The following is a 326,513-nucleotide window of genomic DNA, read 5'->3' on the forward strand; positions in this document are numbered from 1 at the left end:
GACCACCTCATAGACGCCGTACTCAACGGTCAGAACAGCGCCCATGGCCGAGGCAACCGATCATTTCTTACCGGCGCACCCTGTCAGAGCGGTCGGTGGCGGGTGTCCTTGCCCCAGGTGAGGAACAGCAAGCGGCCGGGCCGGCGCACTTCGAAGCGGTGCCAGGTGCCGCGCGGCATGACCAGACCCTGTGGCACGGGCGCGTCGGCCGGACCGGTGTCCATCTCTACGCTGTGCTCGCCCGCGCCATCGTCCATCACCACTATCAGGTGACCGGACAGCAGGCAGAATATCTCGTCGCCGTCCGGGTGCATTTCCCAGTGGCCCATGTCGCGGGCCATGTCCGACAGCAGCATCAGCCAGTCGGGCGCAATGCGACCGGCCATGAGCGACGGCCAGAAGGTGTCGTCCAGCGGCAAGGCGGTGGCCTGGCCATCGCCCGATGCCACAAGCGCGTGGCCGCGGAAGGGAAAGGGTGTCGGGGCGGTGTCGGTCATGGCGGGCCTCAGCGGGGCGGCGGCAGGGTGGGAGGCGGGATGGGAGGCTGGCAGAGGGCGGCACCTTGCGCCGGGCCCCGGCCATGGGCAAGGTCCGGCCATGACCGCGCAATCCATGGGCCAAAGCCCGCCGACCCCGGACCGTAGCGAGCGGGCGCGACAGGCCACGCATGTGGCATTAGCGGTCACCTGCCTGGTGGATCTGTTCCGGCCGCGGGTCGGCTTTGCCGCAGTCACCCTGCTGGAGGCGGCGGGCTGCGCGGTATCCGTGCCGGACGGCCAGACCTGCTGCGGCCAGCCGGCGCAGAATGCCGGCCGGGCGGCGGATGCGGCCGACCTGGCGCGGCGCGCCATGGCGCTCTATGGCGGCTTCGACGCGGTGGTGGTGCCGTCGGGCAGTTGCGCCGGCACCATGCGCCGCCACTATGCGGGCTTTTTCCCGGCCGGCAGCGAAGAGCGGGCGGCGGCGCAGGACCTGGCCCGGCGGACCTATGAGCTCAGCGAGTTTCTCGCGCTGCGCGGTGCGGCGGTGCGCGCCCGCTTCGACGGCCGGGTGACGCTGCACGACTCGTGCTCTTGCCGCCGCGACATGGGCCTTCATGGCGAACCCAGGCAGATGCTGGCGGGGGTGGCCGGGCTGGAGCTGTGCGAGATTGCCGATGGCGAGGAGTGCTGCGGCTTCGGCGGCACCTTTGCCGTGAAGAACCCTGATGTTTCGCTGAACATGGCCGGGTCCAAGCTCGACGCGGCGGAGGCGACGCAGGCGGGCGCGGTGGTGGCGGCGGATCTCGGCTGCCTGCTGCACCTGGCCGGCGCGGCCAGGCGGCAGGGCCGACCGCTGCGCTTCTTCCATATCGCGGAGGTGCTGGCCGGCCAGACCTGTGACGCCGGTACCGGTATCGGCGAGGATGGCGGCGATGACTGAGGCGCCGACAGCGGCCCTTGGGGCGGCGCCCGGGCCATTGCGCCAGCGCCAGCCGCACCCGGACGCGCAGGCGCCATTGGCCTTCGGCGCACACGCCCGCGAGGCGCTGGCCAACGCCAATCTGCAGCGGGCCCTGCACCATGTGAAGGAAGGGTTTCAGGACAAGCGCCTGGCGGCCATGGACCGGCTGCCGGAGTTCGACGCCCTGCGTGACGCGGCGCGCGACATCAAGGACCATGTGCTGGCCCATCTGGACATTTATCTGGAGCGCTTCGCCACGGCGGTGGAGGCGCGCGGCGGCCACGTGCACTGGGCCCGCGACGCCGCCGAGGCGCGGGCAATGGTGCTGGACATCTGCCGCCGGGAGAACGCCCGCACGGTCACCAAGGGCAAGTCCATGGTGGCCGAGGAGATCGGCCTTAACCCGTTCCTGGAAGAGAACGGCATCGAGCCGGTGGAAACTGATCTCGGCGAGTATATCGTGCAGCTTCGCGGCGAGACGCCGAGCCACATCATCGCGCCGGCGATTCATGTGGTGAAGGAAGAAATCGCCGACGCCTTTCGCCGCGAGCATGAGGGCCTGGCGCCGGAGCGCGACCTGACCGACCGGCGGGCCCTGCTGGACGAGGCGCGGGTGGTGCTGCGGCGGCGTTATTTCCAGGCGGATGTGGGGATCACCGGCGCCAATTTCCTGGTGGCCGAGACCGGCAGCGGGGTCATCGTCACCAACGAGGGCAATGGCGACATGACCCGCACCCTGCCGCGGGTGCATGTGGCGCTGGCCACCATCGAGAAGATCGTGCCAACGCTGGATGATCTGGCGGTGCTGCTGCGGGTGCTGGCCCGTTCAGCGACGGGCCAGGACTTCTCTACCTACACCACGGTTTACACCGGCGCCAGGCGGCCCGATGATCCGGACGGACCGGAAGCGTTTCATGTGGTGCTGCTGGACAATGGCCGCAGCGCCCTGCTGGGCGGTGAGTTGCGCGAGGTGCTGCGGTGCATCCGCTGCGGCGCGTGCATGAACCATTGCCCGGTCTATCAACGGGTCGGCGGCCACGCCTATGGCTGGGTCTATCCGGGACCGATTGGCGCGATCATGACCCCGGCGCTGACCGCCATCGCCACCTCGCATCCGCTGCCCAATGCCTCGACCCTGTGCGGCCGTTGCGAAGAGGTGTGCCCGGTGCGCATCCCCCTGCCGAAACTGCTGCGCTATTGGCGGACGGAGGCGGCCGCCGCCGGTCTGCCACCGCTGGCCGAGCGGCTGGGCCTGACCCTGTGGGCCTGGCTTGCCCGGCGGCCGGCGCTTTATCGCCTGGCGGTGCGGCAGATCGCCCGGCGTCTCAAGGCACGGGCCGGCGACCGGGGCGCGCTGCGGCGGTTGCCGTTGATGGGCGGCTGGGCCGGCCACTGGCTGCAAGGTCGCGACTTGCCGGCGCCGCAAGGGCGCAGTTTCATGGACCAGTGGCGGGCGCAGAAGAAAGGAACGCGGCTATGAGCGGGCGCGACGCCATTCTGGCCGGGTTGCGGGCCAGCCTTGGCCGCGACGGGGCGGCCGCGGCGGCGGCGCAGACCGCGGTGGACGAGCGGCTGGCCCGGCGCGGCACTACCATTCGCCCGGCCCGCGGCGACAATGACCGCGGCCGGGTCAAGCGCTTCATCGCCGAGGCGGAGCGCGCGTCGGCCAATGTGGTGCGGCTCAAATCCATGGACGAGGTGCCGGCGGCGGTGGCCACCTGGCTGCGCCTGGCCAATCTGCCGGCGCGGCTGAAGCGGGCGGCGGACCCGCTGCTGGATGCGCTGGGGTGGGACGATACGGCGCTGGAGGTGCAGCGCGGCGTGGCGGTGGATGCGGATTCGGCCGGCCTGTCGGTGGCCTCGGCGGCGGTGGCGGAGACCGGCACCCTGGCGCTGGCCAGCGGCCCGACCCGGCCGACCACCCTCAACTTCCTGCCGGAGACCCACTTCGTGGTGGTGCCGGAGGGCCATGTGGTGGGGGCTTATGAGGATGTGCTGGCGAGCGTGCGTGACGAGATGCCGGCCACCCTCAATTTCATTACCGGGCCGTCGCGCTCCGGCGACATCGAACAGACCATCCAGCTTGGCGCGCACGGCCCCCGCCGGTTGGTGATCCTGATGGTGGCGGCGGATGGCGAAGCGTCCGAAGCCACCTGAAGCCGCCGGCGACGGTGACTCCCGCGACTCTGGCGGCGGCGAACTGTTCCGCCGCACCATGGGCGATGCCCGGCCGCTGGCCCGGCGCAAGCCGCTACACCAGGGCGGGCATCAGGACGGGCAGGAAGAGCCATCGACCAAAGCCGCGCCGCCGGCCGCCGCCAAAGCCAGGGTGAAGGCCAGGGCGGTGCCTGCCGCGCCACCGCCGCCGCCGCCGGCCCCGCCGCGCGCGGCACCGGCCGGGCAAATGCTGGACAAGCGACCGACCCCGGGGCTCGACAGGCGCACGGCGGAGCGCCTGCGCCGCGGCATGATGGCGGTGGAGGGGCGGCTAGACCTGCACGGCCTGAGCGCGGTCAGGGCCGAGACGGCGCTCAGCCACTTCATCGAGCGGGCGTGGCTGGACGGCAAACGCTGCGTGCTGGTGATCACCGGCAAGGGGCGAGGCGCGGACGGCCAGGCGGGGAGCGGCGGCTCTGGCCGGCGGATCGCGGTCAACCCCGGCGTATTGCGGGCCGGACTGCCGATCTGGCTGCGGCGGCCGCCCAATGATGAGCGGGTGCTGAGCTGGACCCTGGCTCAGCCCGAACACGGCGGCACCGGGGCGTTTTATGTGCTGCTGCGCCGGCAGCGACCCTAAGCCGCAATGGAGACCCGCAACGGCTGGCCTCGACCGCCGCCGGATGCGGGCCTAGGCTGGCGGGATCGGAACCGGGCGCACAGCAGAAGGAGCAGGACCATGGCCAGAGGCACAGGCACCATCGTCACGGTGGCCAATCTCAAAGGCGGCTGCGGCAAGAGCACCATCGCGCTGAACCTGGCCTGCGCCCTGGTGGAAGCCAAGCACGATGTTCACATGGTGGATGCTGACGAGCAGGGCACCGTCAGCGGTGCGCTGAAGGGCGGCGGCTTTCCGGTGAGCGGCGAGGCCCTGCTGCTCAAATCCATACGCGGCGCCGATAGCTGGGCCGAGCGTGTGCGCGAACTGGCGCGGGCCCATGATTTTCTGCTGATCGACTGTCCGCCGCATCTGGCCGCCGCCACCCAGGCGGCCATCGAGGTGGCGGATATCGTGCTGGTGCCGGTGACGCCCTCGCTGGCCGATCTGACGGCGACCGCCAACGCGCTGGAGCTGGTGGTGGAGGCGCAGAAGCGCCGGCGCGGCAAGCCGGCCTGTCTGCTGGTGCCGTCCAAGGTGGACCGGCGCACGGCGGCCGGCCAGGCCCTGTCGAAAATGCTCAAGGATTTCGGCGAGTCGGTGGCGCCGGACGTGCGCCAGCTTACCGCCTTCGTGGAAAGCTACTGGCGCGGCCAGTGGGTCGGCGAGTATGCGCCGAACAGCCCGGCGCACGACGACATGAAGGCGCTGGCGCGGCGGGTGACGCGGGCGGCGAAAGCGGCGTAGAGCGCGCAACGCAACCATGATCGCTCAGAGCGCATGACCGGGCAGATGGAGAGTCACCCGCGCGACCTGCGGGGCTTCGCCGGCAAGCCACCGGCGCCCACCTGGCCCGGTAGCGCGCGGCTGGCCCTCAACTTCATCGTCAATGTGGAAGATGGCGGCGAGCGCACGCTGCTCAATGGTGACGGGACGTCGGAGTCGCGCCTGACCGACCTTTACGGCATGACGCCGCAGACCGGCGTACGCAACCTGCTGATCGAGTCGGCGTTCGAGTATGGCAGTCGCGTCGGCTTCTGGCGGGTGCTGGACTTCTTTCAGCGCAATGCCCTTCCATGGACCGCCTATTGCATCGGCCGCGCCCTGGAGCAGACGCCGGAAGTGGCGGCGGCGGTGGGCGAGGCGGACTGCGACCTGGTGGATCATGGCTGGCGATGGATCGACTACCAGTTCATGGGGAAAGAGGCCGAGCGCAGCATGATCCGGCACGGCCGGCAGCGTCTGACCGAATTGACCGGCAAGACGCCGGAGGGCTATTTCGCCGGCCTGCCGAGCCTCAACACCCGCCGCCTGGCGGCCGACGCCGGCTACACCTATGACTGCGACGCCTATAACGAGGATTGCCCCTATTGGGTGACGGTGGAGACGGCAGACGGACCACGGCCGCACCTGGTCATCTGTCACACACTGACCAACAATGATTCGCGCTTCGCCGCCGGCCAGGACTTTGTGCGGGCGGCGGATTTCGCGGGCTTTCTGTGCGACGCCTTCGACACCCTGTACCGCGAAGGTGAAACCGTCGCGCGGATGATGAGCGTGTCGCTGCACCCCAAGTTGATCGGCAATCCGGCGCGGATTACGGCCCTGCAGATGTTCCTCGATCATGTAGCCAGACATGACCGCGTGTGGATCACCCGGCGTGGCCGCATCGCCCGCCACTGGGCCGAACACCATCCCCCGGCATAGCGAGCCCCCGGCACAGCAGAACGGAGTCAGGCCATGTACAGCCACACCACCCTGGGCACCAACGATCTGGAAACGGCCGGCCGGTTCTATGACGCAGTGCTGAAGCCTCTCGGCATTACCCGCGCCATGAGCCTGGAGGGGATAATCCTTTATCGCGGTCAGGACGACCCCAGCATGTTCGGCATCGGCCAGCCATTCGACGGCAAGCCGGCCAGCGCCGGCAACGGCGCCCACATTGCGTTCATGGCGCAGGATCGGGCGGCGGTGGACGCGTTCCATGCGGCGGCACTGGCGCACGGCGGAACAGACGAGGGCGCACCTGGCCTCCGGCCGCATTATCACGAGCACTATTACGGGGCCTATGTGCGTGACCCGGAAGGCAACAAGCTGCAGGCGGTATGTCACGCGCCACCCGCATGAGCGCCGCCGCGCCGGCGCGGGTTCTGCTGCTGGATGTGGACGGGGTCATCGTCCATCCCGACCCGGCCCATCGGGAGGCGTTCGAGACGGTGCTCCGGTCACGCTGGGGCATGGATGGCGCACACTTTCAGGAGCAGTTCTTTCGCGCCAATGGCGAGGTGCTGCTTTGTGGCCGGGCCCATGTGCGCGACCTGCTGCCGGCGTTTCTCGCCGCCAGCGGCGTGGCGCTGGGTGACGATCCGGCGGCGGTGGTGGAGGATTTTCTGCACGACTGGTTTATCGGCCGCCTGCCACAGACCGACGACGCCGTGTTGCAGCGGGTGGCGGGCTTGCGAAGGCGCGGTATCCCGGTCCATCTGGCGACCAATCAGGATTCCATGCGGGCCGAACAGCTCTGGCAGGCGACGGGGCTGGCCCGGCACTTCGACCACATGCATGTGTCGGCCAGGCTCGGGGTGGCCAAGCCCGATGCGGCGTTCTATGGAGCGGCCGAGGCGGCGACCGTCGAACTATGTGGCGCGCTTGGTCCGTCGGACATCCTGTTTCTCGACGATAAGCCGGAAAATGTAGAGGCGGCACGGCGCCACGGCTGGCGCGCCGCGCTGTACGAGAGAATCGGCGATCTTGACCGGGCGCTGGCCGAACACGGTCTGGCCGGCTAAACAGGGGCATGAGCACGCGCACCCTGTGGGCCGGCTTCGACCTGGACGACACCCTGCACCACTTCCGCCGCGCCGCGCGGGCCGGCCACGGCGCGGTGGCCGACCTGCTGGCGGCGGAGCTGGGGGTGACAGCGGACGTTCATGCGGCGGCGGAAGCCCATGCGGCGGCGGTGGTCGGTGCGCCGGAAATCCACTTCATCAAGGGCCTGGGGCAACAGGACTATCGCCGCCTGCGCTACGCCGCGACGCTAGAGCACCTTGGCCACAGCGCGGCGGCCGAGACATGGATACCGCGCCTGCTGGAGACCTTCGATTCCCGCATGATGGCCAGCCTGGCGACGATCGCCGGCGCCGCCGAGCTGATGGACGCGGTGCGGGCCGAGGGCCGGCGAGTGGCGGTCATCTCCAACGGACCGCAGGATCGCTGCCACGCCACCCTGACGGCGCTGGGGCTGATGGAGCGGGTGGACGCGCTGCTGACCCCCAACAGCGAAGGGGTGGACAAGGAAGGAGGACTGTTCGAGCGGGCGCTGGAAAGGCTGAACACGGTGGCCGGCGACCTGGTCTATGTAGGCGACAGCCTGCGCCATGACGTGGCGCCGGCGCGGCGCGCCGGCATTCGCGTGGTGTGGCTGAAGCCGGAAGTGACGTCAGAGGACCCCTATGCGCCGCCCGGCGGTGCGGCGGAGTCGGGCGGCGCGCCCAAAGACGTTCCGGCGGTGACGCGGCTGGCCGATGTAATGGCGGCGTGGCGGGGGTAGAGCCTTGATGTTGCGCCTGGTGCCGCGCGGCATCGGGCCTGGACCGGCGACAGGCTCCAGGGGTGGGCAATAGAGTGGGGGACGCACCATGAACTTCGGTCAGGCGATCAAATCCGGCTGGTGGTTTCTTCTGGGGCTGGTGCCGGTGATCGGCTGGATCATCCTGCTGGTCTGGTTCGTCCGGCGCGGCAACGACGGCGGAAACCGGTTCGGTCCCGACCCGCTGGCCGGCGAGGCGGCGGTGCAGGCAGGCTAGGGCCCCGCCGCCCGCGCCAGCTCGGCCCGCGCCTCGGCCATGCCGAGGCTGCCCCAATAGGTCATGTGCTCCTTCTGGCGGCGGAACAGCAATTCGCCATAGCCGCCCATGGGGTCGTTCTCCCGATGCGCCGTGGCGGCCATGGCGGGGCGCATGCTGAACGCCTTGTAGAACGCGGCGAGGCGCGGGTGGTCCGGCCGCCACGGCTCCACCGCCCAGCGGAAGTCCAGATAGGCGAGCATGGCGGCGACGGCGATCTGGCCCATGTGGGCCGGGCCCTCGGCCGGGTTTGCGGATGGCCCCATGAGGCTGTCGGCCTCCGCCTCCAGCCGGTCGAGGCCGGCCGCCACGGCCATGGCCCAGCGGGTCATGAGCATCTGCGAGCGGGCCTCTATGGGACGCTTCATGAACTCGTTGAGGCGCAGCATCTGGGCGTCCAGCATGCCGTCGGCCAGCGCCTGCCAGGTCAGCGCGGTCCAGCGCGTCACACCGCCGTGGGGATTGGTGGGCGGGTTGGCGGCGGCGGGATCGGCCGGCGGATGGACCGGCGTGGCGTCATGCAGGCTGTCCAGATATTCGCAGATGACCGGCGAGTCGTAGAGCGGCTGGCCGTCCGCGGTCAGCAGGGTGGGCAGGCGCGACAACGGGTTCTGGGTCCGCAGATTGTCCGCCTCCGCCGCGACGGAGCCGCCGAAGTCGCCCCACGGATTGGCGTAGACATGCTGCACCCGGTCCGCCTGGCCGGTCTCGTGAATGACCAGCCGCACCTTGCGGACGAAGGGCGAGGTGGCGGAGAAGCGCAGGCGCACGGAGCCGGTGACGGGCGCAGTCATGAGGCCACAGTGGCCGGGGACGGAGGCCGGCACAAGACGGGGTGGCTGGACGGGCGGCGCCGCCGCCGTCAGGCTTCAGCCATGGGCAAGCCGGTGAGCGATCGTGAATGGCGCAAGCGTCTGGCGGCGCTGCGCGACGAGCTGGACGCGGCCGATGCGCGCGGCCGCGACGAGGCCAGGCCGGTGGCCCTGGACCAGGCGGCGGTGGGCCGCCTGTCGCGCATGGACGCCATGCAGGTGCAGCAGATGGCCCTGGCCGAGCAACAGCGGCGCGATGTCATGCGCCGGCGCATCGCCGCGGCGGAAAAGCGCCTGGATGACGGCGAGTTCGGCTATTGCGCCGGTTGCGGCGAGGATATCGCGCCCGGCCGGCTGGCCGCCGACCCGACCACGCCCCAATGCATCGATTGTGCGACGGGAGCGGGCGGCAAAGAAGCAGGACGATGAGCGTGCTGCGCCCACTGGCCCACCTGGCGGTGCCGGTGGTGGAGTTCCTGCCGATCCTGGCGTTCGTGTGGGCCGGCCGTCAGGGGAGCGATGATGAGCAACGGTTTGTGGTGGCCGGTGCGGTGGCGCTTGTGGTGCTGCTTGTTATGGCCGCCGGCTGGCGGGTGGAGCGGCGGCGGCCCAACCCGCTCAATCTGGGGTTCATGGCCTTCCTGCTGTTCTTCGCCGGCGCCTTCGTGAGCGAGATCGGCCCGTGGCTGCGTCTTGGCGGGGCGCTGCGCGAGACGGCGCTGCCGCTGTTCATGGCCGCCGCCGCCGTGTGGGCCCATGTGGCCTGGCCCGGCCGGGCGGTCCATGGCAAGGCCGCGCTGCAGGCCGATGCAAGGCGGCTGGCCATGACCTCGTGGCTGGTGCTGGCCGCCCTGCCGCCGGCCATCGCCATGAGTGTGGTGTGGCGCGGCGATGAGCTGCTGGCGGCGGTGGCGCCGGTGGTCGGGCTCTACCTGTGGCAGGCGGGTCTGCGCCAGTGGCTGGAGAAGCAGGCGGCGCGGGACGATGGGGCGGCGGACTAGTAATCCGCCGGCGTCGGCGGGCCCTTGAGCGAAGGGTGGGCGCGGGCGTATTGCGGCGGGAAGGGCGCGGTGGCGCCCAGCTCTGCTGCCGCGTGCCATGGCCAGTGCGGGTCCCACAACAGGGCGCGGGCGAGACACACCATGTCGGCCTGTCCGGCCTGGAGAATGTCCTCCGCCTGCTGCGCGCCGGTGATCATGCCGACAGCCAGCGTGGCCAGGCCGGTTTCGCGCCGGACCGCTTCGGCGAAGGGCACCTGATAACCGGGGCCCAGCGGAATCTGCTGGGCCGGCGATGAGCCGCCGCTGGATACGTCAATGAAGTCGCAGCCGCGCGCTTTCAAAGCCATGGCGAATTGAATCGTCTGCTCCAGTTCCCAGCCACCGTCCACCCAGTCGCTGGCGGAGACGCGGATGCCCAGCGCCCGATTCGCCGGCCACAGGGCGCGCACCGCGTCGAACAGCTCCAGCGGAAAGCGCAGACGGTTGTCCAGCGATCCGCCATAGGCGTCGTCGCGCCGGTTACTGAGCGGTGAGAGAAACTGGTGGATGAGATAGCCGTGGGCGCCGTGCAGCTCTATGGCGTCGAAGCCGAGACGCAGGGCGCGGCGGGTGGCCCGGGCGAAGCCGTCCTTCACCCGCTCCAGCCCGGCCTGGTCCAGCGCCATGGGCGCCGGCCAGCCGGAATCGAACGGCAGGGGCGAGGGGGCCACCGTCCGCCAGCCGCCGGGCGCATCCGGCATGATGGGCCCGCCGCCGCGCCACGGCAGATTGCCGGAGCCCTTGCGGCCGGCATGGCCGAGCTGGATGGCGATACGGGCGGCGCTGTGGCGGCGGACGAAAGCCAGGGCCGGTTTGAGCGCCGCCTCGTTGGCGTCCGACCACAGGCCGAGACAGGCCGGCGAGATGCGGCCCTCGGGCAGGACGCCGGTGGCCTCCACGATGATGAGCCCGGCGCCGCCGGTGGCGAACTGGCCAAGGTGCATGAGGTGCCAGTCGCTGGCGCTGCCCTCTACCGCCGAGTACTGGCACATGGGCGAGACGGCGATGCGGTTGGCCAGGTGCAGCGGGCCCAGGCGGACAGGGGTGAAGAGCAGCGGTTCGGTCATCGGTGTCCGGACTTCGGTGTTTTGCTTTCCAGCGGTCGCACCACAAAGCGGAAAGCGAGGAAAGACAGCAGGCCGCACAAGCCGATGGCGGTGACCATGGGCAGCGGCGACCCGTTGTCATTGTTGAGCAGGCTGATGCCGGTGCTGGCGGCCATGGAGAAGGCCATGCCCAGAATGCCCACACCGGAGCCGGCGAGACCGGCCATGGCGCGATAGGGCGCCAGCGCGCCGGCCATGGCGTTGGGCTGGCAGATGCCCATGCCCAGCAGGAAGACCATGAAGGGCAGGGTGAAGCCGACGACGCCGGCGATGCCGCTGCTGGCGATGGGCGCCCAGCCGATGGCGGCGGTGGCAAGGCCGCCCAGGAGCGTCAGCCCGGTGCCAATGGCCAGCATGCGCGTAATGCCGAGGCGGGTGCTGTAGCGCCCGGCCAGCAGCGCGCCGGAGACCATGGCAATGACGTTGAAGGCCGGGAAGATGGCGAAGAATTGCGGGCTGTAGCCCAGCCAGTCGATGAAATAGAACGAGCCGCCGGTGGTGAAGCTGAGAATACCGGCGGACGACGCGCCGATGATGATGGCGTAGCCGATGAACAGGCGCGACGAATAGACGTTGCGGTAGTTGCCGAGCAGGATGCGCATGTCCAGCGCGCGAGGATTGCGCCGGTCGTTGGTCTCTGGCAGGCGGGCGATGATCGCCGCCAGCAGACCACCGGCCAGCAGGGCCATGAAACCGAAGGTCCAGTGCCATGACAGATACTGTTCGAACTGGCCGCCGATGAGCGGGCCGAAGGCCGGCGCCGACGAGCCGGCGGCCTGCACATAGCCCATGATGCGCGCCGCCTGTTCGCGTTCGTAAAGGTCGCGGATGACGATGGCGCTCATGGCGAAGCCGGCGGTGGCGCCGGTGCCCTGCAGGAAACGGCCGGCGATGAGCACCTCTATGGACGGGGCGACGGTGCACAGAATGCTGGCGGCGAAGAACAGGGTCATGCCGGCGATGAGCACCGGCCGCCGGCCGTAGCGATCAGAGAAGGGGCCGTAGGACAACTGGCCGGCGGCGAAGCCCAGCAGGAACAGGGTGACCGTGAGCTGGGCGGTGCCGGCGGTGGTGCCAAAATAGCCCGGCAGGGCCGGCAGGCTCGGCACATAGGCGGTCATGGCGACGGTGCCGACCCACGACAACACCACCAGCAGGACCGGAATGACCACCCGCTTTTGATGGTCGGTCAGGGCGCCGGCGGCAGCAGCGGCGGATGGCGGCGGCGCGGCCGGCTTTGTCATGGCGGTCTTGTCCTGCGGGGCGGGTCGCGACGGATGAGGCGACGGGACGGACGACAGATATGACGCGGCCGGCCGGTCGTGGCAAGGCGGCGGCGGTCCGGCGGCCGGCGGTGTGCAAGGCGGTGGCCGTCCGGCCTATGGCCTGCGCCGCCGGTTGAGCCGTGCCCTCAGACCGGCCGGTCGCCAGCGTGGGACGAGGTGATGGACAGCCGGTAGCCGCCCATGGCGGAGATCGTATAGGTGTCGTGGATGGTGCCGCGCTCGATCGGTGACGGGTCGAGGCCAAGGGCGACGTGTTCCGTTCGCGTGGCGTCAACATCGTCGACCATCAGGTCGAAGGGGGCGTGTGCGCCGGCGGCGATGGCGCGGTCGGACTTCTGGACGATCAGATGGGTGCCGCCGCGCAGCTCCAGCACGGTGAAGCGGTCATTGCCGGCGACCCGGCGCAGGCCGATTGAGGTCAGGAGTTTTGTCGCGTCGGCCACATCGGGCACATCCACCATCACATGGCCGATGGCGACGGGCGGACGCGGGTCTTTGTTCTGCGTTGACATGACTGCCTCCCTGTATGGTGTGCGGGGAATATCGGCCTGTGGCGCGGCCGGGCAAGTGGCCCTAGGCGGTCGTCCGCCTTCTGCGCCAGTCGAGGCTGCTGGCCAGCCACAGCACGGCGGCCACTTCGACGGCCATGAGCAGGGCGAAGGCGGTCTGGTAGCCGCCCGGCGCGAAGCCGGCGCCGGGCGCGGAGAACAGCCCGATGATCAGCCCCGTCGCCCATTGGCCGATGAAGGCGCCGACGAAGGCCATCAGATTCATGGCGGTGGAGACGCGGCCCGACAGGTGCACCGGATAGGCCGGCACCAGGGCCGAATAGACCAGCATGGCCGAGGTGCCGAAGAAGCCCATGACCGCCATGAACGGCCAGGCCAGTTGGGTGGCGTTGAGGACCAGCACGGTCTGCGCCAGGACCGCCACCGACACGCCGCTGACCGCCAGCTTGAGCGGATCATAGCCGCGCCGGATGAGCCCCTGGGTCATGGCGCCGAGGCCGAGAAAACCGGCGGTCATGGCGATGGCGAAGAGCATCAGCATGTTGGCGGTGGTGGCCGGCGAATAGCCGCCGATGTCGCGCAGCCACGGCCCCGCCCACAGGCCCTGAAACGACTGGCCGGCGGCGGACAGGGCGAAGATCATCGGCCCTATGCGCCAGAACAGCCGGCTCATGAATACCTGGCGCACACCGTCGAGGCCGGCGCTGATGGTCTCCTGGGTGCGGCTGCCGGGCTTTTCCGGCACCGCCAGGAAGATGAAGGCGCTGGCGAAGAAGGTCAGGCCGGCGAGACCGACGAACAGGCTGCGCCAGCCGGCGATACCCAGCGCCAGCTCCACCGGCGTCGTCGCCATGATGGCGCCGAAACCGCCGACCGCCAGCACACAGCCGTTGAGCAGCGGCAGGCGCTCGTGGGGAAACCACAGGACGAAGACCTTGAAGCTGGCCATCAGGCAGGCGGCGACGCCAAGGCCGATGAGGCCGCGGGCGATGATCAGCCCCTCGGTGGTCTCGGCGCGGGCGAAGAGAAAGGCGCCCAGTGCGGCGAACAGCAGAAGGAAGGCCTCGGTGCGGCGCGGTCCGAAGCGGTCGAGCGCCACGCCCAGGGGAATCTGCACCGCGGCGAAGGTGAGGAAATAGACGCTGGTCAACAGGCCCAGGGATTCCGGTCCGACGCCCACATCCGCCACCAGTCGGGGCCCGACCACCGCGTTGATCGAGCGGAACAGGAAGGACAGGAAGTAGCCGAGCGCGAAAGGCAGAAAGATGCGCAACAGGAGCATGGGCGACGCTTGACGGTTCTGGCCACAGGGGGCGGGCGGCAAAAGGGACGCCCGCAGGACGGTGCGGCTGGCGAAGGGCGACGGGCGGCCGTGTCAGGCCGGACGGGATCGGGCTAGTCTAGTGGTCGGCGGCGCACCGCGCGAGGCGGCACGGCAGCCACGTCATGAGAGGGATTCAAGAGCCATGAACGAGACCACCTGCATCCGCCACATCGACTTTCTGATCGCCGCCGACGCGGCCGGTCATCACTATCTGCGCGATGCGGACCTGGCCTTCGCCGATGGCGCCATCACCTTTGTCGGCCGCCACTATGACGGGCCGGTGACGACGGAGGTGGACGGCCGCCACATGATGGTCATGCCGGGCATGGTCAACATCCACTGTCATCCGTCGTCCACCTTTGAGCTGAAGGGTATTCGCGACGAGCTGTCGAGCCCCAAGATGTTCGGCACGGTGCTGTTCGAATATACCGGCGTCGTCAGCATGGACGACGAATATCGGGTGGCCGGCCTGCAGGCCTCGCTGGCCGAGCTGCTGAAGAGCGGCTGCACCACGGTGGTGGATTTCGAGTTTCCCTTCGACGGCTGGCTCGACACGCTGGCCGACAGCGGCATCCGCGCTTATGCGGGGGCGACGTTCCAGTCGGCCAGCTTCCGCACCTCGAACGGCCATGAGACCCGCTACGACTGGGACGAGGAGTCCGGCCGCCAGCAGTTCCGTCAGGCGATTGCCGCGGTGGACGCGGCGGAGCGCCATGAGAGCGGCCGCCTCAAGGGCATGATCTGCCCGGGCCAGGCGGACTCCGTCACCGAAGAGCTGATCCGCGAAACGGTGGCGGCGGCGGCCGACCGCAACATGCCGGTGCAGGTCCATGCGGGCCAGAGCATCGTCGAGTTCGCCGAGATGATGCGCCGCCATGGCAAGTCGCCGGTGCAGTGGCTGAACGATCTTGGTTTCCTGCGACCGGGATCGATACTCGCCCATTGTCTCTTCACCGACGACAATCCGCGCCTGTTCTGGCCGGAAAAGCGGGACATCGGGATTCTGGCAGAGACCGGCGCCACCATCGCCCACTGTCCGGTGGTGCAGGCGCGGGCCGGCCGGGTTCTGCACAGTTTTTCCAGCCACCGCAAGCGTGGCGTCAATATCGGCGTGGGCATCGACGCCAACCCGCTCAACATGGTGGACGAGGTGCGCAACGTGGCGCAGATGGGCTGCGTCGCCGACGGCTATCGCGGCGACGCCACCGTGGCCGATGCTTTCAGCGCGGCGACCCTGGGCGGCGCCAAAGCCCTGCAGCGCGACGATCTGGGCCGCATCGCGGTGGGGGCCAGGGCCGACCTGGTGCTGGTGGACCTTACCCACCCGCTGATGCAGCCACGGCGCGACCCCCTGCGGACGCTGGTGTTCTCGGCCCTGGAACGGCCGATCCGCCATGTCTATGTGGATGGCCGCCAGGTGGTGCGCGACGGCGAGGTGACCGCCTTCGACCATGGGGCGGCGGCGGCGAAGATGAACGCCGGCCAGGAGCAGGTGCTGGCGCGGGTAGCGCAGCGCCATTGGTCCGGTGGCAGCGGCGATCAGGTGTTCCCCCGCGCCCTGGCCACCCGGCAATAGGAGGCCAGGGCATGACCACGGCAAAGAGGTCGGACGACAGTGCGTTGCAGGCGGCGCAGAAGGAAATCGCCGGCAAGCTGGAGCGGCTGCGTACGGTGCGGCCGGTGATGCTGGACCTGACCATCCGCGAGCCGGCGACCGGATCGCCGCTTGGCCACACCCTGGCCGACAAGCACACCCTGCTGCGCCTGAGCCAGGAGCTGGGCTTCAACCGCCGGGTGGTGGCCACCCTGGCCGGTCCGGAGACGGTGGACGACCGCTTCTGCCAGGACCTGCGCGCCAGTGGCGCCGATCTGTCGGGCGCCTTCGTCTTTGTCATGCCGGGCGCACGCGATGGCGCCGGCGCCTTCGTGCCCGATGTGAGTCTGGAGAAGCAGGCGGCGTTCGGCTCGCCCAATTCCATCTTTCATTTCGAGTTCAGCCGGCCGCGGCGCGAGCGGGCCGGCCGCAGCGGTGAAGAGACGCTGGCCAATCTGGAGGAGAGTGTCGCGTGGATCCGCCAGAGGACCGGCGGCGACGTGTTCATCAACCTGTCGGACGTGATGGACTGCTTCCGCGACGAGCCGGACTATGCCAGCGAAGTGGCGCGGCGGGTGGCGGCCCTGGCCCCCGAGGGCCTGATGTATGAGGACCCGCGCGGCACCCAGTTCCCGTTTCAGCACGGCGCGGTGACCCGCTGGCTGCGTCATCACTTTGCGCCACCCACCCTCATTCTGGTGCATCCCCACGCCGGCAACGGCATGGAGCACGCCTCGGTCATCGAATCGGTGCTGGCCGGCGGTGACGGCGCGTGGCTCGGCTTCACCAGCCATGCGGCGACGCTGGGCCACGCCTCGGGCATCGCCTATCTGGTCAACCTGATGCGCGCCGACAACGAGCAGGTGGAGGAGACGTATGCCGCGACCCGCTTCGTGCCGGCGGCGCAGGCGATCGCCGAGGTGCACAGCGGCGGCCCGCCGCCGCTGACCGAGCCGGTGGCGGGGGAATGGGCCTATCGCGACGTGCTGGACAATTTCACCCAGGCGCACGGCCAGCCGGGCGACATTGTGGCGGCGCGGGTCGGCGCCAAAGGCGGGTGGCGGCTGGTGCCGGCCATCGCCTCCGCCGCGGCAGTGGCCAAACGCCTGGTAGAGACCGGCATCGAACCCGCGGCGACGGCGCAATCGGATCTGGCGAAACATATGGCGGACGCCATCCGGCAGTCCCTGCTGGCCGGCCACAAGCGGCCGTGGGACGATGGCGCAGAGCTCGCCCGCCTGGCTGAACAGGTGCGCCAGCAGATGAAACAACAGGCGGCGGAATGACCGCTGCCCCACTCAGCGGGAGGAATAACCCATGAAGCTCTATCAGGGGGCGACGTCGCCGTTTGCCGTGCGGGTGCGTATCGCCGCCTATGCCAAGGGCATTGACCTGCCGACGGAAGCGCCGCCGGGCGGTTTCGCCAGCGACGCCTTCAAGGCCCTGACGCCCATGGGCAAGGTGCCCTCGCTGCGGCTGGACGACGGCCGCATCATCGCCGAGTCGGCGGTCATCAACGAGTATCTCAACGACGCCTGCGACGGCCCCGACCTGCTGCCGGCGGACCCGGCGGAGCGGGCGCGGGCGCGCATGATCACCGCCATGACGGACAACTATGTGTTCGCCCGCTATCTGCCGCTTTTCGCGCTGGTCAAGGCGGAAGGCAAGGACAGTCCGGCGCTGGCCGCCGGGCTGGGCGAGGTGCGGCGCGGACTGGCGGCGCTGGAGCGTTGCGTGGACGGCGGCGGCCATGCGGTGGGCCGGTCCCTGACCCTGGCCGACTGCGGCATGGCGCCGGCGCTCTATTATCTGACGGAATATGGAGAAGAGTATTTCGGCGTGGCCGACATTCTGGCCGACTGCCCGAAGCTCCAGGCCCTGTGGGCCGGCCTGAAAGAAGACCCGCATGTAAAACGGGCGCTGGCGGACAGATAAAGCAGCGAGTCCAGGAGCCCAAAGATGGATGCGTTCGAAACCCTAGTCAGTGAAATCTTCTGGCGTAAGGGCTTCTGGGTTCAGAACAATCTCAAGGTCGAGCTGACCAAGGAAGAGAAACGCAAAATCGGACGACCGACGGCACCACGGTGGGAGCTGGATGTGGTCGCGTACAAGGGTGGTTTGAACGAGCTGCTGGTTGTGGAATGCAAGAGCTATATCGACTGGGTGGGTGTTTCCTTTGCGGCGTTCGAAGAGGGTGGCCTGCATAGCAGCCGGTACAAGCTGTTTAACGACAGCACACTGCGGACCCTCGTCCTTGACCGGCTGAAACAGCAGCTTTGTCGAACCGGACTTGTGGCGGCGAATCCCACGATTACTCTGGCCCTTGCCTGCGAGAAAATCCGTAACGACAAGGATCGCGAAAAGATCCGCGCGCACTTCGATACGCAAGGCTGGGAGTTGTTCGACGAGGCGTGGTTGCAGGACGAGCTCAAGGAGATGTCCAAGGGGAGCTACGAGAACAGCGCGGCGGCGGTCGTCGCTAAACTGTTGCTGAGAAACCGGCAGACGCGCACGCCAACCGTCTAGTCCGGCAGGTTGGCGCCACCATCATCCATGGCGTCCGGTCGTCGCCAGTAGCTGAACTGCGGGTGCCAGTCATCCTCGCCACGGCCGGCCATGGCCAGCAGATGCCAGGCCGGACAGAACAGGTCGTTCTCGCCGAAGGCGGCGGCGTGCCGGCGGCGGATGGCGGCGCCGTCGCGGCGATAGACCACGCAGCCCGGATAATTGTCATGGCCCGGCTGGATTGCCTGTTCGCGGATATAGGCGCCGCCACCGTGTGAGGCCAGGCGGAAGCGCCAGCCCCGCTCATGGGCGAAACGCTGTTGGGTGTGAGGGTCGTCCTTCGACAGCAGAACTACGCTCATGGCGGTTTCCAGATGGGGCAGCAGGCCGTTGAGGCCGTCGGCCCGCAATGTGCAGTGGCGGCAGCCCTGGCCCATATTGTGAATGGCCAGCAGGGTGTCGTGGCCGGCGAAGAGGTCACTGAGGCGCAGCGGCCCGGTGAGCGTGGCGAAGCTGTAGTCGGCCACCGCCGGTCCACCGTCATCGGCAGTCTGGCGGCGCAGGTGGTTGAGCCGGGCGGTCTTTTCCCAGATTTCCTTTTCCAGCGCGGCGATGGAGTCGGATGGGGTGGACATGGCGGGGTGCCTCCCTGTTCGGTTGGGGGTCTAGCCTCTCACATTGGCGCTTGTGGCGGGCACGCCGAACTCCCGCTGGCAGATGGCGGCGAGGCGGGCGATACCATCGCGCATTTCCTGTTCCGTCGGCGCGGCGAAGCACAGGCGGATGTGATGGGTGGCGCTGTCGGGGTCGGCCGACCAGCGCGGGCCGGGGTTGATCGCCACGCCTTCCGCCATGGCGGCGGCGAACAGACGCTCCGCATCCACCGCCTCAGGCAGGCGCACCCACACATAGATGCCGCCAGGCGGCCTGTGCACGTCGGCGGCGGTGCCGAAGGACTCGGCGAGGCATTCCAGCATGACGTCGCACTTGCGCTTCAGCGCCTGGCGCAGACGGTCACGGTGACCGGTGAAATGGCCGGCGAAATACTCGGCCACCACGAGCTGTTCCAGCGCGCCGCTGCCGCCACCCTTGGCCGAGGTCATGCGCGACAGCACGGCCGGCGGCGCTATCGCATAGCCAAGACGCAGCGCCGGCGCCAGATTCTTGGAGAAGCTGCCCACATGGATGACGCGACCGTCACTGTCGAGGCCCAGCAGGGAGGGCGGTCCGTCGCCCTGCCACAGCAGGTCGGCGTAGCATTCGTCCTCGACGATGGCGAGGTCGTGGGCGGCGGCGAGGCGCAACAGCTCGTGGCGGCGGTCCAGCGGCAGGACGCTGCCGGTCGGGTTCTGCACGGTGGGAATGGTGTAGAGGAAGCGCGGCCGGGTGCCGTCGGATTGCATACGCTCGAGCAGGCCGGCCAGAGCCGCCATGTTGAGCCCGTCCTGATCGAGGGGGGCGGCGACGATCCGGGCGCCGGCGGCGCGCAGCCCGTTGAGCGCGCCTTCATAGCAGTGCTGCTCGACAATGACCGTATCGCCGGGGTTGAGCAGCACCCGGTTGATGAGGTCCAGCCCCTCGTGCGAGCCGGTGGTAATGAGGACGGAGTCCGCATCCACCGTCGCGCCGCGATGGCGCGCCAGGCGCTGCGCCACTTCGCGTCGCAGGGAGCGGACGCCGCGTGGCCCGTCGCCAATGGAATAGTAGCTGAGGTCGCGGCCACGGTCGCGCAGCACCGCCACCGCCGCCTCGGCCAGGCCATCGCTCGGCAGGCTTGCCGAATCGTTGTGGCCGCCGATGAAGTTATACGGGGCAAAGCCGGACCATGTGGGCGCCGGCGCCGGCGCGGCGCGGGCCAGGCGGCGCTCGAAGTCGAAAGCCATGTCAGATCCTCTCGAGAATGGTCAGCCCCTGCACCCGGTCGATGACGTAGATGAGGCCGCGCTCGTCAACCGTCACGTCATTGGACTGCGCCCGGGTCATGGCGCCGCGCAGGGGGGGCACGAAGTGAGCCACCTCGCGGATGGCATGGGGGTTGGCGATGTCGACGATGCGCAGGCCGTGGGCGAACCAGGCGACGGGAATCTCCGTGCCGGTGACGATCTCCGACGGCTGATGACAGCCGGTGAAGTTAGCCACCGGCGTACCGTCGTCGCCGGCCACCTGAAAGGTGGAGAAGGGCACCGGGTGGGCCTCGTCGGTAATGTCATAGAGCCACAGATACGCCCCCTCGCCGGGGCCGATCTTGGCCGCGTCCTCGTCCGCCACCAGCAGCACGTCGCGGCCGCGCAAGCGGTAGGGCAGAGGCAGGGCGGTGTGCGTGGGCCACGGATGGGGCGGCGCGGTGCGGAAGCCGCCGACCCGCCTTGGCCGGCTGATATCGGCAATGTCGAGAATGGCGAAGCCGCCGTGCCAGTAGCTCACATAGAGGCGGTCGCCACGGCGCAGCGGGTGGTGACAGTGCCACGAGCCCTTGTCCCATGACGGGGTTTCGCCGCCGGCGGTCCACTGACCCTCCATCCACCAGCGGCCCGCCTCGACTGGCTTTGCCGGATCGGCCAGATCGAGGATGACCATGATGGTCCCTACATAGCCATCCTGGGTGGCGGAGAGATAGGCGTAGCGGCCGTCGAAGTCGAAACGGTGCACGCCATTGCCCGGAATCCGCCAGTCGGTGATATGGCGCGGCCGGCCGGGCGTGGATACGTCATGGATGGCCAGCCCGCCCCTGAGGTCGGGCGACGACGGCACCATGGGGCCGACAAATTCGCGGTTGGTGAGCATCAGGCCGTTGGCCACCCGCACCTTGTGGGCGTGCATGCCGGGCGGCATTTGCAGGTGGTCGAGCTGTCTGGGATTGGCCGGATCGCGCACATCAACCGTGCTGGTGCCGGCCGGGTGCTTCATATGGCCGATATAGGCGATGCCCTGATCGACCACCACCTGGCCGCCGCCGGGGCAGTCGAACCAGGCGACCTCGCGCAGACCGTGGGCGCTGGCGGCAATGACCGGTTCAGGCAGAGCAGGTTGTGGGGCAGGCGATGGGGTCATGGCGGCTCCTGGCAGGTCTATTTGGAGAAGTCGTAGCCTTCCTTGACGACGAACTCAGCAACCGCCGGGCGGCCGGCCTCGGTCTCGGCAATAGCCGCCCTCAAGGCATCGGCGATGGCCTCGGGCCTGTCGGTGCGGCGCGACCACACGCCCAGCCCCTCTGCCACCCTGGCGTAATTACCGCCTTCGTCCCACGCGCCGTAGGTCTTGATGGCATAGGGCATGGAGTCGCCCTCCATGGCCATGACACCGTTGTTGAAGACGATGGTCAGGGTGGCGATGCCATTGCGCGCGGCGGTTTCCAGATCGAGTCCGGTCATGCCGATGGCGGCGTCGCCCATGACGTTGATGCACAGCTTCGACGGCTGCGCCAGTTTCGCGCCCATGATCAGGCCGAGGCCGTAGCCGAGCTGGGTGGACTTGCCCCAGCCCAGATAACCGCCGGGTCTGGTGGCGCGCCAGAAGGGAGCCACCTGTTCGCGCGGGCTGCCGGCGTCATGGGTGATGATGACGTCGGCCGGATCGACCAAGCGGGCCAGTTCGTGCAGGACCCGATACTGGTTGATGGGCACTTCGTCGGACTCGTGCTGGGCCCGCCAGTCGGCCAGCCATTGGGTGCGGATGGCGGCGATGCGGTCGGCGGTGTCGCTTTTCTTGCGGCCGCCCTGGCGCTCCACTTCGTCGGCCAGGGCTTCCAGCGCCAGACGGGTGTCGCCCAGCAGGGTGACGGCCGGCGCGCTTTCCTTGTGCATGTCGGCGAGCGCGCGAGTCTGGTGGATGATGATGCGGTCGGCGTCGGGCACGCGCGGGCCGAAGGCGGTGCGGGTAAAGCTGGTGCCGAAACCGGCCACCACATCCGCCTCGCCAAGGAAGGTGCGCTGCATACGGGTGCCGTTGACCGCCGACGCGCCGACCGACAGGGGATGGTCCTCGGGAAAGCCGCTCTTGCCGCTGAGGGTGGTCATCACCGGCGCGTCCAGCAGCTCGGCCAGCCGCACCAGGGCTTCGCTGGCGCCAGACGTGATGACCCCCTGGCCACCCCACAGGATCGGCGCCTTCGCCGCCACCAGATGCTTCGCCGCCGCCGTCACCGCGTCGGGGTCAGGCATGGCCAGGGCCGGGCGCACCCGCACCCACGAGTTCACCAGGGCGTCGGGCACCTCTTCGTTCCAGGCTTCGCGCGGCATTTCCAGAATCGCCGGACCGCCGGCCGACCGCAGGGTGAAATAGGCCTGGCGCAGCAGCGCCGGCACGTCCGTGCCGGTGGCCGGGGCGGCTAGGAAGCGGCTGACGCGGGAGAAGTTGTCCAGGCTGGAGAAGGCCTGATGGACGTGGCGGCGCGAACGGGAATCGCCGCCGGCGATGATCAACGTCGGCACGCTGTCGGAAAAGGACTGAGCGACACCGGGAAAGCTGTTCTCCACGCCGGGGCCGGCCTGCATGGTGAAGACGCCGATCTTCTCGCCGAAGCTGGCCCGGCCGAGGCCATCGGCCATGGCGATGCCGACCCGTTCCTGGCGGCAGACCACAGGCCTGATGCCGGCTATGGCGGCGTGCTCGATCAGCTCCTGACGCGGATAGCAGAACAGCATCTCCGTGCCTTCGGCCTTGAGGATGCGGGCAATGGCTTCGATGGCTTTCATGGGATCCCCCGGTGCAGGCGCCTGATGCAGGCTTTTGCCAAAGTCTAGACCCCGGCACTGGCGGCGGGCGAGGGGGATGCCCGGAAAACACGCATATGAGCGCGTCGCATGGGTCAGGGTTGCGATTCATGCGGAGTGAGGCGCGGCGCCCGGCGAAGGCTGCTAGTCTCCGGCGCGGGGCGGCCGCGCGCCGCGGTTGTGACCGGGCCATGGGCAAGAGGGGACTCAGTGACGGGCCTGATGGAGATATTATGCCGTTGCGGCGGCCACTACGGCGCGGCGCTGGCGCGGCGGGCCGGCCTGCTGCAGGAGATTGCGCGCCTGCGCCGGGCCGGGGTGGCGCTGCCGCCGGGTCTTGGCCGGCAGGCGTTGCGGCGGCCATCGGCGGCGGAGGATGTGGTCAATCTGCTGCGCTTTCTCGATCCGGCCGAGGCCTATTATCTGGTGGATGTGGGAGCCAATGTGGGGGCATGGACACGCGATTTTCTGCGCGCCTTTCCCCATACGGTGCCGGTGCTGGTGGAGCCGCAGGCGGCGGTGCAGCCACATCTGACCGCCCTGGCCGCCGAGATTGCCGGCGCGGTGGTGCATCAGGTCGGCGCCTCCGATCATGCGGGCGTGGCGACCATGCATGTGGGCGGCGACCACACCCTGTCATCGCTGGAGCGTTATGCACCAGCGGCGGCGGCCGGCCGCGACGAGGGGCACGACCGGCAGAGTGTGCGGCTGGCCCGCCTGGACGATCTGGTGCTGGACCCCGCCTTTGACGGGCAGCAGCGCGTCGTGGTGGTCAAGATCGACGTGCAGGGCCACGAAGTGGCGGCGGTGGCCGGCATGACCAGGCTGCTGGCGCGGGCCGAGGCGGTTCTGGTGGAGCTGTCCTTCGTGCCGGAGTATGAGGGTATGGAGCCCAGTTTCGCGCCGGTGACGGCGGCCATGCTGCAGGCCGGCCTGCACCCGGTGGTCTTTCAGGAGGCGGGCCGGGTGGCGGCGAGCTATCCGGTGGAGCGCGATGTGCTGTATGTGCGGGCGGCGCGGCTCAACCGCATATGGCACGACTGGCGGCCGGCCCCGCCGGCCGCAGAGGCGCCGGCAGGCCGGACCGGCGGCGCATGATGGCCCGCGTCGCCCGCGTCTGCGGCCACAGTTTCCTGGCCAGCCTGTTTGGCTCGCCGCCGCTGATCATTGATGCCGGGTTCAACCACGGCCAGTTCAGCCAGGCCATGATGACGGCCTATGACGCACGGATGGTGGCCGTGGAGCCGGTGCAGGCGCTGTATGACGCCCGTGCGCGCGACCCGCGCCTGCGGGCGTGGCGGGCAGCGATCGGCGGTCATGACGGCGAGGTGGTTATCAACGTCTATGCGGAGCGCTGCGCCAGCCTGCTGGGCGAGGTCACGCCGGGCGAGGAAAGCAGTGGTGAGACGGTGGCGCTATGGACTCTGGCCCGCCTGCGGCGCGAGGCCGGGTTCGACCAGGCGGACCTGCTGAAGCTGGACATTGAAGGGGCGGAGCTGGATGTGTTTGAGGGCGCGGCGGCGGCGGAGCTGCGATGCTTTCGCCAGATCACGGTGGAGTTTCATGACTTTGTCTGGCCGGAGCAGGCGGTGCGCGTGCGCCGGGCCATGGCGCTGATGCGGGCGGCCGGGTTCCGGCGGATCAATTTCAGCCGCGACAATACGGATGTGCTGTTCGTCCGGCGCGATCTGCTGTCGTGGCCGGCCTGGCTGTGGTTGCGGTTTGTTGTGCGCAACCTGCGGGGCCTGCGGCGTCGCCTGCGGGGAGAGCGGGACTAGGGCCGGCGGCGGGTGAAAGCCTTGCCGGCCCAGGCAAGCACGATCCATGGCGGGGTTAAGACCTGGCGGAGCCAGGCGAGCGGCCGCTCGTCGCTCATGCGCCAGGTGACCGGCAGCACCCACATCAGCATGATCGCCTCCGCCGCCAGCAGGGCCCAGCCGGCGCCGGCGAGGCCCGTGGCGCCGACCGCCAGCCAGGCCAGCAGAGTCGCCCCCAGCCCGTAGACCAGCAGATAGACGATGGCGACAGGTCCGTGGCGGTTGGTGGCATAGGCCACCATCAGGGCGGCATACCACAGGCTGTTGAGTACGGCGGCCAGCAGCAAGGCGGCGGTCAGCGGCCAGTCGAGGATGATCGCCCCGCCGGTCCACAGATCAAGCACCGGCCGGGCGGTCAGGGCGATAGCCACCGCCACCGCCAGCCCGCCCCACAGGGAGAACTGGCTGGAGCGGCGGAACAGGCGACGGAACAGGTCGTAGTCGGCCGCGCCGTGGGCCATAGCCATTTCCGCCTGCATGAGGCTTCCCAGCACGGCGCGCGGCTGCATGGCGAGACGGGTCAGTATGCGGATGGGCACGAAGACGGCGACGGCCGCCGGGCCCAGCAGGGCGCCGACCACCAGACGCAGGGCCTGGGTGTTGAAGGCATTGCCCAGCGGAAAGGCAAGCGAGGCGAAGGCGGGCGCGGTCAGGGCGCGGACCTCGGCCCAGGTGGCGCCGGCCAGTCCATAGCGCAGCCAGGGCGCCGTGCGCCGCAGGACCAGGCGCATCATGACCAGCCCGGCCAGCCGGCCGGCCAGCCAGCCGCCGGCCGCGGCCACCGGTCCGCCACCGGCCAGGACGGCGATGGCCAGGCCGCCAAACTCCAGCAACTGGATGGTGGTCATCAGGGCGATGCCCTGACCGTAGCGGCCTTCGGCCATGAAACCGCCATAGAGCAGGCTGGACTGAAAGCCGGCCACCACATGGAGAATCAGAAGGCCGACGACCGTGGCGGCGACGGGCCCGCTCATGACCGTGAAACCGAACCAGCGGTCCAGCGGCAGCAACGGCGCGCCGGCGAAGGCCAGCACCACCAGCCCGGCGGAGACCGCCAGCAGCAGGAGGAAGGTGCTGCGGAAAAGAGTCAGCGCGCCGGCCCGGTCGCCGGCACCGGCGCGAATGGTCATCTGCCGCGCCGTGGCGTCGGCGAAGCCGCCGTCGCCGGCGGCCAGCCAGGCGGGGATGGCGGCCAGCATGAGCCATTCTCCGTAGAGCTGCACACCCCACAGGCTCAACAGCAACGGCACTTCGGCCAGGCGAACGAAAAGGATCGTCGCCTGGCTATAGGCCTGGGCGCCGAGACCGAGGGTGAGGCGGCGGATCAGGCTGGGGCGGCGATCAGGCAAGGGCGGATTCCCGGCAAAGTCGGGCGGCGACGAACGGTTGCGCGGGCGCCGCGTTGGCGCACGGACGGGGCCACTATAGGCCGGGCGGCGGGGCGCCGGCTAACGGCCGCCGCAAACCTGCCAGAAGGTGCGGATCAGGCGCGGCGCCACCGGGTCATGGACCGGCACGTTGGCGGTTCGCTCCGCCGCCTGGCCCCCTGATGACAGACGCCGCTCCAGCGCCTTGTGCGACAGACGGAACAGGGCGTCGCCGCCGGCCTCGCCAGGCAGCACCGCATGCACCCCCATGGCCCAGCGGTCAAACAGCCGGTTCTGCCGCGGCGCACGATGAATCACCGTCAGTCCGTAATGCCGGCGGTCGCGGTGCAGCTTGCCGTAGATACCCTCCACGGCGGCCTGGCTGCCTTCGAGATACTGCAGGAAATTGCCGCCCACATAGAGCAGCAGACCGGTGACGCCGGCGGCGCGGTTGTTGCGGACCGACACCTGTTCGATGCGGCCGAGGTCGGCCATGTCCATCTGCCGCAGGGCGTTGGAGGTGTAGAGAATCTGATAGAGGGCCATGTGTAGTCCGTCAGTGGAGAGCCAGGCTCATACGGACTTCATCGTACAGCCGGCCGGCGACGGCGTTTGCCTCGGGGTCGGTGCCCCAGACGACGAAGCCGCGGGATTCATAAAGGCGCAGGGCGGAGACATTGCCGACAGTCACGGCGAGGCTGATGCGGCGCAGGCCGGGCCGGGCGCGGGCCGCGGCGATGAGGGCGTCCAGCAGGCGGCCGGCCGTGCCCCGGCCGCGGACCGCGGGCGCCACATACATGGTCCACAGGGTGGACAGGTGCCGGCCCTGTTCCCGGTCGTTGAAACCAAGCGCCCCCAGTGCGACGAGGTGCCTATCGGCAAAAGCGCCCATGACCAGCGAGGAGTCATGAATGGCGGCGATCTCCCCATCGCTGCGGGCCGTCCACTCGGCGGCGCTTTCGCCAAACGCTTCGGGATGGTTGGTCAGCGCCTCCAGCCTGAGGGCGCGGAAGGCGGCGGTATCGTCGGCGGTCAGCCGCCGGATGGTGAGGGAATCGGCTGGCACGCTGAGGCTGGCCACGGTTAGAGGATAAAGCGCGACAGATCGGCGTCCTCGGCCAGGGCGGCCACCCGCTCCTGCACCAGGGCTTCGGTAATGGCGATGGTTTCGCCGCCGCGGTCGGTGGCGGTGAAACTGATTTCCTCCAGCAACCGCTCCATCACCGTATGCAGGCGGCGCGCGCCGATATTCTCCACCGCCGTATTGATGTCGGCGGCGAGCGTGGCCAGGGCGTCTATGGCGCCGTCGGTGAAATCGAGAGTGACGCCCTCGGTCCCCATGAGTGCCACATACTGGCGGATCAGGCTGTTCTCCGGCTCGGTCAGGATGCGCTTCAAGTCATCGCGGGTCAGCGCCTGCAATTCGACGCGAATGGGCAGGCGGCCCTGCAGTTCCGGCAGCAGGTCCGATGGCTTGGCCAGATGAAAGGCGCCGGAGGCGATGAACAGCACATGGTCGGTCTTTACCGCGCCGTGCTTGGTGGTGACGGTGGTGCCTTCGATCAGCGGCAGCAGGTCGCGCTGCACCCCCTCGCGGCTGACATCGGCGCCATGGCGGTCGGAACGGGCGGTGATCTTGTCGATCTCGTCGAGAAAGACGATGCCGTTCTGCTCCACGCTGTGGATAGCGTCGCGCACCACGCGATCCTGATCGAGCAGCTTGTCGGACTCTTCCTCCATCAGCACCCCATAGGAGTCGACCACCGACATGCGCCGCTTGCGGGTGGCCTGGCCGAAGCTCTTGCCCAGGATGTCGCCGAGATTGAGCATGCCCATCTGCGCGCCGGGCATACCGGGGATATCCATGGTCGGCATCTGCATGGCGCCGCTGTCGCGCACGTCCACCTCGATCTCGCGCTCGGCCAGTTCGCCACTGCGCAAGCGCCGCCGCATGGCGTCGCGGGTCTCGCCGCGGGCATGGTCGCCCAGCAGGGCATCCAGTACGCGATCTTCCGCCGCCAGCTCGGCCCTGGCCGCCACGTCCTTGCGCATGGCCTCGCGGGTCATGTGGATCGCCGCCTCCAGCAGGTCACGGATGATCTGCTCCACATCGCGGCCCACATAGCCGACCTCGGTGAACTTGGTAGCCTCCACCTTGATGAACGGCGCGCGGGCGAGACGCGCCAGACGGCGGGCGATCTCGGTCTTGCCGACGCCGGTCGGGCCGATCATCAGAATGTTCTTGGGCAGCACTTCCTCGCGCAGCGCCTCGGGCAGTTGCTGGCGGCGCCAGCGGTTGCGCAGGGCCACGGCCACGGCGCGCTTGGCGTCGCGCTGGCCGATGATGAAGCGGTCGAGCTCTGAGACGATCTCGCGCGGGCTGAAGGCCAGGTCTTCGGCCGAACCGTCGACGGCGGATCCGTCAGACGCCGGGCCAGCGGCGGTATCGAGGCGGACGGCGGGGTCGGTCATGACGGCTCCGGCAGGGATTCAAGGGTCAGGTTGGCGTTGGTGTAGATGCAGATATCGGCGGCGATGGCCATGGCGCGGCGGACGATGGCCTCCGCATCGAGCCCCGGCTGATTGATCAGGGCGCGGGCGGCGGCCAGGGCATAGGCCCCGCCGGAACCGATGGCGACGATGCCGTCATCGGGCTCCAGCACATCGCCGACACCGCTCAGCAGCAGGGCGTGCTTCTCGTCGGCGACGGCCATGACGGCTTCCAGCCGACGCAGATAGCGGTCGGTGCGCCAGTCCTTGGCCAGCTCCACGCAAGCCCGCTGCAACTGATCGGGATGCTGTTCCAGCTTGGCCTCCAGGCGTTCGAACAAGGCAAAGGCATCGGCGGTGGCGCCGGCGAAGCCGGCGATCACCTTGCCGCCGGCGAGCCGGCGCACCTTGCGGGCGCTGGCCTTCATGATGGTCTGGCCGAGGGTCACCTGACCGTCACCACCGATGACGGTCTTACCGTCGCGGGCCACCAGCAGGATGGTGGTGCCGTGGAACAGTTCAGGACTGGCGGCGGGACTGGTCATGAGGCGGGGCCGGTGTAGTGGGGCGGGCGGTGGAAACGGCGCGTCGGGCGAGGTGCGGACCCCTGCATATGGGGCCCGCCGTGTGGCGATCAAGCGGCAGCCGGTGGCCGCCGCTTCACACCCGGGCGATCAGACTAGGGGTCGAGGCCGGCGGCGGCGAGGGCGTCCGCGTCCCAGATCTCCAGAATCCGGCCGCGATAGCGCCCGCGGAACAGCGGTTCGGCCGGCGGTTCAGCGGCCCGGCGGTGCATGGTCACGAGAAGCCCGCCAGGATGGGCGGCGAGCCAGGCCAGGCCATCGCCCTCCGCCACCTCGGCCACGGGCCGGGTCAGACGGCCGGGAAAGTGAAATTCGCCGGTATACTCGCCAAGCCGGGCGATGGGGCGGCCCGCGGCCTCGGCCGCCGCCAGAAAGCGCGCCGCCGGAGCCGTATCATAGGCCGGCCGCGCCTGCGGCAGGATGGTCAGGTGGAGGATCAGCAGGACCGCCGGACCAACCAGCGTCAGAGCCAGCGCCTGCAGGCGGCGGCTGCCGCGGGTGGCAAACAGGAGCGCCGCCGCCAGCGCCAGGCTGGCCCAACCGGCGACAAACGCGCCGCGAAACAGCCATTCCGGCAACCAGGGGTAGGGAGTGCCACTGGCGGCCATCAACTGAAAGTCGGCGACGAGCAAGGCCAGGCCGAGAGCCACCAGAACGACGGCCGGCAGCACCGTGGCGACACGGCCTGCCCGCACGTCGCCGGCCCCACCGGCCAAGGCGCGGGCCAGCAGCAGGGCCAGCGGCACCATCAGCGGCACGATGTAATAGGCCTGCTTGCCGCTGATGGCGGAGAACAGCAGCAGGGCGCCGCCGCCGGTGATGGCCAGCAGGCGGGCGCCGCCGTCGCGCCAGAGACAACGCCGGCCAAGCGCGCGCCAGGCCGGCGGCCACAGCAGCCAGGGGAAGAAAAGAGCCGGGCTGAGCGCCGCATACCACCACAGCGGCTGGCGGTGGGCGAAGGAGTCGGTGATGCGGCCCTCGGTCTGGCCCCATAGAATGGCGTTGAAATAATCCGGCCCGCCGGCGAGACCGGCGGGAATCGCCCAGGCCAAGGCAAGGCCGGCGCCGGCGGCAAAGGCGAGCCCGGTGGCGCCATACCAGGACAGCCATGATCTGTGTGGCGGCCCGTCCGCCAGGCGGCCGGCCCACAACGGCCCGGCCAGCGCCGCCGGCAGCAGCATCAGGGTAATGACCGGACCCTTGGCCAGGACGCCGAGACCGAGACCCAGCGCCCACAGGCCCCAGCCTGTGAACCACGCGCCGCGCCACGGTGGCGCGCGGGCGGCGGCGACCAGACCCAGCAGGCCGATGAGGAGGGCCACCGCCAGCAGCATCTCGAACAGCACTACCGTGGCGAAGAGGGCAAAGAGCGGCAGGCCCAGCGCCAGCAGCGGCGCCATGGCACCGGCCCGGCGGCCGGTCTCGCCGGGCCACAGGCGGCGGCCGAGCGCGACCGTGAGGACCAGGGACGCGGCGGCGGCCAGCGGCGGCACCAGCCGGGCCCAGGTCTCCAGCGGGCCGAGCACCAGCCAGCCGGCATTGATCAGCCAGTAGAGCAGGGGCGGCTTGTGGGGATAGGGCTGGCCGTTCAGGTGCGGCACCAGAGCGCCGGCGTCACGCCACATCTCCCACGCTACCGCCAGGGCGCGGGTCTCCGCTGTCGGCAGCAGGGGGCGGGCCCACAGGGCGGCCACCACCAGGGCCAGCCAGACCAGGGCGGCCAGGCCCAGCCACAGACGCGGTGAAACAGACGTGTGCGATGAAACGGGGGTGGCGGGCGGCGTCGGGTCAGGCGGAGCGGTCATGACGGGGCGCGGCCGGCGGTGGTGTGGCTCAGGCGTCCGCATGGACGCGGCGTCGCTCGCGGCGGATCAGCACCAGATTGCGGCCATAGATGACGATGCCGGTGGACTGGCCGAGGATGAAGACCGGATCGCCGATGCCCACCGCATATATGAAGAGAAGCACGCCGCCGATGATGGAGCAGTACCAGAAGATCAGCGGGATCTCGCTGCGGCCGACCCGTTCGGAGTGAATCCATTGCAGGATGAAGCGGGTGCCAAACACCGCCTGACCGGCAAAGCCGATGATCGCGAACCAGGTGAGGTTGTCCGCCACATGGCCCCAGGCGGCGGCAAGGGCCTGGATGATTTCTGCCATCATGGGCGGTTTTCGCTGCGGTTCATTTCCTCTATAGGCCCCGGCAGGCGCTGCCGGCGCAAGAGCCAGGCGACCCCCATCAGATCAACAATGCCGACCCACAGGCGGTTGGCGATACCGTAGTGAGAGCGCCCGCCGCCGCGCGGCCGGTGATTGACCGGCACCGAGTGGCTTTGGCCGCCGGCACGCTGCACCAGAGCCGGCAGGAAACGGTGCATATGGTCGAAGTGCGGCAGGGCCATGAAGGCGTCGCGGGCGAACAGCTTCAGGCCGCAGCCGGTGTCGGGGGTGTCGTCCTGCAATATGCGGCGACGCACACCATTGGCCATGCGCGACGACAGGCGGCGGATGGCGGAGTCGCGGCGCGCGGTGCGGTGGCCGGCGATCAGCGCCAGCGGACGCGCCCCCACGGGCACGGCCTGCAGCGCACGCCACAGGGCCGGGATGTCGGCCGGGTCGTTCTGGCCGTCGCCGTCGAGAGTGGCGATCCAGACGCCACGGGCGGCACGGATGCCGGTCAGCAGGCCGGCCGACTGGCCCGACTGGCGGCGGTGACGCAGGACGCGCAGCTCTGGCACCGCCGTCGCCACACCGCGCAGCGCCGCCGGCGTGTGGTCGCCGGAGGCATCATCAACCACGATCACTTCCCACGATGCGTTGAGAGAGGCGGCCAGCGGCCGGAGGGCGGCGGCAACCTCCTCCACCAGCGTCGGCAGGTTGCTCGCCTCGTCATGGGCCGGGATCACCACCGACAGGAGCGGGCCGCCGTCGCCGGCCGGGGCAACGGCCTGGGATGCCGCAAGGGACGCGGCAGGGCGCGGCGCGGGGCGCGAGGGTGGAGACGGGGGAAGGCTCATGGCGGCAGCAGTGTAGTCCGCCTTGGCCGCGCCGTCAGTCACGGCCTCGTTCATGGCTGCCGGATTCCGCAGGCAAGCGAGGAGGCAAGCCAGGACATGCCGTGGCACAGTGGCCAGCGGCTTTGGGCCGCGTGTCAGGGGCGCGTGGCGACGGGCCCGCACACCTGATATGAGTGATGGCCTGTTCGCCGCGCCACAGGACGGGCCCGACCATGACCCCTGCGCCATGACCCCTGCCGCCGATTCCGCGCCGCCGGCTGAGCCCAGCGACTCGCCGGCTGCATCGCCGGCCCTGTGGGCCGGGCCGGTCGACCGGCTGGGGCCGGCCGATCTGGCCGACCTGTCGGACGCCACGGAGGGCGCGATCCTGGCCGGCGGCGGCTTCGGCTGGTTGTCGCCGCCGCCGCGTAATCGGCTGGAGACTTATTATCGCGGCGTATTGGCGATGCCGGAACGGGTCCTGTTCCTGGCCCGTATGGACGGCACCGTGGTGGGCGCCGCCCAGCTTATCCTGGCGCCGCCCAACAACGAGGCGCAGGCGCGCATGGGGCAACTGGCCCACGCCTTCATCGCCCCCTGGGCGCGCGGTCATGGCCTGGCCCGGCGCCTGACCCTGGCGGTGGCGGCGGAGGCGCGGGCGCGGCATCTGCTGGCCCTTAACCTGGATGTGCGCGAGACGCAGACGGCGGCCATCCAGCTCTATGAGAGTCTCGGCTTCCAGCGGTGGGGAACCAATCCGTCCTATGCTTTTGTGGAGGGGCGGATGATCGCCGGCCACTCCTTTACCTTGCGCCTGACGGGCGAGACGGCGGCGGCGCCGGACGCAGCCGATGGCGAGGATGTGCGCCATCCATGATTCTGTATCCGGCTCTGGAGCTTCGTGACGGTCACAGCCTGCGCCGGCTGTCGGGTGATGACCCGGTTGAGGGAGCGGCCGGTCATGACGACGGGGCGGACGAGCCGGCGGCGCAGGCCGGCCGGTTTGCCGCCGCCGGTTGTCGCTGGCTGCACGTGGTGGCCAGGGACAGCCGGTCGGCAGAACCGTCCGGCGATGGGGACGGGCGCGGCCCCTATAGCGGCGACGATCTGGACAGTGACCCGTCAGGCAACTGGCCGGCGGTGCGGGCCATTCTGCAGGCGGCGCGGGCCGGGGGCGCGGCGGTGCAGATCACCGGCGCGCTGGGCGGCGTGAAGCGTTTCGCCGGATGGCTGGAAGCCGGCGCGGCGCGGCTGGTGCTGGGGCCGGCGGTGCTGGCCCGGCCGGAGGCGGTGCGCCAGGCCTGCCGCGATTTCCCCGGCGCCGTTGCGGTCAGTCTGGAGGCCCGCGACGGCATGTCGGAAGCGGCCGGCTGGACCGCCAAACCGAGAGTGCGAGCGGTGGACATGGCACTGCGGCTGGAGGAAGCCGGCGTCGCGGCGATCATCTATACTGACATCAACCGGGCCGGCGCGGTGGCGCGCCTCAACCTGGAAGCCATTGTCGACCTGGCCTGGGCGTTGACCACGCCGGTCATCGCCGCCGGCGGCATTACCGGTCTGGACGAGCTGGCGGCGCTGCAGGCGGAAGAGGCGGCCGGCATCGAGGGCGTGATCGTCGGCCGCGCGCTCTATGACGGACGCATCCCCTTGCGTCAGGCGCTGGCCATGATGGCGGCGCGTACGGCCGACTGATTTGACACGCCTCCGGCCGGGCGGCAGTTTCGCCGGTGGGGACCGGTCCACGACATCCAGCGCACAGGAGTTCGCCATGGCGACCTATGACGACAGCAATATTTTCGCCCGCGTCCTGCGCGGCGAGCTGCCGTGCGAAAAACTGTATGAGGACGAGCACATCCTTGCGTTCAAGGACATTGCGCCACAGGCGCCGGTCCATGCCCTGGTGATTCCCAAGGGCAAGTATGTGTCGCCGGATGACTTCGCCGAACAGGCGAGCGATGCGGAAGCGGTCGCCATGATGCGGGCGGTCGGTCATGTGGCGCGCGCTCTGGGGCTCCACAAGACCGGCTATCGTTTGATCGCCAATCACGGCCCCCATTCCCATCAGGCGGTGGCGCATCTGCACTGGCACGTGCTGGGCGGCGGCGATCTGGGCCGTGGTCTGATCTTCGCCGATGACGCCGGCTGGACCGATTAGCCGTGGTGCCGGAACGCGTGGTCCTGCTGGCCGACAATACGGTGGCGGCAAAGCGACTGGACGAGATCAAAGCGGCGGCACCGGGTCTTACGGTGCGCCTGGTGGCCGGCGGCGATGAGGCCCTGGGCCCGGCCATGGCGGCGCCGGGGGTGGAGGTGGTGGCAGGTGATCCGCCGGCGGCCAGTCTGGCCGCGGCGCATGACCTCAAATGGCTGCAGAGCTGGTCGGCCGGGGTGGATCATGCCTTGTCGCCGGAGCTGGTGGCGCATCCGGCGGTGCTTACCTGCGCCAAGGGCAATGGCGCGGTGCCGCTGGCCGAACATGCCATCCTGCTGATGCTGATGCTGGACCGCGACGCGGTGCGCTGGGTGGATGACCAGAAGGCGCGGCGCTGGGAGTGGCGCACCCATGGGGAGCTCAACGGGCATACGGTGGGCATCATCGGCCTCGGCTATTCCGGCGCGGATCTGGCGGAGAAAGCCAAGGCCTTTCACATGACGGTGCTGGGGCTGAGCCGGTCTGGCCGGCCGGTGCCTCATGTGGACGAGGTGTTCACGCCTGATGGCCTGCACGAGGTGATGCGGCGCAGCGATTTCGTGGTGATGACCGCACCGCTGACCGACGAAACGCGCGGCATGCTGGACGAGGCGGCGTTCCGCGCCATGAAGAAGACAGCGTTCTATGTGTGCTTTTCGCGCGGCGGTATCGCCGATGATGCGGCGCTGCTGAAGGCGTTGCAGGAGGGCTGGATCGCCGGCGCCGGACTCGATGCCCACAGTGTCGAGCCGCTGCCCAAGGACAGCCCCTTCTGGGATGCGCCCAACACCATCATCACGCCGCACAACGGCGCCAGTTCCCTCGGCACCCGCCAGCGCGGCGCCGACATCTTTATCGCCAATCTGAAACGCTATGCGGCGGGCCAGCCGCTGTTCAACGTGGTGGACAAGCAGGCGGGGTATTAGGCGGGCGGAGATATGGACGGCGATGTGTATCAGATCCGCGCCGCCCGCCCGGCGGGTCACGCGGTGATCGCCGGTCTTCTTCTGGAGACGCGGGCCGCTCTCGGCTTCCTGCCGGTGGATGATCCGCCTGCGCTCCGCCGGTTCGTCCGGGAGGTTCTGTTGCCACAGTCGCGCGTCAGCGTCGCGCTGGAGGGCGACCGTCTGGCCGGGTTTCTCGCCCTCGGCGCCGGCACCGTCGCACCGTCATCGGTCGAACAGTTGTGGGTGCGGCCGGATTATCAGGGGCGGGGGCTCGGGTCGCGGCTGCTTGGGCTGGCCAAAGTGCAGTCCGCGGGCGGCCTCGACCTGTGGGTGTTCGAGGCCAACCGACGGGCCATCGCCTTCTATCAGCGGCATGGCTTTCAGACGGTGCGGCAGACCGACGGCGCGGACACCATGGAGAAGCTGCCCGACCGCTTGATGCGCTGGTCGGCCGTCTAGGGCCGCGCCGTAAACACCCGGCCCCAGATGCGGCGACGATCCGCCGGCACCGGACCGACCGGCGTGAAGTGATCGGCCGGTGAGCCGGCCACCCGCACATAGCGGCAGCCGTCGGCCGGCTGGATGGAGTGAATGTCACCGACCTTGTAGAGATGGGCCTGACCGGGCCGCAGGGTGTAGGCGCTGGTCTCCTCCACTACCGCGTCCTCGCCCGGCGTTCCCGATACGATGCGCCAGTCACGCATGTTGGTCTGCAGGGTCACCTGGCCATAGACCGCCCAGTCGGGGCCATGATCGTGGGGCGGGGATTCGCCGCGCCCGCTGTGGCCGATATAGACGATGACCGTGAAGCCATGGTCCGGGTCTTCATAGAGGCGGTGGCTGCCAAGGGCATGTTCACTGCCACAATGGGCGGCGAAGAAGTCCTTGTCGGTCAGCACGGCTTCGAGAGCGGCGCGCACCGCGTCCTGGCCGGCCGGACCGGAGTCGGCGGCGAGTGCGGTGCGGGCGGCGGCGATGAAGGCGGCCAGAGCCGGGGTCATGCCCGGTCGCCTGCGGCTGGCGGGTCGGCCGCGGTAGCGCCACCGTCATGGTTTGAGTCCGGTGCGCCGGTGGCCCACAGCACGGCCAGGAACGCACCCTTGGAGCGCGGCAGCAGGGTCAGGGTGAGGGCCAGGGCCAGGCCCGGCCACACCATCATGGCCAGCCACAGGGGCCAGGCGGTGCGCAGCTCCACCATCAGGGCGGCGGGCACCACCAGATGGCCGACCACCAGGATGGTCAGCCAGGCCGGGCCGTCATCGGCGCGCAAATGGTCATAGGGCTCGGCACAGGCGGCACACGCCGGCACCTGGCGCAGATAGGCGCGGAACAGGTGGCCCCGGCCGCAGTTGGGGCAGCGGCCGCGCACGGCGCGCAGCACGGCGCCGGCCAGCGAGGGGCGGGGTTCGCCGGCTGGCGGCGGGTAGTCGGGTGGCGGCTGGATGGGCGGCGAAATGCGGGCGGGCATGGCCCCTACATGGCGCAGTGGCGTCCGCACGGCAAGGCCGGGGTGTGCGAAGGGCGTACGACGGCGGGTCAGGCTCCGGCCTGTCCGGCCGCAGCGACATCGATGGGCATAAGGTCGGCGAAGGCGAAACCGTCGCTTTGCCGGACGGCGCCCGGCCGGACGGCGATTGGCCGGCTGAACATGGGCCCGCCATGGGCGAAGGTGTGGAACTCCCCCTTTTCGCCACAGGGATCGGCTGTCGGCGGCAGATCGGCCAGCAGCGCCGCGTCATAGGCGCGGCCGGCGAAAGCGGCGTCCAGTTGCGCCAGGTCGATGCTGGTCAGTCGGGCCTGCAGGCCGCCCGTGATCATCTCGCGCGCGAGCGCCGCGGTGTCACGGCCCCACAGGGGAAAGAGCGGCGTCAGGCCGCTGCCGGCGAGGCGCTCCTGGCGATAGGCCCGCACCTCTTCGAGGAACAGATCGCCGAAGGCGATGTGGGCGATGTCGGCGGCGCGGGCGGCGGCGACGGCTTCGGCCATCCGCGCGGCATAGACCTCATGGGGGCAGGGGTCCGGCAGCATCACCGGATAGAGCGGCAGGCCGGCGGCGGCGGCCTGGGCGTCGACCAGGGCATGGCGCACCGCGTGCATGGAAACGCGATCAGCCGCCTGGTTGAAGGTGGTCAGCAAGCCGGCCGGTTCGAAGCGCCCCTCCTGGCGCAGCACATGGAGCATCCAGGCGGAGTCCTTGCCACTGGACCAGGCGAGCCAGACACGCGGCCGGTCAGCCATGGACGTTCTCAGGCATGGATCTGTGTGCGGCGGTAGGACAGAGCCTCGGCGATGTGGCTGCGCCGCACATGGTCCGCGCCGTCCAGGTCGGCCAGGGTGCGGGCGACCCGCAGCACCCGGTGATAGCCGCGGGCGGACAGGCGGAAGCGCTCCACCGCCTCGCCCAGCAGGGCGCGGCCGCTGTGGTCGGGGGCGGCCACCTGTTCGAGCAACTGGCCATCGGCCTCCGCATTGGTCCTGATGATGGGCCCGCTGTCGGCCACCTGGGCGGGGGCCTGATCATAGCGTCGGCGCTGCACGTCGCGGGCGGCGGCGACGCGGCCGGCGACGGTGGTAGAGCCTTCGGCTGGTGGCGGCAGGCTGAGATCGGCGGCGGACACCGCCGGCACGGTCACGTGCAGGTCGATACGGTCGAGCAGCGGGCCGGACAGCCGCGCCTGATAGTCGGCGGCGCAGCGCGGCGCGCGGGCGCAGGCCAGCGCCGGGTCGTCCAGATGACCGCAACGGCACGGGTTCATGGCGGCGATGAGCTGAAAGCGGGCAGGATAGGTTACATGGCCCTGGGCGCGGGCGATGACGGCGCGGCCGGATTCCAGCGGCTGGCGCAGCGCCTCCAGCGCCGGACGTTGAAACTCCGGCAGTTCGTCGAGGAAGAGGACGCCCAGATGGGCCAGCGACACTTCACCGGGCCGCGCCCGCGCGCCGCCGCCGACCAATGCGGCCATGGAGGCGGAGTGGTGGGGATCACGAAACGGCCGCTGGCGGATAAGCCCGTCCTCGCCAACCATGCCGGCGACCGAATGGACCATGGACACCTCCAGCGCCTCACGCGGGTCAAGCGGCGGTAGCAGCCCGGGCAGACGCTGCGCCAGCATGGACTTGCCGGCGCCGGGCGGACCGGTCATCAGCAGGTTGTGGCCACCGGCGGCGGCCACCTCCAGCGCCCGCTTGGCGCTTTCCTGGCCCTTGATGTCCACCAGATCGGGCTGGTGTGCAGAGCGCGCGACGGGTGCCTGCGGCAGGGCCGGCCGGGGCAGCGCCGTGGCGCCGGTCAGGTCGGCCAGCAGCGCGGCGAGGGAGGGCGCGGCCAGGATGTCCAGCTCGGCGCCGGCGAACACGGCTTCGACCCCGTTGGCGGCGGGACAGGCGAAGCGCAGGCCGGCGCCGCCGGCCGCCACCGCCGCCGGCAGCACACCGGCGACAGCGGTCAGCCCGCCGTCCAACGCCAGCTCGCCCAGGGACAGGAGGCCGGCCACCCGGTCCTCGGCCACCACGCCCATGGCGGCCAGCAGGCCAAGGGCGATGGGCAGATCGAAATGGCTGCCTTCCTTGGTCACGTCGGCCGGCGCCAGATTGACCGTGATGCGCCGCGCCGGCAAAGCGAGACCGAGACTGGTCAGGGCCGCGCGCACCCGCTCGCGGCTTTCGCCAACAGCCTTGTCCGGCAGGCCGACCACGGTGAAGGCCGGCAGGCCCGGACCAAGGCTGACCTGGACGTCAATCTGAAGAACGGTGATGCCCTGAAAGGCCACCGTCCGGCTGCGCGCCACCATGGGTCGGGTCCTTCGATCCGGTGAGCTGTTCTGCCAGGCCGGCCCGCCACCAGGCGGGGAGCCGGCCGTGAGCCCAGTCTAGGTGGCGGCCCCATAAAGCGGAACGGCGGCCCCGAGGGACCGCCGTTCGCCAGAATTGATGCGCCGGCGGACCGGCGCGCACCCGCAAGGCGACTAGCGCCGCGCGGTACGCCGCACCGTCCGACGCCGGGCCGGTGTGGTGGTCTTGGCAGCGGTTTTGCGCTTCGCCGTGGTCTTGCGCTTGGCGGCGGTCTTGCGCTTTGCCGTGGTCTTCTTGGCCGCCGTCTTGCGCTTGGCGGCGGTCTTGCGCTTGGCCGTGGTCTTCTTCGCCGTGGTCTTGCGCTTGGCGGCGGTCTTGCGCTTGGCCGTAGTCTTGCGCTTCGCCGTGGTCTTGCGCTTGGCGGCGGTCTTGCGCTTGGCCGTAGTCTTGCGCTTGGCGGTGGTCTTCTTGGCCGCCGTCTTGCGCTTGGCGGTGGTCTTCCGGGCAGCGGTCTTGCGCTTTGCCGTGGTTTTCTTCTTCGCCGTCGTCTTCCGCTTGGCAGCGGACTTCTTGGCGGCAGTTTTCTTTACAGCCATTCGGTTACTCCCCCTTGGCTCGATCAATCCTCGTCCGCAGAAAGCGATCGCGAATGAGGCGTTGTATGTACAGGCTATGGTTAACAAATCATTAGTTGAAAAGAAACAAGTCCAAAGCAGGACGCAGTATGGGAGTCGGCCGCGGCAATCCGAACATAAGCCGGCAGTTACTTGTGCGAGATCAGGCCGGCTGACAGTCAAGCGATGCAGGTGCGATGATTCATCTTGTGATGCGTGGTTGAGTCCTGGCCCGCTGGCTGACCGTTCAGCGTTTCTTCTGTTCGTTTGGGAAGGATTCAGAATAACGTAATTATTTCAATATCTTATCGTGTGCCGATTATGTATGCGCCACGTTGTGCCGGCGCAAACCGCTGCATTTGTTGAGTTATGCGACGGCGGGGCCATCACACAGCAGGACCGTTTGCGACACGACGCGTCGGTGGCGACCATCGTCGCCGGACAGGTCCGCACGGGCCAAAGGCCGGTGTTGCACGGTTGCAACAACCGTGAAGAAAACGAATGGACAGACGGTCTGTGCCTGTCTTCGTTGGAAAAACGGTGTCGGTCGTCACCGATTCCAGTTGGTGATTCCAGTTGGCGATTCTAGTTGGCGGTACGGTCGTGACGGGATGCAAAACGCGTCTCTATGGCGTTCCAGATGTCCCGTTCGATGTGGCTGCCGTCCAGTCGGTTGATCTCCTGAATGCCGGTCGGCGAGGTGACGTTGATCTCGGTCATGTAGCCGCCGATCACATCGATGCCGACGAACAGCAAACCCCGCTCTGACAGGGCCGGACCAATGGCCTCGCAGATCTCGTGCTCGCGCCGGGTCAGCGCCGACTGCCGCGCCAGGCCGCCCGCATGGAAGTTGGCGCGCGCCTCACCCTTGGCCGGGATGCGCGCCACCGCCCCCTTGGGCACGCCGTCCACCAGGATGATGCGCTTGTCGCCACGGCGGATGGCCGGCAGGTAGCGCTGGATGATGATCGGTTCGCGATACATCTGGGTGAACACTTCCAGCAGCGATGGCAGATTCTCGTCCGCCGGCGGCACATGAAAGACGCCGGCGCCGCCATTGCCGAACAGCGGCTTGACGATGATGTCCTTGTGTTCGCGGCGGAAAGCCATGATGGCGTCGCGGTCCGAGGTGATCAGGGTCGGCGGCATGAGTTCCGGAAAATGCGTGACGAACAGCTTCTCCGGCGCATTGCGCACCTGTACCGGGTCATTGACCACCAGAGTTGCGGGATGGATGTGCTCCAGCAGATGGGTGGCGGTGATATAGGCCATGTCAAAGGGCGGATCCTGCCGCATGAGGACCACATCCATGGCCGCCAGCTCCACGGTTTCCATGGCGCCGAGCGTGGCGTGGTCGCCCGGCTTGCGCCGCACCTTGAGCGGGCGGGCGCGGGCGGTGACGCGATTGCCGGTCATGGACAGGTGTTGCGGCAGATAGTGGAAGAGAGCGTGGCCGCGCCGCTGCGCCTCCAGGGCCAGCATGAAGGTGGAGTCCGCATTGATGTCGATGGTCTCCACCGGGTCCATCTGAATGGCGACGGCAAGACTCATGACCCTGGACTCCTGAAGACGAGAAACATGGGTGACCTCCCTCGGCCGGCTGCACAGGACGATTCCGCGCCGTGGACAGGGCGCGACTATATCTCATGATGGCGGCCCGACAGCAGGGCCGGCACGGCCAGCGTGGCGAGTCGCGGCGGGGCGTTCCGGTCTATCCGCCGCCGACGGTGCGCGACGGATCATCCGCCAGCACTACATGAGAGACGATGCGGCGGACATAGGCGATGTCGCGGGCGTGGGTCACCACCCGGTCCAGCTCTGCCTGGCTGCGGGCTATGCCCATGAGATAGACGACGCCCTTCACCACCTCTATCGAATAGTTGATCGCCGACACGTCGCCATCGAACAGCAGGCGGGTGCGCAGCCGGGTGGCGATCAGCAGATCGCGGCCATAGCCCTCGGCGCCGGGGGTGGCGGCGACCTCGATCTCGTTGATGACCTCGCGCACACCCGACGCCTGCCAGGCCAGGCGGACGGCGGTGAGGCGGTCCTCCGGCGTCTCCACCACCCCGGTCAGCAGCACGCGGCCTTCCACCACCTGCAGGCCGACCCGGCTGAACAGGCTGATGCTTTCGGCCAGCCACAGCCGGTTGATTTCCAGCTCTATGGTGGCGTCATTGGCTGCCGCCGAAAGATCCCGTTCCTGAGCGACCATGATGCCGGCCGAGGCGCCGGCGCCGACCGCCATGCCGATCGGCGAGCAGGCGGCGGCGAGCAGGGCGGCGAGGGCCAGCAGCAGCCCCGGCAGAACGGGGCCGGGCAGGTGTGAGCCAGGGGGGCGGGACGGAGTGCGCGACGGATGGCCCATGGCCCCGGCAGTGTGGGTGGCTGGCGGCGGCAAGGCAAGGCCGCGGTCAGGCCGGCCAGGCAAAGCGGGGGTCATGACGGGGCCATCATGATGGCGGGCGAAAGGCATCGGCCAGGTGGCGCGGCAGGCGCGCCGGGCGGACGGTGATGACATCGAAACGCAAGCGGGGATCGGCGCCGGTGCGGTGGGTGTTGCGGGCGAGCCAGGCGCTGGCGGCGGCGGCGATGCGCGCCTGCGCCGCGGGATGGACGGCGGCCAGGGCGTCGGCCCGATGGTTGCGGGCCTTGACCTCTACGAAGAGGATCAGGCTGCCGCGGCGCGCCACCAGATCAATCTCACCGCCCGGCCCGCGCCAGCGGCGATCAAGCACACGAAAGCCCTTGAGGCGCAGCAGCCAGGCGGCCCAGATCTCGGCGCGGCGGCCGCGGGCCTCGGCCTGACTGCGCCGCAGGGCGTCGGTCATGGCTGCCGCCGCGGCCGTTGCAGGGTCAGCGCCCGGCTATAAACCTGGCGGCGCGGCAGGCCGGTCTCCGCGCTGACGCGGGCGACGGCGCTCTTCAGGGACTCCTCCGCCAGCGCCGCCGCCAGCCGTTGATCGAGCGCGGCGCCGGTCGCGGACCGGCCGTTATGGTCGGCGGACTCGTCGCCAGTGTCGGCACCAGTGTGGGCGGAGTCTTCGGCGGGTGGCGCGATGATGATTACTGCCTCGCCGCGCGGCGGCGGTTCGCTGGCCAGTGCGGCGGCCAGCTCATTCAGGGTGCCGCGCCGCACTTCTTCGTGGCGCTTGGTCAGCTCGCGGCCGATGGCCGCCAGGCGCGGCCCCAACACCGTCGTCATGTCGGCCAGAGTGGCAGCAAGACGACGGGTCGATTCAAACACCACCAGGCTTGCGCGCACCGCCGCCACCTCGGCTATAGCGGTGCGCCGCGCCGCCCGTTTCGCCGGCAGGAAGCCAAGGAACAGAAAGCGATCGCTGGGCAGCCCGGCGACCACCAGGCCGGCCAGCAGAGCGGAGGCGCCGGGCACCGCCTGCACCGGCACACCGGCGGCGTGACAGGCGGCGACCAGACGATAGCCGGGATCGGACACCAGCGGGGTGCCCGCATCGCTGACCAGGGCAATGCGCTCGCCCGCCTGCAGGCGGGCCATGAGCCGCGGCAGAACCCGCGGCGCATTGTGATCGTTGTAGGCAGTGAGGCGGGCGCTGAGACCCTGGCTGGTCAGCAGACGGCGGGTGACGCGTGTATCCTCCGCCGCCACCAGATCCGCCGACCCCAGAACCCGCGCGGCGCGCGGCGACAGATCGGCCAGATTGCCAATGGGCACGGACACCACATGCAGACCGGGCGGCAGGGCCGGCGGTTGGCTGGCGGGTAAAGCATTGCCCGACAGCGCCCTATGGCCGGCCTTGGGCTGCTTGTGATGGGAAGAGGCGGCCATGGCGTCCTGTCTGTCGCCGGTCACGGTGACGACATGTTTGTCATGACATCATCACAGCGTCACGCCGGCCAATCATAACAGGGGCCGGGCATAAACCGAGCATAACAGGCGCGCCCGGTGTGCGGGAACAATCGCGCGCGGTATGCAGGCAGACCGTCGTTGCCAACTCACTTTCTTTCTCTGCCTACAGATTTTTCACCAGCCGACAGGGAAGCCGCATGACCGACAACGCCCCCACCACCACAGCCCGCAGGGATTCAAGCGAACGCCGTGGCGCTATGGCAGGACGCCGGCGCGGCGGGCCGTGCATCATTGCCCATCGCGCTGGCGCGGCGCTGTGGCCGGAGAACTCTCTGGCCGGTGTGCGCGGCTCGCAGGCCCTATCGGTGGACGGCATCGAAATCGACGTTCATCTGACCGCCGACGGCGACCTGGCGGTGATCCATGACAGCGATCTGGCGCGGACCACACGGGGCAGCGGCGCCGTGGCCAGCCTGACCATGGCGGAGATTCGCCGGGCACCCCTGCGTCAGGCGGCCGGGAGTCAGGCGGCGGACGCCTGTGTGCCGTCGCTGGCCGATGTGCTGGCGGTCATGGCCGATGGCGCGAGCGATCTGTGGCTGGAGATGAAGGGGCCGACGGAAGGGACGGCCTATCCGGGCATGGCGCATCGGGTCTGCGCCGCCCTGGCCGCCGCCGATTTTGTCGGGCGCACGGTTGTGATGTCCTTCGACTGGGACCAGCTGGTCGACGTGCGGTCTCTGCAGCCAGGGCAACCAGGGCAGCCGGGTCTGCGAACGGCGGCCCTGCTCGACACCGGCGGCCTGCAGCGTGCCGGCGGCGTGACGCCGGCCGTGGTCCGTGCAAAGGACACCGGAGCGACCTGGCTGGCGGTGGCTCAAGGCTGTGCCACGCCTGTTCTGTTGCGGGCGGCGGCGGCGGCCGATCTGGCGGTGGCGGTGTGGACGGTGAATGACGAGCCGGCGCTCAAGCGCTGGCTGCACAGCCCGGTGGGGGCGGTCATCAGCGACCAGCCGGACCGGGCGCTGGCGCTCGGCCGGCCGGCCCGGCCGTGGCGCTAGCCGCCGGCGCGCCCCGGTGGTCCGGTTGCGCGTGGCGCGGGCGGCCTCGGCCTGTCATGGACCCGGCCGCGACGGCACCATAGGATTGCCCGGACAGTGACCGGCACGAGCCCGGCGCGTAAGACCGTGATCATGCACAGGGTGGCGATCAGCGTGGCACACGTCCCACGGGCATATTCTCCACGACAGGTGGTGCTGGCGGTTGTAGCGAGCCTGGCGCTGGCTCTGGCCGCCTGCGCCGGGCCGGGCGGCCTCGGTGGGTTTGGCGGGGTTGGTGGCAGCGGGTCCGGCGCGCCGCCGCCGTCGGACTCGTCCGCGGCGGCCGGCCAGGCACCATCCGGCGCGGCCACATCCGGTGCTGACAGCGGAGCACCGGCGGCCGGGGATGCGGGCGCGGTAGCGGCCGGCGGGCTGGCGGCGGTTGATCCATCAACGGTCTTTGGCCCGGCCGGCACGCCGGCGCCGCAGGCAGCCGATCGCGTTCGCGTCGGCCTGCTGCTGCCGCTGAGCGGTCCCGACGCCGCCCTCGGCCGGCAGATGCTGAACGCCGCCCTGATGGCGGTCAGTGAAATCGGCGATTCCCGGTTCGAGTTGTTGCCGCGTGACACCGGCGGCACGGCGGACGGGGCGGCCCAGGCAGCGGCCGAAGCGTTGGCCGGCGGCGCCCGCTTCCTGATCGGTCCGGTGTTTGCCACCACCACGGCGGCGGCGGCCCCGGTCGCCCAGGCCGGCCAGGTGGCGATGGTCTCGTTCTCCACCGACAGCCGGGTGGCTGGCGGCGGCGGCTTTGCGCCGAGCGCCGGCCTGACAGGTCTCTCCGGCGGCGGCCCTGACGCCGCTGGCCGCGCCGCCGGTCGTAATGTCTTTGTCATGGGCTTTCTGCCGGAGCTGGAGGTGGCGCGGGTCATCGCCTACGCCGCGGCCGAAGGCCATCGTCGTTTCGCCGTTCTGGCGCCGGCCAATGACTATGGGCAGGCGGTTCTGCGGGCGGCGCGTCAGGCGATTCCCGTCCATGGCGGTGTGCTGGTCCAGGCCGTGCTCTATGACCCGGCGGGGGATGCCACACCGGTGGTCCGCCAGCTTGCCGACTATGACCGGCGGGCGGCGGCCCTGGCCGAGGAGCGAGCGGCTCTGACCAGGCAGGGCGGCGAAGTGGCGGAGGCGGCGCTCAAGCGGCTGGAGGGGCGCGACACATTGGGCGATGTGGACTTCGACGCCATTCTGGTGCCCGAGGGCGGCCCGGCCCTGATGGCGCTGGCGCCGTTGCTGCCCTTCTTTGATATTGATCCGGCCCGGGTGCGGCTGCTCGGCACCGGCCGCTGGGATGATCTGCGTATCGCCACTGAACCCGCTCTGCGCGGCGGCTGGTTTGCCGGTGCGCCGGCGGCATCGCGGGAGGCGTGGGCAGCGCGCTATGAGTCGCTGTTCGGTGAAGCGCCGCCGCGCCGCGCGACGCTGGCCTATGACGCGACGGCGCTGGCCGCAGTGCTGGCCCGTGAGGCGGAAGGCGGTGATTTCTCAATCGCGGCGCTGACCCGGCCTGGCGGCTTTGCCGGCATTGACGGACTGTTCCGCTTTCTGCCCGATGGCCGTGTCGAGCGGGGCCTGGCCATATTGCAGGTGGGCGACCGGGTGCTCAGCGTGGTGGAGCCGGCGCCGGCCAGCTTTCCCACCGGCGCAAGCGGCGGGGTCGCGGGTCAGCCATAGGCGGGTCGGCCGGTTGAAATCAGCCGGTGAGGCCGGGCGCGGCGGGCGAATAGTCGGTCAGATTGAGGCGGCGGTCCTGAATATCACCCACCAGATCGCCGTGCAGCGCCGCGGTCCGGCGCTTGATGGCGGCCCATTCGTCGTCGGCCATGAAGGAGTCCCAGGCCCCGGTCAGGGTTTCCGCATCGGGCCAGACCAGAAGATAAATGAACTCCAGCCGGTCGCCGTTACGACACTCCCACATGGCGCGGATGTGGAAACCGTAGCGCGCCATAATGGGCACCGCATGATCGCGAAAACGGTCATGAAAGGCCTTGCGGTTGGACTCGAAGATTTCGTAGATGCGGAGCTGGTGGATCATAGCAGGCTCTCCTGGCCCTGCCCCGTCAGGCGAGGAGTCGGGCAAGCACCGAATCCAACGCCAGGCGGCCGGCCGGCGTGGCGGTCAGGCGGCGTCCGTCACGGTCATTGCGCCACGCAAGAAAGCCTAGGTCCATGAGGCCGGCCATGGCCGGCGAGCGGACGAGGCCGTCGCAGCGATCCGCTCCGCCGAGACGGGCGAGACGTGACAGTGGCACGCCCTCGGCCAGCCGCAGCCCCATCATCAGCGCCTCGTCGAAGGCGTCGCCCGACGGGATGAGGCTTTCATCGCGGGTGGCGTGACCGTCGGCCTCCACCGCCGCGAGCCAGGCCTCCGGTGCGCGATGACGGCGGCGAGCCAGACGCTGTCCGGCAGCGTCGGTCAGGCGGCTATGGGCGCCGGGGCCGACCCCGACCCACTGGCCGCTGCGCCAGTAGACCAGATTGTGCCGCCCTTCCTGACCGGGCCGGGCATGGTTGGAAATCTCATAGGCCGGCAGACCGGCGGCGGCGGTCATTTCCGCGGTCACATCATAGAGGTGGGCGGCCGCATCGCCGTCCAGCGGCGTCAGGCGGCCGGCGCTGTATTCGCCGTGGAAAGGCGTACCGGGCTCCAGGGTCAGTTGATAGAGCGACAGATGGTCGGCGCCGAAGGCCAGCGCCCGCGTCAGCTCGGCCCGCCACCCGGCCGCGGTCTGGTCAGGTCGTGCATAGATCAGATCGAAGGACCAGCGGGGAAAGGTGGCGGCGGCCAAGCCGATGGCCGCTTCGGCCTGGGCGACGCTGTGCCGCCGGCCGAGGAAGGCCAGCGCCGCATCGTCCAGGGACTGCACACCCAGCGACAGGCGGTTGATACCGGCCTCGGCATAGGCGCGAAAGCGGTCCGCCTCGACGCTGGTGGGATTGGCCTCCAGGGTGATCTCCACAGGCTCGCTGGAGCGCGGCCAGTGCCGGCGGGCGCGGCTGATGACGGCGGCAACGGTATCGGGGTCCATCAGCGACGGCGTACCGCCGCCGAAGAAGATGCTGTGGAGGCGACGGTCCGGCGCTTCGCTCAGAGCGTGATCCAGCTCGCGCAGGAGGGCAGCCCGCCAGCGGGCCTGATCCATGGACGCGCGGACATGGGCGTTGAAGTCGCAATAGGGGCAGCGGGCGAGGCAGAACGGCCAATGGACATAGAGGGCGAAGCCGCCGTCGTTATGGCCGTCAGGATGACCATCCGGCGCGGCGGCCGCATGCGCGGCGGCGGCAGGGGTGAAGGGACCAGGTTCCATGGCAGAGTGCTAGCACGGCGTGGCGGACTTGTCCGCCGGGCGGATGCGGCCTAGCAAGGGGCATGGTGTTGCGCCTGTCCAACAAAGACGCCCGTCGCGTGGTCATCGCCGCCACCGGCCTTGCCGACCGTGCCGGCGGCCGGCTCACCGGGGATCGCCTGGCCGGGCTGATCGCCCGCCTTGGTTATGTGCAGGTGGATTCCATCACCGCCCTGGTACGGGCCCATCATCACATCCTGTGGAGCCGTCACGGCGGCTATGACGAGGCGCTGCTCCGCCAGTTGCTGGAGGAAGAGCGCCGCCTGTTCGAGCACTGGACCCACGATGCGGCGATCATTCCGGTGGAGGTTTATCCGCACTGGCATCATCGCTTTGCCGCCTATGGCGAACGCTTTCGCCGCAGCAAACGGTGGGCGAGCCACGGCGGTGATGGGGCGACCCTGCGACAGGTGCGACGGCGGGTCCGCGATGGCGGGCCGGTCATGGCCCGCGACTTCGCCGGCGACAGTCAGCGCAGCGGACCGTGGTGGGGCTGGAGCCGGCACAAGGCGGCGCTGGAGTATCTGTGGTTCACCGGCGAGCTGGCGGTGGCGGCGCGGCACGGCTTCGCCAAGGTCTATGACCTGAGCCAGCGGGTGATTCCTTCGGACCTGCATGGGGCGCCGGCCAGCGATGAAGCGGCCCACAAGGCGTGGGCGGCGGGCTCGGCATTGCAGCGGCTGGGTTTCGCCAGCGCGGCGGAGGTGGCGCGTTTCTGGGATGCCATGAAGCCGGCGGACGCCGCCATGTGGCTGGAGGCAGCCGTCGCGCAGCGGGCACCGGCGGTCGAGGTGGTCGAGGTGGAAGGCGCCGACGGCACCTGGCGCGAGGCCTTCGCGCCGGCCGGGCTGGCGGAGCGATTGAAAGACGTGCCGCCGCCCGAGGGACGGCTGCGTCTGCTCAACCCGTTCGACCCCTTGCTGCGCGACCGGGCGCGGCTGGAACGGGTGTTCGGTTTTCACTACCGCATTGAAGTGTATGTGCCGGCGGCCAGACGGACCTATGGCTATTATGTGTGTCCGTTGCTGGAGGGCGACCGGCTGGTGGGGCGGGCCGAGGTGGTGAGTGACCGCAAGGCCGGCGCGCTGGTGGCCAGGGCGGTATGGCCGGAGCCGGGGGTGCGCTTCGGCGTCGACCGCCAGGGCAAGCTGGCGGCGGAGCTGCGCCGGCTGGCCCGCTTCACCGGCGTTGATGACATCCGGATAGAGCGGCCGGCCCGGCCTTTCGTGCGCGGGCTTTAGGGGCGGCTTTAGGGGGCGGGGTCTTTAGCCGGGGACGGGCCGGCGGGCCTGGGCCAGGAAGGCGGTCCAGGCCGGGTCGCGGCGCACGCGGCGGGCCAGGAGGGCGTGGCCGGCCGGCACCGGATGCACCCCGTCATCGGCCATGAGCGCGCGGTCGAAGGCGGCGTCGCCGTCGAGCCCCGCGTGCAGGTCGATATAGGGAATGGCCAGGTCGGCGGCGACCCCGGCGAAACGCCGCGCGATCGCCGCCACGCGGTCCGGCACGCTGCGCCCCTGACCGGTGTCCGGCACATAGCGAACCGGCGTCGGCGCCAGCCACAGGACCGGACCCATGCGCCGCGCGGCGACCATGATGGCCGCCGCCTGCTCCGCCGCATGGCCGACGCTGACACGCGGCCGGCCACGGCTGTCTTCATACCAGCCGTCATTGATGCCGAACATAAAGACCAGGCCGAAGCCTTCGCCCGGGCGACGGCGCACTTTTGCCTCGGTTGGCCAGCGCGCCGCTATGCCGCCGGTGGTGTCGCCGCCGATGGCCAGATTGTAGAGGCGCATCTCCTGCAGCGGATCACCGTCGGCGCGCAACTGGGCGGCGACCAGCCGGTCGACCCAGTTGCGGCTGCGGCCGTCGGCAAAACCAACCGTGATAGAATCGCCGAAGAACAGAAGCCGCAGGCGGCGCGGACCGGCGGTGCCGACCGGCGGCACGTGTGGTGGCACATGTGGTGGCACATGTGGCGAAACCGGCGGCCGGGTCACAGGGCGGCGAGTCATGGCGCCTTGCCTCCAAGCGGCGCAAGCGCCTGCGCCATCAACCGGCGGAAGGCCATGGCGCGGTGGCTTATGGCGTGTTTCTCCTCGGCGGTCATTTCACCGAAGGTGCGGCTCTCACCCTGCGGCACGAACATGGGATCATAGCCAAAGCCGTTCTCGCCACGGGGCGGCCAGACAATATGACCATCCACCCGGCCTTCGACGGTGACGCTGCGGCCATCCGGCCAGGCCAGCGCCAGGGCGCAGATGAAGGCGGCAGCGTGGTCATCGGCGGCCGCCACCTCGTCCCACACTTTGTGCATGGCGCGAGCGAAGTCCCGTTCAGGCCCGGCCCAGCGGGCGGAGTGGATGCCCGGCCGGCCATCAAGGGCGCGAACCGCAAAGCCCGAATCATCGGCCAGGGCCGGCAGCCCGGCGACGGTTGCGGCGGCGCGCGCCTTGAGCAGGGCGTTGCCGGCGTAGCTGTCCTCGGTTTCCTCCGGCTCGGCCAGCGAGAGTTCCGCCGCCGACAGCACGGTGATGGACCACGGCCGCAGCAGGTCAGCGATCTCACGCACCTTGCCGGAATTGTGACTGGCGATGACCAGACGGCTGCCGGTGGGCAGGACCGGGGCCGGCAAAACCGCGGCGGGCAAAACGGGAGCAGGCATGGGCCAGGGACGGGGCTGTCGTGGCTTAGGCGAGGCCGAGCGCCGCCCGTTGCAGGGCGAAGAGTTCGGCCGCCCCTTTTTGCGCCAGGGCCATGAGCCGGTCGAAGTCGGCGCCGCTCATGGGCCGGTCCTCGGCCGTCGCCTGGACCTCCACCAGGCCACCGCCATCGGCCAGGACGAAGTTGGAATCGGCGGCGCAGGTGGAATCCTCCGCATAGTCCAGGTCGAGCACCGGCCGGCCCTGCCAGACGCCGCACGATACCGCCGCGAGCTGGCCATAGAGTGGCGGCGTCTTCAGCGCGCCCTTGGCGTCGAGCCAGGCCACTGCCTGGTGCAGCGCCACCCAGGCGCCGGTGATGGCCGCCGTGCGAGTGCCGCCATCGGCCTGCAACACATCGCAGTCAATGCGGATCTGTCGCTCGCCCAGCCGGGTCAGGTCAATGACCGCGCGCAGGCTGCGGCCGATGAGCCGCTGGATTTCGGTGGTGCGGCCGGACTGCTTGCCGCGCGCCGCCTCGCGGTCGGTGCGGGTGTGGGTGGAGCGCGGCAGCATGCCGTATTCCGCCGTCACCCAGCCGCGGCCGCTGTTGCGCAGGAAGGGCGGCACGCTGTCCTCGACGGACGCGGTGCACAGCACCTGGGTATCGCCGAAGCAGGACAGGCACGAGCCTTCCGCGTAACGGGCGTAGCCGGGTTCCAGCCGGATCGGCCGCAGTTGGTGATCGGCCCGGCCGGACGGGCGCGGCGTCAGTGGTTCGGCCATGGCAGATCCTTTTGGCTGGGCGGCGGGGAGTGGCGCAGGAAGGCGGGGTTGGCGCGGACGCTAGACCGCGATGGCACAAGAGGCAAGGCGCGGGGTGATGAGGCTGCCGGCTGGGTGAGCATGGCCTATACTCGGCCAGGACATATATAGAGTCATGGAGAGTCGGGCACCGACAGTGACGGTGCCCGCAGCGGAGACCTGATACGCGTGGCCACGCCCGATGATCTGGTAAGCAAGCTGAACGCCCGCAGCCGCGACGTGCTGCGCCGGGTGGTGGATCTGTATCTCACCACCGGCGAGCCGGTGGGCTCGCGCACTCTGGCCCAGGCGCTGGGGCGCGACGGCGGGCTGGCCCTGTCACCGGCGACCATTCGCAACGTCATGGCCGATCTGCAGGATGCCGGGCTGCTTTACGCACCGCATACATCGGCCGGTCGGCTGCCGACGGAATCGGGCCTGCGGCTGTTTATCGACGGGCTGCTGGAAGTGGGACGGCTCAGCCATGACGACCGCGAGGCTATCGAGTCGCGCTGTGTCGCCGCCGGCCGTTCCATGGAGCAGGTGATGAACGAGGCCTCGACCTTGCTGTCGGGCCTGTCGCACAGCCTGAGCCTGGTGATGGCGCCGAAGAGCGATGCGCCGCTCAAGCACATCGAGTTCGTCGCCCTGTCGCCGGGCCGCGCCCTGGCGGTGCTGGTGAGCGAGGACGGCACCGTCGAGAACCGCTTGCTGGACATGCCCGAGGGCACCCCGCCGTCGGCCCTGACGGAGGCCGCCAACTATCTCAATGCCCGCCTGGTCGGCCGCACCCTGGCCCAGACCCGGCATGAAGTGCTGCGCGAGTTGCAGGAACACCGGACGGCCCTGGACGAGGCGACGCGGCGGGTGGTGGAGGCCGGCGTGGCGACGCGGGCGGAAGATGGCGACCAGGGGCTGCTCATCGTCCACGGCCAGTCCACCCTGCTGGAGGATCTGCACGCGGGCGAGGACCTGGAGCGGGTGCGCCGCCTGTTCAGCGAGCTGGAGCGGCGCGAGGGCGTGTTGCGCATGATCGATGCGGCCAACATGGCCGACGGGGTGAAGATCTTCATCGGCGCCGAGAGCGAGCAGTTCGACCTGACCGGCTATTCCTTCATCCTGGCGCCCTTCGCCAAGAGCCAGGAGAAGGTGATCGGCGCCATCGGCGTGATCGGCCCGACCCGCCTCAACTATGCGCGCATCATTCCCATGGTGGACTATACGGCCAAGGTGGTGGGCCGCCTGCTGGGCCAGGGGTGAGCGCGAGCGGCTGAGCCGGATCGGTGGGCGGAGACCGCCAGGCCACGAGCCCGGCGGGGGTTGGCAGGGGCGCGGCGCTTCCTATATGGAGCGGGCTACAGGGGCCGGCCCGGCGCGTCGCCCGGCAAGCGAAGGACCAGATATGAGCGGTGACAAGTCAAGCGAAGCGGACGGCCCGGCCGACCCGACGACCGAAGGCGCGTCGGCCGCCCCGGCGGACCGGACGACCGCGGCCAACGACCCGGCGGCGGACGGGAACGGCGCAATTGGCGGCGGGCCCGACGGTGGCGGGCCGGGCGGCGCGGATGCGCCGGCCGCCGACTGGCAGGCGGAAGCGGCCAGCCTGAAGGACCAGTTGCTGCGGGCCCTGGCGGAGACCGAGAATGTGCGCCGCCGGGCCCAGCGCGACGTGGCGGATGCCCGCCGTTATGGCCCCGCGCCGCTGGCCCGCGATCTGCTGGCGGTGGCGGACAATCTGCAGCGCGCCTTGCAGGCGGTGCCTGACCAGGCGCAGGCGGATGCGGATTCGCCGCTGGCGCGGCTGGCCGAGGGCATGGCCCTGGTCGCCCGCGAGCTGGATCAGGTGCTGGCCCGCAACAATATCAGCCGGGTCCCGGCGGTGGGCCAGCCCTTCGACCACAACCGGCACGAAGCCATGATGCAGGTGGACGACGCCAGCGTGCCGGCCAATACGGTGGTGCAGGAGATGCAGGCCGGCTATGTGCTGCACGACCGCCTGCTGCGACCGGCCATGGTGGCGGTGTCGCGCGGCGGCGCGGCCAGGGCGCCGGCGACGGGCGCAGCGGCGGACGGTGTGGCGGCGGAAGGGGCAGCGGAGGGCAGCGCGGAGTCCGTCGAGGCCGCGACCGGGCCGGGCGGCGGCAAGGGCGAGACGCTGGACACAAAGGCGTAAGCATCCGCGACAGGGCGGCGGGGGCGGCATAGACTTCCGGTCATGGCCGACACCTCGAAGGCAGCCGGGAAACCGGCCGGGCGGCAGGCGCGACAACCGGCGGACACCGGCTCGCCGTGGCGCAGCAGCGTGGCGCCGGATCGCGACAACCGCGCCTGGTTCGAGCAGATCTATCGCCAGGCCGACGGCGATGTGGAGGCGGTGCCGTGGGGGCGCCGCGGGCGGTCCGATCCGCTGGCCCGGTGGCTGGATGATCTGGCGGCGGACCCGGCCAACGCCGCTGTGCTGAACGGCGCCGGCCGGCGCGCGCTGGTGGTCGGCTGTGGTCTGGGCGGCCATGCGGTCCGTCTGGCCGGTCTTGGTTTCACGGTCACCGCCTTCGACATCGCCGAAACGGCGGTGGCGTGGGCGGCCGAACGTCACGCCGGCCACGGCATTACGTTCGTCGTCGCCGACCTGTTGCGGCCGCCGGCGGAATGGCGCGGCGGCTTCGACCTGATCGTCGAGGCCATGACCCTGCAGACCCTGCCGGGCGACGGTCGCCACCACGCCATGAGGCAGCTGGCGGCGATGCTGATGCCGGGCGGCCATCTGCTGCTGGTGGCCAGCGGCCGCGACGCGGGCCAGTCGCCCGAATGGCCGCTGAGCGAAGAACAACTGGCCGGGCTGGAGCGGGCCGGGCTTGTGCGGTGGCGTTTTGACATCCAATGGCGTGAGATGGCCGGCGAACGCCGCCGCCTGTTCCGCGCGGTTTATCAGCGGCCGCCGGACGGTGCGGCGAAGCCGGCGCCATGAGCGCGCCACAACAGAGGGAAGATATGGACGAGCGCCAGCGGATCGCCCGCTTCGATGACATGTACCGCGAGGCGGCGGGCGATCCCGACAAGGTGCCGTGGCACCGCCTGCGCACGCGCCAGGAAGTGGCCCACTGGCTGGCGCGCGAGCGGCCCGACGGCCGCGGCCGAACGGCGCTGGTGGTGGGCTGTGGTCTTGGCGATGACGCGGCGGCGCTGGCCGAAGCGGGGTTTGCCGTCACCGCCTTTGACCTGTCGGAGACGGCGGTCGCCTGGGCGGCGGAGCGCCACAACGGGCCGGTGGCGGCCGGGCGAATCACCTTTGTGGCCGCCGACCTGACGGCGCCGCCGGCGGCATGGGCCGGCGCCTTCGACCTGGTGCTGGAGGTCTATACCCTGCAGGCCATGCCGGCCGGTTTGCGGGCCGAAGCCTTTGCGGTTCTGCCGACGCTGGTCAGGCCGGGCGGCCACCTGCTGCTGATCTGCTCGGGCCGGGCGCCGGGCGAGGCGGAGCATGACGGCCCGCCCTGGCCGCTGCTGCGGACAGACCTGGCGCCGCTCACCGCCGGCGGGCTGGTGGAGGAGCGGTTCGAGGAAATCACCTACACCTTCAACGACCAGCCACGCCGCATGTTCCGGGTGCTCTATGGCCGGCCGGCCGCCTGAGGGGCGGATCGGCGCCGCAAACTAATCCCGCCGCGGCGGTTGCAGGCGGCGGCAAGCGTTCCTATATGGGGCTGAGCGAAGCGGCCGGCATCATGACGGGTGCCGGGCCGCGCCCCCTGAACACCCCGGGGGCCGTGATCCGCGCCAGTCATGGTAGGTGCAGAGAATGCCGGATTACCGGGACTTTCTGGCTTGCCGGGCGGAGACGGCCTGCTGAAGGAGCCTGAATATGAGCAAAGTCATCGGCATTGACCTTGGCACCACCAACTCGTGCATCGCCGTCATGGACGGCAAGGAGGCGCGGGTCATCGAAAATGCCGAGGGCGCCCGCACCACCCCCTCCATGGTCGCCTTCGCCAAGGACGGCGAACGGCTGGTCGGCCAGGCGGCCAAGCGCCAGGCGGTGACCAATCCGGAAAATACCCTGTTCGCCATCAAGCGTCTGATTGGCCGGCGGTTCGACGACCCGTTGACCAAGAAGGACATGAAGCTGGTGCCCTACACCATTGTCGAGGGCGACAATGGCGACGCCTGGGTGGAGGCCGAGGGCAAGAAATATTCGCCGTCGCAGATCAGCGCCTTCATCCTGCAGAAGATGAAGGAGACGGCCGAGGCCCATCTCGGCGAGACGGTAGAGCAGGCGGTCATTACGGTGCCGGCCTATTTCAACGATTCGCAGCGCCAGGCCACCAAGGACGCGGGCAAAATCGCCGGCCTTGAGGTGTTGCGCATCATCAACGAGCCGACCGCGGCGGCGCTGGCCTATGGTCTGGACAAGAACAAGACCGGCACGGTGGCGGTCTATGATCTGGGCGGCGGCACCTTCGACATTTCGATTCTCGAGATCGGTGATGGCGTGTTCGAGGTCAAGGCGACCAACGGCGACACGTTCCTCGGCGGCGAGGATTTCGACATCCGCATCGTCGACTATCTGGCCGACGAGTTCAAAAAGGAAAACGGCATCGACCTGCGCAAGGACCGGCTTGCCCTGCAGCGCCTGAAGGAAGCGGCGGAGAAGGCGAAGATCGAGCTGTCCTCCACCGTGCAGACGGAAATCAACCTGCCCTTCATCACCGCCGACCAGAGCGGGCCCAAGCATCTGGCCATCAAGCTGACGCGGGCCAAGCTGGAAGCGCTGGTGGATGAGCTGGTGCAACGGACCATCGGTCCGGCCAAGGCGGCGATCAAGGATTCGGGCCTGTCGGCCGGCGACATTGACGAGGTGATCCTGGTCGGCGGCATGACCCGTATGCCGAAGATCATGGAGACGGTGAAGCAGCTCTTCGGCAAGGAGCCGCACCGCGGCGTCAATCCGGACGAAGTTGTGGCGGTGGGCGCAGCCATTCAGGGCGGCGTTCTGCGCGGCGACGTCAAGGACGTGCTGTTGCTGGACGTGACGCCGCTGTCGCTGGGCATCGAGACCCTGGGTGGCGTGTTCACCCGGCTGATCGACCGCAACACGACGATTCCGACCCGCAAGAGCCAGACTTTTTCCACCGCCGAAGATAACCAGACCGCGGTGACCATCCGCGTCTTCCAGGGCGAGCGCGAGATGGCGGCGGACAACAAGCTGCTGGGTCAGTTCGACCTGGTTGGCCTGCCGCCGGCGCAGCGCGGCGTGCCGCAGGTGGAGGTGACCTTCGACATCGACGCCAACGGCATCGTCAATGTGTCGGCCAAGGACAAGGCCACCGGCAAGGAACAGCAGATCCGTATCCAGGCGTCGGGCGGCTTGTCGGACAGTGACATCGAAAACATGGTGCGGGAGGCCGAAGCCAATGCGGAGGCCGACAAGGAGCGCCGCGCCCGGGCAGAGACCCGTAATCAGGCCGATACGCTTGTCCACATGACGGGGAAGAACCTGGCCGAGTTCGGCGACAAGGTGAGCGAGGACGAGAAGTCGGCCATCGAGTCCGATCTGGAGGCGCTGAAGACGGCGCTGGCCGAGGAAGACGCCACGGTGGAGGACTTGCAGGCCAAGGTGCAGGCGCTGGCCCAGTCCAGTATGAAGCTGGGCGAGGCCATGTATAAGGCGCAGCAGGAAGAGGCCGCTCCGGACGGCGGCGATGCGGCGGCGTCCGGTAATGGCCCCGACAGCAGCGCCGGCGGCAGTAGCGCCAGCGACAGTAGCGATGGTGTGGTGGATGCCGACTTCACCGACGTGGACGACGAGGACAAGCGCGACCGCGCCTAGTCTCTTGTCGCCTCCTCCAAACCGCCTGCCCAGGTTGTGGCCGGCTGGTCAGGACGGGCCCGTATCGGGCTTTCCACCAGCCGGCCGCAGCGTCACTGTGGCGCCGATGTGCTGCTCACCGGACTCCTGACCCATGGCCACCCGCGACTATTATGAAGTGCTGGGCGTCGCCCGCGACGCCGATGCGGATACCGTCAAGAAGGCGTATCGCAAGCTCGCCATGGAGCATCACCCCGACCGCAACAAGGGGGATGCGAAGGCGGAGCAGCGCTTCAAGGACGTCAATCAGGCCTATGACGTTCTGAAAGACCCGCAGAAGAAGGCGGCCTATGACCGCTTTGGCCACGCCGCCTTCGAGGCCGGCGGCATGGGCGCGGCCGGCGCAGGCGGCGGCGCAGGCGCGGCTGGCGCGCGAGGCTTCGGCGATTTCACCCAGGGCTTTGCCGACATTTTCGAGGAGATGTTCGGCGACTCCGTGGGCGGCCGCGGTCGTGGCGGCCAGGGCGCGCGCGGTCGCGGTTCCGATCTGCGCTACAATCTGGAAGTGGATCTGGCGACCGCCTTCGCCGGCAAAGAGGCGCGCATCCGCGTACCCACCAGTATCGCCTGCGACTCATGCAACGGCAGTGGCGCCGAAGGCGGCGCGGCGCCCACTACCTGCCCGTCGTGTGGCGGCGCGGGACGGATGCGGGCGCAGCAGGGCTTCTTCACCATAGAGCGCACCTGTCCCACCTGCGCCGGCGCCGGCCAGGTGATCGACAAGCCGTGCCGCAAGTGCAGCGGCGCCGGCCGGGTGCAGCGCGACCGCACCCTGACCGTCAATATTCCGGCCGGGGTGGAGGACGGCACCCGCATCCGCCTGGCCGGCGAGGGCGAGGCCGGGGTGCGCGGCGGCCCGGCCGGCGATCTCTACATCTTCGTTTCGGTCAAGCCGCACCCGGTGTTCCGCCGCGACGGCCGGACCCTGAAGATCGACGTGCCCATCGCCATGACCGTGGCGGCGCTGGGCGGTCAGGTGGAGGTGCCGACCGTGGACGGACCGCGCGCGCGCATCACGGTGCCGGCCGGCACCCAGAGCGGCCAGACCTTCCGCCTGCGCGGCAAGGGCCTGTCAGGCCTGCGTCAGGCGCAGCGCGGCGACATGCTGGTGGAGGTCAAGGTGGAAACGCCGGTCAACCTGACGGCGCGGCAGAAAGAGCTGCTGAAGGAGTTCGCCCAGGGCGCGCCCGGCGGCGGCCGCAAGTCCAACAGCCCGCAGACCGAGGGCTTCCTGTCCAAAATGAAGGAGCTGTGGGACGACCTGACGGAGAAGTAGGACCGTCGCCACCGTCGCCGCGTCTCCGCATGATGAATCGCCGCCGCCTTGCCGGCGGCTTTGTGCTTTACTGCGCCCTGCTGAGGGAGGGAAATATGCCGCCCGACAGGAACCGGGCTGGTGGGGAGGGGCACGTGTCCGACGCTGACATAATCACAATCGCCATTGCCGGTCCCGGCGGCCGGGTCGGCCAGCGGCTGGTTGCCGCGGTTGAGGCGGCCGATGACCTGCGTCTGGTCGGCGGGCTGGTCAGGCCGGGTTCCCCCCTGGTGGGGCAGGCTCTGGCCGGCGCGCCGCAGGCGATGATGACGGACGATCCGGCGGTGCTTCTTGCCATGGCGGATGTGGTGATCGACTTCACCACGCCGGCGGCGACCCGTGCGTTAGCCCTGGCGGCGGCCGGTCTGGGCGGCGGGGCAACGACCGCGGGCGCGGCCATCGTCAGCGGCACCACTGGCCTCGCGGCCGCGGACGAGGCGGCGCTAGACCGGGCGGCGGAACGGGTGGCGGTGGTTCATGCGGCCAATATGAGCCCGGCCATACACTTGCTGGCCGGTCTGGTGCAGCGCGCCACGAAGGCGCTGGGTCCGGCCTGGGATATCGAAATCGTCGAGATGCATCACCGCCACAAGGTGGATGCGCCATCGGGAACCGCCCTGTTGCTGGGCCAGGCGGCGGCGGCGGGGCGCGGGGCGCGGCTGGAGCATCTGCGTCTGGCGGCCCGTGACGGCGTCACCGGCGAACGACCGGCGGGATCAATCGGCTTTGCATCGCTGCGCGGCGGCGATGTGGTGGGCGAGCACCAGGTGATCCTGGCCGGCGCCGGCGAGCGCGTGGTGCTCGGTCATGTGGCCGCGGATCGCGGCCTGTTCGCCGCAGGCGCGCTGGCCGCGGCGCGGGTGATCGCCGGCCGGCCGGCCGGGCGCTATACCCTGGGACAGCTCATGGGACTTGATGACTGACGACCCGAGCCGCGCGTCGCTGACCGACGCGGTGCCGGCGGCGGGCCGGGGTTTGCCGCCGGCAGCGCCATGGAGCGGGCGGGAAGGCCTGCGCGCCGGCCATGCGGTGACGCTCGATTCGGTGGCGGCGCTGCGGCTCGCCATGCGCGGCCGCTTCATCTCGCTGGCGGTGGTGGCGGTCCTGCTGTTCACGGTGGCGCCGGCGCCGGACGTGTTCTGGTTCCACGGCCTGCTGCTGGTGTTCGGCCTGCTGGGCTGGCTGCAATACCGCCTGCACCGCCTCGGCGGCCACCGGCTGCTGGACACCGGCCTGATGGCGGCGGACTTCACGCTGCTGACCTTCACGCTTCTCTTTCCCAATCCGCTGAGCGCATCGGCGGTGGGTGCGCCCATCCAGCTCTGGCTCAACGGCTCCAACGTCATTTATTTCTTTATCATCCTTGGATCGCTGGTGTTCTCGGCGACGCCGCGTCGGGTGATGATCGGCGGCGTTCTGGCGGCCGCGGCGTGGAGCGCCGGCTTTCTGATGATTGCGCTGCGACCTGACAGCGTGACCATTCTGAACACGGACGTGCCCATGCGCATCGGCGTCTATGACGATGCGGCGCGGGCCATCATCACGGATCCGCACTGGGTGGACATCATGATGCTGCCGCAACAGGTGGTGGTGATCGTGCTGGTGGCATGGATTCTGTCCATTGCGGTCGGTCGGTCGCGCCGGCTGCTGGTGCGTCAGGCGGAGGCGGCGCGGCAGCGGGCCAATCTGGCGCGCTATTTTCCGCCGACAGTGGCCGACCGTCTGGCCCGCCGCGACGACGGGCTGGGCGCGGTCAGCGTCCAGCCGGTGGCGGTGCTGTTCGCCGATGTGGTGGGCTTTACCGCCCTGTCGGAACGGCAGCCGCCGGAACAGGTGGTGGCCATGCTGCGCGAGCTGCACCGCCGGCTGGCCGACGCGATTTTTGCCCATGACGGAACGCTCGACAAGTTTCTCGGCGACGGCGTGATGGCCACTTTCGGCACACCTGAAACCCGCGACGGCGATGCGGCGCGGGCGCTCGACTGCGGCCGCGCCATGCTGCGGGAAGTGGACGACTGGAACCGGCAACGGACGGCGGAGGGGGTCGACGCGGTGCGCCTGTCGGTGGGTCTGCACTACGGGCCGGCGGTGCTGGGGGATATCGGCAGCGAGCGCCGGCTGGAGCTGGCGGTGGTGGGCGACGTGGTCAATGTGGCGGCGCGGTTGGAGGCCATGACGCGGCAGCACGACACGGCGCTGCTGGCCAGCGCCGATCTGGTGCAGGCGGCGGCCAGGAGCGGTGGCGAGCAGGTCCGGCGCGATCTGGAAGAGGTGCCGCCGCTGGCGCTGGACGGCCGGGCCGACCGGGTGGCGGCGTGGCGGCTGGCGGCGCGGCCGGCCGGCCAGGCGCGGGCTGACTAGAGGCCGGGCTGGCTAGAGGCCGGGCTGGCTGGGGGCCAGGGGGGCGGGCCGGCGGTCGGCCAGCGCGGTGCGCAGATCCTCGGCCAGTTGTTCCTTCTGCGCGGCGCCGAGAAAACCGCCGATGAACAGCCGCCGGCCGTGCGAGGTGAGGGTCAGCAGCGGCTGGCGCAGGCCACGACCACCGCCGGCCAGCATCTCCACCCTGAGCCAGGTGGGCTCCAGCCGCCATTCGGTCATGCGGCCGCCGGCGTCGCCGCGGGTGACGATGAGTTCGCTGTCGGTCAGACGGATCCACTCAAAGCGCCGTCGCTCGCGGTTGGACAGGCGAAAGGCGCCCCACAGCAGCAGGCCTTCGAGCCCGAAAAAGCCGGTGACCGGCCAGGCGCCGCGCGAGAGGAACCACAGGGCCGGCACGGCGGCCAGGGCCACATAGAGTGTCACCAGGGCGACAAAGCCGGGGCGGGTCAGGCTGCGGTGGGGACGGATCAGCGCCTCATAGAGGAGGCCGGGGGCCGGGGTGTCGCCGGACGCGGGTATGAGGCTCGGCCGCTGCAGCACCGTCCGGGCGCGGTCGGCGGTGGCGGGTGAGGTGTCGGTCGGCGGCGGCATGACCCGACCAGTAAAACCCGCCCGGCGGCGCTTGCCAAGCGGCGGCGAAGCGGTGCGGCGGGGCCTTGTGCCTGGCTGGCGCCGGACCCCGCACCCGGCCCGCACCCGGCCTGGAACCGGCAGAGATCTGGTAAGAGACCATGGCGCTGCGGCCGGCGGGCGGGGGGGGAGGGTGAGCGGGGGGTTATGGGTTCTGGGTCCCGGCGATCACCATTAGGCTAGGGTCATGGCCCGCCGACGATTGCTCAAACCGGACGAGATCGAGGCTTTCTTCGCGCGCCTCAAGGATGTGGACCCGGCGCCGCAGACGGAGCTGGTGTGGTCCACCCCCTATACCCTGCTGGTGTCGGTGGTGCTGTCGGCGCAGGCGACGGACGTTTCGGTCAACAAGGCGACGGCGCGGCTGTTCCCGAAAGCGGATACGCCCGAGGCCATGCTCCGCCTGGGCGAAGAGGGTCTGCGCGATCATATCAAGACCATCGGCCTCTACAACGCCAAGGCGAAGAACGTCATTGCCCTGTCAGAGGCCCTGCTGCGCGATCATGCCGGCCGGGTGCCGGACAGTCGCGAGGCGCTGATGGCGCTGCCCGGAGTGGGACGCAAGACCGCCAATGTGGTGATGAACTCGCTGCACGGGGCGAAGACCATCGCCGTCGATACCCACGTCTTTCGCGTTGCCAACCGTACCGGCCTGGCGCCGGGCAAGACCGTGCGGGCGGTGGAGGATGGGCTCATGCGGCGGGTGCCGGAGCACTGGCAGGACCATGCCCACCACTGGCTGATCCTGCTGGGGCGCTATACCTGTGTGGCGCGCAAGCCCAGATGCCTGGCCTGTCCGGTGGCCGATCTCTGTCTCTACAAGGACAAGACGCAAGCATCAGCGTAAGGCAGGCGGCAGAGGGCGGTGAGGCGGACCGGTGACGTTAGCCGGTGCCGCGCAGGCCGCGCAGGCAGGCCCGTCGCGCCCTGTCGCCCTGCAGCAACTGGCCGGCCCCATCCATCATGTCGTAATGGACCACCTGGCGCAGGCCGACCCGGTCATAGAGATAGAGGTTGAGGACACAGTCGCTGCGCCGGTATTGCCAGACCTCGGCCTGCACTTCCTGACGCACCCATGGCGCCGGCCCCATGAGGCGGACCAGCCGGTCGCGGTCGAGACCCACCAGGCGGGCCGGGTTGTCGTCCGGGTCAGGCGCGGCGGTTGTTGTCTGGCCGGCGGCGGATTGGGTGGCGGCAGGTTGGCTGGCGGCGGGCGGGGTTGTGCTGGTGGATGCGACCGGGGCCGCCGGGGCGGCGGCCTGAGTGACGGTAGCGCCGGGGGTCCGGCTGGTCTGGCCGCCGGCGGTGCAGGCACCGAGCAGCAACCCGGCCAGCAACATGCCGATTGTCAGCGGCGTTGTCCGCCGCACCGGGTCGGCCGGCGGGCGCAGCGGACCCGGACGGTGGCCCGCCGTGTGGCCGGAACTGCGCCGGAGGCGAACGCCGTTCAGCGTGGCACTCCGCCGCTGTCGTCGGACTCGATCTTCTGCACGTCACCGGACACTTCGGCACCGCTTTCAATCTCTATCTGGCCGTAACGCACCTTGCCGGTGAGGCGGCCGGTGCCGTGCACCACCAGGCGGTTGCGGGCCGTCAGCTGACCATCGAAGGTGCCGGCGATGATCGCCGTGTCCACCGCCGCCGAGCCCTTGAAGGCGCCGGAGCGGCTGACTTCTATGGTGCGGCTGTCGTTGAGATCGGCCTCCACCTCGCCTTCCACCACCAGCGTATCGCAGGAGGTGATCTGGCCGGCCAGTTTGATGTCGCGGCCGACGGTCAGCTTCTTGCCGTCGCCGCCGCCGCCGCTGGTCTCGCGCCGGTTGGAGGCGGGCACCGTGAAGGCGCGGCGGGGAAACTCATGAATGCCACCGAGGCCGGGGTCGGCCCGGCGGGGCGAAGAGGAATCGTCGGACATGGAGGCTCCGGGTCTGAGGCCCGCGGGCGGGCGTTGGCGACAGTTTACGCGTCTTGGCGGCGTATGCGGAGAGGGAAGTTCAGGACCGGTGTCAGGCGCAGAAAGCGGTGCTTTCCGGCCCGTCGGGGGGGGGGTGGGCGAGGGGCGGGGCCGGCGAGGGGGTTGGGCCGGCGGGGCCAGGGCTGCCGCGGCAGGCTCAGGTGGCGGCGAAGAAGTGCGGCGCCAGCAGATGAGCCATGAGGGCGGTGGCGATGAAGGGGGCCAGCAGGTTGAGCCCCGGCACGGCGAACAGGCCGACGGTGACGGCGCCGGCGAGGAAGAGCGTGCCGCCGAGCCGGCGGCGCAGGGCCAGCGCCGCCGCCCGGTCGAGCCGGCGATAGGCCACCAGCTCGAAATACTCACGCCCCAGCAGCCAGCCATTGAGCAGCACATACAGGGCCACATTGAGCGGCGGCAGAAAGAACAGCAGCAGATAGGCCGGCAGGGCCAGCACATTGACCGCCAGCACCAGCAGGGCGAAGCGCAGGCCGGTGGCGAGTCCGGCCAGCAGCGACTGACCGGCCGCCGGCGGCAGACCCGGATAATGGCGGCGCTCCACATGGGCGGCCACCTGCTCGGCGAACAGGCCGGCGACCAGCCCGGCCACCGCCGGCAGCAGGAACCAGGCGGCGACCAGGGCGGTGGCGCCGCCGGCCCAGTCCACCACCCGCTCCAGCCAGGCCATGTCAAACAGACGGGTGGAGGCCAGCAGGGTGATGACGCCGCCCCACAGCGCCACCAGCAGGAGCAGGGTGAGGCCGGCCGAGGCGAGGACCAGACGCAGGGTCGGCCGCTCGCTGAGCTGGGCGAAGGCGCGGACGAGAGCGGCGATCAGGTTGGCGACCATGGCGCCGGTTATGCCGGCGGCGACGCGGCCGGTCAAACCGCATTGCCCAGGGCGGCGATGGGCCGCCGCCGGCAGCGATGGCGGGAGCGGCTGGACGGCCGGCCGTGCGGTCGGGATACTCCGCCGCAACCGGAGCCTCCGGCGATACCGGCCAGGCAAAGGCCGGCAGGAAACAGGGGAAGAGAGCATGAGCGACGCGGCCTACGACGTACTGGCCATCGGCAATGCCATTGTGGATGTGCTGGCCCAGACCGAAGAGGCGTTCCTGACCAGGGAGGGCCTGGCCAAGGGGGCCATGACCCTGATCGACGCAGAGCAGGCGGCGGCGCTCTACAACCGCATGCCGCCGGGTATCGAGATGAGCGGCGGCTCGGCCGGCAATACGGCGGCGGGGGTCGCCGCACTGGGCGGCCGGGCCGCCTATATCGGCAAGGTGCGCGACGACCAGCTGGGGCAGATCTTCGCCCACGACCTGAAGGCGCTGGGGGTCGCCTTTCCGGTGGTGCCGGCGCTGGACGGGCCGGCCACGGCGCGCTGCCTGATTTTCGTGACGCCGGACGCGCAGCGCACCATGCAGACCTATCTTGGCGCCTGCGTCGGCCTGACCCCGGACGATGTGAATCCGGACGCGGTGGCGCGCGCCGCCATCACCTATCTGGAGGGCTATCTGTGGGATCCGCCGGCGGCCAAGGAGGCCTTCCTCAAGGCGGCCAGGGCGGCGCACGACGCCGGCCGGCAGGTGGCGCTGACCCTGTCGGATGCGTTCTGCGTCGACCGCCACCGGGCGAGCTTTCGCGATCTGGTGGCGGGGCATGTGGATGTGCTGTTCGCCAATGAGAGCGAGATTCTCTCACTTTACCAGACCGGGAACTTCGATGATGCCTTGCAGGCGGTGCGTGGCGATTGCCGCCTTGCTTTCCTCACCCGATCGGAGAAGGGCAGCGTCATCGTCACCCCCGACGAGGTGCATGTGATCGACCCGTGGCCGGTTGCGCGGGTGGTGGACACCACCGGCGCCGGCGATCTCTATGCGGCCGGCGCGCTCTATGGCATCGCCCGCGGTCTGCCCCTGGGCCAGACCGGACGCATTGCCTCGGCCGCGGCGGCGGAGGTCATCGGCCATTATGGCGCCAGGCCCGAGGCGGACCTCAAGGCCATGGCCGACCAGGCCATGAAGGGGTAGGGCCGGCTGGTCTTTGCCGGCCGGGTCTAGGCCTCTTCCGCCCAGCCTTTAAGGCCGATGGGTTCGTTGCCGAGTTGCACGTCCAGACCCTGGAGCATGCGGGCGAAATAGGCGAAGGCGCTGACGATCTGGATCAGCCACGAGATGGCGCCGTCGTCGAGGCCGGCGCGGCGCAGCGCGTCCAGATCGGCCGGACCGCAGGCAGCGGGGTCGAGGCTGAGCTTCGTGGTGTAGGCCAGCATGGCGCGGGTTGCCCCGTCCAACCCGTCGAGCCTCGCCAGTGCGGATGACGGATCGTCCGGTGAATCGAGCGCGGCGAGAACATCGTCTGCTGCCGTTGCATCGCCGGCCCCGGCCGCCACAAAGAAATCACGGAAATTGGCGCCATGATGGGTGGCGGAATAGGCGCTGCCGGCGAGCCGCGCGGCGGCGGTGGCGATCAGCTCGCGCCGCCATTGCGCCAGCGGGCAGGCATCGTCGTGCAGCACCGCCAGATAGAGGTGGTGGGCCGGGCCGACGACGCCGGGGGTCCCGGACATGGCCTGATACATGGGCGAGACCCGGCCCCTGGCGTCGCGCACCACGTCATAGGCGGCGGCCACGGCGGGCGGCAGCGCAGCCGATGCGCCAGGGCCGGCATCCGCATGAAAGGCGACGGCGCAGATGGCCGGGTCGCGGATGGGTTTGTTCGAGCTGCCGGTCATTGTTCTTCCTTCGCTTCCCCGCGACGCCGCGCCTGCACACCTGTCGCAACTACAACGCCACCCCGTTCACACCCCTATGTCGCGGCGTTCGGCGAAGAGGTCGCCGTCGCGTGCGAAGTCCGGCAAGCGCCGATGCCACTGGTCCTTGAGCACCTGGATGTCGGGCGTATCCAGGAAGGTGAAGCGGCCATCGCGCCACAGCACCTGGTCGTCAATGGTGATGGTGGCGTCGATCAGCATGGAGGCGATGTGGCCGGGATCGCTGCCGCACAGATGAAAGTGGGTGAAGCGCGGCGAACCGAAGGCGACGGTGCCCCAGCGCTCCAGGTCATCCAGCGGCGGTTCCGTCGCGAAGATCGACGGGTTGATGCCGGTGTGCCAGGAATCCACCCGCCACGGATCACCGCCGACGATTGCGCCGACCCGCTCGAAATGAGCGGTGAGGCGGGCGCAGACCGCGGCCGGGCCATCGAAGCCGGCGATGCGGCCCTGCTCGATGCGGGCGGCCAGCGGCGGCTCCAGCAGATACTGGCTGCCGTCATAGGCGATGGTCGAGGAGGAGGTGAGCCAGCGGCTGAGCGCCATGGTGCCCGACATGCCGGCGGCCGACAGGGGCGGAAAGATGCTGACCGGGAAATTGGCGACGGTGAAGGGCGTCAGGCGGGCCGGCGCATCCGGCCCGGCTTGTGGTGCGGCCGGTGACTCACTGGCCGGCAGGTCGCCGGCCAGATCGCTGCCGTCGGGACAGGTGATGCGCACATGGCGGGCGGTCGCCAGGCGGGCCACCAGCCGGTCGTGCACCGCGTCCATCAGGCCATGGGGGATGCGCCCGAAGCCGGCCAGATAGTCCAGGGTCATGGTGTAGGCGACGGTCTTGCTGCCGGGCCCGGGCAGCGGGCAGAAGCGGATCTGGTCGCCCAGGCGCGACAGGAAGAGCGTGTGGTCGGCACTTTGCATGGCCGCCGTCACATCAGCCGGAAAGTCGGCGGCGGAGCCGGTGATGGCGGTCATGATGATGGTCGCACCGGCGCCCATGGCCCGCGCGCTGGCCGCCAGATGGTCGGCCACGGCGGGATCGTACCAGCGGCCCGGCCCGTTCTCGCCGACGATCAGCAGCGACTGGCCGGCGGCCAGGCCGATGCAGTCGGCCAGCAGGTTGCGGGCGGCCCGGTCAAGCGCGTCGCGGTCTGTCATGGTCGGGCCCACCAGGTTTCCATCACATTGCCGTAGGTGGGAATCACATCGGGATGGGCCAGACGGCGCCACCAGGCAACCCGCTGGTCCGGCGCATAGTGCAGCGGCACCACATAGCTGCCCCAGGCCAGCACCCGGTCGAGGGCGCGGGCGGCGGCCACCAGCTCGGCCCGGGTCACGGCCTCGCTCAGACGCTGGGCCAGGGCGTCCACCACCGGATCATCGACGCCCGCATAGTTGCGGGTGCCGGGCGTCGTCACCCCGGACGAGTGCCAGTAGAGCATCTGCTCATTCCCCGGTGACAGGCTGACGCCCCAGCGGTGCAGAGTGATGTCATAGTCATAGTCGGTGCGCCGCAACTGATACTGGGCACTGTCCACGGTGCGGGCGATGGCGGTGATGCCGAGCCGGCGCAGGGAATCGATCCAGTTGAGGGCCAGGCCCTCGTCGTTGGGATTGACCAGCAGAATCTCGAAGGCGACGGGTTTGCCGGCCGGCGAGACAAGCGCGCCATCGGTGATGGTATAGCCGGCGTCCTCCAGCAGGGCGCTGGCGGTCCGCAGGTTGGCCCGGTTATCGCCGCTGCCATCGGTGGCCGGCAGGACGAAGGGCGTGGTGAACAGCGCCGGCGGCAGCCGGTCGCGGAAGGGCTCCAGCAAGGCCAGCTCGTCGCCGGACGGCAGGCCGCTATAGGCCAGTTCGGAGTTGGTGAACATGCCGTTGGTGCGCGCGAAGGCGCCATGGAACAACGCCTGGTTGGTCCACTCAAAATCGAAGGCCAGCACCAGCGCCCGGCGCAGCGCAATGTCGTCCAGCGGCGGCCGGCGGGTGTTCATGACGAAACCCAGCAGGCCGGCCGGCGCGCCGTGCGCCAGGGATTCCATGACCACCTGGCCGTCGGCGACGGCGGGAAAGTCATAGGCGGTGGCCCAGCGGGTGGCGTCGCCCTCGCCGCGGAAATCCAGCTCGCCGGCCTTGAAGGCCTCGAACATCACCTGACCGTCGCGGAAATAGTCATAGACGATGGTGTCGAAATTGTAGTGGCCGCGGTTGACCGGCAGGTCACGCCCCCACCAGTCGGGATTGCGCGCATAGACCATGCGCCGCCCGGCCTCCACCGCGCTGATTGTGTAGGGGCCGCTGCCGAGCGGCGGAGTCAGGCTGGTCTCGTCGAAGGCGTGGGTGGTGTACCAGGCCTTCGACAGCACCGGCAGGAAGCCGGCAATGACCAGCGGCAGTTCGCCATCGGCCTGCGGCCCCATGACGAAGCGCACGGTCAGCGGGTCCACCACCTCCAGCGAGGCGACGCGGGCGTAGGTGGCCTTGGCGTTTGGCCGGCCGAACTCCCTGAGGGTCTGCCACGAGAAGAGAATGTCGTCGGCGGTGATCGGGCTGCCGTCGGCGAAGCGGGCGGCCGGGTTCAGGCGGAAGGCGATCCACGAGCGGTCGTCCGGCATGGCGGCGCACTCCGCCACCAGACCGTAGAGCGAAAACGCCTCGTCCCAGGTGCGGGCCATCAGAGTCTCAAACACCTGGTTGAGGCCGGCCGCCTTTTCGCCCTTGAGGATGAAGGGGTTGAGGCTGTCGAAGCTGCCGGTGGCGCCGAGCCGGAGCGTGCCGCCCCTGGGCGCATCCACGTTCACATAGTCGAGATGGTCGAAGTCCGGCGGATATTTGAGGTCGCCGTGCATGGCGATGCCGTGCCGGCAGGTCTGGCCGAAGAGCGGATCACTCTGCGCCGTGGCCGGACGCGGCGCGGCGACGACCAGCAGGACGAAAAGGCAAAGGGCAGCTTTCAACAGATGCACGAGAGGGGGCATAGTCGCCTGAGAGTAGCCGGCGGGGCCGGTGGTGAACCGTGGAGACTGTCATGCTGGTCGGTGTGCCGAAAGAGATCAAGGTGCAGGAGCATCGCGTGGCCCTGACGCCGGGCGGTGCGGCGGAACTGTGCCGGGCCGGTCATACGGTCAGGGTGCAGCACGACGCGGGCACCGGCGCCGGTTTCGCCGACGCCGACTATGAGGCGGCGGGGGCCGAGCTGGTGGCCTCGGCGGAGGCGGCGTGGAACGCCGATCTGGTGGTCAAGGTGAAAGAGCCGCAGGCGGCGGAGTTCGCGTATCTGTCGGCCGACCAGATGGTGTTCACCTATCTGCATCTGGCGGCGGCGCGGGATACCGCGGAAGCCCTGCTCAACGCCGGCACGGTGGCCATCGCCTATGAGACGGTGACCGACGCGGCCGGCCGGCTGCCCCTGCTGGCGCCCATGAGCGAGGTGGCCGGCCGCATGAGTGCCCAGGCGGCGGCCTGGTTCCTGCAGAAGCCGCAGGGCGGCAGCGGCGTCCTGCCGGGCGGCGTGCCGGGGGTGGAGGCGGCGGAGTTCCTGGTGATCGGCGGCGGCAGCGTCGGCCAGAACGCCATCCGCATGGCCATGGGGCTCGGCGCCCATGTGACGGTGCTGGACCGCTCGCGACCGCGCCTGGTGGAGCTGGAACAGATTTTCGGCTCGGCCCTCAATACCGCCATGAGCACCCGAGACGCCATCGAGCGGCTGGTGCCGCAGGCCGATGCGGTGATCGGCGCGGTGCTGGTGGTGGGGGCGCAAGCGCCGAAGCTGGTGCGGCGCGAGACCCTGGCCCGGATGCGGCCGGGCAGCGTGGTGGTGGACGTGGCCATTGATCAGGGCGGCTGTTTCGAGACCAGCCGGCCGACCAGCCATGACGACCCGGTCTATGAGGCCGAAGGGGTGCTGCACTATTGCGTCACCAACATGCCGGGAGCGGTGGCGCGCACTTCCACTCTGGCGCTGACCGGGGTGACGCTGCCCTATGTCATGGCGCTGGCGACGAAAGGCGCGCGCCGGGCGCTGGCCGAGGATGCGGGCCTGGCCGCCGGCCTCAACGTGGCGCGCGGCCATGTGTGTCACCCGGCGGTGGCGGCGGCGCTGGGCCAGGAGACGGTGGCGGTGGACAGGGCGCTGGCGGAGTAGAGTCCGGAGTCAGGCACGGCGGCGCACGGGCCGCCGGCCTAGCCTTTCAGGGCTGAGTCGAGAAAGGCAATCGTCCGCTGCCAGGCCAGGGCCGCCGCGTCGGCGTTGTAGCGGGCGGCGTTGGTGTCGTTCATGAAGGCGTGCTGGGCGTCCTCATACATATGCATTTCGTAAGCTACGCCGGCGGCGGCAAGGGCCTCGGTCCAGTCCCGGATGCCGGCATTGATGCGCTGATCTTCGCCGGCATAGTGCAGCAGCAGGCGGGCGCGCACCTGGCTGGCGGCGGCGGCCGGCGGCTGGCTGCCGTAAAACGGCACCGCGGCATCCAGCGCCGCGTCGGCGACGGCGGCATCATTGGCGACGCGGCCGCCCCAGCAGAAGCCGGTGATGGCGGTGCGGCCGGTGGTGTCGGGGCGGCCGCCGCGGCCATAGGCCAGTGCGGCGACGGCGGCGTCACGCACCTGGCCGGCATCGAGGGCGCCGATCATGGCGCGGGCCCGGTCCTCGTCGGCCGGTGTGGCGCCGCCGCCAAGCGACAGGAAGTCCGGCGCGATGGCGATATAGGACTCAAGCGCCAGACGCCGGGCGATATCGCGGGTGTGCGGGTTGAGGCCACGGTTTTCATGGACCACCACCACCGCCGGTAGCGCGCCGGCGCCGGCCGGCCGCACCACATACAGCGACAGATCGCCGTGCGCCGTGGCGATGGTCACGGTTTCGGTTGCCAGGCGCGGGTCGTCTTCGGCCACGGTGGCGGCGCGGGCGTAGTTGTTTTCCAGCAGCGGCAGAAGCGCCTGGGCGGCGGCGACACTGCCGGCGATCATGGCGAGGCGGCGGAGAAAGTCGCGGCGGTCCAGGGGCGCGTGAGTGTAGCGGTCATAGAGGTCTATGACCTCCTGGGTCAGGGCAGGCCGCATGGCGGCGGGTCGGGTCGGGTCGGGCGTACGGGCGGGCATGGGCGGCTCCTGGCGTCCGGTGGCACTGTATGCCGGCGTATGATGGATCAGGCCGGGCGAGCGAGCCGTTCAAGCCTGCGCGATCAGCCGGCGCCTGTCTTGTCGGCGGGTCCGGCGGCCGCGTCGTCTGGCACATCAGAGGCAGCACCGCCCGGCTCGAAGGCGTAGCCGGCCGACCGCACGGTGCGGATCAGGTCCGCCTCGCCCGGCCCGTTGAGGGCGCGGCGCAGGCGGCGGATGTGGGCGTCCACGGTGCGGGTGTCCACTTCCGTGTCGTGGCCCCATACGGAGCTCAGCAGGCTTTCGCGCGAGAAGACCCGGCCGGGCGATTCCATGAGGCGGCGCAGCAGGCGGAACTCGGTCGGTCCCAGATGGATGGCGCGGCTGTCGCGCCGCACCCGGTGGCCGGCGAAGTCGAGGACGACGGGTCCGCTTTCCAACTGTTCGTCGGTGGCGGCGGGCCGGGTGCGGCGCAGCACGGCGCGCACCCGGGCCACCAGCTCGCTGGGGCTGAACGGCTTGACGACGAAATCGTCGGCGCCGGATTCCAGTCCGCGGATGCGGTCATCCTCCTCGCCGCGCGCCGTCAGCATGATCACCGGCAGGCGGCGGGTGGTCCGTCCGCGGCGGATCTGGCGACAGATTTCGATACCCGAGACGTGCGGCAGCATCCAGTCGAGGATCACCAGATCGGGCGTCCGCTCGGCGATCCTGAGCAGGGCCTCCTCGCCGTCATAGGCGGCGTCCACGGCGAAGCCGTCCTTCTCCAGGTTGTAGCGCAGCAGCTCCACCAGGGAGACTTCATCCTCGACGATGAGGATGCGCGGCGTCAGGCGGCTGCTGGCGACGGCCATGGGACGGTCAGGCGTCCGGCGCGTCTTCCGGCGGCGGTCCGCCGGCGGGCCCGGCCGGACCCGCCGGCAGATCCTCGCGTCCCTTCGGCCGCTGCGCCAGGAGCGGCTCGCCGATCACCAGAAAATAGACGTTCTCCGCGATGTTGGTGGCGTGGTCGCCCATGCGCTCTATGTTCTTGGCCATGAACAGAAGGTGGGTGCAGGGAGTGATGTTGCGCGGATCCTCCATCATGTAGGTGAGGAGCTCGCGGAACAGGGCGTTGTAGGCGTCGTCCACCTCGCGGTCGGCGTTCCACACGCCGAGAGCGGAGTCCGCCGAGCGGCCCACATAGGCATCCAGCACGTCCTTGATCATGGCCTGCACCATGCGCGCCATGCGCGGGATGCCGCGGGCCGGCGCGGCCGCCGGCATCTGGCTGATGGCGATAACGCGCTTGGCCATGTTCGAGGCATAGTCGCCGATCCGCTCCAGGTCCGACGACACTTTGAGGGAGACGATGATCTCGCGCAGATCGCGGGCCATGGGCTGCCGCAGGGCCAGCAGGCGCACCACGTCGTGCTGCGCCTCGTGTTCCATGGCGTCCACTTTCTCGTCGTTGAAGACGACGGAGTCGGCAAGCGAGGAATCGCGCAGCACCAGCGCCTGGACGGCGCTTTCGATCTGCTGCTCCACCAGGCCGCCCATGCGGGTGATGGTGTCCTTGAGCCGGGTCAGCTCATTGTCGTAGCTGTGAACGATATGGTCAGGCGAGGCCATGACATGCTCCTGTGGAATCGGCGGGGTCGGCCGTCCGGGCGGCTCCTAGCCGAAGCGTCCGGTGATGTAGTCCTGGGTCCGTTCGTCGGAAGGGTTGGTGAAGATGTGTTCCGTATCGCCTTCCTCCACCAGGATGCCCAGATGGAAGAAGGCGGTGCGCTGCGAGACGCGGGCGGCCTGCTGCATGGAATGGGTGACGATGACGATGGTGTAGTTCTGCCGCAGCTCGTCCATCAGCTCCTCGATGCGCGCAGTGGCGATGGGATCGAGGGCGGAACACGGCTCGTCCATGAGGATGACTTCCGGATTGACGGCGATGGCGCGGGCGATGCACAGGCGCTGCTGCTGGCCGCCGGACAGGCTGGTGCCGGGCTCGCCCAGGCGATCGCGCACTTCTTCCCACAGGCCGGCCTTGCGTAGGGAGTCCTCTACCCGGCCATCGAGCTCCGTCTTGTTGCGGGTCAGGCCGTGGATACGCGGTCCATAGGCGACGTTCTCATAAATCGACTTGGGGAAGGGGTTGGGCTTCTGAAAAACCATGCCGATTCGCGCCCGCAACTGCACCACATCCAGGGCCGGGTCATAGACGTCGATGCCGTCCAGGGTGATTGAGCCGCTGACGCGGGCAATGTCGATGGTGTCGTTCATCCGGTTGAGGCAACGCAGAAAGGTAGACTTGCCACAGCCGGACGGCCCGATCAGCGCCATCACCTGGTTGCGGTTGATTCGCAGGCTGACGTCGAACAGCGCCTGCTTGTCGCCATAGTGGACATTGACCCGGTCGGCTTCGATCTTGATCGACTGGGGCGCGGGCTGGGGCGGCATGCGGGACCTGCTGATGTCGGTGGGGCTGTCAACGGCAACGGCGACCAGATCGGCGGTCATGACGGGATTCTCCCTTTGGTGCAGTTCTACCATTTCCGCTGGTAGCGCTGGCGCAGGATTACGGCGATGAGGTTCATCACCACCAGAAAACCGATCAGCACCATGATGGCGGCGCTGGTGCGGGCGACAAACCCCCGCTCCGGCGAATCGGCCCAGATGAAGATCTGCGTCGGCAGAGCCGTCGCCGGATCAAGCAGGCCGCCGGGATCGGCGGTAATGAAGGCGTTCATGCCGATCAGCAGCAGCGGCGCCGTCTCGCCCAGGGCCTGGGCCAGGCCGATGATGGTACCGGTCAGGATGCCGGGGCGGGCCAGCGGCAGCACATGATGCAGAACCACCTGGTGTTTCGACGCGCCGACCCCCAGGGCCGCCTCGCGGATCGAGGGCGGCACCGCCTTCAGCGCGGCACGGGTGACGATGATCATGGTGGGCAGGGTCATCAGCGCCAGCACCATGCCGCCGACCAGAGGGGCCGAACGGGGCAGGCCGAACAGGTTGAGGAACACGGCGAGACCGAGCAGGCCGAACACCACCGACGGCACCGCCGCAAGATTGGAAATATTGACTTCAATCAGGTCGGTGAACCGGTTCTTCGGCGCGAACTCCTCCAGATAGACCGCGGCGGCGACGCCGATGGGGAAAGACAGGAGAAAGCAGATGAGCAGGGCCCAGAACGAGCCGACAATGGCGCCGCGCAGGCCGGCCAGCTCCGGAAAGCGGCTGTCGGCGGCGAAGAACAGGCGCCAGTTGAAGGGCCGCGAGATAAGGCCGCGATCCACCAGGCTGTCATGCAGGGCGATCTGCTGGTCATTCACCCGCCGCTCCGATTCCGGCAGGCCGGTTTCCACCAGGCCCTTGTGCAACTGGTCCAGCGGGTCGGAGGCCGGCAGCGCCATGGTGACCGTGCGGCCAATCAGCGACAGATCGTCCAGCACCCGCTGACGTACTTCGAAGTGGGCGCCGGCGCTGATCATGTCGAACAGCGCGCGCTGGTCTGTCCGCCCGGTAACGTCAGGAAACAGGTCCATCAGGCCGTTGCGCACCATAGCGCGGTAGTTGGCGCGGCCGGGGTCGTCCGCATCGATGGCGTATTCCTCGCCCGTGAGGTCCACCGGCACCTGTATATGGGTCTGGGTGAAGGCCGGCAGGGCCGTGCTCATGAGCGAGACGAGCAGGATCGCCAGTACGCCGAAGGCGATGGCGATGGCGGCGACGCCATAGACACGCAGACGCACGTCGGCACGGCGCCGACGCCGGCGGTTGCGCACCGCCTGACGTCCCGACCAGTCAATCGGCTCGGACTCCGTGAGTGGGTTCAGGCCCTGGCGCGTCAGATCACTCATATTTTTCCCGATACTTGCGCACGATCCTGAGGGCCAGGACATTGAGCGACAGGGTTGCAACGAAGAGCACCAGACCCAGGGCGAAAGCGGCCAGGGTCTTGGGATTGTCGAAGGAAGTATCGCCGATCAGCAGGGTGACGATCTGCACCGTGACGGTGGTCACGCCTTCCAGGGGATTGGCCGTCAGATTGGCGATAAGGCCGGCGGCCATGACGACGATCATGGTCTCACCGATGGCCCGGCTGACCGCCAGCAACAGGCCGCCGACGATACCCGGCAGGGCGGCCGGCAACAGAACCCGGGTAATGGTCTCGGCCTTGGTGGCGCCCATGGCGAGCGAGCCGTCACGCATGGACTGCGGCACGGCGGCCAGGGCATCGTCGGAAATGGACGAGATGAAAGGCAGGATCATGATGCCCATGACGGCACCGGCGGCCAGCGCGCTGTTGGGCGACACGTCGAGGCCGACGGCGCCGCCGATCTCGCGCATGAAGGGGGCGACGACGAGGATGGCGAAGAAGCCGTAGACCACGGTGGGGATGCCGGCGAGTAGCTCGAGCACCGGCTTGACCACGGCGCGCACGTGCGGGTTGGCATATTCCACCAGATAGATGGCGCTCATCAGGCCAATGGGCGCGGCCACCGCCATGGCGATGACCGCAATGAGCAGTGTCCCGGCGAACACCGGCGCTGCGCCGAAGGCGCCCTCGCCGGCCACCTGGTCGGCGCGGATGGCGATTTGTGGCTCCCAGTTGAGGCCGAACAGAAACTCGCCCAGAGGCACCAGACGGAAGAAGGCCCAGGACTCGAACACCAGGGACAAAAGGATGCCACCGGTGGTCAGGATGGCGGCGGCGGCGCTGGCCAGTATCAGGCCGCTGATGACGTGCTCCACCGCGTGGCGGGCGCGGAAACGCGGCGACAAGCGGGTGCGGGCGAAGACCAGCAGGCCGAGGGCGGCGGCGAAACCGGTCGCCAGCAGCGCCTGGCCGGCCAGAGTCTGCCAGCGGCCATAGCGCTCGCCGGCGGCCAGCAGCCAGGGCTCCGGCTGGCCGAAGAGATTGCCGGCGGCGATGGAGCGAATCTGGCTCAGTACCAGATTGCGTTCGCCGGCGCTCAGCGTGGCGACGTTTATCGCGTCAATGGTGGACAGGATCAGGCGGTCGATGACCGACCCCTGCAGGGCGATCCAGCTCAACACCAGAAGAGCCGATGGCAGGCCAGTCCACAGCGCCACATAGGCGCCGTGATAACCCGGCCGCGCCGCCAGCGCGCCACGGGCGTTCGTTTCCTGCTTGCGGGCGCCGGTCCAGGCCCAGAGGAAGCCGAGAGCGGCTATACCGACAATGAGGAGGAAGGTGATGGAGACCATGGTCACTCCTGTCGCCCCGCACCGGTGTTGTCCGCCCTGTACCGGCTGGCCGGACGTCTGGCGACGGAAGCCGCCGGAGATGACCCCGGCGGCTTCGCCTCGTTCACTCTAGCGACGGGTCCTTCGGTATGCCACCGGCAGGCCTGTCGCCGTCAGGCAGGCCGGTCAGGGCGCCGCCATCGTCATGCCGTCGAGCACGCTTGCCTGCACTTTCGCCCGCTGGGCGTCGGGCAGGGGCACCAGCCCGCGCTCGGTCAGATAGCCGCCGGGACCCATGGCCGCCTCGCTCATATACTCCTGGATGAAGGCTTCCAGGCCGGGAATGACGCCGCGATGGGCGTTCTTGATGTAGATGAACAGCGGCCGCGAGATGGCGTAGTCGCCGGACGCGATGGTGTCGAAGCTGGGGGCGACGCCATCGACGCTGATCGGCTGCAGGCGATCAAGATTCTCGAACAGGAAGGAATAGCCGAAGATGCCGTAGGCGGTGGGATCGGATTCCAGCCGCTGGACAATCAGATTGTCGTTCTCTCCGGCTTCGATGAAGAGACCATCCTGGCGCATGCGCGAGCAGACTTCGGCGTGGCGATCCTTGTCCAGCGCCTCCACTTCGGAGAAGGCGGTGCAGCCCTCGTCCATCACCAGCTCAACCCAGGCGTCGCGGGTGCCGCTGGTGGGCGGCGGGCCGAGCACCTGAATCTTGATGTCGGGCAGGGAGGGGTCCACATCGCGCCAGGTCTGGTGCGGATTGGCGACGATCTCGCCATTGACCGGCACTTCCGCCGCCAGGGCCAGCCACAACTGCGCCTTGCTGAGGTCGAGCGCCTGGCCGGAGCGGGACACGGCCATGGACAGGCCGTCGAAGCCGATCAGGGCTTCGGAGATGTCGGTCACGCCGTTGGACAGGCAGAGCTCATGCTCCGAGCTTTTCATGGCGCGCGACGCGCCGGTGATGTCGGGGTGTTTTTCGCCGATGCCGGCACAGAAGATTTTCATGCCGCCGCCGGTGCCGGTGGATTCCACCACGGGGGCCGGGAAACTGGTGGTGTTGGCGAATTCCTCGGCGGCCGCCTGGGTATAGGGGAAGACGGTGGAGGAGCCGACGATGCTGATCTGGTCGCGGGCGAGTGCCGGGGCGGTGAAGGCGGTGGCGCCCAGTGCGGCGCCGGCCACGGCGCCGGCCACGGCGAGGGTAAGGGCACGGAAGGAATGAAGGCGGGTCATGGACGAATCCCTGTTGTTGGTCGGCAGGCGGTTGTGCCGCCGGATCGCTTCCAGAGGCTTGCGGCGTCCGGCGGTGTGGCCGGTCTAAGCCCGCTCCGTGACTCTTATGTGAAATAATTGCCGGATTCCGCTATCGCGATGAAAACAGACGACCATGGGCGGTTTGCCGGTAGCGGAGAAAACCGGATTGCGGCCGCCGCAACCGGACGCTGAGGCCTGGTCAGGGGGGCAGGCAGCAGGGGCTCTGGCGGTCCGGGCCGCAGTACGAGGTTCAGTTCGACGCCGCCGCGCCGGCGGCCCGGCCGAGCGCCGGCGCCACCGGCAGGGCCACCGTGACGGTGGTGCCCTGGCCCGGCCGGCTGTCGATGGTGAGCCGTCCCTGGTGGCGGTTGGCGATGTGCTTGACGATGGCCAGGCCGAGGCCGGTGCCGCCCAGCGAACGCGAGCGCGCCGTGTCCACCCGGTAGAAGCGTTCGGTCAGGCGCGGCACCTGCTCCGGCGCGATGCCGTCGCCCGAATCCTGCACGTGCAGGCGGTTGAAGCCAAGCGGCGGGTCGTCCGGCCGCGGCCCCTCCAGGCGGATACACACCGGCGTGCCGGGCCGGCCATACTTGATCGCATTGTCTACCAGGTTGGTCAGCACCTGGGCGATCTCGTGCTCGTCGCCGAGGGTCGGCGGCAGCGCGTCGGGAGACTCGACGGTGATCACCATGTCGCGGCCGCGCGCCTTCATCTCCAGGCCGCCCGCCACCTGACGCGCGGTGGCCCGAAGGTCGAGGCGACCGGTGGGCGGCGAGTGTTCGTGCATCTCGATGCGCGACAGGGACAACAGGTCGTCCACCAGACGGGTCATGCGGCTGGTCTGGTCGGCCATCAATCCCAGAAAGCGCATCCGCGCCTTGTCGTCGTTGCGCGCCGGTCCGCGCAGGGTCTCGACGAACCCGGCGAGGCTGGCCAGCGGTGTGCGCAGCTCGTGACTGACATTGGCGACGAAGTCGGCGCGCATGGCGTCCATGCGTTCGGCCGCGGTGGTGTCGTGAAGCGCCAGTATGGCGCTGGCGCCGTCGGGCGAGTCACTGGTCAGCGGCACAACCGCGACGGTGAAGATGCGCTCCGTCGGCACCGGCACGGTGAAACGGACCTGGCTGGCGATGCGGTCGGTCAGGGCGTCGTGGGCCGCGTCGAGCACCTGGGGATTACGCAGGAAGGCGGCGAGGCGGCCCGAGGAATCGCCACCGAACAGACGGCGCGCCGCGGTGTTGGCGCCGACTACGCCAAGCTCTGCGTTGAGCAGGATGAGCGGGTCCGGCAGGGCGTCGAACACCGCCTTGCCGGCCTGGGTCAGGCCCGGCCGCCGGCTGTCGGCGGCGATCATGTCGCGGTGCAGACGGTGGATGCGACGGGCCAGGCGGTCGCTCCACCGGCTGCCGGTCGGGGGCGGCGGCGGTATGACAGCGGCCTGGCGGTCGGCCGGCGCGCGGGCGACGGCGGCCAGGGCGTCGAGCCAGGTCAGCAGGCGGGCCCGACCGCGGCCGAGCCACAGGGCGAAGAGCGTAGCGGCGATGGCCAGGCCAAGGACCGCGGGGCCAAGCTGGGCGGGCCGGAGGGCGCCGGTCAGGGCCAGGGCGACCAGGCCCAGCAGGCCAGCAGTGGCCACCGCAAGCGCCGGCGGCAGGCCCAGCCGCCAGGCGAGACGCAGGGCGGCAAGCGGCGTCCTGACCGCCGGCCCGACCACTGGCTCCGGCCGCGCGCCGGCGCCGGGTGGCGCTTTGCGGGACGTGGCCGGGCCGGGCGTGGCCGGACCGGAAGAAACCGGGTCCGCTGCCGCTGATGACGTCGGGTGACGGGGGCTCGGGTCGGCGGCGGCGGGTGGACTCATGGGGCCGGCGGCATGTCGGCTACCGCCGCTTCGTGCGCGGCCAGCGCGGCGCCGTTCACCAGATCGGTGACGCTGGCCCCCATATTGACGATCTGCACTGGCCGCGACAGGCCATCGAGGACCGGACCGATGACACTGGCCGCGCCCAGGGCGGGCACCATCTTGGTGGCGATATTGGCGGCATGAACGCCGGGCATGATCAGCACATTGGCGGCGTCAGTCAGGCGGCAGAAGGGATAGAGCTCACGCATCAGGCGGGCGTCCAGCGCGATGTCGGCGCCCATCTCTCCGTCGAACTCAAAGTCGGGCCGGCGCGCCTCCAGCGCGCGCACCGCGTCGCGCACCCGGCGCGTGATGACCCGCTCCTGATTGCCGAAATTGGCCGCCGACAGCAATGCCACGCGGGGCTCCTGGCCGAAGGCGCGGACCCGGGCGGCGGTCTGGATGGCGATGTCGGCGATTTCCTCGGCCGACGGCAATTCATGCACGTTGGTGTCGGCGACAAAGACGGTACGGCCGCGCGCCACCAGGATCGACATGGACAGCGCCCGATGGCCGGGCTTTGGCGCGATAACCCGCGCCACCGCGTCGTAGCAGACGAGAAAGCCACGGGTCAGTCCGGTGACCATGGCGTCCGCATGACCGGCCTGGACCATGGCGGCGGCGAACACGTTGCGGTCGTGGTTCACCAGCCGGCGGGCGTCGCGCAGCATGACGCCATCGCGCTGGCCGCGGGCATAGAGATCGGCGATATAGGATTCGTTGTGCTCTGACAGGCGGGCATTGACCACCTCGATGTCGCCGGCCTGATCCAGCCCGGCGTCGGCGATTGCGGCGGCGACGCGGTCGGCCCGCCCCAGCAGGACGGGCACACCGTAGCCCGCCTCGCGAAAGGCGATGGCCGCGCGGATCGAGCGCTCTTCCTCGCCCTCGGCGAAGACGACGCGACGCGGCCGCCGGCGCACGGTCTCATAGATCGAGCGGAAGGCGGCGATGGTGGGATCGAGACGGCTGGCCAGCTGACGGCGATAGAGGGTCATATCGTCCAGCGGTTTGCGGGCGACGCCGGACTCCATGGCGGCCCTGGCGACGGCCGGCGGCACGGCGGTCATCAGCCGCGGATCGAACGGGGTGGGCACCAGATAGCCGGGGCCATAGCGCAGGTCGTCACGGCCGTAGGCGCGGTCCACCTCATCGGGCACGTCCTGGCGGGCGAGGGCGGCCAGGGCCTCCGCGGCGGCGATCTTCATGGCGTCATTGATGGTCCGGGCGCGCACATCGAGAGCGCCACGGAAGATGTAGGGAAAGCCGAGGACGTTGTTGATCTGGTTGGGATAATCGGAGCGACCGGTGGCGACGATGGCGCCCGGGCGCACGGCGCGGGCATCATCGGGGCGGATTTCCGGATCGGGGTTGGCCAGGGCAAAGATGATCGGCCGCTCGGCCATGCGGGCGACCATCTCGCGACTGACCGCATCCTTGACCGACAGGCCGATGAAGATGTCCGCGCCGTCCAGCGCATCGGCCAGGGTGCGGGCGTTGGTGTCCACCGCAAAGGCTTCTTTCCAGCGGTTCATCCGCTCGCTGCGGCCCTTGTAAATGACGCCGGCGGAATCGCACATGATGGTGTGGTCGGGCCTGACCCCCATGGCGTGCAGCAGGTTCATGGAAGCGATGGCCGCGGCCCCGGCGCCGTTGACGACGATGCGGCAGTCGCCGATTTTGCGATCGGTCAGGTCGGTGGCGTTGATCAGGCCGGCGGCGATGATGATGGCGGTGCCGTGCTGATCGTCATGAAAGACCGGAATGTCCATCACCTCGCGCAGCTTGTCCTCAATGAGAAAGCAGGCCGGGGCGGCGATGTCTTCGAGATTGATGCCGGCGAAGGTAGGCCCCAGATAGCGCACCGCGGCGACGAATTCGTCCACGTCTTCCGTGGCCAGTTCCAGATCAATGGCATCCACGTCGGCGAAACGCTTGAACAGCACCGCCTTGCCTTCCATCACCGGCTTCGACGCCAGGGCGCCCAGATTGCCGAGACCGAGCACGGCCGTACCGTTGGAGATGACCGCCACCATGTTGCCGCGGGCGGTATAGTCGTAGGCAGTGGCCGGATCATCGCGGATGGCGAGGCAGGGCCAGGCGACACCCGGCGAATAGGCCAGCGACAGATCCTGTTGGGTGGTCAGCGGCTTGGTGGGGGCGATTTCCAGCTTGCCGGGCCGGCCGGCCACATGAAAGGCCAGAGCCTCGGCGCGGCCGGCGGCGCCGTCGCCGACGGAGGGCGCAGACGCCTGTGGGGCCGCCTGCGGGGCGGCCGGCTTCGCCGCCGATGCGGCTGCGGGCTTGCGGCGGCGCCCTGTCCCGGCGCCGGCTTTGGCGCTGCTGCCGGCGGTTTTACCCCTGGCCATGATCTTCTCCGTCCTGGGCCAGGCGGCACGGCGCCCGGCTGATTCATAGTGCCATCGCCGGCAGGCCGGCGGAAAGCGCCGTTTCGGGCGCTCGCGACGGTGGGCCGGGCTGGTCGTTCGCCCTGCCGCCCCGGGCGGCCCCCGCGCGGGCGGCGACAATGCCGGCAACGGGACCAGGGGGTGGCACCGCCACGCCATCGCCAGCATGCTAGATTCAACCCATGACAGGACCATTAAGGCCGGCCCGACAGGCCCGACAGAAAGGGCGACAGAGCCCGGCGGACGATAGCGCCCCAGCTGCGGCGGCCGGCGCCACGCCAATGATGGCGCAGTATCTGGCGATCAAGGCGCAGGCGCCGGACTGCCTGCTGTTCTATCGCATGGGCGATTTCTATGAGCTGTTCTTCGCGGATGCGGAGCAGGCCGCCGCCGCGCTGGACATTGCGCTGACCAAACGCGGCAAGCACGACGGCCAGGACGTGGCCATGTGCGGGGTCCCGGTCCACGCGGCGGAGGTCTATTTGCAGCGGTTGATCGCCGCCGGCTTCCGTGTCGCCGTGGCCGAGCAGATGGAGGACCCGGCCGCCGCCCGGCGGCGGGGCGGCAAGGCGGTGGTGGCGCGCGACATCGTGCGGCTGGTGACCCCCGGCACACTCACCGAGGACAGCCTGCTGGATGCCCGTCGCCATAACTATCTGGCGGCACTGGCGGAGGCCGGCGGGACGCTGGGGCTGGCCTGGCTCGATATCTCCACCGGTGCGGTGGCGGCGGGACCGGTGACGGCACCCGGTCTGGCGGCGCGGCTGGCGGCGCTGACCCCGGGCGAGGTGCTGCTTGGCGAGCGTCTGGCCGGCCGTGGTGATATTGCCGCCGCGCTGGCTGAGGGGCTTGGTGGCGGATTGGGCGATGGGCAGGGCGCGGGTGCGGGCGGGGGTGCGCGCGACCGGCTGACCGTTCTGGCCGAGGCCCGTTTCGACAGCCACGGCGCGCAGCGTCGGCTGGCTGAGCACTACCAGGTAGTGACACTCGACGGCTTCGGTGCCTTCAGCCGGGCCGAGACCGCGGCGCTGCGGGCCCTGCTGGACTATGTGGCACTGACGCAGAAAGGGGCGATTCCCAAGCTCTTGCCACCGCAGCGGGTGGTGCCAGGCGCGCATATGGAGATCGATCCGCAAAGCCGCCGTAACCTGGAACTGAGCCAGACTCAGACCGGACATACCAGCACTACCGGAAGCAGTACCCGGTCACCGACCACCTTGCTGGCGGTGATGGACGGCACGGTCACGGCGGCCGGTGGCCGTCTGTTGGCCGAGCGGTTGAGCGCTCCTTTGACCGACCGTCGGCAGATCGGGCAGCGGCTTGATCAGGTGGCGGCCCTGGCCGGCGACAGCCGTCTTATGGAGGCGCTGCGGGCCGACCTGCGGGCGGCGCCGGACATTGCCCGGGCGCTGGCCCGCCTCGGTGTCGGGCGTGGCGGTCCGCGCGATCTGGCGGCGGTGCGCGACGGCCTGGCCGCCGCCGCCGGCGTACGCAGCCGTTTGCTGGACGCAGAGCCGGCAGAGTCTGCGGAGTGCGGGGAGCCGGCAGTGGCCGGTCCGGCGGATGGACCGGGCGCGGACGGACCCGGCGTGGACGAACGGGGCAGGGGGCGGGAGGCGCTGGCGGTGGACGCCCGGCGGCTGCACCCGCTGTCCGACCTGGCCGGCCGGCTGCAGGCGGCGCTGAACGCGGAGGCGCCGGCCGTGGCCCGCGATGGCGGCTTCATCCGGGCCGGCTTCGACCCGGCGCTGGACGCCCAGCGCGAGCTGCGCGACGAGAGCCGCCGGCTGATGGCGCGGCTGGAGGCCCGCTATCGCCAGGTGACCGGCGTGGCCAGCCTCAAGGTGCGGCACAACGCGGTGCTTGGCTATTATGTGGAGGCGACGCCGGCCACGGCCGATCAGGTGGCGGCAACGCTGCAGGCGGGTGACGCCGGGCCTGACCAGCATGGCACCGACGCGCCGCTGTTTGCGGCCGGCGGCGACGGCGGGCGGGATCTCTCGCAGCCGGCAAACAGACAGGACGGCGGGGACAGCGCCGGCCATAAGCTGTTTCGCCATCGCCAGACCCTGGCCAGCGCGGTGCGCTTTACCACCGTGGAACTGGCCGGGCTGGAAGAGCGCATCCTCAAAGCCGCCGACCGCGCCCTGGCCCTGGAGCTGGAGTGGTTTCAGCGCCTCGCCGGGGATGTGGCGGCGGCGGCCGTCGCCCTGCTGGAGACCGCCGCCGCCCTGGCCGCCCTGGACGTGGCGCAGGGTCTGGCCTGGCAGGCGCGCGCCGCCGGCTGGCGGCGACCGCTGCTTTATGACGACACCCGCTTTCGCATTACCGGCGGCCGTCACCCGGTGGTGGAAGCGGCGCTGGCCCGTGACGGCGCCGCCGCCGGCGGCGTCGCGGCGCAACGCTTTCAACCCAATGACTGCGACCTGTCCGGCGCGGGCGAGGGGCAGGGCGAGGGGGCCCGCGACGGGCGGCTGTGGTTGCTGACCGGTCCCAACATGGCGGGCAAGAGCACCTTCCTGCGGCAGAACGCCCTGATCGCCATCATGGCCCAGAGCGGCAGCTTCGTGCCGGCGGAACGGGCGGAGATCGGCATTGTGGACCGGCTGTTCAGCCGGGTCGGGGCGGCGGACGATCTGGCCCGCGGCCGTTCCACCTTCATGGTGGAGATGGTGGAGACGGCGGCCATCCTCAATCAGGCGGGCGCGCGCGCGCTGGTCATTCTGGACGAGATCGGCCGGGGCACCGCCACCTTCGACGGGCTGGCCATCGCCTGGGCCTGTCTGGAGCATTTGCATGAGACCAACCGCTGCCGTGGCCTGTTTGCCACCCACTATCACGAGCTGACGGCGCTGGCTGAGCGGCTGGACCGCCTGTCGTGCCACACCATGCGGGTGCGCGACTGGCAGGGCGAGGTGGTCTTCCTGCATGAGGTGGCGCCCGGCGTGGCGGCCGGCTCTTACGGCATTCACGTGGCGCGGCTGGCCGGCCTGCCGGCGAGTGCGGTGAGGCGGGCGCAGGAGGTGCTGGCCAGGCTGGAGGCGGGCGAGGCGACGGGCGCGGCGGCGCATCTGGCCGGTGCCCTGCCTCTGTTCCAGGCGGCCCGGTCGGCGCCACCGGTCAGTCAGGCGCCGCCGGCCGATCCGGCGGCGATCCGCCTGCGCCAGGCGGTAGCGGGGCTTAAGCCGGACGCCCTGTCGCCGCGGCAGGCGCTGGACGCGCTCTATGGCCTCAGGTCCCTGCTGGAGGGCGATGCGGCGGGCGGCGCGGCGGGTGAGGCGGAAGGGGAGGGCGACACGAACCGGAGCGGCGCGGGCGAGAGGGATGGGGCGTGATGGGCGTCGGCGACTGCGGGCCCGCCCGTTGGCGGCCATGCAGGAAGTGTCATACGGCTTGCGGGTACCTGTGGCACAATGAGGGGCGGTCACCGGCAGGGTGGCCGGGTGACCCGCAACCGCCGCAGGCAGGAGCATGGCCGACGCTGTCCTGGTTGATCTGAACGGCGCGCCTGACGGTGCGTCGCCTGCCGTGCCGCCGTCTGCCGCCGGCAGTGGACGCACCATGCATGGCATCCACGACGTGGATGCCATCCTCGACGGCGACGCCTTCATCGCCCGGCTCGATGGGATTGCCGCCGACCTCAAGGAAGGGGCTGGCGTGGAGCCGCCGACGCGGGCCAGGCTGCTGGACCTGTTCCGCCAGGCCCTGGACAGCGGCCGCGGTGAAATCCGCCGCCGCTTCGAAAGCGGCCAGGCCAGCGGCCGCGATACGGTGACGGCCACAAGCTGGCTGATGGACCAACTGTTGCACTATCTGGGCGACTTTGCCCGCGACCACGCCTATCCCACGGCCAACCCGACCACGGGCGAACAATTGTGCCTGGTCGCCGCCGGCGGCTATGGCCGCGGCGAACTGGCGCCGTGCTCGGACATTGACCTGATGGTGCTGATGCCGGCCAAGACGACGCCGCGCAGCGAGCAGGTCATCGAGTTCATCCTCTACATGCTGTGGGACCTGGGCCTGAAGGTCGGCTACACCACCCATGCCATTGACGGCATTCTGCGGCTGGCGGTGAGCGACATGAACGTGCGCACCGCGGTGTTGGAGACGCGGTTCATCTGGGGCGCGCGTCGCCTGTTCCTGGAGTTGCGCCGGCGGTTCTATGCGGAGGTGGTGGCCGGCCGTGAGCGCGAATTCGTCCGCGCCAAGCTGGCCGAACGGGACCAGCGCCACAAGCGCCTCGGCGACTCCCGCTATGTCATGGAGCCCAACCTGAAAGACGGCAAGGGCGGTATGCGCGATCTGCAGACATTGTACTGGATCGCCAAATACCTCTTTCGCATTGAGCGCCCCGGCGACCTGGTGTTCCACGGCATTCTGGAGCCGCGCGAGGCGCAGCAATTCGCCCGCGCCCAGAACCTGTTCTGGACCATCCGCTGTCATCTGCACTATCTGACCGGACGGGCCGAGGACCGGCTGACTTTCGACCTGCAACCGGATCTGGCGCGACGCATGGCCTATCGCGGCCATGCGGGCGCCAACCGCGTCGAACGCTTCCTTAAGCACTATTACATCACCGCCAAAACGGTCGGCGACCTGACCCGTATCTTCTGCGCCGCGCTGGAGGCGCAGTATGTGCCGCGACGTGGCTCACGCCGCCGGCTGAAGGCGGAGACGACCGGCCTGCCTGAGGGATTCAGGCTCGCGGACGGCTGGCTGGCGGTGGAGTCGGGTGCGGTTTTTGAGGCGGATCCGGTCAATCTGATCCGCCTGTTCCACCTGGCCCATGAAGACGAGCTGGACATTCATCCGCGCACGCTTCGGCTGGTGACGCGGCGGCTGCGCCTGATCACCAACCGGCTGCGCCGCGACAAGACGGCGAACGCCCTGTTCCTCCACATGCTGACCAGCCGCAGCCAGCCGGACGTGCCGTTGCGGCGCATGAGCGAGGCCGGCGTACTGGCCCGCTTCGTGCCGGACTTCGGCCGCATCGTCGCTCACCCGCAGTTCGACATGTATCACGTCTATACAGTGGATGAGCACACGCTCCGGGCGCTGGCTCTGGTGGCCGGGATCGAGTCCGGCGCGCTGGCCCATGACCATCCGGTATCGGCGCGGGAAATCCATAACCTCAGTTCACGCCGGGCCCTGTATGTGGCGATGTTCCTGCACGACCTGGGCAAGGGACAGGGCGGCGACCATGAGCGCCGCGGCGCAGAAATCGCCAGGCGGTTGTGTCCGCGTCTGGGACTCAATGCGGAGGAGACGGAAACCGTCGCCTGGCTGGTGGCCCATCAGGCGGTCATGAGCGACATCGCGTTTCATCGCGACATCACGGCGGCTGAAACCGTGCGCGATTTCGCCCATGAGGTGCAGTCGCCCGAACGGCTCCGTCTGCTGCTGGTGCTGACGGTAGCGGATATTCGCGCGGTCGGCCCCAAGGTGTGGAACGGCTGGAAGGCCAGCCTGCTGCGCGAGCTATATCAGGGCGCGATGGAGACACTGACCGGCGAGGCGCCGGTCGACGGCGCCGGCGGTGCCGGCGTTGGCGGCGGCGGGCGGAGCGAGGCGGTGCCCGCGGCGGCGGTGGCGGCGCTGCGCCAGGCATTGGCGGACTTTTCCGACAGCGCCTTCGCGGCCCACGTGGAGAAGACGCCGGACGCCTATTGGCGGACGGTGGACACGGCCATGCACGCCCGTCACGCCCGCCTGATGCGTGGCGCCGACCGGGCCGGCCGGACAGCCGATGTGCAGGTGCGCTTTGACCGTGAACGCGGCGCCACCGAGGTGACGGTCTTTTGTGCGGACCGGCCGGGTCTGTTTGCCCGCATCGCCGAGGCCATGCACCGGGCGCGGGCCAATGTGCTGGATGCCCGCGTCTTTACCACCAAGGACGGGCGGGCGCTGGACACCCTGTGGGTGATGGAGGACTCAGGGGCCCCGCTACGTAGCGGCCATCGCCTGGCGGAGGTGCGCCGTCTGGTTCTGCAGGCCCTGTCGGAGGAGCCGGACGCGCCGCCGCTGGCCCCGCCTGATGGCGGACGGGCGGGCGGCGACCGCGCGCGCGGTGCCAGCGGCGACGGCGCCAGCGGCCACAGGGCGAGCGGCGAGCGGCGTTTCGTGCCGGAGCGGACGCGGGTGTTCCGCGTGCCACCGCGCGTCCTGATCGACAACGAAACCAGCGTTACCCACACCCTGATCGAAATCAACGGCCGTGACCGGCCAGGCGTACTGCGCGATATCGCCCGCGCCATGCACGAGCTTGGCCTGCGCATCGCCGCCGCACGCATCGCCACCTATGGCGAGCGCATCGTCGATGTCTTCTATGTGCGCGACGCCTTCGGTCATCGCCTGACCCATCGCACCCGGCTGGATGACATACGCCATGGCCTGATCGTCGCAGTGGAGGGCCAGTCCGGTGAACCGGGCGAGGCCAATGCCCGCGCGGTCGAGGCGGCGCTGGCGCGCAAAGGCGCATAGAGCTATGGCGTTCACAGCCAACGGGACGTCCAATGTCTTGCTTCCCGGCAACAGGCCCTGACCATGGCTCTCGCCCGCGCCATCGCCACGGTCGGCGGTCTGACCATGGTCAGCCGGGTGCTGGGCTTCGTCCGCGACATTCTGATTGCCGCAGTGCTCGGCGCCGGGCCCATCGCCGACGCCTTCTTTACGGCCTTCCGCCTGCCCAACCTGTTTCGCCGACTGTTCGCCGAAGGAGCGTTCAACGCGGCCTTCGTGCCGTTGTTCTCGCGGGCACTGACCGGCAGTGACGGAGCGTCGTCCGAGGCGCGCCGCGCCGCCGCGCGGCTCTTTGCCGAAGACGCACTGGCGGTATTGCTGACGGCGCTGCTGGTGCTGCTGATCGTCGCCGAACTGTTCATGCCGCTGCTGGTGAGCGGCCTGGCCCCCGGTTTTCTGGATGCGCCGGCGACGTTCGAGCGGGCGGTCACCCTGTCGCGCATCACGTTCCCTTATCTGGTGTTCATGTCGCTGACGGCACTGGCGTCGGGTGTGTTGAACGGGCTTGGCCGGTTCGCCGCCGCCGCCGCCGCGCCGGTTCTGCTGAACGTGGTGCTGATCGCCGCCATGGTGGGGTTCGCCGACTCAGCGGCTACGGGAGCCGAGGCCCTGGCCTGGGGCGTGGCGCTGGCCGGTGTGCTGCAGTTTCTGTGGCTCGCCCGCTCGCTTCGCCAGGCCGGCTTTGCGCTGCGCTTGCCGCGGCCGCGCCTGACGCCGGCGGTGCGGCGGATGCTGCGGCTGATGGCGCCGGGCGCCATCGGCGCCGGCGTCATGCAGATCAACCTGGTGGTCGGGCACCTGCTGGCCTCGCTGATCGGCGCCGGCGCCATAAGCTGGCTCTATTTCGCTGACCGCCTGGTGCAACTGCCGTTGGGGGTCGTCGGCGTGGCAGTGGGCATCGCCCTGCTGCCGCTGCTCAGCCGGCAGGTGCGCAGTGGCGACCAGGCGGCCGCCGCGGACAGCCAGAACCGGGCGATTGAGATGGCGCTGTTGTTGACCCTGCCGGCGACGGCGGCGCTGCTGACCATACCGGGCCCGATGATCGCGGTGCTGTTCGAACGTGGCGCCTTTGCCGCCGCCGACAGCCGGGCCACCACCCTGGCGGTGATGGCCTATGCCACCGGCCTGCCGGCCTTTGTGGTGGTCAAGGCGCTGGCGCCCGGGTTCTTCGCTCGCGAGGACACGGCCACACCGGTCAAGGTGGCGGTGGCGGCGATGGCCGCCAATCTGCTGCTGGCGCTGGCGTTGATGGCGCCGCTCGGCCATGTGGGCATTGCGCTGGCCACCAGCCTGGCATCGTGGCTCAACGTGGCGCTGCTGGGCGGGCTGCTCATGCGGCGCGGTCACTGGCGGCCCGATGGCCGCCTGCTGCGGCGGACGGTGCGGATGATTGTGGCGAGCGCCGTCATGAGCGTCGGCCTGGTGCTGGCGGCGGCGGCGCTGGACGGGTGGCTGGCCGCGCCGGCCGGTGTGCGGCCGGTGCTCGCCCTGGCCCTGCTGGTCGGGCTCGGCGGCGGCCTGTTCGCCGGGCTGGCCCTTGCCTGCCGGGCCACAAGCCTGCAGGAATTGCGCCGCCAACTGGCTCGCCCGGCCAAACCCGCTACGCCCGCCACTGAGGATACACCGCCATGAGCCCCAGGCCGTGAACCGCACCGCCCGACCGGACGTGGTACTGCGCCGCCTGACCCCGGCCGACGCCCACGCGGTGACCCGCATTCATTTCGATGCGGTCATGGGCAAGGGCCATACGCACTATGCGCCGCACCAGCTGGATGCCTGGACCGCGCTGGACCGGCCCGACCGGCGGCTGGCCCAGATCCACTATCGCCTGGCCATGCCGGGGCGTTTTCTGGTGCTGGCCGAGGCGGCCGGCCGGCCGGTGGGTTATGCCTGGCTGGAAAAGCGGGCCATGCATCAGGGGCGGCCCGATGCGGCCTATCTGGAGAGTCTGTATGTGGCGCCGGAAGCCATGGGACTCGGCGTCGGCCGCCTGTTGCTGGCGACGGTGGAGGCGCGGGCGGCGGCCGAGGGGGCGCCCACCGTGGGGCTCGATTCGGCGCTGATGAGCGTCGGCTTTTATGCCCGCCACGGTTATGCGACGGGACCATTCCACCGCTATCGCATGGGCGGCGGCGGCGTGTGGGTGGGGTTCCGCTGGATGACCAAGCGCCTGACGGGGCCGGCGGCCGGCCCGGCGATGACGGCCGGTGCTTGACGGCCGGCGCCGCAACGGCCATCACTCCGGGCGCTCCAGCGGCGGGGTCCAACCCGGCGCCGAGGAGCCCGCCCGGTCCCGTCATCGCAAGGGGTGGGGCGGCAACCCGCGGGGAGTCCAAACCCATGAACACGCCTTCGGCGCAGGGCACCGGCCCGCAAGCGGCGCAGAGTCGGATCTTTTCCGGCGTCCAGCCCACCGGCAATCTTCATCTCGGTAATTACCTGGGGGCGATCCGCAACTTCGCCCGCCTGCAGAACGACTATGAGTGTCTCTATTGCGTGGTTGATCTGCACGCCATAACCGTGTTCCAGGACCCGGCGACCCTGGCCGACCATACGCGCGAGGTGGCGGCCGCCTTCATCGCCGCCGGCATCGATCCGAAGACGAACATCATTTTCAACCAGAGCCAGGTGGCGGCCCATGCGGAGCTGGCCTGGATTTTCAATTGCGTCGCCCGTCTCGGCTGGCTTAACCGCATGACCCAGTTCAAGGAGAAGGCGGGCAAGCACAGGGAGAATGCCAGCATCGGCCTGTATGCCTATCCCGCCCTGATGGCCGCCGACATTCTTGTCTACAAGGCGACCCATGTGCCGGTGGGCGAGGACCAGAAGCAGCACCTGGAGCTGACCCGCGATATCGCCCAGAAGTTCAACAGCGATTATGGCCGCGAGGTCTTTCCCCTGACCGAGCCTTTGATCTTCGGCGAGGCGACACGGGTGATGAGCCTGCGCGACGGCACCAAGAAGATGAGCAAGTCGGACCCGTCCGACTATTCGCGTATCAATATGAATGACGATGCGGACCAGATTCGTCTGAAGATCCGCAAGGCGAAAACCGATCCGCAACCGCTGCCGGACACTCTCGACGGCTATGGCGCGCGGCCGGAGGCGGCCAATCTGCTGGGCCTCTATGCGGCCCTGGCTGACCGCACGCGCGGCGATGTGGCGAGCGAGTTTGCCGGTGCCCGCTTTGCCGACTTCAAAGAGCGGCTGAGCGATCTGGCCATCGAAACGCTGGCGCCGGTGACCGGCGAGATGCGTCGTCTGCTGGCCGATCCGGCGGAAGTGGATCGGCTGCTGCAAGACGGCGCTGAACGGGCGCGGGCCCTGGCCGCCCCGGTCATGGCCGAGGTGCGCCAGGCGGTGGGGCTGCTGACATAGGGCCAATGGACCCCGGCGGCTGTTGCCGGTCCATTGGAGTCCGGCGGCTGTTGCCGCCCGGCCACACCCGCCGCCAAAGCGAAAAATATCGCCGCCGGCATTTACCTAAAATTATCTTCAAATCCGGGCCTGCCCACAGTTAACGCCCGGAAGTGGCCGGACTCCACACTCTTTCAAAGCTTGACCCGGCGGCGCCGAGGCTCAATCTTGCGTTCCACAACGGCACGGATCAGGCCAGGGCGGCGACACATGCCTGTCACACACCCGCCACAGGCCCGCCTTCCTTGCCGTGTCAGGTTCGGGTTTGCGACCCGGACCGGACGGTCCTGAGTTGCCGACCCCGTGACGCTTCGGCGCGTCACAGGCAACGGCGGCCAGTCCGGCACGACGCCGGATCGCGACCGACGCAACAGGTAGGCTCCCCATCCGTTCGGGATGGGAAGCAGGTCAACCCGCCGCCCAGGATGGGCGTGGTTGCCGGTGCAAACCCGGCGGCCGGCACGCACCAGGATGGTGTAGCTGGACGAGCGCTATAGCGATGTTCATTTCGACCGAAGACACGCCGAATCCGTCGTCACTCAAGTTCACGGCCGGGCAGCCGGTTGCCGGCGAGGGCCGCAGCCGTGATTTCCCGTCGGCCGACGCCGCCAGCGGCGTGTCGCCGCTGGCTGAACGTCTGTTCGCCATCGGCGGTGTCAGTCAGGTTTTCTTTGGCAGCGACTTCGTCACCGTGTCGAAGGACGATGAGGCGCCGTGGCAGAGCCTGAAGCCGGCGATCATGGGCGTGCTGATGGAGCACTTTACCCGTAGCCTGCCGGCAATCACCGAGACCCGGCAGGCGACGCCGACGAGCGATGATGACGGCCTGATGGCCGGCGATGCGGACGATCCGGTGATCGGCCAGATTCGCGAGCTGCTGGATACGCGGGTGCGCCCGGCGGTGGCGCAGGACGGCGGCGATATCGTTTTCCGCGGCTTTGACCGTGGCGTCGTCTATCTGCACATGCAGGGGGCGTGCGCCGGGTGCCCGGCCTCCACCATGACGCTGAAGAACGGCGTGGAGAATCTGCTGCGCCACTACATTCCCGAAGTCACCGAGGTGCAGGCCATTGGCTAGGCCGGCGGCCGCAACCATGGCCGCGTCCGCCGACAGTGTGGGCTGCCTGTCGGTTGCCCGCTCGCCCAGCGCCATTCCGGCGCGGCTGGTGCGGATCATGCCGGCGTGGCTGACGGCTCGGCTGTTTCCGCAAGCCGCCCTGCCGGGCGCGGCGGTCATCCATCCGGCCATCCGCCGCATGGAAGCGCAGCGAAGGACGGAACGCCTGGTGCTGCGCTGCGTGGCGGCCAGTGTTGCGGTGATGCTGGCCACGGTGGTGGCGAACGGCATGTCGTCCGGCGTCAATCAGGCCATGGATCAGGCGATGGATCAGGCGGCCGAACGTCTGCAGGCGATAGCACCGGCGGCGGCCGTCGCGCGCGCGTCGCGTCAGGGCGCCGCCGGCGACACCAACGGCCGTATCATCCGCGCCTCTTCCGTCGCCCGCCTGGGCGCGGTGTTCGAGTCCCTCGACTATGATCTGGAACGGATCCGCATGGGGCACGGCGTACCGCGGGTGTTCCTGAACCGCATGCCGGCCGACCTGAGCGATACGGTGGACGCCGAGGAGCGTAAGGCGCTGTTCATCGCCACCACCCTGCCGCTGATCCTGCAGGTCAACGAAACCATCCGGCATAACCGGCAGCGCATTGCGGACCTCAGGTTGCAGTGGCGCGACAGCGGCACCCTGGCGGCCGTGGACCGGCACTGGCTGGAGCAGATGGCGAAGCGCTATCGCGTCGACGGCGATCTGGCGCCTTCCGCCCTGTTCGAGGCGTTGCTGTGGCGGGTGGATACGGTGCCGGTTTCCATGGCGCTGGCCCAGGCGGCCATCGAGTCAGGCTGGGGCACGTCGCGTTTTGCGCAGGAAGGCAATGCGCTGTTCGGCCAGTGGACGTGGGATGAATCCGCCGGCCTGGTACCGGAGGACCGGGCCGATGATGCGAGCCATGCGGTGCGCGCTTTCGACCGGCTGCTGGAGAGCGTACGCGCCTATGCCCACAATCTGAACACGGGCTGGGCCTATGAGTCGTTCCGTGATCGTCGCGCCAGCCTGCGCGCCTCCGGAACGGCGCCGGGCGGGCTGAAGCTGGCGATGACGCTGGACCGCTACTCGGAAAAGGGCGAGGCCTATGTGCGCATGGTGCACAGCATCATCCGCGCTAACGGATTGCAGCCCTTCGACCATGCGCGCCTCAGCCAGGGCGAAGGGCAGGACTCCCTGGGCCAGCAGCCGAGCCTGTAGGACCGGCGGCGCCGTCCTGCACAGACTGAAGATTCACCGGCTGAAGACTCAGGGCGACGGGTAGTAAAACTGGCGGCCGAACCAGCGCCAGCGCCCGTCCGGCCCCGGCACCGTGCAATTGACCCGGGCCCGTGCGGTGGCGAAGGGTTGCGCCATACGCACCTCAAACCGGTTCGGTCCCAGACGCTCAATCCGTGCCTGTCCCTGGCCGGAGGCATAGCAGGCCATGCGGTCGAGGCCGGCCACATCGGCCATGACCGTGAAACCGAAGTCGGGCGGATTCTTCTCTGGCGAGGGATCGGCCGGTGTGACCGCGCTTACCGGCAGCGGCAGTGTGCCGGCAATCAGGCGAAAGCGATCCGCGTCGCCGAAATTCTCATTGAGAGCGAAGCGCGGCAGGTAGAACCGTTCTTCGCCGCCGTAGAGCACACCGGAATGCTGGCCGAAGGCGGCGCGCATGCCGGTCGCCTGGATGACCGGCATGAGAGCGGCCGAGGTCTCGCCAAAGGGCCAGGCAAAGAGGGTCGGCACGGCGCCCAGTTCCGCCTCGAAGCGGGCGCTGGCGCGGGCGATGTCGGCCGCCGCCTGCTCCGCGGTCATGCCGGGATAGTGCCCGTGACTGGCGCCGTGGTGGCCAATATAGACACCGTCCGCGGCCATCTCGCGCAACTGGTCCCAGCTAAGATAACCGGGCGTGGCGGCATCCACCGGATCGGTCGCGACGAAAATGGTGAAAGGCAGGCCAGCGTCCTTCAGGCGTGGCCAGGCCTCGGTGTAGATAGAGGCAAAGGCGTCATCGATGGTGATGGCCAGGCTGCGGTCGGGCAGCGCCTCGCCGCGCGCCAGCCGGTCGATAATGTCCGGCAGGGCGAGCACCGTATAGCCGCCATCGAGGATCAGTCGGATATGGGCTTCGAACTGTTCAAGCCGGATGCTGGTGGTCGGCCAGGCACCCTCGCCGAAGCGGTGATACATGACCACCACCGCACTGGCCTGGCCGCTGGAGATGGAGCCGGCCGGACCGAGGGTCGCATCCTGGGCGTGGGCCGCCGTGGCCCACAGGGGATGGGTCCACAGGGCCAGGGAGAGGATCACCGCGGACAGGGCCGCAGGGCGCAGGCGCCTGCGCAGCCTGGTCATGGCCGGCACCGTGGGGCCGCCACAGGGCCGGGAAGGGGGAGCGCGAAAAAGACCATGGGGGCTTATGGCACGACACTTTTTGAGCGGCAAGCGCGCCAGTGGGTCCGGGCCCCGGCCGGGTGTCATCGTCGGCGGCCTTTGGGTGGGGGTCTCAAGGCGGGCCGGGCCGTGACAGGATGGGCGGCATGATCATCCTTGCCCTTGATGCGGTATCGGCCGGCGCGTCGGCCGCGGTGATGGCCGATGGCCGGCTGCGTGGCCACGCCCGTCACGAGGCCCGCCATGGCCAGGCCGAGCACCTTATGGGGCTGGTGGCGGAGGGGTTGCGTCAGGCCGGTCTGCGGGCTGGCGCGGTCGACCTCATTGCCGCGACCCGCGGCCCTGGCTCGTTTACCGGCATCCGCGTCACCCTGGCGGCGGCGCGGGGCCTGGCCATGGCCACCGGCCGGCCGCTGCTGGGGCTGGCGGCGAACGACGTGGTGGCGCTGATGGCGACGGCGAGCGCGCCAGCGACAGATGTGCCGGGAATGGACGGGGCGACGCTGGTGACAGCCATCGAGTCGCGTCGCGCCGAGGTGTTCATGGCGGCCTATCGGTCCGGCCCGGAGGCGGACCCGCAGCAGCGGCTAAGCGCGCCGCTGGCGGCCCTGACGCCGGACGCGGCGCGGTCCAGGCTGGCGGATTTAGCGGGTCTGGCCGGGACCGGCGGGGTCCAGGTGGCCGGTTGCGCCGCGTCGCGCCTGCTGGCCGACTGGAACGGGCGGCCGGCGACGGTGCGCCAGATCGGCGACGGCGGGCCGGATGCGGTGGCGCTGGCCCGTCTGGCCGCCCTGCGGGTCAGCCCTGGCGCTACGTCCGGCGCTGCCATCGCGGCCATCGTGGCGGGCACGGCGACGCCACTTTACCTGCGGCCACCGCAGCTCGGTGGCGCGCGGCCGTGACCGGGTCCGGCCGGTGACCCCTTCACCGACAGACCAGAACGACCGGCCGCTGCCGGCGATGCTGGCCGCGCTGCATGAAGAGTCCTTTGCCGAGGGCGGGCCGGCGCCATGGGGGGCGGACGCCTTTGCCAGCCTGCTGGCGCTGCCGGGCATGACCCTTGTGGTGCTGGAGGCGGCGGGCGTGCCGGTGGGATTTGTCCTTGGCCGCCACGCCGCCGACGAGGGCGAGATTCTGACACTTTGTGTGCGGCCCCCGATGCGCCGCCGCGGCGGCGGCCGGACCCTGTGCCGGGCCTTGCTGCGGACCCTGGCGGCGGCGGGCGTGCGGAGCGCCAGCCTTGAGGTGGCGGCGGACAACCAGCCGGCGCAACGCCTGTATGCGGCGCTCGGCTTTCAGGCGGCGGGTCGGCGGCCGGCCTATTACCGGCGAGCGAGCGGCACCGGTGACCATGGGTCGGGGTCGGGGTCGGGCGGGACGGCGGCGCGGGCGCGTAGTGCGGTGGAGGCGGTGGACGCGGTGGTCATGCGGCGGGTTCTTACTCCGGCAGACGGGGCGGCAGACGGGGCGGCAGACGGGGCGTCGGCTGACGCAGCAGGGGAGTCGGCCGGCGCCGCAGGGGGCAGGGCCGGGCTGCGCATTGTGGCCATGGCTGCGACAAACGAGCGCGATGTCACGGAGACATGAGCGTCAGTATTGATTCAGACTTGTCATAGTGTAGAGACAGTCTATATATCAGGGTGACTTTACGGAGGTTCCTGTTTTATGGTTGAGCAAGCAAAATCCCCTGAATTACTCGATCTGACGTCAAAGATCGTCTCTGCGCATGTGTCCAACAACACGGTGCCGACCACCGATCTGCCGCAGCTTATCGAGCAGGTCTATCGCACGCTGTCGGGCATGGGCCAGGCAGTGGCGCCGGCCGAACGGCCGCAGCCGGCGGTGCCGGTCAAGCGCTCGATTCACCCCGACCATATCGTGTGTCTGGAAGACGGCAAGAAGCTGAAGATGCTCAAACGCCATCTCAAGACCGCCTATAATATGTCGCCGGAGCAGTATCGCGAACGGTGGGGCCTGGCCGCCGACTATCCCATGGTCGCGCCTAATTATGCCAAACAGCGCAGTCAGTTGGCCAAGCGGATTGGCCTTGGCACCAAGCCACGCCGGCGCACGACCAAGCGCAAGTCCGCCAGCTAGGCAACGACCGGCCGCCCGTTTCAGCCCCCGGCGGGCCTGAAACGGGCTCCCGCGCGGTCAGATCGTCGTTTTATTTCAGATACTTATGTCATGACGACCGGCCGAAGGCACGGCCTGTGGCCGAAGGCCGGCCGTGAGCAGCGGCGGCCCCGCATTGTGGCCCCGGCGGCCGATTGGTCTATATTCGGGCCAGGTCAACCTGGCCGGCGGCGGGGCAGGGCCGGGCGAAGCCTGCGGGATGGGTGCATGAGTTCGCGCATTGAGGCGCTTTGCCAGGAACAGGGGCTGAAGATGACCGCGCCGCGGCGGGTGATCGCCCGGGTGCTGTCGGAGTCCGACGATCATCCGGATGTGGAGGAACTGCATCGCCGGGCCACCGTCCACGATCCGAGCATCGCCATCGCCACGGTCTACCGCACGGTGCGCCTGTTCGAGCAGTCCGGCATTCTGAACCGCCTCGACTTTGGCGACGGTCGGGCGCGCTATGAGGAGACGCCGGAGGAACACCACGATCATCTGATCGATGTGCACTCCGGCGAGATCGTCGAGTTCCGCAATGATGAAATTGAGCGGCTGCAACAGGAAGTGGCGCGTCGTCTGGGGTATCGGCTGGTGGATCACCGTATGGAACTCTATGGCGTCAGGCTGGACCGCACGCGCGGCCGCCGCGACGATACAGCCAGCGGTGGCCGGCCGGCGTCTTCTGATGCGGCCGCCTCCGCTGCTGATGGTGGCGCCGACGACGGGACGCGGCCGGCCGTGCCGGTAAACGGCAAGGCGAGCCCGTGAGCGGTCGGCGCGCCGGACGACAGGCCAGCCAGGCAATTCCACCGGTGGGCCCACAGGACGGGGATTCGCCGGACGGGGATTCGCCGGATGAGGACATGCCTGGCGGCGTGTCAGAGGCGGGGGCCGGCGAGGCGGCCGTCAGTCTGGAGAGCGGTGCGCTGCACGTGCGGCTGGCCCAGAACGAGGCGGACATTCTGGCCAGCCAGCGTCTGCGCTATCGCGTGTTCTATGACGAGATGAAGGCGCAGCCCTCGCCGGAGATGGCCCGCGAGAAGCGCGACTTTGACCGCTATGACCGGGTCTGCGACCACTTGCTGGTGATCGACCGCAGCCTGGGCGACGGCGCCGATGGCGTGGTCGGCACCTATCGCCTGCTGCGGCGCAGCCAGCGTCAGGGATTGCCCTTCTATACCGCCGGCGAGTTCGATATCACCGCCATCGAGGCCTATGACGGCGAAATCCTGGAGCTTGGCCGGAGCTGTGTCGACGCGGCGCACCGCACACGACCGACCCTGCAACTCCTGTGGGCCGGCATCGCCGCCTACTGCTTCCGCCATGACGTCAAGCTGATGTTCGGCTGTGCCAGCCTGCCGGGCACCGATGTGGCGGCGCTGGCCATGCCGCTGGCCTTTCTGTGGCACAATCATCTGGCGCCGGAGGCCATCCGGGTGCGGGCCCTGGCCAAGCACTATTCATCCATGGACCTGATGGCCGCCGCAGACATTGACCCACGCCGCGCCATGGCCAGCCTGCCGCCGCTGCTGCGCGGCTATTTGCGGCTCGGCGGGTTCATCGGCGATGGCGCGGTGGTGGACCCGCAGTTCAACACCACCGATGTCTGCCTGGTGCTGGAAGCGGACAAGGTGACGGAAAAATACATTCGCCATTTTTCCCGCACGTCGCGGGACCGGTCTCTCGACTAGCCATGCTGGCGTCCCTGCGCGCCACGCTGCGCCTGGCGGCCATCGGCTGCCTTATCGTTATTCTGCTGCCGGTTCAGGCCCTGCTGGTCAATGGCGGGCCGCGCACGGCGGAGTTGATCCCGCGGTTCTTTCACCGCACGACGGCGCGGCTGCTGGGCTTTACCCTGGCAACCCGCGGCGAGATGCGGAGCGCCCGGCCGACGTTGTTCGTTTCCAACCACACGTCCTACCTGGACATCATCGTTCTGGGCGGCCTGATCCGTGGTTCTTTCGTATCGAAAGCGGAAGTGCGCGGCTGGCCGTTGATCGGCTGGCTGGCGCGGTTGCATCGCTCTGTCTTTATTGGTCGCCGCCGCAGCGCCACCGGCAGCGAGCGCGACAGCCTGGCCCGCCGCCTGGCCGATGGCGACAATCTGATCCTGTTCCCCGAGGGCACCAGCAATGACGGCAATCGCACCCTGGCCTTCAAGAGTGCGCTGTTCGCAATCGCCAAACCCTCAGACGGCAGGAACGGCGGGCCTGACGGGCACGGGCCGGCGGCCATGCCGGCTTCTGCCGCGCCGGCCCTGACCATTCAGCCGGTATCGCTGGCCTATTCGGCGCTGGACGGCATCCCGCTGGGCCGCGCCAAGCGGCCGCTTTATGCCTGGTATGGGGACATGTCGCTGGCCAGTCATTTGTGGCAGGTGGCGCGTCAGGGGTTCGCCACCATCGACATCACCTTTCACGAGCCGGTGGCGGCGGCGGATTTCGCCACTCGCAAGAGCCTGGCCGCCCATTGCCAGCGGGTGGTGGCGGCCGGCGTGACGGCGGCGCTGACCGGCCGTCAGACAGCGCCCCTGAGCCGCAAGCGGCGACGGCGCCTGGGTCTGCGCGGGCGCCATCGCCCGCTGCGCGCGTCATGAGCCGGCCGGCGCCCCCGGAGTCCGGTCGTCGCGGGCTGTATGTTCGCACCTGGGGCTGCCAGATGAACGTCTATGATTCCGAGCGCATGGCGGAATCCCTGATACCCCATGGCTATGCGCCGGTGGATTCGCCGGAGGCGGCGGCGCTGGTCCTGCTCAACACCTGTCATATTCGCGAAAAGGCGGCGGAGAAGGTCTATTCCGAGATCGGTCGCCTGGCCAAGCTGCGCCGCCAGCGTCAGGCCGCGGGCGAGGACATGATGATCGCGGTGGTCGGCTGCGTCGCCCAGGCCGAGGGCCAGGAGATGCTGGCCCGCGCCCCGGCGGTGGACATCGTGCTGGGGCCGCAGACCTATCACCGGTTGCCGGAAATGGTGGCCCGCGCGCGGCGCGACAGAGACGCCCGGCCGGCCGGCGCAGCGGCCGGCGCCGGTCTGATCGACACCGATTTCCCGGCCGAGGACAAGTTTGACGCCCTGCCGGCGGCGCGCCAGGCGAGCGGCGTGACGGCGTTCCTGACCATCCAGGAAGGGTGTGACAAGTTCTGCACGTTCTGCGTCGTGCCCTACACCCGCGGCGCGGAGGCCTCGCGGCCGGCGGCGGCGGTGTTGGCAGAAGCCAGGGATCTGGTGGCGGCGGGGGTGCGTGAAATCACCCTGCTGGGGCAGAACGTCAACGCCTATCACGGCGCCGCGGCGGATGGCGGCGGTGTGTGGAGTCTGGCGCGGCTGGTGCGCGGTCTGGCCAGGATCGAGGGGCTGGACCGCATCCGCTACACCACCTCCCATCCGCGCGACATGAGCGACGAGTTGATCCTCTGCCACAAAGAAGAAACAAAGCTGATGCCTTATCTGCATCTGCCGGTGCAGTCGGGGTCGGACACCATCCTCAAGGCCATGAACCGGCGGCACAGCCGTGACGACTATCTTCGGGTCATCGAGCGGTTGCGCCAGGCGCGCCCCGACATGGCGCTGACGTCGGATTTCATTGTCGGGTTCCCCGGCGAGAGCGAGGATGATTTTGCCGCCACCCTGGACCTGGTGGAGCGGGTCGGCTTTGCCGGCGCGTTCTCCTTCAAATACTCGCCGCGCCCCGGCACACCGGCGGCGATCGCCCGCGGCCAGGTGGCGGAGCCGGTGAAGGATGAACGGCTGGCCCGGTTGCAGGCCCTGCTGCACCGTCAGGAACAGGACTTCAACGCGGCCACGGTGGGCCGCACGGTGGCGGTGCTGTTTGACCGCGTCGGCCGCCATGCGGGGCAGCTTGTGGGGCGCAGCCCGTGGCTGCAGCCGGTGCATGTGACGGCGCCGCACAACCGGCTTGGCGGGACCGCCAGCGTGGTCATCACAGACCGCACCAGCCATGGGCTGATCGGCCGGCTCCGCCGCGCCGTCGCGGTGCCTGCCTCGCCGGCCGTATCGCCGTCGTCTTCCCCCGTCCCTAGCCCCACCCCAGCCCAGGAGGCCGCTCTTGAGTGATCTTCCCCGCGATGTCGCCGATTCCCCCGGCCGGCCGCAGCGCCCGGTGAGCCGCGCCGTGGCGGCCGGACCATCGCTGGCCAGCGTCATCCGGGAGCGCCAGTTCGACGACAACCGGCTGCTGGCCGCCCTGTTCGGCCGCCATGACGAGCATCTGGTGATGATCGAGCGGATGCTGGGGGTGAGTTTGCGCTATCGCGGCAATCGCCTGACCATCTCCGGGCCGGCCGACGAGGCAGGTGTGGCGGAGACGGCGCTGGACGATTTGTATGGCCGCCTGCAGCGTGGCGGCGATGTGACGCCGGCGGATGTGCGGGCGGCGGTGCGGCTGGCCGAAGCGGGCGAGAGCGAGGCCAGCCAGGCCCATGCCATTCGCACCCAGCGGCGGGTGGTGCGGCCACGCTCACCCAACCAGGCGCGCTATCTGGCGGCGCTCGGTCGCGACGATCTGGTGTTCGGCGTCGGTCCGGCCGGCACCGGCAAGACCTATCTGGCGGTGGCGGTGGCGGTGGCGCTGCTGCAGGCGGGCGAGGTGGAGCGCATCATCCTGTCGCGGCCGGCGGTGGAGGCGGGCGAGCGTCTCGGCTTCCTGCCGGGCGACCTGCGCGACAAGGTGGACCCGTATTTGCGGCCGCTGTACGACGCGCTGCACGACATGATGCCCGGCGAGCAGGTGGCGCGGCGCATGGAGAGTGGCGACATTGAGGTGGCGCCGCTGGCCTTCATGCGCGGCCGCACCCTGACCAACGCCTATATCATTCTGGACGAGGCGCAGAACGCGACACCGGCCCAGATGAAGATGTTCCTGACCCGCATGGGCGAGAACAGCCGCATGGCGGTGACCGGCGACCTGACCCAGGTGGATCTGCCGCCCGGTCAGACGTCGGGGCTGCGCCAGGCGATCGATCTGCTGGAACGGGTCGAGGGCATCAGTGTGCAGCGCTTCTCGCGCCACGACGTGGTGCGGCATCCGCTGGTCGGCCGCATCGTCGATGCCTATGAAAGGCGCACCAGTGAAAACCAGAACGAGAAGAAGCCGGCTCCAACATCGGTCCAGGCGTCGGACCATACGCCAACAGGTGCGCCAACCGGCGCGTCGACGGAGGACAGCGACACGCCGGCAGGCAACGACACATGACGGCCACCCGGCCGCGTGCCCGGCCGGCGGCGCCGCGGCCGCAGCAGGCACAGGGCGCGGCTTCGCCACCGGTGGCGGCCCCGGTAGCAACCCCGGTTGCAACCAAGACAGCGGCCCCGCTGGCGGCGAAGGTCGCGGTGCTGCGCCAGGCCGGCGACTGGCGGCGGTTGCTGCCGGGGGCGGTGGGGCTGGCCCGCCGTGCCGCCCGGGCGGCGGTGACCGCGGGGCTGGCCGAGCTGGCGGCGAAGAGGTCTGCGGCGCGGCCGGTGGGCCCGGCGGCTGGCGAAGCGAGGCCGGACAGCGCAGGACCGGCCGGCCTGGAGATGAGCGTGGTGCTGGGCGATGACGGCCTGCTGCAAAGCCTTAACCGGCAGTGGCGCGGCCATGACCGGCCCACCAATGTCCTGGCCTTTGCCGCCGCAGCCATGCCATCGGCAGGGCACCACGCCGCGGCAGAACACCGCCAGGCGCTGGGCGAGGTGATCGTTTCGGGCGAGGCGATCGAGCGTGAAGCGCGGACCCAGGGCAAATCGCCGGCGGATCATTTCACCCACCTCGTTGTCCATGGCACACTTCACCTATTAGACTATGACCATGAGCGCCCATCGGACGCCTGTCGTATGGAGAGTCTGGAGCGACGAATTCTGGCGACGCTCGACGTGACCGACCCCTATGATGCCTGAGCCGATGAAGCGAAACCGCGTGGCGCGGAACCGCATGGCGCCGATAGTGCCGGCACGGCGGGACGCCTGGTCCAGAGAACTATGAGCACAGAGTCCAGTTCCAGTCGTCGGCCCGGTTCGGCCGGGCCCGCCGACAGTGATGGTCCGACCCGACCGGGATTGCGCTGGCTGCGCACCCTGTTCGGTATGCGGCGCAACGGTGATCTGCGCGAAACCCTGGAAGAGCTGGTCTCGGAAAGGGCGGAGGGAGAGGGCGACGGCGCCGCCGCCGACGAACGCGCCCTGCTGCGCAATGTGCTGCGTCTGCGCGACCAGAGCGTCGGCGATGTGATGGTGCCGCGGGTGGATATCGTGGCGATCGATCTGGACTGCGATCTGCAGACCATCGTGCAGACCATGCAGAAGGCCGGTCATTCGCGTCTGCCGGTTTATCGCGAGTCGCTGGACGATGTGGTCGGCATGGTCCACATCAAGGATGTGGTGGCCTATTGGGAGCAGCGCGCGGCGTTTCGTCTGGAGCGTGCGGTGCGCGAGGTGCTGTTCGCCTCACCGACCATGCCGGTGCTGGATATGCTTATCGAAATGCGCCAGAAGCGCGTCCATCTGGGGCTGGTGGTGGATGAGTATGGCGGCGTTGACGGGTTGATCACCATCGAGGATCTGGTGGAGGAAATTGTCGGCGAAATCGAGGATGAGTTCGATGCCGCCGAGGGCCCGCGCCTGGTGCGCCGGCCGGACGGTTCTGTCCTGGCCCTGGCCCGCGCCACCATCGAGGAACTGGAAGACATGGTCGGCCCGGTGGTGAGCGACGAGGAACGCGAGGAGAGCGATACCCTGGGCGGACTGGTGGTGGCCATCGCCGGCCGCGTGCCCCATCGTGGCGAGGTCATCAGCCATGAGAGCGGCGTCGAGTTCGAGGTCACCGACGCCGATCCCCGGCGCATCCGCCGGCTGCGTCTGCGCCATCTGCCAGCGGCGCCGGCGGCGGACGAAACAGCCCCCTGAACATGGCCGCCACGGCGGGGGCGGGTCTGCCGGTGGGGGTGGCGCGGCTGCGTCGAGCGGTGGCCGGGCTTACCGGCTGGCGGCGGCGCGGCGCGGCGGCGTTGCTCGGCGCCGCCATGACGCTGGCCCTGCCGCCGCTGTATATCCTGCCGGCCATGGCGCTGGCGATCAGCGGCTTGCTGTGGCTGAGCGAAGGCGAGGCGGCCGGCGCCACGGCCCGCCGCCGGCTGGCCAGCGGCTTCGCGCTCGGCTGGTGGTTCGGTCTCGGCTATTTCGCCTTCGGGCTCTACTGGATCAACAGCGCGCTGCTGGTGGACGGCTGGCGCTTTGCCTGGCTGATTCCCCTGTCGGTGGCAGGGATTGGCGGCGGCCTTGCGCTGTTCAGCGCAATCGCCGTGGCCGCCGCCTGCCTGGCCCGGCCCGGCTGGCCACGGCTGCTGGCGCTGGCCGGCGGCTGGACCCTGCTGGAGGTGGCGCGCGGCCATCTCTTCACCGGCTTCCCGTGGAACCTGGCCGGTCATGCCCTGGTCTTTTCCGATCTGCTGGTGCAGGGCGCCTCTTTGTCTGGCGTCTATGGTCTGTCTTTGGCGGTGGTGCTGTGGGCCGGCGGGGCCAGCCTGCTGGACCGGCCGATCCGGTCCGGCGCGCTGCTGCTGCTGGTTGGCCTGCCGCTGGCGATGGCGGCCTATGGCTTTGCCCGGCTAGAGCGCAGCTACGCGCCAACCGATGGCTTGATGCCGGTGATGGTGCGGCTGGTGCAGCCGGCGGTACCACAACGGGAGAAGTGGGACCCGACGCTTCGCTTCGCCCATCTGGACCGGCTGGTGGACCTGACCGCCGCGCCGCCACGCGACAGCGACCAGGCGCCGCAGGTGGTCATCTGGCCGGAAGCGGCGACGGCGTTTGATCTGGCCGGCGATGCGGCCTTGCGCCGGGCCATCGCCGGCATACTGCCGGCCGGAGGTGTGCTGATCGCCGGCACCCTGCGACAGGAGTTGGGGCAGGACCGGGGGCAGGACTCAGGACGGGTCTTCAACGCGATCATTGCGGTGGATAGCGACGGCGCGGTGCGGGCCACCTATGACAAGCATCACCTGGTGCCGTTCGGCGAGTATGTGCCCTTCGCCGACGCGCCGGGGGTGGCGGCGCTGGCCCTCGGCCGGGGCAGCCTGTCGGCGGGGGCGGGGCGGCGGACGCTGCGCGTCGGCCACATCCCGGCCTTTGGTCCGCTGGTTTGTTACGAGGCCATCTTTCCGGGTCAGGTGACGGCCCGTGGGACGCGTCCGGACTGGCTGCTCAACCTGACCAACGATGCCTGGTATGGCGAGACCGCCGGGCCGCACCAGCATTTCGCCGCGGTCCGCCTGCGGGCGGTGGAGGAAGGCCTGCCGCTGGTGCGGGTGGCCAATACGGGCATTTCGGCGGTGGTCGATTCCTGGGGTCGGTTGCAGGCGGTCATTCCCTTGGGGGTCGGGCCCGCCTTTGTCGATGCGCCACTGCCCCGCGCCCTGCCGGCGACCGTCTTCGCCCGGGTCGGTCTGGCCGGCCCGCTGAGTCTGGCCGGACTGGTCCTGCTGGCCGGCTGGGGCCTGTCCGGTCGGGGCGTGTCCGGTCGGGACGGGCCGGTCGGGGCGGGGCCGGGCGCCCGGTCATGAAGCGGCGGGAGACCGCTTGACGGCATACCCGGCTATGTCAAGAATGCCGCACTGCATACGGGAAGATGCAGCCGGAAATACCCGCAAGACGCGCAAGACAGGAACCGCCGCCGACGGCCGTTCGTGCCGCGGTGTCGCCGGCCCGGCTGACCACGCCCGGCATGGCGATCGGGGGACAGGTGGCACGGACAGCGGACAAGAGCAGCGGCGGCACAGGCCGCGGCACAAGCGTTGGCAAGACGACGAAAGCGGGCGCCCGCGCACGGGCGCCGGCGCGGCGCGGGCGCGGCGGCGCCACCTCGGTGGATGCCCATGTGGGTCAGCGCCTGCGCCAGCGCCGCACCCTGATGGGGCTTACCCAGGAGCGGCTGGCCGAGGCGCTGGGCCTGACCTTTCAGCAGGTGCAGAAGTATGAGCGCGGCGCCAACCGGGTGGGAGCCAGCCGCCTGTTCGACCTGTCCCGCGTGTTGAGTGTGGAGGTCGGCTATTTCTTTGAAGGGCTGGGCGACGGCGGCGCCGCCACGGCGGGCGGTCTGGCGGAGGAGCGCGCGCCATCACTGGCGCCGGACCCCATGGCCCGGCGCGAGACGCTGGAGCTGGTGCGGGCCTATTACCGCATCACCGATCCCGCCCTGCGCCGCCAGGTGTTTGATCTGGCCAAGGCGCTGGCTCGTTCCAGCAAGGACCTGGCCAGCCCGGATCTGGCCGACAATGACAGCATCGACGGCTGAACGGCCCGGGCCGGAGCCCGGGCGCGCGGCCGTGGCTGACGCGGCCGGTCGCCATGCTTGACGCTCTCTCCCGTCCCTGACACAAGAACCGGCGGGCCGGGCCCGGCCCGGCAGAGGATCAGCACAGACCAGGGGGCCCGCACCAGCGGGTCTGAACAGGCGGGAGCGTCCGGCGCTCCGAGGGGGAGCTTTGAGCAAGGGCGACTATCTCTTTACCAGCGAAAGCGTTTCGGAAGGTCACCCCGACAAGGTCTGTGACCGTATCTCTGACGAGGTGGTGGACACCTTTCTGGCGGCCGATGCGGATGCCCGCGTGGCCTGTGAAACCCTGGTCACCACCAACTTCGTCATGCTCGCCGGCGAGACCCGCGGGCCGGCCTCCATCACACCGGACCTGCTGATCGAGAAGGCGCGCGCCGCCATTCGCGACATCGGCTATGAGCAGGACGGCTTTCACTGGAAGACGGCCGATATTCAGTGCCGCCTGCACGCCCAGTCACAGGACATCGCCCAGGGGGTCGACGCCGCCGGCAACAAGGATGTTGGCGCCGGCGACCAGGGCATCATGTTCGGCTATGCCTGCCGCGAGACCGCAGAGTTGATGCCGGCGCCGATTCAGTTTTCGCACCACATCCTGCGCGAGATGGCGGCGGCGCGCCACGCCGGCAAGGAACCCATGCTGGGGCCCGACGCCAAGAGCCAGGTGACTCTGGAATATCGCGCCGGCCGGCCGGTGGGCTGCACCGCCATTCTGGTCTCCACCCAGCATCAGGACGGGGTTGACCAGGATCAGGTGCGCGAGATCGTCCGGCCCTATGTGATGCGGGCGATCCCCGATGGCTGGATGTGCGACGAGGACAAGTTCTACGTCAATCCGACCGGCCGATTCGTCATTGGCGGCCCGGACGGCGATGCGGGCGTGACCGGTCGCAAGATCATCGTTGATACCTATGGCGGCGCGGCGCCCCACGGCGGCGGCGCCTTTTCCGGCAAGGACCCGACGAAGGTGGATCGTTCGGCCGCCTATGCCGCGCGCTATCTGGCGAAGAATGTGGTGGCGGCGGGCCTGGCCGAGCGGTGCACCATCCAGCTTGCCTATGGCATCGGCATGTCGCAGCCCATCAGCATTTTCGTTGACTGCGACGGCACCGCCGAGGCGGACGAGGCGGCCATCGCCAGGGCGCTGGGGCAGACCATGGACCTGTCGCCGCGCGGTATCCGCGAGCATCTGGGCCTGACCCGGCCGATCTATGCACGGTCCGCCGCCTATGGCCATTTCGGGCGCACACCCGACGCCGATGGCGGCTTTTCGTGGGAGCGGACCGATCTTGCCGAGGCGCTGAAGCGGGCGGTGGCCTGAGCCGATCGCCGGCGGCCGTGCCCCGCCGCAAACCGCCGGCCAAGGCCGGTGCTGCGGGCGCTGCTGACCCGGCCGCGAGCGCGCCGGCCACCGAAGCGCCCAGCCCGGCGGCCGGCACCGAAGCGACCAGCCTGATGACTGTCAAAGCGTCCGCCGCCGTGTCCGCCACGCTGGCCAGCGAGCAAAGACCAGCCAGCTGGCCACACCGCCGGGTTCCCGGCCGTGGTCGGGTGCGGACCCTCAAGCCGGCCCATGCGGCGGCGCTGGCGCGCGATCTGCCGCGCCTGGCCATATGCCTTGATCCAGTGGATGGCGGCGCGGCGATGCTGGAGCCACGGCGGCTGTTCGCCCGGCCTGGCCCGGTCTGGCTGGAGATCGGCTTCGGCGCCGGCGAGCACCTGGCGTGGCAGGCGCAGCATCACCCGGACATCGGGTTCATCGGCGTTGAGCCCTACCGTGCCGGCCTTGCCCGGCTGCTGGTGCGGCTGACCGCCGCGGACATCACCAATGTCCGCCTGTATGACGATGACGCGGCCCTGTTGCTGGCCCGTCTGGCGCCGGCCAGCCTGGAGCGCATCTTCATCCTGTTTCCCGACCCGTGGCCCAAGACGCGCCATCACAAGCGCCGCCTGGTGCAGACCCACACGGTAGACCTGCTGGCGCGGGCGCTTTGCGACGGCGGCGAGTTGCGGCTGGCGAGCGATGACCCGGATTATGGCGCCTGGTGCCTGGCCCGGCTGACCGCCTGCCCGGACCTGGCGTGGCAGGCGCAGCGGCCGGCGGACTGGCAGTCGTGGTGCGAAGCGGCGGGCCAGGAGACGGTAGCGACCCGCTATGAGGAGAAAGCGCGGCAAGCGGGCCGCAAGCCCCTGTATCTGCGGTTTCGCCGGCGGCCGCGGGCTGTTGGCGGGCCGACCGCACCGGATTCCGCTTGATAGGTCGGGTCGCCCGCCTATACTCTTCACAAAACAACAACAACACCCGAACCGGATACGAGGCCGGAAAACAGGGGTGGGCCGCAGGGCCCGCCTTTTTCTTTGGCCAAAACGGCCCTCCGGCTCTTTTGGCCGGAACGGTTCTGTAGTCCGCCGGATGGCCGTGCGACAGACCTCGGTGGAGGGCCGTCGGGGGCGGGACGGATCGGGCGCAGGCGGGGAAACGAGATACACGTGGTGACCAACGGACACATGCAGGACGCAGGCGATACAAACGCAAAGCCTATGCCGGGCCGTGGCGGCGATGGCGCACAACGGGAGTCTGACCACCAGTCCGGCCACGACTCCCGGCAGGCCGCCGGCCGCCAATCGCGTCCGGCGGGTAACCGCGAATCGCGCCCGGCGGGTAACCGCGAATCGCGCATAGTAGCGCTGGCGCGGCCGGTGCTTGAGGATATGGGGTTCGACCTGGTGCAGGCGCAGATCAGCGGCGAGGGCCGGGGCGGCCAGACGGTTCTGCAGATCATGATCGAGCGGGCCGATGGCGGCCTTACCCTGGACGATTGCGCCGCCGCCAGCCGCGCCCTGTCGGCCGCCCTCGATGTGGCCGACCCGCTGGCCGGGGCTTATGTGCTGGAAGTGGGCTCGCCGGGGGTGGACCGGCCACTGGTGCGGCAACGGGATTTCGAGCGGTGGAGCGGCCACGAGGTGCGCATCGAACTGGCCGATGGCCTGGCCGCGCCGGGTCGTGACGAGGTGGTGGACGAGGCGCAGGTGGCCCAGATCGGCCGCAAGCGGTTTCGCGGCCGGCTGCTCGGCGTCGAGGAGCATGGTGGCCAGGTGCGGGTGCGCCTGGCCAGCGACGGCGGCGAAGTGCTGTTGCCGCTGGACGGCATCCGCCGCGCCAGGCTTGAACTGACGGACGCCTTGCTGCAGTCCGGTCGCCGCCACTAGGGCGGCGCCACCGGACAGGGCGGCGTCACCGGGGCAGCGCCCCTTTGGCGGCGACAGCCTGACGGCACGGGCCCCTGGCCCGGGCGGCAGGGCAGAGGGCGTACAGGACTAGACGATACCGGCTGGTCAGCCGGTGACAGGGAAACAGAAAGCGCCTGTGGCGCACGAGGACAGGACCAGGATATGGCGGAGACGCTCAGCGGGTTTTCCCGTATTGAAATGCTTCAGGTGGCCGACGCGGTAGCGCGGGAGAAGTCCATCGAGCGCGAAGAAGTGCTGGAGGCGATGGAGCTGGCCATCCAGCGCGCGGCGCGCGCCAAGTATGGCCAGGAGCACGACATCCGGGCGGACATCAACCGGTCCACCGGCGAAATCGCCCTGGCCCGCTATACCGAAGCGACGGACGAGGTGGAGAACGAGTTTACCCAGTTGCCGCTGGCCGAAGCGCAGAAGCGCCAGCCCGGCATCGCCGCCGGCGAGTTCATCATCGAGCCCTTGCCGCCCATCGACTTTGGGCGCATCGCAGCGCAGACCGCCAAGCAGGTCATCGTTCAGAAGGTGCGTGAGGCGGAACGGGCGCGGCAGTACGAAGAATACAAGGACCGCGTCGGCGAGATCGTCAACGGCCTGGTCAAGCGCGTCGAGTTCGGCAATGTCACGGTTGACCTGGGCCGGGCCGAGGCCATGATGCGGCGCGACGAGTGCATCCCGCGCGAGACCTTCCGCCCCGGCGACCGGGTGCGGGCCTATATCTATGACGTGCGGCAGGAAATACGCGGACCGCAGATCTTCGTCTCGCGCACCCATCCGGAGTTCATGGCCAAGCTGTTCGCCCAGGAGGTGCCGGAAATCTATGACGGCATCATCGAGATCAAGGGCGTCGCCCGCGACCCCGGCTCGCGCGCCAAGATCGCCGTGCTGAGCAACGATTCCGGCATCGATCCGGTGGGTGCGTGCGTCGGCATGCGCGGCAGCCGCGTCCAGGCGGTGGTGGCCGAACTGCAGGGCGAGAAGATCGACATTATTCCGTGGTCGCCGGACCCCGCCACGTTCATCGTCAACGGGCTGGCGCCGGCTGAGGTGACCAAGGTGGTGCTGGACGAAGAGGCCGGCAAGATCGAAGTGGTGGTGCCGGAAGAGCAATTGTCGCTGGCCATCGGCCGGCGCGGCCAGAACGTGCGTCTGGCCTCGCTGATTTCCGGCTGGGACATCGACATCATGACCGAGGACGAGGAGTCGGAGCGGCGCCAGGAAGAGTTCCGCGTCCGCACCGCCCTGTTCAAGGAAGCGCTGAACGTCGAGGACGTGATCAGCCAGCTTCTGGCGACGGAGGGCTTCGCCACGGTCGAGGACGTGGCCTATGCCGGGCCTGACGACCTGGCCGGGATCGAGGGCTTCGACGAGGAGCTGGCGGCGGCGTTGCAGGAGCGCGCCCAGGACTGGCTGGCGGCGGCGGAGGCCAAGAATGTGGAGCGCCGGCGAGAGCTCGGCGTCAGCGACGAGGTGGCGGCAATCGACGGCCTGACATCGGCCATGCTGGTGGCTCTGGGCGAAGCCGGGGTGAAGACGCTGGACGATCTGGCGGAACTGGCCGGCTTCGAGTTGTCGGACCGCGAAAGCGGCATCCTGCGCGAATTCGGCGTTGATGAAGCGGCGGCCAACGACATTGTCCTGCGCGCCCGTCAGCACTGGTATCCGGGTGAGGATCTGCTGGCTGTGGCGTCACAGGAGGGTGACGACGCAGAAGAAGGGGCGAGCGGCGCGACGCCGGACGCCGGAGACAATAACGCAAGCGCCGGCGATGGCGCGGACGGAGAAGCGGGTCAGCCCGCGGCTTCGGCCATGCCACCGCAAAGCCATTAAGGCACAGACGCGCAATCCTAGGGGGCAGGCAACGACATGAACGATTCCCTGACTGACAGCATGCCGGACAATGTGGTGGCGCCGGGCGAGGTAGCAACGGCGGTGCGGGTTCGAGAGGCGGCGCGCAAGCCGCGCAGCGGCGCCGACCGGCCCGACCGTAAGGACGCCACGGCCGAACGTCGGTCCATCGTCACCGGCAAGGTTCTGGAACGCGGCGCCCTGCTGCGTTTTGCCCTGTCGCCGGAGGGGAGAATCGTGCCGGACGTGGCGGGACGTCTGCCCGGTCGCGGTTTGTGGTCGGAATGTGAGCGGACTATAGTCTCGCAGGCTTGTGAGAAGGGGCTGTTTGCCCGCGCCGCCCGGCGGCCGGTGCATGTGCCGCCGAACCTGCCTGACACGGTGGAGCATCAGCTTCTGCGTCGCTGTCAGGAGATCATGGGTCTGGCCCGTCGGGCCGGCGCCGCGGTGGCGGGCCATGATCAGGTGCGGGCGCTGCTGGCCGAAGGCAAAGCCGGCGCCGTACTGATCGCCCGCGATGGCGCGGCCGACGGCCGGGCGCGCATGGCGGCCGCCGCCGCTGCGGCGGGTCTGCCGGTGATCCGGCTGTTTGACCGCTCGGAGATCGGCCAGGCGCTGGGTCGCGGTGAGACGGTGCACGCGGCGCTGCGCGCCGGCGGGCTGGCCCGCCGGGTGCTGGAAGAGGCGCGGCGGTTGGCCGGTTTTCGCCCGGGCGAGATCGCCGAGGGCGACCAGGTGGAAGCGGCGCTGACCGATAACGCGGCCGGCGTCGAGGGCGTGGCGACGACCAAGGGTGCCATGGCGGCCCGGCGCAGCCCGCTTACACGCACGTCAGGACGCATGAAGGACTAGATGAGCGACAGCAAAGACGACAAGACGGACAAGACCGATAAGCCGCTGAGCCTGTCGGGCGAGGGCCGGTTGGGCTTGCGCCGGACGAGCGAGCAGGGCCAGGTCCGCCAGAGCTTCTCGCATGGTCGCAGCAAGACCGTGCAGGTGGAGGTGCGTCGCAAGCGCACGTCTTCCCGCACGGCGGACAGCGGCGGCGTGGCCGAGAGCCCGGCGGCGCCGGCCAGCCCGGCGCGACCGGCGGCGGTCCGTCAGCCGGCCCGGCCGGCCACCGCGCGGGCGCCGCGCGGCCTGACCGAGGCCGAGCGCGAGGCGCGTGTCCGCGCCGTCCAGGGCGCCCGGACCGGCGCGGCTGAAAGTGAGCCGGCGGTTGATGACAACCGGCAGGAAGAGATCGAGGCGACCCGGCGGCGCCGGGAGGAAGAAGAGCGTCGGCGCAGTGAGGTCGAACGGCGCAACGCCGAAGAAGAAGCGCGCCGCCGGTCGGAGGAAGAGGCCAGCCGCCGCGTCAAGCAGCGACCGGAACTGAAGGCCGAGCTGGACGTCGACAAGGCCGGTGACGATGCCAGCGAGGCGCGTCGCGAACGGCCGGACGTCAAGCGGCCGCGACCGACGCCGCGCACCGGCGAGCGCCGGCGGTCCGGCAAGCTGACCATCGCGCAGGCGCTGGATGAGGATGCCGGGCAGCGCGCCCGCTCGCTGGCCAGTGTGCGTCGCGCCCGTGAGCGCGACCGCCTCCGCGCGGCGCAGAATCAGGAGCGCGTCAAGATCGTTCGCGACGTGACAGTGCCCGACAGCATCACCGTGCAGGAACTGTCCAACCGGATGGCCGAGAAGGCCGGTGACGTCATCAAGTTCCTCATGAAGAATGACATGATGGCGACCATCACCCAGTCGATCGACGCTGATACGGCGGAGCTGGTGGTCAACGAGTTTGGTCACAAGTTCAACCGGGTCAGCGAGGCCGATGTGGAAATTGGCATCGATGGCCTGGCCGATGTTGAAGGCGACAAGGAAGCGCGTGCGCCGGTGGTGACCGTCATGGGCCATGTGGACCACGGCAAGACCTCATTGCTGGACGCGTTGCGCGAAACCGATGTGGTGGCCCGCGAAGCCGGCGGCATCACCCAGCATATCGGTGCCTATCAGGTGCGAATGAAAGACGGCCGCGCCATCACCTTCGTGGACACGCCGGGCCATGCCGCCTTTACCGAGATGCGCGCACGTGGCGCCAGCATCACCGATCTGGTGGTGCTGGTGGTGGCGGCCGATGACGGTGTGCAGCCGCAGACCGCCGAAGCCATCTCTCACGCTCGCGCCGCCGGCGTACCGATGATTGTCGCCATCAACAAGACGGATGCACCGGGGGCCGATGCCTCCCGTGTCCGCAACGAACTGCTGAATCATGAGGTGGTGACCGAAAGCAACGGCGGCGACGTGCTGGCGGTGGAGATTTCAGCGCTCAAGAAACAGAATCTGGATGCGCTTGAAGAGGCGATCCTGCTGCAGGCGGAAGTGCTGGAGCTGACGGCCAATCCGGACCGGCCCGGCCAGGGCGCGGTGATCGAAGCCAAGCTGGATCGCGGCCGCGGCCCGGTGGCGACGGTCCTTGTGCAGCGCGGCACCCTGCGCACCGGCGACATCGTTATCGCCGGCGACCAGTGGGGCAAGGTGCGCGCCCTGCAGGATTTTCGTGGCGAGGCGGTGGATAGCGCCGGTCCCTCGATGCCGGTGGAGATCCTCGGCCTCAACGGTGTGCCGGAGGCCGGTGATGATTTCGCGGTGGTGGAGAATGAGAGCCGGGCGCGGGAGGTGTCGGAGTTCCGTCAGCGCCGCCGCCGGGATTCGGCGGCCGGTGCGACGCCACGCTCTACCGTGCAGCAGATGCTGGACCAGATCAGCGCCGGCGAAGTGCGTGAACTGCCGGTGGTGGTCAAGGCTGATGTGCAGGGCAGCGTGGAGGCCATCGCCAATGCGCTGGCCTCGCTCGGCGACGGCGAAGTGGCCATGCGCATCATCCATGCCGGTGTCGGCGCCATCACGGAGTCCGATGTGACCCTGGCCGCCTCCACCGGCGGCCTGATTCTGGGCTTTGGCGTTCGCCCCAACCCGCAGGCGCGGGAAGCAGCGCGGCGCGACGGCGTGGACATCCGTTATTACGCCATCATCTACGAGCTGGTGGACGAAATGCGCGGCCTGCTGTCCGGCATGCTGGCGCCACGGGAGGAAGAGAAAGAGCTGGGCCACGCCGAGGTGCGCGAGGTCTTTGCCATGAGCAAGACCGGCAAGGTGGCCGGCTGCATGGTGACCGACGGTCTTGTCCGCCGCGGCGCCAGGGCCCGCCTGTTGCGCGACGGTGTGGTGGTCCATGCCACTACTATTGAGGGCTTGCGGCGCTTTAAGGACGAGGTGCGCGAGGTCAACCAGGGCTTTGAGTGCGGTATCTCGCTGGCCAATTATCAGGACATCCAGCAGGGCGACGTGATCGAGGTGTTCGAGATCGAACAGATCAGTCGCCAGTTGGCGTCCTGAGGCCCGCCTCCCGGAGGCCGGCGTCATGAGCCGCCGGGCACAGGGCGGGCGCGGCGCGGCGGGCGGGCGCGGCCCCCAGGAATCACACGGTCTCCAGCGGCCGCGCAGTCCCCAGCGGCCGCGCAGTCAGAGGCAGTTGCGGGTGGGCGAGGAGATTCGCCATCTGCTGGCCCGGGTGTTCGACCGCGGCGAGCTGGCCGATCCCGAAGTGCGCGACAAATCCATCACCGTGACCGAAGTGCGGGTCAGCCCGGACCTGCGCCGGGCGACGGCCTATGTTTCGCAGCTGGGGGTGGGCGGTGGCGCGGCCAGCGATACGCTGATGGCCGCGCTCAAACGCTCGGCCCCGGCAATCCGTCACCTGATTGGCCGCGGGCTGACCCTGCGCAACGTGCCGGAGGTGGTGTTCCAGGCCGATACGGTGCTGGATGAGGCGCAGCATATTGAGACGCTGTTGCGCTCGCCGCGGGTGCGCCGCGATCTGACGGCGGCGCCGGCCGTCACGGATGGTGACGGGGCGGAGCCCGGCGAAGGCGACGGCGAAGAGGGCGGTGACGGGGCGGCGGAGGACGCGGAGCCGCCCACAGGGTCATGAGCCGGGCCCGGCTGGGTCGGGTCCATGGCTGGGTGGTGCTGGACAAGCCGGCCGGTCTGTCTTCCACCCAGGCCATGGCGCGGGCGCGGCGCGCGCTGGGCGCCGGACGGGCCGGCCATGCCGGCACCCTAGACCCTTTCGCCACCGGCGTTCTGCCACTGGCCTTTGGCTTGGCGACGCGAACCATCCCCTATGTGAGCCTGGAGCCCAAGGTCTATCGCTTCAGTCTGGCCTGGGGGGTGGAGACTGACACGCTGGACGCCACCGGGCAGATGGTGCGGCAAAGCCCGGTGCGGCCGTCCGCCGCCGCCGTGGCCGACGCGCTTGGCGCCTTCGAAGGCGAGATATGGCAGACGCCGCCGGCCTTTTCGGCGGTTCATGTGGCGGGTCGGCGGGCCTATGAGCTGGCCCGTGCCGGCCAGCCGGTGGCTCTGGCGCCGCGCCAGGTGACGATCCACCGCCTGGCGCTGTGCCCGCCGGCGGAGGGGATGGCCGCCGGCGGGGGCGATGGGGCCGCCGCCGACGGGACGGGGGCCGTGCTGGAGGTGGAATGCGGCAGCGGCACCTATGTCCGGGCGCTGGCCCGCGACCTGGCGGCGCGGCTTGGCACGGTGGCCCATGTGATGGCGCTGCGCCGCCTGGCGGTCGGTCGATTCCGTGCCCAGGCCGCAATTGGGCTTTCAAAGCTGGAGGCGCTCGGTCATAGTGCCGCCGCCCGAGAGGCGCTTTTACCGCTCGCGACCGCGCTGGACGACATCCCGGCGCTGGCCGTGGGTCCGGCAGAGGCGGCTCGGCTGCGCCATGGTGGATCACTTGATCTGCCGCTGGCGACGGTGGCGGGTGCGGCGGCCGGTTCGGCCGACCGCACCATGGCCCTGGCAATCGGGCAGGACGGCGCGGTGGCGCTGGTCCGGCTGGAGTTCATGGCCGATGGCGTCCGCGCCTGGCCGGAGCGGGTGTTTGACGCAGCCGCCGCAACCACGGAGACCTGACGATGTCGATTACCGCCGAGCGCAAACAGGCGCTGGTCACAGAATATGCCCGCCAGTCGGGCGATACCGGATCGCCGGAAGTTCAGGTGGCGATCCTGTCGGAACGGATTCGCAACCTGACCGACCATCTCGGCACCCACAAGAAGGATTTCCACTCCAGGCGCGGGCTTCTGGCCATGGTCGGTCAGCGCCGCCGTCTGCTGGACTATCTCAAAGGGGTCAATCCGGAACGCTACCAGGGGCTGATTCAGAGCCTGGGCCTCCGGCGCTAGACGCCGCGGACAAGTGGCGCAAGCAATCCATGAACACCGGTTCACCATCGCCCAAGGGGGGCGGGAACCGGCACGGTGCACACACAGGCCGGGCCTGGTCCGGACGTCGGACCGGCCCTGCACCTGAGGTCCGCAACACGCGCGCCGGGGATGTCCCCGCTGGCGTGGCGGCGCTCGCCTGCAACGGGACCGGCAATCCGGCCGGCCCTCTGAAGGAATCGGTATGTTTGATATCAGCAAAGTAAGCATGCAGTGGGGCGGGCGTACGCTCACCCTGGAGACCGGTCACCTGGCGCGCCAGGCCGATGCCGCCGTCCTCGTCACCTATGGCGAGACCACGGTTCTGGCCACCGCGACAGCGCAGAAGAGCGCCGTGCCGGGACGGGATTTCTTCCCGCTGACGGTGAACTATCAGGAGAAGACTTTCGCCGCCGGCAAAATCCCCGGCGGCTTTTTCAAGCGTGAAGGACGCCCGGCCGAGAAAGAGACCCTGACCTCGCGCCTGATCGATCGACCCATCCGCCCGCTGTTCCACAAGAACTTCCGCAACGAGACGCAGGTCATCTGCACGGTGCTGAGCCATGATCTGGAGAACGACCCGGACGTGGTCGCCATGGTCGGCGCGTCGGCGGCGCTGACTCTGTCGGGCATGCCCTTTCTCGGACCCATCGGCGGTTGCCGCGTGGGTCTGATCGACGGCGCGTTCGTGCTCAATCCGATGACCGACGATCTGGCCCGCTCGGACCTGGATCTGATCGTCGCCGGCACCCAGGACGGCGTGCTGATGGTGGAGTCCGAAGCCAAGGAGCTGGACGAAGACACCATGCTGGGCGCGGTCACCTTCGGCCACACGGAAATGCAGCCGGTGATCGACCTGATCATCAAGCTGGCCGAGAAGGCCGCCAAGGAGCCGTGGGCCCTGCCGGAAACGCCGGCCGAGGAAACCGCCCTGGCCAAGACGCTGAAGACCATGGCCGGCAAGGATCTGGCCAAGGCCTATGGCGAGCGGGTCAAGCAGGCGCGTCAGGAGAAGATCGGCGCGGCCAAGGACAAGGCCCTGGCCAAGCTGGCCGCCGACGACGGTAATGTGGACCTGGCCAAGGGCCTGTTCAAGGCGATCGAGGCCGACATCGTGCGCGGCCAGATCCTTGATACGGGCGAACGCATTGACGGCCGCGGCACCACCGATATCCGGCCCATAGACTGTCGCGTCGGCCTGTTGCCGCGGACCCACGGCTCGGCCGTATTCACTCGTGGCGAAACTCAGGCGCTGGTGGTGACCACCCTCGGTACCGGCAAGGACGAGCAGATCATCGACGCGCTGGAAGGCGAGTATCGCGAGCATTTCATGCTGCACTACAACTTCCCGCCCTACTCGGTCGGTGAGGTGTCGTTCATGCGCTCGCCCGGCCGCCGCGAGATCGGCCATGGCAAGCTGGCGTTCCGGGCCATCCGGCCGCTGTTGCCGGCGAAAGAGTCCTTCCCCTACACCATCCGCGTGGTGAGTGAGGTGACGGAATCCAACGGCTCGTCGTCCATGGCGACGGTCTGCGGTTCGTCGCTGTCGCTGATGGATGCGGGCGTGCCGCTGAAGGCACCGGTGGCGGGCATCGCCATGGGCCTGATCAAGGACGGCGACCGTTTTGCCGTGCTGTCGGATATTCTCGGCGACGAGGATCATCTGGGCGACATGGACTTCAAGGTGGCCGGTACGGCCGACGGCATCACCTCGCTGCAGATGGACATCAAGATTACGTCCATCACCGAGGAGATCATGAAAACCGCCCTGGCGCAGGCCCGTGACGGCCGCAAGCACATCCTGGGCGAGATGACCAAGGCTCTGTCCAGCGCGCGGCAGGAGCTGAACCCCAATGCGCCGCGGATCACGGTCATCAAGGTGCCGGTGGACAAGATCCGTGACATCATCGGCACCGGTGGCAAGGTCATCCGCGAGATTGTCGAGGTGACCGGCGCCAAGATCGACGTGGAAGACGACGGCACCGTGAAGATTGCCGCCGTTGAGGAAAGCGCCTCGCAGGAAGCGCTGGCGTGGATCCGCTCTCTGACGGCCGAGCCCGAAGCGGGCAAGGTCTACAAGGGCACGGTGGTCAAGACCATGGACTTCGGCGCCTTTGTCAATTTCTTCGGGCCGAAGGACGGTCTGGTGCATATCAGCGAGCTGGCCAAGGAGCGGGTCGGCAGCGTCGGCGACGTGGTGTCGGAGGGCGATACGGTCATCGTCAAGGTTCTTGGCTTCGACGACCGTGGCAAGGTCAAGCTGTCCATGAAGCAGGTGGAAGACAGCGACGACGTGCACGACATGCGGCGCGGTAAGTAGCTCCGCCCATAGTGTCCTGCGCTGTGAACAGGTTTCGTCCGGGTGCCGTGCCCAGCATGGCGCCCGGCGAATCCGCCGTTTTTGTGACGGATTGCCCGGGCGCGCGGCAGGCTTAGGGGCATCGGCCAGGTCGGGGCTGACCGCAACCTGGAATCATTCTATTATAGTGCCGTTGTGCACGATCCGATCTTGCCGCCCGGCTGATTGGCCGGCGAGGAGAGCGATATCATGGCTCTGATGAAGGCGTTGAAGCCGTTGCTGATTTCCGGCCGGGAAGTGCTGCCCCTGATCGAGGGCGGCAAGGGCATCTCCATTTCCAATGGCGAAAGCTCCGGCGCGTGGGCGGCGGCCGGTGGTGTCGGCACCTTTTCCGGCGTCAATGCGGACTCCTATGACGCCGACGGCCGGCCAATCCCGCAGGTCTATCACGCCCGCACCCGGCGCGAGCGCCACGAAGAGTTGTTGCACTATGCCATCGAAGGCGGCGTCACCCAGGCCCGCATCGCCCATGAGCGGTCCAATGGCCGGGGCCGCATCCACATGAACGTGTTGTGGGAGATGGGCGGCTCCGAGCGCGTCCTGCACGGCGTGCTGGAGCGCTGCAAGGGCCTGATTCATGGGGTGACGTGCGGCGCCGGCATGCCCTATCGCATTGCCGAGATCTGTTCGCGCTACGGTGTCCATTACTATCCCATCGTCTCGTCGGGCCGCGCTTTCCGCGCCCTGTGGAAGCGGGCCTATCACAAGTTCTCCGACTGGCTGGGCGGTGTGGTCTATGAAGACCCGTGGCTGGCCGGCGGCCACAACGGCCTGTCCAATGTGGAAGACCCCGATCAGCCGGAAGACCCGTTGCCGCGGGTCATAGAGCTGCGCCGCGAGATGGTCGGTAATGGCCTGGAGGCGACGCCAATCGTCATGGCCGGTGGCGTATGGCGGCTGGATGAGTGGGAAGAGTGGATCGACAATGACGCCCTGGGACCGGTCGCCTTTCAGTTCGGCACCCGGCCGCTGCTGACGCGGGAAAGCCCGATTTCCGATGCCTGGAAAGAGCGACTGACCACGCTGGGCGAGGGCGATGTCTATCTCAACCGGTTCAGCCCGACCGGCTTTTACTCGTCGGCCGTGCGCAACGACTTCCTCAATGAGCTGGCGGCGCGCAACGAGCGGCAGATTGCCTATACCACCGCGCCGGTGGGCGCTCATTCGGTGGAGCTGGCGGTGGGCGCGCGCGGCCGCAAGGTGTATGTGGCGGCGGCCGACAAGAGGCGGGCCGAGGGCTGGATCGCGGACGGCTATGGCGAGGCGCTGCGCACACCGGACTCAACCCTGATTTTCGTCACTCAGGAACGGTCCAATCAGATTCGCACCGATCAGATCAACTGCATGGGCTGTCTGTCGGCGTGTCGTTTTTCCAACTGGTCGCAGCGCGAGCCGTTCCACAACGGCCGCAAGGCGGACCCGCGGTCGTTCTGCATTCAGAAGACCCTGCAGGAAATCAGTCACACCGACGATATCAACAACCAGCTCATGTTCGCCGGCCACAATGCCTATCGCTTCGCCAGCGATCCGTTCTATTCCAATGGCTTCGTGCCGTCGGTAGAGCAACTGGTGGCGCGGCTGGTGACCGGCGAGTGAGCCGCGTGTCCGGCAGCCGGAGAGGTTCGGCCACGGCTCAGGCGACCCAGACGGCGGAGCATGCGGACGCCCGGGCCCGGCTGGCGGCGGCAGGCCTGCGCCCGACCCGTCAGCGGCTGGCCCTGGCCGGCCTGCTGTTCAGCGGCCCGTTGCGCCATGTGACGGCGGAATCCCTGCATGGCGAATGCCAGGAGCGCGGCGTCACGGTGTCTCTGGCAACGGTCTACAACACCCTGCACCAGTTCACCGCCGGCGGATTATTGAAAGAGGTGACGGTGGACGGCGCGCGATCCTGGTTCGATACCAATACCAGCCTGCACCACCATTTTCTCGATCTAGAAACCGGCACGCTAAGCGACATACCGGCCGACAGCGTAGCGGTCAGCGGCCTGCCGCGGGCGCCGCGCGGTCGGCGGGTGGCGTCGGTGGAGGTGGTGGTGCGGCTTGCCGCCGCGCCCGGCAAACGCGACGGCGGGCCAGGGGCCGGGCGAGGGGCCGGGCGCAAGTCCGGGGGCGAGACGGGGCGCGGTGCGGGGCAGGTGCGGCGGCTCTCAAAAACTTCTTAGAACTGTTCTAATATCTTGACACATCACCGAACCCGGCTACAGTGAGCCGGTCTTTCCGGCCGGTGCGGCATGGCCCGCGCGGCCATCCACCGTTCCGTTCAACCCGGTGTTCAACACCAGACGATTCAGGGAGAGTGACATGGCAACCCTCAAGGGCAGCAAGACCGAAGGCAATCTGAAGGACGCTTTCGCCGGCGAATCCCAGGCCAACCGGCGCTACCTCTATTTCGCCCAGAAGGCGGATGTGGAAGGCTTTAACGATGTGGCGGCGGTGTTCCGCTCCACCGCCGAAGGCGAGACCGGCCACGCCCACGGCCATCTGGAGTTTCTGGAAGAGGTCGGCGACCCGGCCACCGGCGAGCCCATCGGCCCGACCGCCGCCAACCTGAAATCGGCCATCGCCGGCGAAACCCACGAATACACCGATATGTATCCGGGCATGGCCAAGACCGCCCGCGACGAGGGCTTTGACGAGATCGCCGACTGGTTCGAGACCCTGGCCAAGGCCGAGCGGTCACACGCCGGGCGCTTCACCAAGGCGCTTGACGAGCTCTAGACCCGGTCCCGGTCAAACATACGCCCTTACGGCGCCCCGTCCGCTGGTTGCAAGGCGGGCGGGGCGGTGGCGTCCTTCGGATGGCCGGGCCGCGCGGGCCCCGGCGCCGGGCACGGGGTCAGCGGGAAGGCACACGCATGAGGCGGGACCCACAGGGCCGCGCGGGCGAGTGAGCCGCGGGGCAAGTGGTGGGACGGGAGAGCACAATGACCACTGAATCCGCTTCCGGCTCCGCAGCCGGACCTGAGCGCGCCGGCGGGCGCGAGGGCGGCCTGGCCGCGCCCATGCGCCATCCCATACCCTGGCAGGATGAGTCGTGGACCGACCCGGCGGCGCTGGACGCGGAACTCCGGCGCGTCTTCGACATCTGTCACGGGTGCCGCCGCTGCTTCAACCTGTGTGACAGCTTTCCGCGACTGTTCGATCTGATTGACGAATCGGATACGGGCGAGCTGGACAGCGTGGCGAGCGAAGGCTTCAAGCCGGTGGTGGACGCCTGCACCCTGTGTGACATGTGTTTCATGACCAAGTGTCCCTATGTGCCGCCGCACGAGTTTGATCTGGATTTCCCCCATCTGATGCTGCGCGCCCGCGCCGTGGAGGCGAAGAAGGGCATTCCTGTGGCCGACCGCGAACTGGCCAGGACCGATCGCAACGGCCGGGTGATGACGTCGTCGCCGCTGGTGGCGGGGCTCGCCAACTGGGCCAGCCGTACCGGCAACCGGGTCATGCGCAAGGGCCTGGAGGCGGTGGCCGGGGTCGACGCAAAAGCCCATCTGCCGGCCTATGCCCGGCGGCCACTGGTCAAGGAAGCGCGGCGCACGGCGCCGGCGATAAACCGTGATGCGCCGGGCTTCGGCCGCAAGGCGGTTCTCTACGCCACCTGCTATGGCAACTGGAACGACAGCGCCATCGGCCAGGCGGCGCGCGCGGTCCTGGCGAAGAACGGCGTGGAGAGCGAGGTGGTGCATCCGGGCTGTTGCGGCATGCCGGTGCTGGAGCAGGGGCGCATGGCGGAGGTTGCCGACAGCGCCCGTGAAATCGCCCACACACTGGCACCGTGGATCGCCGACGGCTATGACGTAATCGCCCTGGTGCCGAGCTGCGCCCTGATGCTGAAGTTCGAATGGCCGCTGATCCTGCCGGGCAATGACCAGGTGGAGAGCCTGGCCCGCGCCACCTTTGATCTGGCGGAATATGTGGTGGCTCTGGCCAAGGGGCCGGGCCTGGCGCCGGGCCTGGGACGGCTGGAGCGGCCGGTGACGCTGCATCTGGCGTGCCATGCGCGGGCCCAGAACATGGGCGCCAAGGCGGCCGAGATGCTGCGCCTGATTCCGGATATGAGCCCGGCCATTGTCGAGCGCTGTTCCGGCCATGGCGGCGCCTGGGGCATCAAGAAGGGAAACTTCGACACGGCGCTGAAGGTGGGCAAACCGGTGGCGCGGCAGGCGGCGAAGGGCGCGACAGAAACCGGTGCGCTGGTGAGCAGCGAATGTCCGCTGGCCGGCGCCCACATTCTGCAGGGAGTCGAGCGGCTGGCCGGCGACGATAATACAGCGGCGGAGCCGGCGGCCGGCCGCCAGACCCGCGCCCCCCATCCCATCGAGATTCTGGCCGCGGCCTATGGCCTGGCGGACTTGCCGGCGGCCATCAACGAAAAGGCGGCGGCGCGTTAGGCCGCCACAGGACACTGCAAGGCGGCGCAGGGCATCACAGGGAAGGCATCCGATCATGGCCAAGCAGACGATCACAGCGGACGATGTGATGGCGCTGGATGACTATCTGGCGGTGCGACGGGAGCGGCGCAGCGCCATGGCCGAGGTCAAGCGCAAGCGGCGGCTGGCGGTCGGTCCCGACATGACTTTCTATTTCGAGAGCCGCGAAACCATTCTGCACCAGATTCACGAAATGCTGGCCATCGAGAAGGGCGGCCCAGAGCAGCTTGCCGACGAGCTCGACGCCTATGGGCCATTGGTGCCGCAGGGCCGCGATCTGGTGGCCACGGTAATGGTGGAGATTCCGGACGAGGCGCGACGACGCGCCACACTGGCCACGCTGGGTGGTTTTGAGGAGACCCTGACCCTTACCTTCGCCGGCCATACGGTGCGGGCCGAAGCGGAGCAGGACGTGGACCGCACCACCGCGGAAGGCAAGGCGTCGAGCGTACAGTTCGTCCACTTTCCCATGAGTGACGAGCAAGCGCGGCAGTTCCGCCAGCCCGGTTGCGAAGTGGTGGTGGCGGTCAATCATCCGGCCTATCGCCACATGATGATCATGCCGGAAGAGATGCGCCGGGTTCTGGCCGAAGACCTGGCGGCCTGACGCCCGGACCTTGGGAAGGAAGCGCGCGGACCGGCCAAGTGCCGGCAGTTGCCGGTGGCGGTCGGCCTACGGGCCCCACAAGGCCGCACGACGGACCCAGCCATCGTGGCCGGCGACGGACAGCCGGCACCAGCCGTCGGCGCACTCTCCCAGAGCGGCGATGACACCGCCGGCCAGCCAGGCCACCACCGCCGCGTCCGCGGACGCGGCGCGGCGCAGGGCAACAGGCTCGTCCGCCACCACGATGGCGGTGCGGCGAACGGACAGCAAAGCGCGGTGGAGCCAGCCTTCGTCGCCGTGCCGGTCACGCACCCGCCGCCACTGTTCGAACTCGGCCACCACCAGCAGGGGCATGCCGGCCCGCTGATAGACCCAGTCAATGGGATAGCGTAGGCCGGGCCCGGTGCGCAGATTGGCCTCTGCACCGCGCAACGAGACATAGCGCGGCAGGGCCAGGCCGGTGACGGAGCCGATGGCCGGTGGCTGTGTGGTAGCGCTGGTGGGCGCGGCGCGCGCTGCAGGCGCTGACCCGTCGTCTGTGGTCTGGGCCAGCACCGGGGGAGCTGCGGCGATCAGCAAAGCCACCGCTAGGGTCACAATCGCGGCCAAGCGCCCGGCGACGGCAAGGGTTGGGATCGGCAAGCGGGTCACGGGCCCTTCCTTTTGTGAGCATGGGCCCATTTGTCAGTCTGGGCGGTGAGCCATGGCGGGCAGCGGGCCGGGCGCAGCCATGCTCGCCAGCGCCCGGCCTGTGGTAAAGTGGCATGTGGAGGGCGGTCAAGGGTCCGCCCGCCGCGTGGGCCGTCCCTCCGCTCCATGGTGAGCCGGACGGCGGCCGCCTGGTGCGCGTGACGCCGCCAACAAGGTTGACACGAGGGGCGCCCGCCTGGCCCCGTGGAACGAAACAGGATGGTCCGCCCATGGCCAAACGTAAACCGCTTGTCATTCTGACCCGCAAGCTGCCGAACGAAATTGAAACGCGCATGAAGGAGCTGTTCGACGCGGAGTTGAACCGCGACGATCACGCCATGGACCGGGCGCAACTGGAAGACGCGGTGAAGCGGGCCGATTGCCTGGTGCCCACCGTGACCGACGAGATTGACAAGGACCTTCTTGCCAAGGCCGGGCCGAAGCTGAAGCTGATCGCCTCTTTCTCCAACGGCATTGACCATATTGATTTCGCCGCCGCCAAGGCGCGCGGCATTACGGTCACCAACACGCCGGGAGTCCTGACCGAAGACACGGCCGATACCACCATGGCACTGATCCTGGCAGTGCCGCGCCGCCTGCTGGAGGGGGCGGAGTTGCTGGCCGCCGGCAAATGGCAGGGCTGGCGCCCCACGTTCATGCTGGGCCGGCGGGTATGGGGCAAGCGCCTGGGCATCATCGGCATGGGGCGGATCGGCACCGCCGTGGCGCGCCGCGCCCGTGGCTTTGGCCTGTCCATCCACTATCACAACCGGCGGCGGGTGCCGGGCGATGTGGAGGAAGAGCTGGAGGCGACCTACTGGGAGCGGCCAGGCGACATGCTGGCCCATGTGGACATCGTCTCGATCAATTGCCCGGCGACGCCGGAGACCCGTCACCTGCTGAACGCCGGACGCATCGCGCAGATGAAGCCCACGGCCATTGTGGTCAACACCTCGCGCGGCGAAGTGATTGACGAGGCGGCGCTGATCGCCGCGCTGAGGGAGCGCCGGATCGCCGGTGCCGGGCTCGACGTCTATCAGAACGAGCCGAACATCAATCCGGACTTTCTCAAGCTCGATAATGTAGTGCTGCTGCCGCACATGGGATCGGCCACCATCGAGGGCCGCTGTGACATGGGGGACCGGGTGATCATCAATGTCCGCACTTTCTTCGATGGGCATAATCCGCCGGACAAGGTGCTGGAGCCGTCGGCCGCGTCTGACTCGGTCTATGCCTGAGGCTTGAGGGGTGAGTAGCGTACCCGCCTTGCCGGCCGCGCTTGACCCGCCGCCGGGAACGACCCGCCTGAGGGCGGGCCGGCTCAACCTGGAGCCGCTGGCCGGCCGTCATGTAGATGCCGTGCATCGCCTGTTCCAGAACCCGGAGGTGGCCCGTTATCTGCTGGATGGCGCGCCGGTGAGCCGCGACTGGGTAGCGGAGGCGGTGCGTCAGTCGAGCGCCGATTTCCGCGGCGGCGGGCTGGGCGTGTGGGCGGCGGTCGGGAACGGCCGTCTGGTGGGGATCGCCGGCTGGCGGGTGTTCTTTGCCGATCGCGGGGCGGAACTGTTCTATGCCTTCGATCCGCTGACCCGTGGTCACCGCATGGTCAGCACCACGGTGCGCGCGTTGTGCCACTACGCCCTGGAGGCGCGCGGCGAGGCGCGCGTGCTGGCGTCGGTGGATCCGCCCAACCGGGCTTCGTCTCGCGTGCTGGAACGTTGCGGCTTTCGTTTCCAGGCGCGAGAGAGGCGCTTTGGCGCGCCCAACGACCTCTACGGTCTGGATCGGAAAGCATGACGGCATTCGACATAGCCTGCGCCGATTGCGGCCGGGCCATGGGCGATCCGCACAGCGTACGATGCGTGGCGTGTGGCGGGCTGTGGCGGATCAACTATGGGGCGACGGACGAAGCCTGGCCGGCGCGGCCTCTTGGCCTGTGGGACTATGGTCCGTGGTTGCCGATAGAGAATGCAGCCAACCGGGTGAGCCTGGGCGAAGGCGGTACGCCGCTGGTGCGGGCGACGGGGGATGGTCTGCCGGCGGAGTTGTTCTGGAAGCTGGAATGCCAGAACCCTACCGGCTCGCAGAAGGACCGCGGTGTCAGTGTCGCTATCTCGCGGGCGCTGGAGCTGGGCGCCAGACGGGTTCTGACCGTATCCACCGGCAGCTCGGGACTGGCCTGCGCCGCCTATGCGGCACGGGCGGGACTGGCGGCGGTGGTTCTGGTGCCCGAAGGCACACCCGCCTCGCGCCTGGCCGCCATGCAGTTGTTCGGCGCCCGGGTGATCGAGGTGGAAGGTGATTTCCCCGAGACCTACCGACTGCTGGAGCGACTGGTGGCGGCGCCAGGCTGGACTCTGGTGGCCACCAACCGCCGCTCCAATCCGTGGCAGGCGGAAGGCACCCGCACCCTTGGTTTTGAGATCGCCACAGAGATGATAGCGGTGGCCGGCCAGATGCCGGACTGGATCGTCGTGCCGGTGGGTGGCGGCGGCACCATCAGCGGGGTGTGGCGCGGCCTGACCGAAATGCAGGCGGCAGGACGGATCAACCGGCTGCCACGCCTGGCCGCGGCCCATGCGGCGCGGGTGGACAGGATCGCCCGCGCCGTCGCGGCCGGCGCCGACGATGATGCGGCGCTGGCGGCGATCACTAATCCGGCGGCTGATACGGTCATGTTCAATCTCAAAGGGGGTGCGCGCTCTGACCTGGCCGACGCGGTGGCGGCCATCCGCCACAGCGGCGGGCGGACCGTGGCGGTCAGTGAGGATGAGTCGCTGGCGGCGCAGCGACGGCTGGCGGCCGAGGGGCTGTTCGTCGAGCCTTCGGCGGCGGCGGCCGAGGCGGCGGTGCGGACCCTGGCGGCGGACGGTACGCTCAGACCGGGCGAGAGGTGCGTAGCGGTGCTGACCGGCTCCGGCTTTCGCGATGCCATACCGGCCAGCGGCGGCAGCCTGTTGCAGGCGACGCCGGACGTGCCGCTTCGGCGGATCGAGGCGTGGCTGGCCACCGCGCCTTGAGCCCCTCGCCGCAGACCCCCTCCGCGCCGGGCCCTCAGGCTGGTCGCGGCTCCAGCGGCCGCGCCGGTCGTCGCCACCGCAAGGTGAACAGCCCGGCCGCCGCCATCACCAGCGCCAGATAGCCATAGAGCCAGGCCGGGGCGATGGCCTCCATCAGGAAGGCGGCGGGAAGCGGCCCGAGAAAGGCGCCGGCGGAAAAGAAGATGTTCATGGAGCCGCTGGCGGCGACCCGCTGGCCGGGCGGCAAGGTGTCGTTCAGATAGGACACCGAAATGGCATAGACCAGGCGCATGGCCGAGCCGAAGAGAATGGCCAGGGCCAGCATGACCTTACCGCTATAGCCCGCGGACAGTGCGGTGAGGCCGGCCGACAGGCTGAGCAGGGCATAGATCAGAACCAGAAGGCGACCGCGGTCCATGCGATCGGACAGTCGCCCCACCGGCCACTGGACCAGTGCGCCGCTGGCCAGAACCAGGGTCATAAACAGGCCCACCTGCACCACCATGCCGGGCTGGGTCAGCGCGAAGACCGGCGTCAGCGACAAGGCGGTGCCGGTCAGGATGCCGCCGGTGAAGCCGCCGACCGCGGCGACCGGAGCGCGGGCGAAGAGGGACAGAGGCGACAGGGATTCCGGCCGCTCGCGGACCGGGCCATGGGCCCGCGCCAGATGCACCGGCACGATGGTCGCGATGAAAAGAACGCCACACAGGATGAAGAGCAGGGCGGAGGCCGGATCCACCACGTCCAGCAGGAACTGGCCTGCGCCCTGGGCGAAGGTGAAGGCGGTCATATAGGCGGCGGTGACGCGGCCGCGGCTGGCATTGGTGGCAACCGATTGCAGCCAGGCTTCCAGCGCCACCCAGATCCACAGCAGAGACAGGCCGGCGGCGAAGCGGAGCGCCAGCCAGGTCCACGGCGGCGGCAGCCAGATGAAGGCGAAGGCGGTGGCGGTGGCCAGCAGGCCGCTGATCCATACGGTGCCCACATAGCCGAAGCGGCGCACCGCCAGATGGCCGCTGGCCGCGGCGATGAAGGCACCAGCCATGGCGGCCATGTTCATGAACGCGGGAAACTGCGCGGGAAATCCGTCGAGGGTCAGGCGCACGGCGACCAGCGACGTTAACAGCGCGAAGGCCAGGTTGGTGACCAGCACCGCGACGAGAATCGGCAGGGCGGCCCTGGGCATGGTCTGGCGTGTCCTCGCAATGGGCCAAGCAATAGGTGAACAGGACCCTAGGTCGCCGTGGCGGCCGTGCGAAGACGGGTCAGCGGCGGGGACTTACGCCGGCGGGCGGACGCCCTCCGCCCAGGGCCGGATGGAGAGACCCGGCCACAGGGCTGTCCAGCGGGTCACCTTGGCGGCATAGACGGGTGGCGTGATCTGGCGATGGTTGGGCCGGACCCGTCCGGCCAGCAGATCATCCAGGCCGAAGGGAGCGATGATCTGCAACGTGCTGTCGGTCGCCGGGCGGATGGCCACAGCGGTAGCGGTGGTCGGCCAGGTAGCGATGGCGTCGGCCAGATCCCTATAGGGCGGGATGGGATGGCCGAAGCGAGCGGCATACCAGCGATGGACCAGCGCCTGGTTCTTGGCGTCGGCGGTGACGGCGAAGGGGCGCAGGCGTTCGTTCAGCCGCCGCTCCACATCTTCTTCCGCGTCGCCGGCCGCCGCATCGAACCACACCAGATCAACGTCCTTGAGGCCGTGCAACGGCGGCCGCGCGAACCGGTGGTTCCACACGGTCTGGGCGATGGCGCCGGCGCCGATCCACAGGGGCGACGCGGCGCGCGGCCAGTCGACAAACAGCGACTGAAACAGCGGGCTGGCATGGAGGATGGCGGTGAGCCGGGCGATGGCGCCCGGGTCGGCCTCAGCCGTCATGGGCCGACAGATCGCGGATCGTCGGCCGGTCACCACACAGCGCGCACGCCGCACGGCGGCGATAGGTCATACGGCGCATGTCACTGCGCAGCCCGTCATAGAGCAGCATGGCGCCGGCCGGGCTGGCGCCCAGTCCCAGCACGATCTTCAGCACCTCGGTGGCCTGCAGCGTTCCCAGAACGCCGGGCAGGCTGGCCAGGATGCCGGCCTCTTCGCAACGGGGAATGGCGCCGGGTGGCGGCGGTTCGGGAAAGGCGCAGCGATAGCACGGCGAGGGTGGATCGGTGTCGGGGCGCATGACGAAAAGCTGGCCCTCGAAGCGCAGCAGGGCGGCGGCAACCAGCGGCTTGCGGGCAAGCCAGGCGGCGTCATTGGTAAGGTAGCGGGTAGCAAAATTGTCCGATCCATCGACGATGATGTCGGCGGCGTTCACCAGTCGCGCCGCGTTGGCCGGACCGAAGCGCTCAGCGACTGTGGTGATCGCCACATCGGGATTGAGCGCGCGCACGGCGTCGGCTGCGCTTTCCACCTTGGCCCGGCCCACATCGGCGGTGCGATGGATGACCTGGCGCTGCAGATTGGCCAGGTCCACATGATCGTCGTCGACGATGGTCAGATGGCCGACGCCGGCGGCGGCGAGATACTGCAGGACCGGCGCGCCGAGACCGCCGGCGCCGATCATCAGCACACGCGCCGCCAGCAGGCGCGCCTGACCGTCCTCGCCGATGGGGTCGAGAATAAGGTGGCGCGCGTAGCGGTGAATCTGGTCGTCGCTCAGATCGATCGGGGTGACGGGCGGCATGGTCATGACCCTCAGCCGGTATAGGTCTTAAAGGGAATCAGGTCGCGCTCCGCGGTTGCGGTGAGCATGACGACGATGGTCTTGGCGGCGTTCTCAGGCCGGCCGGCGAAATCGAACGCCGCCTTCAGCGCGGCGGCGGAGGCGAGGCCGAGGGCCAGGCCCTCGCTCCGCACGACGCGCGCCATCCACTCCTGCGCCGCCTGGTCGCTGACCGGTATGACCTCGTCCAGCACGGAGCGGTTGAGGCTCTCCGGCCGGAAGCCGACGCCGATGCCGTGCAGAGCGTGCGGCCGCGCCGGCTCGCCGCGCAGGACGCGCGACGCTGCCGGTTCCACGCCGATGACGCGGAGGGTGGGCTGGCGCGGCTTGAGCAGCCGGCCGACCCCGGTAAGAACCCCGCCGGTGCCGATACCGGCGACGATGGCGCCGATGCGCCCGCCGGTCTGGGTCCATAGCTCTTCGGCGGTGGAGTGCTGGTGGGCGCCGGCGGTGTCGATGCTGGAGTATTGTGCCAGAAAGCAGCCGCTGCCGGATTCGGCCTCGCTGCGCGCCGCTTCTATGGCGCCGGCCAGGCCAAGCGCTGCGGGAATGAGAAGAATCTCCGCACCATGCATCTGTAAGAGACGTTGATGGCTTTCCGGCGTGTTGTCGGGCATGAACAGTCGCAGGCCGTAGCCACGCGCGGCGGCGATCGCCGCCAGCGCCAGCGCGGCGTTGGACAGGCACGCTTCGATGATCGTCCCGCCGGGGGCAAGCTCGCCGCGCATGGCGGCGCCATCGATCAGGCCCATGGCCACACGGTCCATGGTCGAGCCGAAGGGGTTGAGGAAATCGAGCTTGGCCAGCACCTCGGCGCGGACACCGGTCTCCGCCATCAGGCGCGGCAGGCGCACCAGGGGCGTGTTGCCGATGGCGGCGAAGGCGTCGGCCTGGATTGGCGGCGGCCCGGCCATGGGCGCGGTCTGCGGCGCGGGCGCGGCACGTGCGGCGCGAATCGGCGCGGCGTGGGGCTTGGCCTGGCGGGCCATGGGCGGTGTGCCGTCGCCCAGCCGGTCGCCGGTGACGGTGTGGCGGGCGGCGCCGGGAGTGATAGGGATCGCTCCCGGACCGGCGGACGACGGGGCCGGCGGTACGGCGGCGGGGGCGTCCGTCCCCTCCACGGTCCCGTCCATGGCGTCATCATGGGCCTGCTGGCGTAGGCTTCGCACGGTCGGCACCGCGCCACGGGGATCCAGGGTCTTGCCCCAGCGATTGCCGCGGAAGATCGGCGTCTTCTTCATGTCTGGTTGCCGGCAGCGGCCACGCCGGTGGAGCCGAAACCGCCGACACCGCGATCGGTGTCGTCGAGTGTGGCGCTGTCGCGCCAGGCGACCTGGCAGACCGGGGCCACCACAAGCTGGGCGATACGCATGCCGCGGATGACGGAAAAGGCCTCCGCCCCCAGATTGACCAGCAGCACCTGCACCTCGCCGCGATAGTCGCTGTCGATGGTGCCCGGGGCATTGACGATTGAAATGCCATGGCGCACGGCCAGGCCGGAGCGCGGCCGGACCTGCGCCTCGTGGCCAGGCGGCAGGGCAATGGCAATGCCGGCGGGGATCAGGGCGCGGGCGCCGGGGGCCAGGATCTGCTCTTCGGTGACGGCGGCCAGCAGGTCGAGACCGGCGGCGCCGGCGGTGGCATAGGCCGGCAGCGGCAGATCGGCGCCGTGCGGCAGGCGACGGATGGCGACCGTGACGGGGCCAGCCGGTGTGGTCATGATACCGCCCGCAGCGCGGCTTCCGCGCTCGCATGCCCGGTTGCGCTGCCGGTCAGGGCCAGGGCGATGCGCCGGGCCAGACGGTCGGCGACGGCGGTTTTGCTCATGGTCGGCCAGTCTTCTGTCACCGTCCCGTCCACCAGGACAATGCGGTTGTCCGCCCCGCCGAAGGTGGCCGTGCCCGGTGAGACATCGTTGGCCAGCACCCAATCGCAGTTCTTGCGGGCGCGTTTTTCGTTGGCCAGTGCCGCAAGGCGGGTCGCGTCGGCTTCGGTCTCGGCGGCAAAGCCGATGACCAGACGCGGCCGGCGCTGCCCGGCGGCGGCGACCAGGGCCAGCACGTCGGGGTTTTCTTCCAGCGCCAGGGCCGGTGCACCGCCGCCGCGCGCTTTCTTGAGCTTGGCGGCGCTTGCGGTCGCCGGCCGCCAGTCAGCCACGGCGGCGGCGAAAACAGCGATATGGAGGGGAGCGGCCCCGCCGTCGCGCAGGCGCTGGCAGGCTTCGGCCATCTGCCGGGCGCTTTCCACATGAATTGTCGTGACGCCGGGCGGATCGGCCAGGGCGACGGGGCCGCTGACCAAAGTGGTGCGCGCGCCAAGGCGGGCCAGCGCCGCCGCCACCGCATGACCCTGGCGGCCGGACGAGCGGTTGGCGATGTAGCGCACCGGGTCCACCGCCTCGATGGTCGGGCCGGAGGTCACCAGAGCGGTGAGACCGGCCAGCGGCCCCCGCGCCGCGCCGCCCAGCAGCTCGGCGGCGGCGGCGATGATCACCGGCACTTCGGCCATGCGGCCGGAGCCCACCTCGCCGCAGGCCAGATCACCACTGCCGGGACCGACCACGGCGACGCCGCGGGATTCGAGCGTCGCCAGATTGTCCTGGGTGGCGGCGGCGGCCCACATGACCTCATTCATGGCCGGCGCCACCAGCACCGGACGGTCACTGGCCAGCAGCACGGTGGTGGCCAGGTCATCGGCCATGCCGGCGGCCATGCGCGCCATCATGTGGGCGCTGGCCGGGGCGACGATGATCAGGTCACAGTCGCGGGCGAGACGGATGTGTCCCATCTCCGCCTCGTCGGTGAGGGAGAAGAGTTCGGTGTAGCACTTCGTTCCCGCCAGGGAGGCGGCGGCGAGCGCGGTGATGAACCGGGCGCCGCCGGCGGTCAGCACCGGCTGCACCGCCACGCCGACATCGCGTAGGCGACGGATCAGCTCCAGGCTCTTATAGGCGGCGATGCCGCCGGAGATGATGAGCAGGACACGGACGCCGTCCAGCGTGGCGCGCGGGGCGACGGGAGGGCTGGCGGCGGGGTCTTTGGCGTTGGCCATGATGAAACCCTGTGAGCGGGCCGGGTTTGGCTTGGGTCTCTGTGGCCCTGTGCTAGAAGCTAGGCGGGCGGTGGCGGGCAATCAAGGAGGCGATGCGCCGCGACGCCGGGACGGACAGGGACCGGGCATGGGACGCCGGAAGGCAGAAGACTGGAGGAGAGAGGGTCATGGGCGCGGCAATTGAAAGCTTTGCGGTGGCGGCGGGGCGTATCGCCAGCATCGTCACATCGCTGGAAATGCGCCGGCTGCCGCCGCCGGACCGGGCGTCTCTGGCCCGTGACGACCTGCGGCTTGAGCGGGTGGCGCGGCCGCAGCCCGGCTTCTACCGGGATCTGCAGCGGCGGGTCGGCGCCCGCTGGCTGTGGTTCAGCCGCCTGCGCCTGTCGGACGAGGCCCTGATGGCCATTCTCGATGATCCGGCGGTGGAGCTTTATGTGCTGCGCCGTCTGGACAGGCCGGGTGACGGGCCGGACGCAGCGGTCGGCATTGTGGAACTGGACCGGCGACAGCCGGGCCAGGTGGAACTGGCCTTTCTCGGTGTGACGGAAGACCTGCTGGGCCAGGGGGCCGGCCGTTTCATGATCGCCAGCGCCATCGAAATCGTCCGCGACCATAATTGCGAGCGCTTCTGGGTCCATACCTGCACCCTGGACCATCCGGCGGCAATCCGGGCCTATGAACGGGCCGGCTTTCGCGCCTTCGCGCGGTCGGTGGAGATTACCGACGATCCGCGGCTGGACGGCACCCTGCCAGCGGACGCCGCACCCCATGTGCCGCTGATCGCTCCGGACGGTCCGGGCGCTACGGGCGGCGAGGCAGAGGGTTAGAGCCGCCAGCCCGAATGCAGCGCGGCGATACCGCCCATGAGATTGCGCCAGGTGACGCGACCAAGTCCGGCCGCGGCCATGCGGCGGGCCAGTTGGTCCTGTGGCGGAAAGCGGCGGATGCTCTCCACCAGATAGCGATAGGCCGGGGCGTCGCCGGCGACCAGGCCGCCGAGACGCGGCAGAACGCCAAAGGAATAGGCGTCGTAGAGCGGCCGTAGCAGGGGCAGGGCCACATGAGACAATTCCAGCGCCAGGAAGCGGCCGCCAGGCCGCAGAACCCGGTGGCATTCGGCCAGCGCCGCGTCCAGATCCGTCATGTTGCGCAGGCCAAAGGCGCAGGTGATGGCGTCGGCCGATGCGGTCCGCAGCGGCAGGCGCTCCGCCTCGCCGGCCAGCCAGGTAAGGCGCGGCTCGACCGGTGTTGCCGTGGCCGCCAGGCGCGGCATCATGGCGCCGCCATGGTCGCGACCCTGGCTCAGCATGGCCGGCGTGGCATCCAGCACCAGGGCGGTGGCGGCCGGCCCACCGCTGGCGCCCGGCGCACGGTCGGAACGGGCGAGCGCCAGACGGGCCACATCGCCGGTGCCGCCGGCCAGATCCACCAGCCGCCAGCCGGGCCTGGGGTTGAGCCAGTCCACCAGCGCGTGTTTCCAGGCGCGATGGGCGCCGCCGCTCATCAGGTCGTTCATCAGGTCGTAGCGCCCGGCGACCCGACCGAAAAGGCCGCGCACCAGCGCCGGCTTTGCGGCCCGCGTCACGCGGGTAAAGCCGAAGTCGGCGGCGTCTGCGGCCTCGCGCGCACCAGTGGCAGTGTCGATCATCCCTGAAATCTATGCTCCCTGTGCCAGGCAAGATAGGCCGGGTGCGGCCGCGCCGTCGGGTCGTCGGGCAGCTTGCGCAGACGGTTGTCCGGCGGCAGCAGGCGTTGCAATGGCTCCTCCAGATAACGCCGCGCCGCCAGGAGGCGATAATCGTCGGTCAGAGAGATCAACCCACGGTCGAATAGCCAGTGGACGGTGCGTGACAGAGCAAGGCCGTTGCGCGGCGAGTCATTACCCTGAGCTTCCACCGGACGGATATGTGCCGCTTCCATTTCCGAGCGTCCTCCGCCATTGATGATTCGCAGTCCGGTAACCGCACATGTGGAATCATAGGCCTGGCGGATTTGCCGGGCGAAGAGAGCGTCACGCACCGGCCGGCGGGACAGACGCTCCGCCATGGGCCGCAGGAGCGGCGCGGTGTCTTCGGCCAGGGCATAGGATGGCGTGGCGCTGTCGCCCGCCCGGTGTGTGCCTTCGGCGATGAGACGCTCCAGTTCGTCAATGGCGGGAAAACCGGCGGACAATATGGCTTCGAACTCGTGGTCGGCGAGAGCACGGACGGCATTGAGAAAATAGGCGGTATTCGTTGTGCCGTCGGCGGTGGTCAGCCCGTCTTCGTAGGTGGTGGCACCTTCGCGGAACGGCACCGGCCGATCAAAAGGCAGGTAATCCTCGATCAGGGCGTAGAAGTGACCGGCCCTGTCAGGGTCCGGCACGACGGCCGCAACCCGGGCCACCGCCACCTAGGCCATGCGACCAGTACGTCGGGCGTCGCCGTCATCGGCGCGGCCGGGTTCATAGTAGACAATCTGGTCGCCGACCGTCTGCTTCACACGACCGAGGTAGGTGCGTGGAAAATGATAGCGGACATCCGGGATATCGTCATAGTCGGGACGCACCCGCGTGGTGAATACCGCCTTAGCCATGCGTCGAGCGTAGCCCTGACGGGCGTTCCGGGCTAGCGTCGGGACATGCCCGAATTGCCAGAGGTGGAGACCGTGCGGCGTGGCCTTGCGGCCGGCCTTGCCGGCCGCCGTCTGGCGCGGGTGGAGGTGCGCCGCCGCGATCTGCGCCGGCCGGTGCCGGCGGACCTGGCACGGCGGGCGGCGGGCCAGCGCATCACCGCGGTGACCCGGCGGGCCAAGTATCTGCTGCTGCACCTGGACGGCGGGGCGGCGATCCTCATTCATCTCGGCATGTCCGGGCGGATTCTGGTGACGCCGGCGGATGCGGCGCCGGCCCTGACCATCCATGACCATGTACGGTTTCTGACCGACGACGGGGTCGAGGCGCGCTTTACCGATCCGCGTCGCTTCGGCGTGGTGGACCTGGTGGCGCCGGGAGGCGTCGCCGGCCATCCGCTGCTGGCCCATCTGGGGCCGGAGCCGCTGGCCACCGGCGATGCGCCGGAGGCGGCACCGCCGCTGCTGAACGGGGCGCTCCTGATGGAGCGGCTGGCCGGCCGCACGGGAGCCATCAAGCCGTTGCTGCTGGACCAGCGGATGATAGCCGGGCTCGGCAATATCTATGCCTCGGAAGCACTCTATCGCGCCGGCCTGTCGCCGCGCCGTCGCGCCCACACCATTCGCGGCGGGCGGGCCGAGCGGCTGGCCCGGGCCATTGGCGAGGTGCTGCAGGAGGCGGTGGCGGCCGGCGGTTCCAGCCTGCGCGACTATCGCGACGCGGCCGGCGAGCTCGGCTATTTCCAGCATGACTTCCGGGTCTATGATCGGGCCGGCCGGCCCTGTCCCGACTGCGACTGCGACAGCGCCAGGACCGGCGGCATCCGGCGGTTGAGCCAGGGCGGGCGGTCCACATTCTATTGTCCGCGCCGGCAGCGATGAGACGCCGGGTGGAAGGAACAGGATGAGCGAACGGGCACAACGATCACGGTGGGGCAGGGTGCTGGGCGCGATGGCAGCGGCGCTGTTGCTTGCCGTGGCGGGGCCCGGCCCGCTGGCTGTGCACCATGCCCTGGCCGAGGAGGCCTTCGTCGCCGGGTTCGAGGATCTGCCGCTGATGGCCGGCCTGACGCTGGCCGAAGACGGCGGGGTGCGCTTTGCCACCAATGGCGGCCGCATCGTCGAGGCGTGGGCGACCGGGCGCACCAGTGCGGCGGCGGTGGTAAGTTTCTACGGCGATACTTTGCCGCAACTGGGCTGGCGGGCGTTGGCCGATGTGCAGCCGGGTCAGCCGGCGGTGTTCGCCCGCGAGGGGGAACGGCTGACCATCGCCGTGACCCCGGCCGGAGACAGTGTGACGGTCAGCTTCTTCCTGCGGCCGGCCGGCCGTTAAGCCGTCCCGCGCGGTGCCACAGATCCCTGGGTGTGGGTCGGAAAGCCTCCGCAAAGCCCCGGGAATGCCCCGGAAAAGCCTGAGCGGCGACTGCCTCGCCCGTTGACTCGGACCACAGGGCCTCCTATAAGCGCCAGTTCCCGGCCAGCAGCCGGTTTTCGCTGATTAAACTGATTAACAGGACCTGGTCCGCATGGCCCATACACGGCAGTCGAAGAAGCGCATACGGCAGATCGAAATCCGCACGACGGTGAATCGTCAGCGTGTGGGTGATGTGCGCGCGGCGGTCAAGTCGGTGGAGACAGCGATCCAGAATGGTGATGCCGGCGTCGCGGCGGCGGCGCTGAAGGCGGCGCAGCCCGTCCTGCACGGTTCGATCGCCAAGGGTATTCTGCATCGCAACACGGTTTCGCGGAAACTGTCGCGCCTGTCACACCGCATCAAGGGATTGTCGGCGGGCGCCTGACGCAGGAACACATCATCGCAGAGAGTGAAGCGCCCGCGAGGGCGCTTTTTTTGTTTCGTGCGCGATGGTCGAAACGCCGCAGGGTGAGTCGACACGCACCGGCACAAGATGTTGGAGTCGGTTGTGCCGTAACGCCGACCAGATGTGACGCCGGTGAATGAATGCCATGCAACATCGGCTTGGCACAACATCGCAACGATCAACCGCATCTCTATGAGAGACAAGGACTCCTTCGGGCAGGTCACCCCATGCGCACGTCCTGCGCGGCAAGAGCAGGTGTCGGACAGCGGCCATGCACTTCGCACACGGCGACTAGATGCAGTGAACGATTGGCTTGCGCGCAAAGGTCACGCCGCGCCGCGAATCATCATGCAGAGAGTCGAATGGCCATTGCACCCCATCGGTGGCTTCGCTAGAGTCGCAAATGTCAGGAAGACGTGGTGATTACAGTCAATCGACGCGGTTTTTCTTGGCAGTGCAATATTCAGCAAGTCGAAAGAGGTAAACCCGGCCCTTCTCTCACAAGAGATAAAAGAGACCGGGGCGCCTGATTTGTTGTCTGTCGCGCGAGAGTATGACCGACCGTTGGCGGTGCGCCACAGAAGATCGCGGGGCGCGGCGTGACACACTACAGGTCGCCGCAGGTGTGCCTGCTGCATGTGTATATGCCGCGGGCTGGTGTCGCCGCGCACAGCGGTGCCGCACAAAGCGTCGAAGCAAGGCGCGCGGCATTGTACACGGGCAGCACAGGCAGCGGACGCGTGTTGCGGTATGCGGTGCGGTGTGAGGGACGGTTGGTTCTTGGGGGGTGAGTTTCCAGGTGGCGGCGGCGATGGGCGGACAGACGCCGCGCGTCTTGGGGGTGTTTCGAAAGGCGCATCGGCAGATGCATTGAGTATCCGGTCGCGGCGCGTCAGGAATGGTGTGCTGCAACCGGGTGATGGTGCCGGCCTTGAGCGACTTGCGGGCGCGGGCCTGGGGCCAAAACCAGAAGGCCAGGCCGGAAGGCCAAGCCAAAGCCGAGGCCTGGGGCCAGAGGCCAAGCCAAAGGAGAGACGACAGATGGGGGCAGACGTGTCGGATCAGGCTCAGCGCAACAAGACCCTGGATCAGGCCGGCAAACCGGCCGGAGAGGTCGGGCGCGGGGCTGAGCGACATGGTGAGCCGGCCCTGTCCGTCGGTCGTCCACCCGCCGTCAGCGCCGTTATCGGCCAGCAATGGGCGCGGGTGCGTGGCCAGTTGCGTCATGAGGTGGGCGAGGCGGTTTATCGCAGTTGGCTGAAGCCGCTGGTTCTGGACGGCGCGGCCGGCGATCAGGTGGTCATCGCCGCGCCCACACGCTTTCTGGGCGACTGGGTGGCGACCCACTATGCGCACGTGATTCGTCGGCTGTGGCAGGCGGAGAATGCTTCTGTTCGTCAAGTCATCATCACCATCGCTGACAGCGCCGCCCCGCCGGCGGCTGACGATGCGGCGGCCGGGCCGGACGTAAACGGGTCGGGGGCCGGCGCCGCGCGCGCCGCGCCGACAGCGGCGACGCGCGTCGGCCGGCACACAGAGGCGCGTAGCGACGGACGCGATGACCGGCGTGATGAGGGACGGGAGGCTGGCCGGGCCATCAGTCGGCCGCTTGACGAACTGGGCGCGCCACTGGACCCCCGTTTGACGTTCGACAATTTCGTCGTCGGCAAGCCCAACGAGCTGGCCCATGCGGCGGCGCGGCGGGTGGCGGAGTCCCACACGGTGCCGTTCAACCCGCTGTTCCTCTATGGCGGGGTGGGGCTCGGCAAGACGCACCTCATGCACGCCATCGCCTGGCATATCCGTGAGCGCGAGCCGACCCGCAAGGTCCTGTACCTGTCGGCCGAGAAGTTCATGTATCAGTTCATCCGGGCGCTGCGCTTCAAAGACACGGTGGCCTTCAAGGAGCAGTTCCGCTCGGTTGACGTGCTGATGATCGACGATGTGCAGTTCATTTCGGGCAAGGATTCCACCCAGGAAGAGTTCTTCCATACCTTCAACGCCCTGGTGGACCAGAACCGGCAGATCATTATCAGTGCAGACAAATCGCCGTCGGACCTGGAGGGGCTGGAAGAGCGCATGCGCTCGCGGCTTGGCTGGGGTCTGGTGGCCGATCTGCATCCCACTACCTATGAGCTGCGCCTTGGCATCCTGCAAACCCGGGCCGAGACCTTCGACTGCGTGATTCCCCAGAAGGTGCTGGAGTTCCTGGCCCATCGCATCGCGTCGAACGTGCGTGAGCTGGAAGGGGCGCTCAACCGCATCGTCGCCCACGGCACCCTGATCGGCCGGCCGGTGACACTGGAGCTGGCGCAGGAAACACTGCACGACCTGCTGCGGGCCCATGACCGGCGGGTGACCATCGAGGAAATCCAGAAGCGTGTGGCCGAGCACTACAATATCCGCCTGGCCGACATGCATTCGGCCCGCCGCGCCCGCGCCGTGGCCCGGCCGCGGCAGGTGGCGATGTATCTGGCCAAGCAATTGACGGCCCGCTCATTGCCGGAAATCGGCCGCAAGTTCGGCGGTCGCGACCACACCACCGTGATGCACGCGGTGAAGAAGGTGGACGAGCTGTCGGCCGGCGATTCGGCCTTTGCCGAGGATGTGGAGCTGTTGCGCCGGATGCTTGAAACCTAGCCGGACGGGTTTGGCAGAGCGCCAGTGTTTCCGCCGGTTTTTTGGCGGTCCCCCGGCCTAAAAATCCACCCCTGGCAGCCCCCGCTGTGATAGGATTAGCCGTCTGCCGCGGACCCGCCGAAGACGGCGGGGCGCGGCCGGCGCGGGCCTGTCTTGCGTCCGTTCCTCCACCCGTCACGCCTTCCGCTGTGGGGCGTTCGCGGCGGCGGCGCAAAACAGCGGATCGGACGCTCTCAGACCCTGCCGCCAGCGACGCGGCCGAAGGAACGACACTGCCATGACATTTATCACGCCATCCATCACGCCATGAAGCTGACCATCGAACGGGCCGCCCTGCTCAAGTCCCTTGGCCATGTGCAGAGCGTGGTGGAGCGGCGCAACACCATTCCGATCCTGGCGCATGTGCTGATCGTTGCCGACGGCGATCGTCTGTCCCTGACGGCGACCGATATGGACCTGACCATGGTGGAAAGCGCGCCGGCGGACGTGGCCAACAGCGGCCAGGCGACGGCGCCGGCCCACACCCTGCACGAGATCGTCCGTAAGCTGCCCGACGGCAGTCAGGTGGCCATCGAGCGCGACGATGCGGGCGGCCGCATTACGGTGCGCGCCGGCCGTTCGCGCTTTACCCTGCCGTGCCTGCCGGCGGAGGACTTTCCGGCGCTGGGCAGCGGCGACCTGCCGCACGCTTTCCGCCTGCCGGCGAAGGCGTTGCGCGAACTGATCGACCGCACACGCTTTGCCATTTCCACCGAGGAAACCCGCTACTACCTGAACGGCATCTATGTCCACGCCGCCGCCAGTGACGGCGATGGCGGCGGAGACGGTGGGGGCCCGGTGCTGCGGGCGGTGGCCACCGACGGCCATCGTCTGGCCCGTTTCCAGATGGCCGCACCGGACGGCGCCGGCGATATACCCGGCATCATCGTGCCGCGCAAGGCGGTCAACGAGCTGCGCAAACTGCTGGACGACAGCGAGGAGGAAGTGCAGGTCTCGCTGTCGGAGGTGAGCGTGCGGTTTGCCTTTGATGATGTGGTGCTGACCAGCAAGCTGATCGACGGCACGTTCCCGGACTATGAGCGGGTCATCCCGTCGGCCAATGACAAGGTGATGGAGGTTGACTGCAAGACCTTCGCCGCCGCGGTGGATCGCGTGGCGACCATCTCCACCGACCGGTCGCGGGCGGTGAAGATCGCGCTGGATGCCGGCACCATCACCGTTTCGGCGACCAGTCCGGAAAATGGCAGCGCCAGTGAAGAGGTGGAGGCGGCCTATGATTCCGATGCCATTGAGATCGGTTTCAACGCCCGCTACCTGCTGGATATCACCGACCGCATCAGTGGCGACGACTGCCGCTTTGTGCTGGCCGACGGCGCTTCGCCCACCCTGGTGCGCGATGGCGGCGCCCCTGGCGCGCTTTATGTGCTGATGCCGATGCGGGTGTAGGCCTTTGACGCTGGCGGCCGATACGGCTCGGCCTTCGCCTCTGGCGGCCTATGGCGCCGGGGCGGATGCGGCGCAGGACGGCACCGCCGGCTGTGTGGCGCTGCGTCGGCTGACCCTGACCGGGTTTCGCAACTATGACCGGCTGCGTCTGGATCTGGACGGTCGGCCGGTTGTCCTGGCCGGCGCCAACGGCGCCGGCAAGACCAATCTGCTGGAAGCGGTCAGCTTGCTGGCGCCGGGTCGCGGGCTGCGCCGGGCGCGCCTTGCAGACATGGCGCGGCGGCAGCCGGCGGCGGAAGCGGCAGAGCCGACCGGTGCGGCGGTGGCGGAGGCGGGCGATCTGCTGTGGGCGGTGTCGGCGCGCATTGCCGGCTCGCCACTGGCGACCCATGGCCAGGACCTGATCGAGGTGGGCACCGGCGCGATTGTTGCCGCCGCCAGTGACCGGGCCGGAAGCGACACGACGGGAGGCGACACGACGGGGGGCGATGGGGCAGGCGGCGAAGACGAGGCGGCGGCCAGCGTCCGGCGCGTCAGCCGCATCGCCGGCAAGGACGCCGGCGGGCCGCAGGCGCTGGCCGGCGTGGCCGCCATGATCTGGCTGACACCGGCCATGGACCGTCTGTTTGACGACAGCGCCGGCGAGCGGCGACGATTCGTTGACCGGTTGGTCCATGGCGCCGACCGGGACCATGCGGCCCGGGTCAGCGCCTATGAGCGGGCGTTGCGCGAGCGCGGCCGGCTGCTGCGCGGCACCCGGCCCGATACCATCTGGCTGGCGGCCCTGGAAAGCGAAGCGGCGGCCTATGGCGTGGCCATTGCCGCGGCGCGGCGACAGATGGTGCGTCGCCTGGACGGGGCGCTGGCGGAGGGGCTGGCCGGTGATGCTTTTCCCGCGGCCGGTCTCCACATGGCTGGCGAAGTGGAGACGTGGCTGGACGAGAGCCCGGCGGTGGTGGCGGAAGACCGGCTGAAGGCGGCGCTGGCCAGTGGCCGGACGCGTGACGCCGAAGCCGGGCGGGCGCTGCGCGGGCCCCACCGCAGCGACCTGGTAGCCCATCATCGGGCGCGCAACGTGCCGGCGGCGGGCTGCTCCACCGGCGAGCAGAAGGCGCTGCTGATTTCCATTGTGCTGGCCTATGTGCGCCAGCGCGCCCGTGAGGATGGCGCCGCGCCGGTGATCTTGCTGGACGAGGTGACGGCGCACCTGGACAGCGTTAGGCGCGATGCCCTGTTCGAGGCGCTGCTGGAGAGTGGCGCCCAGGCGTGGCTGACCGGCACCGATGCGGCCCTGTTCCAGGCGCTTGGTCCCAGGGCCCAGTGCTTTGCCGTGGCGGCCGGCCATCTGACGCCGCTCGACTGAACGGCCCACACGCAATTCATAAGTGAAACAGAACCGGACATTTCCATGAGTGACCCTGCCAAGCCCCTTCCGCCCGAAGCGACGCCCGAAGCCACAGGCAACGCCCCTGATGACGGCGCCTATGGCGCCGAGCAGATCAAGGTGTTGCGCGGCCTCGATGCGGTTCGCAAGCGGCCGGGCATGTATATCGGCGACACCGACGACGGCTCCGGCCTGCACCACATGGTCTATGAGGTGGTGGACAACGCCATTGACGAGTCGCTGGCCGGCCACTGTGATTATATCGACGTGCAGCTTGAGCCTGACGGCTCGGTGACGGTGACCGACAATGGCCGCGGCATACCGACCGAGATTCACTCCGAGGAAGGAGTCAGCGCGGCCGAGGTGATCATGACCCACCTGCATGCCGGCGGTAAGTTCGACCAGAACTCCTACAAGGTGTCCGGCGGCCTGCACGGCGTCGGCGTCAGCGTGGTGAATGCGCTGTCGGCGCAGCTTGACCTGCGCATCTGGCGCGGTGGCAAGGAATACACCATGCAGTTTCGCCACGGCGACCCGGTCTCGCCACTGGAAGAGGTGGGTCCGGCCCCGCTGGACCCGGCACGGGGCAAGCCGCGCACCGGCAGTCAGGTGCGCTTTCTACCGTCAGAACAGACCTTCACCAAAACGGTGTATGATTTTGCCACCCTGGAGCATCGCCTGCGCGAGCTGGCCTTCCTCAATTCCGGCGTCACCCTGGTTCTGACCGACGCGCGCGGCGTCGAGCCGAAGCGCGAGGTAATGCACTATGAGGGCGGCCTGGAGGCCTATGTCGCCTATCTGGATTCGTCCAAGACGGCGCTGCATCCCAAGCCCATTCTGTTCAAGGGCGAGCGCGACGGCATTACTGTGGAAGCGGCGCTGGAATGGACAGACAGCTTTCACGAGACGGTTCTGTGCTTCACCAACAATATTCCGCAGCGCGACGGCGGCACCCATCTGGCCGGCTTTCGCGGCGCCCTGACGCGGACCATCAATGCCCGCGCCCAGGACAGTGCCAGCGCCCGCAAGGCCAAGGTGCAACTGTCCGGCGAGGACGCCCGCGAGGGCCTGACCTGTGTCCTGTCGGTCAAGGTGCCGGACCCGAAATTCTCGTCCCAGACCAAGGACAAGCTGGTGTCCAGCGAAGTGCGGCCGGTGGTGGAAGGGGTCGCCGGCGAACAGATCGACCGCTGGTTTGAGGAACATCCGGCAGAGTCGCGCCGGGTCATCGACAAGATCGTCGAGGCGGCAGTCGCCCGTGAAGCGGCGCGCAAGGCGCGCGATCTGACGCGGCGCAAGGGCGCGCTGGACATCTCGTCGCTGCCGGGCAAGCTGGCCGACTGTCAGGAGCGTGATCCCACCAAGTGCGAGCTGTTCCTGGTGGAGGGCGATTCCGCCGGTGGCACCGCCAAGCAGGCGCGCAACCGCCGCTTTCAGGCGATCCTGCCGCTGCGCGGCAAGATCCTGAATGTGGAGCGGGCGCGCATGGACAAGATGCTGGGCTCGGCCGAGATCGGCACCATGATCGCGGCGCTGGGCACCAGCATCGGCCATGACGAGTTTGACCTGGCCAAGCTGCGCTATCACCGCATCATCATCATGACCGACGCCGATGTGGACGGCAGCCACATCCGCACCCTGCTCCTGACCTTCTTCTATCGCCAGATGCCGGACATTGTGGAGAACGGGCACCTCTATATCGCTCAGCCGCCGCTGTTCCGGGTCAAGCGCGGCAGCGGCGAGCGCTACCTCAAAGACGAGGGTCAGCTCGACGATTATCTGATTGCCTCCGGCGTGGCCGGCGCGGTGCTGACCCTGCACAACGGCAGCGAAATCGCCGGCGACGATCTGGCGACGGCGGTGGAGCAGTCGAGGCTGGCCACGCGGCACATCGAGTCCATTGCCCGCGCCGTGCGCGACAGCGACGTGGTGGAGCAGGCGGCCATTGTCCGGGTGTTCGACCCGGCCCTGTTCGACAACCGCCAGGACGCGCAGGACGCCGCCGACTATCTGGCGCGCCGCCTCAACGTGCTGTCACCGGAACACGAACAGGGCTGGACCTGCGCCCTGCATGACGGCATCGGCATGACCGTGGCGCGGGAGGACCGTGGCGTCACCACCCGCTACGATCTGTCGGAAGCGCTGATCAAGTCCAGCGAGGGCCGGGCGCTGAAGGACATGTCGCCCTTCCTGCTGGAGCATTTCATACAGCGCGGGACGCTGGCCAGTGGCGAGACGAAGACGGCAGTGACGGGACCGCGGTCGCTGTTCCGCACGGTGCTGGCGATGGGTCGCAAGGGAACCACCATCAACCGCTACAAGGGGCTTGGCGAGATGAATGCCGAGCAGTTGTGGGAGACCACGCTGGACCCGGAGGTGCGCCGGCTGCTGCGGGTGCGGGTGGACCATGCGGAGGAGGCCAAGCGCCTGTTCGAGACCCTGATGGGCGAGGACGTGGACCCGCGGCGCGAGTTCATCCAGACCAACGCCCTCAAAGTCGCCAATCTGGACGTTTAGGGTGCGCCGCCACCGTGCCGGCGTCCTTCGCCGGCGAGCCGCAGGAAGGCATCGCCGTCGCAGGCGAACAGGCTGACGCCGGTCTGTGGGGTTGCAATGCGCTCATAGAGATTGACCGCCGGACGGTTGCGCATGTCCGTGCCCCAGAAGAGAAAGCCGCCGCCCGCGTCGCGCACATTGGCCGCCAGCCGCGCCAGCATGGCCCGCGCCATGCCCCGCCTGCGCCATGGCGGCGCCACATAGAGGTCCAACACATAGGCCCCATGACAGGCGAGATCCGTATCATAGCCCGCGGTCCACAGGAGAAAGCCGGCCGGTCCGCCGCCGGCCTGGCGGGCGTCGCCGCCATTGTCAGCGTCATCCCCACTGTCGTCGGAGTGGGCGCCTTCGGAGTGGAGGCCGCCGCCGCCAGCAGTGGCGGGCCAGACCAGCAGCCCCTGGAAATGCGGCCGATCACCAAAACCGTCGCGGCGGATGACTTCGGCGGTGAAGGGCCTGGCCGGCTGGCCGAAGGCGGCCTGAAACTCGGCGAAGAGGGTAGCCAGTGCCGGCGCGTCGTCGGCACGGAGCGGGCGAATCTCAAAGGGCGTGCGGCGGCGGAACATGGCAGGGACCGGTCAGGAGAAGAGGCATTGGCCGGGGCGAGAGTAGAGGGCGCGGTGCGGCCGGTCGAGGTGACGGTCCTGTTGCAGCATGACGGCGGGCGGCAGGCCGCTCTGTCCGCCGGCGGGACCTTGTGAGCAAACCGTCGAAAAGGCAGGCGGCGCGACTGGCGGCCGACCCGTCGGCGCGCCCGACCGGCCGCGGCAGCGGCAAGAAACGTGGCCCGTCAGGCGGCGGCAAGGGTTCGGGTGCGGCGCCGGGTAAATCGCGGCGTACAGCGGCGACCGGCAGGGGTCGCGGCCGGCGGGCCGCGGACGGCGCGACCGGTCGCCGCCGCAGTCTGGTCGGCCGTCTGCTGGTGTGGGGGTTGGCGGCGGCGGTCTGGGGTGTCATCGCGCTGACCGGGCTGCTGGCCTGGTGGGCCAGCGATCTGCCGGACCTGGCCGATGCCCGACCCCTGATCCGCCAGCCGAGCGTCGTGCTGCTGGACGCCAGCGGCCGGCCCTTCGCCCGCTTCGGCCAGACCTACGGCGGGGCCGTCACCCTGGACCAGGTGTCGCCCCATGTGGTGCCCGCCCTGCTGGCGGCGGAGGACCGTCGCTTCGCCGATCACAGAGGGATTGATCCGCGCGCCCTGGTGCGGGCGACGGTAGCCAATGTGCGGGCCGGTCGCGTCACCCAGGGGGGCTCCACCCTCACCCAGCAGCTGGCCAAGAACCTGTTCCTGACGCCGGAACGGACGTTCCGCCGCAAGGCGCAGGAAGCGATGCTGGCGCTGTGGCTGGAGCGGCGCTTCAGCAAGGCGGAGATTCTGACGCTCTACTTAAATCGGGTCTATTTCGGCGCGGGCGCCTATGGCATCGCGGCGGCGGCGGAGCGTTTCTTTGACAAGCCGCCGGCCGAACTGACGCTCTACGAATCGGCCATGCTGGTGGGCGTGCTGACCGCCCCGTCCAGGCTCAATCCGGCGAACAATCCGGACGGCGCGGCGCGCGGCGCGCGGCGGGTGCTCGACGACCTGGTGGACTGGCGGCGGCTGACGCCGGAGCAGCGGGCCCAGGCCCTTGCCACGGCGCCGTCGGCGCCGACCGCGCGGGCGGGAAATGCGCGGACGCTGGCCGGTGGCGCCGGCGCGGACAGGGTGCCGCGCCAGGCCCGTTACTTCGCCGACTGGGTCGTTGATTCGCTGACCGACTATGTGGGGCCAAGCGAGCGCGACCTGGTGGTCGAAACCAGTCTCGACCCGGCGTTGCAGGCCCTTGGGGAGTCGGTGGTCGCGGCGGTCATGGCCCGTGACGGGGCCGGCCGTGGCGTCGCTCAGGCGGCGCTGGTGGCGATGCGCCCTTCGGGTCAGGTGGTGGCCATGATCGGTGGGCTGGACTATGGCCAGAGCCAGTTCAACCGCGCCGTGCAGGCGCGCCGCCAGCCGGGCTCCGCCTTCAAGCCGGTGGTGTTTCTGGCCGCGCTGGAGGCCGGGCTGACCCCCGACAGCCAGGTTCTGGACGCGCCGATTGTGCTGGGCGACTGGCATCCGGGCAATTTCGACGACACCTATCTGGGGGTGGTCAGCTTGCGCACCGCCGCCGCCCGGTCCCTCAACTCCGTAGCGGTGCGGCTGGTGCAGCAGGTGGGCGCGGCGCGGGTGGTGGCGGCGGCGCGGCGGCTGGGCGTGCTGTCGCCGCTGCAGCCGTTGCCGAGCCTGGCGCTTGGCACCGAAGAAGTGACCCTGCTGGAGCTGACCAGCGCCTATGCGGTCTTTGCCTCGGGCGGCCAGGCGGTCAGGCCGTTTGGCATCCGCACGGTGGCGGTGAGCGGTGGCGGGGCGGGTGCTGAACCCTTTGACATTTTCCGGCGACAGCTATCGCCGGCGCCGGCGGTCGTCCGGCCGCGCGACATTGGCCACATGCATGAGTTGCTGGGTGCGGTGATGGGTGACGGCACCGGCCGGCAGGCGGCGATCGGCCGGCCGGCGGCGGGCAAGACCGGCACCAGTCAGGACCAGCGCGATGGCTGGTTCATCGGCTACACCGCCGATCTGGTGGTGGGCGTGTGGGTCGGCAATGACGATTCCAGCCCGACCGGCGGACCAGCCGGTGCGGTCACCGGCGGCAATCTGCCGGCGATCATCTGGCATGACTTCATGCTGGCGGCCCACAACGGCCTGCCGGTGCGGCCACTGACCATGCCGGCGCCGGTCACCGGCGGCGGCTTGTTCGGTGGCGGCGCGAGCACGGGCGCCGGCAGCGGCGGCGGACGCGGCACGGAGTAGGGTCGGGCTCAGCCGCGCCTGACGGCGGACTTGCGCGGCGGTGGCCTGGCGGCGGGCGGCCCTGTGTCGCCCGCACGTGGTGGTGCGGCGGCGTCGCGCCCGCGAAGACGCCGGATGCGGGCGCGGTGGCGCGCCGCCATGAACGGCGACCAGACAAACAGGTGAATGAGAATGCCGGCGGTGCCGCCACCGAGCCAGGCAGTCCAATGGCCGCGCGATCCATCAGGCAGGAGGCCGAGAGCGGTCAGCCCATAGGCAGCCACGACGCCGGCCATGATCCAGACCGTAACGCTGTTGCGGCCGGCATTGTACCGCGCGCCGATGACGTCCAGGGCATGGCTGGCGCGGGAGACGAAATGGCTGGACCAGCCCTGCGTGGAAAAACCCATGATGCTCAACCGAAGGGAAAGCGCTCGGGGGCCAGCCGGTGCAGCACCCCGTAGAGGATAAAGGCGGCGGCCGGCCCGACGCCGAACAGGAGGACATCGCCGAACCGGCCGTGCAGGCGGAACAGGCCGAGCCACTCCAGAGCCGCCACGGCGAACATGCCACCGGCGGCCAGGGCGATGACCAGGTAGAGGATGGCGGTGATGCGGCCGCGCCTGAAGGCGGGACGGGGTGGCTGACGGTCGCGGGGCAGGGACATGATCTGACTCTAGGTGAGCCGCCCTGTGCGGTCCAGCAATCAGCCGCGGCGGATCACGCTGCCCGCGCGAAAGCTCTTTGTTTTTCTGGTGTTTACCGTGGTCGCGCCGGGCTGTGGATCATTCATGACCGGCACGGCGGCAGGCGCTGTCGGCTCATGTGGCGACGGTGGTGGGGGCGCGGCCATGGCCGCCAGCCCGGCGCGAGCACCACCAGCACGGACATACAAACTTCGCCGCTGTTGTTGCCGGTAGCTTTGCAGGTTGTATTGCGGCGGCGGGCCACCGGCACGGCGGACCAGCCCGACCCCCAGGGCCAGACCGATACCGGCCAGCAGCATGACCAGCAGAAGCCTGCCGCCGTTCAGCGGAACCAGGCCGATGATCTTGCCGGCGGCCACCAGGCCAACGGCGAAGACGGCCCAGACCACAGGCCCCGGCCCGGAATTGCCATAGCGGGTGGGGTGTGAACCCGGCGCGCGGCGCGCCGTGCCCGGCTTGCCATCGCCATCGAAATCATCAAAGACACTGGCTGGCATGGGTCCGTTGCCGAGCCAGCGGGCGACGCTGATGTCACGCGGAGCCGGTTTCTGGTCGGTCGTATCCGCCGCCTCGGACATGAGCCGGTCGGCGGCCCACACCCGGCGTGTCAGATCGCGGTGGTCACGCCCCGCCGGCACGTCGTCGCCGCTGGCAGATCATCTCAGGCCACCGCCTCCATGGTGTCGCCGCCATAGACCTGGTCGGCGCGTTCCTGCGCCGGCATGCCGTCGGCGCCGTAGTAGCGCCGGACATTCTCATGCACCGGCCGGCGGTCCCAAGCCTGCAGCCACAGGCGCAGCAGATGGCGCCGCTGTGCCGGGTCGTCATGATCGGTGAACGCGGTGCGGGCGTGAAAGGTTGTGTAATTGTTGAACAGGATGAGCTCGCCGGGCGCCAGGCGAAACTCCAACCGGAACGTGTCGCGCTTCATCATCTCTTCCAGCGCGTCGATGGCCGCCTGGTCCGCCGCCGACAGACCGCCGGTGAGTTCCTTTGCCGCGTCGGTGATGTGGCCACGGAGATAGACCACGCTGACCTTGTCGCGGCCCTGATCGTCAACGGCGCGGGAGAAGACCGGCACCTTGTAGGGGGTGATGGGTGGCTCACCCGGCGGCGCCTGGTTGTTCCAGTCATAGCGCCAGCCTTCATAGAGGAGGGCCAGCGCCGCAGGGTTCTCCCGCAGCAGAGCATCATGGATGCCCAAGGCGTTGAGCAGCAGGCTGTCGCCACCGGACTTTCCCTGACGCAGACACAACAGGCCGACGATGTCATCGCTGTCATTGTGGAAGTGCAGCTCCTGGGACGAGCGATAGCCGCGCGCGCCGGGTTTCCCCTTTGAGGCGTCCAGCACATGGCCGAGGCGGTCACCGCGCAGGCTTTGCGATACCGCGCGGCCCCAATGACAGCCGATGCCCCAGTACATCCACACCATGTCATCGAGGGCGAGACGGTCGGCCGGGAAGCCGCGGGCCAGAACGAAACCGCGACCCTGGGTCACCTCATGGCCGATGGCCGCGATGGCGTATGCGGCGTCCCCCAGAGGAAAGTCCGCTTTGGTGGTGTCGGTCATGGACTTGCCGCTGGCACGGGCCACCGTCACGGCCTTTTCCAGCGCCGCCACATGAGCCGGCGTCAGGTCATAGGCAAAGGCGTCCCTGGAGGGAAAATCGCTTGCCCGCCACAGGGCCGAGGCCTCGCCAGCCGGTTTCAGGTCGGCCCTGTCCATGGTGACTCCTCAGTCGGCGGCCAGAGGCCAAGACTAGGCCGGATCGGCGCAACCGGTCCAGACCGCGGGTCCGGAAGCGCCGGCCCGGCTCATGGGCCGGTTCAGGTGTCCATGGCGGTGCAGCGGATCAGCGAGCGCAGGTGGCCGGTAAAATCGTTGATCGGGTAGTGCAGGGTAAAGCGGTTGTCCCAGATGGCCACCATGCCCGGCTGCCAGCGCAGCCGGCAGGTGAACTCCGGCCGGGTCATGTGGTGGTCGAGGAAATCGATCAGCGGCTTGCTCTCATACTCGGTCATGCCTTCAAAGCGCACGCCGAACATGCGGTTGAAATAGAGTCCTTCCGCGCCGCTGTCGGGATGGGTCCGCACCACCGGATGAATGGCGGTCTGGCCTTCGCGGTCGGGCCGGCCGGGACCTTCATAGCTGTGCACCGCCTTGAGCCCGCGCAGCATGTCCTGCATGGCCGGGGTCAGGGCGGCAAAGCTGGCGACGGTGCTGGCGAAACCGGTGTCGCCGCCGACCGGCGGCAGCACCCTGGCGTGCAGCACGGAGTAGAGGGCGCCGGGCTTGCGGAAGGTGACATCGGCATGCCAGGCGGTGCCGCCGAAGAGTCGGGTGCCGTCCGGCTCTTTCCGCATCTCCAGAACTTCCGGAACGGCCGCGTCCTTGATCACGCCTTCGTCGGAATGGTGGCTGAAGACGGGACCGAACTGAGCGGTGAAATCGCGCAACTGGCGCGGCGTCAGATCCTGACCGGTGACGAACACCACCAGGTGACGGGCCAGCGCGCGGCGGATGATGCGGGCAGTGGCATCGTCGGGCGCGGACAGGTCGAGACCGTCCATGGTGGCGCCGACAGGCGGCGTCAGCGGCGTGATGGTGACGTCCGGCCCGTTATGGCCCGGGCGGGTCTCAGGAGCGGTAATGGTCATCGCAAAGTCCTCTGCAGGGATTCGTTTCAGCGTGGTGCGCGATGACGGTCGAATGAGTCATCGGGAGGTTCCATCGCGACCGGCCTACAAATGACGACACAGGCGGTGGGCTTCGAACATGGCGGCATGAATATCCCGGCTGGCCACCGCATCGCCGACCCGGTGCAGCACATAATCTCCGCCACCCTCCGCCACCGGTTGTGGTCGGTTGTCCGCCAGGGCATCCAGGTCTGTCTCGCCGCCATTGCGCGCCGCGCCGGCCAGAGAGGAGAAGAGCTCGTCATCGGGCACTGTTCCCTGGCTGACCACCACATGATCCACCTCGCGCTCGCTGCGCTGGCGACTGTATTCGTTGAACAAGGTGGCGACGAGGCGGTTGCCACGCCGGGATACCCCCAGCAGGCGGGTATCAGGCGTCAGCCGGACGTTGCTTTCATAGAAATGACGTAAATAGACCGGGAAGTTCTGGCCGCCGGCGCTACGGCCCACATGGCGGTCAGGCGATACCATTTCGACCCGGGCTTTGTGGCGCAGGACATCGGCAAGCGACAGGGCGGCGTGGCCGCCGTCTTCGTCGTAGAGCAGGACATCGCCTGTCGGCAGCGCCGGTTCGGCCAGCACGTCAGCCGGTGTGGTCACATGCTCGGCGCCGCCCTCGGCCAGCCATGGTTCGGGCAGGCCGCCCGTAGCGATGACGACGATGTGGGGAGATTCCGCAGTAATATGACGCGCTTCCGCCAGGACGTTCAGTCGTACTTTGACGCCCAGGGCGCGAACCTCGCTATCGAGCCAGTCGGCGACACCGATCATCTCTTGCCGCCAGCCGGCGCGGGCGGCGGTAACGATCTGGCCACCGAGACGGTCGGCCGCCTCGAACAGAGTCACGGCATGGCCCCGTTGCGCCAGCACCCGCGCGGCCTCCAGCCCGGCCGGACCACCACCCACCACAACCGCCCGGGCCGGCGTGGCGCTGTGCGGAATGTGGTGGGACAGAAGGTGTTCACGGCCGGATACCACATTGTGCTGACACAGCGTGTCCTGACCGCGATAGATGCGGTCCATGCAGTAGCCGGCGCCAACGCACGGCCGGATGCGATGGGCCTCTCCACGGTGCAGCTTGGCCACCAGATGAGGATCGGCCAGCAGGGGTCGTACCATGCCGACCATGTCCAGATGGCCGGCGGCGACGGCGTGATTGGCGGTGGACACATCGGACAGCCGCGCGGCATGCATCACCGGCAGGCCGCTTTCGTCCCGGGCGCGCCTCACCAGCGGCAAGTAGGGCGCCAGTGGCCAGGCCATGCCCGGATAGGTCTCAGCCAGACCATGAGTCGTGCCGGTGTAGGCGCCATTGATGTTGAGGAAGTCCACCAGGCCCGAACGGCCGAGCCGTCGCGCCAGGGCAGCGCCTTCCTCCACGCCGAAGCCGCCTTCATTGGACTCGTCCATGGCGAAGCGCACGGCCACCAGAAAGTCCTTTCCGACGGCGTGACGCACAGCGTCCAGCACCTGGAACAGCAGGCGGCTGCGATTGTCAAAGTCGCCGCCATAGTCATCGTCACGCCGGTTCGAGATCGGCGACAGAAACTGTCCCAGCAGGTGAGCGGTCGCCAGTATCTCGCACCCATCCAGCCCGCCTTCGCGGCAGCGCCGGGCGGCGGACGCAAATGAGCCGATGATGCGCCGAATATCCGCCGGGGCCATGGCCCGCGGCACCGAGTGGTGGGCCGGATCGCGCACCACTGATGGCGCAATGGTGGGCAGCCAGTCACCGCTGTCCCATGTGGTGCGCCGTCCCATGTGGCTGATCTGGCACATGAGGGCGCAGCCGTGCCGGTGGATACGCTCGGCGAACTGGCGGAACGACGGGATAACGCTGTCGGAGCCCACATAGATCTGGCCGTAGATAGAGCCTGAATCCCGCGCCACATTGGACGAGCCGCCGAACATGGTCATGGCGATACCGCCCCTGGCTTTCTCTTCGTGGTAGAGCTGATATCGCAGGCCGGGCTTGCCATCCTCCGCATAGCCCGGAGCGTGGGCCGCACCGACGATGCGGTTCTTCAGCTCCAGGGGCCCGATACGCAACGGCGCCAGCAGGGCATCAAATCCCACTGTCTTGTTTGGCGGGCCCGGGTTCGCAGAGCCCGGGCGGCCGGAGCCGGTTTGAAGCGTAGCGTCGGCCATGACGGCCTCCTCTAATGATCAGCTATTGGACAGACGACGGTTCTGCAAGATCGGATTGACCTTTCCCAGATGGGTAAAGGACAGGTGGACATGGTCGCCGCCGACATTCTTCTGCATACCCTGGCTGGTCCGGGCAGCCTTGCAGCCGAACCAGCGATCCCTCCCCGGCCGCGCCGCGCCCCCTCCTTGATAGCTTCCTGAACGCCGTAGGCGTCGTCCAGCGGCATGTGGGGGAAAACATCGAGGGTTTCAGGAATACGCCCGCGCGATGCACAGGCGGCAAGCACCCGGGCCACCACCTCATCGCGCTATCATCGCCTCCTGCGGACTCGTGCCTGGTGAACCGACTCAGTCCAGCTTCGGCAGGCCGAAGGCGTCACTGCCGCCCATGACAGCGGCGCCGAAGGCGTCGGCCAGCTTGTCAATGTCGCCGCCCATGTCGCGTGAGCCATCCACCGGCGGGAAATGGCGCCGCACATCTTCAACAAAAGCGCGCAGCGACGGCGCCGGTTCGCTGTTCGCCGCGGCCAGGCCCTGGCTGGCCGTCGCCGCCAGCATGGCCAGCAGCAGATCCACATAGCGTGACACGCTGTTTTCCGATTCCCACGCCTGAAACAGCGGGAAGATAGTATCGGTCTGAGTGTCGTGGCCGACATAGAGCGGAATGGTGGCGGGCGCCGCCTCGTCCTGGATGCGTCGCGCCATGTCATAGGCGGTCGTGGAGAAGAAGAAGGTGGAGCCACGCCGGCCATTTTTTTGAATCATCAGGCGGTGCGGCAGGCGGCTGACCTCGCCATTGTGCAGCAGCGCCACCTGGCGCGCGGCAATGGCCGCCACGTCGGCCCACGCCGCCTTCATCCAGTTGACCATCTGATAGGCCTGGGGCACATGAAAGCCGCCGGTGGTGATGCAGCGGCCATAAGGCGGCGCCGCGTCGGGGCCGAGATAGACCGGGTTGTCGTTGACCTGCGTGAGGGTGATGTCCGCCGCCCATTCCAGCCGTGACAGGGAATGGAGCAGATGGCCCAGTACGCGGGTCAGGATGCGCCAGCTAATGGGCGACTGATATTCGCGCCGGTCATCGCCGGAGAGGTCGGCCAGGTCCCGGTTCAGCAGGTCAATGGCCTCATGCTCGAAGGGGTCGATGAGCACCGACTTGAGGGCCGGGTCATAGGGCTGGGTCCCCATGTGGCCGACATCGATGGACAGGGCGAAGACCCGCGTCGCCAGTTGCACCCGGCGGCGGGTGCGCAAGGCCATGTCGCCGAGAATGCCGGCCGAGCAGCCGGAGCCGTTGCGCAGCGCGTTCTGGTCGCGCACCTGGCTCATTTCGCCCATGAGGTGGTGATACAGATTGAAGAACTGATGCAGCTCGCCCTCTGAATCCTGGGCCCAGCGACGCACCACCGGCAGCGGCCGGCCGTCCAGCATGTCGGCTACCGCCTGGGCGGTCTCAAGACTGACCGCCGCATAGCCCGACACATAGTTGAGCAGGCGGGTCATGATCATGGCGCGGACGATGCGCGGCGGCATTTCAGGCCCGACCGCCACTGACTGAATGAAGGAGGGGTGCTTGGCCATGGTCTGTCGCTCCTCGGCATTGAGGAGTTTGGCCGCATTGTCGCCGAAGCCGGTGGTGACGCCGTAGATGTGCAAGCCTGGCACGGTGTCCACCATGTGCAGGAAATCGGCCCGTGACTTTTTCATGCGGGCCAGCGCGGCCGGACCGAACCGGACGGGCTGGCCCTGCCAGGCGACCCGCCGCAAGTTGGTAAGATTGAAATCTTCTACACTATCCAGAATGACGGTCATGTCCCGATTCCCTACGGCGTTCAGGCGATAATGGTCAGCATAGTTTTCAATCTGACAAAGTGGCCGGGCCCCTTGCAATCGAAAAGGACTCATTCAATATTTGAGCCATACTCAACCAAGCCTGGTTCCCTGGATGTCCGCGCTGCCGCCTTTCGCCGCCTTGCGCGCCTTTGAGGCGCTGGGCCGTACCGGACGTTTGCGGCCGGCGGCGGCGGAGCTGGGCGTCAGCCCCAGCGCCGTCAGCCATCAGATTCGCAACCTGGAGGCACACCTGGGCGTGGCGGTGGTGCGCCGCGCCGGGCGCGGGCTTGAACTGACGGCGACCGGTCAGGCGCTACTGCCGTCGCTGACCATGGCGCTGGGGGAGATTGCCAAGTCGGTGGGCCGAATCCGCGTGACGCCGGACACACGGCCGCTGTCGGTGGCCATGACGCCGGGTTTCGCGTTGCGCTGGCTGGCCGCACGGTTGCACCGGTTCCGCGAACGCCACGCGGAGCACGCTATCCGCGTGGTGACCATCAACGGGCCGGTGGACTGGGACGATCCGGCCATTGACATGGGCATCCGCTTCGGCGACGGCCAGTGGCCCGGTCTGCACGTGACATCCTTTCTGGGCGACGCCTTCTTTCCGGTTATCAGCCCGGCTCTGCTGCAGCGTGGTCCGGCCGTAAAAAGCATCGCCGACCTGGCCCACCACACACAGATCCGCGACGGGCTGAGCATCGGCTGGGACGACTGGCTCGCCATGGCCGGGGCGTCGCCTTTGACGCCGAAGAGCATATTGCAGGTGGAGGATCCGGCGATCGCCCTGCAATACGCCATTGACGGTTATGGCGTGGCGCTTGGCCGGCGGACCACTGCTGGCGGCGACATCGCTTCAGGCCGGCTGGTGGTGCCCATCGGCCCGGCGGTCGAGACCCTATGGCAGCACCACATTCTGTGCCGTCCGGAAGACCGGATGCGGCCCGCCATCGTGGCGTTTCGCGACTGGCTGCTGGAGGAAGCCCGCCTCAGCCGCGATGGGAGCGGGGAGAGCGGCGGAGATAGACAGGCAGACGGATCAGCAGCGCCAGTGCGGCGCCGGCGACGGCCGAGGTAATCAGCAAGGATGCCGGTTGCAGGGTGACGACGCCGGCGACCTTTGCCCCGGCGACGGCGCCGGCGCCGAGGATAAACCAGACCACGGCGCCGGGCGCCTGGCGGCCATAAGGGGTCGGCGTACAGGTGGCATGGCGGCGCATGGCGCGGTTGGCGCCTTCGTCAGCGAACCAGGCGTCATGGCGGGCGGGCCGCATACCAAAGCAGAACATGGATGAAGCCTGACCCGTCGCCGCCATGGTGGCAACGCACGCATGGTCACATCCCGGTCAGCCGCCGTCAGGTCAACCGATACGGTGGAGCGACTGGCCGTGGTGGTGCAGCCAGGCGCGGGCCCAGTCCATGCGCTCGGTCAGGCTGGCGCACAGCCGCCAGAAGCGGTCGGAGTGGTTGGCCTCCACCAGATGGGCGATCTCATGGGCCACCACATAATCGAGCACCGGCTCCGGCGCCATGATCAGCCGCCAGCAGAAACTGACCGCCCCGTCACTGGCGCAACTGCCCCAGCGGGTGCGGGTGTCGCGCACACTGACCGGACCGACGGCGCGCTGAATGATGGCCGCTTTCTCATAGGCCCGTGCCGCCATTTCGCGCCGCGCCTCGCGCCGCAGCCAGTCATGAACGCGGCGCGACAAGTGTTCCGGCTGGCCGGTGACCATCAGCCCGTCTTCCTCGCGCCAGACCCCGCCGCGACGGGTGGGACAGTGGCGGATGATCAGCTCGTCGCCGAGATAGGGCAGGAACGCGCCTGGCGTAAAAGGCAGGTGCGGTTCAACCCGCGACAGGCAGGCGGTGATCCACTGGCGATGCTGGGCGGCGAAGGCCAGGCCCTCGGCATAGGTGGCGCGACGGGGCAGAACCAGCTCCACGCCCTGACCGTCCAGCCGCATGTTGAGCGAGACGCGTCGCGCCCGGTCGCTGCGCCGCGCCGGGATCTCGATTGTGGTGCCCGGCACGCGGACAAGCCGCGTCCAGGTCTGGCGGGGGGCGGACGGGCGCTGGCGCAGGAGGCTCATGGCGGCACTATCTAACGACGCCGCAGGTCATCGGCAAGTGAGGAACGCGGTGCATTTTCCCCGGTCACTCCGTCGTTGGCGCAACAGTGAAAACGCATCGGCCGCGTCTGTGCAAAAACCATGTCCGCGCTGGTAATTGTGGTGCGGAGTCCAGCCCACTAGGGTCGGCAAATGACGCAGCCCTCGCCACAACCTGAACCCGTCAAAGCGTCGCCCCTGGTGGCGCTGGCCTTTCTCGGCGCGCTGGGATTCCTCTGGGGATCCAGCATCAACATCGCCAAGTTCCTGTCACAGGAAGGCGTACCGCCAGTGGCCTATGTCTTCTGGCAGGCGCTGGGCGCGGCGATTGTCATGGGTGCCATCGTGCGCCTGCGCGGCGAGCGTCTGGTGATGACCGTGCAGCACCTGCGCTTCTATGCGGTGACCGGGCTGTTCGGCATTGCCATTCCCAACATGAACGCGTTGTTCGTTCTGGGCCATCTGTCGGCCGGAGTGACGGTGTTGATCATCTCGGTGTCGCCGCTGATGGTCTATGGCTTCACCATGGCGCTGCGGACCGAACGGTTCGACGGGCTCCGGGCGCTTGGCATGCTGCTGGGGTTCGGTGGCGTTCTGGTGGTGCTGCTGCCGCGCTCCAGCCTGCCGTCGCCGGACCTCATACCGTGGGCGGCCATGGCTCTCATAACGCCGCTTGGTTATGCCATCGCCAATACCTATGCCGCTCTGGACCGGCCGACCGCCGGCAATTCCCTGACCCATGGGCTCGGCTATCTGGTGGTCGCCACCTTGCTGATGGGACCGACCATGGTGGTGACCGATCAGGTGTGGCTGCCGCTGTTCCCGCCAAAGCCGGCGGACCTCGGCCTGCTGCTGCAGATCGCCGCCACGTCCATCGCCACGCTGGTCTGGCTGGAGCTGGTCCACCGCGCCGGCTCTGTCTATATGAGCCAGGCCGGCTATCTGGTGACGCTGGTGGGCATCGCCTGGGGCATGGTGTTGTGGGGCGAGCGCCATTCCGCCTGGATCTGGCTGGCCCTGGCGCTGATTTTCGCCGGCATCGCCCTGGTCAATATCGGGTCGTTCCGCCGCCGGCCCCGGGAATGACGCGGACGGGCGCCGGTGGCTAGGCCGCCTGCGGCAGGCTGGACAGGCGGAAGCCCGCCTGCTTGAGGCGATCCTGCAGCGCCGCCACGTCCGCGGCGGACAGCGCCATGTTGGGCGGCCGGCATGGCAGCCACGCGGTGTCGCCGGACTCTGCCGCCAGAAAGCCCTTGAGCGCCGGAATTACCGGCGGCCCGGCGAAGGCCTTGCGGGCGGCGGTCAGACGGTCCTGCAGGGCGTCCACCTGTTTGGCATTGCCGTCATGTTGCCAGGCGGTGAAGACGGCGCCGGACAGGGCCGCCGTCACATTGACCGTAGCGGAAATGCAGCCGACGGCGCCGGCGCGCAGGCCCTTGAGCAGAAACTCTTCTGACCCCGGCAGCAGGCGGAAGCCTGGATTGTTCTTGAGCGTCGCCGCCATATTGTCCCAGTCACCGGAGGAATCCTTCATGCCGACCACCGTGTCCGGATAGGCCTTGACCAGACGGGTGACGAGCTCCTGGCTCAGGGGAAAGCCAACCTGCTGCGGGAAGTTGTAGAGGTAGAGGCGCAGCTTGCTGTCGCCGACCCGCTGGATGGTTTCAGAGAAGGCGGCGAACAGGCCGTCATCGGAGACGCCCTTGTAATAGAAGGGCGGCAGCATCAGGCAGCCGGCCGCACCCATCTCCAGGCAGCGGCGGATTAGGCGCACCGCGTCGGGAATGGCGCAACTGCCCACACCCGGGATCAGACAATCACCAGGGATGTCGGACTGGCCATAAGCGTCGAGCACCGCCATGCGCTCGTCCACCGACAGGGAATTGGCCTCGCCCGTGGTGCCGAGCGGCGCCAGGCCGTCACAGCCATTGGCCAGCAGCCAGTGGCCGTGCGCCATGAGGCGCTTGTGATCGATCTCCAGGTCCGCCGTCATGGGCGTCAGCGAGGCAGCGAAAACGCCGCTCGGACCGCTCTCCATGAGTTCGCTCTGGCTGGTCATGATGGGCTCTCCTCAGGCAGTTCAAGGGGCGGGTCAGGGTGTGACGTCTTGGCGACGGGCATTTCAGGCACCGCCAGGGCGGCGGCGGCCGGCGGCATTGCGCTTGCCGGGTGGGGCGATGGCGGCGGGATCGGTGTCCGGCCAGGTGACGATGTGCTCCTCCAGCTCGCCGGAGTCATCCTCCGACACAGTGCGTCCGCGCACCGAAATCCCCGCTGTGTGTATCGTTTCCGGATCGCCGGAGACAAGTGGGTGCCACCACAGGAGGTCGCCGCCCTCGGCCAGCAGGCGGTAGGCACAGGACCGCGGCAGCCAGGCAATAGAGGCCAGGTTGCGCCGGGTCAGAGTCATGCAATCCGGCACCAGCCGCCGGCGGTCGGCATAGTCGGTGCAGCGACAGGTCTCTCCATCCAGCAGGCGGCAGGCGACTTCGGTGAAATCCAGTTCGCCGGTGTCTTCATATTCCAGCTTGTGCAGGCAGCACTTGCCGCAGCCATCGCACAGACTTTCCCACTCGGCCCGGCTCATCTGGCCAAGGCTCTTGCGCCGCCAGAACGGGACGTCGCCCTGGGCCGGGGCGCTGGCGGCGTCTGCGTCTGCGGCCGGCCTGGCCAGGGCCATGGCCTCGCGCCAGAGGGATTCGAGCGGCAGTGCCGGCGGCTTGCGCCGGCTGGGGGAAAGCGGCTTGGCCGGACGGGAATTGGTCGGGCGGGTCATGGCCTATCATGAGCCGGACGGCGCGTTTGAGCCAGCCTCGGCGCAACCGGTCATGTCCGGTTAACCCTATACTCACGGATGGCGGCGCAGTGTGGCGCCATGGACACCCTGTTCACGCGCCTTGGCGGGCGTCTCTCCGAACTGGCCCCGGACCTGGCCACAGGCCTGGTCCCTATGGCGGCGCTGTTCGATGCGACGGCGGCACCGCCGGCCGCCCTGATCGCCCTGCTGGCCATGGTGCTGGAGGCGGGGCTGGGCCGCCGGGTCTGGTTCTTTGCCGCGCTGCCGACGCCGGCCGCCATGCTGCGCGCCACTGCCGGCAGTCTTGGCCGGCGGCTCGACCGCGAGGGGCGTGGCCGGCGGACGCTGGTCATGCGCGGCCTGATCGTGACCATGCTGGTGGGCGGCGTGGCCGGCGTCCTGGCCACAGTGATCGCCTTGGCCGGCGGCCGCCTGGCCTATGGCTGGCTGCTGGAGACAGTGGCCCTGGCCAGCCTTGTGGGTCAGCGGGCCAGCCTGGCCGCCGCGCGGCATGTGCGGCAGGCGGCGCTGGGCGGGCGCGGGCTGGCGCGGGCTTACGCTGCGGTCAGCGGCCGGCCGCCGGCGCGGCGCGATGATCATGGCATTCAGCGCGAGGCGGTGGAGGACCTGGCCACCGGCTTTGCCCTGCGCGTGGTTGCGGTGCTGTTCTGGTATCTGCTGCTGGGTCTCGCCGGCGCGTTTGTTTATGTGGCCGTGCTGGAGACGGTGGCGGCGCTCCGGCGTGGTCCGGGCCCGGCAAAGCTGATCGCGGCGGCGCCGGCGGCGCTGCTGGAGGCGGTGGCCTTCGTGCCGGCCCGTCTGGCCGGCTTGATCATGGCGCTGGCCAGCCTTTCGGTGCCGACCACCAACCCGTGGCGCGCCTTCAGAGTCCTGGCACGGGAATCGCACGGCCATTCGTCACGTCTTGCCGGCTGGCCGCTGGCGGCGACGGCCGGGGCGCTTGGCCTGTCACTGGCCGGGCCGTGGCAGACCGCCACCGCGGCCGGCAAGGAGCCATGGATCGGTCAGGGCGGACGGGCACGGGCGGAGCCGGCGGACCTGCGCCGCGCCGCGTGGCTGTTCGCGGTGTCGTGTCTGGTGACGGCGGCGCTGGTCGCTGCCACCGGCATGATCGCCGCCTGAGGTCAGGCAGGGACGGTCGGCCCGGGGACGGTCCGCTCAGGGAAACAGACGCAGCGCCTCGCGCAGGGCATCGGCCCCGGCATTGAACGCGCCGCGGCCGGCAAAGATGTCGGCGACGGAGGTCGGCTGGCCGTAGAACTCATCATTGCGCGACGGTCGCGGCCGGATCAGCGATCCTTCCAGCGCGCCACCGCCGAACAGGCCGCGCGCCCGGGTGAAGGCATAGACGTCCTTGTCCAGGTTGGCAGTGGTGGCCGCTTCCAGACCGATGCCGATGGGGCCGACCGCCACACTGACTTCGCCGCCCAGTTTCACTTCGTTGCGGCGCAGCGCGGCCAGCGCTTCTTCCGACATGACCAGCAGGATCACCTCGGCGCTCTGCACACCGGCCTGCAGGCCGATGGAGCCGGAGGCAATCAGATAGAAGGCCGGCAGGCTCCACCCGCCGTCCTGACGGACCAGCATCACCGCCTCGCCGCCTTCGCCACCCACAATAAAGCCGGCCTTGACCAGTTCCGGCACGATGATAACCGCGCGGGCACGGTCGAGCAGCGGCCGCATGGATACGAAATCCTCATCCGTATGCAGGGACTGCACGGTGGTCTGGGCGCGATCAACGATCTCCTGAGCCGATGTGGCCAGCGCCGGACGCGGCGCCAGCAAAGCGGCGGCCAGCAGGACCGCTGTCGCCAGCACGGCCAGGGCATGGCGGTATGTCGCAGGCGATAGGGATCGGAAGGTCATGGGCGATGTCTCCTTGCCAGGTCAGGCCGGCCGGAAGGCGCAGCGCTGATCCATTGTCGACCGGCGGCCGGGCCCTATGCAACCGGCCGGCCGCATAAGGCCGGGTGCAGCCGGTCGAACGCGGTCAGTAGCCCTTGCGGCGGTTGACGCGGTTGCGCAGGGGCCGGCCAGCCAGCCAGCGTTCAAGATTGGCGAAGAATATGTCGAGAGAAAGGTCCATATAGTCGCGCGTATCATCGACGCTTATATGCGGCAGGATGATGAGTCCGGGCGTCGTCCACAGACGCGAGTGGGCGGGCAGCGGCTCCTGCGGCAGAACGTCGAGGATGGCGCCAGAGAGATGACCGGCGTCCAGCAGATCGGCCAACGCCTCATGGTCCATGATCGGGCCACGACCGACATTGATGACACCGGCGCCGGGCGGCAGGGCGGACAGGCAGGCGCGGTCAATCAGGCCACGCGTCTCTTCGGTAAGCGGTGCGGCGATGAAGAGAAAGTCGGCCGCGGGCAGCATCCGCAACAGATCGGCGGGACGGCCCATCTCATCCACATAGCGGCGCGGCCGGCCCGAGCGGCGCACCCCCAGGACATGCAGGCCCAAGCGTTTGGCCTCGCGCGCCGCGGCCCCTCCCAGATCGCCGGCGCCGAGGACAAGCACGGTACGGCCGTCAATGCGCGGCCGTCCGGCCCGCTTGTCCCAGACCTTGTGCTTCTGTTTTTCCAGCAGCCGCGGCAGACCGGCATGAAGCATGAGCAGCGCCATGCTGGCGAACTCCGCCGCCTTCTCCACATGGACACCGGAGGAGTTGGTCAGCACCGTGTGCCGGGGCAGCCAGGTGAGCGGCGCCAGCTTGTCCACGCCGGCGCTTGTGGAGTGCAGCCAGCGGGCGGCGGGCGCCTGCTGCGCGAAGTCCGGCGGGTGAGGAATGTCGCCGACGATGATGGCGGCGTCGCTGATGCCTTCGGCCAGTCCGTCACGGCCGACGCTGAAACTCAGATCAAGACGGCGGGCAAGCGCCGGATACCGCTCGGCGGCACGGTCGAACGACTCAGGCGACGGGTCATCATGGACCGGCCCGCCGTGCGAGCAGGCGGCATGAACGCGGATGCGGCCCGTCACGTTATGGCCCGTCACGGCGCGGCGAGATGTATTCCAGACATATCATTGTCTCACGGTCAGACAATGGCGGCGCTGACCAGCACCGCCGCCTCCACCAGCCCGGCAATGGTGGCCAGCACCAGATCGGTGTAGCCGCCCACCGCATTGCGCGCGGCCGCCATAGCCAGCCAGGCGATCAGGGCGGCGGCGGCCAGCGCCAGCACGCCGCTGAGCGGTCCCAGCATGAGCAGGACGATGGCGCCGCCCAGGATGACGGCAGTGGCGATGACCTCGCGGCCGGGCCGGGCATAGCCGGCGGCCAGCGCCGCACCGGCCAGGGACGGGGCCAGGGAGGAGGTGTCGGTCGGCGCGTCGTCGGGCAGCGGCCGCAGGCGCGCGGCAGCAACCGCCATGGCCGCGCGGCCGGCGGCGACGGCGGCCACCAGCGCCAACAGGCCGATGGGCGCCGGCAAGGTGGCCAGCGCCGCCAGCTTGAGACCAACCACGAAGAACAAGGCAAGCAGGCCGGCCGGCCCCACGGTTTCGCCCATGGCGGCACGGCGGCTGGTATCGTCATGGCCGGTGGTCCGGGCATGGACGAAACGGGCGAGGGCGATGTCCGGCTCCGCGCGCACCAGCCAGGCCAGCACGGCGAGACCGACGAGAGCGCTGCCGACCCCGATGAAGCCAAGAATTTCGGCGGTGAGCAGAGCCAGCCCGGCGAGAAAGCCGACGATCCCGCCGGCCACCGGCCAGGCCCGCAAGCTGCGCAGCCGCACCTCCACCGGCAGGCGCGCCTGGACCTCCGGCACCGTGGCGGCGCCGACCGGCAGCCGCGTCAGCTGCGCCAGCGCACGCAGAATGTCCTGGCCCCAGCCGCCGTCAGCGGGAGCGTGATAGTCGGGACGACCGGACGAGGAGTCGGTCATGGCGGATAGCGGGCTCCTACTCACCCATTTGCAGCAGGCGGCCACTTCGCCGCGCGCTTTTGAAGCTGGCAGAAAAAGCCACGATACCGATAGCAAGATACAGCAGATTGAGAGCCATGGCACCGCCGAGCAGGTCCCAGCGGAAGAGGCCATCGAACATGACCGCGCGCATGCCTTCGAAGATATAGGCCGGAGGCATGATCCATGCCGCCCACTGCACCCAGCCCGGCATGGCGGCGATGGGGTAGTAGACGGCGCAGAACGGCATGATGCCGAACATCATCGCCCAGACGAGAGATTCCGCGCCCAGGCCGAAACGCAGCAGGGCGGCGATGGACAACAGGCCGAAGGACCAGCCGAAAATCACCAGGCCAGTGAAGAACACCAGCAGCGGCAAGCCAAGGTCGAAGAGGGAGAAGGCAAACAGGGGAATGGCGATCAGCACCGGAATCGACATGCCGATCAGGGTCCGCATCATGGCAATGGTCATCAGCGCGCCGACCATCTCCCACGGCCGGAGCGGCGCAACGAACAGGTTGCCCAGATTGCGCGACCACATTTCCTCGAGAAAGGAATAGGCGATCCCCAGTTGCGAGCGTACCAGAATGTCCCACAACAGAACGGCGCCGATCAGGACGCCGGCGGCACCCGCCAGCCAGTCGCTGCTATCGAGAAAATGCAGGGTAATGAAGCCCCACAGGAGAAGCTGCAGGGTTGGCCAGTAAACCATCTCTATCAGGCGCGGCAGGGAGCCGGTGAGCAGATAGAAATGACGGCGCACCATGGCGCCGATCCGGCGCAGGGTAGAGCCGCCGCGCAGTGGCATCGGCAGATGGGCCCGATCGGTGGCGGGCGCGACGGTCATGGTCTGTGCCGCGCGGACGTGCCGGCCGGCGATTCGGCCGGCGGTTCGATCGTGGGGTCGGCCGAAGGATGGCGGGCGATGTCGAGGAACACCTGCTCGAGGGTCTGTCGGCCGTAGCGGGCCAGCAGATCGTCGGGGGTGCCGGAATCGACGATGCGACCGCGCCGCATCATCAGGACATGGCCGCACATGCGCTCCACCTCCGCCATGTTGTGACTGGCCAGAAGAATGCTGGCGCCGGTGCGCCGCTGATAATTCTCCAGGTAGCCGCGCACCCAGTCAGCGGTGTCGGGGTCGAGCGAGGCGGTGGGTTCGTCCAGCAGCAGAAGCTCGGGCTGATTGAGCAGCGCCTTGGCCAAGGCGACGCGGGTCTTCTGGCCAGCCGACAACTGACCGGCAGGGCGCCGGGTGAAGGCGGTCAGGTCGAGATCGGCGAGCAGGGTGTCGACCCGCTGGCCGGCATGATCGAGGCCGTAAAGGTCCGCATAGACCATCAGATTCTGCCGCACGGTCAGGCGATGCGGCAGATCCACATAGGGCGAGGAGAAGTTCATGCGCGGCAGAACACGGTAGCGATGGCGCAGCATGTCCTGGCCAAACACCGTGATGGCGCCGCGGGTCGGCAACAGCAGACCCAGCAGGATGGCGATGGTGGTGGTCTTGCCGGCACCATTGCCGCCCAGCAGGCCCGTGGTCTGACCGGCATGGATGGCGAAACTGACATCATCCACCGCCATTACGCCGGCGAAGTTCTTGGTCAGACCCTGCACCTGGATGACCGGCCGGGCGGATGTGGCGGCGAGGTGTGACGGCGCCGTATCAGGTGTCGGGCCAGGACCAGCCGCGGCACGGTCTGCGGTGGCGGCCAGCCCGACATCCGGGCCCCCGACATCCGGCGCAATGCGAAACGACTTTGGCATGAGGTGCATATAGGGCGCGGGCCGCGCCGAGTCGAGTTGCGCCATCCCCCTGGAAGGGGCGGGAGGGCGGGCAGGCGCAGACGGCAATCGCCGTCGTGTCGGCGGATTCGACAGGCTATCGGCGGGAGGGCATTCTGCCGCCATGAGCGACGCCCCCATAGCGCGGACCCATACGCCGCCCACCAGTACAGGCAACGGTGGCAGCGGCGGGGCGACCATGACCGCATTGGATAGCGGACATGATGGTGCGGCCGCGCGCTCGGTCAGCGGCCGGAGCCTGGTTCTCATTCGCTGGGCGGCGGTCGCCGGACAGGCCACCGGCATCGTGGTGGTCGGTGTCGGGCTGGGCTATCCGTTGCCCCTGGCCCCGGCCTTGCTGGTGGTCGGCCTGTCGGTGGCGCTCAACTTCGTGGCGACGGTGCGCGGTATGCCGGCGGCGCCCCTGGGCGAAGGGCGAATCGGACTGTTTCTCGCCTGGGATACGATCCAGCTGGCTTTACTGCTGGGACTGACCGGCGGGCTGGGCAACCCGTTCGCCCTGCTGCTGCTGGCGCCGGTGACGGTGTCGGCCAGCCTGCTGGGCGCACGCACCACGGCGCTGCTGTGCGCCGTGGTGGTGGCGGCGGCGACGGCGCTGGCCATATGGCACCTGCCTCTGCCCTGGCCGGCGCCGGGGCTCACCCTGCCGGCGGTCTATGTGGCCGGCATGTGGACGGCGATTGTGGTCGGCGCCGGCTTCATCGCCGCCTATGTGGGCTTCGTCACCGGCGAGGGCCGTCGCATGTCGCGGGCGCTGGCCGCCGCCCAACAGGCGCTGGCCCGCGAGCAGCAATTGAATGCGGTGGGGGCGCTGGCCGCCGCCGCCGCGCATGAGCTGGGCAGCCCGCTGTCGACCATCGTCATGACGGCGCGCGAGCTGGCGCGCGAGACGCCGCCGGACGGGCCGATGGCCGAAGACCTGGCGCTTCTGGTGAGCCAGTCCCAGCGCTGCCGCGACATTCTGGCGGCGTTGTCGCGCCACCCGGAAGACGAAGGCGACACGCCCTATTCGGTCCTGCCGGTAACCGCCCTGGTGGAGGCGGCGGCCGCGCCCTATGAGATGCCCGGCAAGAGCCTGATGGTGCAGCAGGACAGCCGGCCGGCGGACGGTCAGGCGCCCTATGTGCGGCGCAGCCCGGAAATCCTGCACGGCCTCGGCAATCTGGTGCAGAATGCCATGCAATTCGCCAGCGGCCAGGTGGATGTGCTGGTGCGCTGGGACAGCGACACTATCGAAGTGTCCATCAGCGATGATGGTCCGGGGCTTGCGCCGGAGGTTCTCGAACGGCTGGGTGAGCCCTATATTTCAACCCGCCGTCACAGCGAGACCGGGCATATGGGACTTGGCGTGTTTATCGCCCAGACCTTGTTGGGTCGTACCGGCGGCCGGCTGACCATCGCCAACCGCCATGATGGTGGTTCGGGCGAGGGGACCGGCAGTGGCGGCACACTCGCCCGTGTCCGCTGGCCACGGCGCCGGCTGGAGCCGGCGGCGGGCACCGGCGACGGCCGGGCTGGCGGCGATACGCCCGACACAGGGCATGAGGCACGGGCACGAGGCAGGGGGAGTGAGACAGATGGAGCCGCACGGTAACAGCCAGGGTGATAGCGCGCCGTCGGCGGACGGCGGGGTCGCCCGCGGTCACCTGCTGATCGTTGATGATGATTCGCCGCTGTGCCAGCGCCTGGGCAAGGCCATGGCGCGTCGCGGCTTTGCCGTGGAGATGGCGGAAAGCGTCGCCGAGGGCCGGCGCTTGCTGGAGCGGATGCGGCCCGACTATGCGGTGGTGGACCTGCGTCTGGGCGACGGCAGCGGTCTCGATCTGGTGGAGGCGATGACCCGGGCCAATCCGGCGGTGCGGGTGGTGGTGCTGACCGGCTATGGCAATATCGCGACGGCGGTGGCAGCGGTGAAAGCCGGTGCGCTGGACTATCTGCCGAAGCCGGCCGACGCGGACCAGATCGAAGCGGCGTTGCTGGCCGAGGCCGGCACCATGCCGCCGCCGCCGGACAATCCCATGAGTGCCGATCGGGTGCGCTGGGAGCACATTCAGCGGGTGTTCGAGCAGTGTGACCGTAATGTCTCGGAAACCGCGCGGCGGCTTAACATGCACCGCCGCACGTTGCAGCGGATTCTGGCCAAACACGCACCGCGCGAATAGCCGCGATCCGCCCGGGCGCCAGCCCGGTAGCAGGGCAAACGGTCAACCGGAAAAGCTGAACCAGCGGATGGCGATCACCGCGGCAATGCCGGCCGTGGCAATCAAGGCAAATTTTAGCATGGCCCAGACGGTGATGGTGGTGGCCGACTTGCGCCGGGGCGGAGGATTGGTACGGGCGTCGCGATTGGCGTCGACCTGGGCTTTCTCCGCCTCGATCTCCTGCTTGTTCTTGACCTGGCGCTGCACCGCCCGGCGATTGGAGCGGTCGACGCCGCTGCCACGATAGACCGTGCGGGTGCGGGATACCTGCTCGGCGTCCGAAAACTGCTCCTCCATGACGCGGACGGCCGGATAACGCCGTGACCGCTCCAGCCGCTGTGCTTCGGCCACGGCCAGCTCGCGATCATCGAATACCGAGTCGATCTTCCAGGCGCCGCTGGTATAGATCTGAATCTCATAGGCAATGAGGTTGGCCACGGCCATCAGTCCTGGCTTCCCGCGATCTTGCCGTTGACGGCGCCAAGAACGTGGGTGACCGCCGCATCGCCGGTATCGGCGGAGTCATCGCTGAGCGGCAGCAGGATGGAACGGAACAGCCAGATGACGCCGCCTTCAGCCTCCATGTCACCGCCAAGCGAGACCGGCACCCGGCGGCGCACCACATTTTCCCAGCCGACGATGGCCTGGCCGATGAGGGTGGTCGGCGGTGCGGCGGACAATGGCCGGCCGGCCAGTCCGCCGGGAACGCTGGCGTCAATGTCTGGTCCGGCGTGGGTGAACACAGGTTCGCCGCCGCCTGCATCGATCTCCATGATAAAGGCGTGGGGCCACATGTCGCCGAGGCCATCGGCGACTATCATGGCCGGGTTGGGGAATTCGCCATCACCCTTGAGGTCGCGCCAATGGGACAGCAAACGCAGGCTGAGCCGTCGTTCGATACCCGTAGTGGTGCCGGCGCGCCGGCCGAAACCGGGCAGGGGGGCGAATTTGGTCATAGATCGGGTCTCCTGTGGCGGGTATTAGGGCAGGAGATGGTTAACGGCGGGTAAAATCCGGAAATCATGGACAAATCCGATAACGGTGACGATTTCGCCGGGGCCGGCGAGGCACACGGCGGAGGGTCGGGCACCGGGCGGCCGGCGCGCGTGGCTGCGCCGGCCGACCTGTTGCTGCAGGCGCGGGCCGGCGGCTTTGCCCTGCGGGTGGGTGGCGGCGGGCTTGTGGCGGCGGCGCTGCGCCTGACCATGCCGGGCTGGCACCACAGCCTGATCACCGCGGCCGATGTAGCGGCCGAAAAGAAGACCGATGTAGCGGCCGGAGAGAAAACCGATGCGGCGCTGGAGGTGCGGCGTCTGGCCACCGGAATTGCGGTACGCGGCCCGCTGGTCGCGGCGCGGCCGGCGGTGACGCGGCATTTCCGCCATGAACTGGAGGCCGCCAACGGTCTTGCCGGGGCGGTGGTCGAGGTTGTGGCCCTGCGGCCGGATCGGGCGGTGTTGCACGCGGCGGCAGTGCGAACGGCGGCCGGCGTGGTGGTGCTGGCCGGCGACAGCGGCGCCGGCAAAAGCACCCTGGCCCAGGCCCTGGCCTGGCGCGGCGCCCGTCATCTGGCCGATGACCGCATCGTGCTGGACCTGTCACCGGCTACGGTAGCGAGCGATGGCGTGCAGTGCATCAGCCTGGGCCTGGCCGCCAGGGCCCGTCTGCCCCTGCCGGAGGCGCTGGGGCCGGAGCTCCGTCAGTGGATCAGCCGGCGAACGGTTGAGACCAGTGGTCCGCTGGCCTGGCTCGACCCGCATGATCGGGCCGGCGCTGTGGCCGGCGAAGCGGCGGCGCTGGCGGCGCTGTATGTACTGGACCGTCGGACGGGCACGGCGGGTGTGCGGCTGGTGGCCACGGATGGTGGCGATGATGCGGCGCTGGTGGCGCTGTTGCTGCCGCAGCTTCATGCCCCTGGCGTGGCGGCAGGGGGGCTGGTGGCGACGGTGCAGCGCCTGCTGGCGGCGGCTCGCGCCGGTCAGGGTGCCGGGCGGTTGGTTTATGGCGCGACATTAGAGGCGGCCGATTGGCTGATTGCCCGCCACGGTCTTCCGCCGGTTGGCCCGGCGCCCGGTGGTCCGGCCCGCGGCGGCCCGGAGGCGCCGGCATGAGCGACAGCGGCGCAAGCGACCGTGACGGGGGTGGCGGGCGTTTGCGGCGGGTCGCCGGATTGCACGCAACGGCGGTTGGTGACGATCTATTTCTGGTGCGCGAAGCCGACCGCGAGATCATTCATCTGAACGCCACCGCCCGCGCCCTGTGGCAGGCCCTGGCCGAGCCGGCGACGGCGGCGGAGTTGAGCGACCTTCTGGCATCGGCTTATGAGGGCGCGCCGCCGGCGCGGGTGGCGGCCGATGTGCAGGCGGCGCTTGCGGAGATGAGCGCCCTTGGCGTGATCGAAGCGGTGCCGGTCGGGCCGGCCGCACCCGCCGCGACACCCAGCGCAGAGTGAAACCGGCGATGAGTGAGATCAGCGCTGAGTGAGTGCAGTCGAGGTTGTGCGCAGGATGCGGTCGGTGAGGAAGGACAACACCGTCCGCTCACCGAGGATGAACTCCACATCCGCCGCCATGCCGGGGGTCACCGGCAGGTCGCCCGGCGTTTCGCCGAGCCAGGCCCGCTCGGTCCGCACCAGCACCGGAAAGGTGAGATTGCCGGTGGCCTCGTTCAGGGTGGCGTCGGCGGCGATACGCTCCACCGTGCCGTCGAGGGCGCCGAAGGTGAGAAAGTCATAGGTGCGGATCTTCACCCGCACCGGCTGGCCAACGTGAATGAAACCGATGTCGCGATTGGGCACCTGGGCCTCGACGATCAGGGTTTCGCCGGTCGGCACGATGCGCATCAGCTCGACGGAGGCGGGAACCGACTGGCCGCTGGAGGCAACCGCCAGATTCTGCACGATGCCGTCAACCGGCGCGCGGACGATCAGATCGCGCTGGCGCGCCTGCTGCTGTTCCAGGGAGCCTTCGACGCGCTCACGCTCGGCCGTCACCTGAGCCAGGCGGTCAATGGTGTCGGCCCGCCACTCGCGATCCGTTGACCGGCGGCGGTCCGCTGCCTCGGCCAGCGCCGCGCGGGCACCGGCAAGCTGAGCGACCTGGCCGGCCAGCTCGCCTTCCAGTTCGCTGAGGTCGCGCTGAACCGTCAGATAGCGCAGGCGCGGGAAATACTCCTGGCGCACCAGCTCGGCGAGGGCCGATTCCTGCTCGCGCAGAATCACCAGGCTGCGCTCCATACGGGCAATGCCCTGCTCGATGGCGGCGACTTCGTTGCGACGCTGGGCGATGACCTGATCGGCGGCGGCGCGGCGCGCCTGCAGCGAGGCCTGGCGCGCCTCATACAGCTCGTTCTGGGTGCGCACCAGGTCCGGTCGTTCGCCCAGCAGACCGTCCGGATAGATAGGTGTGTCGCCGATGGCTTCGGCTTCGAGGCGAGCCTCCTCCGCCTGCAGGTTGAACCAGGCGCTGCGCTGTTTGGCGACTTCCTGCTCGACAAAGGCGGGATCCAGGGCGAGCAAGGGCTGGCCGGCCACCACCCGGTCGCCGTCGCGTATATAGATGTCGGCGACGCGCGCGCTTTCGCTGTGATTGATCACCTTGACCCGGCTGAAGGGACGGACGACGCCGCTGGCGCTGGACACCCGGTCGACCGAGGCCAGGCCGGCCCAGGTCACTGCCGCGACCAGCAGAATGGCGACGGTCCAGATGATGAAGCGGCCGAGCGGTGAGCGCTCGCGCTCCACCACCGCATCGGTATCGGGAAGAAAATCGGCAAAGCGCGCCCGTCCGGTCATGGCGCCGAACGGCCACCAGCGTCGCTGGCGCGGCGCTGTGGCCGGTCCCGCCATCGGCCCCGTGCCCGGCCGCGGCGGCCGTCCGGGCGCGGAATCGGGCGCACCGGCGGAGGCCCTCTCCGGGGCGCGTCCGGCGGCGGGGCGGCCGGCGGTGCCGTCGGTGGCGCTCATGCTGTTCGCCGCCGCGTGGTGGGCGACGGCGTATCCGGTCCCGGCGGTTTGGCGGCGGACGAAGAGGCGGCCGGTGCGACGTGTCCCGGCGCGCGCGGTGACGGTGTCGGTTGTGGCGCTGTTCGGCCGGCCGCCGCCCGGGCGTCGCCAGCGCTGTCGCGGGCGCCGTTGGCCGAAGTCTTGCCGCCAGCAGGGCCGCCGGCGGCGCGGGCGCGGCGCGGCAGTACTTCCTCCGGCGGGCCGTCGAGGGCAATCCGTCCATCCACCAGGACCACCACACGGTCGCACTGACGCAGTGGCGCCTCGCGGTGGGAAATGACGATCATGGTGCGTGACGAGGCGGCCTGACGCAGGGCTCTCAACAGACGCTGTTCGGTGGCGGAGTCCAGCGCGCTGGTGGCTTCGTCGAGAATGATGATACGCGGGTTGCGCACCAGGGCGCGGGCAATAGCCAGCAATTGCCGCTGGCCGGCGGAGAGGCCGCCGCCGCGCTCGCCCAATTCCGTCTCATAGCCCTGGGGCAGGCGCTCCACAAAGTCATGGGCGCCGACAAAGCGGGTGACGGCAACGACGCGGGCCGGATCCTTCTCCACCAGGCCCATGGCGATGTTGTCACGCACCGTGCCCTGAAAGAGCTGGACATCCTGGGGCACGATGCCCATCTGCGCTCTGAGCGCCGCCTGGGACATGTGGGTAATGTCCGTCCCGTCCACCAATACGCGGCCGTCATCGGGCTGGTAGAGGCCCTGGATTATCTTGACCAGGGTGCTTTTGCCGGAGCCCGGCGGGCCGGCGATGCCGATGACCGTGCCGGCGGGAATCGACAGGGATACCTTGTCCAGCGCCGGCGCACGGTGCTCACCATAGCGGAAGGTCACATTGTCCAGCGCGACGCGGCCTTCGATGGGCGGCATCGGCGTCATGGACTCCTGTTCCTCCGCCCCCTGCATGATCTCTTCCAGCCGGCCAAAGGCGGCGCGGACTTCCTGGAGCTGGCTGAAGGCGCTGACCACCTGACGGATCGGCTGAATGGTGCGGGCCACGAGGATATTGGCGGCGATCAGCGCGCCAATGGACAGGGCGCCGGCATCGATCAGGCGAACGCCGACGACGATGATCAGAAGATTAGTCAGTTGCTGCAGGACGGCGCTGAGGGTGGCAACGGTGTTGGCCACGCTGCTGGTTCTAAATCCGGTCCAGGCGGCCTGGGCGAGGCGGCCGCCCCAGCGCTTTTCAATCTCGGACTCCAGGCCGAGCGACTTGATGGTAAGGGCGTTGGCGATGGTCTCATTGAGGGCGGAGCCCTTGGCCGCATGGGCGGCGAAACTTTCCTCCACCAGACCCGACTGGGTGCGCTGAAAGACGATCGACAGGACCAGAAAGACCGGCATGACGCCGAGCGTTATGAAGGCGAGGGTGGGCGCCAGAAAGAAGAGGACACCGAGAAAGACGACGACGAAGAGCAGGTCCACCAGAACCAGTGGCATCTGGCCGGTGAAGAAGAGGCGGATGGTGTCCACCTGGCGCAGACGTTCGGCCATCAGCCCCGATGGCGTGGTCTCATACTGGCGATAGGGCAGGCGTAGCAGGCGGTGGACAACCTCGCCGCCGATCAGCGCATCAATACGCGCACCGGTATGGGCCGAGATATAGCCGCGCGCGCCACGCAGGAGAAAATCAAAGGTGTAGAGGACCAGCATGCCGACGGCGAGGACCGTCAGGGTGTCCATGGCTCCCTGGCCGATGACCTTGTTGAACACGGTCATCATGAACAGCGGCGTGGCCAGGGCAAACAGATTGACCACCAGCGAGGCGAGGAGCAGGTCGCTGGCCACGCCCTTGATGCGGCGCAGCACCAGCCGCCGCCAGTCGCTGCCCGCGGCCGCGCCATTGCGCGGCGCGATCAGCACAACCCCGGCCGTGTCGCCGGCCAGCCGCTCCGCCGCGATGACGGCGGTTTCGCCGGCGTCGGGATCGAAGGTCATGAGGCCGCCTTCCTCGCGGCCGATCACCAGCCGGTGCGGCCGGCCCGCCTCACCCGGCAGCAGGAAGGGGCGGGGCAGGGTGGCCAACTGGTCGCGGCTGACCGACTCAGGCCGTGTGCGATAGCCGAGCCGACGGGCGGCGCGGCGGAAATCGTCCACGGTCATAGGGCCGGCGGGCAGTGGCGTGGCGGCGCGGATGTCCGCCTCGCCGACCGGCTGCCCAAGAGCCAGGGTAGCGCGGGCCAGGCAGGCCAGCAGAGGATCGGCGCCCGGCCGGCGGCCCGTGCGCGGCCCGCCGGCAGCGCCGGGTGTGCCCGGCGTGGCGGGACGACCGCCGGCGCGACCCGGGGAGTCGCGACCGGCGGCATGCGGGCCGGCGCCTGGCCCGGCCGGTGCGCCAGCGGAAGGGGTCGTGGGTCTGGCCATAGTCTCGCGTCTGTCCCGCGTGGTTACGCCAGGGTGTTTGCGGCCCGCCCAAACGGCGAGTCCCGCGCCGGCAGTCCCGCCGGCGGCGGCGGGACCGGCCACTTTGCCTCGCCGGCCGCCGCAATACCATCCGCAAGCGACAGGCCACGGAGGAGGTGGCCGCGGCGGAAAGTGGTGCGGCTCTGCCCTTTATACGGGCGGCAGGGTGGAATCCACCGGTCCGAAGCGGGGCCAAGCCGGTAATTTGTCTCAAGAAACTAGCCTAATGCCCTGATTTTGCGTTAAAATCTATTTAATTCGACACAAATTGTCCGGTGCAATATGACTCTCGCCGCCGGGCAGGGAGGCCGTTGCGCCTCCCGGCCCTTATTTTGTCAGGCCCTGTCCGACCGTGGGCCAGGCAAGGGTCCGGTATGATGAAGCCCGGTGTGACGAAGCCGGCGTGACGAAGCCGGTGTGACGAGGAAGGAGTAGGGATGTCATCGCTGCGAGGACGATTTGTCCTGTCCCGTCCACTGGCTCTGACGCTCATGGTGTTCAGCGCCATCACCGGCCTGCTGGTCATGAGCGGACCGGCGCCGGCGCAGCTTGGCGTGCCGCAGGCGGCGGTGCTCGGCGCCATCACCGGATCGCCGGACGGCCAGACGGCACTGGAGGATTTTCTGATGGAGGGATCGCCGCCGCCGGCCACGGTGGTGGCGCGGGCGCGGCTGGCCATCGGCGCCCTCAAGGTCAACAGTCTGGGGCTGGATGCCGCACAACTGGTCGGCGCGGCGCAGCGCATCGCCGAAGCGGCGCAACCCGGCATCTGCCCGATCAAGGTGATGCGGCTGCAGATGCCCGATGTTGCCGCGCTGCCCAGCGATGTGGCGGCCTATGATTTCGGCACCCATGACGGCCCGGTCATGCCGTGCTGCGAGCCGGTGCGACCGGACGACAGCCGCCTGAGCAGCGGTGGTCAAGGCGTCTTCCGGCCAGACGGCAATGCGTTGCTGTCCGACGGCATTCGTGGTGTGCGGCAGTTTCAGACCGAGACCACGCCCGGCCCCAAACGTGTGGCCATCATCACCGAGGATCTGGGCGAGGAGGCGACCACCCTGGAGCCGGTTGGCCGGGTCATCGTCATCAACGGCGTACGCTATCGCCTGGGCGAACAACCGCCGCAGGCGTGGGTCGATTCCGCCGTGCTGCAAAGCGAAGGGCAGGGCGGCGGTCTGGGCGGCGCGCTTGGCAATCTTCTGGGCGGTGATGTGTCGGTGCGCGATACCGGCGCCGGCGTCGTCATTCTGGAGGCTGACATCGAAGGGACGATTCTGAGTATCGGTTTCGAGACCAGCGAGGGCGACCGCCAGACGTTTATCGCCGGCATTGTCGTCGAACCGGCGGATCGGCCGAGCATCTTCCAGCGGTCCGGCATTGCCGAATCGGCCGTTCCAAGCCTCTCCCAGTGCCTCAGCTTCGAGGCGGAAATTGAACTGGCGGTGGCCGAGCTGGTCAGCGAAATAGAGACCGCGGCGGGCGACGCGGATACACCACCTGTCGAGCCGGTGGCCGACGACGGGCTGCGGGCGAGCCCCATTTCCTGATGAACGGGGACGCCGACCAGAGCGGCCAGCCGGGCGGACGCCGGGGCCGATCACGACGCCTGCTGGCGCTGGCCACGGGCGCGGCGCTGGGGCTGGCGGCGGCGGGCGTTGCCGTGGCCCAGACCGTCAGCGCGGATTCCGTGCGCGGCAAAGCGCGGCCGGATTTCGCTGCTTTGGGGATCGAATCCGGCCAGTTGCTGGGCCTGCACCACAATGGCGAGGCGCCAGGCGGTCTGTTGGACAGTTTTCTGGTCTATCCCGTATTCGAAACCGCCGCGACCTATGACAGCAATGTGTTCCGCGTCGACGATGGCGATGCGCAGGGCGATTTCATCACCGACCTGCGGCCGTCGCTCCGGGTCGAGTCCGACTGGGACAATCACTTCTTCGCGGTGGAGGCCAACGGCACCGCCCGGCGCCATGCCAGCCTGACAAACGAGGACACCACCACCTGGACCCTGTCCAATGACGGGCAGATTGATCTGAACGAGTGGACCGATCTGCTGACGTTCCTGTCGTTCGATTCAAACACCACCCAGCGCGGCACATTGCTGGATCCGGGCCTGACCAGCAGCCCCACGCGCTTCTATACGACGACGGCAAAGACGGCGCTGACCTACCAGCGCGATGCTTTGCTGCTGCGGCTCGCTTTTGATGTGGTGCGCACCAACTTCGAGAACAACGGCGCCGTGACCAATGCCGACCTGGATCGCACCGAGCGCTTCGCCGAACTCCGGGCGGCCTATGATCTGGTGGACGGCCTGCAGGTATTTGTCGCTCCGGGCTACAAGACCGTGCGCTATGATCGACAGTTCGACGGCGGTGGTGTTGAGCGCGACTCTGATACGTTGCGCGTCGAGACCGGCGTCGTCTGGGAGGCGACGGGCGTGGCGGAGTTGCGCCTGCGTCTCGGCTGGTTCAGCCGCGACAGCCATGGCGCCATATTCCGCGACGCCACCGGCTTTCGTGTGGGCGGCGACCTGTTGTGGAATCTGAGCGAGATCACGACACTCAGCGCATCGCTCGATCAGGAGATCGCCGAAGAGGCCCTTCGCCGGGCTTCCAGCATCAGCCGGGTCGACCGCACCTCGGTCCGCGTCAGCCTAGACCATGAGCCACTGGATGATGTGATCATGACCGGCCGGACGGCCATTGTCTTTGACGAGTTTATCGGCGCCAACCAGTCCCAGCGCACCCTGACGGTCGGCGGCGACGTGACCTATTACGTAAACGAGCGCTGGCTGCTGGAGCTGACCGCCGAACGTGGCAAGCGGACGACCGAGGGCGGAGGGACGCCCTATGTCTATGACCTGCTGTCAACCGCTTTGCGCTACAGGATCTAGTGACGGCAATGGCGCGGAACGGGTGGAGAGGGTTTAGCGGCGGCGGCGGTGGTGGTCGTGGCATGACGGTCGGGCTGGTGCTGGGCCTGATCGTGCTGGCCGCCTGTGGTGGCCCGCCCGCCCGCGTGCAGACCCCGACGACGGGTCCTGTGGTGCAGCCGGCGTCGGTCCTCAGTGATTACCGCCTTGGCCCCGGCGATCAATTGTCGATCCTGGTGTTCAATCAGGACGAGCTGTCCGGCGTGGTCGCGGTTGATGCCGATGGCCAGGTGATCCTGCCACTGGTCGGCCTGGTGCCGGCCGGCGGCCAGACGGTTGGCGAATTCCAGGAGACTCTGCGCGTCCTGCTGGACGAAAAGTACCTAGTCAACCCGCAGGTTTCGGTGGAAGTGGCGGAATACCGCCCCTTCTTCATCCTTGGCCAGGTGGCTGCGCCCGGCGGCTATGCCTTCACCGTGGGTCTGGACGTGCGTCAGGCGGTGGCGCTGGCCGGCGGATTTACCCGGCGCGCCCGCACAGACCGGGTTATCATTATCCGCCAGACGGCGGCCGGCCGGACAAAATACTTCGCCGGGCAGGATGTGCCGATTCTGCCCGGCGATACGATCGATGTGGAACGACGGTTCTTCTAGGCGACAGATGATGACATCCGCCCTGAACACTGCAGGCGCCAAAGCCCATGGACCGGTGATGACCGGAGTCGTGGCGTGAGCGAACAGCCGCATCTGCCGGCCAGCCCGCTGGCCGCCGGCGAGCACGGACTGATGGTGCCGGCGCAGGACAACCATGTGGTGGACCTGCGGTGGGTGCTGAGCGTTCTGCGCCGGCGTAAGGTGATGATCGTCGCTGTGGCTATCCTGCTGTCCACCTTTGGCCTGGTGTTCATCAATCAGATCACCCCGCTCTACCGCGCCAGCGCCACGGTGGTCATCGAAGGCAGCCGGCAGAATGTGATCAACATCCAGGAAGTCACCCAGGGCATCGTGCCGGACTTCTTTACCGGCGAGACCGAGGCGGCGATCATCGCGTCCCGTGACCTGGCCAGGCGCGCCGTAGCCCGCCTCGATCTGGTCAACAATCCCCTGTTCAACCCGACCCTCAGACCGCCGGAGGTGGGGCTGGTGGATGGTCTGGTCGGCGGCATCCGTGCCTGGCTGCGCGGCCTGCTGGTGGCTCCCTTCGGTGAGGACACCACGCCAGAGAAGGCAGCGGCGCTGGCGCTGGAAGAGAGTGACGAAGATATTCTGGAGCGGGTGACCGGCGCCTATATGGGCGGCCTGTCAGTCGTGCCGGTGCCCCGCTCGCGGCTGATTTCCGTGAGCTATACCTCGACCGATCCGCGCATGGCGGCGCTGGCGGCGAACACCACGGCGCAGCTTTACATCCTCGATCAGCTCCAGACCAAGGGCCAGGCGACGACCCGCGCCCGCGACTGGCTCAATACCCGGGTCAATGAAATGCGTACGCGGGTCATCGAGGCCGAGCGTCGTCTGGAAGAGTTCCGCCGGCAGAGCAATCTTCTGGAGGTCGGCGGGACGCGCAGCGTTTATCAGGAGCAGCTGGGCGATCTTCTGGATGAACTGAGCCTGGCGCGCAGCCGAATGGCGGAGACCGAGGCCCGCTTCACTCAGCTCAACGCCCTGGTCAGTGCCGGTGGTGGCGCGGACAGCGCGGCGGCGGTGATCGACTCGCCATTGATTTCCAGCCTGCGCCAGCAGGAAGCGGAGCTGCGTCGTCGTGTTGCGGAGCTGCGCACGGAGTTGCGCGACGGCCATCCGCGACTGGTGCTGGCGCGCAACGAGCTGGCCGATCTGGAGCAAACCATCTCACAGGAAGTGGCCAAGATCGCCGCCAACTTCCGCAGTGAAGTGGAGATTGCCCGAGCCCAGGTAGCCAACCTGCAAGCGGAGATATCGCGCATAGAATCCGGTCTGGACCTGGAAAACGAAGCCGAGGTGACCCTGCGCGCGCTGGAAAGCGAGGTCAGGGCGAACAATCAGCTTTATGAAACCCTGCTGGCGCGATTCAAGGAAACGGATGTCCAGGACGGGACCCTGGCCGGCGCGGACGCGCGGGTCATTTCAGAAGCGACTGTGCCGGGAGGTCCATTCTTTCCCAACGCCCGGCTGATGACGCTGGCGGCCATCGCCACTTCATTGATGGTTGGCGTCGGCCTGGCGTTCGTCGCCGAGTTCCTCGATTCAGGGTTCCGCAGCCTGAGCCAGTTCGAGGAAATGACCGGCCTGCCGACGCTTGGCCTGGTGCCGGCCCTGCCGCCGGTCAAGCGAACCGGTGAACAACCGCACGAAGCGGCGTACCGCCGGCCCAACTCGTCGTTCGGCGAAGCGGTGCGCACACTGCGTACGACGCTTCTTCTGTCGCAGAGTGACCGGCCGCCCCGCACGGTTCTTGTCACGTCATCGCTGCCGGCGGAGGGCAAGACATCGACTGCCCTGTCGCTGGCCTGCACCGCCGCCCGCTCCGGCCAGCGCGTGGTCATCCTCGATTGCGACCTGCGGCACTCCAACCTCCATGTGTCCCTGGGCACAGAGAATGATCTGGGTCTGTCGGATTATCTGTCCGGCCAGGCAAAGCTCGAGGACGTGATCAATCTGGATGCCAGCTCTGGCGTTCATTACATTTCCGCCGGTTCGCGCCACCCCCATCCGGCTGACCTTCTGGGCTCGGCCGAAATGAGGAGCCTGGTGGGCCGGCTGGCGGAACTGTACGAGTTCGTCGTGCTGGATACGCCACCGGTGCTGGCGGTGTCGGACGCACTGGTTCTCGTGCGTATCGTTGATAAGACGATTTTCCTGGCGCGGTGGGAAAAGACCCGGCGCGAGACGGTGCTGGCCGGCCTCAAGCAGACGCTTGATGCCGGGGCCGATCTGGCCGGCGTGGTCCTGACCCAGGTGGATGTGCGCAAACACGCGCAGTACACTTATTCAGACTCCGGCTATTATTATTATGGCGCCTACAGCCGCTACTACACCGAATAGACCGGCCGGCGGCGGGTCATGAACGACAGCCTGAACCCCGTGCCGCGGCGGCGCCACGCACGCGACAGTTCCGGGGCAAAGCCTGTGTCGGAATCGGCGGCGCCCGTCCCGGCGGCGGTATCGATTCGCCTGGCCGCGGTGGCGCTGGCCATTGGCTTGTCGCTGCTGGCCCTTGCCCTGCCGGAACTGGGCCGCGGCGTGGCCATTGCCGGAACCGAACGGGTGCGACCGCCGGTGGCGTTGACAACAGATCGCCAGGCGGCCCCGTTCCTGGCGGCGGCAGTGCAGCGCCAGCGCGGTCTGGCATGGCGCGAAAACAGCGAGGACTGGAGTCTGATCGCCGCCGTCCAGTTTGCCCGCGCCGCCGGCGACGGCTTTCGCGGGAGTGCGGCCAGCCAGGCGCTGGCCGCCGCGCGGGCCGCCGACGAGGCGGCGCTGCGCTGTTCAATCGCCGATTCCTATGGCTGGATGCGGTTGCTGACGGCGGCGGCGCTGTCAACACCGGCGCGGCCGGCGGCGGACGCGGAACCGGCCATGACCGCATTTGAGAGGCTACTGGTCATGTCCATAACCACCGCGCCGGCCGATCCGGACCTGGTCATGGCGCGACTGGATATGGCGCTGGGGCGCTGGGCCCATCTGTCCGAGGACACCACCCGCTTGCTGCAACGGCAGGTGCACCTGGCCGCGCGCTGGGACATGGGCCGGCTGGTGGAGGCTACGCGGCGCAGCGGCCGACTGGTAGAGGTGCGCGCCGCACTGACCGGCCAGCCGCGCCTGGCCGCACGTTTCGCCATTCATTATCGGCCGGGGCATGGGGCGCCCGGAGCATAGCGCAACCGGGGCGTAGCGCGCCCGGGCCTGACGCCGGCTCAGTCGAGCGCCGTGCGGGCGCGGAACGATTGCGCAACGCCGAGGCCCAGCAACCAGGCGAACAGGGCCCCTACCGCCGGCGTGGCCAGGGGAAAATCGACCAGTCCGTGCACCGCGATGAGGGCCACCGCTGCCACCCCCATGGCCGGATAGGTGGTGCGCCGCCGCCGCACGAAAACGCCGACGGCGCAACGTATGGCGAGCCCGCCAACCACCGCCATCATCAGCACCCCGGCCGGCAGGCCGAGCTCCACCACCAGCTCCAGCGGGCTTGAGTGGGCGTGGTCGAAGCGCGGCGTGGCCGCGGCAACGCGCTCGTCGCGATAGAGCTGATAGACCTCGGGAAAGGCGCCGAGCCCGTAGCCGAGCCACGGTCGGTCGGCAATCGCCTCCAGGGCCAGGCCGTGCACCTGACCGCGCGCCTCGGAATCCGCCACCACCGTATTCAGGCGCTTCAGAGTTGACTCGCTGGCGGCGGCGGCGACGATGACGACGATGATCACCCCGGCGATGGCGAAGGAGATGATGGCCCGCGGGTCGCGGAAGTGCTTGACCACCATAAGCGCGCCGAACAGGCCGGCGGCGCCGATCATGTTGGCCATGCCGGCCCGCGATCCGGTCAGCAGCACGGCCGAGAAAATGACGAACAGGGCCAGCAGGATGGCCACGTCCGTGAAGCGCAGGCGGTCGAGAGCGAACAGCAGGGCGCCGCGGGACAGGGGGTTGTCCTCGGTCGCCACCAGGCGGTCGCCGGTGCGGAACAACAATGCCGTCGTGGCGAGCAGGGAGAGGCCGCCCCAGGCGGCGAAGTGATTGGCGCTGACGAAGGTGGCGGTGAGCTGGTTGCCATAGGCCCATTTCTCCTGACCGAAGATCGTCGCGGCCCCGGACAGATGAACGACCATGCCGTAGGTGGCGCAGGCGACGGCCATAGTGGCGATGACGATCAGGCTTGTACGGGCGTGGCGTTCGCTGCGGCCGTGTTGCAGGGCCAGCCAGAAGGTGGCGACGAGGGCCAGCAGCCAGGTGAGCTCTGCCCGGCCGGCGGCCGGGTTCAGGCTGATGGCGCTCATGGGTTTCATCGCCAGCAGCGAACCGCCGGCCTGCCACAGCGGGTGGTGCCATGCGGCCGGTGACAGCCCCAGAAGCTGAAACGTGGCCCAGGCAAAGACCAGCATCATGCCGCCGGCGGCCCAGGCGACCCGGCGGAGCCGCACCCGCGGCGCCGACGGATCGGTCAGGCTGGCCCACGCCCACAGCACCAGCGCAACACCAACCGTGACCGCATAGAGGCTCCACGCCCACGGGCGCACACCGCCATAGGGCAGAGCCAGCAGGGCGACCGCTATGATGGCCAGCCAGTAGGAGGCGGTGCGCGCGGTCATGGCGCCAGCAGATTGCTGCCCCGGCGCCCCTGTGGCCGGGCCGGCGCGGCGCTGTCAGGCATCGGGCTGCCGGCTTTCAGCAGGCATGGCGATCAGTAGGCATTGGGGTGGACGAAGCCGACGAACAGGGTCAGGACCAGGATGCGCAGATCGAACCACAACGACCAGTTGTCGATGTAGAAGAGGTCGTGCTTGACGCGCAGTCGAATCTGCTCGGGCGAACGGATCTCGCCGCGCAAACCGTTGACCTGGGCCCATCCGGTGATGCCCGGCTTGACCCTGTGGCGGCCCAGATAGTCATCGATCATCCGCTCAAACGCTTCGTTGTGCTGGGTGGCATGGGGCCGCGGCCCGACCAGGGACATGTCGCCCTTTAGAACGTTCCACAGTTGCGGCAGTTCGTCGAGGCTGGTGCGCCGCAGGAATCGGCCCAGTGGCGTGACGCGCGGATCGTCGACCCGCGCCTGGGGGCCGCCGGTCGGCGCCGCTGCCGTCGCCTGCATGGTGCGGAACTTGTAGACCACAAAGCGGTTATCGTTGAAGCCGTAGCGGTACTGGCGAAACAGCGCCGGCCCGCGGCTGGTCAGGCGCACGGCAATGGCGATGACCAGCAGCAAGGGCGACAGAGCAACCAGCAGCAGCAGGGACAGCAACCGGTCCTCCATGGCCTTTACGATGACGTCCCAGCCCGATAGCGGACGGTCGAGAACCCGCAGCATGGGAATACCGGCGATGGTCTCCAGCCCGCTGGCCGGCATGTCGAAGGCAAGGGACTCCGGCGACCATTTGACATTGACCGGCAAGGTGCGCAAGCGGCTGACCAGGTCCAGCACACGGCGATCATCGCGCCACGGCAGGGCGATCACCACATCGTCAATATGCCGGCCGCGGGCGAAGGCCGGCAGCGCGTCGGTGGTGCCGGTCACCGGCAGACCTTCCACCGTATCGGGCGCCGTCTCCGCGGGCATGGCGAACACGCCGGCAATGGTGATCTCGTCGGCGCCATACGTGCGGAACTGACGAATGACGGCCCGGGCGTCGGCGCCGGCGCCGACCACCACCACCGTTCGCCGCAGGACACCACGACGACGTGCCCGCATGGTGCGGATGGCGACGGCGGCACGCAGCAGCAGCAGACCGCCCAGTGCGGTGGCGAACCACAGGATCATCCAGCTACGGGAGAAGCCGGCAGAGGTCTTGGTGAAGAAGGCGAGCGCCAGAAGCACGGCCACCACGCCGACCCATGCCAGGGCCAGACGCGGCAACTGGAAGGTGAGGCTGGCCAGCCGGTCCGGCTCATAGACCCGGCTCATGTGGAACAGTTGCAGGGCGATAATGCAGCCGCCGGCGATCGCCGCCAGGTAATGACCGGGCAGGTCCAGCGATTCGTGACGCAGGACATAGGAAACCACCGCGGTGATCGCGACGATGGCAATATCGCCAAGCCGCAGGAGGCCCTGGGTCAGGACCTGGCGTTCCTGCAGAAATCGGGTACTGGCTCTCATGCGACTATGTCGTCCGTGTCCGCGCGGCCCCAACGTCCGGCGTGACCGCAGCATACGAGGCCGCATCGCATCTGGCGACTGGTTCACACAGGCGCCGCCATCTGGGCGGCGGCACGATAGTCAGATGACTCAGCCGGCCGGCCGGTGCAGCCACCATGCGCCTTCGTTGATGGAGTAAAGCGGCCGGTAGTGGCGAATGACATCGGCCGTCACCACCTGGCCGATCTGGTTGTCCAGAATGAGTCTCTCGCCGTTCAGGTCCAGCAGCAGAACCGCATGGGCGATGTTCAGGTTCATATCCTGAAGGACGACGATGCGCATGGCCGACGGATCGAAGCCGAGCGCCCGCAGGCTCATATATTTGGCGATGGCATAGTCCTCGCAATCGCCTTCGCGGCGGAGGAACTGGCCTGGCGAGGCCCAGTAGTCCGGCATCCCCCAGTTAACCGGATCGATGATGTAGTCGGCCCGGTTCATGTGGGTATTGATGCGCTCCACCTGCTGGCGTGGCGGCAGGCCGGCGGTCTCCGCCAGAAAGGCCTGCCAGTCCGCCATCTGACATTGACCGGAGGCCGACGCGGCGCACGGCTGGCCGGCGGTGGCCTGTTCCTCAAGCGCGCGGCTGACGGCCGAGAGCCACTTGGTAAAGGGCGTCAGATTGGTGGAACGCACCTCGACGGACTGGAAGAAGCTGCCGACCGGCGCGGCGCGGGCGGCGCCCGGCCATGCGCCGGCGAGGGTCACCAGGACAAGTGGCGCAAACAAAGCAAGGACGGGGCGGCGGCTCATGATGCGGCTCCGGATTGACGGCGTGCCGGCGACATTGGTGGCCGGCGGCGGGGCAAAGCCTGCGCCAGCGCGGTTAAGCCAGGGTTAAGGGTCGGTTGCTAGAACAGGGTTAACGCCAGTCCATGTCCGCCATACCACCTGTGCCGGAGCCGTCATGACCGCCAGCAGCGATGCGATACCCCCTCTGCCGTCCGCCGCCGCAAGCCAGTACGCGGCGGGGCCGGCGGCAAGGCGGGCGGCCTGGCGCGGCCGGGCGGCGGCCATGGCGGCGCTGCTGCTGGTGGTGCTGGGTGGGGCGCTGGCCGCCCTGTTCGTCTTCAATCTGGTGGCGGCGGAGCGGGAACGCGATCTTCGACAGTGGCAAACCCGCCTCAACATCGTCGCCGACAGCCGCGTGACGGCGGTCGGCGGGTGGCTCGAGCGACAGTATCAGGCGCTCGGCGCGCTGGCCGACAATGCTTCGTTGCAAATCTACGCGACGGAGTTGTGGTCGGCCGGCCGCGGCAGCGGCGGCGTGACCGACGCGGCCGGTCAGGCGGATTATCTGCGAAACCTGCTGACCGCGGCGGCGGCGCAGTCGGGATTCACCGGTCCGGTGCTTGGCGCCGACGTGCGCGCCAATGTGCGGCGCAGCGCCGTTGCGGGCATTGCCCTGCTGGACCTGGATGGCGGACTGCTGGCGATGAGCCAGGCGATGCCGCCGCTCAGTGGGCGGCTGCAGGCCTTTATCACCGACGCCCCGCGCGGCGAGCGGGCGCTGCTGGACCTGCATATCGGGCCGGGCGGACGCCCGTCGATTGCCCTGCTGGTGCCGGTCTTCGCCATTCAGGGCCAGGCCGACGCGGCCAGCCAGGTGGCCGTCCTGCTGGCGGTTCGCGAGGCGGACGGGTTGTGGCAGGAACTGGTGCAGCCGGGCCGCATCGAGCAGAGCGGCGAGAGCCTGCTGGTCCGTCAGGTCGGCGCCCGGCTTGACTATCTGTCCCCCCGTCTTGATGGCGCCGCTCCGCTTGAGCGCAGCCTCGATGCGGCAACCGCCAACCTGGCATCAGCCATGGCGATCGGCCGCGAGGGCGGCTTCGTCGAGGGACGGGACTATCGTGGCGAGGCGGTACTGGCGACCAGCCGGCGGGTCGCCCAGACCCCATGGTTCGTGGTGGAGAAGGTGGACCGGCAGGAGGCGCTGGGTGACAGCGAGAGCCAGGCGCGACGGCTGGCGACGATTCTGCTGCTGGGCATCGCCCTGGCGGCGGTGGCAGTGATGGCCGCCTGGCGCCACGGCAGTTCGCTGCGGGCGGCCACGGCGGCGGCGGCCTATCGCGATGCCGCCACCCGCCTGGCGGAGAACCGGGATTTTCTGCGTCTGCTGACCGACAGTCAGCCAAACGCCATCGCCATCGTCGGGCCGGATGACCGCTATAGCTTCGCCAACCGCCGTCTGGCGGAAGAGGCGGGGGTTGAGGCGGCCGACGTGGTGGGCAAGTCGGTGGCCAGCGTGTTTGGCGCGGCCACCGCCGACCCGGTGATGGAGGGCGTGCGCCAGGCCCGCCACGAGAACCGCGTGGTGACCCGCCTGTCCGAGCGCAGCGGCACACGTGCCGATGGCGCGGTCCGCACCGTACAGTCGCAATTCATACCCCTGCCGGGCCAGAGCGATCTGGCCGGTATTCTGGTAGTGGACGAAGACATCAGCCAGGCGATCAGCGTACAGGCCGAGCGCGAGCGCCAGTTGCGCGGGCTGGTGGATACGCTGTTGTCGGTGGTGGATCGCCGTGACCCCTTTGCCCAGCACCATTCCGCCCGGGTGGCGCGTCTGGCGGCGGCGGTCAGCGCGGAGATGGGTCTCGACCCGGCCACCCAGCGTGTAGCAGAGACCGCTGGCGGGCTGATGAATCTCGGCAAGATCACGGTGCCGGCGGAAATCCTGGCCAAGAGTGAGCCACTCACCAATCGCGAACTGGAGACGGTGCGTGAAAGCCTGCAACTGTCAGCCGAGTTGCTGGCCGGTATCGCGTTCGAGGGGCCGGTGGTCGAGACCTTGCGTCAGGTGCAGGAGCGGGTGGACGGCCGCGGTCAGCCCGAGGGCCGGCTGGGCGACCAGATTCTGGTGACCGCCCGCATTCTGGCCACGGTCAATGCTCTGGTGGGGCTGACCTCGCCACGGGCCCACCGCGCACCCATGAGTATTGATGCGGCGCTGGATGCGCTGATGGAGGAGACCGGCACGCGATTTGACCGGCGTGTGGTGGCGGCGCTGATCAGCTATCTGGAAAATCACGGCGGCCGCGCCGTTCTTGAAGCCGACCGGCCGCGCCGCCCCTAAGGCTGAGCGGCTGAGCGGGCACGCCGCCGGTTGGGCGGCGAGGGCGGTGAGGGCGGTGAGGGCGAAATCGCCCCGCCTGGCAGAGCGTGATATAAGGCCGGGGCGTGTCGGGCGGCTATCGTCCGGCAGGCGTGCCCGAAGGTCCAGGCAACAGGCGCCGGAGCGTCCGCCATGCTGAAGTGGCTCACTGGCCGCGCCAGACACCAGACCTCGCCGGCCGATGGGCCGGACAATCGCCGGCCGCACCCGCCGGCGCGCCTGCTATCGCGCCTACCGGCACGTGTACCGGCGGGCTGTCGTGTCTACGCCATCGGCGATATTCATGGCCGGCGCGATCTGCTGAACCAGTTGCATCAGGCGATCACCGCCGACGCCGCCACCGCGCCGGCCCGCCGCATACTGATCCATCTGGGCGATCTGGTGGACCGCGGTCCCGACAGCCGCGGTGTGATTGACAGCCTGTTGCGGCCGCTCGCCGGATTCGAAACGGTCAACCTCAAGGGCAATCACGAGGATCTTCTGCTGCGCTTTCTTGACGATCCGGCCATGGGGGCCATGTGGCTGGCCAATGGCGGACGCGAGACCCTGTTGAGCTACGGCGTGACGGCGAGCGGCACGGAGGACGCCGCCGGCCTGCTTCGTTGTCAGCTTGCCTTTCGCGAACGGTTGTCGACGCCACACCTGTCATTCCTGCGCCAGCTGGCGATCAGTCACAGTGAAGGCGACTATCATTTCGTCCATGCGGGGGTTCGGCCGGGGGTGCCGCTGGACGCCCAGTCGGACGATGACGCGCTGTGGATCCGCCAGGCATTCCTGTCGAGCGATGTGGATTTCGGCCGCATCGTCGTGCACGGCCACTCCGTGACGCCGACACCGGACGTGCACCACAACCGCATCGGCATTGACACCGGCGCCTACGCCACCGGCACCCTCACCGCCCTGGTGCTGGAAGGTGCGGAGCGGCGCTTTCTGGCCACCGGCGACATGCGGTCATGAGCCATGGGGCCGATGGTTTCGCGAGCGCTGATTTGACCGACGGCGCCACCGTCTGGCCGTGGCTGTTCGCCGACGACGGGATGGCGGCACCAGACAGGGTGCCTGACCTGGCGACCGCCCGCCGCGCCGCCGGCCGGCTGGCCCGGCTGACGGCGCCGGCCTTTGCCGCCGACCGAGTGGCGGGTCTGGCGCGGCGCCTGGCCACCCCTTTGCTGGATGAATCGGCGGTGCGCCACAGTCGCATGCTGTGCAGCCTGGCCCGGGCGGAGCAGGCGCGCTGGCTTGGCCGCATCGCCGGAGACGGGCTCAGCGTGGTGGTGCTGAAGGGCTTCGCCAATGCCCATACGCTTTACAGAGAGTCGCCAGAGGCGCGGTGTTTCGGCGACATTGACCTGTTGGTGCGGCCGGCCGAGCGGGACCGGCTGATTGGTCTGCTGGCGGAGGCCGGCTTTACCTTCCGGCCGCCACCGGCCAAGCCCTGGGGCTTTCTGTCCACCGCCAGCTATGTGCCCCTGGCCGATGCGGCGAGTCTGGCGGAAGTGGATGTGCATGTGGCGCCCGACTGTTTTCCGGCCTATCGCGGACTCGATACGGCGGCGGTGTTCGATGGGGCGCGGCCCTGTGTGGTCGACGGACCGGAGGGTCCGGTGTCGTTCCTGGCGCCCGATGACGGTCACGCCTTCCTGCTGGCGGCAACCAATGCCGCCAAAGACAAGTTCGGCCCCTATGCCACGATCAAGCTGCTGGACGGCTGGCGCCTGCGCCGTCGCCTGACGCGGGCGCAGGCGAGCGATGTGGTGGCCCGCGCCCGGCGCGGCGGGTTCAGCCGGCCGCTCAAGGTATTCAACAGCTTGCTGGACCGTCTGGCCGGGACCGTCGGCGAGGATCATGACCGGTTGCCGCGGGCGCGTCTGATGGCGCCGGCCGCCGCCTGTTTCAACGCGGTAGCCGCGGACCATGCGGGCTTTGCCACGACCATGCCCGCCGCCGCCGGCCGGCTGGCGCGCGAGGCTTTGCTGGGATGTGAGCCAGCGGCGCTGGTGCGGATCAGCCTGGCCCGTCTGGCCGGCCTGGTGCGCCGGCCCGACGGGCGGCCGCCACCGGCCAGACAGGCCGCCCGCCCGTCGCCCCCATCGGCCCAGGGGGCGGTGCATGAGCCGACGCAGCGCGAGGCCGGATCATGACCGCGCGCGATATCCGCATGGCGCTGACGTCGCCGCGCCGTCCGGCGCCGGCGCCGGAACGGGCGCGGCCGGAACGGGCGAGGGTTGATGCGGGGTCGAGCGTTGTCCTGAACGGGCTGGCGTTCTTTGCGCCGCTGCTGGTCTTCGCCGAGATCAATCTGGTCGGTCGGCTGTTCATCACCGAGTTGCTGCTGTTGGCGGCGCTGCCGGTGCTGCTCCTTACCCGTGGCGCGATGTTGGCGCGCGGCAGTGCGGTGACGGTCATTGTCCTGTTGCTGTTGTGGTTCGCCGGTCAGGTGGCGACGGACATCGCCCGCCAGACTCCGTTTCTCGATTACAGTCGGGGCTGGGCCAAGATCGGTTTTACGACGCTCAACTTCATGGCGTTGTATCTGGTTCTGACCGGCAGTCGTCAGCGCATCCGTCTGTTTGTTCTGGGCCTCGCACTCGGCGGTCTTCTGGTATTTTTCACCTCAACCGTCGAAGCCGCGTTCAGCGATCCGTGGAAGTTCATCATCGGCCTGCCGGTGACCTGGCTGGTGGTTCTGGTGGCTCAGACCGCGTGGGCACGGCGCTTCTGGCCGATGCCGGTGGTGTTGATGGGGATGGTTGGCACATACAGCATGCTGATGGGCAGCCGGGCGCTGGCCGGTGTAACGCTGATGGCGGCTGTCTTTGTGATGCTACAGAACATCGCGTCACTGCGGCGCAGCAGCGGCGGGCGCGCCTTGTCGCCATTGCGTATCGCGCTTTTCCTTGCCTTTGGCCTGGTCGCCTCATGGGGGTTGCTGACCGCCTATGAGACATCGGCGGCGCGCGGCTGGCTCGGCACCGACGCACAGGAGAAACTGTTCTGGCAGAAATCGAGCGAGTACGGCCTGCTGCTGGGCGGTCGCAGCGAGATCCTGGTGTCGCTGGAGGCGATCGGCGATTCGCCGCTGCTGGGCCACGGCTCGTGGGCCAAGAACGTCTATTACGCCGCACAGCTTCAGGATATCCAGAGTCCGGGGTCAGCCGCCGCTTTCCTGGTGTCGGACACGGATCTGATTCCCACCCACTCGCACCTGTTCGGCGCCTGGGTCGAGGCCGGGATTCTGGGCGTTCCCATCTGGCTGTTCGCCCTGTGGCTGGTGGTCCGCGCCTTGAGTAATGTGATGACATTGCGTGAACCGATTGTGCCGCTTGTTGCACTCTTCGGCTTCATGCTGTTGTGGGACATTATCTTCTCGCCGTTCGGCGCGGATCGGCGGATCGTTTTTCCGTTTGTCATGGTCGTCCTGCTGATGGCCGGCGACCGATTGCGCCGGCCGCAGGTGCAAGGTGCCGAGGCGTATGCGCCCGCCCGCCGCTCGCGCATCGCCGCCGCCCGCCTGCATCATGGTTGAATGATGCGGGTTTCCATTGTCACCGTGTCCTTCAACCAGCAGCCATATCTGGAGCGCGCCTTGCGATCCGTGCTGGAACAGGATCATGACGATATCGAATATATCGTGGTGGATCCGGGCTCCAGCGATGGCAGTCGCGAGGTGATCGCGAGCTTCGGCGATCGCATCGACCGGGTGATTCTGGACCCGGACGACGGGCCGGCGGACGGGCTGAATCACGGCTTCGCGCAGGCCACCGGTGAAATACTCGCTTACCTCAATGCCGACGATGTTCTGCTGCCCGGCGCCGTGCGTCAGGCGGTGGCGGTATTCAGCGCGGAGCCGCAGAGCGACGTCGTGGTCGGTCATGGCTGGCTGGTGGACCACGACGAGGCCCCGGTGCGGCGCTTTCGTTCCGCCCGCTTCAGCCTGTGGCGCTATGCCCATGGCGCGGCCGTGGTCATGCAGCAGGCGACCTTCTTTCGTCGCAGCATCTTTCTGGCGGCCGGCGGGTTCAACCCGGCCAACCGGACCAGTTGGGACGCTGAGCTGCTGGTGCGCATGGCGCTGGCCGGCGGGCGGGTGCGGACGGTGGACCGCACCTGGGCGTTGTTCCGCCTGCATGGCCAGTCGATCACCGGCAGCGGTCGCCTGAGCGAGGCCTATGCCGCCGACCACCGGCGCTATCAGCACATGATTCTGGGGCGTGATCGCCGCTGGTATGATCGGCCGGCGGCGCTTGTGGCCAGGATATGGCGCTGGCTGCTGGACCCGGTTGGCCTGATGCTGAAGCTGCGCGATGCGGTGGTCGGTTTGCCGGGAAGCCTCACGTGACGTCACCGAAAAGCCCGCCGGACGAAGTCAGGCTGCGTCTCGCCTTCATCATCCAGCATCCCATCCACTACCACGCGCCGTTGTGGCGGGCGGTGGCGGCGGACCCAGACATAGACAGCATCGTGCACTACATGCAGCGGGCGTGGAGCGAGTCCGGCTATGACCCGGAAGTGGCGCGGGTGGTGGATTGGGGCGTGCCGATGCTGGAGGGCTATCGCTGGCGGGTGTGGCGCAACATCAGCCCCATGCGAAATGGCGTCGGCTTCTGGAAGTTCATCAATCCAGGCCTGATCTGGCATGTTCTGACCGGCCCGTATGATGCGGTCTATGTGCATGGCTGTAATCACTTCAGCCATGTGATGGCGATGCTGGCCGGCCGGTTGTCCGGCAAGCGCGTGATTTTCCGCACCGACACCTACAATCTGGGCGAACGGTCTGTCTGGCGCGCGCTGCTGCGGGAGCTTTCCTATGCTTTGATCCTGCGGCTGCCCAGCGTGTGTCTTGTGGTCGGTCATCACAACCGGCGTTTCTATGCCAGCGCCGGTGTGGCCGACGGGCAGATGGTGTATGCGCCGCAGGTGGTGGACAATGACTATTTCACCGCTGCCGCCCGGCGCCTGGTGCCGCAAAGAGACGCGCTGAAGGCCGGGTTCGCCATCGCGCCGGAGAGCAAGATTCTGCTGTGGTCCGCCAAGTTCCAGGCCAAGAAACAGCCGTTGCTTCTGCTCGACGCTTTTGCCCGCACCACGGCGGCCGGGCCCTGGACCCTGCTGATGGCCGGTGATGGCGAGTTGCTGGAGGCGGCCAAGGCGCGGGCCGTGACGCTGGGTATCCAGGACAGGGTCGTGTTCACCGGCTTCCTTGACCAGCAGCGTATCGTCGAGGCCTATGCGGTGGCGGACCTGTTCGTTCTGCCCTCCGGCTGGCAGGAGACATGGGGGCTGGTGGTCAATGAAGCCATGAACTTTTCTCTGCCTGTGGTGGTCAGCGACCGGGTGGGCGCCGCGCCGGACCTGGTGGCGGGGCGGGCCGGGCTGGTGTTCCGTCACGACGACGGGGACGACCTTGTGGCCAAGCTGGAGCAGATGATGGGGGATGCGGCGCTGCGCCGACGCTTTGCCGAGAGCGGCCGCAAGACCATCGAGGCCTGGAGTGTGCCGGCCTATGTGGCGGGCCTGCGCCGCGCCCTTGGCCTTGGCCGCAGCAGGCTGGACCCGTGACGGCGCGGTCCATGAGCGTGACCGCTCACGGCTGGTCGGCCAGTCGGCTACTGAGCATGGTGGTGCTGGCCGCGGGCCTCGCCTTCTGTGTGGTGCGGCTGTTCCTGGGCTATGGCTACGATATCGACACCTATCTGATGCTGGGCAGCTGGCAGACCATGCTGGGCGACGGCGCCTATGCGGCGTCGCGCTTTCAGGGCAGCCCGGTTGCGGAGTTTGCTCTTGGCTTTGCCGCCACGCTGGGCGGATCGCTTCTGGCTAACGCCCTGGTCCTTGCCTGCGCGCTTGTGGCGCTGGCTTTTGCAGCGAAGCTCGCCGTCCATTTCGGCGTCACCGACCGATGGCTGCTGCTGGCCTTCATCCTGTCGAACGGCTATGTGCTGGTGGCCGCGTCCACCTCCGTGGACTATATGATCGCGCTGGCGCCGTTTGTCGCCGGGCTCTACTTCCTGCTGCGCCAGCGACCGCTGGTGGCCATTACCCTGCTGGCCATCGCCGCCGGCGCGCGCCTGCCCTTCCTGCTGTTCGGCCTGAGTATGATCGTCCTGGTGCTGTCCAGCCGGCGCGACGCGGACGGCGCCATGCCGGCCAGCCGGTTGGTGGAGACCGTCGCCGCCTTCATCTTCATCAGCGGGCTGTTCTATCTGCCGGTGTGGATCAGTCATGGCCTGCGCTTCGACTGGCTTACGGCCGCCACCCCTGACTTCCAGGGGCTGGCGGGCCTTGTCGCCCGTTTCGTCTACAAGCTGGTCTACCTGTTCGGGCCGCTGGGCGCAGTACTCGGCGGCGTGGCGCTGCTGGTGGAGTGGCGGCGGCGGACGCCGCCGGCGGACAGCCCGCAGCGCGCGCTTGGCCTGCGGCTCTGCCTGGCGATCATCGCCCTGCATCTGGTGATGTTCGCGCGCATTCCGGTGGAGGTCAGCTATCTGGTGGCGGCCGTGCCGTTCATTGCCATGGCGCTGTTGCTGCTGGGGTTGCGCCGCACGGTCATGGTCCTGATTGCCGCCCAGGTCTTTGCCAACGTGGTGCGCATCGAGATGCTGGACATCAGCCACCTGCATGACGAGCCCTGTGCGCCGGTGATCGCCACGGGCGCGCATGTGCGACCCCATCTGGAGGCCGGCCTGCTGGTTCGCGAGCTGCGCGACCTGGCGCAGCAGGGGCAGTGTCACATTGCCCGTATGCCGGCGCCATTTGACGACCACCGGGCGCCACTGCCCCTGCCGCCCGTGCCGCCCCTGCCGTCGGGGCAGGTCGCGCCATGACAGCCGGCGGCGGTCGCGTGGGCGACTATGTGCGGGCGCTGCGGCCGCACCAGGCGGCAAAGAACGTCCTCGTCTTCGCGCCGCTGGTGGCTGGCCATGTTGTCGGCGCCGCAGCCATCGCCCAGACCGTGGCTGTCTTTATGGGGCTCAGCCTGTGCGCCTTCGGGTCCTATCTGATCAACGACATTCTCGACCGACCCTATGATCGCAAGCACCCCACCAAGCGACACCGGCCGATTGCCAGCGGACGGGTGCCGGTGGCTGGCGCCGGTCTGCTGGCGGCGGGTCTGATCGGTGGCGGGCTGGCGATCGCCGCCTTCGTGGGCCAGCAGGCGCTGCTGCTTGTGGTCGCCTATCTGGCGCTGTCGGCAGCCTATTCCCTGATCCTTAAGCGCAAGACCTTCATTGACGTGGTGACCCTGGCCTGTCTCTACACGGTGCGGGTCCTGATCGGCTCGGCGGCGGCGGAGATTCCCGTATCGCAATGGTTCATCATCTTCTCCATCTTCTTCTTCATGGCCCTGGCCATCATCAAGCGCCAACGCGAGATCGCCCGGGTGGATGATGCCGGCCACAAGCAGGCCGATGGCCGCAACTATTTCGCGGAGGACCGTGCGGTGCTGTCGGCGCTTGCGGCGGCGAGCGGTTTCGCCGCCGTGGTGGTGTTCGCGCTTTATCTCAGCAGCGCCGAGGTGGCGGCAAGCTATAGCCGGCCGGAACTGCTGTGGGGGTTGTGCCCGGTCATCATCTATTGGCTGGGCCGTATGCTGCTGCTGGCCAATCGCGGCCACATCCATGACGACCCGGTGGTCTTTGCCCTGACCGACCGGGTCAGCCTGGCCACCGGAGCCCTGTTCATGGCCATTGTCATCTGGGCGGTCTAGGTATGCGCCTGTCGGGCTGGGGCCGCTTTCCCGCAATCGATACCCGACTGGTGACGGCGCGCAGCCGCCAGCAGATGCGGGACCTGATCAACGGCGGCGCAAGCCTGATTGCCCGCGGCCTGGGCCGCGCCTATGGCGACGCGGCGCTCAACCGTCAGTGCTGCCTGTCGCTGAAGGGGATGAACCGCTTTTTGCAGTTCGATGCGGCGGCCGGGCGGCTTACCTGTGAAGCCGGCGTGACTCTGGCGGAGGTGCTGCGCCACTTCGTGCCACGCGGCTGGTTTCCAGCGGTGGTGCCGGGAACCAAGCAGGTCACCATCGGCGGCATGGTGGCGGCGGACATCCACGGCAAGAACCACCACATCAACGGCACGTTCGGCCGCTCGGTGGAGAGCCTGGAGCTGATGCAGGCCGATGGCGCGATCATCACCTGCAGCCGGCAGACCAATCAGGCGCTGTTCGCCGCCACCCTCGGCGGCATGGGTCTGACCGGCGTGATCGTCTCGGTGACCTTTCGCCTGCGGCCTGTGGCGACGGCTTATCTGTGGGAAGAAACCCAGGCCGCATCAGGCCTGGCCGAAACCATGAGGGTGATCGAACAGGCCAGCCAGCGGCCCTATGTGGTGGCCTGGATCGATGGCCTGTCGTCCGCTCTGGCGGATGGTCGGGCACTGGTCATCACGGCCGAACACGCCAGCCCCGAGACCTTGCCGCCGGCGCTGGCGGCCGCGCCGCTTGAGCCACATGGCGAGCGCACGGTCTCCGTTCCGCCGCTGGCGCCGGCGGTGGCCCGCAGCCGGACTTTGATGCGTCTGGCCAACCGGCGTTATCATGGGCGCCGGAGCCATGGCGGTCGGGGCGAACGTGGCCGGCCCAGGCTGACTCATTATGATCCGTATTTCTTTCCCCTCGACGGCATACACAACTGGAATTGTCTCTATGGCCGTCAGGGCTTCGTCCAGTACCAGTGCGTCATACCGTTCGCCGCCAGCCGCGCCGCATTGGCCGGGATGTCCGAGAGCCTGGCCGGGAGCGGTGTCGCCACCACCCTGGCGGTGCTCAAGCTGATGGGCCCTGTGGGCGACGGCCTGCTGTCCTTCCCCCTTGCCGGCTATACCCTGGCCATGGACTTTCCGCTGTCCGACCGGCTTGGCCCGGCATTGGCCCGGCTGGACCAGATGGTCATGGCCCATGGTGGCCGCGTCTATCTGGCGAAGGACGCCTGCAGCAGTCATGAGGTTGTGGCGCGCGGCTATCCGCACCTGGCGGCGTTCACGGACCTGCGCAAGGCAACAGGCGCGGGCAGAGTCTTCACCTCTCTCCTGTCAGAGCGGCTCAGCCTGTGAGCGACGACACCAGGACGGTTCTTGTGCTGGGCGCCACATCCGACATCGCCCGCGCCGTGGCGCTGCGCTACGCCGCCGCCGGCTGGCGGTTGCAGCTGGCGGCGCGCGATGACGCGGCGCTGGCGCGCGAGTGCCGTGATCTGACCCTGCGCCACGGCCGGCCGGTGGAGTCCTATCTGCTGGACGTGGTTGACCCGGCATCGGTCAGCGCGCTGCTGGCCCGCCTGACGCGGTTGCCCGATGTCGTGGTCTGCGCCATCGGCCGGCTGGGCGACCAGCGGCAGAGCGAGACGGACGGGGCCGAGTTGGCCCTGACGGTGGCGGCCAACTATGTAGGCCCGGCCCAGGTGCTGGGGGCGCTGGCCGAACAGTTCGTAGCGCGCGGCTCCGGCACGCTGGTGGCTATCTCGTCGGTGGCCGGCGAGCGTGGCCGCGCCGCCAATTACAGCTATGGCTCGGCCAAGGCGGGGCTGACGGCGTGGCTGTCGGGGCTGCGCAACCGGCTGGCCCTGGCCGGCAGTCCGGTGCGGGTGGTGACGGTGATTCTGGGCTATGCGCAGACACCCATGACCGAGGGCATGGACCTGCCGGGCTGGCTGGTCTCCAGCCCGGAAGCCGTGGCCGGGCGTGTGGTCCGGGCGGTGGAGAGAGGCCAGGACGTTATCTATGTGAGCCGCAAATGGCGTCTCATCATGGCCATCATCCGGCTGATTCCCGAACGCGTCTTCAAACGATTGAGGCTTTAGGCGTGCGGCGTCCGGTCGTCGGTTGGCGACGGGCCATAGATCGTGTCGCCTATACGGAACAGGCTTTCCATCACGGGCGTGACGGCGTGCAGGTCGAACGGCGACGGTGATCCGCCGGCCAACGCCGCCAGATGGGCCCGATAGATGGCCAGATGGGGCATGGCGCGGCGCTCGATTCCGCCGCGTCGCGGACGCAGACGCTGGCCGACGAAGCCGGCGAAACGGCCAAGCGCCGCCGCCGCATCATCCAGCGGGTTAGCCCTGGCGGGCAGGACGCGGAAGCCTTCCGGAAAGAAATCAAGCCGCACCGCGGTGTGGGAAAACTCCAGGACGATGGCGCTTTCCTGCGCCGTCGCCGACAGGTCGAGATCGTAGCTGAGCGTGGCGCCGCCAGCAGTCTCTGCCAGGCCAGCCGTATGCACCACGGCTGGCATGTGGCCGCCCTGTCGGTTGACCACTCGCGCGCCGTGCGTCCTGGTGATTGGTCCGGCGCAGACCAGGGCGATGTCGAGAAAGTGGATGGCCAGTTCCATCAGGAGGGTGCGCCGTCGCTTTTCATCCCGTGACCAGCGGGCCGGTTCACCGGCAACGCGGCCGGAATGGAACAGGACACGGGCGCTGACCAGCGGGCCGGTGTCATGGTCGTTAAGGAAGCGCCACAGGCGCAGGACGTTGGGCCGCAGGCGGTAGTTGTGAATCAGGCTGATCCGATGATCGCCGGCCACTCTGGTGAGATCGGTCAGGGTCGCCGCCGTGGCGGCAACCGGCTTTTCCATGATGAAGGACAGGGCGCCTTTGGCTGCCAGGTCACGCACATTGGCGAGATGGGCGAACTCCGGCGTGGCGATGACGCCGAGTGCGCCGGCCGCCATCTCTGCCGGCATATGGGACAGTGCAGCGAACAGGGCCGGCATTGCCGCTTGCGGGTGCAGGGCGGCCAGACGGTCGGCGACCTGCCGGGCGCGGGCGGATGAGGGGTCTACTACGGCGATGACCTGCACGGCCTTGCCAAGGGCGGCGATGGCCGGCAGGTGCATTTCCTCGACGATGCGCCCGGCGCCCACCAGGATCACCGGCACGGGCGCGTCGCCGGGCGTGGTGTCCTGAACGCTGATATCCCCTGGGACGCCAAGCCGGGCCAGGGCCTGCGCCCGCTGCCGGAGGGCCGATGCACTGTCAGCGGGCGGCGCCGGATCACGCGGCAGAGCGAGGGCCCGGGCCAGGGCCGGGCGCCACTGCCCGGTTGGTTGGGAACCGGTCGCCTGCCAAACCGCCGCATGATCCAGACGGGACGGATCGAAGGCCCACATACGGGTGATTTTGTAGGGCAGGTCGCGTCCCTTGCCGACGGCGCGCAGTATCAGCTCCAGCGGCCAGGCGGCAGCCAGCAGAACCCACGCCGGCAAGGCCAGCCGGCGGTGTGCGCGACCGGTCATCTGGTCATAGGCGGCGGTGAAGTCGCGCTTGGTCGGCGGCGGGCCGGACAGCACGTCGAAGGTGCGGGTAGTGCCCGGCGTGGTGGGCCTCGCCAGCAGGGCCAGCGTGCCCTGGATCAGATCCTCCAGGGTGACGAACGGGACGCCGCCACCGCCGCGCCCGGTGATGACCGCCAGCCCCAGCGGCAACACCACCGCTGTGCCGGCCAGCGGGCCGGGCATGTCGGTATCGAACACCAGCCCGGGTCGCAGAATATCCAGGGCCATGGCGGCTAGCCCGTCCTGACGGGCGAAAGCGCGCACGGCTTGCTCTTGCAGCACTTTGGATTCGGCATAGGCACCACGGGCCGCCGGCCGCGGCTCCAGCCGCGTTTCCCCATAGCGGCCATCCGGCCCGGGCCGACCGGGATAAACACTCATGGAGCTGATATGAATGAAGCGCGCGACGTCTTTTGCTTTCGCCGCGGCCAGCAGCTGACGCGCGCCGTCCACCGCAACCCGGTTGATGGCGTTGCGATCACCGTCGGTGCCGGTGGCCAGATGAATGACGGCGTCGAGGCCGTCCGGCAGGTCGGCAGCGCTGATGTCGAGAATGTCGCGCGGCAGGATCGTCACATCCGGCGGCAGGCCGGCCAGCGGCCGTCGGGTCAGCGCCGTCACCTGGTGGCCGGCGGCGACAGCGGCGCGGACGGTGGCGCGCCCGATGAACCCGCCGGCGCCGGTAATGAGAATATGCATGGTCTGCTCGATCGCCTCGGTCGGAGAGCTCAGTCCCGATGGTCCTGGCCGTTCGCCAGATCATGATAAAGCGCCGCCAGGGCCTGGCCGTGTGCGGCGAAGGAGTAGGTCTTGCGGGCCATAGCGTTGCCGCGGCGGGACAGTTCCACAAGGGCCGGGCGATTGTCCATGAGGCGGGTGATGGCGTCGGCGATGGCGCGGGGCTCCGCCGTTACCACCAGCCCGGACTGGTCGGCCTGAAGATCTGCCGCAATACCGGTATCCGGCGAGACCAGGACCGGCGTCCCGGCAATCATACCCTCGACCGGAGCAATGCCGAAGCACTCGAACGACGATGGCAGACACAGCAGGTCGGTGGCGGCAAGAAAACGGGTTTTGGCGTCGCCCTGGAGAAAGCCGGCCCAGGTGATGCTGTCGGCCACACCCTGTCGCGCCGCCTGCGCCCGCAGGCGTGTTTCCAGGCTGGCCGGGCCGCTGCCGGCGACAGTCAGGCGAACGCGCCGGCGACGCGGCATGTCCAGCAGGGCCATGGCGGCAATCAGGCGGTCCACATTTTTCTTGGGATGCAGGCGGCCCAGATAGCCGAGGGCCAGCGGCGCGTCGGGCGACGGGTCGAAGGCGCGGTGGACCGGGTCTTTTGTCTGCGGCGCCTGATCGTCGAACACCGGGTGGGGAAGAACCATGGCGGCGCCTGCGGCCCCGCGGCCCGGATGGCTCCAGTGTCGTTCGAGCGCGCTGGAGTAGATGATCGCCGTCATCTGTCGGCGGTAGCGGCCGGCCAGATAGCGCTTGATCGCTGTCTTGAGGGGCCGCGCCAGGCCGCCGCCCTGACTGATGTCGAAACGCGTCAGTCCCTCGTGCGGCGACAGAACAATCGGCCGGCCGGTGGTACGCGCGGCGGCCAGGCCCGCCACCGTCCCATGAGTCCACGCCCCCTCTGCATGGACCACGTCATAACCGGCGGCATGGGCGTGAAGCCAGCGGGCCAGGGCTGGCGACAGGCCGTAGCGATGGGCCGGTCCGGCGGGCCATGACAGCCGGGGAAAGGTTTCAAGAGTGACGCCATCGCTGGTCAGGCGCTGCTGTTCATCCGGCGCCAGGCCGCCGGTGTGGTCGGCGGGAAAGACCAGATGAACCGCGAGACCGGTACGGGCCACCGCGCGGGCGGAGTCGAGAGTGGCCCGCGGCGCGCCGCCAAACCCGGCATCAAGGCCACCGGCGACCCGCAGTATCTTCACGCCGGTCGTCCCGGGCGGTCTGGCCCCGTGTTTTCTGGGCCCGTGCTTTCTGGTAGGGGCCGGCGGGCGAGGACGAAGGTCGAGGCCGGATCGCTGCGCCGGTCGGCCGTCGCCAGGCGCTGCAGGATGCGCCGGCTTTGCCAGCGGTAGAGGCCGGTGGAGAAGAGATCGAAATGCCGCCAGCCGAGGCGGCGAAGAACCGACTGGCCAACCCGCGCCAGGGCATAGACATAGTGATAACCACGCCAGAACCGGCTGTGCTGTGGCAGGTGACGGTCAATGGTAAAGCCGGCGGCAGTCAGCAGGGCGTCCAGGCCCGGCCCCGTATAGTGCCGGAAATGGCCGATGAGCCGCTCATAGTCCGGCCAGTAGTAGGTCCCGGGCACGGTCAGCAGCAACCAGCCGCCGGGGCGCACGATGCGCCACAGTTCGCCAATCGCCTGCCGGTCGTCTTTGATGTGTTCCACCACTTCGGTGCAGACCACCAGATCGAATGCGCCATCATCGGCCGGCAGGGCGGGAAAGCCGCCCTGAATGAAGCGGCTGGCCGGACGCCGGCCATTGAGACGGCGGGCCGCTTCCAGAGTGGCCGGAGCGTATTCGATGCCGGTGAAGTCGGCCCCTGGCGGCAGGTAGCGGGCCAGCATGCCCAGGCCGGCGCCGATGTCCGCCATGCGGAACGGACGCTCGCCAAACAGATCGTCCATGACCCGGCGGATGGCGCCATAGCGCCAGGCGTTGCGCACATCGGCGGCATATTTGACCGCATCCTCCTCGGTAAAGAAGGAGTCGTAGAAATCACCATGGCCGGCGCTGTCGGTCAGATCCTGGCGGCCGCGCTTGGCAAGGCGCAACAGCAGGAGATCGAGCCGGTCGAGCAGACCGGGCGCGGGATGGGGTGAGGTCCGAGCCATAGGCGCTTGTGGCGATTTGTGGCAGAACGGTCAAGCGGCAGGTGCGGGCCGGGCGGCGCCACTGACCGAATCGCAGGCCGGCGGGCGCGCCTGCGCCGTGGAACCACAGGAGCCGGAGCGCCATGGCGCAGCAGGGGATAGCGGAGGCAGGCGGCGACAAGCGTGGACCGGACGGTGGCGCCCCCGCGCCTTTGTCGGTGCTGATCCCGACCCGCGATGAAATCCGCAATATCGCCGATTGCCTTGATTCAGTGGCGTTCGCAGCCGAGCGGATCGTCTTTGATTCCGGCTCCAGCGACGGCACTCTGGAGGTGGCGCGGGACAAGGGCGCGCGGATCGAGAGCCGGGTGTTCGATGTTTTCTCACGGCACAAGAACTGGGCGCTGGATCACCTGGACTTCGCCCATGACTGGATCTTGATCCTCGATGCGGACGAGCGGGTGACGCCGGCCCTGGCCGATGAAATCCGCCGGACCATCGCCCGCCCCGATGCGGCGGACGGCTATGCCATCGCCCGCAAGAACCTGTTTCAGGGTGTGTGGATCCGCCATGCCGGCATGTATCCCGACTGGCAGTTGCGGCTCTTCCGCCGCGGCCGGGCGCGCTATGAGGACCGCATCGTCCATGAGCACATGATGGTCGAGGGCCGCACCGATCAATTGCGCGAGCCCATGATCCACCACGACTATAAGGGCATTGAGCGCTATTTCGAGCGGCACAACAGCTATACCAGTCTGGAGGCGGTGGAGGCCTTTCGCCTGATGCACGGTCTGGCCGGCGCCGACCACGCCCATCTGGCCCACCTGAACGCCACCGGCGATGCCGCCCCGGCCCGCCGCCGCCGGCTCAAGAGCTTCGCCTATCGTTATGTGCCGTGCCGCAGCCTGGCAGTGTTCCTGTATATGTATGTCTGGCGACTGGGTTTCCTCGATGGCCGGCGCGGTTTTCGCTATTGCCTGATCCGCGCCTTTCACGAGTATCAGTTGAGCCTCAAGCTGGACGAGTTGCGCGACCCGCAATCGCCCATGAGACGCAAATACGCCCGCTGGATCACCCGCGATGACTGACCGAATGAACCATAGCGAAGCGTTGGTGGCCCGTTTGGCCGGTGCTGTGGTGCTGGTGGTCGGCGATCTCATTCTTGACCGCTTTGTTGACGGCCGTGTTGACCGCCTGTCGTCGGAGGCGCCGATCCCGGTGCTGGTGGAAGGGGCGGAGCGGCGGATGCCCGGTGGTGCGGGCAATGTGGCCCGCAACCTGGCGGCGCTGGGGGCGACGGTGCGGATTACCGGCGTTGTCGGGGAGGACGCGGACGGCGAGGTGCTGAAAAAGGCGTTGCATGAGGCAGCCGGCGACGGCGCCCGGCCGGTGAGCGACGCGGCGCGGACCACCACCGGCAAGACGCGCTTCGTTGCCGGCGGCCAGCAACTGCTGCGGGTGGACCGGGAGGACAAGCGCCCGATTGCCGGCCCGGTGCAGGCGTCGCTGATCGCCGCCATCGGCGATCTGGCCCCGGGGGCCGGCGCGGTTGTGCTGTCGGACTATGGCAATGGCGTCCTGACGCCGGCGGTGATTGCCGCGGCGCGTGAGGCGGCGCGGGCGGCAGGTGTACCGCTGGTGGTTGATCCCAAGGGGCGCGACTTCACGCGCTATGGCGGGGCCGATCTGGTGACCCCCAACCGGGCGCAACTGCATGATGCCAGCGGTATGGCAACCGACAGTCAGGCCGAGGTGGTGGCGGCGGCGACGGCGTTGCGCGAGGCGGCCGGCGTCGGCGCGGTGCTGGCCACGCTGGGCGGTGACGGCATGGTGCTGGTGGCGGGTGATCGCTCGTCCGGCGCGCCGCATGTAAGCGCCTGGCCGGCTGAGGCGCGGGAGGTGTTCGATGTCTCCGGCGCCGGCGACACGGTGGTGGCGGCGCTGGCCGCCGGGCTGGCCGCAGGGGTCGAGCTGGAGACGGCCATTGGCCTGGCCAACACCGCCGCCGGGCTGGTGGTGGCCAAGGTCGGCACGGCGGTGGTGCGGCCGGACGAGCTGATCGCCGGACTGACCGGTGGCCCCGGCCGGCCGGCCGGGGCGGCATCGGCCGACAAGGTGCTGGCGGCCGACGCCCTGGTCGAGCGGGTTGAGCGCTGGCGGCGGCAGGGCCTGCGCGTCGCCTTTACCAATGGCTGCTTCGACCTGATCCATCCGGGCCACGTGTCGGTCCTGGCCCAGGCTCGGGCGGCGGCCGACCGGCTGATTGTCGGGCTTAACACCGACGCTTCCGTGCGTCGCCTCAAGGGCGCCGGCCGGCCGCTGCAGGAGGAAGGCGCGCGGGCGCAGGTGCTGGCCGCCTTCGCCGATGTGGATGCGGTGGGACTGTTCGACGAGGACACGCCGGTGGCGTTGATCGAGCGGTTGCGGCCGGACGTGCTGGTCAAGGGCGCCGACTATCGCCCGGAGGACGTGCCGGGCCGTGAGGAAGTGGAATCGTGGGGCGGCCGCCTGCTCCTGGTGGCCATCGAGCCGGGCTTTTCCACCACCGGCCTGGCCCGCAAGGCGAGCGGCCTTACCCGCACGGAAACAAGCGCCTAGCCCGCGTCAGCGACGTCTCTGCCACAAACCCATGCAGCACACCATCCGATGCGAATGGGGCATGGCCGCGCTGCGGGCGCATGGCGGGTGGGCCGATGTGGTCATCGTCATTGACGCCTTGCGCTTTACCTCTCTTGTGTCGCTGGCGGTGAGCCGCGGCGCGGAGGTGGTGCCGTGGCCGGAACCGGTATGGCCGAGCGAAGCGGAGGTGGCGGCATGGCCGGCCGCGACCGATGGGGCGGGACGCACGGCGGTGCTGCTGCGCCGTGATGGCGTCTCTTCGTTGCAGATGGTGCGCACGATCGAGCCCGGCGTACGGTTTGTTCAGGCGTCCGACAATGGCGCGCCGCTGGCGACGCAAACCGGAAATACGCCGACCCTCGCCGGGGCGTTCCGTAATGCGGTGGCGACCGCCGCCGCGGCGATGCGCGGCTGCAAGCGGATCCTGGTGGTACCGGCCGGCGAGCGCTGGCCCGACGGCACGTTGCGGCCGGCGCTGGAGGACTGGCTGGCGGCCGGCGCCATCATCAGCGCCATGGGCGGCGACCGTTCCGCCGAAGCGCAGGCGGCGGCGGAGGCCTTCGCCGCCGCGCGCGGTGATCTGCACGAGCGGTTGCTGCGCACGGCCTCAGGTCAGGAGCTGGCGGGTGGCGGCGACGGCGATGATGTGGCGACAGCGGCGGAGCTGGACGCCGACACTTGCGCCGCGCTGCTGCGCAACGGCGCGTTCGTGGCGGCCTAGGCCGGGCGCGGCCCCGCCGCCCGCCGCCCGGCGCCGGCATCGGCCGGCGGCTCGCCGGCAAAGGGCTCGCGGCCGGTGATGGTCAGGCCATAGCCCTCGATGCCGCGATAGCGCGCCGGGCTGTTGGTCAGGATGCGGATGGTCTTGAGGCCGATATCGCCCAGAATCTGGGCGCCGGTGCCGAAGCGCCGGCTGTCCGCCGCCTGACGGGTCTCCGCCTCGCCGGACTGGTCGTAGAGACGGCGACGGTCGAGGCCAAGGCCCCAGCCCTCCGCACCGCGCAGATAGAGAAAGACGCCGCGCCCCTCGCGGCCGATACGTTCCAGCGCCAGGTCCACCAGATTGGCGCCGCCCGGACGCAGGCTGCCGAACACATCGTCCATGACGCTGGCGGAGTGGACTCGCACCAGCACGTCGGGCGCATCGCCGGCGCCGCGCGCGGTCACATCACCCATAACCAGGGCCAGATGCTCCGTATCGTCCACCAGCGAGCGATAGACCGAAGCGCGAAAAGCGCCGTGGCGGGTATCGAGGGTGTCTTCGCGGACCAGGGTCACCAGTCGCTCCGTGCGACGGCGATAGGCCACCAGATCGGCGATGGAGATGAGATGCAGGCCATGGGCGCGGGCGAAAACCTTAAGCTCCGGCAGACGCATCATGCTCCCGTCGTCATTAATGATCTCGCAGATAGCGCCGGCCGGTTTAAGGCCGGCGAGCCGCGCCAGATCCACCGTCGCCTCGGTGTGGCCGGCGCGCACCAGAACGCCGCCGTCGCGCGCGCGCAGCGGAAAGATGTGGCCGGGACGGGCGAAGTCGCCGGCCTCTGGCGGGCGGTTGCCCACCGCGTCGGCCAGGGCCTGGATGGTCAGCGCGCGGTCGGCGGCGGAGATGCCGGTGGTGGTGCCATGGCGATAATCCACCGACACCGTAAAGGCGGTGCGCAGATGCTCCGTATTATCGGCCACCATCTGCGGCAGGCTGAGCTGGTCAATGCGCTCGCCGGGCAGGGGCGAACAGATGACGCCGGCGGTGTGGCGCACCATGAAGGCGATTTTCTCCGCCGTCACCATCTCGGCAGCGATGATGAGGTCGCCTTCGTTCTCGCGGGTCTCGTCATCCACCACCACGAGAAACTCACCCCGGGCAAAAGCGGCGATGGCGTCTTCTATGGCGGCGAAGTCAGAGCTGGTCGCAGAGGGCGGGGTCGCGCGGTCGGCCATGGGTCGTATCCGTAATCGGGGTCCACTTGCGGGGCGGCGACCCTAGCACGGGTCGGTGGCGGAGTCTTTTTCCGGCGGCGCGGCCGGCCCACCCAGTTCCTCGCTAAGTCGGCGCCAGCGGGCCGCCGCCAGACGGGCAAAGCGAAGGGTGAGGGCCTTGCGGCGGGCGCTGGCCAGGGGCTGTTCCGGCGCCTCGCGGATGATGGCCGCGGAGAAGGCGTCGGCGATGATCAGGCCGGTTGAGTCCGGCAGCAGGGCGCGGGGGAAGTCCTCGGCCACGGCGAAATAGAAGACGTCGCACCAGTCCTGATACTCCGGCCATTTATTGTCGCTGCGGAAATCGGCCGGACCCGACTTGATCTCGGCGATGAGAACCCGGCCCTTGCGGTCGATGGCCAGCACATCGGCCCGGCGGCCGCCCTTGAGCGGCACCTCGGTCAGGGACTCCGCACCCAGGTCGGCGAACAGGCGGCCGACCCCGCGGGCCAGGCGGCGGGCCAGCAGATCGCCGGCCTGGCCGGTGGCCGTGCTGGCCGGGGCTTGCGCGGAGTCCGGGGCGGAGCCGGCAGGGCCTGGGGTGGCGTTTGAGGCAGGGGGAGCGGGGCATGGGGAGCGGGGCATGGGGCGTCCGGTGGCTGAATCGGCAGAGTGACGCGGCGGCGGGCCGGCCCGGGCAGGCCAAAGTAGGCAGTCCAGGCCGGCCAGCCGGATAATTTGGCGGCCCGCCACAAGCGCCATAGTATCATGGCTGTGCGGCATTGCCGGCCGGGTGTAGTTTGTGTGGCCCGGACGCCCGGCAGCAGGCAGGAGCTTTGTCATGGCTGAAACGGAAGACGGTATAGAATCACCCGCTCACGAGGCGCCGCCGCCCGGCGCCGCGCTGAGCCGGCGCGCCGCGCTGGCCCGCCTCGGGCTGGCCGCGGCGGGCGCCTATGTGGCGCCGACAGTCCTCAGGGTTGACCAGAGCGCGCACGCGCGGCGTGTGGTGCCATCGCCCTGTCCACCACCGGACGGCAATCCGTTCAACAATCCGCCGCACTGCCCGCCGTGACGGGGGCTGGAGGGCGATGACCGGCTTTGACCTCACCGGTCGCGTCGCCATCGTCACCGGCTCCGGCCGTGGCCTGGGCAAGGCCATGGCGCAGGGTCTGATGGAGGCCGGCGCAAAGCTTACCGTGTGCGCGCGCACCGCCGAGCAAGTGCAGGCCACCGCCGCGGCGTTCCGCGCGGCCGGCGGCGACGTGCTGGAGGTGGTGTTCGACGCCACCCGGCGCGACGATTGCCGGCGCCTGGTGGCGGACACCGTTGCGCACTACGGCCGGCTCGACGTGATGCTGGCCAATCACGGCGGCGGCGCCAATCAGAGCGCCATCGACACCGACGACGAAACCTGGCGGCGGGTGATCGACCAAAACCTCAACAGCGCCTTCATGGTGTGCCAGGAAGCGGCGCGGCAGATGATTCGCCAGGGAACCGGCGGCTCCATCATTGTCACATCGTCCACATCGAGTATTCGCAGCTTTGCCGGTCTGATGGCCTATGGCGCGGCCAAGGGCGGGGTAGACCAGATGGTGCGGCAGATGGCCGACGAGTGGGGGCCGCACGGCATTCGCGTCAATGCGCTCAACCCCGGCTACACCACTCACCGGCGGCGCGGTTATGATCCGCAGTCGGAAGGGGTAAAGGCGGAGAACCGCCACACGCCACTCGGTCGCAGCGGCCGGCCGGAGGAGTTTGCCGGTCCGGCCGTGTTTCTGGCGTCGGACGCATCGTCCTACATCACCGGCCACAGCCTGATCATCGACGGCGGCTACGCGGTCCGCTAGTCGGACGGCGCTCAGGCGTGGCGGCGTTTAGGCCAGTTCGGCGAGGCGCGCCTGCTGGCGGGCCACCAGCCGGTCGATCTCTTCCACTGCCCGGGCCGACAGGGTCACCGCCGGCGCGCGGGCAGTGGCATGGGCCATGGCCCCGCGACTGGCGAGAAGATACTTGCGCACCGCCAGACCGTGGCCACCCGGCTGCACCTCAAGGCGCAGCAGCGGCAGATAGGCGTCGAACAGGTCATGGGCCCGCGACCACTCGCCAGCCGCCGCCAGGCGCACGACGTCGGCCATCATCTCCGGCCAGGCAAAGCCGGTCATGGCGCCATCGGCGCCGCGGCGCATTTCCTCCACCAGAAACTGACCGCCATTGCCGCAGAGGATCGGCAGGCGTCGCGCGCCGGCCGCTTCCTGCGCGCGCAAGGCGCTGATCTTCTCCAGCCCCGGCCAGTCCTCGTGCTTGAGAACGGCAAATGTCGGACACGCCCCGGCGATGCGACGGATGCCGTCGGGCGAGAGGTGAACGCCGGTGATGACCGGGAAATCCTGCAGGACGAAAGGCACGGGGCCCAGATAGTCGGCCACCGCCTGATACCAGGTGAGGGCCTGGTCATCGCCACGCAGCGAGGCCGCCGGGGCGATCATCACGCCGGCCGCACCCAGATCCATGACCCGGTCGGCGAGATCCTTCATGGGCGCGAAGCCCGGCGCGGATACGCCGACAATGACGGGCACCTGGCCGGCCAGGCGAGCCAGCACCCGCCGCGCCACCTGGACCGACTCTTCGAGAGTGAGTTTCGGCGCTTCGCCCATGATGCCAAGCAAGGTGAGGCCGTTGGCACCCTTCTCCAGATAGAAGTCGCAGAGCCGGTCGAGGCTTTCCAGATCGAGCGCGCCATCGGGCCGGAAGGGTGTGGCGGCAATGGTGAAGACGCCGTGCGTCGCGGCGGTCAGGGGTTGGGACACGCGGCGGCTCGCTCAGTGGTCATCAGCGACGGCGAAGGCACGGTGGCCAACGCCTTTCTGGATTTCATAGATGGAGCCGTAGGTCTCGGGCTGTGGCAGGGGAATACGCACCGGCGCCGGCTCGAGCCGCGCCCGCAGGGTTGGCGACCCCGCCACCATGCGGGAATTGAACTCCTCCAGGCTCTCGAAATTGCCCCGTCCGCCGGCGATGGGCCACGCATCCGCCGCCATATATTCCATGAACAGCATGCGACGGTCGCGCGCCGACCGGTTGAGGTCGGAGCCGTGCACCAGGCGCACATGATGGACGCTGACCGCGCCGGCCGGGCCGGTCACCGCCACCGCGTCGGCCGGGTCGAGGCCCGATGCGGCCAGATCCATGGCGCCGACGAAGCGGCCATTGTGGTGATGGTCATGGGTCGGCCCGGTGTGGCTGCCGGGATAAACCAGAAGCGGCCCGTTGTCGGGCCCGGTGTCCGACAGCATGACGCCGATGGCCAGCCCTGAATCATTGGTGCAGGGATAAAAGGCCCAGTCCTGGTGCCACTCCACCGCAGCGCCATAACCCGCCGCCTTGACGTTGAGTTTCGTGGTCTGCAACCGCACGTCGGGGCCAAGCAGGCCGGTGAGTATCTGAAGAACGCGCGGATGGCGGACCAGATCGCCAAAGACGGGGCTGACCAGATCCGGCCGCTTGAGGCGGCGCACCCGCGGCGCGTCGGGGCGGTGGCTGTCTTCCAGGTCATACAGGTCGTCGGTCAGGTGGGTGGCGCGGTCGAGGCCGCCGGCGGCGGCGATCAGACGGTCGGTTTCGCCATTGACCCGGGCCAGCGTGGCGGCGTCCAGCACACCTTCCACAAGCAGATAGCCCTGGTCGCGGTAGCGGCGGATGTGGGCGGCAGACAGCATGATCGGGTTCCTGAGGTCTATTTGTGGGTGGCCGAGAAGACGCGATATCTGGTCATGACCGGCGATTTGCTGATTATACTTATCCGACATGAACATACAGAAATTCGACACCAGTGACGGTCCGCACCGGATCGCCTTTCTGCTGCTGCCGGGCTTTTCTCTGGCCAGTCTGAGCGCGGTGCTGGAGCCTTTCCGCGTCGCCAACCGCCTGGCGGGGCGGCCGGTGTTCGCGCCGCGCTTCTTGTCACCGGACGGCCAGCCGGTGGCGGCCTCGGCCGGTCCGGCGGTCATCGTGGACAGTGCTCTGGCGGAGGACGGCGCCCTCGTCGGCGACGGGGCGCGCCATCCCGCAAGGGGCCGGGCGGCACCATGGCGCATTGTCGTGGTACCGGCCGGTGACGCGGTGGAGACAGGGACGGCCGCCGCACGGCAGGCGGTGTATCGCTGGCTCCGGCGGGCGGCGCGCGATGGCGCGTGGCTGCTGGCGCCGGCCAATGCGCCGTTGCTGCTGGCCCGCGCCGGTCTGCTTGATGGCCGTACGGTGACCGCCCATTGGGAAGCGGCGGCGGCGCTGACGGAAATGCACCCGGCGGTACGCCTGCGGCCCGATGCGTGGGTGCATGACGGGCGGATTCTCACGGCCAGTGGTGCGGTGGCGGCGACCGGCATGGCCCTGTGGCTGATTGGCCGGATGGTGGACGAGCCGCTGGCGCGGACGGTGGCCGATCAGTTCAACTTGCCGCCGACCGTGGCTGTCGCCGCGGGGCAGGCCAGGGCCCCGGTGAGCGGGGCCAGGCCCGATGTGGCGGCGCGTCTCGGCATGGCCCATGGCGCGCTGGCGGCGGCGGTCGCGTTAATGGAGAGTCATGTGGAACAACCGCTGGCGATCGCCGGGATTGCCGCGCGCAGCGGCTTGTCGCAGCGCCAGCTTGAACGGCTTTGTCGCACCACGTTGGGCACAACGCCCAAGGGCCACTATCTGACCATTCGTCTTGGTCGGGCGCGTGAGTTGCTGGCCCAGACGCCGCTCAGCCTCAGCGAGATCGCCTATGCCACCGGGTTTTCCGGGCCGGCCCATTTCTCGGCCAGTTTCCGCCGTCGCTTCGGCTGTCCGCCGTCTGCGATGCAAAGGGGGTTTCGGCGGCCGGCTGTTGACTCGCAGGGCGGGCCGGACGTTTGATTTGGCCAGGACGATCCGGCCCATGCCGCCTTCCGCCATTGACGTGTGCCTCCGCCGGCCCCTGCGGTCATTGACCGGCGGCGAGCCGGTTTTATGGCACGGTGCGTGACGTTGGCGGCGGCGACGGACACGAACATGCCGGCCGGTTAAACGGCCCGCCACAGGGAGGGACAGGCCATGGCCTACAACGAAACACTGCGCCGCGACGTGCGGGTCAAAGCCCAGCGCGGGCTGGAGCTGCGCTGCAAGAACTGGCGGGCGGAGGCGATCCTGCGCATGCTGGAGAACAATCTGGAGAATGGCGAGAAGCCGGAAGAGCTGATCATCTATACCGGCGTCGCCAAGGCGGCACGGAGCTGGGAGCAGTTCGACCTGATCGTCGCGGCGCTGAAAAACCTGCGCGAAGACCAGACCCTGGTCATGCAGTCGGGCAAGCCCATCGCCATCTTCGATACCCACGAGCGCGCGCCCATGGTCATCATGGCCAATGGCAATGTGGTGGGCAATTACGCCGAGCCGGAAGACATTATCAACCTGGAGGAAAAAGGCCTGACCGTGGTGCCGGGCATGACGGCGGCGGCGTGGCAGTATATCGGCAGCCAGGGCATCATCCAGGGCACCTATCAGAGCTTTATCGGCGCGGCCGAGAAGTTCGGCGGCACCCTGGCCGGCCGCACCATCCTGACCGCCGGCTCCGGCGGCATGGGCGGCGCCCAGCCGCTGGCCGGCAAGATGGCCGGTGCGGCAACCCTGGTGCTGGACGTCCAGGCCGACCGCCTGCAAAAGCGCATCGACACCGGTTATCTGGACGTCATGGTTGACGATCTGGACGAGGCGCTGCGGCGGATGGACACGCTGGTCGCCAACAAGGAGGGCGGCAGCGTCGGCCTGGTGGGCAATGTGGCGGAGATCTACCCCAAGCTGCTGGAGCGTAACTGGCAGCCGGACATCGTCACCGACCAGACCATCACCGATCCCTATCGCGGCTATTTCCCCGCCGGCATGACGGTGGAAGAGACGCTGAAAATGCGCAAGGAGAACCGTGCCGAAATCAAGAAGCGGGCGCAGGAGTCCATCATCGTCCACGCCAAATGCATGATGGAGTTCGAGAAGCGCGGCGCCATCGTCTTCGAGTATGGCAACGGCCTGCGCTGGCAGGCGAGCGAAGCCGGCTTCAAGGATGCGCTGCAGATGGAGAGCTTCATCACCCTGTTCATCCGGCCGATGTTCTGCGAGGGCATGGGACCGTTCCGCTGGGTGGCGATCTCCGGCGACGAAGCCGACATTCACGAGGTGGATGACATCGTGCGTGAGACCTTCTCGGCCAACCATCCGATCGTTGACTGGATCAACATGGCCGAGAAGCATATTCACTTCACCGGCCTGCCGGCGCGTATCGGTTGGCTCGGCCACACCGAACGCACCACCCTGGCGCTGAAGGTCAATGAGGCGGTGGCCTCAGGTCGTCTCAAGGGTCCGATTGCCTTCACCCGTGATCATCTGGATTCAGGCTCCGTCGCCAGCCCCATGCGAGAGACCGAGCGTATGAAGGACGGCTCGTCGGCCATCGCCGACTGGGCTTTCCTCAACGCCATGCTCAACGTCTCGTCGGGCGGCGACCTGATCGCCGTGCACGGTGGCCAGGGCGGCCGGCGCTCGCAGTGTGCAGGCGTCACCACGGTGGCGGACGGATCGGCGCTGGCGGCCAAGAAGATTCCCGCCATCATGAATGGTGATACGGGCATCGGCGTGCTGCGCCATGCGGACGCCGGTTATGAAAAGGCCATCGAGACCAAAAAGAAGTTCGGCCTGGGGTTGCGCCTCGACGCCAACTGACAGAGCGCGGAGACGGGCGGCGCCAGGCGCCGCCCTTTTCGCGTCATGCACGATCATATGATGGCCGCCGTCCTGTGACGGCGGCGCCAACAGGGAGAAACGGGGATGCGGCGACGCCTGAACCAGGACGATATTGAACCGATGATGCTTGGCGGTCTGGTGCTGAGCGCCGGCGGCAGCGGCTTGAGCCGCATGGACTCGAACCGGGCGCAGGGCCGCATGGCCCTGGGTCTCGGCGCCATTGATCTGTGCACGCTGGATGAATATGACGCCGATGACGTGGTGCTGGTGGCCACCGGCGTCGGCGCGCCGGGCGGCGCCACCAAGCGGCGCAGCGAACCGCGCGACGCCATCCGCGCGGCGGAAATGGTCATCGAGGCCTATGGCAAGATGCCGGTCGGTGTCTTCGCCGCCCATGCCGGCGGCTTCGGCGCCTGGCTGATCGCCGCCGCCCTGAACATCGACGTGGTGGACGTGGCCGGTAACGGTCGTGGTCATCCAACGGTGGAGATGGGCGCGCTGGGCCAGGCCGGCGACACCACGGCGAGCGTTATCCAGGCGGCCTATTGTTCCGGCCGCATGGACGGTGATGCGCCCATCAGCGTGCTGTATGACGGCAATATCGCCAATGGCGAGTTCATTCTGCGGGCGGCGGCGACCCGCAACGGCGGCGGCATTCCCGCCGCCCGTGGGCCGCACACGGTGGCGTTCCTGAAGAAGCACGCGGCCGTCGGCGCGGTGGACTATCAGTACAAGATCGGTCAGGCCATGGCGGCGAAGAAGGAAGGGCCCGAGCGCTACAAGGCGACCACCAAGCCGACCAAGGGCAAGATTCTGGTGGAAGGCAAGGTGGTGTCCAACACCTGCAAGTATGGCGGCGGCTTCGATGTGGGTTTCGTCACCATCGAAGGCAAGCAGGGCACGGCGCGGCTGGCTGTCTGGAACGAGTATATGGCGGCCGAATTGAACGGTAAGCGCGTCGGCACCTTCCCCGACCTGCAGGCCAGCATGGACCTGAAGACCGGCAACCCCATCGCTATCTCGGAGATGAAGAAGGGCGTTGAGGTGGCGATCCTGACCGCCTCCAAGCATGACATCACGCTTGGCGACGGGGTGTGGGACAAGGCGGTCTATCCGCAGGCGGAAGAGATGCTGGGCATTTCCATCGCCAAGGAGGCGCTGGCCGGCCGCACCGGCGGCAAGAGCCGCCGTCGCTAGAGCGGCGCGCGTCGCCGGGGTGCGGTCATGACCGTTGAACTCGCGGCGCGCGACCACCTGTCGCTGGCCAACCTCGCCCGCGCTGCCTTTGCCGGTGAGGCCGTGCGCTTCGCCACGTCGGCGGCGCAGCGCATGGACTGGGCGCGGGGCCATTTCCTGGAACTGCTGTCGGCCAATCCCGACGCCTTCGTCTATGGAGTGACCACCGGCGGCGGCATGGATGCGCTCAAACGCATTCCACAGTCCCAGTGGCAGCAGAAGGCGGCGCGGCCGCCACAGGCGTTTGGTCAGGCGTTCGGCGGCGGCGTTCTGCCGGACGCCGCCGTGCGCGCCATCGTCTTTGCCCGGCTGGCAAACTTCGTCGAGGGCAATGCCGCCATCAGCAGCGCTACGGCGGCGCGCGTCGCCGCCATGCTGGACGGCGGAGCGATGCCGGTGGTGCCGCGCTGGGGCCAGGCCGGGCCCGGCGAGATCGTGCCGCTTGGCCACATTATGAGTGAGTTGCGCGATGGCGCGCTGGGCATCCGCGAGGACGGCGCGCTGTATAACGGCTCGCCCGTGTCGGCCGGCCTGGCCGGTCATGCGGCCTTGCTGGCGGCGCCGCGCCTCCGGCTGATGGCGCGGATTTTCGCCCTGTCCATCGAGGCCTTCAAGGCGCCGCTGGATGCCTATGATCCGGCGCTGCGCCCCTTGTGGGGCGATGACCATGAAAGCCGGGCGCTGGCCATGCTGTGGGCGGACATCGGCCAGGCTGACCGCAGCGAACGCCGCTTCTATCAGGCGCCGGTAAGCTGGCGCATCGTGCCGCGCCTGTTGGGCACGGCGCTGCGCGCCGCCGATACCCTGGCCGATGTGGCGGCGGTGTCGCTGCGCTCGGTGACCGACAACCCGGTCTATGTGCCGCCGGACCATCCGACCTGTGGTGACGATCACCCGCACGGCCGGGTGTTTTCCAACGGTGGCTATCACAACGCCACGGCGACGCCGGCCATGGACAGCCTGGCCGCCGCACTGGCCGACCTTATCAGCCTGGCCCACCGTCAGGTGGTGAAGATGCACAAGCCAGCGGTGTCGGAACTGCCCGACCGGCTGATGGTGGCGGCGCACAACTTCTCGACCCACCGCCTCGACTATGTGGCCAACGGCCTGGAAGAAGAGGCGCGCCGCGCGGCGCAGACGACGTTGCTGTCGTCCGGCGAGATCGGTGCGTCCGAACAGGACGATGTGCCGGTCATGACGGTGGTGGCGTGGAACGGACTGGATACGGTGAGCCGTCTGGCCGACGCCATGATGGCGGTGCTGGCCGCCTCGGCCAGCCAGGCGCTGCAGGTGACGGGGCGGCGACCGGCGGCGGCGCTCCGTGATCTGCTGGACGATGTGCGACACTGGTTTCCGCCGGTGGAGTCGCCGCGCGCCCAGGGCGACGAGCTGGCGGCGCTGGCCAGCGCCTTCACCCGCTCCATAGAGCGGCTGGATGGCCGCGGACCGGTCGCCGAAGGAGCACAGACATGACCGTCACAGTGAACAGCCGGCAGGATTTTACGTTAGCCAATCTGCACCGCGTGGCGTTCGCCGGCGAAAGTGTGCGGCTGGGCGAGCAGGCCCGCGCTCGCATGGGCAGGACCCGCAGCCAGTTCATGGATCTGATCAACAATGATCCCACCGCCTTCGTCTATGGCGTGACCTCGGGTTATGGCATGGCGGCGAAGACGCGGCTGAACCCGGAGCAACGGCGCATTCACGCGGCGCGTCCGGCGCGTGCACTGGGTATTACCTATGGCCGGCGCATGGAGCCGCGTCTGGTCCGTGCCATCGTCTTTGCCCGGCTGGCCAACTATGTGGAAGGCAATGCGGCGGCGCGGCCGGTAATCGCCGAGCGAGTGGCGGCCATGCTGGACGGCCGGCCACTGCCGGACCTGTCGCTGGACGGTGCGGTCAGCGCCGGCGAAATCCTGCCGCTGGGTGAGCTGTTCGCTCACCTGTTCGGCGACGGCAACGAGGAAAAGGAGTCCGGCACGTTCGCCAACGGTTCGCCGGTGTCTTCGGCCATGCTGGGTGAGGCGGCGATCCTGGCACGCGGCCGGCTGGACATGGTGGCCCATGTGTTCGCGCTCTCCATCGAGGCATTCGACGCGCCGCTGGCGGCCTATGACGAGGCGCTGGACGATCTGTGGGGTGATGCGCATGACGCGGCGGCGCTGTCTGGTTTGCGCCGCCTGCTGGCCGGCGGTCGCACGGAACGCCGGCCCTACCAGGCACCGGTCAGCTTTCGGGTGCTGCCGCGAGTCCTGGGTCAGGCCCATCGGGCGGTTGCCCAGGCGGAACAGCAGGCGGCAACCATGCTGGCGGCGATCACCGACAATCCGGTCTATATCCCGCCGGAGCACCCCAGCAATGGCGGCGCCTATCCGCACGGCCGGGCGATCTCCACCGGCGGCTATCACAGTGCGGCGGCGGCGCCGGCGCTGGATGCGTTGGCGCAGAGCTGGGCCGACTTGCAGGCCATCGCCGACCGCCACACAACGAAGATGCACATGGGCCGCGTATCGCTTTTGCCGGACGGGCTGCGCAGCGACGACCACCCCTTTTCCACCATGGCGCTGGGGTTCGTCCAGGGCGGCTTCAGCGAGATGGCGCGGCATAACGCGCACACCACTTTTTTGCCGACCGGTCATTCCGGTGGCTCGACCCAGGACGATGTGGCCTGCGTCACGCCCATCGCCTACATCAAGGAGCAGGCGACGGCGCACTATCTGATGCTGGGTCTCGCCGGGCTGGCGGTGGTGGCGAGCCAGGCGCTGCATGTGACGGGGCGCGACGTGGCGCCACCGCTTACGGATTTTCTGGCGGCGGTGCGGCGGCTGTGTCCGCCGATCGCCAGCCTGCGCCATGTGGGCCATGACTGTGAGCGGGTGGCGGAGGCCATGGCCGGCGCGGTAGTGCGTGGCGATACAGAGCTGTGGCAGGAACAGGTGATGGGATTCGCCGGCATACCCGGCCCGGGAGGTCAGTCATGACCGTCATCCTGGAGCGCCGCAGTGACATGAATCTGGACTCCTATCGCCGCGTCGCCTTCGGCGGCGAGGGGGTGGATTTCGCGCCGGCGGCGATCACCACCATGGAGCGGACGCGGGCCAGCTTCCTCCGGCTGCTGGAAGAGCCGGACATCTTCATCTATGGCGTCACCTCGGGCTGGGGCATGGAGGCCGGGCGCAAGCTGAACGCCGCCGAGCGCGAGGCGCACGCCAAGGAGAAGCCCAATCACATCGGCGGCCAGTCGTTTGGCGGCGAGGCTTTGCCGGAGCGACTGGTGCGCGGCATCGTCTTTGCCCGCTTGACGAATATTGTGGAGGGTCATTCGGCGGTGCGGCCGGAACTGGCGCGGGAAATCGCCGCCATGCTGAACGGCCCGCTGCCACCGGTGCCGTCGGGCGGCAATATCGGCTCCGGCGAGATCATCCCGCTGTTCCATCTGTTCACGCCGCTGATGGGCGAGGCCCGCTCGGTCAAGGAACCGGGCGCGCTGCTTAACGGCTCGCCCATGGCCAGCGCCATGGCGGCGGATACGGCGGTGCTGGCCGGCCGTCGACTGCGCCTGGCGGCGCTGGTGCTGGCCCTGTCGGCGGAAGCCATCCTGGCGCCGCTGGCGGCCTATGATTCGGCCCTGGATGATTTGTGGAACGACCCGCACGAGGCACGGGCTCTGGCGACCCTGCGCGCCCTGCTGCAGGGCGGGGCGGCGACGCGGCGCGATTACCAGGCGCCGGTGAGTTATCGCATCCTGCCGCGGGTCCTGGGCCAGGCCGGGCGGGCGGCGGACCATATGGCGGAAGTGGCCAATGTTGCGTTGCGCGCGGTTACTGAAAACCCGGTCTATGTGCCGCCGCATCACCCGAGCAATCATGGCCGCTATCCTAATGGCCGGGCGGTGTCCAACGGCGGCTATCACAATGCCACCGCCGCGCCGGCGATGGACGGGCTGGCCCAGTCCTGGGCCGATATCGCCAATCTGGCCGGCCGTCACGCCAGTCATCTGTTCGATGGCGACTCGTCCCTGCTGCCGCCTGGGCTGGCGACGGCGGAGAGCCCGCTGCGCCTGCAGCTCTATGGCTGGATCGCGGTGTCCTATGTGGAGGCGGCGCAGGAGGCGGCACAGCGCACGCTGATCCCCGGGCGGGAGGCGGATCCGGCGGACGATGTTCACTGCACCGCGCCCATCGCCTGGGAGCGGGAGCGGCGGACGGCGCGCGAGATGATCAACACCCTGGCGGTGCTGGCGATGACCGCCAGCCAGGCGCTGCATGTGACGGGACGGACTGCGCCGCCGGCGCTGCAACCGCTGCTGGCCGACGTGCGCCGCCTGTTCGCGACCTCCGCCGCCATGCGTGACCACGCAGCCGAAGCGCGCGCCCTGGCCGACGCCATGGAGCAGGCGGTGCTGAGTGGCGCCATCCACGACGACCGGCTGACGGCATGACCGTTATTCTGAACAGCCGGCGGGACGTGACCCTGGCGGCGCAGCGGCGCGTCGCCTTCGCCGGCGAGAACGTAAGGCTGGGGCCGAAGGCGATGGCCGCCATGGAGCGCGCCCGTGCGTCTTTCATGGACTATATCGACGGCGATCCGGACTCCTTCGTCTATGGGGTGACGAGCTGGTATGGCGAAGGCGCCAAGAACCGTCTGTCGGTGGCCGAGCGCAAGGAGTATGCGAAATGGGCGCCGCATGACTGGACCGGCACCATGGGCGAGAGGCTGCCGGAGCGGGTGGCGCGCGCCATCGTCCTGTCGCGCCTGACCAACTTCGTCGAGGGGCACGCGGCCATCAGCCCGAAACTGGCGCGCCTGGTGGCGGCCATGCTGAAAGAAAAGAGGCTGCCGCCGGTATCGGTGGACATGAACGGCAGCGCCGGCGAGATCATCGCGCTGGGCGCGCTGTTCGATCCGCTGTCAAAGGTCTTTGTCATGCAGGAGCGGGACTTCGGCTGCCTGATCAACGGCTCGCCGGCGGCCTCCGCCCTGGTTGGCGATGTGGCGCTGCTGGCGGGTCCGCGCCTGGCTCTGGCCGAGCAGGTTTTTGCCCTGTCGGCCGAGGCGTTCAACGCACCCATGGATGCCTATGATCCGGTGTTCGACGACTGGTGGGGCGACCCGTACGAGGCGGCGGCGCTCAAATCCCTGCGCCGGTTGCTCAAGGGCGGCAATCGCACACGGCGGCCCTATCAGGCGCCGGTCAGCTATCGCATCCTGCCGCGGGTCCTGGGGCAGGGCCGGCGGGTGGTGGCCCAGGCGGAAGAGGTGGCGGCGATCTCACTGTCGGCGGTGTCGGACAATCCCGTATGGGTCATGCCGTGCAAGCGCTATCCCAAGGGCACGGCGCTGTCCAACGGCGGCTATCACAATGCCAAGGCCTATCCGGCCATAGATAATGTGGCGGCGATGTGGGCCGATCTGTGCCTGGTGGCCGACCGCCAGACGGTCAAGCTGCACCGTGAGGACATTTCCCTGCAGGGGCACCTGACCATGAGCGGCGCGCCGGGCTTCACCACCCACATGCTGCGCATGGTGCAGGTGGCCTATGGCGAGGCGGCGCGCCATGCGGCGCAGCGCACCTTCCTGCCGGGCAGCGGTGATTTTGGCCAGAACGACGTGACCTTGCCGACCTTTCAGGCGTGGGATCGGGAGCGCCGCGCGGCCACGGCCTTCGAGGCGTCGCTGGCCCTGCTGGCGGCCAGCGCCAGCCAGGCGCTGGCCACTACCGGGCGCAAGGCGCCGCGGGCGCTGAACGGTTTTCTCGAAACCGTGCGGCAACACTTTCCGCCGATGGATGAACGCAAGCCACGGCGCATGGGCGAGTATGCGGAGCGCCTGCGTCGCGCCTTCGCTGCCCGCGTACTGGCCGATGCGGCGGCGACACCGGCTGCGGCCGGACGAAAGCGTCGCCCATGACCATCACCCTGGACAGCCGCAAGGACTTTACCCTGGCCAACTATGCGCGGGTGGCGGCCGGCGAGGGTGTGGCGTTCAGCGATGGGGCGCGGCAGCGCATGAGCGACGAGCGGGCGCGTTTCATCGCCCTGCTGGACAGTGATCGCAGCCAATTCATCTATGGCACCACGTCGGGCGGCGGGCCGGATGCCAAGAACGCAATTCCGGCGGACGAGCAGCGCAAGCGCTCCGCCTGGAAGCCTGAATCCGCGACCGGCGCCGGATTTGGCGGCGAGCCCCTGCCGGAGTCGGTGGTGCGCGGCATCGTCTTCGCGCGATTGGCCAACTATGTGGAGGGCCATGCCAAGAGCCGGCCGGTGATGGCCGAACGGGTGGCGGCGCTGCTGGACGAGCCCATGGCCGAGGTGCCGTCGGGCGGCCAGGTGGGCCCCGGCGAGGTCCTGCCGCTGGCCTTTGTCACGGCCAGGCTGTGGGGCGATGACCTTGAAGAGGGCGAGCCCATGGCCCTGATCAACGGTTCGCCGGTGTCGGCCGCTCTGGCTGCGGATACGGCCTTGCTGGCGACGCCGCGCCTGGCCCTGGCGGAGGAAGTGTTCGCCCTGTCGGTGGAAGCCTTCAATGCGCCGCTCGACGCCTATGACCCGGCGCTGGACGATCTGTGGGGCGACCCCTTCGAGGGCCGCGCGCTGGTGTCTCTGCGCCGTCTGCTGACCGGTGTCAGCACAGAGGGCCGGCGGCCATATCAGGCGCCGGTCGGCTGGCGCATCCTGCCGCGGGTGCTGGGCCAGGCGTGGCGGGCGGTGGACGGCGTGACCCGGGCGGCGGAAGTGAGCCTCGCCTCGGTCACCGACAATCCCGTGCTGGTGCCGGCAGACCATGATCATCCGCACGGCCGGGCGCTGTCGAACGGCGGCTATCACAACGCCATGGCGACGCCGGCGTTGGACACCCTGAGCCAGAGCTGGGCCGACCTGGCGAGCCTGGCCGACCGCCAGACCACCAAAATGCACGCCGGCCCCACCTCGCTGTTGCCGGCCATGCTGAAGCCGGCCGGCAGTCCGGGCTTTGGCACGGCTATCCTGGCCATGGCGGCCATCGGCTTCGTCGAGGACGCGCGCCATGCGGCGCAGCGAACCTTGCTGCCGGGCAGCGAAGGCGGCGGCTTCGGCCAGAACGACGTGGCCTCGCCGACCATGCAGGCGTGGCGCAAGGAGCGGCAGGCCGCCGCCGCGCTGGAAGCGACGCTGGCCTGTCTCGCCATCGCCGCCAGCCAGGCGCTGGCGGTGACCGGCCGCACCGCGCCACCGGCGCTGGATAGCCTGGTGAGTCTGGTGCGCCGGCATTTCCCGCCGGTGGCGGCAGCTACCGAAGGGCGCCGTTTTGGCCCGGAGGCGGCGGCGCTGACGGCGGCGTTCAGGGATCGAATCGCCGGCCCGGCGGGCACCAGCGCAGAGTCCTGACGGTTCGACCGTCGGACCGCCTCCATATTTCCAATGCAGAACGAATTGTTCCCGTGGCCGCTTGGGTTGTGCTCACAACAATGTCAGACATGGCTGGAAATCCGGCCCGGTCCGGCCAAAACGCAGTCGGTGAGCGGTTAGGCGGGCGGCGGGTTTCCTCTGATGAATCCGGTGGATTTTCAATGAATTAGACACATTGGTGCGGGCCATGGGTGAGGCCGGTCAGACGAATCGACCGCTCCGGGTCACGGTTTTGCGTGTGCTATTGCCTTGCGTCTGTCTCCGGCGCTCCCGTATTCTTCGCCGCGCAGCAGAACAAGTCGGACGCATCGGGGTTCCCGGAGCAGTCAATAACCGGCGGTGCTGAGCAGGCAGTGAACAGGCGCTGCGTCGCGGAAGTGTCGTATAGGAGCGGTCCGGGGAAGGATCGTGATCGGGAGATTTCCGGCGGCATTGTGTTCTGTCTTACCTGAACGGACTGGGGGGAAGCGCCGGAATGGCTTATTTCGTCGTCAAGCGTCTCGGGCAGTTGCTGGTCGTCATGTGGGCGTGCAGCTTCATCCTGTTTGTGCTCACCGCCGCATCGCCGGCGCGGGTCGAGGTCAATATCCTTGGCCAGTTCGCCGTCCAGGCGCAGTATGAGATTCTGCGGGAAACCCTGCGGCTCGATGATCCCCTGCTGGTGCGCTACACCCGCTGGATGGGGCAGATCGCCGGTCTCAGCCCACATCCGCTGACCGATCCGAAACTGAACGAGGCCATCGCCGGGGTGGAAGACTTGCGCGGCCGTGGCGCCGGCGCGCGAACCGACCTGGGTCTTGAGGACTCACGCGGTGAGCAGTACTTCCTCAACTTCGGCTATTCCATGGAGACGCGGCAACCGGTCAACGACTTCGTCTGGAACCGTCTGGGCAATACGGCCATGCTGGCCGGGTTCGCCTTTGTCATGATCGTTCCCATATCCCTGATCATCGGCGTTTTCGCCGGCATGAAAGAGGGCAGCCTGCTTGACCGCACCCTGTCCATGTCCTCGGTGGTGACCACCTCGATCCCAGAATTCGCCTCGGCGGTCTTCCTGCTGGTCATCTTTGTCTTCACGCTGCGGGTGCTGCCGGGCACCAGTCCGCTGGTGGATTTCACGGACTGGTCTCTGCTGCAGCAGCTTATCCTGCCGGCCGCCGTGCTGGTGTTGTATGACATCGGCTATGTGGCGCGCATCGTTCGCGGCTCCATGGTCGAGGTGATGACCCAGCCCTATATCCGCACGGCGATTCTCAAGGGGCTGAAGTATCGCGAAGTGATCACCCGCCATGCCCTGCGCAATGCGATGATCGCCCCCTTCACGGTGCTGCTGTTGCAGATTAGCTGGTTGCTGACCGGTGTCGTGGTCACCGAAGTGGTGTTCGCCTATCCCGGTCTCGGCCGCACCGTCCTGCAGGCGGCCCTGTTCAACGATATCGAGGTTCTGCAGGCGACCACCCTGATTGCGGTCATCATCGCCGTTGGCACCCAGTTCGTGGGTGACATCGGCTACATGATTCTGAACCCGCGCATCCGGCTGACCTAGGAGATTCGCAATGGCTGATCAGACCAGTGTGAACCGCGCCGGCGTGCTGGCGGCCGATGATGCCCAGCCGGCGCAGCGCCTGCCCGGTTGGGCCAGCAAGACCGTCTTCGGATTCGGCCTACTGACCGAATCCTATCCCGCCATGATTGGCGTCGGGCTTATTGTCTTCTGGGTGCTGGTGGCGATCTTCGCCGGGGTGCTAGCGCCCTATTCGCCAACCGAGAGCTTCCCCGGCGCGCTGGCCACCACCGGGTTTTCGCCGACGCCGGAGCACTGGCTGGGCCTCGACAATCTGTTCCGCGACAGCCTGTCCCGCGTTCTTTACGGCGCCCGCACGGTCCTGTTCGTCACGCCCCTGGCGGTGGGCACGGCCTTTATCATCGGTTGCACACTGGGTCTGACGTCAGGCTATTACGGTGGCTGGATCGATGACATCATCCAGCGTATCTCTGATGTCATCCTGGCTTTCCCGCTGCTGATTCTCTACGTCATCCTGATCTCCACCTATGGCGCGTCGATACAGAACATCGTCATCGCCATCGGCCTTGGCGCATCACCGGGCATCGGCCGCATTACCCGCGGTCTGGTGCTGGACATCCGCGAGCAGGAATATGTGAAGGCCGCGCAGATCCGTGGTGAGTCCAGTTTCTTCATCATGCTGATCGAGCTGCTGCCCAATGCCCGCGGGCCGCTTATCGTCGATATGTGCCTGCGCTTCGGCTATGCCATCATCACCATCGGCGGCCTGGGCTTTCTGGGCCTTGGCCTGCCGCCGCCCAACCCCGACTGGGGCAGCATGGTGTCGAAGTCGATCAACTTCATTCCGGTCTCGCCGGAGATGGCCATATTCCCGTCCATTGCGATTTCCTCGCTGATTGTCGGCTTCAACCTGCTGGCGGACGGGCTGCGCGAGATTGCCCATCGCGACTAATGGCCACTGCTGCGGATGGCCACTGCGGCGGACGGGTTGTCGCAGCGCAGCACAACGGGCGGTGGCCACTTATCCGGCCTCTCCCGGCCTATCACCGGCGCGATACCGCGCCATGGACAACCGGTGCGTGACGCGCGCGCCAGGACAAGACGGATAGCACCATGACCGACGTTCTTGACCGACCCGGAGCATCTGGCTCGCGTACCGGCGGACCCGTCCTGGAGATCAATGACCTGTCGATCTCCTACTTCATCCGCGCCGGCGAAGTGCCGGCCGTGACCGACTTCAACCTCAAGCTGCAGCCGGGCGAGAGCTATGGCCTGGTCGGCGAATCCGGCTGCGGCAAGACCACCGTCGCCATGGCGATCATGCAGTATCTGGGCCTTAACGGCCGGGTGGTGAATGGTGAGATCCTGTTCGAAGGCCAGGACCTGGCGACGGCGCCGGCGGAAGAGCTGCGGCGTATCCGCGGCGCCCGTCTGTCCATGGTCTATCAGGATCCGCAGACCGCGTTGAACCCGTCCATGACCGTTGGCCGGCAGTTGATGGAAGTGCCCATCCGCCACGAGAACGTGTCGCGGGAAGAGGCCTATGACCGCGTCGCCGCCATGCTGGACGAAGTGCGTATGCCCGATCCCAAATCGGTCATGCGGCGTTTTCCGCACCAGATTTCCGGCGGTCAGAAGCAGCGCGTGGTCATTGCCATGGCACTTTTGTCCAACCCGTCGCTGCTGTTGCTGGACGAACCGACCACCGGACTGGACGTGACCATCGAGGCCGCAGTGGTCGACCTCATCGCCGAACTGCGCGAAAAGCACAACACGTCGCTGCTATACATTTCCCACAACCTGGGTCTGATCACCAAGGTCTGTGACCGGGTCGGCGTGATGTATTCGGGCGAGCTGGTGGAAGAGGGCAAGATCCGTGACGTCTTCAAGAAGACGCGCCATCCCTACACCATGGGTCTGTTCAACTGTATCCCGTCCATTTCCTCGGTTGGCCGGCAGACCAAGCTGACGCCGATCCCGGGTCAGGTGCCGCTGCCCAACCAGCGGCCGCCGGGCTGCACCTTCGGGCCGCGCTGTCACGCCTTCCGCGCTGGCACCTGCGACCAGAATGTGATCCGGATCGAGGGTGTAGCCGACGATCCGGGCCATTCGGTCCGCTGCATCCGCTGGCGGGAGGTGGACCCGATCGCCAAGGAGCCCATGCCACGGGCCAATCTGGAGTCGGCCGAGACCGTCGTCTCGGTCGAGGACATGTCCAAGTTCTACGAGCAGCGTGACTTCAGCATGAAAGCCATGCTGTCCGGTCGTACGCGCAACTATGTCAAAGCCAATGAGGACATGGATTTCGAGGCGCGGCGCGGTCAGACTCTGGCCATCGTTGGCGAGTCCGGCTGTGGCAAGTCCACCTTTGCAAAGGTGCTGACCGGCATCGAGGAAGCGACGGCGGGAGCCATTCAACTGCGCGGCGAGAACATTGCCGTGGTGCCGGTGCGCAAGCGCGGCCGCGAACTGATCCGCTCCATCCAGATGGTGTTCCAGAACCCGGATTCGACGCTGAACCCGTCGCACTCCGTCGGCTGGGCGATTTCACGGGCGCTGACCAAGCTGGCCGGGCCGGATGAAAGCTCAGGCGAGGGGCGGCGGCGCAAGGTGCTGGACCTGCTGGACATCGTCCGCCTGAACCACCAGTTCATCGGCCGTAAGCCCCGTCAGTTGTCTGGTGGCCAGAAGCAGCGCGTCGCCATCGCCCGCGCCTTTGCCGGCAATCCGGAGATCGTTATCGCCGACGAACCGGTATCGGCGCTGGACGCCTCGGTACAGGCCGCGGTCATCAACCTGCTGCGGGAAATGCAGGAGCAGTACAACACCACGGTCCTGCTGATCAGCCACGATCTGGGTCTGGTTCGTTACCTGGCCGATCATGTGGTGGTCATGTATATGGGACGGGTGATGGAGTACGGCCCGGTCGAGGACATTTTCGAGCCGCCCTATCATCCCTATACAGAAGCCCTGCTGTCGGCGGTGCCGGTGCCGGACCCGGATCTGCAGCAGACCCGCATCCGTCTTGAGGGTGAGATCCCGTCGGGCTTCAACCCGCCGCCGGGCTGCCGCTTCGCCTCGCGCTGCCCGCGCAAGGTCGGCGCCATCTGCGACACCACGCTGCCGCCGATGGTGACGGCATCGCCGGGCCACACCATCGCCTGTCACATACCGCTGGACGAGCTGAACAAGGTGGAGCCGATCTTCAATTTCGGCGGCGCGGAGGGTGACGGCGACACGGCCAGACACTGACGGCCGGCCGGGACGCTTCATGGCGGCCCCGGCTACTTAGGCCCCGGCTACACAGGTAAAGAAGGCGTCGCCCCCGGGGCGGCGCCTTTTTCTTTCCGGGTGCGGCAGCGGGCCGGGATATGCGGAAGCGGGCCGGAACCGCGCCACGGTTCCGTAGTGGCGGCGGTTCAGCCCGGCGCGACGCGCCGTGGCAGGGCCAGAATGAGCACGAGGCCGGCGATGAATCCGCCAAGGTGGGCCTGCCAGGCGATGGCGCTGCCGGCGGTGTCGCCGAAGCCGACAAAGCCCAGCAGCACATTGAGGATCAGCAAAACGGCGACGAAGCCGGCCGCCGCCTTCAGCCCGCCAAGCCGCCAGGCGTAGAGCCGGGTGGCGGCGCCGAGGCAGCCATAGACCGCACCGGACGCGCCGATGACGATAACCGGCGCGGGGCCGACCAGGGCGGTCAGGGTGAGCGCGCCGGCGGCACCGGTGATCGCCAGGAACAGGACAAAGGCAGGGCGACCGATGGCGCGTTCGACGGCGCTGCCGATGGCCAGCAGAAAGCCGGTATTGAGAATGACATGGGGCCAGTCCGCGTGCAGCGCCATGTGGCTCAGCAGGGTCCCCCATTCGTGCAGGCTGGTGCGGCCGCTGTGGTCGGGCTGAAACTGCGCCAGGAAGGCCGCCGGACTGAAGGCCAGCCATTCCACGGCCGGCCCCAGGAGATGGGGCAGCAGCACATGGAGAAGCAGATGGATGGCCAGCAGGCCGATGGCCAGCCCCTTGGTGACCGGCGGCAGGTTGAAGACGGGCGGGCCGGACCGGAGGCGGCGCGGCTGGCCGGAAGCGCGGAACACGGGACAGGGCTCTCCACTACAGGGCGACGCGACGGGCGCGCAACGGATGGGCGTAAAGTGACAAGGTGGGTGGACGGAGATCGGCCCGCGCCGGACAACTGCATCTGCCCCCGAGTGTAACGCGAACCCAGTGTAGCAAGAACGCCGGCCGGCCGACAGACGGCGGCGGGGCGGGCGGCCCGGTCTATGGGCGACTATTGTGCCAGGCCCAGGCGGTTTCGACGATACGGGTCAGGCTGCTGCCGGTTGCTGTCCAGCCCAGGATTCTTTGTGCGTGTTCGGCGGCGGCCACCAGCCGCGGCGGATCGCCCGCCCGGCGCGGCGCGGCAGTGATCGGAACCGGCCGGCCGGTCACCTGCTCTACCGCGTGAATCACCTGGCGCACCGAATGACCCGTGCCGCTTCCCAGATTGAGGGTCAGCGAGTCGCCGCCGGCCAGAAGATGGTCCAGGGCCCGCACATGGGCCGTGGCCAGATCATCCACATGCACATAGTCGCGAATGGCGGTGCCGTCAGGGGTGTCGTAGTCGCTGCCGAAAACCGCGAGCGGCGCGCCACCGGCGGCCGCGTCCAGTGTCAGGGGAATGAGATGGGTTTCGGGCGTGTGCGCCTCGCCTATAAGGCCAGTCGGGTCGGCCCCGGCGGCGTTGAAATAGCGCAGCGCCGCGTGACGCAGGCCAAGACTGTGCCACGACGTCATCAGGGACTCCGCCGCCAGCTTGGTGCGGCCATAGGTATTGAGCGGATTGAGCGGCGTGGACTCGGCGATGGCCGCCACGTCGGGCCGGCCGTAGACGGCGCAGGTGCTGGAGAAGACGAGAGAGGTGAGGCCGGCCCGCGTCATGGCGTTGAGCAGCGACAGGGTGCCGGCCACATTGACGTCCCAGTAGGTGGCCGGGTCGCTTTCCCCTTCGCCCACCAGGGCGAGGGCGGCGAAGTGCATGACCGCGGCCGGGCGGTATTCGGCCAGTGTCGCATCCAGCGCGGCGCCGTCGCGGATATCGCCCTGGACCAGCGGACCCCAGCGCACCGCCCGGGCGTGGCCACGCGACAGGGTGTCGAACACCACCGGCCGGTGACCGGCCGCGGCCAGGGCCTTGGCCGCGTGGCTGCCCACATAGCCGGCGCCGCCGGTGACCAGAACCGTGACGGCGGCGGCAGGCGGTGGCGTTCCGGGCATGATCAGCGCTTCAGCCCAAGGACCGCCACATGGCCGGCATCGTGTATGGCGATGGCGCCATCGCCGTCGGTGTTCATCACATGAACAGCGCGGCAGGCGCGACGGATGCGGTCAATGTCGCTGAACAGAGAATAGGAATAGTAAATCCCGTCGCCCTCGGAGTAGTGCCAGCCTTTGCCGCGGGTCTTGAGCCACACCACCGCCGGCCACAAACCAAGCCGCCACAGCCAGCGCTTGGCAAGACGGGCCCCGGGGGGCCCCATGCCATAATTGTTGTTGTCGGAGAGAAAGATCGCGCGATCGGCGACCCGCAGCATTTCGTCAATGGCGCGAGAGGCATCGCGGATATGGTGCAATGCACCGAAGGCACAGACCAGATCGAACGCGCCATCGGCCTGCGCCAGCGCGAGAGCGTCGCCGGCGACAAGTTCTGTTTCAGTCAGGTCGTGCTGCGCGTGGCCGATGCGCCGCAGGTCTTCCGACGGCTCGATACCCAGTACTCTGATGCCGGGAAGTTCCGCCTTGATACGTCGCAGGGCGCGCCCGGTACCGCTGCCCACATCGAGAATGGACCGCACGCCGGCGTGACGCGCCCAGCCGATCAGCACCGCGAGGGCCAGGTCATGCTCGCCCTCGTCACTGGCGTGCCAGTCATCATAGTGGCCCGCGGTGCGGGCATAGTAGCTCTGCTGCAAGGTAAATTCGGGCGGGGTTCCCGCCATCGGCCATCTCCTGCATCGGTGGGAACGGCATTGTGGCGGCTGCGGCGTGGCCTGTCACGCCGGGCCCCTGCGTGGTTCGGACCCGCCACCCCATGGCCCGGATAGTCATGGCCGGGCGGAGTGGTCGGCCGCAACCGCGGCGTGGAGTGGTCGGCCGCAACCGCGGCCAGGGGGTGGGTTGCGGCGAGGCGGCCGGCCGGGCAGACTTATGGTCTGAACGACCTGCACCGGCGTTTATGCGCGTATGGAGACCCGCCTCATGATCCGATTCCTGAGCGCCGTGGCCTTGGCCCTGCCGCTGGCCGGCGGGTTCATGGCTGGTGGGCCGTCGCTTGCCAGTGACGCTGAACGGGGTGCTCCAACGGTGGCCGAGCCCGCGTCCGGCAATACACCGTCGCAGGAATCCCTGCTGAACATGGACCGCGACCAGTTCGCCAGCTTCTTCGACGACCTGGTCTCGTCTGCCTACCGGTCGCCCGCCATCGCGGACGGGAGTTTCATCATCGGCGGGTTCAGCCCGGTCATGAGTGAATGGTTCGCCTATGGCGCGTCGCGTCGCCCGGACCTGTTCCGGCAATTGCTGCGCGACCTTCAGGGCGTCACCGATATGACCCAGCGACGCGGGATTCTCGAGTCGGCCCGTGACAGCCTGGGCCGGGAAATATCGAACCTTGAATCGAGCCAGGCACGGCTGGACGCCCTCCGCAGGGAGACGGGCGTGTCGTCCGAGGCGCGCATGGCCCGGACCCAGGCCTATTACGAAGAGCGGGCGCGTCTGCGAGACGCCGAGGACGCCCTGGAGGTGCTGAGCATCTGGATGGAGTTCCCTCACGAGGGCACCCGATAGCCTGCACCGGTGCCGCCGCGCCGGTATTTTCCGTTGCCGCCGGCTACGGCCAATGCCAGAGTTTCGCCCATGACGGACGTGGTGCAACGCCCGCCGTCGGCGGGGTGATGGCAGGGACCAGACAGCAGGGAACAGGGAATGGACGAGCCCGCACAGATGCAAGCGCGCGACCTGATCGATATCGAGCGCTATCCCATAGACCGGCTGGACAGTGTTGAGGGCCAGGCCCTGGTGGCGGCGTGCCGGGCCGACCTGAAGGCGCGCGCGTTGTGCCGCCTGCCCGGCTTTATCCGGCCCGCTGCCCTGGAGATGCTGGCCGGTGAAGCCAATCCGTTGACCGCCTATGGGCTTCACCGGTCGGAGGAGCGCACCTTCATGAGTTATGGCCAGGACGTGTCCGGCCTGCCGGCGGGTCATCCGCGTCGCGCCCGCCACCACGCGGCCTATCGCCAGGTGATGAACTACCGCATCCCCAACGACAGCCTGATCCGCAGGCTTTATCTGTGGCCGGCGCTGACCGAGTTCGTCCGCCAGGTGTTCGGCGCAAGGACCCTGTACCAGAGCCAGTGCCCGCATCTGGCCCTGACCATGAAGGTGGAAGGGGAGGGCGATACGGACGCCTGGCACTACGACCCCAATGACGGGGTGGTGTCGCTGCTGCTGCAGAAGGCGGACGAGGGCGGAGAGTTCGAATACGCGCCCTATCTGCGCACGGAAGAGGACGAGCGGTTCGACCAGGTGGCCAAGGTGTTCGCCGACCCCACGACCCACGCCCAGCGTCCGCCGGTGGAGCCCGGCACCTTCGTCTTCTTCAACGGCCACCTGTCGCTGCACCGGGTGCGGCCGGTGGGCCGCACCCGCAAGCCGCGCATCATCGCGCTGTTCAGCTATGACCAGGAGCCGGACCAGGTGTTCAACCAGAGGTTCATCGACCACCTGCACTCGTTTCCAAGCGACGCGCCGTGGCCGAAGCGTCAGGCGCCGGCCCGGGCGGCGGAGTAGGGCGGCGGGGCAGAGCGGGGTAAAGGGCGGACGCGCCGCGCGTCACGACGAGCGCGGATGCGGTGCAGGCCACGCGGGGCGGGCGATCTGGCCAGTTCCTGGATGGGGCGAGGCCGGATGGCCGTGCGGAGTGCCCGTCTGGCGCGCCCGAGAGGATTCGAACCACTGACCTCTGCCTTCGGAGGCTAAGGTGGCTGTCCAATTGACTTTGGCATTAACCGTTTGGATTTTGGCCAAAGCAGAAATTTGGAGCATTTGCACTCAGAAATTCTGGTAGTGGATTCTGGCTGGTGCCATTTAGGTTGCATGTCTCAATGAGCTATGGCTTGGCCTCCGAAGGAGCGCCATACTAGGCAGGCGCACGAATCAAAATATTGCAAAATTGCCCAGCGGACGAGGGCGACCTTGCGAGGTCTCTGATAAATGGAACGACGACTTGCTGCTGTTCTCGCGGCCGACATGGCCGGCTACAGCCGGATGATGGAAGCCGATGAAGCCGGTACGCTTGCGCGGCTACGTGCGCACCGCATCGAACTCATTGATCCTGCAATTGCCAAGAACAAGGGCAATATCATCAAGACGACTGGCGATTGCATGCTGGTCGAGTTTCAGAGTGTTGTCGATGCTTTGAAATCCGCTATCGAAATTCAAGAGCGAATGCGTAGGCGCAATGCAGATGTTCCAAAGGAACGACGCATTGAGTTTAGAATTGGGATCAATCTTGGGGATATTATTTTCGAGGACGGCGATATTTTCGGTGACGGGGTAAATATCGCAGCGAGAATAGAAAGCTTGGCTGAGGCCGGCGGCATTTCCGTTACTGCTGCGGTCCACCAACAAGTGGCCGGCAGAACGGGAGCTGTTTTTGAAGATCTTGGAGACAAGACTCTTAAGAATATTTCGCGACCGGTACATGTATTCAGTGTGGCTATAGATTCACTAAAAATCGAAGCCGGTGCGGGCAACGATTCTAAATCCCAGTCTGTTGTAAAGCCATCAATTGCAGTGTTGCCTTTTTCCAATATGAGCGGCGACCCGGAGCAAGAATTTTTTGTTGACGGCCTTACCGAGGATATTCTGACCGAACTAAGTCGCCGTCATGAATTGTTCGTCATTTCCCGGAACTCGACGTTTGTTTACAAGGGGCAAGCGGTCAATGTCCGCGAGATCGCGCAAAAGCTTGGCGCCCAGTATCTGGTTGAGGGAAGCGTCAGAAAGGCGGGCAACAGACTACGCATCACCGTTCAGCTTATTGATGCCGCTAGCGATGCTCATGTGTGGGCGGAGCGATATGACCGCGAACTTGATGATATTTTCTCCGTCCAGGATGAAATTACCACAGCGATAGTCGCGACCCTGCCGGGGCGAGTCGAGGCTGCCCAGCACGATCAACTTAGTCGAAAGACACCATCAAGCTTGGCGGCATATGAGTGCCTCCTGGCGGCCAAGGTCCTGCATCATCGCAGTACTCGTGCAGACAACACTGAGGCGCTCAAGCTGGCTGATCGGGCGGTCGCAATGGACCCGGAGTATGCCCACGCCCGTGCATGGCGTGGATGTATCCTGGGCCAGGCCTGGGGATACGGATGGTGCGAGGACCGCGACGCAACATTCGCCGAAGTCCGCACGGAACTCGAAAAAGCTCTTGCCTTGGACGATAATGACGCCGATGTGCATCGCATATTCGCCGCCGGCAGCATCGTCATGAACGATCTAGACAAAGCGCGCTACCATCAAGAACGAGCTCTCTCGCTCAATCCAAACTATGACCTTGTTGTCGTTCAGATGGGAGAATTGCAAACGTGGCTCGGCAATTCGGAGGAAGGGATTACTTGGATTCAAAAGGCCATGCAGTTAAATCCCCACCACCCGCCACGATTCTGGAGTCATCTGGGCATCGCCAAATTTGGGGCCAAAGACTATGCAGGGTCTATTGAGTCCTTTACCCACCTCTCACCGATGGCCGTGTTGCAGCATGTCTTCGTGGCCGCTGGCTATGGCTGGCTCGGTGACAGTACTGCAGCCGGCGCCCATCTTCAGAAGATCAGGGCGCTTGATCCAAGCTTTGAAATCGAAGCATTTTGTTCGACGTTGCACTACGCCAAACAGTCCGATTGTCAGCATCTTCGCGATGGGCTATCCAAGGCCGGCTATTGAGCCTGCTGATCGGCGACTTTGATACCCCACTGTCACCGGCAACGCTAACTACAAGACCGCAATAATGACCGCGTTCTGGTTTACCATAGCGATATTCAACATCACCGCTCTGTGCCATGGACCTGTTTTTCGAATTCTACTTGGATGCGCCGGAGTTCTTCGACCGCCGCACGTATATCCGAACTATCTGTCACGTTGACCTCTACACGCTCACCAATGTGAGATAGGATTCTTCTCTGCCCGCGGTGCGACGACGATATGAAATCACTGACCCGATACGACTGCACAGGGCGTGAGAATCCCTTTGGCATAACTTGTTCAGCGGGCTCACATGCGACTTGTTCGCCGACTAGCCGGTAAGTGCCATCATCAATCAGAATGCTGTCCGGCTCGGCTAGTGACTCCAGGCGGGCAGCAAGATTTACCGGCCTGCCCAGTATCGTGTAGTCGAGCCTTTGTTCCGAACCGAAATTTCCGACGGTGCAAAAACCGGTTGCCACTCCCATCCTAACTCGCAGTCCGTGAGGAGCGCCTTGTTTCTGCCAGTATTTCTTTAGTTCCTGGACACGCGTTCGCATGCGGATCGCCATTTCGACGCACCGTAAGGCGTCTTCTGTCTCGCCCTCAGTATCTGGGTCTCCAAAAAATACAAGGATCGCATCGCCGATAAACTTGTCGATTGTACCGCCACACTCGATAGCAATAGACGCCATTTCAGAAAGGTACGAATTGACAACTTTTGCGAGTTGCTCTGGTTCCAGAGAATCCGTCAAATCAGAGAAGCTAACGATATCTGAAAGAAATACAGTCAGGTTTTTCCTGCTGTTGGTACGTTTCAAATCAGCACTATCTGAAAAGATGCTCTTGTAAATCTGGGGAGACAAGTACTTCGCGAGCCGTGTCGCCAAGCTCTCTAGTTGTTTGCTTTTTTCCGCGATGAGATCGCGATCTTGCAGCTTCTGTTCAAGAAGTGCCTCCCGCTCCATTCGCAGGTGCCACTCATCTGTGCGATCAACAAACTGCCCCTGAACACCATTTAGATAGTCAAAATGGTCATCGTGCGTTCGCGTTGAAAGCAGAGAGAATACTTTAGCCTCACCGTCTACCTTGACCTCGATGGCAGGGATCATGACCCTTCCCGATTTTTCCATTTCCTCCACATACTCACTGATCTGCGCTTGCGGGACTCCAAGTTGCGTGAGTACATCAGGCATATATGCATCAGTGACATTTCCCAAAACGGGAAAGAAACTTCGGAAGTTTTCGTTTATGCGTTTTATACGCAACTCGTTATCAGCAAAGTAGCAGGCAGTAACTGCATTCTGAAAATTGAAAAAGCTTAGATCCAGAATGCTTGATTGCGTGAAAAATTCTTGAATTTTCATGTGGAAGATACCCCAGCGTTCGATGCTGCAAGTCTCGCCTGCCTCTTTAATTGGGCCAGTTTGCCGGTCACTGCCCCCCAGGTTGTCACAAAGTAGGGTACGCAGTAGGTCAGAACAATTTTCCAGACAGCAGGCATTTCGCCGGCAAGGAAATAGTCACCGTGATTGATTGCTGTGAGGAGTGTGCCAACAATCACCGCTGTGAGCAGTGCTTTTCGCGGTGTGCCGTCCGCAAACATCAGGGCTGTAGTGGGCGGTCTGTGCACGGCAGCAAAACTAGTCTCGCGATTCATGGCCCTGTCTCTGCTGTCAGAATTGGTGTTGTCGTATCACCAGCATTGATTCGCAAAGTGACGTAAGATGGTGGTTGGATATGATCGTCACCGTGACGATTTTTTCGTCAAAGCCGCCCTGCGGTCTTCATCCCTTCGCTGCGCAACGGTTTGCATTGGCGCTACCAATAGCAAGCCAATGGAACATTGCGTCTAAAAAAGACGGGCGGTGTGCTTACCTAGTGCTTACCCTAGGAAAATTGAGTGAGCCAGAATAATCATAAGTTGTTGAAATCACTGGCGCACCCGAGAGGATTCGAACCTCTGACCTCTGCCTTCGGAGGGCAGCGCTCTATCCAGCTGAGCTACGGGTGCGCCGGCGGCGTGACCGTAGCCGAAAGCGCCCCGTGGCGCAAAGCCCGGCAAGGCCCCGCGAGGCGCTGATTTTGCCGGCGCTCGCCACGGCGGTCCGGCAGCGACCCCGGCGCTCCGCTCAGCATATTGGCGCCCGGCGCACGGTGCGACCGCCGCCAGCGGGACGCGCGCCACGACCGCGACGGCGACCGGTCCGAGCTTCGCCGTGGCTGCACCCCATCGTTTTGGCGGGCCCGTGAACGCCAGGTGTGGCGGACGGTATGGTCAAATGACCCATGGTGCGCGCGAGCGCGGGGCGGTCCGACAGTTCATGCTGGCGCGGCCGAAGCCGTCGGATGGGCGGCTGGCGGGGGTGACCGCCCGCAGGGCGGTTGGCGGCGGCGGTTGCCGCTGCCGCGCCGGCTTTGTTGAATGGCGAAGTCGCCGCCGCGCCACGCCGGAGCTCGCCATGACCGACAATCCGTCCGCCACCGTCTTCGATGCCTGGGGCGTCGCCCCCATCATCAACGCCGCCGGCCCCAAGACCCGCCTGTCGGGCGCCATCATGGCGCCGCAGGTGGTGGCGGCCATGGCCGAAGCGGCAGCGCTTTCGGTGGACATGGCCGACCTGCAGGCGGCGGCGAGCGCCGTGATCGCCCGCGCCACCGGCGCCGAGGCCGGTCTTGTCACCGCCGGCGCGTCGGCCGCCCTGTTGCTGGGGACCGCCGCGTGCATCGCCCGGCTGGATCCGGCGGCCATGAACCGGCTGCCTGACACCCGTGGTCTGGCCCGCCAGGTGCTGGTGGCCAAGGGTCAGCGCAACTTCTACGACCATGCGGTGCGGGCCACCGGGGCGCGGCTGGTGGAGATCGGTCTGCCTGACCGCTTCGCCGGGGCCGGTATGCGTGACGCGGAAGCCTGGGAGTATGACCGGGCCATCGGTCCCGGCACGGCGGCGATCCTGTATGTGGCACGGCCGGGCGCCCTGCCGCGGTTGGACGAGGTGGTGGCGGTGGGCCGGGCGCGCAACGTGCCGGTGCTGGTGGATGCGGCAGGCCAGTTGCCGCCGGCGGAGAACCTGCGCGCCTTCACCCATGCGGGCGCCGATCTGGTGGCGTTTTCCGGCGGCAAAGCGATTGGCGGTCCACAGGCCAGCGGCATTCTTGCCGGACGGCGCGACCTGATCGCCTCGGCCAGTCTGCAAATGCTGGATCAGGACGAACGTTTTGACCTGTGGCAGCCGGCACCCGGCCCGGTGCGTAAGGGCGAGATCGTAGGACTGCCGCAGCACGGCATCGGCCGCTCCGCCAAGGTGGGCAAGGAACAGATCGCCGGCTTGCTGACGGCGCTGGACCTGTTTACGGGCACCGACGGCGGCGACCACATGGCGGCGCGGCGCGCCCGATGGCATCAGGAGACAGACGCGCTGATGGCGGCCCTGGCGGCGGCGTCTGGCGCACCGGCGGGAGCGGCGACGGGCGTTGCAGTGCACGGCTATGACAAGGGCGGCGTACCCATGGTGGAACTGCGGCTCGGCGCGGGCGCGCGTCTTAGCGCCGACGCGCTGTATGTGCGCCTGCAGGAAGGCCGGCCGTCGATCCGGGCCAATGGCGAGGTGGCGCACGAGGGCGTGCTGCGCTTTGGCCCGCTGTGCCTGCGGCCCGGCGAAGGCCGATTGGTCGGCGAGCGGGTGGCGGCGCTGCTGGGCGGCGCCAACCTCTAGGTGGCGGCGATAGCCGGTCCCGCCATCGCCACAGTCCGGTCCGGCGGAAAGCGTGGATCGAGTCGACGGTACAGCGCGTCCAGCGCCGCGCCATAGGCCTGTTGCGTATAGTCCCGTGCCATCATCGCCGCATTGTGCCGGCCGATGGCGCGCAGACGGGCCCGGTCCGCCGCCGCCACGTTCAGAGCGCGGCCAAGCGCCGGCGGATCGCCCGGCGCTACCACCGCGCCATGGGCGCCGTCGTGCACCAGCGAGCCCGCATTGGGCGTCACCACCGCATAGAGACCGGCGGCCAGGGCCTCCGAGACAACGCGGGCGGAGCCTTCGGCCAGGCTGGGGAAGACGAACACCTCGGCCGCCTTCATGTGGCGGATGAGGTCATGCCGCGACTGGCGGCCGAGAACCCTTACGCGGCCGGATGCCACAAGCCGTTCGACCACCGACCGCATGTCGGCCTCTACATCGCCGGCCAGGGACAAATGCCAGTCGAGCGCGCGCCCGTCCGCCGTATCGAGCAGGGCGGCGGCGAGATCGGGTACGCCCTTGCGGGCGGAGACGGCGCCGGCGAAGAGCAGACGCAGCGGACCCGCCTCAGGCAGGGAGTTGTCGGGCATCCGGGCGGGTGTATGGGCGATTGCTGCCAGCACCTGATCGTCAATGCCCTGCCAGACGACGCTGATGTCCGCCGCAGGCCAGCCGCGATTGACGAAGGTGTCCCGGACGAAATCCGAATTGGCGACTATATGATCGGCCGCCTCCAGATCGGCCATGACCTGGGGCCAGGGGGATCGGGTCTCCGCCGGCACTGGCTGACCCGGCGGCGGCATCCGCCCGCCGCCTTCGACCAGCGGTCGCAGCAGGTCGGGATGGGCGATGGAGTGGTCTACCAGGATGACGGCGCCGCGCCGCCGGGCCACGTCGATGGACGGTCCGCCGAAGCCGGCGCGCACATGATAGAGCGTCGGCGCCGGTTGCAGACGTTCGAGTATGCGGGCGGCCCGCCGGGCATAGAGGGCGAAGCTGGCCCGGTCCATGGCGTGGTAGTAGCGCCGCGCCAGACGCAACCCGGTCAGGGGACGGAGATCGGCAAGACGGCGCAGATCGGCCACCAGCTCCGCCAGGGCCAGGGGGTGGACGCGTTCGGCGGCGATAAGCTCGCCGCGCGCCAGCAGCCGTTGCAGCCGCGGCCGGCGGTCGAGGCCGGTGGCGCGCAGCAGACTCACAAGGCGCGGCGTCGGCCAGGCGCCGGTAATCAGGGCGGCCAGGGTGCCACGCCGTTCCGCCTCTGCCGCGGCGACGCTCATGGGGAACTTGGCAAAGCCGTTGGAGACCACGAGCATCGGCTACGGACTTCCCTGCACGTTGTGGCTTAGACGATGGACCGCGTCCTGGTCGGCGCCTGACGGAAGGGATGGGGCCGACGACGTAATCCAGGCGGCGATGTCATGGCTGACCCTGTCGCCGGCCAGATCGCGCAACAGCATATGCCAGCCCGTGTCATAAAAGGCAAAGCGCGGTGCATGCGATGTGTGGTTGTCAGGGCCGGTGGCCGGCAGGCCGGCAAGGAACCGCTGCACGGCGTCGGGCGGTATGATCCGGTCTCTGGCGCCGTAGAGAATGAGGCTGCGGCCAGGCAGGGCGGCGGCCTGGCCCTTTGCCTGATCCATCAGACGGGTCAGGCCCCAGGCCACATCCCAGCGGGTAAAGCGCCGGACCAGGGGGTCGTCGGCCAGCGCCCGCAGCATGGCCAGATTGTCCGACGGCAGACGACCGAAGCCGGCGCCGCTGCCGCCGGCCCATGGCACCGTATGGGCAAAGCTCCACAACACGGCGCGGGCCACTACCGGCAGATCGCCATAGCCCCACACGGCGGGCGCCACCAGGATGGCGCCGGCAGTGGGCGGCAGGCCACCGCCCGCATGGGCGTACACAAGGACGGCAGCGCCCATGCTTTCGCCCAGCCCATAAAGCGGCACACCCGGGTGGCGGGCGGCAATCAGGCGGACGGCGCTGGCCAGATCGCTGGCCAGGCCGTCAGCGCCGGGCCACAGGCCGGCGGCCGGCGGCCGGCGCACCGGCCCGGCCGCTGGCGCCGAAGCCACGCTGGTCATAGGCATAGGTGGCGATGCCTGCCGCCGCCCACAGACGGGCCGGCCGGTCAAAGGCCCGGGCATAGTCATTGAGTCCGTGCAGGGCGAGGATGATCGCCCGCGGTTGATCCGGCCCCCAATGGCTGAGAGGCAGTACGGCCCCGTCGGCCATGGCCAGGTGGAGGGTTGCGCCCTGACCGGCGATGGCGGCCGGCCGGGCGGCGGGACCGGGCGCCTGGACCAGCGGCGCACAGGCGGTCAGCAACAGGGACACGATCACGAAGGCCGCCCGGCGGCCGGACAGCGTTGATCGCCGGTGACTCTCGGCTATCATCGGGTGGGCGGCAGGGCCGCAGAGGGGCGGGCGGCAGGTCCGCGATATTTCAGCGATGGCGGGATGGCAATGGCCGGAGAAACGAAGGCGGTTGGCGGTGGCACAGGCCAGACTGTGCCAGAACCGCCGGAGACCGTCACCACCGACAGCCGCGTGGTGGCCTGCGATGGCGACGGTCCCGACGGCCACCCCCGCGTCTGGCTGAACATGGGGGAGGCGACGTCGGTGGATTGCCCCTATTGCGACCGCCGGTTCGTATTGTCCGGCGGCAAGGCCCCGTCAGGCAGCCACTAGGGTCGGACGGCCCCTAGGCGCCGATCGCCATGGCTTTCTTGACGGCGGGGCGGGCGCCCATGGTCTTGGCCCAGCGTTGCAGGTTCTTCAGTTTGGCGACGCCGGGAAAATCGCTGAGGCCATGAACGACGGACGGGTAGACCGCCATGTCGGCCAGCGTAATGTCATCGCCGGCCAGATACTTTGACCGGGCGAGCGCGCCGTCCATCTGCTTGAAATAGCCGAGCGCGCGGTCCTGGAACATTTTCTTCGCCTTGCCGTCGCCGTCCTGGGCAATGGTGCCGATGCGGTAAGCCATGTTGAAGGCCGGCGCCAGATCGGTGGCGAAGAGGGCGAGCCATTCCTGACAACAGGCGCGCTCGCGCGGCGTCGTCGGCATGAAGCGGCCTGACTTGTCCGCCACATAGTTCATGATGGCCCAGGACTGGGTGACGGTTATGGCCTTGCCGTCGGCCGCGGTATCGGCCAGCGCCGGAACGCGGCCCTGCGGATTGGCCTTGAGAAAGGCCTTGGACTTTTTCTTGAAATCGACGACGTGAATCTTGTGCGGCAGGCCTGATTCCAGAAGGGCGATAGCCGCCCGCTGGCCGTTTGTGGTCTTGGCTGTAAAGAGCTCGATCATGGGTGTCCCCGAAAGAACGGAAAGCGGCGAAAGCACCGCCGCGCGCACTCTAGCGCCGGGCCAGGGCGGGCGATACGGGCGGGTCGCGGAACCGGGTAGGGCAGGCTAGACTGAGCCCATGAGCGATAGCGACGCAGCATCCGCCGCCTCGAAAAGCGGAGCCAGGACGGGGTCCCGGGCGAAGGCGGGGCCCCGGGCAAAGGCCGGCGCGAAGGCCAAGGCGGCCGCGGCTCAAATGGCCGTCGCGGGCGGGGCCGGAGCGAGTGCGCCGGCAGAGGTCAGCGCCACGCCGCCGCTGAGCGGTCGGCCGCGGGTCTGTCTGGTTGACGGTTCGGGCTATATTTTTCGCGCCTATCACGCCCTGCCGCCCATGACCCGACCCGACGGCACACCGGTCAACGCGGTCTATGGCTTCACCGCCATGCTTCTGAAGCTGATCGAAGACAATCTCTGCGATCATCTGGCGGTCATCTTCGATACCTCGCGCAAGACCTTCCGGGCCGACATCTATGCCGACTACAAGGCCAACCGGCCACCGCCGCCGGAAGATCTGGCGCCGCAATTCCCGCTCATCCGTGACGCGGTTCGGGCCATGAACGTGCCGGCCATTGAACTTGCCGGATTCGAGGCCGATGACCTGATCGCCAGTTATGCCAGGCGGGCGCTGGAAGCCGACCACGATGTGCTGATCGTCTCGTCTGACAAGGATCTGATGCAGCTTGTGGGGCCGAGCGTGGCCATGCTGGACCCGGTGCGCAACCGGCTGATCGGCGAAGCGGAGGTGCGCGAACGCTTTGGCGTGGGACCGGACAAGGTGGTCGAGGTGCAGGCGCTGGCCGGCGACTCTTCCGACAATGTGCCGGGGGTGCCGGGCATCGGCATCAAGACGGCGGCCGATCTGATCCGGACCTATGGCGATCTGGAATCGCTGCTGTCGCGAGCCGAAGAGATCAAGCAGCCCAAGCGTCGGCAGAACCTGATGGAGCATGCGGCGCTGGCCCGCATCAGCCGGCAACTGGTCCTGTTGCGCGATGACGTGGAGCTGCCGCAAGCGCTTGAGACGCTGCGGTGTGCCGCACCAGAGCCGGAGGTTCTGCTGGAATTCCTGCGCGAACAGGCCTTTCGCACCCTGGCCCAGCGCGCCGCCAGCCGCATGGGTGTTGCCGACAGCCAGGCGACGGAGGGCAGCGACGCGGCGCAGAAGCCGCTGCAGACCGATGGCTACACCCTGATTCAGGATGAAGCCGTGCTGCAGGCATGGATCGCCGAGGCGACGGAGCGGGGCGTGCTGGGGCTGGATACGGAAACCACGTCGCTGGATGCGGTGGCGGCGGAGCTGGTCGGCGTGTCCCTGGCGCTGGCGCCGGGCCAGGCGGCCTATATCCCGCTTGGCCATGTGGCGCCGGACGGGGCCGATCTGGCGGAGCGGGCGGCCGGCCGCGGCGAAGCGCCCGAGCAGATTCCCCTGGCCCGGGCCATCGCCCTGCTCAAACCGCTGCTGGAAGACCCGGCCGTGCTCAAGGTCGGGCATAATCTGAAATACGACATGGTGGTACTCGGTCGCCACGGCATTGCGGTAGCGCCCTATGACGACACCATGACCCTGAGCTACGTGCTGGATAACGGGCTGCACGGTCATGGGCTGGACGCGCTGGCCACCCTGATGCTGGGGCACGAGACCATAAAGTTCGCCGATGTGGCGGGCAGCGGCCGCAACAAGGTGACCTTCGACCATGTGCCGCTGGACAAGGCGCTGGCCTATGCGGCGGAAGACGCCGACGTCACCCAGCGGCTGCATACGCTGCTGAAGCCGCGGCTGGTGTCAGAGCGCATGGCCCGGGTCTATGAACATATCGACCGGCCGCTGATCGCCACGGTCGCCGCCATGGAGCAGGTGGGCATTCGTCTCGACCGGCCACAGCTCGTGCGCATCAGCAATGAGTTCGCAGAACGTATCGCGGCGCTGGAGGTGGAGGTGTTCCGCCTGGCCGGCCATGGGTTCAAGATCGGCTCGCCGCGCCAGTTGGGCACGGTACTGTTTGACGAGATGGGTCTGCCGGCGGTTCGCAAGACACGCGGCGGCGACCACGCCACGGGCGCGGAAATCCTGGAGGATCTGGCGGCCCAGGGCCATGAGATCGCGGCCCGCGTCATGGACTGGCGTCAACTGTCGAAGCTGAAAAGCACCTATGCGGATTCGCTGGTGGAGCAGATCAATCCGCGCACCGGTCGCGTCCATACGTCCTACGCGCTGGCCGCCACCAGCACCGGCCGCCTGTCCTCGACCGATCCCAATCTGCAGAATATTCCGGTGCGGACGGAAGAAGGGCGACGCATCCGCTCGGCCTTCGTGGCGGAAGCGGGCAACAAGCTGGTGAGCCTGGACTACTCACAGATTGAGTTGCGGCTGGTGGCGGAGATGGCCGGCATTGATGCCCTGCGCCAGGCGTTTCACGATGGCCTGGACATTCACGCCATGACCGCGGCGGAGGTGTTCGGCGTGCCGCTGGCCACTATGGACGCCGCCACCCGGCGGCGCGCCAAGGCCATCAACTTCGGTATCATCTATGGCATCAGCCCGTTTGGCCTGGCCCGCCAACTGGCCATCCCGCAGGCCGAGGCGCGGGCCTATATCGCCACCTATTTCGAACGCTTTCCCGGCATCCAGGACTATATGGAGCGGACCAAGACAGCCTGTCGCGAGCAGGGTTTTGTGGAAACCCTGTTCGGGCGCAAATGCCACATCGCCGGCATCAGGGACAAGAACCCGGCCCACCGCAGTTTCGCTGAACGCCAGGCGATCAACGCGCCGATTCAGGGTTCGGCCGCCGACATTATCAAGCGCGCCATGAACCGCATGCCGGCCGCGCTGGATGACGCCGGATTGACGGCCCGCATGTTGCTGCAGGTCCATGACGAGCTGTTGTTTGAAGCGCCGGAGCCGGAGGTGGAGAGCCTGATCGGCGTGGCGCGCAAGGTCATGGAGGCGGCGACGGATCCGTGGCTCACACTCTCCGTACCGCTGGTGGCCGACGCCGGCGTGGGCGATACCTGGGATTCGGCGCACTAAGTTGCGGTGGCCGGCGGATTTTCCGCAGGAGTCTGGGACGGCTGCAATTTTATACAAATCTGATCGGCATTTTTCGATCAAGTTATTGAAATTGCGGGAAAATTGAAAACGAAACTGCTTGGGGTTTGTGGCGAGGTCGGGCTTAATTCGGGCCGATATCAACCGGCAACCATGCCGCCTGGAGACAGGATCATGCAGTATCAACCGTTCTATGAAGTTGCCGTGTGGTCCGCTGGCGAATGGCGCGTGACGGACTCCATCGCCGACCGTGACGAGGCCATGGGCCTCGCCCGCAAGATGATTCACGAGGCCGGCGTTCAGGGCGTGCAGGTCAGCGAGGAACGCTTCGACCCCACATCGGAACTGTTCCGCCAGCGTGTGCTGTTCCGCCGTCAACCGGAGACCCGGCGCGCCGGACGCCGCCAGTCACACTATCGCGACGTTGACCCGGTACGGTTGATCGGTGCGCCGGCCCTGGGTGGACGTCAGCGGCGGGGGCGGCGGGCGGCGCGCAGCGGCGCCACAGCCCTCACCGGCCTGACGGTGGGGCTGCTGATGGGTGGATTGCTGATCGCCTTCGCCGTGTCGCGCTTCGGGTCGCTGCTGGTCGGGTTCTAGGCACTGGCCCCGCCGGCCCCCCGTCAGCCGACGGGTGCGGCTCAGGCAAACGCCTCTTCCCACGACCCGCTGGTCGAGGCCTTGGAATACTCCGTCGCCCGGTTCTCAAAGAAATTGGTGTGTTCCACCGCATTGAGCATCTCGTCCATCCACGGCAGAGGGTGGGTGGTGATGCCGTAGATCGGCTCCAGGCGAAGCTGACGCAGGCGGTGGTCGGCGATATAGCGGATATAGGTTTTGACATCCGCCGCGGTCATGCCCTCGATCCCGCCCATTTCAAAGGCCAGGTCAATGAAGGCATCCTCATGGCTGACGATGGTGCGGCACGCCGCCACCAGGTCGGCCTGCAGCGCCGGGGTCCACACCTCGGGGTTCTCATCGAGGAAGGTGCGGTAGAGACGGATGATGGAATGGGTGTGCAGCGACTCATCGCGGATTGACCAGGAGACGATCTGGCCCATGCCCTTCATCTTGTTGAAGCGCGGAAAGTTCATGAGCATGGCGAAGCTGGCGAAGAGTTGCAGCCCTTCGGTGAAGCCGCCGAAGACCGCCAGGGTGGTGGCGATGCCGTTCTTCGTGTCACAGCCGAACTGCTGCATATAGTCGTACTTGTCCTTCATCTGCTTGTATTCGAGGAAGGTGGAATACTCGCTCTCCGGCATGCCGATGGTGTCGAGCAGATGCGAATAGGCGGCAATGTGCACCGTCTCCATATTGGAGAAGGCGGCCAGCATCATCTGCACCTCGGTTGGCTTGAACACCTGCGAATAGTGCTTCATGTAGCAGTTGTTCACTTCCACATCGGCCTGCGTGAAGAAGCGGAAAATCTGCGTCAGGAGATTGCGTTCCGCCGGTGTCAGGTTCTGGTGCCAGTCCTTCACATCGTCGGCCAGCGGCACTTCCTCCGGCAGCCAGTGGATGCGCTGCTGGGTGAGCCAGGCGTCATAGCACCAGGGATACTGAAACGGCTTGTAGGCGATATCCGACTGCAGCAACGACATGGCTGCGCCCTCCTGTTGTGATCTTGTGCACGCCGGCCCGTTCTGTCGCGGGCGCGTGAACGCGGGGGTCTTAGCGGGTACGGCGGCCTGGCCAGGCGACGGCCCGGCCGGCGACAATCGTCCAGGCGCCGGCCCCGATGGCGCCGAAAAGGTGGCGCTCTATCGGTGACCGGCTGGGGTCCCATGACAGGCGATAGAAGTGCGGGTCACGCCCCGGAATGACCGGCGCGGTCTGCCATGCCCGGTCCACCGGGTCGGCCCCACCGGCAGGCGTCGGGGCGGCGGCGGCCGGCGCCGACGTGGCCGGCCGGCCCCGGGTTTCCGCTACTGGCAGGAGAGGCATTCGTCGTCAATCCCGACCGGCGCGGCGACGGCCGGGCCCGCGGCCAGGGATGCAGGATCGGCCGCCGGCGTTTCGCCGGAGCCGGCCGTGCGGTCATCCACCGAGGCCCGCTGGATGGACATGGAGCGGCAGTAGTAGAGGCTCTTCACGCCCTTCTTCCAGGCCCGCAGGTGAATCTGGTGGAGGTCGCGCTTGTGCACATCGGCGGGGAGGAAAATGTTGAGCGACTGGGCCTGACAGATAAAGGGCGCGCGATCCGCCGCCAGATCGATCAACCAGCGCTGGTCGATTTCAAAGGCGGTCTTGAACACGTCCTTTTCATCCTGGCTGAGGAAGTCGAGGTGCTGGACCGAGCCTTTGTTGCGGGTGATACCGGCCCATACCTCTTCACTGTCGCGATCTTTTTCCGCCAGCAGCCGGGCCAGCGCCTGGTTGCGCACGGTGAAGGAGCCGGACAGCGTCTTGTGCGCGAAAACATTGGCGGCAATAGGCTCAATCCCCGGCGACGCGCCGCCGGCGATGATCGAGATGGAGGCGGTGGGCGCGATAGCCAGCTTGTTGGAGAAGCGCTCCTGGATGCCATAGTCGGCGGCGTCGGGGCAGGCGCCGCGTTCCGCCGCCAGAGCGACGGATGCGGCATCGGCCTGGCCACGGATGTGGGCGAAGATTTTACGGTTCCACACCTTGGCCATGACCGATTCGATGGGCACACCGCGGTCCTGCAGGAAGGAGTGCAGGCCCATAACGCCGAGGCCGACGCTGCGCTCGCGCATGGCCGAGTATTTCGCCCGATCGAAGGAATCAGGTGCTGTATCGATGAAATCCTGCAGCACATTATCGAGGAAGCGCATGATGTCCTCGATAAAGCGCCCGTCGCCCTGCCATTCATCCCAGGTCTGCAGGTTGAGGGAGGAGAGGCAACACACGGCGGTGCGCTGCCGGCCATCCTTGTCGAGGCCGGTGGGCAGGGTGATCTCGCTGCACAGGTTGGACGATTTGACGTTGAGGCCAGCCAGCTTGTGGTGTTCGGGAATGGCCCGATTCACATGGTCAATGAACAGGAGATAAGGCTCACCCGTCTCGACCCGCGCCGACAGCAGGCGGATCCACAGGGAGCGGGCGGAGATGGTGCGCATGACGGCACCGTCCTTGGGACTGCGCAGGGCCCACGGCTCATCCGCCTCTACCGCCCGCATGAAGGCGTCGCTGACGGCGACACCCTGATGCAGGTTGAGCGCCTTGCGATTGGGGTCGCCGCCGGTGGGGCGACGCATCTCGACGAACTCCTCGATCTCGGGATGGTCCACCGGCAGATAGACGGCGGCCGAGCCACGGCGCAGCGAGCCCTGGCTGATGGCCAGCGTCAGGGAATCCATCACCCGGATGAAGGGGACGACGCCGGAGGTCTTGCCATTGCGGCCGACGGTCTCGCCGATGGAGCGCAGATTGCCCCAATAGCTGCCGATGCCGCCGCCGCGGGCGGCGAGCCAGACATTTTCATTCCACAGCCCGACAATGCCTTCGAGCGAGTCCGACGCCTCGTTGAGGAAGCAGGAGATGGGCAGGCCGCGCCCCATCTTGCCGGCAGTGCCGGTGCCGCCATTGGACAGCACCGGCGTCGCCGGCATGACCCACAGGCGCGAGATATAGTCGTAGAGGCGCTGGGCGTGCGGTGAATCGTCCGCATAGTGGGCGGCGACCCGGGCGAACAGATCCTGATAACCCTCGCCCGGCAGCAGGTAGCGATCATTCAGGGTGGCCTTGCCAAACGCGGTCAGCAAGGCGTCGCGGCGACGGTCCAGGTGGACGCGGATGCCGCGCTCGTTCTGGAACTCGCTGGCCGTCGTCCGGTCCAGGCTTGTGGACAGATCGTCGCCGGCGCTTTCGTCCACCAGCCATTCATTCTCGCCATGGTCGCCCGCCGGCCCGTTCATCCCGGCGATTGGTGAATTGTCCACAGACCTGTCCGCTGGGCGGACCCGGTCCGACGCGGGGTGTGGCGGTTCCGCCAGGGCGTCGGTGCGCGGGTTTTCCCGCAGTGCAATCGGGCTGCCGTCCATGTCGCGTCCCCTTTATCCGCCTCTGGAAAAGGCGGTCGCTCACTTATCCACAGCCGGAGCCGGTCTTGAGCGTTTTTCCCCATGATCCGCGCCAAGCCCTTCTGATTCAGGGCATAACCACAAGATGTGGCGAGCGCGAACACGAACCTTACCAAATGTTGATAAGGTCGACACCTGAACAAATAGAGAACATCAATGTGACTCGACAAACGTGAAGAGTCGACAGGAATCTTTGCCCGAATCCTTGCAGGCCATGGGCGGCAAATCGGACTGACGAATTACGGGCGCGGCGGGCTGGCTGGTGCCGCCTATCGTCCGGCCCCTGATGCCGGCGGCAGGCGGCGGTCAGGCGGCCAGATGGCGGGCGTGAAACGCCAGATGATCGGCGATGAAGGTGGCAATGAAGAAATAGGAATGATCATAGCCGTCCTGCATGCGCAGGGTGCAGGGCTGGCCTGCCTGGCGCGCCGCCTCGGCAAAACGCGTCGGCCGCAATTGCTCGTCCAGGAAGGGGTCGTCGCCGCCCTGATCAATCAGGATCTCCACATCGGGCTGCGGCGCCTGACGCACCAGCTCGGTGGCGTCCCACGCCCGCCAGGCTTCGCGGTCCTCGCCCAGATAGCCGTTGAACGCCTTCTCGCCCCATGGGCAGGCCACGGGATTGGCGATGGGGGCGAAGGCGGAGACGCTCCGATAGCGGCCGGGATGGCGCAGCGCCGTCACCAGTGCGCCGTGGCCGCCCATGGAATGGCCGGCGATGGCGCGGCGCTGATGATCGGCCGGGAAGTGCGTCTCGATCAGAGCGGGAAGCTCGCCGGCCACATAGGACTGCATGCGGTAATGGCTCGCCCAGGGTGCCCTGGTGGCGTCCACATAGAAGCCGGCGCCGCTACCGAAGTCGAAGGAGTCGTGCTCGCCCGGCAGGTCGAGACCGCGCGGGCTGGTGTCCGGTGCCACCAGCATCAGCCCCAGCTCGGCGGCCATGCGCTGGGCGCCGGCCTTCTGGGTGAAATTGTCCTCCGTGCAGGTCAGGCCCGACAGCCAGTAAAGAACCGGCACGGGCGCGTGTTCCGCCTGCGGCGGCACGAACACCGCGAAACGCATGGGCGTCTTTGTTTCGGCCGAGTGGTGCTGCCAGGTCTCCACCCGGCCGCCGAAGCACAGGGTCTGGCTGATGCGTTCAGGCTGTGGCAACGCGGTCATGGCAAGGCAACGGGGGTGGACACCGCGACCGACACCTTAGTCAAAGGTGACGACGCTGCGGATGGACTTCCCCGCATGCATCAGATCGAAGGCCTTGTTGATGTCCTCCAGCGGCATCTTGTGGGTGATCAGTTCGTCAATGCGGATCTTGCCGTCCATGTACCAGTCGACGATTTTCGGCACGTCCGTGCGGCCCTTCATGCCGCCGAAGGCGGTGCCCTGCCAGACCCGGCCGGTGACCAGCTGGAACGGCCGGGTGGCGATTTCCTGCCCCGCCCCGGCGACGCCGATGACGGTGGAGACGCCCCAGCCGCGATGGGCCGATTCCAGCGCCTGGCGCATGGTCGCCACATTGCCGATGCACTCAAAGGTATAGTCGCCGCCGCCTTTGGTCAGCTCCACCAGGTGAGGCACGATCTCGCCCTTGATCTCTTTGGGGTTGACGAAGTGGGTCATGCCGAAGGCCTCGGCCATGGGGATTCTGGCGTTATTGATGTCAACGCCAACGATCATGTCGGCGCCGGCCAGCTTCGCCCCCTGAATGACATTGAGGCCGATGCCGCCAAGACCGAAGACGATGACGGACGCGCCGGGCTCCACCTTCGCCGTGCGGATCACCGCGCCGATGCCGGTGGTGACGCCGCAGCCGATGTAGCAGACCACGTCGAAGGGCGCGTCGGGACGAATCCTGGCCAGCGCGATTTCCGGCAGCACCGTGTGATTGGCGAAGGTGGAGCAGCCCATATAGTGGTGCAGCATCTTGCCGTCCTTGGAGAAGCGACTGGTGCCGTCGGGCATGACGCCCTTGCCCTGGGTGGCGCGGATGGCCACGCACAGGTTGGACTTGCCGCTGAGGCAGTATTCGCACTGGCGACATTCCGGCGTGTAGAGCGGAATCACATGATCGCCCTTCTTCAGGTTGGTGACGCCGGGCCCCACATCGAGCACGACGCCGGCCCCTTCATGGCCGAGGATGGCGGGGAACAGGCCTTCGGGATCGCCGCCGGAGAGGGTGAAGGCGTCGGTGTGGCAGATGCCGGTGGCTTTGATCTCCACCAGAACCTCACCGGCCTTGGGGCCATCCAGCTGCACGGTTTCGATGGTCAGCGGCTTGCCGGCTTCCCAGGCAATGGCGGCGCGGGTATCCATGGTTTCCCTCTTTATCTCTGCATCACGACGTCACAGGGCAGCCTGTGAGCGGTGGCCGGTCACGGCACGGCCGGCATTAGATCATGGCCCGCCGGCGGAATCACCCCGGCCGGTCGGACGGGATGGCCGGCCGGCCGGCAGGGCGGAGACCGGGTGAACGACGGGTCCACAGGTATGGGGGCGGGTGCCGGGGGAACGTGAACGGATTGAAAGGGGGGCGGATTGAAAAGGGTGGCAGGGGCCGTCAGGCGGCCAACGCCCAACGCACGATCTCGGCCATGACCTCGGGCGGCGTGCCAAAACGCAGGACCAGCCGCACCCGGCCGTCCGGTCCAACCAGATAGGTGAAGGCCGAGTGGTCCATCAGATAGTCGCTGGCCTCGTCATCGTCATGGCGGGCATAGAACACACGATAGCCGCGCGCCGCCTCGGCAATGGCCGCCGCATCGCCGGTCAGGCCAATCAGGTCGGGATGGAACAGCGCCACATAGGTGGCCAGGTGGGCGGGCGTGTCGCGGGCCGGATCCACGGTGATGAAGAGCGGCGCCAGATCATCAGCCGCCGGACCCAGGAGACGCAGGGCGCCGGCAATGTCGACGAGGGTGGTGGGGCAGACATCGGGGCAGAAGGTGTAGCCGAAATTGACCAGCAGGAAGCGACCGCGGAAGTCCGCGTCGCTGACCGGCCGGCCCAGATGGTCCACCAGGTGGAACGGGCCGCCCAGATCCTGACCCGGCAGGATGACCGCCTGGCGCGCCGCCGGGCTGAGGCCGGCCATGTGGGATCCGGCTGAATCCGGCCGGGACGGCGCATAGACGCCCCACAGCAGGGCGATGATGCCGCCGGCGAGAAGCACGGCGAGACCGGCGAGCAGAACGGGACGACGCATGGCGGGCCTTCAGACTGGTTTGGTCAATGGATTTGCTGTGAGCGGGTCGGGTTGGCGGCGATGGGTTGGGGTCGGCTGAGTGGCGACGCGCAGCGACCAACAGACTAGTCTTCGATGGCCGGCTGGCCAGCCCGGCCGGCGGTCGCGGTCATCACGGCTGGAAGAGGCCGGTGGCGCGGCAAACCGGCCGGGGCCGGCAGACAGCGGAAAACCGTCCGCAGGGAGACGAAATAAGGCCATAATTGCCTGCCAAGACACAATAAGGGCCCGACGCCTGTCTTAACGCCTGTCTCATCCACGGCCATGAGTTGCATGGCCGCAGTTCCAAGACCAATCGTTCCACCGCTGCGAGACCCGCCCCATGACCCAGCGCATTGCCCTGATCGACGATGACCGCAACATTCTGGCCTCCGTCACCATGGCGCTGGAGGCGGAAGGGTTCGCCGTGACCACCTATCCCGACGGCGCCGAGGCGCTGCGTGGTCTGACCGACAAGCCGGCCGATCTGGCGGTGCTCGACATCAAGATGCCAAAGATGGACGGGATGGAACTGCTGGGCCGCCTGCGCAAGATGTCCGCCCTGCCGGTGATCTTCCTCACCAGCAAGGACGACGAGGTGGACGAGGCCATGGGCCTGCGCATGGGGGCGGACGATTATATCAAGAAGCCGTTTTCCCAGCGTCTGCTGATCGAGCGCATCCGCGCCGTGCTGCGCCGTCACGCGCCGGCGGCGGATGGTCGGGCGCGGGAGCTGCCCAGCGCGTCGGCAATCATGCGGGGTGATCTTCTGCTTGACCCGGCGCGTCACGAATGCCGCTGGAAGAATGTGCGCATTGATCTGACGGTGACGGAATTTCTTCTGTTGCAGGCGCTGGCGCAGCGACCCGGTCACGTCAAGAACCGTGACCAGCTTATGGACGCGGCCTATGGCGATAATGTTTATGTGGATGATCGCACTATCGACAGTCACATCAAGCGCATGCGCAAGAAGTTCAAGGATGCGGACCCGGACTTCGGTGAGATCGAAACCCTCTACGGTCTGGGCTATCGCTACCGCGACGCCTGAGGTCCGCGACCGCAGCAGGGCCGGCCGCCGGGCTGAAAGGAGGCGCTGTGGGTCGGCGGGCTGACATACACAGCGAAGCGGACGACGGCCGGTCGGCCACCCGTCGCGCCGCCGGCTGGCACGCGCCGCGCCGGCCGCGCCGTCGGCGCGGTCCCTCGCTTCTGACGGCCCGCATCCTGGCGATCAATCTTCTTGCCCTGGCGATCCCCGTGGGCGGCCTGCTTTTTCTCGACCAGTACCGGGTGGCGCTGATCGAGGCGCGGCTGGAGGCCCTTCGCGTGCAGGGCGAGATCTTCGCCGGCGCGCTGGGCGAGGTGGCCGCGCAGAACAGCGTGGCGATTGATGAATCACTGGAGCCGCAGGCGGCCAGCGCCATGCTGCGCCGCTTGATTGCGCCGGCCGGCGATGTGCGGGCGCGACTGTTTATCAGTGACGGCACCCTGCTGGTGGACAGCCGCACCCTGACCGGACCATCGGCCAGTATTCTGACGGAGAGTCTTCCGCCACCGGCCAGACCCAGCCTGGCCGGTCGCGCCGTCGCCCTGGTGGAACGACTGCTGCTGGACTGGACGCCCGGCTATGAACCCCTGCCGGTCTATCGCGAACAGCCGGTCAGTCACGCGGACGATTATGCCGAGGCCAGTCGGGCGCTGCGCGGCACGGCGGCCAGCGCCGTCCGGGCCAGTGAGGACGGCGGCCTGATTCTGTCCTATGCGGTGCCCGTGCAGCGCTACCGCCAGGTGGCCGGCAGCCTGCTGCTGACCACCGACGATTCCGAGATTGTTCTGAGCCTGCGCGACGTCCGTCGCAACGTGCTGGCCCTCTTCGCCCTGGCCATGGCGGTCAGCATCGTCCTGTCGCTCTATCTGGCGCGGGCGATCAGCCGGCCCATCCGCCGGCTGGCGGCGGCGGCCGACCGGGTAAGGCGGGGCCAGGGGCAGATCACCGCCATCCCCGATTTCTCCAGGCGACGTGATGAAATCGGCGAACTGTCCAGCGCGCTGCGCGACATGACCGAGGCGCTGGCCCAGCGCATGACCGCTATTGAGGCCTTCGCCGCCGACGTGGCGCACGAGATCAAGAACCCGCTGTCGAGTCTGCGCAGTGCGGTGGAGACCGCGGCCCGGCTGCACGACCATCAGCAGCAGGAAAAGCTGATGGCCATCATTGAAGATGATGTGCGCCGGCTTGACCGGCTGATCACCGATATTTCGGAGGCCAGCCGGGTGGATGCGGAAATGGCGCGGGCGGAGGGCGAGCCGGTGGACATGTACCGTCTGGCCGAGGCCTTTGCCGACAGTTTCAACAGCGGCGCGCTCGGCGATCCGGACCGGCGGCAGGCGGCAGACCGGCCGGTGGTGCGGCTGGAGCCCGGGCCGGAAGAGGCGGCGAATGACACCTTCACCGTACAAGGGGCGGAATCGCGGCTTGGCCAGGTGCTGCGTAATCTGCTGGCCAATGCGGAGTCGTTCAGCCCGCCGCGCGGGATCATCCTGCTGCGTCTGTCGCGCCAGCGCGATTTCGTGCGCCTGGAAGTCATGGACCAGGGACCGGGCATACCGCCAGGCAAGGAAGAGGCGGTCTTTGGCCGTTTCTACAGCGACCGTCCGGCGGGCGAGGCATTCGGTCGCCATTCCGGTCTGGGCCTGTCCATCTCGCGGCAGATCGCCGAAAACCATGACGGCAGCCTGACGGTCCGCAACCGGCGGGACGGCGATGACGGGGCGGTGACCGGCGCCTGCTTCGTTCTTGACTTGCCGATCCCTGACTGACCCGGGGTGGCCAACCTGTGGCATGATCGTGCGGGCCCCGGCGGGCGGGCGACAGCCGGCCCGCGGGCGGGCAGAAGGGTTGTGACCGGATGAGCGGCGACGAGGACGGCCTGGCAATGGATGGCCGTGAACAAGGTTCGGCCGGACGGGTCGGGTCTGGCGCTGCCAGCGGACCCACCGGCGCATGACATGACAGGGCGCGGCATGACGGTGCATGGCACGGCGGTGGTGGTGGCCGGCCAGGCCGTGCTGCTGACCGGCCCGCCGGGCAGCGGCAAGTCGGACCTGGCCTTGCGCCTGATGGATCGCGGCGGACGCCTGCTGGCGGATGACCGGACGGAATTGCGGGTAGATGATCAGGGCGCGCGCCGGGGTGGCCAACCGCGTCTTGTGGCGCGACCGTCGCCGGCCATCGCCGGCCGGCTGGAGATACGGGGCGTCGGTCTGGTGACGGTGCCGTGGGTGGCCGAGGCGCCACTGGCGCTGGTCGCCGTGCTGACAGCGCCGGAGATGGTGGAACGCCTGCCGCAGCGAGAGACAGAGACTCTTCTGGGTGTCCATGTGCCGCGGCTGGCGATTGCACCGTTCGAGGCGTCGGCACCGCTCAAGCTGGAGCGGGCGCTGGCCTCCCTTGATCCGGGCTGCTCCGCTGCCCTGGCTGACCTGTTGCCGGCCGCGACGGAACGGGCCATGAGTGTACAGGTGGTGTCCTTCGCTTTCCCTGGCGGTGTGCCGGGCGACAGTCATCTGGTATTCGATGTACGTTTCCTGGCCGATCCCCATGGCGATCCGGCGCTGCGTCCGCTTGATGGCCGGGCGCCGCGCGTGCAGGCGGTGGTGCGGGCGGACCCTGCCTATGGGTCGTTCATGGCTGGCGTGACGGAGCTGATAACCCGTCTCGCGCCACGCTATGAGCAAAACGGGCGGCGGTGTCTGAGGCTGGCCATCGGCTGCGCCGGCGGACAGCACCGCTCCGTCGCCGTGGCGGAGGAGCTGGCGGTGCTTTTGACCGCCGCCGGTTGGCCGGTCAGGGTGTGCCACCGCGAGCTTGGCGTGGCGGGTGGAGCGGAGACGGGCGTGCGGTTAGCGCAGCCGATGCAGGGGGAGGGGACATGATCGGCCTGGTGATCGTTACGCACGGCCGGCTGGCGGCAGAGTTCGTTGCGGCGCTGGAGCATGTGGTGGGGCCACAGCCGGCGGTGGCGGCCATCTGCATTGAGCCCGACGACGACATGGAGGCGCGTCGGCAGGAGATTCTCGACCGCGTGGTGGCGGTGGACAGCGGCAAGGGAACCATCGTCCTGACCGACATGTTTGGCGGCACACCGTCCAACCTGGCCATCTCCATCATGGGCGACCGGCTGGTGGAGGTGCTGGCCGGCATCAACCTGCCCATGCTGGTCAAGCTGGCCAGTGTGCGCGGCGAGGCGGAGCTCGGCGATGCGGTGGCGGTGGCGCAGGAAGCAGGCCGCAAATACATCGCCGTCGCCTCGGCCTTGCTGCAGGACGGCGAGGCATGACGCGCGAAGTTGCCCGCCGGGCTGCGGCGGATGCGGAACGCAGCGTCACCATCATCAACCGTCTTGGTTTGCACGCCAGGGCGGCGGCCAAGTTCGTGCGAACCGCAGAGGCGTTCGAGGCGGAAATCTTCGTGCGCCGCGGCGAGACGGAAGTCTCCGGACGGTCGCTGATGGGGCTGATGATGCTGGCCGCCGGGCCGGGCACGAGCCTGGTGCTGTCGGCCAGTGGCGATGACCGGCTGGCCGCGCTGACGGCGCTGGAAGCGTTGGTCCGGCGACGCTTCGACGAGGAGTGAGAGCGGCAACGATGGCCAAAGCGCGAACCAAACGGCGGTCGGAGCACCTGTTTCAGGGGGTTGGCGTATCCGGTGGCATCGCCATCGGTCCCGCCCATGTGGTGACGCCGGGGGCGGCCCATGTGCCGCGCCACGCCATCGCGCGCCGCGCCGTGAGCGCAGAGCGCAAGCGCTTTGCCGAGGCGGTGGACAAGGCGCGCAAGCAGATTCAGAAGCTTGTGCAGCGCAGCCGCGCCCTGCCGGCCGGGGCGGCGGAGGAGGTTGGCTTCCTGCTGGATGCCAGCCTCGCCATGCTTGGTAGATCGCGTCTGGTGCGCGGCGTTGACGAGCGCATCGCCCGTGATCTGGTCAATGCGGAGGCGGCGGTAGAGGACGAGATCGCCGCCATCGCCCACGGCTTCGCGCAGATGGCGGATGAGTATTTCGCCGCCCGGGTCAATGACGTGCGCGAAGTCGGCGCGCGGCTGGTGCGCAATCTGACGCGGGAGCCCTATCAGGCGTTTTCTGACCTGCCGGCCGGCACCATCCTGGTGGCCGAGGAGCTGACGCCGGCCGATACCGCCCTGATGGACCCCAGCCGCATTGCCGGTTTCGTCGCCAGCGCCGGCGGCATCGAGGGTCATACGGCGATCATGGCGCGGGCGTTGAGCCTGCCCTCGGTCCTGGGCGTGCCGGACCTTCTGGCCCATGTACTGCACGGCGACGACGTGATCGTTGACGGCGAGTCCGGACAGGTGGTGATCAACCCGACGGCAGCCACCCGCCAGCGCTTCGATACCCGCCGCCGCGCCCTGCAGCGGCGCATGCGGCAACTGGCCCGCTTGCGCGACCTGCCGGCGGAAACCCGCGACGGCGAGATCATTCAGCTACAGGCCAATCTGGAGCTGCCGCGTGAGCTGGATACGGCGCTGGCAGCCGGCGCCAGCGGCGTCGGTCTGCTGCGCAGCGAGTTCGTGTTCATGAACCGCAGCGACCTGCCGAGCGAGGATGAGCAATATCTGGTGCTGCGCACACTGGTCGACGGCATGGCCGGCCGGCCGATCACCGTGCGTACGCTTGATGTGGGCGGCGAGAAGCTGTGGGATTCTCTCGGCGGTATGAGCCAGGGGCCGAACCCGGTTCTGGGCTTGCGCGCGATTCGCCTGTCGCTGCGTTATCCGGCCCTGCTGGAGACCCAACTGGCGGCGATTTTGCGGGCCGGCGCGCACGGGCCGCTGCGCATTCTGTTGCCGATGATCTCCACGGTCGCCGAGGTGACGGCGGCGCGGGCGGCGATGGTGCGCGTCGCCCGCCGGCTGCGCCGGCGCAAGGTGGCGATTGCCGATCCGCTGCCGCCGCTGGGCGTCATGATCGAGGTGCCGAGTGCGGCGCTGATTGCCGATGCTCTGGCGAAGACCGCGGATTTCTTCGCCATCGGCACCAATGACCTGACCCAGTATACGCTGGCCATCGACCGCACCGACGATCAGGTGGCCTATCTCTATGATCCGCTGCACCCGGCGGTGCTCAAGCTGATTGCGCTGACCGTGGCGGCCGCCGCCCGGCGCGGCATCCCGGTATCGCTGTGCGGCGAAATGGCCGGCGACCCCCGTCTGGCGCCGCTGTTGCTGGGGCTTGGGGTGCGTGAACTGTCCATGGCGCCCGGCAGCCTGCTGCGGGTCAAGGCCAGGGTCAGGACGGTGGATATGGCGCTGGCCCGGCGCAAGGTGACGCAGGCGCTGGACGCCGGCGACAGCGCCGCGGTGGCAAAGGCGATTGCCAGCCTGAACAGCGGCCCGGACTGAGACCGCGCGCACCGTCCGGACCGCTGTCGCGTCGCTGTGCGGGGCCGCTCCATGACCGCGACCCTTGCCCGCCCCGGGGCCCGCTGCTATACGGCCGGCGGCCCGTCTTTTCCGAACCGGACGCCAAATCTTCCGCAGGAGCCCCCGATGACCAATAGCGCCGACTATAAGGTGAAGGATATCTCGCTTGCCGAATGGGGCCGGCGGGAGATCAATATCGCCGAGACCGAGATGCCGGGCCTGATGGCGCTGCGCGAGGAGCACGCCAAGAGCCAGCCGCTGAAAGGCGCGCGTATCACCGGCTGTCTGCACATGACCATCCAGACCGCAGTGCTGATCGAGACCCTGCAGGCACTGGGCGGCGATGTGCGCTGGAGCTCATGCAACATCTATTCGACCCAGGATCATGCCGCCGCCGCCGTGGCCGCGGCCGGCGTTCCGGTCTTTGCCTGGAAAGGCATGAGCGAGGAAGAGTATTGGTGGGCCATTGACCAGACCCTGACCGGGCCGGGCGACTGGCGGCCCAACATGCTGCTGGACGATGGCGGCGACCTGACCGGCGTCATGCACGGCAAGCACCGTGACCTGATGGCCGATGTACGCGGCGTCAGCGAAGAGACCACCACCGGTGTTGCACGGCTCTATGAGATGGAGCGTCATGGCACCCTGATGTGCCCGGCAATGAACGTGAACGACTCGGTCACCAAGTCGAAGTTCGACAATATCTATGGCACCCGCGAAAGCCTGGTGGACGGCATCCGCCGTGGCACCGACGTGATGATGGCCGGCAAGGTCGCCGTGATCTGCGGCTATGGCAATGTGGGCAAGGGCTCGGCCGAGAGCCTGCGCGGCGCCGGCGCCCGTGTCACCGTGACCGAGATTGACCCGATTTGCGCCTTGCAGGCGGTGATGGACGGGTTCGAGGTCAATACCATGGACAATGTGGCCGACAAGGCGGACATCTTCGTCACCGCCACCGGCAACCGCGATGTCATCACAGTCGAACACATGCGGCGCATGAAGGATCGCGCCATCGTCTGCAACATCGGCCACTTCGACAACGAGATTGAGGTGGACGGCCTGCAGAACCTGAAGTGGGAAGAGGTCAAGCCACAGGTGGACGAGATCGAGTTCCCCGACGGCAAGCGGATCATCCTTCTGTCCAAGGGCCGGTTGGTCAATCTGGGCAACGCCACCGGCCATCCCAGCTTTGTCATGAGCGCCTCTTTCACCAATCAGGTGCTGGCCCAGATCGAGCTGTGGAACCATCCGGACTTCTACGAGAAGAAGGTCTACACCCTGCCCAAGCACCTGGACGAGAAAGTGGCGCAGCTTCACCTGGCCAAGGTGGGGGCGATCCTGACCCAACTGAGCGACGAGCAGGCCAAGTATATCGGTGTGCCGCAGGCCGGCCCCTACAAGCCGGACGCCTATCGCTACTAGACGCAAAGCCGCCACCGCTCTCACCCGCGCCTTGTCCGCATGACGGCAGCGGCCTAGACTCCGCCGCTGTGGGGGAGTCGGGAGCCAGAGAGGGGAATCATCGCTGTGCGGCCGCTGGTCGCCTGGCGGTGTTGGCGTGTCTGGCCATCCTGATCCAGGCCGGCCTGATCCAGACCGGCCTGGCCCAGACTGACCTGGCCCAGACTGACCTGGCCGGGACGGGCGGGGGCACGCTCGCCACAGGCACGGTGGCCATGGCGCCCGATGCCGCCACGCCGGCTCTGTTCGTCCTGGCCCTGAGTATTTCCGCTCTGGCCCTGGTCGGCCTGGCGGCAGTCATCGCCTGGCGAGCGCGGCGGGCCACCCGCCAGGCCATGCGTCAGGTCAGCGAAACGGACGCAGCGCGGGCCGCGGCGGAGGCGCTTGCCGGCCAGGCCGCCCTGCAGCGCGACTCCAGCGCGCGGTCTCTCGCCAATCTTGAAGCGGTCATCTCGGCCCTGCCGGAAATCGCCTGGCGGCGTGATCGCGAGCGCCGGCTGGTGTGGGTCAATACCCTGTATGCGGAAGCGGTGGAGCGGCCGGTGGCCGTGGTCCTGGCGGAGCAGATCGAGCTGGCCACGCCGGCCCAGGCCCGTGAGCTGGCGTCGCGGGCCCAGGCCACAGGCGAGCGCCAGAGCGTGACCAGCCATGTGGTGGTGGCCGGCAGCCGACGGCTGCTGGTGCTGCAGGAGTCGCCGACCGCCGATGGCGGGCTGATCGGTCTGGCCAGTGATCTGACGGACCTGGAGGAATCGCGACGCGAACTGGCCCGCCACGTGGCCTCGCATGACGAGGTTCTGGAAAATCTGGCGACCGCCATGGCGGTGTTCGACAGCCAGCAACGCCTGACTTTCTTCAACAGCGCCTTCATGCAGTTATGGCGATTCGAAGAGGCATGGCTGCGCAGTGAGCCGGGATTTTCGGAAGTCCTGGAACGCCTGCGCGAGACGCGGCAAGTGCCGGAGACAGGAGATTTCCAGCGCTATCGCCACGACCGCCAGCAGCTCTTTACATCGCTGCTGGCGCCGTATGAGGAGCTGGTGCATCTGCCGGATGAACGGACCATCCGCGAGCGCATCCTGCCGCATCCCTTTGGCGGACTGCAGTTCACCTATGAGGATGTGACTGACCGGTTGGTGCTGGAACGCTCCTACAACACGCTGATCGCGGTGCAGCGCGAAACCCTCAACAATCTGTTTGAGGCGGTGGCGGTGTTCGGCGCGGACGGCCGCCTGAAACTGCACAACGCCGCTTTTGCCCGCATGTGGAGCCTGCCGGACACGGTGCTGGAGGGAGAGCCCCATGTGAGCCGGATCGTCGCCGCCATGGGATCGCTGCTGCCGGAATCCGGCGATGCCCTTGACCGGCGCGAGAACACGCTGGTGGCCGAAATCACCAACGCTCAGGGCGGCACCGAGAGCATGACCCTGAGCGATGGCCGGATTCTGGAGGTGGCGCGGGTGGCGCTGCCCGACGGCGGCACGTTGATCAGCATGTTGGACGCCACCGACCGCCGACAGGTGGAGCGCGCGCTGCGCGAGCGCAACGAGGCGCTGGAGACCGCCGACCGCATGAAAACCGAGTTCATCGGTGGTGTCTCCTACGAGCTGCGTACGCCGCTCAACACCATCATCGGTTTCGGCGAAATACTGGACCAGGCCTATTTCGGCGAGCTCAACCCACGGCAGAAGGAATACACCACCGGCATTCTGAGCGCGTCGCGCAGCCTGAAATCGCTGATTGACGATATGCTGGACCTGGCGACCATTGATGCCGGCTATATGCAGCTATCCGTGCAGACGGTGGCGGTAGACAGTCTGCTGGACGACACCGTGGCGTTGTGTCGCCAGCGGGCGTATGCGGTAGGGCTCGACCTCGATCTGGACTGCGCACCGGATATCGGTGAAGCGGTGTGGGATGCGACGCGCATCAAACAGGCGATCTTCGGGCTTCTGAGCAACGCCATGACCTTTACCGAAGCCGGCGGCCAGATCAGCCTGGTGGCGCGCGCGGTGGCGGGCTTTCCCGACGCCACGGCCGACAATCCGCCGGACGGGGTTATTGAAATCACCGTGCACGATACCGGGATCGGTATCGCCAGCCAGGATCAGGCGCGCATATTCGGCCGCTTCGAACGGGGTGGCAGCCAGGCCGGACGGGTCGGCGCCGGCCTCGGCCTGGCTCTGGTCAAGAGCTTCATCGAAATGCATGGCGGCCGCATCGCCCTGACCAGCGCACCGGGCGAGGGCACGACGGTGACCTGTCATCTGCCGCGACGGCCGGATGTGACGACAGACCGGCGGGCCGAGGAACAGGCGGCGGAATAGGGCTTATTCGCCGCCGGGCAGACCCTGTGTGGTCGAGTATTCGAAATGCAGCGCCTGGTCGGGATGAATCAGCGACCAGATGGCATGTGCCGTCATGGCCGCTTCGGAAAAGCCACACAGGATGAGTTTCAGCTTGCCGGGGTATTGGGCGACGTCGCCGATGGCATAAACGCCGGCGCGGCTGGTTGCGCCGCTGGCCGGATCGGTGCGGATCAGATTGCGTTCGGTGGCCAGCCCCCAACCGGCAATGGCGCCAAGGTCGCTGGACAGACCGAAGAAAGGCAGCAGGACATCGGCCTCCAAAAGCCGCTCGTGGCCCTCTAGGGTGCGCACACTGACGCCCCGCAGCCGGCCACCGGCGCCGGTGAGGCCGGCAAGTTGATAGGGAATGACAAGCTCGATACGGCCGGTCTCGGCAAGCGCCTGCAACTGGGCGGCAGATTCCGGTGCCGCGCGAAAACGCGGCCGGCGATGCACCACCATCACATGGGCCGCCACGTCGGCCAGCGCCAGCGCCCAGTCCACCGCCGAATCCCCGCCACCGGCGATGACCACGCGCTTGCCGCGAAAATCCTCGCGGCGGCGAATCGCATAGAAGACGCTGGTCTTCTCATAGTCCTGAATGCCAGGCAGGGGCGGCCGGTTGGGACCGAAGGCGCCGCCGCCGGCGGCAATCACCACCGCCCGCGCGGTGATGCGGGTGCCGCGGTCGGTGGTGACGGTGAGGCGCCCGTCTCCGTCCCTGTGGTCGTCCAGAGCGGCCACGGTCTCGGCCAGATGATAGGTTGGCTGGAAGGGTCGGGCCTGTGCCTCCAGTGCTTCTACAAGCTGACCGGCATCGATCCGCGGAAAGCCCGGAATGTCGTAGATCGGCTTTTCCGGGTAGAGGGCGGTGCACTGGCCGCCCACCTCCGGCAGGGCGTCAATCACATGGCAGGACAGCTTCAGCATGCCAAGCTCGAACACCGCGAACAGGCCGGCCGGTCCGGCGCCGATGATCACCACATCGGTTTCATGGGAACGGGCCGTCCCGCCGCCAGCCGCGTCATCAGTGGCAGGCGCAGAACGTGCGGGTGTGTAGGATGGGGCCGGCATGAGGCGAAAACATCTGTCAGTGGAGGCCGGAGACGATGACGGCACGCCATCGGCGGCGGGCGCCACATTGACGCCCGCCGGTGGCCGGTTCAACCCTGTCGCCCTGGGTTCAGCCCGGCAGTGGCGGCGATGATGACGGGGGACGGCATGATCCGGCGGCGGTTGGCCGACGAGGCGGCGACGGAGCGCCTGGCCGCCGCCGTGGCCAGCGTGGCGCAGGCCGGCGACATCGTCGCCCTGTGGGGCGGCCTCGGCCTCGGCAAGACCGTCTTTGCCCGCGCCTTTATCCGCGCCCGCGCCGGCCACACCGGCACCCCGCCGCCGGCCGAAGTGCCAAGCCCCACCTTCACCCTGGTGCAGGTCTATGACATGGCGGCGGGACCGGCAGTGTGGCATTTCGATCTTTACCGTCTGCGCCAGCCGGAGGAGGCGTGGGAGCTGGGGATCGAGGACGCCTTCGCCAGCGCCATCGTCCTGATTGAGTGGCCCGAGCGGCTGGGTGATCTGCTGGCGGGGCTATCGCCGACGGCTCGCCTGGATGTGCGCCTGTGCGATGGCGGTGCTGCCACCGCACGGTGCGTCAGCCTGACCGGCCATGGCGGCTGGTCGGAGCGTCTGGCCGATCTGGCGGCCAGCACGGGAGAGGCCAGTACGGGAGCAGGCGAGCAGCAGAGGAAACCCGCATGAGCGGACCGTTGCCTGAGGGGGCGCAGCGCGAGCGGCGGCGGCAGGCGTTCGTCAGGGCGGCCGGCTGGGCGGACGCGGTGGTGGAACCGCTGACCGGCGATGCGTCGTTCCGCCGCTACTGGCGGCTTCGTCGGGGCGGCCGGTCGCTGATCCTGATGGATGCGCCGCCGGGACGGGAGAGTGCCGCCGACTTCGTGGCGGTGGCGCAGTTGCTGAGGACGGCCGGCCTGAGCGCGCCGGCGATTCACCACGCGGCGGCGGACGGTTTTCTGCTGCTGGAGGACTTTGGCGACGCCACCTTTACGCGGCTGCTTAACCAGGGCGCGGACGCCCACGACCTCTATGCCCTGGCGGTGGATGCGCTGATCGTCCTGCGCCAGCGTGTGCAGCTATCGACATTGCCGACATTGCGTCGCCTGAGCGCGCCTGTCCTGCTGGACCAGGTGGAGCTGCTGACCCAATGGTATCTGCCGCTGGCCGGCGGCGGCGTGCCTCATGAATCCGCCGCCGCCGCGTGGCGTGCCGCATGGACCGAGGTTCTGGCAGGACGACCGGCGGAGCCGGAAACCCTGGTTCTGTATGATTATCATGTGGACAATCTGATTCGTCTTACCGACCGTTCAGCGGTTGCCGCCTGCGGCCTGCTGGATTTTCAGGATGCCGTGAAGGGACCGGCCCTGTTCGATCTGGTGTCGTTGTTGCGTGACGTGCGGCGGGACGTGCCACCGGATCTGGCGCAGGCCATGCAGGCGCGCTATCGCGCCGCCTTTGCGCCAATGGGCGATGGAGATTTCGACCATGCGGCGGCGCTGTGGGCGTTGCAGCGCAACTGTCGCATTCTTGGCACCTTTGCGCGCCTGTGCGTACGCGATGGCAAGCCCGGCTATCTGGCCTTCCTGCCGCGAGTCTGGCGGCTGGTGGCGGAGGATGCCGCCCACCCGGCGCTGAGCCCGGTGCGTGAGTGGCTGGACCGCCATGTGCCGCCGCCGGCCCGACACATCACCCCGCCGGAGGCCGGCCGTGGCTGAGGGCATTGCCGTGCCGCGCCATGCCATGGTGATGGCCGCCGGACGCGGCAGCCGCATGGGCACGCTCGGCTCGACCACCGCCAAACCCATGCTGGAAGTGGCGGGAACCAGCCTGATCCACCGCTGTCTTGGCCAGATGGCCGGGGATGGGGTGGGCGAAGTGGTTGTCAATCTGCATCACCAGGCCGATGCCCTCCGCCGGCATCTGGCGGTGCTGGCCAGGCCGCGCATTACTCTGTCAGCGGAATCGACACTGCTGGACACCGGCGGCGGCGTGGTTCGGGCGCTGCCGTGGCTGGGCCCGGACCACTTCATGGTGGCCAACGGCGATGGCCTGTGGCAGGGCACACCATCGCCGTTTCAGACGCTGGCCGCAGCCTGGCGCGAGGAGGCTATGGACGCCCTGCTTCTGCTCAAGCCGCGCCACGATGTGAGGGGCGATACACGTTCAGCGGGCGACTATTTCCGTGATGACGGCGGCCGCCTGCAGCGACGCCCCGCCGTGCGCCCGGCACCCTACATGTATGCCAGCGTCACGCTTTATCATCGGCGTGCCCTGGCCGATGCACCGGACGGTGTGTTCGGCATGCGCGATCTGTGGGATCGCCTGGAACGACGCGGACGCCTGTATGGCGCAGTCTATGCGGGCGATTGGTGGCACCTGACGACGCCGGAGGATCTGGCGCGGGCCAATGACGCCCTGGCCAGCGCACCGGACAATCGGCCATGAGCGGGTCCCGGCTGACAGCGCAAGTCTACAGCATCCCGCCGGGGGCACCGTTTCTGGACGCGCTGGCTGACGGTGTGCTTGCGACCTTCGGCGGCGGCTCGCCGCTGGACCTGGCCAGGGTGCGTATCCTGCTGCCGACGCGGCGCGCCTGTCGCGATCTGGGCGACGCGTTTCTGCGGCGGCGCGGCCAGTCCCTTCTGCTTCCCGGGATATCGCCCCTGGGCGATCTGGACGAGGACGAAGCGCATTTCGACAACCCCGCTGGCGGCGGCACACTGGCAGCCGATCTGCCGCCGGCCATCGCGCCGATGGAGCGCCGGTTGCTGCTGACCCGGTTGATCCTGCAGTGGGGTGAGCGGCGTGGGCGATCCGGCAGGGACGCTGTTGGCGGACAGGGCGCGAGGGGCGCGCCGCGGGTCGACCAGGCGGCGCTGCTGGCGGATGCGCTCGGCCGGCTGCTGGATCAGGTTGCCACGGAAGAGCTGAGTTTCGACCGGCTGGCCGAGCTGGCGCCGGAGCGTTTCGCCAGCCACTGGCAACTGACGTTGGATTTTCTTCGCCTGCTGACCGAGGCTTGGCCGGCGGTGCTGGCCGAGCGTGGCCAGATGGATGCTACCAGCCGCCAGGTCGCCGGGCTTCGTCAGCAGGCGGCGCGATGGCGCGCCACGCCGCCCGACCATCCGGTCATCATTGCCGGCTCCACCGGATCGGTCCCCGCCACCCGCGCCTTGATGGGGGTAGTTGCCGGGCTGGCGCAAGGGTGCCTGGTGCTGCCGGGGCTGGACACCCACATGGACGACAATGTGTGGGCGGCGCTGGAGCCGACCCACCCGCAGTTTGGCCTGAAGGAATTGCTGGCCAGTCTGAGTGTCGCCGGCCGGCCGGCGACACGCGGGGATGTGGCGGCGTGGCCGTTGAGTGGTGATCTGGCGCCGGCCGCGCCGGAGCGCAGCCGCCTGTTGAGCCAGGCGCTGCTGCCGGCGGCCAGTGTCGGTGACTGGGAGGCGCTGCGGGCGATGGATGGCGCCTGCCTCAGCCGTGTGGTCCGGGTGGACTGCCGCACCTCGCGCGAGGAAGCCGGTGTGATTGCCCTGGCCCTGCGCGAGACGCTGGCGGTGCCGGACCAGACGGCGGCGCTGGTGACACCTGATCGCACGCTGGCGCGGCGGGTGGCGGTGGCGCTTGCGCGTTGGGATATCCAGGTGGACGATTCGGCCGGCGTGCCGCTGGCCCAGACGGTGCCGGGGGTGTTTGTCAGCCTGCTGGCCACGGCCATGAGCGAGGACATGGCGCCGGCGCCGCTGCTGGCGGTGTTGAAGCATCCGCTGGCGGCGGGTGGCGAAACGCCGGTGGTCTTTCGCGAGGCGGTGCGCCACATGGAACGTTGTGTTCTGCGCGGGCCGCGGCCGGCTCCCGGGCTGGGCGGCGTGGTGGCCTCACTCCGGCGGCTGGCCAGGCAGGCGACCGCATGGCGCAGGACCCGTGACCATGACACCCCGCGAGCGGCGCGCGATGTGGACCCGGCGGAGATGCAGGCGCTGGCCGGCCGGATGCAGCACCTGAAGGCGGCGGCCGATCCCTTCGCCCGCCTGCTGCGGCGGCGACGGGTTATGCTGGCCGATCTTCTGGACGCCCATCTGGCCCTGGCCGAGGCGCTGGCGGCCACAGACTCCGCAAATGGCGCGGCCCGTCTGTGGCACGGCGAGGCGGGGCAGGCGCTGGCCGCGTTCCTGGCCGATCTCAGAGGCCGCTCGGCTGTTCTGGGGCCAGTGTCGGGTGCCCACTACAGCCATTTGCTGGCCGCCCTGCTGGCCGGGCAGGCGGTGCGGCTGGCCGGTCGCAGCCATCCCCGACTGGCTATTCTCGGCCTGCTGGAAGCGCGGCTGGCGCGCTATGACCGAATGATTCTGGGCGGCCTCAACGAAGGCACATGGCCGGGCGAACCGGCGGCCGATCCGTGGATGAGCCGGCCCATGCGCCAGAGCTTTGGCCTGCCCGCGGCGGAGCGCCGCATCGGCCTGGCGGCGCACGACTTTACCCAGGCCTTTGCCGCACCGGATGTAATTCTGACCCGGGCCGAGCGCGTGGATGGCCAGCCGACGGTGCCGTCACGCTGGCTGACCCGGCTGGATGCGGCATTGCAGGGCGGCGGCATGGCGGACGGGCTGACAAAGGATGCCAGCGTGTGGCGCGACTGGGTGCGTCAGCTTGATGATCCGGCGCTGGCGGTGCCGGCCCTGGCCGCAGGCGAGAGCCGGCCGGCGCCGACGCCGCCGGTGGCGGCGCGGCCACGCCGCCTGTCGGTGACGGCAGTAGAGACCTGGCGCGACAATCCCTATGCGGTCTATGCCCGTTACGTGCTGCGCCTGCGGCCACTGGACCCGCTGGATGGCGAACCGGGCGCGGCCGATCGCGGCATCATCATCCACCGGGTGCTGGACCGCTTCATGGCGCGGGTCAGCGAGACCGGCTGGCCGGGCGACCCGGTGAGCATGCTGCTGGCCATGGGCGAGGACGCCTTTGCCGACCTCATGGACCGGCCCTCGGTCCGTGCCTTCTGGTGGCCGCGGTTCCGCCGGGTGGCCAACTGGTTTGCCCTCGAGGAGGGCGCGCGCCGCAGCAGCCTCAGCCAGACATGGAGCGAGGCTGAAGGCCGGCTGGTGCTGGCTGGCCCGGCCGGCGATTTCACCCTGACGGCCAGGGCCGACCGTATTGACCGGCTGTCGGACGGCACCCTGACCATCATCGACTACAAGACCGGCAGCGCGCCGTCGACGAAGAAAGTGGCGGCACTGGTGGCGCCGCAACTGCCGCTGGAGGCGACCATCGCCGAGGCCGGCGGCTTTGCCGGTGATGGCGGCCGCGGACCGGCGGCCGGACCGGTGTCGACGCTCGCCTACTGGAAGCTGACCGGTGGCGCCATGCCCGGCAGGGTTCAGACCATAGACGCGGTGCAGCATGATCTGGCGGCCCGGGCGCGGCTCATGCTGAGCCGGCGGATCGCGCTCTATGACCGGGTAGAGCAGCCCTATACGGCACGGCAAAGCCGCACCCCGGCGGCCATGGATTATGACCATCTGGCACGGCGCAAGGCATGGTTGCTGGCGCAGGACCTGGGTGATGGCCGGGATGGCACCGATAACGGCGAAAATGAGGGCGGGTCATGAGCCGCGACGGCGGCGACCATGTGGCCGAAGCCTTTCCCGGCGCGCGACGGGCCGAGGAATGGCAGAACAAGGCGGCGGAGCCGGACGCCTCGGCCTGGGTCTCCGCCTCGGCCGGCACCGGCAAGACATCGGTGCTGGTGCGGCGCCTGCAGCGGCTGCTGCTGAGCGGCGTACCGCCGGAGCGCATTCTGTGCCTGACCTATACCCGCGCCGCGGCGGCGGAGATGGCCATCCGGCTGAACGATGAGTTGCGCCGGTGGGCCACCTCTGACGGCGATACGCTGCTGGAGACGCTCAGGCTTCCGACCGGCACGGAGCCGGACGGTGAGACCTGCCGCCGCGCCCGCCAGCTCTATGCGGTGGTGGCCGATGCGCCCGGCGGCATGGCCATAGACACCTTGCATGCGTTCTGCCAGTCGCTGTTGCGCCGCTTTCCGCTGGAAGCCGGCGAAGCGCCTAACTTTGCCCTGGCCGAAGAGCGGGACCAGGCGGACCTGCTGGCCGATGCGCGTCGTGCGGTGCTGGCGCGCGAAGCGGGTATGGCGACCGCCGATGGCGATGGCGAAGAGGGTCCGTCACCGGACTCCGCTACAGGCAGCCTCGCCGCCGCACTGGACATTGTGGCGCAGCAGGTCGGTGAGGCCGACTTCGCCAATCTCATGCGCGAGCTGACGGCGCAGCGCGGACGGCTGGCTCAGTTGCTGGCGGCCGATGGCCGGGCGCGCATGACGGCCAGGCTGCGCCAGCGCCTGGGAGTGGCGGAGGAGGCGACCGCAGATCAGGTGCGGGCCATGGCCGTGGACGAGACGGCGTTTGACGGCGTCGCCCTGCGACGCGCGGCGGCGGCGTTGCTGGAAGGGTCAAAGACCGACTGCGCCGCCGGCCAGCGGATGGCCGACTGGCTGGCGGCGGGCACGGCGGAACGCATCGCCGGCCTGGCCGATTATCGCCTCGCCTTCTTTACCCAGAGCGGAACAGTCCGAAAGTCCTTCGCCACCAAGGCCACAAGCGATGGCATGCCGGACATCGTCACGGTGATGGCCGAAGAAGCCGGACGTCTGGACGCGGTGCAGACCGTTCTGAAGGGGCTTGACCTGGTGGCGGCAACCGACGCCCTGCTGGCCATCGGCGAAGCGATTGTGGGCGAGTATGAGCGACACAAGGCCATGCGCGGCCTGCTGGATTATGACGATCTGATTCTCGCCGCCCGCAATCTGCTTGACGGTGAGGGCGCGGCGGCCTGGGTGCTGTTCAAACTGGACGGCGGTATTGACCATGTGCTGATTGACGAGGCGCAGGACACCAGTCCCGATCAGTGGCGCATTATCACAGCGCTGGCCGATGAGTATTTCGCCGCCGCGGATGACGGCGAGCGCCGCCGCACCCTGTTCGCCGTAGGCGACCGCAAGCAGTCCATCTTCTCCTTTCAGGGGGCTGACCCGGACGCCTTCGACGCCATGCACCGGCGCTTTCATGATCGTGCCAAGGCGATCGACAAGCCCTGGCATGAAGTGCCCCTGACCATCTCGTTCCGCTCCACCGTGCCGGTGCTGCGCGCGGTGGACGCGGTGTTCGCCCAGGCGCGAGCGGCTGAGGGTGTGGTGGAGGGCGTAGTGGAGGACGGGCGGGATGGTGCGGGTCGGCTGCGTCACGAGGCCTCGCGCATCGGTCAGGCCGGGCTGGTGGAGGTGTGGCCGGCGGTGCCGCCGGCCGATGACAGCGCCGACCAGGCTGTCACGGACAGTGGCGATGATGAGGCGGTCGGCGATGGTGGCGACACCGCAGACGGCGTGGTGGAGGACTCGCCCAATACCGCGGTGCGCCTGGCCTGGGCCATTGCCGGGCGCGTTGCCCGCTGGCTGCGCGACGGGGAGCATCTGGAGTCGCGGGGCCGCCGGCTGCGCGCCGGCGACATCATGGTGCTGGTGCAGCGTCGCACCATTTTTGTCGAGGAACTGATTCGCGCGCTGCGCACTCTGGACGTGCCAGTGGCCGGCAGCGACCGGCTGGTGCTTACCGACCACCTGGCGGTGATGGATCTGATGGCGCTGGGTCATTTCCTGCTGATGCCGGACGACGACATGACTCTGGCGACGGTGCTGAAGGGTCCGTTCGGTGGCCTCGACGACAGCCAGTTGTTCGATCTGGCCTGGGACCGTGGCGGCGAAAGCCTGTGGCGCCGGCTGGCGACGGCGGCACACCGCGCGGACGACCAGTCCACGGCGTTCGGCCAGGCACACGAGCGGCTGGCCCGCTTGCTGGGCATGGCGGACTTCCGCCGGCCTTATGAATTGTTCGCCGCCGCCCTGGCGCCGCCGCCGGGCGCGCGCCATGCGGCCAGTGGACGGCAGCGCCTGCTGGCCCGCCTGGGGCCCGACGCGGCAGACGCCATTGATGAATTTATGAGTCTGGCGCTGGCCTATGAACGCGGCCATCCGCCGTCGCTGCAGGGCTTTCTGCACTGGCTGGCGGCGGGCGGTGCGGAGGTGCGCCGGGACATGGAGCGGGCCGTGGACGCGGTGCGTGTGATGACGGTGCATGGCGCCAAGGGGTTGCAGGCGCCGGTGGTGTTCATGGCCGAGACCCTGCAGTCGTCGCGGGCCTCGCCCAATCTTCTGTGGTGGATGGACGGCGACCTGCCGGATCTGGTGTGGGCGCCACGGCGGGACATGGAGACGGCGGCGGTGACCCTGGCGCGGGCGGCGGCCGACCGCAACCAGAGGCGCGAGTCGCGCCGCCTGCTCTATGTGGCCATGACGCGGGCGGCGGACCGCTTGTATGTCTGTGGCTATCAGACGGCGCGTCAGCCGGTGAACTCCTGGTACGAACTGGTCCGTGACGGTATGGCGGGGCTGGCGGATGTGGCGACGGTAGAGATGGACTTCGCGGCCGACCTGGCGCCGGCGGCATTGCCGGGTTTGCAGCCATGGTCAGGTCCGGGCCTCAGGCTCCATGTGGCACAGACGGCGGCGGCGGAAGCAGAATCGGAGCGGCCGGCCGGCGTGCGGCGCGCGCTGCCGGACTGGGCGCGGCAGGCGGCGCAGACGCCAGTGCAACCGCCTGTCCCGCTGACCCCGTCCGGTGACTATGGCTCAGGCGATGATCTGCCGGCGGATCAGCCGGAAGCGGAAGCCACCAGCCCGCAGGGCGCGCAGGCCATGGCCTTTGAGCGCGGTCACCTGGTCCATCGTCTGCTCGAGCTGTTGCCGGCGGTGCCGCCGGCGGCGCGATCAGCCCGCGCCCTTGCCTGGCTGGCGGCGACGGCCGAACGGATGACGCCGACGATGCGGCAAGAACTGGTGAAGGAAGTCATCGGCGTTCTTGAGCACCCGGCAACCGCCCCGTTGTTCGGCGGCGAGGGCATGGCCGAGGCGCCGGTGGTGGGGATGGTGGACAGCCGCGCCGGTCGGCGCGCAGTCAGCGGCCGGATTGACCGCCTGGCGGTGTTGTCGGACCGCGTCATCATTGCCGACTATAAGAGCGGAACCCCGCCGCCGGCGGGCATCGCCATACCACCGGCCTACACCCGGCAGATGGCCTTGTATCGCGCTGTTCTGGCACCACTTTTTCCTGACAGGCCAGTCGATTGCGCGGTGATCTGGACCTTTGGCCCGAGGGTCGACTGGCTGTCGCCGGAAGAGATGGAGGCGGCCTTGCCTTGACCCGGCAGGGGCTGCTTCCTAGATTCAAACACAATTGATCTGTGACAGGGACGTCGGCCAGGCCGGCGTCATTTGTCTTTCAGACGCCGCATACCGGATGGAACGCACCGCGCGGGACATACCGGGCGGAACACAAGCGTCGCACATGCCGACGCGACAGACAGGAGGGACGTGATGGCGACCAAACCAGTCACGGACGAATCATTCGAGAACGATGTTCTCAAATCCAGCGCCCCGGTGCTGGTGGACTTCTGGGCCGAGTGGTGCGGTCCGTGCAAGATGATCGCACCCTCGCTGGAAGATCTGGCCAATGACATGGGCGAGAAGATCGTTGTCGCCAAGGTCAACATTGACGAGAACCCCAACACACCCTCGAAGTATGGGGTGCGCGGCATCCCCACCCTGATGATCTTCAAGGACGGTCAGGTGGCCTCCATGAAAGTGGGCGGCGTGGCCAAGAGCAAATTGTATGAATGGGTGGAGCAGTCGCTGTAGGCGGCCCTGCCGTTGCTTAAGCGGCGTCACCGCCGTTGAAAAGGCCCCGCGCGGGGCCTTTTCTTTTTGCCCCGCTCGATGGCGCGGCGCGATCAGCCCGGCAGGTTGCGATCAGCCATTGTCGCGCAGCACGGCGCCGGCCAGATAGAGCGAGCCGCATATCAGTATGCGGCCGCCGCTGGGCCGGTTGGCCCCGCCGCCTTTCGCCATGTCGGCGTCTGCCACGATCTGGTTGAGTGCCGTCGCCACATCCGGCGCCGACATGGCGTTGGCGCCGGCGTCGCGGCCGATGCTGGCCAGGGTGTCGGCCGGCCAGGCATTGGCCTCGCCGGGGACGGCCACGGTCTGCAGCGAGGCGAGGTGCGGCGCCAGCGGGGCCAGAAACCCCGCCGCGTCATGGCTGTTGATCATGCCGGCGATGACGTGCAAGGGCAGGGTCGGAGTCTCCAGCGACCAGGCCAGCGCCTGACCGGCCAGCGCCAGGCCGGCGGCGGGATTGTGACCGCCGTCGAGCCACAACTCCCAGCCGGCCGGCAAGGCATCCACCAGCGGGCCGGTGCGCAGACGTTGTAGCCGGGCCTGCAGTCGGGCGCTGGCCAGACCCTGGCGAATGGCCGATTCATCCACCCGGTCGAAGAGGGAGGTCGCCTCGCAGATGGCGATGGCGTGGCCGGCATTTTCAAACTGGTGAGCGCCCGGCAGGACCGGTGGCGGCAGGTCGAACCGCCACCGGCGACCGCGGTAGATCAGCCGCGGCCCCTGGGCGGTCAGGCTGCGCACCGCCTGCCAGTCCTGTCCGGCGACGAAGAGGGGAGCGGCGATCTCTTCCGCCCGGCGGCGGATCACCGCCATGGCCTCGGCCGACTGCCGGGCAATGACGGCGGGTGACTGCGCCTTGAGGATGCCGGCTTTTTCACCGGCGATGGCCGCCACCGTGTCGCCGAGATAGGCCATGTGGTCGAGGGACACCGGGGTGATGGCGGTGACCGCCGGCCTGGTCACCACATTGGTTGCGTCGAGACGGCCGCCAAGACCGGTTTCCAGCACCAGGGCATCGGCCGGCACCCGCGAAAAGGCGAGAAGCGCGGCGACGGTGGTGATCTCGAAATAGGTGATGAGCTGATGGTCGTTGGCGGCCTCCACCTCGGCCAGCAGCTCCGCCAGGTCGGGCGAGGAGATCTCCGTGCCGGCAAGACAGATACGTTCGTTGAAGCGCACCAGATGGGGCTTGAGGTAGGCGTGCACACGATAGCCGGCGGCCTGCAGGATGGCGGTGGTGAAGGCGCAGGTGGAGCCCTTGCCGTTGGTGCCGGCCACATGAATGACCGGCGGCAGCCTGTCCTGCGGATTATCCAGGCGGTCCAGCAGCCGCCAGACCCGATCCAGCACAAGGTCCATGACCTTGGGGTGGAGAGTCATCATCCGCGCCAGAATGGACTCCGGCGTGGCCGTGGCCGGATCGGCGGTAGTCAGGGAGAGGAACCCGCAGGGCCGGTGGTCGCCGCCGCGGCGCGGTCTTCCTTGCGGCGACCCTTGCCCTGCTTGTCACCGGCGCCGGCCTTGTCGGCGGCCGGCAGGGCGACGACCTCTCCGGGCTCGGCGCTGCGGGTGAGCAGACCGGCCAGGCGGGCCAGCGTGTCGCGCAGCGCCTTGCGCGGCACCACCATGTCCACCATGCCGTGTTCCAGCAGATACTCCGACGACTGGAAATCGTCGGGCAGTTCCTGGCGGATGGTTTCCTGAATGACACGCTTGCCGGTGAAGCCGATGGTCGCCCCCGGCTCCGCCAGAATGACATCCCCCAGCATGGCGAAGGAGGCGAGGACGCCGCCGGTCGTGGGGTCGGTCATGAGGACGATGAAGGGCAAGCCGCGCTCTTTCACCTGCTGCACGGCGACAATGGTGCGCGGCATCTGCATGAGGGAGAGGATGCCTTCCTGCATGCGGGCGCCGCCGGAGGCGGGAATGGCGATCAGCGGCGCCTGCTGCAGTACCGCCAGGCGGGCCGCGGCGACCAGCGCCTCACCGGCGGCCATGCCCATGGAGCCGCCGAGAAAGCGAAAATCGAACACCGCGCACACCGCCGGATGGCCGCCAAGCCGGCCATGGGCGACAATGACCGCATCATCCTCGCCGGTCTTGTCGCGGGCGTCCTTCAACTTGTCGGTGTAACGCTTGCGGTCGCGAAACCGCAGCGGGTCGGCGCCCACCTTTGGCGGTTCTATGCGGCTGAACTGGCCGTCATCGAAGAGCATGGCCAGTCGCTGCATGGCGTCCAGCCGCAGGTGGTGGCCGCAGTGATGACAGACATGAAGATTCTCGCCCAGGTCACGATGGAACAGCATCTGACCGCAGCCCGGGCAGGTCTGCCAGAGATTGTCCGGCATGTCCTGCTTCTGGCCGACCAGACGCTGGATGCGGGGGCGGACGAAATTGGTCAGCCAGTTCATGGGACAATCCGGGTTGAGCCTGGGGAGCCGATGATAGCGGCGCAGTATAGCGCAGATACGGCCGCCATCACGGGGTGCCTGCGCGGGCCTGCCGAACCGCCCCGGACAGCGCCCGGACCTGGGCCAGAACCCGCTCCGTCAGCCCCGGTTTCGCCTGGCCCTGGCCATCGGTTTCCGCAGCGATGGTTTCCACAATGGCGCTGCCGACGACCACCGCATCGGCAACCCGGCCGATGGCCGCCGCCTGTTCGGGCGTACGGATGCCAAAGCCGACGCCAACCGGCAGGTCACTGGCGGCGTGCAGGCGCGCCACCGCCTGGTGCGCCGCCTCCTCCGGCACCGCGCGGGTGCCGGTGATGCCGGTGATGGACACATAGTAGAGCCAGCCCGAGGCATTGGTCAGGACCACCGGCAAGCGCTGTTCATCGGTGGTCGGGGCGATCAGACGGATGAAATGCAGGCCGGCCTGGCGCGCCGGCAGGCAAAGCTCCCGATCCTCTTCCGGCGGTAGATCAACCACAATGAGGCCGTCCACGCCGGCGGCCCGGGCATCGGCCACAAAGGCCGCAACCCCATAGCGATAAATCGGATTGAAATAGCCCATGAGGATAAGCGGGGTGGCGTCATCGTCGCGGCGAAAGGCGCGGACCATGGCCAGCACGCCGCGCAGGGTCATGCCGCCGGCCAGTGCGCGCAGGCCGGCCGCCTGAATGGCCGGACCGTCGGCCATGGGATCGGTGAACGGCATGCCAAGTTCGATGAGGTCGGCGCCGGCCGCCGGCAGGCCGGCCAGCAGGCGGGCCGAAGTGGCGGCATCGGGATCGCCGGCCGTCACATAGGGGACGAAGGCGGCGCGGCCTTCGTCCTTCAGGGCGACGAACCGTCGGGCCAGGCGGTCGTTGGTGTTCACAGGCTGCGCCCCAGGTGCTCGGCGACGGCGAAGACATCCTTGTCGCCACGGCCGCACATGTTCATGACCAGAAGGTGGTCGGACGGCAGGTCCGGCGCGATTTTCATCACATGAGCCAGGGCGTGGGCCGGCTCCAGCGCCGGCAGAATGCCTTCCAGCCTGGTGCAGAGCTGAAAGGCCTGCAGCGCCTCGCTGTCGGTCACCGACACATACTGGACACGGCCGCTGTCGTGCAGCCAGGCATGTTCCGGCCCGATGCCCGGATAGTCGAGGCCGGCGGAAATGGAATGGGCCTCGGTGATCTGGCCGTCGTCGTTCTGCAGCAGGTAGGTGCGGTTGCCGTGCAGCACACCGGGCACCCCGCCGGACAGGGATGCGGCATGGCGGCCGGTCTCGACGCCGTCACCGCCTGCTTCGACGCCGGTGATGCGGACCGCCGCGTCATCGAGGAAAGGATGGAACAGGCCGATGGCATTGGAACCGCCACCGATGCAGGCAACCAGATGATCGGGCAGGCGGCCTTCGGCCTCTTCCATCTGCCAGCGCACTTCCTCGCCGATGATGCATTGAAAGTCACGCACCATGGCCGGATAGGGATGCGGGCCGGCCGCCGTGCCGATGATGTAGAAGGTGGAGTCCACATTGGCCACCCAGTCGCGCAGCGCCTCGTTCATGGCGTCCTTGAGGGTGCGCGAACCGGAGGTGACGGGAATGACCTCCGCCCCCAACAGGTTCATGCGAAAGACGTTGGGCTGCTGCCGCTTCATGTCGGTCTCGCCCATATAGACCGTGCACGGCAGGCCGAAGCGGGCGCACACGGTGGCCACTGCGACGCCGTGCTGGCCGGCCCCGGTCTCGGCGATGATGCGGGTCTTGGCCATGCGCCGGGCCAGCAGAATCTGGCCCATGGTGTTGTTGATCTTGTGGGCGCCGGTGTGGTTGAGCTCGTCGCGCTTGAAGTAAATCTTCGCGCCGCCCAGATGCTCCGTCAGGCGTTCGGCGAAGTAGAGCGGGCTGGGCCGTCCCACATAGTGCTTGAGGAAGTGATTGAGTTCCTGGCGGAAGGCCGGATCCTGCCGCGCCGCGTTATAGGCCTTCTCCACCTCAAGAATCAGTGGCATCAGCGTCTCGGCGACGAAGCGACCGCCAAAGAGGCCGAAATGGCCGCCTTCGTCGGGGCCGCTGCGGTAGGAGTTGATGGTCGGGCGCGAGGCGTCGGTCATGATGGGCTCAGGGTTCGGCGCTGTCCGGGAATTCGCCGGCCGGGCCGGGACAGGAGGGGTGCATAGCACAGGCGGCGGAGCGGGGCACGGGGGGCGCCGTGGCGACGGTCGTTTTGGGCTACGGGGTGGGTTACCGGGTACAGAACCGGGCGCACGGCCGGGCCCCTCAGGCAGTGCGGCAGGCTTCCAGAAAGGAGCGGATACGCTCGGGGTCTTTGACGCCCGGCGCGGATTCGACCCCTGACGACACATCCACATAGCGGGCGCCGGATATGGCTACCGCCTCGCCCACGGTTTGCGGCGTCAGGCCGCCGGACAGCATCCATGGTCGGCGAAAGCGTGGCGCCGCCGCAATCAGCCGCCAGTCAAAGGCAATGGCGTTGCCGCCGGGCAGGGCGTTTGTCATCGCCGCCGGCGGCTTGGCATCGAACAACAGCCAGTCGGCCACCGGTTCATAGGCGCGCGCTTGTTCCAGGTCGGCGGCCTCGGCGATGGCCACGACCTTCATGACCGGTGTGGCAAAGCGCTGGCGGATGGCGACGACCCGCGCCGGGTCTTCATGACCATGCAGTTGCAGAAGGGTCAGGGGCACGGCAGCCAGCAGGCCGGCCAGCTCGTCATCACCGGGATCGACCAGCAGGCCAACCCGCTCCACCCCTTCGGGCGTGGCGCGAGCCAGGGCCGCTGCCTGGTCCTGTGTCACGTAGCGCGGCGAGCGCCGATAGAAGACGAAGCCGACGGCGGCGGCACCGGCTTTCGCCGCCACGGCCAGCGTCTCGGGCGTAGCGATACCGCAGATCTTGGCCTGAACCACCACGGTATGGCCGGTCGTCAGACGCCGGCGCGCATGTCGGCGGCCACCCGCGCCGCTGCCTGCGCCACATCACCCGCCTGGGTGACCGGCCGGCCGACGACGATGCGGTCGGCGCCGGCGGCAACAGCGGCGGCTGGCGTCACATGACGCTTCTGGTCCTGGACGGCGGCCCAGTCAGGCCTGACCCCCGGCGTCACCAACAGAAAGTCAGGGCCCAACCGGCGGCGCAGGTCGACTGCTTCATGGGGCGAACAGACGACGCCATCGAGGCCGCAGTCGCGGGTCAGGGTGGCCAGCCGCACCACCATGTCGGCGGCATTGCCGGCGACGCCGATATCGGCCAGGTCATGGTCGTCGAGGCTGGTGAGCGCGGTGACGGCGATCAGCGCCGGGCGTGGCCGGCCGAGGCGCGACGCCTCTTCGCCGCTGGCGTCGAGCGCCGCCTGCAGCATGGCACGGCCGCCACTGGCATGAATGTTGAACAGCGAGACGCCGAGGGCCACCGCGCCGCGGGCGGCGCCGGCTACCGTGTTGGGGATGTCGTGAAACTTGAGATCGAGAAAGACCGGCGCGCCCAGGTCGACAATACGGCGCACACCATCGGGTCCATTGGCGGTGAAGAACTCCATGCCCAGCTTGACGCCGCCTAGCGGTGGCACGACGGCTCGCGCCCAGGCCAGGGCCTGGTCGCTATCGCGGGTGTCGAGCGCCACGAAGGCGCGGCTGGCGGCGTCCGTCACGGTGGCGGACGACAGGACCGGGGACGGTGCGGCGGATCGGGACATGGTGCGGTCTCGCTTCAGGCACAGGCGGCGCGGCGAGCGTCGCCCTTAGTCACGGCGGGCGCCCATGCCTAGCACAGTGGCTCAGGCTTCCAAAGTCAGGATGATCGGGCCGCGCCGGGTAACGACGACGGTGTGTTCGTACTGCACCGTAAAGCTGGCCGGATCATCGGCCAGCAGGGTCCAGCCGTCGGCCCCCTGCTCAGCCCACTCGGCGCCGGTGGAGAGGAACGGCTCGATGGCCATGACCATGCCATCGGCCATCAGCCGTTGATCGGGACCGCGATCCGGCAGGCCGTGCGAGGTGGCGATCTCGCGCGGCTCGTCATGCAGGGTGCGGCCGACGCCGTGGCTTAGCAGGTTGTGGATCTGGCTGTAGCCGCGGCGGCGGGCGAAGCGACCGACGCGCATGGCAATGTCGTCCAGTGGCCGGCCGGCGCGCACCGCCAGCAGGGCCTGGGCCAGCGCCTTGCGGCCGTCACCGCACAGGCTGTCGAGCCGGGCGGTGGATGGCGGCACCACAAAGCTGCCGCCATTGTCGGCGAACAGGCCGTCCTTTTCCGCCGAAACGTCTATGTTCACCAGATCGCCGGCGGCGATGACGCGATCACCGGGAATGCCGTGCGCCACTTCGGGATTGATGCTGATGCAGGTGGCGCCGGGAAAATTGTAACAGGCCTCCGGCGCGGAGCGCGCACCTTCGCGTTCCAGCAGGGCGCGGCCGATGGCGTCGAGCTCCGCCGTGGTCATGCCCGGCTCCATGGCTTCGGCCATGCGCCGCAGCACCATGGCGACGATACGGCCAATGTCCCGGAGCCTTTGCAGATCGTCCTCGCCGGAGATGGTCATGCGGGGTCACCGCCCGGGTCAAAGGTGCGGCCGGGGCGCGGCTCGATCTGTCCGCTGACGGCCGGCGGCGATTGTTCTGCGGCCCGCGCCTGTTCGTCGTGCAGCGCCTTTTCGGCCGTTGCCAGTCGCTCTTCCATCTGACGGATGGTGCGTCGCCCATGGCGCAGTGCCTGACGGGTGGCGCCACCGTGCAGCCAGGTGAGCACCGCGCCACACAGCCAGCCGATGGCCAGGCTGGCGATGACCAGCAGATAGACCGGCATCTCCACCTGCCAGGGCAGGGGCTCCAGCGCCAGAGTGAGGCGCGCGGGATTGCTCAGCACGAAAAGGACCAGGATGACGGCCAGAAGCGACAGCATGATCCAGCGCAATCGGGACATCATGGCGAGTGAACTCCGCGTCTGGTGTGGCCCGGACCGGCCAGGTCAGGGCGGCTCCGCCCATATGGCCGCGTACAGGTGTGGCCGCCATTATCGCCGCCTGCCGCGGCGCCCGGCATCAGGACCGGCTGGCGGACGGCGCGGTCGTGCGGGAGCGGCCCGCTGGCATGTCAGTGTTGAGCCGTTCCCGCAATTCCTTGCCGGTCTTGAAGAAGGGCACGAACTTCTCGTCCACCTTGACCGATTCGCCGGTGCGTGGATTGCGGCCCAGCCTGGGCGCGCGGCGCTTGACCGAAAAGGCGCCGAAGCCACGCAGCTCCACCCGGTCGCCGCGCGCCAGGGCGCGGCTGATTTCATCGAAGATGGTGGTGACGATGCGTTCCACGTCGCGGTGATAGAGATGAGGATTATGCTGCGCGATACGCAGGATGAGTTCCGACTTGGTCATCGCGCCCCTATGGTCCCGGCCCTGTCGTTCCGCGGGCGAATAATCCCCTGTCCGCCCTCCTGGTCGCCGCTTGTGTCTGCGGCGTGGCTGCGGCGGGCGGCTCCCCTGGCGATTGAACGCTGGCGACAGCCGGGAAACCGTGGCAGAGCGGCCCCGGCCCGTCAAGCCTAACCCTCTCGCACACAAGCATTTTTTGGCATTCAGACGATCCTGAAGCCGGGCCGGGCGGGCCAGGCCAGGGCTGCGGCAGGCAAACGAAAGGGGCCCGAATTGGTTTTCGGGCCCCCGCCGTCAGGACGGTTCCGCCGTACAGGAGCGGGACTAGTCGGTCTTGCCGTCAGCCGGGCCGGTGGCTTCCTGTGTGGTGGCCGTGTGGTCAGCGTCACCGGCATCGTCCGCCGCCTCGGCGCCGGCGTCACGTCGTGACAGTGCCGCCCCCAGGATATCGCCGAGGGAAGCGCCGGACTCGGCCGAGCCGAACTGGGCCATGGCCTTTTTCTCGGTGGCCGCTTCCAGCGCCTTGATGGACAGGGTGGCCTTGCGGTTGGCCTGATCGAACTGGGTCACCTGCGCGTCCACCCGCTCGCCTACGGCGAAACGGTCCGGACGCTGCTCGCTGCGTTCACGCGACAGATCGGACCGCCGGATGAACCCGGTCAGGCCATCGGCCAGACTGACCTCGATACCGCCATCGGTGATGGCGGTGACGGAGCAGGTGGCGGTGGCGCCCTTGCGCAGCGCGGCGCCGGCGCTGGCAAACGGGTCTTCGGTCAACTGCTTGATGCCCAGGGAGACACGCTCTTTCTCGGCGTCCACTTCCAGCACCTTGACCTTGACCATCTGGCCTTTTTCGAAGCCGGTCAGCGCTTCTTCGCCGGACTTGTCCCAGGCGATATCAGACACATGCACCATGCCGTCGATATCGCCGGGCAGACCGACGAACAGGCCGAACTCCGTGATGTTGCGGATCTCGCCTTCGAGCTCCAGCCCGGCCGGATGGGCGGCGGCGAAGGATTCCCACGGATTGTCGAAGCACTGCTTGAGGCCAAGGCTGACGCGCCGCTTCTGCGGGTCCACGTCCAGAACCATGACCTCCACCTCCTGGCTGGTGGAGACAATCTTGCCAGGGTGTACGTTCTTCTTGGTCCAGCTCATTTCCGAGACATGCACCAGGCCTTCGACGCCCGGCTCCAGCTCCACGAATGCGCCATAGTCGGTGATGTTGGTGACGCGGCCGGTGAACTTGGTGCCCACCGGATACTTGGCCTCAACGCCCTCCCAGGGATCCGCCTCAAGCTGCTTCATGCCGAGGGAAATACGCTGGGTTTCCGGGTTGAAGCGGATGACCTGCACCTGAACGCTGTCGCCGATCTGCAGAACCTCAGTCGGATGATTGACCCGGCGCCACGCCATGTCGGTCACATGAAGCAACCCGTCAACGCCGCCAAGGTCAATGAAGGCGCCATAGTCAGTGATGTTCTTGACCACACCGGTGCGGACATCGCCTTCTTTGAGGCTGGTGAGCAGCTCGGCCTTCTGGTCGGCCCGCTCGTCTTCCAGCACGGCGCGTCGCGATACGACTATGTTGCCACGCGAGCGATCCATCTTGAGGATGCGGAACTCCAGCGCTGTATTCATCAGCGACGTGGCGTCGCGCACCGGCCGGATATCCACCTGGCTGCCGGGGAGGAAGGACACCGCACCACCCAGATCGACGGTGAAGCCACCTTTGACCCGGCCGAAGATATGGCCCTTGACCGGATCGCCGGAGGTAAAGCTCTTTTCCAGCAGAACCCATGCCTCTTCGCGGCGCGCCCGGTCGCGGCTCAGCACCGCTTCGCCGTTGCGGTTTTCCAGGCGCTCGACAAAGACTTCCACCGTGTCGCCCACCTGGATTTCCGACGCCTGGCCCGGTCCGGCAAACTCCCGAACCGACACCCGCCCCTCGGACTTCAGGCCGACGTCAATCAGCGCCATGTCGTTTTCGATGGCGATAACGCGGCCCTTGACGACCGAACCTTCGAAATCCGGTGTGGCGGCGAGGCTTTCCTCCAGCAGGGCGGCGAAGCTCTCATGCTCGCCTGCGGTCGCGCCGGCGGTGTTCTGTGCTGTGTCTGTCATGCCCTCACTCTGGTCCTTTCCTGTCGTCCGCCAGGTGCTTCCGGCATGCGGACGGGTTGGTGGCTGTGATCCCGCAACAACACCCGTGTCTGGCTGCGCCGGAAGCAGCCGACCGGAAGTGTCGCGCGGGGACGTTCTCGGGCCGTCCATCTTTGCGTCGGCACCGGCGCACCGCGACGCGGCCGGCTATGACGTGGACTTCATCCCATGGGCCTTGTGGCCCGTTGCCGGTCCGGCCTCACTGGCCGGGCGGCAGATCTTCAGTCCGTGGCCCGGGGACCGCTGACCCGTTGCCCGTGGCGGGCGGCCAGGTGGTCCCTGATATAGGCCAGGGCGCGCTGGAACGTCTGATCGGCATCCAGCGCCGTAGTATCGAGCTGCCAAGCGTCGGTGGCAGGAATCAAGGGCGAAACGGCGCGACCGCGATCCAGCGCGTCACGCCGCTCCATATCCTCTAAAACGCGCCCGTATATACTCTTGACGCCGCGGCTGAGCAACTCCTGGTGGCGGCGGCCGGCGCGGGCGTCCAGGCTGGCGGTGACGAAAATCTTGATTTCAGCGTCGGGACAGACTGTCGTGCCGATATCGCGGCCGTCCAGCACGGCGCCAGGCTGGCCGCCCGGCGGCCTTCTGGCGAAAGTGCGCTGCAGGGGCAGGACCGCCCGGCGCACCGCCGCCACCGCCGCCACCTGGCTCGCCGCCTGGCCTATCTGGTCGGAGCGCAGTTCCGCCACCACCGCCGGATCGTCCAGGACCGCCAGATTCAGGCTCTCGGCCGCCCGTGTGGCCGCCGCGTCATCGGCCGGGTCGCCACCGGCCCGCAGCACCGCCCAGGCGACCGCCCGGTAAATCAGCCCGGTGTCGAGGCAGGCATAGCCGAGCGCCGCCGCCAGACGGCGGGCCAGCGTGCCCTTGCCGGCGGCGGCCGGGCCATCAACGGCGATTGTGATTGCAGGCGGCGGCATGGAGCGGGCGGGACGTCGGTCAGGGCTGGTTGGCCGGCCGGATGGCGCCGCCCAGCCGGTTCATCAGCTCGGCGAAGCCGGGGAAACTGGTGGCCACGGTCTCTGCCCCGCTGACCCGGACGGGCCGCGCCGCGGCCAGCCCGAGAACCAGAAAGCTCATGGCGATACGGTGGTCGTGATCGGCCGCCACCGCACAGCCGCCCGGGATATCGGTGGCCCGGCCCTTGCCGCCGATAACCAGGCTGTCCGGTTGCTCCGCCACGTCAACGCCGGCGGCGGCCAGCCCACGGGCGATGGCCGCCAGACGGTCGCTTTCCTTGACGCGCAATTCCGCGACTCCGTCGAAGCGGGTTGTGCCCTGCGCCGCCGCCGCCGCCATGGCCAGAACCGGATATTCATCGATCATGGATGGTGCGCGGGCGGCGGGCACGGTGATGCCGCGCAGTGGTCCCGCCTTCACATGCAGATCGGCGACGTCCTCGCCGCCGGCCCGGCGCGGGTTCAGGTGCTGGATCTGGGCGCCCATTTCCCGCAGGCACAGCAGGATGCCGCTGCGCAGAGGATTGAGGCCGACATTCTCCACCACCATGTCCGAGCCCGGCGTCAGCAGGGCGGCCACCAGGACGAAGGCGGCGGAGGAGATGTCGCCCGGCACGATGATCGGCGCCGCGGTCAGTTCCGGCCGGCCGACCAGGGTCACGGCGCGCCCCTCAGGCGTGGCGACAACGTCCACCCGCGCGCCGAAATGGCGCAGCATCAGCTCCGTATGGTCGCGGGTCGGCGCCGGTTCAACCACCGTGGTGGCGCCCGGAGCGTTGAGGCCGGCCAGCAGCACAGCGCTTTTGACCTGGGCCGAGGCTACCGGCGAGACGTAGTGGATGGGCAGAGGGTCGCTGGCGCCGGTCATGGTCAGCGGCAAGAGGCCACCGGCGCGGGCATCGAAATGCGCCCCCATCAGGCGCAGCGGCGCCATCACCCGCTCCATCGGCCGGCGGGTGAGCGAGCGGTCGCCGGTCAGGGTGGCGCGCATGGCATGGCCGGCGATCAGCCCCATGAGCAGGCGCGTACTGGTGCCGGAATTGCCCAGGTCCAGAATGGCGGCAGGCTCGGCCAGGCCGCCGACCCCGACACCGGTCACCTGCCACTGGCCGGCGCCGCGTCGCTCCACCGTGACGCCCATGGCCCGCAACGCGTCGGCGGTGGCAAAAATGTCTTCGCCTTCCAGCAGGCCGCTGATGTGGGTGACGCCCACCGCCTGGCTGCCCAGCATCAGGGCCCGATGGGACACCGACTTGTCGCCGGGAACCGGCGCCCGCCCGGTCAGTGGCCCGGACGGGCTGCTGATTAGGGTCAGGCCGGCCGCGTCGGCCTCTGGCGGCGGCTGTGGCGGGTGGCGGGCGGTGGTGGCGTCACTCATGGCGTCATCTTGCGGTTGGGGAATCATGGAGTTAGGGACTGGCGCAACCGTGCGGAAACCGGCCAGGGATGGCGGGTGTTTAGCACGAAATGGCGTCTGTCGCTTGCCGCCGTGCTTGCCTGGCTCTCCTGTTGAAAGCCGGAGTATCAGCGGTGCGCCCCCGGTAATCGGCCGGCCGGAGCCCGGGGGTGCGGGATTTTGCTTTGACAGCGGGCGATCATCATGGCAAACGCCGCGTCCTGTTTTGGATTCCCCGTCAGCGGAGATTGACCTTGGCCAGTGCCGACCTTGGCTTCAAGCGGATGTGCCTCAGTTGCGGCGCCCGTTTCTATGATCTCAATCGCGAGCCCATCATCTGCCCCAAGTGTGGCAGCGAGCACAATCCGAACGCCCAGAAGGCGCGCCGCCGCGCGGCGTCGGCGGAGCCGGCCGTGGCGGCCGTGGCGGTGGCGGCCGTCGCCGCCGACGATTCGGCGGAGGATGCCGAGCTGGAGGATGTAGAAGACGATGAGGACGCGGGCATCCCCGAGGTGGACGACGAGGATGACGACGATGAGGAGGTCGCCGCCGGTGCCGGCACCAAGGTGAAGGCCAAACGCCGCTATGCCGCCGATGACGACGACACCACCATCTCGCTTGACGAAGCCGCGGCGGAGGAAGGCGAGAGCGACGACGACGATGATGATGATGACGACGACGACGTCGATGTTCTCGACGATCTCGACGACGTGGACGACGACGACCTGGACGACGATGACGACGAGGACGTTGACGACGACGATGATCTGGATGAGAAGAGCGTCATCTGACGGGCGGCTGTCGGAGGATGACGGCCGGTGCTAGTGTGACGTCCCGGGCCGGGACCATCATCGCCTTAGCGAAGAGATGGAGGCAAAAAAGGCAGGTCTGAACCAGACGTCACATCTGAACCACATGACGTCTGAACCACATGGGATACTTGGGGCCGTAGCTCAGTTGGGAGAGCGCTACAATGGCATTGTAGAGGTCGTCGGTTCGATTCCGTCCGGCTCCACCATCCCGGGACAGTCCGCCGCCACAGTCATGCGATGATCACAGAGGCCCGGCCGCCACAGGCGCCGGGCCTTTTGTCTGTCCGGTGCGGTCAGGCGCTGATCCGCCGCCTGGCATCATCGGCGATGGACAGCAGCACCTGACGCTCCTCATTGCTGGCGCCGACCCGCGGCAGGTCGCCGGCCATGGCGGCGAGGGCGGCGGCGGCACGCCACTCACCGCGACCATAGGCGGCGAGCGCGCGGGCCGCCGGCAATACGACGTCGTGCCAGGTGGGACGGATGGCATCGGCGCTGGCTTCGGCGTAGCGGGTGATGTCCCGGACATGGCCGTCCATGGCCCCGGTCTCTCGGGCCTGGCCCAGGGCGTGGACATAGAGCAGATCGAGGAACGGCCGGCGATGGGCCGGCAGGTCCTGGCGAATGGCGGCGGCGACAGCCTGCCATCGCTCGCCGACCGCAATCCCCCTGAGGCCCAGCCGGGACAGCAGGCCGATGGCGTTCTGCGCGCCGCCGGCGGTGCCCAGCCTGGGGGCAATGTGGTCGTCATAGATCGCCAGCACCCGCTGGTGGCGGTCAAGCGCCAGATGGAACAGGGCGGTGTGCCACCAGTTGTGAGTACGCAGTGCACCACTGCATTCCGCCCAGCCGGCGCGGTGGTCTTCCATCCAGCAGGCGCCGCCGGCCATGTCGCCACGGCTGACGAAGACATGGGCCAGCGCATGATGGGCGCCAGGGTCAACGGGATCGAGGGCGATGGCCTTGCGGCCGGCGGCATCGGCCTCATCAATGCGGCCGCATTCCTCCAGGCCGAACGCCAGCATGCCCCAGGTGTAGCCGATGTCGCTGGCGCCCTTGAGCGCCATGTCCGGCAGGCGCCACAGACGGTCATTGTCGCCGGCGGTATTGGCCAGCGTGGTGCCCAGCAGCACGGCCACCAGATCGCGCGGATGATGGCGGGCGAGGTCTTCAAAACGGTCCAGCGCGGCTGCCCAGTCGCGGGCCTGCCAGGCTTCGAGGGCGGCATACAGCCGATGTTCACGGGCACGAGCCGGGTCATGGGCCGGGTTGCCGGTCCGGTCGCTGCTGGTGCCGGTTGGGTTCAGGGCCGCCGCTGCCCGGTCGAGGAAGGCGCGGGCGTCGCGGCGGTCGGCACTGTCCTGGCCAAGGATACACAGCGCCGCAGCCAGCAGATTGGCCAGCACACAGTCCGGGTCGGCCTCCGCCGCGTCGAGAATCTCTCCGGTGCCGCCATCGAAAGTGAGCAGCCGGTGGCTGAACCTGTCCATGGCGGCGATGGTCGCGGGCGCGCCGCCGCTGATCGGGTTGCCCAGCCAGTCTTCCACCACGCTTACGCCTCCGTCGTCCTTATGTCTGTTGCCGCCAGGCGGTTTCAGGTCCGCAGGGTAGGGCGCGGCGATGCCGACGGCAATGCGACGGAGGAGGACGGGGCCTGGCTGAAAGAGTCGGTGAGGCCAGCGAGGCAGCCGCGCCAGCCACGGGCGTGGCTGTCACGCTGGTCCGCTGTGGCGATGCGTTTGTGAATGACCGTGATGTCGGTGCCGTCGGTCGTCCCCTCGAAGCGCACGGTGACCCGCTCCAACGCCTGCGGCGTGATATCCGTCTGCCAGGTGAAGACCAGCCGGTGCGGCGGTTCAATCACCTGGTAGAGGCCGGCAATGGTGATGCGCCGGCCGTCGGCGAAGTGGTTGACGATGCGGTAAGCGCCGCCGACCTTGAGGTCGAACGCCGCCTCCACCCGCACCACGTCCGGCGGCGTCCACCAGCGACAAAACTGGGTCGGCGTGGTCCAGGCTTCAAAAAGGCGCGCCGGCGTCGCCCGCACGAACTGGCGCATCACCAGATGGAGGTCAGCCACCTTCGCCGCCGTCTTCGGCGAAGCGCGCCAGGGACTGCAGGGTGGCCCGCCACAGGCGACGGTTGCCGGCGAGCCAGGTCTCCACCACCTCGAGGGCGGCGGGATCCAGGGTGCAGCGGTGGACGCGGCCGTCAATGGCCCGCCGGACCAGACCGGCCTGCTCCAGCACCCGGATGTGCTTGGAGGCTGACGGCAGGGCCATGGCGAAGGGAGCGGCCAGGTCGGTTACCTTGGCCGGACCTCCGGCCAGACGGTCGAGCATGGCGCGGCGGTGGCGGTTGGCCAGGGCGCGGAACAGCCGGTCGAGATCGGCCTCGAGCGCCGCTTCTGGCGCACAGGGCCGGGAAGAAGGCGGGGCAGAGGGCAAAGTCATCATTGACGGATACTAAGCCAGGATGGAAACTTAGCCAATAGGGAAACTAAACCAGTAGGGACGGAGCACTGCCATGAGCGAACCCATCCACCAGGACGTCGTGTTGCCGGCGCCGCCGGCGGCGGTCTATGCGGCGTTGACCGACGGCAAGGCGTTCGCCGCCTTCAGTGGCGGCACGGCGCAAATCGAGACCGAGGTCGGCGGCGCGTTCTCGCTGTTCGACGGCCGCATCACCGGCCGCACCATCGAGGCGATCCCGGCCAGCCGCCTGGTCCAGGCGTGGCGGGCGGGCAACTGGGACGATGGGGTCTATTCGCTGGTGCGGTTCGACCTGGCGGCAGAGGGTAAGGGGACGCGACTGACCCTCACGCACGATGCCTTTCCCGACGCCATGCGGCCCCATCTGGAGGGTGGCTGGCCGGCCATGTACTGGCAGCCGCTGACCAAACACTTCACCTGATTTTATAGGGGCGCCTGGCTGTTCAGGTCCGCCCACACCGCCGGAATACCAGGCCGGTCGCCCCATAGGAGGTGTGGCGAAAGACGGCGCTGCGGCCATCCGGGCCGGGCGGGTCGAAGGCCAGGGCGTGACTCTGGCCATCGGCCGTGCGGAGCTGGAACAGGCCGGGATAATCGGCCGCCAGCGGCGTCAGGGTTGGCGACGGAGTCGGGGGCTGGCCGGCGGTTGCCGGGCCGTAAGTGATGGTCAGGTCGCCATCATCGTCGGCGCTGACCGTATGAACGGCGCCGGTTGCTGCATGGCTGTAGCGGCCCACATAGGGCGCCGGATCCACCGCCGGCGCGGGTGGGCGCTGGTCGGGCAGGCGCACCAGGCGACTGCGGCGGCCGCCCCAGTGGAGGGTGAAGGAACCATCCCGGTCCGGCGCCAGACGGGTCGGCGCGCTGGCGCCGAAGCCGCTTTCATAGGCGCCGCCAGCTACCGGATGCAGGGCCACCGGCAGACCCAGAAGGTCGCCGTCGAGACCACCGGCGCCGGAGGCGCCAAGCGTCAGCGTCTCGCCGGTCTGCGGGTCCATATAGCGGCCGGCGCCGCCGGCCGTGGTTGAGCCACTGACGGGCCCGGTGCGGCCATGAGTCGGCGCACCGTCGGCTGACGGCAGGTCGCAGATCCGCTCGATCAGCCGGGCCAGTCGCGGCCGGATGGCGATGCCGCTCCGGGCGACCGTATAGACCAGGCCCAGACCATAGTCGGGCAGCCAGGCGATGACCGACTCCGAGCCCGGTTGCATGCCGCCGTGATAGCGCACCGTCAGGCCGTGCAGGCGGTCGAGGCGCAGGCCCTGGCCATAGGTGAGGGTGGTTCCGTCGGTCAGCCGGGTCGGCCATGACAGGGCGGCGGCCGGACCATTATCACGCAGGGCCCAGGCCAGGCGGGCCAGGTCCGCCAGGCGGCCGGCGAGTCCGGACGGGCCGAACACTCCCCATGACCGCACTTCTGCCAGGCCCGCGCCGAACGGAGCATGGCCACGCGCCATGCCGGCCCGCTCGGCGCTGTCGGCCGCCGCCCGGTCTTCCACCAGGCGCAGGCCCGGAGCGGTCAGCGGCCGGGCAATCTCTTCGGCCAGCAGGCATTGGCGCGAGCGGCCGGTGGCCGCCTCGGCGGCCAGAACCGCAAGCACGTAGTTCAGGTGGGTATAGAGGAAGCGCCCGCCCACCGGGTCCACCGGCACGATGCCGGCGTCCAGCACCGCCCGCCAGCCCGCGCCGTCGGGCGGCCCGGCGTCATGGCCGGTCAGCAGCCGGACGGTTGGCCCGTCCAGCAGGCCGCTGGTCATGGACAGCAGAGCGGCCAGCGGCACACGGACCGGCAGGCGCAGCCCCGGCAGGAGCGCACGAAGGTCCTGTGACAGGGACAGGTGGCCGGCCCGAGCCAGACGGTGGATGAGCAGTGCGGTCACGGTCTTGGCCACCGACGAGACAAAAAAGAGCGTGTCGGGACCGGCCATCGGCCCGTCCGCACGCTGTCGCCCGCGCCAGTGGCACACCATCCGGCCATCGGCGCCGATCAGGGCGAGGCCGGCCGCCGGCCCGTCCGGCTCGTGCCAGCCGTTGAAGCAGGCGACGGCGCGGTCGGCGCCGGCTGACGAAAACCCCGTCATGCGTCTGTCATGGCCGGCGCACTGGCGCTAGGCTCGCCCGTGGGCCGAAGCGCGGGAGCGAATCGCAGACGCCAGTCGGGGGCGAGCCGGGGCGGCCTTGTGAAACGGGCGCGGGCCCGGAAGAAAGCGCATTTGGGGGACAGCATGACACGCATCATGACAGAGTTTCCGACACCGTTCCGGGTGATCGAGAATCTGTGGGTGACGCTGCCGGACGGTGAACGCATGGCGGCGCGGGCCTGGATGCCGGAGGGGTCGGAGACGAAACCGGTGCCGGCGATCATCAAGTATATCCCCTATCGCAAGCGCGACCGCACCCGTGGCGGCGACGAGGCCCTGATGCCCTACTTCGCCGGCCATGGCTATGCCTGCCTGCGCGTCGACATGCGCGGCTCCGGCGATTCCGACGGGCTGATGGAGGACGAGTATCTTGAGCAGGAGCTGCAGGACGGTAAGGACGCCATCGCCTGGATTGCGGAGCAGCCGTGGTGCGACGGCAATGTGGGCATCATCGGCATATCGTGGAGCGGCTTCAACGGCCTGCAGATCGCTGCCCGGCGTCCGCCGGCGCTGAAGGCGGTGATCACCGCCTGCTCCACCGATGACCGCTATGCCGACGACATGCACTACATGGGCGGTTGTCTGCTGAACGACTGTCTCGACTGGGGCGCCAGCTTCTTCAACACCCTGCATACGCCGCCGGACCCGGAGATTCGCGATGACTGGCGCCAGCAGTGGATACGCCGGCTGGACAACGGCACCTTCCCCATGGCGGCGTGGCTGAAACACCAGCGGCGCGACGCCTTCTGGAAGCATGGCAGCGTCAATGAGGACTGGTCCGCCATCCAGTGCCCGGTCTTTGCCATGGGCGGCTGGATGGACGGCTATTCCAACGCCATTCCACGCCTGCTGGAAAATCTGACGGTGCCGCGCATGGGGCTGATCGGGCCGTGGGCGCACCTCTATGGCCATCAGGGCCGGCCCGGCCCGGCCATGGACTTCCTGGCCATGTGCGTACGCTGGTGGGACCAGTGGTTGAAGGGCGTCGATACGGGCGTCACCCGCGAGCCCATGCTGCGCGCCTACATGCAGGAGCGGGTGCCGGCCAGGGGCCTGTATGACGTTTGTCCGGGCCGCTGGGTGGCGGAAGACAGCTGGCCGTCGGCGCGCATCACGCGACAGGATTGGGTCCTGAACGGCGATGGGCGCCTGACGCCGCGGCCGCCGGGCGCGACTCGTGAGGCGGCGGCCGACCCGCAGGCGGGTGCGGACCAAACGCGACTGGACCTGCAATCGCCGCAGACCGTGGGCATTGCCGGCGGTGAATGGTGCGCCTATGGCACCGGCGGTTACGGCCCGCAATTTCCCGCCGATCAGCGGCAGGACGATGCCCGCAGTCTGGTGTTCGAGAGCGAGCCCCTGCAGGAGCGGGTTGAGATCCTCGGTCAGCCACGGGTCCGCCTGCGTCTGGCGGTGGACCGGCCGGCGGCGTTCGTCGCCGTGCGCCTGAACGATGTGCATACCGACGGCAGCGTGTCGCGGGCCAGTTTCGGCGTGCTCAACCTGACCCACCGCAACGGCTCTGAATCACCGCAAGCGATTGAGCCGGGTGAAACCATGACGGTGGATGTCAAGCTGAACGACATCGCCTATGCCTTCGAGGCCGGGCATCGCATTCGCTTTGCCATTTCGACCACCTACTGGCCGATGATCTGGCCGTCACCCGAACCGGTGACCCTCAGCCTGTGGGCCGGCGCCAGCCATCTCAGCCTGCCGCTCCGGCCGGCGCGGCCGGCGGATAGCGAGCTGGACCTGGGTGAGCCGGTGGTGCTGGCGGGAATGGCCGGCGAGGCGCTGGAGGCGCCGTCGGGTGAGCGGGTGCTACATCACGACTTTGGCGACGACACGGTGGTGATCGAGGCATCGGAGAATGCCGGCCGCTTCCGCATTGGCGATACCGGCACGGAGCTGTCCGGGGAGCAGAGCGAGCGCTTTGAGATCCGCGAGGGCGATCCGCTGTCCTGCGCCAGCGAAATCACCAAGACCATGGCCTTTCATCGCGACGGCTGGACAATCCATGTGGAGGCTACGGCAGCGTTGACCGCGACGGTGGATAGCTGGTTGCTGAAGGGCCACATCCGGGTGACGGAAGGCGACAAGGTGGTGTTCGAAAAAATCTATGACTGCCCGACGCCGCGCGACCACTGCTAGACGGTCGCCGGTGGCGGGGAGTCAGCCAGACGGTTATGTGATGGCATAGGCGCGATAGCCGGTGCGCCACAGGCCGCCGGTGTGACGCGCTTCATAGAGCATGTGCAGGCGATCATCACCGCGCCAGCATTCGAACTTCTCGATCACCTCTTCCGGCCCCAACGGCTTGTCCACTTCCGAACGCCAGACCGGATCGAGAAACAGCGGATCGTCGGGGCGGGCCAGGGCCAGGGCCATGAGACAGACATTGCGGGTCGGCCGGGTGTAGTAGAAATAGGGCCTGAAACCGCCGAGGTCGGTGCCCCGTTCCAGATTGCCGCCGCAGCGAGCGGCGATCCAGCGGTCGGGCTGAAACGGCAGCGGACTGTCCCGGTGACGCTCTTGCAGCGTCAGGGTGCCAGCATCGCCGTCAAAGACCAGGCGGGCCCAGGCCAGGCGGCCTGTGGTTTCATCCACGTGGTAGGAATCATAGCCCAGCCAGAACGTAAAACGCTGGCCGTCATGGCTGATCGGCTCGAAGCAGCCATTGGCTTCCAGGCTGGCCACGTCCGGAGCGCCGCCTTCCCATTCCCACGCCTCCTGTGGCGCCATGGAAAATCGGGGAATGCGCGTGAACGGACCTTCGGGCGTCGGCGCCAGCGACGCGGCCAGGCCACGCCCCCAGGAGTGGAAGGCAAGCCACTGATCAGCCGCCACACGAACCACTAGATGGATGACCGCCCACAACTCTTCGCCGAGCGGCGACAGGACGGTGTGGGGCTGGCCGGCCTGCAGATCGTCGGTGGAGAAGGAGCGCACCTGGCTGACCCACTGGCCGGACGCGCTGTGGGTGGTGGTGTAGAGCCTGGTGCGCCCGTCGCCGTCGCACCAGATTCGGCCGTCGGGCGCGAAGGCCAGCGTACCGAAACCGGCATGACCCTGGTCCGGCAGCACATGGGGGATGCAGCGCTCCAGCACCAGGTGGCAGCCCGGCAGATCGATGGGCAGGGCGTCCGATGGCCCGAGGCGGATAGGCTCGATCATGGCGGATCCTTGTTGCGGCCGCGGGTATGGTGTCGCGCGGTCATTGAACGATGCCGCCAGCGGCCAGACAATAGACGGTCTGCCGCGCCTGGCGGCTCACCAGGCGGCTCAACCGCCGGCGCGAGCCGACGGAGTCGGCGCTAGCTATGGTCCATCTGCAGCAGCACAAGCAGCAGGAACAGGATCATGCCGGCCAGGACGATGAGGGACCCCAGGCTGACCAGAGCCGCGCTGCCGCCGGTGGTGCGCATATAGAGGCCGACAATGAAAATCAGCGCGCCGGCATTGGCCGTCCAGAACTGAAAGCGGGCAACAGGGGAGTTGGTGATCTCCGGCCAGGCGCGAAAGGTCAGGCCATAGACAGCGAAACTGACCCAGCCCACAAGATTCAGATGGCCGTGCACCGGCGACAGGCTGAAGTCCTCATGAAGGCCGCTCCATATGCCGAGCGCCATTCCGGCGATGGCGTAAATGATAGCGGCGGTAATGTAGTAGCCGGCGAGGTTGCGCATGACTGTGCTCCTTTGCGGATCCGGGTGCGGGCCGGTTTGCGGGCGCGAATGCGGGCCGATTTGCGGCCCTGGTCGGGTCGGCCGGACGGATCGTTGGACGACGCCCGGCAGCAGGCGATAATCGTGCGAAAATTCGTGCAGCGCGCAAGAGAGCAGCCCGCGGCCGGCCAGGCGCCGGCGACGGAATAACAGGACGACAGGGCGATAGGGTGACACGGTAACGGGGCAACAGGGCAGCGGTCATTCGCTCCAACAGGAGGACAAGGCCATGGCGGGACTGAACATACTGGAAGACCGGCAACTGGCGCGCAGCGCCGCCTATGTGAAGGGCGCGTGGATTGCGGCCGATGACAAGGCGACGCTGGAGGTGATCAACCCGGCGACGGGCGAAACGCTGACCGCCGTGCCGGACATGGGCGCGGTCGAGACGCGGCGGGCCATCGAAGCCGCGGACGCCGCCTGGCCGGCGTGGCGCAGCAAGACAGCGAAAGAGCGGGCGGCGGTGCTGCGCCGCTGGTACGACCTGATCATGGCCCATGCGGACGATCTGGCGCGGCTGATGACCCTGGAGCAGGGCAAGCCATTGGCCGAGGCGCGCGGCGAAGTGGTGTATGGCGCCAGCTTCGTCGAATGGTTCGCCGAGGAAGGCAAACGCATCTATGGCGAGACGGTGCCCAGCCACAAGGCCGATGCGCGTATCCTGGTGCTGCGTCAGCCGGTCGGTGTGGTCGGCGCAGTCACACCGTGGAACTTCCCGCTGGCCATGATCACCCGCAAGGTCGCGCCGGCCCTGGCCGCCGGCTGCCCGGTGGTGGTGAAGCCGGCGGCGGCGACGCCGCTGTCGGCACTGGCGCTGGCGGTTCTGGCGGAGCGGGCAGAGCTGCCGGCCGGTGTATTCAATGTAGTGACCGGCGACGCCAGGGCCATTGGCGGCGAACTGACGTCGAACAGTCTGGTGCGCAAAATCACCTTCACCGGGTCCACAGAAGTGGGCAAGGTGCTGATGCGGCAGTCGGCCGACACGGTGAAGAAGATATCGCTGGAGCTTGGCGGCAACGCACCGTTCATCGTGTTTGACGATGCGGACCTGGATGCGGCGGTGGCCGGCGCCATGGCCTCGAAGTATCGCAATGCCGGCCAGACCTGCGTCTGCGCCAACCGAATCTTCGTGCAGGACGGTGTCCACGATGCCTTTGTCGAACGTCTGAGCCAGGCCGTCCGGGCCATGACGGTCGGCGATGGCCTCGAGGATGGCGTGACGCTGGGCCCGTTGATCAACCAGGACGGCGTCGAGAAGGTGGAGGCCCATATCGCCGATGCACTGGCCAGGGGTGGCGAGATCAGGACCGGCGGTAAGCGCCACGCGCGGGGCGGCACCTTCTTTCAGCCGACGGTGCTGACCGGTCTGACCCGGGACATGCAGGCCTTCCGCGAGGAAACCTTCGGGCCGCTGGCGGCGATTGCCCGCTTCCGCGACGAGGACGAGGTGATCCGCCTGGCCAACGACACGCCCTTCGGCCTGTGCGCCTATTTCTATGCGCGCGATCTGGGCCGCGTCTGGCGTGTGACGGAGGCGCTGGAGTACGGCATCGTTGGCGTCAATGAGGGCATCATCTCGACCGAGGTAGCGCCGTTCGGCGGGGTCAAGGAGTCCGGCCTGGGCCGCGAAGGATCACGCCATGGCATCGAAGAGTTCACCGAGATGAAATATGTCCTGATGGGCGGCGTCTGACCGATGACGAGGCGCCCGGCCACCTACCGCCAGTTCTGGCCATATTATCTGGCCGAGCACAGCCGTCCGGCCACGCGTCATCTGCACATTGCCGGCACCAGCCTGGCCGTGGTGCTGCTGGCGGCGGCGGTCATTGCCTGGTCCTGGCCGCTGGCGCTGGCCGCCGCCGTCAGCGGCTATGGCCTGGCCTGGATCAGCCATGTGGCGGTGGAGCACAACCGGCCGGCGACGCTGCGCTATCCGCTGTGGTCCCTGGCCAGCGATTTTCGACTGTGCGCCCTGTGGTACGGCGGCCGGCTGGCGGCCACCTACCGCCGGTACGGGCTTGATCCGGCCGGACCGGCCGGGCCGGATAAACCGGACGGGCCACGGCCATGAACGAGATGATGACCACTCAGGAAGTGGCGGATTATCTGCGGGTGCGGCAGCGCAAGATTTATGAGCTGGTGCGGTTGCGCCGTATTCCGTGTTCCAGGATCACCGGCAAGTGGCTGTTCCCCAAGGCCATGATCGACCTGTGGGTGCTGCAGAACGCGGAGACCCTGGCGGATGCCATGCCGGTCCGACCGCCGCCGCTGATCCTGGGCGGCAGCCATGATCCGTTGCTGGAGTGGGCGGTGCATCAGTCTGACTGCGGTCTGGCGCAGCTCGCCTGCGGTAGTCTGGAGGGCCTGGCCCGGCTGGCCCGCGGCGACGTCATGGCCGCCGGTTGTCATGTCTATGAGGCGGAGACGAAAACCTTCAATCAGGCCACCGCACAACGACTGCTGGTGGGCCACGGCATGGTGCTGATCACCTGGGCGTGGCGGCGCCAGGGGTTGATCGTGGCGGCGGGCAACCCGCTGGGTCTGTCATCGCTCGCCGACCTGGCGCCGACGGACGGACCCCGGCCGCGACTGGTGACCCGCCAGGCGGCGGCGGGCAGCACGATCCTGCTGCGCCATCTGGCGGAGGTCGCCGGCATTGATGGGGACAGTCTGAACAGTGGCGCGGTGCCGGCCCGCACCCACAGTGACATGGCGGCGGCAATTCTGCGTGGTGAGGCCGATGCGGGTCTGGGGGTCGAGGCGGCGGCGGCGCCTTTTGGTCTGGATTTCGTGCCGCTGTTTCGCGAACGTTTTGACCTGGCCATGCGGCGGCGCGATTATTTCGCCGATCCCGTGCAGCGGCTTCTGGCCTTTGCCGGCGGCCCGCAGTTTGACGGCCATGCCGCCGGCCTCCATGGCTATGACACCGGCGAGCTGGGGCGCGTGGTGTGGAACGACCGCTAGCGCCCGTCTCGCTCAGCGGGCAGCGTTGGGGAAGAACAGCGGCTGGCCGGCGACGCGGAAATCGGCAATGGCCTGCTGACCGCGCGGCGACACCAGCCAGTCGATGAAGGTCTGGCCGTCCGCCGCCTTGGTGTGAGGGAAACGCGCCGGGTTGACCAGAATAACGCCGTAGGGATTGAACAGGCGCGGATCGCCTTCCGCCAGCAGCACCAGGTCGCGCTTGTTGCTGAACGACAGCCAGGTGCCGCGGTCGGTCAGGACATAGGCGTTCATCTCTGCGGCGGAGTTGAGGGTAGGCCCCATGCCGGAGCCTAGCTGGCGGTACCAGGCGTCGGTGTGGCCCTCTATGGGGATGCCCGCCGCCTGCCACAACTCCAGCTCTTTCTTGTGGGTGCCGCTGTCGTCCCCGCGTGAGGCGAACGGCGCCCCGCTGCGGGCGATTCTCTGCAACGCCGCGGCGGCGTCGGTGAGCCCGGCGATACCCGCCGGATCGGACTTCGGGCCAACCACCACGAAGTCGTTGAACATCACATCGAAGCGCGCCACGCCCAGCCCGTCGGCGACAAACTGTTCTTCCGATGGCCGGTGATGGACAAACAGCACATCGGCGTCGCCATTGCCGGCCAGCTTGATGGCCTGGCCGGTGCCAACCGCGACGACCCGCACGGCGATTCCCGTGTCGGCGGTGAACAGCGGCAGGATAAAGCCGAAGAGGCCCGAATTCTCCGTCGAGGTGGTGGACGAGACCGTGATGTAGCGCTCGCCGGTTTCCTGGGCGAAGGCGGTGGTCAGGCCGGCGGCAGTGACTGCAGCACTGGCCATAACCAGCGCCAGGGCGAAGACGACGAGCGGCCGCATGAGGCAGGTCTGAAGGCGCAATCGGGATAGCAGGTGTGCGGCTGGACGCATGGCGGCCTTTCACGGACGGGGCGCTGGCGGGATGCCCGCCGCGGCGGCCTTGCAACCCACACTTTGATTGGCGCTCATATGCCTGTCCTGCCCGCATTTGGCAATTTCTGGTAGAAATCAGACAGTGAAAACGCAAATCTGGTGTGGCTTGTCAGGGAGGCGGGCCGGGCCTACCGGTTGCAAGTGACGCGGTGGCTGCGGACACTGCGCTCCGCCGGTCCTGCCGCCGGCCTCCATCCAAAGGGAATCCGCCATGCCGGAAGGAAGTCCGAACCTGGTACGCACCTCGACCCACTGGGGCATCTATGAGGCCGAAGTGTCGGCCGGCCGGCTGGTGGCCATGCGCCCGTATGCGGATGACCCCGACCCGGCGCCGTTCGGCAACTCCATGCCCGATGCGGTGGTCCACCCCGTACGCATAGCCGAGCCCGCGGTGCGCAAGAGTTGGCTGGAAGAGGGCCCGGGCGCCCACCCCGAACGGCGCGGCGTCGAGCCCTTTGTCGCGGTGAGCTGGGACAAGGCCATCAGCCTGCTTGGCCAGGAGCTGGAGCGCGTACGCAAGGCGCACGGCAATGAGGCGATCTTTGCCGGCTCTTACGGCTGGGCGTCGGCCGGGCGTTTTCATCACGCCCAAAGTCAGATCCATCGTTTCCTCAATATGTTCGGCGGCTACACCGCTTCGCGCGACAGTTATTCCACGGCGGCGGCCAGCGTGGTCATGCCGCACATCATCGGCATCGGCTTCGGTGAGTTGCTGACCGGCAAGGCGACCGCCTGGCCGGTGATCGCCAGGCATACTGAACTGTTTGTCGCCTTCGGCGGCGTGCCGCTGAAGAACGCCCAGGTCAGCGCCGGCGGCTTTGGCCGGCACACCACCCGTCACTGGCTGGAACAGTGCAAGGCCGGCGGCACAACGTTCATTAATGTGGGCCCCGTGCGCGACGACCTGCCGGACTTCGTTGGCGCCGAGTGGCTGCAACCGCGACCCAATACCGACACCGCCCTGATGCTGGGCCTGGCCCACAGCCTGGTGGAAGAGGGGCTGCATGACCGGACCTTCCTGGAGCGCTGCACCACCGGCTATGACCGGTTCGAGGATTATCTGCTGGGCCGCTCGGACGGTCAGGCGAAGGACGCCGAATGGGCCGCGACCGTCACCGGTATCGCCGCCGCGGACATTCGCACACTGGCCCGGCGCATGGTGGCAAAGCGCACGCTGCTGACCGCGAGCTGGTCGTTGCAGCGCGGCGACCATGGGGAACAGCCCTACTGGATGCTGATTACGCTGGCCGCCATGCTCGGTCAGATCGGCCTGCCCGGCGGCGGATTCGGCTTCGGCTATGGGGCGGTCAATAGCATCGGCAATCCGATCCGCCGGTTAAACGGCGCCCGCTTTCCCCAGGGCGAGAACCCGGTCAAGACCTTCATTCCGGTGGCCCGCATCACCGACATGCTGACCAATCCCGGCGGCCAGGTGGACTATAACGGCCAGCGCCTGACCTATCCCGACATACACATGGTCTACTGGGCCGGCGGCAACCCGTTCCATCACCATCAGGACCTCAACCGCATGCTGGCGGCATGGCGCAAGCCGGCGACCATCGTCGTGCACGACCCCTACTGGACCAGCATGGCGCGGCACAGTGACATCGTACTGCCGGTGACCACGACGGTGGAGCGCAACGATATCGGCTCGTCGCCGTCAGACGATCATATGGTGGCCATGCACAAGGCCATCGATCCGGTGGGCCAGGCGCGCAGCGACTTCGACATTTTCAGTGATCTGGCCGGGCATTTCGGCTTTCGTGATCGCTTTACCGAAGGCCGCGGCGAGATGGACTGGCTGCGTCACCTCTATGACACGTTTCGCCAGGGCGCAGCGCAGCAGAAGGTAGAGCTGCCGGGCTTTGACCAGTTCTGGGAAGCTGGCCATGTGCGCTATCCGGAAGACCCGACGGCGGCCGGCCTGGTGCTGATGGACTCGTTCCGCGCTGCGCCGGAGGCCAATCCCCTGCCGACGCCATCCGGCCGCATCGAGATCTTCTCCGAGCGGGTGGCCGGGTTCGGCTATGACGATTGTCCCGGCCACCCGGTGTGGCTGGAGCCGATCGAGTGGCTCGGCGACGCCAAGGCGGCGAAGTTCCCCTTTCACATGACCAGCAACCAGCCGCGCAGCCGGCTGCACAGTCAGCTCGACCATGGCAGCCACAGTCGCTCGCAGAAGGTGGCGGGGCGCGAAGCGGTATTGATCCATCCCGACGACGCCGCGCCGCGCGGCATTCAGGACGGTGATGTGGTGCGCCTGTTCAATGATCGTGGCGCCTGCCTGGCCGGTGCGGTGGTGACGGACGGGGTGCAGCGCCATGTGCTGCAATTGTCCACCGGCGCCTGGTACGACGCGGCGGAGCCGGGAAAGATCGGCAGCCTGGAGGTGCAGGGCAATCCCAATGTACTGACACCGGACAAGGGCACCTCGCGCCTGGCCCAGGGGCCGGCCGCCCATTCCTGCCTGGTGGAGGTGGAACGGCTGGCGGGCGAGGCACCGCCGGTGCGGGTGATGACGCCGCCGCAGGTAGTGCGCGGCGGGTCTTCAGGCCCTTGAAATCCGCCGATTGAAGGCCATATGCGGTATGCAGGCGGCGCCTATGGCAGGGCCGCCGGGACTCTGGCGTATGCCTTGTGGCGTCGCCGGATGTGCCCATCTGGACTCGCTCGTTGGAGGAGCCCGTGACCAGAATGACCATGATGTCGAGCCCACTGCTGCTGGGCTTTGATCAGTTCGAGCAACTGCTCGACCAGGCGACGAAGTCTTCGTCCGACGGCTACCCGCCCTACAATGTGGAGAAGCGGGGAGCGGATCGTTTGCGTATTACGCTGGCGGTGGCCGGCTTTGCCGAAGACGATCTCGACGTGACGGTGGAAGACCGCCATCTGGTCATCCGCGGCCGGCGGCCGGATGATTCCCCAGGCGGCAGTGATGCGGGCGTGGAGTATCTCCATCGCGGCATCGCCAGCCGCCAGTTCCAGCGGGTCTTCGTGCTGGCCGACGGCATGGAGGTCGGTGCGGCGTCCCTCCATAACGGACTGCTGCATATCGAGGTGGCGCGGCCGCAGTCGGCTGCCCAGTCGCGGCGCATCGCCATCGGCGCGTCCGCAGGTCGCTAAGGGAGATAATTATGCAGAAAAGCGAAACTTCCGGTCTGCGGACGATCTCGCCGCAGGATCTGGCGATGCTGGGGATGCAGCGCGTCGCCTATGTGCGCGCTACCCTGATCGAGGACAAGCTGGCATGGGTGTTGTGTGCCGCTGACGGCAGGGAGATGGCCGCTTTCGCTGATCGTGATGTGGCGCAGGCCGCCGCCCGGCAGAATGATCTGGAACCGCTTAGCCTGCACTGAGCGCAGGGCGGGCTAAGGCGCCGGCCCGTGGCGTCGCCCGATCGCGTCGCCTGTTGCGCCCCTCAGGCGGCCTGGGATTCTGTTTTTTCGTTGAGCACCGCGAACAGCGCGTCGTCATCGTCGGTGGCGCGCAACTTCTCGCACATGGCCTGATCCCGCAACAGGCGCGAGATGCGGGCGAGAGCCTTCAGGTGATCGGCCCCGGCGCCTTCGGGCGCCAGCAGCAGAAAAATCAGGTCCACCGGCCGGTCGTCAATAGCCTCAAAATCAATCGGTCGTTCCAGCCGTGCGAAGATGCCGTACAGCCGGTCGAGCCCCGGCAGCTTGCCATGGGGTATGGCGATGCCGTTGCCGACGCCGGTACTGCCCAGCCTTTCGCGTTCCAGCAGGACATCGAAGATCTGTCGGGAGTCCACCGCCGTGACATCGGCGGCCAGACGCGCCAGATCCTGCAGCGCCTGCTTTTTGCTGGTGGCGCGCAGACTGGCACGGACCGCTGCTGGCGTCAGAAGATCGGCAATGTCCATCAGGGCTGACCTTCGCTGATTGCGGCGGCGGGCGGTGACTGCCCGTCGCTGGCAGACTCACACATCAACACTCTGCGTCCTGAACACGTTGCCCGACGGCCCCGGGCCGGGGCAAGCAGCCCACCAATAACGCCGGCACGATCCTGGCCGGCGGATGTCAGGTCTGTCGGTGGGCGAAGGCCGGGACCATAGAAAGGGCCCGAAGGCGAGTCAAGTGCGACGACGGCCTGCCTCTTTGTCCATAAGTCTTTATAATATAGACGTTTTTTCCCGCCGGCGCTGGTGCGAGGGCGGGATTCTCATGGCTTCGCGATATTTCGCCACCGTTCGCCGGGCAATGGCCACCCCGTCGGCCCGCAGGCGGCAGACCAGTTGGTCATCGGACAACACGCTCCGGCAATCCTCGGCTTCGATCAACTGGCGGATGCGGTGGCGGATGCTCTCCGCCGACAGGCAGCGCTCGCCGCCCACCGCGCTGATGGCGGCAGAAAAGAAGTATTTGAGCTCGAGCGTGCCGCGCGGCGTCGCCATGTACTTGTTGGCGGTGACGCGACTGACCGTGCTTTCGTGCATATCGACCGCTTCGGCCACCTCGCGCAGGGTCAGCGGTACAAGATGGTCCACACCGCGGATGAAGAAGTCATGCTGCCGCCGGACGATCTCTGACGCCACCTTGAGGATGGTGCGGGCGCGCTGATCCAGGGCCCTGACCAGCCAGTTGGCCGCCTGCAATTGTTCGTTCAGATAGTCGCGGTCGCGGGAGCTGAGATGGCCACCGCGCAGGCGCACCACATACTGCCGGTCTACCAGGACACGGGGCAGGGTGGCCTGGTTGAGTTCCACCACCCAGCTTTCTTCTTCCTCGGCGGTGTCGCGCACCACCGGCACGGCAAACGGATCATCATCCACCACCCGCCCGGGCCGGGCGCGGCGCATCAGGACGTCCGGCACGACCGTGACCGGTTGCACGGGATCGAACGCTGTCGCCGGTTTGGGATCGAGTGTGCGCAGCTCGGCCACCATACGGGCCAGCTCTGCGGCGCGGACGCCGACCTTGCGGGCCAGGGTGGTCAGGTCACGGCGCGCCAGAAGGTCGAGACTGTCCAGCAGCCGGCCCATGGCCTGGTCGAGCCGCCCGCGATCTTTCAGTTGCAGGGCAAGGCATTCGGCGATGGAGCGGGCGAAGATGCCGGGCGGATCGAACTGTTGCAGGCGGCTGATGACGCCTTCCATGCGGTCAGCCTCCACCCCAAGGCGCGACGCCAGAGCCGCCGTGTCAGCCGGCAGATAGCCGGCATCGTCGAGCTGGGCGATCAGTTGCAGGGCGAGCGCGCGGTCGGCTGGCTGGCGTATGTCAATGCCGACCTGGCGGACCAGGTGGTCGCGCAGGCTGAGCGCATCATCGGCCACCCGGTCGAGAGTGCCGCGCCGCGAGGCGCCATCATCCCGATGGGCACCGGCCGGTGCGTCCTCGTCCCACAGTTGCCCGTCACCGGACAGGGCGCCGTCATCGTTGGGCGGGGAATCGTCACTATGACCGTCGTCAGCCTCGCCACCCGGCGCGGCCTCTACCGTCACATCCAGCAGCGGGTTCTGTTCCGCCTGGGCCAGGACATAGTCGGCGATGTCAAGATTCGACAGTTGCAGCAGGCGGATAGCCTGTTGCAATTGCGGCGTCATGACCAGCGCCGTTCCTTGTCGCAGGTCAATTTTGGGTCCGAGCGCCATTACCCGGATGTTTACAGGCTGAACCTTTCTCCGAGGTAAACGCGGCGCACGCCTTCATGCGCCACGATCTCGTCAGGCGGGCCCTCCATCAGGACCTGGCCGTCATGAAGAATATAAGCCCGATCAACGATGCCCAGTGCCTCGCGGACGTTGTGGTCGGTGATCAGCACGCCCAGACCACGGTCCTTCAGATGGGCGATGAGGTCGCGAATATCGCCCAGGGCAATAGGGTCAATACCAGCCAGGGGTTCGTCCAGCAGCATGAATTGCGGGCGTGAACAGAGCGCGCGGGCGATTTCCACCCGCCGGCGCTCGCCGCCGGACAGGGCCAGCGCCGGTGTCCGGCGCAGGTGGGAAATGGAAAACTCCGCCAGCAGCTCGTCCAGAAGGACTTCGCGCCGGTCCGCATCCTTTTCGGTGACCTCGGCGATGCCGCGCAGATTCTGTTCCACGGTCAGGCCGCGGAATATCGACGGCTCCTGCGGCAGATAGCCGATGCCGAGGCGGGCGCGGCGATACATGGGCAGAGAGGTGATGTCACGGCCGTCGAGACGGATCACCCCGTAGTTCGGCGCGATGAGGCCGGTGATGATGTAAAAGCAGGTGGTTTTGCCGGCGCCGTTGGGACCAAGCAGGCCGACCGCCTCGCCCCTCTGGACGGCGATGGAGACATTGCGCAGCACCGGTCGGCCGCCATAGGACTTGCCAAGGTTTTCCGCTTCCAGCCCGCGGTTTTCCGCCACCACGCGCGGCCCGGCCCCTGGTTGCGCCAGCGCGCCGGAACCATCGGATGGCGCGCTGCGCAAGGCCATGGTCAGTCGCCGCCTTCGGTGAGGAACAGGCCCTGTACGCGACGGCCCGCGGCGTTGGTTCCCGGCGGCGCGGCAAACAGCCGGCTGACCCCGGTATTGAGGTCCACCACAGCATATTCGCCGTTGAGCTGGTTCTGCCCGCGGGTCAGGCGCACAGAACCGATCACGGTGGCCAGTCCGGTATCCACGTCATAGACCCCTTCATTGCCGCGCACGATGTCCTGCGGCGTACGGATCTCTACATGACCGACTGCTTCCAGCCGGTTAACCCTGTTATCGCCGGCCTCGGTGAAGAAGGCCACCAGAATATCCGCCTCCAACCGCTCCTGGCCGCGAATGGCCACTGCATCGCCGCGGGCAATGGCGATCCGCTGGCCGTCCAGATACTCCAGGCTGTCGCGGGCGGTGATGTCCTCGTTCTGGGTGGTCAGGCGCAGGTTCTGGCCGGTCATCAGCAGCCGTCCCTCATCCACGTCATAAACCGCCGTATCGCCCCAGGCGGTTTCGGTCGGCGTGCGGATGACCACATTGCCTTGTGCCTCAACCCGCCAGATACGGCTGCCGGTGGCCGGGGCGGCGGCGCTATCCTGGGTGTCGGCTTGGATACCGGCCTGTGCGCCGGTGGTCCCCTCGTCGCCGGCCTCGCGGTAGTGGGCGCGCAGCACGTCGCCTTCGACCAGCACATCGCCCTGGCGTGCCGTAGCCTGGCCGCGGGCGATATAGAGGCGCGCATCGCGCTGCCACTCGATACCGTCGGCGGCGGCAATGTCGATGGGCTGGCCGCCGTCGAGATTGCCCAGAAGCTGGGCATCAACGGACGGGGTCGCAAAGCCCAGCAGGGCCGCCGCCGCCGCCAGGGCGATGGCCCGGCGCAAGGGCGCGCGGCGCAGGGGGCGCAGGCCGGCGCGGCCGGGCGCGTAGTTTGGGGTGCGGTTAGGGGTGGCGGTCATGGCGCTGCCTGCAACAGGGTGAGGGTCGCCGCTCCGGTGAAATGGATGCCGCCGCCGAAATCGTCCATGCGAAAGCCCTGAGCATGGAGGACGCCGGCCGGGCCGTGGGCGACAACCGGTGCGTCGCCGCTGGCGGTTCCGGCGGCCAGATCGATGCGGGCGGCCTCGGTCTTCATCTCATAGCCCTGATCATGAAACAGCGTGACATTGCCGGCGAGATCAAGCTGTTCGGTGTTTTCCCGGTAGACGCCACTGTCGGCCAGGATAGCCAGCCAGGCGCCGTCTTCCAGAGTGATGTCCGCCGCCGGCCGCTCCAGCATGACCAGGGTCTCGCTGGTCTCGGGTTGCTGCACCGCCGACGCGGCGGTGACCACGAACGGCCGCCTCTTCGCATCGCGCCCGAGATAGCGGGCATTGGCCATGCGCGGCTCTTCGAACAGCGCGCCGATAGCGTCCGTCGCGCCGACACGAAAGCGCTCGACACTGGGCTGGATACCGGGCCAGGCGATGATCAGAGCGAGCAGGCCCAGCGCCGCCAGGGGCAGAGCGATGCGCAGCAGGGTGACCCACCGGCTGTAGGCGGAGACGAAGCGGGCGCGCCGCCCGCGCCGACCGCCGGGAGACAGGGGTTCAGTATCGGTCAGGGTGTGATCACGGGCCATGGCGGTGTGGGTCAAAGGATGCCGGCCCTCAGGCAATCGTGCATGTGGAGAATCCCGACAGGCACATCTTCCTCGACGACGAAGGCAACGAAACAAGGGCGCTCGTTCATTGCCTTGAGCGCCGCCACCGCCAGATCAAGGGGCGTCAGGTTGAGCGGTTCGCGGGTCATCACTTCATCCACCGGACGGGCCAGCAGGCCGGCGTCCATGTGCCGTCTGAGATCGCCATCGGTAATGATCCCGGCGAGGCGTCCGTCGGCCATCACGCCGACGCAGCCGAACGCTTTCTCGGCCATGATCAGGATGGCCGCGCCCATGGTGGTGCCGCTGGCCACCAGGGGCAGAGAATCGCCGCGATGCATGATTTGCTCGACCCGCAGCAGGCGGCCTGACAACTGCCCCCTGGGATGGAGGGCCACATAGTCCTCGGCGGTAAAGCCCCGCTGCTCCAGCAGGGCCACCGCCAGGGCGTCGCCCAGCGCCATGGCCAGGGTCGTCGAGGTGGTGGGCGCCATGCCCAGCGGACAGGCCTCTTCGACCGGCGGCAGGACCAGGGCCGCATCGGCCGCCTGGTCCAGGGTACTGCCGGCCTGGCCGGTAATGACAACCAGGGGAATGGCGTGGCGCCGGCTGTGGCCGATGAAGTCCGACAGTTCGGCCGTCTCGCCAGACTGGGACAGGGCCAGCAGGACGTCCTTGCCGGTGATCATGCCGAGATCACCGTGGCTGGCTTCGCTGGGATGGACGAAGTGGGCCGGGGTCCCGGTGGAGGCGAGGGTGGCGGCAATCTTGCGGCCAACATGACCACTCTTGCCCATGCCGGTCACGATGACGCGCCCGCCGCCGTCATGGTCGATGGCGCGGGCGATGATCTGCACGGCACGACTGAAGCCAGGGCCGATGTGGTCGGCCAGCAGGGCCAGGGCCTGACTTTCCTGGGTGAGAACCCGCCGCGCGGTGGCGAGGGCGGCATCATCCGGTGATGAATCATGTGGCCTGGCGGCGGTAACGGCGGAAAGGTGCGTTTTTTTTCTGGGCACCTGGGTCTCCGGTAGGGTCCTGGGCGGCGGTCGGCCCGTCACCGGCAACCTTGCCGTGGCTGTCACTCTGGTTCGACTGCCGCAGGCGGGGCCACGGTTGCGATCTTGCCATGCCTGCCGCCGCGCGCGGCAGTATGCGCGCGGCCGTGCTCATGGTCAACGAATCGCACGGGAATCACGGGGAAAAGCGCCGCATACAGGTCGGGAACGGCGCCGTATAGGGAATGCGGGTGCGAGCTGTCCCGGGGTCATCGCCGCCACCCGCATCGCAGCCCCCGCCGCCGTGGCACCACCCGGGGCGGCGTCACCGGAGGCGGCAGCACGCGGCGCGCCACCGCCGGCCGGCGCTAGTGCGCGAAGATGTCGTGATCGGCCCAGCCGGCGAGGTCAAGGGCGGCGCGGCCTGGCAGGAACTCAAAGCACGCCTCGGCCAGCCCGCTGCGGCCCTCGCGGGCAAGCAGCTTGTCGAGGGCCCCGCGCAGGGCGTGCAGATGCAGAACGTCCTCGGCGGCGTAGCGCAACTGTTCATCGCTGAGCTTGTCGGCGCCCCAGTCGGACGTCTGTTGCTGCTTGGAGATGTCGACTCCCAGCAGATCGCGGCAGAGGTCCTTGAGACCATGACGATCGGTGCTGGTGCGCGACAGACGCGAGGCGATCTTGGTGCAATAGACCGGCCGGCAGGTGACGGCCAGATCGCGGGCGATGACGGCGATGTCGAAGCGAGCGAAATGGAACAGCTTGGTCAGGGTCTCATCGGCGAGCAGCCGTCGCAGGTTCGGCGCGTCATAGGGTCGGTCCTGGCCGGCGGCGAAGCGAACCAGATGGGCCTGGCCGTCGCCGTCCGACAACTGGACCAGGCACAACCGGTCGCGCGCCAGGTTGAGGCCCATGGTCTCGCTGTCCACGGCGATGCTGCCGCGAAACGACAGTCCGTCCGGCAGGTCGCCCTGATGCAGATGAATATGGTCCATGATGCCCTGTGGCCTCGCTTGTGTTGCCGCTTTCGCCGGCCCCTGTCCGTGGCGCAGAAGCCCGCGCCCGTCAGGCCCGCGGAGTGGAACGGCCCCGACACGGTTGGCGCGGCGGGGCGATCAAGCGGCAGGCAGGCGCGGCTGGCCCGGTGTGTCGCAAGGCGCTGGTGCCCAGGAGAAGACTCGAACTTCCACGACCTTGCGGTCACTAGCACCTGAAGCTAGCGCGTCTACCATTCCGCCACCTGGGCCAAGGCTGCAGCGAAGGTTCGATATAATGGGGCCGGGGCCTGAGTCAATGCCGCCGGGGGGTCGGAGCGGCGCCCGCCGCCACCGGCGGGGCCCGTCAATCGGTGAAAGCGGCTATCCTCTGCACGCGGTTTTGACGCATAAACACGAGGTTGGCGAAGCAATGACGGGAGCGGGCGACCATGGCGGCTGAACGGGTGACCATCTTCGGCGCTTCGGGCTTTCTCGGTCGCTATATGGTGCGGCGCCTGGCGGCCGACGGCGCCACCATCATCGCCGCCCAGCGCCATCCTGAGGAAGCCCGGTTCCTGAAAATGGCGGGCGATCCCGGACAGATCGTGCCGATCGCCGCCAGCCTGGCCGACGCCGCGTCGGTCAGCCGCGCCGTCGCCGGAGCCAGCGTGGTGATTAACCTGGTGGGCATTCTGGACGAGTCCGGCGGCCGCCGTTTCAACGCGGTTCACCGCGACGGCGCGCGGCGGATTGCCGAGGCGGCGGCGGCGGCCGGCGCCCGGCGGTTGATCCAGGTCTCTGCCCTGGGTGCGTCGGCGCAATCGCCATCGGCCTATGCCCGCTCCAAGGCAGGCGGTGAGCGCGCGGTGCTGGACGCCTTTCCCAGCGCCACGATTCTGCGGCCGGGGGTGGTGTTCGGCGCCGAGGACAATTTCCTGAACCGCTTTGCCGCCATGGCCCGGTTGAGCCCGGCCTTGCCCTTGATCGGCGGCGGGCACAACCGCATGCAGCCGGTCTTTGTGGGCGATGTGGCAGCGGCCGCGGCGGCGGTGCTGGCCGATCCCCGGACGGCGGGGCGCACCTATGAGCTGGGCGGCCCCGGCGTCTATAGCATGCGGCGCCTGATGGAGCTGGTTCTGAGCTATAGCGGACGCCGCCGCCTGCTGGTGTGGGTGCCGACGCCGCTGGCCAGTGTGCTGGCGGCAGTTCTCGGCCTGCTGCCGCAGCCGCCGCTGACGCGCGATCAGGTGCGTCAGTTGCAGTACGACAATGTAGTGGCCGACGGCGCGCTGAGCCTGGCCGACCTCGGCGTGACGGCAACGCCGCTGGAAACCGTGGCGCCGCAGACCCTGGCGCGATTCCGCCGGGCCGGCGGCCTGGCCGGTGCGGCCGACAGGGCCCGCCCCGCCTGACAAGCCAAGCCCGACAAACAGCTACGTCCGTCCGGCGACTGGCCGTCCGGCGCAACGCTCAGCCGGAGAGGCCGCCGAAGCCGTAGATCCAGATCAGCAGGCCGCCGCCCAGCAGCAGCCGGTAGACGACGAAGGGCGTGAAGCGCGCCCGTTCCAGCCAGCGCAGTAGCAGGGCGATGGCCAGCAGGGCGGCGGCAAAGGCGAAGCTGGCGGCGACCAGCGCGTCGATCTGCAGTCGCACGTCGCCCAGCCGCCACAGGTCTACCGCCGCCAGGACGCCGGCGGCGAAGATGGTGGGGATCGACAGCAGCATGGAGAAGCGGGCGCTCTCCCGCCGCTCCAGCCCCAGCGCGCGGGCCGCCGTCATGGTGATGCCGGCGCGGCTGGTGCCGGGGATCAGCGCCAGCACCTGGGCCAGACCGATGGCCAGGCCCGAACCATAGTCCAGATGCTCAATGCGCCTGACGGTCATGCCGATATTGTCGGCGACGTAGAGCAGAACGGCGAAAATGACGGTCGCCCAGGCAATGATCTCTGCATTGCGCAGTATATCGCCGAGATAGACATGGACGAGGAAGCCGGCGATCACCACCGGCGCGGTGGCGACGGTGATGACCCCGGCCAGCTTTGCACCGGGGTCGCGTCGCCGTTGCATCATGCGCACCAGGCCTACCAGCATCTGCCATATCTCCTGGCGGAAATAGACCAGCACGGCCAGCAGGGTGCCCACATGAAGTGCGATGTCGATCAGCGCGCCCTGATCCTGCACGCCGGTCACCTGCGGCAGCAGAATGAGATGGGCGGAGGAGCTGACCGGTAGAAACTCGGTCAGTCCCTGAACGATGGCGAGCAGAATGATGAACAGCAGCGGCACGAGCGTTCCCCGTGTTTGACCGTGGGCAATGGACCCCGGCACCAGCGATCTTCCGGCGCCCTTATAGCATCGACCGGCCACCCGCGCGCGGGGCGACGCGGCCAGTCAACGCCGGCCGTCCGGCACGGTCCGGGCATGGCATTGGTACGGGCACTGGTATGGGCACTGGCATGGGCGCGGCCATGGGTCGGACATAGGCCCGGCATGGCCACACGACTGCGGCGGGCGAAACGGCTGACGCCTGACGCCGCCATGGCTTAGTATGACGCCGCATGTGGACGCTCTATCACGTCTGGCTGTCGCCGGCCTGCCGCAAGGTGCGAATCGTTCTGGCCGAGAAGCAGATCGATTTCCAGCTCGTCTCTGAAAAGACATGGCAGCGACGGGAGGAGTTTCTTGCTCTCAACCCGGCCGGCGAGGCGCCGGTGCTGGTGCATACCAGCGGTTCGGTCGTCGCCGAGTCGGGCGCCATCTGTGAGTATCTGGAAGAGACCTGCCCGGAACCGGCGCTGATCGGCGAGAGTGCGCTGGAACGGGCCGAAACGCGCCGTCTTGTCGCCTGGTTCGATGGCAAGTTCCAGCGCGAGGTGACGGCCAATATCACCGAAGAAAAAATGATGAAGCGGATGCTGCGGGGTGGCTCGCCGGATTCCCAGGCGTTGCGCGCAGGCTATGCCAATCTGCAGACTCATCTGGCCTATATCACCTGGCTGACCGACCGGCGGAACTGGCTGGCCGGCGACCAATTCTCGCTGGCCGACATCGCCGCCGCCGCCCATCTGTCGGCGCTGGACTATCTGGGTGATGTGCCGTGGGACGACCATGAGGCGGTCAAGACCTGGTATTCCCGGGTCAAGTCCAGGCCCAGCTTCCGCATTATTCTGGCCGACCATATTCCTGGCCTGCCGCCGCCGCCGCACTATGCCAATCTCGATTTCTGACCCGCCGGGCCCGTCGTACAGCGCTCTGCCCGGGCCGGCGGGCCGGCCCCCGGTGATCCTGCAGGTGCTGCCGGCGTTGGGCAGTGGCGGGGCGGAGCAGGGAGCGATTGATGTGGCAGCGGCGACAGCGGCGGCTGGTGGTGTCGCCCTTGTGGCGTCGGCCGGTGGCGCCCGGGTGCGTGAAATCGAACGCGCTGGCGGCCGCCACATTACGCTGCCCCTGGCCTCCAAGTCGCCGGCCACGCTATGGGCTAATGCCGGCCGCCTGGCGCGACTGATCGAGGCCGAAGGAGTCGATCTGGTGCATGTGCGGTCACGCGCCCCGGCATGGAGCGCCAGGCTGGCCTGCCGCCGCACCGCAACGCCGTTCATGACCACGTTTCACGGCACCTACAACGAATCGAACCGGATCAAGCGGGCCTACAACGCCATCATGGCGAAGGGTGATCGGGTGATCGCCATTTCCCACTTCATCGCGCACCATGTGCAGACGCGCTACGGCGTGGGTGAGGACCGTCTGCGGATCATCCCGCGCGGTATCAACCTGGCCATCTTCGATCCCGACCGGGTGCCGGCGGAGCGCTTGATCCAGATTGTCGAGGGGTGGCGGCTGGCCGATGGTGAACCGGTCATCGTCATGCCTGGCCGGTTGACCCGGTGGAAGGGCCATGAGGTGGTGATCCGCGCCGTGGCGGACCTGGGCCGGAGCGATCTGCGCTGTGTCTTTGTGGGTGACGGGCCTGAGCGCTATCGCGACGAGATGGTGGCGCTGGCTCGCTCGCTGGGCATTGAGTCGGTCGTTCAGTTCGTCGGTCCGTGCCGCGACATGGCCGCGGCCTACAAGGCAGCCGACGTGGTGGTGTCGGCCTCCACCGACCCGGAGGGGTTTGGTCGGGTGGTGGCCGAGGGCATGGCCATGGGCCGGCCGGTGGTGGCCAGCGCCCATGGCGGTGCCGTGGAGCAGCTTGATGGCGGCGCGCTCGGCTGGCTGACGCCGCCGGGTGACGCGGCGGCGCTGGCCCGCGGGCTGGCCGAGGCGCTGGCCCTGGACGGTGACAGCCGGGCCGACCTGGCGCGCCGCGCCATGGACCATGTGCGGACGCACTATGATCAGCGCCTGATGTGCCGCCGCACGCTGGCTGTCTATAGCGAGCTCTTGGCCGGCGGCACGAGGCCCGAAGCGGCAAGCGTTCCGGCGTGACTGCCGTCCTGGTGATCAAGCACGGAGCGCTGGGTGACCTGGTGCAGGCCATGGATGCGTTGCAGGCGATCCGCCGTCACCATGGCGATGACACGGTGGTGGCCCTGACCGCGCCGGCCTTCGCGCCGCTGCTGGAGGCCTGCCCGTGGGTGGACCGGGTCTGGATCGACACGCGACCCGGCCCGTGGCAGGTCGGCGCCTGGCTGGCGCTGGCCCGCCGCATGGCCGCCGCCCGCTTCGCCCGTGTCTATGACTTGCAGAACTCCGGTCGCACCCGCTGGTATCGCCGGCTGCGACGGCTGGCCGGTGACCGCAGCAGCCAGTGGTGCGGCACCGATCCGATGGCCGACGTGGCGCATGTGGACCCGACCTTCCGTCAGCGCCACAACCAGGACAATCTGGCCCGCCTGCTGGCGACAGCCGGAATCACCGTTGAGCCGCAGGCGGACCTGTCCTGGCTCGACGGCGACATAGCAGAGCTGACGCCAGCCGGGCGTTTTGTTCTGCTGGTTGCCGGCTCGTCGCCTGGCCATCCTGAGAAACGCTGGCCGGCATTGTCTTTCGCCGTGTTGGCGCAGGGCCTGGTGAAAGACGGACTGACACCGGTGTTGATCGGCGGCGCGGCCGAAATGGCTGTGCTGGACGAGATCGCCCTGGTTTGCCCCGGCGCCCTCAATCTGGCCGGCCGCACCAGCCTTGGCCAGGTGGCGGCGCTGGCCCGCCGCGCCGCCGGCGCGGTCGCCGGCGACACCGGCCCGGCCTTCATCATCGCGGCGGTGGGGTGTCCGCTGACCTGGCTGCTGTCGGCCCATGGCAATCCGCGGCGCTCGACTCCGCGCGGTGCCTCCGTTGCGGTGCTACAGCGCGACGCGATTGCGGCCATCACGGTGGATGAGGTGCGGCGCGCTCTGGCCCTGCGGCCCAGCGGACCGGCGGCGGATGCCGATTGAGCAAGCGTTAACCAAAACAAGCCAGAGTGGCGGCCGGATTCGGTGAATACGGACCGGGCGGCCGGCTTTGGTGTCGGCCACCGACAGAGTATAAGGGAGGTATGAGCATTTCGGCGCAAACACAGGCGGCGGCAGTCGTCATCACCCTGCCGGACGGCAGCACCCGCAGCTTCGAGGGCCCGGTCACCGGCGGCGAGATCGCCGCAGCCATCGGCAAGGGGCTGGCCAGAGCGGCCGTCGCCATGCGCGTGGATGGGGTGGCCATGGACCTGTCGCGGGTGATCGACCGCAACGCCAGTGTGGCCATCATCACCCGCGACAGCGCCGACGGGCTGGAGCTGTTGCGCCATGATGCAGCGCACGTCCTGGCCGAGGCGGTGAAAGAGCTGTGGCCGGACGTGCAGATTACCATCGGCCCGGTGATCACCGACGGCTTCTACTATGACATTGCCCGCGACGAGCCGTTTGCGCCCGAGGATCTGGCGGTGATCGAAGCGCGTATGCGGGAGATCGTCAAACGCGACGAACCGATCAGCCGCGAGGTGTGGGAGCGCGAGGCAGCCATCCAGTTCTTCAAGGACATGGGCGAGCACTACAAGGCCGAGATCATTGAGGACCTGCCGCGTGGCGAGGACATTACGCTTTACCGGCAGGGCGATTTCATTGACCTGTGCCGGGGCCCGCACCTGCCGTCCACCGGCAAGCTGGGCACGGCCTTCAAGCTGTTGAGCGTGGCCGGCGCCTACTGGCGGGGTGATTCGCGCAACGCCATGCTGCAGCGCATCTATGGCACCGCGTGGCACGACGACAAGGCGCTGGCCGACTATGTGCATCGGCGCGAGGAAGCGGAGAAGCGCGATCATCGCCGCCTGGGCCGCGATCTCGGTCTGTTCCACATGCAGGAAGAGGCGGCCGGCTCCACCTTCTGGCATCCCAAGGGCACCATTCTGTGGCGCATCGTCGAGGAGTATATGCGCGGCCGCATCGCCGGCGCCGGTTACCAGGAGATTCGCACACCCCAGCTTATGGATCGCTCCCTGTGGGAGGCGTCGGGCCATTGGGAGAAGTTCGGCGAGCACATGTTCACGTCCCAGTCCAAGGACGACCGTGTCCTGGCCCTGAAGCCGATGAACTGTCCGGGTCATGTGCAGATATTCAAGCAAGGGCTGAAGAGCTACCGCGACCTGCCGGTTCGTTTCTCAGAGTTTGGCTGCTGTCATCGCAACGAGCCATCGGGCGCGCTGCACGGCCTGATGCGGGTGCGGCAGTTCTATCAGGACGATGCGCATATCTTCTGCACCCAGGAGCAGCTTGTGACGGAGGTGAAGGATTGTTGCGACCTGCTCTACGCCACCTATACCGATTTCGGCTTCAGCGACATCGAGGTGAAGTTCGCCGACCGGCCTTCGGTGCGGGTCGGCGATGATGCCACATGGGACCGGGCGGAAGCGGCGTTGCTGGAGGCGACCGAAGCAGCCGGCCTGGAGACGGTGCACAATCCGGGCGAGGGGGCGTTCTATGGCCCCAAGCTGGAGTTTCATTTGCGCGACGCCATCGGCCGTCAGTGGCAGTGCGGCACCATCCAGATGGATTTCGTCCTGCCCGAACGGCTCGACGCCACCTATATCGGCGAGGACGGCGGTAAACACCGGCCGGCCATGATCCACCGCGCCATACTGGGGTCGATCGACCGTTTTCTGGGCATTCTGATCGAGCACTATGCGGGCCACTTCCCGCTGTGGCTGGCGCCGCAGCAACTGGCAGTGGCGACCATCACCAATGACGCCGACGATTATGCCGGCCGGGTGCTGGCCGCCTGCCGGGCGGCCGGTCTGCGCGGTGAGATCGACAAGCGCAACGAAAAGATCTCCTACAAGGTGCGCGAGCACAGCCTGCAGAAAGTGCCGGCGATTCTGGTGGTCGGCCGCCGCGAGGCGGAGGAGGGCACGGTCGCCGTCCGCCGTCTGGGCAGCCAGGCGCAGGAGACCCTGACCCTGGAGCAGGTCGTCGCCAGCCTGGTGGCGGAGGCCAGGGTGCCGACCCTGGGCCATCTGGCCATCGCCGGGCCGGGCCAGGGATCGGCCGTGGCCGGCGGTGTGGCGCGGTTCTGAGCGGCGTGGCCGGCCCGGCCCGCCGCTGGTGAAAGAATCGGCTGCCGCCGGCGCCGGCGAGCCTGTATAGTGGCGCCAGAGGCCAATCGGTCGCTGTTGCGGCGGAATTGACCGGATCAACTGAACAGGAGTTACGACCATAGCTCGTCCAAACAGCCTGACCCCGCCCCAGAAGGATGGGCCGCGGATCAATGAAGACATTCGAGTGGCACAGGTGCGCCTGATCGGCGCCGAAGGTGAGCAGGTCGGTGTGGTATCCACCGAAACGGCCATGGAAATGGCGGCCGAGGCCGGGCTCGACCTGGTGGAAGTGGCCGGCACGGCCGACCCGCCAGTGTGCAAGATCCTCGATTATGGCAAGCTGAAATACGTCAATCAGAAGAAGAAGAACGAACAGCGCAAACGCCAGAAAACGTTTGAAATCAAAGAGATCAAGATGCGCCCGGGCATCGAGGACCACGATTATGAGGTCAAGATGCGCAATGTCCGCAAGTTCCTGGGCGACGGCGACAAGGTCAAGGTGACGCTACGGTTTCGCGGCCGCGAACTGGCCCACCAGGACCTGGGCGCCAAGGTTCTCGACCGGGTGCGCGACGATCTGGAAGAGCAGGTCAAGGTCGAACAGTTCCCCCGTATGGAGGGACGCCAGATGGTGATGGTGATCGCCCCGCGCTGAGGCGAGGTCGCCGCCGGCGGCAAAACCGCTCAGGCACTGGGCGGCAAAGCCGCGGGGGCGGTATGCGGCAAAGCCGCGGGGGCAATCCGACGGGCCGCGGCGGGCCCGGGATTGTTGCCAGTTGGCCCGGTGTCGGGCTTGCCATGAGCCTGGCACAACTCTATAAACGCGCCTTCGCCTAGGGGTTTCTCCGGGTCGGGGTCCGGCCGAGGGCCGGCGGGCGGCCAGACATAATTCGCCTGAGGGCTGTTCGGACGGGGCTGTTTCCCGTGGATGCCGGACAGGACAAGACGCCGGCGGCCCGTGCGGGCGGTTGTGGCTGTATTTGGGAGACGGACGGCAATGCCGAAGCTGAAGACCAAGAGTGCCGTCAAGGGCCGCTTCAAGGTGACCGGCACCGGCAAGATCCGGTTCAACCGTGCCTATAAGCGCCACATGCTGAGCAACAAGGTGCAGAAGATGAAGCGCCAGGTGCGCGGCACCGGCATCCTGGCCGCCGCCGATGCGCGCATCGTTCGCACTTACATGCCCTACGGGCGGAGCTGAGCCATGGCACGGGTCAAACGTGGCGTCACCAAACGCGCCAGAATCCGCAAAATCATCCTGCAGTCGAAGGGCTTTCGCGGTCGCGGCAGCACCGCCTATGTGGTGGCCCGCGAGCGGCTGGAGAAGTCGCTGCAATACGCCTATCGCGATCGCCGTCAACGCAAGCGTCAGTTCCGCGCCCTGTGGATCCAGCGCATCAACGCCGGCGCCCGTGAGCACGGCCTGACCTATTCCACGTTTATGGACGGCATCAAGCGGGCCGGGCTGGAGCTGGACCGCAAGGTGCTGGCGGATCTGGCGGCGCGTGAGCCGGACGCCTTCAAGACGCTGGTCGATCAGGCGCAGACCGCACTGGCTTCTGCGGCCTGACACGCCGCCTGGTCAGGCGGCCTGATCGGGCGCTGGGGAGACCCGTCACGGCGGAGAGACTCCGTGACCAGGAGGCCGGTCCCACCGCGCCTCCTTTTGTTTTAGTCTTGCCCCCACACGCCGCACCTTCCTTCGAATCAGTCAGACCGCAAGCCAGACAGCAAGTCGGAGTCCGACGCCATGGCCAGTGCGACAGAGGCCGCACACCAGGAGATTGAACGGGAACTCGGCGCGCGCATTGCCGCGGCGGACAGTCTCGACGCGCTGGAGACGGTGCGGGTGGAGGCGTTGGGCCGGCAAGGTCGTGTCACCGAGATGATGAAGGGACTGGGCGCCCTGCCGGGCGACCAGCGTCGCGCGGCGGGCCAGGCGCTCAACGCCCTGAAGGACCGTCTGCAGGCGGCGCTGGAAGCGCGCCGTGCCGTTCTGGCCGGGGCCGAACGCACCGCCCGGCTGGCGACGGAAACCCTTGATCCCACCTTGCCGGTGAGGCCGGAAGCGGCCGGCCGCATCCACCCGCTGAGTCAGGTGATGGATGAAGTGGTGGCGATCTTTGCGGCTATGGGATTTCGTGTCGCCGAGGGACCGGATGTGGAGGATGATTTCCACAACTTCACAGCGCTCAACATGCCGCCCGAGCATCCGGCGCGGCAGATGCACGACACATTCTATCTGCCGCCGGGCGACGACGGCGCGCCGCGCCTGCTGCGGACCCATACCTCGACCGTGCAGATTCACACCATGATGAACGGCACACCGCCGTTTCGCGTCATCGCACCGGGCAAGACCTATCGGGTCGACAGCGACGCCACCCACACTCCCATGTTCCACCAGGTGGAAGCCCTGCTGATCGACGAGGCGACCCACATGGGCCACCTCAAGGGCTGCATCATGGAGTTCTGCCGTACCTTCTTCGAAGTGGAAGACCTCAAGTTCCGCTTCCGACCGAGCTTCTTTCCCTTCACCGAGCCATCGGCGGAGGTGGATATCGGCTGCGCCCGCGACGGCGGCAGTATCCGCATCGGCGAGGGCAGTGACTGGCTGGAGATTCTGGGCTGCGGCATGGTCCATCCAAAAGTGCTGGAGAATTGCGGCATTGATTCCGGCCGCTATCAGGGTTTCGCGCTGGGTATGGGGCTGGACCGCATCGCCATGCTGAAATACGGCATTCCCGATCTGCGCACCTTCTTCGAGGCGGACCTGCGCTGGCTGCGCCACTACGGTTTCGCGGCGCTGGATGTGCCGCGTCTGGCCACCGGTCTGACCGGCGGGCTGACGCCGGTGCCGGCGCGCGGCGGCGGGCGCTAGACCCATGCGTTTTACTCTCTCCTGGCTGGCCCGGCATCTGGATTTCGACGCTGATCTGGCGACCATCACCGAGCGCCTGACCATGCTGGGTCTGGAGGTGGAGAAGGTGGTGGACCGTGCCGCCGACCTGGCGCCGTTTACGGTGGCCCGGGTGATCGAGGCGCGGCCGCATCCCGATGCCGACCGTCTGCAGGTCTGTCGGGTCGAGACCGCCGGCGGCGAGGTGGAGGTGGTGTGCGGCGCACCCAACGCACGCACCGGCCTGGTGGGGGTCTTTGCCGCCGCCGGCACTATCATTCCCGGCACGGGATTGCACCTGAAGAAGAGCAAGATTCGCGGCGTCGAGAGCAACGGCATGTTGTGCTCCGAGCGCGAGATGGGCCTGTCCGACGCCCATGAGGGCATCATTGAGTTGCCTGAAGGCACAACCGTCGGCACCCCCTTCGCCGAGATCCTGGGTCTGGACGATCCGATGATCGAGGTGCAGATCACACCCGACCGGGCCGACTGCCTTGGCGTCGCCGGCATCGCCCGCGATCTGGCGGCGGCCGGGCTTGGCCGCCTCAAGCCGTTCGACACGACGCCGCTGGCCGGCACCTTCGCCAGCCCGACCGCATGGCGCCGCGACCTGCCGGCGGATGCGGCGGACGCCTGTCCCTTCGTCGCCGGCCGCACGTTCCGCAATCTGCGCAACGGGCCGAGCCCGGAATGGGCGCAGCAGCGGCTGAAAGCCATCGGCCTGCGTCCCATCTCTGCGTTGGTGGATATCACCAACCTGCTGACCTATGACCTGGGCCGGCCCCTGCACGTCTTCGACGCAGGCAAGATCCGCGGCGACCTGACCATGCGTCTGGCGCAGGATGGCGAGGAGGTGCTGGCCCTGGATGGCCGGACCTATCGGCTGGACGACGGGGCCATTGTCATCGCCGACCAAACGGGCGTGCATGGCATCGGCGGCATCATGGGTGGCGCTGGGTCCGGTTGCAGCGAGACGACCACGGAGGCCTTTCTGGAGGTGGCGCTGTTCGATCCGGTCCGTGTTGCCGCCACCGGTCGCCGGCTCGGGATTGAGAGCGACGCGCGCTATCGTTTCGAACGGGGGGTTGATCCGCAGTCGGCGGTATGGGGCGCGGAGGTCGCCGCCCGTCTGATCCTGGAGTGGTGTGGCGGCGAAGCCAGCCAGGTGGTCACCGCCGGCACCCTGCCGCAGCCGGAGCAGGTGGTCAGCCTGCGCGGCGACCGGGTGGCGACGCTGGGCGGCGGCGACGTGCCGGCCGCGGACCAGGCCCGCATCCTGACCAGCCTTGGCTTCGACGCGGCGGAAACGAAGCCGGACGCCACCGCATGGCGGGTGCCGTCATGGCGTAGCGATATCGACGGCGAGGCGGATCTGGTGGAAGAGGTGCTGCGGGTGTGGGGTCTGGACCGCATTACGCCGGTATCGGTGGTGCCCGGCGGTAGTATTCCGGGGCCGGCCGTGACGGCGGAGCAGCGTCGCCTGCAAGTGCTGCGCCGGGTGCTGGCGGCGCGCGGTCTGTATGAGGCGGTGACCTGGTCCTTTACCGGCCAGGCCCAGGCCCTGACTTTTGGCGGCGGGGCCGCCGCGCTGCGTCTGGTTAATCCCATCAGCGCCGATCTTGACGCCATGCGGCCATCGCTGCTGGTCAATCTGCTGGCGGCCACAGGGCGCAACCTGGCCCGTGGCCAGGGCGATTTCGGCCTGTTCGAAGTAGGGCCGCAATATGGTGTGGCCGGCAGTGATAATGATCTGATGGCCGGCCAGATGACTGCCGCATCGGGTGTGCGGTGTGGTGTGATGGACGGCGGTTGGGCGGCCCGGCCCCGGCCGGTGGATCTGTATGACGCCAAGGCCGATGCTCTTGCCGCGCTGGAGGCGCTGGGCGCACCGGTGGCATCGTTGCAGACCCGACGCGAGGCGCCGGCCTGGTATCATCCGGGACGTTCCGCCGTGCTGGCGCTGGGGCCCCAGGTGCTGGCCGCCTTTGGCGATATCCATCCCGATGTGGCGGCGGCTTTTGATCTGGCCGTACCGGCGACCCTGTTCGAGGTCTATGCCGATCGTGTGCCCGGTCCGCGCCGGGCAAAGACCGCAAGCGGTGCGGCCCGCCCGCCGCTGGCCTTGTCGCCCTATCAGCCGGTGACCCGCGACTTCGCCTTTGTGGTGGCGGCGGACGTGGCGGCCGAAAGTCTGATCCGCGCGGCACGGGGTGCCGACCGTGATCTCATCAGCGAGGTCAGGCTGTTCGACGTCTATCAGGGAGCGGAGCTGGGCGACGGCAAGGTGTCTCTGGCCATAGCGGTCACCCTGCAGCCCATGACCGCCACGCTTACCGACAAGGAGATCGAAGCGGTGGCTGCCCGTGTGGTTGCAGCGGTTGAGAAAGCCACCGGCGGCCGGCTGCGCCGGTGAGCAGCGTCAGACGATCCGGCGGCACACCGGGCGTGAATCGTTTTCGCGCTTCCCCTGCCGGGCGCGCGGCCCTAGACATGCGCCATGCCTGACCTGTCGCACATCCGCAACTTCGCCATCATCGCCCATATCGATCATGGTAAATCGACCCTGGCCGACCGCCTGATCCAGACGTGCGGCGGGCTGACCGAGCGCGAAATGAAGAGCCAGGTCCTCGACCAGATGGATATCGAGCGCGAGCGCGGTATCACCATCAAGGCGCAGACCACTCGCCTGACGTGGCAGGCGAAGGACGGCGAGACCTATATCCTGAACCTGATGGATACGCCCGGCCATGTGGACTTCAGCTATGAAGTGTCACGTTCTCTTGCCGCGTGCGAAGGGTCAATCCTGGTGGTGGATTCCAGCCAGGGCGTTGAGGCGCAGACCCTGGCCAATGCCTATCTGGCGATCGAGGCCGGGCATGAAACCGTGCCGGTGCTGAACAAGATCGACCTGCCGGCGTCGGAGCCGGAGCGGGTGGCGCGGGAGATCGAGGACGTCATCGGTATTGGCGCCGATGATGCAATTCGCGTTTCGGCCAAGACCGGCGAAGGCATCAGCGATCTGCTGGAAGCGATCGTGACGCGCCTGCCGGCGCCAAAGTCCGGCGATGCGGCGGCCCCTCTGAAGGCGATGCTGGTGGACTCATGGTATGACACCTATCTCGGCGTCGTGGTGCTGGTGCGTATTCATGACGGCGTCATGCGCAAGGGTATGCGCATCCGCATGATGGGGACCGGCGCGGTGCACCCGGTAGAGCAGGTGGGCGTATTCACGCCGAAGGGGCTGATTGTCGATGCACTGGGGCCGGGCGAGGTTGGCTTTATCACCGCCAGCATCAAGAGCGTCGCCGACTGTCGCGTTGGCGATACGCTGACGGATGAGCGGCGGCAGACTGACAAGGCCCTGCCGGGCTTCCGGCCGTCCGTGCCGGTGGTGTTCTGCGGGCTGTTTCCGGCGGATGCCAGCGAGTTTGAGCACTTGCGCGACAGCCTGTCCAAGCTGGCGCTGAACGACGCCAGCTTTCAGTACGAACCGGAGACAAGCCAGGGGCTGGGCCATGGATTTCGCTGTGGCTTTCTTGGCCTGCTGCACCTGGAGATCATTCAGGAGCGGCTCGACCGTGAGTTCAACCTGGACCTGATCGCCAGCGCGCCGAGCGTGGTCTATCACCTGACCATGACCGACGGCAGCACCCTGGATCTGCACAACCCGGTGGACATGCCGGACCCCACCCGCATCGCCCGCATCGAGGAGCCATGGATCAAGGCCACCATCCTGGTGCCGGACGACTATCTCGGCGCGGTGCTGACCCTGTGCACCGACCGCCGTGGTGAACAGATCGACCTGACCTATGCCGGTGGTCGGGCGATGGTGGTCTATCGCCTGCCGCTGAACGAGGTGGTGTTCGATTTTTATGATCGCCTGAAGAGTGTATCGCGCGGCTATGCCAGTTTTGACTATGAGCTGGAGCGCTATCAGGTAGGCGATCTGGCGCGGGTGGATATCCTGATCAACGGTGAGCCCGCCGACGCGCTGTCTACGGTGGTCCATCGCGACCAGGCGGAGCGTCGTGGCCGGGCTCTGTGCGCGCGGCTGAAGGAGCTGGTGCCGCGGCAATTGTTCAAGGTGGCGATCCAGGCGGCCATTGGCGGCCGGGTCATTGCACGGGAGACCCTGAGCGCGCTGCGCAAGGACGTCACCGCCAAGTGCTATGGCGGCGACATCACCCGGAAGAAAAAGCTTCTGGAGAAGCAGAAGGCGGGCAAGAAGAAGATGCGTCAGTTCGGTCAGGTGGAAGTGCCGCAGTCGGCCTTTATCGAGGCCCTGCGCCTGCCCGACGACTGAGGTTGGCCCCGCGCGCCTGCGCGCGAGTCCATCTGAGTCCGGCGCTCCTAGAGGATGATGAAGGGGACCGTCGCCACCAGCAGCAGCGCCAGAGTCAGGTTGATGGCGCGACGCACCCGCCGGCCGGACCACAAGCGCGCCAGGCCGGTACCGAACAGGGTCCAGATCAGAGTGGAGGGCGCGGCCACGATCATGGCCACGGCCAGCATGGTCAGCGCCCCGGTCAGCGGGGCGCTGTCCGGCAGGAAGGAAGAGGTGGCGGTCAGGCCCATGACCCACGCCTTGGGATTGACGTACTGGAAGGCGGCGGCCTGCCACAGGGTGAGGGGCCGCGCGGCGCTGCCGGACTGAACCTCACCGGCGCGGGCGATGCGCCAGGCCAGATAGAGCAGATAGGCGGCGCCGGCTGTCTTAAGCGCAATGCGAACCTCCGGCACCTGCTCGTACAGGGTGCCGAGGCCGAGCGCACACAGGAACACCAGGCTGGCGAAGCCGATGACGATGCCGGCTATGTGGCCGGTGGTGCGGCGCAGGCCGAAGTTCATGCCCGAGGCGGCGAGCATGGTGTTGTTGGGTCCCGGCGTGATGGACGCCACAAGCAGGAACCAGGCGAGCGGCAGAAGCGTGGTGTAGGTCATGGCGCGGGAAGGGAGTCAGGCGGCAGGCATCGGCGTCAGGGCCCGGCCCGGACCTGGCGACAGGATCTAGCGCCGTCGCCGGCGACCGGACGTGGCCATCAGCATGAAGGCGAGGCCCAGCACACCGCAGACCGGGATCGCCGGCCACAGCAGTACGCTCTGAATCACCGGGTCCCACAATTCTGGCAGGAGATAGCGCTGGACCACCGGCTGCGCCAGTTGCAGGGAATCCGGGTGCAGACGGAACCACAGCTCGCCGGGAGTGGTCCAGCGAAAGGGCGCGTCGGACAGCAGCCTGAGGCCGTCCAGGACGACGGCCCAGGCGGTGAGGGCGAGAAAGCCCAGACCCAGCAGGCCCGAGATGAGGCGCAGCACGACCATGGGCCAAGTCTAGCGCGCCGGTGGCCGTCTGGCGCGGAAAAACACCAGCCGCGGCTGGTGGGAGACGCGGAGTCCCGGCGGCGGCTGGTTGGGTCGGCAATGGCGCCGGTCAGGCTGGGGCCGCCAGAGCCCGCGCCGCCACGCATCAGGGCCACGCCCGTGCTTTGTGTGGCGGCGGAGTTCAGCGGCAGGAGGGATTTTCGCCGGCCGGAGCGCCGGCGGGGTTGCACCCGGACGGCGGAACCGGCTATCTGGCGGCGCCCGGAGGGGTGGCCGAGTGGTTTAAGGCGCACGCTTGGAAAGCGTGTGTACGCTAACCCCGTACCGCGGGTTCGAATCCCGCCCCCTCCGCCATTAAGTCATTGATATTGAAGGAGTTTCTTTAGGATTGCAAACTCTCGGTACGGCTTGCGGGGTTCCGCGGCCTTTTCACTAGGGCACTGTAGTTGGGCGAACCGGAGAGACGAGTAGCCGGCAGCTGAGACGAGGAAGCCAGTAATTTTCTCTGCCGGCCAGAACGGCGGTTCGCTTTCGCAGAATCGAGCCGCTACTTGAATCCGAGCAATGTGCGTTGCTCCTGCCAGTCGAGTGGGAGATCGCAATGCTTGATCAACCACTCAGCCGTAAGGTCTTCGGGCGCGTCGCCCGCGAGAATCTTCTCGACGATGTCCGGTGCAAAAAAGGCAAGTGGCATCATCCGCGTAACATAGCGGTCGCTGTAGCCTTCTCTCCTGGCAATAGCTTTGAGTGATGGTGACTGGCCTTTCACCAGTTCATCGAACCAGTGGTGAGCCCGAGCGACAGCCTTGATCAATGCCGGGTCTAGTGTCGTCGTGCTATCGCTGCTCCCGTCAAGAACAAGCTTCATCTCGACGCCGCGACGCCTGATCCGCGTTGGCACTGCATGGCGAACGACCATGTCTCGTTCGTTCGTGATCGGGGACAGATTCAGGCTGAAGGCCAGCCGGTCGGGCGCGAGGTCGACACGTCTGACGAGTTCTAGACTCTCGCCGGTCCATCGAGCGACCGCATCGAGCAGCGCAGAGACTTGGTTCGCCGCCATTCCGCTGTCCCGTGCGGCCCGCGTCAGAGCGTCTTGATCGGCGAGCAGACCCCGGACGGATTCCGCCACGATTCGCTCGATCTCGCGGGCGGGCAGTCGCCAACTGCTTTGGTCCCTGCTCTCGGCGACCGTCCCGTCAATCAGCCGCTTGGAGACGTAGTACCTATAGCGCCGGCCGGACTTCACCGCGTGGCTCGGGGTCAGCGGCTTGCCCGCCTCGTCGAATAGCTTCCCCATGAGTGGGCTGGAGTCGGTGGAACGGGTGGTCGATGATCGGCTTGGAGTATTGCCGGCGAGCGTCGCCTGAATGGCCTCCCAGATTTCCGGATTGATGATCGCCGGGTGCTGACCCTCATAGACCTTCCCCTTGTGAGCGATGTGGCCGGCGTAGAGCGGGTTGCCCAGCATCTTGTAGATGTGGCCGCGGCTGAGTGGCCGGCCACCGCGCATGCGGCCGTCCATGCCGCTGCGGCGCTTGGTAGTCAGGCCCAGCCGGTCGGCTTGCTCTTTCACGCGACGGACATTGCTGTGCTCGAGATAGAGCCGGAACAGGGTACGGACGGTCTCGGCTTCGGCCTCGTTGATCTTGAGCGTCCGCCCATCGGGTTCGTAGCCCAGTGGCACGTACCCGCCCATCCACATGCCTTTGGCCTTTGAGGCGGCGATCTTGTCGCGGATGCGCTCGCCCGTCACCTCGCGCTCGAATTGAGCGAATGACAGCAGCATGTTGAGGGTCAGCCGGCCCATGGAGGTGGTGGTATTGAACTGTTGGGTCACCGAGACGAATGAGACGCTGTGAGCGTCGAACACATCGACGATTCGGGCAAAGTCTGAGAGAGAGCGGGTCAGGCGGTCCACCTTGTAGACGACCACGGTATCGATCCTGCGGGCCCGGATGTCAGTGAGCAGCTGCTGCAGACCAGGTCGCTCCATGGTGCCGCCGGAGACCCCGCCATCGTCGTAACCTGTGGGAACGGGTTTCCAGCCTTCGCCCGCCTGGCTCCTGATATAGGCCGCGCAGGCCTCGCGCTGGGCGTCCAGGGAGTTGAAGTCCTGCTCCAGCCCCTCTTCGGAGGAC

The 326,513-nt window shown here is 68.3% G+C and carries 298 protein-coding genes, 4 tRNA genes and 1 pseudogene (1 of these 303 only partly in view); 164 read left to right on the top strand and 139 right to left on the bottom strand.

The window, feature by feature from the left end:
• Together RIE31_07930 and RIE31_07935 are read right to left on the bottom strand one after the other, a co-directional pair.
• Positions 1–45: the 5' portion of a hypothetical protein gene (locus RIE31_07930; GenBank protein ID MEQ8640514.1), read on the bottom strand. The gene continues 102 nt to the left of window position 1, outside the view; 45 of the gene's 147 nt are visible here — the first part of the coding sequence; it begins with the start codon at positions 43–45; its stop codon lies beyond the left edge, outside the window.
• A 38-nt stretch (positions 46–83) separates the two neighbouring features.
• Positions 84–497 carry a hypothetical protein gene (locus tag RIE31_07935; GenBank protein MEQ8640515.1) on the bottom strand — a complete coding sequence of 138 codons (414 nt, stop codon included), beginning with the start codon at positions 495–497 and terminating at the stop codon, positions 84–86.
• A 100-nt stretch (positions 498–597) separates the two neighbouring features.
• Between RIE31_07935 and RIE31_07940 the strand changes: the two genes are divergently transcribed.
• The 10 genes from RIE31_07940 (at position 598) to RIE31_07985 (ending at position 8,064) form a co-directional block, all read left to right on the top strand.
• Positions 598–1,422, top strand: coding sequence for a (Fe-S)-binding protein (locus RIE31_07940; protein ID MEQ8640516.1), 825 nt, complete (start codon positions 598–600; stop codon positions 1,420–1,422).
• Positions 1,415–2,923, top strand: coding sequence for a LutB/LldF family L-lactate oxidation iron-sulfur protein (locus RIE31_07945; protein MEQ8640517.1), 1,509 nt, complete (start codon positions 1,415–1,417; stop codon positions 2,921–2,923). Before RIE31_07940 ends, RIE31_07945 begins: the two co-directional genes overlap by 8 nt.
• A complete protein-coding gene (locus tag RIE31_07950; GenBank protein MEQ8640518.1) occupies positions 2,920–3,600 on the top strand; it encodes a lactate utilization protein in 681 nt (226 codons plus the stop codon). Before RIE31_07945 ends, RIE31_07950 begins: the two co-directional genes overlap by 4 nt.
• Positions 3,575–4,240, top strand: coding sequence for a Smr/MutS family protein (locus RIE31_07955; GenBank protein MEQ8640519.1), 666 nt, complete (start codon positions 3,575–3,577; stop codon positions 4,238–4,240). The genes RIE31_07950 and RIE31_07955 overlap by 26 nt, the downstream gene beginning before the upstream one ends.
• 99 nt (positions 4,241–4,339) lie before the next feature.
• Positions 4,340–5,005, top strand: coding sequence for a ParA family protein (locus tag RIE31_07960; GenBank protein MEQ8640520.1), 666 nt, complete (start codon positions 4,340–4,342; stop codon positions 5,003–5,005).
• Between the two features lie 33 nt (positions 5,006–5,038).
• Positions 5,039–5,965, top strand: coding sequence for a polysaccharide deacetylase family protein (locus RIE31_07965; protein ID MEQ8640521.1), 927 nt, complete (start codon positions 5,039–5,041; stop codon positions 5,963–5,965).
• A 33-nt stretch (positions 5,966–5,998) separates the two neighbouring features.
• The gene (locus tag RIE31_07970; GenBank protein MEQ8640522.1) at positions 5,999–6,385 is read left to right on the top strand and encodes a VOC family protein; all 387 of its coding nucleotides are present in this window, start codon (positions 5,999–6,001) and stop codon (positions 6,383–6,385) included.
• The gene (locus RIE31_07975; GenBank protein MEQ8640523.1) at positions 6,364–7,047 is read left to right on the top strand and encodes an HAD-IA family hydrolase; all 684 of its coding nucleotides are present in this window, start codon (positions 6,364–6,366) and stop codon (positions 7,045–7,047) included. Before RIE31_07970 ends, RIE31_07975 begins: the two co-directional genes overlap by 22 nt.
• An 8-nt stretch (positions 7,048–7,055) precedes the next feature.
• Positions 7,056–7,808, top strand: coding sequence for an HAD family hydrolase (locus RIE31_07980; protein ID MEQ8640524.1), 753 nt, complete (start codon positions 7,056–7,058; stop codon positions 7,806–7,808).
• Between the two features lie 88 nt (positions 7,809–7,896).
• Positions 7,897–8,064, top strand: a complete 168-nt coding sequence (locus RIE31_07985; GenBank protein MEQ8640525.1) for a DUF805 domain-containing protein — start codon at positions 7,897–7,899, stop codon at positions 8,062–8,064.
• Here the strand turns inward: RIE31_07985 and RIE31_07990 are convergent.
• On the bottom strand, positions 8,061–8,897 hold the full coding sequence (locus tag RIE31_07990) for a glutathione S-transferase (GenBank protein MEQ8640526.1): 837 nt from the start codon (positions 8,895–8,897) through the stop codon (positions 8,061–8,063). The genes RIE31_07985 and RIE31_07990 overlap by 4 nt on opposite strands.
• Positions 8,898–8,990: 93 nt before the next feature.
• Between RIE31_07990 and RIE31_07995 the strand changes: the two genes are divergently transcribed.
• Both RIE31_07995 and RIE31_08000 read left to right on the top strand, forming a co-directional pair.
• Positions 8,991–9,344: a TraR/DksA C4-type zinc finger protein gene (locus tag RIE31_07995; protein MEQ8640527.1), complete on the top strand. Its 354-nt coding sequence runs from the start codon at positions 8,991–8,993 to the stop codon at positions 9,342–9,344.
• Complete coding sequence (locus tag RIE31_08000) at positions 9,341–9,916, top strand: hypothetical protein (protein ID MEQ8640528.1); 576 nt, start codon at positions 9,341–9,343, stop codon at positions 9,914–9,916. Before RIE31_07995 ends, RIE31_08000 begins: the two co-directional genes overlap by 4 nt.
• Here RIE31_08000 and RIE31_08005 read toward each other — a convergent pair.
• The 4 genes from RIE31_08005 to RIE31_08020 all read right to left on the bottom strand — a co-directional run bounded on the left by RIE31_08005 (position 9,913) and on the right by RIE31_08020 (position 14,138).
• The gene (locus RIE31_08005; GenBank protein ID MEQ8640529.1) at positions 9,913–11,022 is read right to left on the bottom strand and encodes an NADH:flavin oxidoreductase/NADH oxidase; all 1,110 of its coding nucleotides are present in this window, start codon (positions 11,020–11,022) and stop codon (positions 9,913–9,915) included. The genes RIE31_08000 and RIE31_08005 overlap by 4 nt on opposite strands.
• The gene (locus RIE31_08010) at positions 11,019–12,305 is read right to left on the bottom strand and encodes a multidrug effflux MFS transporter (protein ID MEQ8640530.1); all 1,287 of its coding nucleotides are present in this window, start codon (positions 12,303–12,305) and stop codon (positions 11,019–11,021) included. The genes RIE31_08005 and RIE31_08010 overlap by 4 nt, the downstream gene beginning before the upstream one ends.
• Before the next feature lie 167 nt (positions 12,306–12,472).
• Positions 12,473–12,859: a VOC family protein gene (locus tag RIE31_08015; GenBank protein ID MEQ8640531.1), complete on the bottom strand. Its 387-nt coding sequence runs from the start codon at positions 12,857–12,859 to the stop codon at positions 12,473–12,475.
• 61 nt (positions 12,860–12,920) lie between these two features.
• On the bottom strand, positions 12,921–14,138 hold the full coding sequence (locus tag RIE31_08020; GenBank protein ID MEQ8640532.1) for an MFS transporter: 1,218 nt from the start codon (positions 14,136–14,138) through the stop codon (positions 12,921–12,923).
• Positions 14,139–14,322: 184 nt separating this feature from the next.
• Here RIE31_08020 and RIE31_08025 point away from each other — a divergent pair, with 184 nt between their 5' ends.
• From RIE31_08025 to RIE31_08040, 4 genes are read left to right on the top strand one after another with little or no spacing between them, the layout of a single operon-like run.
• Positions 14,323–15,756, top strand: coding sequence for an amidohydrolase family protein (locus tag RIE31_08025; GenBank protein MEQ8640533.1), 1,434 nt, complete (start codon positions 14,323–14,325; stop codon positions 15,754–15,756).
• 11 nt (positions 15,757–15,767) lie between these two features.
• The gene (locus tag RIE31_08030; protein ID MEQ8640534.1) at positions 15,768–17,060 is read left to right on the top strand and encodes a hypothetical protein; all 1,293 of its coding nucleotides are present in this window, start codon (positions 15,768–15,770) and stop codon (positions 17,058–17,060) included.
• Between the two features lie 31 nt (positions 17,061–17,091).
• Positions 17,092–17,709: a glutathione S-transferase family protein gene (locus RIE31_08035; protein ID MEQ8640535.1), complete on the top strand. Its 618-nt coding sequence runs from the start codon at positions 17,092–17,094 to the stop codon at positions 17,707–17,709.
• A 24-nt stretch (positions 17,710–17,733) separates the two neighbouring features.
• The gene (locus RIE31_08040) at positions 17,734–18,300 is read left to right on the top strand and encodes a hypothetical protein (GenBank protein MEQ8640536.1); all 567 of its coding nucleotides are present in this window, start codon (positions 17,734–17,736) and stop codon (positions 18,298–18,300) included.
• Here RIE31_08040 and RIE31_08045 read toward each other — a convergent pair.
• Genes RIE31_08045 through RIE31_08060 form a run of 4 tightly spaced genes read right to left on the bottom strand, consistent with a single transcriptional unit; the run spans position 18,297 to position 23,099 of the window.
• Positions 18,297–18,914 (bottom strand): DUF899 family protein, encoded by a 618-nt coding sequence (locus RIE31_08045; GenBank protein ID MEQ8640537.1) that lies wholly within the window; start codon positions 18,912–18,914, stop codon positions 18,297–18,299. The genes RIE31_08040 and RIE31_08045 overlap by 4 nt on opposite strands.
• Positions 18,915–18,944: 30 nt before the next feature.
• The gene (locus RIE31_08050) at positions 18,945–20,162 is read right to left on the bottom strand and encodes a PLP-dependent aminotransferase family protein (GenBank protein ID MEQ8640538.1); all 1,218 of its coding nucleotides are present in this window, start codon (positions 20,160–20,162) and stop codon (positions 18,945–18,947) included.
• A 1-nt stretch (position 20,163) separates the two neighbouring features.
• Positions 20,164–21,330, bottom strand: a complete 1,167-nt coding sequence (locus RIE31_08055; protein MEQ8640539.1) for a hypothetical protein — start codon at positions 21,328–21,330, stop codon at positions 20,164–20,166.
• 17 nt (positions 21,331–21,347) lie between these two features.
• Positions 21,348–23,099, bottom strand: a complete 1,752-nt coding sequence (locus RIE31_08060) for a thiamine pyrophosphate-requiring protein (protein MEQ8640540.1) — start codon at positions 23,097–23,099, stop codon at positions 21,348–21,350.
• A gap of 102 nt (positions 23,100–23,201) precedes the next feature.
• Here RIE31_08060 and RIE31_08065 point away from each other — a divergent pair, with 102 nt between their 5' ends.
• The gene (locus RIE31_08065; protein ID MEQ8640541.1) at positions 23,202–24,089 is read left to right on the top strand and encodes an FkbM family methyltransferase; all 888 of its coding nucleotides are present in this window, start codon (positions 23,202–23,204) and stop codon (positions 24,087–24,089) included.
• Complete coding sequence (locus tag RIE31_08070; protein MEQ8640542.1) at positions 24,086–24,769, top strand: FkbM family methyltransferase; 684 nt, start codon at positions 24,086–24,088, stop codon at positions 24,767–24,769. Before RIE31_08065 ends, RIE31_08070 begins: the two co-directional genes overlap by 4 nt.
• On the opposite strand, the gene RIE31_08075 is transcribed toward RIE31_08070, so the two are convergent.
• The 8 genes from RIE31_08075 to RIE31_08110 all read right to left on the bottom strand — a co-directional run bounded on the left by RIE31_08075 (position 24,766) and on the right by RIE31_08110 (position 32,320).
• Complete coding sequence (locus RIE31_08075) at positions 24,766–26,157, bottom strand: hypothetical protein (GenBank protein MEQ8640543.1); 1,392 nt, start codon at positions 26,155–26,157, stop codon at positions 24,766–24,768. The genes RIE31_08070 and RIE31_08075 overlap by 4 nt on opposite strands.
• Positions 26,158–26,256: 99 nt before the next feature.
• On the bottom strand, positions 26,257–26,721 hold the full coding sequence (locus RIE31_08080) for a BLUF domain-containing protein (protein ID MEQ8640544.1): 465 nt from the start codon (positions 26,719–26,721) through the stop codon (positions 26,257–26,259).
• Positions 26,722–26,731: 10 nt separating this feature from the next.
• Entirely contained in the window at positions 26,732–27,256 is a 525-nt protein-coding gene (locus RIE31_08085; GenBank protein ID MEQ8640545.1) for a GNAT family N-acetyltransferase, read from the bottom strand.
• Between the two features lie 2 nt (positions 27,257–27,258).
• Positions 27,259–28,647: an ATP-dependent protease ATPase subunit HslU gene (gene hslU / locus RIE31_08090; protein MEQ8640546.1), complete on the bottom strand. Its 1,389-nt coding sequence runs from the start codon at positions 28,645–28,647 to the stop codon at positions 27,259–27,261.
• On the bottom strand, positions 28,644–29,210 hold the full coding sequence (gene hslV, locus RIE31_08095) for an ATP-dependent protease subunit HslV (protein ID MEQ8640547.1): 567 nt from the start codon (positions 29,208–29,210) through the stop codon (positions 28,644–28,646). The genes hslU and hslV overlap by 4 nt, the downstream gene beginning before the upstream one ends.
• A gap of 134 nt (positions 29,211–29,344) precedes the next feature.
• Positions 29,345–31,054 (bottom strand): hypothetical protein, encoded by a 1,710-nt coding sequence (locus tag RIE31_08100; protein MEQ8640548.1) that lies wholly within the window; start codon positions 31,052–31,054, stop codon positions 29,345–29,347.
• A 28-nt stretch (positions 31,055–31,082) separates the two neighbouring features.
• Positions 31,083–31,409: a lipid-A-disaccharide synthase N-terminal domain-containing protein gene (locus RIE31_08105; GenBank protein ID MEQ8640549.1), complete on the bottom strand. Its 327-nt coding sequence runs from the start codon at positions 31,407–31,409 to the stop codon at positions 31,083–31,085.
• The gene (locus tag RIE31_08110) at positions 31,409–32,320 is read right to left on the bottom strand and encodes a glycosyltransferase family 2 protein (GenBank protein ID MEQ8640550.1); all 912 of its coding nucleotides are present in this window, start codon (positions 32,318–32,320) and stop codon (positions 31,409–31,411) included. The genes RIE31_08105 and RIE31_08110 overlap by 1 nt, the downstream gene beginning before the upstream one ends.
• Positions 32,321–32,435: 115 nt before the next feature.
• On the opposite strand from RIE31_08110, the gene RIE31_08115 reads away from it, so the two are divergent.
• From RIE31_08115 to RIE31_08135, 5 genes are all read left to right on the top strand, one after another.
• Positions 32,436–33,122, top strand: coding sequence for a GNAT family N-acetyltransferase (locus RIE31_08115; GenBank protein MEQ8640551.1), 687 nt, complete (start codon positions 32,436–32,438; stop codon positions 33,120–33,122).
• The gene (locus RIE31_08120) at positions 33,119–33,937 is read left to right on the top strand and encodes a HisA/HisF-related TIM barrel protein (protein MEQ8640552.1); all 819 of its coding nucleotides are present in this window, start codon (positions 33,119–33,121) and stop codon (positions 33,935–33,937) included. The genes RIE31_08115 and RIE31_08120 overlap by 4 nt, the downstream gene beginning before the upstream one ends.
• Positions 33,938–34,013: 76 nt before the next feature.
• Positions 34,014–34,400, top strand: a complete 387-nt coding sequence (locus RIE31_08125; protein ID MEQ8640553.1) for an HIT domain-containing protein — start codon at positions 34,014–34,016, stop codon at positions 34,398–34,400.
• Between the two features lie 2 nt (positions 34,401–34,402).
• Positions 34,403–35,362 carry a D-2-hydroxyacid dehydrogenase gene (locus RIE31_08130; GenBank protein ID MEQ8640554.1) on the top strand — a complete coding sequence of 320 codons (960 nt, stop codon included), beginning with the start codon at positions 34,403–34,405 and terminating at the stop codon, positions 35,360–35,362.
• A gap of 12 nt (positions 35,363–35,374) precedes the next feature.
• On the top strand, positions 35,375–35,842 hold the full coding sequence (locus tag RIE31_08135; protein MEQ8640555.1) for a GNAT family N-acetyltransferase: 468 nt from the start codon (positions 35,375–35,377) through the stop codon (positions 35,840–35,842).
• On the opposite strand, the gene RIE31_08140 is transcribed toward RIE31_08135, so the two are convergent.
• The 9 genes from RIE31_08140 to rsmI all read right to left on the bottom strand — a co-directional run bounded on the left by RIE31_08140 (position 35,839) and on the right by rsmI (position 43,621).
• The gene (locus RIE31_08140) at positions 35,839–36,384 is read right to left on the bottom strand and encodes a hypothetical protein (GenBank protein MEQ8640556.1); all 546 of its coding nucleotides are present in this window, start codon (positions 36,382–36,384) and stop codon (positions 35,839–35,841) included. The two genes, RIE31_08135 and RIE31_08140, sit on opposite strands and share 4 nt — an antisense overlap.
• Positions 36,381–36,851: a DUF983 domain-containing protein gene (locus tag RIE31_08145; GenBank protein MEQ8640557.1), complete on the bottom strand. Its 471-nt coding sequence runs from the start codon at positions 36,849–36,851 to the stop codon at positions 36,381–36,383. The genes RIE31_08140 and RIE31_08145 overlap by 4 nt, the downstream gene beginning before the upstream one ends.
• A 68-nt stretch (positions 36,852–36,919) precedes the next feature.
• On the bottom strand, positions 36,920–37,621 hold the full coding sequence (locus tag RIE31_08150) for an ATP-binding protein (protein MEQ8640558.1): 702 nt from the start codon (positions 37,619–37,621) through the stop codon (positions 36,920–36,922).
• An 8-nt stretch (positions 37,622–37,629) separates the two neighbouring features.
• Positions 37,630–39,174: a YifB family Mg chelatase-like AAA ATPase gene (locus tag RIE31_08155; GenBank protein ID MEQ8640559.1), complete on the bottom strand. Its 1,545-nt coding sequence runs from the start codon at positions 39,172–39,174 to the stop codon at positions 37,630–37,632.
• A gap of 174 nt (positions 39,175–39,348) precedes the next feature.
• Positions 39,349–39,798, bottom strand: a complete 450-nt coding sequence (locus tag RIE31_08160; GenBank protein MEQ8640560.1) for a hypothetical protein — start codon at positions 39,796–39,798, stop codon at positions 39,349–39,351.
• Between the two features lie 576 nt (positions 39,799–40,374).
• The gene (gene gshB, locus RIE31_08165) at positions 40,375–41,340 is read right to left on the bottom strand and encodes a glutathione synthase (protein MEQ8640561.1); all 966 of its coding nucleotides are present in this window, start codon (positions 41,338–41,340) and stop codon (positions 40,375–40,377) included.
• Positions 41,341–41,500: 160 nt separating this feature from the next.
• Complete coding sequence (locus tag RIE31_08170; GenBank protein MEQ8640562.1) at positions 41,501–42,232, bottom strand: BON domain-containing protein; 732 nt, start codon at positions 42,230–42,232, stop codon at positions 41,501–41,503.
• Between the two features lie 10 nt (positions 42,233–42,242).
• Positions 42,243–42,620 carry a YraN family protein gene (locus tag RIE31_08175; protein ID MEQ8640563.1) on the bottom strand — a complete coding sequence of 126 codons (378 nt, stop codon included), beginning with the start codon at positions 42,618–42,620 and terminating at the stop codon, positions 42,243–42,245.
• Positions 42,617–43,621, bottom strand: coding sequence for a 16S rRNA (cytidine(1402)-2'-O)-methyltransferase (gene rsmI, locus RIE31_08180; protein ID MEQ8640564.1), 1,005 nt, complete (start codon positions 43,619–43,621; stop codon positions 42,617–42,619). Before rsmI ends, RIE31_08175 begins: the two co-directional genes overlap by 4 nt.
• A 194-nt stretch (positions 43,622–43,815) precedes the next feature.
• On the opposite strand from rsmI, the gene RIE31_08185 reads away from it, so the two are divergent.
• Together RIE31_08185 and RIE31_08190 are read left to right on the top strand one after the other, a co-directional pair.
• Complete coding sequence (locus RIE31_08185; GenBank protein ID MEQ8640565.1) at positions 43,816–44,679, top strand: glycerophosphodiester phosphodiesterase family protein; 864 nt, start codon at positions 43,816–43,818, stop codon at positions 44,677–44,679.
• A gap of 96 nt (positions 44,680–44,775) precedes the next feature.
• Positions 44,776–46,386, top strand: coding sequence for a penicillin-binding protein activator (locus RIE31_08190; protein MEQ8640566.1), 1,611 nt, complete (start codon positions 44,776–44,778; stop codon positions 46,384–46,386).
• Positions 46,387–46,405: 19 nt separating this feature from the next.
• Here the strand turns inward: RIE31_08190 and RIE31_08195 are convergent, their stop codons facing one another.
• Positions 46,406–46,747 carry an NIPSNAP family protein gene (locus tag RIE31_08195; GenBank protein ID MEQ8640567.1) on the bottom strand — a complete coding sequence of 114 codons (342 nt, stop codon included), beginning with the start codon at positions 46,745–46,747 and terminating at the stop codon, positions 46,406–46,408.
• A gap of 25 nt (positions 46,748–46,772) precedes the next feature.
• Positions 46,773–48,020: a radical SAM family heme chaperone HemW gene (gene hemW, locus RIE31_08200; GenBank protein MEQ8640568.1), complete on the bottom strand. Its 1,248-nt coding sequence runs from the start codon at positions 48,018–48,020 to the stop codon at positions 46,773–46,775.
• Between the two features lie 62 nt (positions 48,021–48,082).
• Here hemW and RIE31_08205 point away from each other — a divergent pair, with 62 nt between their 5' ends.
• Positions 48,083–49,300 (top strand): crosslink repair DNA glycosylase YcaQ family protein, encoded by a 1,218-nt coding sequence (locus RIE31_08205; GenBank protein ID MEQ8640569.1) that lies wholly within the window; start codon positions 48,083–48,085, stop codon positions 49,298–49,300.
• Between the two features lie 24 nt (positions 49,301–49,324).
• Here RIE31_08205 and RIE31_08210 read toward each other — a convergent pair whose 3' ends face one another.
• The 3 genes from RIE31_08210 to rph are packed head-to-tail and all read right to left on the bottom strand — an operon-like array spanning position 49,325 to position 51,487.
• On the bottom strand, positions 49,325–50,074 hold the full coding sequence (locus RIE31_08210) for a GDSL-type esterase/lipase family protein (protein ID MEQ8640570.1): 750 nt from the start codon (positions 50,072–50,074) through the stop codon (positions 49,325–49,327).
• Positions 50,071–50,724: an RdgB/HAM1 family non-canonical purine NTP pyrophosphatase gene (gene rdgB, locus RIE31_08215; protein ID MEQ8640571.1), complete on the bottom strand. Its 654-nt coding sequence runs from the start codon at positions 50,722–50,724 to the stop codon at positions 50,071–50,073. Before rdgB ends, RIE31_08210 begins: the two co-directional genes overlap by 4 nt.
• A gap of 25 nt (positions 50,725–50,749) precedes the next feature.
• Positions 50,750–51,487: a ribonuclease PH gene (gene rph / locus RIE31_08220; protein MEQ8640572.1), complete on the bottom strand. Its 738-nt coding sequence runs from the start codon at positions 51,485–51,487 to the stop codon at positions 50,750–50,752.
• A 225-nt stretch (positions 51,488–51,712) separates the two neighbouring features.
• Here rph and hrcA point away from each other — a divergent pair, with 225 nt between their 5' ends.
• From hrcA to RIE31_08260, 8 genes are all read left to right on the top strand, one after another.
• Positions 51,713–52,765, top strand: a complete 1,053-nt coding sequence (hrcA, locus tag RIE31_08225) for a heat-inducible transcriptional repressor HrcA (GenBank protein MEQ8640573.1) — start codon at positions 51,713–51,715, stop codon at positions 52,763–52,765.
• Positions 52,766–52,907: 142 nt separating this feature from the next.
• Positions 52,908–53,678: a nucleotide exchange factor GrpE gene (grpE, locus tag RIE31_08230; GenBank protein MEQ8640574.1), complete on the top strand. Its 771-nt coding sequence runs from the start codon at positions 52,908–52,910 to the stop codon at positions 53,676–53,678.
• 42 nt (positions 53,679–53,720) lie between these two features.
• Positions 53,721–54,473: a class I SAM-dependent methyltransferase gene (locus tag RIE31_08235; GenBank protein ID MEQ8640575.1), complete on the top strand. Its 753-nt coding sequence runs from the start codon at positions 53,721–53,723 to the stop codon at positions 54,471–54,473.
• A complete protein-coding gene (locus RIE31_08240; protein MEQ8640576.1) occupies positions 54,470–55,138 on the top strand; it encodes a methyltransferase domain-containing protein in 669 nt (222 codons plus the stop codon). Before RIE31_08235 ends, RIE31_08240 begins: the two co-directional genes overlap by 4 nt.
• 229 nt (positions 55,139–55,367) lie before the next feature.
• Positions 55,368–57,332 (top strand): molecular chaperone DnaK, encoded by a 1,965-nt coding sequence (gene dnaK / locus RIE31_08245; protein ID MEQ8640577.1) that lies wholly within the window; start codon positions 55,368–55,370, stop codon positions 57,330–57,332.
• A 133-nt stretch (positions 57,333–57,465) separates the two neighbouring features.
• Positions 57,466–58,647, top strand: coding sequence for a molecular chaperone DnaJ (dnaJ, locus tag RIE31_08250; GenBank protein MEQ8640578.1), 1,182 nt, complete (start codon positions 57,466–57,468; stop codon positions 58,645–58,647).
• 134 nt (positions 58,648–58,781) lie between these two features.
• Complete coding sequence (dapB, locus tag RIE31_08255; GenBank protein ID MEQ8640579.1) at positions 58,782–59,609, top strand: 4-hydroxy-tetrahydrodipicolinate reductase; 828 nt, start codon at positions 58,782–58,784, stop codon at positions 59,607–59,609.
• On the top strand, positions 59,602–61,047 hold the full coding sequence (locus RIE31_08260; protein ID MEQ8640580.1) for an adenylate/guanylate cyclase domain-containing protein: 1,446 nt from the start codon (positions 59,602–59,604) through the stop codon (positions 61,045–61,047). The genes dapB and RIE31_08260 overlap by 8 nt, the downstream gene beginning before the upstream one ends.
• A gap of 12 nt (positions 61,048–61,059) precedes the next feature.
• On the opposite strand, the gene RIE31_08265 is transcribed toward RIE31_08260, so the two are convergent.
• On the bottom strand, positions 61,060–61,656 hold the full coding sequence (locus RIE31_08265) for a DUF2244 domain-containing protein (protein ID MEQ8640581.1): 597 nt from the start codon (positions 61,654–61,656) through the stop codon (positions 61,060–61,062).
• A 226-nt stretch (positions 61,657–61,882) separates the two neighbouring features.
• Between RIE31_08265 and nth the strand changes: the two genes are divergently transcribed.
• Positions 61,883–62,542 (top strand): endonuclease III, encoded by a 660-nt coding sequence (gene nth / locus RIE31_08270; GenBank protein MEQ8640582.1) that lies wholly within the window; start codon positions 61,883–61,885, stop codon positions 62,540–62,542.
• A gap of 37 nt (positions 62,543–62,579) precedes the next feature.
• Here nth and RIE31_08275 read toward each other — a convergent pair whose 3' ends face one another.
• The 3 genes from RIE31_08275 to RIE31_08285 all read right to left on the bottom strand — a co-directional run bounded on the left by RIE31_08275 (position 62,580) and on the right by RIE31_08285 (position 64,532).
• Positions 62,580–63,065, bottom strand: coding sequence for a hypothetical protein (locus RIE31_08275; GenBank protein MEQ8640583.1), 486 nt, complete (start codon positions 63,063–63,065; stop codon positions 62,580–62,582).
• Between the two features lie 77 nt (positions 63,066–63,142).
• Complete coding sequence (locus tag RIE31_08280; GenBank protein MEQ8640584.1) at positions 63,143–63,610, bottom strand: polymer-forming cytoskeletal protein; 468 nt, start codon at positions 63,608–63,610, stop codon at positions 63,143–63,145.
• Between the two features lie 196 nt (positions 63,611–63,806).
• On the bottom strand, positions 63,807–64,532 hold the full coding sequence (locus tag RIE31_08285) for an EI24 domain-containing protein (GenBank protein MEQ8640585.1): 726 nt from the start codon (positions 64,530–64,532) through the stop codon (positions 63,807–63,809).
• Between the two features lie 151 nt (positions 64,533–64,683).
• Between RIE31_08285 and RIE31_08290 the strand changes: the two genes are divergently transcribed.
• A complete protein-coding gene (locus RIE31_08290) occupies positions 64,684–65,679 on the top strand; it encodes an adenosine kinase (protein MEQ8640586.1) in 996 nt (331 codons plus the stop codon).
• A 26-nt stretch (positions 65,680–65,705) separates the two neighbouring features.
• Here RIE31_08290 and RIE31_08295 read toward each other — a convergent pair whose 3' ends face one another.
• The 3 genes from RIE31_08295 to RIE31_08305 form a co-directional block, all read right to left on the bottom strand.
• Entirely contained in the window at positions 65,706–66,383 is a 678-nt protein-coding gene (locus RIE31_08295; GenBank protein ID MEQ8640587.1) for a hypothetical protein, read from the bottom strand.
• Positions 66,384–66,449: 66 nt separating this feature from the next.
• On the bottom strand, positions 66,450–67,577 hold the full coding sequence (locus RIE31_08300) for a hypothetical protein (protein MEQ8640588.1): 1,128 nt from the start codon (positions 67,575–67,577) through the stop codon (positions 66,450–66,452).
• Positions 67,574–69,397: an extracellular solute-binding protein gene (locus RIE31_08305; GenBank protein MEQ8640589.1), complete on the bottom strand. Its 1,824-nt coding sequence runs from the start codon at positions 69,395–69,397 to the stop codon at positions 67,574–67,576. Before RIE31_08305 ends, RIE31_08300 begins: the two co-directional genes overlap by 4 nt.
• 50 nt (positions 69,398–69,447) lie before the next feature.
• Between RIE31_08305 and ald the strand changes: the two genes are divergently transcribed.
• On the top strand, positions 69,448–70,563 hold the full coding sequence (gene ald / locus RIE31_08310; protein MEQ8640590.1) for an alanine dehydrogenase: 1,116 nt from the start codon (positions 69,448–69,450) through the stop codon (positions 70,561–70,563).
• Between the two features lie 38 nt (positions 70,564–70,601).
• On the opposite strand, the gene RIE31_08315 is transcribed toward ald, so the two are convergent.
• The 9 genes from RIE31_08315 to RIE31_08355 form a co-directional block, all read right to left on the bottom strand.
• Positions 70,602–71,519, bottom strand: coding sequence for a dienelactone hydrolase family protein (locus RIE31_08315; protein ID MEQ8640591.1), 918 nt, complete (start codon positions 71,517–71,519; stop codon positions 70,602–70,604).
• Positions 71,520–71,602: 83 nt separating this feature from the next.
• A complete protein-coding gene (gene phoB, locus RIE31_08320) occupies positions 71,603–72,373 on the bottom strand; it encodes a phosphate regulon transcriptional regulator PhoB (protein ID MEQ8640592.1) in 771 nt (256 codons plus the stop codon).
• 7 nt (positions 72,374–72,380) lie between these two features.
• Positions 72,381–73,130 (bottom strand): phosphate signaling complex protein PhoU, encoded by a 750-nt coding sequence (phoU, locus tag RIE31_08325; GenBank protein MEQ8640593.1) that lies wholly within the window; start codon positions 73,128–73,130, stop codon positions 72,381–72,383.
• 45 nt (positions 73,131–73,175) lie between these two features.
• On the bottom strand, positions 73,176–73,955 hold the full coding sequence (pstB, locus tag RIE31_08330; GenBank protein MEQ8640594.1) for a phosphate ABC transporter ATP-binding protein PstB: 780 nt from the start codon (positions 73,953–73,955) through the stop codon (positions 73,176–73,178).
• 86 nt (positions 73,956–74,041) lie between these two features.
• A complete protein-coding gene (gene pstA / locus RIE31_08335; protein ID MEQ8640595.1) occupies positions 74,042–75,358 on the bottom strand; it encodes a phosphate ABC transporter permease PstA in 1,317 nt (438 codons plus the stop codon).
• Entirely contained in the window at positions 75,351–76,730 is a 1,380-nt protein-coding gene (gene pstC / locus RIE31_08340) for a phosphate ABC transporter permease subunit PstC (GenBank protein ID MEQ8640596.1), read from the bottom strand. Before pstC ends, pstA begins: the two co-directional genes overlap by 8 nt.
• Positions 76,731–76,895: 165 nt before the next feature.
• Positions 76,896–77,954 (bottom strand): substrate-binding domain-containing protein, encoded by a 1,059-nt coding sequence (locus tag RIE31_08345; protein ID MEQ8640597.1) that lies wholly within the window; start codon positions 77,952–77,954, stop codon positions 76,896–76,898.
• Between the two features lie 271 nt (positions 77,955–78,225).
• Complete coding sequence (locus RIE31_08350; protein MEQ8640598.1) at positions 78,226–79,833, bottom strand: ATP-binding protein; 1,608 nt, start codon at positions 79,831–79,833, stop codon at positions 78,226–78,228.
• The gene (locus RIE31_08355) at positions 79,830–82,244 is read right to left on the bottom strand and encodes an NADP-dependent malic enzyme (GenBank protein ID MEQ8640599.1); all 2,415 of its coding nucleotides are present in this window, start codon (positions 82,242–82,244) and stop codon (positions 79,830–79,832) included. Before RIE31_08355 ends, RIE31_08350 begins: the two co-directional genes overlap by 4 nt.
• A 320-nt stretch (positions 82,245–82,564) precedes the next feature.
• Between RIE31_08355 and RIE31_08360 the strand changes: the two genes are divergently transcribed.
• The 7 genes from RIE31_08360 (at position 82,565) to RIE31_08390 (ending at position 94,522) form a co-directional block, all read left to right on the top strand.
• A complete protein-coding gene (locus tag RIE31_08360; protein ID MEQ8640600.1) occupies positions 82,565–85,618 on the top strand; it encodes a DNA mismatch repair protein MutS in 3,054 nt (1,017 codons plus the stop codon).
• Positions 85,619–85,754: 136 nt separating this feature from the next.
• Entirely contained in the window at positions 85,755–88,763 is a 3,009-nt protein-coding gene (locus RIE31_08365) for a [protein-PII] uridylyltransferase (protein MEQ8640601.1), read from the top strand.
• A gap of 63 nt (positions 88,764–88,826) precedes the next feature.
• Positions 88,827–90,434: a murein biosynthesis integral membrane protein MurJ gene (murJ, locus tag RIE31_08370; protein ID MEQ8640602.1), complete on the top strand. Its 1,608-nt coding sequence runs from the start codon at positions 88,827–88,829 to the stop codon at positions 90,432–90,434.
• Positions 90,435–90,444: 10 nt separating this feature from the next.
• The gene (locus RIE31_08375; protein MEQ8640603.1) at positions 90,445–91,017 is read left to right on the top strand and encodes a GNAT family N-acetyltransferase; all 573 of its coding nucleotides are present in this window, start codon (positions 90,445–90,447) and stop codon (positions 91,015–91,017) included.
• A 125-nt stretch (positions 91,018–91,142) separates the two neighbouring features.
• On the top strand, positions 91,143–92,180 hold the full coding sequence (gene trpS, locus RIE31_08380) for a tryptophan--tRNA ligase (GenBank protein ID MEQ8640604.1): 1,038 nt from the start codon (positions 91,143–91,145) through the stop codon (positions 92,178–92,180).
• A gap of 538 nt (positions 92,181–92,718) precedes the next feature.
• Complete coding sequence (locus RIE31_08385; protein MEQ8640605.1) at positions 92,719–93,297, top strand: NifU family protein; 579 nt, start codon at positions 92,719–92,721, stop codon at positions 93,295–93,297.
• A 16-nt stretch (positions 93,298–93,313) separates the two neighbouring features.
• Entirely contained in the window at positions 93,314–94,522 is a 1,209-nt protein-coding gene (locus RIE31_08390; protein ID MEQ8640606.1) for a glucosaminidase domain-containing protein, read from the top strand.
• A gap of 48 nt (positions 94,523–94,570) precedes the next feature.
• Here the strand turns inward: RIE31_08390 and RIE31_08395 are convergent, their stop codons facing one another.
• Positions 94,571–95,662 carry a polysaccharide deacetylase family protein gene (locus RIE31_08395; GenBank protein MEQ8640607.1) on the bottom strand — a complete coding sequence of 364 codons (1,092 nt, stop codon included), beginning with the start codon at positions 95,660–95,662 and terminating at the stop codon, positions 94,571–94,573.
• 185 nt (positions 95,663–95,847) lie between these two features.
• On the opposite strand from RIE31_08395, the gene tsaB reads away from it, so the two are divergent.
• From tsaB to RIE31_08530, 27 genes and pseudogenes are all read left to right on the top strand, one after another.
• Complete coding sequence (gene tsaB, locus RIE31_08400; protein MEQ8640608.1) at positions 95,848–96,603, top strand: tRNA (adenosine(37)-N6)-threonylcarbamoyltransferase complex dimerization subunit type 1 TsaB; 756 nt, start codon at positions 95,848–95,850, stop codon at positions 96,601–96,603.
• 13 nt (positions 96,604–96,616) lie between these two features.
• Entirely contained in the window at positions 96,617–97,288 is a 672-nt protein-coding gene (locus RIE31_08405; protein ID MEQ8640609.1) for a GNAT family N-acetyltransferase, read from the top strand.
• 78 nt (positions 97,289–97,366) lie between these two features.
• A complete protein-coding gene (locus RIE31_08410) occupies positions 97,367–97,798 on the top strand; it encodes a MucR family transcriptional regulator (GenBank protein MEQ8640610.1) in 432 nt (143 codons plus the stop codon).
• A 246-nt stretch (positions 97,799–98,044) separates the two neighbouring features.
• Positions 98,045–98,452, top strand: a pseudogene (locus tag RIE31_08415) (Fur family transcriptional regulator).
• Between the two features lie 131 nt (positions 98,453–98,583).
• A complete protein-coding gene (locus tag RIE31_08420; protein ID MEQ8640611.1) occupies positions 98,584–99,510 on the top strand; it encodes a GNAT family N-acyltransferase in 927 nt (308 codons plus the stop codon).
• Between the two features lie 2 nt (positions 99,511–99,512).
• Positions 99,513–100,415 carry a lysophospholipid acyltransferase family protein gene (locus RIE31_08425; GenBank protein MEQ8640612.1) on the top strand — a complete coding sequence of 301 codons (903 nt, stop codon included), beginning with the start codon at positions 99,513–99,515 and terminating at the stop codon, positions 100,413–100,415.
• Entirely contained in the window at positions 100,412–101,893 is a 1,482-nt protein-coding gene (gene miaB, locus RIE31_08430; GenBank protein ID MEQ8640613.1) for a tRNA (N6-isopentenyl adenosine(37)-C2)-methylthiotransferase MiaB, read from the top strand. Before RIE31_08425 ends, miaB begins: the two co-directional genes overlap by 4 nt.
• 58 nt (positions 101,894–101,951) lie before the next feature.
• Complete coding sequence (locus tag RIE31_08435) at positions 101,952–103,031, top strand: PhoH family protein (protein MEQ8640614.1); 1,080 nt, start codon at positions 101,952–101,954, stop codon at positions 103,029–103,031.
• On the top strand, positions 103,028–103,714 hold the full coding sequence (gene ybeY / locus RIE31_08440) for an rRNA maturation RNase YbeY (protein MEQ8640615.1): 687 nt from the start codon (positions 103,028–103,030) through the stop codon (positions 103,712–103,714). Before RIE31_08435 ends, ybeY begins: the two co-directional genes overlap by 4 nt.
• An 81-nt stretch (positions 103,715–103,795) precedes the next feature.
• Positions 103,796–104,719, top strand: coding sequence for a hemolysin family protein (locus RIE31_08445; GenBank protein ID MEQ8640616.1), 924 nt, complete (start codon positions 103,796–103,798; stop codon positions 104,717–104,719).
• A gap of 2 nt (positions 104,720–104,721) precedes the next feature.
• Positions 104,722–106,374, top strand: a complete 1,653-nt coding sequence (gene lnt / locus RIE31_08450; protein MEQ8640617.1) for an apolipoprotein N-acyltransferase — start codon at positions 104,722–104,724, stop codon at positions 106,372–106,374.
• Between the two features lie 161 nt (positions 106,375–106,535).
• Entirely contained in the window at positions 106,536–107,105 is a 570-nt protein-coding gene (locus RIE31_08455; protein ID MEQ8640618.1) for a helix-turn-helix transcriptional regulator, read from the top strand.
• Positions 107,106–107,295: 190 nt separating this feature from the next.
• Positions 107,296–108,465 carry a methionine adenosyltransferase gene (metK, locus tag RIE31_08460; protein MEQ8640619.1) on the top strand — a complete coding sequence of 390 codons (1,170 nt, stop codon included), beginning with the start codon at positions 107,296–107,298 and terminating at the stop codon, positions 108,463–108,465.
• A 134-nt stretch (positions 108,466–108,599) separates the two neighbouring features.
• Positions 108,600–109,400, top strand: coding sequence for a tRNA (guanosine(46)-N7)-methyltransferase TrmB (trmB, locus tag RIE31_08465; GenBank protein ID MEQ8640620.1), 801 nt, complete (start codon positions 108,600–108,602; stop codon positions 109,398–109,400).
• Positions 109,401–109,634: 234 nt separating this feature from the next.
• Positions 109,635–110,354: a ribosome maturation factor RimP gene (gene rimP, locus RIE31_08470; GenBank protein MEQ8640621.1), complete on the top strand. Its 720-nt coding sequence runs from the start codon at positions 109,635–109,637 to the stop codon at positions 110,352–110,354.
• Positions 110,355–110,537: 183 nt separating this feature from the next.
• Entirely contained in the window at positions 110,538–112,217 is a 1,680-nt protein-coding gene (nusA, locus tag RIE31_08475) for a transcription termination factor NusA (GenBank protein MEQ8640622.1), read from the top strand.
• Between the two features lie 36 nt (positions 112,218–112,253).
• The gene (locus RIE31_08480; protein ID MEQ8640623.1) at positions 112,254–113,087 is read left to right on the top strand and encodes an RNA-binding protein; all 834 of its coding nucleotides are present in this window, start codon (positions 112,254–112,256) and stop codon (positions 113,085–113,087) included.
• Positions 113,088–115,616, top strand: coding sequence for a translation initiation factor IF-2 (gene infB / locus RIE31_08485; protein MEQ8640624.1), 2,529 nt, complete (start codon positions 113,088–113,090; stop codon positions 115,614–115,616).
• 25 nt (positions 115,617–115,641) lie between these two features.
• The gene (rbfA, locus tag RIE31_08490) at positions 115,642–116,211 is read left to right on the top strand and encodes a 30S ribosome-binding factor RbfA (GenBank protein MEQ8640625.1); all 570 of its coding nucleotides are present in this window, start codon (positions 115,642–115,644) and stop codon (positions 116,209–116,211) included.
• Positions 116,208–117,203 carry a tRNA pseudouridine(55) synthase TruB gene (gene truB, locus RIE31_08495; protein MEQ8640626.1) on the top strand — a complete coding sequence of 332 codons (996 nt, stop codon included), beginning with the start codon at positions 116,208–116,210 and terminating at the stop codon, positions 117,201–117,203. The genes rbfA and truB overlap by 4 nt, the downstream gene beginning before the upstream one ends.
• Positions 117,204–117,205: 2 nt before the next feature.
• Complete coding sequence (gene rpsO, locus RIE31_08500; protein MEQ8640627.1) at positions 117,206–117,475, top strand: 30S ribosomal protein S15; 270 nt, start codon at positions 117,206–117,208, stop codon at positions 117,473–117,475.
• A gap of 217 nt (positions 117,476–117,692) precedes the next feature.
• On the top strand, positions 117,693–119,813 hold the full coding sequence (gene pnp / locus RIE31_08505) for a polyribonucleotide nucleotidyltransferase (GenBank protein MEQ8640628.1): 2,121 nt from the start codon (positions 117,693–117,695) through the stop codon (positions 119,811–119,813).
• A gap of 237 nt (positions 119,814–120,050) precedes the next feature.
• On the top strand, positions 120,051–121,448 hold the full coding sequence (locus RIE31_08510; protein ID MEQ8640629.1) for a nitronate monooxygenase: 1,398 nt from the start codon (positions 120,051–120,053) through the stop codon (positions 121,446–121,448).
• Positions 121,445–122,014 (top strand): Fur family transcriptional regulator, encoded by a 570-nt coding sequence (locus tag RIE31_08515; protein MEQ8640630.1) that lies wholly within the window; start codon positions 121,445–121,447, stop codon positions 122,012–122,014. Before RIE31_08510 ends, RIE31_08515 begins: the two co-directional genes overlap by 4 nt.
• A 139-nt stretch (positions 122,015–122,153) precedes the next feature.
• A complete protein-coding gene (locus RIE31_08520; GenBank protein MEQ8640631.1) occupies positions 122,154–122,570 on the top strand; it encodes a rubrerythrin family protein in 417 nt (138 codons plus the stop codon).
• A gap of 206 nt (positions 122,571–122,776) precedes the next feature.
• Positions 122,777–124,246 (top strand): heterodisulfide reductase-related iron-sulfur binding cluster, encoded by a 1,470-nt coding sequence (locus RIE31_08525; protein MEQ8640632.1) that lies wholly within the window; start codon positions 122,777–122,779, stop codon positions 124,244–124,246.
• Positions 124,247–124,301: 55 nt separating this feature from the next.
• Positions 124,302–124,892, top strand: a complete 591-nt coding sequence (locus tag RIE31_08530) for a DUF3501 family protein (protein MEQ8640633.1) — start codon at positions 124,302–124,304, stop codon at positions 124,890–124,892.
• Positions 124,893–124,958: 66 nt separating this feature from the next.
• On the opposite strand, the gene RIE31_08535 is transcribed toward RIE31_08530, so the two are convergent.
• Positions 124,959–125,543 carry an SH3 domain-containing protein gene (locus RIE31_08535; GenBank protein ID MEQ8640634.1) on the bottom strand — a complete coding sequence of 195 codons (585 nt, stop codon included), beginning with the start codon at positions 125,541–125,543 and terminating at the stop codon, positions 124,959–124,961.
• Positions 125,544–125,812: 269 nt separating this feature from the next.
• On the opposite strand from RIE31_08535, the gene RIE31_08540 reads away from it, so the two are divergent.
• The 3 genes from RIE31_08540 to RIE31_08550 are packed head-to-tail and all read left to right on the top strand — an operon-like array spanning position 125,813 to position 128,602.
• Positions 125,813–126,820, top strand: coding sequence for a D-glycerate dehydrogenase (locus tag RIE31_08540; protein MEQ8640635.1), 1,008 nt, complete (start codon positions 125,813–125,815; stop codon positions 126,818–126,820).
• A gap of 10 nt (positions 126,821–126,830) precedes the next feature.
• Positions 126,831–127,379 (top strand): GNAT family N-acetyltransferase, encoded by a 549-nt coding sequence (locus RIE31_08545; GenBank protein MEQ8640636.1) that lies wholly within the window; start codon positions 126,831–126,833, stop codon positions 127,377–127,379.
• Positions 127,376–128,602 carry a pyridoxal-phosphate dependent enzyme gene (locus RIE31_08550; GenBank protein ID MEQ8640637.1) on the top strand — a complete coding sequence of 409 codons (1,227 nt, stop codon included), beginning with the start codon at positions 127,376–127,378 and terminating at the stop codon, positions 128,600–128,602. The genes RIE31_08545 and RIE31_08550 overlap by 4 nt, the downstream gene beginning before the upstream one ends.
• 34 nt (positions 128,603–128,636) lie before the next feature.
• Here RIE31_08550 and RIE31_08555 read toward each other — a convergent pair whose 3' ends face one another.
• From RIE31_08555 to coaBC, 6 genes are all read right to left on the bottom strand, one after another.
• A complete protein-coding gene (locus RIE31_08555) occupies positions 128,637–129,788 on the bottom strand; it encodes an MFS transporter (protein ID MEQ8640638.1) in 1,152 nt (383 codons plus the stop codon).
• Between the two features lie 93 nt (positions 129,789–129,881).
• A complete protein-coding gene (locus RIE31_08560; GenBank protein ID MEQ8640639.1) occupies positions 129,882–130,484 on the bottom strand; it encodes a nucleotidyltransferase family protein in 603 nt (200 codons plus the stop codon).
• Positions 130,474–131,292 carry a HesA/MoeB/ThiF family protein gene (locus RIE31_08565; GenBank protein MEQ8640640.1) on the bottom strand — a complete coding sequence of 273 codons (819 nt, stop codon included), beginning with the start codon at positions 131,290–131,292 and terminating at the stop codon, positions 130,474–130,476. The genes RIE31_08560 and RIE31_08565 overlap by 11 nt, the downstream gene beginning before the upstream one ends.
• A gap of 5 nt (positions 131,293–131,297) precedes the next feature.
• Positions 131,298–132,566: a pyridoxal-phosphate dependent enzyme gene (locus tag RIE31_08570; protein ID MEQ8640641.1), complete on the bottom strand. Its 1,269-nt coding sequence runs from the start codon at positions 132,564–132,566 to the stop codon at positions 131,298–131,300.
• Complete coding sequence (gene dut, locus RIE31_08575) at positions 132,563–133,045, bottom strand: dUTP diphosphatase (protein ID MEQ8640642.1); 483 nt, start codon at positions 133,043–133,045, stop codon at positions 132,563–132,565. Before dut ends, RIE31_08570 begins: the two co-directional genes overlap by 4 nt.
• Positions 133,042–134,376 carry a bifunctional phosphopantothenoylcysteine decarboxylase/phosphopantothenate--cysteine ligase CoaBC gene (gene coaBC, locus RIE31_08580; GenBank protein MEQ8640643.1) on the bottom strand — a complete coding sequence of 445 codons (1,335 nt, stop codon included), beginning with the start codon at positions 134,374–134,376 and terminating at the stop codon, positions 133,042–133,044. Before coaBC ends, dut begins: the two co-directional genes overlap by 4 nt.
• Before the next feature lie 167 nt (positions 134,377–134,543).
• Here coaBC and RIE31_08585 point away from each other — a divergent pair, with 167 nt between their 5' ends.
• On the top strand, positions 134,544–135,203 hold the full coding sequence (locus tag RIE31_08585; protein ID MEQ8640644.1) for a GNAT family N-acetyltransferase: 660 nt from the start codon (positions 134,544–134,546) through the stop codon (positions 135,201–135,203).
• Here RIE31_08585 and RIE31_08590 read toward each other — a convergent pair.
• The 3 genes from RIE31_08590 to RIE31_08600 are packed head-to-tail and all read right to left on the bottom strand — an operon-like array spanning position 135,200 to position 136,950.
• Positions 135,200–136,024 carry a class I SAM-dependent methyltransferase gene (locus RIE31_08590; GenBank protein MEQ8640645.1) on the bottom strand — a complete coding sequence of 275 codons (825 nt, stop codon included), beginning with the start codon at positions 136,022–136,024 and terminating at the stop codon, positions 135,200–135,202. The two genes, RIE31_08585 and RIE31_08590, sit on opposite strands and share 4 nt — an antisense overlap.
• On the bottom strand, positions 136,021–136,767 hold the full coding sequence (locus tag RIE31_08595; GenBank protein MEQ8640646.1) for an HNH endonuclease: 747 nt from the start codon (positions 136,765–136,767) through the stop codon (positions 136,021–136,023). The genes RIE31_08590 and RIE31_08595 overlap by 4 nt, the downstream gene beginning before the upstream one ends.
• Positions 136,768–136,950, bottom strand: a complete 183-nt coding sequence (locus RIE31_08600; GenBank protein MEQ8640647.1) for a hypothetical protein — start codon at positions 136,948–136,950, stop codon at positions 136,768–136,770. It abuts the gene before it with no gap.
• 45 nt (positions 136,951–136,995) lie between these two features.
• On the opposite strand from RIE31_08600, the gene mutM reads away from it, so the two are divergent.
• The 7 genes from mutM (at position 136,996) to gyrB (ending at position 146,793) form a co-directional block, all read left to right on the top strand.
• Entirely contained in the window at positions 136,996–137,868 is an 873-nt protein-coding gene (gene mutM / locus RIE31_08605) for a bifunctional DNA-formamidopyrimidine glycosylase/DNA-(apurinic or apyrimidinic site) lyase (protein ID MEQ8640648.1), read from the top strand.
• A gap of 22 nt (positions 137,869–137,890) precedes the next feature.
• Complete coding sequence (locus RIE31_08610; protein ID MEQ8640649.1) at positions 137,891–138,319, top strand: hypothetical protein; 429 nt, start codon at positions 137,891–137,893, stop codon at positions 138,317–138,319.
• Positions 138,320–138,512: 193 nt separating this feature from the next.
• Complete coding sequence (rpsT, locus tag RIE31_08615; protein ID MEQ8640650.1) at positions 138,513–138,785, top strand: 30S ribosomal protein S20; 273 nt, start codon at positions 138,513–138,515, stop codon at positions 138,783–138,785.
• A 1,062-nt stretch (positions 138,786–139,847) separates the two neighbouring features.
• Positions 139,848–141,446 (top strand): chromosomal replication initiator protein DnaA, encoded by a 1,599-nt coding sequence (gene dnaA / locus RIE31_08620; protein MEQ8640651.1) that lies wholly within the window; start codon positions 139,848–139,850, stop codon positions 141,444–141,446.
• Positions 141,447–141,752: 306 nt separating this feature from the next.
• Positions 141,753–142,892, top strand: coding sequence for a DNA polymerase III subunit beta (dnaN, locus tag RIE31_08625; protein MEQ8640652.1), 1,140 nt, complete (start codon positions 141,753–141,755; stop codon positions 142,890–142,892).
• A gap of 4 nt (positions 142,893–142,896) precedes the next feature.
• Positions 142,897–144,255, top strand: coding sequence for a DNA replication/repair protein RecF (locus tag RIE31_08630; GenBank protein ID MEQ8640653.1), 1,359 nt, complete (start codon positions 142,897–142,899; stop codon positions 144,253–144,255).
• 45 nt (positions 144,256–144,300) lie between these two features.
• Positions 144,301–146,793, top strand: coding sequence for a DNA topoisomerase (ATP-hydrolyzing) subunit B (gene gyrB, locus RIE31_08635; protein MEQ8640654.1), 2,493 nt, complete (start codon positions 144,301–144,303; stop codon positions 146,791–146,793).
• On the opposite strand, the gene RIE31_08640 is transcribed toward gyrB, so the two are convergent.
• Complete coding sequence (locus RIE31_08640; GenBank protein MEQ8640655.1) at positions 146,790–147,398, bottom strand: GNAT family N-acetyltransferase; 609 nt, start codon at positions 147,396–147,398, stop codon at positions 146,790–146,792. The two genes, gyrB and RIE31_08640, sit on opposite strands and share 4 nt — an antisense overlap.
• A 131-nt stretch (positions 147,399–147,529) precedes the next feature.
• Between RIE31_08640 and RIE31_08645 the strand changes: the two genes are divergently transcribed.
• The gene (locus RIE31_08645; protein ID MEQ8640656.1) at positions 147,530–149,665 is read left to right on the top strand and encodes a PBP1A family penicillin-binding protein; all 2,136 of its coding nucleotides are present in this window, start codon (positions 147,530–147,532) and stop codon (positions 149,663–149,665) included.
• Between the two features lie 8 nt (positions 149,666–149,673).
• Here RIE31_08645 and RIE31_08650 read toward each other — a convergent pair whose 3' ends face one another.
• From RIE31_08650 to RIE31_08680, 7 genes are all read right to left on the bottom strand, one after another.
• The gene (locus RIE31_08650; protein ID MEQ8640657.1) at positions 149,674–150,054 is read right to left on the bottom strand and encodes a hypothetical protein; all 381 of its coding nucleotides are present in this window, start codon (positions 150,052–150,054) and stop codon (positions 149,674–149,676) included.
• 5 nt (positions 150,055–150,059) lie between these two features.
• Entirely contained in the window at positions 150,060–150,311 is a 252-nt protein-coding gene (locus RIE31_08655; GenBank protein MEQ8640658.1) for a hypothetical protein, read from the bottom strand.
• Positions 150,312–150,350: 39 nt separating this feature from the next.
• Positions 150,351–150,929: a hypothetical protein gene (locus RIE31_08660; GenBank protein MEQ8640659.1), complete on the bottom strand. Its 579-nt coding sequence runs from the start codon at positions 150,927–150,929 to the stop codon at positions 150,351–150,353.
• A gap of 83 nt (positions 150,930–151,012) precedes the next feature.
• Complete coding sequence (locus tag RIE31_08665) at positions 151,013–152,077, bottom strand: TauD/TfdA family dioxygenase (GenBank protein MEQ8640660.1); 1,065 nt, start codon at positions 152,075–152,077, stop codon at positions 151,013–151,015.
• Positions 152,078–152,178: 101 nt separating this feature from the next.
• On the bottom strand, positions 152,179–153,009 hold the full coding sequence (locus RIE31_08670; protein MEQ8640661.1) for a TauD/TfdA family dioxygenase: 831 nt from the start codon (positions 153,007–153,009) through the stop codon (positions 152,179–152,181).
• A gap of 84 nt (positions 153,010–153,093) precedes the next feature.
• On the bottom strand, positions 153,094–155,196 hold the full coding sequence (locus RIE31_08675; GenBank protein ID MEQ8640662.1) for an FAD-dependent oxidoreductase: 2,103 nt from the start codon (positions 155,194–155,196) through the stop codon (positions 153,094–153,096).
• Between the two features lie 348 nt (positions 155,197–155,544).
• Positions 155,545–157,008 (bottom strand): aromatic amino acid lyase, encoded by a 1,464-nt coding sequence (locus tag RIE31_08680; GenBank protein ID MEQ8640663.1) that lies wholly within the window; start codon positions 157,006–157,008, stop codon positions 155,545–155,547.
• A 133-nt stretch (positions 157,009–157,141) separates the two neighbouring features.
• Here RIE31_08680 and RIE31_08685 point away from each other — a divergent pair, with 133 nt between their 5' ends.
• Complete coding sequence (locus tag RIE31_08685; GenBank protein ID MEQ8640664.1) at positions 157,142–158,107, top strand: LysR substrate-binding domain-containing protein; 966 nt, start codon at positions 157,142–157,144, stop codon at positions 158,105–158,107.
• Here the strand turns inward: RIE31_08685 and RIE31_08690 are convergent.
• Entirely contained in the window at positions 158,019–158,345 is a 327-nt protein-coding gene (locus RIE31_08690; GenBank protein MEQ8640665.1) for a hypothetical protein, read from the bottom strand. The genes RIE31_08685 and RIE31_08690 overlap by 89 nt on opposite strands.
• Before the next feature lie 45 nt (positions 158,346–158,390).
• A complete protein-coding gene (locus RIE31_08695; GenBank protein MEQ8640666.1) occupies positions 158,391–159,122 on the bottom strand; it encodes a SprT family zinc-dependent metalloprotease in 732 nt (243 codons plus the stop codon).
• 171 nt (positions 159,123–159,293) lie between these two features.
• On the opposite strand from RIE31_08695, the gene RIE31_08700 reads away from it, so the two are divergent.
• Positions 159,294–160,226 (top strand): DMT family transporter, encoded by a 933-nt coding sequence (locus tag RIE31_08700; protein MEQ8640667.1) that lies wholly within the window; start codon positions 159,294–159,296, stop codon positions 160,224–160,226.
• Between the two features lie 19 nt (positions 160,227–160,245).
• Here RIE31_08700 and RIE31_08705 read toward each other — a convergent pair whose 3' ends face one another.
• Both RIE31_08705 and RIE31_08710 read right to left on the bottom strand, forming a co-directional pair.
• Positions 160,246–161,199 carry a dihydrodipicolinate synthase family protein gene (locus tag RIE31_08705; GenBank protein MEQ8640668.1) on the bottom strand — a complete coding sequence of 318 codons (954 nt, stop codon included), beginning with the start codon at positions 161,197–161,199 and terminating at the stop codon, positions 160,246–160,248.
• A 63-nt stretch (positions 161,200–161,262) separates the two neighbouring features.
• Positions 161,263–161,820 (bottom strand): YcgN family cysteine cluster protein, encoded by a 558-nt coding sequence (locus RIE31_08710; GenBank protein MEQ8640669.1) that lies wholly within the window; start codon positions 161,818–161,820, stop codon positions 161,263–161,265.
• Between the two features lie 195 nt (positions 161,821–162,015).
• Between RIE31_08710 and RIE31_08715 the strand changes: the two genes are divergently transcribed.
• The gene (locus RIE31_08715) at positions 162,016–163,080 is read left to right on the top strand and encodes a cobalamin biosynthesis protein (GenBank protein MEQ8640670.1); all 1,065 of its coding nucleotides are present in this window, start codon (positions 162,016–162,018) and stop codon (positions 163,078–163,080) included.
• A gap of 36 nt (positions 163,081–163,116) precedes the next feature.
• Here RIE31_08715 and RIE31_08720 read toward each other — a convergent pair whose 3' ends face one another.
• From RIE31_08720 to RIE31_08740, 5 genes are all read right to left on the bottom strand, one after another.
• Positions 163,117–163,824 carry a lipid-binding SYLF domain-containing protein gene (locus RIE31_08720; protein ID MEQ8640671.1) on the bottom strand — a complete coding sequence of 236 codons (708 nt, stop codon included), beginning with the start codon at positions 163,822–163,824 and terminating at the stop codon, positions 163,117–163,119.
• A 124-nt stretch (positions 163,825–163,948) separates the two neighbouring features.
• Positions 163,949–164,944 carry a D-2-hydroxyacid dehydrogenase gene (locus tag RIE31_08725; protein ID MEQ8640672.1) on the bottom strand — a complete coding sequence of 332 codons (996 nt, stop codon included), beginning with the start codon at positions 164,942–164,944 and terminating at the stop codon, positions 163,949–163,951.
• A gap of 56 nt (positions 164,945–165,000) precedes the next feature.
• Positions 165,001–165,852, bottom strand: coding sequence for an adenosylcobinamide-GDP ribazoletransferase (locus RIE31_08730; protein MEQ8640673.1), 852 nt, complete (start codon positions 165,850–165,852; stop codon positions 165,001–165,003).
• Positions 165,853–165,868: 16 nt separating this feature from the next.
• Positions 165,869–166,717 carry an ABC transporter permease gene (locus RIE31_08735; GenBank protein MEQ8640674.1) on the bottom strand — a complete coding sequence of 283 codons (849 nt, stop codon included), beginning with the start codon at positions 166,715–166,717 and terminating at the stop codon, positions 165,869–165,871.
• Positions 166,714–167,454 (bottom strand): ABC transporter ATP-binding protein, encoded by a 741-nt coding sequence (locus RIE31_08740; GenBank protein MEQ8640675.1) that lies wholly within the window; start codon positions 167,452–167,454, stop codon positions 166,714–166,716. The genes RIE31_08735 and RIE31_08740 overlap by 4 nt, the downstream gene beginning before the upstream one ends.
• A 325-nt stretch (positions 167,455–167,779) precedes the next feature.
• Between RIE31_08740 and RIE31_08745 the strand changes: the two genes are divergently transcribed.
• Entirely contained in the window at positions 167,780–169,270 is a 1,491-nt protein-coding gene (locus tag RIE31_08745; protein MEQ8640676.1) for an ActS/PrrB/RegB family redox-sensitive histidine kinase, read from the top strand.
• Entirely contained in the window at positions 169,254–169,838 is a 585-nt protein-coding gene (locus RIE31_08750) for an ActR/PrrA/RegA family redox response regulator transcription factor (protein ID MEQ8640677.1), read from the top strand. Before RIE31_08745 ends, RIE31_08750 begins: the two co-directional genes overlap by 17 nt.
• A 42-nt stretch (positions 169,839–169,880) precedes the next feature.
• On the opposite strand, the gene RIE31_08755 is transcribed toward RIE31_08750, so the two are convergent.
• Positions 169,881–170,315: a hypothetical protein gene (locus tag RIE31_08755; GenBank protein MEQ8640678.1), complete on the bottom strand. Its 435-nt coding sequence runs from the start codon at positions 170,313–170,315 to the stop codon at positions 169,881–169,883.
• Between the two features lie 5 nt (positions 170,316–170,320).
• The gene (locus RIE31_08760) at positions 170,321–170,833 is read right to left on the bottom strand and encodes a hypothetical protein (GenBank protein ID MEQ8640679.1); all 513 of its coding nucleotides are present in this window, start codon (positions 170,831–170,833) and stop codon (positions 170,321–170,323) included.
• Between the two features lie 66 nt (positions 170,834–170,899).
• Here RIE31_08760 and RIE31_08765 point away from each other — a divergent pair, with 66 nt between their 5' ends.
• Together RIE31_08765 and RIE31_08770 are read left to right on the top strand one after the other, a co-directional pair.
• On the top strand, positions 170,900–171,988 hold the full coding sequence (locus RIE31_08765; protein ID MEQ8640680.1) for a hypothetical protein: 1,089 nt from the start codon (positions 170,900–170,902) through the stop codon (positions 171,986–171,988).
• Positions 171,985–172,329 (top strand): PqqD family protein, encoded by a 345-nt coding sequence (locus RIE31_08770; protein MEQ8640681.1) that lies wholly within the window; start codon positions 171,985–171,987, stop codon positions 172,327–172,329. Before RIE31_08765 ends, RIE31_08770 begins: the two co-directional genes overlap by 4 nt.
• A gap of 18 nt (positions 172,330–172,347) precedes the next feature.
• Here RIE31_08770 and RIE31_08775 read toward each other — a convergent pair whose 3' ends face one another.
• Together RIE31_08775 and RIE31_08780 are read right to left on the bottom strand one after the other, a co-directional pair.
• The gene (locus tag RIE31_08775) at positions 172,348–173,841 is read right to left on the bottom strand and encodes an HlyD family type I secretion periplasmic adaptor subunit (protein ID MEQ8640682.1); all 1,494 of its coding nucleotides are present in this window, start codon (positions 173,839–173,841) and stop codon (positions 172,348–172,350) included.
• The gene (locus RIE31_08780; protein ID MEQ8640683.1) at positions 173,838–176,252 is read right to left on the bottom strand and encodes a peptidase domain-containing ABC transporter; all 2,415 of its coding nucleotides are present in this window, start codon (positions 176,250–176,252) and stop codon (positions 173,838–173,840) included. Before RIE31_08780 ends, RIE31_08775 begins: the two co-directional genes overlap by 4 nt.
• A gap of 476 nt (positions 176,253–176,728) precedes the next feature.
• Between RIE31_08780 and RIE31_08785 the strand changes: the two genes are divergently transcribed.
• The 5 genes from RIE31_08785 to RIE31_08805 all read left to right on the top strand — a co-directional run bounded on the left by RIE31_08785 (position 176,729) and on the right by RIE31_08805 (position 183,014).
• Positions 176,729–177,838 (top strand): hypothetical protein, encoded by a 1,110-nt coding sequence (locus tag RIE31_08785; protein ID MEQ8640684.1) that lies wholly within the window; start codon positions 176,729–176,731, stop codon positions 177,836–177,838.
• Positions 177,838–179,181, top strand: a complete 1,344-nt coding sequence (locus tag RIE31_08790) for an outer membrane beta-barrel protein (protein MEQ8640685.1) — start codon at positions 177,838–177,840, stop codon at positions 179,179–179,181. The genes RIE31_08785 and RIE31_08790 overlap by 1 nt, the downstream gene beginning before the upstream one ends.
• Positions 179,182–179,243: 62 nt before the next feature.
• Positions 179,244–179,813, top strand: a complete 570-nt coding sequence (locus RIE31_08795; protein MEQ8640686.1) for a polysaccharide biosynthesis/export family protein — start codon at positions 179,244–179,246, stop codon at positions 179,811–179,813.
• Positions 179,814–179,888: 75 nt separating this feature from the next.
• Entirely contained in the window at positions 179,889–182,180 is a 2,292-nt protein-coding gene (locus tag RIE31_08800) for a polysaccharide biosynthesis tyrosine autokinase (GenBank protein MEQ8640687.1), read from the top strand.
• Positions 182,181–182,198: 18 nt separating this feature from the next.
• On the top strand, positions 182,199–183,014 hold the full coding sequence (locus tag RIE31_08805; protein MEQ8640688.1) for a hypothetical protein: 816 nt from the start codon (positions 182,199–182,201) through the stop codon (positions 183,012–183,014).
• 38 nt (positions 183,015–183,052) lie between these two features.
• On the opposite strand, the gene RIE31_08810 is transcribed toward RIE31_08805, so the two are convergent.
• From RIE31_08810 to RIE31_08820, 3 genes are all read right to left on the bottom strand, one after another.
• A complete protein-coding gene (locus RIE31_08810) occupies positions 183,053–184,438 on the bottom strand; it encodes an O-antigen ligase family protein (GenBank protein MEQ8640689.1) in 1,386 nt (461 codons plus the stop codon).
• Between the two features lie 92 nt (positions 184,439–184,530).
• A complete protein-coding gene (locus RIE31_08815) occupies positions 184,531–185,943 on the bottom strand; it encodes an undecaprenyl-phosphate glucose phosphotransferase (protein MEQ8640690.1) in 1,413 nt (470 codons plus the stop codon).
• Positions 185,944–186,072: 129 nt separating this feature from the next.
• On the bottom strand, positions 186,073–186,732 hold the full coding sequence (locus RIE31_08820) for a transglutaminase-like cysteine peptidase (protein MEQ8640691.1): 660 nt from the start codon (positions 186,730–186,732) through the stop codon (positions 186,073–186,075).
• A gap of 154 nt (positions 186,733–186,886) precedes the next feature.
• Between RIE31_08820 and RIE31_08825 the strand changes: the two genes are divergently transcribed.
• The 10 genes from RIE31_08825 (at position 186,887) to RIE31_08870 (ending at position 198,891) form a co-directional block, all read left to right on the top strand.
• Positions 186,887–189,052, top strand: a complete 2,166-nt coding sequence (locus tag RIE31_08825; protein MEQ8640692.1) for a PAS domain-containing protein — start codon at positions 186,887–186,889, stop codon at positions 189,050–189,052.
• Between the two features lie 171 nt (positions 189,053–189,223).
• Positions 189,224–190,048, top strand: a complete 825-nt coding sequence (locus RIE31_08830) for a metallophosphoesterase (GenBank protein ID MEQ8640693.1) — start codon at positions 189,224–189,226, stop codon at positions 190,046–190,048.
• Positions 190,045–191,232, top strand: coding sequence for a nucleotidyltransferase family protein (locus RIE31_08835; protein MEQ8640694.1), 1,188 nt, complete (start codon positions 190,045–190,047; stop codon positions 191,230–191,232). The genes RIE31_08830 and RIE31_08835 overlap by 4 nt, the downstream gene beginning before the upstream one ends.
• The gene (locus RIE31_08840; protein MEQ8640695.1) at positions 191,229–192,617 is read left to right on the top strand and encodes a hypothetical protein; all 1,389 of its coding nucleotides are present in this window, start codon (positions 191,229–191,231) and stop codon (positions 192,615–192,617) included. Before RIE31_08835 ends, RIE31_08840 begins: the two co-directional genes overlap by 4 nt.
• Positions 192,618–193,430: a glycosyltransferase family 2 protein gene (locus tag RIE31_08845; protein MEQ8640696.1), complete on the top strand. Its 813-nt coding sequence runs from the start codon at positions 192,618–192,620 to the stop codon at positions 193,428–193,430. It abuts the gene before it with no gap.
• Positions 193,427–194,650 carry a glycosyltransferase family 4 protein gene (locus RIE31_08850; GenBank protein MEQ8640697.1) on the top strand — a complete coding sequence of 408 codons (1,224 nt, stop codon included), beginning with the start codon at positions 193,427–193,429 and terminating at the stop codon, positions 194,648–194,650. The genes RIE31_08845 and RIE31_08850 overlap by 4 nt, the downstream gene beginning before the upstream one ends.
• Positions 194,651–194,661: 11 nt before the next feature.
• Positions 194,662–195,915 (top strand): hypothetical protein, encoded by a 1,254-nt coding sequence (locus RIE31_08855; protein ID MEQ8640698.1) that lies wholly within the window; start codon positions 194,662–194,664, stop codon positions 195,913–195,915.
• Entirely contained in the window at positions 195,912–196,799 is an 888-nt protein-coding gene (locus RIE31_08860) for a UbiA family prenyltransferase (GenBank protein ID MEQ8640699.1), read from the top strand. Before RIE31_08855 ends, RIE31_08860 begins: the two co-directional genes overlap by 4 nt.
• 2 nt (positions 196,800–196,801) lie before the next feature.
• A complete protein-coding gene (locus RIE31_08865) occupies positions 196,802–198,145 on the top strand; it encodes an FAD-binding oxidoreductase (protein ID MEQ8640700.1) in 1,344 nt (447 codons plus the stop codon).
• On the top strand, positions 198,142–198,891 hold the full coding sequence (locus RIE31_08870) for an SDR family oxidoreductase (GenBank protein ID MEQ8640701.1): 750 nt from the start codon (positions 198,142–198,144) through the stop codon (positions 198,889–198,891). The genes RIE31_08865 and RIE31_08870 overlap by 4 nt, the downstream gene beginning before the upstream one ends.
• Here the strand turns inward: RIE31_08870 and RIE31_08875 are convergent.
• The 3 genes from RIE31_08875 to RIE31_08885 are packed head-to-tail and all read right to left on the bottom strand — an operon-like array spanning position 198,888 to position 203,217.
• Positions 198,888–201,065, bottom strand: a complete 2,178-nt coding sequence (locus RIE31_08875; GenBank protein ID MEQ8640702.1) for an NAD-dependent epimerase/dehydratase family protein — start codon at positions 201,063–201,065, stop codon at positions 198,888–198,890. The genes RIE31_08870 and RIE31_08875 overlap by 4 nt on opposite strands.
• Positions 201,066–201,094: 29 nt before the next feature.
• Positions 201,095–202,303: a glycosyltransferase gene (locus RIE31_08880; protein ID MEQ8640703.1), complete on the bottom strand. Its 1,209-nt coding sequence runs from the start codon at positions 202,301–202,303 to the stop codon at positions 201,095–201,097.
• Positions 202,300–203,217 carry a class I SAM-dependent methyltransferase gene (locus RIE31_08885; GenBank protein ID MEQ8640704.1) on the bottom strand — a complete coding sequence of 306 codons (918 nt, stop codon included), beginning with the start codon at positions 203,215–203,217 and terminating at the stop codon, positions 202,300–202,302. Before RIE31_08885 ends, RIE31_08880 begins: the two co-directional genes overlap by 4 nt.
• 122 nt (positions 203,218–203,339) lie before the next feature.
• Between RIE31_08885 and RIE31_08890 the strand changes: the two genes are divergently transcribed.
• From RIE31_08890 to RIE31_08900, 3 genes are read left to right on the top strand one after another with little or no spacing between them, the layout of a single operon-like run.
• A complete protein-coding gene (locus RIE31_08890) occupies positions 203,340–204,284 on the top strand; it encodes a glycosyltransferase family 2 protein (protein ID MEQ8640705.1) in 945 nt (314 codons plus the stop codon).
• Positions 204,277–205,794 carry a D-glycero-beta-D-manno-heptose 1-phosphate adenylyltransferase gene (rfaE2, locus tag RIE31_08895; protein ID MEQ8640706.1) on the top strand — a complete coding sequence of 506 codons (1,518 nt, stop codon included), beginning with the start codon at positions 204,277–204,279 and terminating at the stop codon, positions 205,792–205,794. Before RIE31_08890 ends, rfaE2 begins: the two co-directional genes overlap by 8 nt.
• Before the next feature lie 31 nt (positions 205,795–205,825).
• Positions 205,826–206,536: a 2-phosphosulfolactate phosphatase gene (locus RIE31_08900; GenBank protein ID MEQ8640707.1), complete on the top strand. Its 711-nt coding sequence runs from the start codon at positions 205,826–205,828 to the stop codon at positions 206,534–206,536.
• On the opposite strand, the gene ribB is transcribed toward RIE31_08900, so the two are convergent.
• On the bottom strand, positions 206,533–207,756 hold the full coding sequence (gene ribB / locus RIE31_08905) for a 3,4-dihydroxy-2-butanone-4-phosphate synthase (protein ID MEQ8640708.1): 1,224 nt from the start codon (positions 207,754–207,756) through the stop codon (positions 206,533–206,535). The genes RIE31_08900 and ribB overlap by 4 nt on opposite strands.
• Before the next feature lie 42 nt (positions 207,757–207,798).
• On the bottom strand, positions 207,799–208,377 hold the full coding sequence (locus tag RIE31_08910) for an MmcB family DNA repair protein (protein MEQ8640709.1): 579 nt from the start codon (positions 208,375–208,377) through the stop codon (positions 207,799–207,801).
• 196 nt (positions 208,378–208,573) lie between these two features.
• On the opposite strand from RIE31_08910, the gene RIE31_08915 reads away from it, so the two are divergent.
• Positions 208,574–208,807 (top strand): hypothetical protein, encoded by a 234-nt coding sequence (locus RIE31_08915; protein MEQ8640710.1) that lies wholly within the window; start codon positions 208,574–208,576, stop codon positions 208,805–208,807.
• Between the two features lie 16 nt (positions 208,808–208,823).
• Positions 208,824–209,582, top strand: a complete 759-nt coding sequence (locus RIE31_08920; protein MEQ8640711.1) for an SDR family oxidoreductase — start codon at positions 208,824–208,826, stop codon at positions 209,580–209,582.
• Between the two features lie 27 nt (positions 209,583–209,609).
• Here the strand turns inward: RIE31_08920 and RIE31_08925 are convergent, their stop codons facing one another.
• Together RIE31_08925 and RIE31_08930 are read right to left on the bottom strand one after the other, a co-directional pair.
• Positions 209,610–210,542: a dihydrodipicolinate synthase family protein gene (locus tag RIE31_08925; protein ID MEQ8640712.1), complete on the bottom strand. Its 933-nt coding sequence runs from the start codon at positions 210,540–210,542 to the stop codon at positions 209,610–209,612.
• Between the two features lie 12 nt (positions 210,543–210,554).
• Entirely contained in the window at positions 210,555–211,451 is an 897-nt protein-coding gene (locus RIE31_08930; protein ID MEQ8640713.1) for a phytanoyl-CoA dioxygenase family protein, read from the bottom strand.
• Positions 211,452–211,539: 88 nt separating this feature from the next.
• Here RIE31_08930 and RIE31_08935 point away from each other — a divergent pair, with 88 nt between their 5' ends.
• The 11 genes from RIE31_08935 (at position 211,540) to RIE31_08985 (ending at position 227,889) form a co-directional block, all read left to right on the top strand.
• Complete coding sequence (locus tag RIE31_08935) at positions 211,540–212,631, top strand: helix-turn-helix domain-containing protein (GenBank protein ID MEQ8640714.1); 1,092 nt, start codon at positions 211,540–211,542, stop codon at positions 212,629–212,631.
• Between the two features lie 177 nt (positions 212,632–212,808).
• The gene (locus RIE31_08940) at positions 212,809–214,467 is read left to right on the top strand and encodes a urocanate hydratase (protein MEQ8640715.1); all 1,659 of its coding nucleotides are present in this window, start codon (positions 212,809–212,811) and stop codon (positions 214,465–214,467) included.
• Positions 214,468–214,572: 105 nt separating this feature from the next.
• Positions 214,573–215,685, top strand: coding sequence for a DUF917 family protein (locus RIE31_08945; GenBank protein ID MEQ8640716.1), 1,113 nt, complete (start codon positions 214,573–214,575; stop codon positions 215,683–215,685).
• A 27-nt stretch (positions 215,686–215,712) separates the two neighbouring features.
• Positions 215,713–217,197 (top strand): aromatic amino acid lyase, encoded by a 1,485-nt coding sequence (locus RIE31_08950; GenBank protein MEQ8640717.1) that lies wholly within the window; start codon positions 215,713–215,715, stop codon positions 217,195–217,197.
• A complete protein-coding gene (locus RIE31_08955; GenBank protein ID MEQ8640718.1) occupies positions 217,194–218,702 on the top strand; it encodes an aromatic amino acid lyase in 1,509 nt (502 codons plus the stop codon). Before RIE31_08950 ends, RIE31_08955 begins: the two co-directional genes overlap by 4 nt.
• Positions 218,699–220,162: an aromatic amino acid lyase gene (locus RIE31_08960; GenBank protein ID MEQ8640719.1), complete on the top strand. Its 1,464-nt coding sequence runs from the start codon at positions 218,699–218,701 to the stop codon at positions 220,160–220,162. Before RIE31_08955 ends, RIE31_08960 begins: the two co-directional genes overlap by 4 nt.
• Positions 220,159–221,631, top strand: coding sequence for an aromatic amino acid lyase (locus RIE31_08965; GenBank protein ID MEQ8640720.1), 1,473 nt, complete (start codon positions 220,159–220,161; stop codon positions 221,629–221,631). Before RIE31_08960 ends, RIE31_08965 begins: the two co-directional genes overlap by 4 nt.
• On the top strand, positions 221,628–223,091 hold the full coding sequence (locus tag RIE31_08970; protein ID MEQ8640721.1) for an aromatic amino acid lyase: 1,464 nt from the start codon (positions 221,628–221,630) through the stop codon (positions 223,089–223,091). The genes RIE31_08965 and RIE31_08970 overlap by 4 nt, the downstream gene beginning before the upstream one ends.
• A 496-nt stretch (positions 223,092–223,587) precedes the next feature.
• Positions 223,588–224,658 carry an ABC transporter permease gene (locus RIE31_08975; protein MEQ8640722.1) on the top strand — a complete coding sequence of 357 codons (1,071 nt, stop codon included), beginning with the start codon at positions 223,588–223,590 and terminating at the stop codon, positions 224,656–224,658.
• Between the two features lie 10 nt (positions 224,659–224,668).
• Positions 224,669–225,589, top strand: coding sequence for an ABC transporter permease (locus RIE31_08980; GenBank protein ID MEQ8640723.1), 921 nt, complete (start codon positions 224,669–224,671; stop codon positions 225,587–225,589).
• Positions 225,590–225,750: 161 nt separating this feature from the next.
• Positions 225,751–227,889, top strand: a complete 2,139-nt coding sequence (locus tag RIE31_08985) for an ABC transporter ATP-binding protein (protein MEQ8640724.1) — start codon at positions 225,751–225,753, stop codon at positions 227,887–227,889.
• Positions 227,890–228,056: 167 nt separating this feature from the next.
• Here RIE31_08985 and RIE31_08990 read toward each other — a convergent pair whose 3' ends face one another.
• From RIE31_08990 to RIE31_09000, 3 genes are all read right to left on the bottom strand, one after another.
• Positions 228,057–228,728: a rhomboid family intramembrane serine protease gene (locus RIE31_08990; GenBank protein MEQ8640725.1), complete on the bottom strand. Its 672-nt coding sequence runs from the start codon at positions 228,726–228,728 to the stop codon at positions 228,057–228,059.
• A gap of 184 nt (positions 228,729–228,912) precedes the next feature.
• Positions 228,913–229,908, bottom strand: a complete 996-nt coding sequence (gene galE / locus RIE31_08995; protein MEQ8640726.1) for a UDP-glucose 4-epimerase GalE — start codon at positions 229,906–229,908, stop codon at positions 228,913–228,915.
• A gap of 2 nt (positions 229,909–229,910) precedes the next feature.
• Positions 229,911–230,630 carry a class I SAM-dependent methyltransferase gene (locus RIE31_09000; GenBank protein MEQ8640727.1) on the bottom strand — a complete coding sequence of 240 codons (720 nt, stop codon included), beginning with the start codon at positions 230,628–230,630 and terminating at the stop codon, positions 229,911–229,913.
• A 259-nt stretch (positions 230,631–230,889) separates the two neighbouring features.
• Here RIE31_09000 and RIE31_09005 point away from each other — a divergent pair, with 259 nt between their 5' ends.
• The 3 genes from RIE31_09005 to RIE31_09015 all read left to right on the top strand — a co-directional run bounded on the left by RIE31_09005 (position 230,890) and on the right by RIE31_09015 (position 234,636).
• Complete coding sequence (locus RIE31_09005; GenBank protein MEQ8640728.1) at positions 230,890–231,477, top strand: hypothetical protein; 588 nt, start codon at positions 230,890–230,892, stop codon at positions 231,475–231,477.
• 138 nt (positions 231,478–231,615) lie between these two features.
• On the top strand, positions 231,616–232,479 hold the full coding sequence (locus RIE31_09010) for a hypothetical protein (GenBank protein MEQ8640729.1): 864 nt from the start codon (positions 231,616–231,618) through the stop codon (positions 232,477–232,479).
• Positions 232,480–232,902: 423 nt separating this feature from the next.
• A complete protein-coding gene (locus RIE31_09015) occupies positions 232,903–234,636 on the top strand; it encodes an adenylate/guanylate cyclase domain-containing protein (protein ID MEQ8640730.1) in 1,734 nt (577 codons plus the stop codon).
• Positions 234,637–234,737: 101 nt separating this feature from the next.
• Here the strand turns inward: RIE31_09015 and RIE31_09020 are convergent, their stop codons facing one another.
• The 3 genes from RIE31_09020 to RIE31_09030 form a co-directional block, all read right to left on the bottom strand.
• Entirely contained in the window at positions 234,738–236,021 is a 1,284-nt protein-coding gene (locus RIE31_09020) for an adenylate/guanylate cyclase domain-containing protein (protein MEQ8640731.1), read from the bottom strand.
• Positions 236,018–236,314, bottom strand: a complete 297-nt coding sequence (gene nrtS / locus RIE31_09025) for a nitrate/nitrite transporter NrtS (protein ID MEQ8640732.1) — start codon at positions 236,312–236,314, stop codon at positions 236,018–236,020. The genes RIE31_09020 and nrtS overlap by 4 nt, the downstream gene beginning before the upstream one ends.
• Before the next feature lie 277 nt (positions 236,315–236,591).
• Positions 236,592–236,668 (bottom strand) — tRNA-Arg (locus RIE31_09030).
• Between the two features lie 268 nt (positions 236,669–236,936).
• Here RIE31_09030 and RIE31_09035 point away from each other — a divergent pair.
• Positions 236,937–238,370 (top strand): selenocysteine synthase, encoded by a 1,434-nt coding sequence (locus tag RIE31_09035; protein ID MEQ8640733.1) that lies wholly within the window; start codon positions 236,937–236,939, stop codon positions 238,368–238,370.
• Here RIE31_09035 and RIE31_09040 read toward each other — a convergent pair.
• The 3 genes from RIE31_09040 to RIE31_09050 are packed head-to-tail and all read right to left on the bottom strand — an operon-like array spanning position 238,367 to position 240,740.
• Positions 238,367–239,710, bottom strand: coding sequence for a glycosyltransferase family 4 protein (locus RIE31_09040; protein ID MEQ8640734.1), 1,344 nt, complete (start codon positions 239,708–239,710; stop codon positions 238,367–238,369). The two genes, RIE31_09035 and RIE31_09040, sit on opposite strands and share 4 nt — an antisense overlap.
• 3 nt (positions 239,711–239,713) lie before the next feature.
• The gene (locus RIE31_09045) at positions 239,714–240,487 is read right to left on the bottom strand and encodes an alpha/beta hydrolase (protein ID MEQ8640735.1); all 774 of its coding nucleotides are present in this window, start codon (positions 240,485–240,487) and stop codon (positions 239,714–239,716) included.
• On the bottom strand, positions 240,405–240,740 hold the full coding sequence (locus tag RIE31_09050) for an alpha/beta hydrolase (protein MEQ8640736.1): 336 nt from the start codon (positions 240,738–240,740) through the stop codon (positions 240,405–240,407). The genes RIE31_09045 and RIE31_09050 overlap by 83 nt, the downstream gene beginning before the upstream one ends.
• Before the next feature lie 168 nt (positions 240,741–240,908).
• Here RIE31_09050 and RIE31_09055 point away from each other — a divergent pair, with 168 nt between their 5' ends.
• Entirely contained in the window at positions 240,909–241,088 is a 180-nt protein-coding gene (locus RIE31_09055; protein MEQ8640737.1) for a zinc-finger domain-containing protein, read from the top strand.
• 13 nt (positions 241,089–241,101) lie between these two features.
• On the opposite strand, the gene RIE31_09060 is transcribed toward RIE31_09055, so the two are convergent.
• Positions 241,102–241,710, bottom strand: coding sequence for a glutathione S-transferase family protein (locus RIE31_09060; GenBank protein ID MEQ8640738.1), 609 nt, complete (start codon positions 241,708–241,710; stop codon positions 241,102–241,104).
• A 235-nt stretch (positions 241,711–241,945) separates the two neighbouring features.
• Between RIE31_09060 and polA the strand changes: the two genes are divergently transcribed.
• Together polA and RIE31_09070 are read left to right on the top strand one after the other, a co-directional pair.
• Positions 241,946–244,780: a DNA polymerase I gene (gene polA / locus RIE31_09065; protein MEQ8640739.1), complete on the top strand. Its 2,835-nt coding sequence runs from the start codon at positions 241,946–241,948 to the stop codon at positions 244,778–244,780.
• A gap of 192 nt (positions 244,781–244,972) precedes the next feature.
• Positions 244,973–245,398 carry a hypothetical protein gene (locus RIE31_09070; protein MEQ8640740.1) on the top strand — a complete coding sequence of 142 codons (426 nt, stop codon included), beginning with the start codon at positions 244,973–244,975 and terminating at the stop codon, positions 245,396–245,398.
• A gap of 41 nt (positions 245,399–245,439) precedes the next feature.
• Here the strand turns inward: RIE31_09070 and RIE31_09075 are convergent, their stop codons facing one another.
• The 6 genes from RIE31_09075 to RIE31_09100 form a co-directional block, all read right to left on the bottom strand.
• Positions 245,440–246,399, bottom strand: coding sequence for a ribonucleotide-diphosphate reductase subunit beta (locus RIE31_09075; GenBank protein MEQ8640741.1), 960 nt, complete (start codon positions 246,397–246,399; stop codon positions 245,440–245,442).
• Positions 246,400–246,469: 70 nt separating this feature from the next.
• Positions 246,470–246,742: a hypothetical protein gene (locus RIE31_09080; protein ID MEQ8640742.1), complete on the bottom strand. Its 273-nt coding sequence runs from the start codon at positions 246,740–246,742 to the stop codon at positions 246,470–246,472.
• On the bottom strand, positions 246,724–248,676 hold the full coding sequence (locus RIE31_09085; GenBank protein ID MEQ8640743.1) for a ribonucleoside-diphosphate reductase subunit alpha: 1,953 nt from the start codon (positions 248,674–248,676) through the stop codon (positions 246,724–246,726). The genes RIE31_09080 and RIE31_09085 overlap by 19 nt, the downstream gene beginning before the upstream one ends.
• Before the next feature lie 471 nt (positions 248,677–249,147).
• A complete protein-coding gene (fghA, locus tag RIE31_09090) occupies positions 249,148–250,005 on the bottom strand; it encodes an S-formylglutathione hydrolase (protein ID MEQ8640744.1) in 858 nt (285 codons plus the stop codon).
• A 36-nt stretch (positions 250,006–250,041) separates the two neighbouring features.
• Positions 250,042–251,154, bottom strand: coding sequence for an S-(hydroxymethyl)glutathione dehydrogenase/class III alcohol dehydrogenase (locus tag RIE31_09095; protein ID MEQ8640745.1), 1,113 nt, complete (start codon positions 251,152–251,154; stop codon positions 250,042–250,044).
• Between the two features lie 244 nt (positions 251,155–251,398).
• Complete coding sequence (locus tag RIE31_09100; GenBank protein ID MEQ8640746.1) at positions 251,399–252,043, bottom strand: SCO family protein; 645 nt, start codon at positions 252,041–252,043, stop codon at positions 251,399–251,401.
• Positions 252,044–252,404: 361 nt separating this feature from the next.
• On the opposite strand from RIE31_09100, the gene RIE31_09105 reads away from it, so the two are divergent.
• The 8 genes from RIE31_09105 to RIE31_09140 all read left to right on the top strand — a co-directional run bounded on the left by RIE31_09105 (position 252,405) and on the right by RIE31_09140 (position 262,290).
• The gene (locus RIE31_09105; GenBank protein ID MEQ8640747.1) at positions 252,405–253,109 is read left to right on the top strand and encodes a response regulator transcription factor; all 705 of its coding nucleotides are present in this window, start codon (positions 252,405–252,407) and stop codon (positions 253,107–253,109) included.
• Between the two features lie 47 nt (positions 253,110–253,156).
• Positions 253,157–254,881, top strand: coding sequence for a stimulus-sensing domain-containing protein (locus tag RIE31_09110; protein MEQ8640748.1), 1,725 nt, complete (start codon positions 253,157–253,159; stop codon positions 254,879–254,881).
• A 189-nt stretch (positions 254,882–255,070) separates the two neighbouring features.
• Positions 255,071–255,997 carry an RNase adapter RapZ gene (locus RIE31_09115; protein MEQ8640749.1) on the top strand — a complete coding sequence of 309 codons (927 nt, stop codon included), beginning with the start codon at positions 255,071–255,073 and terminating at the stop codon, positions 255,995–255,997.
• Complete coding sequence (locus tag RIE31_09120) at positions 255,994–256,401, top strand: PTS sugar transporter subunit IIA (protein MEQ8640750.1); 408 nt, start codon at positions 255,994–255,996, stop codon at positions 256,399–256,401. Before RIE31_09115 ends, RIE31_09120 begins: the two co-directional genes overlap by 4 nt.
• Positions 256,398–256,697, top strand: coding sequence for an HPr family phosphocarrier protein (locus RIE31_09125; GenBank protein ID MEQ8640751.1), 300 nt, complete (start codon positions 256,398–256,400; stop codon positions 256,695–256,697). The genes RIE31_09120 and RIE31_09125 overlap by 4 nt, the downstream gene beginning before the upstream one ends.
• Positions 256,698–256,708: 11 nt before the next feature.
• Positions 256,709–258,481 carry a phosphoenolpyruvate--protein phosphotransferase gene (gene ptsP / locus RIE31_09130; GenBank protein ID MEQ8640752.1) on the top strand — a complete coding sequence of 591 codons (1,773 nt, stop codon included), beginning with the start codon at positions 256,709–256,711 and terminating at the stop codon, positions 258,479–258,481.
• Positions 258,482–258,628: 147 nt separating this feature from the next.
• The gene (gene ahcY, locus RIE31_09135) at positions 258,629–259,924 is read left to right on the top strand and encodes an adenosylhomocysteinase (GenBank protein MEQ8640753.1); all 1,296 of its coding nucleotides are present in this window, start codon (positions 258,629–258,631) and stop codon (positions 259,922–259,924) included.
• Positions 259,925–259,992: 68 nt separating this feature from the next.
• On the top strand, positions 259,993–262,290 hold the full coding sequence (locus RIE31_09140; protein MEQ8640754.1) for a PAS-domain containing protein: 2,298 nt from the start codon (positions 259,993–259,995) through the stop codon (positions 262,288–262,290).
• Between the two features lie 3 nt (positions 262,291–262,293).
• On the opposite strand, the gene RIE31_09145 is transcribed toward RIE31_09140, so the two are convergent.
• Positions 262,294–263,295, bottom strand: coding sequence for an NAD(P)/FAD-dependent oxidoreductase (locus RIE31_09145; protein MEQ8640755.1), 1,002 nt, complete (start codon positions 263,293–263,295; stop codon positions 262,294–262,296).
• A gap of 219 nt (positions 263,296–263,514) precedes the next feature.
• Between RIE31_09145 and tsaE the strand changes: the two genes are divergently transcribed.
• The 6 genes from tsaE (at position 263,515) to trxA (ending at position 273,154) form a co-directional block, all read left to right on the top strand.
• Positions 263,515–264,072, top strand: a complete 558-nt coding sequence (gene tsaE / locus RIE31_09150) for a tRNA (adenosine(37)-N6)-threonylcarbamoyltransferase complex ATPase subunit type 1 TsaE (protein ID MEQ8640756.1) — start codon at positions 263,515–263,517, stop codon at positions 264,070–264,072.
• Positions 264,069–265,100, top strand: a complete 1,032-nt coding sequence (locus RIE31_09155; protein ID MEQ8640757.1) for a phosphotransferase — start codon at positions 264,069–264,071, stop codon at positions 265,098–265,100. The genes tsaE and RIE31_09155 overlap by 4 nt, the downstream gene beginning before the upstream one ends.
• Complete coding sequence (locus RIE31_09160; GenBank protein ID MEQ8640758.1) at positions 265,093–265,830, top strand: nucleotidyltransferase family protein; 738 nt, start codon at positions 265,093–265,095, stop codon at positions 265,828–265,830. The genes RIE31_09155 and RIE31_09160 overlap by 8 nt, the downstream gene beginning before the upstream one ends.
• Complete coding sequence (addB, locus tag RIE31_09165) at positions 265,827–268,997, top strand: double-strand break repair protein AddB (GenBank protein ID MEQ8640759.1); 3,171 nt, start codon at positions 265,827–265,829, stop codon at positions 268,995–268,997. The genes RIE31_09160 and addB overlap by 4 nt, the downstream gene beginning before the upstream one ends.
• Positions 268,994–272,659 (top strand): double-strand break repair helicase AddA, encoded by a 3,666-nt coding sequence (gene addA / locus RIE31_09170; GenBank protein MEQ8640760.1) that lies wholly within the window; start codon positions 268,994–268,996, stop codon positions 272,657–272,659. Before addB ends, addA begins: the two co-directional genes overlap by 4 nt.
• 174 nt (positions 272,660–272,833) lie before the next feature.
• Positions 272,834–273,154, top strand: coding sequence for a thioredoxin TrxA (trxA, locus tag RIE31_09175; GenBank protein ID MEQ8640761.1), 321 nt, complete (start codon positions 272,834–272,836; stop codon positions 273,152–273,154).
• A gap of 111 nt (positions 273,155–273,265) precedes the next feature.
• Here trxA and RIE31_09180 read toward each other — a convergent pair whose 3' ends face one another.
• The 12 genes from RIE31_09180 to aroA form a co-directional block, all read right to left on the bottom strand.
• A complete protein-coding gene (locus RIE31_09180; protein MEQ8640762.1) occupies positions 273,266–274,576 on the bottom strand; it encodes a folylpolyglutamate synthase/dihydrofolate synthase family protein in 1,311 nt (436 codons plus the stop codon).
• 47 nt (positions 274,577–274,623) lie between these two features.
• Positions 274,624–275,604, bottom strand: coding sequence for an acetyl-CoA carboxylase, carboxyltransferase subunit beta (gene accD, locus RIE31_09185; protein ID MEQ8640763.1), 981 nt, complete (start codon positions 275,602–275,604; stop codon positions 274,624–274,626).
• A gap of 67 nt (positions 275,605–275,671) precedes the next feature.
• Complete coding sequence (trpA, locus tag RIE31_09190) at positions 275,672–276,514, bottom strand: tryptophan synthase subunit alpha (GenBank protein ID MEQ8640764.1); 843 nt, start codon at positions 276,512–276,514, stop codon at positions 275,672–275,674.
• Positions 276,511–277,737, bottom strand: coding sequence for a tryptophan synthase subunit beta (gene trpB / locus RIE31_09195; protein ID MEQ8640765.1), 1,227 nt, complete (start codon positions 277,735–277,737; stop codon positions 276,511–276,513). Before trpB ends, trpA begins: the two co-directional genes overlap by 4 nt.
• A gap of 166 nt (positions 277,738–277,903) precedes the next feature.
• Positions 277,904–278,554, bottom strand: coding sequence for a phosphoribosylanthranilate isomerase (locus RIE31_09200; GenBank protein ID MEQ8640766.1), 651 nt, complete (start codon positions 278,552–278,554; stop codon positions 277,904–277,906).
• A 14-nt stretch (positions 278,555–278,568) separates the two neighbouring features.
• Entirely contained in the window at positions 278,569–279,336 is a 768-nt protein-coding gene (gene pyrF, locus RIE31_09205; protein ID MEQ8640767.1) for an orotidine-5'-phosphate decarboxylase, read from the bottom strand.
• 81 nt (positions 279,337–279,417) lie between these two features.
• A complete protein-coding gene (gene map, locus RIE31_09210; GenBank protein MEQ8640768.1) occupies positions 279,418–280,182 on the bottom strand; it encodes a type I methionyl aminopeptidase in 765 nt (254 codons plus the stop codon).
• Positions 280,179–280,565, bottom strand: coding sequence for a LapA family protein (locus RIE31_09215; GenBank protein ID MEQ8640769.1), 387 nt, complete (start codon positions 280,563–280,565; stop codon positions 280,179–280,181). The genes map and RIE31_09215 overlap by 4 nt, the downstream gene beginning before the upstream one ends.
• A gap of 115 nt (positions 280,566–280,680) precedes the next feature.
• Positions 280,681–281,010 (bottom strand): integration host factor subunit beta, encoded by a 330-nt coding sequence (ihfB, locus tag RIE31_09220; protein ID MEQ8640770.1) that lies wholly within the window; start codon positions 281,008–281,010, stop codon positions 280,681–280,683.
• Between the two features lie 321 nt (positions 281,011–281,331).
• On the bottom strand, positions 281,332–283,131 hold the full coding sequence (gene rpsA / locus RIE31_09225) for a 30S ribosomal protein S1 (protein ID MEQ8640771.1): 1,800 nt from the start codon (positions 283,129–283,131) through the stop codon (positions 281,332–281,334).
• 260 nt (positions 283,132–283,391) lie between these two features.
• Positions 283,392–284,096: a (d)CMP kinase gene (gene cmk, locus RIE31_09230; GenBank protein MEQ8640772.1), complete on the bottom strand. Its 705-nt coding sequence runs from the start codon at positions 284,094–284,096 to the stop codon at positions 283,392–283,394.
• Between the two features lie 19 nt (positions 284,097–284,115).
• Positions 284,116–285,513 carry a 3-phosphoshikimate 1-carboxyvinyltransferase gene (gene aroA, locus RIE31_09235; GenBank protein MEQ8640773.1) on the bottom strand — a complete coding sequence of 466 codons (1,398 nt, stop codon included), beginning with the start codon at positions 285,511–285,513 and terminating at the stop codon, positions 284,116–284,118.
• A gap of 272 nt (positions 285,514–285,785) precedes the next feature.
• On the opposite strand from aroA, the gene RIE31_09240 reads away from it, so the two are divergent.
• The gene (locus RIE31_09240; GenBank protein ID MEQ8640774.1) at positions 285,786–286,322 is read left to right on the top strand and encodes an FYDLN acid domain-containing protein; all 537 of its coding nucleotides are present in this window, start codon (positions 285,786–285,788) and stop codon (positions 286,320–286,322) included.
• A 151-nt stretch (positions 286,323–286,473) separates the two neighbouring features.
• Positions 286,474–286,549, top strand: a tRNA-Ala gene (locus RIE31_09245).
• 87 nt (positions 286,550–286,636) lie between these two features.
• Here the strand turns inward: RIE31_09245 and RIE31_09250 are convergent.
• Genes RIE31_09250 through RIE31_09260 form a run of 3 tightly spaced genes read right to left on the bottom strand, consistent with a single transcriptional unit; the run spans position 286,637 to position 288,799 of the window.
• Positions 286,637–287,893: a hypothetical protein gene (locus tag RIE31_09250; GenBank protein MEQ8640775.1), complete on the bottom strand. Its 1,257-nt coding sequence runs from the start codon at positions 287,891–287,893 to the stop codon at positions 286,637–286,639.
• 44 nt (positions 287,894–287,937) lie between these two features.
• A complete protein-coding gene (locus tag RIE31_09255; protein ID MEQ8640776.1) occupies positions 287,938–288,423 on the bottom strand; it encodes an SRPBCC domain-containing protein in 486 nt (161 codons plus the stop codon).
• On the bottom strand, positions 288,416–288,799 hold the full coding sequence (locus RIE31_09260) for a metalloregulator ArsR/SmtB family transcription factor (protein ID MEQ8640777.1): 384 nt from the start codon (positions 288,797–288,799) through the stop codon (positions 288,416–288,418). Before RIE31_09260 ends, RIE31_09255 begins: the two co-directional genes overlap by 8 nt.
• Positions 288,800–288,869: 70 nt before the next feature.
• Between RIE31_09260 and RIE31_09265 the strand changes: the two genes are divergently transcribed.
• Entirely contained in the window at positions 288,870–289,256 is a 387-nt protein-coding gene (locus tag RIE31_09265) for an SRPBCC domain-containing protein (GenBank protein MEQ8640778.1), read from the top strand.
• Positions 289,257–289,278: 22 nt separating this feature from the next.
• Here RIE31_09265 and RIE31_09270 read toward each other — a convergent pair whose 3' ends face one another.
• Positions 289,279–290,916: a serine hydrolase domain-containing protein gene (locus RIE31_09270; GenBank protein MEQ8640779.1), complete on the bottom strand. Its 1,638-nt coding sequence runs from the start codon at positions 290,914–290,916 to the stop codon at positions 289,279–289,281.
• A 156-nt stretch (positions 290,917–291,072) separates the two neighbouring features.
• On the opposite strand from RIE31_09270, the gene RIE31_09275 reads away from it, so the two are divergent.
• Positions 291,073–293,127: a CocE/NonD family hydrolase gene (locus RIE31_09275; GenBank protein MEQ8640780.1), complete on the top strand. Its 2,055-nt coding sequence runs from the start codon at positions 291,073–291,075 to the stop codon at positions 293,125–293,127.
• 33 nt (positions 293,128–293,160) lie between these two features.
• On the opposite strand, the gene RIE31_09280 is transcribed toward RIE31_09275, so the two are convergent.
• Together RIE31_09280 and RIE31_09285 are read right to left on the bottom strand one after the other, a co-directional pair.
• Positions 293,161–294,150, bottom strand: coding sequence for a hypothetical protein (locus tag RIE31_09280; GenBank protein MEQ8640781.1), 990 nt, complete (start codon positions 294,148–294,150; stop codon positions 293,161–293,163).
• A 140-nt stretch (positions 294,151–294,290) separates the two neighbouring features.
• Positions 294,291–294,662 carry a hypothetical protein gene (locus RIE31_09285; protein ID MEQ8640782.1) on the bottom strand — a complete coding sequence of 124 codons (372 nt, stop codon included), beginning with the start codon at positions 294,660–294,662 and terminating at the stop codon, positions 294,291–294,293.
• 268 nt (positions 294,663–294,930) lie between these two features.
• Between RIE31_09285 and RIE31_09290 the strand changes: the two genes are divergently transcribed.
• Genes RIE31_09290 through RIE31_09300 form a run of 3 tightly spaced genes read left to right on the top strand, consistent with a single transcriptional unit; the run spans position 294,931 to position 297,665 of the window.
• A complete protein-coding gene (locus tag RIE31_09290) occupies positions 294,931–296,394 on the top strand; it encodes an NAD-dependent succinate-semialdehyde dehydrogenase (GenBank protein MEQ8640783.1) in 1,464 nt (487 codons plus the stop codon).
• A gap of 3 nt (positions 296,395–296,397) precedes the next feature.
• Positions 296,398–296,772 (top strand): DUF962 domain-containing protein, encoded by a 375-nt coding sequence (locus tag RIE31_09295; protein ID MEQ8640784.1) that lies wholly within the window; start codon positions 296,398–296,400, stop codon positions 296,770–296,772.
• Positions 296,769–297,665 carry a helix-turn-helix transcriptional regulator gene (locus RIE31_09300; GenBank protein MEQ8640785.1) on the top strand — a complete coding sequence of 299 codons (897 nt, stop codon included), beginning with the start codon at positions 296,769–296,771 and terminating at the stop codon, positions 297,663–297,665. Before RIE31_09295 ends, RIE31_09300 begins: the two co-directional genes overlap by 4 nt.
• A gap of 12 nt (positions 297,666–297,677) precedes the next feature.
• On the opposite strand, the gene RIE31_09305 is transcribed toward RIE31_09300, so the two are convergent.
• Positions 297,678–298,487: a substrate-binding domain-containing protein gene (locus tag RIE31_09305; GenBank protein ID MEQ8640786.1), complete on the bottom strand. Its 810-nt coding sequence runs from the start codon at positions 298,485–298,487 to the stop codon at positions 297,678–297,680.
• Positions 298,488–298,827: 340 nt separating this feature from the next.
• Here RIE31_09305 and RIE31_09310 point away from each other — a divergent pair, with 340 nt between their 5' ends.
• The 3 genes from RIE31_09310 to RIE31_09320 all read left to right on the top strand — a co-directional run bounded on the left by RIE31_09310 (position 298,828) and on the right by RIE31_09320 (position 301,972).
• A complete protein-coding gene (locus RIE31_09310; protein MEQ8640787.1) occupies positions 298,828–301,176 on the top strand; it encodes a molybdopterin guanine dinucleotide-containing S/N-oxide reductase in 2,349 nt (782 codons plus the stop codon).
• Between the two features lie 134 nt (positions 301,177–301,310).
• Positions 301,311–301,739 (top strand): Hsp20 family protein, encoded by a 429-nt coding sequence (locus tag RIE31_09315; protein ID MEQ8640788.1) that lies wholly within the window; start codon positions 301,311–301,313, stop codon positions 301,737–301,739.
• Between the two features lie 11 nt (positions 301,740–301,750).
• Positions 301,751–301,972 carry a DUF1150 family protein gene (locus RIE31_09320; protein MEQ8640789.1) on the top strand — a complete coding sequence of 74 codons (222 nt, stop codon included), beginning with the start codon at positions 301,751–301,753 and terminating at the stop codon, positions 301,970–301,972.
• Positions 301,973–302,034: 62 nt separating this feature from the next.
• Here RIE31_09320 and ptsN read toward each other — a convergent pair whose 3' ends face one another.
• The 8 genes from ptsN to RIE31_09360 all read right to left on the bottom strand — a co-directional run bounded on the left by ptsN (position 302,035) and on the right by RIE31_09360 (position 308,913).
• Positions 302,035–302,499: a PTS IIA-like nitrogen regulatory protein PtsN gene (ptsN, locus tag RIE31_09325; GenBank protein ID MEQ8640790.1), complete on the bottom strand. Its 465-nt coding sequence runs from the start codon at positions 302,497–302,499 to the stop codon at positions 302,035–302,037.
• Between the two features lie 249 nt (positions 302,500–302,748).
• The gene (locus tag RIE31_09330; protein MEQ8640791.1) at positions 302,749–304,227 is read right to left on the bottom strand and encodes an RNA polymerase sigma-54 factor; all 1,479 of its coding nucleotides are present in this window, start codon (positions 304,225–304,227) and stop codon (positions 302,749–302,751) included.
• A gap of 11 nt (positions 304,228–304,238) precedes the next feature.
• Positions 304,239–305,039: an LPS export ABC transporter ATP-binding protein gene (gene lptB / locus RIE31_09335; protein ID MEQ8640792.1), complete on the bottom strand. Its 801-nt coding sequence runs from the start codon at positions 305,037–305,039 to the stop codon at positions 304,239–304,241.
• A gap of 2 nt (positions 305,040–305,041) precedes the next feature.
• A complete protein-coding gene (locus RIE31_09340) occupies positions 305,042–305,989 on the bottom strand; it encodes an LptA/OstA family protein (GenBank protein MEQ8640793.1) in 948 nt (315 codons plus the stop codon).
• Positions 305,986–306,651, bottom strand: a complete 666-nt coding sequence (gene lptC, locus RIE31_09345; protein MEQ8640794.1) for an LPS export ABC transporter periplasmic protein LptC — start codon at positions 306,649–306,651, stop codon at positions 305,986–305,988. The genes RIE31_09340 and lptC overlap by 4 nt, the downstream gene beginning before the upstream one ends.
• An 11-nt stretch (positions 306,652–306,662) precedes the next feature.
• Positions 306,663–307,691, bottom strand: a complete 1,029-nt coding sequence (locus tag RIE31_09350) for a KpsF/GutQ family sugar-phosphate isomerase (GenBank protein ID MEQ8640795.1) — start codon at positions 307,689–307,691, stop codon at positions 306,663–306,665.
• Positions 307,692–308,038: 347 nt separating this feature from the next.
• Positions 308,039–308,662, bottom strand: coding sequence for a ribonuclease D (locus RIE31_09355; GenBank protein ID MEQ8640796.1), 624 nt, complete (start codon positions 308,660–308,662; stop codon positions 308,039–308,041).
• Between the two features lie 165 nt (positions 308,663–308,827).
• Positions 308,828–308,913 (bottom strand) — tRNA-Leu (locus RIE31_09360).
• Positions 308,914–309,093: 180 nt separating this feature from the next.
• Between RIE31_09360 and RIE31_09365 the strand changes: the two genes are divergently transcribed.
• The gene (locus tag RIE31_09365) at positions 309,094–310,056 is read left to right on the top strand and encodes a complex I NDUFA9 subunit family protein (protein ID MEQ8640797.1); all 963 of its coding nucleotides are present in this window, start codon (positions 309,094–309,096) and stop codon (positions 310,054–310,056) included.
• A 58-nt stretch (positions 310,057–310,114) separates the two neighbouring features.
• Here RIE31_09365 and RIE31_09370 read toward each other — a convergent pair whose 3' ends face one another.
• The gene (locus RIE31_09370; protein ID MEQ8640798.1) at positions 310,115–310,930 is read right to left on the bottom strand and encodes an undecaprenyl-diphosphate phosphatase; all 816 of its coding nucleotides are present in this window, start codon (positions 310,928–310,930) and stop codon (positions 310,115–310,117) included.
• A 272-nt stretch (positions 310,931–311,202) separates the two neighbouring features.
• Here RIE31_09370 and RIE31_09375 point away from each other — a divergent pair, with 272 nt between their 5' ends.
• The 10 genes from RIE31_09375 (at position 311,203) to lepA (ending at position 323,353) form a co-directional block, all read left to right on the top strand.
• Positions 311,203–311,871 (top strand): glutathione S-transferase family protein, encoded by a 669-nt coding sequence (locus RIE31_09375; protein ID MEQ8640799.1) that lies wholly within the window; start codon positions 311,203–311,205, stop codon positions 311,869–311,871.
• Between the two features lie 52 nt (positions 311,872–311,923).
• Positions 311,924–313,072: a glycosyltransferase family 4 protein gene (locus RIE31_09380; protein MEQ8640800.1), complete on the top strand. Its 1,149-nt coding sequence runs from the start codon at positions 311,924–311,926 to the stop codon at positions 313,070–313,072.
• Complete coding sequence (locus RIE31_09385; GenBank protein ID MEQ8640801.1) at positions 313,069–314,022, top strand: glycosyltransferase family 9 protein; 954 nt, start codon at positions 313,069–313,071, stop codon at positions 314,020–314,022. Before RIE31_09380 ends, RIE31_09385 begins: the two co-directional genes overlap by 4 nt.
• A gap of 101 nt (positions 314,023–314,123) precedes the next feature.
• A complete protein-coding gene (gene thrS, locus RIE31_09390; GenBank protein ID MEQ8640802.1) occupies positions 314,124–316,133 on the top strand; it encodes a threonine--tRNA ligase in 2,010 nt (669 codons plus the stop codon).
• A 157-nt stretch (positions 316,134–316,290) separates the two neighbouring features.
• Positions 316,291–316,809, top strand: coding sequence for a translation initiation factor IF-3 (infC, locus tag RIE31_09395; protein ID MEQ8640803.1), 519 nt, complete (start codon positions 316,291–316,293; stop codon positions 316,807–316,809).
• 342 nt (positions 316,810–317,151) lie between these two features.
• On the top strand, positions 317,152–317,355 hold the full coding sequence (rpmI, locus tag RIE31_09400; GenBank protein MEQ8640804.1) for a 50S ribosomal protein L35: 204 nt from the start codon (positions 317,152–317,154) through the stop codon (positions 317,353–317,355).
• Positions 317,356–317,358: 3 nt separating this feature from the next.
• Positions 317,359–317,724: a 50S ribosomal protein L20 gene (gene rplT / locus RIE31_09405; GenBank protein ID MEQ8640805.1), complete on the top strand. Its 366-nt coding sequence runs from the start codon at positions 317,359–317,361 to the stop codon at positions 317,722–317,724.
• Positions 317,725–317,904: 180 nt separating this feature from the next.
• Positions 317,905–319,032 (top strand): phenylalanine--tRNA ligase subunit alpha, encoded by a 1,128-nt coding sequence (gene pheS, locus RIE31_09410; protein MEQ8640806.1) that lies wholly within the window; start codon positions 317,905–317,907, stop codon positions 319,030–319,032.
• 4 nt (positions 319,033–319,036) lie between these two features.
• Entirely contained in the window at positions 319,037–321,463 is a 2,427-nt protein-coding gene (gene pheT / locus RIE31_09415; GenBank protein MEQ8640807.1) for a phenylalanine--tRNA ligase subunit beta, read from the top strand.
• Between the two features lie 84 nt (positions 321,464–321,547).
• Positions 321,548–323,353, top strand: coding sequence for a translation elongation factor 4 (gene lepA / locus RIE31_09420; GenBank protein MEQ8640808.1), 1,806 nt, complete (start codon positions 321,548–321,550; stop codon positions 323,351–323,353).
• Between the two features lie 47 nt (positions 323,354–323,400).
• On the opposite strand, the gene RIE31_09425 is transcribed toward lepA, so the two are convergent.
• The gene (locus tag RIE31_09425) at positions 323,401–323,991 is read right to left on the bottom strand and encodes a LysE family translocator (GenBank protein ID MEQ8640809.1); all 591 of its coding nucleotides are present in this window, start codon (positions 323,989–323,991) and stop codon (positions 323,401–323,403) included.
• A gap of 66 nt (positions 323,992–324,057) precedes the next feature.
• The gene (locus tag RIE31_09430) at positions 324,058–324,372 is read right to left on the bottom strand and encodes a hypothetical protein (GenBank protein ID MEQ8640810.1); all 315 of its coding nucleotides are present in this window, start codon (positions 324,370–324,372) and stop codon (positions 324,058–324,060) included.
• 263 nt (positions 324,373–324,635) lie between these two features.
• On the opposite strand from RIE31_09430, the gene RIE31_09435 reads away from it, so the two are divergent.
• A tRNA-Ser gene (locus RIE31_09435) sits at positions 324,636–324,726 on the top strand.
• Between the two features lie 193 nt (positions 324,727–324,919).
• On the opposite strand, the gene RIE31_09440 is transcribed toward RIE31_09435, so the two are convergent.
• Positions 324,920–326,513, bottom strand: a 1,594-nt coding sequence (locus tag RIE31_09440) for a recombinase family protein (protein MEQ8640811.1), incomplete at its 5' end; no start/stop codon positions are given.

Source organism: Alphaproteobacteria bacterium (assembly GCA_040218575.1).
GTDB lineage: Bacteria > Pseudomonadota > Alphaproteobacteria > JAVJRE01 > JAVJRE01 > JAVJRE01.

What these genes read in the sequence shown, in the direction of transcription:
- RIE31_07935 (MEQ8640515.1), bottom strand. Translation starts at nt 497, where the DNA reads ATGACCGACACCGCCCCGACACCCTTTCCCTTCCGCGGCCACGCGCTT.
- RIE31_07940 (MEQ8640516.1), top strand. Translation starts at nt 598, where the DNA reads ATGACCGCGCAATCCATGGGCCAAAGCCCGCCGACCCCGGACCGTAGC.
- RIE31_07945 (MEQ8640517.1), top strand. Translation starts at nt 1,415, where the DNA reads ATGACTGAGGCGCCGACAGCGGCCCTTGGGGCGGCGCCCGGGCCATTG.
- RIE31_07950 (MEQ8640518.1), top strand. Translation starts at nt 2,920, where the DNA reads ATGAGCGGGCGCGACGCCATTCTGGCCGGGTTGCGGGCCAGCCTTGGC.
- RIE31_07955 (MEQ8640519.1), top strand. Translation starts at nt 3,575, where the DNA reads ATGGCGAAGCGTCCGAAGCCACCTGAAGCCGCCGGCGACGGTGACTCC.
- RIE31_07960 (MEQ8640520.1), top strand. Translation starts at nt 4,340, where the DNA reads ATGGCCAGAGGCACAGGCACCATCGTCACGGTGGCCAATCTCAAAGGC.
- RIE31_07965 (MEQ8640521.1), top strand. Translation starts at nt 5,039, where the DNA reads ATGACCGGGCAGATGGAGAGTCACCCGCGCGACCTGCGGGGCTTCGCC.
- RIE31_07970 (MEQ8640522.1), top strand. Translation starts at nt 5,999, where the DNA reads ATGTACAGCCACACCACCCTGGGCACCAACGATCTGGAAACGGCCGGC.
- RIE31_07975 (MEQ8640523.1), top strand. Translation starts at nt 6,364, where the DNA reads ATGTCACGCGCCACCCGCATGAGCGCCGCCGCGCCGGCGCGGGTTCTG.
- RIE31_07980 (MEQ8640524.1), top strand. Translation starts at nt 7,056, where the DNA reads ATGAGCACGCGCACCCTGTGGGCCGGCTTCGACCTGGACGACACCCTG.
- RIE31_07985 (MEQ8640525.1), top strand. Translation starts at nt 7,897, where the DNA reads ATGAACTTCGGTCAGGCGATCAAATCCGGCTGGTGGTTTCTTCTGGGG.
- RIE31_07990 (MEQ8640526.1), bottom strand. Translation starts at nt 8,897, where the DNA reads ATGACTGCGCCCGTCACCGGCTCCGTGCGCCTGCGCTTCTCCGCCACC.
- RIE31_08000 (MEQ8640528.1), top strand. Translation starts at nt 9,341, where the DNA reads ATGAGCGTGCTGCGCCCACTGGCCCACCTGGCGGTGCCGGTGGTGGAG.
- RIE31_08005 (MEQ8640529.1), bottom strand. Translation starts at nt 11,022, where the DNA reads ATGACCGAACCGCTGCTCTTCACCCCTGTCCGCCTGGGCCCGCTGCAC.
- RIE31_08010 (MEQ8640530.1), bottom strand. Translation starts at nt 12,305, where the DNA reads ATGACAAAGCCGGCCGCGCCGCCGCCATCCGCCGCTGCTGCCGCCGGC.
- RIE31_08015 (MEQ8640531.1), bottom strand. Translation starts at nt 12,859, where the DNA reads ATGTCAACGCAGAACAAAGACCCGCGTCCGCCCGTCGCCATCGGCCAT.
- RIE31_08020 (MEQ8640532.1), bottom strand. Translation starts at nt 14,138, where the DNA reads ATGCTCCTGTTGCGCATCTTTCTGCCTTTCGCGCTCGGCTACTTCCTG.
- RIE31_08025 (MEQ8640533.1), top strand. Translation starts at nt 14,323, where the DNA reads ATGAACGAGACCACCTGCATCCGCCACATCGACTTTCTGATCGCCGCC.
- RIE31_08030 (MEQ8640534.1), top strand. Translation starts at nt 15,768, where the DNA reads ATGACCACGGCAAAGAGGTCGGACGACAGTGCGTTGCAGGCGGCGCAG.
- RIE31_08035 (MEQ8640535.1), top strand. Translation starts at nt 17,092, where the DNA reads ATGAAGCTCTATCAGGGGGCGACGTCGCCGTTTGCCGTGCGGGTGCGT.
- RIE31_08040 (MEQ8640536.1), top strand. Translation starts at nt 17,734, where the DNA reads ATGGATGCGTTCGAAACCCTAGTCAGTGAAATCTTCTGGCGTAAGGGC.
- RIE31_08045 (MEQ8640537.1), bottom strand. Translation starts at nt 18,914, where the DNA reads ATGTCCACCCCATCCGACTCCATCGCCGCGCTGGAAAAGGAAATCTGG.
- RIE31_08050 (MEQ8640538.1), bottom strand. Translation starts at nt 20,162, where the DNA reads ATGGCTTTCGACTTCGAGCGCCGCCTGGCCCGCGCCGCGCCGGCGCCG.
- RIE31_08055 (MEQ8640539.1), bottom strand. Translation starts at nt 21,330, where the DNA reads ATGACCCCATCGCCTGCCCCACAACCTGCTCTGCCTGAACCGGTCATT.
- RIE31_08070 (MEQ8640542.1), top strand. Translation starts at nt 24,086, where the DNA reads ATGATGGCCCGCGTCGCCCGCGTCTGCGGCCACAGTTTCCTGGCCAGC.
- RIE31_08080 (MEQ8640544.1), bottom strand. Translation starts at nt 26,721, where the DNA reads ATGGCCCTCTATCAGATTCTCTACACCTCCAACGCCCTGCGGCAGATG.
- hslU (MEQ8640546.1), bottom strand. Translation starts at nt 28,647, where the DNA reads ATGACCGACCCCGCCGTCCGCCTCGATACCGCCGCTGGCCCGGCGTCT.
- hslV (MEQ8640547.1), bottom strand. Translation starts at nt 29,210, where the DNA reads ATGACCAGTCCCGCCGCCAGTCCTGAACTGTTCCACGGCACCACCATC.
- RIE31_08100 (MEQ8640548.1), bottom strand. Translation starts at nt 31,054, where the DNA reads ATGACCGCTCCGCCTGACCCGACGCCGCCCGCCACCCCCGTTTCATCG.
- RIE31_08105 (MEQ8640549.1), bottom strand. Translation starts at nt 31,409, where the DNA reads ATGGCAGAAATCATCCAGGCCCTTGCCGCCGCCTGGGGCCATGTGGCG.
- RIE31_08110 (MEQ8640550.1), bottom strand. Translation starts at nt 32,320, where the DNA reads ATGAACGAGGCCGTGACTGACGGCGCGGCCAAGGCGGACTACACTGCT.
- RIE31_08115 (MEQ8640551.1), top strand. Translation starts at nt 32,436, where the DNA reads ATGAGTGATGGCCTGTTCGCCGCGCCACAGGACGGGCCCGACCATGAC.
- RIE31_08120 (MEQ8640552.1), top strand. Translation starts at nt 33,119, where the DNA reads ATGATTCTGTATCCGGCTCTGGAGCTTCGTGACGGTCACAGCCTGCGC.
- RIE31_08125 (MEQ8640553.1), top strand. Translation starts at nt 34,014, where the DNA reads ATGGCGACCTATGACGACAGCAATATTTTCGCCCGCGTCCTGCGCGGC.
- RIE31_08135 (MEQ8640555.1), top strand. Translation starts at nt 35,375, where the DNA reads ATGGACGGCGATGTGTATCAGATCCGCGCCGCCCGCCCGGCGGGTCAC.
- RIE31_08140 (MEQ8640556.1), bottom strand. Translation starts at nt 36,384, where the DNA reads ATGACCCCGGCTCTGGCCGCCTTCATCGCCGCCGCCCGCACCGCACTC.
- RIE31_08145 (MEQ8640557.1), bottom strand. Translation starts at nt 36,851, where the DNA reads ATGCCCGCCCGCATTTCGCCGCCCATCCAGCCGCCACCCGACTACCCG.
- RIE31_08150 (MEQ8640558.1), bottom strand. Translation starts at nt 37,621, where the DNA reads ATGGCTGACCGGCCGCGTGTCTGGCTCGCCTGGTCCAGTGGCAAGGAC.
- RIE31_08155 (MEQ8640559.1), bottom strand. Translation starts at nt 39,174, where the DNA reads ATGGTGGCGCGCAGCCGGACGGTGGCCTTTCAGGGCATCACCGTTCTT.
- gshB (MEQ8640561.1), bottom strand. Translation starts at nt 41,340, where the DNA reads ATGAGTCTTGCCGTCGCCATTCAGATGGACCCGGTGGAGACCATCGAC.
- RIE31_08170 (MEQ8640562.1), bottom strand. Translation starts at nt 42,232, where the DNA reads ATGACCCCCGCTTTGCCTGGCCGGCCTGACCGCGGCCTTGCCTTGCCG.
- RIE31_08175 (MEQ8640563.1), bottom strand. Translation starts at nt 42,620, where the DNA reads ATGACCGACGCCCTGCGGCGCAGTCAGGCCGAGGCCCGCGGCCGCCGC.
- RIE31_08185 (MEQ8640565.1), top strand. Translation starts at nt 43,816, where the DNA reads ATGACCGACAACGCCCCCACCACCACAGCCCGCAGGGATTCAAGCGAA.
- RIE31_08195 (MEQ8640567.1), bottom strand. Translation starts at nt 46,747, where the DNA reads ATGATCCACCAGCTCCGCATCTACGAAATCTTCGAGTCCAACCGCAAG.
- hemW (MEQ8640568.1), bottom strand. Translation starts at nt 48,020, where the DNA reads ATGGAACCTGGTCCCTTCACCCCTGCCGCCGCCGCGCATGCGGCCGCC.
- RIE31_08205 (MEQ8640569.1), top strand. Translation starts at nt 48,083, where the DNA reads ATGGTGTTGCGCCTGTCCAACAAAGACGCCCGTCGCGTGGTCATCGCC.
- RIE31_08210 (MEQ8640570.1), bottom strand. Translation starts at nt 50,074, where the DNA reads ATGACTCGCCGCCCTGTGACCCGGCCGCCGGTTTCGCCACATGTGCCA.
- rdgB (MEQ8640571.1), bottom strand. Translation starts at nt 50,724, where the DNA reads ATGCCTGCTCCCGTTTTGCCCGCCGCGGTTTTGCCGGCCCCGGTCCTG.
- rph (MEQ8640572.1), bottom strand. Translation starts at nt 51,487, where the DNA reads ATGGCCGAACCACTGACGCCGCGCCCGTCCGGCCGGGCCGATCACCAA.
- grpE (MEQ8640574.1), top strand. Translation starts at nt 52,908, where the DNA reads ATGAGCGGTGACAAGTCAAGCGAAGCGGACGGCCCGGCCGACCCGACG.
- RIE31_08235 (MEQ8640575.1), top strand. Translation starts at nt 53,721, where the DNA reads ATGGCCGACACCTCGAAGGCAGCCGGGAAACCGGCCGGGCGGCAGGCG.
- RIE31_08240 (MEQ8640576.1), top strand. Translation starts at nt 54,470, where the DNA reads ATGAGCGCGCCACAACAGAGGGAAGATATGGACGAGCGCCAGCGGATC.
- dnaK (MEQ8640577.1), top strand. Translation starts at nt 55,368, where the DNA reads ATGAGCAAAGTCATCGGCATTGACCTTGGCACCACCAACTCGTGCATC.
- dnaJ (MEQ8640578.1), top strand. Translation starts at nt 57,466, where the DNA reads ATGGCCACCCGCGACTATTATGAAGTGCTGGGCGTCGCCCGCGACGCC.
- RIE31_08260 (MEQ8640580.1), top strand. Translation starts at nt 59,602, where the DNA reads ATGACTGACGACCCGAGCCGCGCGTCGCTGACCGACGCGGTGCCGGCG.
- RIE31_08265 (MEQ8640581.1), bottom strand. Translation starts at nt 61,656, where the DNA reads ATGCCGCCGCCGACCGACACCTCACCCGCCACCGCCGACCGCGCCCGG.
- nth (MEQ8640582.1), top strand. Translation starts at nt 61,883, where the DNA reads ATGGCCCGCCGACGATTGCTCAAACCGGACGAGATCGAGGCTTTCTTC.
- RIE31_08280 (MEQ8640584.1), bottom strand. Translation starts at nt 63,610, where the DNA reads ATGTCCGACGATTCCTCTTCGCCCCGCCGGGCCGACCCCGGCCTCGGT.
- RIE31_08290 (MEQ8640586.1), top strand. Translation starts at nt 64,684, where the DNA reads ATGAGCGACGCGGCCTACGACGTACTGGCCATCGGCAATGCCATTGTG.
- RIE31_08295 (MEQ8640587.1), bottom strand. Translation starts at nt 66,383, where the DNA reads ATGACCGGCAGCTCGAACAAACCCATCCGCGACCCGGCCATCTGCGCC.
- RIE31_08300 (MEQ8640588.1), bottom strand. Translation starts at nt 67,577, where the DNA reads ATGACAGACCGCGACGCGCTTGACCGGGCCGCCCGCAACCTGCTGGCC.
- RIE31_08305 (MEQ8640589.1), bottom strand. Translation starts at nt 69,397, where the DNA reads ATGCCCCCTCTCGTGCATCTGTTGAAAGCTGCCCTTTGCCTTTTCGTC.
- ald (MEQ8640590.1), top strand. Translation starts at nt 69,448, where the DNA reads ATGCTGGTCGGTGTGCCGAAAGAGATCAAGGTGCAGGAGCATCGCGTG.
- RIE31_08315 (MEQ8640591.1), bottom strand. Translation starts at nt 71,519, where the DNA reads ATGCCCGCCCGTACGCCCGACCCGACCCGACCCGCCGCCATGCGGCCT.
- phoB (MEQ8640592.1), bottom strand. Translation starts at nt 72,373, where the DNA reads ATGGCCGTCGCCAGCAGCCGCCTGACGCCGCGCATCCTCATCGTCGAG.
- phoU (MEQ8640593.1), bottom strand. Translation starts at nt 73,130, where the DNA reads ATGGCCTCGCCTGACCATATCGTTCACAGCTACGACAATGAGCTGACC.
- pstB (MEQ8640594.1), bottom strand. Translation starts at nt 73,955, where the DNA reads ATGCCGCCCCAGCCCGCGCCCCAGTCGATCAAGATCGAAGCCGACCGG.
- pstA (MEQ8640595.1), bottom strand. Translation starts at nt 75,358, where the DNA reads ATGAGTGATCTGACGCGCCAGGGCCTGAACCCACTCACGGAGTCCGAG.
- pstC (MEQ8640596.1), bottom strand. Translation starts at nt 76,730, where the DNA reads ATGGTCTCCATCACCTTCCTCCTCATTGTCGGTATAGCCGCTCTCGGC.
- RIE31_08345 (MEQ8640597.1), bottom strand. Translation starts at nt 77,954, where the DNA reads ATGACCCGCCTTCATTCCTTCCGTGCCCTTACCCTCGCCGTGGCCGGC.
- RIE31_08350 (MEQ8640598.1), bottom strand. Translation starts at nt 79,833, where the DNA reads ATGAGTCCACCCGCCGCCGCCGACCCGAGCCCCCGTCACCCGACGTCA.
- RIE31_08355 (MEQ8640599.1), bottom strand. Translation starts at nt 82,244, where the DNA reads ATGGCCAGGGGTAAAACCGCCGGCAGCAGCGCCAAAGCCGGCGCCGGG.
- RIE31_08360 (MEQ8640600.1), top strand. Translation starts at nt 82,565, where the DNA reads ATGATGGCGCAGTATCTGGCGATCAAGGCGCAGGCGCCGGACTGCCTG.
- RIE31_08365 (MEQ8640601.1), top strand. Translation starts at nt 85,755, where the DNA reads ATGGCCGACGCTGTCCTGGTTGATCTGAACGGCGCGCCTGACGGTGCG.
- murJ (MEQ8640602.1), top strand. Translation starts at nt 88,827, where the DNA reads ATGGCTCTCGCCCGCGCCATCGCCACGGTCGGCGGTCTGACCATGGTC.
- trpS (MEQ8640604.1), top strand. Translation starts at nt 91,143, where the DNA reads ATGAACACGCCTTCGGCGCAGGGCACCGGCCCGCAAGCGGCGCAGAGT.
- RIE31_08385 (MEQ8640605.1), top strand. Translation starts at nt 92,719, where the DNA reads ATGTTCATTTCGACCGAAGACACGCCGAATCCGTCGTCACTCAAGTTC.
- RIE31_08390 (MEQ8640606.1), top strand. Translation starts at nt 93,314, where the DNA reads ATGGCCGCGTCCGCCGACAGTGTGGGCTGCCTGTCGGTTGCCCGCTCG.
- RIE31_08395 (MEQ8640607.1), bottom strand. Translation starts at nt 95,662, where the DNA reads ATGACCAGGCTGCGCAGGCGCCTGCGCCCTGCGGCCCTGTCCGCGGTG.
- tsaB (MEQ8640608.1), top strand. Translation starts at nt 95,848, where the DNA reads ATGATCATCCTTGCCCTTGATGCGGTATCGGCCGGCGCGTCGGCCGCG.
- RIE31_08410 (MEQ8640610.1), top strand. Translation starts at nt 97,367, where the DNA reads ATGGTTGAGCAAGCAAAATCCCCTGAATTACTCGATCTGACGTCAAAG.
- RIE31_08425 (MEQ8640612.1), top strand. Translation starts at nt 99,513, where the DNA reads ATGCTGGCGTCCCTGCGCGCCACGCTGCGCCTGGCGGCCATCGGCTGC.
- miaB (MEQ8640613.1), top strand. Translation starts at nt 100,412, where the DNA reads ATGAGCCGGCCGGCGCCCCCGGAGTCCGGTCGTCGCGGGCTGTATGTT.
- ybeY (MEQ8640615.1), top strand. Translation starts at nt 103,028, where the DNA reads ATGACGGCCACCCGGCCGCGTGCCCGGCCGGCGGCGCCGCGGCCGCAG.
- RIE31_08445 (MEQ8640616.1), top strand. Translation starts at nt 103,796, where the DNA reads ATGAGCACAGAGTCCAGTTCCAGTCGTCGGCCCGGTTCGGCCGGGCCC.
- lnt (MEQ8640617.1), top strand. Translation starts at nt 104,722, where the DNA reads ATGGCCGCCACGGCGGGGGCGGGTCTGCCGGTGGGGGTGGCGCGGCTG.
- RIE31_08455 (MEQ8640618.1), top strand. Translation starts at nt 106,536, where the DNA reads ATGGCGATCGGGGGACAGGTGGCACGGACAGCGGACAAGAGCAGCGGC.
- trmB (MEQ8640620.1), top strand. Translation starts at nt 108,600, where the DNA reads ATGACTGTCAAAGCGTCCGCCGCCGTGTCCGCCACGCTGGCCAGCGAG.
- nusA (MEQ8640622.1), top strand. Translation starts at nt 110,538, where the DNA reads ATGGCGGAGACGCTCAGCGGGTTTTCCCGTATTGAAATGCTTCAGGTG.
- RIE31_08480 (MEQ8640623.1), top strand. Translation starts at nt 112,254, where the DNA reads ATGAACGATTCCCTGACTGACAGCATGCCGGACAATGTGGTGGCGCCG.
- infB (MEQ8640624.1), top strand. Translation starts at nt 113,088, where the DNA reads ATGAGCGACAGCAAAGACGACAAGACGGACAAGACCGATAAGCCGCTG.
- rbfA (MEQ8640625.1), top strand. Translation starts at nt 115,642, where the DNA reads ATGAGCCGCCGGGCACAGGGCGGGCGCGGCGCGGCGGGCGGGCGCGGC.
- truB (MEQ8640626.1), top strand. Translation starts at nt 116,208, where the DNA reads ATGAGCCGGGCCCGGCTGGGTCGGGTCCATGGCTGGGTGGTGCTGGAC.
- rpsO (MEQ8640627.1), top strand. Translation starts at nt 117,206, where the DNA reads ATGTCGATTACCGCCGAGCGCAAACAGGCGCTGGTCACAGAATATGCC.
- RIE31_08510 (MEQ8640629.1), top strand. Translation starts at nt 120,051, where the DNA reads ATGAAGGCGTTGAAGCCGTTGCTGATTTCCGGCCGGGAAGTGCTGCCC.
- RIE31_08520 (MEQ8640631.1), top strand. Translation starts at nt 122,154, where the DNA reads ATGGCAACCCTCAAGGGCAGCAAGACCGAAGGCAATCTGAAGGACGCT.
- RIE31_08525 (MEQ8640632.1), top strand. Translation starts at nt 122,777, where the DNA reads ATGACCACTGAATCCGCTTCCGGCTCCGCAGCCGGACCTGAGCGCGCC.
- RIE31_08530 (MEQ8640633.1), top strand. Translation starts at nt 124,302, where the DNA reads ATGGCCAAGCAGACGATCACAGCGGACGATGTGATGGCGCTGGATGAC.
- RIE31_08540 (MEQ8640635.1), top strand. Translation starts at nt 125,813, where the DNA reads ATGGCCAAACGTAAACCGCTTGTCATTCTGACCCGCAAGCTGCCGAAC.
- RIE31_08550 (MEQ8640637.1), top strand. Translation starts at nt 127,376, where the DNA reads ATGACGGCATTCGACATAGCCTGCGCCGATTGCGGCCGGGCCATGGGC.
- RIE31_08555 (MEQ8640638.1), bottom strand. Translation starts at nt 129,788, where the DNA reads ATGCCCAGGGCCGCCCTGCCGATTCTCGTCGCGGTGCTGGTCACCAAC.
- RIE31_08560 (MEQ8640639.1), bottom strand. Translation starts at nt 130,484, where the DNA reads ATGACGGCTGAGGCCGACCCGGGCGCCATCGCCCGGCTCACCGCCATC.
- RIE31_08565 (MEQ8640640.1), bottom strand. Translation starts at nt 131,292, where the DNA reads ATGACCATGCCGCCCGTCACCCCGATCGATCTGAGCGACGACCAGATT.
- RIE31_08570 (MEQ8640641.1), bottom strand. Translation starts at nt 132,566, where the DNA reads ATGAAGAAGACGCCGATCTTCCGCGGCAATCGCTGGGGCAAGACCCTG.
- dut (MEQ8640642.1), bottom strand. Translation starts at nt 133,045, where the DNA reads ATGACCACACCGGCTGGCCCCGTCACGGTCGCCATCCGTCGCCTGCCG.
- coaBC (MEQ8640643.1), bottom strand. Translation starts at nt 134,376, where the DNA reads ATGGCCAACGCCAAAGACCCCGCCGCCAGCCCTCCCGTCGCCCCGCGC.
- RIE31_08585 (MEQ8640644.1), top strand. Translation starts at nt 134,544, where the DNA reads ATGGGCGCGGCAATTGAAAGCTTTGCGGTGGCGGCGGGGCGTATCGCC.
- RIE31_08590 (MEQ8640645.1), bottom strand. Translation starts at nt 136,024, where the DNA reads ATGATCGACACTGCCACTGGTGCGCGCGAGGCCGCAGACGCCGCCGAC.
- RIE31_08600 (MEQ8640647.1), bottom strand. Translation starts at nt 136,950, where the DNA reads ATGGCTAAGGCGGTATTCACCACGCGGGTGCGTCCCGACTATGACGAT.
- mutM (MEQ8640648.1), top strand. Translation starts at nt 136,996, where the DNA reads ATGCCCGAATTGCCAGAGGTGGAGACCGTGCGGCGTGGCCTTGCGGCC.
- RIE31_08610 (MEQ8640649.1), top strand. Translation starts at nt 137,891, where the DNA reads ATGAGCGAACGGGCACAACGATCACGGTGGGGCAGGGTGCTGGGCGCG.
- rpsT (MEQ8640650.1), top strand. Translation starts at nt 138,513, where the DNA reads ATGGCCCATACACGGCAGTCGAAGAAGCGCATACGGCAGATCGAAATC.
- dnaA (MEQ8640651.1), top strand. Translation starts at nt 139,848, where the DNA reads ATGGGGGCAGACGTGTCGGATCAGGCTCAGCGCAACAAGACCCTGGAT.
- dnaN (MEQ8640652.1), top strand. Translation starts at nt 141,753, where the DNA reads ATGAAGCTGACCATCGAACGGGCCGCCCTGCTCAAGTCCCTTGGCCAT.
- gyrB (MEQ8640654.1), top strand. Translation starts at nt 144,301, where the DNA reads ATGAGTGACCCTGCCAAGCCCCTTCCGCCCGAAGCGACGCCCGAAGCC.
- RIE31_08640 (MEQ8640655.1), bottom strand. Translation starts at nt 147,398, where the DNA reads ATGTTCCGCCGCCGCACGCCCTTTGAGATTCGCCCGCTCCGTGCCGAC.
- RIE31_08650 (MEQ8640657.1), bottom strand. Translation starts at nt 150,054, where the DNA reads ATGGGTTTTTCCACGCAGGGCTGGTCCAGCCATTTCGTCTCCCGCGCC.
- RIE31_08655 (MEQ8640658.1), bottom strand. Translation starts at nt 150,311, where the DNA reads ATGTCCCTGCCCCGCGACCGTCAGCCACCCCGTCCCGCCTTCAGGCGC.
- RIE31_08660 (MEQ8640659.1), bottom strand. Translation starts at nt 150,929, where the DNA reads ATGTCCGAGGCGGCGGATACGACCGACCAGAAACCGGCTCCGCGTGAC.
- RIE31_08665 (MEQ8640660.1), bottom strand. Translation starts at nt 152,077, where the DNA reads ATGGACAGGGCCGACCTGAAACCGGCTGGCGAGGCCTCGGCCCTGTGG.
- RIE31_08670 (MEQ8640661.1), bottom strand. Translation starts at nt 153,009, where the DNA reads ATGACCATTACCGCTCCTGAGACCCGCCCGGGCCATAACGGGCCGGAC.
- RIE31_08675 (MEQ8640662.1), bottom strand. Translation starts at nt 155,196, where the DNA reads ATGGCCGACGCTACGCTTCAAACCGGCTCCGGCCGCCCGGGCTCTGCG.
- RIE31_08680 (MEQ8640663.1), bottom strand. Translation starts at nt 157,008, where the DNA reads ATGACCGTCATTCTGGATAGTGTAGAAGATTTCAATCTTACCAACTTG.
- RIE31_08685 (MEQ8640664.1), top strand. Translation starts at nt 157,142, where the DNA reads ATGTCCGCGCTGCCGCCTTTCGCCGCCTTGCGCGCCTTTGAGGCGCTG.
- RIE31_08690 (MEQ8640665.1), bottom strand. Translation starts at nt 158,345, where the DNA reads ATGGCGGCGACGGGTCAGGCTTCATCCATGTTCTGCTTTGGTATGCGG.
- RIE31_08695 (MEQ8640666.1), bottom strand. Translation starts at nt 159,122, where the DNA reads ATGAGCCTCCTGCGCCAGCGCCCGTCCGCCCCCCGCCAGACCTGGACG.
- RIE31_08700 (MEQ8640667.1), top strand. Translation starts at nt 159,294, where the DNA reads ATGACGCAGCCCTCGCCACAACCTGAACCCGTCAAAGCGTCGCCCCTG.
- RIE31_08705 (MEQ8640668.1), bottom strand. Translation starts at nt 161,199, where the DNA reads ATGACCAGCCAGAGCGAACTCATGGAGAGCGGTCCGAGCGGCGTTTTC.
- RIE31_08710 (MEQ8640669.1), bottom strand. Translation starts at nt 161,820, where the DNA reads ATGGCCCTGGCCAGGCCGGCCGCAGACGCAGACGCCGCCAGCGCCCCG.
- RIE31_08715 (MEQ8640670.1), top strand. Translation starts at nt 162,016, where the DNA reads ATGGACACCCTGTTCACGCGCCTTGGCGGGCGTCTCTCCGAACTGGCC.
- RIE31_08720 (MEQ8640671.1), bottom strand. Translation starts at nt 163,824, where the DNA reads ATGACCTTCCGATCCCTATCGCCTGCGACATACCGCCATGCCCTGGCC.
- RIE31_08730 (MEQ8640673.1), bottom strand. Translation starts at nt 165,852, where the DNA reads ATGACCGACTCCTCGTCCGGTCGTCCCGACTATCACGCTCCCGCTGAC.
- RIE31_08735 (MEQ8640674.1), bottom strand. Translation starts at nt 166,717, where the DNA reads ATGACCGTCGCGCCCGCCACCGATCGGGCCCATCTGCCGATGCCACTG.
- RIE31_08740 (MEQ8640675.1), bottom strand. Translation starts at nt 167,454, where the DNA reads ATGGCGGTGGATGATGTCAGTTTCGCCATCCATGCCGGTCAGACCACG.
- RIE31_08745 (MEQ8640676.1), top strand. Translation starts at nt 167,780, where the DNA reads ATGAGCGACGCCCCCATAGCGCGGACCCATACGCCGCCCACCAGTACA.
- RIE31_08750 (MEQ8640677.1), top strand. Translation starts at nt 169,254, where the DNA reads ATGGAGCCGCACGGTAACAGCCAGGGTGATAGCGCGCCGTCGGCGGAC.
- RIE31_08760 (MEQ8640679.1), bottom strand. Translation starts at nt 170,833, where the DNA reads ATGACCAAATTCGCCCCCCTGCCCGGTTTCGGCCGGCGCGCCGGCACC.
- RIE31_08765 (MEQ8640680.1), top strand. Translation starts at nt 170,900, where the DNA reads ATGGACAAATCCGATAACGGTGACGATTTCGCCGGGGCCGGCGAGGCA.
- RIE31_08770 (MEQ8640681.1), top strand. Translation starts at nt 171,985, where the DNA reads ATGAGCGACAGCGGCGCAAGCGACCGTGACGGGGGTGGCGGGCGTTTG.
- RIE31_08775 (MEQ8640682.1), bottom strand. Translation starts at nt 173,841, where the DNA reads ATGAGCGCCACCGACGGCACCGCCGGCCGCCCCGCCGCCGGACGCGCC.
- RIE31_08780 (MEQ8640683.1), bottom strand. Translation starts at nt 176,252, where the DNA reads ATGGCCAGACCCACGACCCCTTCCGCTGGCGCACCGGCCGGGCCAGGC.
- RIE31_08785 (MEQ8640684.1), top strand. Translation starts at nt 176,729, where the DNA reads ATGTCATCGCTGCGAGGACGATTTGTCCTGTCCCGTCCACTGGCTCTG.
- RIE31_08790 (MEQ8640685.1), top strand. Translation starts at nt 177,838, where the DNA reads ATGAACGGGGACGCCGACCAGAGCGGCCAGCCGGGCGGACGCCGGGGC.
- RIE31_08795 (MEQ8640686.1), top strand. Translation starts at nt 179,244, where the DNA reads ATGACGGTCGGGCTGGTGCTGGGCCTGATCGTGCTGGCCGCCTGTGGT.
- RIE31_08805 (MEQ8640688.1), top strand. Translation starts at nt 182,199, where the DNA reads ATGAACGACAGCCTGAACCCCGTGCCGCGGCGGCGCCACGCACGCGAC.
- RIE31_08810 (MEQ8640689.1), bottom strand. Translation starts at nt 184,438, where the DNA reads ATGACCGCGCGCACCGCCTCCTACTGGCTGGCCATCATAGCGGTCGCC.
- RIE31_08815 (MEQ8640690.1), bottom strand. Translation starts at nt 185,943, where the DNA reads ATGAGAGCCAGTACCCGATTTCTGCAGGAACGCCAGGTCCTGACCCAG.
- RIE31_08820 (MEQ8640691.1), bottom strand. Translation starts at nt 186,732, where the DNA reads ATGAGCCGCCGCCCCGTCCTTGCTTTGTTTGCGCCACTTGTCCTGGTG.
- RIE31_08825 (MEQ8640692.1), top strand. Translation starts at nt 186,887, where the DNA reads ATGACCGCCAGCAGCGATGCGATACCCCCTCTGCCGTCCGCCGCCGCA.
- RIE31_08830 (MEQ8640693.1), top strand. Translation starts at nt 189,224, where the DNA reads ATGCTGAAGTGGCTCACTGGCCGCGCCAGACACCAGACCTCGCCGGCC.
- RIE31_08835 (MEQ8640694.1), top strand. Translation starts at nt 190,045, where the DNA reads ATGAGCCATGGGGCCGATGGTTTCGCGAGCGCTGATTTGACCGACGGC.
- RIE31_08840 (MEQ8640695.1), top strand. Translation starts at nt 191,229, where the DNA reads ATGACCGCGCGCGATATCCGCATGGCGCTGACGTCGCCGCGCCGTCCG.
- RIE31_08845 (MEQ8640696.1), top strand. Translation starts at nt 192,618, where the DNA reads ATGATGCGGGTTTCCATTGTCACCGTGTCCTTCAACCAGCAGCCATAT.
- RIE31_08855 (MEQ8640698.1), top strand. Translation starts at nt 194,662, where the DNA reads ATGAGCGTGACCGCTCACGGCTGGTCGGCCAGTCGGCTACTGAGCATG.
- RIE31_08860 (MEQ8640699.1), top strand. Translation starts at nt 195,912, where the DNA reads ATGACAGCCGGCGGCGGTCGCGTGGGCGACTATGTGCGGGCGCTGCGG.
- RIE31_08865 (MEQ8640700.1), top strand. Translation starts at nt 196,802, where the DNA reads ATGCGCCTGTCGGGCTGGGGCCGCTTTCCCGCAATCGATACCCGACTG.
- RIE31_08875 (MEQ8640702.1), bottom strand. Translation starts at nt 201,065, where the DNA reads ATGCATATTCTCATTACCGGCGCCGGCGGGTTCATCGGGCGCGCCACC.
- RIE31_08885 (MEQ8640704.1), bottom strand. Translation starts at nt 203,217, where the DNA reads ATGGCTCGGACCTCACCCCATCCCGCGCCCGGTCTGCTCGACCGGCTC.
- RIE31_08890 (MEQ8640705.1), top strand. Translation starts at nt 203,340, where the DNA reads ATGGCGCAGCAGGGGATAGCGGAGGCAGGCGGCGACAAGCGTGGACCG.
- rfaE2 (MEQ8640706.1), top strand. Translation starts at nt 204,277, where the DNA reads ATGACTGACCGAATGAACCATAGCGAAGCGTTGGTGGCCCGTTTGGCC.
- RIE31_08900 (MEQ8640707.1), top strand. Translation starts at nt 205,826, where the DNA reads ATGCAGCACACCATCCGATGCGAATGGGGCATGGCCGCGCTGCGGGCG.
- ribB (MEQ8640708.1), bottom strand. Translation starts at nt 207,756, where the DNA reads ATGGCCGACCGCGCGACCCCGCCCTCTGCGACCAGCTCTGACTTCGCC.
- RIE31_08910 (MEQ8640709.1), bottom strand. Translation starts at nt 208,377, where the DNA reads ATGCCCCGCTCCCCATGCCCCGCTCCCCCTGCCTCAAACGCCACCCCA.
- RIE31_08915 (MEQ8640710.1), top strand. Translation starts at nt 208,574, where the DNA reads ATGGCTGAAACGGAAGACGGTATAGAATCACCCGCTCACGAGGCGCCG.
- RIE31_08920 (MEQ8640711.1), top strand. Translation starts at nt 208,824, where the DNA reads ATGACCGGCTTTGACCTCACCGGTCGCGTCGCCATCGTCACCGGCTCC.
- RIE31_08930 (MEQ8640713.1), bottom strand. Translation starts at nt 211,451, where the DNA reads ATGCTGTCTGCCGCCCACATCCGCCGCTACCGCGACCAGGGCTATCTG.
- RIE31_08935 (MEQ8640714.1), top strand. Translation starts at nt 211,540, where the DNA reads ATGAACATACAGAAATTCGACACCAGTGACGGTCCGCACCGGATCGCC.
- RIE31_08940 (MEQ8640715.1), top strand. Translation starts at nt 212,809, where the DNA reads ATGGCCTACAACGAAACACTGCGCCGCGACGTGCGGGTCAAAGCCCAG.
- RIE31_08945 (MEQ8640716.1), top strand. Translation starts at nt 214,573, where the DNA reads ATGCGGCGACGCCTGAACCAGGACGATATTGAACCGATGATGCTTGGC.
- RIE31_08950 (MEQ8640717.1), top strand. Translation starts at nt 215,713, where the DNA reads ATGACCGTTGAACTCGCGGCGCGCGACCACCTGTCGCTGGCCAACCTC.
- RIE31_08955 (MEQ8640718.1), top strand. Translation starts at nt 217,194, where the DNA reads ATGACCGTCACAGTGAACAGCCGGCAGGATTTTACGTTAGCCAATCTG.
- RIE31_08960 (MEQ8640719.1), top strand. Translation starts at nt 218,699, where the DNA reads ATGACCGTCATCCTGGAGCGCCGCAGTGACATGAATCTGGACTCCTAT.
- RIE31_08965 (MEQ8640720.1), top strand. Translation starts at nt 220,159, where the DNA reads ATGACCGTTATTCTGAACAGCCGGCGGGACGTGACCCTGGCGGCGCAG.
- RIE31_08970 (MEQ8640721.1), top strand. Translation starts at nt 221,628, where the DNA reads ATGACCATCACCCTGGACAGCCGCAAGGACTTTACCCTGGCCAACTAT.
- RIE31_08975 (MEQ8640722.1), top strand. Translation starts at nt 223,588, where the DNA reads ATGGCTTATTTCGTCGTCAAGCGTCTCGGGCAGTTGCTGGTCGTCATG.
- RIE31_08980 (MEQ8640723.1), top strand. Translation starts at nt 224,669, where the DNA reads ATGGCTGATCAGACCAGTGTGAACCGCGCCGGCGTGCTGGCGGCCGAT.
- RIE31_08985 (MEQ8640724.1), top strand. Translation starts at nt 225,751, where the DNA reads ATGACCGACGTTCTTGACCGACCCGGAGCATCTGGCTCGCGTACCGGC.
- galE (MEQ8640726.1), bottom strand. Translation starts at nt 229,908, where the DNA reads ATGCCCGGAACGCCACCGCCTGCCGCCGCCGTCACGGTTCTGGTCACC.
- RIE31_09000 (MEQ8640727.1), bottom strand. Translation starts at nt 230,630, where the DNA reads ATGGCGGGAACCCCGCCCGAATTTACCTTGCAGCAGAGCTACTATGCC.
- RIE31_09005 (MEQ8640728.1), top strand. Translation starts at nt 230,890, where the DNA reads ATGATCCGATTCCTGAGCGCCGTGGCCTTGGCCCTGCCGCTGGCCGGC.
- RIE31_09010 (MEQ8640729.1), top strand. Translation starts at nt 231,616, where the DNA reads ATGGACGAGCCCGCACAGATGCAAGCGCGCGACCTGATCGATATCGAG.
- RIE31_09015 (MEQ8640730.1), top strand. Translation starts at nt 232,903, where the DNA reads ATGGAACGACGACTTGCTGCTGTTCTCGCGGCCGACATGGCCGGCTAC.
- RIE31_09020 (MEQ8640731.1), bottom strand. Translation starts at nt 236,021, where the DNA reads ATGAAAATTCAAGAATTTTTCACGCAATCAAGCATTCTGGATCTAAGC.
- nrtS (MEQ8640732.1), bottom strand. Translation starts at nt 236,314, where the DNA reads ATGAATCGCGAGACTAGTTTTGCTGCCGTGCACAGACCGCCCACTACA.
- RIE31_09035 (MEQ8640733.1), top strand. Translation starts at nt 236,937, where the DNA reads ATGACCCATGGTGCGCGCGAGCGCGGGGCGGTCCGACAGTTCATGCTG.
- RIE31_09040 (MEQ8640734.1), bottom strand. Translation starts at nt 239,710, where the DNA reads ATGCTCGTGGTCTCCAACGGCTTTGCCAAGTTCCCCATGAGCGTCGCC.
- RIE31_09045 (MEQ8640735.1), bottom strand. Translation starts at nt 240,487, where the DNA reads ATGCCTATGACCAGCGTGGCTTCGGCGCCAGCGGCCGGGCCGGTGCGC.
- RIE31_09060 (MEQ8640738.1), bottom strand. Translation starts at nt 241,710, where the DNA reads ATGATCGAGCTCTTTACAGCCAAGACCACAAACGGCCAGCGGGCGGCT.
- polA (MEQ8640739.1), top strand. Translation starts at nt 241,946, where the DNA reads ATGGCCGTCGCGGGCGGGGCCGGAGCGAGTGCGCCGGCAGAGGTCAGC.
- RIE31_09070 (MEQ8640740.1), top strand. Translation starts at nt 244,973, where the DNA reads ATGCAGTATCAACCGTTCTATGAAGTTGCCGTGTGGTCCGCTGGCGAA.
- RIE31_09075 (MEQ8640741.1), bottom strand. Translation starts at nt 246,399, where the DNA reads ATGTCGTTGCTGCAGTCGGATATCGCCTACAAGCCGTTTCAGTATCCC.
- RIE31_09080 (MEQ8640742.1), bottom strand. Translation starts at nt 246,742, where the DNA reads ATGCCTCTCCTGCCAGTAGCGGAAACCCGGGGCCGGCCGGCCACGTCG.
- RIE31_09085 (MEQ8640743.1), bottom strand. Translation starts at nt 248,676, where the DNA reads ATGAACGGGCCGGCGGGCGACCATGGCGAGAATGAATGGCTGGTGGAC.
- fghA (MEQ8640744.1), bottom strand. Translation starts at nt 250,005, where the DNA reads ATGACCGCGTTGCCACAGCCTGAACGCATCAGCCAGACCCTGTGCTTC.
- RIE31_09095 (MEQ8640745.1), bottom strand. Translation starts at nt 251,154, where the DNA reads ATGGATACCCGCGCCGCCATTGCCTGGGAAGCCGGCAAGCCGCTGACC.
- RIE31_09100 (MEQ8640746.1), bottom strand. Translation starts at nt 252,043, where the DNA reads ATGCGTCGTCCCGTTCTGCTCGCCGGTCTCGCCGTGCTTCTCGCCGGC.
- RIE31_09105 (MEQ8640747.1), top strand. Translation starts at nt 252,405, where the DNA reads ATGACCCAGCGCATTGCCCTGATCGACGATGACCGCAACATTCTGGCC.
- RIE31_09115 (MEQ8640749.1), top strand. Translation starts at nt 255,071, where the DNA reads ATGACAGGGCGCGGCATGACGGTGCATGGCACGGCGGTGGTGGTGGCC.
- RIE31_09120 (MEQ8640750.1), top strand. Translation starts at nt 255,994, where the DNA reads ATGATCGGCCTGGTGATCGTTACGCACGGCCGGCTGGCGGCAGAGTTC.
- RIE31_09125 (MEQ8640751.1), top strand. Translation starts at nt 256,398, where the DNA reads ATGACGCGCGAAGTTGCCCGCCGGGCTGCGGCGGATGCGGAACGCAGC.
- ptsP (MEQ8640752.1), top strand. Translation starts at nt 256,709, where the DNA reads ATGGCCAAAGCGCGAACCAAACGGCGGTCGGAGCACCTGTTTCAGGGG.
- ahcY (MEQ8640753.1), top strand. Translation starts at nt 258,629, where the DNA reads ATGACCAATAGCGCCGACTATAAGGTGAAGGATATCTCGCTTGCCGAA.
- tsaE (MEQ8640756.1), top strand. Translation starts at nt 263,515, where the DNA reads ATGATGACGGGGGACGGCATGATCCGGCGGCGGTTGGCCGACGAGGCG.
- RIE31_09155 (MEQ8640757.1), top strand. Translation starts at nt 264,069, where the DNA reads ATGAGCGGACCGTTGCCTGAGGGGGCGCAGCGCGAGCGGCGGCGGCAG.
- addB (MEQ8640759.1), top strand. Translation starts at nt 265,827, where the DNA reads ATGAGCGGGTCCCGGCTGACAGCGCAAGTCTACAGCATCCCGCCGGGG.
- addA (MEQ8640760.1), top strand. Translation starts at nt 268,994, where the DNA reads ATGAGCCGCGACGGCGGCGACCATGTGGCCGAAGCCTTTCCCGGCGCG.
- trxA (MEQ8640761.1), top strand. Translation starts at nt 272,834, where the DNA reads ATGGCGACCAAACCAGTCACGGACGAATCATTCGAGAACGATGTTCTC.
- RIE31_09180 (MEQ8640762.1), bottom strand. Translation starts at nt 274,576, where the DNA reads ATGATGACTCTCCACCCCAAGGTCATGGACCTTGTGCTGGATCGGGTC.
- accD (MEQ8640763.1), bottom strand. Translation starts at nt 275,604, where the DNA reads ATGAACTGGCTGACCAATTTCGTCCGCCCCCGCATCCAGCGTCTGGTC.
- trpB (MEQ8640765.1), bottom strand. Translation starts at nt 277,737, where the DNA reads ATGACCGACGCCTCGCGCCCGACCATCAACTCCTACCGCAGCGGCCCC.
- pyrF (MEQ8640767.1), bottom strand. Translation starts at nt 279,336, where the DNA reads ATGTCCCGATCCGCCGCACCGTCCCCGGTCCTGTCGTCCGCCACCGTG.
- map (MEQ8640768.1), bottom strand. Translation starts at nt 280,182, where the DNA reads ATGACCATCTCCGGCGAGGACGATCTGCAAAGGCTCCGGGACATTGGC.
- RIE31_09215 (MEQ8640769.1), bottom strand. Translation starts at nt 280,565, where the DNA reads ATGATGTCCCGATTGCGCTGGATCATGCTGTCGCTTCTGGCCGTCATC.
- ihfB (MEQ8640770.1), bottom strand. Translation starts at nt 281,010, where the DNA reads ATGACCAAGTCGGAACTCATCCTGCGTATCGCGCAGCATAATCCTCAT.
- rpsA (MEQ8640771.1), bottom strand. Translation starts at nt 283,131, where the DNA reads ATGACAGACACAGCACAGAACACCGCCGGCGCGACCGCAGGCGAGCAT.
- cmk (MEQ8640772.1), bottom strand. Translation starts at nt 284,096, where the DNA reads ATGCCGCCGCCTGCAATCACAATCGCCGTTGATGGCCCGGCCGCCGCC.
- aroA (MEQ8640773.1), bottom strand. Translation starts at nt 285,513, where the DNA reads ATGAGTGACGCCACCACCGCCCGCCACCCGCCACAGCCGCCGCCAGAG.
- RIE31_09260 (MEQ8640777.1), bottom strand. Translation starts at nt 288,799, where the DNA reads ATGATGACTTTGCCCTCTGCCCCGCCTTCTTCCCGGCCCTGTGCGCCA.
- RIE31_09265 (MEQ8640778.1), top strand. Translation starts at nt 288,870, where the DNA reads ATGAGCGAACCCATCCACCAGGACGTCGTGTTGCCGGCGCCGCCGGCG.
- RIE31_09270 (MEQ8640779.1), bottom strand. Translation starts at nt 290,916, where the DNA reads ATGACGGGGTTTTCGTCAGCCGGCGCCGACCGCGCCGTCGCCTGCTTC.
- RIE31_09275 (MEQ8640780.1), top strand. Translation starts at nt 291,073, where the DNA reads ATGACAGAGTTTCCGACACCGTTCCGGGTGATCGAGAATCTGTGGGTG.
- RIE31_09280 (MEQ8640781.1), bottom strand. Translation starts at nt 294,150, where the DNA reads ATGATCGAGCCTATCCGCCTCGGGCCATCGGACGCCCTGCCCATCGAT.
- RIE31_09285 (MEQ8640782.1), bottom strand. Translation starts at nt 294,662, where the DNA reads ATGCGCAACCTCGCCGGCTACTACATTACCGCCGCTATCATTTACGCC.
- RIE31_09290 (MEQ8640783.1), top strand. Translation starts at nt 294,931, where the DNA reads ATGGCGGGACTGAACATACTGGAAGACCGGCAACTGGCGCGCAGCGCC.
- RIE31_09295 (MEQ8640784.1), top strand. Translation starts at nt 296,398, where the DNA reads ATGACGAGGCGCCCGGCCACCTACCGCCAGTTCTGGCCATATTATCTG.
- RIE31_09300 (MEQ8640785.1), top strand. Translation starts at nt 296,769, where the DNA reads ATGAACGAGATGATGACCACTCAGGAAGTGGCGGATTATCTGCGGGTG.
- RIE31_09305 (MEQ8640786.1), bottom strand. Translation starts at nt 298,487, where the DNA reads ATGGCCAGTGCTGCAGTCACTGCCGCCGGCCTGACCACCGCCTTCGCC.
- RIE31_09310 (MEQ8640787.1), top strand. Translation starts at nt 298,828, where the DNA reads ATGCCGGAAGGAAGTCCGAACCTGGTACGCACCTCGACCCACTGGGGC.
- RIE31_09315 (MEQ8640788.1), top strand. Translation starts at nt 301,311, where the DNA reads ATGACCATGATGTCGAGCCCACTGCTGCTGGGCTTTGATCAGTTCGAG.
- RIE31_09320 (MEQ8640789.1), top strand. Translation starts at nt 301,751, where the DNA reads ATGCAGAAAAGCGAAACTTCCGGTCTGCGGACGATCTCGCCGCAGGAT.
- ptsN (MEQ8640790.1), bottom strand. Translation starts at nt 302,499, where the DNA reads ATGGACATTGCCGATCTTCTGACGCCAGCAGCGGTCCGTGCCAGTCTG.
- RIE31_09330 (MEQ8640791.1), bottom strand. Translation starts at nt 304,227, where the DNA reads ATGGCGCTCGGACCCAAAATTGACCTGCGACAAGGAACGGCGCTGGTC.
- lptB (MEQ8640792.1), bottom strand. Translation starts at nt 305,039, where the DNA reads ATGGCCTTGCGCAGCGCGCCATCCGATGGTTCCGGCGCGCTGGCGCAA.
- RIE31_09340 (MEQ8640793.1), bottom strand. Translation starts at nt 305,989, where the DNA reads ATGACCGCCACCCCTAACCGCACCCCAAACTACGCGCCCGGCCGCGCC.
- lptC (MEQ8640794.1), bottom strand. Translation starts at nt 306,651, where the DNA reads ATGGCCCGTGATCACACCCTGACCGATACTGAACCCCTGTCTCCCGGC.
- RIE31_09355 (MEQ8640796.1), bottom strand. Translation starts at nt 308,662, where the DNA reads ATGGACCATATTCATCTGCATCAGGGCGACCTGCCGGACGGACTGTCG.
- RIE31_09365 (MEQ8640797.1), top strand. Translation starts at nt 309,094, where the DNA reads ATGGCGGCTGAACGGGTGACCATCTTCGGCGCTTCGGGCTTTCTCGGT.
- RIE31_09375 (MEQ8640799.1), top strand. Translation starts at nt 311,203, where the DNA reads ATGTGGACGCTCTATCACGTCTGGCTGTCGCCGGCCTGCCGCAAGGTG.
- thrS (MEQ8640802.1), top strand. Translation starts at nt 314,124, where the DNA reads ATGAGCATTTCGGCGCAAACACAGGCGGCGGCAGTCGTCATCACCCTG.
- rpmI (MEQ8640804.1), top strand. Translation starts at nt 317,152, where the DNA reads ATGCCGAAGCTGAAGACCAAGAGTGCCGTCAAGGGCCGCTTCAAGGTG.
- rplT (MEQ8640805.1), top strand. Translation starts at nt 317,359, where the DNA reads ATGGCACGGGTCAAACGTGGCGTCACCAAACGCGCCAGAATCCGCAAA.
- pheS (MEQ8640806.1), top strand. Translation starts at nt 317,905, where the DNA reads ATGGCCAGTGCGACAGAGGCCGCACACCAGGAGATTGAACGGGAACTC.
- pheT (MEQ8640807.1), top strand. Translation starts at nt 319,037, where the DNA reads ATGCGTTTTACTCTCTCCTGGCTGGCCCGGCATCTGGATTTCGACGCT.
- lepA (MEQ8640808.1), top strand. Translation starts at nt 321,548, where the DNA reads ATGCCTGACCTGTCGCACATCCGCAACTTCGCCATCATCGCCCATATC.
- RIE31_09425 (MEQ8640809.1), bottom strand. Translation starts at nt 323,991, where the DNA reads ATGACCTACACCACGCTTCTGCCGCTCGCCTGGTTCCTGCTTGTGGCG.
- RIE31_09430 (MEQ8640810.1), bottom strand. Translation starts at nt 324,372, where the DNA reads ATGGTCGTGCTGCGCCTCATCTCGGGCCTGCTGGGTCTGGGCTTTCTC.